The organism is Allobosea sp. AK1 (assembly GCF_006714945.1).
GTDB classification, from domain to species: Bacteria; Pseudomonadota; Alphaproteobacteria; order Rhizobiales; family Beijerinckiaceae; genus Allobosea; species Allobosea robiniae.
The window spans coordinates 3,111,837-3,573,209 of record NZ_VFMG01000001.1 but is presented as its reverse complement, the minus strand read 5'-3'; the positions used below and the strand labels follow the sequence as shown (position 1 = coordinate 3,573,209).

Annotated in this window: 410 protein-coding genes, 3 tRNA genes, 1 pseudogene and 3 riboswitches (2 of these 417 running past the window's edge); of the genes and pseudogenes, 225 read left to right on the top strand and 189 right to left on the bottom strand. The window is 65.5% G+C overall.

All coding sequences use genetic code 11. The features are described 5' to 3' along the window. The 3 genes from FHT98_RS17270 to FHT98_RS17260 all read left to right on the top strand — a co-directional run. A protein-coding gene (locus FHT98_RS17270) for an amino acid ABC transporter ATP-binding protein (RefSeq protein ID WP_091857929.1) crosses the window boundary here: on the top strand, positions 1-279 show its 3' portion. It extends 486 nt beyond the left edge of the window; the window shows 279 of its 765 coding nt (coding positions 487-765); its start codon lies beyond the left edge, outside the window; the stop codon is at positions 277-279. After that, a complete protein-coding gene (locus FHT98_RS17265; protein ID WP_061968449.1) occupies positions 272-1,597 on the top strand; it encodes an NAD(P)/FAD-dependent oxidoreductase in 1,326 nt (441 codons plus the stop codon). Before FHT98_RS17270 ends, FHT98_RS17265 begins: the two co-directional genes overlap by 8 nt. Before the next feature lie 149 nt (positions 1,598-1,746). Further along, positions 1,747-4,308, top strand: a complete 2,562-nt coding sequence (locus FHT98_RS17260) for a bifunctional acetate--CoA ligase family protein/GNAT family N-acetyltransferase (RefSeq protein WP_142114761.1) — start codon at positions 1,747-1,749, stop codon at positions 4,306-4,308. 33 nt (positions 4,309-4,341) lie between these two features. Here the strand turns inward: FHT98_RS17260 and FHT98_RS17255 are convergent, their stop codons facing one another. Then, positions 4,342-5,094: an IclR family transcriptional regulator gene (locus tag FHT98_RS17255; RefSeq protein ID WP_061968452.1), complete on the bottom strand. Its 753-nt coding sequence runs from the start codon at positions 5,092-5,094 to the stop codon at positions 4,342-4,344. 192 nt (positions 5,095-5,286) lie between these two features. Between FHT98_RS17255 and FHT98_RS17250 the strand changes: the two genes are divergently transcribed. From FHT98_RS17250 to FHT98_RS17220, 7 genes are read left to right on the top strand one after another with little or no spacing between them, the layout of a single operon-like run. After that, positions 5,287-6,228 carry an ABC transporter permease gene (locus FHT98_RS17250; RefSeq protein ID WP_142114760.1) on the top strand — a complete coding sequence of 314 codons (942 nt, stop codon included), beginning with the start codon at positions 5,287-5,289 and terminating at the stop codon, positions 6,226-6,228. Continuing rightward, a complete protein-coding gene (locus FHT98_RS17245) occupies positions 6,225-7,106 on the top strand; it encodes an ABC transporter permease (protein ID WP_142114759.1) in 882 nt (293 codons plus the stop codon). The genes FHT98_RS17250 and FHT98_RS17245 overlap by 4 nt, the downstream gene beginning before the upstream one ends. Next, on the top strand, positions 7,106-8,893 hold the full coding sequence (locus tag FHT98_RS17240; RefSeq protein WP_142114758.1) for an ABC transporter ATP-binding protein: 1,788 nt from the start codon (positions 7,106-7,108) through the stop codon (positions 8,891-8,893). The genes FHT98_RS17245 and FHT98_RS17240 overlap by 1 nt, the downstream gene beginning before the upstream one ends. 25 nt (positions 8,894-8,918) lie before the next feature. Beyond that, entirely contained in the window at positions 8,919-10,271 is a 1,353-nt protein-coding gene (locus FHT98_RS17235; protein ID WP_142114757.1) for an MmgE/PrpD family protein, read from the top strand. Between the two features lie 2 nt (positions 10,272-10,273). Next, positions 10,274-11,839 (top strand): ABC transporter substrate-binding protein, encoded by a 1,566-nt coding sequence (locus tag FHT98_RS17230; RefSeq protein WP_142114756.1) that lies wholly within the window; start codon positions 10,274-10,276, stop codon positions 11,837-11,839. Between the two features lie 52 nt (positions 11,840-11,891). Beyond that, on the top strand, positions 11,892-13,187 hold the full coding sequence (locus FHT98_RS17225; protein ID WP_142114755.1) for an NAD(P)/FAD-dependent oxidoreductase: 1,296 nt from the start codon (positions 11,892-11,894) through the stop codon (positions 13,185-13,187). Between the two features lie 26 nt (positions 13,188-13,213). Continuing rightward, a complete protein-coding gene (locus FHT98_RS17220) occupies positions 13,214-14,599 on the top strand; it encodes an RNB domain-containing ribonuclease (RefSeq protein WP_142114754.1) in 1,386 nt (461 codons plus the stop codon). 21 nt (positions 14,600-14,620) lie between these two features. Here FHT98_RS17220 and FHT98_RS17215 read toward each other — a convergent pair whose 3' ends face one another. After that, on the bottom strand, positions 14,621-15,244 hold the full coding sequence (locus FHT98_RS17215) for an alpha/beta hydrolase family protein (protein ID WP_142114753.1): 624 nt from the start codon (positions 15,242-15,244) through the stop codon (positions 14,621-14,623). Positions 15,245-15,445: 201 nt separating this feature from the next. Between FHT98_RS17215 and FHT98_RS17210 the strand changes: the two genes are divergently transcribed. From FHT98_RS17210 to FHT98_RS17195, 4 genes are read left to right on the top strand one after another with little or no spacing between them, the layout of a single operon-like run. Then, positions 15,446-15,916, top strand: coding sequence for a MarR family winged helix-turn-helix transcriptional regulator (locus FHT98_RS17210; RefSeq protein WP_142114752.1), 471 nt, complete (start codon positions 15,446-15,448; stop codon positions 15,914-15,916). Then, a complete protein-coding gene (locus FHT98_RS17205) occupies positions 15,909-17,150 on the top strand; it encodes an HlyD family secretion protein (protein WP_248309244.1) in 1,242 nt (413 codons plus the stop codon). The genes FHT98_RS17210 and FHT98_RS17205 overlap by 8 nt, the downstream gene beginning before the upstream one ends. A 15-nt stretch (positions 17,151-17,165) precedes the next feature. Next, the gene (locus FHT98_RS17200; RefSeq protein WP_091857960.1) at positions 17,166-18,716 is read left to right on the top strand and encodes a DHA2 family efflux MFS transporter permease subunit; all 1,551 of its coding nucleotides are present in this window, start codon (positions 17,166-17,168) and stop codon (positions 18,714-18,716) included. 9 nt (positions 18,717-18,725) lie between these two features. After that, positions 18,726-19,016: a hypothetical protein gene (locus FHT98_RS17195; protein ID WP_142114751.1), complete on the top strand. Its 291-nt coding sequence runs from the start codon at positions 18,726-18,728 to the stop codon at positions 19,014-19,016. On the opposite strand, the gene FHT98_RS17190 is transcribed toward FHT98_RS17195, so the two are convergent. Further along, complete coding sequence (locus FHT98_RS17190) at positions 18,986-20,722, bottom strand: glucan biosynthesis protein G (RefSeq protein ID WP_210244388.1); 1,737 nt, start codon at positions 20,720-20,722, stop codon at positions 18,986-18,988. The two genes, FHT98_RS17195 and FHT98_RS17190, sit on opposite strands and share 31 nt — an antisense overlap. Before the next feature lie 199 nt (positions 20,723-20,921). On the opposite strand from FHT98_RS17190, the gene bglX reads away from it, so the two are divergent. Both bglX and FHT98_RS17180 read left to right on the top strand, forming a co-directional pair. Beyond that, complete coding sequence (gene bglX, locus FHT98_RS17185; RefSeq protein WP_210244387.1) at positions 20,922-23,321, top strand: beta-glucosidase BglX; 2,400 nt, start codon at positions 20,922-20,924, stop codon at positions 23,319-23,321. 214 nt (positions 23,322-23,535) lie between these two features. Continuing rightward, a complete protein-coding gene (locus FHT98_RS17180; protein ID WP_091857970.1) occupies positions 23,536-24,948 on the top strand; it encodes a mannose-1-phosphate guanylyltransferase/mannose-6-phosphate isomerase in 1,413 nt (470 codons plus the stop codon). Between the two features lie 52 nt (positions 24,949-25,000). Here FHT98_RS17180 and FHT98_RS17175 read toward each other — a convergent pair whose 3' ends face one another. After that, positions 25,001-25,447 (bottom strand): VOC family protein, encoded by a 447-nt coding sequence (locus FHT98_RS17175; protein ID WP_091857972.1) that lies wholly within the window; start codon positions 25,445-25,447, stop codon positions 25,001-25,003. A 282-nt stretch (positions 25,448-25,729) separates the two neighbouring features. Here FHT98_RS17175 and FHT98_RS17170 point away from each other — a divergent pair, with 282 nt between their 5' ends. The 8 genes from FHT98_RS17170 (at position 25,730) to FHT98_RS17135 (ending at position 36,756) form a co-directional block, all read left to right on the top strand. Continuing rightward, the gene (locus tag FHT98_RS17170) at positions 25,730-27,325 is read left to right on the top strand and encodes an acyl-CoA carboxylase subunit beta (protein ID WP_142114750.1); all 1,596 of its coding nucleotides are present in this window, start codon (positions 25,730-25,732) and stop codon (positions 27,323-27,325) included. 5 nt (positions 27,326-27,330) lie between these two features. Continuing rightward, a complete protein-coding gene (locus tag FHT98_RS17165) occupies positions 27,331-29,325 on the top strand; it encodes an acetyl/propionyl/methylcrotonyl-CoA carboxylase subunit alpha (RefSeq protein WP_142114749.1) in 1,995 nt (664 codons plus the stop codon). 94 nt (positions 29,326-29,419) lie between these two features. Further along, positions 29,420-30,340, top strand: a complete 921-nt coding sequence (locus FHT98_RS17160) for a GntR family transcriptional regulator (RefSeq protein WP_248309243.1) — start codon at positions 29,420-29,422, stop codon at positions 30,338-30,340. Positions 30,341-30,444: 104 nt separating this feature from the next. After that, positions 30,445-31,770, top strand: coding sequence for an omega-aminotransferase AptA (aptA, locus tag FHT98_RS17155; RefSeq protein ID WP_465246914.1), 1,326 nt, complete (start codon positions 30,445-30,447; stop codon positions 31,768-31,770). A gap of 40 nt (positions 31,771-31,810) precedes the next feature. Beyond that, positions 31,811-32,650, top strand: a complete 840-nt coding sequence (locus tag FHT98_RS17150; RefSeq protein WP_142114747.1) for an alpha/beta hydrolase family protein — start codon at positions 31,811-31,813, stop codon at positions 32,648-32,650. A 70-nt stretch (positions 32,651-32,720) separates the two neighbouring features. Then, positions 32,721-34,274, top strand: coding sequence for an ABC transporter substrate-binding protein (locus tag FHT98_RS17145; RefSeq protein WP_142114746.1), 1,554 nt, complete (start codon positions 32,721-32,723; stop codon positions 34,272-34,274). A gap of 176 nt (positions 34,275-34,450) precedes the next feature. Further along, positions 34,451-35,662 (top strand): MFS transporter, encoded by a 1,212-nt coding sequence (locus FHT98_RS17140; protein WP_185745199.1) that lies wholly within the window; start codon positions 34,451-34,453, stop codon positions 35,660-35,662. 146 nt (positions 35,663-35,808) lie between these two features. After that, the gene (locus FHT98_RS17135) at positions 35,809-36,756 is read left to right on the top strand and encodes an N-carbamoyl-D-amino-acid hydrolase (protein WP_091857991.1); all 948 of its coding nucleotides are present in this window, start codon (positions 35,809-35,811) and stop codon (positions 36,754-36,756) included. Between the two features lie 18 nt (positions 36,757-36,774). Here the strand turns inward: FHT98_RS17135 and hydA are convergent, their stop codons facing one another. Then, on the bottom strand, positions 36,775-38,217 hold the full coding sequence (gene hydA / locus FHT98_RS17130) for a dihydropyrimidinase (protein ID WP_091857994.1): 1,443 nt from the start codon (positions 38,215-38,217) through the stop codon (positions 36,775-36,777). Positions 38,218-38,288: 71 nt separating this feature from the next. Here hydA and FHT98_RS17125 point away from each other — a divergent pair, with 71 nt between their 5' ends. Beyond that, the gene (locus tag FHT98_RS17125) at positions 38,289-39,140 is read left to right on the top strand and encodes an NHL repeat-containing protein (RefSeq protein ID WP_091857997.1); all 852 of its coding nucleotides are present in this window, start codon (positions 38,289-38,291) and stop codon (positions 39,138-39,140) included. Positions 39,141-39,160: 20 nt separating this feature from the next. On the opposite strand, the gene FHT98_RS17120 is transcribed toward FHT98_RS17125, so the two are convergent. The 5 genes from FHT98_RS17120 to FHT98_RS17100 form a co-directional block, all read right to left on the bottom strand. After that, positions 39,161-39,835 carry an amino acid ABC transporter permease gene (locus FHT98_RS17120; RefSeq protein WP_091858000.1) on the bottom strand — a complete coding sequence of 225 codons (675 nt, stop codon included), beginning with the start codon at positions 39,833-39,835 and terminating at the stop codon, positions 39,161-39,163. Then, a complete protein-coding gene (locus tag FHT98_RS17115) occupies positions 39,835-40,509 on the bottom strand; it encodes an amino acid ABC transporter permease (RefSeq protein WP_061968490.1) in 675 nt (224 codons plus the stop codon). The genes FHT98_RS17120 and FHT98_RS17115 overlap by 1 nt, the downstream gene beginning before the upstream one ends. 6 nt (positions 40,510-40,515) lie before the next feature. Further along, complete coding sequence (locus FHT98_RS17110; protein ID WP_091858003.1) at positions 40,516-41,265, bottom strand: amino acid ABC transporter ATP-binding protein; 750 nt, start codon at positions 41,263-41,265, stop codon at positions 40,516-40,518. 14 nt (positions 41,266-41,279) lie between these two features. Further along, a complete protein-coding gene (locus tag FHT98_RS17105; RefSeq protein WP_244492871.1) occupies positions 41,280-42,155 on the bottom strand; it encodes a substrate-binding periplasmic protein in 876 nt (291 codons plus the stop codon). Between the two features lie 144 nt (positions 42,156-42,299). Beyond that, on the bottom strand, positions 42,300-43,226 hold the full coding sequence (locus FHT98_RS17100) for a LysR family transcriptional regulator (protein WP_091858007.1): 927 nt from the start codon (positions 43,224-43,226) through the stop codon (positions 42,300-42,302). Positions 43,227-43,344: 118 nt separating this feature from the next. Between FHT98_RS17100 and FHT98_RS17095 the strand changes: the two genes are divergently transcribed. The 13 genes from FHT98_RS17095 (at position 43,345) to FHT98_RS17035 (ending at position 57,286) form a co-directional block, all read left to right on the top strand. Then, positions 43,345-44,442, top strand: a complete 1,098-nt coding sequence (locus tag FHT98_RS17095) for a DUF917 domain-containing protein (RefSeq protein ID WP_142114744.1) — start codon at positions 43,345-43,347, stop codon at positions 44,440-44,442. Positions 44,443-44,490: 48 nt separating this feature from the next. Further along, a complete protein-coding gene (locus FHT98_RS17090) occupies positions 44,491-45,840 on the top strand; it encodes a dihydroorotase (RefSeq protein ID WP_091858013.1) in 1,350 nt (449 codons plus the stop codon). A gap of 5 nt (positions 45,841-45,845) precedes the next feature. Then, positions 45,846-47,090, top strand: coding sequence for a Zn-dependent hydrolase (locus tag FHT98_RS17085; protein ID WP_142114743.1), 1,245 nt, complete (start codon positions 45,846-45,848; stop codon positions 47,088-47,090). A 4-nt stretch (positions 47,091-47,094) separates the two neighbouring features. Then, positions 47,095-47,757 (top strand): flavin reductase family protein, encoded by a 663-nt coding sequence (locus tag FHT98_RS17080; protein ID WP_142114742.1) that lies wholly within the window; start codon positions 47,095-47,097, stop codon positions 47,755-47,757. Further along, positions 47,754-48,437 carry an aspartate/glutamate racemase family protein gene (locus FHT98_RS17075; protein ID WP_142114741.1) on the top strand — a complete coding sequence of 228 codons (684 nt, stop codon included), beginning with the start codon at positions 47,754-47,756 and terminating at the stop codon, positions 48,435-48,437. The genes FHT98_RS17080 and FHT98_RS17075 overlap by 4 nt, the downstream gene beginning before the upstream one ends. 211 nt (positions 48,438-48,648) lie before the next feature. Further along, the gene (locus FHT98_RS17070) at positions 48,649-49,578 is read left to right on the top strand and encodes a dihydrodipicolinate synthase family protein (protein WP_142114740.1); all 930 of its coding nucleotides are present in this window, start codon (positions 48,649-48,651) and stop codon (positions 49,576-49,578) included. Then, positions 49,578-50,363, top strand: coding sequence for an SDR family oxidoreductase (locus FHT98_RS17065; protein ID WP_142114739.1), 786 nt, complete (start codon positions 49,578-49,580; stop codon positions 50,361-50,363). The genes FHT98_RS17070 and FHT98_RS17065 overlap by 1 nt, the downstream gene beginning before the upstream one ends. Before the next feature lie 234 nt (positions 50,364-50,597). Further along, entirely contained in the window at positions 50,598-53,012 is a 2,415-nt protein-coding gene (locus FHT98_RS17060; RefSeq protein WP_142114738.1) for a glycosyltransferase, read from the top strand. Positions 53,013-53,051: 39 nt separating this feature from the next. Then, complete coding sequence (locus FHT98_RS17055; protein WP_142114737.1) at positions 53,052-53,945, top strand: ABC transporter permease; 894 nt, start codon at positions 53,052-53,054, stop codon at positions 53,943-53,945. A gap of 49 nt (positions 53,946-53,994) precedes the next feature. After that, positions 53,995-55,104: a hypothetical protein gene (locus tag FHT98_RS17050; protein ID WP_142114736.1), complete on the top strand. Its 1,110-nt coding sequence runs from the start codon at positions 53,995-53,997 to the stop codon at positions 55,102-55,104. 73 nt (positions 55,105-55,177) lie between these two features. After that, entirely contained in the window at positions 55,178-55,738 is a 561-nt protein-coding gene (locus tag FHT98_RS26655; RefSeq protein ID WP_185745198.1) for a CatB-related O-acetyltransferase, read from the top strand. 112 nt (positions 55,739-55,850) lie between these two features. Then, positions 55,851-56,567 carry a class I SAM-dependent methyltransferase gene (locus tag FHT98_RS17040; RefSeq protein ID WP_142114734.1) on the top strand — a complete coding sequence of 239 codons (717 nt, stop codon included), beginning with the start codon at positions 55,851-55,853 and terminating at the stop codon, positions 56,565-56,567. Positions 56,568-56,692: 125 nt separating this feature from the next. Next, entirely contained in the window at positions 56,693-57,286 is a 594-nt protein-coding gene (locus FHT98_RS17035; RefSeq protein WP_142114733.1) for a class I SAM-dependent methyltransferase, read from the top strand. 180 nt (positions 57,287-57,466) lie between these two features. On the opposite strand, the gene FHT98_RS17030 is transcribed toward FHT98_RS17035, so the two are convergent. The 3 genes from FHT98_RS17030 to FHT98_RS17020 form a co-directional block, all read right to left on the bottom strand. Further along, positions 57,467-59,068, bottom strand: coding sequence for a DUF2793 domain-containing protein (locus FHT98_RS17030; protein ID WP_142114732.1), 1,602 nt, complete (start codon positions 59,066-59,068; stop codon positions 57,467-57,469). Between the two features lie 62 nt (positions 59,069-59,130). Next, positions 59,131-59,946 (bottom strand): glycosyltransferase family A protein, encoded by an 816-nt coding sequence (locus FHT98_RS17025; protein ID WP_142114731.1) that lies wholly within the window; start codon positions 59,944-59,946, stop codon positions 59,131-59,133. 47 nt (positions 59,947-59,993) lie between these two features. Next, positions 59,994-65,024, bottom strand: a complete 5,031-nt coding sequence (locus FHT98_RS17020) for a glycosyltransferase (protein WP_185745196.1) — start codon at positions 65,022-65,024, stop codon at positions 59,994-59,996. A gap of 255 nt (positions 65,025-65,279) precedes the next feature. On the opposite strand from FHT98_RS17020, the gene FHT98_RS17015 reads away from it, so the two are divergent. The 5 genes from FHT98_RS17015 (at position 65,280) to FHT98_RS16995 (ending at position 72,890) form a co-directional block, all read left to right on the top strand. Beyond that, positions 65,280-68,756: a glycosyltransferase gene (locus tag FHT98_RS17015; protein WP_185745195.1), complete on the top strand. Its 3,477-nt coding sequence runs from the start codon at positions 65,280-65,282 to the stop codon at positions 68,754-68,756. A 138-nt stretch (positions 68,757-68,894) separates the two neighbouring features. Then, positions 68,895-70,340, top strand: a complete 1,446-nt coding sequence (locus FHT98_RS17010) for a cytochrome P450 (protein ID WP_248309242.1) — start codon at positions 68,895-68,897, stop codon at positions 70,338-70,340. A gap of 2 nt (positions 70,341-70,342) precedes the next feature. Continuing rightward, positions 70,343-71,191 (top strand): lysophospholipid acyltransferase family protein, encoded by an 849-nt coding sequence (locus FHT98_RS17005; protein ID WP_142114728.1) that lies wholly within the window; start codon positions 70,343-70,345, stop codon positions 71,189-71,191. 36 nt (positions 71,192-71,227) lie between these two features. Then, the gene (locus FHT98_RS17000) at positions 71,228-72,043 is read left to right on the top strand and encodes an SDR family NAD(P)-dependent oxidoreductase (protein WP_185745194.1); all 816 of its coding nucleotides are present in this window, start codon (positions 71,228-71,230) and stop codon (positions 72,041-72,043) included. A gap of 58 nt (positions 72,044-72,101) precedes the next feature. Next, complete coding sequence (locus tag FHT98_RS16995) at positions 72,102-72,890, top strand: hypothetical protein (protein WP_142114726.1); 789 nt, start codon at positions 72,102-72,104, stop codon at positions 72,888-72,890. Positions 72,891-72,915: 25 nt separating this feature from the next. On the opposite strand, the gene FHT98_RS16990 is transcribed toward FHT98_RS16995, so the two are convergent. The 4 genes from FHT98_RS16990 to FHT98_RS16975 all read right to left on the bottom strand — a co-directional run bounded on the left by FHT98_RS16990 (position 72,916) and on the right by FHT98_RS16975 (position 84,554). Then, entirely contained in the window at positions 72,916-74,241 is a 1,326-nt protein-coding gene (locus FHT98_RS16990) for a glycosyltransferase family 4 protein (RefSeq protein WP_142114725.1), read from the bottom strand. A gap of 121 nt (positions 74,242-74,362) precedes the next feature. After that, a complete protein-coding gene (locus FHT98_RS16985; RefSeq protein WP_142114724.1) occupies positions 74,363-75,715 on the bottom strand; it encodes an aminotransferase class I/II-fold pyridoxal phosphate-dependent enzyme in 1,353 nt (450 codons plus the stop codon). Then, positions 75,712-83,148, bottom strand: coding sequence for a type I polyketide synthase (locus FHT98_RS16980; RefSeq protein ID WP_142114723.1), 7,437 nt, complete (start codon positions 83,146-83,148; stop codon positions 75,712-75,714). Before FHT98_RS16980 ends, FHT98_RS16985 begins: the two co-directional genes overlap by 4 nt. A 116-nt stretch (positions 83,149-83,264) precedes the next feature. Next, entirely contained in the window at positions 83,265-84,554 is a 1,290-nt protein-coding gene (locus tag FHT98_RS16975) for a glycosyltransferase family 4 protein (protein ID WP_142114722.1), read from the bottom strand. A gap of 181 nt (positions 84,555-84,735) precedes the next feature. Here FHT98_RS16975 and FHT98_RS16970 point away from each other — a divergent pair, with 181 nt between their 5' ends. Further along, positions 84,736-85,398, top strand: a complete 663-nt coding sequence (locus FHT98_RS16970; protein ID WP_142114721.1) for a CDP-alcohol phosphatidyltransferase family protein — start codon at positions 84,736-84,738, stop codon at positions 85,396-85,398. 38 nt (positions 85,399-85,436) lie between these two features. Here FHT98_RS16970 and FHT98_RS16965 read toward each other — a convergent pair whose 3' ends face one another. After that, a complete protein-coding gene (locus FHT98_RS16965; RefSeq protein ID WP_142114720.1) occupies positions 85,437-87,212 on the bottom strand; it encodes a WcbI family polysaccharide biosynthesis putative acetyltransferase in 1,776 nt (591 codons plus the stop codon). Positions 87,213-87,456: 244 nt separating this feature from the next. Here FHT98_RS16965 and FHT98_RS16960 point away from each other — a divergent pair, with 244 nt between their 5' ends. From FHT98_RS16960 to FHT98_RS16945, 4 genes are all read left to right on the top strand, one after another. Next, the gene (locus tag FHT98_RS16960) at positions 87,457-89,208 is read left to right on the top strand and encodes a fatty acyl-AMP ligase (protein ID WP_142114719.1); all 1,752 of its coding nucleotides are present in this window, start codon (positions 87,457-87,459) and stop codon (positions 89,206-89,208) included. A gap of 55 nt (positions 89,209-89,263) precedes the next feature. Next, positions 89,264-89,509: an acyl carrier protein gene (locus FHT98_RS16955; RefSeq protein WP_185745193.1), complete on the top strand. Its 246-nt coding sequence runs from the start codon at positions 89,264-89,266 to the stop codon at positions 89,507-89,509. Positions 89,510-89,663: 154 nt separating this feature from the next. Continuing rightward, a complete protein-coding gene (locus tag FHT98_RS16950) occupies positions 89,664-90,560 on the top strand; it encodes a metal-dependent hydrolase (protein ID WP_185745192.1) in 897 nt (298 codons plus the stop codon). Positions 90,561-90,703: 143 nt separating this feature from the next. Next, complete coding sequence (locus FHT98_RS16945) at positions 90,704-91,396, top strand: class I SAM-dependent methyltransferase (protein WP_142114716.1); 693 nt, start codon at positions 90,704-90,706, stop codon at positions 91,394-91,396. Between the two features lie 24 nt (positions 91,397-91,420). On the opposite strand, the gene FHT98_RS16940 is transcribed toward FHT98_RS16945, so the two are convergent. The 6 genes from FHT98_RS16940 to FHT98_RS16915 form a co-directional block, all read right to left on the bottom strand. After that, positions 91,421-92,197, bottom strand: a complete 777-nt coding sequence (locus FHT98_RS16940) for a sterol desaturase family protein (RefSeq protein WP_210244386.1) — start codon at positions 92,195-92,197, stop codon at positions 91,421-91,423. 92 nt (positions 92,198-92,289) lie between these two features. Beyond that, positions 92,290-93,171, bottom strand: coding sequence for an FkbM family methyltransferase (locus FHT98_RS16935; protein WP_142114715.1), 882 nt, complete (start codon positions 93,169-93,171; stop codon positions 92,290-92,292). A gap of 324 nt (positions 93,172-93,495) precedes the next feature. Beyond that, on the bottom strand, positions 93,496-95,400 hold the full coding sequence (cysC, locus tag FHT98_RS16930) for an adenylyl-sulfate kinase (protein ID WP_248309241.1): 1,905 nt from the start codon (positions 95,398-95,400) through the stop codon (positions 93,496-93,498). Beyond that, positions 95,397-96,290 (bottom strand): sulfate adenylyltransferase subunit CysD, encoded by an 894-nt coding sequence (cysD, locus tag FHT98_RS16925; protein WP_248309240.1) that lies wholly within the window; start codon positions 96,288-96,290, stop codon positions 95,397-95,399. Before cysD ends, cysC begins: the two co-directional genes overlap by 4 nt. An 83-nt stretch (positions 96,291-96,373) precedes the next feature. Then, positions 96,374-97,543: a polysaccharide biosynthesis/export family protein gene (locus FHT98_RS16920; protein ID WP_185745191.1), complete on the bottom strand. Its 1,170-nt coding sequence runs from the start codon at positions 97,541-97,543 to the stop codon at positions 96,374-96,376. Positions 97,544-97,812: 269 nt separating this feature from the next. Next, a complete protein-coding gene (locus FHT98_RS16915) occupies positions 97,813-99,066 on the bottom strand; it encodes a KpsE/RkpR family capsule polysaccharide export protein (protein WP_185745190.1) in 1,254 nt (417 codons plus the stop codon). 145 nt (positions 99,067-99,211) lie between these two features. Here FHT98_RS16915 and FHT98_RS16910 point away from each other — a divergent pair, with 145 nt between their 5' ends. From FHT98_RS16910 to FHT98_RS16890, 5 genes are all read left to right on the top strand, one after another. Beyond that, entirely contained in the window at positions 99,212-100,414 is a 1,203-nt protein-coding gene (locus FHT98_RS16910; protein WP_185745189.1) for a KpsE/RkpR family capsule polysaccharide export protein, read from the top strand. A gap of 4 nt (positions 100,415-100,418) precedes the next feature. Beyond that, positions 100,419-101,126 (top strand): ABC transporter ATP-binding protein, encoded by a 708-nt coding sequence (locus tag FHT98_RS16905; protein WP_142114711.1) that lies wholly within the window; start codon positions 100,419-100,421, stop codon positions 101,124-101,126. 42 nt (positions 101,127-101,168) lie between these two features. Continuing rightward, entirely contained in the window at positions 101,169-102,143 is a 975-nt protein-coding gene (locus FHT98_RS16900; protein WP_142114710.1) for a hypothetical protein, read from the top strand. 405 nt (positions 102,144-102,548) lie between these two features. Then, positions 102,549-102,848 (top strand): acyl carrier protein, encoded by a 300-nt coding sequence (locus FHT98_RS16895; protein WP_142114709.1) that lies wholly within the window; start codon positions 102,549-102,551, stop codon positions 102,846-102,848. Continuing rightward, positions 102,845-104,044: a beta-ketoacyl-[acyl-carrier-protein] synthase family protein gene (locus tag FHT98_RS16890; RefSeq protein ID WP_142114708.1), complete on the top strand. Its 1,200-nt coding sequence runs from the start codon at positions 102,845-102,847 to the stop codon at positions 104,042-104,044. The genes FHT98_RS16895 and FHT98_RS16890 overlap by 4 nt, the downstream gene beginning before the upstream one ends. 27 nt (positions 104,045-104,071) lie before the next feature. Here FHT98_RS16890 and FHT98_RS16885 read toward each other — a convergent pair whose 3' ends face one another. Beyond that, entirely contained in the window at positions 104,072-105,418 is a 1,347-nt protein-coding gene (locus FHT98_RS16885) for a UDP-glucose dehydrogenase family protein (protein WP_061968509.1), read from the bottom strand. A 309-nt stretch (positions 105,419-105,727) separates the two neighbouring features. Between FHT98_RS16885 and FHT98_RS16880 the strand changes: the two genes are divergently transcribed. The 13 genes from FHT98_RS16880 to FHT98_RS16820 all read left to right on the top strand — a co-directional run bounded on the left by FHT98_RS16880 (position 105,728) and on the right by FHT98_RS16820 (position 118,967). Continuing rightward, positions 105,728-107,146 carry a phosphohexomutase domain-containing protein gene (locus FHT98_RS16880; RefSeq protein ID WP_142114707.1) on the top strand — a complete coding sequence of 473 codons (1,419 nt, stop codon included), beginning with the start codon at positions 105,728-105,730 and terminating at the stop codon, positions 107,144-107,146. A gap of 89 nt (positions 107,147-107,235) precedes the next feature. Further along, complete coding sequence (gene pcaF, locus FHT98_RS16875) at positions 107,236-108,444, top strand: 3-oxoadipyl-CoA thiolase (protein ID WP_142114706.1); 1,209 nt, start codon at positions 107,236-107,238, stop codon at positions 108,442-108,444. Positions 108,445-108,680: 236 nt separating this feature from the next. Then, positions 108,681-109,736, top strand: a complete 1,056-nt coding sequence (gene rfbB / locus FHT98_RS16870; protein WP_142114705.1) for a dTDP-glucose 4,6-dehydratase — start codon at positions 108,681-108,683, stop codon at positions 109,734-109,736. Positions 109,737-109,748: 12 nt separating this feature from the next. After that, a complete protein-coding gene (gene rfbC, locus FHT98_RS16865; RefSeq protein WP_142114704.1) occupies positions 109,749-110,306 on the top strand; it encodes a dTDP-4-dehydrorhamnose 3,5-epimerase in 558 nt (185 codons plus the stop codon). Then, positions 110,306-111,211 carry a dTDP-4-dehydrorhamnose reductase gene (gene rfbD, locus FHT98_RS16860; RefSeq protein WP_142114703.1) on the top strand — a complete coding sequence of 302 codons (906 nt, stop codon included), beginning with the start codon at positions 110,306-110,308 and terminating at the stop codon, positions 111,209-111,211. The genes rfbC (FHT98_RS16865) and rfbD overlap by 1 nt, the downstream gene beginning before the upstream one ends. A 2-nt stretch (positions 111,212-111,213) precedes the next feature. Continuing rightward, positions 111,214-112,089, top strand: a complete 876-nt coding sequence (rfbA, locus tag FHT98_RS16855; RefSeq protein ID WP_142114702.1) for a glucose-1-phosphate thymidylyltransferase RfbA — start codon at positions 111,214-111,216, stop codon at positions 112,087-112,089. A gap of 93 nt (positions 112,090-112,182) precedes the next feature. Beyond that, positions 112,183-112,313: riboswitch (TPP riboswitch) on the top strand. A gap of 86 nt (positions 112,314-112,399) precedes the next feature. Next, entirely contained in the window at positions 112,400-113,476 is a 1,077-nt protein-coding gene (locus tag FHT98_RS16850; protein ID WP_142114701.1) for a LuxE/PaaK family acyltransferase, read from the top strand. Between the two features lie 5 nt (positions 113,477-113,481). After that, a complete protein-coding gene (locus FHT98_RS16845; protein ID WP_142114700.1) occupies positions 113,482-114,930 on the top strand; it encodes an acyl-CoA reductase in 1,449 nt (482 codons plus the stop codon). Beyond that, positions 114,920-115,711: an ABC transporter ATP-binding protein gene (locus FHT98_RS16840; RefSeq protein ID WP_142114699.1), complete on the top strand. Its 792-nt coding sequence runs from the start codon at positions 114,920-114,922 to the stop codon at positions 115,709-115,711. Before FHT98_RS16845 ends, FHT98_RS16840 begins: the two co-directional genes overlap by 11 nt. Next, positions 115,708-116,457, top strand: coding sequence for an ABC transporter permease (locus FHT98_RS16835; RefSeq protein WP_142114698.1), 750 nt, complete (start codon positions 115,708-115,710; stop codon positions 116,455-116,457). Before FHT98_RS16840 ends, FHT98_RS16835 begins: the two co-directional genes overlap by 4 nt. Positions 116,458-116,462: 5 nt before the next feature. Next, a complete protein-coding gene (locus FHT98_RS16830; RefSeq protein WP_142114697.1) occupies positions 116,463-117,455 on the top strand; it encodes an ABC transporter substrate-binding protein in 993 nt (330 codons plus the stop codon). Then, on the top strand, positions 117,452-118,219 hold the full coding sequence (locus FHT98_RS16825) for an SDR family oxidoreductase (protein ID WP_142114696.1): 768 nt from the start codon (positions 117,452-117,454) through the stop codon (positions 118,217-118,219). The genes FHT98_RS16830 and FHT98_RS16825 overlap by 4 nt, the downstream gene beginning before the upstream one ends. 76 nt (positions 118,220-118,295) lie before the next feature. Continuing rightward, positions 118,296-118,967: a beta/alpha barrel domain-containing protein gene (locus FHT98_RS16820; RefSeq protein ID WP_142114695.1), complete on the top strand. Its 672-nt coding sequence runs from the start codon at positions 118,296-118,298 to the stop codon at positions 118,965-118,967. A 46-nt stretch (positions 118,968-119,013) separates the two neighbouring features. On the opposite strand, the gene FHT98_RS16815 is transcribed toward FHT98_RS16820, so the two are convergent. The 6 genes from FHT98_RS16815 to katG form a co-directional block, all read right to left on the bottom strand. Continuing rightward, positions 119,014-119,403, bottom strand: coding sequence for a c-type cytochrome (locus FHT98_RS16815; protein WP_142114694.1), 390 nt, complete (start codon positions 119,401-119,403; stop codon positions 119,014-119,016). 11 nt (positions 119,404-119,414) lie between these two features. After that, the gene (locus FHT98_RS16810) at positions 119,415-119,738 is read right to left on the bottom strand and encodes a hypothetical protein (protein ID WP_142114693.1); all 324 of its coding nucleotides are present in this window, start codon (positions 119,736-119,738) and stop codon (positions 119,415-119,417) included. 26 nt (positions 119,739-119,764) lie between these two features. Then, the gene (locus tag FHT98_RS16805; protein WP_142114692.1) at positions 119,765-121,084 is read right to left on the bottom strand and encodes a sulfite oxidase; all 1,320 of its coding nucleotides are present in this window, start codon (positions 121,082-121,084) and stop codon (positions 119,765-119,767) included. An 81-nt stretch (positions 121,085-121,165) separates the two neighbouring features. Further along, on the bottom strand, positions 121,166-121,951 hold the full coding sequence (locus FHT98_RS16800) for an anti-sigma factor (protein ID WP_142114691.1): 786 nt from the start codon (positions 121,949-121,951) through the stop codon (positions 121,166-121,168). Then, complete coding sequence (locus FHT98_RS16795; protein WP_142114690.1) at positions 121,948-122,469, bottom strand: RNA polymerase sigma factor; 522 nt, start codon at positions 122,467-122,469, stop codon at positions 121,948-121,950. The genes FHT98_RS16800 and FHT98_RS16795 overlap by 4 nt, the downstream gene beginning before the upstream one ends. 144 nt (positions 122,470-122,613) lie before the next feature. Continuing rightward, a complete protein-coding gene (gene katG / locus FHT98_RS16790) occupies positions 122,614-124,788 on the bottom strand; it encodes a catalase/peroxidase HPI (RefSeq protein ID WP_142114689.1) in 2,175 nt (724 codons plus the stop codon). A 184-nt stretch (positions 124,789-124,972) separates the two neighbouring features. On the opposite strand from katG, the gene FHT98_RS16785 reads away from it, so the two are divergent. After that, positions 124,973-125,887 carry a hydrogen peroxide-inducible genes activator gene (locus FHT98_RS16785; protein WP_142114688.1) on the top strand — a complete coding sequence of 305 codons (915 nt, stop codon included), beginning with the start codon at positions 124,973-124,975 and terminating at the stop codon, positions 125,885-125,887. Between the two features lie 78 nt (positions 125,888-125,965). Here FHT98_RS16785 and FHT98_RS16780 read toward each other — a convergent pair whose 3' ends face one another. After that, positions 125,966-126,268 carry a hypothetical protein gene (locus FHT98_RS16780; protein WP_142114687.1) on the bottom strand — a complete coding sequence of 101 codons (303 nt, stop codon included), beginning with the start codon at positions 126,266-126,268 and terminating at the stop codon, positions 125,966-125,968. 340 nt (positions 126,269-126,608) lie between these two features. On the opposite strand from FHT98_RS16780, the gene FHT98_RS16775 reads away from it, so the two are divergent. Both FHT98_RS16775 and FHT98_RS16770 read left to right on the top strand, forming a co-directional pair. Further along, on the top strand, positions 126,609-128,189 hold the full coding sequence (locus FHT98_RS16775) for an ABC transporter substrate-binding protein (protein ID WP_142114686.1): 1,581 nt from the start codon (positions 126,609-126,611) through the stop codon (positions 128,187-128,189). Continuing rightward, positions 128,186-129,694 (top strand): M81 family metallopeptidase, encoded by a 1,509-nt coding sequence (locus tag FHT98_RS16770; protein ID WP_142114685.1) that lies wholly within the window; start codon positions 128,186-128,188, stop codon positions 129,692-129,694. Before FHT98_RS16775 ends, FHT98_RS16770 begins: the two co-directional genes overlap by 4 nt. A gap of 13 nt (positions 129,695-129,707) precedes the next feature. Here the strand turns inward: FHT98_RS16770 and FHT98_RS16765 are convergent. Then, positions 129,708-129,782: transfer RNA gene (locus FHT98_RS16765), tRNA-Gln, on the bottom strand. Positions 129,783-129,930: 148 nt separating this feature from the next. Here FHT98_RS16765 and FHT98_RS16760 point away from each other — a divergent pair. From FHT98_RS16760 to FHT98_RS16740, 5 genes are all read left to right on the top strand, one after another. Continuing rightward, a tRNA-Pro gene (locus FHT98_RS16760) sits at positions 129,931-130,007 on the top strand. Between the two features lie 78 nt (positions 130,008-130,085). Further along, positions 130,086-130,274: a hypothetical protein gene (locus FHT98_RS16755; protein WP_142114684.1), complete on the top strand. Its 189-nt coding sequence runs from the start codon at positions 130,086-130,088 to the stop codon at positions 130,272-130,274. A 1,325-nt stretch (positions 130,275-131,599) separates the two neighbouring features. Beyond that, complete coding sequence (locus tag FHT98_RS16750; protein WP_142114683.1) at positions 131,600-132,820, top strand: transglutaminase-like domain-containing protein; 1,221 nt, start codon at positions 131,600-131,602, stop codon at positions 132,818-132,820. 281 nt (positions 132,821-133,101) lie between these two features. Next, the gene (locus FHT98_RS16745) at positions 133,102-133,932 is read left to right on the top strand and encodes a class I SAM-dependent methyltransferase (protein ID WP_142114682.1); all 831 of its coding nucleotides are present in this window, start codon (positions 133,102-133,104) and stop codon (positions 133,930-133,932) included. Between the two features lie 4 nt (positions 133,933-133,936). Continuing rightward, the gene (locus tag FHT98_RS16740; protein ID WP_142114681.1) at positions 133,937-134,158 is read left to right on the top strand and encodes a hypothetical protein; all 222 of its coding nucleotides are present in this window, start codon (positions 133,937-133,939) and stop codon (positions 134,156-134,158) included. A gap of 151 nt (positions 134,159-134,309) precedes the next feature. Here FHT98_RS16740 and FHT98_RS16735 read toward each other — a convergent pair whose 3' ends face one another. Continuing rightward, a complete protein-coding gene (locus tag FHT98_RS16735; protein WP_142114680.1) occupies positions 134,310-134,549 on the bottom strand; it encodes a hypothetical protein in 240 nt (79 codons plus the stop codon). A 406-nt stretch (positions 134,550-134,955) separates the two neighbouring features. Here FHT98_RS16735 and FHT98_RS26650 point away from each other — a divergent pair, with 406 nt between their 5' ends. Together FHT98_RS26650 and FHT98_RS16730 are read left to right on the top strand one after the other, a co-directional pair. Then, the gene (locus FHT98_RS26650) at positions 134,956-135,090 is read left to right on the top strand and encodes a hypothetical protein (protein ID WP_280140814.1); all 135 of its coding nucleotides are present in this window, start codon (positions 134,956-134,958) and stop codon (positions 135,088-135,090) included. A gap of 14 nt (positions 135,091-135,104) precedes the next feature. After that, the gene (locus tag FHT98_RS16730) at positions 135,105-136,019 is read left to right on the top strand and encodes an MBL fold metallo-hydrolase (protein WP_142114679.1); all 915 of its coding nucleotides are present in this window, start codon (positions 135,105-135,107) and stop codon (positions 136,017-136,019) included. Between the two features lie 56 nt (positions 136,020-136,075). Here FHT98_RS16730 and FHT98_RS16725 read toward each other — a convergent pair whose 3' ends face one another. Beyond that, positions 136,076-136,852 (bottom strand): DUF1499 domain-containing protein, encoded by a 777-nt coding sequence (locus FHT98_RS16725; protein WP_142114678.1) that lies wholly within the window; start codon positions 136,850-136,852, stop codon positions 136,076-136,078. A 157-nt stretch (positions 136,853-137,009) separates the two neighbouring features. On the opposite strand from FHT98_RS16725, the gene FHT98_RS16720 reads away from it, so the two are divergent. Beyond that, positions 137,010-139,511: a methyl-accepting chemotaxis protein gene (locus FHT98_RS16720; RefSeq protein WP_185745188.1), complete on the top strand. Its 2,502-nt coding sequence runs from the start codon at positions 137,010-137,012 to the stop codon at positions 139,509-139,511. A 92-nt stretch (positions 139,512-139,603) separates the two neighbouring features. Here the strand turns inward: FHT98_RS16720 and FHT98_RS16715 are convergent, their stop codons facing one another. Then, positions 139,604-141,232, bottom strand: coding sequence for a long-chain-fatty-acid--CoA ligase (locus FHT98_RS16715; protein WP_142114676.1), 1,629 nt, complete (start codon positions 141,230-141,232; stop codon positions 139,604-139,606). Between the two features lie 134 nt (positions 141,233-141,366). Here FHT98_RS16715 and FHT98_RS16710 point away from each other — a divergent pair, with 134 nt between their 5' ends. The 4 genes from FHT98_RS16710 to FHT98_RS16695 all read left to right on the top strand — a co-directional run bounded on the left by FHT98_RS16710 (position 141,367) and on the right by FHT98_RS16695 (position 145,243). Further along, on the top strand, positions 141,367-141,831 hold the full coding sequence (locus FHT98_RS16710) for a MarR family winged helix-turn-helix transcriptional regulator (RefSeq protein WP_061968665.1): 465 nt from the start codon (positions 141,367-141,369) through the stop codon (positions 141,829-141,831). 6 nt (positions 141,832-141,837) lie between these two features. Further along, positions 141,838-143,301, top strand: coding sequence for an amidase (locus FHT98_RS16705; RefSeq protein ID WP_142114675.1), 1,464 nt, complete (start codon positions 141,838-141,840; stop codon positions 143,299-143,301). A 156-nt stretch (positions 143,302-143,457) separates the two neighbouring features. Beyond that, positions 143,458-144,834, top strand: coding sequence for an aspartate aminotransferase family protein (locus FHT98_RS16700; protein WP_061968668.1), 1,377 nt, complete (start codon positions 143,458-143,460; stop codon positions 144,832-144,834). 199 nt (positions 144,835-145,033) lie between these two features. Then, entirely contained in the window at positions 145,034-145,243 is a 210-nt protein-coding gene (locus tag FHT98_RS16695) for a hypothetical protein (protein WP_142114674.1), read from the top strand. Between the two features lie 136 nt (positions 145,244-145,379). Here FHT98_RS16695 and FHT98_RS16690 read toward each other — a convergent pair whose 3' ends face one another. Continuing rightward, positions 145,380-145,976 carry a L,D-transpeptidase gene (locus FHT98_RS16690; protein WP_061968670.1) on the bottom strand — a complete coding sequence of 199 codons (597 nt, stop codon included), beginning with the start codon at positions 145,974-145,976 and terminating at the stop codon, positions 145,380-145,382. Between the two features lie 222 nt (positions 145,977-146,198). Between FHT98_RS16690 and FHT98_RS16685 the strand changes: the two genes are divergently transcribed. Continuing rightward, entirely contained in the window at positions 146,199-147,128 is a 930-nt protein-coding gene (locus tag FHT98_RS16685; RefSeq protein ID WP_142114673.1) for a histone deacetylase family protein, read from the top strand. Between the two features lie 17 nt (positions 147,129-147,145). Here FHT98_RS16685 and ribB read toward each other — a convergent pair whose 3' ends face one another. Together ribB and aroC are read right to left on the bottom strand one after the other, a co-directional pair. Next, positions 147,146-148,426 carry a 3,4-dihydroxy-2-butanone-4-phosphate synthase gene (ribB, locus tag FHT98_RS16680; RefSeq protein ID WP_142114672.1) on the bottom strand — a complete coding sequence of 427 codons (1,281 nt, stop codon included), beginning with the start codon at positions 148,424-148,426 and terminating at the stop codon, positions 147,146-147,148. 104 nt (positions 148,427-148,530) lie between these two features. After that, the gene (gene aroC, locus FHT98_RS16675; protein ID WP_142114671.1) at positions 148,531-149,649 is read right to left on the bottom strand and encodes a chorismate synthase; all 1,119 of its coding nucleotides are present in this window, start codon (positions 149,647-149,649) and stop codon (positions 148,531-148,533) included. Between the two features lie 376 nt (positions 149,650-150,025). Here aroC and FHT98_RS16670 point away from each other — a divergent pair, with 376 nt between their 5' ends. Continuing rightward, positions 150,026-150,811, top strand: a complete 786-nt coding sequence (locus FHT98_RS16670) for a pseudouridine synthase (protein WP_142114670.1) — start codon at positions 150,026-150,028, stop codon at positions 150,809-150,811. Between the two features lie 13 nt (positions 150,812-150,824). On the opposite strand, the gene FHT98_RS16665 is transcribed toward FHT98_RS16670, so the two are convergent. Beyond that, a complete protein-coding gene (locus FHT98_RS16665; protein WP_465246913.1) occupies positions 150,825-154,844 on the bottom strand; it encodes a Pls/PosA family non-ribosomal peptide synthetase in 4,020 nt (1,339 codons plus the stop codon). Between the two features lie 239 nt (positions 154,845-155,083). Continuing rightward, entirely contained in the window at positions 155,084-155,680 is a 597-nt protein-coding gene (locus FHT98_RS16660) for a histidine phosphatase family protein (protein WP_061968679.1), read from the bottom strand. 150 nt (positions 155,681-155,830) lie between these two features. Here FHT98_RS16660 and folP point away from each other — a divergent pair, with 150 nt between their 5' ends. The 3 genes from folP to folK are packed head-to-tail and all read left to right on the top strand — an operon-like array spanning position 155,831 to position 157,549. Next, complete coding sequence (gene folP / locus FHT98_RS16655) at positions 155,831-156,673, top strand: dihydropteroate synthase (RefSeq protein ID WP_142114669.1); 843 nt, start codon at positions 155,831-155,833, stop codon at positions 156,671-156,673. After that, on the top strand, positions 156,670-157,044 hold the full coding sequence (gene folB, locus FHT98_RS16650) for a dihydroneopterin aldolase (RefSeq protein WP_061968682.1): 375 nt from the start codon (positions 156,670-156,672) through the stop codon (positions 157,042-157,044). Before folP ends, folB begins: the two co-directional genes overlap by 4 nt. Beyond that, positions 157,034-157,549: a 2-amino-4-hydroxy-6-hydroxymethyldihydropteridine diphosphokinase gene (folK, locus tag FHT98_RS16645; protein WP_142114668.1), complete on the top strand. Its 516-nt coding sequence runs from the start codon at positions 157,034-157,036 to the stop codon at positions 157,547-157,549. The genes folB and folK overlap by 11 nt, the downstream gene beginning before the upstream one ends. A gap of 60 nt (positions 157,550-157,609) precedes the next feature. On the opposite strand, the gene fabI is transcribed toward folK, so the two are convergent. The 3 genes from fabI to FHT98_RS16630 form a co-directional block, all read right to left on the bottom strand. Next, positions 157,610-158,449 (bottom strand): enoyl-ACP reductase FabI, encoded by an 840-nt coding sequence (gene fabI / locus FHT98_RS16640; RefSeq protein ID WP_061968686.1) that lies wholly within the window; start codon positions 158,447-158,449, stop codon positions 157,610-157,612. 155 nt (positions 158,450-158,604) lie between these two features. Then, the gene (locus FHT98_RS16635; protein ID WP_091858275.1) at positions 158,605-159,543 is read right to left on the bottom strand and encodes a DnaJ C-terminal domain-containing protein; all 939 of its coding nucleotides are present in this window, start codon (positions 159,541-159,543) and stop codon (positions 158,605-158,607) included. 152 nt (positions 159,544-159,695) lie between these two features. Then, positions 159,696-160,166 (bottom strand): RT0821/Lpp0805 family surface protein, encoded by a 471-nt coding sequence (locus FHT98_RS16630; RefSeq protein ID WP_142114667.1) that lies wholly within the window; start codon positions 160,164-160,166, stop codon positions 159,696-159,698. Positions 160,167-160,290: 124 nt separating this feature from the next. Here FHT98_RS16630 and pdxH point away from each other — a divergent pair, with 124 nt between their 5' ends. The 5 genes from pdxH to FHT98_RS16605 all read left to right on the top strand — a co-directional run bounded on the left by pdxH (position 160,291) and on the right by FHT98_RS16605 (position 163,144). Next, complete coding sequence (gene pdxH, locus FHT98_RS16625; protein ID WP_113587179.1) at positions 160,291-160,905, top strand: pyridoxamine 5'-phosphate oxidase; 615 nt, start codon at positions 160,291-160,293, stop codon at positions 160,903-160,905. Positions 160,906-160,972: 67 nt separating this feature from the next. Continuing rightward, positions 160,973-161,695 carry an SDR family NAD(P)-dependent oxidoreductase gene (locus FHT98_RS16620; RefSeq protein ID WP_142115796.1) on the top strand — a complete coding sequence of 241 codons (723 nt, stop codon included), beginning with the start codon at positions 160,973-160,975 and terminating at the stop codon, positions 161,693-161,695. Between the two features lie 73 nt (positions 161,696-161,768). Next, positions 161,769-162,251, top strand: coding sequence for an NUDIX hydrolase (locus tag FHT98_RS16615; protein WP_282568651.1), 483 nt, complete (start codon positions 161,769-161,771; stop codon positions 162,249-162,251). Next, complete coding sequence (locus FHT98_RS16610) at positions 162,248-162,691, top strand: TIGR02301 family protein (protein WP_091858284.1); 444 nt, start codon at positions 162,248-162,250, stop codon at positions 162,689-162,691. Before FHT98_RS16615 ends, FHT98_RS16610 begins: the two co-directional genes overlap by 4 nt. A gap of 183 nt (positions 162,692-162,874) precedes the next feature. Then, positions 162,875-163,144 carry a hypothetical protein gene (locus FHT98_RS16605; protein WP_348521636.1) on the top strand — a complete coding sequence of 90 codons (270 nt, stop codon included), beginning with the start codon at positions 162,875-162,877 and terminating at the stop codon, positions 163,142-163,144. A 9-nt stretch (positions 163,145-163,153) separates the two neighbouring features. On the opposite strand, the gene FHT98_RS16600 is transcribed toward FHT98_RS16605, so the two are convergent. Together FHT98_RS16600 and ggt are read right to left on the bottom strand one after the other, a co-directional pair. Beyond that, a complete protein-coding gene (locus FHT98_RS16600) occupies positions 163,154-164,167 on the bottom strand; it encodes a Gfo/Idh/MocA family oxidoreductase (RefSeq protein WP_142115794.1) in 1,014 nt (337 codons plus the stop codon). An 89-nt stretch (positions 164,168-164,256) separates the two neighbouring features. Further along, entirely contained in the window at positions 164,257-165,852 is a 1,596-nt protein-coding gene (ggt, locus tag FHT98_RS16595) for a gamma-glutamyltransferase (protein WP_142114666.1), read from the bottom strand. Between the two features lie 97 nt (positions 165,853-165,949). On the opposite strand from ggt, the gene ilvA reads away from it, so the two are divergent. Next, entirely contained in the window at positions 165,950-167,569 is a 1,620-nt protein-coding gene (gene ilvA, locus FHT98_RS16590; RefSeq protein ID WP_465246932.1) for a threonine ammonia-lyase, biosynthetic, read from the top strand. Between the two features lie 22 nt (positions 167,570-167,591). Then, positions 167,592-168,470, top strand: a complete 879-nt coding sequence (locus FHT98_RS16585) for a LysR substrate-binding domain-containing protein (protein WP_142114664.1) — start codon at positions 167,592-167,594, stop codon at positions 168,468-168,470. A 3-nt stretch (positions 168,471-168,473) separates the two neighbouring features. Here FHT98_RS16585 and FHT98_RS16580 read toward each other — a convergent pair whose 3' ends face one another. Continuing rightward, positions 168,474-169,532, bottom strand: a complete 1,059-nt coding sequence (locus FHT98_RS16580; protein ID WP_142114663.1) for an ornithine cyclodeaminase — start codon at positions 169,530-169,532, stop codon at positions 168,474-168,476. A 128-nt stretch (positions 169,533-169,660) separates the two neighbouring features. Here FHT98_RS16580 and FHT98_RS16575 point away from each other — a divergent pair, with 128 nt between their 5' ends. From FHT98_RS16575 to mgrA, 3 genes are all read left to right on the top strand, one after another. Continuing rightward, positions 169,661-170,098, top strand: a complete 438-nt coding sequence (locus FHT98_RS16575; RefSeq protein ID WP_091858294.1) for an Lrp/AsnC family transcriptional regulator — start codon at positions 169,661-169,663, stop codon at positions 170,096-170,098. Positions 170,099-170,347: 249 nt separating this feature from the next. Next, entirely contained in the window at positions 170,348-171,778 is a 1,431-nt protein-coding gene (locus FHT98_RS16570) for an aldehyde dehydrogenase family protein (RefSeq protein WP_142114662.1), read from the top strand. A gap of 95 nt (positions 171,779-171,873) precedes the next feature. Beyond that, positions 171,874-172,896, top strand: a complete 1,023-nt coding sequence (gene mgrA, locus FHT98_RS16565) for an L-glyceraldehyde 3-phosphate reductase (protein ID WP_142114661.1) — start codon at positions 171,874-171,876, stop codon at positions 172,894-172,896. A 134-nt stretch (positions 172,897-173,030) separates the two neighbouring features. Here mgrA and FHT98_RS16560 read toward each other — a convergent pair whose 3' ends face one another. Next, complete coding sequence (locus FHT98_RS16560; RefSeq protein WP_091858305.1) at positions 173,031-173,519, bottom strand: Lrp/AsnC family transcriptional regulator; 489 nt, start codon at positions 173,517-173,519, stop codon at positions 173,031-173,033. 169 nt (positions 173,520-173,688) lie between these two features. Here FHT98_RS16560 and FHT98_RS16555 point away from each other — a divergent pair, with 169 nt between their 5' ends. Beyond that, a complete protein-coding gene (locus FHT98_RS16555; RefSeq protein WP_142114660.1) occupies positions 173,689-175,047 on the top strand; it encodes an aminotransferase-like domain-containing protein in 1,359 nt (452 codons plus the stop codon). Positions 175,048-175,060: 13 nt separating this feature from the next. Here the strand turns inward: FHT98_RS16555 and FHT98_RS16550 are convergent, their stop codons facing one another. The 5 genes from FHT98_RS16550 to FHT98_RS16530 form a co-directional block, all read right to left on the bottom strand. Beyond that, complete coding sequence (locus FHT98_RS16550; RefSeq protein WP_061968707.1) at positions 175,061-175,468, bottom strand: DUF983 domain-containing protein; 408 nt, start codon at positions 175,466-175,468, stop codon at positions 175,061-175,063. A 124-nt stretch (positions 175,469-175,592) separates the two neighbouring features. After that, on the bottom strand, positions 175,593-176,990 hold the full coding sequence (gene lpdA, locus FHT98_RS16545) for a dihydrolipoyl dehydrogenase (protein WP_142114659.1): 1,398 nt from the start codon (positions 176,988-176,990) through the stop codon (positions 175,593-175,595). Positions 176,991-177,000: 10 nt separating this feature from the next. After that, complete coding sequence (locus FHT98_RS16540) at positions 177,001-178,299, bottom strand: dihydrolipoamide acetyltransferase family protein (RefSeq protein ID WP_142114658.1); 1,299 nt, start codon at positions 178,297-178,299, stop codon at positions 177,001-177,003. Continuing rightward, positions 178,299-179,315 carry an alpha-ketoacid dehydrogenase subunit beta gene (locus FHT98_RS16535; protein ID WP_142114657.1) on the bottom strand — a complete coding sequence of 339 codons (1,017 nt, stop codon included), beginning with the start codon at positions 179,313-179,315 and terminating at the stop codon, positions 178,299-178,301. The genes FHT98_RS16540 and FHT98_RS16535 overlap by 1 nt, the downstream gene beginning before the upstream one ends. Before the next feature lie 4 nt (positions 179,316-179,319). Then, positions 179,320-180,579 carry a 3-methyl-2-oxobutanoate dehydrogenase (2-methylpropanoyl-transferring) subunit alpha gene (locus FHT98_RS16530; protein ID WP_142114656.1) on the bottom strand — a complete coding sequence of 420 codons (1,260 nt, stop codon included), beginning with the start codon at positions 180,577-180,579 and terminating at the stop codon, positions 179,320-179,322. 228 nt (positions 180,580-180,807) lie between these two features. On the opposite strand from FHT98_RS16530, the gene FHT98_RS16525 reads away from it, so the two are divergent. Beyond that, a complete protein-coding gene (locus tag FHT98_RS16525) occupies positions 180,808-181,305 on the top strand; it encodes an Lrp/AsnC family transcriptional regulator (protein WP_061968714.1) in 498 nt (165 codons plus the stop codon). A 51-nt stretch (positions 181,306-181,356) separates the two neighbouring features. Here the strand turns inward: FHT98_RS16525 and FHT98_RS16520 are convergent, their stop codons facing one another. Beyond that, positions 181,357-182,388 (bottom strand): LLM class flavin-dependent oxidoreductase, encoded by a 1,032-nt coding sequence (locus FHT98_RS16520; RefSeq protein ID WP_142114655.1) that lies wholly within the window; start codon positions 182,386-182,388, stop codon positions 181,357-181,359. Between the two features lie 209 nt (positions 182,389-182,597). Between FHT98_RS16520 and FHT98_RS16515 the strand changes: the two genes are divergently transcribed. The 7 genes from FHT98_RS16515 to FHT98_RS16485 all read left to right on the top strand — a co-directional run bounded on the left by FHT98_RS16515 (position 182,598) and on the right by FHT98_RS16485 (position 191,540). Next, positions 182,598-183,512 carry a LysR family transcriptional regulator gene (locus FHT98_RS16515; protein ID WP_248309238.1) on the top strand — a complete coding sequence of 305 codons (915 nt, stop codon included), beginning with the start codon at positions 182,598-182,600 and terminating at the stop codon, positions 183,510-183,512. Positions 183,513-183,739: 227 nt separating this feature from the next. After that, on the top strand, positions 183,740-184,216 hold the full coding sequence (locus FHT98_RS16510; protein ID WP_142114654.1) for an NAD(P)H-dependent oxidoreductase subunit E: 477 nt from the start codon (positions 183,740-183,742) through the stop codon (positions 184,214-184,216). Further along, entirely contained in the window at positions 184,213-185,793 is a 1,581-nt protein-coding gene (locus tag FHT98_RS16505) for a formate dehydrogenase beta subunit (RefSeq protein WP_142114653.1), read from the top strand. The genes FHT98_RS16510 and FHT98_RS16505 overlap by 4 nt, the downstream gene beginning before the upstream one ends. 10 nt (positions 185,794-185,803) lie before the next feature. Beyond that, positions 185,804-188,686: a formate dehydrogenase subunit alpha gene (gene fdhF / locus FHT98_RS16500; protein WP_142114652.1), complete on the top strand. Its 2,883-nt coding sequence runs from the start codon at positions 185,804-185,806 to the stop codon at positions 188,684-188,686. Next, positions 188,673-189,515, top strand: a complete 843-nt coding sequence (fdhD, locus tag FHT98_RS16495; protein WP_142114651.1) for a formate dehydrogenase accessory sulfurtransferase FdhD — start codon at positions 188,673-188,675, stop codon at positions 189,513-189,515. The genes fdhF and fdhD overlap by 14 nt, the downstream gene beginning before the upstream one ends. Continuing rightward, on the top strand, positions 189,512-189,784 hold the full coding sequence (locus tag FHT98_RS16490; protein ID WP_091858328.1) for a formate dehydrogenase subunit delta: 273 nt from the start codon (positions 189,512-189,514) through the stop codon (positions 189,782-189,784). Before fdhD ends, FHT98_RS16490 begins: the two co-directional genes overlap by 4 nt. Before the next feature lie 97 nt (positions 189,785-189,881). Then, positions 189,882-191,540, top strand: a complete 1,659-nt coding sequence (locus FHT98_RS16485) for an OFA family MFS transporter (RefSeq protein ID WP_142114650.1) — start codon at positions 189,882-189,884, stop codon at positions 191,538-191,540. Between the two features lie 89 nt (positions 191,541-191,629). Here FHT98_RS16485 and FHT98_RS16480 read toward each other — a convergent pair whose 3' ends face one another. After that, complete coding sequence (locus FHT98_RS16480; RefSeq protein ID WP_113587161.1) at positions 191,630-191,926, bottom strand: antibiotic biosynthesis monooxygenase; 297 nt, start codon at positions 191,924-191,926, stop codon at positions 191,630-191,632. A 158-nt stretch (positions 191,927-192,084) separates the two neighbouring features. On the opposite strand from FHT98_RS16480, the gene FHT98_RS16475 reads away from it, so the two are divergent. Next, a complete protein-coding gene (locus tag FHT98_RS16475; RefSeq protein WP_113587160.1) occupies positions 192,085-192,516 on the top strand; it encodes an OsmC family protein in 432 nt (143 codons plus the stop codon). A gap of 4 nt (positions 192,517-192,520) precedes the next feature. Here the strand turns inward: FHT98_RS16475 and FHT98_RS16470 are convergent, their stop codons facing one another. From FHT98_RS16470 to FHT98_RS16440, 7 genes are all read right to left on the bottom strand, one after another. Next, positions 192,521-193,525, bottom strand: a complete 1,005-nt coding sequence (locus FHT98_RS16470) for an ABC transporter ATP-binding protein (RefSeq protein ID WP_142114649.1) — start codon at positions 193,523-193,525, stop codon at positions 192,521-192,523. Further along, positions 193,518-194,507, bottom strand: a complete 990-nt coding sequence (locus FHT98_RS16465; RefSeq protein WP_142114648.1) for an ABC transporter ATP-binding protein — start codon at positions 194,505-194,507, stop codon at positions 193,518-193,520. Before FHT98_RS16465 ends, FHT98_RS16470 begins: the two co-directional genes overlap by 8 nt. After that, complete coding sequence (locus FHT98_RS16460; protein ID WP_142115792.1) at positions 194,504-195,967, bottom strand: amidohydrolase family protein; 1,464 nt, start codon at positions 195,965-195,967, stop codon at positions 194,504-194,506. The genes FHT98_RS16465 and FHT98_RS16460 overlap by 4 nt, the downstream gene beginning before the upstream one ends. Positions 195,968-196,005: 38 nt before the next feature. Then, complete coding sequence (locus tag FHT98_RS16455; protein WP_113587157.1) at positions 196,006-197,202, bottom strand: amidohydrolase family protein; 1,197 nt, start codon at positions 197,200-197,202, stop codon at positions 196,006-196,008. 32 nt (positions 197,203-197,234) lie between these two features. Continuing rightward, positions 197,235-198,188 carry an ABC transporter permease gene (locus FHT98_RS16450; RefSeq protein ID WP_142114647.1) on the bottom strand — a complete coding sequence of 318 codons (954 nt, stop codon included), beginning with the start codon at positions 198,186-198,188 and terminating at the stop codon, positions 197,235-197,237. Continuing rightward, complete coding sequence (locus FHT98_RS16445; RefSeq protein WP_113587155.1) at positions 198,178-199,170, bottom strand: ABC transporter permease; 993 nt, start codon at positions 199,168-199,170, stop codon at positions 198,178-198,180. The genes FHT98_RS16450 and FHT98_RS16445 overlap by 11 nt, the downstream gene beginning before the upstream one ends. Before the next feature lie 170 nt (positions 199,171-199,340). Further along, positions 199,341-200,909: an ABC transporter substrate-binding protein gene (locus tag FHT98_RS16440; RefSeq protein WP_142114646.1), complete on the bottom strand. Its 1,569-nt coding sequence runs from the start codon at positions 200,907-200,909 to the stop codon at positions 199,341-199,343. Between the two features lie 243 nt (positions 200,910-201,152). Between FHT98_RS16440 and FHT98_RS16435 the strand changes: the two genes are divergently transcribed. From FHT98_RS16435 to FHT98_RS16415, 5 genes are all read left to right on the top strand, one after another. Next, positions 201,153-201,860, top strand: coding sequence for a GntR family transcriptional regulator (locus tag FHT98_RS16435; protein WP_061968739.1), 708 nt, complete (start codon positions 201,153-201,155; stop codon positions 201,858-201,860). Between the two features lie 269 nt (positions 201,861-202,129). Continuing rightward, positions 202,130-202,945, top strand: a complete 816-nt coding sequence (locus FHT98_RS16430; protein ID WP_091858355.1) for an alpha/beta fold hydrolase — start codon at positions 202,130-202,132, stop codon at positions 202,943-202,945. A gap of 133 nt (positions 202,946-203,078) precedes the next feature. Next, positions 203,079-203,465, top strand: coding sequence for a c-type cytochrome (locus FHT98_RS16425; RefSeq protein WP_170843433.1), 387 nt, complete (start codon positions 203,079-203,081; stop codon positions 203,463-203,465). Positions 203,466-203,547: 82 nt separating this feature from the next. After that, positions 203,548-204,744: a Na+/H+ antiporter NhaA gene (gene nhaA / locus FHT98_RS16420; protein WP_142114645.1), complete on the top strand. Its 1,197-nt coding sequence runs from the start codon at positions 203,548-203,550 to the stop codon at positions 204,742-204,744. A gap of 120 nt (positions 204,745-204,864) precedes the next feature. Then, on the top strand, positions 204,865-205,314 hold the full coding sequence (locus tag FHT98_RS16415) for an NUDIX hydrolase (RefSeq protein WP_113587151.1): 450 nt from the start codon (positions 204,865-204,867) through the stop codon (positions 205,312-205,314). Here FHT98_RS16415 and FHT98_RS16410 read toward each other — a convergent pair. Together FHT98_RS16410 and FHT98_RS16405 are read right to left on the bottom strand one after the other, a co-directional pair. Next, positions 205,311-205,784, bottom strand: coding sequence for a DUF6644 family protein (locus FHT98_RS16410; protein WP_142114644.1), 474 nt, complete (start codon positions 205,782-205,784; stop codon positions 205,311-205,313). The two genes, FHT98_RS16415 and FHT98_RS16410, sit on opposite strands and share 4 nt — an antisense overlap. Before the next feature lie 2 nt (positions 205,785-205,786). Continuing rightward, a complete protein-coding gene (locus FHT98_RS16405) occupies positions 205,787-206,173 on the bottom strand; it encodes a DUF6152 family protein (protein ID WP_091858370.1) in 387 nt (128 codons plus the stop codon). Between the two features lie 611 nt (positions 206,174-206,784). On the opposite strand from FHT98_RS16405, the gene FHT98_RS16400 reads away from it, so the two are divergent. Then, positions 206,785-207,282: a GNAT family N-acetyltransferase gene (locus FHT98_RS16400; RefSeq protein WP_142114643.1), complete on the top strand. Its 498-nt coding sequence runs from the start codon at positions 206,785-206,787 to the stop codon at positions 207,280-207,282. 27 nt (positions 207,283-207,309) lie between these two features. On the opposite strand, the pseudogene FHT98_RS16395 reads toward FHT98_RS16400, so the two are convergent. The 4 genes and pseudogenes from FHT98_RS16395 to uvrB form a co-directional block, all read right to left on the bottom strand. After that, positions 207,310-207,705: pseudogene (locus tag FHT98_RS16395) on the bottom strand (DUF2267 domain-containing protein); the annotation flags it as partial. Positions 207,706-207,825: 120 nt separating this feature from the next. Then, positions 207,826-208,548, bottom strand: a complete 723-nt coding sequence (locus tag FHT98_RS16390; protein WP_142114642.1) for a hypothetical protein — start codon at positions 208,546-208,548, stop codon at positions 207,826-207,828. Positions 208,549-208,557: 9 nt separating this feature from the next. Further along, positions 208,558-209,064: a Panacea domain-containing protein gene (locus FHT98_RS16385; RefSeq protein WP_142114641.1), complete on the bottom strand. Its 507-nt coding sequence runs from the start codon at positions 209,062-209,064 to the stop codon at positions 208,558-208,560. 89 nt (positions 209,065-209,153) lie between these two features. Continuing rightward, positions 209,154-211,853, bottom strand: a complete 2,700-nt coding sequence (gene uvrB, locus FHT98_RS16380; RefSeq protein WP_142114640.1) for an excinuclease ABC subunit UvrB — start codon at positions 211,851-211,853, stop codon at positions 209,154-209,156. Positions 211,854-211,995: 142 nt separating this feature from the next. On the opposite strand from uvrB, the gene FHT98_RS16375 reads away from it, so the two are divergent. Continuing rightward, positions 211,996-215,409, top strand: a complete 3,414-nt coding sequence (locus FHT98_RS16375) for a class I SAM-dependent DNA methyltransferase (protein ID WP_142114639.1) — start codon at positions 211,996-211,998, stop codon at positions 215,407-215,409. A gap of 52 nt (positions 215,410-215,461) precedes the next feature. Here the strand turns inward: FHT98_RS16375 and FHT98_RS16370 are convergent, their stop codons facing one another. Next, a complete protein-coding gene (locus FHT98_RS16370; RefSeq protein WP_142114638.1) occupies positions 215,462-216,682 on the bottom strand; it encodes a BaiN/RdsA family NAD(P)/FAD-dependent oxidoreductase in 1,221 nt (406 codons plus the stop codon). A 169-nt stretch (positions 216,683-216,851) separates the two neighbouring features. Between FHT98_RS16370 and FHT98_RS16365 the strand changes: the two genes are divergently transcribed. Next, on the top strand, positions 216,852-217,172 hold the full coding sequence (locus tag FHT98_RS16365; protein ID WP_142114637.1) for a YnfA family protein: 321 nt from the start codon (positions 216,852-216,854) through the stop codon (positions 217,170-217,172). A gap of 152 nt (positions 217,173-217,324) precedes the next feature. Here the strand turns inward: FHT98_RS16365 and FHT98_RS16360 are convergent, their stop codons facing one another. The 7 genes from FHT98_RS16360 to FHT98_RS16330 form a co-directional block, all read right to left on the bottom strand. Continuing rightward, positions 217,325-219,046: a Na/Pi cotransporter family protein gene (locus FHT98_RS16360; RefSeq protein WP_162766431.1), complete on the bottom strand. Its 1,722-nt coding sequence runs from the start codon at positions 219,044-219,046 to the stop codon at positions 217,325-217,327. A gap of 168 nt (positions 219,047-219,214) precedes the next feature. Beyond that, positions 219,215-220,282 (bottom strand): ABC transporter ATP-binding protein, encoded by a 1,068-nt coding sequence (locus tag FHT98_RS16355; protein WP_091858397.1) that lies wholly within the window; start codon positions 220,280-220,282, stop codon positions 219,215-219,217. Between the two features lie 15 nt (positions 220,283-220,297). Then, positions 220,298-222,505: an ABC transporter permease gene (locus FHT98_RS16350; protein ID WP_142114636.1), complete on the bottom strand. Its 2,208-nt coding sequence runs from the start codon at positions 222,503-222,505 to the stop codon at positions 220,298-220,300. A gap of 233 nt (positions 222,506-222,738) precedes the next feature. Continuing rightward, entirely contained in the window at positions 222,739-223,776 is a 1,038-nt protein-coding gene (locus FHT98_RS16345; protein WP_091858403.1) for an ABC transporter substrate-binding protein, read from the bottom strand. A gap of 90 nt (positions 223,777-223,866) precedes the next feature. Next, positions 223,867-224,649 carry an inositol monophosphatase family protein gene (locus FHT98_RS16340; protein ID WP_091858406.1) on the bottom strand — a complete coding sequence of 261 codons (783 nt, stop codon included), beginning with the start codon at positions 224,647-224,649 and terminating at the stop codon, positions 223,867-223,869. Continuing rightward, positions 224,649-225,659, bottom strand: a complete 1,011-nt coding sequence (gene iolG / locus FHT98_RS16335) for an inositol 2-dehydrogenase (protein WP_248309237.1) — start codon at positions 225,657-225,659, stop codon at positions 224,649-224,651. Before iolG ends, FHT98_RS16340 begins: the two co-directional genes overlap by 1 nt. Positions 225,660-225,721: 62 nt before the next feature. Next, positions 225,722-226,522: an SDR family oxidoreductase gene (locus FHT98_RS16330; RefSeq protein WP_248309236.1), complete on the bottom strand. Its 801-nt coding sequence runs from the start codon at positions 226,520-226,522 to the stop codon at positions 225,722-225,724. 444 nt (positions 226,523-226,966) lie between these two features. Here FHT98_RS16330 and FHT98_RS16325 point away from each other — a divergent pair, with 444 nt between their 5' ends. The 4 genes from FHT98_RS16325 (at position 226,967) to FHT98_RS16310 (ending at position 232,637) form a co-directional block, all read left to right on the top strand. Continuing rightward, positions 226,967-228,754 (top strand): peptide ABC transporter substrate-binding protein, encoded by a 1,788-nt coding sequence (locus FHT98_RS16325; protein WP_061968766.1) that lies wholly within the window; start codon positions 226,967-226,969, stop codon positions 228,752-228,754. A 147-nt stretch (positions 228,755-228,901) separates the two neighbouring features. Beyond that, complete coding sequence (locus FHT98_RS16320; RefSeq protein ID WP_061968767.1) at positions 228,902-229,861, top strand: ABC transporter permease; 960 nt, start codon at positions 228,902-228,904, stop codon at positions 229,859-229,861. Next, on the top strand, positions 229,827-230,768 hold the full coding sequence (locus FHT98_RS16315; RefSeq protein ID WP_061968769.1) for an ABC transporter permease: 942 nt from the start codon (positions 229,827-229,829) through the stop codon (positions 230,766-230,768). Before FHT98_RS16320 ends, FHT98_RS16315 begins: the two co-directional genes overlap by 35 nt. 18 nt (positions 230,769-230,786) lie before the next feature. Then, positions 230,787-232,637 carry an ABC transporter ATP-binding protein gene (locus FHT98_RS16310; RefSeq protein WP_091858411.1) on the top strand — a complete coding sequence of 617 codons (1,851 nt, stop codon included), beginning with the start codon at positions 230,787-230,789 and terminating at the stop codon, positions 232,635-232,637. A gap of 125 nt (positions 232,638-232,762) precedes the next feature. Here the strand turns inward: FHT98_RS16310 and FHT98_RS16305 are convergent, their stop codons facing one another. The 4 genes from FHT98_RS16305 to FHT98_RS26370 all read right to left on the bottom strand — a co-directional run bounded on the left by FHT98_RS16305 (position 232,763) and on the right by FHT98_RS26370 (position 237,689). Then, positions 232,763-233,197 (bottom strand): 6,7-dimethyl-8-ribityllumazine synthase, encoded by a 435-nt coding sequence (locus tag FHT98_RS16305; protein ID WP_142114634.1) that lies wholly within the window; start codon positions 233,195-233,197, stop codon positions 232,763-232,765. A 77-nt stretch (positions 233,198-233,274) separates the two neighbouring features. Continuing rightward, positions 233,275-233,419: riboswitch (FMN riboswitch) on the bottom strand. 45 nt (positions 233,420-233,464) lie between these two features. Continuing rightward, positions 233,465-235,504: an NAD(+) synthase gene (locus FHT98_RS16300; RefSeq protein WP_142114633.1), complete on the bottom strand. Its 2,040-nt coding sequence runs from the start codon at positions 235,502-235,504 to the stop codon at positions 233,465-233,467. A 109-nt stretch (positions 235,505-235,613) separates the two neighbouring features. After that, on the bottom strand, positions 235,614-236,624 hold the full coding sequence (locus FHT98_RS16295; protein ID WP_465246912.1) for an NAD-dependent epimerase/dehydratase family protein: 1,011 nt from the start codon (positions 236,622-236,624) through the stop codon (positions 235,614-235,616). 864 nt (positions 236,625-237,488) lie between these two features. Then, positions 237,489-237,689, bottom strand: a complete 201-nt coding sequence (locus FHT98_RS26370; RefSeq protein WP_139163564.1) for a hypothetical protein — start codon at positions 237,687-237,689, stop codon at positions 237,489-237,491. On the opposite strand from FHT98_RS26370, the gene FHT98_RS16285 reads away from it, so the two are divergent. From FHT98_RS16285 to FHT98_RS16260, 6 genes are all read left to right on the top strand, one after another. Beyond that, positions 237,688-239,058: a nucleotide sugar dehydrogenase gene (locus tag FHT98_RS16285; RefSeq protein ID WP_091858418.1), complete on the top strand. Its 1,371-nt coding sequence runs from the start codon at positions 237,688-237,690 to the stop codon at positions 239,056-239,058. The genes FHT98_RS26370 and FHT98_RS16285 overlap by 2 nt on opposite strands. A gap of 36 nt (positions 239,059-239,094) precedes the next feature. Continuing rightward, positions 239,095-240,033: a Gfo/Idh/MocA family oxidoreductase gene (locus FHT98_RS16280; protein WP_142114631.1), complete on the top strand. Its 939-nt coding sequence runs from the start codon at positions 239,095-239,097 to the stop codon at positions 240,031-240,033. Positions 240,034-240,036: 3 nt separating this feature from the next. Next, positions 240,037-240,639, top strand: coding sequence for an acyltransferase (locus tag FHT98_RS16275; RefSeq protein WP_280140818.1), 603 nt, complete (start codon positions 240,037-240,039; stop codon positions 240,637-240,639). Next, the gene (locus FHT98_RS16270) at positions 240,639-241,796 is read left to right on the top strand and encodes a DegT/DnrJ/EryC1/StrS family aminotransferase (RefSeq protein ID WP_142114630.1); all 1,158 of its coding nucleotides are present in this window, start codon (positions 240,639-240,641) and stop codon (positions 241,794-241,796) included. The genes FHT98_RS16275 and FHT98_RS16270 overlap by 1 nt, the downstream gene beginning before the upstream one ends. Continuing rightward, the gene (locus FHT98_RS16265; RefSeq protein WP_142114629.1) at positions 241,793-242,902 is read left to right on the top strand and encodes a glycosyltransferase; all 1,110 of its coding nucleotides are present in this window, start codon (positions 241,793-241,795) and stop codon (positions 242,900-242,902) included. The genes FHT98_RS16270 and FHT98_RS16265 overlap by 4 nt, the downstream gene beginning before the upstream one ends. Positions 242,903-243,127: 225 nt before the next feature. Further along, positions 243,128-244,288 (top strand): glycosyltransferase, encoded by a 1,161-nt coding sequence (locus FHT98_RS16260; protein ID WP_142114628.1) that lies wholly within the window; start codon positions 243,128-243,130, stop codon positions 244,286-244,288. A 22-nt stretch (positions 244,289-244,310) separates the two neighbouring features. On the opposite strand, the gene FHT98_RS16255 is transcribed toward FHT98_RS16260, so the two are convergent. Together FHT98_RS16255 and FHT98_RS16250 are read right to left on the bottom strand one after the other, a co-directional pair. Next, a complete protein-coding gene (locus FHT98_RS16255; protein WP_210244385.1) occupies positions 244,311-245,492 on the bottom strand; it encodes a glycosyltransferase in 1,182 nt (393 codons plus the stop codon). Positions 245,493-245,853: 361 nt separating this feature from the next. Beyond that, positions 245,854-248,067 carry a hypothetical protein gene (locus FHT98_RS16250; RefSeq protein ID WP_185745287.1) on the bottom strand — a complete coding sequence of 738 codons (2,214 nt, stop codon included), beginning with the start codon at positions 248,065-248,067 and terminating at the stop codon, positions 245,854-245,856. Between FHT98_RS16250 and wecB the strand changes: the two genes are divergently transcribed. Next, on the top strand, positions 247,963-249,006 hold the full coding sequence (wecB, locus tag FHT98_RS16245) for a non-hydrolyzing UDP-N-acetylglucosamine 2-epimerase (RefSeq protein ID WP_142114625.1): 1,044 nt from the start codon (positions 247,963-247,965) through the stop codon (positions 249,004-249,006). The genes FHT98_RS16250 and wecB overlap by 105 nt on opposite strands. A 152-nt stretch (positions 249,007-249,158) precedes the next feature. Here the strand turns inward: wecB and rfbF are convergent, their stop codons facing one another. Next, a complete protein-coding gene (rfbF, locus tag FHT98_RS16240; protein WP_091858438.1) occupies positions 249,159-249,926 on the bottom strand; it encodes a glucose-1-phosphate cytidylyltransferase in 768 nt (255 codons plus the stop codon). Positions 249,927-250,087: 161 nt separating this feature from the next. On the opposite strand from rfbF, the gene rfbG reads away from it, so the two are divergent. Continuing rightward, entirely contained in the window at positions 250,088-251,188 is a 1,101-nt protein-coding gene (gene rfbG / locus FHT98_RS16235; RefSeq protein ID WP_210244384.1) for a CDP-glucose 4,6-dehydratase, read from the top strand. Between the two features lie 63 nt (positions 251,189-251,251). Continuing rightward, positions 251,252-252,727 (top strand): glycosyltransferase family 2 protein, encoded by a 1,476-nt coding sequence (locus FHT98_RS16230; RefSeq protein WP_185745185.1) that lies wholly within the window; start codon positions 251,252-251,254, stop codon positions 252,725-252,727. Positions 252,728-252,733: 6 nt separating this feature from the next. Here the strand turns inward: FHT98_RS16230 and FHT98_RS16225 are convergent, their stop codons facing one another. From FHT98_RS16225 to rfbC (FHT98_RS16205), 5 genes are read right to left on the bottom strand one after another with little or no spacing between them, the layout of a single operon-like run. Beyond that, positions 252,734-253,516 (bottom strand): cephalosporin hydroxylase family protein, encoded by a 783-nt coding sequence (locus FHT98_RS16225; protein WP_091858448.1) that lies wholly within the window; start codon positions 253,514-253,516, stop codon positions 252,734-252,736. Beyond that, positions 253,513-254,256 carry a formyltransferase family protein gene (locus tag FHT98_RS16220; RefSeq protein WP_091858451.1) on the bottom strand — a complete coding sequence of 248 codons (744 nt, stop codon included), beginning with the start codon at positions 254,254-254,256 and terminating at the stop codon, positions 253,513-253,515. The genes FHT98_RS16225 and FHT98_RS16220 overlap by 4 nt, the downstream gene beginning before the upstream one ends. Before the next feature lie 7 nt (positions 254,257-254,263). After that, on the bottom strand, positions 254,264-255,382 hold the full coding sequence (locus FHT98_RS16215) for a DegT/DnrJ/EryC1/StrS family aminotransferase (protein ID WP_091858454.1): 1,119 nt from the start codon (positions 255,380-255,382) through the stop codon (positions 254,264-254,266). Then, positions 255,379-256,602, bottom strand: a complete 1,224-nt coding sequence (locus FHT98_RS16210) for a class I SAM-dependent methyltransferase (RefSeq protein ID WP_142114623.1) — start codon at positions 256,600-256,602, stop codon at positions 255,379-255,381. The genes FHT98_RS16215 and FHT98_RS16210 overlap by 4 nt, the downstream gene beginning before the upstream one ends. After that, positions 256,599-257,162 (bottom strand): dTDP-4-dehydrorhamnose 3,5-epimerase, encoded by a 564-nt coding sequence (gene rfbC / locus FHT98_RS16205; RefSeq protein WP_142114622.1) that lies wholly within the window; start codon positions 257,160-257,162, stop codon positions 256,599-256,601. Before rfbC (FHT98_RS16205) ends, FHT98_RS16210 begins: the two co-directional genes overlap by 4 nt. Here rfbC (FHT98_RS16205) and FHT98_RS26490 point away from each other — a divergent pair. The 3 genes from FHT98_RS26490 to FHT98_RS16190 are packed head-to-tail and all read left to right on the top strand — an operon-like array spanning position 257,053 to position 260,728. After that, complete coding sequence (locus FHT98_RS26490) at positions 257,053-258,342, top strand: ABC transporter permease (protein WP_142114621.1); 1,290 nt, start codon at positions 257,053-257,055, stop codon at positions 258,340-258,342. The two genes, rfbC (FHT98_RS16205) and FHT98_RS26490, sit on opposite strands and share 110 nt — an antisense overlap. Before the next feature lie 20 nt (positions 258,343-258,362). Beyond that, positions 258,363-259,532 carry an ABC transporter ATP-binding protein gene (locus FHT98_RS16195; protein ID WP_185745183.1) on the top strand — a complete coding sequence of 390 codons (1,170 nt, stop codon included), beginning with the start codon at positions 258,363-258,365 and terminating at the stop codon, positions 259,530-259,532. Further along, positions 259,529-260,728: an ABC transporter ATP-binding protein gene (locus tag FHT98_RS16190; protein WP_142114619.1), complete on the top strand. Its 1,200-nt coding sequence runs from the start codon at positions 259,529-259,531 to the stop codon at positions 260,726-260,728. The genes FHT98_RS16195 and FHT98_RS16190 overlap by 4 nt, the downstream gene beginning before the upstream one ends. Before the next feature lie 30 nt (positions 260,729-260,758). On the opposite strand, the gene FHT98_RS16185 is transcribed toward FHT98_RS16190, so the two are convergent. The 5 genes from FHT98_RS16185 to asnB (FHT98_RS16165) form a co-directional block, all read right to left on the bottom strand. Further along, the gene (locus FHT98_RS16185) at positions 260,759-261,823 is read right to left on the bottom strand and encodes an NAD-dependent epimerase/dehydratase family protein (RefSeq protein WP_142114618.1); all 1,065 of its coding nucleotides are present in this window, start codon (positions 261,821-261,823) and stop codon (positions 260,759-260,761) included. Positions 261,824-261,872: 49 nt separating this feature from the next. Beyond that, positions 261,873-262,817, bottom strand: coding sequence for an NAD-dependent epimerase/dehydratase family protein (locus tag FHT98_RS16180; RefSeq protein ID WP_210244383.1), 945 nt, complete (start codon positions 262,815-262,817; stop codon positions 261,873-261,875). Positions 262,818-262,822: 5 nt separating this feature from the next. After that, on the bottom strand, positions 262,823-263,782 hold the full coding sequence (locus FHT98_RS16175) for an NAD-dependent epimerase/dehydratase family protein (protein WP_091858473.1): 960 nt from the start codon (positions 263,780-263,782) through the stop codon (positions 262,823-262,825). A gap of 25 nt (positions 263,783-263,807) precedes the next feature. Beyond that, complete coding sequence (gene asnB / locus FHT98_RS16170; protein ID WP_113585213.1) at positions 263,808-265,745, bottom strand: asparagine synthase (glutamine-hydrolyzing); 1,938 nt, start codon at positions 265,743-265,745, stop codon at positions 263,808-263,810. A 136-nt stretch (positions 265,746-265,881) separates the two neighbouring features. Continuing rightward, positions 265,882-267,780, bottom strand: a complete 1,899-nt coding sequence (gene asnB / locus FHT98_RS16165) for an asparagine synthase (glutamine-hydrolyzing) (protein ID WP_142114617.1) — start codon at positions 267,778-267,780, stop codon at positions 265,882-265,884. Positions 267,781-268,019: 239 nt separating this feature from the next. Here asnB (FHT98_RS16165) and FHT98_RS16160 point away from each other — a divergent pair, with 239 nt between their 5' ends. Further along, a complete protein-coding gene (locus tag FHT98_RS16160) occupies positions 268,020-269,684 on the top strand; it encodes a GMC family oxidoreductase (RefSeq protein WP_142114616.1) in 1,665 nt (554 codons plus the stop codon). Positions 269,685-269,743: 59 nt separating this feature from the next. Further along, positions 269,744-270,271 (top strand): hypothetical protein, encoded by a 528-nt coding sequence (locus FHT98_RS16155; RefSeq protein ID WP_142114615.1) that lies wholly within the window; start codon positions 269,744-269,746, stop codon positions 270,269-270,271. Positions 270,272-270,328: 57 nt separating this feature from the next. Here FHT98_RS16155 and FHT98_RS16150 read toward each other — a convergent pair whose 3' ends face one another. The 3 genes from FHT98_RS16150 to cobD all read right to left on the bottom strand — a co-directional run bounded on the left by FHT98_RS16150 (position 270,329) and on the right by cobD (position 273,647). Then, a complete protein-coding gene (locus FHT98_RS16150; RefSeq protein ID WP_185745182.1) occupies positions 270,329-271,543 on the bottom strand; it encodes an MFS transporter in 1,215 nt (404 codons plus the stop codon). A gap of 19 nt (positions 271,544-271,562) precedes the next feature. Continuing rightward, on the bottom strand, positions 271,563-272,534 hold the full coding sequence (locus tag FHT98_RS16145) for a D-2-hydroxyacid dehydrogenase (RefSeq protein WP_142114613.1): 972 nt from the start codon (positions 272,532-272,534) through the stop codon (positions 271,563-271,565). Between the two features lie 99 nt (positions 272,535-272,633). Beyond that, positions 272,634-273,647: a threonine-phosphate decarboxylase CobD gene (cobD, locus tag FHT98_RS16140; protein WP_142114612.1), complete on the bottom strand. Its 1,014-nt coding sequence runs from the start codon at positions 273,645-273,647 to the stop codon at positions 272,634-272,636. Between cobD and cbiB the strand changes: the two genes are divergently transcribed. Further along, a complete protein-coding gene (gene cbiB, locus FHT98_RS16135; protein ID WP_142114611.1) occupies positions 273,646-274,623 on the top strand; it encodes an adenosylcobinamide-phosphate synthase CbiB in 978 nt (325 codons plus the stop codon). The genes cobD and cbiB overlap by 2 nt on opposite strands. A 3-nt stretch (positions 274,624-274,626) precedes the next feature. Here the strand turns inward: cbiB and FHT98_RS16130 are convergent, their stop codons facing one another. The 5 genes from FHT98_RS16130 to cobU form a co-directional block, all read right to left on the bottom strand. Further along, on the bottom strand, positions 274,627-276,282 hold the full coding sequence (locus tag FHT98_RS16130) for an acyl-CoA dehydrogenase family protein (RefSeq protein WP_142114610.1): 1,656 nt from the start codon (positions 276,280-276,282) through the stop codon (positions 274,627-274,629). Continuing rightward, positions 276,279-276,899: a TetR/AcrR family transcriptional regulator gene (locus FHT98_RS16125; protein WP_142114609.1), complete on the bottom strand. Its 621-nt coding sequence runs from the start codon at positions 276,897-276,899 to the stop codon at positions 276,279-276,281. Before FHT98_RS16125 ends, FHT98_RS16130 begins: the two co-directional genes overlap by 4 nt. 157 nt (positions 276,900-277,056) lie before the next feature. After that, positions 277,057-277,521 carry an MgtC/SapB family protein gene (locus FHT98_RS16120; protein ID WP_142114608.1) on the bottom strand — a complete coding sequence of 155 codons (465 nt, stop codon included), beginning with the start codon at positions 277,519-277,521 and terminating at the stop codon, positions 277,057-277,059. Between the two features lie 97 nt (positions 277,522-277,618). Continuing rightward, the gene (cobO, locus tag FHT98_RS16115; protein WP_142114607.1) at positions 277,619-278,227 is read right to left on the bottom strand and encodes a cob(I)yrinic acid a,c-diamide adenosyltransferase; all 609 of its coding nucleotides are present in this window, start codon (positions 278,225-278,227) and stop codon (positions 277,619-277,621) included. Positions 278,228-278,240: 13 nt separating this feature from the next. Beyond that, positions 278,241-278,759 carry a bifunctional adenosylcobinamide kinase/adenosylcobinamide-phosphate guanylyltransferase gene (gene cobU / locus FHT98_RS16110; protein ID WP_142115788.1) on the bottom strand — a complete coding sequence of 173 codons (519 nt, stop codon included), beginning with the start codon at positions 278,757-278,759 and terminating at the stop codon, positions 278,241-278,243. Positions 278,760-278,814: 55 nt separating this feature from the next. Further along, positions 278,815-278,999, top strand: a riboswitch (cobalamin riboswitch). A 37-nt stretch (positions 279,000-279,036) separates the two neighbouring features. Here cobU and FHT98_RS16105 point away from each other — a divergent pair. From FHT98_RS16105 to cobJ, 9 genes are read left to right on the top strand one after another with little or no spacing between them, the layout of a single operon-like run. After that, a complete protein-coding gene (locus FHT98_RS16105; RefSeq protein WP_061968845.1) occupies positions 279,037-279,213 on the top strand; it encodes a CbtB domain-containing protein in 177 nt (58 codons plus the stop codon). A 12-nt stretch (positions 279,214-279,225) separates the two neighbouring features. Beyond that, a complete protein-coding gene (locus FHT98_RS16100; RefSeq protein WP_142114606.1) occupies positions 279,226-279,966 on the top strand; it encodes a CbtA family protein in 741 nt (246 codons plus the stop codon). 9 nt (positions 279,967-279,975) lie between these two features. Further along, the gene (locus tag FHT98_RS16095; protein ID WP_061968848.1) at positions 279,976-280,365 is read left to right on the top strand and encodes a DUF1636 family protein; all 390 of its coding nucleotides are present in this window, start codon (positions 279,976-279,978) and stop codon (positions 280,363-280,365) included. Positions 280,366-280,369: 4 nt separating this feature from the next. Further along, on the top strand, positions 280,370-281,425 hold the full coding sequence (gene cobW, locus FHT98_RS16090) for a cobalamin biosynthesis protein CobW (protein WP_142114605.1): 1,056 nt from the start codon (positions 280,370-280,372) through the stop codon (positions 281,423-281,425). Positions 281,426-281,434: 9 nt separating this feature from the next. Further along, positions 281,435-284,878, top strand: coding sequence for a cobaltochelatase subunit CobN (gene cobN / locus FHT98_RS16085; RefSeq protein ID WP_142114604.1), 3,444 nt, complete (start codon positions 281,435-281,437; stop codon positions 284,876-284,878). Beyond that, positions 284,875-286,161 carry a precorrin-3B synthase gene (cobG, locus tag FHT98_RS16080; RefSeq protein WP_142114603.1) on the top strand — a complete coding sequence of 429 codons (1,287 nt, stop codon included), beginning with the start codon at positions 284,875-284,877 and terminating at the stop codon, positions 286,159-286,161. Before cobN ends, cobG begins: the two co-directional genes overlap by 4 nt. Then, positions 286,158-286,790: a precorrin-8X methylmutase gene (locus FHT98_RS16075; RefSeq protein ID WP_061968855.1), complete on the top strand. Its 633-nt coding sequence runs from the start codon at positions 286,158-286,160 to the stop codon at positions 286,788-286,790. The genes cobG and FHT98_RS16075 overlap by 4 nt, the downstream gene beginning before the upstream one ends. A 3-nt stretch (positions 286,791-286,793) precedes the next feature. Next, entirely contained in the window at positions 286,794-287,534 is a 741-nt protein-coding gene (locus FHT98_RS16070) for a precorrin-2 C(20)-methyltransferase (RefSeq protein WP_061968857.1), read from the top strand. After that, complete coding sequence (gene cobJ / locus FHT98_RS16065; protein WP_061968858.1) at positions 287,531-288,322, top strand: precorrin-3B C(17)-methyltransferase; 792 nt, start codon at positions 287,531-287,533, stop codon at positions 288,320-288,322. The genes FHT98_RS16070 and cobJ overlap by 4 nt, the downstream gene beginning before the upstream one ends. On the opposite strand, the gene FHT98_RS16060 is transcribed toward cobJ, so the two are convergent. Then, positions 288,265-289,029: a cobalt-precorrin-6A reductase gene (locus FHT98_RS16060; protein WP_061968860.1), complete on the bottom strand. Its 765-nt coding sequence runs from the start codon at positions 289,027-289,029 to the stop codon at positions 288,265-288,267. The genes cobJ and FHT98_RS16060 overlap by 58 nt on opposite strands. Here FHT98_RS16060 and cbiE point away from each other — a divergent pair. From cbiE to bluB, 5 genes are read left to right on the top strand one after another with little or no spacing between them, the layout of a single operon-like run. After that, entirely contained in the window at positions 289,028-290,278 is a 1,251-nt protein-coding gene (gene cbiE / locus FHT98_RS16055) for a precorrin-6y C5,15-methyltransferase (decarboxylating) subunit CbiE (protein ID WP_142114602.1), read from the top strand. The two genes, FHT98_RS16060 and cbiE, sit on opposite strands and share 2 nt — an antisense overlap. Continuing rightward, positions 290,275-290,667, top strand: coding sequence for a cobalamin biosynthesis protein (locus FHT98_RS26230; RefSeq protein ID WP_185745181.1), 393 nt, complete (start codon positions 290,275-290,277; stop codon positions 290,665-290,667). The genes cbiE and FHT98_RS26230 overlap by 4 nt, the downstream gene beginning before the upstream one ends. Then, positions 290,664-291,428 carry a precorrin-4 C(11)-methyltransferase gene (gene cobM / locus FHT98_RS16045; RefSeq protein WP_142114600.1) on the top strand — a complete coding sequence of 255 codons (765 nt, stop codon included), beginning with the start codon at positions 290,664-290,666 and terminating at the stop codon, positions 291,426-291,428. The genes FHT98_RS26230 and cobM overlap by 4 nt, the downstream gene beginning before the upstream one ends. Beyond that, on the top strand, positions 291,425-292,753 hold the full coding sequence (locus tag FHT98_RS16040) for a cobyrinate a,c-diamide synthase (RefSeq protein ID WP_142114599.1): 1,329 nt from the start codon (positions 291,425-291,427) through the stop codon (positions 292,751-292,753). Before cobM ends, FHT98_RS16040 begins: the two co-directional genes overlap by 4 nt. Further along, the gene (bluB, locus tag FHT98_RS16035; RefSeq protein WP_061968868.1) at positions 292,750-293,361 is read left to right on the top strand and encodes a 5,6-dimethylbenzimidazole synthase; all 612 of its coding nucleotides are present in this window, start codon (positions 292,750-292,752) and stop codon (positions 293,359-293,361) included. The genes FHT98_RS16040 and bluB overlap by 4 nt, the downstream gene beginning before the upstream one ends. 81 nt (positions 293,362-293,442) lie before the next feature. On the opposite strand, the gene FHT98_RS16030 is transcribed toward bluB, so the two are convergent. Then, a complete protein-coding gene (locus FHT98_RS16030) occupies positions 293,443-295,089 on the bottom strand; it encodes a caspase family protein (protein ID WP_185745180.1) in 1,647 nt (548 codons plus the stop codon). 397 nt (positions 295,090-295,486) lie between these two features. On the opposite strand from FHT98_RS16030, the gene FHT98_RS16025 reads away from it, so the two are divergent. From FHT98_RS16025 to FHT98_RS16005, 5 genes are all read left to right on the top strand, one after another. Further along, positions 295,487-296,257: an ABC transporter ATP-binding protein gene (locus tag FHT98_RS16025; protein ID WP_061968871.1), complete on the top strand. Its 771-nt coding sequence runs from the start codon at positions 295,487-295,489 to the stop codon at positions 296,255-296,257. Beyond that, entirely contained in the window at positions 296,244-296,984 is a 741-nt protein-coding gene (locus FHT98_RS16020; protein WP_061968873.1) for an ABC transporter ATP-binding protein, read from the top strand. Before FHT98_RS16025 ends, FHT98_RS16020 begins: the two co-directional genes overlap by 14 nt. A gap of 76 nt (positions 296,985-297,060) precedes the next feature. Then, a complete protein-coding gene (locus FHT98_RS16015) occupies positions 297,061-298,266 on the top strand; it encodes an ABC transporter substrate-binding protein (RefSeq protein WP_061968875.1) in 1,206 nt (401 codons plus the stop codon). A 172-nt stretch (positions 298,267-298,438) separates the two neighbouring features. Then, positions 298,439-299,326: a branched-chain amino acid ABC transporter permease gene (locus FHT98_RS16010; RefSeq protein ID WP_061968877.1), complete on the top strand. Its 888-nt coding sequence runs from the start codon at positions 298,439-298,441 to the stop codon at positions 299,324-299,326. 20 nt (positions 299,327-299,346) lie between these two features. Next, complete coding sequence (locus FHT98_RS16005; protein WP_061968879.1) at positions 299,347-300,333, top strand: branched-chain amino acid ABC transporter permease; 987 nt, start codon at positions 299,347-299,349, stop codon at positions 300,331-300,333. Between the two features lie 9 nt (positions 300,334-300,342). On the opposite strand, the gene FHT98_RS16000 is transcribed toward FHT98_RS16005, so the two are convergent. Beyond that, positions 300,343-300,873 (bottom strand): isochorismatase family protein, encoded by a 531-nt coding sequence (locus tag FHT98_RS16000; RefSeq protein WP_061968881.1) that lies wholly within the window; start codon positions 300,871-300,873, stop codon positions 300,343-300,345. 133 nt (positions 300,874-301,006) lie between these two features. Between FHT98_RS16000 and FHT98_RS15995 the strand changes: the two genes are divergently transcribed. After that, positions 301,007-301,453: a MarR family winged helix-turn-helix transcriptional regulator gene (locus FHT98_RS15995; protein ID WP_061968883.1), complete on the top strand. Its 447-nt coding sequence runs from the start codon at positions 301,007-301,009 to the stop codon at positions 301,451-301,453. Between the two features lie 117 nt (positions 301,454-301,570). Then, positions 301,571-303,064, top strand: coding sequence for an MDR family MFS transporter (locus tag FHT98_RS15990; protein WP_061968885.1), 1,494 nt, complete (start codon positions 301,571-301,573; stop codon positions 303,062-303,064). A gap of 64 nt (positions 303,065-303,128) precedes the next feature. On the opposite strand, the gene dapD is transcribed toward FHT98_RS15990, so the two are convergent. The 6 genes from dapD to FHT98_RS15960 form a co-directional block, all read right to left on the bottom strand. Next, positions 303,129-303,971: a 2,3,4,5-tetrahydropyridine-2,6-dicarboxylate N-succinyltransferase gene (gene dapD, locus FHT98_RS15985; RefSeq protein WP_061968887.1), complete on the bottom strand. Its 843-nt coding sequence runs from the start codon at positions 303,969-303,971 to the stop codon at positions 303,129-303,131. A gap of 61 nt (positions 303,972-304,032) precedes the next feature. After that, positions 304,033-304,791, bottom strand: a complete 759-nt coding sequence (gene cobF / locus FHT98_RS15980; RefSeq protein ID WP_061968889.1) for a precorrin-6A synthase (deacetylating) — start codon at positions 304,789-304,791, stop codon at positions 304,033-304,035. Between the two features lie 52 nt (positions 304,792-304,843). Further along, positions 304,844-305,095, bottom strand: coding sequence for a hypothetical protein (locus FHT98_RS15975; protein WP_142114597.1), 252 nt, complete (start codon positions 305,093-305,095; stop codon positions 304,844-304,846). Positions 305,096-305,150: 55 nt separating this feature from the next. Continuing rightward, positions 305,151-305,453 carry a hypothetical protein gene (locus tag FHT98_RS15970; protein ID WP_061968892.1) on the bottom strand — a complete coding sequence of 101 codons (303 nt, stop codon included), beginning with the start codon at positions 305,451-305,453 and terminating at the stop codon, positions 305,151-305,153. A gap of 158 nt (positions 305,454-305,611) precedes the next feature. Next, positions 305,612-306,391 (bottom strand): VOC family protein, encoded by a 780-nt coding sequence (locus FHT98_RS15965; protein WP_142114596.1) that lies wholly within the window; start codon positions 306,389-306,391, stop codon positions 305,612-305,614. A gap of 23 nt (positions 306,392-306,414) precedes the next feature. Then, on the bottom strand, positions 306,415-307,401 hold the full coding sequence (locus FHT98_RS15960) for a TRAP transporter substrate-binding protein (RefSeq protein WP_248309235.1): 987 nt from the start codon (positions 307,399-307,401) through the stop codon (positions 306,415-306,417). 118 nt (positions 307,402-307,519) lie between these two features. Between FHT98_RS15960 and FHT98_RS15955 the strand changes: the two genes are divergently transcribed. Next, positions 307,520-308,395, top strand: coding sequence for an aldose 1-epimerase family protein (locus FHT98_RS15955; RefSeq protein WP_061969169.1), 876 nt, complete (start codon positions 307,520-307,522; stop codon positions 308,393-308,395). A gap of 4 nt (positions 308,396-308,399) precedes the next feature. Here the strand turns inward: FHT98_RS15955 and FHT98_RS15950 are convergent, their stop codons facing one another. The 5 genes from FHT98_RS15950 to FHT98_RS15930 form a co-directional block, all read right to left on the bottom strand. Next, positions 308,400-309,989, bottom strand: a complete 1,590-nt coding sequence (locus tag FHT98_RS15950) for an ABC transporter substrate-binding protein (RefSeq protein ID WP_061968896.1) — start codon at positions 309,987-309,989, stop codon at positions 308,400-308,402. A gap of 70 nt (positions 309,990-310,059) precedes the next feature. Further along, positions 310,060-311,565, bottom strand: a complete 1,506-nt coding sequence (locus FHT98_RS15945; protein ID WP_061968899.1) for a serine hydrolase domain-containing protein — start codon at positions 311,563-311,565, stop codon at positions 310,060-310,062. An 11-nt stretch (positions 311,566-311,576) separates the two neighbouring features. After that, positions 311,577-312,737 carry an amidohydrolase gene (locus tag FHT98_RS15940; protein WP_061968900.1) on the bottom strand — a complete coding sequence of 387 codons (1,161 nt, stop codon included), beginning with the start codon at positions 312,735-312,737 and terminating at the stop codon, positions 311,577-311,579. A 123-nt stretch (positions 312,738-312,860) separates the two neighbouring features. Continuing rightward, on the bottom strand, positions 312,861-313,076 hold the full coding sequence (locus FHT98_RS15935) for a hypothetical protein (protein ID WP_061968902.1): 216 nt from the start codon (positions 313,074-313,076) through the stop codon (positions 312,861-312,863). Positions 313,077-313,169: 93 nt separating this feature from the next. Further along, positions 313,170-313,910 carry a M48 family metallopeptidase gene (locus FHT98_RS15930; RefSeq protein WP_061968904.1) on the bottom strand — a complete coding sequence of 247 codons (741 nt, stop codon included), beginning with the start codon at positions 313,908-313,910 and terminating at the stop codon, positions 313,170-313,172. A gap of 89 nt (positions 313,911-313,999) precedes the next feature. Between FHT98_RS15930 and FHT98_RS15925 the strand changes: the two genes are divergently transcribed. Next, positions 314,000-314,356 carry a hypothetical protein gene (locus FHT98_RS15925; protein WP_061968906.1) on the top strand — a complete coding sequence of 119 codons (357 nt, stop codon included), beginning with the start codon at positions 314,000-314,002 and terminating at the stop codon, positions 314,354-314,356. 22 nt (positions 314,357-314,378) lie between these two features. Here FHT98_RS15925 and FHT98_RS15920 read toward each other — a convergent pair whose 3' ends face one another. After that, positions 314,379-315,683, bottom strand: a complete 1,305-nt coding sequence (locus FHT98_RS15920) for a polyhydroxyalkanoate depolymerase (RefSeq protein WP_142114595.1) — start codon at positions 315,681-315,683, stop codon at positions 314,379-314,381. A 182-nt stretch (positions 315,684-315,865) separates the two neighbouring features. Between FHT98_RS15920 and FHT98_RS15915 the strand changes: the two genes are divergently transcribed. Together FHT98_RS15915 and FHT98_RS15910 are read left to right on the top strand one after the other, a co-directional pair. Then, positions 315,866-317,218 (top strand): ActS/PrrB/RegB family redox-sensitive histidine kinase, encoded by a 1,353-nt coding sequence (locus tag FHT98_RS15915; RefSeq protein WP_061968910.1) that lies wholly within the window; start codon positions 315,866-315,868, stop codon positions 317,216-317,218. Positions 317,219-317,301: 83 nt separating this feature from the next. After that, on the top strand, positions 317,302-317,868 hold the full coding sequence (locus FHT98_RS15910; protein WP_061968911.1) for an ActR/PrrA/RegA family redox response regulator transcription factor: 567 nt from the start codon (positions 317,302-317,304) through the stop codon (positions 317,866-317,868). 72 nt (positions 317,869-317,940) lie between these two features. Here the strand turns inward: FHT98_RS15910 and FHT98_RS15905 are convergent, their stop codons facing one another. After that, complete coding sequence (locus tag FHT98_RS15905) at positions 317,941-319,119, bottom strand: MFS transporter (protein ID WP_142114594.1); 1,179 nt, start codon at positions 319,117-319,119, stop codon at positions 317,941-317,943. A gap of 99 nt (positions 319,120-319,218) precedes the next feature. Between FHT98_RS15905 and FHT98_RS15900 the strand changes: the two genes are divergently transcribed. Then, positions 319,219-320,166, top strand: coding sequence for a LysR family transcriptional regulator (locus FHT98_RS15900; RefSeq protein WP_061968915.1), 948 nt, complete (start codon positions 319,219-319,221; stop codon positions 320,164-320,166). Positions 320,167-320,175: 9 nt separating this feature from the next. Here FHT98_RS15900 and FHT98_RS15895 read toward each other — a convergent pair whose 3' ends face one another. Then, on the bottom strand, positions 320,176-320,643 hold the full coding sequence (locus FHT98_RS15895) for an MmcB family DNA repair protein (RefSeq protein ID WP_061968917.1): 468 nt from the start codon (positions 320,641-320,643) through the stop codon (positions 320,176-320,178). 50 nt (positions 320,644-320,693) lie between these two features. Further along, the gene (locus tag FHT98_RS15890) at positions 320,694-321,764 is read right to left on the bottom strand and encodes a LacI family DNA-binding transcriptional regulator (RefSeq protein WP_061968918.1); all 1,071 of its coding nucleotides are present in this window, start codon (positions 321,762-321,764) and stop codon (positions 320,694-320,696) included. A gap of 118 nt (positions 321,765-321,882) precedes the next feature. Between FHT98_RS15890 and FHT98_RS15885 the strand changes: the two genes are divergently transcribed. From FHT98_RS15885 to FHT98_RS15865, 5 genes are all read left to right on the top strand, one after another. Beyond that, complete coding sequence (locus FHT98_RS15885) at positions 321,883-322,899, top strand: TRAP transporter substrate-binding protein (protein ID WP_061968920.1); 1,017 nt, start codon at positions 321,883-321,885, stop codon at positions 322,897-322,899. Between the two features lie 89 nt (positions 322,900-322,988). Further along, complete coding sequence (locus FHT98_RS15880) at positions 322,989-324,836, top strand: TRAP transporter large permease (RefSeq protein WP_244492902.1); 1,848 nt, start codon at positions 322,989-322,991, stop codon at positions 324,834-324,836. A gap of 19 nt (positions 324,837-324,855) precedes the next feature. Next, complete coding sequence (locus FHT98_RS15875) at positions 324,856-325,410, top strand: VOC family protein (RefSeq protein WP_061968930.1); 555 nt, start codon at positions 324,856-324,858, stop codon at positions 325,408-325,410. Positions 325,411-325,432: 22 nt separating this feature from the next. Then, positions 325,433-326,707, top strand: coding sequence for a ribulose-bisphosphate carboxylase large subunit family protein (locus tag FHT98_RS15870; protein WP_061968932.1), 1,275 nt, complete (start codon positions 325,433-325,435; stop codon positions 326,705-326,707). A 6-nt stretch (positions 326,708-326,713) separates the two neighbouring features. Next, entirely contained in the window at positions 326,714-327,991 is a 1,278-nt protein-coding gene (locus FHT98_RS15865) for a four-carbon acid sugar kinase family protein (protein ID WP_061968933.1), read from the top strand. Here the strand turns inward: FHT98_RS15865 and FHT98_RS15860 are convergent. The 6 genes from FHT98_RS15860 to FHT98_RS15835 all read right to left on the bottom strand — a co-directional run bounded on the left by FHT98_RS15860 (position 327,988) and on the right by FHT98_RS15835 (position 332,932). Next, entirely contained in the window at positions 327,988-328,932 is a 945-nt protein-coding gene (locus FHT98_RS15860; RefSeq protein ID WP_061968935.1) for a threonine ammonia-lyase, read from the bottom strand. The two genes, FHT98_RS15865 and FHT98_RS15860, sit on opposite strands and share 4 nt — an antisense overlap. Beyond that, on the bottom strand, positions 328,932-329,978 hold the full coding sequence (locus tag FHT98_RS15855; protein ID WP_061968937.1) for a succinylglutamate desuccinylase/aspartoacylase family protein: 1,047 nt from the start codon (positions 329,976-329,978) through the stop codon (positions 328,932-328,934). Before FHT98_RS15855 ends, FHT98_RS15860 begins: the two co-directional genes overlap by 1 nt. A 104-nt stretch (positions 329,979-330,082) precedes the next feature. Then, positions 330,083-330,865 (bottom strand): transporter substrate-binding domain-containing protein, encoded by a 783-nt coding sequence (locus FHT98_RS15850; protein WP_061968939.1) that lies wholly within the window; start codon positions 330,863-330,865, stop codon positions 330,083-330,085. A gap of 39 nt (positions 330,866-330,904) precedes the next feature. After that, positions 330,905-331,636 carry an amino acid ABC transporter ATP-binding protein gene (locus FHT98_RS15845; protein WP_061968940.1) on the bottom strand — a complete coding sequence of 244 codons (732 nt, stop codon included), beginning with the start codon at positions 331,634-331,636 and terminating at the stop codon, positions 330,905-330,907. Continuing rightward, positions 331,623-332,273: an amino acid ABC transporter permease gene (locus tag FHT98_RS15840; RefSeq protein ID WP_061968942.1), complete on the bottom strand. Its 651-nt coding sequence runs from the start codon at positions 332,271-332,273 to the stop codon at positions 331,623-331,625. The genes FHT98_RS15845 and FHT98_RS15840 overlap by 14 nt, the downstream gene beginning before the upstream one ends. Next, a complete protein-coding gene (locus FHT98_RS15835; RefSeq protein WP_061968944.1) occupies positions 332,270-332,932 on the bottom strand; it encodes an amino acid ABC transporter permease in 663 nt (220 codons plus the stop codon). The genes FHT98_RS15840 and FHT98_RS15835 overlap by 4 nt, the downstream gene beginning before the upstream one ends. Positions 332,933-333,074: 142 nt before the next feature. Between FHT98_RS15835 and FHT98_RS15830 the strand changes: the two genes are divergently transcribed. Beyond that, positions 333,075-333,857, top strand: a complete 783-nt coding sequence (locus FHT98_RS15830; protein ID WP_061968946.1) for an IclR family transcriptional regulator — start codon at positions 333,075-333,077, stop codon at positions 333,855-333,857. A 20-nt stretch (positions 333,858-333,877) separates the two neighbouring features. On the opposite strand, the gene FHT98_RS15825 is transcribed toward FHT98_RS15830, so the two are convergent. Further along, positions 333,878-334,780 carry a GntR family transcriptional regulator gene (locus FHT98_RS15825; protein ID WP_061968948.1) on the bottom strand — a complete coding sequence of 301 codons (903 nt, stop codon included), beginning with the start codon at positions 334,778-334,780 and terminating at the stop codon, positions 333,878-333,880. 93 nt (positions 334,781-334,873) lie between these two features. Here FHT98_RS15825 and FHT98_RS15820 point away from each other — a divergent pair, with 93 nt between their 5' ends. The 10 genes from FHT98_RS15820 to minE all read left to right on the top strand — a co-directional run bounded on the left by FHT98_RS15820 (position 334,874) and on the right by minE (position 346,230). After that, entirely contained in the window at positions 334,874-336,022 is a 1,149-nt protein-coding gene (locus FHT98_RS15820; RefSeq protein WP_061968950.1) for a C45 family autoproteolytic acyltransferase/hydolase, read from the top strand. Between the two features lie 49 nt (positions 336,023-336,071). Continuing rightward, positions 336,072-337,613 (top strand): ABC transporter substrate-binding protein, encoded by a 1,542-nt coding sequence (locus FHT98_RS15815; protein ID WP_142114593.1) that lies wholly within the window; start codon positions 336,072-336,074, stop codon positions 337,611-337,613. 182 nt (positions 337,614-337,795) lie between these two features. Next, a complete protein-coding gene (locus FHT98_RS15810; protein WP_061968953.1) occupies positions 337,796-339,265 on the top strand; it encodes a M81 family metallopeptidase in 1,470 nt (489 codons plus the stop codon). A gap of 103 nt (positions 339,266-339,368) precedes the next feature. Continuing rightward, positions 339,369-340,970 (top strand): ABC transporter substrate-binding protein, encoded by a 1,602-nt coding sequence (locus tag FHT98_RS15805; protein ID WP_061968955.1) that lies wholly within the window; start codon positions 339,369-339,371, stop codon positions 340,968-340,970. A gap of 177 nt (positions 340,971-341,147) precedes the next feature. Continuing rightward, positions 341,148-342,089: an ABC transporter permease gene (locus FHT98_RS15800; protein WP_061968957.1), complete on the top strand. Its 942-nt coding sequence runs from the start codon at positions 341,148-341,150 to the stop codon at positions 342,087-342,089. A gap of 13 nt (positions 342,090-342,102) precedes the next feature. After that, positions 342,103-342,984, top strand: a complete 882-nt coding sequence (locus FHT98_RS15795) for an ABC transporter permease (RefSeq protein ID WP_061968959.1) — start codon at positions 342,103-342,105, stop codon at positions 342,982-342,984. Between the two features lie 110 nt (positions 342,985-343,094). Further along, the gene (locus FHT98_RS15790; RefSeq protein WP_061968960.1) at positions 343,095-344,096 is read left to right on the top strand and encodes a D-cysteine desulfhydrase family protein; all 1,002 of its coding nucleotides are present in this window, start codon (positions 343,095-343,097) and stop codon (positions 344,094-344,096) included. A 286-nt stretch (positions 344,097-344,382) separates the two neighbouring features. Next, positions 344,383-345,117, top strand: a complete 735-nt coding sequence (gene minC / locus FHT98_RS15785; protein WP_061969170.1) for a septum site-determining protein MinC — start codon at positions 344,383-344,385, stop codon at positions 345,115-345,117. A 34-nt stretch (positions 345,118-345,151) separates the two neighbouring features. Next, a complete protein-coding gene (minD, locus tag FHT98_RS15780; RefSeq protein ID WP_061968962.1) occupies positions 345,152-345,967 on the top strand; it encodes a septum site-determining protein MinD in 816 nt (271 codons plus the stop codon). Continuing rightward, positions 345,964-346,230: a cell division topological specificity factor MinE gene (minE, locus tag FHT98_RS15775; protein WP_061968964.1), complete on the top strand. Its 267-nt coding sequence runs from the start codon at positions 345,964-345,966 to the stop codon at positions 346,228-346,230. The genes minD and minE overlap by 4 nt, the downstream gene beginning before the upstream one ends. A gap of 33 nt (positions 346,231-346,263) precedes the next feature. On the opposite strand, the gene FHT98_RS15770 is transcribed toward minE, so the two are convergent. From FHT98_RS15770 to FHT98_RS15760, 3 genes are read right to left on the bottom strand one after another with little or no spacing between them, the layout of a single operon-like run. Beyond that, positions 346,264-346,782, bottom strand: coding sequence for a hypothetical protein (locus FHT98_RS15770; RefSeq protein WP_061968965.1), 519 nt, complete (start codon positions 346,780-346,782; stop codon positions 346,264-346,266). A 55-nt stretch (positions 346,783-346,837) separates the two neighbouring features. Continuing rightward, positions 346,838-347,761, bottom strand: coding sequence for a LysR family transcriptional regulator (locus tag FHT98_RS15765; RefSeq protein WP_142114591.1), 924 nt, complete (start codon positions 347,759-347,761; stop codon positions 346,838-346,840). Beyond that, a complete protein-coding gene (locus tag FHT98_RS15760; RefSeq protein ID WP_061968969.1) occupies positions 347,758-348,633 on the bottom strand; it encodes a LysR family transcriptional regulator in 876 nt (291 codons plus the stop codon). Before FHT98_RS15760 ends, FHT98_RS15765 begins: the two co-directional genes overlap by 4 nt. Before the next feature lie 115 nt (positions 348,634-348,748). Here FHT98_RS15760 and FHT98_RS15755 point away from each other — a divergent pair, with 115 nt between their 5' ends. From FHT98_RS15755 to FHT98_RS15740, 4 genes are all read left to right on the top strand, one after another. Continuing rightward, positions 348,749-350,275, top strand: a complete 1,527-nt coding sequence (locus FHT98_RS15755; RefSeq protein ID WP_142114590.1) for an ABC transporter substrate-binding protein — start codon at positions 348,749-348,751, stop codon at positions 350,273-350,275. Positions 350,276-350,336: 61 nt separating this feature from the next. After that, positions 350,337-351,272, top strand: coding sequence for an ABC transporter permease (locus tag FHT98_RS15750; RefSeq protein ID WP_142114589.1), 936 nt, complete (start codon positions 350,337-350,339; stop codon positions 351,270-351,272). Between the two features lie 4 nt (positions 351,273-351,276). Then, on the top strand, positions 351,277-352,089 hold the full coding sequence (locus FHT98_RS15745) for an ABC transporter permease (RefSeq protein ID WP_091858879.1): 813 nt from the start codon (positions 351,277-351,279) through the stop codon (positions 352,087-352,089). 36 nt (positions 352,090-352,125) lie between these two features. Further along, entirely contained in the window at positions 352,126-353,049 is a 924-nt protein-coding gene (locus FHT98_RS15740) for a serine hydrolase (RefSeq protein ID WP_142114588.1), read from the top strand. A 46-nt stretch (positions 353,050-353,095) separates the two neighbouring features. Here the strand turns inward: FHT98_RS15740 and FHT98_RS15735 are convergent, their stop codons facing one another. The 7 genes from FHT98_RS15735 to FHT98_RS15705 are packed head-to-tail and all read right to left on the bottom strand — an operon-like array spanning position 353,096 to position 360,364. Beyond that, positions 353,096-354,808 carry a GMC family oxidoreductase gene (locus FHT98_RS15735; protein WP_210244382.1) on the bottom strand — a complete coding sequence of 571 codons (1,713 nt, stop codon included), beginning with the start codon at positions 354,806-354,808 and terminating at the stop codon, positions 353,096-353,098. Positions 354,809-354,839: 31 nt separating this feature from the next. After that, positions 354,840-355,271, bottom strand: a complete 432-nt coding sequence (locus FHT98_RS15730) for a GlcG/HbpS family heme-binding protein (protein ID WP_185745178.1) — start codon at positions 355,269-355,271, stop codon at positions 354,840-354,842. Positions 355,272-355,273: 2 nt separating this feature from the next. Continuing rightward, complete coding sequence (locus FHT98_RS15725) at positions 355,274-356,182, bottom strand: carbohydrate ABC transporter permease (protein WP_142114585.1); 909 nt, start codon at positions 356,180-356,182, stop codon at positions 355,274-355,276. Beyond that, positions 356,182-357,045 carry a carbohydrate ABC transporter permease gene (locus FHT98_RS15720; RefSeq protein ID WP_061968984.1) on the bottom strand — a complete coding sequence of 288 codons (864 nt, stop codon included), beginning with the start codon at positions 357,043-357,045 and terminating at the stop codon, positions 356,182-356,184. The genes FHT98_RS15725 and FHT98_RS15720 overlap by 1 nt, the downstream gene beginning before the upstream one ends. 52 nt (positions 357,046-357,097) lie before the next feature. Beyond that, positions 357,098-358,414: an ABC transporter substrate-binding protein gene (locus tag FHT98_RS15715; RefSeq protein ID WP_113585154.1), complete on the bottom strand. Its 1,317-nt coding sequence runs from the start codon at positions 358,412-358,414 to the stop codon at positions 357,098-357,100. A 26-nt stretch (positions 358,415-358,440) separates the two neighbouring features. Next, on the bottom strand, positions 358,441-359,187 hold the full coding sequence (locus FHT98_RS15710) for a GntR family transcriptional regulator (RefSeq protein ID WP_113585153.1): 747 nt from the start codon (positions 359,185-359,187) through the stop codon (positions 358,441-358,443). Next, complete coding sequence (locus tag FHT98_RS15705) at positions 359,168-360,364, bottom strand: mandelate racemase/muconate lactonizing enzyme family protein (protein ID WP_142114583.1); 1,197 nt, start codon at positions 360,362-360,364, stop codon at positions 359,168-359,170. The genes FHT98_RS15710 and FHT98_RS15705 overlap by 20 nt, the downstream gene beginning before the upstream one ends. Positions 360,365-360,689: 325 nt before the next feature. Here FHT98_RS15705 and FHT98_RS15700 point away from each other — a divergent pair, with 325 nt between their 5' ends. Further along, positions 360,690-362,297 (top strand): FMN-binding glutamate synthase family protein, encoded by a 1,608-nt coding sequence (locus tag FHT98_RS15700; RefSeq protein ID WP_091858668.1) that lies wholly within the window; start codon positions 360,690-360,692, stop codon positions 362,295-362,297. Positions 362,298-362,343: 46 nt separating this feature from the next. Here the strand turns inward: FHT98_RS15700 and FHT98_RS15695 are convergent, their stop codons facing one another. The 4 genes from FHT98_RS15695 to FHT98_RS15680 are packed head-to-tail and all read right to left on the bottom strand — an operon-like array spanning position 362,344 to position 366,041. Then, positions 362,344-363,027 (bottom strand): HD domain-containing protein, encoded by a 684-nt coding sequence (locus FHT98_RS15695; RefSeq protein WP_210244381.1) that lies wholly within the window; start codon positions 363,025-363,027, stop codon positions 362,344-362,346. 38 nt (positions 363,028-363,065) lie between these two features. Beyond that, positions 363,066-364,355: a TRAP transporter large permease gene (locus FHT98_RS15690; protein WP_061968991.1), complete on the bottom strand. Its 1,290-nt coding sequence runs from the start codon at positions 364,353-364,355 to the stop codon at positions 363,066-363,068. Positions 364,356-364,361: 6 nt separating this feature from the next. Next, a complete protein-coding gene (locus tag FHT98_RS15685; protein WP_142114582.1) occupies positions 364,362-364,952 on the bottom strand; it encodes a TRAP transporter small permease subunit in 591 nt (196 codons plus the stop codon). Positions 364,953-364,979: 27 nt separating this feature from the next. Beyond that, positions 364,980-366,041, bottom strand: coding sequence for a TRAP transporter substrate-binding protein (locus tag FHT98_RS15680; protein ID WP_162766210.1), 1,062 nt, complete (start codon positions 366,039-366,041; stop codon positions 364,980-364,982). A gap of 109 nt (positions 366,042-366,150) precedes the next feature. Here FHT98_RS15680 and FHT98_RS15675 point away from each other — a divergent pair, with 109 nt between their 5' ends. Further along, the gene (locus tag FHT98_RS15675; RefSeq protein WP_142114581.1) at positions 366,151-367,080 is read left to right on the top strand and encodes a LysR family transcriptional regulator; all 930 of its coding nucleotides are present in this window, start codon (positions 366,151-366,153) and stop codon (positions 367,078-367,080) included. A gap of 15 nt (positions 367,081-367,095) precedes the next feature. On the opposite strand, the gene FHT98_RS15670 is transcribed toward FHT98_RS15675, so the two are convergent. Next, the gene (locus tag FHT98_RS15670) at positions 367,096-368,004 is read right to left on the bottom strand and encodes a LysR family transcriptional regulator (protein ID WP_185745177.1); all 909 of its coding nucleotides are present in this window, start codon (positions 368,002-368,004) and stop codon (positions 367,096-367,098) included. A 117-nt stretch (positions 368,005-368,121) separates the two neighbouring features. Here FHT98_RS15670 and FHT98_RS15665 point away from each other — a divergent pair, with 117 nt between their 5' ends. The 4 genes from FHT98_RS15665 to FHT98_RS15650 are packed head-to-tail and all read left to right on the top strand — an operon-like array spanning position 368,122 to position 372,106. Continuing rightward, positions 368,122-369,273, top strand: coding sequence for a mandelate racemase/muconate lactonizing enzyme family protein (locus FHT98_RS15665; protein WP_142114579.1), 1,152 nt, complete (start codon positions 368,122-368,124; stop codon positions 369,271-369,273). Between the two features lie 46 nt (positions 369,274-369,319). Then, positions 369,320-370,306 carry a TRAP transporter substrate-binding protein gene (locus FHT98_RS15660; RefSeq protein ID WP_061969002.1) on the top strand — a complete coding sequence of 329 codons (987 nt, stop codon included), beginning with the start codon at positions 369,320-369,322 and terminating at the stop codon, positions 370,304-370,306. Further along, entirely contained in the window at positions 370,303-370,815 is a 513-nt protein-coding gene (locus FHT98_RS15655; protein WP_061969004.1) for a TRAP transporter small permease, read from the top strand. Before FHT98_RS15660 ends, FHT98_RS15655 begins: the two co-directional genes overlap by 4 nt. A 13-nt stretch (positions 370,816-370,828) precedes the next feature. Then, the gene (locus FHT98_RS15650; RefSeq protein ID WP_061969006.1) at positions 370,829-372,106 is read left to right on the top strand and encodes a TRAP transporter large permease; all 1,278 of its coding nucleotides are present in this window, start codon (positions 370,829-370,831) and stop codon (positions 372,104-372,106) included. Positions 372,107-372,325: 219 nt separating this feature from the next. Here FHT98_RS15650 and FHT98_RS15645 read toward each other — a convergent pair whose 3' ends face one another. Genes FHT98_RS15645 through FHT98_RS15635 form a run of 3 tightly spaced genes read right to left on the bottom strand, consistent with a single transcriptional unit; the run spans position 372,326 to position 375,231 of the window. Then, positions 372,326-373,387: an NAD(P)-binding domain-containing protein gene (locus FHT98_RS15645; RefSeq protein ID WP_061969007.1), complete on the bottom strand. Its 1,062-nt coding sequence runs from the start codon at positions 373,385-373,387 to the stop codon at positions 372,326-372,328. A gap of 41 nt (positions 373,388-373,428) precedes the next feature. Next, complete coding sequence (locus FHT98_RS15640) at positions 373,429-374,289, bottom strand: ABC transporter permease (RefSeq protein WP_061969009.1); 861 nt, start codon at positions 374,287-374,289, stop codon at positions 373,429-373,431. Positions 374,290-374,292: 3 nt separating this feature from the next. Beyond that, entirely contained in the window at positions 374,293-375,231 is a 939-nt protein-coding gene (locus tag FHT98_RS15635; protein ID WP_061969011.1) for an ABC transporter permease, read from the bottom strand. A gap of 104 nt (positions 375,232-375,335) precedes the next feature. On the opposite strand from FHT98_RS15635, the gene FHT98_RS15630 reads away from it, so the two are divergent. Continuing rightward, entirely contained in the window at positions 375,336-376,250 is a 915-nt protein-coding gene (locus tag FHT98_RS15630) for a LysR substrate-binding domain-containing protein (protein WP_061969013.1), read from the top strand. On the opposite strand, the gene FHT98_RS15625 is transcribed toward FHT98_RS15630, so the two are convergent. The 3 genes from FHT98_RS15625 to FHT98_RS15615 all read right to left on the bottom strand — a co-directional run bounded on the left by FHT98_RS15625 (position 376,240) and on the right by FHT98_RS15615 (position 379,651). Then, the gene (locus tag FHT98_RS15625) at positions 376,240-377,784 is read right to left on the bottom strand and encodes an ABC transporter substrate-binding protein (protein ID WP_061969014.1); all 1,545 of its coding nucleotides are present in this window, start codon (positions 377,782-377,784) and stop codon (positions 376,240-376,242) included. The genes FHT98_RS15630 and FHT98_RS15625 overlap by 11 nt on opposite strands. Positions 377,785-377,930: 146 nt before the next feature. Beyond that, positions 377,931-378,650, bottom strand: coding sequence for a GntR family transcriptional regulator (locus FHT98_RS15620; protein ID WP_061969016.1), 720 nt, complete (start codon positions 378,648-378,650; stop codon positions 377,931-377,933). Between the two features lie 62 nt (positions 378,651-378,712). Continuing rightward, the gene (locus tag FHT98_RS15615) at positions 378,713-379,651 is read right to left on the bottom strand and encodes a 2-hydroxyacid dehydrogenase (RefSeq protein WP_061969178.1); all 939 of its coding nucleotides are present in this window, start codon (positions 379,649-379,651) and stop codon (positions 378,713-378,715) included. Between the two features lie 104 nt (positions 379,652-379,755). Between FHT98_RS15615 and FHT98_RS15610 the strand changes: the two genes are divergently transcribed. The 4 genes from FHT98_RS15610 to FHT98_RS15595 all read left to right on the top strand — a co-directional run bounded on the left by FHT98_RS15610 (position 379,756) and on the right by FHT98_RS15595 (position 383,585). After that, the gene (locus FHT98_RS15610; RefSeq protein WP_082617507.1) at positions 379,756-380,724 is read left to right on the top strand and encodes a Bug family tripartite tricarboxylate transporter substrate binding protein; all 969 of its coding nucleotides are present in this window, start codon (positions 379,756-379,758) and stop codon (positions 380,722-380,724) included. A gap of 48 nt (positions 380,725-380,772) precedes the next feature. Then, positions 380,773-381,528, top strand: a complete 756-nt coding sequence (locus tag FHT98_RS15605; RefSeq protein WP_082617508.1) for an HpcH/HpaI aldolase family protein — start codon at positions 380,773-380,775, stop codon at positions 381,526-381,528. 79 nt (positions 381,529-381,607) lie between these two features. Then, positions 381,608-382,078 (top strand): tripartite tricarboxylate transporter TctB family protein, encoded by a 471-nt coding sequence (locus FHT98_RS15600; protein WP_082617509.1) that lies wholly within the window; start codon positions 381,608-381,610, stop codon positions 382,076-382,078. A 4-nt stretch (positions 382,079-382,082) separates the two neighbouring features. Next, positions 382,083-383,585, top strand: coding sequence for a tripartite tricarboxylate transporter permease (locus FHT98_RS15595; RefSeq protein ID WP_142114578.1), 1,503 nt, complete (start codon positions 382,083-382,085; stop codon positions 383,583-383,585). A 97-nt stretch (positions 383,586-383,682) separates the two neighbouring features. On the opposite strand, the gene FHT98_RS15590 is transcribed toward FHT98_RS15595, so the two are convergent. From FHT98_RS15590 to FHT98_RS15565, 6 genes are all read right to left on the bottom strand, one after another. Continuing rightward, positions 383,683-384,516 (bottom strand): metal ABC transporter permease, encoded by an 834-nt coding sequence (locus FHT98_RS15590; protein ID WP_061969024.1) that lies wholly within the window; start codon positions 384,514-384,516, stop codon positions 383,683-383,685. Continuing rightward, positions 384,516-385,373, bottom strand: coding sequence for a metal ABC transporter permease (locus FHT98_RS15585; protein WP_061969025.1), 858 nt, complete (start codon positions 385,371-385,373; stop codon positions 384,516-384,518). Before FHT98_RS15585 ends, FHT98_RS15590 begins: the two co-directional genes overlap by 1 nt. Continuing rightward, positions 385,370-386,275, bottom strand: a complete 906-nt coding sequence (locus tag FHT98_RS15580; RefSeq protein WP_061969027.1) for a manganese/iron ABC transporter ATP-binding protein — start codon at positions 386,273-386,275, stop codon at positions 385,370-385,372. The genes FHT98_RS15585 and FHT98_RS15580 overlap by 4 nt, the downstream gene beginning before the upstream one ends. Further along, positions 386,272-387,141, bottom strand: coding sequence for a metal ABC transporter substrate-binding protein (locus FHT98_RS15575; protein WP_244492906.1), 870 nt, complete (start codon positions 387,139-387,141; stop codon positions 386,272-386,274). The genes FHT98_RS15580 and FHT98_RS15575 overlap by 4 nt, the downstream gene beginning before the upstream one ends. 541 nt (positions 387,142-387,682) lie before the next feature. Further along, positions 387,683-389,119 carry an RtcB family protein gene (locus tag FHT98_RS15570; RefSeq protein WP_185745176.1) on the bottom strand — a complete coding sequence of 479 codons (1,437 nt, stop codon included), beginning with the start codon at positions 389,117-389,119 and terminating at the stop codon, positions 387,683-387,685. A gap of 693 nt (positions 389,120-389,812) precedes the next feature. Further along, positions 389,813-391,372, bottom strand: coding sequence for a TROVE domain-containing protein (locus tag FHT98_RS15565; protein WP_142114577.1), 1,560 nt, complete (start codon positions 391,370-391,372; stop codon positions 389,813-389,815). 218 nt (positions 391,373-391,590) lie between these two features. Between FHT98_RS15565 and rtcR the strand changes: the two genes are divergently transcribed. Beyond that, positions 391,591-393,210 carry an RNA repair transcriptional activator RtcR gene (gene rtcR / locus FHT98_RS15560; protein WP_142114576.1) on the top strand — a complete coding sequence of 540 codons (1,620 nt, stop codon included), beginning with the start codon at positions 391,591-391,593 and terminating at the stop codon, positions 393,208-393,210. Positions 393,211-393,549: 339 nt separating this feature from the next. On the opposite strand, the gene FHT98_RS15555 is transcribed toward rtcR, so the two are convergent. The 5 genes from FHT98_RS15555 to FHT98_RS15535 all read right to left on the bottom strand — a co-directional run bounded on the left by FHT98_RS15555 (position 393,550) and on the right by FHT98_RS15535 (position 399,383). Further along, on the bottom strand, positions 393,550-394,296 hold the full coding sequence (locus FHT98_RS15555) for an acetoacetate decarboxylase family protein (RefSeq protein WP_142114575.1): 747 nt from the start codon (positions 394,294-394,296) through the stop codon (positions 393,550-393,552). A 27-nt stretch (positions 394,297-394,323) separates the two neighbouring features. Then, positions 394,324-396,114 carry an ABC transporter permease subunit gene (locus FHT98_RS15550; RefSeq protein WP_142114574.1) on the bottom strand — a complete coding sequence of 597 codons (1,791 nt, stop codon included), beginning with the start codon at positions 396,112-396,114 and terminating at the stop codon, positions 394,324-394,326. Next, on the bottom strand, positions 396,111-397,127 hold the full coding sequence (locus FHT98_RS15545; RefSeq protein WP_248309333.1) for an ABC transporter ATP-binding protein: 1,017 nt from the start codon (positions 397,125-397,127) through the stop codon (positions 396,111-396,113). The genes FHT98_RS15550 and FHT98_RS15545 overlap by 4 nt, the downstream gene beginning before the upstream one ends. 124 nt (positions 397,128-397,251) lie before the next feature. Further along, the gene (locus tag FHT98_RS15540; RefSeq protein WP_142114573.1) at positions 397,252-398,325 is read right to left on the bottom strand and encodes an ABC transporter substrate-binding protein; all 1,074 of its coding nucleotides are present in this window, start codon (positions 398,323-398,325) and stop codon (positions 397,252-397,254) included. A gap of 236 nt (positions 398,326-398,561) precedes the next feature. Continuing rightward, on the bottom strand, positions 398,562-399,383 hold the full coding sequence (locus FHT98_RS15535; protein WP_142114572.1) for an IclR family transcriptional regulator: 822 nt from the start codon (positions 399,381-399,383) through the stop codon (positions 398,562-398,564). Between the two features lie 214 nt (positions 399,384-399,597). Between FHT98_RS15535 and FHT98_RS15530 the strand changes: the two genes are divergently transcribed. From FHT98_RS15530 to FHT98_RS15515, 4 genes are all read left to right on the top strand, one after another. Continuing rightward, positions 399,598-400,350 carry an SDR family NAD(P)-dependent oxidoreductase gene (locus tag FHT98_RS15530; RefSeq protein ID WP_142114571.1) on the top strand — a complete coding sequence of 251 codons (753 nt, stop codon included), beginning with the start codon at positions 399,598-399,600 and terminating at the stop codon, positions 400,348-400,350. 115 nt (positions 400,351-400,465) lie between these two features. Next, positions 400,466-402,154, top strand: a complete 1,689-nt coding sequence (locus FHT98_RS15525) for a thiamine pyrophosphate-dependent enzyme (RefSeq protein WP_142114570.1) — start codon at positions 400,466-400,468, stop codon at positions 402,152-402,154. Positions 402,155-402,720: 566 nt separating this feature from the next. Then, complete coding sequence (locus FHT98_RS15520) at positions 402,721-403,716, top strand: site-specific integrase (protein WP_142114569.1); 996 nt, start codon at positions 402,721-402,723, stop codon at positions 403,714-403,716. Between the two features lie 1,203 nt (positions 403,717-404,919). After that, positions 404,920-405,450: a hypothetical protein gene (locus tag FHT98_RS15515; RefSeq protein WP_142114568.1), complete on the top strand. Its 531-nt coding sequence runs from the start codon at positions 404,920-404,922 to the stop codon at positions 405,448-405,450. On the opposite strand, the gene FHT98_RS15510 is transcribed toward FHT98_RS15515, so the two are convergent. Continuing rightward, on the bottom strand, positions 405,445-405,921 hold the full coding sequence (locus FHT98_RS15510) for a hypothetical protein (protein ID WP_142114567.1): 477 nt from the start codon (positions 405,919-405,921) through the stop codon (positions 405,445-405,447). The genes FHT98_RS15515 and FHT98_RS15510 overlap by 6 nt on opposite strands. Before the next feature lie 151 nt (positions 405,922-406,072). On the opposite strand from FHT98_RS15510, the gene FHT98_RS15505 reads away from it, so the two are divergent. Continuing rightward, positions 406,073-406,396, top strand: a complete 324-nt coding sequence (locus FHT98_RS15505) for a hypothetical protein (protein ID WP_142114566.1) — start codon at positions 406,073-406,075, stop codon at positions 406,394-406,396. On the opposite strand, the gene FHT98_RS15500 is transcribed toward FHT98_RS15505, so the two are convergent. Continuing rightward, positions 406,362-407,009, bottom strand: coding sequence for a recombinase family protein (locus FHT98_RS15500; RefSeq protein ID WP_142114565.1), 648 nt, complete (start codon positions 407,007-407,009; stop codon positions 406,362-406,364). The genes FHT98_RS15505 and FHT98_RS15500 overlap by 35 nt on opposite strands. Positions 407,010-407,107: 98 nt before the next feature. Here FHT98_RS15500 and FHT98_RS15495 point away from each other — a divergent pair, with 98 nt between their 5' ends. After that, the gene (locus FHT98_RS15495) at positions 407,108-407,584 is read left to right on the top strand and encodes a hypothetical protein (protein ID WP_142114564.1); all 477 of its coding nucleotides are present in this window, start codon (positions 407,108-407,110) and stop codon (positions 407,582-407,584) included. 846 nt (positions 407,585-408,430) lie between these two features. Here the strand turns inward: FHT98_RS15495 and FHT98_RS15485 are convergent. Next, complete coding sequence (locus tag FHT98_RS15485) at positions 408,431-409,024, bottom strand: hypothetical protein (protein WP_142114563.1); 594 nt, start codon at positions 409,022-409,024, stop codon at positions 408,431-408,433. A 250-nt stretch (positions 409,025-409,274) separates the two neighbouring features. Here FHT98_RS15485 and FHT98_RS15480 point away from each other — a divergent pair, with 250 nt between their 5' ends. The 6 genes from FHT98_RS15480 (at position 409,275) to FHT98_RS15455 (ending at position 417,795) form a co-directional block, all read left to right on the top strand. Then, complete coding sequence (locus tag FHT98_RS15480; RefSeq protein WP_142114562.1) at positions 409,275-411,716, top strand: type I restriction-modification system subunit M; 2,442 nt, start codon at positions 409,275-409,277, stop codon at positions 411,714-411,716. After that, positions 411,709-412,920 (top strand): restriction endonuclease subunit S, encoded by a 1,212-nt coding sequence (locus tag FHT98_RS15475; RefSeq protein WP_185745175.1) that lies wholly within the window; start codon positions 411,709-411,711, stop codon positions 412,918-412,920. The genes FHT98_RS15480 and FHT98_RS15475 overlap by 8 nt, the downstream gene beginning before the upstream one ends. 40 nt (positions 412,921-412,960) lie before the next feature. Beyond that, positions 412,961-416,029 (top strand): type I restriction endonuclease subunit R, encoded by a 3,069-nt coding sequence (locus tag FHT98_RS15470; protein WP_142114560.1) that lies wholly within the window; start codon positions 412,961-412,963, stop codon positions 416,027-416,029. Next, positions 416,019-416,765, top strand: coding sequence for a M48 family metallopeptidase (locus FHT98_RS15465; RefSeq protein WP_142114559.1), 747 nt, complete (start codon positions 416,019-416,021; stop codon positions 416,763-416,765). The genes FHT98_RS15470 and FHT98_RS15465 overlap by 11 nt, the downstream gene beginning before the upstream one ends. Before the next feature lie 95 nt (positions 416,766-416,860). Next, positions 416,861-416,937, top strand: a tRNA-Arg gene (locus tag FHT98_RS15460). 300 nt (positions 416,938-417,237) lie between these two features. Continuing rightward, on the top strand, positions 417,238-417,795 hold the full coding sequence (locus FHT98_RS15455) for a hypothetical protein (protein ID WP_142114558.1): 558 nt from the start codon (positions 417,238-417,240) through the stop codon (positions 417,793-417,795). A gap of 99 nt (positions 417,796-417,894) precedes the next feature. Here FHT98_RS15455 and FHT98_RS15450 read toward each other — a convergent pair whose 3' ends face one another. The 10 genes from FHT98_RS15450 to FHT98_RS15405 all read right to left on the bottom strand — a co-directional run bounded on the left by FHT98_RS15450 (position 417,895) and on the right by FHT98_RS15405 (position 431,541). After that, the gene (locus tag FHT98_RS15450; protein WP_142114557.1) at positions 417,895-418,650 is read right to left on the bottom strand and encodes a restriction endonuclease; all 756 of its coding nucleotides are present in this window, start codon (positions 418,648-418,650) and stop codon (positions 417,895-417,897) included. A 26-nt stretch (positions 418,651-418,676) separates the two neighbouring features. Further along, positions 418,677-420,506: a response regulator receiver domain gene (locus tag FHT98_RS15445; protein ID WP_142114556.1), complete on the bottom strand. Its 1,830-nt coding sequence runs from the start codon at positions 420,504-420,506 to the stop codon at positions 418,677-418,679. Further along, positions 420,496-423,483 carry an ATP-binding protein gene (locus tag FHT98_RS15440; protein WP_142114555.1) on the bottom strand — a complete coding sequence of 996 codons (2,988 nt, stop codon included), beginning with the start codon at positions 423,481-423,483 and terminating at the stop codon, positions 420,496-420,498. Before FHT98_RS15440 ends, FHT98_RS15445 begins: the two co-directional genes overlap by 11 nt. Further along, complete coding sequence (locus FHT98_RS15435) at positions 423,480-424,583, bottom strand: DNA cytosine methyltransferase (RefSeq protein ID WP_142114554.1); 1,104 nt, start codon at positions 424,581-424,583, stop codon at positions 423,480-423,482. Before FHT98_RS15435 ends, FHT98_RS15440 begins: the two co-directional genes overlap by 4 nt. A 347-nt stretch (positions 424,584-424,930) precedes the next feature. After that, entirely contained in the window at positions 424,931-425,407 is a 477-nt protein-coding gene (locus FHT98_RS15430) for a very short patch repair endonuclease (RefSeq protein WP_142115780.1), read from the bottom strand. Positions 425,408-426,031: 624 nt separating this feature from the next. Then, positions 426,032-428,398, bottom strand: a complete 2,367-nt coding sequence (locus tag FHT98_RS15425; protein WP_142114553.1) for an AAA family ATPase — start codon at positions 428,396-428,398, stop codon at positions 426,032-426,034. Then, positions 428,395-428,853 carry a hypothetical protein gene (locus FHT98_RS15420; RefSeq protein WP_142114552.1) on the bottom strand — a complete coding sequence of 153 codons (459 nt, stop codon included), beginning with the start codon at positions 428,851-428,853 and terminating at the stop codon, positions 428,395-428,397. Before FHT98_RS15420 ends, FHT98_RS15425 begins: the two co-directional genes overlap by 4 nt. Before the next feature lie 158 nt (positions 428,854-429,011). Next, positions 429,012-429,266, bottom strand: a complete 255-nt coding sequence (locus FHT98_RS15415; RefSeq protein WP_142114551.1) for a helix-turn-helix domain-containing protein — start codon at positions 429,264-429,266, stop codon at positions 429,012-429,014. A 242-nt stretch (positions 429,267-429,508) separates the two neighbouring features. Beyond that, positions 429,509-430,792, bottom strand: coding sequence for a tyrosine-type recombinase/integrase (locus FHT98_RS15410; RefSeq protein WP_142115779.1), 1,284 nt, complete (start codon positions 430,790-430,792; stop codon positions 429,509-429,511). Positions 430,793-431,082: 290 nt separating this feature from the next. Then, entirely contained in the window at positions 431,083-431,541 is a 459-nt protein-coding gene (locus FHT98_RS15405) for a DUF669 domain-containing protein (protein WP_142114550.1), read from the bottom strand. A gap of 95 nt (positions 431,542-431,636) precedes the next feature. Here FHT98_RS15405 and FHT98_RS26750 point away from each other — a divergent pair, with 95 nt between their 5' ends. The 7 genes from FHT98_RS26750 (at position 431,637) to FHT98_RS15365 (ending at position 435,483) form a co-directional block, all read left to right on the top strand. Beyond that, complete coding sequence (locus FHT98_RS26750) at positions 431,637-432,080, top strand: helix-turn-helix domain-containing protein (RefSeq protein WP_082617541.1); 444 nt, start codon at positions 431,637-431,639, stop codon at positions 432,078-432,080. A gap of 472 nt (positions 432,081-432,552) precedes the next feature. Next, positions 432,553-432,858 (top strand): helix-turn-helix domain-containing protein, encoded by a 306-nt coding sequence (locus tag FHT98_RS15395; protein WP_061969035.1) that lies wholly within the window; start codon positions 432,553-432,555, stop codon positions 432,856-432,858. Beyond that, positions 432,845-433,228 carry a hypothetical protein gene (locus FHT98_RS15390; protein WP_142114549.1) on the top strand — a complete coding sequence of 128 codons (384 nt, stop codon included), beginning with the start codon at positions 432,845-432,847 and terminating at the stop codon, positions 433,226-433,228. Before FHT98_RS15395 ends, FHT98_RS15390 begins: the two co-directional genes overlap by 14 nt. Positions 433,229-433,237: 9 nt before the next feature. Continuing rightward, positions 433,238-433,699, top strand: coding sequence for a helix-turn-helix transcriptional regulator (locus tag FHT98_RS15385; RefSeq protein WP_091858709.1), 462 nt, complete (start codon positions 433,238-433,240; stop codon positions 433,697-433,699). Further along, the gene (locus FHT98_RS15380) at positions 433,696-434,007 is read left to right on the top strand and encodes a hypothetical protein (protein ID WP_091858712.1); all 312 of its coding nucleotides are present in this window, start codon (positions 433,696-433,698) and stop codon (positions 434,005-434,007) included. The genes FHT98_RS15385 and FHT98_RS15380 overlap by 4 nt, the downstream gene beginning before the upstream one ends. After that, positions 434,004-434,324, top strand: coding sequence for a hypothetical protein (locus tag FHT98_RS15375; RefSeq protein WP_091858715.1), 321 nt, complete (start codon positions 434,004-434,006; stop codon positions 434,322-434,324). The genes FHT98_RS15380 and FHT98_RS15375 overlap by 4 nt, the downstream gene beginning before the upstream one ends. 970 nt (positions 434,325-435,294) lie before the next feature. Continuing rightward, entirely contained in the window at positions 435,295-435,483 is a 189-nt protein-coding gene (locus tag FHT98_RS15365; protein ID WP_139163570.1) for a hypothetical protein, read from the top strand. 354 nt (positions 435,484-435,837) lie between these two features. Here FHT98_RS15365 and FHT98_RS26225 read toward each other — a convergent pair whose 3' ends face one another. Genes FHT98_RS26225 through FHT98_RS15345 form a run of 4 tightly spaced genes read right to left on the bottom strand, consistent with a single transcriptional unit; the run spans position 435,838 to position 439,420 of the window. Next, the gene (locus tag FHT98_RS26225; protein ID WP_082617510.1) at positions 435,838-436,854 is read right to left on the bottom strand and encodes a PAS domain-containing protein; all 1,017 of its coding nucleotides are present in this window, start codon (positions 436,852-436,854) and stop codon (positions 435,838-435,840) included. Positions 436,855-436,872: 18 nt separating this feature from the next. Next, a complete protein-coding gene (locus FHT98_RS15355) occupies positions 436,873-437,139 on the bottom strand; it encodes a hypothetical protein (protein ID WP_061969042.1) in 267 nt (88 codons plus the stop codon). After that, positions 437,136-439,205 carry an ATP-dependent helicase gene (locus FHT98_RS15350; RefSeq protein ID WP_142114548.1) on the bottom strand — a complete coding sequence of 690 codons (2,070 nt, stop codon included), beginning with the start codon at positions 439,203-439,205 and terminating at the stop codon, positions 437,136-437,138. The genes FHT98_RS15355 and FHT98_RS15350 overlap by 4 nt, the downstream gene beginning before the upstream one ends. Then, positions 439,202-439,420 carry a hypothetical protein gene (locus tag FHT98_RS15345; RefSeq protein ID WP_139163571.1) on the bottom strand — a complete coding sequence of 73 codons (219 nt, stop codon included), beginning with the start codon at positions 439,418-439,420 and terminating at the stop codon, positions 439,202-439,204. Before FHT98_RS15345 ends, FHT98_RS15350 begins: the two co-directional genes overlap by 4 nt. 59 nt (positions 439,421-439,479) lie before the next feature. On the opposite strand from FHT98_RS15345, the gene FHT98_RS15340 reads away from it, so the two are divergent. Both FHT98_RS15340 and FHT98_RS15335 read left to right on the top strand, forming a co-directional pair. Then, positions 439,480-439,734, top strand: a complete 255-nt coding sequence (locus tag FHT98_RS15340; protein WP_061969046.1) for a hypothetical protein — start codon at positions 439,480-439,482, stop codon at positions 439,732-439,734. 390 nt (positions 439,735-440,124) lie between these two features. Next, positions 440,125-440,376: a DUF7696 family protein gene (locus FHT98_RS15335; protein WP_425284588.1), complete on the top strand. Its 252-nt coding sequence runs from the start codon at positions 440,125-440,127 to the stop codon at positions 440,374-440,376. A 690-nt stretch (positions 440,377-441,066) separates the two neighbouring features. Here FHT98_RS15335 and FHT98_RS15330 read toward each other — a convergent pair. Both FHT98_RS15330 and FHT98_RS15325 read right to left on the bottom strand, forming a co-directional pair. Further along, positions 441,067-441,402: a DUF6894 family protein gene (locus FHT98_RS15330; protein WP_061969050.1), complete on the bottom strand. Its 336-nt coding sequence runs from the start codon at positions 441,400-441,402 to the stop codon at positions 441,067-441,069. Positions 441,403-441,535: 133 nt separating this feature from the next. Beyond that, entirely contained in the window at positions 441,536-441,757 is a 222-nt protein-coding gene (locus FHT98_RS15325; RefSeq protein ID WP_061969052.1) for a hypothetical protein, read from the bottom strand. A gap of 147 nt (positions 441,758-441,904) precedes the next feature. Here FHT98_RS15325 and FHT98_RS15320 point away from each other — a divergent pair, with 147 nt between their 5' ends. Further along, the gene (locus FHT98_RS15320; RefSeq protein WP_061969054.1) at positions 441,905-442,138 is read left to right on the top strand and encodes a hypothetical protein; all 234 of its coding nucleotides are present in this window, start codon (positions 441,905-441,907) and stop codon (positions 442,136-442,138) included. Positions 442,139-442,141: 3 nt separating this feature from the next. Here the strand turns inward: FHT98_RS15320 and FHT98_RS15315 are convergent, their stop codons facing one another. Further along, on the bottom strand, positions 442,142-442,390 hold the full coding sequence (locus FHT98_RS15315; protein ID WP_274532881.1) for a PilZ domain-containing protein: 249 nt from the start codon (positions 442,388-442,390) through the stop codon (positions 442,142-442,144). A 376-nt stretch (positions 442,391-442,766) separates the two neighbouring features. On the opposite strand from FHT98_RS15315, the gene FHT98_RS15310 reads away from it, so the two are divergent. The 4 genes from FHT98_RS15310 (at position 442,767) to FHT98_RS15295 (ending at position 444,273) form a co-directional block, all read left to right on the top strand. Further along, positions 442,767-442,976: a cold-shock protein gene (locus tag FHT98_RS15310; RefSeq protein ID WP_061969057.1), complete on the top strand. Its 210-nt coding sequence runs from the start codon at positions 442,767-442,769 to the stop codon at positions 442,974-442,976. Between the two features lie 117 nt (positions 442,977-443,093). Next, positions 443,094-443,327 carry a hypothetical protein gene (locus FHT98_RS15305; protein ID WP_142114547.1) on the top strand — a complete coding sequence of 78 codons (234 nt, stop codon included), beginning with the start codon at positions 443,094-443,096 and terminating at the stop codon, positions 443,325-443,327. A gap of 189 nt (positions 443,328-443,516) precedes the next feature. Further along, positions 443,517-443,768, top strand: coding sequence for a hypothetical protein (locus FHT98_RS15300; RefSeq protein ID WP_091858732.1), 252 nt, complete (start codon positions 443,517-443,519; stop codon positions 443,766-443,768). 238 nt (positions 443,769-444,006) lie between these two features. Next, positions 444,007-444,273, top strand: a complete 267-nt coding sequence (locus FHT98_RS15295; RefSeq protein ID WP_091858734.1) for a sunset domain-containing protein — start codon at positions 444,007-444,009, stop codon at positions 444,271-444,273. Positions 444,274-444,377: 104 nt separating this feature from the next. Here the strand turns inward: FHT98_RS15295 and FHT98_RS15290 are convergent, their stop codons facing one another. The 7 genes from FHT98_RS15290 to FHT98_RS15265 form a co-directional block, all read right to left on the bottom strand. Next, entirely contained in the window at positions 444,378-444,659 is a 282-nt protein-coding gene (locus FHT98_RS15290) for a hypothetical protein (protein WP_091858736.1), read from the bottom strand. Continuing rightward, positions 444,659-444,829, bottom strand: a complete 171-nt coding sequence (locus FHT98_RS26220) for a hypothetical protein (RefSeq protein ID WP_156407139.1) — start codon at positions 444,827-444,829, stop codon at positions 444,659-444,661. Before FHT98_RS26220 ends, FHT98_RS15290 begins: the two co-directional genes overlap by 1 nt. A gap of 554 nt (positions 444,830-445,383) precedes the next feature. After that, the gene (locus FHT98_RS15285; protein ID WP_091858739.1) at positions 445,384-447,024 is read right to left on the bottom strand and encodes an ABC transporter ATP-binding protein; all 1,641 of its coding nucleotides are present in this window, start codon (positions 447,022-447,024) and stop codon (positions 445,384-445,386) included. 28 nt (positions 447,025-447,052) lie between these two features. Then, positions 447,053-448,699, bottom strand: coding sequence for an argininosuccinate lyase (gene argH / locus FHT98_RS15280; protein WP_244492773.1), 1,647 nt, complete (start codon positions 448,697-448,699; stop codon positions 447,053-447,055). A gap of 34 nt (positions 448,700-448,733) precedes the next feature. Next, positions 448,734-450,311: an ABC transporter substrate-binding protein gene (locus FHT98_RS15275; RefSeq protein ID WP_061966621.1), complete on the bottom strand. Its 1,578-nt coding sequence runs from the start codon at positions 450,309-450,311 to the stop codon at positions 448,734-448,736. Positions 450,312-450,342: 31 nt separating this feature from the next. After that, the gene (locus tag FHT98_RS15270) at positions 450,343-451,176 is read right to left on the bottom strand and encodes an ABC transporter permease (RefSeq protein ID WP_210184312.1); all 834 of its coding nucleotides are present in this window, start codon (positions 451,174-451,176) and stop codon (positions 450,343-450,345) included. A gap of 22 nt (positions 451,177-451,198) precedes the next feature. Further along, positions 451,199-452,119 carry an ABC transporter permease gene (locus FHT98_RS15265; protein WP_061966619.1) on the bottom strand — a complete coding sequence of 307 codons (921 nt, stop codon included), beginning with the start codon at positions 452,117-452,119 and terminating at the stop codon, positions 451,199-451,201. Between the two features lie 220 nt (positions 452,120-452,339). On the opposite strand from FHT98_RS15265, the gene FHT98_RS15260 reads away from it, so the two are divergent. The 8 genes from FHT98_RS15260 to FHT98_RS26215 all read left to right on the top strand — a co-directional run bounded on the left by FHT98_RS15260 (position 452,340) and on the right by FHT98_RS26215 (position 457,566). Then, positions 452,340-453,248 carry a LysR substrate-binding domain-containing protein gene (locus FHT98_RS15260; protein ID WP_061966618.1) on the top strand — a complete coding sequence of 303 codons (909 nt, stop codon included), beginning with the start codon at positions 452,340-452,342 and terminating at the stop codon, positions 453,246-453,248. A 32-nt stretch (positions 453,249-453,280) separates the two neighbouring features. Next, on the top strand, positions 453,281-454,045 hold the full coding sequence (locus tag FHT98_RS15255) for a hypothetical protein (RefSeq protein ID WP_091858749.1): 765 nt from the start codon (positions 453,281-453,283) through the stop codon (positions 454,043-454,045). A gap of 974 nt (positions 454,046-455,019) precedes the next feature. After that, positions 455,020-455,274 carry a hypothetical protein gene (locus FHT98_RS15250; protein WP_061966615.1) on the top strand — a complete coding sequence of 85 codons (255 nt, stop codon included), beginning with the start codon at positions 455,020-455,022 and terminating at the stop codon, positions 455,272-455,274. Positions 455,275-455,656: 382 nt separating this feature from the next. Beyond that, the gene (locus tag FHT98_RS26645) at positions 455,657-455,782 is read left to right on the top strand and encodes a hypothetical protein (protein WP_282568649.1); all 126 of its coding nucleotides are present in this window, start codon (positions 455,657-455,659) and stop codon (positions 455,780-455,782) included. Positions 455,783-455,790: 8 nt separating this feature from the next. Further along, entirely contained in the window at positions 455,791-456,078 is a 288-nt protein-coding gene (locus tag FHT98_RS15245) for a hypothetical protein (protein ID WP_113586058.1), read from the top strand. Further along, complete coding sequence (locus tag FHT98_RS15240) at positions 456,075-456,344, top strand: DUF1488 family protein (RefSeq protein ID WP_061966613.1); 270 nt, start codon at positions 456,075-456,077, stop codon at positions 456,342-456,344. The genes FHT98_RS15245 and FHT98_RS15240 overlap by 4 nt, the downstream gene beginning before the upstream one ends. Positions 456,345-456,916: 572 nt before the next feature. Then, positions 456,917-457,177, top strand: a complete 261-nt coding sequence (locus tag FHT98_RS15230) for a hypothetical protein (protein WP_113586056.1) — start codon at positions 456,917-456,919, stop codon at positions 457,175-457,177. 233 nt (positions 457,178-457,410) lie between these two features. Then, positions 457,411-457,566: a hypothetical protein gene (locus tag FHT98_RS26215; protein WP_162766315.1), complete on the top strand. Its 156-nt coding sequence runs from the start codon at positions 457,411-457,413 to the stop codon at positions 457,564-457,566. Positions 457,567-457,666: 100 nt separating this feature from the next. Here the strand turns inward: FHT98_RS26215 and FHT98_RS15225 are convergent, their stop codons facing one another. The 4 genes in view from FHT98_RS15225 to FHT98_RS15210 are tightly spaced (at most 57 nt apart) and all read right to left on the bottom strand, a layout consistent with a single transcriptional unit that may run on beyond the window. Further along, complete coding sequence (locus FHT98_RS15225) at positions 457,667-457,879, bottom strand: hypothetical protein (protein ID WP_091858755.1); 213 nt, start codon at positions 457,877-457,879, stop codon at positions 457,667-457,669. A gap of 57 nt (positions 457,880-457,936) precedes the next feature. Then, positions 457,937-458,167 carry a hypothetical protein gene (locus FHT98_RS15220; protein ID WP_061966611.1) on the bottom strand — a complete coding sequence of 77 codons (231 nt, stop codon included), beginning with the start codon at positions 458,165-458,167 and terminating at the stop codon, positions 457,937-457,939. Then, complete coding sequence (locus tag FHT98_RS15215) at positions 458,164-459,540, bottom strand: glycoside hydrolase family 130 protein (RefSeq protein WP_091858757.1); 1,377 nt, start codon at positions 459,538-459,540, stop codon at positions 458,164-458,166. The genes FHT98_RS15220 and FHT98_RS15215 overlap by 4 nt, the downstream gene beginning before the upstream one ends. 39 nt (positions 459,541-459,579) lie before the next feature. After that, a protein-coding gene (locus tag FHT98_RS15210) for a glycosyltransferase family 4 protein (protein ID WP_091858760.1) crosses the window boundary here: on the bottom strand, positions 459,580-461,373 show its 3' portion. It continues 474 nt past the right edge of the window; the window shows 1,794 of its 2,268 coding nt (coding positions 475-2,268); its start codon lies beyond the right edge, outside the window; its stop codon occupies positions 459,580-459,582.

Sequence of the window (461,373 nt, the reverse complement as noted above, 5' to 3'; positions counted from 1 at the left end):
GCGATCCTCTTCGACGAGCCGACATCGGCACTCGATCCCGAGACGATCGGCAGCGTCCTCGACGTGATGAAGGACCTCGCCCGCGAGGGCACGACCATGGTCGTTGTCACCCACGAGATGGGCTTTGCCCGCGAGGTCGCCGATCGCGTCGTGTTCATGGCCGAGGGACGGATCGTCGAGGAGGCGCCGCCGGGTGCCTTCTTCGACGCACCCCGCCACGAACGCACCCGCGCCTTCCTGTCCAGCATCAGATCCTTCGGAGAGGCCGCCCATGCCTGAGCCTGCCGGCGTGCTGGCGCCGAACTTCACCACCGATCCCTATTGGTGGGATGCAGCCCCGCCCGAAACCGCGCGCGACCCTTTGCCGGCGGAGACCGATGTCCTGGTCGTCGGCTCCGGCTATTGCGGGCTCTCGGCGGCGGCTGAGCTTGCGCGCAATGGCGTCGACGTCACCGTCGTCGATGCGGAGGAGCTCGGCGCCGGTGCCTCGACGCGCTCGGGCGGCATGGTCTCGAGCGGTCAGAAGCTGGTGATCGGCGGCGCGATCAAGGGCGTCGATGCCGCCCGCATGGAGCGGCTCCTGGAGGATTCGCTGTCCTCCTACGAGCATCTCAAGTCGCTGATCCACGAGAAAGAGCTCGATGCCGATCTCGGCGTCTTCGGCCGCTATTTCGGCGCCCACGTCCCCCGTCACTACGACCGGCTGCGCCGCCATGGCGAATTGCTGGCAAGGCATACCGGCGTCACCGTCCACGAGATTCCGAAGTCACGGCAGCACGAGGTGACGAAGACGGATTTCTACCATGGCGGCATCGTCATCGACGACTATGGCGGCCTCCATCCGGCGAAGTACCATCGCGCCCTGCGCCGCCTCGCGCAGGCCAATGGCGCCAGGCTGCGCTCGCATGCGCCCGTTCTCGGAGTCGACCCCGTCGCCGATGGTTTTCACGCGGTACGGACCGGGCGCGGGATCGTTCGCGCCCGCCACGTCTTCTTCGGCACCAACGGCTACACCGACAAGGCGAGCGGCTTCCTGCACAAGCGCATCGTCGGCGTGCGCAGCTACCAGATTGCGACCGAGCCGCTGCCGCCGGAGCTGATGGCCGAGATCAATCCCGGCCGGCGCATGATCACCGATTCCAAGCGTGAGCTGATCTATACGCGCCCGTCGCCGGACGGCACGCGCATCCTGTTCGGCAGCCGGCCGGGCCTGTTCACCCTGCCGGAACGCGAGGCCGCGCCGCGCCTCCACGCCATGATGCTGAAGGTCTGGCCGCAGCTTGCGGGCTACAAGGTCACCCATTGCTGGAGCGGCAAGGTCGGCATGAGCGCCGACAAGATCGCGCATATGGGCAAGCTCGGCGGTATCGATTTCGCCGTCGGCTGCAATGGCAACGGTGTCGCGCTGATGACCTATCTCGGCCACCAGTCAGCCCTCAAGCTGCTCGGGAAGCAGAACCGCAAAAGCGCCTTCGACGACCCCGCCTTCCCGGAGATTCCGGTGCCGCTCTATGATGGCCGCCCATGGTTCCTGCCGATCGTCAGCGGGTGGTATCATCTCCAGGATGCGATCGATCGCCGTCTGGCACGGCTCTGACGGAGTGATTGCGAACAAGGATAGCAGCCCCGGCGGCAGGCCGTTCGCCATCGCCTGAAAGGCTCGCGGAACACGTTCGCAGAAGACGTCTGGCTTGACGGCCGGGAATCGCGTCTGCTGGTCTTCCCGAGAACGGAAACCGCCGACCGATGACGCTCGCCCTGCTCAGACGCGCGCTTGAACCCCGGACGGTCACGGCGATCGCCGGCTCTCCCGAAACGGATGTGCTGGTGGCACAGATCCGCGCGGAGCCGTATCGCGGCGAACTCACCGTGCTTGCCGATCCGAGCGCTCTGCCGGCGCTGCCGCCCTGCGATCTCCTCATAGCCCCCGTCGCGATTGCGGAGCAGGTGCTGGCTGCCGCAACGGGGCGCGGCTGTGCCGGGCTTCTCGTGCCCGATGGCGCAGCCGCCGATTGCGATCGCCTCCGAAGCGCGGCACGGGCCGCCGGCCTGCGCCTGATCGGGCCGTCGTCGCTCGGTCTCGCCGCGCCGCGTCTCGGCTTCAACGCGACCGCTGTCCCGGTGCATCTGGCTGCGGGTTCGCTTGCCCTCGTCGCGCAGTCCAATTCCGTGGCGGCCGGCATCATGGCCTGGGCTGCCAGGCGCGGTGTCGGGCTTTCCGGAGCCGTCGTCCTGGGCGAAGGCGCCGATGTCGATATCGCCGACTGCCTCGATCACTTCGGCGCCGACCCGTCGACGCGCACCATCCTGCTGGCGATCGACGACGTCACCGATGCCGCCCGCTTTCTCTCGTCGGCGCGCGCGGCCGCACGGCTCAAGCCGGTGCTGGTGCTGAAGCCGCCGCGCCGGGAGCCGGCATGGCCGGCCCTGACGCATTCGGCCCTGATCGTGACCAGCGACGCCGCGCATGAGGCCGCCTTCCACCGGGCCGGCCTGCTGCGGGTCAGCGATCTCGACGAGCTCTTCGCGGCGGCCGAGACGCTGGGACGCGCCCGCGCCGCCGATGCCGGCCGGCTGGCGATCGTCAGCAATGGCGACGGGCTGGCAGCGCTCGCCGCAGCGCGATTGCGGCAGGCCGGCGGCGTCGATCGCCTGGACCGGGAGCCGGAGATCGTCCGGACGGCACAGGACTACCGTGAAGCGGTGACACGCCTGCTGGCCGAGAGCGATATCGACGCCGTGCTGGCACTCAACGCCCCGCTCGCACCGGACGAACCAGCCGATTGCGCCCGCGCCGTGGCCGAGGCCCGCTCGACGTCGTCGGCGCAGAAACCGGTTCTGGCCGTATGGGTCGGGGGCGGCGAGGAGATGGCGGGGATATTCGCAGCTGCCGGCATTCCCTCATTCGCGACGGAGCAGGACGCGATCCTCGGTTTCCAGCATCTGACCCGCCATGCCCGCCTGCTCAAGGAACTGATGGCGACCCCGCTCGCGCTTGATGAAGGCGATCAGCCGGACATTGCCGCTGCCGCCGCGCTCGTCGATCAGGCGATCGGGCAAGGCCGCAGCTGGCTCGAACCGGATGAGGTCGCGCAGTTGCTCGCCCTGTTCCGGATTCCCACGCTCGGTCTCGTCATCGCGACAGATGCCGCAGGAGCCGCCGAGGCCGCCAAGGTGCAGTTCGCAGCCGGACGCACAGTCGCTCTCAAGATCGTCTCGCCGGATATCGCGCATAAATCGGATGTCGGCGGCGTCGAGCTCGACCTCGCCAATGAGGAGGCTGTGCGGGAGGCGGCCGACCGCATGATCGTGCGCTTGCGGGAGTTGCGGCCGGAAGCGCGGTTGGCCGGCTTCATGGTGCAGCCGATGGCGCATCGTGCCAAGGCACGCGAGTTGATCGCCGGCTTTGCCGTCGACCCCTGCTTCGGTCCGATCATCGTCTTCGGGCGCGGCGGCACGGCAGCCGAACTCATCGCCGATACGCATGTCGCATTGCCGCCGCTGGATCTCGCCTCCGCCGAGAACCTGATCGCCCGGACGCGGGTTTCCCGCATCCTGGCTGCCTATCGCGATGTTCCCGCCGCCGACCGGCGCGCCATCGCGGCTGTCCTGGTGGCGCTGGGAAACATCGCCTCCACCCTTCCGCAAATCCGCGCGATGGACCTCAACCCGATCCTCGCCGATGCCAAAGGCGTCATCACGGTCGACGCGCGCGTCGTGCTGGAGCCGGCCCCGGCACGGCGCCGCCACCCGGCGATCCGGCCCTATCCGGCAAGCTGGACCTTGCAGCTTGCGCTCGGCGAGCGGCGCTTCTTCATCCGCCCGATGAAGCCGGAGGACGAGCTTCCGATCGGCGCTATGCTGGCCCGGGTCACGCCGGAGGACCTGCGATTGCGTTTCTTCGCGCCGCTGAAATCATTCAGCCACGCCTTCCTCGCCCGCCTGACCCAGCTCGACTATGCGCGCGAGATGGCCTTCATCGCCATCGAGGAAGGCAGCGGGGACGCCGCCGGCGCCGTTCGCCTTCACGCCGATCCCGGCCATGTCGAGGCCGAATATGCGATCCTGCTGCGCTCCGACCTGAAGGGGATCGGGCTCGGCCGTGCGCTGATGGAGCTGATCATCGACTGGGCCAGGGCCGAGCAGCTGGAGCGCGTCCATAGCCAGGTGCTGGCCGAGAACGGACCGATGCTGGCGCTCTGCCGCGATCTGGGTTTCGAGGTCAGGCTTGATCCCGAGGATATTTCGATCAGGCGCGTGACGCTCGACCTCGGCACCATCGACGGCAAGGCACGGGCCAAACGCTGATCTGCCACCCGTTCCGGCGGCCAACATCACCACTCAAGGCAGGCATTCGCTGAGCGCGCCGATCTGGCTCTCGACCCAGTCGTCCGTCATCATTTCGAGCGGCGCGTTGAAGGAGACGGCCATGTTGACGTCATGGGGGGCCTGGCTGGCCCGCGGCAAGCCGATGCCGCCCTGCCCCGGAAAATAGTAGCCCATGTTGAGTGCGTAGCCGCGGCGCTGCGCATCGGCGACCTGCCCCAGGATGACATCGCCATCGACATGGCGCCCCGACGGGTGCTTCAGGTAGCGCTCGGCATTCGCCTCGATGATCTGCTGGATCGCGGCGTCCGGCAGCAGCGACATCAAGGCGAGGCTGCCTGCGCCGACGCCCATCGGCACACGGTAGCCCACACCCATCGAGAACTGGCGCCGCGTCGAGCGGCTGATCATCTCGGCGCAGACCGCATCGACCCCGGACTGCACGATCAGGTAGACGGTGAAGCCCGTCCGGCGCGCGAATTCGGTCATGCCGGGACGGATCTTCTGCACCTGCGGCTCGAGCCGCTCCTGTCGCCGCGCCAGCATCGGCACGGCCGAGCCGAGGCGGTAATGGCCGTATCGGCCCGTCGGCTCGGCGAAGCCCTTCTGCAAGAGGGCGACGAGGCTGCGATGCGCCGCCGACTTGGCGCAGCCCATGCGCTCGGCGATCTCCGCCAGGCTCAGACCTTCAGGCCCGACCTCGCCGAGCGCCAGGACGATGTCCAGCGCCCGCTCGGCATTCGACGAGGAACTCAGAGGCTTCGTCACGGCAATAATTCCGATTATCAGAACAAATATAGCCTTATCATACCGAATACAGGAATTTGTTGACAAGGGCCGGTTTGTCCGTTCCGCTAGGGACGCTGCCGGAGCGTCGAGACGTCTAGGAGCGCTCGCGAACCGGCCGCCAAAGGCAGCCGCCAGCTCCATCGCTGGTCGGACAATGCGGGGGCGAACCGGATGGTGTCATTCCTGGCGAGGCGTCTGGGCTTCGCCGTCGTCACGTTGTTCAGCGTCCTGACGCTGGTCTTCCTGATCGTGCGGATCCTGCCGGGTGATCCCGTCCTGGTGATCCTCGGCGACCAGGCGAGCCCGGCCAGCGTCATCGCGCTGCGCCAGCGGCTCGGCCTCGACCAGCCGCTCCTCGTCCAGTACGGGCGCTTCCTGCTCCAGGCGATCCAGGGCGATCTCGGCACCTCGATGATCTCGGGCCGGCCGGTGACGGAGGAGATTCTCGCGGTCCTGCCCTATACGCTGGAATTGACCATCGCGGCCCTGATCCTGGGCGCCGCGCTCGGCATCCCCGCCGGCGTCTGGGCCGCGGTCCGGCGCAACCGGCTTCCCGACTATGTGCTGCGCCTGCTCTCGTTGCTGGGTCTCTCCCTGCCGGCCTTCGTCGCGGCGATCATCCTGCTGATGGTCTTCGCCATCCAGTTCCGCTGGTTCCCGGTGATCAGCGCCGGCGGCGCCGAAACGCTGACCGAGCGGCTGCGGCAAATGGCGCTGCCGACGCTGGCACTCGCGCTGATCATGATGGCCTACATCACCCGCGTGACGCGCTCGGCGATGCTAGAGGTTCTCAGCCAGGATTTCGTCCGCACGGCGCGGGCCAAGGGCGCCTCCGCCTCGGCAGTGATCTGGTCGCACGCGCTCGGCAACTGCCTGATTCCGATCACCACCGTCATCGGCCTCTATCTCGGCATCCTGATCGGCAATTCGGTGCTGACCGAGATCGTGTTCTCGCGCCCCGGCCTCGGCAAGCTGATCCTGACCGCGCTCAGCCAGCGCGACTACACGCTGCTGCAGGGGATGATCGTCGTCTACACGCTGATGGTCGTCGTCGTGAACCTGCTGACCGACCTGACCTACGGCTTTCTCGATCCGAGGGTGCAGTACAAATGAGCGAGACTGCAGCGGAAACCGCTCGCCCTGCCGACCGCCAGAACGCCTTCCGCGGCGTGCTGGGCCGGCTCAACCTCTCAACCTGGGCCGGCATCGCCATCGTCGTGCTGCTGGTGCTGGCCGCGATCTTCGCGCCCTATCTCGCGACGCATCCGCCGGCCAAGCAGAGCATCATGGACCAGCTCGCCCCGCCCGGCGGCGGCTACCTGCTCGGCGCCGACCAGTTCGGCCGCGACATCTGGTCGAGGCTGCTCTTCGGCGCGCGCTACTCCCTCGCCATCGGGCTCTTCGCGATCCTGACCGCCCTGGTGATCGGATCGCTGATCGGGATGACCGCGGGCTATCGCGGCGGGCGCACCGACATCCTGCTCATGCAGGTGATGGACGTCATCCTCGCCTTCCCCTCGCTGATCCTGGGCCTGGCGCTCGTCGCCCTGATGGGCGCGACCATGACGAATATCGTCATCGCCATCGCCTTCACCGCCACGCCCGCCTTCGCCCGGATCGCGCGCGCCGCCGTGATCGCCCAGCGTGACCGCGAATATGTCCAGGCCTGCCGCGCCATGGGCTTCTCGGGCGGGCGCATCCTGTTCCGCCACATCCTGCCGGCGATCCTGCCGGAGGTGATGGTGATGACCTCGCTCTGGATGGCGACGGCGGTGCGCACCGAAGCCTCGCTCGCCTTCATCGGGCTCGGCCTTGCCCCGCCGACGCCGACCTGGGGCGGCATGGTGCGGGAGGGCTTCGAAAACATTCTGAGCTCGTTCCATCTCGCGCTCTTCCCGAGCCTCGCGATCCTGATCCTGGTGCTCGCCTTCAACCTGATCGGCGACGGCCTGCGCGACGCGATCGATCCCCGTCTGAAGGACGCCTCGTGATGGTCGGCAAGAATACGAGCGACAAGCCGGTCCTGTCGGTCAGCGGCCTGACCATCGCCTTCGGCTCCACCACCGTCGTGCATGATCTCGGCTTCGAGATCGCCGCCGGCGAGACGCTCGCCGTGGTCGGCGAATCCGGCTCGGGCAAGAGCGTGACTTCGCTCGCAATCATGGGCCTGCTGCCCGAGCGGATCGGGCGGGCGAGCGGCTCGGTCAAGCTCGGCGACCGCGATTTGCTGACGCTCGACGAATCCGAGATGCGCGGCGTACGCGGCGGCCAGATCAGCATGATCTTCCAGGAGCCGATGACCTCGCTGAACCCGGTCCAGCGCATCGGCGATCAGATCGGAGAGGCCATCCGCATCCATCGCGGCCTCAAGGGCACGGAACTGCGCGAGTCCGTGCTGGAGATGCTGCGCAAGGTCCGCATCCCCGATCCCGAGGAGCGCATCGACAACTACCCGCATACCTTCTCCGGTGGCATGCGCCAGCGCGTGATGATCGCGATGGCGCTGGCCTGCAACCCGGCATTGATCATCGCCGACGAGCCGACGACCGCGCTCGACGTCACCGTGCAGGCGCAGACGCTGGCGCTGCTCAAGGAACTCCAGCGCGAGACCGGCACGGCGATCCTGTTCATCACCCACGACATGGGCGTGGTCGCGGAGATCGCCGACCATGTCCTCGTCATGCGCCGCGGTCGTGCGATCGAGCAGGGCACGGTCCACGAGGTTTTCTCCAATCCGCGCGACGCCTATACCCGCAGCCTGATCGCGGCAGCGCCGAGCCTTGTCGGCAAGCTCACGGACGGCGCCATCGCAGCGCGCGGCGTCGAGGGCGTGCCCCTCTCCTTCCGCGGCGATGCGCCGGTGCTGGAGGTGCGCGACCTCTCGGTCCGCTTCCCCTCGCGTGGCGGCCTGTTCGGGCGTCTCAAGGGCGAGGTCCACGCGGTCGAGCAGGTCTCCTTCGCCATCGGCAAGGGGGAGACGCTCGGCCTCGTCGGCGAATCCGGCTCGGGCAAGTCGACCATCGGCAAGGCGATCATCGACCTCGCCCCGCGCCATTCCGGCGAGATCACCGTCGCCGGCCGCCGCATCGACTATGCCGATCCGAAGAGTCTCGCGAGCTTGCGCCGCGACGTGCAGATGATCTTCCAGGACCCGTTCGGATCGCTCGACACCCGCCAGAGCATCGGTTCGGCGATCATCGAGCCGATGCAGGTCCACGGCATCGCCTCCGGCAAGGAGGCACGCGCCAAGATGGAATGGCTATTGGAGCGGGTCGGGCTCGATCCGTCGCGCGCCACCAGCCTGCCGCACGAATTCTCGGGCGGGCAGCGCCAGCGCATCTGCATCGCCCGGGCGCTGGCGATGTCGCCGAAGCTGATCATCGCCGACGAGGCCGTCTCGGCGCTGGACGTCGCGATCAAGGCGCAGATCATCGACCTGATGATCGACCTGCAGAAGGAGTTCGGGGTCTCCTACCTCTTCATCAGCCACGACATGGCGGCGGTCGAGCGCATCTGCGACCGCGTCGCAGTTATGTATTTCGGCGAGATCGTCGAGATCGGCGCGCGCGACGACGTGATCGGCCGGCCCGGCCACGGCTATACGCAGCGGCTCCTCTCGGCGATCCCGATCACCCATCCCGACCAGCGCAGCGGCCGGCCGCCCCAGCGCGTCGACGCCACGCCGCCGCGCAGCCCGATGAAGCCCGTCGGCTACCGCCCGCCACCGCAGAGCTGGGAGATGATGGCTGAGGGCCATTTCATCCGCCGGGCGAGCTAGTCATTCAGGAGCCGGAACGCGAACCATGCACGCCATCGAGGAACTCGCCGCCTTCGTCGCCGACCACCCTGAAGGCTCCCTACCGGCAGAGACACGCGAAAGCGCCTCTCTCCTGGTCGCGGACCTCATCGGGGCCACCGCCGCAGGGCTCGATTCACGGCTCGCCATCGCCGCCCGAGCCGCCGCCGAACAGCTCTACGGCTCGGGCCCGGCTGGCATCTGGCTGACCGGCACCAAGCTCAGTGTCGCCGGCGCCGCCATGGCCAATGCGGCAGCGGCGAGCGCACTCGATATCGACGACGGCCATCGCGGCGCCGCCGGCCATGCCGGGGCCGGCGTCATCCCGGCCGCCTTCGCCGTCGGCCAGGCGCTCGACGCCTCCGACGCGCGCATCTTCGACGCGATCACGCTCGGCTACGACGTCGCGCTCCGGGTCGCGACATCGCGGCCGACACCGACGATCGAGACCTATAGCAGCGGCCGCTGGGTGAATTACGGCGTTGCCGCCGCGGCCGGGCGCCTGCTCGGGCTCGACGCTGCGGCGCTCGCCCATGCCATGGCGATCGCCGGGGCCGAGGGGCCGATCAGCTTCCCAATGGGTTCTTCCAAGTATCAAGGCAGCACGGTGAAGGAGGTCATTCCGCCCGCCGTCGTCGCCGGGCTGACCGGCGCCTACCGGGCGCGGGCCGGCGCCACCGGCCCGCGCGACCTGCTCGACCGCGACGACCGTTTTACCCGCAGCGTGCTGACCGGCGGGCTCGGCGAACGCTGGTGGCTGCAGGACTGCTACCTCAAGCCCTATGCCTGCTGCCGCTACATGCATGCCGCCGTCGATGCCATCCTGGCGCTGCGCGAGCTGGGCAAGCCGATCCTGTCGCTGCGCATCGAGACTTTTCCGCGCGGGCTTGGCCTCGCCAACGAGCGGGCACCGCAGACGCTCGAAGGGGGGCAGTACAGCTATTATTTCAGCTGCGCGCTGGCGGCGATCCACGGCGCCGCCGCCCTGCAGCCGGTCGACCCCGCGCATCTCCGCGATCCGCAGGTGCTCGAACTCGCCGGCCGGATCGAGCTCTCCGCGCATGATGATTTCGCGGCCGCCTTCCCGAAGAGCACGCCCTGCCGCGTCGTCATCGACCAGGGTGATGGTCCGCGCAGCCTGAGCGTGCCCTACCCGCTCGGCGACGTCGCCAACCCGATGAACCGGGCGCAGGTTACCGAGAAATTCCGGCGCATCGGCGCGGCGAGCGTCGCGCCCGATTGGCAGGACGCGATCCTGACCGCGCTCGACGGGCTGACAAGCGCCGGCTTCCGGCCACTTTTCGCCGCGCTCGGCACGCAGCCGGCGCGGCTGCGACTGGTTTCAACAGGGGAAGGCTAACAATGAAAAACACCACATTGACCAAAGCCGGACTACTCGCCGGCGTCCTCGGCTTCGGCCTGCTGGCATCCATGCCGGCCTTCGCCGCGAAGACCGAACTGACCTTGGGCGCCGCCGCCGTCGATGTCGGCACGCTCGACCCGCACTATGCCAGCAGCACCTCCGACCGCATCCTCTCGGCCTGGATCTTCGGCGGGCTCGTCCGCTTCGCCCCGGGCTCGACCGACCCGGCCACGATCGAGGCCGATCTCGCCGAGAGCTGGCAGGCAAGCGACGACCGCCTCGTCTGGACCTTCAAGCTGCGCCCCGGCGTGAAATGGCAGCATGGCTATGGCGATGTCACGGCCGACGACGTCGTGTTCAGCCTCGACAAGGCGCGCGATCCCAAGCGCTCGGCCTTCGCCAGCGATTATGCCGCCTTCCAGAAGGTCGAGGCGGTCGATCCGCAGACGGTCCGGATCACGCTGTCGAACCGCGTGCCGAGCCTGCTCGGGCTGCTCACCAATTATGCCGGCGGCTTCATCATCTCGAAAAAGGCGTTCGAGGAACGCGGCGAAGGCTTCCGGCGCGCGCCGGTCGGCTTCGGGCCGTTCGCGCTCGATGCGATCACGCCCGGCCAGGCCGTGACCTTCAAGGCCAACGACGCCTATTTCCGCGGCAAGCCCAAGCTCACCAAGATCACCTATCGCTTCCTCAACAACAACGCCGCGCGCGACCTCGCCTTCGTCGCCGGCGAGGTCGATGCGGCGACCGGCCTCGCCGACCAGCGCTGGCTGCAGCGCACGCTCGCCAATCCCGGCGTGGTCGTCGACAGCTTCGACCCGGCCGAATTGACGACGCTCAGCGTCAACGTGACGAAGCCGCCCTTCGACAACATCAAGGTTCGCCAGGCTCTCGCCTATGCGATCGATGCGCCCAAGATCGCCCAGTATCGCGGCCCCCGCTTCACCCGCGCCGGCAAATCCGCGATCCCCTCGAACAATCTCGGCTTCACCGAGGATGCCGGCGTCCTGCCGCATGATCCGGCCAAGGCCAAGGCGCTGCTGAAAGAGGCCGGATTCCCCAACGGCCTGACCGTGACCATGCTCGCCAGCCAGTTGCCGAGCCTGGAATCGACGGCGCAGATCATTCAGGGGCAGGTCGCCGAAGCTGGCATCACGCTTAATCTTCAGCCGGTCGAGCACGCCACCTGGCACCAGATGATCCGCAAGGACCTGAGCCCGCTCGTCATGTACGGCGCCGCGCGCTTCCCGATCGCGGACAACTACCTGACGCAGTTCTACCATTCGAAGAGCGCCATCGGCCAACCCGGGCAGGTCGTGAACTTCAGCCATTGCGACGTCGCCGACAAGCAGATCGAGGCGGCGCGCGGCGAGACCGACCCCAAGAAGCAGATCGCGCTCTGGCAGGAGGCGCAGAAGCTGATCATCGGCAATGTCTGCGTCATCCCGATCACCGAGACCGGGCAGGTCTGGGCTCGCCGGGACAAGCTCAACTGGGGCTTCGACCTCAAGGGCTCGATGTCGCTTGGCCCGCTCGTGACCGAACAGACCCATTTCGTCGACTGAACCGATCGGCCGCGCCCATTCGGGCGCGGCCCCCTCCATCTGCGGCCGAGCCATGTCCAAGCTGACCTATCCGAACTACACCAACCATTGCGGCTGGAACGCGATGCTTCCCGCGCGTACGCCGCAGGCCCCGCTGAGCGGGGACATCACCGTCGATTATGCCGTCGTCGGCGCCGGCTATACCGGCGTCGCGGCGGCCCGGCGCCTGCATGAGCTCGACCCGCAGGCCCGGATCGTCCTGCTGGAGGCGACGACGGTCGGCGAAGGGTCCTCGGCCCGCAATTCAGGCTTCACCGCCCCCGATGTCCTGCCCCGCACGGCGTCGATGGAGATGGCCGAAAAGGCCCGCAACCAGACCCGCCTCTTCACCGAAGCCTTCGACTGGCTGACCGGCATTCTCCGCGACAACGACATCTCCTGCGACATGCAGAAGGTCGGCTCGATCCGCACCGCCGCGACGGAAGCGGGAGAGGCTTCGCTGCGCAAGGTCGCGGACGTCGCCCGGGCCAACGACCTGCCGCACACGATCCTGAACCGGGCGGATATCCGCGAGCGGATCGGCGCGGATTACTATCGCTACGGCATCTACCTGCACGACACCTGGCTGCTGCAGCCGGCGGCGCTGATCCGCGGCCTCGCCGATGCGCTGCCGGGGGGTGTCACGCTCCATGAAAACAGCCCGGTTCGCGAGATGCGCCGGGAAGGCTCCGGCTGGCGGCTCATCACCGAAGGCGGCGCCGTCCGCTGCCGGACGGTGGTCCTGGCCAATAACGGCTTCATCCCGAGGCTCGGCTTCCTGAAGTCGCGAATGGCGACGATCTTCACCTATGCCGCCGTCACCGAGGCGGTGAAAGAGAGCGATATCGGACATCTCGGCCAGTCCCCGGCCTGGGGTGTGCTGCCCTCGCACCGGCTCGGCACCACCTTGCGTCGCATCGGCCGCGACCGGCTCATGGTCCGCTCGCTCTATGCCCATGATCAGGAAATCGCGCAGGCCACGGCGGTGCGGGAACTGCGCGATCGCTTCCACCGCCGCTGGCCCGGGCTGCGGCATGTCGATTTCGAGTTCGTCTGGGGCGGGACGACGGCCTTCACCATGAACGGCGCGCCCTGGTGGGGGAAGATCGAGGACGGGCTCTATGCCTCGGGCGGCTGCAATGGCAGCGGCATCGCCAAGGGCACGATGCTCGGCCGCAAGCTCGCCGATCTGATCCGTGGCGTCGGCACGCCCGGCGAGGTCGAGGCGGTCATGGGCGCGGCGAGCTGGATCGCACCCGAGCCGTTCCGGTCGATCGGCTTCCAGATCATCTCGGCGCTGGAAAGCCGCAAGGCGGGGCTAGAGGCCTGACGATTGTTCCGGTAACCCGGTAGTCGATGAAGACCCTGATCGACTCCACCCATGCGCTGATCGGCGGGCTGGCCGCGATCCGCCAGCAATTCAACGTTCCCGAGCAGTTTCCGCCTGCGGTCCTCGCGGCAGCCGACAGCGCTGCCCGGCGCCAGCCAACCGCCCATGCCGATCGCACGGACCGGCCTTTCGTCACGCTCGACCCGGCGACCTCGACGGATCTCGACCAGGCCTTCACGATCGAGCGCAGCGGCAACGACCTGCTGCTGCATTACGCCATCGCCGATGTCGCCTGGTTCGTCGGGGATGGCGATGCGATCGACCGGGAAGCCTGGCTGCGCGGTACGACGATCTACCTGCCGGACGGCCGGGCCGGGCTGTATCCGCCTGTTCTCGCCGAAGGTGCCGCGAGCCTGTTGCCCGCTGTCGCCCGGCCGGCCGTAATCTTCACGACCCGGATCGACGGGGATGGCAATGCTCGTCTGGACAGTGCCGAGCGCGCCATTATCCGCAGCAGCGCCAAGCTCGCCTATGATGCGGTCAAGGCTTCGGACCTACCTGCCGATTTCGATGAGCTGGCCCGCCGCATCGAGGCTGCTGAGAGCCGGCGCGGCGCAGCGCGCGTGGACCCGCCCGAGCAGGAGGTCGATGCTCTCGGAGACGGCCGCTACCAATTGCTCTTTCGCCCGCGCCTGCGCTCCGAGGAGCAGAACGCGACCCTGTCGCTGGCCAGCAACATGGCGATCGCAGACGCGCTCCTGGCAGCCCGGACCGGCCTGTTCCGGGTCATGCCCGAGCCGGACGAGCAGGCCGTGCAGCGCCTGCGCCAGAGCGCGCGGGCACTGGGGCTGTCCTGGCCTGAGATGGAAACGCTCGTCCAGTTCGAGAAGACGCTCGATCCCGCCGACAGCAGCCACGCGGCCTTCATGCTGGCGGTGCGCAGGGCCAGCGGCGGGGCGAGCTATGTGCCCTATCGCGACGGCATCGTGCCCTGGCATGCCCCGATGGCGGCGACCTATGCGCATGCGACGGCGCCGCTGCGACGCCTCGCGGACCGCTATGTCGTGCGCGCCGCGCTCGCGGTCGCCAACGGCCAGCCGGTACCGCCGGAGGTATCGGCCGCATTCGAGGAGTTGCCGGCGGTGATGGCGCGGGCCGATGCGCGCGACGGGCAGATCGACCGGAACGTGATCGATCTGGCCGAGGCCCTGATGCTTCAAGGCAGCGAGGGCACCACCTTCGATGCGGTGGTGACCGACGCGGACGAGCACGGCCTGCGCATCCAGCTCTGCGAGTTGCCGATCGTCGCACGGGTTCGCGGGCCGGGCGAGAAGCCCGGCGACAGGATCAAGATCAAGCTGACATCAGCCGATCCGCTGCAGCGCAGGATCATCTTCGAACGCGCGGGCTGACCCGGCATCATCCCGCGATGTTTAACGCCTGGCCCAGGTGGAAACCGCCCCGGCCATGGTCGCGAGGTGGTCGGCGGCTGAAAAGCCGGACACCCGCTTGCGAGGCTTCAGATCATGGTCGCCATCCTCCAGCCACAGGATGTCGATCTCAGGCGAAAGCCCGTAGGTCGGGACCTCCTCGCGGGTGCCGAACTCGTCCCGCGTTCCCTGCACGATCAGCGTCGGGGTCTTCAGCTCGGCGAGGTGCGCGGTTCGCAATTGCCCGGGCTTGCCGGGCGGATGGAAGGGATAGCCGAGGCACAGAAGGCCACGGATCCGGCCCTGCGCGAACAGCTCGTCGGCCACCATACTCGCGACGCGGCCTCCCATCGACTTGCCGCCGATGATCAGCGGCCCCGTCGCGCCGAGCGCATCGACGGCGGCGATGTATTGCGGATTGAGCTTCTCGGCGCGCGGCGGCGGGGTCCGTGCCGTACCGGCCCGCCGCGCCGCCATGTAGTCGAACTCGAAGCGGGCCACGCGAAAACCGGCCCCGGCCAGCGCTTCTGCAGCTGCCGTCATCGAGGCCGAGTCCATCGGCGCTCCCGCTCCATGCGCCAGCAGGATGGTGACATCGGCCTTCTCGGGACCGTCGAAAAGAAACATGGCGCTGTCCTGCTTCGGCGAGCCTTAGGGCCGGACTGCCGCACGCCAACCTAGTCCAACCGCCCTGCCGCGTCGAAAGCTTCCTGGCTACCGGCGGCAGGTTTGCCGGCGCCTCGTCAAGGCGTCGGGTGCGCATCGGACCTGCCAAAGCTCGCGTTGACCCCTCGGCAGCCGAATTTTATATAGATGCTTATGATCAGCATGCCTAAGACCCCGCCGCCGACCGTGGGCTTCCTGCTCCACGACGTCGCGCGCCTCCTGCGCAAGCGCTTCGAGCAGCATGCGCGCGATTCCGGGCTGACCCGTTCCCAGTGGCAGGTGCTGGCCTATCTCGACCAGAATGCCGGCATCCAGCAGGGCGCCCTGGCCGAACTGATGGATGTCGAGCCGATCACCGTCGGGCGCATCCTCGACAAGCTCGAAAGCTGCGGCCTGGCGGAACGCCGCCCGCACGCCACCGACCGCCGCATCTGGCAGCTCTACCTGACCGAGAAGGCCAGGCCGAAGCTGACGGAACTCCGCGCGCTCGGCGACGTCACACGGTCCGAGGCCTTCGGCGCGATTTCAGCCGCCGATCGCAAGCAGCTTCTCGCGACGCTGGGGCAGATGAAAGCGAATCTCACGGCCGCCTGCCAGATGCCGGTGGCCGAAAGGCAGGCCCACCATGGATGACGCAGCCAGAAACACCGAAGCGGCCGCCAGCGAGGAGGCCGAGCAAGGCTCCTCAGGCGGCGGGGCGGAAATCCGGCAATTCGAGCCGAAGACCCTGCCCCGCGCCGAAACGATCGCGAAGGACGTGCCGGAGACGAAGCCGGAGATGCCTGCGCAGGTCGCGCCCGGCCCGACGCCGCGGCACCGACGCAACCGCACGCGCCGGCTGCTCTTCGTGCTGCTGCCAATCGCATTCGTCGTCGGCGGCTACTACTACGTCACCGGCGGGCAGGTGATGTCGACCGACAACGCCTATGTGCAGGCGGATATCCTGGGCATCTCGACCGATGTCGCGGGCATCGTCGGCGAGATCGACGTGCGCGACAACCAGCCGGTGAAGGCCGGCGACGTGCTGTTCCGCCTCGACGATAGGCAGTTCCGCTTCGCGCTGGAGCGGGCCGACGCCCAGATCGGCGTGATCGGCAACGACCTCGCGGCGCTGAAGGCCAGCTACAAGGGCATGCAGAGCCAGATCGAGCAGGCCCATAGCGACATCGCCTTCTACGAGACCGCGTTCAAGCGCCAGCAGGACCTCGCCACCAAGTCGGTCGCATCGCAGGCGACCTTCGACCAGGCCAGGCATGATCTCGACAGCGCCCGGCTGAAACTGGCGCAGCTCGAAAGCCAGCTCGCCGGCATCGCCGCCAATCTCAACGGCAAGCCCGATGCACCGGCCGAGGATCACCCGCGCTATAAGGATGCCGTCGCGGCCCGCGCCGAGGCCCAGCGCCAGCTCGACCACACGACGGTGCGCGCGCCGATGGACGGCATCGTCACCAATGTGCCCTCCCTGCAGAAGGGCCAGTATCTGGAGGCGGCGACCAACGCTTTCAGCCTGGTCTCGACCGACCATGTCTGGGTCCAGGCCAATCCGAAGGAGACCGAGCTCACCTGGGTGAAGCCCGGCCAGGAGGCGGAGGTCTATGTCGACACCTATCCGGGCGCCGTCTGGAAGGGCACGGTGGACAGCATCAGCCCGGCCTCGGCCGCGAGCTTCTCGCTGCTGCCGGCGCAGAACACCAGCGGCAACTGGGTGAAGGTCGTGCAGCGCATCGCCATGCGCGTGAAGATCGAGACGCCGCCCGACCAGCCCCGGCTTCGTGCCGGCATGAGCGTGACGCTCGACATCGACACCGGCCATGCCCGCGGCCTGCCAGGCTTCGTCGGCGAGGCCGTCGGCAAGGTCAGCCAGTAGAAGAGGCCGCCTGCCATGGCCAGTGCCGCCACTCCGGCCGGAGCACCCGTCGCCAATCGCGGTGCCATCACCGCCTGCGTGATCCTTGCGGTCATCATGCAGGCGCTCGACACCACCATCGCCAATGTCGCGCTGCCCTATATCCAGGGCAGCGTCTCGGCGAGCGCGGACCAGATCAACTGGGTCCTGACCTCCTATATCGTCGCCGCGGCGATCATGACGCCGCCCTCCGGCTTCCTCGCTGCCCGCTTCGGCCGCAAGCGGGTGCTGTCCGTCGCGATCATCGGCTTCGTCGTGGCCTCGATCCTGTGCGGGGCAGCGCAATCGCTGACGCAGATCGTCGGCTTCCGGCTGATGCAGGGGTTTTTCGGAGCGTCGCTCGTGCCGCTCTCGCAGAGCATCCTGCTCGACATCTACACGCCGGAAGAGCGCGGCTCCGCCATGGCGCTGTTCGGCATCTCGGTCATGGTCGGGCCGGTGCTCGGGCCCGTGCTCGGCGGCTGGCTGACCGAGAACATCTCCTGGCGCTGGGTGTTCTACATCAACCTGCCGCTCGGCATCCTGGCGCTGGCCGGGGTCTCCGCCTTCGTCACGGAGACCAGGTCGAGCGCGCTGGCCAAGCTCGACTGGACCGGGTTCGGGGCGCTCAGCATCGCGATCGGCGCACTCCAGCTCTTCCTCGACCGCGGCGCCCAGCTCGACTGGTTCGACTCGCCGGAGATCATCGTCGAGGCGGCGATCTGCGTCGGGGCGCTCTACATCCTCGTCGTGCACACCTTCACGGCGGAGAATTCCTTCATCAAGCCGCGGCTCTTCCTCGACCGGAACTTCAATGTCGGCCTGATCTTCATCTTCATCGTCGGCATCTGCTACCTGGCCTCGCTCGCGCTGCTCACACCCTTCCTGCAGACGCTGCTGGGCTATCCCGTGGTGACCGCCGGCATCGTCATGGGCCCGCGTGGCCTGGGCACGATGGCCTGCATGTTCCTGGTCGGCCGGCTGATCGGCAAGGTCGACACGCGCATCCTGCTCGGCGCCGGTTTCCTGGTCAGCGCCTGGGCGATGTACGACATGGCCGGCTGGACACCGGATGTCTCGCAGCAACGGATCATGTTCACCGGCTTCGTCCAGGGCGGCGGCCTCGGCCTGCTCTTCGTGCCGCTGACGACGATCACCTTCGCGACGCTGCCGGCGGAATATCGCGGCGACGGCACCGGCCTCTACAACCTCTCGCGCAATATCGGCTCCAGCGTCGGCATCTCGCTGGTCAGCTATCTCCTGACCCGCAACGTGCAGGTCAACCATGCCGAGATCGCCAACTACGTGACGCCCTATAACCGCCTCTTCGAGATCCCCGCGATCAAGCATGCCTGGGATCCGGCGACGCTCGCCGGACGCGCCGCGCTGGACGAGGTCATCACCCGCCAGGCGACGATCATCGCCTATATCGACGATTTCAAGCTCCTGATGATCCTCTGCCTCGCGGCCCTGCCCTTCCTCGTTTTGCTGCGCACACCGCGCCAGGAGGCTGCGCCGGCGGACGATCACGCCATGGTCATGGAATAGCGGAGAACCGTGGCGACACGCGCCGAACGCGCGGAACAAGGCAGGCAAAGCCAGGGGCGCCGGCGACGGGCGCGGGCCTTGCGGCGCTGCCTCTCAACTTCAGCGATGTATCGCATCCTGCCCCTGACCGGACAAAGCGGCGGCCTCGCCACGATGCTGCTCTGCATCGGTCTGACCCTGGCGCTGTCCCGGCTCGTCTATCGCCTGGTCGAACGCCCGATGATCCGGTTCGGGCGCTCGCTATCGTCGATAGGCGATGCTCCCGCCGGCTATTCCATCGCCTTGAAGCGGTTCAGATAGGTTTCCTTGTTCGTCGCGGCCTGCGACGGCGGCAGCCTGAACTTCCAGGTCTCGGTCAGCGTACGGTCGCCCAGCTTCAGGACCGCATCGAGATCGGACGAAGCGGCCGGGTTCTTCAGCTTGACCCGATAGGTGAGACGCCAGCCCTGGGTCGCCGGGTTGGGCTGCAATTCGGTGCCGACGATCTCGACATTGTCGCTGGCGTTGACCGCAGCGGTAGGCCGAACGCCTTTCGGCAGCTTGCGCAGCGACGGCCCCTGGAAATCGATCAGGAAGGCGAGCGTGCCGTCGCCGGCACGGATCAGGTTGGATTGATAGACCTCGCCGGTCGCGCGCATCGTCTGCGCGACATGGGAGACGTCGCCCTTCATCAGCGCCGGCTCGTCCATCGTCCAGTGCATGCGATAATCGAAGCGCATCGGCTCGCCGAACGGGGGCCTGTTCTCGGGCACCCAGAGCGTGACGATATTGTCGTTGGTCTCGTCGGCGGTGGGAATCTCGACGAGGCGGACATTGCCCTTGCCCCAGTCATTGGTCGGCTCGATCCAGGCGCTGGGGCGCAGATCGTAGCGGTCCTTCAGGTCCTCGTAGCGCGAGAATTCGCGCCCGCGCTGGAGCAGGCCGAAGCCCTTCGGATTCTCGGCCGCGATGTCGCTGATCGCCACCATCGACGGGTTGACCAGCGGGCGCCAGATCCACTCGCCATTGCCGCCGCGGACGGCCAGCCCGTTGGAATCATGGATCGCTGGGCGGAAATTCGGGGTCTGCGACGGCTGCTGCGGGCCGTAGAGGAACATGCTGGTCAAAGGCGCGATGCCGAGCGTCGTGGGCGAAGCGCCCTGCCGCAGGAAAATGCGCGCCTTGACGCTGAGCACGGCGTCCGAGCCCGGCACCAGCGTGAACTCATAGGCGCCGGAAGCCCGCACCGAATCCATCAGGGCGTAGAAGGTCAGGTGCCGGTCCTTCGGCTTCGGGCGACGCAGCCAGAATTCGCGGAAGGCGGGGAACTCCTCGGCGATCGGCAAGCCGGTATCGATCGCAAGGCCACGGCCCGACAGGCCGTAGATCTGCTTCTTGCCGATCACGCGGAAATAGCTGGCGCCGAGCACGCTCATGATCTCGTCGAGCTTGCCGGGCTGGTTGATCGGATAAACCACGCGGAAACCCGCCCAGCCGAGCTTGCTCGTCGCCTCACGGTCGAAATGCAGATCGGCGAAATCGAAGCGCCCGGCATCGTAGGGGATTTCATGCGCGGCGCCGTCGACGATCTCGCTGATCTTCACCGGCGTGTTGAACTGCATGCCCTGATGGTAGAAGGCCAGCTTGAACGGCGTCTTGTATTCCATCCAGGCGAAGCGCTCGGGCTTGGGCTGCATCTTCTGGTAATCGGCGAACTGCATCTTGCTGAAGACGTCGGGCAGGTTGCTGACCGGCGCGACATAAGGCGCATCCGCCAGCGCCTTGGCCTTGGCGACCACGTCGTCCAGCCCGAATTTCGGGCGCTGCTGCGCGAAAGCCGCCGACCCGGCGAAGGTCGCCACGGCCAGCCAGCCGAGCACCATGCCAAGTCGCGCCGTGCCAAGTCGCGCGACGCCGGGCCTGCCCCGGCCTGTTCCACACCAGGCCAGTACCGGCATCAGCAGGCTTCGAGCCGAGGACGAAAGCCGGGCCGCGATGCGGGCCCCGCCAGCGGAACGGGTCGACAAGTTCAAGCTAGCTCCTTAAAGGTGACATCGACGGGACGGAGCGCGCCCGCCCTATCTTGGCAGTGGCGCACCCGAGCACAAATGCCCATCATCGCCACAAGGGTCAAGGAATGAGCGCCGTTCTCCCCGAACCGCTCCCGCGCTATTCTTCGCCGCCCTCCATCCAGCCGCCCTCTCTTCTCAAGTGAACGAACTCAGCATGGATCATTCGAACGGTGCGCCGGCTTCCCGCGAGCTGGAGACGGTGTCCTGCCAGGACGAGACAGGGAACGGCCTGTCCCGCCGACAGGCGCTCGGCGCCATGGCGACGGCCGCCTTTGCGGCCGGAATGGCCGTGTTTCCCGCCGCTGCAAGGCCCAAAATGGCCCGCACCGCCGATCCGGCCGCCACGAAGAAGGCCTTCGTCGACAAGCTGATCGCCCGGATGACGGTCGACGAGAAGGTCGGCCAATTGCGGCTGATCAGCATCGGCCCGGAAATGCCCCATGCCAAGCTGATGGACGAGGTCGCGGCCGGGCGGATCGCCGGTTCGTTCAACACCGTGGTCCGGCGCGACAATCGGCCGCTCCAGGAGGCCGCCGTCAACCGCAGCCGCCTGAAGATCCCGCTCTTCTTTGCCTATGACGTGGTGCATGGCCATCGCACCACCTTCCCGATCCCGCTCGGCCTCGCGGCAAGCTTCGACATGGCCGTGATCGAGCGCATGGCCCGCGTCTCGGCGGTCGAGGCCTGCAATGACGGCGTCGACATGACCTTCGCGCCGATGGTCGACATCAGCCGCGATCCGCGCTGGGGCCGCACCTCGGAGGGCTTCGGCGAGGATCCCTATCTCGTCAGCGAATGCGCCCGGGCCAGCGTGCGCGGTTTCCAGGGCACCTCGCCCGACCAGCCGGACACGATCATGGCCGCGGTGAAGCATTTCGCGCTCTACGGCGCGGTCGAGGGCGGGCGCGACTACAACACGGTCGACATGAGCCCGCTGCGCATGCACCAGGTTTATCTGCCGCCCTACAAGGCGGCGATCGACGCGGGTTCCGGTGGCGTCATGGTCGCGCTCAACTCGGTCAACGGCGTGCCGGCCACCTCCAATACCTGGCTGATGCAGGATCTGCTGCGCAAGCAATGGGGCTTCAAGGGCGTCACCGTCAGCGACCATGGCGCGATCACGGAGCTGACGCGCCATGGCGTCGCCCGCGACAACCGCGAGGCCGCCAAGCTCGCGATCAAGGCCGGCATCGACCTCAGCATGGCTGACCAGGTCTATCTCGCCGAGGTTCCCGGCCTGATCGCCTCGGGCGAGATCAAGATGGCCGAGCTCGACGCCTGCGTGCGCGAGGTGCTCGGCGCCAAATACGACATGGGCCTGTTCGCCAACCCGTTCCTGCGCATGGGCAAGGCGGAGGACGATCCCGTCGATGTGCGCTCGAACGACCGCCTGCATCGCGAGCCGGCCCGCGAAATCGCCAGCGAGACCATCGTGCTGCTGGAGAACCGCAACCAGACCCTGCCGCTGAAGAAGCAGGGCACGATCGCGCTCGTCGGGCCGCTGGCCGATTCCGGACTCGACATCCTCGGCAGCTGGTCGGCGCAGGGCGTCGCCGAGCAGGCCGTCACGGTCAAAGCCGGCATCGAGAAGGCGATCGAGGGCAAGGCCAAGCTCCTGACCGCGCGCGGCGCTAACGTGCTCGACGACCCGAAGATCGTCGAATACCTGAACTTCCTGAACTGGGACAAACCCGAGGTCATCCAGGACCCGCGCCCGATCGACGTGATGATCGAGGAGGCCGTCACTGTGGCCAACCAGGCCGATGTGGTGATCGCGGTCGTCGGCGAGGTCCGCGGCATGTCGCATGAATCATCGAGCCGCGTCACGATCGAGATGCCGGGCTCGCAGCGCAAGCTGCTCCAGGCGCTGAAGGCGACCGGCAAGCCGCTCGTCGTCCTGCTGATGAACGGCCGCCCGCTCGCGATCGGCTGGGAAAAGGACAATGCCGACGCGCTGCTGGAGACCTGGTACACCGGCACCGAGGGCGGCAACGCCATCGCCGACATCCTGTTCGGCGACCACAACCCCTCGGCCAAGCTGCCGATCAGCTTCCCGCGCTCGGCCGGGCAGATCCCGACCTATTACAACGCGCTGCGGATCGGGCGCCCCTATACGGAGGGCAAGCCCGGCAACTACACCTCGCAGTATTTCGAGGAGGAGCAGGGCGCGCTCTATCCGTTCGGCTTCGGACTGAGCTTCAGCACGTTCACCCTGACCGACCTCAAGCTCTCGGCCAGCCGCATCAAGCGCGGCGAGAAACTGACCGCCGAGGCGACGCTGACCAATACCGGCAGCTTCGAAGGCGCCAATGTCGTCCAGCTCTATATCGCCGATCCCTATGCCTCGATCGCCCGGCCGGTGAAGGAGCTGAAGGGGTTCCAGAAGGTCTCGCTCAAGCCCGGCGAAGCCAGAGTCGTGCGTTTCGAGATCGGCCCCGACCAGCTCAAATTCGTCAACGGCGACCTGAAGGAGGTCGTCGAGAACGGGCAGTTCAACGTCCAGCTCGGCCTCGATTCCCGCAATGTGCTGGAGCAGTCGTTCCTGCTGGGGTGAGCGGGCCAGGCAGGCGCTCAGGTCGCGATCGCAGCATGGGCACCATGCCGCGATCGGAGCGCTGCATGAGGGCGCTCCGTGTCGCGTAACGTCGTGGAAAGGCTACCTGCGGTATTGTGAGGCCACACTCCAAGAGTTCTCCTGACTCATGGAGTGATCGCTCGATATGCTCGATCGAACGCCCGCAATAGAGAGTCGTGCAGGTCTATCGCCCATGTCTTCGAAGATTATACCTGTCGTGATGTGTGGCGGCTCCGGGACCCGGCTGTGGCCGGTTTCGCGCGACACGATGCCGAAGCAGTTCATTTCGCTTTTCGGCCAGGATTCCACCTTCCAGCGGGTCATGAGGCTGGTTTCGAACGACAAGGTCTTCGCGCCTGCGATCGTCATCACCAATGTCGCGTATCGCTTCACGGTTCAGGAGCAGATTCAGGCCTGCGGGGCGACGGGGCAGATCGTGCTCGAACCGATGCGGCGTGATTCCGCGGCAGCCGTCGCAGCGGCGACCGAGCTTGCGCTTGCCCGCGACCCCGACGCCATCGTCGGCGTTTTCGCGGCCGACCATGTCGTCCAGGATGGCGATCTTTTCGTCGAAACCTGCCGCATCGCGGGGCTCGTCGCCGCACAGGGGCAGATCGTCACGATCGGCATCCCTCCGACCTCTCCAGCCACCGGCTACGGCTATATCCAGCCCGGGGACGAGCTCCAGGACGGAGCCCGCCGCATCGCCGCCTTCGTCGAGAAGCCCGATGCCAGGCGCGCAGCACAATACCTGCTGGACGGATATCTCTGGAACTCCGGCAATTTCATTTTCGACGCGGCCACCATGCGGGCTGAACTCGAGACGTTCGAGCCGGATGTCATGGCCCCGGTTTCCGAGGCCATTGCCCGGGCCGAGCCCGATCTCGATTTCCTGCTGCTGGATTCCACAGCCTTCGGCCAGGCCAAGACCATCTCGATCGACTATGCGGTGATGGAACGCACCCGGAAAGCGGCCGTCGTCGCCGGCAATTTCGGCTGGTCGGATGTCGGCGGCTGGTCGGCGGTCTGGGAGCTTTCCGAAAAGGACCCGGACGGTAACGTCATCGACGGGCGCGGCTATGTGCTGAACGGCGCGAACAACCTCATCCGGTCCGAAGATGCGGTGGTGGCGGTGATTGGCCTCGACGACATCGCGGTCATTTCGACACGCGACGCCGTTCTCGTCGCGCCCAAGGCGAAGGCCGACCAGGTCAAGGAGATGGTGGCGCTGATCACCGCCCATGGCGAGTCGGAAGCCGGTGCCCATCGCGAAATCCAGCGCCCCTGGGGGAAATATCTCTCGGTCGACACGGGCGCGCGCTATCAGGTGAAACGCATCACCGTGAAGCCGGGCGGCGTTCTTTCACTGCAGAAGCACTATCACCGCGCCGAGCATTGGGTGGTGGTGCGCGGCACCGCCGAAGTGACGCGCAACGACGAGACCATCATCGTGCATGAGACGGAATCGATCTATCTGCCGATCGGCTGCCTGCATCGCATGGCCAATCCCGGCAAGATACCGCTCGAGCTGATCGAGGTTCAGGTCGGCTCCTATCTCGGCGAAGACGACATCGTTCGTATCGAGGACATCTACAGGCGCGTCTGAGAGGCGCTGCGAAGCACCTCTCAGGATCGCGTCGGATTTCTGAAGCTGCGGCTCAGCCCTGCGCCGGCTTCCAGTCGGCAGCGGGGATGGTGTTGATCATCCAGGGGATGCCGAATTTATCGACGAGCGAGCCGAAGCCCGGCGACCAGAAGGTTTCGCTGAACGGCATGACGGCCCGCCCGCCCGCGCCGAGCTGGTCGAACCAGCGCTGCCCCTCTGCCTTGTCGCCGGTATGCAGGGTGACGTCGAAGCCGTTCTTGGGCTTGTCGACATTGGGGGCCCAGGCGGTATCCATATCGGCGCCCATCAGGGCCTGGTCACCGACCTCCAGCCAGCAATGCATCAGCCAGGTCTTGTACTTCTCGTCGGTGATCGGCATCCCCGGCGGCGCGTCGCCATAGGGTATGGCGGCGGTGATCTTTCCGCCGAGGACCTGGGCGTAGAAATCGAATGCCGCCCGGCACTCTCCTCGGAAGCTCAAGCTGGTCACGATCTTCATGGTCGTCTCCCTTCTGTTGGGGCCTCGGCGCTCCTCCGGCGGAGCCGAGGAGCGCGACAGCTCCCCGATTGGATTGATATCAAGATATTCACCCCAAGCATGTCAGCATACGAATTCCGGCCACGACCGAACGTTCCCTGAAAGCCGGAAGCGCACATCCCATCACCCACCGGGATGGCAGCACCATCGTTTCCTCTTGCTCAACTGCCTACCGGCAGGTAGGTAATGAATGCACCCTGCTGGCGAGCTGGCCGACAGGAGCGTCCGCGGAGGCTCAGACACATGCCGGTCATCGAAACCAGGGTCGGCACGGGAGCCGGGCAGCAGGAGAAGCGAGCAGCCTACGGAGCGCTGATCCAGACCTTGCGCGAACGCCACGCGCGTGTCCTCGGGGGTGGTGGCGAGAAGCTGCAGGCGCGCCATCGCGAGCGCGGCAAGATCCCGGTGCGCGAACGCATCGACCTGCTCGTCGACCCGCTCTCGCCCTTCCTCGAACTCTCCCCGCTCGCCGCCTGGGAACTCTATGGCAACGAAGTACCTGCCGCCGGCATCGTCACCGGCATCGGCGTGGTCGCCGGCACGCCCTGCATGATCATCGCCAATGATGCGACGGTGAAGGGCGGCTCCTTCTTCCATGAGACGGTCAAGAAGCACCTGCGGGCACAGGAGATCGCCTTCGAGAACCGCTTGCCCTGCCTCTATCTCGTCGATTGCGGCGGCGCCTTCCTGCCGGAGCAGGACCGCGTCTTCCCCGATCGCGACCATTTCGGCGGCGCCTTCCTGCAGCAATGCCGGATGTCGGCGGCCGGGCTGCCGCAGATCTCGGCGGTGTTCGGCGGCTGCACGGCGGGCGGCGCCTATATCCCGGCGCTGTCCGACGAGGTCGTGATGGTGCGCGGCACCGGCCGCATCCATCTCGGCGGCCCGCCGATCGTGAAGGCCGCAATCAACGAGATCGTCGATGGCGAGACCTTGGGCGGCGCCGAGATGCATACGCAGGTCTCGGGCGTCAGCGACTATCTCGCCGAGGACGAGTTCGAGGCGATCGCCAAGCTCCGCGACATCGTCGGTGCGCTCAACTGGCCCGCGCCGCGCACGCTCGCGCGCCCTGTCACGGCGCCGCTCTACGACCCCGCCGAGATCGACGCCATCGTCGGCACCGACCTGAAGCAGCCCTGCGACGTGCGCGAAATTATCGCCCGCATGGTCGACGGCAGCGTCTTCGACGCCTTCAAGCCGGACTATGGCGCGACGCTGGTCACCGGTTTCGCCCATATCCACGGCCAGCCTGTCGGCATCGTCGCCAATAACGGCGTGCTGTTCTCCGACAGTGCGCTCAAGGGCGCCCATTTCATCGAACTCTGCGACCAGCGCCGCATCCCGCTGCTGTTCCTGCAGAACATCACCGGCTTCATGGTCGGCACGGATGCCGAGCGCGGCGGCATCGCCAAGCATTCTGCCAAGCTGGTCTATGCCGTCTCGAATGCGCGGGTGCCGCGCTACACCGTGATCATCGGCGGCTCCTATGGCGCCGGCAATTACGGCATGTGCGGCCGGGGCTTCCAGCCGCGCTTCCTCTTCGCCTGGCCGAATGCGCGGATCGCGACGATGTCGCCGGATGTCGCCGCGACAGTGGTGACCGAGCTCCGGCGCTCCAGCCTGACGCGCGGCAATGCCGATGAAGCCGAGATCGAGAAACTCGACCGCGAGACGCGCCGCCAGTTCGAGGAGCAGAGCACGCCCTATTACGCAACGGCTCGGCTCTGGGATGACGGCATCATCGAGCCGGCCCAGACCCGCGACGTGATCGGATTGTGCCTCTCGCTCGCCGCGCGCGAGATCGACCTGCCCGGGCATCGCCCCGTCTACCGGATGTAATCCCGATGATCGGTTCCCTCCTCATCGCCAATCGCGGCGAAATCGCCGTGCGGATCATGCGGACCTGCCGGCGCATGGGCATCCGCACCGTCGCGGTCTTCTCCGATGCCGATCGCGACGCGCAGCATGTCGCCTATGCTGATGAAGCCGTGCGCATCGGCCCCGCCGCCGCGCGCGACAGCTATCTGCGGGCGGAAGCGATCATGGAGGCGGCCACCCGTAGTGGCGCCGAGGCGATCCATCCGGGTTATGGCTTCCTCTCCGAGAAGCCGGACCTGCCGCTGCTCTGCCGACAGGCGGGACGCATCTTCGTCGGCCCCTCAGCCGAATGCATCACTGCGATGGGGCCGAAGATCGGCTCGAAGCTGATCGCCGAGAAGGCCGGCGTGCCGAGCGTACCCGGCTATGCCGGCGACGACCAGTCGAACGCAGCGCTGGCGGAGGCTGCGGCGCGGATCGGCTATCCCGTCATGATCAAGGCCTCGGCCGGCGGCGGCGGCAAGGGCATGCGCCGCGTGTTCGAGGCGCAGGAACTGCTGCCGGCACTCGACATGGCGCGCGCCGAGGCGCAGGCCGCCTTCGGCGATCCGGCGCTCTTGATCGAGAAGCTGGTGATGCGCCCGCGCCATCTCGAAGTGCAAGTGGCCGGCGACAAGCACGGCAATGTCGTGCATCTGTTCGAGCGCGACTGCTCGGTCCAGCGCAACAACCAGAAGGTGCTGGAAGAAGCACCCGCTCCCCATCTCGATCCGGCAATCCGGGCGAAGCTCCTGGAGCGTGGCGTCGCCCTGGCCAGGGCCATCGGCTACGACAATCTCGGCACCGTCGAGTTCATCCTGGAGGACGGCTTCGACGAGCCCTGGTTCCTGGAGATGAACACGCGCCTGCAGGTCGAGCACCCCGTCACCGAGGCGATCACCGGTTACGATCTCGTCGAGTGGCAGATCCGGATCGCCGCCGATGAGCGGCTGCCGGCCTTGCAGCCCGACATCCGCGAGAGCGGCCACGCGATCGAGGCCCGCATCACGGCCGAACGCGCCGATCAGGGATTTAGGCCGGATACCGGCCAGATCGAGGGCTATGCCGAACCGGCCTCGATCCGCATCGACAGCGGTGTGAAGGCAGGGTCCGAGGTGACGCTGTTCTACGATTCGCTGCTGGCCAAGGCGATCGCGGCGGGGCCTGACCGCGCCACAGCCTGTGCGCGCCTAGCGGCGGGCCTGCGCGATTTCGCCATTCTCGGCCCCGCGACCACCCTGCCCTTCCTGATCGACGCGGTCGAGCATCCGATCTTCGCCGACGGCAAGGCCACGACGCGCTTCATCGAGGAGGCTTTTCCCGATGGCTGGACGGCGAAGCGACCGCGTCAACGGCTGGCACGAGCCCTCGCGGCCCTGCTCTGGCTGGAGAAACAGAAGGCAGCGCTTCCAAACGTCGATGCCTGGAATAGCCTCCCGGGCTTCCGCCTGCTGGCGCCGGCCGGCGGCGTGGCAACGAGCCGCCTGATCGCCGAGGAGGAAGACGAGGCGACGAAGCTGGAGGTTCGCTTGCTGCCGGATGGCCGGCGCCGCGTCAGCGACGCCAACGGCGGAATAGAGCTGGCCTTGCGCACAGGTCCCGAAAGCTTCGAACTCGCCTTCGAGGATCGCATCCTGCGCGGCAGCCATGCGACAGCCGGCGGGCGCATCCGGCTGACGCTCGACGGCGAGACCTTCGATATCCGGATCGGCAGCGAGGCGCGGCCCGCAGCAGCGGCTGGCGGCGGCGGAGCCGGTTCCGGAGCGGTGCTCGCCCCGATGCCGGGGGTTGTGGCCGAGATCCGCGTCGCGCCGGGCGACAAGGTCGAGGCCGGGCAGATCGTCGCCGTGCTCGAATCGATGAAGCTCTTCACCTCGCTCTCGGCCGGTGTCGACGGCGTGGTCGCCGATATCGCCTGCCAGCCTGGGGACACGGTCCAGGCCGGCAAGAGGCTCGTGCTGATCGAGCCGTCCTCCGCTTGAACCACCAGCGCAATTGTTCTCTCCTTGCGGGATGATCAGAAAGGTGTCTTTTTTCAGCGGTTAGAACCAGTACAGCAAAGAAGCGATGGCCGACATGAGCGACGCGCCCCGCCCTGGAAAGGCCGCGGCCAAGCCGAGCGGGCTGCATCTCTCGCTGGCAAGGCGCATTGCGGCGCTGGCCGCCGAGCGGCGCTGGCCCGCCGGCTTCCATCTGCGCGAGATGGAGATCGCCCGCACCTTCGAGGTGTCGCGAACGCCGGTCCGGGCAGCGCTTGGCGTGCTGGCCGCCCGGGGCCTGGTCGAGAACCGCACCAATCTAGGCTTTTTCCTGTCGCGCGATGGCGCCGAGCTCGAAACAGCGGAACGATCGCTGCCTGCGGCGCAGGAAGACGATGTGCTCCGCGCCATCCTGCGCGACCGCGAGGCCGGGCGGCTCCCGGAGCAATTGATCGAGACCGATCTGCAGGAGAGCTACGGCATCGGCCGCAGCGGTTTGCGCAAGGTCCTGCTGCAACTCGCCGAAGACGGGCTGATCAAGCGGCGCAGGGGCCATGGCTGGAGTTTCGTGCCGTCGCTCGCTTCGACCGAGGCCCGCGAGGAGAGTTATCGCTTCCGCCTGATCATCGAATGCATGGGGCTTCAGGAGCCCGGCTTCCGTGTCGACAGGCACCAGTTCGCACGCAGCAGGGCGGCGCATGAAGCCTTCATCGCCGACCTGTATCGCTCGCCCTCGGTCGAGCGCTTCTTTGAGATCAATGCCGGCTTCCACACCATGCTGGCAGCATGCTCCGGCAACCGCTTCCTGCTGCAGGCCATGGAGGCGCAGAACGCGCTGCGGCGGCTGACGGAATATGCCGATTACGGCGAGCTCGACGCCGCGGCACTGCTCAAGTCCTGCCGCGAGCATCTCGCCATCCTCGACGCGCTCGAGCAGGGCGACCTCAACTGGGCGGTGATCCTGATGCGCCAGCACCTGACCCGACCGGTAAACGGCGCGCCGCCGCCCGCAGGCTGATCACAGCAGCGACAGCACTTTTCTCATCGACTCGCACGCTCGCTTGACATTGTATTTTTTCTGCAAATAATTCATTTTATCATCATCCAGCTGCGAGACCGAACGTGCCCGCTACCGCCGCCCGCCCCAATGATCTCGATGCACATTGGATGCCCTTCACGGCGAACCGCCGCTTCAAGAGCGCGCCGCGGCTCTTCGTCGGGGCGGAGGGCAACTACTACCTCTCGTCGGACGGGCGCCGGATCCTCGACGGCATGGCTGGGTTGTGGTGCGTCAATGCCGGCCACGGCCATCCGCGCATCCGCGAGGCGATCAAGGCCCAGGCCGACGGGCTCGACTACGTCTCCTGCTTCCAGATGGGGCATCCGGACGCCTTCACACTGGCGAACCGCATGGTCGGCATGCTGCCTGACGGGCTCGACCATGTCCTGTTCTCCAATTCAGGCTCGGAAGCCGTCGATACTGCCCTGAAGGTCGCGCTGGCCTATCACCGCCAGCGCGGCGAAGGCGGCCGCTATCGCCTGATCGGACGGGCGCGCGGCTATCACGGCATGGGCTTCGGCGGGTTGTCGGTCGCCGGCATCAGCCGCCACCGCCGCGATTTCGGGCCGCTGCTGCCCGGCGCCGCCCATCTGCCGCATACGCTCGACCTCGCGCGCAACGCGTTCTCGCGCGGCGAGCCGGAGCATGGCGTCGAGCTTGCCGACGATCTCGAGCGGCTCGTCCAGATCCATGACGCCTCGACCATCGCCGCCGTGATCGTCGAGCCCGTCGCTGGATCGACCGGCGTGCTGCCGCCGCCGAAGGGTTATCTCAAGCGCCTGCGCGAAATCTGCGACAAGCACGGCATCCTGCTGATCTTCGACGAGGTGATTTCGGGCTTCGGGCGGCTCGGCGCCTCCTGCGCGGCGGAAGCCTTCGGCGTCACGCCCGACATGATCACCTGTGCCAAGGGCCTCACCAACGGTGCCGTGCCGATGGGCGCGACGGTCGTCGGCAAGCACATCTACGACGCCTTCATGACCGGGCCGGAATCCGCGATCGAGCTGTTCCACGGCTTCACCTATTCCGGCCATCCGCTGGCCTGCGCCGCCGGGCTCGCGACGTTGCAGGTCTACGAGGAGGAAGGGCTCTTCGAGCGCACCCGCAAGATCGCCGATCATTGGGAGCAGGCGGCGCATGCGCTGAAGGGCGCGCCGCATGTCATCGACATCCGCAATATCGGCCTCGTCGCCGCGATCGAATTCACGCCGCGACCCGGTGGCCCTGGCCAGCGCAGCGCCGAATGCGCCGAGGCCTGCTACCAGGACGGCGTGCTCGTCCGGGCGGGGGCCGATCTCATCGTCCTGTCGCCGCCGCTTACCATCGAGCCTGACGAGATCGACCGGATCTTCGCCAGCATCCGCAAGGCGCTCGACACGATCGCCTGAGCCATCAGACCAGCCAGTGGCTCATTGAAGAGAGGGCGGAATGCGCAAGGGACACGGCCAGACCATCTCCTACTACCTGATGGGCCGCACAGCGCTCTCCGCCTGCCGGGCCGACCAGCGCTTCTCCTATTGCTGCTACCTGCCCGAAAGCTACGAGGAGACCGGCACGCGGCGCTATCCGCTCGCCGTTCTCGTCCATGGCAGCCTGCGCGATGCGACGAACCTGCGCGACCAGTTCATCGATTTCGCCGAGGCCAATCAGTGCGTGCTGCTGGCGCCGCTCTTTCCCTGCGGGATCGAGGAACCCGGCGACACCCATAACTACAAGCGCATCCTCTATCGCGGCATCCGTTACGACGAGATCCTGCTCTCGATGATCGACGAGATCGCAGGTCTCTACCGGCTGGAGACCGACAAGCTGCTGATGCACGGCTTCTCGGGCGGCGGCCAGTTCGTGCACCGCTTCTTCTATCTCTATCCCGAGCGGCTCGCCGCCGTCTCGATCGGCGCGCCCGGCGTGGTGACGCTGCCGGACCCGGACAAGCCGTGGTGGCGCGGTACCGGCGACATGAAGGCGATCTTCGGGCGCGAGCCCGACCTCGCGGCAATGCAGGAGGTCGCCGTGCAGATGGTCGTCGGCGGCGACGATATCGAGACCTGGGACGTGACGGTTTCCCCGAAATCCTCGAACTGGATGGAGGGGATCAACGAGACCGGGGCGACGCGCGTCGAGCGCCTGCGCTCGCTCGAAGCCGCCTTCCTGACGCGCGGCATTGCCGTGCGCTTCGATGTCGTGCCCGGCGTCGAGCATATCGGCTACCTCGTTCACCCGCCGGTGAAGGCTTTCTTCGCCGACATGCTGCGCCGCCGGCGGGACTAGCGGCGGCGCGGATTAACGATTTCTGCGGTGACACCGGAAAGCCGGGCCCGCCCCTTGGGAGAAGCAGACCATGAAGCTTGGATGGCTCGCGGCCGTCGCCGCATTCGCTTGCCTCACGCCCGCCGCCGCGCAGGAACCGAAACCCGGTGGCGAATTGCGGATCGCGATCTCCGGCGACATCACCAGCAGCGAGCCCGGCGTGCGCCGCAGCGGCGATGCCGACACGGTCCTGCACCATGTCGTCGAGGCGCTGGTCGCCTATCGCGAGGATCTCAGCATCGCGCCGATGCTGGCGGAGAGCTACGCGATGTCGCCGGACGGGCGCAGCTACACCTTCAAGCTGCGCGACGGCATCACCTTCCATAACGGCGCGCCGATGACCTCCGCCGACGTCAAGTGGAGCTGGGATCGGATGCTCGACCCGGCGACGCGCTGGCAATGCCGCGGCTGGTATGACGGCACGCAGGACATGAAGATCGAAGCGATCGAGACACCCGATCCGAAGACCGTAGTGTTCCGGCTGGCGGCCCCCTCGGCGCTGTTCCTGCACTATGTCGCCAATATCCAGTGCATGACCGGCATCCTGCATCGCGACTCCGTCAATGCCGCCGGCGAATGGGTGAAGCCGATCGGCACCGGCCCCTTCGCCTTCACGGAATGGCGCAAGAACAGCTTCATCCTGCTCAAGAAATTTGCCGACTACAAATCCCGCAGCGAGCCGACGAGCGGCTATGCCGGCGCGCGCAAGGCCTATGTCGACCAGGTGCGCTGGATGGTGGTGCCCGACGATGCGACCCGGCGCGCCGGTTTGCAGGCCGGGCAGATCGACTGGATCATCACCGATGTCGCCGATATCGTCGAATTGCGTGCAGCCAAGGGCGTCAAGGTCGCGACGGCGCAGGGGCTGAGCTGGAACGTCCTGCTGATCCAGACCCGCGACCCGCTGCTCGCCGATCCCCGTATCCGCAAGGCGCTGGCCCATGCGATCGACCTGAAGACGCTGGTCGAGAACCGCACGGACGGGCTGGGCAAGCCCAATCCCTCGGCCATCCCGACGACCAGCGGGAGCCATACGGCGATCCATGACCAGGGCTACACATACGACCCCGACCTCGCCCGCAAGCTGCTGAAGGAAGCCGGCTATGACGGGCGCCCGATCAAGCTGCAGACCTCGCAGAAGCTGGTCCATCTCTACGACACCGCCATCATCCTGCAGGCGATGCTCAAGCAGGCCGGTTTCAACGTCGAGCTCGACATGCTGGAATGGGCGACGCAGCTCGACCGCTACAGCAAGGGCAATTTCCAGCTCCAGTCCTTCCGTTTCACCGCACGCTTCGACCCGTCGTTCAACTACAAGACCTTCGTCGGCTCGAAGGACGAGGATGCCGATGTCCAATGGGAGGACAAACGCGCGGTCGAACTGCTGCTGGCCTCGGCGACCGAGCTCGACCCGGCCAAACGACAGGCCATGTTCGACGAGATGCACCAGCGCATGATCGAGCAGGTGCCGATCATCAGCCTCTACAACACCCCGCTGGTCGAGGCCTCGACCGATCGCATCGCCGGCGTCGAACTCACCAGTTCCGGCAAGACGCGGGCCTGGGGCGTCTGGGTCACGAAGTAAGGACGGCAAGAAGGGCTGCGCGGGAGCGTGCATGCTCCTGGCGCAGCCCCGTCAGCCCATCAATCCATCTCGACCGCTCGCGGCCCTTGCCGGAAGAACGATCCGACGCCGCCGTTTTCACCCGCTCGCATCCTGAAGCGGGACGAGCGCGCGGCGACGGGATCGGGGGAACCGTCTTGAAGCTGCCTTTGTGGGGAAGCGCGCTCAGCGCCACTCTGCTCGTCCAGGTCGTGAGTTCGTTCGCCGGGGCCGCCATCCCGCTTCTCGGCCCGCTCCTGACCCTGCGCTGGGGCCTTGCGCCCGAAAGCATCGGCTATGTTTCGGCCGTGGTCTCGACGGGCATCTGCTGGTTCCTCGCCTGCGGCAATCCGATGCTCGACCATCACGGCCCGGTTCGGGCGCTGCAGATGGGCCTGGCCTTCGTCGCCGCCGGCCTTCTGCTGCTGTCGCAGCCCTTCGGGCTGATCGGCCTTGCCGGCGCGCTCCTGGTCGGGCTCGGCCTCGCGCCCAACACTCCGGCCGGAAGCCAGATCCTGATGCGCACGGCGCCAGTCGACCACCGGACCCTCGTCTTCTCGATCAAGCAGGCGGGCGTCCCCCTCGGCGGCGCCATCGCGGGCTTCGCCGTCGCGCCCATGGTCCTGGGTTTCGGCTTCACCGGGGCGATCTGGGCCGTGGTCGCCATCGTCCTGGTCAGCGCGCTGGCGGTCCAGCCCTTCCGCGGGAGTCTCGACGCGGAGAAAGGCACGCAGAACCGCGCCTGGGCCCGGATGTTCCTGTCGCCGTCGTCGCTGGCGCGATCGGCGCGGGTGCTGAGCTCCCACTCCTCGCTGCCGATGCTCACCGCGCTCGGCGTCTCCTTCTCGATCACGCAGGCCTGCATCACCGCCTTCACCGCGACCTATATGGTGACCCAGCACGGCAAGACGCTGGCTGAGGCCGGGCACCTCGTCGCGGCCCTGCTGGTGGCGAGCACGATCGCGCGCATCTTCTTCGGCTGGCTGGCGGACCGGATGGGCGGCGGCCTGCGACTGCTCTGCCTGCTGGCGCTCGCCGCCGGCTCGACCATCGCCCTGCTGATCGGCACGGCAAGCACGAGCCCCTGGCTGATCTATCCCTGCATGGCCCTGGTCGGTGCGACCTCGATGGGCTGGAACGGCGTCCACATGGCCGAGCTGGCGCGCGTCTCGCCGCCCGCGCTGATCGGCGACGTCACCTCCGGGGCGAGCCTGTTCGGCTTCGTCGGCTCGATCTGCGGGCCGCTGGTCTTTGCCGTGATCGCAAACCGGACCGGCAGCTTCAACTGGCCCTTCCTGCTGGTCGCCGGCCAGCTTGCCGTGTTCGGGGCCTTCGCTCTCTGGTATCTGCGCCGTTCGGCGCAGGTCTGATCGCTCCGCAAATCCGGATAACATCAGGTTATACCTGATCCCGAATAAAGCATGAGAACAATGGAGGCGGGGCCTCTAGACCTTATCCTGGGGTTCGGCCCGTCGCGTCCGGTCCCGAGGTCATACGCCAATCCAGGAATCCGTCGATGTCCCGCCTCATCACCGTTGCCGCCGCACAGTTGGGTCCGATCCAGCGAGCCGACAGCCGCAAGCAGGTCATCGACCGGATGATCGCGCTGCTCGAGAAGGCCAAGGCGCAAGGCGCGACCTTCGTCGTGTTTCCCGAGCTCGCGCTGACCACCTTCTTCCCGCGCTGGTACCATGAGGATCGCGCCGAGGCGGATCAATGGTTCGAGCGCAGCATGCCCGGCCCGGATACCCAGGCACTGTTCGACAAGGCGAAGGAGCTCGGCCTCGCCATGAGCTTCGGCTATGCCGAGCTGACGCCCGAAGGCCGGCATTTCAACAGCTCGATCCTGGTCGACCGCGGCGGCCGTATCGTCGCCAAATACCGCAAGATCCACCTGCCCGGCCATGTCGAGTTCGACGCCGAGCGGACGCATCAGCATCTCGAGAAGCGCTATTTCGAGCCGGGCGATCTCGGCTTCCCGGTCTGGGAATTCGAAGGCGGGCTGTTCGGTATGGCGATCTGCAACGACCGGCGCTGGCCCGAGACCTATCGCGTCATGGGGCTGCAGGGCGTCGAGATGGTCGTGCTCGGCTACAACACCCCGTCCGCCAATTCGCAATCGCCCAACGAGACGGCAGCCGACCGGCTGTTCCACCACCGCCTGTCGGTGCAGGCCGGCGCCTACCAGAACTCGACCTGGGTCGTGGCCGTCGGCAAGGCCGGAACCGAAGACGGGCACCATCTTTTCGGGGGAACGCTGATCGCGGCGCCGGACGGCAAGATCGTCGGGGAGATCGACCATGAGGAGGACGGCGTGCTCGTCCATCCCTGCGATCTCGACGATACCCGCTTCGGCAAGGCGACGATCTTTGATTTCATCCGCCATCGCCGTGTCGAGCATTACGGCCTGATCACCGAACGCACCGGCGTCGGCGCGCCGCTCGGAAAGCCCGAGGGCGCCTGAGCGCCCTCGTTGCCGGCTTTACCGGAACGGGTCGAACGGGGTCGGGAAGCGACCGGTCGGCGTGATCTCGGCGTAAGGCGCGCGCGCCAGCAACTGCCCTTGCCCCGGCTGCGCCAACACCCGCTCGCCATCGAAGACGAGGCAGCCGCGCTGATAGGTCGCCGCCGGATAGCCCTGCACCGCCATGCCCTCATAAGGCGTGTAGTCGCTGCCATGATGCTGCATGGCATTGGTCAGCGTGACGCGCCGGTTGGGATCGAACAGCACGATATCGGCATCGGCCCCGACCGCGAGCGCGCCCTTGCGTGGCGCCAACCCGAAACGCCGCGCCGGATTGGTCGCGACGAGATCGACGAAGCGGCGCAGGTCGATGCGCCCCTTGGCGACACCCTCCGAGTAGAGAATGGGCAGGCGTGCGGCGAGACCGGGCACGCCGTTCGGGATCTTGTTGAAAGGTGCGCCCTCGCCGTGCTGCTTCTTGCCGCGCGGGTCGTCGTAGCGCAGCGGCGAATGGTCGGACGAGACGATGTCGATGACGCCGTCGCGCAGGAACTGCCAGAGCGCCTCCTGGTCGGCGGTCGAGCGCAGCGCCGGCGAGATCATGAACTTGGCGCCCTCGAAGCCCGGGCGATCCATGTCGGCCTCGTCGAGCACGAGATATTGCGTGCAGGTCTCGGCCCAGGCCTTCTGCCCGCGCTTCTGCGCCCGCTCGACCTCTTCGCCGGACTGCCGGCCCGAGACGTGGAAGACCTGGATCGGCGTATCCAGCGCCTCGGCCAGGGCGAGAATGCGATGCGTCGCCTCGCGTTCGACCACCATGGGCTTCGCCCAGGCGAGATGGCGCGGCGCCGTCTGGCCCGCCGCCAGCAGCGCCTGCGTCAGCCAAGTGATCAGTTCGTGATGCTCGGCATGGACGCAGACGAGCGCGCCGGCGCGCCGCGCCGCGGCCAGCGTCTGCAGGATCTGCGCATCGCCGAGACGGTTGCTGTCATAGGTCATGAAGATCTTGACCGAGCGATGCCCGGCCTCGACCAGCGCCGGCAATTCGGTGTCCAGCACCTCCGGAGTGGGATCGTTGACCAGAAGATGGAAGGCATGGTCGATCCGGGCCTGCTTCGCCTTCTCGGCATAGGCGGCAACCGCGCCGGCGAGCGAGCCGCCGCGAACCTGAGGTGCATGGCAGACGACCGTGGTCGTGCCGCCCGCCGCGGCAGAGGCCGTGCCGCTATCGAAGCCGTCGGCGATGTCGGCGCCCGAGGAGAAGGGCTGGTTGAGATGGACATGACTGTCGACCCCGCCGGGCAGGACGAGCAGGCCCTTTGCATCGACCTCCTCCTTGCCACGCGGCAGCCCCGCGCCGATCGCGGCGATGACACCGCCGGCAATACCGATATCGAAAGCTCCGATGGAGGAGGCGGTGACGGCCGTGCCGCCGCGGATGACGAGATCGAAATCGCTCATGGTCTTTCTCTCCATGCGACGGGGGCCGTGAAACGGCAGCCCGCAGCGCGCGAAACAGCGACGAGGTCAGGATGAAAACGGAACTGCGCGTCGCGCTCGGCGACAGGCTCTATGGCATCGAGCGTCCCTGGGGCGCCCTGCCGGCGACGCCGGGGCGGATCACCGATCTCACAGTCGGCAAGGACGGGCTGGTGCATGTCCTGCTGCGCCGCGACAGCGCCGTCGATCCCGAGGGGCCCTGCGTGATCACGCTCGCGAGCGATGGCAGCTTCGTCAGGAGCTGGGGCGAAAAGCTCTGCGTCGATGCTCACAAGATCGCGGCGATGCCCAATGGCGGCCTTGCCATCGTCGACCGCGACGCCCACCGCATCTTCTTCTGCGATGATGAGGGACGCATACGGCAGCAGATCGGCGAGAGCCATCGGCCCGGCCAGCCCTTCAACCATCCGAGCGATATCGCCTTTGCGCCCGATGGCGGCTTCTATGTCACCGATGGCTATGGCAATGGCCGCATCCGTCGCTACGACTCCGGCGGCAGCCTGATCGCGAGCTGGGGCTCGGTCGGGACGGCGCCGGGCGCGTTCCTGACGCCGCACGGCATCTGCGTGCTCGGCGACGGTCGCGTCATCGTCGCCGATCGCGAGAACAGCCGCGTGCAGAGCTTCACGGCCGGGGGCGAACTTCTCGCGGTCTGGGATGCGTTCCTGCGCCCGCAGGATGTCGTCGCCGATGCGGATGATCGAATCTATGTCTGCGACTCGATCCCGACGCTGAGCCTGCTCTCGGCGGATGGCGCCCTGCTCGGCCGCTGCCGGCCGGTGCTCAACGGCGCCCATGGCCTGTGGCTTGGAACGGCCGGCGATATCTTCCTCGCGGAGACCAACCCCAACCGCATCACGCGGCTTTTCCCCGTCGCGAGCTGACGCGACGGGCCACCGCGCCCTCATGCGGCGGAGACGGCCGTGCGGTTCTGCAGGCGCGAGACCAGCCGCACGAAGGGCCAGAACATCAGGAAGTAGACGATCGCCACTGCGATCAATGGCGTCGGGTTGTAGAGCAGGCCCTGGGCAAGCTGGGCCGAACGCAGCAGTTCCTGAAGTGCGACGGCGGATGCGATCGAGGTCTGCTTCACCAGCTCGACCGTGTTGCTGATCAGGTCCGGCAGCACGTTGCGCGTGCCCTGCGGCACCACGACATGGATCATGCTCTTGTACCAGCTCAAGCCCGTGGAGCGGGCCGCTTCGCGCTGGCCCTTCGGCACGGATTCGATGCCGGCGCGGAAGATCTCGGCGAAATAGCTCGAGCCGTTCAGCGTCAGCGCCAGCACGGCGGCCGTGAACTCGTTGAGCTTCAGGCCGAGGAAGGGCAGGCCGAAGAAGATGAAGATCAGCAGCACCAGCGGCGGGATGGCGCGCATCACGTCGACATAGGCGATCAGCAGGAAGCGCAGCAGCCGGTTCGGCACGTCCTGCGCCATGGCGATGGCGATACCACTGACGACCGAAAGCGGCACGGCGACGGCGGCCAATGCCAGCGTCATCCAGAAGCCCTGCAGCAGCAGCGGCCAGACCTGCTTGAGAACGTCGATATTGAGGAACGTCGTGACGAGATCGTCCATCATGACCTCGGATGCGCATAGGCGCGTTCGAGCCAGCGCGTGAAGCGCACGAAGGGCAGGAACAGCACGAGGAAGAGCAAGGCGCCGACGGTCAGCGCGGTCGGGTTGGCGACGTTGGACTGGATGCTGGAGGTCACGTTGAGCAGTTCCGGCACGGCCACGACCGAGCCCAGCGTGGTGCCCTTGCTGATGCCGATGGCGCGGTTGGTCAGAGGCGGGATCGAGATGCGCACCACCTGTGGCAGGATGATGTAGGCAAGCGTCTTGCTGAAGCTGAGGCCGGTCGAGCGCCCAGCTTCCCATTGTCCCTTGTGCACGGCGTTGATGCCGGCCCAGAAAATCTCCTCGGCGAAGGCCGAGAGCACGATCGCCAGCGCCAGCACCGTCGCGGTGATGGGCTCCAGCACCAGCCCGAAATAGGGCAGCGCGAAATAGGCCAGCACGATCAGGACGAGCTGCGGGATCGAGCGGAAGAAATCGATGTAGAAGATGATCAGCCAGTTCAGCGGCCGGATGCCGTAGAGCCTGAGGATCGCCAATGCGAGGCCGAGCGGGATGCCGATCAGAACCGTCAGGATCGACATCTGGACGGTGATCAGGAAGCCGCGCAGGATGTCCGGCCAATAGGCCGACATCAGCGAAAAATCGAAGAAATAACGGACGATCTGGTCCATGCGCCGTCAGCCGTGCGAGCGCATCACGAAGTCGCGGATGCGCTGGTGCTGCGGATTGATCAGGATCTCCTGCGGCGTGCCCTCGGCCAGAATCGCGCCATGATCCATGAAGACGACGCGGTCGGCGACATCGCGCGCGAACTTCATCTCATGGGTCACGACGATCATGGTCATGCCCATTTCCTTGGTCCGGACCATGACGTTGAGGACTTCGCCGACGAGCTCGGGGTCGAGCGCCGAGGTCGGCTCGTCGAAGAGCATGACCTGCGGCTCCAATGCCATGGCGCGAGCGATGCCGACGCGCTGCTGCTGGCCGCCGGACAGCTCGGCCGGATAGGCGTCGGCCTTGTGGGCAAGGCCGACGACTTCGAGATGGTGGCGGGCCTTCGCCTCGGCCTCCTGCTTGCTCAAGCCGACGACCTTGCGCAGCGCGAGCGAGACGTTCCCCAGCGCCGTCTTGTGCGGGTAGAGATGGATACCCTGGAAGACCATGCCGATGCCGCGGCGCAGGCGGTCGAGATCGACCTTGGGGCCGGTGACCTCCTGCCCGCCGAGGCGGATCGTGCCCGCCGTCGGCTCCTCAAGCCGGTTGATGCAGCGCAGGCAGGTGCTCTTGCCCGAACCGGAGGAGCCGACGATCACGACGGCCTCGCCCTTGCCGACCTTGAGGTCGACACCGCGCAGAACCTCGACATTGCCGAAGCTCTTGCGCAAGCCCTCGATCGAAACGATCGTTTCGGAAGGCGTGGCCGTCATGGCGGGCGCTGAGGTCACTTGCAGGCGGCCTTGTGCGGGGTCGCGTCGTAACCCTCGAAATCCGGCGCGCCGATGCCCGGATAAACCTTGGCGCTGGAGGAATCGGCCGCCGGCTTCACGCCGAACCACTTCTCATGGATCGCGGCCAGCGTGCCGTCGCTCTTGATGCATTCCAGCGCGGCCTCGACCTTGGCGCGGAACGCCGCATCCTCCTTGCGGAAAGCGATGCCGAAATTGTTGCCGCTGTTGAGCACGAATGCGACCTCGGCCATCGGCGTCTGCGTCGAGACATAGCGCGAGACCGGGACGTCGGCGACATTGGCGAAGGCGCGCCCGATCATCACGGCCTGCACGGCGTCGGCGTTCTTGTTGTAGCGCTGGATGGTGTAGCCGTATTTGGCTTCGTTGTCGGTCAGCCACTTGTCGGAGATCGAGCCGTTATTGACGGTCAGCGCCTTGCCCTTCAGCTCCTCCAGATTGGCGATCTTGGCGCCCTTCTTGACGAGGAAGCCGAGACCCGTCGGCATATAGGGCTCGCTGAACAGCATCTGCGCGGCGCGGTCTTTCGTGATGTTGGTCGGCGCCGGGATCATCTCGTAGCGCTTGGAGAACAGGCCCGCGAAAATCGCCGAGAAATTGGAATCCGTGACCTCGACGCCGGGGCGCCCGAGCTGCTTCGCCAGTGCAGCCGACATGTCGTAGGTGAAGCCCGTCGCCTCGCCGGCCGGCGTCTTGAAGCAGAACGGCGCGAAGCCGAGATCGCAGGCCACCTTCAGCTTCTCGCCCTGCGGATGGTCGGCATCCTGCGCCAGGGCCGGCATGGCGAGCATGGCGCCGAGCACGGCGCCCGCTGCAAAGGCACGCGTCAGCTTGATCGAATTCAGCTTCATCTTTCCCGCTCCCGTTATGCGTTGTGGCTACGCCGCGATTGCTGCCCCCTGTCCCTGCAACAATCCGGCCATGTCCAAGGGGAGCCTAACAGGGCGAAATCATGCCCAGCCAATCATTTATTGTCGGGTGGCCATAACCTGATGTTAAGTTCCAACCTCGCCGTCCTCGCCGGAGGCAGCGGGAGGCGACGGTACCAGGCCGCGCAGAATATCGACGAAAGCACTCGCCGTGCGTGACAGCGGCTCGAAGCGCGGCGTCAGCAGATGGGCGCGGACGCGCGTCTTGGGTGCGAGCGGGCGCGATACCAGTTCCGGCCAGGTCCGCCCACGCAGCACGAACTCGTCGACGACCCCGACGCCCGCCCCCGCACGCACCATCGCGCAGGCAACCGGCGTGAAACGGACGACGGTGCTGATCCTGAGCGGCGCGGATTTCAATGTGAGGGCACGCCCGACGACATCGCCATAGGGCGTCTGCGGCCCGAACCCGATCAGCGGATAAGGCGCGAGATCGGCCGGGCGGACCACGCGCAATCGCGCCAGCGCATGGTCGCGCGGCATGATCACCATCAGCCGCCCTTCCGTCAGGATCTCCGTATTGAGCGTCGGCTCGTCGACCGGGATGATCGAGACGCCGAGATCGGCACGGCCGGCCACGACCTTGGCGACGACCTCCAGCAGGGTCAGCACCTCGAACTCGACGCGCAGGTCCGGGAAGCGCTCGCGCAGCCGCGCGATGGCATCCGGCACCAGCGCCTGGCCGACGCTCGGGCTCGCGACGATCCGCACCGACCCGGTACCGCGCTCGCGCAATTCATCGGCGAGCTCGTTGACCCTGACCACGCCCTGATGGACCTGATCGACCTCCTGGAACAGGCGGCGCGCCTCGGGCGTCGGCTGGACACGGCCGCGCACGCGCTCGAACAGGCGCAGCGCCAATCGGTCCTCGGTATAGGCCAGCAGGCGGCTGATCGCCGGCTGCGAGACCGAGAGCAGGCGGGCCGCGCCGCTGATCGAGCCGGTGATCATGATGGCCCGGAAGACTTCGATCTGCCGGAGATTGAGACGCATGGCGATAACATCCGTTTATGGTCGGCCGCATAATAAGCATGATTCATTTCGCGCCTAGCGCTCTAAGCTCGACCTCGTGCCGGCAACGACCGGCTCGGGAGAAGGACGAGGCCGGCCGATGAGACGCTTCCTGACCATGAAGGATGTCGAGGCTGCGGTTGCCGGCGGGTCCGTTTTCGCAGCGGGCGGCGGCGGCTGGGCCGATCACGGCCGCATGCTCGGCACAGCCGCGGTCAATACCGGCCGGCCCGAGCTCGTCACCATGGACGAGATTCCCGACGACGCGATCATCGCGACCGCCGCCGCCATCGGCGCGCCCGGCGGCACGACCGAGTGGGAGATGTGGGGCATCGACTACGTCAAGGCCGTGCAATTGCTGCAGGAGGCGCTGGGCAAGCCGATCTACGGCCTGATCATCGGCCAGAACGGCATGTCGAGCACGCTGAACGCCTGGCTCCCGAGCGCGATCCTCGGCGTCAAGGTGGTCGATGCGGTCGGCGATATCCGCGCCCATCCCACCGGCGACATGGGCTCGATCGGCCTCGCCAACAGCCCGGAAGCGACAATCCAGGTCGCGGTCGGCGGCAACCGCTCCAAGAACCAGTATATCGAGCTGGTGACGCGCGGCGCGACCGCCAAGATCTCGCCGATCCTGCGCACGGCGTCGGACATGTCGGGCGGCTTCATCGCCTCCTGCCGCAACCCGGTCCCGGCGGCCTATGTCCGCAAGAACGCCGCGCTCGGCGGCATCTCGATGGCGCTGGCACTGGGCGAGCGCATTCTCGCCGCCAAGCCGAAGGGCGGCAGCGCGGTCATCGACGCAATCTGCGATGAGACCGGCGGCTCGATCATCGCCCGCGGCACGGTCGCGAAGAAGGACGTGCGCTACACCAACGAGGCCTTCGATATCGGCACGATCCAGGTCGGGACCGGCGCCGCCGCCCGCGTCATCCATGTCATGAACGAATACATGGCCGTGACCGATCCCGACGGCGCCCGGCATGCCTGCTTCCCGGACGTGATCACCACGCTCGACGCCGACGGCCAACCGGTCAGCTCCGGCCATGTCCGCGAGGGCATGGAACTCTCGGTGCTGCGCGTGCCCAAGGACAAGATCCCGCTGAGCTCCAGCGTGACCGACCCCAGCGTCTATCCGATCGTCGAGAAGGCGCTCGGCATGAATTTCACCGACTACGCGCTCGGCCGCGCGGACTAGTCCGCACGGCTCTCCGTCCACCCCTCAGGATCAACCGGATACCCGACCATGAGCGATTTCGATCTCGTCCTCCGCGGCAATATCGTGCTGTCCGACCGGATCATCGAGGACGGCTATGTCGCCGTCAGCGGCGGCAAGATCGGCAAGGTCGGCTCGGGCACGCCGCCCTCGGCCCGCGAGACCCAGGATTTCCGCGGCCAGTGGATCATTCCCGGCGTCATCGATGGACAGGTCCATTCCGGCAGCCAGGCTAATCACGAGGGCATCGGCATGTGCTCGCGGGCGGCGGCGGCCGGCGGCGTCACCGTGATGGTCGACATGCCCTATGACGAGCCGGAGCCCGTCACCAGCGCAAAACTCTTCAACGAGAAGGTCGCGGTGGTCGAGCGCGACGCCCATGTCGATGTCGCCCTCTACGCCACGATCACCATCGAGAACGGGCTCCATGCCATTCCCGGGCTGGTCGAGGCCGGCGCCTGCGCCTTCAAGTTCTCGACCTTCGAGGCCAATCCGACGCGCTTTCCCCGCATCGGCGACGACACGCTCTACGAGGCCTTCAAGCTGATCGAGCCGACCGGGCTGCTCTGCGGCGTCCATAACCAGGACCAGGAGATGACAAGGCGCAATATCGCCCGGCTGATCGAGGCTGGCGATACCGGCCCGGACGCCTTCCTGCGCGCCCATCCCCCGCTCGTCGAGAACCTCGCCACCGCCCGGATCTACGAGATCGGCGCCGAGACCGGGGCGCGTGCGCACGCCGTCCACGTCTCGACCTCGCGCGGCTTCGAGATCTGCAACATGTACAAGCAGGCCGGGTACAAGGCGACGGTCGAGAGCTGCGTGCAGTATTTCATGCTCAATGCCGAGGAGCACGGCCCGCGCTTCGGTGCCAAGATCAAACATTACCCGCCGATCCGCCCGAAGGCCGAGAGCGACCTGCTCTGGAGCCATCTCGCCGCCGGCCATTGCGACTTCATCTCGTCGGATCACGTCTCCTGGGGGCTGGAGAAGAAGGGCGACCCGATGATCTTCAAGAACACCTCGGGCGGGCCCGGCATCGAAACCCTGCTGCCGGCGCTCTGGACCGGCTGCGAGGAGCACGGCCTGTCGCCGACCATCGTGGTGAAGCAGCTCTGCGAGGGGCCGGCCAAGGCCTTCCTGCTCGCCGACAAGGGCCGGCTCGAAGCCGGCGCCGATGCCGACATCACCGTGCTGGAGCCCGGCCGCTTCATCCACGACCCCAGCAAGAGCCTCGCAGCCGTGAAATGGAGCTCGATGGAGGGCCGCGAATTCCGCGTCCGCGTCGCCGCGACCTATGTGCGCGGCCAGCTCGCCTGGGACGGCAAGGAGATCCGCAACAAGGCCGGCGACGGCCGCTTCCTGCGCCCGGCGGCGTGACCGTCATGTCGATCGATCAGGACCGGCTCTGGCGCCGCATCGAGGCTCTCTCCGGGATCACCGACCCGGAGCGTCCCTGGACGCGCCGCTCCTTCACCCCGCGCTTCCTGGAAGGGCGCGAATGGCTGACGGCGGAGTTCCGCGAAGCCGGGCTGGAGACGGAGCTCGACGCGGCCGGCAACCTGATCGGCCGGCTCGCCGGCGCCGACCCAAGCCTGAAGCCGATCCTGATCGGCTCGCATTCCGACACCGTTCCCTCCGGCGGGCGCTATGACGGCATTCTCGGCGTGCTCGCCGCGCTGGAAGTCGCACAGAGCTTCAGCGAGCGCGGGGACCGCCTGCGCCATACGCTGGAGGTCGTCGATTTCCTGGCGGAGGAGCCGAGCGAATTCGGCCTCTCCTGCATCGGCAGCCGCGCGCTCGCGGGAACGCTGAGCGAGGAGCATCTGGCAATGACCCGCCCCGACGGCATGACGCTCCGCGAGGGCATCGCTTTCGTCGGCGGTCGGCCGGCAGAGCTGGCCGCGGTCAAGCGGCCGGCAGACGGCATCGCGGCTTATGTCGAGGTTCATATCGAGCAGGGCCGCGTACTGGAGAACGAGCGCATTCCGATCGGCATCGTCACCGATATCGTCGGCATCCGCCGCGAGCGCATCATCGTCACCGGCCGGGCCGACCATGCCGGCGCGACGCCGATGCCGCTCAGGGCCGACGCGCTGGTCGGCGCCGCGAAGCTCATCGAAGCCGCCTACAAGCGCGCGCTTTCGACCGCGCGGGACAACCAGCCGCTGGTCGCCACTTTCGGGCGCATCGATGTCAGCCCCAACGCCTCGAACGCCGTGCCGGGCGAGGCGGTGATGACGCTCGAAGTCCGCTCCGGCAACGAGGTCGCGGTGAAGGCCTTCGGCGAAGCACTGGTGCGCGACCTGCGCCCGGCCCTCGAAGAACTGCGTCTCACCATCGCCGTCGAGCCGATCAGCCATGTCGCGCCGACGGCCTGCGCGCCGGAGGTTCGCTCGGCCATCGCCAACGCGTCAGCCTCGCTGGGCCTCGCCACGCGCGACCTGCCGAGCGGCGCCGGCCATGACGGCGTCCACATCGCCCATATCGGCCCGGTCGGCATGCTCTTCGTGCCCTGCCTCGAAGGACGCAGCCATGCGCCGGAGGAATCGATCACGCCCGACCAGGCCGGCGACGGCGCCCGCGTGCTGGCCGAGACGGTGCGCCTGCTTGATACGAGCCTGAGCTGAGCCGATGGACTGGGCTGCAAGCGACCTTGGGGAGCGCGATCTCTACAAGCTCCTCGTCAACACGGTGCTGCCCCGTCCGATCGCGCTCGTCACCACGGTCGACGCGGAGGGACGCGCCAATGCCGCGCCCTTCAGCTTCTTCAACGTGTTCAGCCATGCTCCGCCACTGGTCGTGCTCGGCATCGAGGGGCGCAGCGGCGCGGCCCCCCTGAAGGACACAATGCGCAATATCCGCGAAACCGGCGGCTTCGTCGTCAATCTGGTCGACCGGGCGATGGTCGCGGCGATGCAGGTCTGCGCCATCGATTTCCCCTCGGAGGTCGACGAGATCGCAGCGGCCGGGCTCGATATCGCGGCGAGCGCCAAGGTCGCGGCGCCACGGCTCACAGCCTCACCGGTCCAGCTCGAATGCCGCGAGACGGTCTCGCTCTCGCTCGGCACGCGGCATCGCAATCTCGTCGTCGGCGAGATCGTCCATCTTCATATCCGTGACGGCATCGTCGACGAGCGCCTGCATGTCGATATCGACAAGCTCGATCTCGTCGGCCGCCTGCATGGCGCCGACTGGTATCTCGGCCTGGGCGACCGTTTCCAGGAGCCGCGCCGGACGCTGGACGACTGGCGCGAGCGGGTCCGCCCCACCATTCCCGAAGGAGAGGCCTCGTGAGCGGCACGATCTACGTCATCAACCCGAACTCGACCGAGCGCGTCACGCGGGGGATCGACGAAGCCGTCGCGCCGCTGCGTATGGCTGGCGGGCCCGCGATCGAATGCCTGACGCTGGCCGACGGCCCGCCCGGCATCCAGTCGCAGCGTGATGTCGACGGTCTGATCCCGGCCCTGCTCAAGCGCGCCGCTGGCCTTGAGAACGAGGCCGCCGCCTTCGTCGTCGCCTGCTTCTCCGATCCCGGCATGCATTCACTGCGCGAGCAGAGCACGAAGCCGGTGCTCGGCATCGCCGAATGCGGCGTGCTGACGGCGCTGACGCTCGGCCAGCGCTTCGGCATCGTCGCGATGCTGCAGAATTCGATCCCGCGCCATCTGCGCTATCTCGGCGCCATGGGCATGATGGACCGGTTCGCCGGCGACCTGCCGGTGAACCTCACCATCCAGGAAATGGCCGACGAACGGATTACGCTGGAGCGGATGATCGGCGTCGGCCGGACCTTGCGCGACACGCACCATGCCGATGTGCTGGTGATGGGCTGCGCCGGCATGGCGCGCTTTCGCGAGCCGCTGGAGCGCGAGCTCGGCATCCCCGCCGTCGAGCCGACGCAGGCTGCCGTGACCATGGCGATCGGGCGCGTCCGGCTGGGCTGGGGCGGGCGCCCTCTGGCCGGGAGCTGAAATCGCTTATCGCGGATAAGACTGAATAGCATTTGCAATAGATACCTTCGCAACCACGCATTCGACTGTATCGCCAGTCAGCGCGCCAACGGCGCCCCGCACAGCAAGGCCGGAAGGCGATCAGGCCTGTCGGGCGCAGTGCTCGCCCGACGGGAAAGAACCTCTTCATCCGGGCAGATGATTGCCCTTCCACCAACAACTGAGGACCACCATGGCTCTGCTCGATGAAACCGCTGATGGCGTCTACGTCATTGCGGTCACGCCCTTCACCGAAACCGGCGCACTCGATCTCGACAGCACCGATCGCATGGTCGATTTCTACCTGGAGAAGGGCGCGACCGGCCTCACCGTGCTCGGCATGATGGGCGAGGCCCCGAAGCTGACGGCGGAGGAATCCCGCATCTTCGTGCGTCGCGTGCTGAAGCGGGTCGACGGCCGCGTGCCGGTCGTCGCCGGCGTCTCGGCAGCGGGCTTCGCCGCGATGGCCGAGCTCAGCGAGAGCGTGATGGGCGATGGCGCGGCCGGCGTCATGGTCGCTCCGCCCTCCAATCTGCGCACCGACGACCAGATCGTTTCCTATTACGCGATGGTCGCGGAGACGCTGGGCGCGAAGACGCCCTTCGTCCTGCAGGATTTCCCGCTGGTCACGCAGGTGCAGATCACGGCGGCCGTGATCCTCAAGATCATCGCCGCGCATCCGTCCTGCGTCATGCTCAAGCATGAGGACTGGCCGGGTCTCGCCAAGATCTCGGCCCTGCGCGCGGCCAGTGACAAGGGCGGTCGGCGCATCTCGATCCTCGTCGGCAATGGCGGCATGTTCCTGCCGGAGGAACTGTCGCGCGGTGCCGACGGCGCCATGACCGGCTTCGCCTATCCCGAGATGATGGTCGATGTCTGGAAGGCGCATGCCGCCGGCCAGGTCGAGCGGGCACATGACCTGTTCGACGCCTATCTACCGCTGGCGCGCTACGAGCAGCAGCCCGGCCTCGGCCTCGCCATCCGCAAATATACGCTGGCGAAGCGCGGCGCGATCGCCGCGGCCACACTGCGCAAGCCAGGCGGGGCATTGTCGAAGGTGGATATCGCCGATATCGAACGGCTCGTCGCGCGGCAGGAGCGCCGCCTCAAGGAGATCGGCTGATGGATCTGGGACTTGCCGGAAAGCGCGCCCTTGTACTGGGCGCCAGCCGCGGGCTCGGCGCGGTGATCGCGCAGACGCTCGCTGCGGAGGGCGCGACGGTGATCGCCGCCGCGCGCAGCAGCGATGCGACCGAGAGCTGGATCGCCGACCTGCCGGCCGACCAGCGCGGCCGTGCCAGCGCCGCGAAGCTCGACCTCACCGATCTCGCTTCGATCGATGCTCTCGCCGACAAGCTGATCGCGGAAGGCGGCGTCGATATCCTGATCGGCAATTCCGGCGGCCCGCCACCGGGCGAGGCGCGCGATGCCAAGCGCGACGACTGGCTGAAGCACTTTGAAGGGATGGCCGCCAACCTGTTCCATCTGGCGCAGCGCCTGCTGCCGGGGATGACGGAGCGCGGCTTCGGCCGCATCGTCACCATCGCCTCCTCCGGCGTCGAGCAGCCGATTCCGCGGCTTGCCCTCTCCAACGGCATCCGCGCCGCCGTGATCGGCTGGTCGAAGACGCTGGCCTCGGAGGTCGCGGGCAGCGGGGTCACGGTCAATGTCGTGCTGCCCGGCCGCATCCACACCGAGCGCGTCGACCAGCTCGACGATGCTGCGGCAGCTCGCAGCGGCGGCACCCGCGATGCCGTGGCCAAAGCCTCTATCGCGACGATCCCCGCGGGCCGCTACGGCAAGCCGCAGGAATTCGCCGATGTCGTCACCTTCCTCGCCAGCGAACGCGCGAGCTATGTGACGGGCGCGAAAATCCGCATCGACGGCGGCTTGATCCGCGGAATCTGACACATTGGCGAGGGTTGCGGGTCGATTTGCCGTTTCCTGCACCCTCAACCGCTGGGGGATAGCCTATCGGGCCAGGCGAACGGTAGGCTCTTGCCCGCCGAGTCATAACATGTGAGCACGAACGCATGGCAGATTGCCCGCGATCGTTGCACAGGCCGCGCCGGTTTCGATCGGTCGGCCCGCGATTGAATTGACGAGCGGCGGCAGGAGCGGGCGGGAGACGACAGAGAAGCGATGAGTATTCTCCTGCGACTTCATACATCGCTGCAAAATCGTCGGTTCGCCCAGGCCCTCCGGAAACGCGACCGACAGGCGCTGGCAGCGCTCGTCGTCGAGGGAGGCTTACGGCCAACACCGGAGCAGGCCCTTTCAGCCGCGCGCCTTCTGATCGACGGCGAGCGGGTGGAAGCGGCGGCTACCCTGCTTCAGAACGCATTGCGGGCTGAGCCGGGTCAGACAATGCTGATATCCGCCCTGCAGGAGGCCCGCCGGCGGATCGTCAGCATCGCTCCTTCGGCTACGGCCAAAAATCTGGCACACCGCGCCGATGCCGAGCGGGATGCCGGCAATACGGCCGCTGCCGCAGCGCTCTATCAGGAAGCGCTCGCACTCGCCCCCCACGCGGCGCATTGGCGCGTTCAGCGTGCGAACATGCTGAAGGATTCGGGCGAACTCGCAGCTGCCGAACTGGATTACCGCCAGGCGCAGCTGGAGCGGCCGGAAGATGCCGATATTCCGCTTCAGCTCGGTCGTGCCCTGAAAATGGCAGGCAGGATAGAGGAAGCTCGCGAGAGCTTTCGCGAGGCACTGCGGCGAGATCCGGTCAACCGAGCAGCTCACGATGAACTCGCCTGGCAGGGCGAGCCGCAAGACCATATCCACCGGACACTCGCCGCGCTCGAACGCGGGGAGCCCTCCGCCCTCTTTTCCCTCGCGGACGCTCTTGCCGGGCTGAGGGACAACTTCTCCCGGATCGAGAGATTACTGCCGTCCGTCTCGGCCGGCTCCGCGTTCCCATCCGAGCTCCATGATCTTTTCCGGCGTCACTACCCATCGCCGGCCGCACCGCCCCCCCGAAAGCACTTCCGCCTGGCCATCCTGTTCGATGCCGACGTCGGGACGGACCACAGCTTCCATACCCGGCTCGATGCGCTGATCGCACTGGCAAGCCGGCACGTTATGCTGATTGCAACCGGAACCGACGCGCGCCGAAGCGACGACATCATGCGCCGGGCAGCGCCCGAGGCAGGCAGGCACCTGCTCTGCAGGGCCGGGCTGACGCTTCCGGCGCTGGCCTCACTCCTCGTCGAGCATGACTGCCACGGCCTCCTGATCCTGGACGGTGAAGCCGTCCCCGATGCGGCCGCGCCGGGCTGGTTCGCCCTCGCGCTCGAGCGTGCCGAGACCGCGTATGCCGACGGCGAAAGCGGGCGCCTTTCCGCGCATGGGCAAATCGAACGTCACGAACCGATCCTGCGTTCGCGCCACGATTCGTATGGGGGCACCGCCGAACCGGGCAGCGCCTTCGCTCTGAGGCGCGAGACGCTGGAGAAGATTGCCACCGCGCAAGCCGGCCTGTTGCCGACCGTCGCGGCCCTCGGAGCAGCGGCAGCGAATCGTACAGCGCCGCTGCACATCCCGCTTTTTCTGGCTTGCGATCTTGGCGGCGTGCCGGCCTCGCCCCCCACGCCCGCGCCGATCCGGAGCGGCACACCCGTCAATATCGGCTGCGTGATCCCGACCCGCGACCATGCCGAGGATGCGGAGCGCTTCGTCCGCTCTCTGCGGGCAACAGCCCGCCACCCCGAAGCGCTGTCGATCGTCGTCGTCGACAACGGCGCTCTCGGAGAGGGATTAGCCGCGCTCGCGCGACTGGCGGGCGACGGCGTCAAAATCCTGCGGGATCACGAGGCCTTCAACTGGTCGCGGCTGAACAACCGCGCCGTGGCCGAACTCGGGGAGGCGCAGATCCTGCTCTTCGCCAATGATGACATGGAGATGCTGACGCAACATTGGGACGATGAGCTCCGCGCGGTTCTGGCCCTCGATGGCGTCGGCGCAGCGGGGGCGAAGCTCCTGTACCCGGACCGGACCATGCAGCATGCCGGGATTCTCTGCTCATGGGCAGGTCGCCCTGAGCATGAGGGCCGTGGCGAACCAGAGAGCGCAGCCGGCCCTGCGGGCCGCTGGCAGCGCCGGCGCAAGGCCCAGGCCGTTACCGGCGCCTTCCTGGCGACCGGCCGGGCCGAATACGAGGCGCTTGGCGGTTTCGACCCGGATTTTCCTCTCGCGTTCAACGACATCGATTTCTGCCTGCGACTGCGCGAGCTGGGCCACGACACCCTCTACACACCGCACATCACCTTGATCCACCACGAATCCAAGACGCGCGGCAGGTATGCCGCCGATATCTCGCAGGCGGCCCGTGCCGCTGCGGAGGACAGGCGCTTCAATGCACGCTGGCCCGCCCAGCTCAAGCTCGACCCGACCGTCAATCCCAACTGGTCCGAGGCCTTCGCGCCGTTCCGCGCCTATCGCCCCACGACGGATGCTGCTGTCCTGCATTACCTCGATGAACAGCTCGCGCCGGCGGGCAAGGCCGTGGCGAGCAGCCCCTCAGCACAACTCCACCCTGCAGAGGCGGAATAACGGCCGGCTTCACCGCAAAGCGCCCGGCACGCCGGGAGAATGGCCGGTAGCCCTGGCAACGCCCCGGATCAGCTTGGCCGATCCGAAGGAAGCGTGATACCCCAAGGCACGACAGCGATCGAACAGCCGAAGGCGAGCCCCGATTTGTCCAGCCAACCCACCCTGCGCGATACGCTAGCGGTCAAACAACGGGTCTACCAGGCCTTGATCGTGCGCTATCTGGTCGGGCGATACGGTCGAGGGAATATCGGCTTCCTCTGGGTCATCGCCGAACCGATGCTGTTCTGCAGCGGCGTCATGATCGTCTGGTCCGTTACGAAGGGCAGCCTCACGCACGGCACCAACGTCGTCGCCCTCGCCTACACCGGATATCTGCCCTTGCTCCTGTGGCGGCATCTGTCGTCGATGCAGCACCTTCTGAGAGGGGCCAAGCATCTCGTCATTTTCCGGGACATCCATCTCCTGGATGCCATCTTCACGCGATTTATACTCGATTTCATTTCGATTTCGGCCAGTGCCCTGATCGTCTACTTGTTCCTGCAAGCGATCGGCTCCTTGCCCGAAGCCTATGACTGGGCCGACATGCTCCATGGCTGGTTCCTCATGGGCGCGCTCGGTTTCGGCGCCGGCCTCATGATCGCGGCGCTCAGCGAACTCTCCGAGATCGTCGAGAAGCTCGTCGGGCCGTTCCAGTATTTTCTTCTGCCGTTCGGCGGAGCCTTTTTCATGGTGGGCTGGCTCCCGGATGCCGCCAAGGACATCATCTGGTACGTGCCTCTCGTTCACAGTTATGAATTGATCCGAGGCGGATATTTCGGCCCCGAGATCCCGACCTACGCAACGCCCGCCTATGCCTGGGCATGGGCGCTGGTGATGACAGGCCTCGGCTTCCTGACCTTCCGCCTGGTCGAAGACCATGTCGGCCAGAATTAGCAGAATGCACCTCCCCTTCAGGCGTTCTCCGATCCGGGCGGCGGCGTTCATGTGTCGGACGCGGATCATCGCAGCTATCAGCCACGCCGGAGCCATTGCGGGGCTTATTGTCGCCGCACTCGCCTCATTGCCGGCCGGAGCCCAGCCCGCTCCTTTCTGTCCGCTCGCCGAACGCCGCGAGGTCTGCGTGCGTCCGGCCTGCATCGTCGATCCGGCGGTGCCGAAGCCGAACTGGCACGATGCGGCCCAGTGCATGCGCAACCTTCGCGATGTCTGGGCGGCGAGCGCGAAGGATCCAACGGCGCGGCAAGCCAGCGCCGACTTCGCCCGCCGCTATGTCGAGTTCGCTATCATGCAGCCCTCTCAGGCTGCGCCACGCGACGGCGCAGCGGCACTGCTGGTCGAACGTAACCAGCGCGGCGAGGCCTTCAATGCCATGGGGCAGGGCGGGGTCGCCTATTTTCTCCTGCAATTCGCCCGGTTGGCGCAGGTGGGCGATACATCCGCCGCGGCTAACTGGTACCGCGAGCTGGCGGTCAGGGCGATCGAGGCCCTGCTGAACCCGGTCGAGTCAGGCGGTTTCGTACGCCGCACGCCCTGCGGAGACAAGGAGTGCGCCTGGTTCCACTCGGTGACGCGGCGCGACTGGAGCGGCAGCGAAGGCGGCACGCTGAACCAGGATCTGCACGCGATCCGCGACCTGCTCCTGATCGCCAATGGCCGCTTCGCCTTGCCGCCGGAACTCGAACAGCGCCTCGACGCGACTGTCGAGGCGGCGTTGCGACAATTGCTCGCCGGCACCGACCCGTCGACACCGACGCTCGACGGCTATTTCCCACCGGGTTCGCGCCAGAGCCTTGCCTTCTACGGGGCCAGGCTCGGCAGGCAGAGCGCGCCAGCCTATTATTATCTCGGCCGCGGCACGCTCGACTGCCACTATCATGTGCACGCGACGGAGTTGCTCTTCCAGATCATGACGGAAGCGGGCAAGCGCCCGCGCCTCGTTGCGCTGGCGCAGCAAGGCCTCGCTTGCGGCTCCCCGCTTTGGCGCTACGACGCCGCGATCAGGGCCGTGCGGGCAACTCCGGCACGCGCCACCTGCGACAGCCGCGACATCGCCCGATACCGGCCGCCATCGCCACTCCCCTGCGGCGGCTGACACACCGCGTCGTTCAATCCCACGGAGACCTGCGATGGCGGGACAGGCACAAGTTCTGACGGAGCCAAAAGCCGTGCTCCATCGCTGCCTCGTCTTCGCACCGGTCAAGGTAGGCTATCGCAGCTACGCGAACGACAGCGTCATCCGTGAGCACACGGCGATCGGCCGCTATTGCTCGATCGGCCGCCGTTGCACCATCGGCGCGGCCCGTCACCCGATAGACTGGCTCACGACTCATCCGGTCGTGCTGCAACCGGACATTGCCGGCGCCGGGCTTCCCACTCCGCGAGGCGCGGAGGAGGCGACCGTGATCGGTAATGACGTCTGGATCGGGGACAACGTCGTGATCATGCCTGGGGTGACGATCGGCGACGGCGCCATCATCGGGGCCGGTGCGGTGGTGACCCGCCCCGTTTCGCCCTACACGATCGTGACCGGCGTTCCGGCACGCCGGCTACGCTCCCGGTTTCCTGATGCCGTCGTCGCCCGCCTGATGGCGCTGCGCTGGTGGGACTATGGCGACGAACTGATCAGGGACCTGCCCTACCCGGATGTCGCAGCTTGCCTCGACCTGATGGTTCAACGGCTGGAGAGCGGACGCTTCGACGTGTTTTCTCCCGGCTTTTCACCGTGACCGGGCATCAGCACGCTTTCGGAGTCAAAACCGAATTGACGCAGTATCGTCAGGGCGTCTATCACCTCGACAGACGTGAAAGACACCTTCCTCACAGTCGAAATGGAACGATATGGACGAGTATTGGCGTGTCGTCGGCCCGACAATTCCGGAAGATCACACTGATCAGTATACAAGCTGGCGTCTAGCTAAAGAAACCTGGCGGAAAGGCGTGGATCTCAAGGTTCTCGACCTCGGATGCGGGGACGGCCGCGGCGTCGACTTCTTCCGCTCCATCGACCCGCAGGTGGATTATACCGGCGTCGATATAGATCATTCTCCGGAGGTCGACTCCCGCCGCCGCCATGATGCCCGTTTCGATACATTCGATGGCGTGAACCTACCCTACCCTGACGCCAGCTTTGATATGGTGTTCTCGCATCAGGTTTTCGAGCACGTGGCCAATCCGCTGTCGCTTCTCAGAAGCATCGCACGGGTGCTGCGGCCCAACGGCCATTTCGTCGGCTCTGCCTCGCAACTCGAGCCCTATCATTCGTTCAGCTACTGGAACTACACGCTTTACGGATGGTCCAAGCTGCTGGAGGCCGCCGGCATGGGAGTACTGGAATACCGGCCCGGCATCGACGGCTTGACCTTGATGCATCGTTCGCTCGATGGGCGCAAGGAGCGCTACGCGAAGTATTTCGCCTCGGAATCACCGTTCAACAAGCGGATTGAGCGCCAAATGAGACGACAGAAAGCCTCGGTCAAGCAGATCGTACACCGCAAGGTTGCCTACAGCGGACACCTGATCTTCAAGGCGGCGAAACGGGATGGAGAGCCAGCATGACGATCGCCGATATCGGCCCGCGCCTGAGAGACGAGACTCCAGCACCCCGGTGCCCGGTGTGCTGATCAACCGCGTTCGGTGATTATCGCAAGCGCAAGAACGTGCGCTGCGCGGGATGCGGCTCGATGGAGCGCACGCGCTTCATGTATATCGCGTTGCGCGACCTTACTCCCCCACCGAACGATCTACCGGTGGTCCATTTCGCTCCCGAGATGGCCATCCTCGAATTTTTGAGTGCGAAATACCCCAAGACATACCGGGCGGCCGATTTCGCGCCCGCAGAATATGCCTGGGTGAAGCAGCCGATGCAGCAGGTTGATCTCTCTCGCCCACTCGATTTCTTCGCACCCAATTCCGTGCAGGGTTTCGTTCACGCCCACGTTTTCGAACATGTCCCGGGTGACCTTCACCGCATCGTCAAGCAGATGAATATGGCGCTTGCGCCGGGAGGCTTCCATACTTTCTGTATTCCGTTCTTCTCCGATTGGTATCGGGAGGACATGAATCTCGCCATGCCGCATGACGAGCGTGACCGGCTTTTCGGCCAGTACGACCACGTACGCTCCTTCGGTACACGCGATACGGAAGAACGTTTGCTGTCGCTCTTCGAGGATTTCGAGCGCATCGACATGACCAAGGCCTATTCGCCGGCGCAGCTAGCCGCCGCCGCGACATCGCTGACGTCTCACACCGTGTTCCACTTCGTGAAGAAGAAATAGGCTCTATGGTGGATACCGCTCGGACGGAGTCGCCTTACCATCAAGGCTTCGCGACCTGGCGTCATCCCGAATGCTCATTGAGGTAGCCGGCCGGCAAGATGTTTCAGTCAGCTCGTATACTTGTTGGTGCCGTGCCCACTGGTTGCCTAAGCGAGCTTAGGAGTGATCCAGCCGGGACGCCTACCCGCGTGATGCTGCCTCGATACGGTCGACGCGCGCCGAAAGCTCCCTGATCGCCTGCACCATCGGGGCGATCAACTGATCGTAGCGCAGCGACTGGCGGCTGTCGGGATCGGCGGGATCGTCCTGCAACCAGATTCCGCAGTCGACGCCGGCCGCCTCCAGCGCCGCCCGCACCTCCTGCGCCATCAACCCGGCATGATAGCGGCTGCCCTCGCGGGTGGTCGCGACGGCCCGGATCTGCGCCGGCTCTCCGGCCTCCCCTGCCCCCAGCGCGGGCGCCGGCTCGGCCCGCTCCTCCACGAGCCTGCCGCCTTCGCGCCAACGGAACAGTTTCGGCCGCAAGGTCAGCACGAAGTCGAGGCCGAGCGGACAATCGCACACATCCGTCTTGAGCCGCTCGTCGGAGGCCTGGATGACGCCGCCCGCCGCATAAACGCTGGCCCAGCGATAGCTCGCGCTGCCGAGGCTATGAGCATTGTCGACGGCCGGCGACACCGCCCCGGCAACCGTGAGCCGCGCATGCGGCGCCGTTACGCCAAGGCCGAGATCGCCCGCCCCCGTCAGTCGCAAACGCTCGGTCAGGATCCCGCCCGCCGGCGTCGTGGAGAAACTCAGCCGGCCCGGTACCACGCCGCTGCTCACCGTTCCGTCGACAGCGGCGTTGATCGAGGCGGCGCGGAGGAACGCCGTCCCATCGCTGCCCTCGAAATGCATGCCGCCGAGCGCGTCGTTTGCGGCGGTGGCCGCGTGCGTCCCGATGGCGCCGCCACGGCTCTTGGCGAAGACGATGCCGTTCGGCCCGCCGGAGCTGCCGACCCAACGGCTGAACAGAATGCCGGACCCCGCCGAGGTATTGTTCATCTGGAAGGTCGGCCGCACCGAGAAGGCCGCGGCGATGTTGCTGATGTCGCCGGTCAGCGAGGTGATGAGATGGCCTTCCGACGTGAAGTGAAGACGCGTGCGATCCGCCGTGCGCAAATCGAGCTCGAGCGGCGTCGCCATCAGGCTCGACGTCCAGGCCGCACCATCCTCCGACAGCTTGAGCTCGAACGCCGCCGAGCCGGTGAGGCCGATTTCGGCTCGGCCGGAAAAGCCGGTCTGGAAGAGCACGCTTGCCGTGTTCTCGACGGCGATCCGGCTCACCGCGACGCGGCAATCGCCGCTTTCCTCCGCCGCGGCATGAAACAGCGCGGCAGACGAGCGCACTGCCAGGCGCGCGGGAAGCGCGGCTTGCGTGTTGATGCCGAGGCTGTCGGCCAGCTGCGATTTGACCGGCCGCCATGCACCCTCGGACCAGACCTTCAGCGCACCGTCCTGCTCCAGGAAGGCGACCCAGCCGGGGCGAGGCGGGACAAAGCGCCAGCCGCCGCCTTCCTCCTTCTCGGCGATGTCACCAACTGCCCCACCCCCGGCTGCGGCGAGCAGAAGCACGCGATCGCCCGCCTCAGCCTCGGCGGGCAATGCGCTCACCATGGCCTTGGCTGACAGGTGGACGATGTCGTCAAGCGCCATCAGCGCGTCGTTATGCGTGACATGCTTCTGCGCTTGGCCAGCGGCGAGGAATGGCAGGCCGAGACGCGGTGTCGAGAATGCAGACATGACGGACTCCCTGAGTGGAATCCTGTATATATGAAATAATTCCTATGTCAAGGATATTATTTCTAAATCTCTCGGCGCCGGATCTCGCCAAGCAGAGTGTCGCCGTAGCGTGTCCTGAAATCGGCTTCGATCGCGGCAATGGCGCGGTCATTGCCGCCCTGCTCGTTGAAGTTCTTGTAGAGCGAATGGTCTTTGGTCGTTTCGGGCAATGAATTGACCCGGTAGTCGGCATGAATCATGAAAACCGGCACATCGAGGATCGCGCTGTGCCATTTGAACCAGAGATCGTCGACTGTGCGCGCCAGCGCGACGCCGCGCTGCATGTCGAGCACGTCCGGATGGAAGAAGATGGTGTTGTAGAGCACGCCGTCCTTGCCGGTCGGCAGGTTCAGCACGCTCCTGGAGGCGCCCGGCGGGCGGCGCATCCAGGAGCGGTAGTTGATCCATCCGCTGTCGTCATAGGCCATCTGGTGGCCGCGATAGCAGACGATGCAGTTCTGCAACCGATAATGGAAATACAGGTCCGAAACCCAGCTCGGAGGATAGAGCGTGTCGTCGTCGGCGGTGACCACCAGCGAGGATTGCCCGAGCCGCTCCTCGAGCAGCGGCACGAGCTTGCGGTAGGAGCCGATATTGCGCACGAAATGGACCTCGATCCGCGGCGCATGCTCCTCGATCACCCGCATGCACGCATCCGGCAGCGCGTCGATGCCCTCGTCGAGAAGAAAGGCGTCGCGCGACACATAGAGGCGGATCGTCAGGCTGGGGTAGCTCTGCTGCGCCAGCGATTCGAGCGTGAGGTGAAGCGTCGGCAAACGCGCCCGAATGGTCGTCAGGCTGATCGTGATCGGTTCGGCGGTCGACGATGGGCTGGGCATGACAGTCTCGGCAACGGTGTGGCGGTTGTCTGGCGAAGCTCGCGGGATCACAGGCTCGCGCTGGTCGGCCTGAGCGGGAACGGAACTGTGAGCGGCAGCGCTTCGGCCGTCTCGGCGCCCAGCGCCAATAGTTCCGCCCGCTTCATGAAGGTGTCCCGCAGCAATGCGAGATAGTGGCCGCGGGTGGACGCAGCCGTGTTCGACAGGGATTGCGGTGTCGCCAGGCAATACATCAGCGGGCAGGGATCGTGGTGGATCGCATGGACACCGGCCCAGTTGCGGACCCGCTCGCGGAACTCGACGTCACCGCGCGAGCGAACCGACGCGAACAGGCCGAACTGGTCGAAGAGCGAGCGGTGGAAGACCGAGGTCATCGGACCATCCCCGAATATCTCGAGCGTATGCTCGAGCTGCGGGCGCCCCTGATAGTCCAGCCTGACATGGGCGGTGGTGCTCAGCCTGACATGGGGGTTGTCCGTCATCGTCGCGATCTGGGTTTCGATCTTCTGCGGATGGGCAAAATCATCGCAGTCGTTGATGGCAATGAACGGCGCCTCCGAATGGCGGATCGCCCAGTTCCGGCATTCATAGGGGCCGACATTGCGCGCCATGCGGTGAAAGCGGAAGCGCCGGTCGATGAGGGCGGCCTGCTGGATCAGCTCCGGCTCGATCTCGTTCGAGCCGTCGTCGATCACCATCACATCGAGGTCGGAATAGCTCTGCGACGCCAGCGACAGCATCACCTGCCGCATCAGATCGAGATCCGGATTGAACACCGAGCAGATCACCGTGACCTTGCCGGCATGGACCGCCGCAGGCCGCGCCGCCCTTTCGGCCGTCGCGATTCCGCTGAAGACGGTTGCCAGTCCACCCGTTCCGAAAGCGACCGGCTCGACGCCGCGCTCCCGGCACAGCCGCGCGATCGTCCGGTTGAAGTCGGAGAAATCATCGAGCCGGGTCTGGGCCGCCAGGTAAAGCGGTGCTTCGATCGGTGTTTCCGCCGGCAATCGCGACACGAACTGCTGCATCGTCTCACGGTCGCCCAGCAGCACGGCGGCCAGCAGGTGGTCGCGTTCGTCGAACCGCGATGGGTCGATGAGATCCGCGCAGCGCAAGCCCATCGTCTGCAATTCGACAGAATAGGTGCGCGTCAGCGCGGCGAATTCCTTCACAGTCCGGCCAGATGCGAAGAAGCGGGTCACCGCCTGCCGGACCGCCTCCGGATCGGCAGAGCGCAGGCTGCTTGTGAGCACGGCCGAAGGGTCCGCGAAACCCAGGAAATCGGCCAATGCAAGCCCGCTGCTGCGCAGCCTCAGATCGGGCTGGAGATCGTTGGCGACGATGGCGGTTGCAACGATCCGCGCAAAATCCGGGTCTGATAGCAGCGCCGGACGACTGTCGTCGATCTGGACCAGCGCCGTCCAGATCGTGCTCGGCGAGCAATAGCGGGCGATCAGATCGAAGACCCGGAAGACCGGCCGCGCGCTCTTGGACGCCAAGCCACCCTGCAACATGAGGGCGAACATGCTGGTTAGGGCCTCGGGCTCCAGCGTCGCAGCGAGTGCCTCGCCGACGGCGGTCAGAGCACCCGGGCAGTTGCGTGCCAGATGGGGTGCCTGTGGGCAGAAGGCAGCCGCGAATTCCGGTTCGAGGCTAAGCCGGCGAGACAGGCTCGCCAGAGCCGCGAGCTGCGCGTCCTCGACGGCCCCCGAAAGCAGGGTGGGCGCCGCCAGGGCAGATTTCATCCCCCGGTGCGCCAATTGCGGAAGGCCGAGCTGGATCAGGCGCTCGGCGACCTCAAGCGCCGTGGGGAGCGTGGCCGCCGGAAGCGCAGCGGCAGCTTCCGCGGCAGCGATGTGGTTGAGCCTGGCCAGTTGATGCCGCTCGGCCTGGACGATCCGGTCGAGATTTGCATGGCTGATCCCGCCTTCCATCCAGGCCAGCAATTCGGCTTGACTGCGCTGGAAGGCTGCGCCCTCGGCAACCGGCAGCGCCTGCTCCGGAATGACGAGAGGAAGATCGTCCGACACGATTTTGGCCAGGTCGTCCGCCCGCCAAACGGCAAGATCGATCCGCGCGATCGTGGCATGGTCGCCAGCGGGGATACGTTGCAAGACCCCCTTGCGCAGATCCCAGGTCATCGCGGCGAAGGCGGTACTGCGACGGCCGGCCCGTTCATAGGCCCGCAATGCATCGTCACGATAGGAGGCGCCATAAGGGAGGTCTGGACTGATCACCAGCACCGGCTCGTCGGGCGCCGTCTCGCTTGCTATGGCGGCCAGCCGCGCGCGGGCGCTCTCCACCCACGTCTCCGGCGCCTCCTCGCGCAGATCGATCACACTGATCGTCCCGGTCTGCGGCGCCTCTGCCGCCTCCGTTTCGACGACCGGGAATTCCGCCATCGCCAGTGCCGGCTGAGCGGCTCGTCGTCCGCCCTCCAGGCGCCCTCCGATCAGCAGGCGCCGCGCGTCGAAGCGGGACCGATGCCCCTGCAAGCTGACGATCTGCTGCGCGCCCGACAGATAGGCCAGGACGGGCCAGCTGACAGCGCCCGCCAACCGCACCACGCCGACCTCGCCACGCAGAAGCAGCGTATCGTCGTCGGCATGCGCATCGGCATCCGTGACCACCTTCGCCGAAGCCGTCGCCTCCAGCGCCTCCACGAGATCGTTTGGTGGGACCTGCAAAAGCTGTCGCAGGCAAAGCCAGCGCGCGCGGCGGTCGGGATCACCCTCGGCGGCGGCCTCTTCCGCGAGCGCGGCGCGCGCCTCCTCGGAAAAGACGGCAATCCATTCAGCCGGAAGCAAAGCGAGGCGCGCCGCTCTGTCCACGCCTTCAACTCCGGCCAGGGCGCGCCGAACCTCGCTTACGCCCAGCACGTCCTCGAAGGATGCATACAGAACAGCGGGATCGTCCGTCGCATCACGCAGGAGGCAGTCCAGCACCAGGCGCCTTGCGACCAGTTGCGGATGCCGGTCGGTCTGGGCAATGGCCAGCAGAAAGGCGCGCTCGATCCCCTCGGATGCGAGCGCGTGGTCGATCACCCCTGCGGCTTCGGGAACGCCCGGCGGATCGACCGGCAGGGCATCCTCGCGCCGCGGCCCGAAGGGCTGCCCGTCCTCGAATGTCAGGGTGAGCGCGGCGCGCTCGCCCGGTTGCAGGAGCCGAGCGAGCGGCACCGCAAAGCCGCAAGGCAGCGGCTCGGCCAAGCCCGCTTCCCGCGCGTGGGCCGGCGCATCGGCCGTCACCCGGATGGAGCGCCCATTATCCGCTGCGATGACGATCTCGAGCGGCTCGGCAATCGCCGTCAGGTTTGCGGCCCAGCCGCGGATCAGCCCGCCGGAGATATTCCAGGCGCCACAGACATTGATCCGTCCATCGCCGCTGAATGCGCCACCGCCGGCACGAAGCGCCATCTGGACATCCGGATCACGCAAGGCTCTGGGCGCGATTGCGCGTGCCTTCCGGTTGCCGGCCTCCGCATCGCCGTCCAAGCGCACCGGCATACCGAACAGGCCGAGCGCGACGATCGTGTCGCCCTTGGCCAGCACACCGGAGGATGTTGCGGCACTGTCCGGGGAGCCATCCTCCGCCCTATCGAAAGCGGCCCGCAGACCCGTCGCACCTGCCACATGAATCGCTCGACGCAGCGCCTCGCCTCGCTGCGTCGTCGCCTCGACAATGGCCGTGCCGTTGACTGGAATTGGCAGAGCGATATCGAAGACGCCCGGCGAGACCTGTTCCACCTGCGCCCCGGCGGCAAGCAATGACGGCAGGGGGAGTTTCTGGAGCGCGAGACTGGTTGGGGCTTCCAGAGCGAGTTCGCCATCGAGATCGAGCGATCCGATGCCGTTCAGGTCGAGACTGAACCGCGCACGGCCGAAACCGGCGGAGAGATCCGCCTCCTCGAAGACCGCGAATGTCGAGGTCAGCGGAAAATCCCGCGCGGTGAGCACGATGCTCAGATCAGGGCGAGGCGCTCCGTAGATCGCGCCGATCAAACAACCCGCATCGAGCTCAAGTCGCTCCCACCGCAATCCCGGAGCCGCATCGGCAGCGAAGGCCTTGCGGAAGCGCGCCAACTCGACGATCCCGGCATCGGTATGCGCCTCCACGACCGCAATGCGCGTTCGACCGTCGACGAAAAGCTGAGGTGGTGTGAAGTGGAAGGCAACCGCATCGGTGCCGGCAAGGCTCCTGGGCTGGAGATGGGCGGCCCCCGCCAGCGCGCCGTCGAGCCTCAGCGAGATTCGCGACAGGCGCTCGAACGGTACGGCGAACCAGCCCCGGACGCCTCCGGCGAGACCCGCGTCGACGAAGACCTCGTTCGGATCCGGCGCGTCGCTTCCAATGGAAACATCGCTGCTCGGCACGGGAAGCGATGTGCCATCCTCGAAAAACACGTCGACCGGCGTACCGATCGCGATATCGCCGGGCAGCTCGATCTGGAAACCATCGAAATGGCCTGACCCTGCCGAAAAATGGCAGGCGAGCCCCTCGATCTGTCGCCCCCCGCTCGAGACGATGACTTTGGCCGGGCCTTCCCCGACGATACTGCGCGCCTGCCCGACGATGATGCGGCCGTTACGGACGCCGTCGACGCTTCCGGCGAATTGCTGCGGTGCAAGGCGTTCCTTGCGCCCGCCCGAGCCCTCCAGGGCGCTCGGCTGCCCTGCCACTTGGCGGTCAGGCTGGGTACGCGGCTCCTCGCTCTCCTGGCCGCGCTTGGCGGCAGCCTTCAGGACGAGAATTTGCAGTTCCTCATCCGTCTCGGCGAGGATGCGAGGATCCTTAGACAAGCCCCTCACGGCCTCGAACGCCTCGCGCGCGCCGGGATCGTCGAGCCGTTTGAGCAGATGCGCCAGATGAACCCAGGGGTCTGCATCCTCCGGCGCGAGCTCGGCCGCGCGCCGATAGGCGGTCACGGCCTCCGCGAGCTGTCCGTTCTCCTTGAGCGCATGGGCGTATTGCACCCACAGGCCCGCCTCGCCGGACACGATCGCCAGAACCTGGGCGTAGGTCTCCGCGGCCTCACCCCAGGCGCGCGCGTCACGAAAGCCGTCCGCCTTTGCGGTCAAATCGACGATGAGCTGATCGCCCTTGCCGCCCGCGGAATATCTCTCGCCAGCCGCAAAAAGCTTCCTTGGTGAAGGTCTAAACTTGCGAGCAAAGCGCATCAAATCCATATCTTCGACCTTCTCCGCGTCGAACCACAACGCATCGCCGGCGCAGGCGAGTATTGTGCAATGCCGAATTTGCTGCGGGGAGCTTTACCCAATCAAAGCGCTATATGCGAGAGCAAAAACCGGTATTGATTACGTATGCGAATCTCCATGTTGCGTTTCGTCAGATGGCTCTCCTCTGCCCGGGGCGCCGGCGCTCACGCACATTCTGCCGACCCTGCGCTTCTAGCCGAAGCCGATGCGCTTCGCGATGACGCCCGCTGGGCAGAGGCTGCCGAATCCTATGCACGATTCCTGCAGATCGATGGCGCAAATCCGGCGATCCATGTCCAGCACGCCCATGCGCTGAAGGAGGCCGGCCGGCATCGGGACGCCCTTGCAGCCTATGCCCGCGCCATCGCGCGCGCTCCAGACGATCCCGACGCAATCCTTCACCAGGCCCATCTGCTGAAACGGATCGGCGACCCGGCCGCGCTCCAGGCCTTCCGCCGGCTCGCCGAGCTCGATGCCTCTGCCGTCTCGGCAGAAGAGCTGTCGCGGCTCGAGGCGCTGTTCGGCGATCGGGCGCCTCGCGGCACGATCGAGGCGCCATCGTCGCCCCCTGCCGCAATCGCGCCTCCACGCCCGGCAGCCCGCGTCGCCGTGCCTCTTCCCCCCGGTTTGCATCCGCGACGCCGGGCCGTTCGCTTCGTCGCCGACATCGCCACCGACGCACCGGTGCCGAAATTGCGGATCGTGCTCGATGGCTGCGTGTTGTGGAGCGGAGAAGTCGAAACACGGCCGGGGTCGCGTTCTCGCCAGATCGACGGCGTCTTTTCTTTCCCCGAACCTGATCGCCCGACGGATTGCCGCGACGTGCGGATCGAAGCCCTCACGGGCGGCATCACGCCGGCACGGGCCTCGCTGTCATTGCCTTATGCTGCGCGCTTCGAAGGCGAGTTCACGCTAGGGCCACTGGGACATAACGGGGACCGCGCCGGAATCGCCCGTTTCGTCGACGATCAGCAGCTGACGATCACACCAGCTCTGCGAGCGACGGACTCGAACGGCGTGCTCGTCCCGATTGCCCTTACAGGCTGGAAGCGCGAGGGAGCGGGATTCGAGATCGCCTTTACAACCACTCATGCCGGTGCGTTGCAGCTTTACCCGATGTGGAGCACGCATGCGCTCGTAGGGAGCGACGCCAGCGAGGCGCATCCGGACGCAGCCGCGCCGATCGAGGGTGAGGACGAGGTGGCCGGGCGCATTCTCGGCTTCGATGACGGCCATGTCGAAGGCTGGGCGCTGCGTCCCGGCCAGCTTGATCGCACGGTGATCGTCGATATTTTCGCCGACGCAGTACTGGTCGGTTGCGGCTGCGCCGACCAGCCGCGGGCCGACCTGGCCGAGACGATCGGCGGCACGGGCGCCCACGGCTTCCGCATCGCCCTGCCCCGCGGCCTGCCGGAGAATGCCTCGCTGAGCGCCCATGCGCGCGGCAGCGCAACGGCGTTCGCAACCGGCCGCCTTCCCGCCCAGTCCGCAGGCATCCTGCTCGCCCCGGCAACAGAAGCTGTTTCGGCTGTCTTGGCCGAGACGGTGTCGACATCGGCGCCGCGATCGATAGCGGCGCTGCTGCTATGCGGTGACGATGCTGCCTGGTGCGCCGAGACAGGCCGCGCGATGGCCGGACTGGGGCTGCCGGTCCATCGGATCAGCGAGGGCGATGCGAGGTTCCCCGAGCGCTTCGATGCCGCGCTCGCGCAGATCGAGCAGGACCTCGTGCTCGTGCTCGGCGAGGCCACCATATGGGACAACGCGGCTCTCGCCCCGATGGAGCGGGCCCTTGCCGCCTCCCGGGCCGTTCTCGCGGTCCCGGTCCTGCAGCCGCCGCGCCCCCTGGAGGTTCCGGGCGCGCCGGACCGCTGGGGCTGGTCGCTCGACCTGTCGCATACGGGCAGGGTCCTGCAACCGTCGCCGCCCTCGCCCTGGCTCGCGCAGGCCGCGGAGGCCGGCGACTTCATGGCGGTGGCCAGCGCCGACTGGCCCCTGGCGAGCCTGATCGATCGACGGCGCTGGCAGGCCTGGGGAGGCCTCGCACGATCCTGCCAGCCGGAAACGGATTCGCCACAGACCCCGATGGAACTGATCGCCGCCCTTGCGGAAGCTGAGACGCTCCTGGCAGCACACGCTACCCTCCGGCTGCGTGGCCCGCAGCCGACGACGCCCATCCCGCTGCCGGAAGCGCCCGCACGCCGGCTGGTTCACCGCCTGAGGACATATCCGCTCTCCGCCGGAGCCGCCTCCGCAAGACCGCCGGTCATCGCGCTGCTGGTCACGACGACGCAGACCGACGCCCTCGAGGGCGATGCGATCGTCGGGCGTGAATTCGGGTCGGCATTGTCGCGAATTCTGCCCCATGCGGAGTTCCGGCTGATCCCCCGGGGCCCCGATGGCGGCGCGGACTTGGCCGGTATCGATGCCGTCATCTGCCTGCGCGACGATTGCGACCCGCGGCGCTTCCGCAACCTCTCGCCATCCTGCCGCGTGGTGTTCTGGATCCGCAACTGCTTCGACGCCTTCCTGGACAGCGGGAACTGGCGGCGCGCCGACGAGGTCTGGATGTCCTCCGAGCGCGAATGCGCGCGCTTTCGCGAGCATACCGGACTGCCGGCCCGGCTCCTCAGGATCGCGACCAACCTGCACCTGTTCGGGGCCGCTCAGCCCAACGCCGCGCTCGCCTGCGACATCTGCTTCACCGGCTCCTACTGGGGCGTTCATCGCGAGATCGCAATCAGCCTCGTGCCTGAAATACTCGATGCCACCGTACGCATTTTCGGCGCCGGCTGGGAGGCGGTGCCGGAGCTTGCTGCGGCCGCGCAAGGCCCGGCACCCTATGAGCGGATGCCCGCGATCTACGCGAGCGCCAAACTGGTGATCGACGACGCCAACCATGTCACGGTCAATAGCGGCTCGGTGAACAGCCGGGTCTACGACGCGATCGCCGCCGGCGCCCTGCCGATCACCAATGGCATCGCAGGCGCATATGAGGCCTTCGGCGACCTGTTGCCGACTTATCAGGATGCCCATGGCCTGACCGGGCAGATTCGCCGATGGCTGGCGGATGAGCCCGGTCGCCAGGCGCGCGTGGCCGCGCTTCGCCGCCTGGTCATGGAGAAGCATGGCTTCGAGCACCGCGCCCGGGATGCGATGCGTTTTCTGTCGGAGCCGGCGGATGTGCCGTTCATCGCGGTGACGGGAGACGGGCCGTGTGCCCGGGCGGCGGATCAGGCCCCGCCCGTCGCGCTCGGCCCGCTCATGGCCGCGCTCGCCCGCGCCGGCTGGCGCGCCGACTGGATCCCGCCATCGGATTGGAACGGGCCGCTCGCGGCGGCCGCCGATATACGCCTGCATGTCGGCGCCGCGCCGCCCCCCGCCGGACGGCCCGGCCAAAGCTCCGTCGCCTGGATTCTGTCCGATGCCGACATGTTGTCGCCCCGCATCGTCGGGCACGAGAACGCCCTCTTCGTTCCCGCCGAGCCAAGGCGCGCCATGCCCGACCTGCCGGAAGCAGTCCTGACCCTGGATTGGCCGGACCAGGAAGCAGGGTTCGAGGCGATCACGGCCCGTTTAGCCAGCCTGCTCTGATGGAACGCACCATCCCCGGAAGCGTTGAACCCGCCGCGAGGTCGCTGTAACGATGCCCGCTCGGACAGGTCTTCTGAAATCTCGGATATCGCGCAGCGTAATGGCTTCCCGTCGTGGTCAGTTTCGGTCGATTGCACCATGATGTCGGCAGTATCCCTGCTTTATCGCAGCCCGCAGACGATCGAAGAGCGTGGCCGCGACGCGTTCATCCCAGCCCATCCCGAGCCCTTGCAGCATGATCCCAATCTGCTTCAGATCATCATCGGAGCTCGCCGCAATCTGATCGCGGGCTGGACCGAGGGCCACTATCGCTCCGGCATCGACAGCTTCCGGATCCTGGGCCGGCAGATCGTGTTCGTGAACAGCCCCGAACACATCCGCTACGTCGTCGTCACCCGGCACGACAATTTCGAGCGGAAGAGCCCGCAGATGCGGCGCGCGCTCGAAACGCTGCTGGGAGACGGCCTCTTCATCAGCGAGGGCGAAACCTGGAAAAAGCGCCGGCCGCTGGTCGCGGACATCGTCCATAAGCGCCGCCTGCCCGAATTCGGCCAAACGATGGAAGATGCCGCGCTCGCCGTCGCGGCCGAATGGGCCGGCCTGCCCGCCGGGGCGGAAATCGAGCTCACCGAGGAAATGGGGCGCCTCACCGCGACGATCATTTCGCGCGCCGTGTTCGGCAACAACATCGCACGCGACGCCGCCCAACAGGTCATCGACGGCTTCAGCGCCTATCAGCACCATGCCGATTCCTTCAATCTCGGCTATTTCCTCGGCGCGGACGAAGGCTGGCCGGCCTTTGGCAGCAAGCGCCGGCGCCGGGCGGTCGCGATGGTGCACGGCGTCGTCGAGAACGTCATCAACGCCCATCTCGCCGGCGAGGGCGATGCCGGCTCGATGGTCGACCTGCTGATCCGGCGCAACCAGAAGAGCGGGGGAGAGCCGCTGGACGTCGCGGCGCTCCGCAACGAGGCGGCGACGATCTTCATGGCCGGGCACGAAACCACGGCGACGACGCTGAGCTGGGCCTGGTACCTGCTGGCCAACGCTCCCTGGGTCAGGCAGAGCATCCATGACGAGATCGCCGCGGCCTGCGGCGACAGGCCGCCGACGCTCGCCGACCTGCCGCAGTTGCGCTGGTGCCGGGCCGTGATCCAGGAAACGCTGCGGCTCTATCCGCCGGTTCCGTTGCTGCCGCGGCAGGCACGCGAGGCCGACCGCATCGGCCATATCGACGTCGAGAAGTCGGCCCTCGTGATGATCGCGCCCTGGCTTTTGCATCGGTCCCCCGATCTCTGGGACAAGCCGAACCATTTCCTGCCGGAGCGCTTTCTGTCCGGCGCACGGATCGACCCCTTCGCCTATATCCCGTTCGCGGTCGGCCCACGCATTTGCCCCGGCATGAATTTCGGCCTGGATGAAGCGACGCTGTGCCTGGCCATTCTCGCCCAGCGCTTCGAAGTTCTGCCGCGCGAGGGTTACAAGGTCGAGCCGGTCTGCCGCTTGACCCTGCGCCCCAAGGGTGGTCTGCCGGCCCGCGTGGTTGCGCGTGCGCCGCAGCAAGCGATCCGACGGGACGATTAGCCATGCAGGCCCTGGAGAGAGTGCTGCATCGCGCCCTACGGCGCCTGCCGATCCCCCTCGTTTCCGATATCGGCGCCCGGCTGGCCTGGCTCAAGATCCGGCTCATCGATCCCAAGGTCGCCCGGAAGGCCCGCGACAATATCCGGCGCCATTTCCCGGACATGCCCGCGGCCGAAGTCGAAAGGCTCGTCTGGCGCTTCGTCGACAATGTTGGGCGTCTCATGGCCGAATTCTCCATCGTCCACCGTTTTGCGGAGTCGGGGCGACTGGAATTCGTCGGCGCCGAAGCGGCCCGTGCCCAGGTCGGCAAGGTGCCGACGATCGCGCTCTGCCTGCATCTCGGCAACTGGGAGGTGCTGGCTTCGGCCATGCAGATGATCGGCGTCCCGGTCGCCTCGATCTCGGAGGTGCCGGAGAATGCCGCCCATCGTGATATCGCCGATGCGACGCGCAGCGGCTTCGACGTCAAGGTCCTGCCGCCCGACCGGAACGGGGCGCTCCGGGCCTTGTCCATCCTGAAGGGCAACGGCGTGCTGGCCCTGTTCCCCGACGAGAAGCGCGGCGGCACGATGATGGCGCCCCTGTTCGGGCGGCCGCCGCACGCCAAAGGCAATCTCGCGCTGGCGGCGAAGCTCGCCCGGCGCACCGGGGCGCAGCTCGTGGTGGTCTATTGCGAACGGCTGGAGGGCGTGCGCTTCCGGCTGCATTTCGAGGGGCCGTTCCACATGGATGCCGGTCCGAGCGATCCGCTCGCGGATGTCGCCTTCCTCAACAGCCGGATCGAGCCTGCGATCCTGCGCCATCTCGACCAGTGGTACTATCTGGACGACTCGCTCGGCCCGATCGCGTAGACCGGACGCACCGCAATCCCCCACGGAGAACGCCCCGTGCCAGCGCCCTCCCCGCCGAAAGTGGCCGTCATCTCCGGCGGCTCCAGCGGTATCGGCCTGGCCTGCGCGCGCGTGCTTCTGGGGCGCGGCTACCACGTCGCCCTGCTGGCCCGCGACCCGGGCCGACTGCACGATGCCGCGGCTGCGCTCGGGGCCCCAGCGCGCGTCGATCTCCTGCCTGCCGATGTCGCCGATGCGGCAGCCTGTCAGGCAGCCATCGCCGAAATCGCGTCCCGGCACGGACGGATCGACTGGCTGATCACCTCGGCCGGCATCGTCGAGCCCGGCCTGTTTCGCGATCTCGACCTCGTTGCCCACCGGGCGCAGATGGAGACGAATTATTTCGGGACACTCCACCTGATCCAGGCGGCCGTTCCGGTCATGCGCGGCCATGGCGGCCGGATCACGCTGGTCTCTTCCGGCGCGGCCTTCATCGGAATCGCCGGCTATAGCGGCTATGCGCCCGGCAAGTTCGCCGTGCGGGCCCTTGCGGAGATCCTGCGCCTCGAGCTCGCGGAGGACGGCATCGTCGTCAGTTTCGTCGCACCGCCCGATACTGAGACGCCGCAGCTGGAAGGCGAGAGACCGAAGCGCCCTGCCGTGACCCGTCTGATCTCTGAACAGGGAGGCACGATGAGCGCAGGTCAGGTCGCCGAACGGATGATCACCCAGGCCGAGACGGGAGCGTTCTTCCTGTCGCCCTCGCGGACGATGGCCTGGCTGGCGCGGTTTCACAGCCTGTACAGACCGGTCCTCGCATGGCAGCAACGGCGCATCCTCAAGCGAAGCCGAGGGACCGACCAAAAACCATGAGCGTATCGACAGCACGCCACCGCCGGGCGATCGGAACACGCGCTCCGCGAGCGCTCGCATGATTTATATCAGCTATGGCATCACGAAATCGGCGAGCACCTTCCTCTACCAGATGACCGAAGAGGTCTTCAGGGCAGCCGGGCGGCCGGTCGTGCGGCTCGGCAAGCCGTTCCGGAAGGCGGATTCCGTCGAGAACTATTTCAACTTCATCGATCATGAGCTGCTGAGCCAGATCCAGGCCCAGATCGGCGACAGGGACATCATCCTCAAGACGCATGGCCCGCCGCGCGGAAACGTGGCGCAGATGGTGGCCGCGGGCGAAGTCCTCGCAAGCGCCTCCATCCGGGACCCGCGCGAAATCGCCTTGTCGATGGTCGATCACGGCACCCGCTCGCGACGCTGGCGCAACAATGCGTTCTCGGAATTCGTCGATGTGGCGGATACGCTGAACTCGATCGATATCCAGCTCGGCTGCTTCCAGGACTGGGCTGATACCGGCGCGCTCAAGGTCTTCACCTACAACGCCATCTGCTACGACAGCCCGGCCGTGATCCGGGCCATCGCCGAGCAGATCGGCGCGACCATCGATGCTGTGGCCGTTCTCGGCAAGTTCCGCGACAAGGGCGTCATCGGCCAATTCAGCAAGGGCAAGGCGCTGCGTTATTCCGAGATGAGCGCCACCGACCAGGCCGTGTTTCGCGAGCGTTATGCCGCGCTTTATGCCGCCTACGCCTTCGACACCGATGAGGCCCGCCGCGTCGCCGCGGAACAGGCGTCGCTCACGCTGCGCGCCTCAGGAGAGGTCGCGCAGTTCATCACCATGCTGCGGCGGCGCTTCGGCTTCTGAAGGGCGCTGGCCGAACCGGATCGCCTCAGCCGAGAACGCGATCATAGACCGCCTTCACCCGCTCGGCATGTCGTGCCGGGGAGAAGAACTCGGCCCGCTTCCGCCCGCGTTTGACGAGCTCCGCGCGCAGGTCGGCATCGGCATCCAGGGTCCGGATCGCATCGCGGATCTCCTCGATATGGTAGGGGTTGACCAGCATCGCCGCGTCGCCGGCCACCTCGGGCAGGGAGCTGGTGTTGGAGGTGATCACCGGGGTCCCCAACATCATGGCTTCCAGGATCGGTAGCCCGAAGCCTTCATAGAGCGAGGGGAAGAGGACACCCCGCGCGCCGCGGATCAGGGACAGGAGCGAGCCCAGTGGGACATAGGGCAAGCGCTGGACGCGCCGTTCCGGCCGGATATGCGAACCGTCGAACCGCCAGCTCAGCAGGCGCTCGTCCTTGAGCATCTCGACATCCTGCTCGTAGAGCCAGCCGAGGCCGCCGACCAGGATGAGCGGCCGGGTCGACCCCGATGCGGCATAGGCCTCGACCAATCGCGAGATGTTCTTCTTGGGCTCAATGGCGCCCAGGAACAGGAAATACTCCTTGAACGCCAACCCGTAGCGATTGTCGACGTCGCGCGCCGCCTCCTCGTCCGAAACGGACAGGGCCGCCTCGCTCATCGAGACCGATTGCCAGGTATTGGTGATGCGATCGTCCGGTATCTTGAAGAATTCCTGGACGTCCTTGCGCGTGAACTCCGAGACCGTGACGATGTGATCGGCCTTCTCCGCGAGATGCTTGATCATGGAGTAGAAGTATTTCTTCCTGTCCAAAGTCGCGTAGGGCAGACGCAGCGGCACGATATCGTGGATCGTGTAGATATTCGCCGCGCCCTTGACGAAGGCCGGCGTCGGGCGCGTCACATGGAACAGGTCATGCCGCCCCTCGGAGCGCACCGGCATGCGATGCCCGAAGCGGTTGAAATGCATGGAGGCGCGCTCCCAGAGCCGCACCGCGCCATAGGTCGGATGGCTTCGCTCCGTAGAGGCGCCGGAACCTCGGTCGACAACGATGCGCGGGGCCGGGAGGCGCTGGGCCTTGACGCCGCCGGGGACACCGGTCGTCCAGTCGATCGCGCGGGCGACCTGCTTCAGCGGATCGATGGCCTTCGGATCGACGGCATCGTTGAGGACGACTTCCGACAGAAGCGGGTCCCGGCGGTTGATGCGCTGTTCGGTACCGATCAGCAGTTCCACATCGTAACCCAGGCCGGTCGCCGTGCTCGCGAGGTTGCGGGCATAGGTCGCGATGCCGGTCCCCTGCTTGAGCAGGGTCGCGTGGGCTTCGAGGAGGATATTCTTCGGCACCGGCTCAGGCCCCTTCTTTGACGGTCTCGTTTCAGGCGGTCGCCTGCAGAATGATGCGGCCAGGCACGCTTCATCAAGCTCCGATCCGGACAGACCGATCGAGCGCCGATCGATTTCCGGCTCAGCCTTGCAGGATCTGTTTCAGCGACGCATCGCCGAGATTGCGGATTTCCCGGACAAGACTGTCGACGGCATCGTCGATCTGGCTGTCGGTATGGCTCGCATTGATGAAGAAGCGCAGGCGCGCCGCCTTCTCGGGCACGCCCGGCGGAACGATCGGAAAGGCGTTGATGCCCTGATCGAGCAGGCTCTGCGCCAACATGACGGTCGGCACGGTCTCGCCGATGACGACCGGCACGACGCCGAAACCCCAGCTTTCGCCGGTATCGAGCCCGGCATTCTGCGCCCGCGTGCGGAAACGCTGCGATTGCCACTGGAGCCGCGCGACGCGCTCCGGCTCGCGCACCATCAGATCGAGCGCGACAGTGGCCGCTACCGCATTCGATGCGGGCATGCCGACGCTGTAGACGAAGCCGGGCGCCTGATGCTTCAGCAGATCGACCACGGCGGCGCAGCCGGCGACATAGCCGCCGCAACTGACGAGTGACTTCGACAGCGTCCCGAGCCAGAGGTCGACGCTATCCGGCGCGACGCCCTGATGCTCGAAAATGCCGCGCCCAGCGGCGCCGAGCACGCCCAGGCCATGAGCGTCGTCGATCATCAGCCAGGCGGAGAAATCCTGCTTGATCGCGACGAGGCGCGCCAGATCGGGGCCGTCGCCATCCATCGAGAACAGGCCTTCGCTGACGATCAGCACGCGCTCGAAGCGATGCCGGTCCGCCGCCAGCATGGCTTCGAGCGCATCGAGATCATTATGCGGGAAGAACCGCCGCGTCGCGCCGGACAACTGGGCGCCGACCACGACGCAGTTATGGATCAGGGCGTCATGGAGGATCAGATCCTTCGGCCCGAGCAGCGTCGCGATCGAGGAGACCGCGCCTGCATGGCCGGAGACGAAGGCGATACAGTCCTCCGCCTCGTAATTGCGGGCCAGCGCCTGTTCGAGATCGCGATGGACGCGGCGCTCGCCGGCCGTGATGCGGCTGGCCGAGACCGAGGTCCCGAACGCCGCCACGGCCTCGCCTACGGCATCGGCGATCTCGCGGTGGCCGTTCAGGCCGAGATAGTCGTAGGAGGCGAAATTGACGACAGATTTGCCAGCGATCACCGAGGTCGCGCCGGCCTGGGCATCGTGCAGGCGGTAATAGGGATTCTGCAGTTTGGCGAAATCGGCAAAGCCCCTCTGGAACTTCATCTGCTGGTAGAGCGGATGATCCTCGAAGGCCATGCTGACGCGCGGTCGCGGCCGGGCGGTCCGCGCAGCCGAAGCCGACGCGGTGAGCGGCGCCTGCTTCATCTGCATCAGCAGATCGGCGAGGGCGCCGTCGGACAGGGGCTTGTTCTCGTCGCTCATTCTGCGGCGCCGCGGCTGGGCCGGCGAACCATCTCCTCGATCTCACTCGCCTGTTCCGGGGAGATGTCCATCTTCGAATGGGCAGTGGCAAGCCGGATGATGGTCGCCTGCATGTTCTCCGAAGAGGCGGGCTCGGCCGCTTCCTCTCCCTCGGTTTGATCGAGCTGGTCGACGATCGTGCCGGCCAGGTCGAGCAGGCTGCGATCGCCGGTGCCGACCACGGCGATCTGGACGCCGATGGCGGCCTCCAGCGCCATGTGAAGCTCCAGCGCCATCAGCGAGTCGAGGCCGAGATCGGCGAGCGGACGCGAGAGATCGACCTTGCCCTCCGCCATGCGCAGGATTTCGGCAACCTCGCGGCGCAGCACACCGGTGACGATCCCGACGGCCTCCTCGCGACTCTTGCCGCGCAAGGTGGAGCCGAGATCCTCGGCATGCATCGTCCGTGCCTCGCCTCCGGGCTGGGCCAGCTCGAGGAAGGCCGCACTCTTGAGCAGGCCGAGCTTATCCGCTCCGGAGCCGGACGAGAGACCGGCATAGAACTGCACGGGATCGGCAGCGCTGCCGAGGCTGAGCAGCCGGCCGAGATGCGCCAGCCCCTCGAAGGCGCGCATCGGGACCACGCCCGTCGCCCGGCGCAGCCGCTGTCCGAGCTGCTTGTCGCGCGCGATCAGGCCGACATCGGAGATCGCGCCCCAGCCAATGGCGAGGCCGGGCTTGCCCCGGCTCCGGCGGCCGCGCATGAAACCTTCGAGGAAACCATTGGCGGCGACATAGGCCCCCTGTCCCGGGCTGCCGATCAGCGTCGTCGCCGAGGAATAGGCGACGAAGACGTCGAGCGCGTGTTCTTCGGTAGCATCAGCCAGGTTGATGATGCCGTCCACCTTGGTCCGCAGCACGGCCCGCAGGCGCTCCGGCGACAGATTGGCGATCAGCCCGTCATCGAGATGTACCGCCGCATGGACGACCCCCCTGAGCGGGCCATGCTTCCCGGCCAGGCGGCCGATCGTTTCCGCGACGGCGGCCTTGTCGCAGACATCGAGTGCCTCGACAACGACTTCGACGCCGCGCGCGCGCATCTCGGCGAGCTGGGGAGCGAGATCGTCATCGACGGCGCCGCGGCGGGACAGAAGAGCGATCTGCGAAGCACCCTTCCGCGCCAGCCATTGCGCCGTCGCGAAGCCGAAGCCGGTCGTGCCGCCGACGACAACATAGAGACCGGGGCGGGCGGCATAGTTCAGCGAGGCCAGGTCGGTCCGCGCGGCACGGGGCGGGCGGATCACGATCTTGCCGACATGTTCGGAGGCCTGCATGGTCCGGAAAGCGGCCCCGACCTCATAGGCCTCGAAGCTGCGATAGGTCAGCGGCCGCAAGCCCTGCTTGCCGAAAGCCTCGGACAGCTTCGCCATCATCTCGCGCACCAGAGCAGGGTCGGCAGCCAGCAATTCGTCGAGATCGACACCGCTATAGGCGATGTTGCGCAGGAACGGCCGCAGGGCGAGCTGCGTATTGTCGAGGAAGTCGCGCTTGCCGAGCTCGAGGAAGCGCCCGAAGGGCTTGAGCAGGCGGAAGCTCGCCAGCATCGCCGGCCCCGCCAGCGAGTTGAGCACGACATCGACATTGCCGATCTGCCTGCGAATCTCGTCAGCGAAGCGCTCCCGCCGCGAATCGAAGACGGCATCGGCTCCGGCAGCCATGGCGATGGCGCGCCGCGCATCGTTGCTTGCCGTGCCCAGGACCTCAGCACCGTGCAGCTTGGCGATCTGGATCGCCGCAAGGCCGACGCCTCCGGCCGCACCATGCACCAGCACCTTCTCGCCGGCGCGGACATGGCCGCGCTCGACCAGAGCATACCAGGCCGTGGAGAAGGCGACGGGGATCGTCGCAGCAGCCTCGAGGTCGAGACCTTCGGGGACCGGGAAAAAATGCCAATCGGGGCAGATGATGTGGGAGGCGAAGGCGCCGGCGGCGAAGCCCATCACGGGATCGCCCGGCTGCAGGCGCGTCACGCCGGGCCCGACCCGGCTCACCCGTCCGGCGCATTCGAAGCCGAGCGCCGCGCGCGTCAATCCAGCGCCGAGCAGGTCGTCGTCAAGGAGACCAAGGCCGACCATGAGGTCGCGATAGTTCAGACCGGCGGCAACGACCTCGACCTCGATCTCACCCTCGCCCGGCTCATGGCGTGCTTGCCGCAGCCATTCGAAGCCGTCGAGGCCGACGCCGTCGGCGAAGTGCAGGACGGCACGCTCGTCGGAGCCGAGTGGCCCATCGCGCTCCATGCCGCGCCGGACACGGCTAACCTCGATCCCGGAAGCGGTGATCCGCAATTCCCGCTCGGCGTTTTCTGCCTCGAGAATGTCGGCGAGCCCTGCCGCCGGCGAAGACGAGGCGATATCGACGAAGCGCAAGTCGATCTCGGGGAACTCGTTGATCGCCACCCGCATAAAGGCGTGGATACCGGCCTCCTCTCCCGCACGGATGTCGTCGCCGGCCGAGGCAGCCTCGGCCAACACCAGCATCCGGCAAGGGCGCTGGGTGGCGGCCAGCAGCTTCAGGACGACGATGAGCGTGTCGATGCGCCCGGACAACCGGTCGAGCGATGTCGGATTCGCGGCTTCAGGCGCCACGACGACCGTCGCGCGCGCGCCTTCCGGCAAAGCTTCGAGCCAGGCGGCAAGCTGCCCGCCCCCGTCGTCCTTGAAGAGCGGAGCCGCCATCAGGCCGTAGCGGCCGCGCGGATCGGCGGCCCCCTGCCCGGTCACGACGGCGACCACGTTCGGAGCATGATGCGGCGCTTCGGCCGCAGCGCCCCGCGCGCTGATCAAGGCCAGCGCCCCATCCTGACTCTGCCCCGACTCCACTGCGGTGGCGCCGGCCTCCTCGAGCTGGCGGCACATGCCCGCCAGCCCACCATGAGGCAAACTGCCATGCCCCTGCCAGATGGCAGGCGTTGCCGCGCCGAGCAGGAATGAAAGGTGAAGGTCGTCGCCGGGCTGGGCGAGCAGGATCGGCGCATCACCGGCCAGCAGCCCCAGTGCACCGCGGATCGCCAGCGCATTCGTCTCATGGAACGGAGACAACGGCATGTCGAAGCCGATCAGCGCATCGAAACGACTCGGGGTGGATTTCTCGATACCGTCAATCACGAGCATGTCGAAGACACTGCCCATTCCCGGCCCATGCCTCTGCTCATCGGCCCTCTCGACATTCGCCACCGCGAAGGTCACCTGGATGCGCCCGGCCTGGACGGCCTCCGCCAGCGCCTCGGTCAACCCGCCATTCCAGCCGCCGGCGACGAGCACGCGCAAGGGCCGTGAGGCCGCCGCGGTCCAGTCGTCAAGTACCTGCTTCGCCACGTCGCGCATCGACGCGCAGATGCCGCGCAGATCCCACTGGTCATAAGCGAAACCGGCGGAGCGGGCGTCGATCTCGCCCCGCCGCAGAAAGGGGCCGGCTTGGACCAGCGCCTGTGCGGCCAGGCGCAATTCACGGTTTGCCGCCGGGAAACGCTGCTGGAGCGTGCCGAGCAGGGCCTGAGGCGACGGCATGGCGAATGTCGCGGAGAGCCGCGTGCCATTCTCCGTGCTGTCCAGACCGCCGGCCCTCGCGAGAATGTCCCTGGCCATGCCGAACAGCGGCTCGGCAACGGCTGCGACCTTGCCCTCGATGACGACACTTTCGAAACTATCGCCACGCGCCGATGAGAGCAGATCGCGGCTGAGGCTCCGCGCCAAGGAAATGGCGAAGGCCTTCAGCAGCAGCGACAGCTGCTGCGCCTCCTCGGACGGGCCGCCAGCTTCTTCGAAAGCGGGCGCCGGCAAGGTGACCGGAGCGATTGCGAGACGGTCCTCGCGGAAGGTCCGCTCGATCATGAACGGCTTGACGAGATGCACGGAGCGCAGGACCGCGGCCTCGATCGAGGCGACGCGTCCGCCATCCTCGTCCATCAACGCGACGGAAAGCGTCTTGAAGCGGTCGGTCTCGGTCTCGAGCTTCGTCACCGAATGGGCGACACCCACGCCCGGCTTCCAGACGCGGATATGCCGGAAGCGGATCGGAAGATGCGCCTTGCGCTCGCCGTCACGCTGGGGGCGGGCCAGGAAGAGCCCGTGGAAGCTGGCATCCAGCGAGACCGGGTGCAGCACATGCCGGTCGTCGTAAGCGCCGGTTCCGCCCTCGGGAACCCGCAGACGGCTCTCGCCGACGGTCTCGTCCCGGAGCGTCGAGATCACCGCCCGGAAGTGCGGGCCGTAATCGAGCCCGGCCCGCTCGGCCGCGGCATAGATTTCCGCCGCCTCGCTCAGAATAGGCTCATCGACGGTGGGAAGCGGGAGCAACGGCAACGCCGCCGCATTCTGCAAGGGAGCGAGCGCGCCCCGCGCGTGCAGGATCCAGTCGCCGGTCGCGAAGCGGCGCCGACTCCAGATCTCAACGGTGCCGGTATGCTCGAAATAGCGGGTCGAAACCTCGCGGGTCTCGTCATCGCCGAAGGTCATCGCCTTGGTAATGTCGAATTCCGCGATCTCGAGCGGCACCTCTCCAAACAGTTCGCGGCCGGCGGCCAGCGCAAACTCGATCAGCGCTGCGGCCGGCATCACCACGCCACCATCGACGCGGTGATCGTCGAGATAGGGCAGCAGCACGGGATCGAGCAGATTGCGCCATTCCGCCGAGCCGTCCGAAACGCGCGGCCCGAGCAGCGGATGCAGCGGCTGGCTCGCGATCAGGCGGCCATGGACGCTGATCGCCTCGACCGTTTCGTCGAAGCGATATTCCTCCGGCTGGAAAGGGTACGGCGGCAGAGATTCGACCATCGTCGGGGCAGACCCGAACACCGCCTCCCGGTCATGGGCGACACCGTTGACCACCAGGCGTACGACGACGCCGCGGATCGGGTCGCGGTCGGCAAGATCATTGGCCGCCAATGTCGGCAACACCGGATTCTGCGCCTCTCCTGCTCGCAGGATGTCCGAGATCGGCCCGACCAAGAGCGAGCGCGGCGCGATTTCGACAAAGGCCGCATCCGGCTGAGCAGCCAGTACGGCCGCAACCGCATCGGCGAAGCGGACGGGCCGGCGGATATTATGCCACCAGTAATCCGCATCGAGTTCACCGGGGACCAGCAGTTGCCCCGTCACCGTCGAATAGAACGGCACGCGCGGGGCCTGGACAGCTATCGTGCCGAGATCGGCGACAAGCGCCTCCTGAATCTCGTCGAGCGCCCGCGAATGGAAGGGATAGTCGACATGCACCGGGACGCCGGCGATGCGGCTCTTGCGCGCTAGGCGCGCCAGCGCCTCAAGCTGGCCGGCAGGGCCGGAGACGGTCGTCGAGGTCGCGCTGTTATAGGCTGCGATATCGACATCCTGCATGCCGGCTTCGGCGAGCAATTCCTCCACTTTCAGTGCGGGGCAGGCGAGGACCAGCATGCGCCCCTTGCCACGCACCGTTTCCTGATGATGACTGCGCTTGTGCATGATCCGCAGCGCATCGCGCCGGGAGATCAGGCCGGAACATTCCACCGCCGCGATTTCCCCGACGCTATGGCCGAGGCTGCCGACGGGACGAATGCCGTATTCGGTCAGAGCGACGGCGAGCGCGGACTGAACCGCGAAAATCAGAGGCTGTGCGATCGAGGTCTGTTCGAGCTCATCGTCCGAAACCCCATCGCGCAAGCGATCGGCGATCGACCAGCCGGCAATCTCCGCATAGATGCGGTCGATATCGTCGATCTCCCGCCGGAAGGTGGCATTGGCGCGATAGGCTGCGCGCCCCATCCCCACGAATTGCGCGCCATTGCCGCTGAATACGAAGACCGCAGGCCGCTCGGCGCCATGGACCACGGCGGCAGAACTGTCCTTGCGGGAAGCTGAACCTTGCGCGAAGGCCCGCAGGCTTGCCGCCAGATCCGCTGCGGCGGGCGGTTTCTCCTGGATGGGAACGGCGAGCCGATGCGGCAGCAGCTCGCATTGATAGGCGAGCGCACTTGCAACGCGCGCCACAGACAGATCGCCCGAAACCGCCTCTGCAACCTGCAGCGCGCGCGCTTTCAGCGCATCGGCCGTGCTTGCCGAGACCAGCAGCACCTCGGCCGGACGGGAAGCCGCGCCATTCGCTCTGCCCTGCTCTTCGCCGCGCGCCGAGCGCAAGATCGCATGGCCATTGGTGCCGCCGAAGCCGTAATTGCAGACACCGGCGAAGAGATCGCGCCCATCGGACGGCAAGGCGAGAGGCTGGACGAGAGGCTGCAGATTGAGATCGTCGAAAGGAATCGCCGTGTTGGGCGCTTCGGAAAACAGCGATCGGGGAACGAGACGCTGTTCCAGTGACAAACTCGCCTTCAGCAAGCTCGCGAGCCCGGAGGCCGCCTCCAGGTGACCGAGATTAGACTTGATCGACCCGATCGGCAGTGGCGCCGCGCGATGCCGGCCAAGCGCCTCGCCGATGGCAGCCGCCTCGATGGGATCGCCGATCTTCGTTCCGGTCCCGTGCGCTTCCACAAAGGCCAGGGCCTCGGGATCGAACCCGGCATTCCGATAGATCGTCTCGATCAGATGCTGCTGGGTTTCCTGCGACGGCAGCGAGATGCCGTTGGTCCGGCCATCTGCATTCGTGCCGGCGGCGACGACGACGCTGCGAACCCGGCGGCCGGCTGCGATCGCCTCGGTCTCCCGCTGCAGCACCAGCACGACCGCCCCCTCGGAGCGCACATAACCGTCGGCGGCCTCGGAGAACGGCCGGCACAGCCCCGTCGCAGACAGCATGCGCGCCTGCGAAAAACCGATGAAAGGCACGGGCGAGAGCAGCATGTTCACGCCACCGACGATGGCAAAATCGACTTCGCCGGCACGAAGCGCCGCCACGGCCTGCGCGAGCGCGATGAAGGAAGAGGAACAGGCCGCATCGACCGTGAAGCTCGGCCCCTTCAGGTCGAACACGTAGGATAGCCGGTTCGCCAGAATCGACAGGGCGTTGCCGGTCATGAAGTGGCTGCCGATGACGGCCGGATCGAAGGCGCCGGCACTCTGGTAGTCGGCGAGCGAGGCGCCGACATAGACGCCGACATTCCCGCCGGCCAGCGTCGAGGGCGGCAGGCCGGCATCCTCGAAAGCGCGCCAGGCAGCCGTCAGCAGCAGGCGCTGCTGCGGATCCATCTGCTGGGCTTCGCGCGGGGAGATGTTGAACGGCGTCGGATCGAATCCGAACGCATCGTCGAGATAGCCGCCGGCGAAACTATAGGAGAATCCGGGAGCGGGATCGCCCGGCCGCAGGAAGCGCTCGACATTCCAGCGCCCGCGAGGCCGCTCGGAAACAACGTTGCGACCTTCCAGCAGCAGCTTCCACAGCGCTTCGAGGCTATTCGCACCGGGTAGAATGCAGCCAGCGCCGATAATGGCTGCCTCTGCGTCAATTGATTGCTTGTGAAACGGCATAGACTTCGACAATCCCAGTGATCTCACGCAATCATGGCCGATATGTTACGGCAAACTAGTCTCGCTCCCATCCTTGCTCGCTGATACGGGGCATTGCGGAAAAAAACAATCCAAACTCAGTCTAAAGCTGCTTCACCGTCTTCGATCCTTCGAATGAACGACGATAGCGCGGCGAAGTACTCGGTCCAGGTCAGGCTGGCATAGTCCGCAGAAGGCGCCAAACGACGCGGCCCGGCCGGCAGGAACGAGGCAATCGCCGCCTCCCAGCCGAGACCGTCGATGGGATCGACAAAAACCGTCTCGGGATGGCCGACTTCACGATGCGCCGGAATGTCGGAGGCGACGACCGGCGTACCAAGCGCCGCCGCCTCCACGACCGGCAAGCCGAACCCCTCGATGAAGGACGGCATCAGCAAGGCACGCGCGCCGCTGATCACCCGCTTCATTGCCGGCGTGGAAAGGCCGTGGAGCGCATGGATATAGGTGCTCACATCGCCGGAACGCCGCAGGCGATCGAGAATCAGATCGCCCTGCCAGCCCTTGGCGCCGGCGATCACGAGATGCGGCGTGGCCGCGCCAAGTCGGCGGTGCAGCCGCTTCCAGACCTCCAGCAGCAGGAGATGGTTCTTCCTGAGTTCGATCGCGCCGCAGACGACGAAATAGGGAATCGCGGCGAGCGTCGGATCGGGGTCGGGTGGCTCTCGGAAGATCGAGGGAACGGGAAGAGGCAGCGCCAGCGTCGGCAGCGCTCTCGCACCGCGGCGCTCGAGTTCAAGTTCGATCGCCAGCTGGGCCGTGCGGGTCGTGACGATCAACCCGGCGGCATAACGCGCCGTCTGATCGACCATCGCCGCGTGAGCCTTGACCGCACCGGGCGAGACATATTCCGGCATCTCCAGCGGGATGACGTCATGCAGCATGAAGAGCGGGCGCACGTCGGGGCGCTTGTTCAGCCAGCGCAGCAAGTACGGGACCGCCAGGCCGATCTGGCCGACATTGACGTAGACCGTCCCGGGTTTGAGGGTTTTCACGACGTCTTTACCGAATCCGATGCCCGTTGCCTTGAGCAGCGAGGTCATGCGGGTGGACACGGCAAGACCGCCGTTCCGCGGAAGATGCCAGGACGACTTACCTGCCTGCATCGTCGGCGCGAGTGACATCCAGGCGCCGTCGGCCGCCGGCTGCCTGTTCTCGGCCCAAAGCTCCTCGAGCCGCGTCAGTCCGCGTAGAGCTCTCTCCCGAGGGAACGCGCGCGTGCCCCAAGCCGTAGGCAGGATCGCCCAGCAGTCATCGTTCGAATGCTCGAAAAAATGGCGTGCATAGGCGAGATCGACCCGATCGATCCCGCGAGGCGTCAGGGACAGTGGCCCCAAGAATAGCCGTGTTGCATCATAGGCGATCGGCACAACAAGACCCTGGCACAGTCAGCTGAAATCGGTTGCCGATCGTCACAATCTTTACACAGCACAACGAGCCGGAATGCCCAACAGTCGCATGGCATACGTTTCTCGCAACCGCAACACTTGAAACGCATTGCTAGCTCGGCAATAGCTAGCCAACCTCTTCCGCACCGAGCAGTCGACTTCATTGATACGCATCAACAACAGCCTCGTCGGCGCCATCGAGCGTAGGGCCTTGGCCTGGCTCGTCCGGCGGATGCCGCGGAGCGTCACCCCCGACAAGCTGACCGCCTTCGGCATCTTCGGCGCGGCACTCACGCTGGCGGGCTATGTCCTGACGGCCTGGTCGCCAGGCTTCCTGTGGCTGGCCTCGCTCGGCCTCGTCTTCCACTGGCTGGGCGACTCGCTCGACGGCAGCCTCGCACGCTTCAGAAAGATCGAGCGGCCCAAATACGGCTATTTCCTCGACCAGACCATCGATGTCGTCGGCAACCTGCTGATCTGCGCGGGCATGGGTCTGTCCGCCTATGTGCGCATGGACGTCGCCCTGCTGGCGCTCGCCGGCTATCATGCCTTGTCGATCTATTCGTTGGTCAAGGCCTGCGTCTCCGGCGAGCTCCACATCTCGCTGGTCGGCTGGGGTCCCACTGAGATGCGCCTGCTCATCATCCTGATGAACACGACGATCTTCTTCTTCGGCGCACCACCCTTCACAGTCGTCGGCCTGACCATGACCTGGTGCGACGTCACCATCCTGCTCATGGCAGCCGGTCTGTTCACGACCTTTGTCTGCCTGCTCGCGAGCTATGCGGCCCAGCTTGCCCACGAGGAAGCCGCCAGCCGCAAATAGGGCCGAAAACGGCCGGGAGAGGCCGTTTCCGTCACCCCTTATCCGTAATAGGCGATGTATTTCCGGAAATAATCTTCCCAGGTCAGCCATTCGCCGCGCACGAGATATTTGCGCCTGGCATCCGCCCAGCCGATCCCCAGGGCGGCCGCCACCTTCGGATGGATCGGCACCTGCAGCCGGCGCAGCGAATTGAGCGATCCCGGCAGCCAGAAATTCAGCGACAGCCCCAGTTCCTTCGTGACCTGCCTGACCAGCATCTTCATGATCCGGCCATTGGGATGGGCCGTCGTGTAAAAAGCCTGCTTCGTCCTGAAATTATCGAGGATATAGGCGCCGATTCCCGCGGGGAATTTCCGATCCATCTCCTCGAGCCTTGTCTGCTCGAACTGATGCAGGCGCTTGAAATCGATCAGCCGCTCGATCGCCAGCGATTCATAGGTCCGGAAGCGGAGTTCGGGGTCGGGAATCTGGCGCCGCAGCCGCCCGAGCAGCCCGTCGAAATAGGTGAACTCGAAATTGGGGAGGTCGCGGTTGCGGGCGAGCCTGTCGTCCGGCCCGTTGAAGGCGTCGAAAGGCCAGGGCGAGGCGAAGCGCACGCAAGGGTAGCGCAGCGTCGGCAGGTCGCTCGGCACATCGGCGCGCAATGGATATTGCTCCCATTCCCGGATGTCCTGGATCAGGAGGAGGTCGCATTCCTGCAGGTCGCGCCGGCCCTGCTCGTGCAGGTTCACCGGCAATTCCATGTAGTGGTGCTTGACCGAGAAATGCCGGGTGAAACCGGAATGATAGCGCAGCGCCTCGGCCAGGAGATTGCCCTGGCAATTGCCGAAGATGACGATCTGCTTCTTTCGGCTCCCGGAGGAAGCGGTCACCCCGGACGGCGCCGGCGACGCCACGGCCGGGGCATCGGCCGAGACGCGACGCAGATCGAGTGAGCGCAACAACAGGCTCGCATTGCGGAAATGGCGCATGCGGATATCGATCGTGCGCGGCACGCCGGCATCGAGCCCGATATCCTGAGGCACGGTGAATTCGAACGAAACACGGCCTGTTTCCAGCTCGCTCGCCAGGAAGCGGCCCTTTCCGAGCCGAATGCCGTCCCGGGTTTCGACCTCGACCGCCAGAGCAGCCTCCGACGGACGCCGGGCTCGCTTCAGTTCGCAACCGATCTCGGCGCGATAGAGCCCGGCCGGGAGCCGCAGGATCGCCGAACTGCGCCACAGTTTCAGGGGCGTGATGGAAAGCGGCGACAGACGAACCGCGCCGGGCAACGGCAAGGTCCGCAGCCGGCCGAGCAGGCGCCAGGGTTCGAGCTCGGCCGGAACGTTGTCGAGCACCGTCGCTGCCGGTTCTCTATGCAACGTCACCGCGACCATGGTCAGCAGGGCGTTGCCGAAATGCGTGAAGCGGAACTCGAAGGGAACATCGGCACCGCCTTCGATACCCAGCTCACGCGGCACCTCGAAGGCCAGGCTCTGCTCGCCACCCCGCAGCTCCGCCGCGCTGTAGTCGCGCCAGGCGCGCAGGATGCGGTTCTGCGCGACGATTTCGAGTCCCATGACCGGGTGGTCACCCTGAAGGGGCATGCGCACCCGGCAATGGAAGGACAGGCGATAGCGCCCCTCCGGCAAACGCAGGAAGGGGCCGTAGAGAAAGGCCTGGGCCGGGACCAGCAGGACGACGGAGACCGAACCGTCCGCCCAGCGTCTTGCCGGCTCGCGCACCTCCATGACAGGCAGCAGCGAGCGGGAAGCGCCGTCATCCGGTTTCGGCATCGGTTCCAGCGGCGTCTCCGCTTGAGCTAGCGTATCCATCCTCGGTTCCAGCGAGTCGCTTTCGGCTTTCATGCGTCCATGACGAAGCTGATCGGCGCATGCTCTAGCATCACTCGCGCGAACATGCAGCCGGCACCTTCGCACCGATGCAGGTTGATCTCGCCGGAAGTGCACTCCATAGAAGGCAACACGCTTTCTCGACCTCATCCCGGCACGGAAGAGCAAGCGACAGTTGCAATATACTCCCGGCCACTGGCGATGCTTGTTCCGTAGATCGATTGCGATGAGCCATTTTTCGTCACTGGCCGAGGTTCTGCAGCACCAGGCCATGTCTCGGCCGGATGTCGCCGCCGTGACGGTCTATTCCGATCGCCCCGGCGAACGGCCGAGCCTGACCTTCGCCGCGCTTCACGCACAGGCCGCGCATCTCGCGCGCCAGCTCGCGGCCGAAACCGCACCGGGCGATCGCGCGCTGCTGATCTTCCCCTCCAGCGTCGAATTCGTCGTCGCCTATTTCGCCTGCCTGATGGCGGGCGTGGTCGCGGTGCCGATGATGCAGCCGCGCCGCAACGCAAATCACGACGCCAGCGCGGCGATCATCGCCGATTGCACGCCGCGCCTGGCACTGAGCCCGGCTTCCGATCCCGATCCGCGCGGCCTGCTGCGCGAGCGCCTGGCCGCGCATGGCATCCGCCACCTCCCGGTCGCGCTGGCGCCGGAGCCTGCGCCCCTCGACGCCTTCCGACCCAATGCCGACGGCCTCGCTTTCCTGCAATACACCTCCGGCTCGACCTCATCGCCCAAGGGCGTGATGGTGAGCCACCGCAACCTGATCGACAATCTCGCGATGATGCGGGAGCGGCTGGGGAACCACGCGGATTCGGCGCATGTGAGCTGGATTCCGCTCTACCATGATCTCGGCCTGATCATGAACCTGCTGCAGCCGATCTATCTTGGCGCGCCCTGCGTCCTGCTGACGCCGTCAGGGTTCATGCATCGCCCGCTGAACTGGCTTCGCGCCATCCACGAGCATCGCGCCGAGGTTGGCGCCGCCCCGAACTTCGCCTTCGATCTCTGCGTCGACCGCTTCCGACCGGAACAGATGGAAGGCATCGATCTCAGCAGCTGGAAGATCGCCCTCAACGGCGCCGAACCGGTGCGGGCCGCAACGCTGGAACGTTTCGCCGAGACCTTCGCCCCCTACGGCTTCGCACCCGAAGCGATGCGCCCCGCCTATGGGCTGGCCGAGGCAACGCTGCTCGTGACCGCCGCCAAGCGGGGCTCTCTGCCCCGCACGCTCGACGTCAGCGCGAAGGCGCTCAAGGCCGCCCGCATCGCGCCGCCCGAGGACGCCGCCGATCGGCATGTCAGCGCCAGTTGCGGCTCACCCATGACCGGGCTGACGATCGCCATCGCCGATCCGCAGACGCGGCGCCCGCTGCCGCAAGGGGCGATCGGCGAGATCTGGATACAGGCCTCCAGCGTCGCCGGCGGCTACTGGCAACGCCCCGAGGAGAGCGAACAGACCTTTCGGGCCAGGCTGGAGACAGATGCCCCTGGCTCCGGCGGCTCCTGGCTGCGAACCGGCGACCTCGGGCATCTCGACGAAGCCGGTGAGCTCCATGTCGTCGGCCGCATCAAGGACGTGATGATCATCCGCGGCGTCAATCACTACCCGCAGGATATCGAAGCGACGGTCGCAGCCAGCCATCCCTCGCTGCGACGCGACCACGGCGCAGCCTTCACGATCATCGACGAGCATGACATCGAGCGCATCATCGTCGTCCAGGAAGTCGAGCGCACGCAGCGCCGTGACATCGCCGAGGCCGAGGTCGTCGCGGCCGTGCAGGCGGCGGTGGTCAACAATCACGATGTCGCCCTGCATAAGGTCATGCTGATCCGGACGGGCTCCCTGCCGAAGACGACCAGCGGAAAGGTCCAGCGCAGCCTGACCAGACTCCGGTGGCTGGAGGGAACGCTCGAGCCCTGGAATCTGTCGGGAGATGCCGAGGAGCGCAGCGCGGCCTCCGCTTGACGGAAGTCCGCCAGCGCGGCAAGCGAAAGCCCCGCGCCCAACCCGACGGATCATCATGCCGCCCGCTTCCGAGATCGAACGCTTCTGCCGATCCAGTCTGGCCGCGATGCTCGACATCGACGAGGTCGGGATCGTGCCGGCAACGACGTTCGCCGGCCTCGGCCTCGACTCGGCTGCCGCCGTCCATTTCGTCCTGGAAGTCGAGCAGGAATACCGCGTTGAGCTCTATCCCGGCGTCACGCAGGACTACCCGACCGTCGCCCAGTTCGTGGACTATCTCGGCACCTTGAAACCACTCTAAGCTACGGGCGTTTCAATCGAATTTTTGCAGGACAATCCTGCATCAACTGCCCTTTTCTGCGCGATCCGACCTCGACGGCACCGATGATCGGCGGTAGGTAGGCCCGGCCGACAGACCGATGCGGCAGGACGCTCCACCGGATGGACCAGCGCTGATGGCACATGCTTCGAACACGGCAGGCAGCCAGCACATGGGCAATGCCGAGGACATCATCCCGCGCGATATCCGCTTCGGCATCCTGGAGAACGCCCAGCGCCACTGGCTGGAAGACGACATCATCAAGACCGTGCTGATCGACGGGCTGTCGATCTTCCTGCCCGAAGGTGAGCGCTTCTTCATCCGCTCGCTGAAGCATTACGGCCCCAAGCTGCAGGACAAGGAGCTCGCGGCCGAGATCAGCGGTTATTCCGTGCAGGAGGCCTATCACACCCGCGAGCACGAGGAATACAACCGCGCGATGATGTCGCTCGGCTACGATGTCGAGAGGATGGAGAAGCCGATCCGGCAGGGCTTCGAGATCGTCAAGAACCCGCTGCACCGGCTCTCTATCACCTGCGCGATCGAGCATATGACGGCGACCCTGTCGACGCTGACGCTGCGCCATCCGGAATTGATGGACAAGGCCGCGCCGGCCTATCGGCGGCTGTGGATGTGGCATGCGCTCGAAGAGCTGGAGCACAAGGCTGTCGCGCTCGACGTGCTCAAGGCGGCAACGCCGGAGATGTCGAGCTGGCGGCGCTATCTGGTCCGCGTCCTCGGCATGAACGCGACGCTGTTTCCCTTCCTCGTGCTCTTCCTGCGAAACGTGCCGATCTATGCGAAAGCCGACGGGGTCAAGACGGGCCTGCGCTTCTGGCTGCGCTTCTTCTGGGTGACCATGATCTATCCAGGCTATTGGCGGCGCTGCCTGCCCAACACCCTGCGCTACTACCTGCCTGGCTTCGATCCCCGCAACAGCGACGATCAGGAGCTGATGCGCAAGGGACGGGACTGGCTGGCCGCCAACCTGCCGCCGCAGCCGGACACGGCTGCCGCCAAGCCCAGCGCTTGAGGCGCAGCACGGTGGCAAGCCAAGCCTTCTCACGCCTGCTGGAAGCGATCGACAGAGGCGCTTTTCCGCGAACGCGGAAATGGCTCTGGCGCAGCCTCTACAGTATCCTATCGCGACGCTGGCGCGACGACGATTGGCGCTTCATGAACTATGGCTTCCTGCCGCCGGGGGAAGCCTTTCCGCTCGATGGTTGCGACGAGGTCGACCGTCCCTTCATCGGGCTCTATGCGCAGGCGGTGACCGGCTTGCCGGTGAAAGGCGCGCGGGTGCTCGAGATCGGTTCGGGCCGCGGCGGCGGAGCGCGCTATGTCGCCCGCTATCACGGCTCCGCGGCTGTCACCGGGCTGGATTATTCGCCGGCAACGGTGCGGCTGGCGCGCCGCCTCAACCAGGACACGGCAAGCCTGACCTTCGAGATCGGGGATGCGGAGAAGCTGCCGCTCGCCGATGGCTCGGTCGATATCGTCGTCAATATCGAATCCTCGCATTGCTATGGCGATGTGCCGGCCTTTGCACGCGAGGTCGCGCGCGTGCTCGCTCCCGGCGGCTGGTTCACCTTCGCCGACATGCGCGGCAAGAGCGCGCTTCCCCTGCTGCGCCAGCAGCTGGCGGTGCCCGGCCTCGCGCTGCACACCGAGACCGATCTGTCGCAAGGCGTCATCGCCGCGCTTGACGCGGCCGAGCAGCGCAAGCGGGCGCGCATCTCCAGGATCCGCTTCATGCGCGGCTTCATCAGCGAATTCGCCGGCGCGAAAGGGTCGGTGCTTTATCGCGAGCTGAGCGAGGGGGGTGTCGTCTATCTCGCCCAGCGCTATCAGAAGAACGGCGGCGCCTGAACGCAGGCCTTCAGCCGTGATGCTTCACGGACGCTCCGGAGCACGCGACTCGGGCGCATCCGTCTCATTCCCGCTCGGCTCGAAGCTTTTCAGCGTGTTGTCGTAGCGCGGATGCAACGTACCCATCCAGCGATCCCAGAGCGAGAAGGTATGGCCGTAATTGAACCTGAACGTGCCGTGATGCTGGTCGTGGAACACCGTGCTGGCGAGTGGCCAGGGCGAACGGCCGGCCGGTGAGGCGAAATGTTCGAAGCCGGCATGGCCGAGCATCCCGCTGATCTGATCGTAGAGCTTCTGCAGCACGAGCATCTGCCACGGGACCGGCAGGACGAAGACGATGATCGCGTAATATGCCTGGTTGAGAAGCGCCTCGACGAAGCTCTCGTGATGGTTGCTCCAGACCGTCGGTGCCACGCTCTTATGGTGAAGCGCGTGGAAGCGATAGAAGACGCGGCTGTGAAGCAGGCGGTGCACCCAGTAGAACCAGGCATCGTAGAGCACGACCGAGATCATCAGCATCAACGGCCCGGACCACCAGGAGAGTTCCAGCGGGACCAGAGACCAGCCCTGCTGCTGCGCGAACAGCCCGAAGGCGAAGCAGACCGAGAGCGTGAGGATCGAGATCGGCGCCTGCCGCAATTCCTTCCATTTACGCCGGTTGACCCGGTCCTTCTGGATGCGGCGCTCGGGATGGCGGGCATTCATGATCTCGAAGAACAGCCCAGTCAGCAGCATGACCGCAACGACTGCCCCGACCACGAGGCCGAGAAGGCGAAGAAAATCGAGCAGCAGCGCCACCATCAAACCCTATTCCGATCACCAGCCGCAGGCACCATTACGTCCACACTTGACGAACCTGCCCGCGTTGCAGCGCCGCCGGTCGAGGACCGCGCCTATGCAACACCATCCAGGTAAAGCAGGCGATCCTCGCGATTGGTCGGATCGAGCAGCTCCTGGTCCGAAACCGGAGCAACCTGCGCATAATAGTCGAGGCTCCTCAGCACGGGGTAGGAAGCCCGCAGCCGGACGAGCAGCGCCTGGGGATCACGACACCGCCCGGGGTTGAACTCAAGCACGATCCGCGGCCGCCAACGCTCGATGACCTGGCTCAATCCGATGATGATGTCCTCTTCCGCCCCCTCGGCGTCGATCTTGAGGAAATCGACGCGGGGAAAGGCGCGGAGGAGCGAGTCGAGGCTATGGATAGGGACCGCGACCGCTTCCGCATCGTCGTTCGGCAAGGCCTTGCTGACCAGCGTCGCATTCTTCGGCTCTCCCGCCGGGACCATGAGACGCCCCTCGCCCTCCCCCGAACCCGCCGCGGCCGCCACAATGGTGCTGCGGCTGGCAAAGCCGTTGAGCTCGAGGGTCCGCTTCAGCGTGTCGGCAACGGGGGGGTTGGGCTCGACAGCCAGCAAGCGGCCATCGGGGCCGACGAGATCGGCCAGCAGCAACGCATAATAACCGAAGTTGGCACCGATATCGGCGACATGCATGCCGGGCGCGACGAGGCGGGCAATGAATTGCGTCAGCCACATCTCCCAATAGCCGTCGAGCATGACATGCGCACCGAAGCCTCGGTCCCGCGTGTCGAGGAACATCTTGTAGCGCCCCAGAACGCGGGCGAGGACCGCATGCTCGCCAAGATAGACGGTCTGGCTGGCCGCCCGGCAAATACACTCGGCGCGGTAGCGATCCGGCCCGCGCAACTCGTCCAGCGACAGGAGGCTTCCGGGTTGGATCGGCAATGGTGCCGGGATGTGCTTGTTCTTCATAAACCTGCCTACTCCGGCCAGACATCCCGGCACATGAAGGGCTTCGACGGGTGGCCCCATCAGATCATTTTCTTCATGTGGGCGGACCCCGCTTCGCTCGACGGCGCCCCGGAATCCACCAGGGACCATCGGATGATCCGACGCCGACGTCTGGTGCTAATCCAAGGTGCCAAAGGACGCAAACCTTCCGGAGTGAGACGAAGAGCGATACGGCAGCCGCGCAAAGGCGCAAGCTCTGCCGATAAGGTCAAATTGCTTCCATGGCTCGTAACAGCCTCTGGAGCCGGATGCGAAAAACCGGTTCCGACTTTTTCGAGTCAGGCTCTAGGTGGCGATACCCTGCTCCATCAGGAGGCGCACGATACGATCGGCCAGCTCGTCCGCTCCATATCGGCCGGTATCGAGGTGAAGGTCCGGCGCGCTCGGCTGCTCGTAGGCTGAATCGAGGCCTGTGAAGTTCCGAATCTCGCCACGCCGGGCCTTGGCGTAGAGGCCCTTGGGATCGCGCTGCTCGCAGATGTCGAGCGGCGCATCGACGAATATCTCGAAGAACGGCGTGCCGGCCAGGCGCTCGCGCACCATGGCGCGATCGGCTGCGAAGGGCGAGATGAAGCTGCACAGCACGATCAGCCCCGCATCCACCATCAAACGCGCGACTTCGGCGACCCGGCGCAAGTTCTCGACACGGTCGCCCTCGGTGAAGCCGAGATCGCGGTTGAGCCCGAGGCGGACATTGTCGCCGTCGAGCAGGATTGTCAGCTTGCGCTTCGCATGCAGCCTGCGTTCCAGACCGTCCGCAATGGTCGATTTCCCCGCCCCGGACAGGCCGGTGAACCAGAGCACCGCGCCCTTCTGCCCGAGCAGATCCTCGCGCGCCTTGCGATCGATCGTCAGAGCCTGCGCAAAGAGGTTGCTGCCGCGGTCGAGGGCATTGCGCACCATACCGGCCGCGACGGTCTCGCCCGTCGCCCGGTTGATCAGCAGGAACCCGCCGGTGGCCGGGCATTGGGCATAGCTGTCGAAGGCGATCATCCCGGGCGTCGCCAGGTGGCAGATCGCGATCTCGTCGCGCGTGATCTCGGTGGCCGCGATGCGGGCTCCGCTGATAATGTCGAGCTTGCCCCGGATCGCGGTCACCGTCACCGGACTCGTCAGGGTTCCGAGGCGCAACTCGTAATCCCGCCCGGCGAACAGGGATTGCTCGGCGAACCAGACCACATGGGCCGAAAAATGACTCGAGCAAGCGGGGGCGCCCGGTCCGGACCAGAGCAGGTCGCCACGGCCGAGATCGATCTCCGGAGACAGGGTCACGGCCACGGCCGTTCCCGCTTCGGCGCGCTCGACAGGGCCTTCGCTGCCGATCAGGCGCTGGATGACAGCCTCGGCGCCACCCACGGCAACCTTGACGCGGTCGCCCAGGGAGAGCCCCCCCGCCGCGATCGTGCCGGTGTAGAGGCGCTCGCCCTCCGGCGTACGGCTCATGCCCTGGATCGGCAGGCGCAAGCTCGCTTCGCCGTCGCTCCGGGGGACCTCGAGCTGTTCGAGATACTGCAGGAGCGTGACGCCCTGGTACCAGGGCATCGCGGCACTGATGCTCACGACATTGTCGCCGCGGCGGGCGGATATCGGAATCGCGACCATATCGAGCTGCAGATGCTTCGCTGCCGGAGCGAACGCCTCGACGATCTGGCCCAGGCGCTCTTGCGAGAAGCCGACGCCGTCCATCTTGTTGACGGCCAGGACGACGTGCCGGATGCCGAGAATGCTGCAGATCGCGGCATGCCTGAAGGTCTGCGGCCGGAGGCCGCGAACGGCATCGACCAAGATGATCCCAACCTCGCATTGCGAGGCTCCGGTGGCCATGTTGGCGGTATATTGCTCGTGGCCGGGCGTGTCGGCGATGATGAAATCGCGCCTCGCGGTCGACATGTAGCGATAGGCGACATCGATCGTGATGTTACGCTCGCGCTCGGCTTCCAGCCCATCCGTGAGCAGGGCGAAGTCGATCTCGCCATCGGCGGTACCGTAGCGGCGGGAATCCGCCGCAAGAGCCACGCGCTGGTCGTCGGGAACGGCACCCGATTCATAAAGCAGGCGCCCGATCAGGGTCGACTTGCCATCATCGACCGCTCCGCAGGCCAGAATGCGCAGCGCCGGCGGGCGGGCGGTGGGCAAACCGTGTTCGGTCTCACCGAAGACGGCGTGGTAGGCTGCGGAAACGGGGTTCAAAAATAGCCCTCCCGCTTCTTGGCTTCCATCGAGGCGGAGCCCGCGCCGTCGATCAGCCGGCCCTGCCGCTCGGAAGTCGTGGCCGCATCCAGCGCCGCGACCACCTCGGCGACAGTCGCGGCCGGCGATTCGACGGCTCCACAGAGCGGATAGCAGCCGAGGGAGCGGAAGCGGACGGAACGCATCTCGGGGATCTCGCCCGGCTCCAGCGGCAGGCGCTGGTCATCCACCACGATCAACGAGCCGCCTCGCCGCACCACGGGGCGTGGGCGCGCCAGATAAAGAGGTACGATCGGAAGGCCTTCGGCGAGCGTGTAACGCCAGATGTCGCGCTCGCTCCAGTTCGACAGCGGGAAGACCCGCATGGTCTCGCCGGGCCGCAGATGCGGATTCGCCAGCCGCCAGAATTCCGGGCGCTGGCTGCGTGGCTCCCAGCCATGCTGCGGGCTGCGCAATGAGAACATGCGCTCCTTCGCGCGGCTCTTCTCCTCGTCACGTCGCGCTCCGCCGATCGCCGCGTCGAAACCGCCCTGCTCCATGGCCTGCTTGAGCGCATCGGTCTTCATGATGCGCGTATAGGTGTTCGCGTCGACGGAGAACGGCGTGACGTCGTGCGCGATCCCGTCCCGATTGATGTGCACCCTCAGGTCGAAACCCAAGGCCGCGGCGAACCGATCGCGAAACGCGATCATCTCGCGGAACTTCCATGTCGTATCGATGTGGAGCAGCGGAAACGGTGGCTTCGCGGGCCAGAACGCCTTGGCAGCAAGATGGGCGAGGACCGTCGAATCCTTGCCGATCGAATAGAGCATGACCGGGTTCCGAAACAGGGCGGCCGTCTCCCGCAGCAGGAAGACCGCCTCCTCCTCGAGCCTCTGGAGCTGGTTCACGTTCCGCTTCTTCGTCCAAACACCGCGCTGTCTTCGACGAGCGTCGTGCAATGGCGACGCTCGTATGTTTCGCCTCGTCTCGCCTATGAGAACCTGGCGGCGACGCTGGTGCCCTGCACGATGGGCGAAGTCAGGCTCTGGAAGATGGAGAAGGCCTTCTGCACATCGGTCAGAGGTGCGTTCGAGACGTAGAGGATATCGCCCCGCTGCATCCGCAACCCCTGCGCCACGAAGAGCCCGTTGGGATCCCGCAGATTCACGCGATAGACGACCGGAATCAGGCGGCGCCCCTGGCCGAGAAGCGGACTATCCGGCTTGATCCGCCGCAGCGTCTCCGCGGTTTCGAACCGGTACAGGAACACGCCCTGCGGGTCCGCCCGGAAGTCGAGCAGACCGCCTGCCTTCGCGATTGCCTGCGCCAGGTTCATGGCGTCGGCGTTGAAAGGAATCTCGGTATTCTGACCGGTTGCACCGGCCGCGATGAAAGTCTGCGGGTTGCGCACCAGCGTCAACGTATCGCCGCCGCGCAGGTAGATGTTCTCCCGCGGGTTGTTGACGATCGTGATCATCGGCACCGCGAGTGTGCGCGAGCCGCGCGTCAACCGGACTTCCGTCTCGTTGACGGGCGCGCGGATACCACCGGCGGCAGCGATCACCTCGAGGACACGGTCGCCCTTGTTAGACAGAGGAATGCGGCCGCCCGATGCCACCTCGCCAGTGACGGCGACCGAGCTGCTGATCGCCCGGCTCAGCGTCACCAGAACCTGCGGCTGGATCGCCTTGCCGGCAAGCCGTTCCTGGATCGCGGCCTCAACCTGAGCGCTGGTCTTGCCAGCCACGCTGACGCGCCCGGCATAGGGCACGGAAATCGTGCCGTCACGGGCGACGGCCTGTTCGGGAATCGTCGCCGTACGCGATCCCGGCGTGAAGCGATCTGTCGTCAGCGGCGCGGAGAAGAGGCCGCCGGCGCCGGCTTCCCAAATCGTCACCGCGAGAAAGTCGCCGATTCCAATCCGGGTCTCGGTCGCTCCGCTCCGGTCGCCAAAGCTTCCGCTAAAACTTTGATCCGAGCGGCCATTGATCGCGACCAGCGAAGTCGGCGCCAGATCGACCAGCTCGAAGCCGGGATTTACGTCCTCGCCCTGCCGGGAGACGATATCGGCGGTGGACGGACCACTGGCGGGCAAATTAGAACAGCCCGCCAGCACCATGGCGGACAAAATCGCGACTATCCCAACCCGCACCGATCCCATCTCCTACACTCCCCGCCGACTACCATTGATCGCCCGATTTGAAAACCAAGCTGGGGCGACGGGGGGCCATTCGCCGAGGAGTGTGGTCTCATCGCATCGCCGACCGGTTACGACGGCCGCGGCTTCGGTAAACATGATTACTAAAATGCCAAGGAACCGGCTGAGAGCCGGCCGCCCGCATCGGACGCAGTGTCCATACCGACGAATGCCGGATACCTGCAGAAAGCCAGACGTCGCGCCCAGCCGCCCCCGTGCGGCAAACCCGCAGCCTATTTCATCTTGATCGCGTGCTCGCGAACACCGGCGAAGAGCAGCCAGCCCACGAAGAACAGGAGCAAGCTCCCGGCGAAGGTCAACAACACGCCTCGCAATCGATGCGGCCGCTCGGCGAAGTCTGCGACATGGGGTTCCACCACGCGCTCGAGATAGAGCTGCTGGCGACGCGCCTCGTTTCGGGCGACTTCGAGGCTGCTCATGGCGGAAGCGAGCGCCTTGACCGCAAATTCACGCTGAAGGTTGAGCCTTTCATAGCCGGCGACCTTCTCCGCCAAGCCGTCCGAAGCATTCGACACGCGCCGGCGCTCCAGCGTGATCTGCCCTTCGAGAGCTCCTATCCGGCGTTGCAGGCCGGAAATCTGAGGAGAATTCGGGGACGAAGCCTCGATTTCCCGGAGTTGCGCCGTCACGGCGGCGAGTTCGCTCGACAGGCGGCCGATGAGCTCGGCAATGAAGAGCGAATTTTGCGACGGGTCGAACATCAACTCGCGATTTCGGAATTCCGTAATCGCGATCTGAGTCTCGACCAGTCGTTCCTCGCCCCGCTTGACCTCCGTTTCCGCGAAGCGGATGGCATCGGCGCGAATCCGTTCGTTCATCCGATTGACCACCGCTTCGCCCAAGCCGAGCAACGTCCGGTTGATCTCGACAGAATCTTCAGGGCGGAACGCCTCCACGCTCAGGGTCGTCAGACCGGTCGTCGCGCCGTGGACGACGGTCACGCGCGACTTGTAGTATTGGAACAGTTCTTCCTCGCTGGGCCCGCGAATCAGATTGGGATATCGCGCGACAAAATCCGCGCCCGGGCGGTTGAACATCTCTCGCAACGGCAAGCGCTGCGAGAGCGCAGTCACCGCATCACGCGACAGAAGATATTCCTGCACGGAATAGCTGTCGTCCTGTGACCGGGTGATGCCAACGATCTGCAAGAGCCCACCGAGCCCGCCGGACAACGGCGCCTTGGCCGAGCGAACCACGAATGTGGATTCGGAAACGAACCGATCCGTGGCGATCAGGCCGAAATAAAGCGCCGAGACCAGCGTCGGCAACGCGACAAGCAGCAGAAACGCGGCGTGGCTCCAGCTGAGACGGATGGTGCGGCGGGGCCGCGACGCGGCATCCGGCACCGTCCCCACGTCGTCGGCCGTTCCGGGCAGCGGCAGGCGAAAGTGTTTGGCCGCGAGAGGCCGCGCCACATGGACGACCGGGCGCAACCGGCGAGAGATCTTCTCGAAGCGCTGCCTCATGCCGGTACCATATCATCCTGGCCGGTTCTCGAAGATGAACTCATCGCAGATATATACCCATGGCAGCGGCAACTCCCGGTTCGCCATTCCTATCGAGTGGCCAGCCTGCTATCTAGCATCCAAGTGTCGAGATCAGAAGACGACGATGTCCCAAGGTATAATAGAGGAAAATGTCACTGATTATGTTGAACTCGTTCCCCTGCGAGTCAACGAAACCGGTGTCGACTTGCCTTTGCGGAAGCCTCTACCGGGCTGGCTGGTCGCGCTGCGCCGGCATGCGCTGATCCTCGTCACATTTGCTCTGCCATGCCTTCTGGCCGTTCTCTATTTCGGATTGATCGTAGCGGACCGCTACACCTCCGAGGCGCAGTTCGTGGTTCGAAGCCCCAGCCGGTCGGGCCTCGGTCAGTTGGCGGGTATGATGCCGGCGACGGGAACGGAGCGCGCGCCCGACGAGGCCAGTGCCGTCCATCAGTTCGTACAGTCTCGCGACGCCGTCGAACTGCTCGTGCAGAAGGCGGATCTGCGCGCCATCCTGTCAAGACCGGAAGGTGATCCGTTCTGGCGCTTCCCGGGATGGCTCTCCAGGGACCTGCGGGAAAAGCTCTTCGACCGCTATCTGGACTTCGTTTCGATCAAACCGGACAGCAGCACCGGCATCAGCACCTTGATGGTGCAGAGTTTCAGGCCCGACGATTCCGTGAAGATGGCTCAGGTCCTCCTCGAAGGGGCGGAGGCGCTGATCAACCGGCTAAACGAGCGCGCCCGAGCCGACACGATAAGCGCCGCCGAACGCGAAGTGGAAACAGCCAAGGCCCGCGCGTTCGACAGGCGGGAGGAACTTACAGCCTTCCGGATGAAAGCCGGAACGGTCGATCCGGCGAAATCCTCCCAGAACCTCCTGGAGACGATCGGAAAGCTGTCTTTCGAGGTCGCGCAGCTCAACGCCCAGCTCGCCGAAGCGCAACGGAATTCGCCTCAGGGGCCGCAGATCGCGAATCTTCGCAACCGCATCCAGGCGATCGAACAACAGATCATCGAGGAGAAGCGGCAGATCGGCGGCTCGGCTCAGGCCTTGGCCCCGATCATCGCGGATTACGAGCGCCTGGTTCTCGAGCGCGAATTCGCGGACCGGGCGCTCGCCTCTGCTCTCGTCTCCCTCGAAAACGCCCGCATCGAATCGCAACGCCAGCAACTCTATCTCGAACGCGTCGTGGAACCGCACGCCGCCGACTACCCGAGCCAGCCGAAACGCCTGCTCTGGATCGGCATCATTTTCCTGCTCAGCTTTTCGGTCTATTCGATTGGACGCTCGCTGGGCAATTACCTCCGCCAGCGCGAGGATTGAGGCGATGCCGCCCACCGCCGCTTCGTCTCGGCCCGATGCCGCCCCGCAGGCACGCATCGAGCGCGCAGTGCGCGCCGACAACATCGTCAAGGAATTTCATACCGAACACGGACCCCGGCGCGTGCTGGACGGAATATCGTTCAGCGTCGGCGTCGGCGAGCGGATGGCGATCCTGGGCCGCAACGGCGCCGGCAAGTCGACGCTGATCAAGATCCTCGCGGGTGTCGAGCGGCCGACGCATGGCACGATCCATCGCGGCTTGAACATGTCGTGGCCGCTGGCCATCGGGGGCGGTTTCGAAGGGCAGATGACCGGCTACGACGCCTGCCGCTTCATCTCCGCGCTTTACGGCGCTCCCCTCAAGGACACCATCGAATACGTTGCCGATTTCACGGAACTCGGCAGCCAGCTCTTCACCCAGGTCCGCTTCTATTCGGACGGGATGAGGGCGCGCCTGGCTTTCGCTCTCTCGCTGGCGATCGACTTCGAATGCTATCTCATCGACGAGGTCATCCTGGTCGGCGATCGACGCTTCCAGCAACGCTGCCACGATGAGCTCCTCGTCAAGCGAAAGAGCCGGGCCATGCTGATGGCGATCCATTCCATGGAATTCGCCAAGGAATTCTGCAGCTCCGCATTGGTTCTGAAGCAGGGGCGCGGCCGCGTCTTCTACGATCTCGACCTTGCCTGTTCGATTTATGCGACCTTGTGAACCGACAAGCAGCGCGCTCCGTCTCCCGGTGAGTTCCCCGATATGACCGTCATCGTTCTCGGCGTCCCGAGCGCATTCTCCGCCTGGGGCTTCGACGTCATGCGCAGGCTCGCGAAGGCAACCCGGCCCGCAGCAGAGTTGCGCTGGATCGATCGCGGCGATGTGTTCGAAGACGACCCGGACGCCAACGAAATCATCTGTTCGCAATTCCCCTCACGCTCGCTGCGCGAAGCGGCGCGGAGGCCGCAAACGCGCCTCATCGTCTTCACCGCCGACAGCCTGGAAGCCGTCAGCTTTCAGCGGCAACGGCAGCCGAAACTGCTCGACGCCGTGCGGACGGTCGGCGCCAGCGTCGCCATGATCGGTGACTGCCAACCGCAGAAGCGGGCGCTCTTCCTCAACGCTGCCGCGCTCCCTTCGGCCGAGCTGGCGACGCAGCTCATCGCCAGCCACATCGATTGGCCTCTGCCTGCCAATTTTGCCGGTGTTCTAGCATCCGCGGGTCCGATACCGACCAGCTCCGCGCCGGCCTCCTCTTTGACGGAAGCAGAGGAAGGCATCGTCACGCTCGTCCTGGAGAATGGCATCGCGCATCTGCGTGACGCCAGCGTTCCCCTGAAGTCGATCTGGCCGCACCGCGTCTTCTTCGCGGGGGATCGGCCGAACGAAGAGGCTCCGCTCGTGACCGACGCCACCGGCGGATCACGCATCCTGTATTACGGTCCCTATTTTCACCTCGCCGAAGGAAGGTGGCGAGCCAAACTGACCCTCGGCTTCACCAAGGAGGCCGTCGGGTTGCCGCTCAAGATGACGGCATACGGGCCGGATGTTCTGGGCGAGGCACGGCTGCGGCCGCGCAAGGAAGGGATTTTTGCGGCCCATTTCACCTTCTCCGTCACGAAACCGGAACACCCCGTGGAATTCCATGTCCGCACCGAGGAAGGCGCGATCGAAGGGCGGATCGCGCTCGCCCAGGCGGAACTCAGCTATCTCGGCTCTGAGCCGGCCCAGCCATAAGCGCCTGCGTGCCGGTCCACCCGCTTGCCGGCGACACTCTGAAACTTCGGCCCGCTGCCGGTTTCCGTGGGCACCGAGATCAGGTGTTTCATGAAACTGGCGGTGGCTTATGCAGCGAAGACAGTTTGGGTGTGAGTTCAAGATCGAGGTAGTCCGCCTTATCAGGGATCGGAGAGCAAATGTGGCGCAGGCATCTCGGGACTTGGCTGAACGACCTCGAAATCAGCCGCCGTCAGCCACTTTGGCCCGCGCTGCGTCGCTGCCTGCACTCCTGGCATCGTGTTGTATGGAGCAGAGACGACGATATTGTCGTCAAGCGGCCGGCATCGCTATGAGTGGTTTACGGTCTCAGCAAAGCTAAGCAAGGGTGTGGCAGCTCATGTCCGATGAGGAGACCGTTCAGTCATGACAGGCGAGACACCCAGGCTCACGCTCGATTTTTTGATCGGGATGCTGAAGCAGGTTATCGAGCAAAATTCATCGCGCGATTCCGGAAAAATCACGAGCGCGACTTGGGGACCGGAGACCTTGCTGGAGGACACCGGCTTCAACTCTTATGATTTCGTCGAGATGATATTCAAACTTGAAGATCATTTCGACATCGAGATCGACTACAATGCCAATAACAACGTCAACGACGTGAAGACGATCGGCGAGCTCTACCACGAAATCCTAAAGCTGTTGGCAAACAAGCAGGCGGCATGACGCGTATCGTCGTTTCAGGCCTCGGCATCGCTTCGCCAATCGGCAACGACACGGGCAGCTTCTGGCAGTCTCTGCTGACCGGAAGCGGGAATTTCAAGGAAGCCTCGGCCTTGCCGGGCAAGGGCATTCGCGTCGCGGAAGTCCAAGGCCAAAGCTTCATGGAGGGGCTGGGCCTTTCTCCATCGGCTTGTGACCGCAACGCGCTGTTCGCCGTCGCAGCGGCGCGCCAGGCCCTGACAACCGCCGGCCTGGACGCAGGCTTGCCGCGCCCCGAGCGCGTCGGCGTCATCCTCGGGAATTCCGCCGGCGGGCAATGCAGCACCGATGAACAATATGCCCGGCTCTATACCCAGAACAAGCGACCGCACCCGATGACTGTGGCCAAGGTGATGGTGAGTTCTTCCGCCAGCTGGGTATCGATGACATCGGGCGCAACCGGGCCCTGCTTTGTGACGTCAAGCGCCTGCGCGTCGTCCAGCCACGCTATCGGCACGGCCATGCAGTTCCTGCGCGCCGGCCTTGTCGATATTGTCATTGCCGGTGGTACGGAAGCCCCGCTCTCGGCCGGAACCCTGCTCGCCTGGGACGCCATGAAGATCATGTCGCGTACCGCCTGCCGGCCGTTTGCCCTCGGCCGCGACGGCCTCATGCTCGGTGAAGGTGCCGGCATCATCGTATTGGAGACGGAAGCCCATGCGCGCGACCGCGGGCTCATTCCCAAGATCGAGGTCGCTGGCTTCGGCTTCAGCGCCGATGCAGGCGACATTGTCGCGCCCAATCTCGACGGCATGACGCGCGCCATGTCCCTCGCGCTGGCCGATGCAGGGCTACAGGCTGGCGACGTTGCCTATATCAATGCCCACGGCACCGGGACCCGCGCGAATGACCGTGCCGAGACGCAGGCGCTGAAGCGCCTGTTCGGCGACCGGCCCGTGCCCCCGACATCATCGATCAAGGGCGTGACCGGCCACGCGCTAGGCGCCGCCGGAGCCTTCGAGGCGATTGCGACGATCATGGCGATCGAGAACGGCATCGCCCCGCCGACCGCCAATTTTGACGCAGCGGACCCGGAATGCGACATCGACTGCATCCCTCATCAGGGCCGTGCGATGCCGATCCCGGTCGCCATGTCGAATTCCTTCGCATTCGGCGGGCTCAATACCGCGCTCGTCTTCAAGGACATGCGATCGAATTGATGGCTTTCGGCAAGCTTGCCGCCGGACTCAAGCCGCGCTTTCGGCTTCCCTGCCCTCCGGCGCGGCGATGCCGCGGCCGACATCGACATAGGTGAAGCCCTTCTCACGCACCTGCTCGGCGCGATAGACGTTGCGGAGGTCGACGAGAACCGGCGCCGCCATCGCTGCCTTGACTCGGTCGAGGTCGAGTGCGCGGAAGATGTTCCATTCGGTCACGATGACCGCCGCGTCGGCGCCCGCCACGCATTCATAGGCGTCGCGGCAATAGGTGACGCCCGCCGGCAGCACAGCCTTCGCCTGCTCCATGCCCTCCGGGTCGTAGGCGCGGATCGTGGCGCCGCCGTCCATCAGGGCGGTGACCACCGCGATCGAGGGTGCATCGCGCATGTCGTCGGTATTCGGCTTGAAGGTGAGACCGAGCACCGCGATCGTCTTGCCCCGCACCGAACCGCCGCAGGCCGCGACCACCTTGCGCCCCATCGCGCGCTTGCGCTGCTCGTTCACCGCCGCCACCGTCTCGACGATGCGCGAAGGCGTGCCGTGATCCTGCGCCGTCTTGATCAGCGCCAGCGTGTCCTTCGGGAAGCAGGAGCCACCATAGCCCGGCCCGGCATGCAGGAACTTGCCGCCGATACGGTTGTCGAGCCCCATGCCGCGGGCAACGTCCTGGACATTGGCGCCGACCTGCTCGCAGAGATCGGCGATCTCGTTGATGAAGGTGATCTTCGTCGCCAGGAAGGCGTTGGCCGCGTATTTCGTCAGTTCCGCCGTGCGCCGGCCGGTGTTCAGGATCGGCGCGTTGTTGAGATAGAGCGGCCGGTAGATATCGGCCATCACGGCGCGAGCGCGCTCGTCATCCGTGCCGACGACGATACGGTCCGGCCGCTTGAAATCCTCGATCGCCGCGCCCTCGCGCAGGAATTCCGGGTTGGAGACGACGGCGAAATCGGCATCGGGCCGGAGCTCGCGGATGATGCGCTCGACCTCGTCGCCAGTGCCGACCGGCACCGTCGACTTGGTCACGATCACCGTGTAGCCGCTGATCGCCCCGGCGATCTCGCGGGTCGCGGCGTAGACATAGGACAGGTCGGCGAAGCCGTCGCCGCGGCGCGAGGGCGTGCCGACCGCGATGAAGACCGCATCCGCACCCGCGACCGGGCCGGCGAGATCCGTCGTGAAGGACAGCCGCCCCGCCGCCGCGTTGCTGCGCACCAGATCCGACAGGCCGGGCTCGAAGATCGGGATCTCGCCGCGCTTCAGCGCCGAAACCTTGCTCTCCAGCTTGTCAACGCAGACGACCTCATGGCCGAAATCGGCAAAGCAGGCGCCGGAGACGAGCCCGACATAGCCCGAGCCCACCATCACGATCTTCATCGTTTGCTCCTTGTATCAAGCGCTCCCGGCAGCCCGGGAGGCGCCGTTGTCGCTTTGGCATAGTGCAATCGTTGCAAAACCAAAACCGGGTTCTCGCCGGCCAATTCAGGGAAACCGCGGGATGGCGGCCCTTTCGGCCGGTCATACCGCCACTGCGCAGATGCCCCTGTATCGGCAGGCAGCCCATCCTGCACCACGATAAGGCACCGGAATTTGACATGTTCCCGCTTCGGAGCGCATCGAAGCGGGCGCGCCTCCGCGGACCCGGCAAGGCATGCGCCCGAACCTGATATCGACGGACCACCCGGCATGACCAGCCTGAAATTCGGCACCTCCGGCCTGCGCGGCCTCGTCACGGAGCTGGTCGGCCTGCCGACCTATGCCCATGTCCGCGCCTTCTGCGCCATGCTGCAGGAGGACAGGGCGGCCGGAGCGCGCGGGGAAGTCCTGATCGGCCGCGACCTGCGATCGTCGAGCCCGCTCATCGCGGCGCAATGCGCGCAAGCCATCGCCGATGCCGGGCTTGAGCCGGTGGATTGCGGCGCCGTGCCGACGCCTGCCCTGGCACAGGCGGCGATGGCCGCCGGAAGCCCGGCCGTGATGGTGACCGGCAGTCATATTCCCGATGACCGGAACGGCCTGAAATTCTACCGCGCCCAGGGCGAAATCGACAAGGCGGACGAAGCGCGCATCCTCGCCCATCATGAAGCGCTGGCACTGACGGCTGCTCCGGACGTCTCGGCCGAACCGCAGCGGCGCGACGTCGTCTCCGGCTATCGCGCCCGCTATGTCGATTTCTTCGGGCGCGCCCTGGAAGGCCTCACCGTCGGCGTCTACCAGCATTCCTCCGTCGGCCGCGACGTCATCTGCGACGTGTTGTCGGCGCTTGGAGCCACGCCGATCGTGCTGGGGCGCAGCGACAGCTTCATCCCCGTCGATACCGAGGCGCTCCGTCCGGAGGATGAAGAACTGGCCCGGCGCTGGGCCGGCGAGCGCAGGCTCGACGCGATCGTCTCGACCGATGGCGACGCCGACCGTCCGCTGGTCGCCGACGAAACCGGCCGCTTCCTGCGCGGCGACCTCGTCGGCGCGCTCACCGCGCGCTTCCTCGGCGCGGATGCGATCGTGACGCCGGTCACGTCGAACTCGGCGCTGGACCGTCCCGGATCGTTCGCGAGGGTCGTGCGCACCCGCGTCGGCTCGCCCTATGTGATCGCGGGCATGGCGCAGGCTCAGGCAGAAGGTGCCAGGACCGTCATCGGTTTCGAGGCGAATGGCGGCGTCCTGCTCGGTTCGGAGGTCGTGCGGGACGGCCGGCGGCTTGCCGCCCTGCCGACGCGCGACGCCATGCTGCCGATCGTGGCGACGCTCGCGCTGGCGCGCACCGCGCAAAAGCCGTTGAGCGCCATTGCGGCGGAAGCCCGCTTCGCCATCGCCCTGTCGAACCGCCTTCAGGAGGTCCCGCAGGACAGGACCACCGCCCTGATCGCCCGGCTCGACGCCGAGGATTCCGGTTTCCGCGACACGGCTTTCGCGGCCCATGGCGGGGTCGCGGCGCGCGATCGCCGGGACGGGCTGCGCCTGACGCTCGGCAATGGCGCGACGGTGCATTTCCGGGCCTCGGGCAACGCTCCGGAACTGCGCGTCTATGTCGAGGCCCCGGCGCCGGCAGCGGCCGAAGCCCTGCTCGCCGAGAATCTCGCTTTCGCAGCGGCGCAAACGCGCTGAGTGACGACTTGCAGCCCATCCGCCAGACCGGCAAAGCCATTCGAAGCCGCGCCTGACCAAACCGCCTTCGAGACAGCAGGATCCGTGACATGACCGAAGCCTTCATCTGCGCCTATGTCCGCACGCCGATCGGCCGGTTCGGCGGCTCGCTCTCCTCCGTCCGTGCGGACGATCTCGGCGCGGTGCCGCTGAAGGCCCTGGTCGAGCGTCATCCGCAAGTCGATTTCGGCGCCGTGGACGATGTGATCTTCGGCTGCGCCAACCAGGCGGGCGAAGACAACCGCAATGTCGCGCGCATGTCTCTGCTGCTCGCCGGCCTGCCCAAGGAGGTGCCGGGCACGACGATCAACCGGCTCTGCGGCTCCGGGATGGACGCGGTCATCGCAGCCGCGCGCGCGATCAAGGCGGGCGAGGCCGAGCTGATGATCGCCGGCGGCGTCGAGAGCATGTCGCGCGCGCCCTTCGTCATGCCCAAGGCCGACAGCGCCTTCTCGCGCCATGCCGAGATCCACGACACCACCATCGGCTGGCGCTTCGTCAACCCGCTGATGAAGGCGCAGTACGGCATCGATTCCATGCCGGAGACCGGCGAGAACGTCGCCGCCGACTGCCATATCAGCCGCGCCGACCAGGACGCCTTCGCGCTGCGCTCGCAACTGAAGGCCGTCGCGGCGCAGCAGAACGGCCGTCTCGACAAGGAGATCGTCCCGGTGCTGATCCCGCAGCGCAAGGGCGATCCGATCCGCGTCGAGATCGACGAGCACCCACGCGGCGACACCACGCTGGAGAAGCTCGCCAAGCTCGGCACGCCCTTCCGCAAGGAGGGCGGCACCGTCACGGCCGGCAATGCGTCCGGCGTCAATGACGGCGCGGCGGCGCTGATCATCGCCTCAGAGAAGGCCGCGGCACGATACGGGCTGACGCCGATCGCACGCGTGCTCGGCGGAGCGACCGGCGGCATCGCGCCGCGCGTCATGGGCCTCGGCCCGATCCCGGCGACGCGCAAGCTCTGCGAGCGGCTTGGCCTGAAGCCCACCGATTTCGACATCGTCGAGCTGAACGAGGCCTTCGCCTCGCAGGGCATCGCGGTGCTGCGCGAACTCGGCATCGCCGAGGACGGGGCGCATGTGAACCCGAATGGCGGCGCGATCGCGCTCGGCCATCCGCTCGGCATGTCCGGTGCCCGCATCACCGGCACGGCCGCGCTCGAACTGTCCCTGACCGGCAAGAAGCGCGCGCTCGCCACCATGTGCATCGGCGTCGGCCAGGGTATCGCAGTGGCGCTGGAACGGGCGTAAGCGCCGTCGCGGCTATTTTCTCCCGCACTACAGGCTCCGCCCCCTAACCATAAGGGGCCTTTGTTTCGCCGCGGTTCGGGCGTTTCGCTGTCGCGCAAAGGCAGTTCATGATAGGGCCGCAAGGTGAAAGGGGGGTATGAGTTGAGACCGACGGCCAGAACCGCCGATCCGGGCGCGTGCGCCTCGTCCGCTCATTCTCCGCACCTTCGCGATCACGGCCGCCAGGATTACCTTTTATGCCTTTGAGATTTCTCGTGACCGGCGGCGCCGGCTTCATCGGCTCGGCGGTGGTGCGCAAGCTGATCGGCGAGACGGAGCATGAGGTCTGCGTCGTCGACAAGCTGACCTATGCCGGCAACCTCGCCTCGCTGGAGCCGGTCTCCGGCAGCAACCGCTACCGCTTCGAGCAGGCCGATATCGGCGACGGGGAGCGGATGAAGACGATCTTCGCCGATTTCCAGCCCGATATCGTCATGCATCTCGCCGCCGAGAGCCATGTCGACCGCTCGATCGACGGACCGGCCGCCTTCATCGAGACCAATATCGTCGGCTCGTTCACGCTGCTGCAGGAGACGCTGCGCCATTTCCGGGAGCTGCCGGAAGATCGCAAGGGGCGCTTCCGCTTCCACCATATCTCGACCGACGAGGTCTTCGGCTCGCTGGGTGCTGACGGCTTCTTCCGCGAGGACACCGCCTATCAGCCGAACTCGCCCTATTCGGCCTCCAAGGCCGCTTCCGACCATCTTGTCCGGGCCTGGCACCACACCTATGGCCTTCCGGTGGTGATGACCAATTGCTCGAACAATTACGGGCCCTATCATTTCCCCGAGAAGCTGATCCCGCTGATGATCATCAACGCGCTCGAGGGCAAGAAGCTGCCGGTTTACGGTAACGGGCTCAATGTGCGCGACTGGCTCTATGTCGACGACCATGCCGATGCGCTAATCACCGTCGCGACCACCGGTAAGCTGGGCGAGAGCTACAATATCGGCGGCCATAACGAGAAGACCAATATCGAGGTGGTGAAGACCATCTGCGCCCTCCTCGACGAACTCCGACCCGACTCGAAGGGTCCGCGCGAACGTCTGATCAGCTATGTCACCGACCGACCGGGCCATGATGCACGCTATGCGATCGACGCCGGCAAGATCGGCCGCGAGCTTGACTGGACACCGAAGGAGACCTTTGAGACGGGCCTGCGCCGCACGGTCGAATGGTATCTCGCCAATCCGACATGGTGGGGCGACATCCGTTCCGGCACCTATCGCGGCGAACGCCTCGGCGCGGCCTGAGCGGGGGAAAACATGCTGAACGTCGAAGACACGGCGATCCCCGCCGTCAAGATCATCACGCCGAAGAAGTTCGGCGACCATCGCGGTTTCTTCTCGGAAACCTGGAGCCGCAACGCCTTTGCCGAGGCCGGGCTCGATCTCGATTTCGTTCAGGACAATCAGTCTCTGTCGGCCCCGGTCGGAACGCTGCGCGGCCTGCATTTCCAGTCGGCGCCTTTCGCGCAAGACAAGCTGGTGCGGGTCACGCGCGGGCGCATCCTCGATGTCGCCGTCGATATCCGGGCCTCATCGCCCAGCTTCGGCAAGCATGTCGCGGTTGAGCTCTCCGTCGAGAACTGGAGGCAGCTCCTCGTCCCCATCGGCTTCGCCCATGGCTTCGTCACGCTCGAGCCGGATACCGAGGTACTCTACAAGGTCACCGCTCCTTACGCGCCCGCGAACGATCACGGCCTTGCCTTCGACGACCCGGCGCTCGGCATCGACTGGCGCCTGCCGCTCTCGGGCCTCACCCTCTCCGACAAGGACCGCAAGCATCCGCGCCTCGCCGAGATGCTGCGGTATTTCGACTGATGACACTTCGCATCGCCGTCACCGGTTGGACCGGCCAGGTCGTCTGCGCCATGCTGGAGCGCGTGCCCGTCGGCGTCGAGGTCATCGCGCTGCGCCGACCGGACCTTGATCTGGCCGTCCCGAAGACAGTCGCGCCGGCCCTGCGTTCGGCGAGGCCCGACGTGATCGTCAACACGGCCGCCTATACCGCCGTGGATCAGGCCGAGAGCGAGCCCGAACTCGCCATGCGCGTCAACGGCGAGGCTGCCGGCGAAGCGGCGCGTGCTGCAGCGGCGTTGGGCATCCCCATGATCCAGCTCTCGACCGACTATGTCTTCGACGGTGCGCTCGACCGGCCCTATCGCGAAGACGATGCGACCGGCCCGATCTCGGCCTATGGCGCGAGCAAGCTCGCGGGCGAGCGGGCGGTCGCGGCGGCGACCGGCAACCACGCCATCCTGCGCACGGCCTGGATCTACAGCCCCTTCGGCAAGAACTTCGTCAAGACGATGCTGCGCCTCGCCGAAACGCGCGACGAGGTCGGCGTCGTCGCCGACCAGGCGGGATGCCCGACCAGCGCGCTCGACATCGCCGATGCGATCTTCACCGTGGCGCGCAACCTGACTGCGCGGGCGGATGATGCGGACCTGCGCGGCGTGTTCCACATGAGCGCGGCGGGCGAGGCCGTCTGGGCCGATGTCGCCGAGGCGATCTTCGCCGAGCGCGAACGGCATGGCGGCGCACCGGTCAGGGTCGGGCGCATCGCCACGGCCGATTATCCGACGCCGGCGCGCCGGCCCGCCAATTCCCGGCTCGATTGCAGCAAGCTCGCGCTCGCCCATGAGGTGCGGCTGCCGGAATGGCAAAGCTCGCTCCGGCCTTGCGTCGCACGACTTCTCGAAGATCAGGCCAAGGACCAGAGGTAACGATGAAAGGCATCATCCTGGCCGGCGGTTCCGGCACCCGGCTGCACCCGATGACGCTGGCGATGTCGAAGCAGCTCCTGCCCGTCTACGACAAGCCGATGATCTACTACCCGCTCTCGACGCTGATGCTCGCCGGCATCCGCGACGTCCTGATCATCTCGACGCCGCACGACCTGCCGCATTTCAAGCGCCTGCTCGGCGACGGCTCGGACTGGGGCATGAGCCTGACCTATGCCGAGCAGCCGCATCCCGGCGGGCTGGCGCAGGCCTACCTGATCGGCGCCGATTTCGTCGCCGGCGAGCCCTCCGCCCTCGTTCTCGGCGACAACCTGTTCTATGGCCATTCCCTGCCCGCGATGATGGCGCGGGCCAAGGCGCGCGAGCAGGGCGCCACGGTCTTCGCCTACCATGTCCGCGATCCCGAGCGTTACGGCGTCGTCGCCTTCGACCAGACCGGCAAGGCGGTTTCGATCGAGGAAAAGCCTGAGGTTCCCAAGTCGAGCTGGGCCGTCACCGGCCTTTACTTCTACGATGCCGAGGTGGTCGAGATCGCCCGGTCGCTGAAGCCCTCGGCGCGCGGCGAGCTCGAAATCACCGACGTCAACCGGATCTATCTGGAGCGCGGCCAGCTCTCGGTGGAATCGATGGGCCGCGGCTTCGCCTGGCTCGATACCGGCACGCCCGACAGCCTGCTGGAAGCCGGCGAGTTCGTCCGGACCCTCGAAAGCCGCCAGGGCCTGCGCATCGCCTGCCCCGAAGAGATCGCGGCACGACAGGGCTGGATCTCGACGGCACAGCTGACACGGCTCGGCGAGAAGCTCGCCAAGGGCGATTACGGCCAGTATCTCATGCGGATGGCCCGGGATATCGCCGGCTGAGCGGGAGATGCCGGGCTCTCTCGGCAAGCCCCTTACGGATACCCGCCCCGCTCCGTTATCGCTTGACAGCAAGGCCCGCCGCTCGTCATCTGCTCCCGTTCCCAGGGGGGCCTCGCTAGGAGGCTGAGATTCCGCCGGCTGGGCTTTCGAGCCTTAAGCAACGCGGTGACCCTCCGAACCTGATCCGGATCATACCGGCGTAGGGATGCGGGACATGCGGCCTTGAGGCCCTGATTCCAGCTTGCGCTCGTGATCCTCCAGCGATCGACGCCCCGGCTTCGCCGTGCGCGTCCGAACGGAGTGGCTTCAAGTGACGCAAGCCGAGATCATCGCGGCGCTCCTGGCATTCATCGCGCTTCCCGATGCGTCGGAAGCCGAGTTCGAGGCGATGGCGCTCAAGGTCTTCGCCTATCAGTTCCGCAACAACGAGCCCTATAAGCGCTTCTGCCTGCAGCGCGGCCGCACGCCTCTTTCCGTGAAGCGCTGGCGCGACATCCCGGCCGTGCCGATCACCGCCTTCAAGGACCTGACGCTGAGCTGCAGCCCGCCGGAAGCCGCCGAACGCGTCTTCATGACCAGCGGCACCACGCAAGGCATCCGCGGTCGCAGCTACCATCCGACGCTCGACGTCTGGAAGCGCTCGATGCTGGTCAATTTCCGCGCGCGCTTCATGCAGGGCCGCGAGCGCATCCGCATGGGCATCCTCTTCCCCGACGAGGCGGAGCTGCCGAATTCCTCGCTCGCCACCTATCTCTCGCTCGCCAAGCGCGAATGCGGCACGGCGGATTCCGAGACCTTCATCGATGCCGCCGGGCTCGATCTCGACGGTCTTCTGTCGGCACTGGAGCAGGCTGAGACAAGCGGTGAGCCCTATGCCCTGCTCGGCGCGAGCTATTCCTTCGTGCCCGTGCTGGACGCGCTCGCGGCGAGCGGCCGACGCTTCGCCCTGCCGGAGGGCAGCCGCATCCTCGATACCGGCGGCTTCAAGGGCCAGTCGCGCGAACTCGGGCCCGACGAATTCTATGACGGGCTCAGCGCCGCTTTCGGCGTGCCGCGCGCGTCCTGCATCAACATGTACGGGATGACCGAGCTCAGCTCGCAGCTCTATGACGACGGCAACGCCGTCTGCCCCTCCGTGAAATCCGGCCCGCATTGGATCCGCAGCCGCGTCGTCGATCCCCTCACCAGGGCGGACCTGCCGGACGGCCAGCGCGGCGTGATCGTCCATAACGACCTCGCCCATTTCAATTGCGTCGCGGCAATCCTGACCGAGGATGCCGGCGAGATCGTGCCCGGCGGATTCAAGCTGCTCGGCCGCGTCGATGGCGAGGCCTCGAAGGGCTGCTCGGTCGCCGTCGCCGAATTCCTCGCGGCAGCACGAGGCTGACCCAGGTGATCGAGCATGCGGGCCATCTGCCGGGCCTGAACCGCGAGGCGCTGCGCTGGCGCGAGGTCAGCCAAAGCGCCTGGGGCGAGAGCGCGACCATCGCGCTGCCCGAGCTGGACGAAGCGCAGGCGGCAACGCTCTGCGCGCATGTCCGCGACAGCGCCCGCGCCCGGCTGAAGCGGATGGAGACGGCCCGCATCGTCGCCGCGATCGACGCCGCCATCGCGCGCCTGCTCGACCGCCAACACCCGCTGCGCCGCAAGGCCGAGCATCTCCTACCGATCGTCACCGGCTATGACCGCGAGACCGTCCGGCTCGGCCTGACCGGCTATCTCAAGACCTTCCGCAAGCCCCAGCTCCTGCGCTTCCTGGCCGAGGATTTCGCCAATCCCGTCATGCTCGACGGCTTCCAGCCGACGCCCAAGGGCGGTTATCTGCGCGCCCACGGCCCTGAACTGCTGCTGCACGTCTGGGCCGGCAACGTGCCGGCGCTCTCGCTCTGGAGCCTGATCTGCGGCTTGCTGGTCAAGGCCGGCAGCATCGGCAAGCTCGCCTCGGCCGAGCCGCTGACGGCGGGCTGGTTCGCGAGCCTGCTCGCAGAGATCGACCCCGAAATCGGCGAATGCCTCGCCATCACCTGGTGGAAGGGCGGCGAGGCGGCGGCCGAGCCGATCTTCCTGCGCGAGGCCGATACCGTCATGGCCTATGGCGGCAACGAAACCTTGACGGCGCTGCGCGCGAAGCTGCCGATCACCACGCGCTTCCTGCCGCATGGCCACAAGATCGGCTTCGGTGTTGTGGCGTGCGAAGCGCTCGACAGCCGCAAGGCGCCTGCGCTGGCCAGGCTCGCGGCGCATGATGTGGCCCGCTACGAACAGCAGGGCTGCTACTCGCCGCAGATGCTCTTCGTCGAGCGGGGCGGGCGGGTCAGCCCGGCCGAGTTCGCGCGCCATGTCGCGCAGGAACTGGCGACCCTCTCCTCCCGCCATCCGCGCCGTGCCTTGTCGCAGGGCGAAGCGGCGTCGATCGCGGCATGGCGCGGCGCGCAGGAGGCGCGCGCGATGGATGGCACCGCCGAACTTCTCGGCGAGCTGTCCGATAGTTGGAGCGTCGCCCATGTCGAGACGCCGGAAGCCCTGAGCCCGACCGGCCTGAACCGCACGCTCAAGCTGGTCGCGATCGACAGCCTCGACAATGTCCCTGCCCTCGTCGCCCCCTGTCGCAGCTTCCTGCAGACCGCCGGCATCGCAGCCTCGCCCGAGCGGCTGTTCCGGCTTTCCGAACAGCTTGGCGCAATCGGTGTCAGCCGCATCGCCCCACTCGGCCGCATGACCGCGCCGGAGGCGGGCTGGCACCATGACGGGCGCTTCAGCCTGCTCGACCTCGTCACCTTCACCGAGATCGAGCAATCGGCGGAAGCCGCGGCAGAGGGGTTTGCGCCCTATGTCGACTGACCCCACCAAAACCGGTTTCGTCACGATCGAACGTACCAGTTATCGCTACGACGCGACCGGCCCAGCCGTTGTCGATGCGATCGACTGGACGATCCCGCGCGGCGAGATCCATTGCCTGCTCGGCCGCAGCGGCTGCGGCAAGACCACCTTGCTCAAGCTTGCAGCCGGCCTGCTGATGCCGAGCGAAGGCGCGATCCGCATCGGCGGCGAGGCACTGGCCGGGCCGAGCCCACACGCCGGCTTCGTCTTCCAGGCGCCGACCCTGCTCGACTGGCTGAGCGCGCTGGACAACGTGCTGCTGCCGATCTCGCTGAAGCGCCGCCCCACCATCGCCGACAAGGATGCCGCGCTCGACCTGCTGGAGCGTGTCGGCCTCGCGGATTTCGCCACGCGCCGCCCGGCCGAACTGTCCGGCGGCCAGCAGAGCCGCGTCGCGGTCGCCCGCGCTCTGGTCGGCAATCCCGATCTGCTGCTGCTCGACGAGCCCTTCGCTGCGCTCGATGCCCTGACGCGCGAGGAATTGCAGGACGACCTGCTGCGCCTCTGCGCGCTCAACGGCACGACCGCACTCTTCGTCACGCATGATATCGGCGAGGCCGTCTATCTCGCCGACAAAGTCGCGGTGATGGCGGCCGGCCGCGTGACGCATGTGCGCCGGATCGAGCTCGTCCGCCCGCGCCATCGCGACATGCGCTATGCGCCCGGCTTCATCGCCGCCTGCCGCGGCTTGCGCGACGCCATGGACGGCGCGGCGGCCGTCAATCGGAGGCCGGCGGCATGATCGCGCGCCTGCCCTCTCTCCTGCTGCTCGTCGCCCTGCTCGCCGGCTGGGAGGCCTGGTGCCGGCTCGGTGGCTTGTCGCCGCTCGTCCTGCCTGCGCCGTCCAGCGTGCTCGCGACGCTGTGGAGCGAGATCGCGACCGGCAGGCTCTGGCCGCATCTGGCGATGACCGCCGCCGAGATGGCGCTCGGTCTCGGCATCGGCGCCGTCGTCGGACTTGGTGTCGGCATCCTGCTGGCGGAATTCCCGGCGCTCAGCCGCCTGCTGCGCCCCTATGTGCTGGCAAGCCAGCTCGTGCCCAAGCTCGCACTCGGGCCGCTCTTCATCATCTGGTTCGGCTTCGGCATGACGCCGACCGTCGTCATCACCGCACTGATCTGCTTCTTCCCGCTGATGGAGAACACGCTGACGGGGATCAGCGAGGTCGATGCTTCCAGGCGCGAGCTCTTCCGCATGCTCGGCGCCGGCCGCCTCCAGACGCTGCTGCGGCTCAAGCTGCCGTCGGCATTGCCCGTGATCATGGCGGGCCTGCGCGTCGCGGTCGTGCTGGCCTTGGTCGGCGCGGTCGTCGGCGAGTTCATCGGCGGGCGCATCGGGCTCGGCGCCTCGATCATCGCCGCACAGAGCGTAATGGATTCGAGCCTGATCTTCGCGCTCTTCATCGTCATCACCGCCCTTGGAATGCTGCTCTACGAGGCCGTGCGCCTGATCGAGCGTCGCGTCCTGCACCGCTTCTCGAAAGGCTGATCCCCATGTCTGCGCTGCGCGCCTTCCTCATGCTTGCCCTCTCCTGCCTCGTCGCGGCGCCCGCGACGGCTCAATCGCTCGACAAGGTCACCGTCGCCGGCTGGAGCCAGCCGATCAGCGAGATCACCAACCTGCTGGCCGAGCCGGACAAGGGCTTCTTCAAGGCGAAGGGCATCGCGCTCGACTATGTCCCCGGCAATGGCGGCGGCGCGGCCTTGCAGAACATGCTCGCGGGCCAGGCCGACATCGCCTTCACCGATCCGGCTGCGCTCTATCTCGCGCTCGACAAAGGCGAGAAGCTCGTCGCGATCTACAACATCTATCCGCAGAACGTCTTCAACGTCGTCGCGCTGAAGAGCAGCGGCATCCGCTCCGCCGCCGATCTCAAGGGCAAGCGCATCGGCGTCTATAGCCTCGCCAGCGGCACCTACCAGAACCTGCTCGTGCTGCTGCATCAGGTCGGCCTCGGCGAGAAGGACGTCACCATCCAGCCGACCGGCCTGCTCAATTTCGCGCCGCTGATGCAAGGCCAGGTCGACGCCACCGCCGCGACCGATACCGGCCTACTCGTCGCCCGCGCCAAGGGTCTGGCCGAGGCCAACGTCATCGAGGTCCGCGATCAGCTCAACCTGCCGAGCGACATCTTCGTCGTGAAGGAAAGCTATTACGAGCAGAACAAGCCGCTGCTGAAGCGCTTCCTGGCCGCCTATCGCGATTCCGCCGCCTGGATGATCGCCGAGCCCGAAGAGGCCGCGCGCATCGCCGTCACCCGTGCCATCAACGGCCGCGACGAGGCCGTGAACCTCGAGATCATCAAGCTGCGCAATGCGTCGAGCGTCTCTTCGACGACGGCGCGCGAAGGGCTCGGCCGCTTCGACCTCGATGCCTTGCAGAAGGGCGCCGACACCTTCCGCAGCCTTGGGCTCACCGCCCGCCAGATCGACATGACGGCCATCGTGAAGAGCGACCTGATCCCCGCGAAGGATGGCGCGCCATGAAATTCCGCGACCGGGCCATCCTCGTCACCGGCGCGAGCCGCGGCATCGGGGCTGCGATCGCGAAGGCCTTCGCCACCGAGGGCGGGATCGTCATCGTCAACTACCGGACGAACGAGGCGGCGGCCGAGGCTGTCGTCGCGGAATGCCGCGCGCTCGGCGGCGAGGCGCTGGCGATCGCGGCAGACGTCACGTCCACTGATCCGGTCGCGGCCATGGCGACGCGCATCGCGGAGGAGGTCGGGCGGCTCGACGTCGTCGTCAACAACGCCTTCGCGCCCTATCGCTTCGACCCGGACAACCGCACCCGCTTCTGGCAGACGCCCTGGGAGGCCTACGAACAGCAATTCGAGGGCGCGGTGAAGGCAGCCTATACGGTGAGCCGCGCGATGCTGCCGCTGCTCCAGCGCCGCAGCGGCGGGGCCATCATCAATCTCGCCAGCGATCTGGTGACGCGGCCGAGCATTCCCTATCACGACTACACCACCGCCAAGGCGGCACTGGTCGGCTTCAGCCGCAATCTCGCGGCCGAGCTCGGCCCGCTCGGTATCCGTGTCAACTGCGTCGCGCCGGGGCTGGTCTATCCGACGCAGGCGAGCGCGACGACGCCGGAAGAGGTGCGGGAGATGCTGATCGCGCAGACGCCCTTGCGCCGCATCGCGACGCCGGAGGATGTCGCTGGCCCGGTGCTTTTCCTTGCCAGCGACTGGAGCCGCTTCGTCACCGGGCAGGTGCTCCATGTCGATGGCGGGCTGGTGATGGCCTGAGCAGAGGGCGAGGAGCAGGCCTCCTCTCCGCTCGAAACCTGTGGCATGCCTGAAGGCTCAGCTCCGTGAGGAAGCCATGACCCGGCTCGACTTCATCTTCATGCTCACGCGCCATGACCGGACGGTGCCGGACGCCATCGACCATGTCGCGACCGCGCTGGCGGCCGGCATCCGCCATATCGGCTTCAAGGATATCGGTCTGCCCTTCGCCGAACTCCGGACCGTCCACCGCCTGATCAAGGCCGGCGGCGCAACGAGCTATCTCGAAGTCGTCTCGCTCGATCGCGTCAGCGAAATCGCCTCGGTGAGAGCAGCCATCGATCTCGGTGTCGACAACCTGCTCGGTGGGACCCATGCCGAAGACGTGCTGCCGCTGCTGCGCGGCACCGGCATCCGCTACTACCCTTTCGCCGGGCGTGTTTCAGGGCACCCGAGCATTCTGGAAGGCTCCGTCGCCGAGATCGCCGGCAGCGCCCGTGCCATCGCCAATCGGGACGGCGTCGATGGGCTCGATCTGCTGGCCTACCGCTCGAATACGGATGCGGAAGCGCTGATCGCGGCGGTCTGCGCTGCGACGGACAAGCCCGTCCTCGTCGCCGGCTCGATCGAGCGTCCCGAGCAGATCGCAGCGATCCATCGCTGCCGAGCCGCCGGCTTCACCATCGGCACGGCCGCGCTGGAAGGCCGTTTTCCTGCCTCCGGTCGGGCTTTGCGGGCACAGTTCGACGCCATTGCCGACTGTCTCTGAGCAAGAGCAGCCGGACCATTTCACGAGGTCCGGCACCGGAACGTCGTCACTCAGCCTTCTTGCCGGCAGCGTCGAACTGCTTGAGATAGGCCAGCAGGTCGGCGACGCGCTTCTCGTCCTTGAGACCGGCATAGATCATCTTCGTGCCAGCGACCTTGGCGCGCGGGTTCTGGATGTATTCGGCGAAAGTCGCCTCGTCCCAGACCAGGCCCGAGGCCTTCATCGCCGCGCTGTAGTTGTAGCCTTCATGCGCGCCGGCCTTCTGGCCGATGACGCCGTTGAGCGCGGGGCCGACCAGGTTCTTGGCGGTTTCGCCGACCTGATGGCAGGCGCGGCACTGGGCAAAGACCTTCTCGCCGGCAGCGGCGTCCTGGGCACGGGCGGGCTGGACGGCGGCCGCCAGCAGGGCGGCGCCGGCGAGGACTGCGAATTTCATCACGAGATATCCTATGGCTTCGGAGCGAAGGGATTGACCCAGCCACCGTTCTGGGCCGGCGCCTTCGGCGGGAAGGCCTGGGCGAGATAATCGAGCAGGGTCTTGCGCATCTCCGGATCGGGTTCCGGCATGCCATGCTTTTCCGCCATCCAGTGGAGCGTCTCGTCCCAGCGGGCGCGATCCATGCCCTGCCGGCCGACGACCGTCATCGAATGGCAGGCGATGCAGTAGCCGAAGGTCTCTTCGCGGCCGGGGAAATCGGGCAGCGTCTCAGCGGTCTCCTCCTGCGCGAAGCTCAAGGAGGGGGCGAGGAGGATGGCCGCGAGAGCGGCCATCCGGAGCGATTGCGCGAATACCATCGTCAGCCCACCAGGACCGCGATGCGGTGGAGCGGGTTGGAGCCGTAGCCCTGCGGGTTCCAGTTGGTCGCGACATGCGGCTGGGCGACGCCGCGGGAATCGGTCGCGCGGGCCCAGAGCTCGAAATAGCCGTCGCTCGGCAGCTTGATCTTCCCGGTCCAGCGCACCCAGTCATAGCGGTTCTTCGGCTTGGCGAGCGTCATGGCGTGCCAGCGCTGGCCTGCGTCGAAGGAGACCTCGACCTTCGCGATGGTGTGGTCGCCGGCCCAGGCTGCACCGCGCAAGGCGACCTCGCGCGTCGCCGCCGGCAGGCGCGCGCCGTTGGCGGGCGCGCTGATGATCGAGCGCACCGGCATCGAGGTCAGGTCGGCGAAGTTGGTCTTGCCGTCGACATTCGAGCCGGGGACGATCGGGACGGTGGGCACGCGGTAGGAGGTGCCGCCCATGCCCTGCCCGTCATGCGGCGTCGCCCGGACCAGGATGCGGTTGAGCCATTTCGACGAGAGCGAAGCCGGCCAGCCCGGCACGACCAGGCGCAGCGGGCCGCCATGGATATGCGGCAGCGGCTCGCCGTTCATCGCCCAGACGATGAGAGAGTGCGGCTCCAGCGCCTTCTCGATCGGCATGCCGCGCGAGACCGCGTCCTTGGTGGTGTCGCCGGAGAGATGCGGATCGGCGCCGTAATGGCCGGTGAACTTGGCGGAGGCCTTGAGGCCGGCCGCCTTCAGTACGTCGGCGAGGCGCACGCCGGTCCATTCGGCGCAGCCCGCGCCGCCATTGGTCCACTGGTTGCCGCGCGCCGCCGGCGTGTAGAAGGAGCGGCCGTTTCCGCCGCATTCCAGCACCATGCGGAAGGTATGCGCCTTGAAGCGGGATTTCAGCTCCTTGACCGTCAGCGTCAGCGGCTTGTCGACCTCACCCTCGATCTTGAGCTGCCAGCCGTCGACATCCTTGATCGGCTCCGGGATCTGGCCGTTGTTGCGGACGAAGAATTTCGCGATCGGCGTGGTGTCGTCATCGAGCAGGTTTGCGGGCGTCTCGGCAACGAGGGGGCGATCGCCGAGCAGGGTCAGGCCCTTGTCCTTGCCGGGATAGTCGAAGGGCTGCGGCCCCTTGGGCGGCGCGGCGGCGGGGGCAGCGCCCTGCGCGGCAGCAGGCGAGATCATGGACAGGCGGGGCACGCCGCCGGCAGCCAGACCCAGAGCGGCGATGCTGCCGCCGAGCAGAAGACGTCGCGATGTACGGGGGGTATCAAGGGCGCCGGCAGCAGGCACGGCATCGGTAGCGGCTGCGCCATCGCGCAGGTCTGCTTCGTTGAGCATGGCGTTTCTCCCGAGGACATATTCCTCACTGGAGACGACGCATCAGCTCTTCGATTTATTCCAAGCCGAGAGAATCTTTTTTCAGCCGAGGCAGGCCGGCCCCACACTGCGGGCCTCGGCCAGCGCCGCGACCTGCTCGCGCGGGACGCCGGGCTCGTCGCGCGTGATCCTTGCGACCAGCGCGGCGATGCCGTCGAGGCGGGCGGGGTCGATGCCGCGCCCGAGCAAGGCATAGCTCGCGCGCTCCCCCCGCCATGCACGAACCAAGAGGCCATCGCGATCCTGCACGGCCGGCTGCTGTGGCAGCGCCGCCTCGACCGGCGCAATCCAGAGACCAACGCGGCAGCCGTTCGGGCCGACATAGCCGGCGAGCATGCCGCCCCCGCCGCGCCCGGCAGGGTCGAGCGAGAGATGCACGAGACGCAGCGAGGCGAGCGACAGGTCCGGCAGAGCCCCGGCTTCGACACCAGCGAGCTCGACGCCGAGACGCGGCGCCGTGCCCGCCGGAGACTGCGCCAGCCAGAGCTGATGGGCGGCGATCGCGGCGGAGAGGGACGAGGCGCCCGACTGCCGCTGGCCGATGCCGAGCGAAGCCGCACCGATCAACAGAGCAAGGCAGGCCGCGGCAGCCCAAGGCGCCCAGCGCATCGCCCGCGAACGGGCTCGCGGCAGCGCGAAAGGCGGTGGCGCGGGCATCGGCGATGCGGCTTTCACCGCCGCCCGCAGCCGCGTCAGCGTCGCGACCTGCGCGGCTGCCTCGCGATCGTCCGCGAGGGCTGCCGCGACCTTGGCGGCTTGATCGGGCTCCAGCTCGCCGTCGACATAGGCGTTGAGCATGGTCCAGGAGAGGCGTTCGCTATCGGTCACGTGTCGTTGGCTCGTTTGCGCTGCCGCGCGGCGAAGGGGCGGACAGTGCCGCCCTCGATCGCATTCAGAAGCAAAAGCCGCGCCCGGCTGAGGCGGCTCATCACGGTTCCCACGGGCACGCCCAGGATATCCGCCGCCTCGCCATAGCGGAAGCCGGCGAGATCGACCAGTTCGATGACCTCGCGATGAGGCTGGTCGAGACGTTCGAGCGCCTGCCGGACGGTGATGACCGCGATCATCCGGTCGTCGCGGCGCCATTGCTCGTCTTCCAGCGCCTCCTCGGCTGCCGCGGCATTGACCGCGCTGCGGCGACGCTCGTCGATCCAGATATTGCGCAGGATCGCGAAGAGCCAGGCGCGGATACGTTCCCCGTCTTCCGGCGGTGAAGCGGCGAGTGCCTTGGTCGCGCAGGATTGCAGGAGATCGGCCGCGCCGTCGCGATTGCCGCTGAGGCGCAGCGCATAGGAGAACAGGCGCTCCCAGTTCTGGCGCAGCGCGTGCTCGATGATGATACGCAAGGACGAAGCCCTCCGCAGCGGATTCGCCTGTCTAACCCGGCCGTGAGGCGGCTCCAAGCCTCCCCATGGGAGCGATGCCAACAGAAAGCCCCGCCGGCTGGGCCGGCGGGGCTGATGTCCGTGCAATGCTCGCGCTCGATCGTCTCAGGCCAGATCGGCGCGGTCGGCGTTCATCACCTTGGCCCAGGCCGCGACGAAATCGTCGACGAATTTCCGGGCGTTGTCGTCCTGAGCATAGACCTCGGCATAGGCGCGCAGCACCGAGTTCGAGCCGAAGACGAGGTCGACGCGGCTGGCGGTCCACTTCACCGCGCCGGTCTTGCGGTCGCGGATCTCGTAGAGCCCGTTCGCCGTCGGCACCCAGGCGTAGGCCATGTCGGTGAGGTTGACGAAGAAGTCGCTGGTCAGCGCACCGACCCGATCGGTGAACACGCCATGCTTCGTACCGCCATGGTTGGTGCCGAGCACCCGCATGCCGCCGAGCAGCACCGTCATCTCAGCCGCCGTCAGGCCCAGCAGCTGGGCGCGGTCGAGCAGCATCTCCTCGCCGGTGACGACATAGGCTTCCTTCTGCCAGTTGCGGAAACCGTCGGCGAGCGGCTCCAGCGGGGCGAAGGACGCCGCATCGGTCTGCGCGTCGGTGGCATCGCCACGACCCGGCGCGAAGGGCACGGTCACGTCGAAGCCGGCAGCCTTCGCCGCCTTCTCGACCCCGACATTGCCGGCGAGCACGATGATGTCGGCGACGCTCGCGCCGGCAGCGGCCGCAATCGGCTCCAGGACAGCCAGAACCTTGGCGAGACGCGCCGGCTCGTTGCCGGCCCAGTCCTTCTGCGGGGCGAGGCGGATGCGGGCGCCATTGCTGCCGCCGCGCTTGTCCGACCCGCGGAAGGTGCGGGCGCTGTCCCAGGCGGTCGAGACCAGATCGGCGGTCGAGAGGCCGCTTTCAGCGATCTTCGCCTTGACGGCGGCGACATCGTAGCCGACGCGGCCGGCGGGGACCGGGTCCTGCCAGACCAGCTCCTCGGACGGAACGTCCGGGCCGAAATAGCGCGAGGCCGGGCCGAGATCGCGATGGGTCAGCTTGAACCAGGCGCGGGCGAAGGCATCCGAGAACGCCTCGAAATCGTTGAGGAAGCGCTCCGAGATCGCCCGGTAGGCGGGGTCGACCTTCAGGGCCATGTCGGCATCGGTCATCATCGGGTTGTGGCGGATCGCGGCGTCCTCGACGTCGACCGGCTTGTCCGCATCGGCGATCGAGACCGGCTCGTACTGCCAGGCGCCGGCCGGCGACTTGCGCAGCTCCCAGTCATGGCCGAGCAGCATCTCGAAGAAGCCGTTGTCCCAGCGCGTCGGATGGGTGGTCCAGGCGCCCTCGATGCCGCTGACGACCTGGTCGCGACCGATGCCGCGCCCCTTGCGGTTCATCCAGCCGAGGCCCTGATCCTCGAGCGAACCGCTTTCCGGCGCCGGGCTGAGATTGGCGGCATCGCCATTGCCATGGCTCTTGCCGATGGTGTGGCCGCCGGCGGTCAGCGCCACCGTCTCCTCGTCGTTCATCGCCATGCGCGCGAAGGTCTCGCGCATCATCGCGGCGGTCTTGAGCGGGTCGGGCTTGCCGTTCACGCCTTCCGGATTGACGTAGATCAGGCCCATCTGGACGGCGGCGAGCGGGTTCGCCAGCGTCTTGGCATTGGCGAGATCGCCATAGCGGTTGTCGCTCGGCGCCAGCCACTCCTTCTCCTCGCCCCAGTAGATGTCCTTCTCGGGGTGCCAGATGTCCTCGCGGCCGAAGGCGAAGCCGAAGGTCTTCAGGCCGGCGACCTCATAGGCGATCGTGCCGGCGAGCGCGATCAGATCGGCCCAGCTGACGCGGTTGCCGTATTTCTTCTTGATCGGCCAGAGCAGGCGGCGCGGCTTGTCGGTGTTGGCATTGTCCGGCCAGGAGTTCAGCGGGGCGAAACGCTGGTTGCCGGTGCCGGCGCCGCCGCGGCCGTCGGAGATGCGATAGGTGCCGGCGGCATGCCAGGTCATGCGCGCCATGGTGCCGACATAGCTGCCCCAGTCTGCCGGCCACCAGTCCTGGCTGTCGGTCATCAGCGCGCGCAGGTCGTTCTTCAGCGCCGCGACGTCGAGCTTCTTCAGCTCCTCGCGGTAGTTGAAGTCCTTGCCCAGCGGGTTGGTCTTGCTGTCCTGCTGGTGGAGGATGTCGAGGTTCAGCGCGTTCGGCCACCAGCTGGTGACGGAGCCGCCGGTCTGGGTCATCCCGCCATGCATGACCGGGCACTTGCCGGCCGTCTTCACGTCACCACCGTCCATGACATCCCCCTTCGGAGCTTGCTGAATTGGATCTTTCCGGAAGGCGATCGCCGCCTCACGCCGGAACACGGCTACGTCCCGCATCCGCCCTCGCAGATGCCGCGCCGTTCCATTCGAATGGTTCTAGGGAAAAGCGATCATAATGAGAACTTGAATTTTCAAATCACTACGATAATTTTTTCAAATGATATCGATCAAGCATCTGCGCTATTTCGCCGCCCTGGCGCAGCACCGCCATTTCGGCCGCGCGGCGGATGCCTGCACCATCAGCCAGCCGGCGCTGTCGCTGCAAGTCAAGGATCTGGAGGCGCTGCTCGGCGCGCAGCTGGTCGAGCGCGATCGCCGGCAGATCCGGCTGACCGGCCTCGGCGAGGCCTTTGCCGGGCGGGCGCAGCAGATCCTGCGCTCGGTCGACGAACTGGCCGATCTGGCGCGGGCTTCGAGCCCGTCGCTCGGCGGGCGATTGCGCATCGGCATGATCCCGACGGTCGCGCCCTATCTGCTGCCGGCGGTGATCCGGCGCCTGACGGAGCGATTTCCCGCCGTCGATCTGCGTCCGCGCGAGGCGGTGACCGGCAAGCTGACCGAGGACCTCATCACCGGCGGCCTCGATGTCGCGGTGATGGCCCTGCCCGTCTCCGAGCCGTCGCTCCAGGATCATCCGCTGTTCGAGGAGGAGTTCGTCCTGGTGCGCGCGCTGGCCGACCGCGGCAAGCCGCCGCCGGGCGTCGAGAGCCTGCGCGCGATGCGCCTGCTCCTGCTGGAGGAGGGCCATTGCTTCCGCGATCAGGCGCTGGCCTTCTGCAAGATGACGCCCGGCCTGTCGCAGGACCCGATGGAAGGCAGCTCGCTGGCGACACTGGTGCGCATGGTCGGCGCCGGCATGGGCGTGACGCTGATCCCGGAGATGGCGGTAGCCGCAGAAACATCCGCCGTGGAGGTCAGCATCGCCCGGCTGGCGGAGCCGCGGCCGGCGCGCAGCATCGGCCTGGTCTGGCGCAAGACGAATCCCCTGGCCGAGCATTTCATGCAGGTCGGCGAGATCGTCCGTCAGGAACACGACATCCTGCGGCAAGGATGCGTGGTGTCCCCGATCTGACGAACAGCTCCGATCGAGGTCGAAAAAAAGCGGCCCGTCACCGGGCCGCCGATCCGTTGCGAGTACTCTGCGTCCCGATTACCAGCCGCGGTGACGACGATAATGGGGGCGCGGGCCGTAGCCGGGACGCGGGCCGTAGCCATAGCCCCGGCTATAGCCATGACGGGGGCCATAGCCGTAGCCGCCGCGACCATAGCGCTGTTGCCGCTGGGTTTCGCGCATGATCATGTGCCGCCGCTCGGCAGCGGCCGACCAGGTGTATTCTGCGTCCTGCTTGTCCAATCGCTGCGCCATCGACGCGGGCAGCTGTTCCGAAGCCATCGCCGGGGCGGCCAGCGAAACGCCAAGGCCCAGGGCAGCAAGTACGAGGAATTTGCGCATATGTTTTCTCCTTGATCCGATCGCATTAAACGCGCCAACGCCTCAACGGTTCATGAACCGCGTTGTTGGCTTACGTTCATCACGCACCGATTGCCGCCCTATTATCAGGCTCCGGCTTTCCGCAACGCCATTCGAAGGCCGAGTTTTGCAAGGGTGCGACACGGTTTCAATGCCTGGGAATGGAAGGGCGGCGATGCGCTCAACGTGCATGGCGCGGCCGATACACAGGTCCGCAAAGCGCTTGCGCCCGCCAATTCGGCCATTCTAGGATCGGTGCATTGGGATTGCAGCGACGTAACCTTAAGCGTCCTTTCCATCTCCTCGGCAGAGGGCTCACGGCATGAAGCGTCGGACATTTCTGGGTGTCGCTGCGGGTGCTGCGGTCTCCGCGATTGCAAAGCCGGCTCTCGCGCAGCCGACGAAACTGCTGAAATTCATTCCGGAATCGGATGTCGCGATCGTCGACCCGGTCTGGACGACGGCGACCGTGACGCGCAATCACGGCTACCTCGTCTTCGATACGCTTTACGGCCAGAACGCCGCCTACGGTTTCGAGCCGCAGATGGTGGCCGGTCATACGGTCGAGGACGACGGCAAGCTCTGGCGGCTGACGCTGCGCGAGGGCTTGCGCTTCCATGATGGCGAACCGGTCCGCGCACAGGACGTCGTGCCGAGCATTCGCCGTTTCTCGGCACGCGACGCCTTCGGCCGCGCCCTGATGGATGCGACCGACGAGCTCTCGGCCGAATCCGATCGCGTCGTGAAGTTCCGGCTCAAGCGGCCTTTCCCGCTGCTGCCGGCAGCGCTCGGCAAGACGGGGACCTCGATGCCCTGCATCATGCCCGAGCGCTTCGCCGTCACCGACCCCAACAAGCAGGTCACCGAGATGGTCGGCAGCGGGCCGTTCCGCTTCAGGGCCGATGAGCGCGTCCCGGGTGCGCTGACCGTCTATGAGCGGTTTGCGGATTATGTTCCGCGCGCCGATGGCTCCGCCACCTTCACCGCGGGCCCGAAGCACGCGCATTTCGAGCGTATCGAATGGCACATCATCCCCGATCCGCAAACGGCCGCGAATGCGCTGAGCAACGGCGAGATCGACTGGTGGCAGAACCCGACGCCCGATCTTCAGGCTGCGCTGAAAGGCAAACCGGGCCTCAAGCTGGAGGGGCTTGACCCGGCTGGCGGCATCGGCTGCCTGCGCTTCAACGCACTGCACCCGCCCTTCGACAATCCGGCGATCCGGCGGGCGCTGCTCGGCGCCATCGACCAGAGCGAGTGCATGACGGCGGTTGCCGGGGACGAGCGCTCGCTCTGGAAGGATCATGTCGGCGTCTTCAGCCCGGACACGCCGATGGCGACGACGGCCGGGACCGAGAGGCTGGTCGGCAAGCGCGATTTCGCCGCCGTCAAACGCGCCCTGGCGGAGGCCGGCTACAAGGGCGAGCGCGTCGTGCTGCTCGATCCGACCGACTACCCCTCGACCCATGCGCTCGCGGCCGTGGCGGCCGATGCCCTGCAGAAATCCGGCATGAACGTCGAGCTGGTCTCGACCGACTGGGGCACGGTCGTCCAGCGCCGCGCCAGCCGGCAGCCGGTCGACAAGGGCGGCTGGAGCATCTTCCTCACCTACCTGAACGGCACGAATAATTTCGATCCCGCCAGCCAGCTCGGCATCCGCGGCAATGGCGACAAGGCCTGGTTCGGCTGGCCTACATCGCCGCGCCTCGAAGAGCTCAGGCTCGACTGGTTCGCCGCCAAGGATGTCGCGGCCCAGAAGGCGATCTGTGCCGAGATCCAGAAGCAGTTCTTCATCGACGTGCCCTATATCCCGCTCGGCGCCTACTACGAAAAGACGGCCTATCGCGGGATCACCGGCATGCGTATCGGTTTCGCCCAGTTCTACGACGTCAGGCCGCTGTGACACATTCCAAGCTTCGGATCGCCGTTCTTCAGTTCGCTCATGAGACGGTGACGTTCCTTCCAAACGACACGACGCGGGAGGATTTCATCTATCCGGGATCTCCGGCCTCCGGCGAGGACCTGCTTGCCACCGATCCCAAAGGCTACATGGGCGGCTTCGTGCAGGTTGCCCGCGAGTTTGAGGATGTCGAGCTGATCGGCATCACCTCGCCGCTCTGGCCGCGGACCGGAACGGGCTCGGGCTGGGTGACCGAGGATGCCTACGAGCATTTCATGGGCATCATGATTGCGGAGCTGAAGGCGCAGCCGCAATTCGACGGCGTCTATCTCGCGCTCCATGGCGCTCTCGCCGTGCGCGGGGTGCCGAAGCCGGAGGCCGACATCGCCCGGCGCGTCCGCGAGGTGGTCGGCGACAAGGCCTTCATCACCGCGACCTTCGACCCGCACGGCAACGAGGACGAAGCCTTCCTCGAACAGGCCGACATGGCCTTCTGCGTCAAATACTTCCCGCATTACGACATGCATCTGCAGGGCGAGCGCGCGGCACGCATGCTGGTCCGGTCGATCCGCGGCAGCTTCAAGCCGGTGCATCGGACCCTGCGCATCCCGATCATCGCGCCGACGGTGGTGATGTGGACCGGCGCCTCGCCCTGGTCCGATCTCATCCAGCGTGCGCTGATCTGGGAGGCGCGCGAGCCCGATGTCTTCGTCAACGTGCTCTTCGGCTTTCCCTGGTCCGACGTCCCCGATGCCGGCATGTCGCTGCAGGTGCTGACAAACAACGACCCCGACCTCGCCGAGCGCGTCATGCGCGACATGGCGGGATGGATCTGGCGCCGGCGCCAGGCGCTGCTGGATACCGTCAAGATCTACAAGGCGAAGGAGGCTGTCGCTCTGGCCCGCGAGGCTGTCGCCGGCGGCAAGGGCCCCGTCGTGCTCGCCGACTACAGCGATCGCTCAGGCTACGCCACCTGGCTCCTTCAGGAGATCGTGGCGCAAAAGCTGGAGCGCACCCTGATCGCCACGATCGCCTCACCCGAGGTGGTTCGCTCCGTGATCGCGTCCGGCGCGAAGCCGGGCGACGCCTTCGATGCGGAGATCGGCGGCCTCTTCGACGAATCGGCCGGTGCGCCCGTCCGCATCTCCGGCACGCTGCGATCCGTGGGCCCGGCAACGACTGCGCGCGGCCATGGCAAGGACTGGATCTGCGTCGAATTCGGCAAGGGCAATGTACTGGTGCTCAGCCCCTATCTCGTCCAGATCGTCGAGCCTGCGGAACTCTGGCAGCTCGGGCTCGAACCCCGGGATTTCGATGTGATCGCGATCAAGTCGCGCGTCCATTTCCGCCGGGGCTTCGACGATAGCGGCTTTGCGCCCACCATCCTCCTGGTCGAGCCGCCCGAGCCCTTCATGGGCACGGTGCATCTCGACGCACTCGCCTACAAGCATCTCACGCTGGCGGACTACTATCCCTATGGCAACCCGAGCTTTGCAGCGGGAGGCTGACGCGTCGGGCCGCTGGCTGGGGCGGGAGGATTCGAACCTCCGAATGGCGGTACCAAAAACCGCTGCCTTACCACTTGGCGACGCCCCAATATGCGGCGCCTTCTAGAACGCGGCGGCGCAGCGCGCAACCGGCAAGCGACCTCGCCCCGCGCCTTGCCGGAAGAATTCCTCCACAACCTGCAAAGAGCCTGTTGCACAGGAGCCGCGCGCTGGCTATAAGCCGGCCACCAGCGGATCGGAGTGTGGCTCAGCCTGGTAGAGCACCTCGTTCGGGACGAGGGGGTCGCAGGTTCAAATCCTGCCACTCCGACCAAAATTTCCCGAGATATTTCAAGAAGTTGAGACGATGGCCCTTCGGGGCCTTTTTCTTTGCCCGACAGAAATCCCAGTCATGCCAATCCGACCTGATCCCCTCGCCTACCCTCCACGAGGCATGTCGCGGGAGGAAGCAGCCCGCGACATCGGCGTCGGCACATCCAAGTTCGACCAGCTCGTGGCAGATGGCGGAAAGCCGAAGCGGATCGACGGGCGGGTGATCTGGAACCGCTTCGCTCTCGATGCCGCCTTCGGCTGCAATTGACGGAGTTCATCAACAGGCCGCATTGGCCGCGTTGAGACGAAAAAGCCCGGCCCCGCGCGAGCCGGGCAGTGATCTGTAGCCACCCTGCGTGAAGCGAGAGCTCGGGCAAGATGCGGCGCCGCCCTAATCCAACGTCGGCGCGCGCTGGGCTAGGTCCAGGAATACGCACAGTCCGGTAAGCCAGAAGATCGCGAGAATCATCATACCCACCGGCGCATCGAATGACGTTAGGAAAGCATTAATCAGGCCATGACGCTAGGACCCCTTTGAGGATCTGGCGGCTCAAAATTTGACCCGAGATGCCAAACAGCATGTCGGATGCCCCGAATTGAAGCGCCTAAGAACCAAACTGAGACCGAAGCTGGGCGCGCGAGCTGCCAGCAAGACCCTGCGAGTCTCGCTCATTCTGTTTGCGCTCGCGATGCAGGCGGTATGGGTCGCCATGCTCTGCATGGCAGCGTTCAAACTCTACACGTGGGTCACCTGAAACAAAAAGGCCCGGCACCTAGACGAATATTGGCCTAAGGGAATTAAGAAGCAAAATCCTTGAAGGCAACAATGCGGGGAGGCGAATAAATGCGAGGCGCTTTAGCTCTTGCACTCTTGTTCTTCAACTGCACCGCTCATGCGGGCGAACCTTGACGCCTAGCGGCAGACGCCGTCTACCGCAGTAAAGCGCCAATTCCGATGTCGACAGTAGACCGCCGCCTCGCATGTGGCGGCCTGGTGGAAGGCGCCCATTGCAGGTCCAACTACCTTGGAAACGGGTGCTGGATATTCGTCTGCCTGAACGGCCAAATCGTACAGGATGGCGCAAAGCACTGCAGCTTCTTTATGGAACCTCTCTGCGCAAACTGGAGGCAATGCCCCTAGCGCAGTCGATGGAACGAAAAAACCCCGCCAGCGGGAGCTAACGGGGCCGAGTGAAGGTCCGAGGTGTCACACCACCGTAACGCTGCATAAGCGCGATCGGTTCCGCAAAGACCGCCGTCTCCGCGTCGGCGTCGCCGCCTCCAGTAACCATCTCTCTGACGATTAGCTTTGCGCTTCCGATAGTGATTACGCTGTGAGGCGTGGCCTGGGCGACGAAGACACAGACTTCGACGCCGCGATCGAGACGGTGCCGCAATGGCTGCTGAGCGCGATCAATCTCGCCGGAGCACTCATAATCGCGCTCATATAGATGTAAAAGCCGCCCGCCGTTCAGGGCGGGTCAGGGGCGGTGAGGCTTGGCAGCCCTATTTGGATGACGGGTGTTGCCGCGGCGCTATTTGCTGAAATTTAGAACTAGACTATTTCCTCCCAGATCAACGACTGGGGCGATTATGATCACGCGCATTTGGGCGGCTGTGGCCGTAGTTCCGGTCGTTATTTCCGTGGCGTTTGGTGCTGCCTACCGCCTCACGCATAAGCCTGCAGAACAGCCCCCGCCGCAGGTTCAGAGCCAACCGGAACCACCCGAACTACCTTTGCCCGAGCTTGTCGCAAAGCTGATCGAGGGCGGTGACCCGACGTGCCCCGGCGTAGGCAGTCTCAAGTATGAAGCCTGCCTGCTATATCAAAGCGCACTCGGTGTCTGGCGGAACGTCGGCTTTACGAGGTCGTGCAAACCTACAGCCGCCGAAGTCGGCACGCCTCGACAGATCAGGCCCGAGGACGCGATCAATGCGCCAAAATCCTCGTGCTTTCGCTCTGTCTACGCCGTTTTGGTCGCGAACACGACACCAATCCTGTCGAGCACGGCTCTGCACGTATTCTACCTACGCGGGGCTCCCGGCTTTAAGCAGCCAGGAAGCGATGCGGAAATCTGCATACAGGTTAGACATGGCATATGCGGGAACCAGGCGGCTGTCGGACTAGCCTTCCTCGAACTGGCAACTATAGAAGCGAGGACAGTAAAATATTTTTATGAATATAAAGGCGTAAGGCTGAGCCACATCAACGTTGAAGCGATGATCGACGGAAAATGGCGTCTGATCGATACGACATACGGCGCTTATTGGAGCGAGGACACTACCGGCAAGGCACCCTTCGCCCTAGCGGCAACTGACGACATAATAAATGACGAGAAAATTCGCAAAAACGTGTCATTTAATACGGCGCTGATGCCGTATAGTCTTTATGAAACGTTTTTGAACGTTGATCGCTTCAATTATCTTAGCAACAAACCCGACATCGTCAGGGGCGAAGCTGGGACGGTCGGCATCGATCTGACCGGCAATAGCGGGGCGGAGAACTTCAACAACATCCCAAATTATGTTGGAGACAACGTTGCGGGTCGCCCATTCACCGGCCTGGAGTACGATCTCGACCCGGAAGAAAAGACAAAGCCGATCGACCTGACCATCGAGGTGTCCGGCGCTTCTATCACCGGCGATAAGCCTGCGTGGGTATGCGTCGATGCCCAGTGCCGAAGGTTCAACAAAGACGTGAAACTGGTCTCCTTCCGAACTCGCGCGCCCGACAGGCTCTATATCAAGACAGAAAACGACGTCGCCTTCGTTGTAATGAAGTCGATCACTTGGAAGGTCGAACAAGGTTCCTGACAGCGCCGCTTTCGGGGCGTTGACGGAGGCTTTGGCCGACCCGTTTTGACAGCTCACGAGCCTCACGTCCGCGACCGGCCGTCGAGCGCACCGCCAGTTCCTGAACGCCGCGAATTCAAATCGCTTTGTTCGCGGCGCCAAGCGTCGGCCCGCAGTTCGCCAACCGGCTCGACCGAAGCAGCAATTTATCATCGAGCGAAAGGCGCTTTGGCCCTTGGGGGCATAGACTTGATTTTTGGAAGAAGGCGAGCGCAGATGCGTCAGCCCCACAGAGAGATTAAATGTCGAACTCTCAGGCAGATGTCGATCAGGCCAATTCGTCGTTCTGGGACGATCTATGTGGATCGCATTTGGCGAACGTGTTGGGCGTGACGGACAGCACACCCAGTTCTCTGAAGAAATTCGATGACTGGTATATGGATTACTATCCATATCTTCTCGACCATATCCCCTTCGGATCGATGGCAGGAAAGGATGTTCTCGAAGTCGGGCTCGGCTACGGCACCGTTTCACAAAAGATCATGTTGTCAGGAGCGCAATACTCGGGACTGGACATTGCTGCCGGCCCTGTCGCGATGTGCAATGACCGCGCGAACCAGATTGGTCGAGAGCCTGGGGCAAGGCAGGGAAGCATTCTCCATGCCCCCTTCCGTGACGCTACTTTCGATTACGTGGTCGCGATTGGCTGCCTGCATCACACCGGCGACCTCCAAGGCGCAATCAACGAGTGCCTCCGCGTTCTGCGCCCAGGCGGGAAGCTGATCTTCATGGTTTACTACGCCTACTCCCTGCGCCGATTTCAGCAGGCGCGATCCGAAACACTGCGGTATCTGAAGGCCGAGACGTTTGGTTATCGCGGCCCGGTGTTCGGCATGCGCGCAGCGGAACGCGCGTCCTACGATAAAAATTCCGCCGGGGACGCCGCCCCTCACACCGATTTCATCAGCCGCCGCTCCCTAGCCCATCTCTGCTGCGGCTTTACGAAGTTCTCTTCCCGCGTCGAGAACTGGGACGATGCGAGCCCGTTTAAAACGAGTAAGAGAGCCGATATGATCGGCAGTGTATGGCCCCGCTTTCTGGGCCTTGATCTATATGCAACCGCCACAAAGTAGAACAATGCCGACCAAAGAAGAAAATCTTGCGGTTTGGGCAGATCGCGTAGCCGCCGATCTTCTGGATCACTTCGCCGTCGCTTTCGTCAATTCGGAGAGCAATGCGGGCATCGACCCAAAAGCAGCGCTCCAGTCAAAGATCAAATATCGGCTTGTTGCCACCGTTCAAGGACGGATAGACTTGGATCGCGCTGCCGCAGCAGGTGCGACCGAAGAACCAAACTAGGTCGCGCTCACCCCGTTGGTCGATACACGCCCGAATTGGCCCAGTTGCCCTGAACCGTCCCAGACGTGCAGCCATACACCGCCGTCCAAATGCACGAGTTTGCATTGTTTACGGCGGCCCCTGAGACTGCGCCGATCGCTGAAATCCGCATCTACATATCAGCGCGATTTGCCAGAGTTAGCCCGCTCGACGTGACGATGTCGAAAGGCACATACTGCGATGGGACGGTGCCTGTGCCATTGGCCACCGTCAGCGTTTCGCCGAGCGTCGCGGTGCCGGAGATGGCCGGCAGCACGGTATTTGCCGGCACGGCCGAAACACCGGAGAACTTCTCCTTGAAGCCCTCGAAATTGGCGTAGCTGCGCTTCTGCGCGGCCTTGGTGATGGGCATATCATTCGCCCTTCTTCTTCGCGTCGCCCTTGTTGCCGGGTGCCGTCTCGGCCTCGTTCTTCGGAGCCGCCGGCTCCTTCTTCTGCCGCGGGATGAAGCGCGATCGGCCCATTCCGTCAGGCGTGCCTCGGAAATCTCCGGCGCGTCGAATTCATCGCCGGAACCGTCACCCATCTGTCAAACGGCACGACTATTGCGTCGGCTCCGAAACGGAGACGACCATGCTGCGCGACTGCCCGCCCGACGCCAAGGCCACCCTTGCCCTGATCGCCCTCTCGGCGATCTGCATCCTGGGCTGGCTTGCCGATCTCAGCCTTTGAGTGCGCGCTTTCCGACCGAATTGCCCCTGTCGTCCAACACCCACAGCCACTAGACTGCCGCCTCATCGAATCGAACGGTCGGGTCCATGAAGCGCATCACCCTCCTTGCCGGCATCCTCGGATTGGCCGTGTTTCTGTCCGGCTGCGACAAGTGCGGCAATTTCGGCCCGCTGTTCGGATCGTCCGACACCAAGAGCTGCGGCGGCAAGTCGACGAGCTAGGGCCAGCGGGACAGATGGCCGACGAGATCGAGTTCGACAGAAGCGCGCCGACGGCGGCCGGCACGGTCGCCACCCTGTCGCCGCTGGTCCGCCGGATCATCGCCGGCAATGGCGGACCGATGACCTTCACCGGCACCTGCTCCTATATCGTCGGCCGCGGCACGGTCGCTATCATCGATCCCGGCCCTGACGATGCGGACCATATCGAGCGCCTCCTGGCGGCGGTCCAAGGCGAGACGGTCAGTCATATCGTCGTCACCCATACCCATCGCGATCACTCGCCCGCGGTGCCCGCGCTGAAGGCGGCAACCGGCGCGACGGTGGTCGGCTGCGGGCCGCATCGGCCGTCGCGGGAGCTCGGACCGGGCGAAGGCCGCGTGCTCGATGCCGCCGCCGATACCGATTTCCTGCCGGACTGGGCGATGGCCGACGGCGACGCCGTCTCCGGGCCCGGCTGGAGCCTCGCCGCCATCGAGACGCCCGGCCACACCGCCAACCATCTCGCCTTCACGCTCGCCGAAGAGGAGACGCTGTTCTCCGGCGACCATGTCATGGCCTGGTCGACCACGGTGGTCGCCCCGCCCGACGGCTCGATGGCCGCCTATATGGCCTCGATCGAAAAACTGCGCGGGCTGGAGCACGCCCGCTACTGGCCGGGCCATGGCGGCCCGGTCACCGAGCCGCAGCGGTTTCTGCGCGGACTGGTCCAACACCGCCGCCAGCGCGAGGCCGCGATCCTGAACCGGCTCGGCGCTGGCGACGACACCATCGCCGCGATGGTACCGGTGATCTATCAGGGCCTGGCCCCAGCCCTGCACGGCGCCGCGGCGCTTTCCGTGCTGGCCCAGATCGAGGATCTCGTGCTGCGCGGCGCCGTCCAATCCAGCGACGCGATTCCAGCCCTCGCCAGCCGCTACAAGCTCGCCTGAAGCGGCTGGCGAGGGCCGGCTTTTTCCGGAAACCGCGTTCCACTTTTCCGGCCGCTCTAGCGGCTCTCCATCAGCAATTCGATCTCGTCGGTGAAGGCCGCGACACGCGCCGCATTCGCGCCGAGATCATGGCGACCGAGGCGCGAGGCCGAGCGGATGTCGATCCGGCTGCCGTCGACACGCGGCCTGATGCGGATGGCGATGTCCTCGGAGAAATGCAGGATGCGGCCGCGGGCCACCGCCTCGACCCGCCCTGCGCCGCTGCGCCCGCCCGGCCGCGCGGTCTCCAGCACCTGCCAGCCCAGCCCCAATGCCGCTCGCCTGGCGAGATCGAAGGCGGCCTCCGCCGGCAGTTCGAGCAGGATCGGCACTGCCTTGGGATAGGCCTGACGCTGCAAGCGCCGCTGCAGCGCCGGCACGTCGGGCGGGACCCGGCCGGAACGCGCCGTCAACGCGGCCTGCGAACGGCTGAAGGCGGGGGGATCGTCGATATCGGTCGAGACATCGGCAAGAGCCGGCCTGGTCACAAGCCTGAGCACGATAAAGCCTGCCGGTGCGAGCAGGAGGAGCGAGAGCAGCAGCGCGCCGGCGGCCATGCCGGCGCCGCGATGGTCGGAATGCCAGATGCGGATGAAGGCGAGGATGGCAAGACCGAGCGCCGCAAGCACGAGAACATAGGCGCCGGCGACCGGGGCGAGCCCCTCGATGCTCGGCTCCCGCAAACGGACCAGCAGCAGCGACAAAAGCAGCACCGCGAACGCAAACCAGGCCAGTCGCCTGCTCCAGACAGCGGCGCGCGAAACCGGTTCCTCGAAGACGAGACGGCGGTGCATGGCCCTTTCGTGCCCGTGGCGAACCCGGAACGCAAGCCGGGAGCGCGTGAAGCGCAATCTTAATCAAATCGGCAATAAGTGGGCAGGAAGAGGTTTCGCTGCTGCCTCTCGGCCTCCGCCACCGCCTTACCGCCGCATGTCTCGCTCGAGTCCCGCCGTGAAATTCTTCCCCTCTTCGATCCAGAACTATCTCGTCGCCACCATGGCCTGCCTGTGCGTGCCGGGCATCGGTGCGCTGGCCTACATGGCGCAACAATCCATCGTCGACGTGCGCAGCAACATGCGGCTGGCCGAGCTGGTCGATGCCGACAAGGCCCTGCTGCTCACCGGCAACGCGATCCGCACCGCGCGCGGACAGGCCCAGACCAGCATTCAGGTCGCCGACGATCCCGCCCCGGTGCTGAAGCAGATCGAGGAGAGCAATCGCAACCGCATCGCCGAGGCGATCGCGCAGCTCGACGAAACCGACCTGCCGAGCCGCAAGGAGCTGATCGCCGGCATCCAGCAGCAGCAGAAGCTCACCGACGCCAGGATGGCCGACCTCTATGCCGAGGCGGCCAAGCCGAAGGCGCAGCGCAGCCTCGCCGCCACCATGCCCTGGTATAACGGCGTCGGCTCGATCGAAGGCGCGATCGTCAAGGCTTCCGACGAGACCTCCAATGCCGCCCGCCTCGCCGACCCGATCCTGGCAGACCTGCAGAGCTTCAAATCGGCCGGCTGGGATGTCCGCTCGAACTACGGCACGCAATGCTCGGTGCTGCGTCCGGCCTTCGGCTCGGGCAAGGCGCTCGAGACGGCGCAGATCCGCAAGCTCGGCGAATTGCGCGGCATCTCCAACGCGGCCGGCGAGACGCTGAAGCAGCTCGCCTCGCGGCCTGGCGTCGGGAGCGAGCTCGTCCGGAAGATCGGCATCATGTCGGCCGAGGTCGAAGCCTCGAACCGCAGGATGGACGACCTGATCGGCAAGCTCGGGCAAGGTTCAGGCCCCGTCATCGCGGCGGAAGAATGGACGAAGCAGTGCAACGCGCCGTTCACCGCGATCGTCTCTGCCGTTACCCAGTCGCTCGACGACATGGTCGCGCGGACGGAGAAGGAGCTCAACGCTGCCTGGACGAGGCTCGCCATCGTCGGTTCGTTGCTGGCCGTGCTGCTCGCGATCTGCGTCCTGAGCTGGCGCGGCGTGCAGCGCCGCGTCGCGCGGCCGCTGGTCTCGCTGAAATCCGCGCTGGACGAGATGCAGACGGGCAATTTCGCCCAGGCCATCCCGGCCGCCCCCTCGCCGGACGAGATCGGTTCGCTGAGCGGCGCCCTCGAAATCTACCGCGAGAACGCGCTTGCCCTCGAGCAGAACCGGCGCGACCGCGAACTCGCGATGCTCGCCGATGCCGAGCAGGCTGCCCATGTCCAAAAGCTGCTCGGCGAAGTCGCCAACATCGTCGCCGATGCCCGTGACGGCAATTTCTCCGGCAAGGCGCAGGTCGGGGGCATGGAAGGCCCGCTCAAGGAGCTCGTCGAGGGCATCAACGAGATCAACGCGGTTGTCGACGGGGCGACGACGGAGTTCGCCGGTGCGCTGTCTGCGATCGCGGGCGGGGACCTGACCAACCGGGTCGAGACGGCCTATCGCGGCCGCTTCGCCGACCTGAAGGGCGCGATCAACGAGACGGTGGATCGCCTCTCGGACACGGTGGCGACGATCCAGACGACCTCGGCCGATGTCGGCCTCGCCGCACGCGAGATCAACATGGGCGCGGACGATCTGTCGAAGCGCACTGAGGAACAGGCCTCCTCGCTGGAGGAGACCGCCGCCACGACCGAGGAGCTCGCGGCCTCGGTCAAGGCTTCCGCCCAGGCCTCGAAGGATGCCGCCCGGATCGCCGACGAGGCGATGCAGGCGGCCGAGAATGGCGGCACTATTGCCGGCCAGGCGGTCGACGCCATGGCCAGGATCGAGAGCGCCTCGCAGAAGATCTCCGACATCATCCGGGTGATCGACGACATCGCCTTCCAGACCAATCTGCTGGCGCTCAACGCCGCGGTCGAGGCGGCCCGCGCCGGCGATGCCGGCAAGGGCTTCGCCGTCGTCGCCTCGGAGGTGCGCACCCTGGCGCAGCGTTCGAGCGAGGCGGCCAAGGACATCTCCGGCCTGATCTCCTCGTCCAATGTCGAGGTCGGCGAAGGCGTCAAGCTGGTGCGTCAGGCCGGCGACCAGCTTGCCCGCATCCTGGCGGCCTCGCAGAAGGTCGCGGCGACGATCGCCGACATCTCGGCGGCGTCCGGCGAGCAGGCCAACGGCATCGACGAGATGAGTCAGGCGGTCGCCCATCTCGACGAGATGACCCAGCAGAACGCGGCTTTGTCCGAACAGAGCGCGGCCTCCGCCAACGCTCTCTCCGGCCGGATCGAGCAGCTCAACGGACTGGTCGCGACCTTCCGCACCGGGCGCGAGCCCGCCGGCCAGGCGGCTTATGCGCAACCGGCCACCCCGGCCCGCGCGAAGGCGCCGATGCGGGCCGCCAGGCCGGCCCCCGCCGCCTCCGGCGAGCCGGAGCGGCTGCGCCAGCTCGCCGAGGCCGCCTTCGTCCAGTCCCGTGCCCCCGCCCCGCGCAAGGTCGCCAATGGCGGCCGGGCCAACGATTCCGGATGGGAGGAGTTCTGAGGCCACCAAGCCTCCGAACATCCTCGAACACGACACGCGCGGCGCCCGAAAGGGCGCCGTTGGCGTTTCAGGAATGCGGCGCTGGCCGCACATCACCCCGGCAGCCGGTAGTCCCTGAACATCTCGCGCAGCGCCGTCTTCTGGATCTTGCCGGTCGCCGTGTGGGGGATCGCCTCGACCAGCACGACATCGTCCGGCAGCCACCATTTCGCGATCTTCCCGGTCATGAAGGCGAGCATTTCGTCCTTGCCTGGCGTGCGGCCGGGTTTCGGGACGATCACCAGCAGCGGCCGCTCGTCCCATTTCGGATGGGCGACGCCGATCACCGCCGCTTCCACCACATCGGGATGAGCGATGGCGAGGTTTTCGAGGTCGATCGAGGAGATCCATTCGCCGCCGGACTTGATTACGTCCTTCGAGCGGTCGGTGATCTGCATGTAGCCGGCAGGGTCGATCGTGCCGACATCGCCGGTGTCGAAGAAGCCCTCTTCGTCGAGGGTCGGTTCGTCCTCGCGCCGATAATAGGCTTTCGCCACGGCGGGCCCGCGCATCTTGAGCCGGCCGAACGTCTTGCCGTCCCAGGGGAGATCCCGCCCCGCATCGTCGGTCAGGCGGAATTCCACCGTGAAGCCGGGATGACCCTGCTTGACCTTGAGATCGTAGAGCGCATCGCCCTCCAGATGCTCGTAGACGGGTTTCACCGAGCAGAAGGAGCCGAGCGGGCTCATCTCGGTCATGCCCCAGGCATGGGCGACGGTAACGCCGTATTTCCGCTCGAAGGTCTCGGTCATCGCGCGCGGGCAGGCCGAGCCGCCGATGACGACGCGCTTCAGCGTCGAGAGCTTGCCCTCCGTCGCCTCCAGGTGCTGCAGCAGGCCGAGCCAGACGGTCGGCACCGCCGCCGTCATGGTCACGCCCTCGCCCTCCAGCAGGGCATGGAGCGAAGGGCCGTCGAGCTTCGCGCCGGGCATCACCAGCTTGGCGCCGGTCATCGGCGCGGAATAGGCCAGAGACCAGCTGTTGGCGTGGAACAGCGGCACGACAGGCATCACCGAATCACGCGACGACAGGTTGAGATAATCCGGCGTCGCCCAGGTCATCGCATGCAGCACGTTCGAGCGATGCGAATAGAGCACGCCCTTCGGCCCGCCGGTCGTGCCCGAGGTGTAGCACAACCCCGACGCCGTGTTCTCGTCGAAGCGGCCCCAGGCGAAATCGTCATCGACCTCGGCCAGCCAATCCTCATAGGCGACAGCGCCCCTCAGGCTGGTCTGCGGCATATGCGCGGCATCGGTCAGCACGACATAGCGCTCGATCGTCGGCAGCTTGTCCTGGATCGCCTCGACCATCGGCACGAAGGTCAGGTCGAGGAAGAGCAGGCGGTCTTCGGCGTGGTTGACGATCCAGGCGATCTGCTCCGGGAACAGCCGCGGATTGACCGTGTGCGTGATCGCGCCGATGCCGCTGATGCCGTACCAGAGCTCGAGATGGCGGTCGCTGTTCCAGGCCAGCGTCGCGACGCGGTCGCCCAGCGTGATGCCCTGTCGCTGCAGGCGCTTCGCCACGCTCAACGCGCGGCTGCGGATCTCGGCATAGCTGCGCCGTCTCAAGGAGCCATCCTCGACGGCGCGGCTGACCACCTCGCGGGTGCCGTGCTGGACGGCGGCGTGGTCGATGATGCGGTGGAGCAGAAGGGGCCAGTCCTGCATCAGGCCGAGCATGCGCTTATCCTCCCAAATCCGTTTGCCCGGAGGATAGCGGTGCGCTCCCGCGAAAGGGAAGTCATCCCATCGGAGGCTCGCCTGCGCCCGCCAGATGGTTTAGGCCTGATCCTTCAAGAGCGGGGGGAAACGCCATGACCGCACCGAAGATCGTGCAGCAGGCCGCGACGGAACCGGACCGGGTCTGGTTCCGCTTCATGCGGCTGCATCAGCGCATGCTCATGCAGATGACGGCCCGTATCCGCGCGCTCGGCCTCTCGATCCCGCAATTCGACCTTCTCTCGACCCTGACCGAGCAGGAGGGCATCAGCCAGAGCGAACTGGCCGAGCGGCTCTACGTCACCAAGGGCAATGTCTCCGGGCTGGTCGACAGGCTGGTGCAGGCCGGGCTGGTCGAGCGGCGCGCCATCGCCGGCGACCGGCGCTCCTATGCCATGCACCTGACGCCGGAAGGCCGCCGGCTCGCCGAAGCCGGCATCGCCGCCCAGCGCGATTTTGTCGCGAACACGCTCGGCAAGCTGGAAACGGACGATCTCGTCGAGCTCGACCGACTGGTGCTGCTCTGGCGTGATTTCGCCCGCGCCGTCGATGCCGAGTGAGCGGCCATGGCTGATGGCATCGACCTGACCGCATCCGCCACGCGCTTGCGTGAGGCCCTGCTCGCCCGCCGCTTCAGCGCCACCGATCTTCTCGAAGCGACATTCGCCCGCATCGATGCGCTGAACCCGCGCCTCAACGCGATCGTGACGCAGGATCGCGTGGCCGCTCGCGCGATGGCGAAAGCCTCGGATGAGCGCATCGCCAGCGGTACGGCTCGCCCACTCGAAGGGCTACCGATCACGATCAAGGATGCATTCGACGTCACCGGCCTGCCCTCCTCGGGCGGGTTGCCGGCCTATCGCGAGCGCGTGCCGACCGAGGATGCCGCCGCGGTCGCAAGGCTGCGGGCCGCCGGCGCGGTCATCATCGGCAAGACGAACGTCCCGGTCTTTTCCGGCGATTTCCAGAGCTACAACCCGGCCCATGGCGTCACCAACAATCCCTGGGACGAGACGCGCTCGCCCGGCGGATCGTCAGGCGGGGCGGCGGTCGCGGTCGCGACCGGGATGAGCGCCTTCGAGCTCGGCTCCGATCTCGGCAGCTCGATCCGCTGGCCGGCCCATGCCTGCGGCGTCTTCGGGCTGAAGACGAGCTGGGGGCTGGTCTCGACCTGGGGCGCGATCCCGCCACCGCCGGAGCGCCGCACCCTGCGCAATGTCGATCTGATGGTCGCCGGCCCGATCACCCGCGCCACCGAGGATCTCGACCTGATCCTGCCGGTGATTGCCGGACCGCGCGATACGGCCCTGCCCGCGCCCGCACTGCCTGAGCCGCGCCGGACCGGCGCGAAGGGCCTGCGCGTCGCGCTCTGGGCCGACGATCCCTTCGCGCCGGTGGACCGGGAGGTCGCGGATGCCGTGCGCGAGGCGGCGCGCCGCCTGGCCGAGGCCGGCGCCATCGTCGACGAGACGGCGCGGCCCTCGATCCGCTTCGCGGACGCGTTCGAGATCTATGCGCTGCTGAACCATGCCGTCGTCGCCTATGGCCTGCCGCCGAAGGTGCGCGCCCGCATCCAGGCGCAGGCCGCACGCTTCAGCCCGAACGACCTGTCGCACCAGGCTCTGCAGGCACGCGGCGCCCGGATGACGCCCGGCCTCTACCAGCAGGTCAGCCAGCGCCGCCTCGCCCAGAAGCGGCAATGGGCCAGCTTCTTTTCGCGCTACGACGTGGTGCTCTGCCCGCCGGCCCCCGTCGCCGCGATCCCGCATGATCACGGCCCCGACATCCATGCCCGCCGCCTGACCGTAAACGGCGAGCCGCGGCCCTATCTCGACTTCCTGCTCTGGGCCGCGCCTGCCACCGGGGCGGACCTGCCGGCCCTGTCGGCCCCGGTCATGCGGTCGCGCGAGGGCCTGCCGCTCGGCGTCCAGATCATCGCGCCCTTCGGCGAGGATCGCACCGCCATTGCCGTCGGGGCGATGTTGGAAGAACTGGGCGGCCGCTTCGCGTCACCGCCGCTCGCAAACTGAACCGCTCGGAGGGCGGTTGCACCCGCCTGAGGCGAGGCCTTTCCGTTTCCCCCGCCCCGCGGCAGAGTCTACTGTCCCCTGCGTCAAATTCGCTCAACATTTGCAACCATATCAGCGTATGTTGGCAAGAATATTAAACAGAACCGGGAGCCCATCATGCTGTCGAATGTCGCCGTCAGGGATATCGAGACCCTCGTCCATCCCTATACCAACCTCGCCACGCATCGGCAGACGGGCCCGCTGATCCTGGAGAGCGGCAAGGGCATCTATGTCTACGACTCCACCGGCAAGGAATATATCGAGGGCATGGCGGGGCTCTGGTGCACCTCGCTCGGCTATTCCAACCAGGAACTGGTCGAGACCGCCTACGAGCAGATGAAGAAGCTGCCCTTCACCCATATCTTCGGTGGACGCAGCCATGACCCGGCGATCGAGCTCGCCGAAAAGCTCAAGGAGATCGCCCCGGTTCCGATCTCCAAGGTGTTCTACGGCGCCTCCGGCTCCGATGCCAACGACACCCAGGTCAAGATCGTCTGGTATCTGAACAACGCGCTCGGCCGGCCGCAGAAGAAGAAGATCATCTCGCGGCTGAAGGGCTATCACGGCGTCACCGTCGCCTCGGCCTCGCTGACCGGCCTGCCGAACAACCATATCGATTTCGACCTGCCGCTGCCCGGCATCCTGCACACTTCCTGCCCGCATCACTACCGCTTCGCCGAGCCCGGCGAGAGCGAGCAGGACTTCTCGTCGCGCCTCGCCGCCGAGCTGGAAGAGATGATCCTGCGCGAGGGGCCGGACACGGTCGCCGCCTTCATCGCCGAGCCGGTGATGGGCGCCGGCGGCGCGATCATCCCGCCGGAGGGCTATTTCGAGAAGATCAACGCCGTGCTCGCCAAGTACGACGTGCTGTTCATCTCGGACGAGGTCATCACCGGCTTCGGCCGCACCGGCAAGATGTTCGGCACCGAAACCTACGGCATGAACGCCGACTCGATCTCGCTCGCCAAGCAGATCACCTCGGCCTATTTCCCGCTCAGCGCCGTGATGATGAACGACAAGATCTATGACGTGCTCGTCGATCAGAGCCGCAAGATCGGTACCTTCGGCCACGGCAACACCTATGCCGGCCATCCGGTCGGCTGTGCCGTCGCGGTCAAGACGCTGGAGATCTACCAGCGCGACAGAATCGTCGAGCATGTCGAGAAGGTCTCGCCGACCTTCCTGCGCCGCCTGAACAAGCTGAACGAGCATCCGCTCGTCGGCGAAGCCAAGGGCGTCGGCCTGATCGGCGGCGCCGAGCTGGTCAAGGACAAGCAGACCAAGGCCTCGTTCGAAGGCAAGAAGGGCGTCGGCGCCAAGGCCGTCGCCTATGCGCTGGAAGAGGGCTTCATCACCCGCGCCATGGGTGATCGCCTCGCCTTCTGCCCGCCGCTCGTGATCAACGAGGCCGAGATCGAGGAAATGTTCAATCGCTGCGAGCGCGCCCTCGACAAGACCCTGAACTGGGCCAAGGCGGAAGGCCTGCTGGCCTGACAGCCGTTCAACGCTGAAACGACGGAAGGCCGGGCGGTGACGCCCGGCCTTTTTTCATGTTCAGCAATGTGGCGGCTCAGCCCGAAAACGCCACGAACAGATCACAGAGGCGCCCCGGCGCGGTCCCGATCCGCCGTCAGACAGGCAAGACCGGCCGGCGCGAGCCGCCGGCATGAGGTCATCAGCTGAGTCAGGAGCCATGTTTCAACGCGACACGCACGCCCCGACACCGGCCCGCAAGGGTTTCCATGACGCCACGGCGCGGGCGACCTATGCCTCCCGCTTCCGCCCGATCGCAATTCGGGCGGTCGCCGCGGGAACCCGACACGCCGCGCCTGCGTTGAAACAACACGGCGAAGCACGCAAGGCCGATTTGCCCGGCGTTCTCCGCCACGGTTTCTACGACTGAAACCTCCCCTTCGAGACCCATGACTTGGCCGGTGCGGAGCTTGCTCCCACCGGCCTTTTTCTTGGGCGGGAGGTGCCCCAACGAAAACGGGCGGCCCGAAGACCGCCCGCTGAAATCTCCGACATGTCCGATGCGATCAGACGACGATGACCTTCGCGCCGACCGGCACGCGGTTGAAGAGGTCGATCGCGTCGATATTGCGCATCCGGATGCAGCCGGACGAGGCCGAGCGGCCGATCGTCTCCGGCTCGTTGGTGCCGTGGATGCGGTAGAGCGTGTCGTGGCCGTTCTGGTAGAGATAGAGCGCGCGGGCGCCGAGCGGGTTTTCCGGCCCGCCATTCATGCCGCCGGCAACCGGCTTCAGATGCGGCCAGCGCTTGACCATCTCGGCCGGCGGCGTCCAGCGCGGCCATTCCGCCTTGCGCTGCACCACAGCCTCACCGGTCCAGCCAAAAGCCTCGTCACCGGTGGCGACGCCGTAGCGGATCGCCTTCTTGTTGGGGAGGACGAGGTAGAGGAACTTCTCCTTCGTATCGACATAGACCGTACCGGGCGCCTGCCCGGTCGGATCGGCGATTTCGTAAGGGAGATAGGGCAGGTAGGTGTCGAACTTGGGGACGAGCGCGATATATTCGGCATCGCGGGCTGACAGCTCCGGCGCGCTGACGCTCTTGTACTGGCAGGCGCCGAGCAGGGCCGACAGCGCCAGTGCTACGAAAACGGTCTTCTTCATAGTCCCCACCGAGCCGACCCGAAGGCAGCCTTTATGATGAATCGAACGTTAACGCTTCGTATCGGCCCAGAGCTTATCCAAAAGCGGCCGTCCGGCGAAGCACTAGGCCTCAAACGGCGATGGCGCAATCCGGTTCCCTTTCGGACGTTCGGAAGGCGGCTTGGCGTGGCAAACCAGCCACGCATGACCCTTTGGCCGGCTCCAGCGCGCGGATAACGGCCCTTGACGACCCTGCTCTTCACCCACCCGACGAGCCGTGCGCATGCAATGCCGGCGGGCCACCCCGAATGCGCCGACAGGATCAAGGCGGTCGAACAGGCGTTGGAAGCCGAGCGCTTCGCGGCACTGATTCGGCTGGAAGCGCCGCTCGGCACGCTCGACCAGGTGGCGCTGTGCCACCCCGCATCCTACGCGCAGGCGCTGATCGCCTCCGCGCCTGCGGCCGGGTTCGTGCAGGTCGATGCGGACACGCTGATGTCGCCCGGTACGATCGAGGCGGCGTTGCGCGGTGTCGGCGGCGCGGTCGCCGCCGTCGACGAGGTGATGGCCGGCAAGGCGCGCAACGCCTTCGTCGCGATGCGCCCGCCCGGCCACCATGCCGAGCGCGAACACGCGATGGGCTTCTGCTTCTTCAATCACGCGGCTATCGCGGCGCGCCATGCGCAAAGGTCGCATGGGGCAGAGCGCGTCGCCATCGTCGACTGGGACGTGCATCACGGCAACGGCACGCAGGACATCTTTTGGGACGATGCCAGCGTGCTCTACGCCTCCGTGCACGAGATGCCACTCTATCCCGGCACCGGCGCGGCCTCGGAGCGCGGTGCGCAAGGCACGATCGTCAACGCCCCCTTGCGGGCCGGGGACGGCTCCGACGAATTCCGCGAGGCCTTCGAGACCGCGATCCTGCCGCGGATCGATGCGTTCCGCCCCGATCTCGTGGTGATCTCGGCCGGGTTCGACGCGCATTGGCGCGACCCGCTCGCCGACCTCAACCTGCGCGAGGCCGATTTCGCCTGGGCGACCTCGAGGCTGATGGAGGCTGCCGACCGCCATGCCGGAGGCCGTATCGTCTCGGTACTGGAGGGCGGCTACGATCTCGACGCGCTGGCGAAATCGACGGCCGCCCATGTCTCGGCGCTGATGGAGGGCTGAACGCCGGGAAGCGCCGCCTATTCCAGCGGCGACGTCTCGGCGATCTCGATGCCGAAGCCGGAGAGGCCGACGAAGGAACGCGGCGAGGAGGCCAGATTCACGATCGAGCGGACACCGAGATCGCGCAGGATCTGCGCACCGAGACCGACCTCGCGCCATTGCTGAATCCGCAGTTCGTCCGAACCTTCTTCGTCGACGCTCTTGATCGGCACGCCGGCGCTGCCGTCGCGCAGGTAGATCAGCACGCCCTTGCCTTCCTGCTGGAAGCGCCGCAGCGCGCACTGGATCGAGCCGGCGCCACCGAGCACGTCGGCCACCACGTCGGCGCGGTGCAGCCTGGCCGGCACCTTCTCGCCGTCGCCGAGCTTGCCCATGACGAAGGCGAAATGCTGGGTGTTGTCGAAGGGCGTGACATAGACATGGCCGGTCACGTCGCCGAACTCGGTCTTGACCGGGAAGGAATGCACGCGCTCGACCAGCTTCTCGCGCAGCTGGCGATAGGCGATCAGGTCCGCGACGGTGATCTGCTTCAGCCCGTGCTTCTCGGCGAAGGCGGTGATCTGTGCGCCCTTCATCACCGTGCCGTCGTCATTGGCGAGCTCGCAGATGACGCCGACCTGCGGCAGCTCGGCGAGCTTGCACAGGTCGACCGCGGCCTCGGTATGGCCGGAGCGCATCAGCACGCCGCCGTCCTTGGCGATCAGCGGGAAGACATGGCCGGGGCGGACGAAATCGGCTGCGCCCATATTGCCGTTGGCGAGCGCGCGCACCGTGTTGGTGCGCTGCTCGGCCGAGATGCCGGTGGTCAGCCCGTGCTTGACGTCGACGGTGATGGTGAAGGCGGTGCCGAGCGGCGCATCGTTCGAGGACACCATCGGATCGAGGCGCAGGCGCCGGGCCTCTCCCGCCGTCAGAGGGGCGCAGACGATGCCGCAGGTGTTGCGGATGATGAAGGCCATCTTCTCCGGCGTGCAGAGCGAGGCGGCGACGATAAGATCGCCTTCGTTCTCGCGATCGTCGTCATCGGTAACGATGACGATCTCGCCACGGGCAAAGGCTTCGATGGTCTCGGCGACATTATTGGACATGGCAGCCTCGCGCGGCCCGGACAGGCCGAGGAAATCATTGGGTGTGACGGCGCCGCCGGTGGCGGCGGTGATGCGCTCGGCGCTTTCGCGGGAGATCCAGGCGGCCGGATCATTGCAGAGCGCGGTCACGCTGGCCGGCGACAGGCCAACCTGCCTGGCGAAGGCGCTGCGTGCGATCTTGTTCTGCCGGAGCCAGACGTCGAGCTTCATGCCGTGAAACTAATACGGCGGCGCTTCACCTGCAATGAACGATCGATGCATTTTCAGTATTGCTGAAATGCAAGATGCAACGCAGCGGCAAAAGCCGCTCCGCTTCACTCCTGGAACGGCCAGCGCGGCTCGACGACGCCGACCTGCGCGCGATGGCGCAGATACTGGTCGGCCAGCACGCAGGCGACCATCGCCTCGCCGACCGGCACGGCACGGATGCCGACGCAGGGGTCGTGACGGCCCTTGGTGAACATCTCGGCCTCGCCGCCGGTGCGCGTCACGGTCGCGCGCGTCGCCAGGATCGACGAGGTCGGCTTCACCGCGAAACGCGCGACAATCGGCTGGCCGGTCGAGATGCCGCCCAAAATGCCGCCGGCATGGTTGGAGAGGAAGAGCGGGCGCCCGTCATTGCCGGCGCGCATCTCGTCGGCGTTGGCCTCGCCGGAAAGCTCGGCCGCGCCAAAGCCCTCGCCGATCTCGACGCCCTTGACCGCATTGATGCTCATCAGCGCCGCGGCGATCTCGGAATCGAGCTTGCTGTAGATCGGCGCGCCCAGCCCCGCCGGCACGCCCTCGGCGACGATCTCCAGCACGGCACCGATCGAGGAACCGGATTTCCTGACACCGTCGAGATAGCTCTCGAAGAAGGCCGCAGCCTTGGCGTCGGGACAGAAGAACGGGTTGCGGCCGATCTCGTCCCAATCCCAGTTGGCGCGGTCGATCTTGTGCGGGCCCATCTGCACGAGGGCGCCGCGCACGATCATGCCCGGCACGACCTTGCGGGCGATGGCGCCGGCGGCGACCCGCATCGCCGTCTCGCGCGCCGAGGAGCGCCCGCCGCCGCGATAGTCGCGGATGCCGTATTTGACGTCATAGGTGTAGTCGGCGTGGCCCGGCCGGTACTTGTCCTTGATCTCGGAATAATCCTTCGAGCGCTGGTCGACATTGTCGATCATCAGCCCGATCGAAGTGCCGGTCGTGACCTGCACGCCGTCGCTCTCGCGGGCGAAGACGCCGGAGACGATGCGGACCTGGTCCGGCTCCTGGCGCTGCGTGGTGAAGCGCGACTGGCCCGGCCGGCGGCGATCGAGATCGCCCTGGATGTCGGCTTCCGTCAACGGAAGCAGCGGCGGGCAGCCGTCGACGACGCAGCCGATGGCAGGGCCATGGCTCTCGCCGAAGGTGGTGACGCGGAAGAGATGGCCGAAGCTGTTATGCGACATGGGAGCCCGATACGTTTCCTACCGGCTCTTAAGCCGGATCGGCGCGCGGCGAAACCCCGCAAGGGGCGCGATGGTCATTGACAAGGCCTGCCCTGGCCGCTTCAACGCAGCCATGAGCCGGACGTCCTGCCCCTCGCGCTCCTGGCGCCCCGGGAGCCCCATCATCGCGGGAGCCTAGCCCCGAGCCGCCCGGCAGGGCCGCTTCGGGGTCGATCCGGCTTTAGACCAGCCTGCTTGCGGGCGGCGAGCCACATGTTTTCCGACATAGACGGGCTTCCGCGACGAAGCCGCCCCGCTGCCCCAGCATTGGCCCGCCGCGACCACTCGAGCGCGGCCGGTCCTGTTCGCGGCACTGCGATCAACGGCCAGACTCATCATGAGATTTCTCCGCAGGCGCCCAGCGCCGGCATCGACGGCCAGCGTCAGCCTTGCCCGTGCATTGTCCAAGCTCGGCTATTGCTCGCGGACACAGGCCGAGAAGCTGGTGCGCGAGGGGCGCGTCACGGTCGACGGCCGCAGCGTGCGGCAGGTCGAATTGCGCATCGATCCGCAGCGGGCGCGACTGACGGTCGACGGCCAGCCGGTGACGGCGGTGCGGCGGATCTATCTGATGCTCAACAAGCCGCGCGGCATGGTGACGACCGCAAGCGACCCGGAAGGGCGCCAGACCGTCTATGCCTGCCTGGAGGGCAAAGACCTGCCGCATCTCGCCCCGGTCGGGCGCCTGGACATGGCGAGCGAGGGTCTGCTGCTGATGACCAACGACACGCGCTGGGCGCAGCGCATCCTCGATCCCGCCTCCGGGGTCGACAAGACCTACCATGTCCAGATCGACCGCGTGCCGGACGACGCCTTCATGGCCAGGCTGAGAGAGGGAGCGGTCGATGGAGACGAGGTGCTGTCGATCCGTTCGGCCGCCCTGCTGCGCTGCGGGGAGCGCAATGCCTGGGTCGAGATGGTGATCGACGAGGGCCGCAACCGGCAGATCAGGCGGATCGTCGAAGCGGCCGGCGCCGAGGTGCTGCGCCTCGTCCGGGTCAGGATCGGCGAACTCGAGCTCGGCGATCTCGCCAAGGGCGCCGTCCGCGAATTGGCCCCTGAGGAAACCACACTGCCGCTTGCCGGCTATCCCGTCGGCAAGCTTCGCACCAACGTGGCTTGAGCAGCCGGCTCCGTCAGTGCGCCGGCCCCTTCGCCGGCGCTGCCGGGGCGCCCTCCCAGCGCGTATGCGCCGGCAGGTTCTCGCCCTTCATGATGACGGTGAGCAGCCCGATCTGGGCGTAATCGCCGACATGGGTGTCGTAGAGCACGGTCGCGCCGGCGCCGACGCAGACGCCCTTGCCGAGCCGCACGCGCCCGACCTTCATCACCCGATCCTCGTAGAGATGGGTCTGCAGCGCCGAATGGGCGTTCACCGTGCAGAAATCGCCGACCTTGATGCAGTCGAACTCGGTGATATCGGTCGAGTCGAGCCAGACGCCCTTGCCGTATTTGGCGCCGAACAGCATCAGGAACCAGGGCAGGAAGGGCGTGCCGCGCAGGTAGTCGAACAACACCTTGCCGCCGAGGCCCCAGTACATCACCGCGACCGCCTCGGTGCGCATGGCCCACCACGACCACATCGGCTTCATCACGGGCTTGTAGACGCCCATCATCAGCCATTTCACGGCGGCGCAGATCAGCGCCTGAACGATGGCGATCGCCATGGCGACGCCCATGAAGGAGAGCACGAGGCCGAGCCAATCGCCCTCGTTGATCTTCTGCTGCAAGACCATGTCGACCGCGATCGTGCCGAAGGTGATGAACAGCATCGCCGGGAAGGAGGTATGCAGCGCCTCGAAGACGCCGCGCCCGAACTGCTTGGCGAAGGAGGGTTTGTAGGTCCAGTCGGCGCCGAGATCGACCTTCTGCCGCGTCGGCAGGCGGATCGGCGGAGAGCCGAACCAGGTGTCGCCGGGCTGCATGCGATCATTGGCGGGCGGCTTGGACTTGATGCCGATCAGCACGCGATCGGGAATGACGGCGCCCGGCGGCACCACCGCGTCATTGCCGACGAAGACCTGATCGCCCGTGCGCGTCGCGTCGAGGCGCATATAGCCGCGGCGCATATCCTCGTCGCCGAAGACGACCTCGTCGGCGATGAAGTTGCCAGCGCCGATGCCGGTCAGGTCATAGCGGCCGGAGAGGTTGGTCGAGATCTCCGCGCCCTTGCCGATGCTGGCGCCCATCAGACGGTACCAGGCGCGCATATAGATGGTGGCGAAGAGCGAGGAGAGCGTCTCCAGCGTCACCTCGGTCGCCAGCGCCACCGTCCATTTGCGGGCGTAGAAGCCGGAATGGATCGACCAGGAGCCCGAGGTCACGCGCGGCAGGATCGCCCAGCGCAAGGCAGCCATCAGCAGCACGGTGAAGGCGATCAGGCCAATCGCGGTCGGCCAGGTCAGGATCGGCAGGAACCAGAGATAGCTGATATCGGTCCAGCCGGCGATGAAGTAGTCGATCTTGTCGAACAGCCAGAAGGCCGGGAAGATCGGCAGCAGGCTGACCGGCGGCAGCACCACCAGCATCAGGATGTAGAAGGCCGTCATCAGCGCGCGCCGGCCGGCCGAGGCCTCGGCCTGCGGCGGCAGCGCCGCGAGATCGACCGTGCCGATCTTGCGGCCGGGCGTACCGTCCCAGATCTCGGCTTCGCCGACATGGGCTCCGGGCCGAATGGCTGTCAGGTCGCCGATTTCAGCGTGGTTGCCGATTACCGAATCGTGGCCGAGCACCACGGAGGCGCCGGCCGAGACGTCCTTGCCGATGGTGATGCGGCCGATCACCAGCTTGTCGCCGATCGCCTCGCCATTGGCGAAGGTGGTCTTGGAGCCGAAGGTCGTGAAATCACCGATCTCGATCAGGTCGATGGCGCCGGCCTCGTAATCGGAGATGATGACGTCGCGCCCGACCTTGGCGCCGAGCAGACGCCAGTAGAAGCGCATCACCGGCGTGCCTTGCAGCCACTTGATGTGGACCAGCCCGGCGACGCGGGCGGCGAACCACCAGCGGAAATAATAGACGCCCCAGAGCGGATAGACGCCCGGCTTCGTCCGGCCGAGCACGAGCCATTTCAGGGCGATGGCAATCAGGCCTGTCACGACGATGATCGCGACATAGACGCCGAGCAGCGCGAAAATCTGGCCGAGCAGCGGCAGGTCCTCGCCCGAGAGGATCATGTAGGTGACGAAGACGCCGAGCCATTGCGCGGTCGCCAGGCCGATGATGACCGGCAGCGCCACCGCCTGCGCAAGCCCACAGAGGAAGCGCCGCAGGAAAGGCGGCGGCGTGAAGGACAGGTCCTCGGCCACGGCGATGCCGCGCTCGTCGAGAAGCGCCGCCATCGCCCTGAGCGTACGCGCGCCATAAACGTCCTGCAACGTGATGCCGGCATAGGCCGGGGTCTCGCGCACGATCGAGATGAAGCGGGCGGCGAGCAGCGAATGGCCGCCGAGATCGATGAAGAAATCGGCTTCCAGCGGCAGGCTCGCCGTGCCGAGCACGCGCTTGGCCGCCTCCAGCAGCGCGGCTTCCGTCGCATTGCGCGGCGGCTCCTGCTCGCCCTCGGCGCTCGGCGCCGTCAATGGCGCCGCCTTGAGCATCTTGCGGTCGACCTTGCCGGAAACCATGCGCGGCAGCGAACCGGCCGCCTCGAAATGCGCCGGCACCATATAGGGCGGCAGCTTCTCGCGCAGGGCCGCGCGCAGCGCCGGGCCGTCGACCGCGACACCGGGCTCCGGCACGACGAAGGCGACGAGCCGCTCGATGCCGTCATCCGTGCGCAGCACGACCGCGGCCTGCCCGACGCCGGGTTCGTCGGCGAGCTTCGATTCGATCTCGCCGAGCTCGACGCGGAAGCCACGGATCTTGATCTGGTCGTCGATGCGGCCGTGGAAGACGATATTGCCGTTCTCGTCGAGGCTGACCGCATCGCCGGAGCGGTAGAGGATCGGATCGCCTTCGCCTGCGACCCCTGCAAAGGGGTTGGCGATGAACTTTTCGGCCGTCAACTCCGGCCGGCCATGGTAGCCCTTGGCCACGCCGGGGCCGCCGATCAGCAATTCGCCCTGCTCGCCCGGCTGGACGAGGCGCAGGTCCTCGCCGACGACGTAAGCCGTGTAGTTCGGGATCGGCTTGCCGATGGTCACGGTCTCGCCGGGAACGACTTCGGCCGCCGTCGCGACGACGGTCGCTTCGGTCGGGCCATAGGTGTTGAGGATGCGCCGGCCGGGCTTCGACCATTTCTGCACGATCGCGGGCGGCAGCGCCTCACCGCCGAGCAGGATCAGCTTCAGCGAGGGCACATCGGCCGGCAGGATGCCGAGCAGCGTCGGCACAGTGTCGATGATGGTGACGCCGGCCTCGTTGAGGATCGCCGGCAGCTTCTCGGCATCGCCCATCATCTCTGGCGAGGCGACGAACAGGGTCGCGCCGACGAGATAGGGCGTCCAGATCTCCTCCATCGACAGGTCGAAGGCGACCGACGCCCCCTGGAAAGCGACATCGTCCGGCCCGAAGCCGTAGAGCGCGTTTCCGGAACGCAGGAAATGGCAGATGTTGTGGTGGCTGATGACGATCGCCTTGGGCGTGCCCGTCGAGCCCGAGGTGTAGATCAGATAGGCCGGATGATCGGCGGTCAGGCCGGCCGGTCGCGCCGGCGGCTCGATTCCGTCAGCACCGGCGGCAAGGCCTTCAGGGGTCCAGACGGCGCGCTCCGTCGCCTCGGCCCGACCGGCCCAGCCGGTGCAGGTAACGATGCCCTTGGCCTGGGCATCGTCGAGGCAGGTCGCGATGCGCTCGACCGGCGCCTCCGCGTCGAAGGGAATCCAGGCCGCGCCGGCGCGCGTGATCGCGATCTGCGCGACGAGAAGGTCGATGCCGCGCGGCATCCACAGGCCGACCATGTCGCCCGGGCCGATGCCCGCGAGCTGGAGGCCGCGGGCCTGCCGGCCAGCGGCAGCCCAGACCTCGGCATAGCTCAGGCGCCGCTCGAGATCCGTGAGGGCGGGATGGTCAGGGCGCAGCGCCGCGGTCGCCGCGAAAATCTCGGCCAGCACCTCGTCCCGAATCAGATCGGGCCGCTTCTCGCCTGCCAGCATGGCGAGTGTGTTGGCAGCAGCCGCGTCAGACGCCGCCGACAGCTTCGTCATATCGTTCATCGCGCCCCGCTGCGCTGAAAGGCCCGTCGCTGATGCCGCGGCAGGCCCTGCCCTCGGCCCTCTGGCGCCCTATCACGCACCTCGTGAAGAAAACCGGAATCGTCGCCTGTGCATCGCGACATCCGCGTGAGCCCCCCGACCGGGCAGGCCGCCGCATCACGCTTGTCTCGCTAGCATATTCTCCCTGCAAAATCACGGGTGAACGGGCCATGAATGCCACGGCCCGGCTGCGTGCTAACTCAGAGCCAGTCGGCCTTGTTCCCGCTGACGACGAGCAGCTTGCCCTGCCAGATCTCGACCATCGAGGCCTCGCGCGGCGCCACCGCCCCGACCAGGGCGAGCACCGCCCGCGCCACGCCGCCATGGCTGACGATCACCGTCTCGCGCTGCAATCCTTCGAGAACCGGCCGCACGCGCTCGGCCAGCATGCGGTAGCTCTCGCCACCCGGCGGCACGAAGCCCCATTTGTCGCGCTCGCGCAGATGCGCCTGCTCGCGCTCGGCCTTGCGGACGTCGCGCCAGGTGAAACCTTCCCATTCGCCGAAGGTCAATTCGCGCAGGCGGTCGTCGATGCGGTATTCGCCGGCCGGCAGGGCGAGTTCGCGGCGGAGGATGTCCATGGTCTCGCGCGCCCGCTGCATCGGCGAGCCGATATAGGCGAGATCGGCGTAAGCCGGCTCCAGCGCCTTCAACCGACCGGCGGCCTCGGCGGCCTGGCGGCGACCGAGATCGTTCAGCGGGATGTCCTGACCGCCCTGCAGCCGGCCCTCCCGATTCCAGTCGGTTTCGCCATGGCGGACGAGGATGAGACGGTGAGGCAGCGAGAGCGGGACCATGCGGGGCTTCTGCACGCTGCCGCGGACAGGGTCAAAGCCCTTGCGCCGCCCGCAGCCATGCTTTCAGCCGATGGCGACAATTGGCCGCTTTCTGTGGCCGAATTTACACGGCCTGTGTATAGCGCCCTTGCCAATCACCAGCGGAACCGCATGTCCCCTGCCATCACCTTGCCCGACGGCCGCAGCCTCGCGCTTTCCGCGACGCCGCTCGTCATGGGTATCGTCAACATCACGCCCGATTCCTTCTCGGATGGCGGATTGCTGAAGAATGCCGAGGCGGCGATCGCCCATGGCGCGCGCCTCGCCGCGGAGGGCGCGGCCATTGTCGATATCGGCGGCGAGTCGACGAGACCCGGTCATGCCACCGTCGATGCCGCGACCGAGATGGCGCGCGTGCTGCCGGTCATCGCCGGGCTGAAGGCGCGGATCGACACGCCGATCTCGATCGACAGCTACAAGGCCGAAGTGGCGGAAGCGGCGCTCGCGGCCGGCGCCTCGATCGTCAACGATGTCTGGGGCGCCCAGCGCGATCCGCGCATCGCCGAGGTCGCGGCGCGGGCCGGCGCGCCAATCATCCTGATGCATAACCGCGACACGATCGACGCCTCACTCGACATCTTCGAGGAGGTGCTGCGCTTCCTCGAGCGCTCGGTCGCGATCGCGACGCAAGCCGGTGTGCCGCCCGGCCAGATCGTCGTCGATCCCGGCATCGGCTTCGGCAAGACCGCACGTCAGAATCTCGACCTGATCCGCCATCTCGACCGGCTCGGCGTGCTCGGCTGCCCGATCCTGCTCGGCGCGTCCCGGAAATCGACGCTCGGGCGCATCACAGGCCGTGAGGTTCCGGCCGAGCGGCTCGCCGCCAGCATCGCCGCGCATCTCTATGGCGCGAGCCGCGGCGCCGCCATCATCCGCGCCCATGACGTTGCCCCGCATATCGACGCGCTCAAGACCTGGGCCGCCATCGAAGACAGCATGAAAGCAGACCTGTGAGCGAAACCGGCCGCATCCTGATCGAGAAACTCGACATCTACGCCTATCACGGCTTCTTCTCGGAGGAGGAGCGGCTCGGCCAGCGCTTCGTCATCGACCTCGTGCTCGATGTCGACCTGCGCGCCGCCGCCGCCAGCGATCGCCTCACTGACACCGTCGATTACGGCCGCGCCGTCGCGATCGTCGCCGAAGCCTTCACGGCCCGCCGCTACCACCTGCTGGAAGGCGCGGCGCGCGCCGTGGCACTGGCGCTGTTCGATGCCTTCCCGACGATCGAGGCCGTCGAGGTCACCCTGCGCAAGCCGGCGCCGCCGATCCCGGCGACGCTCGGCTCGGTCGGCATCCAGCTGAGGTTCCAGCGTGAAGGTTGAGGCCGCACTCGCCTTCGGCGGCAATATCGGCGACCCCGTCGCGGCCTTCGCCGCGGCGCTGAAGGGGCTGCGCGCGCATCCGGACATCACGCTCGGCCAGCTGTCCTCGATCTATCGCACGCCGCCCTGGGGCAAGACCGACCAGCCGGAATTCCTCAATATGGCGGCGCTGGTCGAGACCTCCTTGCCGCCGCAGGACCTGCTCGCCTTCTGCCTGGAGCTGGAGCGCGCCGGCGGCCGGGAACGCCGCGAGCGCTGGGGGCCGCGCACGCTCGATATCGACATCCTGACCTATGGCGACGCGATCATCGACCAGGCGCGGTTGCAGATCCCGCATCCGCGCATCCCCGAGCGCGCCTTCGTGCTGACGCCGCTAGCCGAGATTCTGCCGCAGCGCCTGATCGGCGGGCGCAGCGTCACCGAGCTGCTGGCGGCCGCCACAGACGAAACGATCCGCCGCGACGAGGCCGCAACGGATCGGTTGAAGGCCCTGCTGGCGGGCTAACTCATCGCATCGACATCGGCTCGAGCAGGCGGATGCCGCCTGCCGATCCGAGAAGCGGGATCACTCGCCCTTGTCGAGGGAGATGTCCGGCGCGGTCGGCACCTTCATGCCGACGACATGATAGCCGGCATCGACATGCATGATCTCGCCGGTGATGCCGCGCGACATGTCGGAGACGAGGAAGACCGCGGTCTCGCCGACCTCCTCGATGGTGACCGTGCGGCGCAGCGGCGAGTTGTACTCGTTCCAGCGCAGGATGTAGCGGAAATCGCCGATGCCGGAGGCCGCCAGCGTCTTGATCGGGCCGGCCGAGATCGCGTTGACGCGGATCTTCGAGGGGCCGAGATCGGCGGCGAGATACTGCACGCTCGATTCCAGCGCCGCCTTGGCGATGCCCATGACGTTGTAATGCGGCATCCATTTCTCGGCGCCGTAATAGGTCAGCGTCAGCAGCGAGCCGCCATCCGGCATCAGCTTCTCGGCGCGCTGGGTGATCGCCGTGAAGGAATAGCAGGAGATCAGCAGCGACTTGGAGAAGTTCGCCTCGGTGGTCTCGACATAGCGGCCGGTCAATTCGTCCTTGTCGGAGAAGGCGATGCAGTGGACGACGAAGTCGAGCTTGCCCCAGAGCCTTTCGACCTCGGCGAAGACGGCGTCGATCGTGGCGCCGTCGGTGACATCGCAATGGCCGACGACATGGCCGCCGAGTTCCTTGGCGAGCGGCTCGACCCGCTTCTTCAGCGCGTCGCCCTGATAGGTGAAGGCGAGTTCAGCGCCCGCATCGGCTGCCGCCTTGGCGATGCCCCAGGCGATGGACCGGTTGTTCGCGACGCCCATCACGAGCCCGCGCTTGCCCTTCAGGAGATTGGCGGTCGGCGAAACGGCGTTGGAATCAGGCATGGGAAACCCGCAGATGAACGATGAGCAGGTCTCTTAGAACAGTCGCAGGGAAACGGGAACCGCTTTGATGCCCGCCTCCACGGCTGAATCATGCATAAGGCCGCGATCCGTGGCCCGCGCGGCTCGTTTTCGGCTGCAACGGCGCCCGAACCGGCTCAGTTCGCTTCGTCCCGCCCCTTCATCAGCGCCGTCAGCTCCGCGTCACTCGCCGGCATCTCGATATCGATGGCGACGAAGAGATCGCCGACCGCGCCCTTCTCGCCCTTCAGGCCCTTGCCGCGCAGGCGGAACTGCCGGGCCGTGCCGGTCAGCGGCGGAATGTTCATCTCGACCGCGCCGGTCAGCGTCGGCACATGCAGCGGCCCGCCGAGCACCGCCTTGGCCAGCGGCACCGCGACGCGGGTGCGCAGGTCGTTGCCATCGACCGCGAAGCGGGAATCCGGCTTGACCTTGATGGTCATCATCACGTCGCCGGCCTCGCCGGAGTACGGATCGATCTGGCCGAGCCCGCGCAGGCGCATCACCTTGCCGTCGCTCACCCCCACGGGGATGGTGATCTCGACCTCGCGCCCGCCCGGCAGCTTGACCCGGCGCGTGCCGCCGGTCGCGGCCTGCGCCAGCGTGACCTCCAGCGTGAAACTCTGCTCCGGCGGCTTCTGCGGCTCGGGCTTGCCGCGGGCGCGCCGGCCGGCCTCGCCGAACAGCGAGGAGAAGATGTCGGAGGCGTCGAAGCCGGCATCGCCCGCGCCGCCGCCCGGGCCGCCGCGACCGCCGAAGGGATGGCCGCCACCGCCCTGGCCGAAATTGAACTCGAAGCCGCCGCTGCGCCCGCCCCGGCCGGCGCCCATGCCCTCGAAGCCCTGGAAGCGCGGCTTGCCCTCGGCATCGATCTCGCCGCGGTCGAACTGCTTGCGCTTGGTCTCGTCGCCGACGATCTCATAGGCGGCGTTGAGCTCGGAGAACTTGTCCTGCGCCTTCGGGTCGTCCCGGTTGCGGTCCGGGTGCAGCTCCTTGGCGCGCTTGCGGAAGGCCTTCTTCAGCTCCGCATCGCTCGCGCCGCGGGCAACGCCCAGAACCTGATAGGGATCGCGCATCCAAAACCTCTTTCAGACAAAGTCGAACGGCCGGCGCTAGAACCGCCAGCCGTCCGCCTCGCCCAATGTGGGGGCGGTGTGGCGTGTGCGCAACACCTGGCGGGGGCCGTTCTGCACCCGGCCTCGCGGCAAGGCAAGCCAGGTGAAAAGCTTCAGCCCAGGCCCTTCCAGGGCTCCATGTCCTTGACCGCCCACTCGCCGCCCGAAGGGCGGCAGGCCGTGCCCTGCAACTTGACCGGCCGGCTTTGCGTCTCGACGCTGGCGATGAAGGCGCGGCAGATTTCGTCGGAGCGCAGGAAAGGGCCGCCGACCGGGATGAAGGAGCCCTTGATGCCACTTTGGGGATTGTCCCAGGAAACGGGAGCGCCGTTGCCCTGGGGATCGAGCGCCACGCTCATCGCCCCGTCGGCGCGGCGCATGTCTTCCGGCCCGAGCTCGGAGGACAGGCCCGCAAGCGCACTGGCGCGGTCGCCGCCACGCGCCGGCAGGACCGAGGAGGTCGTCATCGCCGAGGTCGCGGCGACCTCGTCCTCGCTCTTGCTCGAAAGGCCGAGGATGGGGAAGGAGACCGAACAGCCAGCGCCGAACAGCCCCAGCAGCACCGCGGCAGCCAGCGGGCGCATGGGGGCTGCGCAACGGTTGAGGCTTTGGAACGCCCCCGCCCCTGCCCTATATAAACCAGCCGCCCGAATCCGGATCACTTCTGCGCTCGCCCGACGCCCATTTCCACTGACCGAGGATTAGAACGTGCAACCGTTAACGAGCGGTGACTTCACCGAGGAAAACGAGCCTTTCGCCTTGTTCCAGAAGTGGTTGGACGAGGCCACGAAATCCGAGCCAAACGACCCGACCGGCATGGCGCTCTCGACCGTCGATGCCGAGGGCATGCCCAACAGCCGCATGGTGCTGCTCAAGGGCCACGGGCCGGACGGTTTCGTGTTCTACACCAACACCGAAAGCCAGAAGGGCCAGGAACTGCTCGGCCAGCCCAAGGCCGCCGCCCTGTTCCACTGGAAGAGCCTGCGCCGGCAGATCCGCATCCGCGGCACGGTGACGCTCGTCAGCGATGCCGAATCGGATGCCTATTACCAGTCCCGCCCGCGCGACAGCCGCATCGGCGCCTGGGCCTCGCAGCAATCGCGCCCGCTGGAGAGCCGCTTCGCGCTGGAGAAGGCTGTCGCGAGCTATACGCTGAAATTCGGCATCGGCGAGATTCCGCGCCCGCCCTACTGGCGCGGGTTCCGGATCACCCCGACTTATATCGAGTTCTGGCGCGACGGCGCCTTCCGCCTGCATGACCGCATCATCTTCCGCCGCGACGCGCCCGACACGTCCTGGACGAAGACGCGCTTCTACCCCTGAGGACACCTGCCCCATGGCGATGCCCAAGTTCGATTTCCCGAAGACCGAAGCCGGCAAGCGCCCGGTCATGCTTTTGACCGGGGCGAGCCGCGGCATCGGCCATGCCACGGTGATGCAGTTCGCCATGGCGGGCTGGCGCATCCTGTCCTGCTCGCGCCAGGCCTTCTCCGACAAATGCCCCTGGCCGTCGGGCGCCGACGACCATGTCCAGATCGATCTCGGCGACCCCGAGGACACGATGCGCGGCATCGCCGAGATCAAGAAGCGGCTGGCCGCCGAGGGCGGCAAGCTCAACGCGCTGGTCAATAATGCCGGCATCTCGCCGAAGGGCTCGAAGGGCGAGCGGCTGGGCGCCGCCACGACCTCCTTCAACGACTGGCACAAGGTCTTCCAGGTCAATTTCTTCGCGCCGATCATGCTGGCGCGCGGCCTGCTCGACGAGCTCACCGTGGCGAAGGGCGCGATCGTCAACGTCACCTCGATCGCCGGCTCGCGCGTGCACCCCTTCGCGGGCGCCGCCTATGCCACCTCCAAGGCGGCTCTCGCCAGCCTCACCCGCGAGATGGCGGCCGATTTCGGGCCGTTCGGTATCCGCGTGAACTCGATCTCGCCCGGCGAGATCGATACCGCCATCCTCTCGCCGGGGACCGAGAAGATCGTCGCGACCCTGCCGATGAAGCGCCTGGGCAAGACCGACGAGGTCGCCAAGGCGATCTATTTCCTCTGCACCGACCAGTCGAGCTACGTCACCGGCTCGGAGCTTCACATCAATGGCGGGCAGCACGTTTGATGCGTGAGCATTTTCAAGCGAAGTGGATACCGGTTCGCGTGAAGAAAATGCGACCCAACAAAAACCCCGCGCCATGATGGGAGATGGCGGCCAGGTCATCCGCTTCCCGACGCCCGGCCGGGCCGCGGCGCGGCCGGTTCTGGCAGCCTCCGTCGCGGTTTTCCGCAACGGAAAGGTGCTCTTGGCGACACGGACGAAACCTCCAGCCGACCGTCTCTGGTCGCTGCCGGGCGGCAAGGTCGAGGCCGGCGAGACGCTTGAAGAAGCGGCCCTGCGCGAGCTGGAGGAAGAGGTCGGCGTCGCCGCCCGCATCCTTGGCTTCAACCGCCATGTCGAGATCTTCGGCCGCGATGCAAAGGGCGCCGTGACGCATCATTTCGTCGTCGCCTCCTTCATCGGCGAGTGGCTCTCTGGCGAGCCGCGGACGGGGCCTGAGGCCGGCGCGGTGATGTGGGCCGATCCGCTCAAGCTCGGCGGGCTGGCGACGACGCGCGAGCTCGGCGACGTGCTGCGCCGCGCCCACCAGCTCTTCATCGCGGGTATCCCCGCGCCATGAGAATCGGACTTCGCCATTCGGCGCTTCTGGTTGCGCTCCTGCTGCTGCCGATGGCGGCCGCGGCGCAGCAGCGGTCACAGCCGGCCGCGAAGCCGCCCGCAGCCAAGCCTGCCGAGCAGCCTGCCCCGGAACCGACCGCTCCGCCTTATGAGCCGCAGCTCCTGCAGCTCTCCGAGATCATGGGTTCCCTGGCTTATCTCCGGACGCTCTGCGGCGGGCGGGAGGCGCAGGACTGGCGCGCGCGGATGAGCGCGCTGATCGAGGCCGAGGGCCGGACGCCGCAGCGCCGCGACCGGTTAACCTCAGCCTTCAATCGCGGCTTCAAGGCCTATTCCCTGACCCATCGCTCCTGTACCGAGGCAAGCCAGGAGGCTTCTTCCCGACTTGCAGCCGAAGGCGAGGTGCTGTCGCGCGCGCTCGCCGGGCGCTATGGCGGATAGGCAACAGCTGTTGCCGGAATGCGCACTTCCACCGGATTCTTCCGGTCGCGTTAACCTTTCTTAAAGGCCATGGTAGCGTGCCGCTCTGGCACGGCTTATGTCTTGGGCATCGCCCAACCGTCGCGATCCGGGGCAGAACCGCCGCGATTCGCGCCAGACAGAAGGCTGAAGAGTCCCGTTTCGATGCCGATCCAGCCAGACGACACGATGCTCGACCCGAATCTCGCTGAGGACCATGGCGACGTCCGCCGCGTTGCCTATGGCTATGTCGAGGACGCGTTCAACGAGGCGCAGCAGGACGGGCTCGATCCCGACGCCATGGCCCATGCCGCGCTGTTCGCGGCGCTTCGCACGCTGGTCGAGACCTATGGCGAGGACGCGACCGCCACCTTCGCCGAGACGCTGGCCGACAAGGTCCGCTGCGGCGCCTTTACCTGCGGCACGCGCCACTGAACAAGCCGGTCAGGCCGCCCCCGCCGGCCCGGCCCTTACCGCCTCGATGATCCGCAGCACGGCCGCGCTTTCGCCGAGCGGCATCTGCGCGCAGGCGCTCTTCCCCGCACGCACTGCCGCCATCACGGCTTGCGCCTGGAACTGAAGGCCATTGCCGGGAAAGGCGAAGCTTTCGCTGAGCCGCCCTGACTGAGGCAAGCGGTCGAGCAGACGCGCCAGGCTACCAGGTCCGCGATCGTAAGCCGCGACTGCCTTGTCGGCATCGGCATACCACGACAGCCGCTGCACCTTCAGGAATGGCGCCTTGAGGATGAGCCCGCCGGCCTCGCCCTCGATCAGGAGCCGGTTCGCTCCGTTCCGGTCGAAACCGCAGGAGAGTTCCGCGACCGCCGTTGGATAGTCCAGCCGGAAGCTGCTGCGCCGGTCGACGCCGGTGCCGGCGGCGAACCAGTTTCCCCTCACGGCCTCCGGCTCGCCGAGCAGATGCAGGGTCAGCGACACCGGATAGACGCCGAGATCGAAGGCAGCTCCACCCCCGAGAGCCGGATCGTAGAAGCGGCTGCCCGGTCCCTCGGGATGGAGATAGGAGAGATCGGCCCGGATGCGCCGGATTGCACCGATACGGCCTGCGGATATCTGCTCTCGCGCCCGGTGCACCGCCGGCAGGAAACGGCTCCACAGGGCTTCCATCGCGAAGACGCCGCGCTTGCCCGCCGCCTGCGAGATCGCCTCGACATCGGCGCTGGCGAGCGCGATCGGCTTCTCGATCAGCACCGGCTTGCCGGCCGCGATGGCCTTCAGCGCCTGCGCGGCGTGGAGATGGTTCGGTGTCGCGATATAGACCGCCTCGATCGCGGGATCGGCGAGAAAAGCGGCTTCGTCGTCATAAGCCTTCGCCCCGTCGAAGCGCGCGACAAAGCTCTGCGCCTTCTCAAGGGAGCGCGAATGAGCAGCAACGATGCGCGCCTGCGGCAGCAGGTCGAGATCGGCGGCGAAGAGCCCGGCGATGGCACCGGTGCCCATGATCCCCCAGCCGAATGGCTTGTCCTGCGCCAAGCGCCCCTCCGTTGCTGTCGACGAGCGATAGCGGAGGGGCGTTAAGGGCAGGTTCCTCAGACGGCGAGCGCGAAGCCGTCCTTGCGATGGTCGGAGGCGCCGAACATCACGCCGCGCTTGTGATCGACCCAGATCGCCTGGCAGCCGCCGAGCGGCTCCTCGGACCAGACCACGTCATGGCCGCGCGCCTTGAGATCGGCGGCGACGCTCGCGGGAATGGTTGTCTCCAGCGAGAGCTTGCCGTCATAGGCGAAGCTGCGCGGGGCATCCGAGGCCTGCTGCGGGTCGAAACCGCGGTCGAGGATGCCGGAGAGGAAATGGGCATGGCCGGTCGACTGGTACTGGCCGCCCATCACACCGAACGGCATGATCGGCTTGCCGTCCTTGGCCAGCATGCCCGGAATGATCGTGTGGAACGGGCGCTTGCGCGGGGCGATGGCGTTGGGATGGCCCTCGATCAGGCGGAAGCCCGAGCCGCGGTTCTGCAGCATCACGCCGGCCTTCGACGCATAGATGCCGCTGCCGAAGGCGGAGAACAGCGAGTTGATGAAGGAGACCATGTTGCCGTCACCGTCGACGACGCAGAGATAGATCGTGTCCTTGTGCAGGGGCATGTCGAAGGCTTCGGGCTTCGCCGCCTTCTCCAGGCTGATCTCCTTGCGGATGCGGCCGACGAACGGGTCCGACAGGAAGGCATCCGTGTCGAAGGGGCTGACAGCCGGGTCGGCGACCAGCGCGTCGCGCTGGCGATAGGCGGCCTTGCTGGCTTCGGCGAGGAGATGAATGCGGTCGGCCTCGCTGAGCTTCTCGTCCTTCATGTCGAAGCCTTCAAGGATGCGCGCGATGAGGAGCGCGGCGATGCCCTGGCCGTTCGGCGGGCATTCCCAGAGGCGGTGGCCGCGATAATCGGCGCCGATCGGATCGACATAATCCGGCTTCGAGGCGGCGAAGTCATCAAGCCCGATCAGGCTGCCGGCGGCACGGAGTACGCCGACCATATCCTCGGCGAGTTCGCCCTCGTAGAAGGCCGAGCGGCCCTCGCGGGCGATGCGGCGCAGCATATTGCCGAGCGCCGGATGGACCATCTTGTCGCCGACCGTCGGGGGATTGCCGCCCGGCAGGTAGACGGCGTTGCCGAGGCCGTGCTTCTCGATGCGGCCACGGGCCTTGGCCCAGTCGAGCGCGACGCGCGGCGTCACCACGAAGCCCTCCTCGGCGGCGCGGATCGCGGCTGAGAAGATTTCCTCCAGGCTCTTGCTGCCATGGTCGGCGACGAGGCGGCACCAGGCGTCGATGGCGCCGGGCACCGTGACGGCGTGGGGCGAATCCGCCGCGATCGAGGTCATGCCCTGACCGAGAAACCAGCCGAGCTCAGCCTTGGCGGCCGAACGGCCCGAGCCGTTGATCGCAACCATCTTGCCATTGGCCGGCGCGTAGATCGCGAAGCAGTCGCCGCCGATGCCGGTCATATGCGGGTCGACCACTGCCTGGACGGCCACCGCCGCGATAGCGGCATCGATGGCGTTGCCGCCGGCGCGCAGGATATCGACAGCGGCCAGCGTCGAGGCCGGATGCGAGGTTGCGGCCATGCCGCGGTCACCGACCGCAACCGGGCGGCCCGGCACCATGAAATCGCGATTGCCCCAGCTCATGCTCGTCTCCACCTCTGCGGCGCCGTCGCTGCGCGGCGCCTTGTTTCCCTCAACGCTTTCGCGCGCCGGCCGGGGGCTTGGCAATCCCGCCTCGCGCATGGCCGACGCCACCTGCCCCTCGCCGCACGCAACTGTGGCGATTGACATCCCGGCGCGGAGGGCTATCGCGACCGGGAAGGACGGGCCGGCCATGCAAGACTACATCCGCAAGATCATCGGGGCGCGCGTCTATGACGTTGCGATCGAAAGCCCGCTCGACCCGCTGCCGCGATTGTCCGCCCGCATCGGCGGCAGCGCCCTGCTGAAGCGCGAGGACCTGCAGCCCGTCTTCTCGTTCAAGCTGCGTGGCGCCTACAACAAGATTGCCGGGCTCTCGGCGGTCGAGGCCGAGCGCGGCGTGATCTGCGCCTCGGCCGGCAACCATGCGCAGGGCGTGGCGCTGGCGGCGAAGAAGCTCGGCATCAAGGCGACCATCGTGATGCCGCGCACCACGCCGGACATCAAGGTTCAGGCGGTGCGCAGCCTCGGCGGGCGCGTCGTGCTGCATGGCGAGAATTTCGACGAAGCCTATGGCCATGCCCGCAAGCTCGAAGCCGAGAAGGGGCTGACCTTCGTCCACCCCTATGACGATCCGGACGTCATCGCCGGCCAGGGCACGGTCGGCATGGAGATCCTGCGCCAGCATTCCGAGCCGATCGAGGCGATCTTCGTGCCGATCGGCGGCGGCGGGCTCGCGGCCGGCGTCGCAGTCTACGCCAAGTTCCTGCGGCCCGAGATCAAGGTGATCGGCGTCGAACCGGAGGATGCCGCTTCGATGGCCGGTGCTATCGCTGCCGGGGAACGCATCGTACTCGATCAGGTCGGGCTCTTCGCCGATGGCGTCGCGGTGCGGCAGGCGGGCGAGGAGACGTTCAGGCTCTGCCGCGAATTGCTCGACGAGGTCGTCACCGTCTCGACCGACGAGATCTGCGCGGCGGTAAAGGACATCTTCGAGGATACCCGCGCCATTGCCGAACCGTCCGGCGCCGTCAGCCTCGCCGGCCTCAAGGCCTATGCGGCGCGCGAGGCCAAGCGCAGCGGCGCGCTGATCGCGATCAACAGCGGCGCGAACATGAATTTCGACCGCCTGCGCCATATCGCCGAGCGGGCCGAGATCGGCGAGCACCGCGAAGCCCTGCTGGCGGTGACCATCCCCGAGAAGCCCGGCGCCTATCGCGCCTTCATCGAATTGCTCGGCCGGCGCGCCATCACCGAGTTCAACTACCGCTATTCCGATCCGAAGGCCGCGCGCATCTTCGTCGGCGTGCAGCTCTCCGAGGGCGATGCCGAGAAGCGCCAGATCATCGCGATGCTGACCGAGCATGGATATCCCGTGCTCGACATGAGCGACAACGAGCTGGCCAAGCTGCATATCCGCTACATGGTCGGCGGCAAGGCGCCGGGGCTCGGCGACGAATTGATCTTCCGCTTCCAGTTCCCGGAACGGCCGGGCGCGCTGCTGAAGTTCCTGAACAGCCTCTCGGCCGATTGGAACATCTCGCTCTTCCATTACCGCAACCACGGCGCCGATTACGGCCGCATCCTCGCCGGCATCCAGATCCCGCCGGCCCAGCGCAGCCAGCTCGCGAAGCGGCTCGATGCGCTCGGCTATCCCTATTGGAGCGAGAGCGACAACCCGGCCTATCTGTCGTTCCTGGCGGAGATGCCGGCGCCGTGAATAATCGGCTTAAGGTGGAAGCATGACGCTCGAACAGCTGCGCATCTTCGTCGCCGTCGCCGAGCGCGAGCACCTGACGCAAGGCGCGCGGGCCCTCAACCTCACGCAATCGGCGGTGAGTTCCGCGATCACGACGCTGGAGGCGCGCTATGCGACGAAGCTGTTCGATCGGATCGGCCGGCGCATCGCCCTGACCGAGGCCGGCAAGCTCTTCCTGATCGAGGCCCGCGCCGTGCTGGCGCGAGCGACAGCTGCCGAAGCCGTACTCTCCGACCTCTCGGGGCTGGCGCGCGGCTCGCTTGCGCTGGTGGCGAGCCAGACCGTCGCGAATTACTGGCTGCCGCCGGTGATCCAGCGCTTTCGCCGGGAGCATCCCGGCATCGCCGTCTCGCTCGCGATCGGCAATACCGAAACCGTGAGCGCCACCATCCGTGACGGCGTAGCCGATCTCGGCTTCATCGAAGGCGAGATCGACGACCCGGCCCTCTCCATGACTGAGGTCGACGAAGACGAACTCGTTATCGTGGTGCCGGCTGGCCACCCCTGGGCGAAGAGCGCCCCATCAGCCGAGGAACTCTCGCGAGGCGGCTGGGTCCTTCGCGAAGCGGGCTCGGGAACACGGGCGATGTTCGAGGCGGCGCTGCCGGGACTCGGCCTCGCGGCAGACGGCCTCAGCGTGGCGCTGGAACTGCCGTCCAACGAGGCGATCTGCGCCGCGGTTGCGGCCGGCGCGGGCGCGACCGCGATCTCGCGGCTTGTCGCCGCCAACGCCATCGCCGCCGGACGCCTCGTCACCGTGGCGCTGCCGCTGCCGAAGCGCCGCTTCCTCGCCTTGCGCCACAAGGAACGCTACCTCGCCAAGGCAGCGGCGGCGTTCCTCGCGCTTAGTCAGGCTGGCTGAACCTCAGGCCGCCGCAGCCGAGCCCGGTGCGGCGCGCATCAGCATGCCGAAGAGATCGCGGGAATCGTCGGGATCGGCGATCAGGTCGAGATCGACATAGGTGCCGGCCTCGCGGATGCGCTCGTAGACATAACGCAGTGCCGAAAAGTCCTCGATCGCGAAGCCGACCGAGTCGAACATCGTGATCTGTCGTGCATCCGTTCGGCCCTGAGCCGCTCCCGTGATGACCTTCCAGAGCTCCTCGACCGGGTGATCGGCGTCGAGCTGCTGGATATCGCCCTCGATGCGGGTCTGCGGCGGGTACTCGACGAAGATCGAGGAGCGCAGCAGGACGTCGCGGTGGATCTCGGTCTTGCCGGGGCAGTCGCCGCCGACCGCGTTGATATGGATGCCGGCGCCGACCATGTTGTCGGTCAGGATCGTCGCGTACTGCTTGTCGGCGGTGACGGTGGTGACGATCTCGGCGCCCTCGACCGCTTCCATCGCCGTGGCGCAGCGCGTGATCCTGAAGCCGTGCCGCGCGAGATTGCGGGCGCATTTCTCGGTCGCCGCCGGATCAACGTCGTAGAGCCGCAGGTTCTCGATGCCGAGAATCGCGCGGAAGGCGAAAGCCTGGAACTCGGACTGCGCGCCGTTGCCGATGATGGCCATGGTCGAAGCGTTCTTCGGCGCGAGATGCTTCGCCGCCACCGCCGACATCGCCGCCGTGCGCAGGGCCGTGAGAATGGTCATCTCCGAGAGCAGCACGGGGTAGCCGGTCGCCACGTCCGACAGCAGACCGAAGGCAGTGACCGTCTGCAGGCCGGCCTTCATGTTCTTGGGGTGGCCGTTGACGTATTTGAAGCCGTAGAGCTTGCCGTCGCTGGTCGGCATCAATTCGATTACGCCTTCGAGGCTGTGCGAGGCGATCCGCGGCGTCTTGTCGAAGATCTCCCAGCGCCGGAAATCATCCTCGATATAGCCGGCGATGTCGGACAGCATCCGCTCGATACCGATCGCATGGACCAGCTTCATCATGTGGTCGACGCTGACGAAAGGCACGACGTTGAGCTGCTGAATCATGGGTCCCCGCGCTGTTCTCGTTGAAGGAGCGATTGTCCCTGTTTTCGGCGGCAGGCGATAGAAGCCAAAACGACCAGATCGGCGCCAAGATTGATCGATATGACAAAGTCATCTATCCATTTCGAGCAATGGACGATCTCGACCGCAAGCTCATCACCCTGCTGCGCCATGACGGACGGCGCAGCATCTCGGACCTCGCCGCCGATCTCGGCCTGACGCGGGCGACCGTCCGCGCGCGGCTGGAGAAGCTGGAGCAATCCGGCGAGATCATCGGCTTCACCGTGATCCTGCGCTCGGACGCCATCGACTTACCCGTACGCGGCATCACGATGATCGAGATCGCCGGGCAGGCGGCGGATTCGGTGATCGATGCGCTCTCCGGCTTCACCGAGGTCTCCAGCATCCACACCACCAACGGCAACTGGGACCTCGTGGTCGAGCTCGGCACCTCCGACCTGATCGCCTTCGACCAGGTGCTCCGGCATATCCGCATGATCCCCGGCGTGACCAACAGCGAGACCAGCCTGCTGCTGGCGACGCCGCGCAGCGTCAAGGCGCGGCTCTAGTCTCGACAAGAAGCGCCACTGCATGGCCGCCATCCGCAAACGCGGCGCGGCGCCCCGTGACAGGCGCGCATCCGCCCCCTAACGTTATGCCTCGTCAGATACAGCGTTGGTGGCGGCCGGCGATGCATGATCGCGCAGGGCCGCCCGTTCGCGTCGGACAACCACAGTTCCCGCTCGGGGCATGGATGATCGGCCGTTTCCCGGCAGGCTGTCCGCGTCTTGGGCCAAGACCAAGGCAGGAGACCAGACATGGCGCATGAGCTCGAATTCTATATCGACGGCCAGTGGGTGAAGCCGTCCGGCAATCGCACGCTCGGCGTGATCGACCCGTCGAACGAAGAGGTCTTCGCCACGATCGCGCTCGGCGAGCAGGCCGATGTCGACAAGGCCGTCGCCGCCGCCCGTGCCGCCTTCCCCGCCTTCGCCAAGACCTCGAAGGCCGAGCGCCTCGCCCTGATGCGCCGTCTCGCCGAGGCCTACAAGAAGCGCTACGACGACATCGCCAATATCCTGTCGCGCGAGATGGGCGCGCCGAAGGAGCTGGCGCATCGCGCGCAGGCCGCGATGGGCACCGCCCATCTCGCTAAGATGATCGAGACCCTCGAAAACTTCGAGTTCGAGGAGCTGCGCGGCACCACGCTGATCGCCAAGGAGCCGATCGGCGTCGTCGGCATGATCACGCCGTGGAACTGGCCGCTGAACCAGATCATGTGCAAGGTCGCGCCTGCGCTCGCCGCCGGCTGCACCATGGTGCTGAAGCCCTCCGAGATCGCCCCGCTCAACGCCATCATCTTCGCGGAAGCGATGGAAGAGGCCGGCGTGCCGAAGGGCGTGTTCAACCTCGTCAATGGCGACGGTCCGACGGTGGGCGAAGCCATCTCGCGCCATCCGGGCGTCGACATGGTCTCCTTCACCGGCTCGACCCGCGCCGGCATCCTCGTCGCCAAGGCGGCGGCGGATACGGTCAAGCGCGTGCACCAGGAGCTCGGCGGCAAGTCGGCCAACATCATCCTTGATGATGCCGACCTGAAGAAGTCGGTGAAGCTCGGCGTCGAGAGCGTGATGCGCAATTCCGGCCAGTCCTGCAATGCGCCGACCCGGATGTTCGTACCGGAGAAGCTGCATGAGGAAGCCCTCGCCATCGCCAAGCAGGTGGCCGAGCCGCTCAAGGTCGGTGCTCCCTCGGCGGATGGCGTCTTCCTCGGCCCCGTCGTCAGCGAGGTCCAGTACGACAAGATCCAGCGCCTGATCGAGGCCGGCATCAAGGAAGGCGCGACGCTGGTCACCGGCGGCGCTGGCCGTCCGGAAGGGCTCAACCGCGGCTACTATGTCCGTCCGACCGTGTTCGGCGGCGTGACCGACGAGATGGCGATCGCCCGCGAGGAAATCTTCGGCCCCGTGCTGTCGATCCTGCCCTACAAGAGCGACGACGAGGTGGTCTCGCGCGCCAACGACACGCCCTACGGCCTGGCTGCCTATGTCCAGTCCGGCTCGCAGGAGCGCGCCCGCAAGATCGCGGGCCAGATGCGCGCGGGCAATGTCTATATCAACTACCCGGCCTGGGACGCGGGCGCGCCCTTCGGCGGCTACAAGCAGTCCGGCAACGGCCGCGAATATGCCGATTTCGGCCTCGAGGAGTTCCTGGAGATCAAGGGCACGGTCGGCTACGCCGCGGCCTGATCGTATCGCGACCTGACGACAACGAGGCCCGGTGGACCAAAAGCCGCCGGGCCTTCATTTTATTCTCCGTTTCAATCGATTGAGAGGGCCGAGCCATGGTCAATCCGAACCGCTACGACGCGATGCGCTACAACCGCTGCGGCCGCAGCGGGCTGCAATTGCCGGCGCTCTCGCTCGGCCTCTGGCAGAATTTCGGCGAAACCGGCAGCCACGCCAATATGCGCGAGATCTGCCGCACGGCCTTCGACCTCGGCATCACCCATTTCGACCTCGCCAATAATTACGGGCCCCCGCCCGGATCGGCCGAGACCGCCTTCGGCGAGATTCTGGGCCAGGATTTCGCGGGTTATCGCGACGAGCTCGTGATCTCGACCAAGGCCGGCTACCGGATGTGGCCGGGCCCCTATGGCGAATGGGGCAGCCGCAAATACCTGATCTCCAGCCTCGACCAGAGCCTGAAGCGGATGAAGCTCGACTATGTCGACATCTTCTATTCGCACCGCTTCGACCCGAACACGCCGCTGGAGGAGACGATGGGCGCGCTCGACGCCATCGTCCGACAGGGCAAGGCGCTCTATGTCGGCCTGTCCTCCTATAATGCGAAGCGCACGCAGGAGGCGGTCGCGATCCTGCGCCGGCTCGGCACGCCCTGCCTGATCCACCAGCCGAGCTATTCGATGCTCAATCGCTGGATCGAGCAGGACGGCCTGCTCGATACGCTCGATGCCGAAGGCATCGGCTCGATCGTGTTCTCGCCGCTGGCGCAGGGCATGCTGACCGACAAGTACCTCAAGGGTGTGCCGGCCGGCAGCCGCGCCGACAAGAAGGCGCCCTCCTTCCGCGACGGCTTCCTGAGCGAGGCCAATCTCAGGAGCATTGCGGCGCTGAACGAGATCGCAGCCGCGCGCGGCCAGAGCCTCGCCCAGATGGCGATCGCCTGGGTGCTGCGCGGCGGGCGCGTCACCTCCGCCCTGATCGGCGCGAGCCGGCTGGAGCAGGTGACGGATTGCGTCGCGGCGCTGAAGAACCCTGAATTCTCGGCGGAGGAGCTGGCGGCGATCGACAAGCATGCCGTCGATGGCGGGATCAATATCTGGGCGGCTTCGGCGGAGCGCTGAACATTCCCTCCGCCGTCATGCTCGGGCTTGACCCGAGCATCTCGGAAACCAGCGCCCTCTTGTCACGAGTTTCTCGGGTCGCCGCTGCGCGGCGCTCGAGAATGACGGCGTGTTAGCAGCGTGCGCCGCGTCGCTCAATCCTCCTCCGGCACCGCCGCGATCGGGAGTGCGCTGGAGCGCTTCACCTGGCCGAGCGCGAAGCTCGATTCGATCGAGGCGACGCCGTCGAGGCGGGTGAGCTTGTCCTTGAGGAAGCGCTCATAGGCCGGCAGGTCGCGCACGACGATGCGCATGAGATAGTCGCGCTGGCCGGTCATCAGGTAGCAGTCGACCACCTCGGGCCAGCGCGCCACGGCCTGCGAGAAACGGTCGAGTTCGTCCTCGCGCTGGCGCTCCAGCTTGATCGAGACGAAGACGCTGATCGGCAGGCCGACCTTGGTCTGATCGATGATCGCGGCATAGCCGGTGATCACCCCGGCCTCCTCCAGAATGCGGATGCGGCGCGCGCAGGGCGAGGCCGACAGACCCACGCGCTCGGCCAGATCCTGCACCGAGAGGCGCGAATTGATCTGCAATTCCGCGATGATCTTGCGGTCGAGCGCATCGAGGCGCAGGCGTGCCATGCCCTGTCTCCGGTCCCGGCTGAGATCGCTCTATGACAGGAGAGGCCAAGCACGACCACCGGCATCTCCGCGGAAACGAACAGCGGCGACGGCATGGCACTGGCGTGGGGAGCCCGCCCGCGCTATGCGATACCTACAATCCACCGAATGTATGGAAGCCAGTTCAGCGATGGTCGACAATGACGGGCTTTCCTGGACCGCCCAGCTCGATCCGGCGGCCGGGCCGCGCTATCTCCAGATCGTCGCTCAGCTCGAAGGGGCCGTCGCGACCGGGCTATTGCGGCCCGGCGACCGGTTGCCGCCACAGCGCCGGCTCGCCGAGCACCTCGCCGTCGATCTCACGACCGTAACCCGCGCCTTCGGCGAGGCCCGCGAGCGCGGCTTGATCGACGCGGTGACGGGGCGCGGCTCCTTCATCTCGGCGCGACAGGAACAGGAAGGTCCGCCGCTCGACCTCAGCATGACGATCCCCCCGGCGCCGAAGGGGCTGCGGCTGGGCGAGTTGATGCAGCGCGGCATCGCCGAGATTCTGGCGCGCAGCGATGCCGACCAGTTGATGAACTATCATGGCGGAGCCGGCTCTCTCGCGGAGCGCGCAGCCGGCGCGGCATGGCTCGCGCCTCTGATGGGCACGGTTTCCCCGCAGCGCATCGCCGTCGTTCCCGGCGCCCAGGCCGGGCTGAACGCCCTGCTCTCGTTCTTGGCCCGGCCCGGCGAGACGATCCTGATGGAGCCGCTGGCCTATCCCGGCCTGATCGGCGCGGCGCGGCAACGCAGGCTCGCGATGGCTCCGGTCGCAAGCGATGAAAACGGCCCGCTCCCGGATGCGCTCGACGAGGCCGCCGGCCGCTACTACGCGAGGTTGTTCGCGCTGACGCCGACGCTGCAGAATCCGATCTGCATCACGATCCCGGAAAGGCGCCGCATCGACCTCATCGCCGCCGCCCGCAAGCGTGATCTCACCCTGATCGAGGACGACCCCTACAGCCTGCTCGCGGGCGATGCGCCCGTACCGCTGGCAGCGCTGGCGCCCGAGCGAACATGGCATGTCGCGACCCTGTCGAAGGTGCTGACGCCCGGCCTGCGCACAGCCTTCGTCGTCATGCCGGAGGACGCGGACAGCGCGCCGTTCCTCGCCGCATTGCGGGCGACAGCGCTGATGCCCGCCCCCCTGATGACGGCGCTCGCGGCGCATTGGATCAGGATCGGCGCAGCGAAAGACCTGCTGGATGGCGTGCGGCGCGAGGCGGCTGAACGGCAAACGCTGGCGCGGGGGATCCTGCCCGAGACGATGCAGGCTCATCCGCATGCGCTGCATGTCTGGCAGCCCCTGCCCGCCCATTGGGCGCGCGACCGGTTGATCGAGCGCGCCCGCGAGGCCGGACTCGGCGTCATGGCGGCCGATGCCTTCAGTACGGGTGGCGTGGCACCGGATGCGATCCGGATTGCGCTGGGTGCGGTTCCGGAACGGGCGCGGCTGGCGGAAGCGCTCGGCCTGCTCGCCGCATTGATCCGCGACGGAGGCTGAGCGCCCGGCTGGCTCAGTTGGAGGCGACCGGCTTGTCCTGCGGCACCGCGCGGGCGAGCCGGCCCTCCTCCGCCTTGTGGAAATATTGCGAGGCGATCAGCCAGCCCTTGAGCGGCTGCAAGGGCGGGATGCAGGTCGCCAGGATCAGCGGCAATGTCGTGACCAGGTGCACCCAGGTCGGCGGGTTGTAGCTCAATTCCAGCCAGAGCGGGAACGCCACGGCCGGGATGCAGAGGAACATCATCACGAAGAAGGCCGGGCCGTCAGCGGGGTCGGCAAAGGAATAATCCAGGCCGCAATTCTCGCATTTCGGCTTCAGCTTCAGGAAGCCTTCGAACATCTTGCCCTGCCCGCAGCGCGGGCAGCGGCCGCGCAGGCCGGTCTGGAGCGGAGAGAGTGGCGGCCAGTGCTCGCCGGACATGGAATGTCTCCTCGGGACGGCGCCGTTCATTTGGCGTCGTCCTTCAGATCGCTCTCGATACAGACAATGTCAAGATTGTATGCATCTTAGCTGGCTGCCTGCGCGGATCGGTCGCGGGGAGCGCTCAGATATGCAGCGCGTGGCCCAGCGCCTTCATCGCGGCCTCCGGGAAGGCCTCGCCCAGCGTCGGATGGGCGTGGATCGTGCCGGCGATGTCCTGCAGGGTCGCACCCATCTCGATCGCGAGACCGAAGGCCGCCGACAATTCCGAGACGCCCTGTCCGACCGCCTGGATGCCAAGAACGAGTTCGCTGCCCGCCTGCGCGACGACGCGCACGAAGCCGGCCTCGGCATGGCGGGTCATCGCCCGGCCATTGGCGGCGAAGGGGAACTGGCCGATCTTGAGCTCATGGCCGGCGCGCTTGGCCTCGTCCGGCGAGAGGCCGACCGAGACGATCTCGGGATCGGTGAAGCAGATCGCCGCTATGCCGCGCTTGTCCCAGGCCCGCGGCAGGCCGGCGACGATCTCCGCCACCATCTCGCCCTGCGCCATGGCGCGATGCGCCAGCATCGGCTCGCCGGTGACGTCGCCGATGGCGTAGATGCCGCGCATCGCCGTCTCGCAGCGCTCGCCGATGCGGATGAAGCGCCCGTCCATGTCGAGCACGAGATTTTCGAGCCCGAGACCGTCCGTGACCGGTTTGCGGCCGACGGTGACCAGGATCTTGTCGGCCGGCAGGCTGCGCTCCTTGCCGTCCGAGGTCTCGATGCGCAGGCCGTCGCCCTTCGGTGTCGGGCCGAGCGCCTTGGCGCCGGTGAGCACCTCGACGCCGAGCGCGGTCAGGCGCTTGGAGATCGGGCCGGTCAGTTCGGCATCGTAGAGCGGCAGGATCTTGTCCTGTGCCTCGACGACCGTGACCTTGGCTCCGAGCTTGGCGAAGGCGGTGCCCAGCTCCAGCCCGATATAGCCGCCGCCGACCACGACGAGGCGCTTTGGTACTTCGGTCAGCGCCAGCGCGCCGGTCGAGGAAATGACGTTGCCGCCGAACGGCAGGAAGGGCAGTTCGACCGGGGCGGAGCCGGTCGCGATGACGATGGCCTCGGCCTGGATCGTCTTCGGACCGGTCTCGGTCTCGACGACCACGGTCTTGCCGTCGCGGAAGCGGGCCTTGCCATGGACGATCTTGACCTTGGCCTTGCGCAGCAGGCCGGCGACGCCGTTGTTGAGGCGCTGGACGATGCCGTCCTTCCAGGCCACGGCCTGTTTCAGGTCGAGCTTCGGCTCGGCCGCGGTCAGGCCGAAGGGCGTCTTGCCGGCGGCGGCCTCGGCCGCCTTCTCGAACTCCTCGGCAACATGGATCATCGCCTTCGACGGGATGCAGCCGACATTGAGGCAGGAACCGCCGAGCTTGGTGCTCTCGACGATGACGGTATCGATGCCGAGCTGGCCGGCACGGATGGCGCAGACATAGCCGCCGGGGCCGGCGCCGATGACGAGGAGCTTGCAGGTGATTTCGGTCATGGCACGCTCCTCAGATGTCCACGAAGAGCGTGGCCGGGTTCTCCAGCAGCTCCTTCAGCCGCTGCACGAAGACGGCAGCGTCCCAGCCATCGATGACGCGGTGGTCGAAGCTGGAGGAGAGGTTCATCATCTTGCGCGGCACGAAGGTGGTGCCGTCCCAGACCGGGCGCACGACCATCTTGTTGACGCCAACGATGGCGACTTCCGGGTAGTTGATCACCGGCGTCGTCGCGATGCCGCCGAGCGCGCCGAGCGAGGTGATGGTGATGGTCGAGCCGGTCAGCTCGTCGCGCGTCGCCGTGCCGTCGCGGCCGCGCTCGGCGAGACGAGCAAGCTCGATGCCGCAGCCCCAGAGATCGCGCGCCTCGGCATGTTTCACCACCGGCACGATCAGTCCGGTTGGCGTCTGCGTGGCGATGCCGATATTGATCGCGGCATGCTGGCGCACGATACCGGCATCGTCGTCATAGAGCGCGTTCAGCGCCGGCTGCTCGGCGAGGGCCTTGACCATGGCCCGCATCAGGAAGGGCAGCAGCGTCAGCTTCGGCCGCTCCGGCGTCGGCTTCTTGTTCAGCGTAGCGCGCAAATCCTCCAGCGGCGAGACGTTGATCTCCTCGACGATGGTGATGTGCGGGATGCGCGACTTCGACAGCGCCATCTTCTCGGCGATGCGGCGGCGCAGGCCGACAACCTTGACCTCGGTGACGGCGCTCTGCTCGACGAGCCCACCGCCCCGCGCCGGCTCAGGGCCGCGCAGCAGGAAGGCGTCGATATCCTGATGGGTGATGCGGCCGGCAGGGCCCGTGCCCTGGACTTGGCGCAGGTCGACCCCAGCCTCGCGCGCCTTCAGGCGCACGGCCGGCGAAGCGAGCGGCTTCTCGCCCGGCGCGCGGCGCTGGGCGGGGGCAGCGCCGGCGCGCACGGGCTTGGGGGCTGGCTGAGGCGGTGCGGCCGGCTTGGCGGGGGCCGCCGTCGCGGCAGGCTTTTCGGCCTTGGCCGGCGCGGCGACAGGAGCCGGCTTTTCAGCAGGCGCTTCCTCAGCGGGCTCCTCAGCCGCCCCGCCCTCGCCCGCGACCTTCAGCTTCACGATGGCCGAGCCGATCGCGACGGTATCGCCGACCTCGGCGCCGACCCAGGTGACCTCCCCCTCGACCGGCGAGGGAATCTCCACCGTCGCCTTGTCGGTCATGACGGCGGCGAGCAGATCGTCCTCGCGGACGATGTCACCGACCTTAACGTGCCACTCGACGAGCTCGGCTTCCGCAATGCCTTCGCCGACATCCGGCAGCTTGATGATGCGCTCGGCCATCAGCGTGCCTCCATGATGTCACGCAGCGCCTGTCCGAGGCGGGCGGGCCCGGGGAAATAGTCCCATTCCTGCGCATGCGGATAGGGCGTGTCCCAACCGGTGACGCGCATCACCGGCGCCTCCAGATGGTAGAAGCAGTGCTCCTGCACCAGCGCCGCAAGCTCGCCGCCGAAGCCGGAGGTCAGCGTCGCCTCGTGCAGCACGATGCAGCGGCCGGTCTTCTGGACCGAAGCCAGGATCGCCTCCAGATCGAGCGGAACCAATGTGCGCAGGTCGATGACCTCGGCGTCGATGCCGGTATCCTCGGCGGCGGCGAGCGCGACATGGACCATGGTGCCATAGGCGAGGATGGTGACGGCGGAGCCCTCGCGCCGCGTCACCGCCTTGCCGAGCGGCACGGTGTAATGGCCCTCCGGCACCTCGGCGAGCTCATGCTTCGACCAGGGTGTGACGGGCCTGTCGTGATGGCCGTCGAAGGGGCCGTTATAGAGCCGCTTCGGCTCCAGGAAGATCACCGGGTCCGGGTCCTCGATCGCCGCGATCAGCAGGCCCTTGGCGTCATAGGGGTTGGACGGGACGATCGTCTTCAGGCCGGAGACATGGGTGAAGAGCGCTTCCGGGCTCTGGCTATGGGTCTGGCCGCCGAAGATGCCGCCGCCGGTCGGCATGCGGATCACCAGCGGGCAGGTGAAGTCGCCGGCCGAGCGGTAGCGCAGGCGCGCGGCCTCCGAGACGATCTGATCATAGGCCGGGTACATGTAGTCGGCGAACTGGATCTCGATGCAGGGTTTCAGGCCGTAGGAGGCCATGCCGATCGCGGTGCCGACGATGCCGGCCTCGCTGATCGGCGCATCGAAGCAGCGCGACATCCCGTATTTCTGCTGCAGCCCATGGGTACAGCGGAAGACGCCGCCGAAGAAGCCGACATCCTCGCCAAAGACCACGACATCGTCGTCGCGCCCCATTGAGACGTCCATGGCGGAGCGGATCGCCTCGATCATCGTCATGCGTGCCATCGCGTCAGACTCCGATCTGCTGGCGCTGGCGGCGCAGATGCGGCGGCAGCTCGGCATAGACGTCCTCGAAGATGTCGCGGGCCGAGGGCTTGCCGCCGGAATGCAGCGTGCCGAAGCTCTCGGCCTCCTTCTGCGCGGCGATGACGGTGGCGAGGATCTCGGCCTCCGCCTGCTTGTGGCGCTCATCCGACCAGGCGCCGACCGCGATCAGATGCTGTTTCAAGCGGATCAGCGGATCGCCCAGCGGCCAGTCATCGGATTCGTGCTTGGGGCGGTAGGCGGAGGGGTCGTCCGAGGTGGAATGGGCGCCGGCGCGGTAGGTGACGTATTCGACCAGCGTCGGCCCGAGATTGCGGCGGGCACGCTCGACCGCCCATTGCGCGACCGCATAGACCGCGAGGTAGTCGTTGCCGTCGACGCGGAGCGCCGGGATGCCGAAGCCGAGCCCCCTTGCGGCAAACGTGCCGGAGCCGCCGCGGGCGATGCCCTGGAAGGTCGAGATCGCCCACTGGTTGTTGACGACGTTGAGCACGACCGGCGCCTTGTAGGTCGAGGCGAAGACCAGTGCAGCGTGGAAATCCGATTCCGCCGTCGAGCCGTCGCCGATCCAGGCGGCGGCGATGCGGGTGTCGTTCTTGATCGCCGAGGCCATCGCCCAGCCGACAGCCTGGACATATTGCGTGGCGAGATTGCCGGAGATCGAGAAGAAGCCGTGCTCCTTGGAAGAGTACATCACCGGCAATTGCCGGCCCTTCATCGGGTCGCGCTCGTTCGAGTAGATCTGGCACATCATGTCGACGAGCGGATAGTCGTGCGCGATCAGGAGCCCGGCCTGGCGATAGGTCGGGAAATTCATGTCGCCGGGCTGGAGCGCGATGCGGAAGGCGCAGCTCACCGCCTCCTCGCCGGTGTGCTGCATGTAGAACGAGGTCTTGCCCTGGCGCTGGGCCATCTGCATGCGCCCGTCGAAGGTGCGCAGCGTCATCATGTGGCGCAGGCCGCGGATCAGGTCCTCATGCGAGAGATCGGGCACCCAGGGGCCGACCGCCTCGCCCTCGCGGTTGAGCACGCGGATGATGGAATAGGCGAGATCGCGGATGTCCTTGGGATCGACATCGACCGGCGGGCGCGCGACCGAGCCCGCCTTCGGGATCACCACATGGGAGAAGTCAGGCTTTTCGCCCGGACGACTCGCCGGCTTGGGGACATGGAACTGCAGTGGCTGGGTTGCTGCCGGCGCCTGGCCTGACTTGTCGCTGCTCATGAGCGCCTCCATCCCTGACGCCGCCAGCATTCCGCCTTCGCGCGCATCCCGCAAGCGCCTGTGGCGCTCTTCAGAGATGCGGCAGGACGCACAGCCGGCCGGCGATCGTTCCCCTTGCAACCAACGCTAACGGGGACGGTTCGGAGGTTCATTCCGAATTTGCCGGAAAGGGCGAAATCAGGCAGAAGAAATTCCTGCCTTATGCCAGATATCCGGAATGATCTCCCGATGAACAAAAAGAGCCAGAATGGTCCTGCTCTCGATCTGATCGATCGCAAGATTCTCGCTGCGTTGCGGGATGACGGGCGATTGACGACGCAGGCACTGGCCGAAAAGGTCGGGCTCTCGCCCTCGCCCTGCTGGACGCGGGTGAAGCGCTTGGAGGAGTCCGGCGCGATCGAGAAATATGTCGCCCTGCTCGACCACAAGGCGCTCGGCTACAACAACATCGTCTTCGTCGAGATCACACTCGACAAGCATGACGACAAGGTGCTCGACCAATGCGGCGAGGCGCTGAGCCGCGCGCCAGAGGTGGTCGAGGCTCATCTGGTGACGGGCGAGTACGACTATCTCGCCAAGGTCGTGGTCAGCGGCACCGACCATTACGAGCGCTTCCTGCGCGGAACGATCTACCGCATTCCCGGCGTTCGGCAGACGCGGACGACGTTCGGGCTCAGGGCACTGAAGCGGACGCTGTCGGTCGATCCGCTGAAGGTCGTGGGATGAGCGGCCGTCACACTCGGGCTTGCCCCGAGAATGACGGCCTTCGGGAATGCTTCAGGCCAGCATCTCCCGCACCACCGGCACGACCTTCTCGCCGTAGAGCCGGATGCACTCCATCGCCTTCTCGTGCTCCAGCGGGCCGGCGCTGTATTTGAGCTGGAAGCGGGCGATGCCCAGCCCCTTCGCCGTCGCGGCGATCTTGCGGGCCACCGTCTCGGGCGAGCCGAGATAGAGCGAGCCACGCGCGACCTCCTGCTCGAACTCGTCGCGGCCCATGGGCGGCCAGCCGCGCTCTGCGCCGATGCGGTCGCGCATCTGCTTGTAGGCCGGGAAGAACTCCTCCTTCGCCTGCTCGTCAGTCGCCGCGACATAGCCCGGCGAATGCACGCCGACGGGCTTCGCCGGCTTACCGATCTGGCCGTAGGCGCGGTGATAGAGGTCGACGAACGGCTTGAAGCGCAAGGGATCGCCGCCGATGATGGCGAGCATCAAAGGCAGGTCGTAGCGCACGGCGCGCACCACCGATTCCGGGCTGCCGCCGACGCCGATCCAGGTCTTGAGCGGGCCGTTCTCGACCGGCGGATAGACCAGCTGGTCCTTGAGCGGCGGGCGGATTGAGCCCTGCCAGGTCAGCGGCTCCTGCGGCAGCAGGCCGGCGAAGAGATCGAGCTTCTCCTCGAACAGCTTCTCATAATCACGCAGGTCCAGCCCGAAAAGCGGAAAGGACTCGGTGAAGGAGCCGCGACCCAGGATGACCTCGGCGCGGCCGTTCGAGAGCGCATCGACCGTCGCGAAACGCTGGAAGACGCGGATCGGATCGTCCGAGCTCAGCACAGTGACGGCCGAGCCGAGCTTGATCCGGCTGGTGCGTGTGGCCATGCCGGCCAGCACCGTTTCCGGCGAAGAGACCGCGAAATCGGCGCGGTGATGCTCGCCGACGCCGATGAAGTCGATACCGATCTCGTCGGCCAGGACGGCTTCGTCGACCAGATTGCGGATCACCTGCGCATGCGGCAGCGGCTTGCCGTCCGCCCCGTTGGTGACGTCGCCGAACGTGTCGAGCCCGTATTCCAGTTCCTGTGCCATGATCATCCCGAGGCTGCGGCGCAGCCCTTTGCCTGCCGGCCATCCCGGCTTCCGGGAGTTAGGGTCGGGATTGCCGCAGCGCAATTCTCCAGGCGTTGCCCCGGCAGCAACAGGCTGTTTGCACGAATGCAACCGCCTCGCTTGCAACGGCAGCAAACTCTGCCGATGCTCGGATGCGCGGCGACCTCCGCCGCCTCCGAGCCGACGCCATGATCATTCGCCAGCTGGTCTATCTCGATGCGCTCGCCCGCGAGAAGCATTTCCGCCGCGCGGCCGAGGCCTGCCATGTCTCGCAGCCGACGCTCTCGGCCGCGATCGTGCAGCTCGAGGAGGAGCTCGGCGTGATGATCGTCGAGCGTGGGCGGCGCTTCCAGGGCTTCACCAAGGAGGGTGAAGTCGTGCTCGCCCATGCCCGCCGCATCCTGGCCGAGGCCGAGGTGATGAAGGATTCGATCGCCGAACTGCGCGAGGGCGTCTCCGGCCGGATCCGGCTCGGCGCGATCCCGACCGCCTTGCCGATGATCGCCCATATCACCGCGCCCTTCTCGGAGCGCTACCCGGCGGTGTCGCTCACCGTGCTCTCGCTGACCTCGCAGGAGATCCAGCAGGGCATTGACGATTTCGAGCTCGATGTCGGGCTGACCTATCTCGACAACGAGCCGCTCGACCGGGTGATCTCGAAGCCGATCTACCAGGAATCCTATGTCCTGCTGACGCGCGAGGATGGACCCTTTGGCGCGCGCGATACCATCACCTGGGCCGAAGCGGCCGAGCAGAAGCTCTGCCTGCTCACCGGCGACATGCAGAACCGGCGCATCATCGACGGCATCTTCCGCTCGGTCGGCACCGCGCCGCGGCCGATGATCGAGACCAACTCGATCTTCAACCTCTGTTCGCATGCCGGCATCCAGGGCGTCGCCAGCATCGTCTCGCTGCAATTGCTGGAATTCTTCGGCGTGCCACTCGGCACGAGGGCGCTGTCGCTGGTCGAGCCGGAGGCACAGCGCACGATCGGGCTGATTGTGGCGGACCGCCAGCCGGTGGCGCCGCTTGCCCGCAACCTGCTGATGATGACGAAGCCCGTGACCGATGCCGGTCTGCCGCGGCGGCCCATCGTACGATAGACTTCGCCTATCGTCGTAGAAGCACCGCAGCATTGTGCAGCGCAAAACCGGCGCTCGGTGCAACTTTCGAGGCGCCGCAAGCCATCCCTTGAGGAAAGGCAGCTTCATATCGCACCGATTGATAGCCATAAACTATCATACGGTTGAAAGAAACGATTTGAAATCATTCCAGTTTCAACCACCCTCCCCTTAACGAGCGCCCGGCGAACCGGGCCTATGGAGGAAAGATGGCGGGTTATCCGGCCTGGGATCAGGACAGCGCACGCATGATCGTCGCGGGGCTGGCGCATCTGGAAGGCGCCACGCTGCCGATGCTGCATGCCCTTCAGGACGAGTTCGGCTATGTCGACCCGCAGGCCGTGCCGCTGATCGCCGAGGCCTTGAACCTGTCGCGCGCCGAGGTCCATGGCGCGATCTCGTTCTATCACGATTTCAAGACCGCCCCGCAGCCGGCCCGCATCGTCAAGCTCTGCCGGGCCGAGGCCTGCCAGGCTTTGGGCTGCGAGAGCGTCGTCGATGACCTCGCACGCACGCACGGCATCGCGGTCGACGATCACCATTCCGGCGACGCCATCGTCGAAACGGTGTATTGTCTCGGCAATTGCGCGCTCGGGCCTTCCGCCCTGGTCGATGGCGAATTGATCGGGCGCGTCGATGCCGCCCGCATCGCCGGGCTCTGCCAGCACGGAAGGGCGCATTCATGAGCGCCGCCCCGGTTCGCATCTTCGTCCCCATCGACGCCGCCGCCCTGTCGGTCGGTGCGGAGGCCGTTGCGCAGGCGATCGCCAGCGAAGCGACGAAGCGCGGGCTCTCCGTCGAGATCGTTCGCAACGGCTCGCGCGGGATGCTCTGGCTGGAGCCGCTGGTCGAGGTCGAGACAGCCGAGGGGCGGATCGCCTATGGGCCGGTCGCGGCCAAGGACGTGCCCTCGCTCTTCGATGCCGACTTCGCCTCGGGCGGCGCCCATCCCTTGCGCCTCGGCAAGACCGAGGAGCTCGACTGGATGAAACGCCAACAGCGCCTCACCTTCGAGCGCGTCGGCGTCATCGATCCGCTCTCGATCGCCGATTATCGCGCTCATGGCGGGTTCAGGGGGCTGGAGAAGGCGCTCAGCCTGACCGGCGGCGAGATCGTCGACGCCGTGAAGGCTTCGGGCCTGCGCGGCCGCGGCGGCGCAGGCTTCCCAACGGGGATCAAGTGGAAGACCGTCCACGACGCCAGGGCGGAGCAGAAATACATCGTCTGCAACGCCGACGAGGGCGATAGCGGCACCTTCGCCGACCGCATGCTGTTCGAAGGCGACCCCTATCTGGTGATCGAGGGCATGACGATCGCCGCGATCGCCGTCGGCGCGACGCGCGGCTACATCTACCTGCGCTCGGAATATCCGCATGCCCATCGCACCCTCCAGCGCGCGATCATGAAGGCGGAAGCCGCCGGGCTGATCGGCGCCTCGGTGCTGGGCTCGCAGCATGTCTTCCATCTCGAAGTCCGGCTCGGGGCCGGCGCCTATATCTGCGGCGAAGAGACCTCGCTGCTCGAAAGCCTCGAAGGGAAGCGCGCCGTCGTCCGTGCCAAGCCGCCGCTGCCAGCGTTGCAGGGCCTGTTCGGCAAGCCCACCGTCGTCAACAACGTGCTCTCCTTCGCGGCCGTGCCCTGGATCATGGACTATGGCGCGCAGGCCTATGCGGATTACGGCATGGGCCGCTCGCGCGGCACGCTGCCGATCCAGCTCGGCGGCAACGTCAGGCGCGGCGGGCTGATCGAGCTCGCCTTCGGCATTTCGCTGCGCGAGATCATCGAGGACATGGGCGGCGGCACGCTCTCGGGCCGGCCGATCCGGGCCGTGCAGGTCGGCGGGCCGCTCGGCGCCTATCTCACGGCCGAACAGCTCGACGTGCAGATGGACTACGAGGCGCTGGCCGCGATGAAGGCCATGCTCGGCCATGGCGGCATCGTCGTTTTCGACGACAGCGTCGACATGGCCCGGCAGGCGCGCTTCGCGATGGAGTTCTGCGCCAAGGAATCCTGCGGCAAGTGCACGCCCTGCCGCATCGGCGCGACGCGCGGCGTCGAGGTGATGGACCGTATCATCGCCGGCACCGAGGTGCCGAAGAACATCGCCGTGCTGCGGGATCTCTCGAAGCTGATGATCGACGCTTCGCTCTGCGCCATGGGCGGATTGACCCCCATGCCGGTGCTGAGCGCGCTCGACAATTTCCCCGAGGATTTCGACCGTACTCCCAGCCCACGGCAAGAAATTGCTCTGGCGGCCGAGTGAGGAGGCTGAGATGAGCCTGATCAAGGAAATCGACTACGGCACGCCGATCCGGCTTTCCGAGAAGACGGTGACGCTGAGCATCGACGGGCAGAGCGTCACGGTGCCGGCCGGTACCTCGGTGATGGCGGCGGCGATGAGCCTGGGCACCAAGATTCCCAAGCTCTGCGCCACCGACTCGCTCGAACCCTTCGGCTCCTGCCGGCTCTGCCTCGTCGAGATCGAGGGGCGGCGCGGCACGCCAGCCTCCTGCACCACGCCGGCCGAAGAGGGCATGGTCGTGCGCACGCAGTCGGAGAATCTCTCGTCCTTACGCAAGGGCGTGATGGAGCTCTACATCTCCGACCATCCGCTGGACTGCCTGACCTGCTCGGCCAATGGCGACTGCGAATTGCAGGACATGGCCGGCGCCGTGGGCTTGCGCGAGGTGCGCTATGGCTACGAGGGCGAGAACCACGTCTTCGCAGAGGGCAAGGACGGCGCGGTCAACGAGAACTGGCTGGCGCAGGATACGTCCAACCCCTATTTCACCTACGACCCCTCGAAATGCATCGTCTGCAATCGCTGCGTGCGGGCCTGCGAGGAGGTGCAGGGCACCTTCGCATTGACGATCACCGGGCGCGGCTTCGAGTCGCGCGTCGCGGCGGGGCCGACCGATTTCCTGGGATCCGAATGCGTCTCTTGCGGCGCCTGCGTGCAGGCCTGCCCGACCGCGACGCTGATGGAGAATAAGGTCATCGAGCACGGCCAGCCCGAGCATTCGGTGATCACGACCTGCGCCTATTGCGGCGTCGGCTGCTCGTTCAAGGCCGAGATGCAGGGCGACCGCGTCATCCGCATGGTGCCCTACAAGGACGGCAAGGCGAACGAGGGGCATAGCTGCGTCAAGGGCCGCTTCGCCTGGGGCTATGCGACCCATACCGACCGCATGACCAAGCCGATGATCCGGGCGAAGATCACGGACCCGTGGCGCGAAGTCTCCTGGGAAGAGGCGATCAACTACGCGGCCTCCGAGTTCAAGCGCATCCAAGCGAAGTACGGCCGTGAATCGGTCGGCGCCATCACCTCGTCGCGCTGCACCAACGAGGAGGTCTTCCTCGTCCAGAAGCTGGTGCGCGCCGCCTTCCGCAACAACAATGTCGATACCTGCGCCCGCGTCTGCCATTCGCCGACCGGATATGGCCTCAGGACGACGCTCGGCACCTCGGCCGGCACGCAGGACTTCAAGTCCGTCGCCAAATCCGACGTCATCCTCGTCATCGGCGCCAATCCGACCGACGGTCACCCGGTCTTCGCCTCGCGCATGAAGAAGCGCATCCGCGAGGGCGCCCGCCTGATCGTCGCCGACCCCCGCCGGATCGACATGGTGCAGTCGCCGCATATCAAGGCGGACTACCACCTGCCGCTCAAGCCCGGCACCAATGTCGCGCTGCTCAATGCGCTGAGCCATGTCGTCGTCACCGAAGGGCTGATCGACGAGGCCTATGTACGCGAGCGCTGTGATCTCGGCGATTTCGAGCACTGGGCCCGTTTCGTCGCCCGCGAGGAGAATTCGCCGGAGATGAGCGAGCAATATACCGGCGTGCCGGCGGCGGATGTGCGTGCTGCGGCTCGGCTTTACGCCACCGGCGGCAATGGCGCGATCTATTACGGGCTCGGCGTCACCGAGCACAGCCAGGGCTCGACCACGGTGATGGCGATGGCCAACCTCGCCATGGCGACCGGCAATATCGGGCGCGACGGCGTCGGCATCAATCCGCTGCGCGGCCAGAACAATGTCCAGGGCTCCTGCGACATGGGCTCCTTCCCGCACGAGTTCTCGGGCTATCGCCACGTCTCCGACGATTCGACCCGGCAGGTCTTCGAGATGCTCTGGGGCGTGCCGCTCGACCCCGAGCAGGGCCTGCGCATCAACAACATGCTCGACGAGGCCGTCGAGGGCACGTTCAAGGGCCTCTATGTCCAGGGCGAGGACATCGCCCAGTCCGACCCCAACACCAAGCATGTCACGGCGGGCCTGGCCTCGATGGAATGCGTCGTCATCCAGGACATCTTCCTGAACGAGACGGCGAAATACGCCCATGTCTTCCTGCCGGGCGCCTCCTTCCTGGAGAAGGACGGCACCTTCACCAATGCCGAGCGGCGCATCAACCGCGTCCGGCAGGTGATGGCGCCGCTGTCCGGCAAGGACGAGTGGCAGGTCACGATCGAGCTGGCGCGGGCACTCGGCTACGAGATGGCTTATGGCCATCCGGGCGAGATCATGGACGAGATCGCGCGGCTGACGCCGAGCTTCGCCGGCGTCTCCTACGACAAGCTCGACAAGCTCGGCTCGGTGCAGTGGCCCTGCAACGACAAGGCGCCGACCGGCACGCCGCTGATGCATGTCGACCGCTTCGTGCGCGGCAAGGGCAAGTTCATGATCACGGAATACGTCCCGACCGACGAGCGGACCGGGCCGCGCTTCCCGCTGCTGCTCACTACCGGCCGCATCCTCTCGCAATACAATGTCGGCGCGCAGACGCGGCGCACCGAGAACGGCGCCTGGCATGATGAGGACGTGCTGGAGATCCACCCCTTCGATGCCGAGAGCCGCGGCATCCGCGATGGCGATCTCGTCGCGCTCGCCAGCCGCTCGGGCGATATCGCGCTCAGGGCCATGATCTCCGAGCGCATGCAGCCGGGCGTAGTTTACACCACCTTCCACCATGCCAAGACCGGTGCCAACGTCATCACCACCGATTATTCGGACTGGGCGACCAACTGCCCGGAATACAAGGTCACCGCTGTCGACGTCCGGCGCACCAACGCCTATTCCGCCTGGCAGGAAAAGAATTTCGAGGAGGACGTGACCTTGCGCCGGATCGCGGAACGCCTGCCCGATGCCGCGGAATAACCCGCCCGCCCAGCCGCCGGCCTCGGCCGCCGTCACGGCCGAGCCGCTGCGCTTCGGCGCGGCGCGGGAGGGCGCACGCGAGATCGAGGTCGCGGTCGAGACGCCGATCAACATCGTCTTCGGCAACATGCCCTATGCGGTGATGATGGCGAGCCCGTCCGACCTCGAGGATTTCGTCACCGGCTTCAGCCTGACCGAGGGTATCGTTCGAGACGCCTCCGAGATCCGCGGCATCAGCGTCGAACCGAAGGACGAAGGCGTCATCGTCACCGTCGAGCTTGCGCCCGGCCGCTTCCGCGAGCATCTGGCGCGGCGGCGCAACCTCTCGGGCCGGACCTCCTGCGGGCTCTGCGGTGTCGAGACCATCGAGGAGATCCCGATGGCCGATGCGGCGACGCGAGCGTCCCGCGCCGTATCCGCCGCGGCAATCGAGACAGCACTTGCTGAACTCGATAAGCACCAGCCGCTGAGCCAGCTCACCCGCGCCGTCCATGCCGCCGCCTGGTGCGATGCGAACGGCGCGATCCTGGCGGTGCGCGAGGATGTCGGCCGCCACAACGCGCTCGACAAGCTGATCGGCGCACGGCTCCGCGCAGGGGCGGATGCCAGCGAGGGCTTCCTGCTCGTCACCAGCCGCGCCTCCTTCGAAATGGTCGAGAAGGCCGCCATCTTCGGCGCGGGAACGCTGGTCGCGATCTCGGCGCCGACCTCGCTCGCCATCGAGCGTGCCCGGCATCTCGGCCTGACTCTTGCCGCGGTCGCGCGCCGCGACGGCTGCATCGTCTTCACCGGTGCGCTCGCGCCCGAATCCGAGACCATTGCCCGATGACGGAGGCCGGCCTGACCACAGAACCCACCGCGGCCGACCACCACGCGGAGAACGTCGCGAAGCTCCTGCGCATGGCCGGGCAGATCGCCGATTTCTTCAAGGCCTATCCGGAAGCGGAGGCCATCGCCTCCATCGCCGACCACATCAACCAGTTCTGGACCGGGCGCATGCGCGGGGATTTCCTCGCCGCCTTCGCGGACCGGCCGGAGGACCTCCCGCCCCTGCTGCGGCAAGCCCTGCCGCGGATCAGACCGGGGCGCGGAGGATAGCGCGTAAGCCGCCGCCCTGGCGGCGCATCGAGAGAGTGCAACGAGCCGGGAACCTACCTGGCCCGAACAGCGAAGCCATGGGGAAAGGAACCGGGGAATGAGTGTCGCACAGGATATCGGACAGGCGGGAGGCGGCATCGGCCTGCTCGACCGCGAAAGGACCATCGCCAAACCGGGCTTCAACCGCTGGCTCGTGCCCCCGGCTGCGCTCTGCATCCACCTGTGCATCGGCATGGCCTATGGCTTCTCGGTGTTCTGGCTGCCGCTCAGCCAGGCGATCGGCATCACCAAGCCCGTCGCCTGCGCGGCGGATGTCGGCCTGATCGGCTCGCTGTTCACCACGGCCTGCGACTGGAAGGTCGCCGATCTCGGCTGGATGTACACGCTGTTCTTCGTGCTGCTCGGCTCCTCGGCCGCGATCTGGGGCGGCTGGCTCGAGCGCGTCGGCCCGCGCAAGGCGGCCTTCGTCTCGACGCTGTGCTGGTGCGGCGGCCTCATGATCTCGGCGCTCGGCGTCTACTGGCACCAGCTCTGGATGCTATGGCTCGGCTCCGGCGTCATCGGCGGCATCGGGCTCGGCCTCGGCTATATCTCACCGGTCTCAACCCTGGTGAAATGGTTCCCGGACCGGCGCGGCATGGCGACCGGCATGGCGATCATGGGCTTCGGCGGCGGCGCGATGATCGGCTCGCCGCTGGCGGACATGCTGATGAACTATTTCAAGACGCCCGCCTCGGTCGGCGTCTGGCAGACCTTCGTCGCAATGGCCGCGATCTATTTCGTCTTCATGATGGCAGGCACCTTCGGCTACCGCATCCCGCCGGCCAACTGGCGCCCCGAGGGCTGGACCCCGCCGGCGACGCAGAACGCCATGATCACCTCCGGTCACGTGCATCTCCAGAACGCGCATAAGACACCGCAGTTCTGGCTGATCTGGTCGGTGCTGACCCTGAACGTCTCGGCCGGCATCGGCGTGCTCGGCATGGCCTCGCCGATGCTGCAGGAGATCTTCGCGGGCTCGCTGATCGGGAAGCCGGAGATCGGCTTTTCCGCGCTCGACGCCGGGCAGAAGACGCAGATCGCCACGATCGCGGCGGCCTTCGTCGGCCTGCTCTCGCTGTTCAACATCGCCGGGCGCTTCTTCTGGGCCTCGCTCTCTGACAAGCTCGGCCGCAAGCTGACCTATGCCACCTTCTTCGGGCTCGGCATCCTGCTCTATGCGCTCTCGCCCTGGGCGGCGCATGCCGGGTCGCTCGCGCTCTTCGTCGCCTTCTTCTGCATCATCCTGTCGATGTATGGCGGCGGCTTCGCGACGGTACCGGCCTATCTCGCCGACATGTTCGGCACGCAGTTCGTCGGCGCCATCCATGGCCGCCTGCTGACGGCGTGGTCGACCGCCGGCATCATCGGTCCGGTCGTGGTGAACTATATCCGCGAGGCGCAGATCAATGCCGGCGTCCCGCGCGCGCAGGTCTATGACCGCACCATGTACATCCTCGCCGGCATGCTGGTGCTCGGCTTCCTCTGCAACCTGCTGGTCCGCCCCGTCGCGGCCAAATGGTTCATGAAGGATGCCGAGGTCGCGGCCTTGCAGAAGCGGTCGGCCAGTGTCGACGGGGCAGCTCACTACGGCTCCTACGGCATCGGCAAGGGCGGGTTCGACGGCACGGCCATGCTCGCCTGGGCTGTGGTCGGCCTGCCGATCGCCTGGGGCGTCTGGATCACCTTGTCGAAGTCGCTGGCGCTGTTCCGCTAAACGACGACATCCCTGCCCTACCCGAAGGCCCGCATCGAGCGATCGGGGCGGGCCTTCGTCTGTTGCGATACAGCGTTCAAACGGGCGCGCTATTTCAGCGACAAGGCAACCGTGCCGGCGATCGGATCGGTGACGCCGAGCCCGCCGCCGAGATCGTCGAGCGTATGGCGGAAGCTGTTGAGCGTGGCGATCATCTGCGGACGCGCCGCCGCCATCGCGTCCATGCTCTCCCATTCTGCGATGATGCAATAGCGCCCCTCCCCGGCGGCGATGATGTTGGCGTGCCGCAGACCGGACCAGTCGGCGGCGACATTGCGATGCGCGTCGAGAAAGGCGGTCTCCATCCCCGGCTTGACCTTGAAACGAACGGCATTGAATGCGGTCATGGCGGCCTCCAGCGTTCGGAGAGATGACCTTACGGTAAGCGAGGTGCTTCTCCTCGTCACGATCACGTGCCGGTGAACCCAACGAGCACCGGGCCGTTGTCAGAGAGTAGCTTTCCAGGCGCAGGATAACTCACCCAACCAGAACGGGAGACAGCATCATGGCGATCAACAAGACCGGCTCGGCCCATTGGGAAGGCGGCATCAAGGACGGCAAGGGCACGATCTCGACCGAGACCAAGGCGCTCGACGCCTATCCCTATGGCTTCGCCAGCCGCTTCGAAGGCAAGCCCGGCAGCAATCCCGAGGAACTGATCGGCGCGGCGCATGCCGCCTGCTTCACCATGGCGCTCTCGCTGATCCTCGGCGAGGCCAATCTCAAGGCCGATGCGCTCGACACCACGGCGCGGGTAACGCTCGACAAGCTTGAGGACGGCTACGCGATCACCGCGATCCACCTGACGCTGAAAGGCAAGGTGCCCGGCGCCGACCAGGCGACCTTCGAGTCGCTGGCCGGCAAGGCCAAGGCCGGCTGCCCGGTCTCGAAACTGTTCAAGGCGCCAATCACGTTGGAAGCGACGTTGGTCAGCTAACGCTTCAGGCGAGGTGGCAGGAGACGCTGACCCCGCCCAGTTGCCGCAGCTCCGGCCGCTCGACGCGGCAGCGATCGGCGGCCTGGGCGCAGCGCGGATTGAAGGTGCAACCGGCCGGCGGATTGATCGGGCTCGGCACCTCGCCGGACATCGGCCGGCGCTCCCGGTTCGGCCGTTCGACATCGGGGATCGTGTCGAGCAGCAGGCGCGTATAGGGGTGCTGCGGGCGGGTGAAGACCTGCTCGGCCGGGCCTGCCTCGACGAAGCGGCCGAGATACATGATCGCCAGCTCGTCCGACATGTGCCGGACGACCGAGAGATTGTGGCTGATGAAGAGATAGGTCAGCCCGAATTCCTTCTGGAGCCGCACCATCAGGTTGAGGATCTGCGCCTGCACGGAGACGTCGAGCGCCGAGGTCGGCTCGTCGCAAACGAGGAAATCGGCCTCTGTCGCGAGCGCGCGGGCAATCGAGATGCGCTGGCGCTGGCCACCCGAGAAGGCATGCGGATAACGGCTCGCATCGGTGCGCGAGAGGCCAACCACTTCCAGCAGGTCGCCGACGCGCTGCTGGACCGCCGCCTCGTCGGACCTGAGCCTCAGTTCGCGGATCGGCTCGGCGATGATGTCGCCGACGCGCCAGCGCGGATTGAGCGAGGCATAGGGGTCCTGGAAGATCATCTGCACGCGCGGCGGGCCGATGGTGCCGTCGGCACGGCGAATGTCACGGAAGCTGAGCCTGCCCTCGGTCGGCCGCTGCAGGCCGACGACCATGCGGGCGAGCGTCGATTTCCCGCAGCCGGATTCGCCGACGATGCTGAAGGTGGTGCCACGCCTGACCGTGAAGGAGACGTTCTCGACCGCACGCAGGATGCGCCGCGGCTCGTGCGAGAACAGTCGGGACAAAGCCGGCGCCGACACATCGAAGCGGCAGCAGGCGGCAGCGACGTCGAGAATGATGTCGTCACCCGCTGCCTTGGCGGGGGCGAGCGTCGAAACCTGCTCAAGCATGGGCCGCCTCCTTCAGGGGGAAATGGCAGGCGGCGGCATGACCCGAGAGAGGCAGGCCGGGCTTGTGCTCGCGGCAGAAATCCTCCGCCCGGCCGCAACGCGGATTGAAGGCGCATCCCGGCGGAATGGCATTGAGGCGCGGCATGGCGCCGTCGATCTGGTTGAGATGCTCGTGGCGGACATGGACGCTCGGGATCGAGGCCATCAGCCCGGCGGTGTAGGGATGGCTCGGCCGGCGCGTCACCTCCTCGACCGGGCCGATCTCGACGATGCGGCCGGCATACATCACCGCAACGCGATCGGCCGTCTCGGCGATGACGCCCATGTCGTGGGTGACCAGCATGATCGCCGTGCCGTGCTCGCGGCAGAGCCGCTTCAGCAAGGTCGTGATCTGCGCCTGGATCGAGACGTCGAGCGCCGTCGTCGGCTCATCGGCGATGATCAGCGAGGGCTCGGCGCAGAGTGCGAGCGCGATGACGACGCGCTGGCGCATGCCGCCCGAGAACTGGTGCGGGAAATGGTCGATCCGCGTTTCGGCTGCGGGGATGCCGACCTCCTTGAGCAGGTCGAGTGCGCGCTTGCGCGCTTCCGTGCGACTGACCGGCAGGTGGGTCAGGATGGTCTCGACGAGCTGGTCGCCGACCTTGAGCAAGGGATGCAGCGAGGTCAGCGGGTCCTGGAAGATCGCACCGATACGTCGGCCGCGCAGCTTGCGCATCGCCTCCGCCGGGAGGTTGTCGATGCGCTGGCCCGAGAGATGGATCTCGCCGCCGGCGACGCGGCCCGGCGGATCGAGCAGGCCGATCACCGCCGTGCCGGTCAGGGACTTGCCCGCCCCGGATTCGCCGACCACGCCCAAGATCTCGCCGGGCGCGATGTCGAAAGAGACGCCATCGAGCGCCGTCAACGCGCCATGCCGGCCGTCGAAGACGATGCGCAGGTCGCGCACGGAGAGAAGAGGCGCTGCGGCGGATGCGGTCATGCAGAGGCCTCGCTGCGTTCGATCGCGTAGCTCGACGAGAAGATCTCGCTCATCGGCGGGTGGCCGAGCGTGCGCTCGGGATAGCGCGCCATCACGCCCTCGAACTGCTTCTGGGCGCGGGCGTTGTCGGCGGCCTCGTCCTGGCCGGGGATCGCCCGGTTTTCCATGACGAAGCGGCCATCGATCACCACGGTCGCGAAGTCGCGGCCATGTCCTGTCAGCATCATCGTCTGGATGGGATCGATGACCTGCCCGCTATGCGGCCGGTCGAATTCGAAGACGGTGATGTCGGCGCGGGAACCCGGCTGGAGGCGGCCGAGATCGGGGCGCTGCAGCGCGTTGGCGCCGCCGATGGTCGCCGCGTCGTAATAGTCCTCGGAGCGCACCGCGCCGACATTCCCGGCCATGGTACGGGCGAGGATCATGCCGGTCTGCATGTTCATCACCATGTCCGGCGGGCTCGTATCCGTGCCCATAGCGATGTTGAGGCCCATCGCGCGATAGCTGCCGAGATGGTTGATCGTGTTGCCGTGCCGGCCCGAGACCAGCGGGCAATGCACGATGCTGGCGCCGGAATCGCGGATGATCTCGAGATCGCGGCCGGGGCGATCGATCAGGCGGCTGCCGGAGACGACGGTGCCATGCGGCAGCAGGCAGCGCTCGTTGAGGAAGCCGAGGCTCTCCAGCCATTCCGGCGGACTCATGCCGTGCTGGGCGAGGACGAGATCGTATTCGATCTTCGACTGGCAGCAGTGGAGCCGGACGGGGATATCGAGCTCGCGCGAGGCTGCCGCCGTGCGGCGCAGAAGCTCGGCGGTCGAGGTCTCGATGCGGTCCGGCGCTAACATCGCGCGGATCAGGCCGCCGGCCTCGCCCTCATGACGCTTGGCAAAGTCGATCGCCGCGTCGAGCTCGGCGAGGCCGCGCTCCTCCTCGTAATAGGTGACGACGCGCCCGTCGCTTTCGACGACCTGGTTGCCGGTGCGATAGGCCGGGCCGAGATAGGCGCGCATGCCGAGATCGGCGGCGGCAACCGCAGCGTCCTCGAACTCCTGCACCGTCTCGCCCCAGGCACGGTAGAACAGCGAGGCGATCGGCAGCGCCGTGGTGATGCCGTTGCGGATCAGCTGGGAGAAGGCGTAGCGCTTCTGGAAGGCCAGTTCCTCGCGGGTGTACATCTCGTAGGGACCGGCCTCGAGATAGCTGCGCGGCCAGACGCGGCCCTTCTTCCAGGCCGGTTGGTTGTCATAGCCGAGGATGGTGGTGTCGAGGTCGGAAAGCGCGTCGCAATCGACGAAGCCCGGCCCGATCAGGGCATGGCCGTAATCGATCCGTCTGCTGACCTCGCCGGGGAAGCCATGGCCGACGAAGACGATTTCGCCGTTCTCGAACACGAGCTCGCCGTTCTCGTAGAGGCGATGGCGGCCGTCCTTGTGGCCGACCACCCAGCGCGCGGTCATCAGGATGCGGCCCACGGGCCGCTTCTTGGCCTCAAGGTTCACGGGGCAGTCCTCACCGAAACGCCGTCACGGGCGACGATCCTGCCGCGCTTGATCACGCGGCGCCTGGGCGAACGGGTCACGACGATATCCGTCAGGCTCTCGCCGGGCATGATCACCAGATCGGCGGCCTTGCCCTCAGTGAGGCCGTAATCGGCGATCTCCATCACCTGGGCACCGCCGGTCGTGCAAACGTGGAGGCCGAGTTCGACCTCGTCGTCGCGGCGGAAATTGTTGCGCAGGCCGATGAACATGGCGCGCTCGACCATGTCGGCATTGCCATAGGGGCCCCAGGTGTCGCGGATGCCGTCCGAACCCGAGCAGACGCGGATGCCGGCATCGAGCAGCTTCTTCACCGCCGGCGCCGTGTTGCGGGCCGGCGCCGTCGTCATGATCGCGATGTCGAGCGCGGCGAGCTGCGGGATGACGGGATCAACCAGTTGCGGATCGGTGCCGAGGCAGAAGGCGTGGCTGACCGTCACCTTGCCCTTCATGCCGAGCGCGCGGGTGCGCTCGATGATCAGGTCGAGCGAGAACAGGCCCATCTCGCCGGGCTCGTGCAGATGGATGTCGAGCGGCCGGCCATAGGTCTGGCAGAGCCCGAAGATCGCATCGAGATGGCCCTTCGGATCGCGGTCGATGGCGCAGGGGTCGAGGCCGCCGACGATCTCGCAGCCGGCCTTCATCGCCTCGTGCATCAATTCCAGCGTGCCCGGCCGGCGCAGCAGCCCGGATTGCGGAAAGGCGACGAGCTCGATGTCCATGATGTCCGCGTAATCCTCGCGGGTCTTCAGGATGCCCTCGACGCCCCAGAGCCCGTGATCGGTGTCGACATCGACATGGCTGCGGGTATGGGTCGAGCCCATCGTCGAGGACTGGACGGTCTGGCGTGCCGACTGGCGGGCGGGGTCCATGTCGAGGCGGCGCTTGTTCAAGCGCTCGTTGTCGATCTTGTCGAGCAGCTTCGGGCCGACTTCGTTGACGTACCAGGGCTGGCCCCAGAGGCTCTTGTCGAGATGGGCATGGGCCTCGACCAGGCCGGGAATGGCGATCTCGCCGCGGCCATCCTCGACCGTCACACCGGCGGGCGCGGCAATGTCCTTCGCCATCCGGCCAATGCGGCCGTTCTCGATCAGGATGTCGAGGGCAGGCCCCGCGTTCGGGCGGACGTTGCGGATCAGGAGAGAGGCAGTCATCGCGGGCGTATCCTCGTGGTTTCTTGTGATGGTCAGCGCAGTTTCGGGTTCAGCGCGTCGCGGAGCCAGTCGCCAAGCAGGTTGACCGAGAGCACGATCAGCCCGAGCTGCAGCGAGGGGAAGACGACGAGCCACCAGGAGCCGGAGAACAGGTACTGGTTGCCGATGCGGATCAGTGTACCCAGGGACGGCTGGGTGATCGGCATGCCGACGCCGAGGAAGGACAGCGTCGCCTCCGAGAGGATGGCGAGGCCGAGGCTCAGCGTCGCCGAAACCAGCACCGGCGTCATCGTGTTCGGCAGGATGTGGCGGCCCATGATCCGCGTCGCCGGCACGCGGATGATGCGGGCGGCGAGCACATATTCCTTGCGGCGCTCGACCATGGTCAGCGCGCGCACGGTGCGGGCATATTGCACCCAGCTCGTCAGCGCGATCGAGAGCACCAGCACCACGGCGGAGAAGGGCTCGCGCAAAGCCGGCGGCAGCATCTCGCGGAAGATCGCCGAGACCAGGATCGCCATCAGCAGGGTCGGGATCGAGAGCACGGTGTCGCCGAGCCGCATCAGCAGGTTGTCGATGCGCCCGCCATGGAAGCCGGCGATCAGCCCGATCGAGACCCCGATCAGCATCGAGACCATCACCGCCGCGAAGCCGATGATCAGCGAGATGCGCGAACCATAGAGAATGGCCGAGAGCACGTCGCGGCCCTGCGGATCTGTGCCGAGCAGGAAGGGCCATTCGCCGCCATCCTGCCAGATCGGCGGAATCTCGGCCTTGTCGATGAAGATCTGCGCGAGGTCGTAAGGGTCCTGCGGCGCGATCAGCGGGGCGAAGAACGCGCTCAGGACAAGCAGCGCCAGCATCAGCGCCGAGAGCCAGGCCACGGGCGTATGGCAGAAGCTCCAGCCGATGTCGCTGTCGAGAAAGCGACGCAGGCGGCCGGGTTGCCTGGCAGTGTCAGCGGGCCGAGTCTTCTCAGCGAGCATTGGCGCCTCCCGTCAGCGCGTCCTCGCGCAGGCGCGGATCGACCCAGGCATAGGTCAGGTCGACCAGCGTGTTGAGCGTGACGAAGATGAAGGAGACGACGATCAGATAGGCCGCCATCACCGGGATATCGACGAAGGTCACGGCCTGGACGAAGAGCATGCCCATGCCCGGCCACTGGAACACCGTCTCGGTGACCAGCGCGAAGGCGATCAGGTTGCCGATCTGCAGGCCGGTGACGGTGATGACCGGCATCAGGCAGTTGCGCAAAGCATGGCCGAAATGGACGGCGCGTGCCGGCAGGCCGCGCGCCCGGGCGAAGCGGATGAAGTCGGTGCGCATCGTCTCCAGCATCTCGGCGCGGACGAGCCGCATCACCAACGTGATCTGGAAAAGCGAGAGCGTGATGCCGGGCAGGATCAGCGCCTTGCGGCCCGACGCGGTGAGCAGGCCCGTGCTCCACCACCCGATCTGCACGACCTCGCCGCGCCCGAAGGCCGGCAGCCATTGCAGCGTCACCGAGAAGATCAGGATGAAGAGGATGCCGAGCGCGAAGCTCGGCAGCGAGACCCCGAGCACAGAGACGAATTGCAGGGTCTTGGCGAGGAGGCTGTCTCGCCGGATCGCGGTGTAGACGCCGAGGGGAATGCCGACGGCCAGCGACAGGAAGGTCGCGACCAGCACCAGTTCGAAGGTCGCCGGGAAGCGCTCCGAGATCAGCGTGAAGACGTCCTGCTGGTTGCGGTAGGAAATGCCGAAATCGCCGCGCACGGCATTGCCGACGAAGGTCGCGTATTGCAGCACGAAGCCCCTGTCGAGGCCGAGGCGGACGCGCAGCTCGTCACGTTGCTGCTGGCTCGCCTGTTCGTTCAGCATCAGCTCCACGGGGTCGCCGACGAAGCGGAAGATCAGGAAGGCGAGAAAGGCAACCGCCAGCATGACGCCGGCAGCGTTGAGCAGTCGCTTGAGGAGAAAGGCCGGCATGGTCTTGCGACTCCCTGCGCTAGGCGGATGCTTTTGTCATTCCGGGGCGCGCCGGAGGCGCGAACCCGGAACCCACGACCAGGTGAGCGGCGCCTCAAGTGGTTTTGCGCGGACAGCCCAGTCGTGGGTTCCGGGTTCTTCGCTACGCGAAGCCCCGGAATGACAACCCGTCACTTCATCATGGTCAGCCAGAGCCGCGGCTTGTTGTCCGAGGCCTGCACGGTCGAGACGATCGTCGAGCGCATCGCCCAGGCCATCGGCTGCTGGTGCAGCGGGATGAAGAGCTGCTCCTGCTTGGCGATCTTGAGCGCCTCCTTCATCATCTCGATGCGCTTGGGCGTGTCGAGCTCGACGCCAGCCTTGTCGATCAGCGCGTCGATGCGCGGATCGCCCCAGTTGCCCCAGTTGAAGACACCGCTGGTGCCGTTCTTGGAATGCAGCACCTGCACCAGCAGGGAATAGGCGTCGATCATCGGCTCGTTGGCCCAGCCGAAGGAGATGACGTCGAAATCGCCCTTGACGCGCTTCGGCGTCTGCTGGCTGCGCGGGGCCATGCTGAGGTTAGGCTTCAGGCCGGCGCGCGACCACATCGCCGCGATCGCCTGGCAGAACTCCTCCTCGTTGACGAGAGAGTCGCTCTGGCAGTTGATCTGGAAGGAGAAGCCGTTGGGGTAGCCTGCATCGGCCAGCAGCTTCTTGGCGCCGTTCAGATCGAAGGGCAGGCGCTCGTCCTGCGAGGGATCGTAGCCGGGGATCGCCGGGGCGACGAGCGCGCCGGTATTGCGCGACAGGCCGCGCATGGCGCGCTTCTGCACCGCGTCGATGTCGATGGCCCGGTAGAGCGCCTCGCGGACCCGGATGTCCTTGAAGGGGTTCTTGTCCTTGACGTCGCTCTCAGTGAGCTTGTTGCCAAGGTTCAAGGCGAAGAAGACCGAGCGCAGCTCGTTGGTCTGCAGCACCTTGACGTCCGGCGAGGCGGAGAGGCGCGGCAGGTCCTGCAGCGGCGCGACGTTGGTATAGTCGATCTCGCCGGAGAGCAGCGCGGCCACGCGGGTCGAGGACGAGGTGATCGGCGAGAACTCGATCACGTCGATATTGTGCTTCGGCTTGTCCCACCAGCCGGCATTCCTGACGAAGACCGTCTTGGAATCGGCGCGGCGGCTCTCGACCTTGAACGGGCCGGTGCCGTTGGCATTGTCGGTGGCGTAGCCCTTCACGCCCTTGCCGGAATCGGTCGGCAGCAGCGAGTTGTTCGCCTCCATCCATTCCTTGTCGAAGATGAAGATGTTGGTCAGGTCGTTCAGCAGCAGCGGGTAGGGGCCGTTGACCTCGATCTCGACGGTCAAGTCATCGATCTTCTTCGAGCTCTTGTAGGCCGGCAGATTGCCCTTGAGCGGCGAAGTCTCGTGGGTGACGCGGGCCAGCGAGGCGATGACGTCATCGGCGGTGAAGGGGTTGCCGTTATGGAACTTGACGCCCGGGCGCAGCTTGAAGCGCCAGACGGTCGGCGACACCGTTTCCCATGACTCGGCCAAAGCCGGCTCGATCTTGAGGTCGCCGGTATAGCGAACCAACCCCTCATAGACGTGATTGAGCACCGCGAGTGTGAAGGTCTCGCCGTAGGAATAGGGGTCGAGCGAGGCGATCTCGCGTGACGCGCCCCATTTCAGCGTCTTGGCTTCCGCCGCGCCGGTGAACGCGAAGGCGGCGACGGCCGCCAGCAACCAGGCCTTCTTCATCGACTTCTCCCCTTTTGCATCGGCGTGCCGCGGGCCCGCCGAACCTCGATCGCTTGTTGCCGTTCCGTTATGCACCTGGCGCTTTGCGCGCCAATTTCGTGTGCGATTATCAGGCATACTTGCATACGATATGAGAAGCGTATTGTATGCGATTATTGAGCACAAGCGGAAACTGGCGCGGAGCCCGCGATCGTGACATTGACGCCCCCGGACAAGACCATTCCAGCACGAGGGACAGCCACGATGGGCGAGAAGCGAACCCCGGTTCTGCGCGCCGAATCCGTCTACCGGGCGCTGCGCCGGGCGATCATCGAGCAGGCGCTGAAGCCCGGCATGAAGCTGCCCGAGGATTCGATCGGCGAGCAGCTCGGCGTCAGCCGCACCCTGGTGCGGGAGGCCTTCGGGCGCCTCGCCGTCGAGGGCTTGGTCGAGCTCAAGCCCAATCGCGGCGCCTCGGTCGCCTATCCGACACTGGAAGAAGCACGCGACGTCTTCGAGGTCCGGCGCGGCCTCGAGCGGCTCGTCGCCGAAAGCCTGGCCGGGCGCATCACCCCCTCCCAGGTCGCGGAGCTGGAAGCCCATGTCCGCCAGGAGGAGAAGGCGCATGAGCAGGACGGCCCGGAATCGATCCGCCTCTCCGGCGAGTTCCACATCAAGCTCGCGAAGATGACCGGCAACGCGCTGCTGCTGCGCTATGTCCAGGAGGCCTCGTCGCGCTGCTCGCTGATCCTGGCGATCTACGGGCGCCCGCACTCGACCGAATGCGCCGTCTCCGAGCATCGCCAGCTGATCGACGCGCTGCGCGCCGGCGACGCTGCCCGCGCAGCCGACCTGATGGACCACCATCTGCGGGCCGTCGTCACCCGTGCCCTGCTGACGCCACGCATCGAGCGCGACATCCGCGACGTGCTCGCGCCCTACGCTCTCAGCGAAGGGCTGAACCCCTCCTGACCCTGAGGCACCGCGCACAAAGATATGCGCCACACGCAGGCCAATTAGTCTTTGGTCTATTTGATCTGCGTCAAGAACATTGCTCCCCCTGCACTCAAGCCATGGCGGGGGCGGGCCCGATGCGCCATCCTGCCACGAAGTGATCCCATCGGCCAAATCAAGACCGAGCGATCAGGGCGGGCGACCTACTATTCCAGGGAGGATGGGGCCATGGACGACATCAAGCGCCGGCAGCGCAGCATTCGGCATCTCCATCCGCGAGGTGATGCATGACGGCCACCACGGACATCATCGATTTCAAGATCGAGACGCCGGACGGCGCGACGCTCCACGCGTTCAAGGAAGGCCACGGCCAGCCGCTGCTGCTCGTCAGCGGCCTGAGCGGCAGTGCCGCCTTCTGGAGCGAGATCGCCGCGACCCTCTCGCGCTCCTTCCAGGTCATCCGGTTCGACCAGCGCGGCATCGGCGCCAGCAGCCGTGGCGAAGTGCCCTGTTCCATCGACCTGCTGGCGCAGGACAGCCTCGCCGTGCTCGACGCAGCGGGTGTCTCGCGCGCCGTGGTGCTCGGCCATTCCACCGGCGGCTGCATCGCGCAGGCCATCGCCAAGCAGGCCCCCGGCCGCCTCGACGGCCTGATCCTGAGCGCGAGCTGGCTCAAGCCCGGCCGCTATCTCAACGCGGTCTTCGGTACCCGACGGGCGATCCTGGGCTGCGATCCCCATGCCTATGCCGCCACCTCGGTGCTGAACGGCTACCAGCCGCGCTGGATCGAAGCCAACTGGCATATCTATGACGCCGCGATCGAAGCCGCGCCGGTGAGCGAGCACGCCCGGACGATCGCCCGCGAGCGCCTCGACGCGCTGCTCGCCTTCGACGGCACCGCCGATATCGACCAGCTGCTGATGCCCGTGCTCGTCCTCGGCACGCGCGACGACATGGTCGTGCCCGTCTATCATCAGGAGGAGCTCGCCGCCGCCCTGCCCGGCTGCCGCCGGGCGATCATGGAAACCGGCGGACATCTTTTCCCGATCTCCCGGCCGGACGCCTTCACCGCGACCGTGGCGGAATGGATCGGCGAACTCTGAGAATCGCTCGGGAATTCCCCGAGCTCTCATTTTCCGGCTGAAAGGACAGCGCGCCGCGCGTCGAAATGGCTCATGCCATCGGCACGCGGCTCGGCGCTAAGCTGAGAATGCCTCCAAGTCGAAAGACGTGATCATGCGAGCCATTCTCTCCAGCCTTGTTCTCCTTCTCCCCTTCCTCTCCCAACCGGCCGCGGCACAGGATGCCTCGGCCGGCGAACGCTCCTTCGCAAAATGCCGCGCCTGCCACCAGATCGGCGAAGGCGCGCGCAATCTCGTCGGCCCCGAGCTCAACGGGCTGATCGGCCGGCATTCCGGCGCCGTCGAGGGCTACAGCTACTCGGCCGCCAACAAGAATTCCGGCCTGACCTGGGACGAGGCGACCTTCGCCGAGTACATCAAGGATCCCAGGACCAAGATCCCCGGCACCAAGATGATCTTCGCCGGCATCAAGAGCGAGAAGGAGATCAAGGACCTGACCGCCTTCCTCAAGCAGTTCGACAAGGACGGCAAGAAGTCCTGAAGCCGCCTGCGGCATCGGCAAACTTGGTCTTCGGCGGCTGCCTGTCGTATCTCTCCGCGTCTGATCGACCAAGGAGAGCTTGATGGCCGCCCCAGCGACCCGGACGAAACCCCTTTCCGCCTTGCGGGACTTCCTGCACGGCGAGGCAGCGGGCGGCATCGTCCTGATGGTCGTCGCGGCCCTTGCCCTCGTCGTCGCCAATTCGCCGGCGGCGCCGCTCTATTTCGGCGTGCTGAAGAGCTATGTGCTGGGCCTGTCGATCCTGCACTGGATCAACGACGCGCTGATGGCGGTGTTCTTCCTGCTCGTCGGGCTCGAGATCAAGCGCGAGATGCTGGACGGGCAACTCTCGAGCTGGAGCCGCCGCGTCCTGCCCGGCTTCGCCGCGCTCGGCGGCATGGTCGCGCCGGCGCTGATCTATGTCGCCTTCAATCTCGGCGCGCCCGAAAGCCTGCGCGGCTGGGCCATCCCGACAGCCACCGACATCGCCTTCGCGCTCGGCGTGCTCTCGCTGCTGGGCTCGCGCGTGCCGGCCTCGCTCAAGGTCTTCCTGACGGCGCTCGCCATCCTCGACGATCTCGGCGCGGTGATTATCATCGCGGTCTTCTACACGGCCGGTCTTTCGGGCCTTCACCTCGGGCTCGCCGCCGCGACGCTCGCGGCGCTCATCGCGCTGAACCGGCTCGGCGTGATGCGGCTGGCGCCCTATCTCTTGCTCGGCCTGGCGCTCTGGTACTTCACTCTGAAATCCGGCGTGCATGCGACGCTCGCCGGAGTCGCGCTGGCGCTGACGATCCCGCTGACGCCCTCGCCGGCCAAGCCCGACAGTACCGTCTCGCCGCTGCATCGGCTGGAGCACGGGCTGCACCCTTGGGTCGCCTTCCTGGTCATCCCGGTCTTCGGCTTCGCCAATGCCGGCGTCTCCTTCGCCGGGCTCGGGCTTTCCACGCTCGCCGCCCCCGTTCCGTTCGGCATCATGCTCGGGCTGTTCCTCGGCAAGCAGATCGGCGTCTTCGGCTTCAGCTGGCTGGCGATCCGCACGGGATTCGCCGATCTGCCGGCCCGCGCCTCCTGGGCGCAGTTCTACGGCATCGCCCTGCTCTGCGGCATCGGCTTCACCATGAGCCTGTTCATCGGGCTGCTCGCCTTCCCGGATTCGGAAGCCCTGCAGAGCCAGACGAAGATCGGCGTCATCGCCGGCTCGCTGCTCTCCGGCATCTGCGGCTGGCTCTTGCTGCGGCTGGCACGGCCGGAGGACATGCGCGAATCGAAGGGCTGATGCGATTCGACGGAACGCCTCTTCCATTTTTCCGGATCGATGCAATATTTATTCGTTCCGGCGAACATCTGTGATTCGAAGCCGGACGAATGTGCAGCCGGGAAAGGGCTCTCGACGTCGATGAAGAAGGCCAAGCGGAAACCGGGGGAGAAGCGGTCGCAGATCGCCGCCATGCCGATCCGTCATGCCGCCGACGGCTCGACCGAAATCCTGCTCGTGACCTCGCGCACCACGCGCCGCTGGATCGTGCCCAAGGGCTGGCCGATGAAGGGCCTCAAGGACCGCGACGCCGCTGCGCGCGAGGCCTATGAGGAGGCCGGCGTGATCGGCCGCGTCAGTGAGAAGCCGGCCGGGCGCTATACCTACTGGAAGCGGATGAACGACCATTTCGCGCTCTGCGAGGTGAAGCTCTATCTGCTCGAGGTCGAGCAGCAGCTCGACAGCTGGGCCGAGCAGCACCAGCGCGACCTGCACTGGTTCACGCTGGCCGACGCCGCCGATATCGTCGACGAGCCCGAGCTCAGCACCGCCATCCGCAAGCTCGACACCCAGCTCGCCGTCGCGGCCTAGACAAAGCCGATCCAGCGCCCCGCCAGCAGCACCGTAAGCCAGAGCGTGAAGGAGGCGAAGGCGCTCGCACGCACACGTCCTGACACCCGCTCGGTCGCCAAGGCTTCCGCCAGCGCCCTGCCCCGATGCTGGAGCGCGATATTACCGAGCGCCAGCGCGAGCAAGGCGAGCTTCGCGAGGAAGGCCGGGTTCCCCGCATATTCCGACGGCTTCACCGTGAAGAGCCAGGCGCCGGTCAGGAGCGCCAGCGCGAGGCCGAAGGCGGCGGCGCGGGTCAGGAAGGGCGCGAGCACGGCGAGCGGAGCGGCGCGCAGCAGGCCGATCAGCCGGAGATCGAGCGGCAGGATCGCGCCGACGAGCAGGCCGATGCCGAGGATATGGGCGGCGTTGACGACGAGATAGGCCGTGCCGGAGCGCTGCAGCCACAGCGCGCCCGGCCAGTGCCCCAGCGCCTCGATAAAAGCGGCCACGCTCAGTTGGTCCGGATGCGCTCCGGGTACATGTCGTAATCCTTGCCGGCGAGGGTGATGCGCACGGCTTTCATGTGCAGCTTGGTCTTGTCGAGATGGCGGTTGCCGAGCGCGGTGATGGCATCGCCCGGCTTGGCCGTGTCGCCGCGGAAGCCGGAGCGCTCGGTCTGGTTGGGATTGCCGAGATCGACCTGCCAGAGCTTGCCCTCGGACTCGACCATCAGCATCGGATGCGGCGGGGCCATCGAGATCTTGCTGATCTTGCCCTTGAGCGTCATCTGCTCGCCCTCGGCCCAGGCCCAGCCGTGATGCGCCAGCGCCGGCAGCGCCACAGTGGCGGCGAGGCCGGCGAGAAGGACGGGAAGGCGGCGGCGGTTCAGCATCGTCATGCAACGTCTCCCTGTTCGGGCGCGCGAGCCGCGCGCCTCTCGACAACCAGCCTGCCACGGCCGGGTTGCAGCCGGGCCATCACATCTGCGTTGGCGGCGTCGGGAAACGCGCAAGCGCCTGCGGCCGCCCGCGTCGCCGCGTGCGGGGAGAATGAGGGGCAGCGGAGCGCCGCGAGGCGCGGGGTATCGGCCGCTTCCATTGAGCCAGGATGCGGCGCGGATGGATTGAGCCACCATCCGCACGCCCCGTGACGCTCCGCTTGCCGGCGATTTAAAAGCCACGGGCCGCGCTTATACGGTCGGAATTCCATGAGTCGGCCGTTTCACGGATCAGTTCGGCTCATCGCCTCGTCACCCGTTCCGCGTCCGGCCCCGGATATCCCGAGCCTTGCAGCGAGCTCCTCGCACAGGGATCGTAATGTCCCCAGGGCGGTGCCCCGCAGCCTCCCGAGTCCGGGGTGCAAACCCGGCCGCAGGCGCCGCCCCCCGCCCCGCCATGCAGCATGCCTCCGGATGGCTGCCCCTCGGGGTGAGGTGAACAGAGGATAGGCATGGGTCGCACGGGCGGGGATTAGTTTTCATCGGCGGCACAGGCATGGCATAAGCCCCGCATGGATATTCGCACTGAACAGCCCGCCGATTCCGACGCCATCCGCGCCCTGACCACGGAGGCCTTCGCGACGGCGCCGCATAGCAGCGGCACCGAAGCGGCGATCGTCGACGGCTTGCGCGCGGCCGGGGCGTTGACGCTCTCGCTCGTCGCCGTCGAGGACGATGAGATCGTCGGCCATGTCGCCTTCTCGCCGGTAACGATCGACGGGGCGGAGCGCGATTGGTTCGGGCTCGGGCCGGTCTCGGTGCGGCCGGGCCGGCAGCGCGGCGGCATCGGCTCGGGCCTGATCCGCGAGGGCCTGCGGCGCCTGCGCGAGATGGGCGCCGGCGGCTGCGTCCTGCTCGGCGACCCCGCCTATTACGGCCGCTTCGGCTTCGCTGCCGATCCGGCGCTGGTGCTGGAAGGCGTGCCGCCGGAATACTTCATGCGCCTCGGTTTCAGCGCGGAGCTGCCGGCCGGCACGGTGCGCTATCACGCGGCTTTCGACGGGGTCTGAGGCCCAGACCGCCCAGAACTCCCGCGCGCCCGGCGGCAGCTTGGCCAGCGCGCGCTCGAAGGCTTGCGGCTCGACATGCCGACGCAGCGCCCGCGCAACATCGGCGATGCCGCTTTCGGGCAGGATGCTGTGGTCGCCGCGAAACGCCATCGCCTCCCGCGCCAGCGCCGCGCGGTCGGCGAAGGGTTTTGGCGGCCGGCCGAGGTCCCAGTCCTGCAGGACCATCGCAGCGAGCAATGGCGGCAGCGCGTCGGCGAAGGCCAGCCCCTCGGCTGGCGTCAGGCGCGCCCGGAAGGTGACGAGCACGGCCAGCACCGACTGCCAGGTCTGATGCGTGGTGGCATGGCCGAGCTCATCACGCGCATCGAGCAGGAAGCGTTCGAGGTCGCGCGATGCGTGGACGAATGTGGAGGGCACGGTCATGTGGAGAGTACAGGTAACGAGAAGACAGAGCGCCGAGCGAGAGCGCGCAACTTCGAAAGAAAGCGCTGCGGGGCCATTGCTGATCGAGTTCTGACAGGCGCTGCCCCCTCAAATGCGCTACTAAAACAAATCTGGTTGCAAGGGGTCAGGGCGCGGCGCATCAGGACGCTCAGACGGCGCCGTCTCTTTTGCCTTTGTGGCCAGCATTGCCAATGCTTGAAAATACCCCTCAGCAAAGCACTCCAACATCTGTCGCTTTCGCTCCTCGCTAAGCCGAGGAACATCTCTTGCGTCAATCACTCTGAGCATGCGGGGGCTCTTAGCGTCCGACGAGCTGAAATCTAAAATCTCGAACCTCGCGCTTTCCAGATCGGGATCTTGCAGCAAAATCTCCTCGACTAGCGTTACAAAGAGCGAAAGCCTCTCGTCTGAAAGGGGATTTCTTCGCCAAAAACTGAACCATGGAAAGTACAGCTGACCACCAATGCCGTAGATCATCGGCGGCTCGAACGGCACCATGAGCCCTCGCCCCACCGGATAGTACCGCCTATCGACGCCTTGAAAAAATTCCGGAGAAACCCCGTCGAAATGCTCTCTGATTAAAGGCATTACGCCCAGAAGATTTTCTCGCACCGCAACCCGCTTAATGGCAGCGATACCTGCGACGACATCCTCGTAAGGCACATGCAGCATCAAGTAATCGCGAAGCGCGCCGAAGAGAGGATTGTAATTGAAAGTCGGCGGGTTTTCGGCGAGCCTAACCAGCGCCTTTGCAATTGTAATTGGCTCATCCCGCCAGTTTCGGGCCAAATGCTGAACCGACGGAACGCGGAGACTAGCCATAAATTGCACCTATTGAGCAGAAAATGGACGTCTTATTCTGGAGTAGAACTCTCTGATCTGACCATCGTCGATCTTCATGCCAGGATTGACACTCCCGCCATGGTTCCAAGCCTCATACCACGGGCCACCTTCGACGTGACTCAACTGAACCAGCGCACCTGCGCTCAACCGCGTGTAAAACCCAACGATACTAGCAAGAAACGCCTCGGTCTCTGAGTCGAATTGGTATCTTACAACTTGCCGCGTTCCATTTCTAGGATCCAACTGAAAAGCTCGTCCGGAAATCGGGCTACGATCAAATGCCTTAAACTCGCGGTAGAGGTATGGAAGAACCGGGCCATACTCCCACGCCTCGAAACTATGCTTGATCAGCGGTCGCCCGAGATCGAGCAGAGACCAAACATGACAAAAGTAGACAACCTTCTGGAGTCCGAGATTCGTTAGCGCGCGATTTTGCTTGTCGCAAAAATCGAGAACGTAATTCGCCACCGCTCGCCCATCGAAACCCGACGACATACAATGTTCCACGTCTGTTCTTAAACCTTGCTCTGCCCGCCGTACAGTGACGCCATGGAGCCGTCCACAAGTAACGTACGTCCCCGCAGCTATCTCCGCCGCCTTCTCTCCCCCGCCCCCTTCGGCCGCGATTCCGGCACCGGGCCCATTTCGTCCAGTGTCGGCTTCCGCACCCGTGAGGTGCCGGTCAGCAGCGGGTTCGGCTTCTCGCCGGCTTTCGGCCTGCCCTCGCCGCCGCCAAAATTGTGCGGGCCCATGTCCGCATCGGTCGGCTTGCGGGCACGGGTGGGCGGCAGGTTGGCGCTGGAGCCGTAAGAGCGCTCGCCCTTGTACTTGCCGGCGGAGGCCTCGACATCGCCCTGGCGGGCGAGCGGGTCGTCCGCGATCGCCAGCTCCGTCGCCTGAAGGCGCTTGATCTCGTCGCGCAGGCGGGCCGCCGTCTCGAATTCGAGATCGGCCGCGGCCTCGCGCATGCGCTTCTCGAGATCGGCGATCGCGGCCTTGAGGTTGTGGCCCGAGGCCGGCGCCACCAGCCCCTTGTCGACCGTGACATGGTCGCGCTCATAGACCGAGCCGAGGATGTCGCCGATGGCGCGCTTGATCGTCTGCGGCGTGATGCCGTTCGCCTCGTTATAGGCGACCTGCTTCTCGCGGCGGCGATTGGTCTCCGCCATCGCCCGCTCCATCGAGCCGGTGATGTGGTCGGCATAGAGGATGACCTTGCCGTCGACATTGCGGGCGGCGCGGCCGATGGTCTGGATCAGCGAGGTCTCGGAGCGCAGGAAGCCCTCCTTGTCGGCGTCCAAGATGGCAACGAAGCCGCATTCGGGGATGTCGAGGCCCTCGCGCAGCAGGTTGATGCCGACCAGCACGTCGAAGGCGCCGAGGCGCAGGTCGCGCAGGATTTCGATGCGCTCGATCGTGTCGATGTCCGAGTGCATGTAGCGCACGCGCACGCCGTTCTCGTGCAGGTATTCGGTCAGGTCCTCGGCCATGCGCTTGGTCAGCACGGTGACGAGGGTGCGATAGCCCTTCTCGGTGACCTCCTTGACCTCGTCGAGGAGGTCCGCGACCTGATGCTTGGCGGGGCGGATCTCGACCGGCGGGTCGATCAGCCCGGTCGGGCGGATGACCTGCTCGGTGAAGACGCCGCCGGTCTGCTCCATCTCCCAGCCGCCGGGCGTGGCCGAGACATGCACCGACTGGGGCCGCATCGCGTCCCATTCCTCGAAGCGCAGCGGCCGGTTGTCCATGCAGGACGGCAGCCGGAAGCCGTATTCGGCCAGCGTCGCCTTGCGGCGGAAGTCGCCCCGGTACATGCCGCCGATCTGCGGCACGCTGACATGGCTCTCGTCGGTGAAGACGAGGGCGTTGTCGGGCAGGTATTCGAAGAGCGTCGGCGGCGGCTCGCCCGGCTTGCGGCCGGTGAGATAGCGCGAGTAGTTCTCGATGCCGTTGCAGGAGCCGGTGGCCTCGATCATCTCGATGTCGAAGGTGCAGCGCTGGTCGAGCCTTTGCGCCTCCAGGAAACGGCCCATGCGGTTGAGCTCGTCGAGGCGGGCCTTCAGCTCCTCCTTGATCGACTTCACGGCCTGGGTCAGCGTCGGGCGCGGCGTGGTGTAGTGCGAATTGCCGTAGACCTTGATGAATTCGAGCTCGCCGGTCTTCTGGCCGGTCAGCGGATCGAACTCGGCGATCGACTCGACCTCGTCGCCGAACAGGCCGATGCGCCAGGCCCGATCCTCATAGTGCGCCGGATAGAGCTCGATCACGTCGCCACGGACGCGGAAGGTGCCGCGGGTGAAGTCATGCTGCGTGCGCTTGTACTGGAGCGCGACGAGATCGGCGATGAGCTGGCGCTGCTCGATGCGCTCGCCGAGCTTTATCGAGAAGGTCATCGCCGTATAGGTCTCGACCGAGCCGATACCGTAGATGCAGGAGACCGAGGCGACGATGATCACGTCGTCGCGTTCGAGCAGGGAGCGCGTCGCCGAATGGCGCATGCGGTCGATCTGCTCGTTGATCGAGGATTCCTTCTCGATATAGGTGTCCGAGCGCGGGACGTAGGCCTCCGGCTGGTAATAGTCGTAGTAGGAGACGAAGTACTCGACCGCGTTGTCCGGAAAGAAGCTCTTGAACTCGCCATAGAGCTGCGCGGCCAGCGTCTTGTTCGGCGCGAGGATCAGGGCCGGGCGCTGCGTCTCCTCGATCACCTTGGCCATGGTGAAGGTCTTGCCCGAGCCGGTGACGCCGAGCAGCACCTGGTCGCGCTCCTGCCGGCGGATGCCGTCGACGAGATCGGCGATCGCGGTCGGCTGGTCGCCCGATGGGGAGAAGTCGCTCTTCATCGTGAAGGCGATGCCGCCCTCCGATTTCTCGGGGCGCTCGGGCCGATGCGGGGTCCAGGGCTTGCCGGGCTGGATGAAGGGGCTGCCGGTTTCGAGCAGATGCTGCAGCGAGCTCGCGGTCGCGGCCGCCGCGCCCTCGGCGCCGATGAAGGCGGAATCCGCCTTCTTCGTCAGCTTGCGCTTGGGCCTCTCCTCGCCGCCCGGCCGTTCCGTGGCATAGCTCGGCTTCGCCTCGTAGCCCGCCTGCGGCCGGTCGCCGAACCCCGACGCGCCGCCGGGCACAGCATTGCCGCGGTTGATCGCCGGGTTGAGCAGATCGGCGAGATAGCCTTCGAGCGGCTTCAGCTCGGGCTTGGTCGCCTTGGAATTCGGTGTGCGGGCCGAAGAGGGCTTCTTCGCCGCCTTCGGCTTGGTCGCGGTGGTGTCGGAGCTTTTCGGCATGGCCGCAATATGGGGCGGAATGCGTGATGATGCGAGGGGGTGCGGCGCATCGCAGGGCTGATTGGTGACAGGAGTTGACAGGAACGCTTAATGCAATCTTAGATTGTATTAAGCGATAAATAACAACCTATGGAGATGGACCATGTCGGGGGGCGGGTCCGAGGCCGAGGCGGTCGAAGCCTTCATCGCCCGCTGGCGCCTCTCGGAAGGTGCGGAGCGGGCGGCCTATGCGCAATTCCTCAGCGAGTTCTGCGGGCTGATCGGGGTCGAGCCGCCGCAGCCGCCGACCAGCGATTCCGATGCCGTGACCTATCGCTTCGAGTATCCCGTGCGCTTTCCGGATGGGCAGGGCGGACATACGACCGGCCGGATCGACCTCTATCGGAAAGGCGCTTTCGTCCTCGAAGCCAAGCAGAGCCGCCTGAAGGGACAGGCCAAGGAGGTGTTGCCGGCGCAAGGCGCCCTGCCCTTCGCGGAACCGGCCGGGCCGCGCGGGAGGCGCGGGGCCGATCGCGCCTGGGACGTGCTGATGCTCAATGCCAGACGCCAGGCGGAGGACTATGCCAAGGCGCTGCCGGTGAGCCATGGCTGGCCGCCCTTCCTGATCGTCTGCGATGTCGGACATTGCTTCGAGTTCTATGCCGACTTCACCGGGCAGGGTAAGAACTACGTCCAGTTTCCCGACCGGCAGAGCTACCGCGTCTATCTCGACGATCTGCGCGATGCCGGGCTGCGCCAGCGCCTCGCGGCGATCTGGACCGAGCCTTCCTCGCTCGATCCTGCCCGCCATGCGGCCCGCGTCACACGCGCCATCGCCGAGCGGCTGGCCGCCGTCTCCCGGGTGCTGGAGCGCGCGCATGATCCGGAGGAGGTCGCGCTCTTCCTGATGCGCTGCCTGTTCACGATGTTCGCCGAGGATGTCGGGCTGATCCGCAAGGACGCCTTCAAGGCCCTGCTACGCGAATGCCGCGACGCGCCGGATTCCTTCCTGCCGCTGGTCTCGGAGCTATGGCAGGCGATGGACAAGGGGGAATACTCGACCTCCGTGCGCGAGCGGATGAAGCGCTTCAACGGCAAGCTCTACGAGGATGCCCAGGTCTTCCCGCTCGGGCGCGAGGAGATCGGCGAATTGCTGGCCGCGGCCGAGCATGACTGGAAGGAGGTCGAGCCCGCGATCTTCGGAACGCTGCTCGAACAGGCGCTCGATCCGCAGGAGCGCGCCCGGCTCGGCGCGCATTACACGCCGCGTGCCTATGTCGAGCGGCTGGTCGTCGAAACCGTGATCGGCCCGCTGCGCGAGGACTGGCGGGCCGTGCTCGGCGCAGCACAGCAGGCGCGCGACGGCGGCGAAGCCCGGAAGGCGCTGGCGCTGGTCGAGGATTTCCACGAGACGCTCTGCACCACGCGGATTCTCGATCCGGCCTGCGGGACGGGGAATTTTCTGCACGTTTCACAGGAGCTTATGAAGAAACTGGAAGGCGAAGTGCTCGATGCCGCGGGCGAGCTCGGCCGCAACGAGGAGCTCTCCGGCTTCGCCGCCCATCAGGTCGGGCCGCATCAATTCCTGGGCATGGAGACCAATCGCCGGGCGGTGGCCATCGCCGATCTCGTCCTGTGGATCGGCCATCTGCAATGGCATTTCCGCACGCGCCCTCATGCGCCGCGCGAGCCGATCCTCGAAAAGCTCGACCATATCTACAAGCGGGACGCGGTGCTGAGCTGGGACGGCTGGCCGATCCCGCAATGGCGCGATGGGCGGGAGGCCCTGCCCAACCCGCGCCGGCCGGAATGGCCGGAAGCCGCCTTCATCGTCGGCAATCCGCCCTTCATCGGTGGCAAGGACCTACGGGCAAGGCTCGGGGACAGCTACGCCGAGGCGCTCTGGGCAGCGCATCCGCAGATGAACGAAAGCGCCGATCTCGTGATGTACTGGTGGGACCACGCCGCCGAATTGCTGACCCGACCCGGCACCTGCCTGCGCCGCTTCGGCTTCGTCACCACCAACTCGATCACCCAGCTTTTCCAGCGCCGCACGGTCGAGCGGCATCTCGGCGGCAAGCGGCCGCTGTCGATCATCATGGCGATTCCCGACCATCCCTGGACGAAGGCCGGGCGGGACACCGCCGCCGTCCGGATCGCGATGACGGTCGCGCAAGCGGGTTATCATGACGGCAAGCTCTGTACGGTCCTGTCCGAAGACGAACTCGACACCGACCAGCCCCAGATCGAACTGCGGGAGAGCGAGGGACGGATCAATTCCGACCTCACGATCGGTGCCGACACTGCTCAGGCCTCGGGGCTTCAGGCCAATAGCGGACTCAGCTCGCGCGGCATGATGCTGTTCGGGAAGGGCTTCCTCGTGTCGCAGGAGGAAGCACAGATGCTGGGTCTCGGCCGCAGAGCCGAGCTGGAGAAGCATATCCGAACCTACCGCAATGGCCGGGATCTGATGGCTCGCCCGCGTGGCGCCATGGCCATCGATCTGTACGGACTCCAGCCCGATGAGGTTCGGGAGCATTATCCCGAGGTCTATCAACACCTGCTTCGCACGGTGAAAGCGGAGCGGGATCGCAACAGGGATGCCGATATCAAGGCAAGGTGGTGGCTCTTCGGCCGAACGCGCGACGAGATCCGTCCAGCCCTCGCTCCTCTCCAGCGCTATATCGCCACGGTCGAAACCGCCAAGCACCGCATCTTTCAGTTCCTTGATGCCTCGATCCTGCCGGACAACAAGATCCTGGCGGTCGCCCTCTCCGATGCGCACACGCTCGGCGTCCTGTCATCCCGCATCCACAAGACCTGGTACCTGGCCAGCGCCGGCAAGCGCGGCGTCTACGAACGCGATGCGGTCTATGTGAAATCCCGCTGCTTCGACCCATTCCCCTTCCCCGATGCGACCGAGCATCAACGCGAAGCGATCCGCCGCCCGGCGGAAGCGCTCGATGCCCTGCGCAAACAGGTTCTGACGGAACATCCCGAACTAACGCTGACCAAGCTATACAATGTTCGCGAGGCGCTCCATGCCGGCTACGCGCTGACGGCTGCGGAGGCGGATATCCGCGATCGCGGCCTCGTCATGATCCTCGACGAACACCACAAGGCGATCGATACCGCCGTGGCCGCAGCCTATGGCTGGCCGGCCGAGCTCGGCGAGGAAGAGGTGCTGGCCCGGCTCGTCGCCCTCAATCGGCAACGCGCGCAGGAGGAGGCTCAAGGGTTGGTGCGCTGGCTCCGGCCGGACTATCAGCGTCCGCGCTTCGGCGCCCCGGCCAAAGTCGGCGAGCAGATCGACACGCTGCTGCCGGAACCGCTATCGGCCGCCGCCGGCAAGCCCGTCTTTCCGGCCGAGGCCGTGGAGCGGGTCGCCGCCGTACTCGCGGCACTGGCGGGGAACGCGGCGCCCATCGATGCGAGGGCGATCGCAGCGCGCTTCCGCCAGGGCCTCAAGGTGGAGCACGCCATCCGCGGCATCCTGATCTCGCTGGCGCGGGTCGGCGAAATCTCGACAGTGGATGGCGGACACAGCTTCGCACGCCGGCTGACCGGCACGGGATGAGCGGAGGTTTCAAAGGCGCCCTGCCCGCTTCAATCGACGCGCCGCTATTGGCTCAACCCTGACCCGCCAGCCAGGCTTCGATGCCCGCCGCAGCCGCGACGCCCGTCGCGAAGCTCGCCTGGAGCAGATAGCCGCCGGTCGGCGCCTCCCAGTCCAGCATCTCGCCGGCCGCGAAGACACCCGGCAGGCGTTTCAGCATGAAGCCGCCATCGCACTCGTCACTGATGATGCCGCCGGCCGTCGAAATGGCACGCGCGATCGGCATGGGAGCGCCAAGGCGCAGCGGCGCTGCCTTGATCAGTGCCGCCAGCGCATCCGGCTCGGTCGGAAGGGTTGCGCCGGCCGCGTCCCGCAGCAGGGCGATGGCGACCGGTGCGAGGCCCGCAGCCTTGCGCAGGTGATTGCTGAGCGTCTCGCCCTTGCGCCGCTTCGCGAGGCGAGTGGCGAGCTCCAAGGCCGAGAGATCGGGGCGCAGGTCGATATCGATCGTGGCGGCGCCATCGCGCCGGATCGTCTCGCGAATGGTTGCCGACAGCGCATAGATCGCGCCGCCCTCGATGCCATCGGCGTCGATCATCGCCTCGCCCGCGGCTTGCTCGCCGGCGCAGCGGATGACGATCCGCTTCAGCGGCTGGCCGACGAAGCGCTCCTTCATCTGCGGCGACCAGGCGACCGTGAAGCCGCCATTGGCGGGGCGCAGCGGCGAGACCGCGACATCGCGCGCCGCCAGCAGCGGCACCCAGCCACCGTCGGAACCGAGCCGCGGCCAGCTCGCGCCGCCGAGCGCCAATAGCGTCGCATCGGGGCGGATCGCCTCGGCTTCACCGTTCGCGAGGCGGAACATCAGGGCTCCATCGGCATCCCAGCCGGTCCAGAGCCGACCAGAGGCAAGCCGAACGCCTAATCCGTCAAGCCGGCCAAGCCAGGCGCGCAGCAGCGGCGAAGCCTTCATCATCAGCGGAAATACACGGCCGCTGGAACCGATAAAGGTCTCCGCACCGAGCTCGTCGGCCCAGTCGCGCAATGCCTGTGGCGGGAAGGCGCGCAGGGCCGGTTCCAGCCAGTCGCCCGCCTCGCGGTAGCGCCCGAGAAAGGCGTCCAGCGGCTCGGAATGGGTGAGGTTCAGGCCTCCGCGCCCGGCGAGCAGGAACTTGCGGGCGGGCGAGGCCATGCGCTCGTAGACCGTGACGCGATGGCCGGCGCTCGCCAGCCGCTCGGCAGCCATGAGGCCGGCCGGGCCGGCGCCGATGATGGCGATGTTCTTTGCTGACATGACCCCGACTTGCTTGCGTGGCGCACCATTCGTCATTGCGAGCGAAGCGAAGCAACCCAGGACACATAGAGCCCTGCCGCTCCTGGATTGCTTCGCTTCGCTCGCAATGACGGCTTAGACTGAGGCTTCCCGCGAGGGAACCTCGTTTACGTCCCTACCGGATGATGCCATGCCCACCATCGCCGCCTATATCGGCGCTGCCCTCTTCGAGATCGCCGGTTGCTTCGCCTTCTGGGGCTGGCTCAGGCTTGGCAAGCCGATCTGGTGGCTGGTGCCGGGGCTGGTCTCGCTCGGGCTCTTCGCCTGGCTCCTCACGCTGGTCGAGAGCGCCGCCGCAGGACGCGCCTTCGCCGCCTATGGCGGGGTCTATATCGCCGCCTCGCTCGGCTGGCTCTGGGCGGTGGAAGGCATCAGGCCGGATCGCTGGGACCTGACCGGCGGCATCATCTGCCTCGCTGGCGCCGCGATTATCCTGGCGGCGCCACGCTGACGCGGGCTGGCTCGGCACGCAAAGCCGTCATCGTTCCACCGCCGTCATGCTCGCCCTTGTGGCGAGCATCCACGTCTTGGACACGACGTTCAACCAGCGCAGACGTGGATGGTCGGGACAAGCCCGACCATGACGGGAAACCCGCGAAGCCCTCAACCGCCAGAATGCGCGGCGGGAATGAGCACGGTCGGCATCTCGCGCTGCTCGGCCGCCGCCTTCGTCTCGCGCAGACGGCTCTCGCGCAACTCGTTGGCGCTCTCCAGGATCGGATAGGCGATCGAGACGATATGGCCGTGGATGCGCTTGAGATCGCGGATGATGTCGAGATGGATCGCGCTGGTCTCGATCGATTCCGACCGCCCCGAGCGGAGGCGCTGGAAATGGCTGTCGGTGGCGCGCCGCTCGGCATCGCGCATCGCCGCCTTGTCGGCGAAGAGCTGGCGGGCGAGATCGAGATCGCGCGTCGCGAAGACGTTGAGCGCCAGTGCCAGTGCGGAGGCGACGCGATGATGGAAATCGCGGATCTCCGCCAGGCCCTCCGGCGAGAACGAGTAGCGCTTGCGGATCTTCTTCTCGGCGAGCTCGCGCAGGTTCTTGTCGATGACGTCGCCGATATGCTCGAGATTGGTGATCAGCGTGATGATCTCGAACAGGCGCCGGCTTTCCTCCTCGGAGAGCTCGTTGCGCGAGACCTTGACCAGATAGAGTTTGATCGACTCGTGAATGGTGTCGACGCCGTCATCGGCCTGGGCGATGGCGCGCGAGAGCTTGAGCTCGTCCTTCTCCAGCAGCGTCATGGTATCGCGCAGCATGGCCTCGACGCGATCGCCGAGGCGCAGCGCCTCGCGCATGGCGCCGGCAAGCGCCTCGGTCGGGCTGTCGAGCGCGTTGGGATCGAGATAGCGCGGCGTCACCGCTTCGGCCTTGTCCTGCTTGCCGGGCATGAAACGCTCAACCAGGCCTGAAATCGGCCCGACGAAGGGCAGGAAGACCAGCGCGCCGACAACGTTGAGCACGACATGGAACTCGATGGCGAGCCGGGCCTCGGACGAGGAGAAGCCGATGAGCCAGGTCGAAAGCGGGCCGACGAAGGGCAGCACCGCGAGAGCCAGGATCAGGCGCGTCAGCAGGTTGCCGACGGCGGCACGGCGCTGGGCGGCGGGCGCGCCGAGCTGGTCGAGCACCGGGATCACGGCATTGCCGAGATTGGCGCCGATGACCAGGGTGAGCGCCGTCGCCGGCGGGAACAGGCCCGACGCCGCGAAGGTGGCGACGAGCAGGATGATGGCGATGCTGGAATGGACGAGCCAGGTCGCGGCGATGGCGGCGAGGATGCCGAGCAGCGGCTCGGAACCCATGGCGGCCAGCACCACGCGGAAGGTCGGCGACTGCGCCAGCGGGGCTGCGGCCGTGTTGAGCTCGATCAGCGAGAGCAGGATCAGGCCGATGCCGACCAGCACGCGGCCGATATTGCGCGGACGCTCCATCGCCTCGCTGGAGAGATACATGGCGACGCCGATGGCGACGCAGAGCCCCCAGAGCCAGCCCAGGTCCATCGAGATGACGAAGGCCGCGAGCGCCGTGCCGAGATTGGCGCCGAGCAGCACCGCGAGCGCCATGGCCGGCACGATCAGGGCCTGGCCGGCGAAGGAGGAGACCAGCAGCGTCGTCGCCGTCGAGCTCTGCAGCACCATGGTCACGGCGACGCCGCTGCCGAAAGCGGCGAAGCGATTGCGCGTGAAACTCTGCAGCGCCTGCCTGAGCTGCGAGCCGAAGGCGCGCATCGCGCCGGTTCGCACCAGCCTGACCGCCCAGATCAGCAGCGCGACGCCGCCGGCAAGGTGGATCAGGATGTTGGTAGCGCTCTCGCCCATGGCCATTTTCGTGCGGTCTTTCCCCGATTCAGGCGTTGATCTTCGGCTAAATCTATCAATTTTTGATTAGCCAACTCAACAGAAATACACACTGAAAGTGCTGATATTTGGGCGGCACTTTCAGCCCTGGTGGCTCCGCGAAGGGAGATGCCCGGTTTTCGCCAGCGCTCAGGCCGGCGGGATCAGCGTTACGCCGGATTTGGCGAAGGAAACCGAGACCGCGGTACCGGGCGCCAGCATCTCGCGCCCGCCATATTGCACGACGAAGAGCTCACCGACCTCGGTCTCGACCATGATGTCGAGATGGTTGCCGAGATAGGCGCATTTGCGGATCGTGCCCGGCAGCGAACCGCCCAGCCCCGGCTCGCCCAGCAGCAAAGCCTCCGGCCGGATCGCGACCTTGGCGGATCCCGGCCCGATGCCGCGCGCCGGCAGGGTGACCGTGGCGGAGCCGATCGCGACATCGGCGCGGTCGTCAGTCACCGCCTTCACCGTGACGTCGATCAGATTCGCATCGCCGATGAAGTCGGCGACGAAGGCGTTGGAGGGTTGCTCGTAGAGGTCGCGCGGCGCGCCTTCCTGCGCGATCCGGGCATTCGACATCACGATGATGCGGTCGGAGACGGCGAGCGCCTCCTCCTGATCATGGGTGACATAGGCCACGGTCAGGTTGAGGTCCTGCTGCAATTCGCGGATTTCCTCGCGGACGCGGCGGCGCAGCTTGGCATCGAGATTGGAGAGCGGCTCGTCGAAGAGCAGCACCTGCGGCTCCAGCACGAGGGCACGCGCCACCGCGACGCGCTGCTGCTGGCCGCCCGAGAGCTCCGACGGGTAACGGTTCTCGAACCCCTTGAGGCCGACCAGCGCCAGCTTCTCCAGCGCCATCTGCTTCGACTGCTCCTTGCCGAGGCCCTTCACGGTCGGGCCGTAGGCGGCGTTGTCGAGCACGCTCATATGGGGGAAGAGCGCATAGGACTGGAACACCATCGAGACGTCGCGATCGGCAGCCGAGAGCTTGGTGACGTCCTTGCCGCCGATCAGGATCTGGCCGTCGCTCGCGATCTCGAGGCCTGCGATCATGCGCAGGGTCGTGGTCTTGCCGCAGCCGGAGGGGCCGAGCAGGGTCACGAGCTTGCCGGCCTCGATGGTGAAGTTGATGTTGTCGACCGCCGTCACCGCGCCATAGCGCATCGAGACGTTGCGGAATTCGACGGAAGCGGGTCCGGCCTTGGCCATCTTGAGTCTTTATCCTTATCCGATCGCGGGAGCGGGCGCCGGGGCGGCAATCGTGGCGGTGCGGCCACGCCGGCCGAGCTTGCGCTCGCCGACGAGGAACTGGATGAGGACGATGCCGAGCGCCATGAAGACGATCAGCACCGAGGAATAGGCGATGGCGAGGCCGAACTCGCCGGCCTCGACGCGCCCGACGATATAGGCGGTGGAGAGGTTGTATTCGGCCGAGACCAGGAAGATCACGGCGCTGACCGCCGTCATCGAGCGCACGAACGAGTAGACCAGCGCCGAGACCAGAGCGGGCTTGAGCAGGGGCAGCACCACACGCCAGAGCGTGGTGAAGCTGCGGGCGCGCAACGTGGTCGAGGCCTCGTCCAGGCTCTTGTCGATCTGCGAGAGGCCGGCAATGCCGGAGCGCACGCCGACCGGCATGTTGCGGAAGACGAAGGCGATGACGAGGATCAGGCCGGTACCGGTGATTTCCACCGGCGGCACGTTGAAGGCCAGGATATAGGCGACGCCGAGCACCGTGCCGGGAATGGCGAAGGAGAGCATCGTCGCGAATTCGAGCCCGGCCCGGCCGCGGAAACGCTGGCGCGTCAGCAGATAGGCGGTGAGCAGGCCGATCACCGCCGTCAGCGGTGCCGAGATCGCCGCCACCTTCACCGTGGTGAAGAAGGACGACCAGGCCGAGCCCTGGAAATAGATGCCGTCGCTGAAATCGATGGCGAAGCCGGTGATGTAGTGCTGCAGGGTCGGGGTGTAGTCGCGGCCCATGTTGCGGACGAAGCCGCCGACCAGGATGACGATATAGATCACCACGGTCAGAGCGACCCAGGGCACGATCACGGCCGCAGAGAGCCAGGTGATGCGACGCGGCAGCGGCGTCGGCAGCCCGGCATCGCCCTTGCCGGTGACCGTCGTGTAGGATTTATCGCCGAGCCAGCGCTGCTGCACCCAGAAGGCGCCGAGCGTGAAGGCGAGCAGCACGATGGCGAGCACCGCCGCCTGCCCCTGATTGTAGGAAGCGCCGACCACCGCGAAGAAGATCTTGGTCGAAAGCACCTCGAAATTGCCGCCGAGCACCAGCGGATTGCCGAAATCGGCCATGCTCTCGACGAAGCCGAGCAGGAAGGCATTGGCGATGCCGGGCCTGAGCAGCGGCCAGGTCACGGTGCGGAAGGTCTGCCAGCGCTTGGCACCGAGCGTCTGCGAGGCCTCCTCCAGGCTGGGCGAGATGCCCTGCACCACGCCGATCAGGACGAGGAAGGCGATCGGCGCGAAGGCCAGCACCTGCGCCAGCAAGATGCCGGGCAGGCCGTAAAGCCAGCGCGAGCGCGGGATGTCGAACCATTCGTAGAGAACGGTCGAGACCGCGCCGGCGCGGCCGAAGAGCAGGATCAGCGCGAGGCCGATGACGAAGGGCGGCGTGATGATCGGCAGCACGGTCAGCGCCCGCATCACGCGCTTGCCGGGCATGCCGGTGCGCAGGATCAGCAAGGCGCAGGCGAGGCCGAGAAGCGTGGTGATGACGCCGCAGAGCACGGCCAGGACCAGCGTGTTCCAGGCGACGCCGCAATTGACGTTGGCACTGAGGCAGCCCAGCCCCCAGATCGAGGAATCGAGGAAGCGCTCGAAGAAGGCCGCGGGCGCGAAGGCGCCGTTCTGGTCGACCAGCGCGCTCTTCAGGATGATCGCGACCGGGAAGAAGATGAAGATGCCGATCAGCAGGACGACGAGGCCGATCGTCGAGGTCGTGAAGAGGTCGCCGCGGCAGACGCCGCGATAGGCCAGCCCGTGGCAGAGCAGGAAGAGCAGCGACAGAAGCATCAGGAAGGCACCGCCGCCGATGCCGCGTTGCGAGGCACCTGCTCCGCCGAGCAAGGCTGCAAGCCAGGAAATGCCCTGGTCCTTCAGCACGATCGAGAAGGCCTGGGCGAAGAACAGGACCATGCCGAGAAGGCCGGCCCAGACCAGCACGGTCGCCGTACGCTGACGGTCGGCGCTGCCCCAGAACATCGTCGCAGCCGCGAGCGCAATGCCGACCGGCAGGAGCCAGGGCGCCTGGCCGGAAAGGGAAAGCGCCAGCGCGCTGCCCGCCTTGCCGAACGGATATTCGGCGAGCCAGGCCCAGTTCGTCAGGCTCATGCCCTCGACGAGATACCAGGGCATCAGCGCATAGCCGAGCCAGCCGATCAGCAGCACGAGTCTCGTCGCTGGCGCCATGGTTGCCCTGCCCTCACATTCCTTGTCGGTCCGAACCGGTTGCCCCGGCTTTCACGGCCCAGCCTTTACCCTGCACCCGAACCACCAGCGTCATCCCGGACGCAGCGAAGCGGAGATCCGGGATCCATGCCGGAGCGTATCCGGCGGAGGTTCAGGCATGGATCCCGGGTCAAGCCCGGGATGACGGCGTGTTTCCGAGGTTCCCCGGGGAAACACGCCGGAGAGACGCAGCCTTACTTCGGCAGCGCCTTGACTTCCTTGTCCCACTTGGCGAGCAGGCGATTGCGCTCGGCCGAGGAGCCGTATTTCACGAAGTCGTAGTTGATCAGCTTCATCTGATCCATCTTCGGCGACTGCGCGGGCACCGGCGAGGCCTTGTTCGACGGCACCTGATAGGACTTCGCCGGAGCTGCCAGAGCCTGCGCGGCCGGGGTCAGCGCCCAGTCATAGAACTTCTTGGCATTGTCGAGATTGCGCGCGCCCTTGACGATCGACATCGAGCCGATCTCGTAGCCCGTGCCCTCGCAGGGCGCGACCGGCTTAATCGGGTCGCCCTGCACGGCGAAGACCACCGCGTCGTGGATGAAGACGATGCCGACGGCGGTCTCGCCGAGGCTCGCGGCCTTGGCCGGCGCCGCGCCCGACTTGGTGTACTGGCTGATGTTCTTGTGGAGGGCCTTGAGGTACTCGAAGCCCTTGTCCTCGCCCATCAGCTGCACGACGGTCGCGAGCAGGTTGTAGGCGGTGCCCGAGGAATTGGGATCGGCGACCTGGACGTCGTCCTTCAGCTTGGCGTTGAGCAGGTCGGCCCAGCATTTCGGCTCGGGGATGCCCTTGGCCTTGATCTGCTCGGTGTTGAAGCCGAAGCCGAGCGCGCCGGCATAGATGCCGACCGAACGATGCTTGGCGGCCTTCCACTGGTCGAGCGCCCAGGGATGCAATTCCTTGTTCTTCGGCGATTCATACTCCTGGGTCAGCCCCTCCTCCGCCGCCTGGAGATGCGGATCGCCGGTGCCGCCCCACCAGATATCACCGCGCGGATTGGAGGATTCCGCCTTGAGCTGGGCATAGATCTCGCCGGCCGACTTGCGGGTCATCGCGACCTTGATGCCGGTCTCCTTCTCGAAGGCGTTCGACATGGCGCGGCACCACTCCTCCTGGACGCCGCAATACATGACGAGCGACCCCTGAGCGCGGGCCGGGGTGGCGGCGAAGGCCGCCGTTGCGAGCGCGGCGAAAAGCCCCGCCTTGAGCCAGGATTTCGACTGCATATGAACCTCCCTGATCGGATCTTTTGTTTTTTGCCGCTTGCGACGAAGCTGTGATGACTTCGCCGAAAGATCAATTGAATATCGTGCTGGCTAAACGATTCCGGTGATCTCCTTCAGCACCGGCGCGAGTTCCGGGGTGCAGCACAGGATCGGATTGCCCTTGGCGATCCCCTCGCCGGCGAAGAAATCATTGATCCGGGCGCCCGCTTCGCTTGCGATGACGATGCCGGCAGCGACGTCCCAGGCGTTGATATGGAGCTCGGCATAGGCGTCGCTCGAGCCATTGGCGACATGGCAAAGGCCGAGCGTGCCCGAGCCGCCGCGCTTCATCGCAGCACCTGCTGTATAGCCGCGCTCGATCACCTTGAGATAGCTCGCGGCCGGCACGCGGGTCGACCAGCCCAGCTCGACCGAGGCTCGGGCGATATCCACCGCGCCGGAGACCTTGATCGGATCGCCGTTCAGGGTCGCACCCGCACCGCGGCGGGCGGCATAGACCTCACCCAGGGCAGGCGCCGCCACGATGCCGATCTCCGGCTTGCGGTTCGCCAGGAAACCGATGGAGATGCACCAGTTGCGGTCGCCATGGGCGAAATTCGCGGTGCCGTCGATCGGATCGAGAATCCAGACGGCGTCCGAGGCCTCGCCGCCGCCCTCCTCGCCGATGACCGTATCCTGCGGGAAGAGTTCCGAGAGGCGGCGGCGCAGGAAATCCTCGACCTTGCCGTCGGCGACGGTCAGCCAGTCCTGCGCACCCTTCATGGTAATGCCGAGGGATTCACGCTTGTTGAAATAGCCCAGCGCCAGATGGCTCGCCTCGCTGGCGAGACCGAGAGCCGCGTAATAGCGCAGATCGCGTTCGGCCGGGCTCATCACTTGTCCCCCAGATCGACGCGAACCGGCTTGCCGGTCTGCGTGGATTCGGTCGCGGCATCGGCCAGAATTTGCGCCTTCAGGCCGTCGAGGCCGGTCGGCGACGCCGCCGCCTTGCCGTTACAGGCGGCAATGAAGGCGTCGAGCTCGGCGCGATAGGCCGCGGCATAGCGCTCCAGGAAGAAGTTCTGCACGGGATCGGCGCGGAAGCCCTGCCCCGTCGCGATCTCGACCGTCGTCTCGTGGATGTTGCCGGCGCGCAGCATGCCCTTGGAGCCGTGGACCTCGATGCGCTGGTCATAGCCATAGGTGGCGCGGCGCGAGTTCGAGATCTGGGCGATCCGGCCCGAAGCCGTCTTCATGACGACGGCAGCGGTGTCGACATCGCCGGCCTCGCCGATCGCCTTGTCGACGAGGGCGGAGCCGAGCGCGAAGACCTCGACCGGCTCCTCGGCCAGCAGGAAGCGCGCCATGTCGAAATCATGGATCATCATATCGCGGAAGAGGCCGCCCGAGCGCTTGACGTAATCGACCGGCGGCGGCGAGGGATCGCGCGAGATCACGGTGACGATCTCGATCGCGCCGGCCTCGCCTGCGCGCAAGCGCTTCTCCAGCGCAGCGAAATTCGGGTCGAAGCGGCGGTTGAAACCGATCATGAGCGGCTTGCCGGACTTCTCCACCGTCGCGAGGCAGCGGCGGATGCGTGCGGCATCAAGATCAACCGGCTTCTCGCAGAACACGGCCTTGCCGGCGGAAACCGCCTGCTCGATCAGGTCGGCATGAGTGTCGGTCGGCGTGCAGATCAGCACGGCGTCGATCGCGGCATCCGCAAGGATCGCCTCGGTGCTCGTGGCCTTGGCACCTGTCGCGGCGGCGAGCGAGGCCGCGGCCTCCGGCATCGCGTCGGTGACCGCGACGAGTTCGGCATCGCCGCGCGCGGCGACGTTCAGCCCATGGATGCGCCCGATACGGCCGGCGCCCAGCAATCCGATCTTCATGGTCTTCGTCATTCCCGTCGTCGCGTCTCTTAAAGGCAGTCATGCGGCCGGTGCGCCGCAGCGAAATCCGGCGGCTAGTCGTGCGCGCCCAGAATGGTCTGGTCGAAATCGATATTCGAGCCGGTCATCAGACCGGATTCCGCCGAGGCGAGATAGGCGACCGCCTTGGCGACCTCGCGCGGATCGATCAGGCGGCCGAAGGGCTGGGAGGCATTCGCCTCCTCCAGCCAGCCGCCCCTGGCGTCATGGCGCAGCTTCATGATCGCGTCCTCGCCCGGCGTCGCCATCCAGCCGATATTGAGGCCGTTGACCCGAATGCGGTGCTTCAAGAGCCCATAGGCCGCATTCTTCGTCAGCGCGGCCAAGGCCGCCTTCGAGACGCTGTAGGCGGAGAGGAAAGGCTGGCCGCCATGGGCCGACATCGACTGGATATTGACGATGGCGCCCGGGATATCCTGCCGGCGCATCAGGTCGGCGGCATCCTGAATGAGGAAGAAGGGCGCACGCAGGTTCACCGCCATGATGCGCTCGTAGAGCGCGGGCGAGGTGTCGAAGATCGTGCCGCGATCGGTGTCGCCAGCGGCGTTCACGAGAATGTCGAGATGGCCGAAGGCCTGCTCCGCCGCCGGCACGACCTGCCTGATAGCATCGAGATCGGCGAGGTCGACCTGATGGAAACGGGCCTCGCAGCCCGCCGCCCGCAGGCTTTCCGCCACGGCCTCGCCGCGCGCCACATTGCGCCCGGTCAGCAACAGCCCCCGCGCACCGCGTTCCGCGAATTCGCGGGCGATCGCCTCGCCCAGGCCCTGGCTGCCGCCAGTGACGACAGCGACCTTGCCGTGGAGATCACGGCTGAACGAACCAGCTTGCGACAACGACCCGCCTCCCGAAGCGAAACGGCAGGAATTTTTTAAACATCCCGCTAGTTGGAATAAACATTCCATTCTTGGCATAAGCGAGTCAAGACGACGCGAGGCCCCGCCTTGTCAAAAACACGCGCAGCGCCGCTGCACAGGATAACGACATCGACGGGAACGAGGCCGGCCGGCTTCACGAAGCGCGGAAGACGGCTCCTTCTCAACGGAAAGAAAACTGTCGTCTTCAGAGGGCGATCGGCATAATATTGTGTTCTGTGAATAAAATTCGACATATTCATGCAATGATCGCCGTCGGGAAACTCTTACCCTCGCGGCAAACGCGCATCTGCCCTGCGCCGCACAGTTGACGCTTTCGTTGGCACATGCCTTGCTGCGCCGATCAACGAGAACACGGTGCGAAGGCGCCGGGGATGAATTTTGTTTGAAGGTGGAGGCTATTCGATGAAAGAGCAGGAAATCCGCGGCCTGGTCGCGGATGTGAAGGAAGGCACGCTGTCGCGCCGGTCCTTCATGCAGAAAATGGCGGCCGTCGGCATTGCCGCGCCGCTCGCAACCCAGATCCTGATCTGGAACGACGTCGCGATGGCGAATGCCACGCTGCAATACAAGCCGACCAAGGCCGGCGGCGGTGGCCCGCTGAAGATGCTGCTGTGGCAGGCCCCGACCCTGCTCAACCCGCATTTCGCCTCGGGCACCAAGGACCAGATCGCGTCGCGCATCTTCTACGAGCCGCTCGCCGGCTGGGACAAGGAAGGCAACCTCTTCCCGCAGCTCGCCGCCGAGATTCCGAGCAAGGCCAATGGCGGTCTGTCCGCCGACGGCAAGACCGTGACCTGGAAGCTGAAGCAGGGCGTGAAATGGCATGACGGCAAGCCGCTGACCGCCGACGACGCCGTCTTCACCTGGGAATACGCCGCCGACCCGGCGACCGCCGCCTACACCACCGGCTCCTACAAGGACATCACGGTCGAGAAGGTCGACACCCACACCTTCAAGGTGATCTTCAAGGAAGCGACCCCGTTCTGGGCCGATCCCTTCGTCGGCGTCGCCGGCATGATCATCCCGAAGCATCTCTTCGGCGAGTACAAGGGCGCCAAGTCGCGCGAGGCCCCGGCCAACCTGAAGCCCGTCGGCACCGGCCCCTACAAGTTCGCCGAGTTCAAGCCGGGCGACATCCTGACCGGCGAGCGCAACGCCGACTATCACGTCAAGAACCAGCCGCATTTCGACACGATCGAGGTCAAGGGCGGCGGTGACGCAGTCTCGGCGGCCCGTGCCGTCCTCCAGACCGGCGAATACGACTATGCCTGGAACCTGCAGGTCGAGGACGAGGTCCTCAAGCGCATGGAGACCGGCGGGCGCGGCAAGATCAGCGCCGTCCCCTCGGGCGATATCGAGTTCATCATCCTGAACACGACCGATCCGTGGACCGAGGTCGACGGCGAGCGCTCGAGCGTCAAGACCAAGCACCCGACCCTGACCGACCCGGCCGTGCGCCAGGCGATCAACCTGCTGATCGACCGCGATTCGATCCAGAAGTTCATCTATGGCCGCGGCGGCACCGCCACGGCGAGCTTCGTCAACGAGCCCAAGCAGTTCAAGTCGACCAAGCTCAAATACGAGTTCAACATCGAGAAGGCCAACAAGATCCTTGACGACGCCGGCTGGAAGAAGGGTTCCGACGGCATCCGCGAAAAGGACGGCAAGAAGCTCAAATACGTCTACCAGACCTCGATCAACGCCCCGCGCCAGAAGACCCAGGCCATCATCAAGCAGGCCTGCCAGCGCGCCGGCATCGATCTGGAGCTGAAGTCGGTCACGGCCTCGGTGTTCTTCTCGTCGGACGTCGCCAATCCCGACACCTACACCAAGCTCTATACCGACATGGAGATGTATACGACGACGCAGCCGCAGCCCGATCCCGAGCGCTTCCTCAACCAGTTCACCTCCTGGGAGATCGCGACCAAGGAGAACAAGTGGCTGGGCCGCAACGTCTCGCGCTACTCGGACCCGGCTGCCGACGAGGCCTACAAGGCCGCCCAGAAGGAACTCGACCCGGCCAAGCGGGCGGCCTACCTGATCAAGGTCAACGAGATCTTCTGCGAGGCCAACGTCATCCTGCCGATCCTGTCGCGCACCCGCATCGCGGCGTCGCTCAACAACCTGTCGCACGATCATAGCGGCTGGGACGTCGACAGCTGGAACATCGCGGCCTGGTATCGTAGCTAAGTCCCCGATTCCCCCTCACGGCAGCTTCGGCCGTCGTGAGGGGCGACAGGCGCGCCGGCCCGCTCCTGCGGCTCCACCAGCCACAGGGGCGGGCCGGCCGTCATCAACACCAGTCCGCGGACGTGCCGCGCGCACAGAGACTATTTCATGGCGACATATCTTATCAGGCGGCTCTTGATCGCCATTCCAAGTTTGCTTGGCATCAGCGTGATTCTGTTCACCATCCTGGCGCTGGCGCCAGGCGATCCGTTTTCGGAAATGGCGACGAATCCAAACGTTCCGCCTGAGGTGCGCGAGGCGCTGCGCGCCAGCTTCGGCCTCAACGACCCGATCATGGTGCGCTACCTGCGCTGGCTCTCGAACATGGCCCAGGGCGACTGGGGCTTCTCCTTCGCCAGCCGCATCAATGTCGACGATCTGATCCTGCAGCGTTTGCCGACCACTCTGTTCGTCGTCGGGTCGTCCCAGATCCTGGCGCTGTGCGTCGCGCTGCCTGTCGGCATCTACGCGGCGACGCGGCCCTATTCGGTTTTCGACCAGATCGCCAATACGCTGGCCTTCGTCGGCTTCTCCCTGCCGACCTTCTTCACCGGCCTGCTCTTCATCCTGATCTTCTCGGTCACGCTCGACTGGTTCCCCTTCGTCTATCGCTCCGACATCGCCGCAACCGGCTGGCGCTGGTACTGGGAGATGTTCCGCCAGGCGATCATGCCGATCACCGTGCTCGGCCTGTTCCAGGCGGCTTCCTATACGCGCTATGTCCGCTCGGCCGTGCTCGACGTCATCCGGCTCGACTACGTCACCACGGCGCGCGCCAAGGGCCTGAGCGAGCGCCGGGTCACGATCCGGCACATCACGCGCAACGCGCTGATCCCGGTCGTGACGCTGGTCGCGCTGCAGATGCCCGCCGTGTTCGGCGGCGCGCTGGTCACCGAGCAGATCTTTCGCGTGCCCGGCATCGGATCGCTGCTGATCGACGCTATCCTGGCCAACGACACACCGGTCATCATGGCGGTGACCTTCGTGTTCTCCTGCCTGGTCGTTCTTTTCAACCTCATCGCGGATATTCTTTATGGCTGGCTCGACCCTCGCATCTCCTTCAGCTGATCCGGCTGCGGGCGCTGCCGTGAGCCAGGTCTCGGTCTCGCCCGGGCGCGAGACCTGGCGCCGCTTTCGCCGCCACCGCCTGGCCATGGCGAGCACCTTCGTGCTCGGCCTTCTCGTGCTGGGCGTCATCGTCGGCCCCTGGCTGTGGCCGGTGGCGATCAACGACATCGACTTCTCGGCGCAGCTCCAGGGCCCGTCCTGGGCGCACCCGCTCGGGACCGACGATCTCGGCCAGGATATCCTGGCGCGGATGATGTATGGCGGACGCATCTCGCTCGCCGTCGGCCTCGCGGCGATGATCGTGGCGACGATCGTCGGCGTGCTGATCGGCGCGCTGGCGGGTATGTCGCGCAAATACGCCGACCCGATCCTGATGTGGGTGACCGACCTGTTCCTGTCGCTGCCGCAGCTGCCGCTGCTGCTGCTGATCATCTATCTGTTCCGCGAGCAGCTCAAAGCCGTGTTCGGCGTCGAAGGCGGCGTCTTCGTGCTGATCGTCGTCGTCATCGGCGGCCTGCGCTGGATGCCGGTGGCGCGCCTGGTGCGCGCGCAGTTCCTGTCGCTGCGCGAAAAGGAATTCGTGGAGGCCGCCCGCGCCCAGGGCGCGACCAAGATGCGCCAGATGTTCCGGCATATCCTGCCGAACGCGGTCGGCCCGGTCATCGTCGCCTCGACGATCGAGGTGTCCTCGGCCATCATCGCCGAATCGACGCTGTCCTTCCTCGGTCTCGGCTTCCCGCCGGACATCCCGACCTGGGGCCGGCTTCTGTTCGACGCCAAGGACCAGCTCGACACCGCGCCGCACTGGGCCCTGTTCCCAGGCGCCGCGATCTTCCTTACCGTGCTCTCGATCAACTTCATCGGCGACGGCCTGCGCGATGCGCTCGACCCGCGCCGCGTCATCTAATCCAGCGAAGGGCTAGACATGACCTCACCGATCCTGACCGTCTCGAACCTCACGACCTCCTTCCGGGTCGAAGGCCAATGGAAGTCGGTCGTCCGCAACCTCTCCTTCGACATCAAGCCGAAGGAGACGCTGGCCGTCGTCGGCGAATCCGGCTCCGGCAAGAGCGTGACCGCGCTGTCGATCATGCGCCTGACCCCGCCGCAGTCGAGCAGGATCGAAGGCTCGGTCAAGCTCAACGGCAAGGAACTGCTGACGCTGCCGGATGCGGAGATGCGCCATATCCGCGGCAACGAGATCGCGATGATCTTCCAGGAGCCGATGACCTCGCTCAACCCGGTGCTGACCATCGGCTTCCAGATCGCGGAAGCGCTGATCCTGCATCGCGGCCTGTCGCGTTCGGAGGCTGAGGCCGAGACGGTCCGCCTGCTGGAGAAGGTCCGCATTCCCGCGGCGAAGTCGCGCTTCCACGAGTATCCGCACCGCTTCTCGGGCGGCATGCGCCAGCGCGTGATGATCGCGATGGCGCTCGCCTGCAAGCCCAAGCTCCTGATCGCCGACGAGCCGACCACCGCGCTCGACGTGACCATCCAGGCGCAGACCCTGGAGCTGATCAAGACGCTGCAGGACGAGGAGGGCATGTCCGTCCTCTTCATCACCCACGACATGGGCGTCGTCGCCGAGATCGCCGACCGCACGGTCGTGATGTACAACGGCGACGAGGTCGAAACCGGCGCGACCGAGGACATCTTCGCCAGCCCGAAGAAGCCCTATACCAAGGCGCTGATCTCGGCCGTGCCGAAGCTCGGCTCGATGATCGGTAAGGGCCGCCCGATGCGCTTCCCGGTCGTCGACCGCAATACCGGCGAGTCGGACGTGCCGACCGAGACGCCCGATACCGTCAAGGCGGCCGAACGCCCCGTGCTCGAGGTCGCCGGGCTGACGACCCGCTTCGAGATCCGCGGCGGGCTGCTCTCCTCGGTCAAGGGGCGCGTGCACGCGGTCGAGAACGTCTCCTTCAGCCTCAAGGCCGGCGAGACGCTGGCGCTGGTCGGCGAATCCGGCTGTGGCAAGTCGACCACCGGCCGTTCCGTGATGCGGCTGATCGAGCCGCTCGAAGGCTCGGTCCTGCTCGACGGCGTCGACGTCCTCAAGCTCAACCAGCATGACCTGCGCGAGCAGCGCAAGCGCATGCAGATGATCTTCCAGGACCCCTTCGCCTCGCTGAACCCGCGCATGAACGTGGGCACCGCGATCGCCGAGCCACTGCTGATCAACAACCTCGCCAGCCGCTCGGAAGCGCGCGACAAGGTCGCCGACCTGCTCAAGCGCGTCGGCCTGCTGCCGGACATGGCCAACCGCTTCCCGCACGAGTTCTCGGGCGGCCAGCGCCAGCGCATCTGCATCGCGCGCGCACTCGCCGTCGAGCCGCGCCTGATCGTGGCGGACGAGGCGGTCTCGGCGCTCGACGTCTCGGTCAAGGCCCAGGTGGTCAACCTGATGCTCGACCTGCAGGCGCGCATGGGGCTGGGCTATCTCTTCATCTCGCACGACATGGCGGTGGTGGAGCGCGTCAGCCATCGCGTCGCGGTGATGTATCTCGGCGAGATCGTCGAGATCGGCCCGCGCGAGGCGATCTTCCAGAACCCGCAGCACCCCTATACCAAGCGGCTGCTGGCGGCGGTGCCGATCGCCGATCCGGCCCGGCGCCTGCAGAAGCGCCCGGTCTCGAACGACGAGATCAAGAGCCCGGTCCGCGCGCCCGACTATGTCCCGCCGGTGCGCCAGTATCGCGAGGTCTCGCCCGGCCATGCCGTGATGATCTGGGGCGAGGAGTGGGAGAAGAAGGATCCGGCCGCGATCGCGGCCTGAGCCTTCCGAAGCTCGAAATAATCGGCCCGCGGCGCAAGCCGCGGGCTTTTTCGTCGGGCCGGCATGATCAGGCCAGCAACAGACTGCCCTCGACGAGGCGGGACCAGGCAGGCATCCGATCGAGATCAGGCGGCAAGGCGGGCGCGCGTCCGCCCGATCATCAGCGCCGCCTCCGCGGCTTCCCGCCCCTTCGTGACGAAATGCGCCCGATAGATCTCACCGTGATGCGCGCCCTCGCGGTAATGATGCGGGGTCAGCGAGACCGACAGCACCGGCACGCCTGTGTCCAGGCCCGCACGCATCAGGCCGTCGACCACGGCCTGCGCCACGAATTCGTGACGGTAGATGCCCCCGTCGGCGACCAGCGCCGCCGCAGCAACCGCGGCGTAGCGGCCGTTGGCAGCGAGATCGCGGGCCAGCAGCGGCATCTCGAACGCGCCGGGCACGTCGAACACATCGACCTGGTCGGCGGGAATAACCTCGCAAAAGCCCTTGAGCGCCTGATCGACGATATCGGCATGCCAGGCGGCTTTGACGAAGGCATAGCGGGCGAGTGTCATGGTGATCTCCTTTCGCGACAGACACGTCACCCAAGGCGATCACGGGCCAGCGCCGCGCAGGGATGCACGGACGGCAGACACGTTCTCTTTCATCCGGACTGTGACCGTCGGCTCAGGCCTCGCACCTGATCTGCTGACCCCTCCGCAAGGAGGGCGCTCGCGGGCTCGCGGCCGAGGCCGCATACCGCCGGTGGGGATTTCCGCCCCGCCCTGAGAACGCGGTCACGGTAATACGTTCGCGGAGAAGGCGACAAGAGCCCCCGGCGTTCAATCCGGAATCCGCTCCCAGTCCTTCAGCCAGGGCGCAGCCGAGGCATCGCTGGGCGCACGCCAGTCGCCGCGCGGCGAGAGCGACCCGCCGGAGGACACCTTCGGCCCGTTCGGCACGGCCGAGCGCTTGAACTGGCTGGTCTCGAAGAAGCGGCGGATGAAGACGCCGAGCCAGCGCTTGATCACCGGCAGGTCATAGGCGACGCGCTTGGCCGCCTCCATGTTCGGCGGCCAGTCCCCGGCCTCGGCATCGCGCCAGGCCTGTTCCGAGAGGAAAGCGATCTTGCTCGGACGGAAGCCGTAGCGCGTCGTGTAGAACAGGTTGAAATCCTGCAAGGCATAGGGCCCGACGAAGTCCTCGGTCTTCTGCGCGGGCTTGTCGCCGTCGCCAGGCACCAGCTCCGGCGAGATCTCGGTCGCGAGGATGTCGAGCATGACATCCGATGCCTCCGATCCAAAGCGGCCGGATTGCGCGACCCAACGGATCAGGTGCTGGATCAGCGTCTTCGGCACCGAGCCGTTGACGTTGTAATGCGACATGTGATCGCCGACGCCATAGGTGCACCAGCCGAGCGCCAGCTCCGAGAGATCGCCAGTGCCCATCACCAGGCCATTGTGCCGGTTGGCGAGGCGGAAGAGTACGGAGGTGCGCCCGCCGGCCTGCACGTTTTCAAACGTGATATCGTAGACCGGCTCGCCCTTGGCGAAGGGATGGCCGATATCGACCAGCATCTGCCGGCAGGCCGGCGTCATATCGATTTCCTCGGCGCTGACGCCGAGCGCCCGCATCAGGCGCCAGGCATTGTCCTTGGTGTCCTTGCTGGTGGCGAAGGCCGGCAGCGTATAGGCGAGGATGTTCTCGCGGGGCAGCCCGAGCGCGTCGAAGGTATGGGCCGCGACGAGCAACGCCTGGGTGGAATCGAGGCCCCCGGAAATGCCGATCACCACCTTGTCGAGCCGCGTGCTCTCCAACCGCTTGCGCAGGCCGTGCGACTGGATGTTGTAGGCCTCGAAGCAGAGCTCGTTCAGCCGGGCATCGTCGCTCGGCACGAAGGGAAAGCGCTCGACCTCGCGGGCGAGCCCGAGATCGCTGTCGCGATCCGGCTCCAGCGCGAAATCGACGCGGCGGAAACCGAGCCGGTCGCGGTGCAGGTCGGCACTGTCGCCGAAGGTGTTCTGGCGAATGCGGTCCATCGCCAGCCGCTCAAGATCGATGTCGGCGAGGATGAGCTGGGGCTCGGCGGCGAAGCGCTCCGCCTCGGCCAGAAGCGCGCCGTTCTCGTAGATCATCGCCTGCCCGTCCCAGGCGAGATCGGTGGTCGATTCACCGGTGCCGGCGGCGGAATAGGCATAGGCGGCGATGCAGCGGCCGGAATGGGCCTTGCAGAGCGCATGGCGCCAGTCCGACTTGCCGATGGTGACGTTCGAGGCGGAGAGATTGAGCAGCAGCGTCGCGCCGGCGAGCGCCGCGTAGGACGAGGGCGGGATCGGCGTCCAGACATCCTCGCAGATTTCCATATGGACGGTGAGATCGGGGATATCGGTGGCCGTCAGGAGGATATCGGTGCCGAAGGGCACTTCCTGACCGCAGAGATCGACATAGAGCGCGCTCGCCCGCTCGCCCGAGGCGAACTGGCGGCGCTCGTAGAATTCGCGGTAGTTCGGCAGATAGGTCTTCGGCACCGCAGCGAGGATGCGGCCGCGATGGATCGCCACGGCGCAGTTGAACAGCCGCCCTTCGACACGCAAGGGCGCGCCGACCACCGCGACGCAGCGCAGACTGCGGCTTTCCGCAACCAGCCGCGCCAGCGCTTCCTTGACCGCATCGAGCAGCGCGTTCTGCTGCAGCAGGTCATCGATCGCATAGGCGCTGATGCCGAGCTCCGGGAACAGGCAGAGCGAGGCACCGCCCTCCTCCGCACGCCGCAACATGGCGATGGTTTCGGCCACGTTGAAAGCCGGATCGGCCACCTTGAGCCGTGGCGCGGCGCAGGCGATGCGGACGAGACCGTGGGCGTGGATATTGCGGAAACTCATCGAGACTCCGTTCAGCCGGATGCCGCCGTTGCGGCGCATCGCTTATCGCGCAGACGCAGGCCCCCGGGCAAGGCTTGCCTGGGCTGCCGGGACGGCATGCGGTTGCGGTTCAGACGCGATAGAACGCGCGGTACCAGGCGACGAAGCGCGCAATCCCGGTCTCGATCGGCGTATCGGGCCGGAAATCGACCGCAGCCGCCAGATCCGCGACGTCGGCATAGGTCGCCGGCACGTCGCCCGGCTGCGCCGGCAGATGGCGCCGGACCGCCTTGCGCCCGCAGGCGGCCTCGACGACGTCGATGAAATGCGAAAGCGCCACCGGGGTGTGATTGCCGATATTGTAGATGCGCCAGGGCGCCGCGGATGTCGCGGGATCGGGATGCTCGCGGTCGAAGGCCGGATCCGCTGCCGCAGGGCGCGCCGCGAGACGTATGATCGCCTCGCAGATGTCGTCGACATAGGTGAAATCGCGACTCATCTGCGCTTGCGCATAAACGTCGATCGGATCGCCTGCGAGGATCGCCTTGGTGAACTTGAAATAAGCCATGTCCGGCCTGCCCCAGGGCCCATAGACCGTGAAGAACCGCAGGCCCGTCATCGGTATCCCGTAGAGATGGGCGTAGGAATGCGCCATCAGCTCGTTGGCCCGCTTGGTCGCGGCGTAAAGGGAAATCGGGTGATCGGCGCCGTCATGCTCGCTGAACGGCACCTTCGCGTTGGCCCCGTAGACGGAGCTCGAGGAGGCATAGACGAGATGCCCCACGGCATGCCGACGACTGGCTTCGAGAACCGATAGGAAGCCGTCGAGATTGGCGCTGGCATAGGCGCGCGGGTTCTCAAGCGAATAGCGAACCCCCGCCTGCGCCGCCAGATGGATGATCGCGTCCGGACGGAACGCGCCGATCGCGGCATCGAAGGCATCATGATCCGCGACATCGATCTGCTCGAACGCGAAGCCGTTGCGGCCGGTGAGCCGGGCGAGGCGCGCCTGCTTCAGCGCCGGATCATAATAGGGCACGAGCGCATCGACACCCATGACCTCGATGCCGCGCTGCAGCAGCGCCTCCGCGACGTGGAGGCCGATAAAGCCCGCGGCTCCCGTCACGACGACACGGTTCAACGATAGGCTGTGGTTCAATGGGGCACCAGACAGAGATATTGCGACTGTTGTCATCGCAACTCATCGGGGACAGCAGCAAGAGGCTGGAAGATAATAACCTGCCCGGCCCGGCCTGACAAAGCCCGGGGGCGCCCTGCACCCGGCACGGATTTCTGCCGCGGCAGTCATCGAACGCATAGAGCCGTTTGAAATTCCTTTTGGCCCTGATCCGCCCGTGGGGCAGCAGGGAACCGTTCAGAATCGTGCGCGTAGCTTAGATGCCAAAGGAGTCCTGCCATGCGATCTTTCCTGCGAAACATCGCCCTTGCCGCGTTTGCGCTCTGGGCTTCACATGCGAATGCCCTGCCGATGACGCCGATACAGGGGGCTTCCGGCGTCACGCAGATCCAGCTGCAGTGCACGACCGCGAGCTGCATCGACCCGCGAACCGGCGTCTATACGCAGTCGACCTGTGATCGCTATGGCTGCCGGCCGAGCAGCGGGCCGGTGGGACGTCTGGGCTCTGGCGGCGGATATCGTAACGGACCTCCCCTTGAGCCTCCTCCCTCCTATTACGGACGGCAATATGGCCGGGGCGATTACGGCGGCGGCGGTGGCGGTTTCGACTGCAACCCGAGCCGCTGCATCGACGGCAATGGCCGGGTATGGGAAAGCACCTGCAACCGCCGTGGCTGCCGGCCCCTCCGGCCCGCCCGCGGATCGCGGTGGTAGCCGCAGACATGCCCGCCATTGCTGTCAGGACATCGACGGCTCGGCCCGAATCGACAAGCTCAAGGGCTGAACTCGGGATATCGACCTGAAGCAGCGGCCCGAAAGGCGGCATGCGGTTTTCGGGAAAAGCCGGTGCAAGATCAGAGACCTGGATCATCGGACCGAATACGATATGCGGCCCGATGATCCGACGGCCGAATATTCCTGGAAGCACGTCCATTTTTCGGCGACGTCGCGTTGCTTCGCCTTGTTAGCTGCCTTCGCAGGTTGACATCTTTCCAATGCAGCGGCAAAGCCAGCCGCAAATCCCGCTTGCCGCGCCCAGAGCGCCTTCCCACGCAGAAAGCCGGTCATGTCTTCATCACCGACAGCGCCGCTCGTTTCAGACAGGCCCCAGCCCCTGACCGAGCAGCTCGCGCGCATCGCCGCGAAGAACTATCGGATCGGCATCATCGGCCTCGGCTATGTCGGCATTCCGCTGGCGCTGACCGCCTGCAACGCCGGTTTCCCGGTGGTCGGCTTCGACATCGACGCGAAGCGCGTCGCGCAGATCAACCGCGGCGAGAGCTTCATCAAGCATATCCCGACCTCGGCGATCGCCGCCGCGATCAAGGAAGAGCGCTTCCGCGCCACGACCGACTTCGACGAGCTGCGCGATGTCGACGCCATCATCATCGCCGTGCCGACGCCACTGACCAAGCATCGCGAGCCGGACCTGAGCTATGTTGAGGCGACGGCCCGGGCGATCGCCCCGCGCCTGCGCAAGGGCCATCTCGTCGTGCTGGAATCGACGACCTGGCCCGGCACCACCGACGAGATCATGCGCCCGATCTTCGAGAAGACCGGCCTGAAGAGCGGCGTCGACTTCTACCTCGCCTTCTCGCCCGAGCGCGAGGACCCCGGCAATCCCGATTTCGGCACCTCGACCATCCCGAAGGTCGTCGGCGGCGATGGTGCGGAGGCGCTGGAACTGGCCAATGCGGTCTATGGCGCGCTCGTGGTTAAGACCGTGCCGGTCTCCTCCTCGGCCACGGCCGAAGCCGTCAAGCTGACCGAGAACATCTTCCGCGCCGTCAACATCGCGCTCGTGAACGAGCTCAAGGTGATCTACGGCAAGATGGGCATCGATGTCTGGGAGGTGATCGACGCCGCCAAGACCAAGCCCTTCGGCTTCATGCCGTTCTATCCGGGCCCCGGCCTGGGCGGGCACTGCATCCCGATCGATCCGTTCTACCTGACCTGGAAGGCGCGGGAATTCGACGTCACCACCCGCTTCATCGAGCTCGCCGGGCAGATCAACACCGCCATGCCGCATTGGGTGGTCGACCGCGTCGCCGAGGCGCTCGACCGCCAGCAGGGCCGTGGTCTCAGCAAGGCGAAGATCCTCGTCATGGGCATCGCCTACAAGAAGAACATCGACGACATGCGCGAGAGCCCCTCGCTGCGCCTGATCGAGCTTCTGGAAGAGCGCGGCGCCGTCGCCGACTATCACGACCCCCACGTGCCGGTGATCCCGCCGACCCGCGAGCATGCCAACCTGACCGGCCGCGCCTCGGCCGCACTGTCGCCCGAGACGCTCAAGGGCTATGACGCGGTGCTGATCGCCACGGACCATGACGCGGTCGACTACAAGGCGCTCGTCGCTGCCGCCCGCCTCGTGGTCGATACGCGCAATGCCTGCGCCAAGGCCGGATTGACCGGCGACAATATCGTCAAGGCCTGAGCCAGGACGCCCCGGGAAAAGTCAGAGATCAACGCCATGACGTCATTCGCACTGATCGGTGCCGCCGGCTACATCGCGCCGCGCCATATGAAGGCCATCAAGGCCGTCGGCGGCGACCTCAAGGTCGCCTTCGACCCCAATGATTCCGTCGGGATCATCGACAGCCATTTCCCGCAGGCGCATTTCTTCACCGAGTTCGAGCGCTTCGACCGGCATGTCGACAAGCTGCACCGCCGTGGCGAGCACATCGATTTCGTCAGCATCTGCTCGCCGAACTACCTGCACGACGCCCATATCCGCTTCGGCCTGCGCGCCGGCAGCGACGTGATCTGCGAGAAGCCCCTCGTCCTCAACCCCTGGAACATCGACGGGCTGATCGAGATCGAGCGCGACTCCGGCCGCAAGGTCAACACCATCCTGCAGCTGCGCCTGCACCCGGCGATCATCGCGCTGCGCGACCGCGTCGCCGCCTCCAACCAGCGCCATTCGGTCGACCTGACCTACATCACTTCACGTGGGCGCTGGTACCACGCCTCCTGGAAGGGCGACGACTCGAAGTCGGGCGGTGTCGCGACCAATATCGGCGTGCATTTCTTCGACATGCTGGCCTTCGTCTTCGGCCCGTTGCAGTCGCAGACCGCAAACCTGCGCGAAGGCGAGCGTGCCGGCGGCCTGCTCTCCTATGAGAAGGCCGATGTGCGCTGGTTCCTCTCGGTCGACTCCGATGATCTTCCCGATGGCGTGAAGGGCCAGAAGACGACCTTCCGTTCGATCACCGTCGACGGCGAAGAGGTCGAATTCTCGGACGGCTTCACCGACCTGCACACCCGCAGCTACGAAGAGATTCTCGCGGGCAAGGGTTACGGGCTCGAGGATGTGCGCTTTTCGATCGAGGTCGTCTCGCAGTTTCGCCAGCTCCCGGTGGTGACCGGCGGCGAGAAACACCCCTTCGCCGCGAAATACATCAAGGGCTGAGCCATGGCCGGCGCGTCGCAGATGCGGGAAGACCCGCGCTTCCCCGGCGCGCTCATCCATGAAAGCGCCTATGTCGACGAAGGCGCGACGCTGGGCAGCGGCACCCGGATCTGGCATTTCGTGCATGTCCTCGGCCAGACCACGATCGGCAAGGATTGCGTGCTCGGCCAGAACGTGATGGCCGGGCCGCGGGTCACGATCGGCGACGGCTGCAAGATCCAGAACAATGTCGCGCTCTATGACGGCGTCGAGCTGGAAGCGGACGTGTTCTGCGGCCCCTCCTGCGTCTTCACCAATGTCAACAACCCGCGCGCCTTCATGAACCGCAAGGCCGAGTTCCGCCGCACGCTGGTGAAGCGCGGCGCGAGCATCGGGGCGAACGCGACGATCGTCTGCGGACATACGCTCGGCGCGTATTGCTTCATCGCTGCCGGCGCAGTGGTGACGAAGGACGTGCCGGACTATGCTCTGATGGCCGGGGTGCCGGCGCGCCGGATCGGCTGGATGAGCAAGGCGGGCGAGAAACTCGGCCCGGACCTGACCTGCCCGCTGACCGGAGTTCGCTACCGGGAAGCCGGCCCGGAGCATCTGGAGGAGATGGCCTGATGAGCGAACGTCCCACGATCGAGTTCATCGATCTCAAGGCCCAGCGCCAGCACATCGGCAAGGCCATGGACGAGGCGATCCTCAAGGTCGTCCATGACGGCAACTACATTCTCGGCCAGCAGGTCCAGCAGTTCGAGACCGAGCTTGCCGCCTTCTGCGGGGCCAAGCACGCGATCGGCGTCGCCAACGGCACGGATGCGCTGATCCTGGTGCTCGAAGCGCTCGGCATCGGCCCCGGCGACGCGGTGATCTGCCCGAGCTTCACCTTCGCCGCGACCGCCGAGGTCGTAGCCTGGATGGGCGCGACGCCGGTCTTCGCCGAGATCGACGAAGCCACCTACAATATCGACCCGAAGAGCCTCAGTGCCGCGCTTGAAACCGCGAAGCAGCACAAGCTCAATCCGCGCGCCCTGATCAGCGTCGATCTTTTCGGCCAGGCTTGCGACTACGAGCCGATCGAGGCCTTCTGCAAGCAGAACGGCCTCGTGCTGATCTCGGATTCGGCTCAAGGGTACGGCGCGCGCTACAAGGGCCGCGTGGCTGGCGCGATCGGCGATTTCGCCACGACGAGCTTCTTCCCGGCCAAGCCGCTCGGCTGCTATGGCGACGGCGGCGCGATCCTGACCGACAATGACGAGCATGCCGCGCTGCTGATGTCGCTGCGCTTCCACGGCAAGGGTTCGTACAAATACGACAACATCCGCGTCGGCGTGAACTCGCGGCTCGACACCATCCAGGCGGCCGTGCTGATCGAGAAGCTCAAGGTCTATGCCGAGGAGCTCGAGAAGCGGCAGGCCGTGGCCGCACGCTACACCGCTGCGCTCAAGGACGTCGTGGTGACGCCTCATGTCATGGCTGATTGCGTCTCGACCTGGGCCCAGTACACGATCCGCGTCGCCGCCGACCGCCGCGACGCCTTCCAGGCGGCGCTGAAGGCCAAGGGCGTGCCGACCACGGTCTACTACCCGAAGCCGCTGCACCAGCAGACCGCCTACAAGCACTATCCCGTCGCCGGAAACGGCCTGCCGATCTCGGAGCGCGCCGCGCAGGAGGTCGTCGCGCTGCCGATGCACCCCTATCTCGACGAGGCGACGCAGGATTACATCATCGCGCAGGTTCTCGAGGCCTTGGCTGCACCGGCGGCTGCGGTGGCATGAGCCGGCCCCTGCGGCTGGCTTATCTCTCGCTCGAGACGCCGCGGCCGGGTCAGGCTTCGCAAACCCATATCGACGAGATCATAGCCGGGCTTGAGGGCTGCGGCTGGCAGGTGGAGCTGTTTGCGACGAGCAGCGGCGGCGCGAGCACGCGCTCTTCGTTTCTGAGCCGCCTCTTCGGTTATGGGCGCACGCAGGCCGCGCTCGGCAAACGCCTGCCGGAATTCGACGCCGTCTTCATCCGCTCGCACTTCATGGCGCTGCCGCAGACGCTCTGGGCAGGCTGGCGCAATATTCCCGTGGTTCACGAGATCAACGGCACGGCCGCGGATATCGGCGTGACCTATCCCTCACTGAAGCCTTTATCCCCGCTCTTCTCCTGGCTTTACCGCGCGCAATATCGACGCGCTGCGCATCTGCTTGCCGTAACGCCCGGGCTCGTCGATTGGGCCAGGAGCTTTGCCGGCCACAGCCGTGTCAGCCTGGTTTCCAACGGCGCCAATACCGATCTGTTCAAGCCGGAGGGCGCCCCCAGCCCGGTCGAAGGCCGCTACGTGGTCTTTGTCGGCGGCCTCGTCGCCTGGCACGGGATCGACACCATGCTCGCCGCCCTGAAAGAACCGGACTGGCCGGCCGATCTGCGGCTGGTCATCGTCGGCGACGGCATCGAGCGCGACAAGGTCGAACAGGCGCTCTCCGACCGGCGGCTGCTTTGGCTGGGCCGGCAGCCTTACGACGCCGTTCCGGCCATCCTGCGCGGAGCCCTGGCATCGCTTTGCGTCATCGAGAACCAGGATGGCCGCTCCGCTTCGGGCGTGGCTCCCCTGAAACTGTTCGAGGCCATGGCTTGCGGCGTTCCCGTCATTGCCAGCGACCTGCCTTTCCAGGCCGACCTCGTCAAAAGCGCCGATGCCGGGCTGATCGTGCCGCCTGCGGCTGCCCCCGCGATCTCATCAGCTGTAAAAACCCTTGCCGAGGCGCCGGAACGAGCCCGAACGTTAGGGCAGAACGGCGTGAATTACGTCACGCGCGAAGCCAGCTGGAATCAACGTGCGCAGGAGATCGATCGCATCCTGCGCTCGGTCACCTCGCAGACCCGTTCGAAGTAAATCACGGACGCGACATCGACTGCCTGATCGATTTGGATTTTCCGGATATCGTCAGACTTGCACGGATACCTTGCAGATCAGGATTTGCATTGCGCTCCGGAACTGATAGCGCCAACCGACATTGCCAAAGAACGGCGAAACAGTGGACCGAGAGAACGGCCGCCCCACCATGACTGTCCTCGCTCCCACGTCGGCACCCGCTCCTGACCAGGAGCGCGCAGCGCCATGACACGGATCGCGCTTGTCTGCGTTTCGCCCCTGCAGCACGATTCGCGCGTGCTGCGCCATGCGGCGCTGCTCGTCGGCGCCGGCTACGACGTCCGTATCTTCGCGCAAGCTCCCCTGCCCGCCACTCCCCCTGCCCCTGTCAGTGTCATCCCCGGCCCAGGCAGCGATACACGGGTGCGTCTCGGCATGGTGCTTCGGCAGGCGCCGGCCACGCTCCTGCCGGCGAGCGCGGATCTCCTCTACTGGCTTTCTCCGAGCAGGCTGACGACGCGCAGCGACCTGCTCCGCTTCAAGCCCGACCTCGTCATCGCCAACGACTGGCGCGCATTGCCAATCGCCTACGCGGCCAAGCAGGCGTGCCGCGCCCGCATCATCTATGACAGCCACGAATTCGCCTCGGAGGAGTTCACGGATAGCTGGCGCTGGCGGGTTCTCGCCCGGCAGCATGTCGTCCGAATCGAAGACCGCTATATCCGCGAGGCCGATGCGGTCGCCACGGTCAGTGACGGCATCGCCGATGCGCTCGCGCAGCGCTACGGCCTGGCGCGGCCGACCGTCGTCTCGAATACGCCGGCGTGGCAGGCGACGGCATTCCGCCCCACGACCCGCCCTGTCACGGTGCTTTATCATGGCGCCGTCGTGCCGCGTCGCGGCCTTGAGACGCTGATCGAAAGCGTCGCCTCCTGGCCAAAGGAATTCCGCCTGGTGATCCGGGGACCGGCCCAGGGGGGCTTCGACCAGCATCTGCATAATCTCGCCGGTCCGCTCGGGGAGCGTATCGCCATCGAGCCGCCGGTCCCCCCCGATCAGCTCATCTCGACCGCCGCGCAGGCCGATATCGGCATCTTCCTTCTGTCGAACAGCACGACGCATGCGCGTTTCGCCATGCCCAACAAGATCTTCGAGTACATGCAGGCGGGGCTGATGGTGATCAGCAGCGACTTGCCGGAGATTCGCAGAATGATCGAGGCCGCAGCCTGCGGCATGCTGCTCTCGAACGATTCCCCAGAGGGCATCGCAGCCTGCCTTGCCAGCCTTGACACCGCTCGGATCGACACCTGCAAGCGCGCGGCCCTTGCACGGGCCCAGGACATCAATTTCGAGGCGGAAGGCGGCAAGCTGCTCGCACTGGTCGCCCGCCTTGCGCCGAAGCCCTAGCTCTTCGAGTTTGCGGGATGGTTCATTGCGCGGCGAACCGCCGAGCCTCAGCAGCGCCAGCCACCGCCTGCCCGATCGCCGCAAAGAGTCGATCCGCTTCTGCTTCCCAATTCAACACCTTCGCGGCCTCGAGCGCATGCCGCTTGTAAACGTCGATCGAGGCACGATCGAAACCGTTGACCGCCGCGGCGATCGCTTGCGATGTCACTTCGGGGATCGAGCGGCCAAGGTCGTGCTGACGCAGTAACGCCGTCATCTCCGGCAGATCCGAGACGCAGAGCGCCAAGCCCGCCATCGTGTACTCGAAGAACTTGTTCGGCAGGACATGGACATTCTGCTCCGAATGGCCCGGAAGGGCGAACAGGCCGACATCGAAGTGAGCCGCCTCCTTGACCAGATCAATCATCGGCACCGGCGGCGCCAACACGATGCGATCCCCGAGACCGGCGGCCCTTATCCGAGCGGCCAACGCTTCGAGATATTCGGCCGGGCCGGGCCCACGGATGGTCAGCCGGAACTCCGGGCGCCAGAGCGCGACGCTGTCGATGCAGGCCTCAAGCCCGCGCCCGATATTGACGACGCCGTGATAGAGCACCCGGATCGCCTCGCCGCAGGGCCTGTACGGATGAGTTTCATAGTGCGGCATGTTGCGGATCAGGAGCGGCTTCTCCGGCAACCGATAGAGCTCATGAAGCCGATCGGCGATCCCCTGGGATACGCAGCTCGTCACGGCAGAGCCTGCAATACCCTCCCGCTCGATCGCCGCGATCACGGGGCGCTGGGTCAGGCGCCAGAGCAGGCGGTGGGCATATTCGTCGACGGCGAGCTCATGCGTGTCATAGGCGTAGGGAACACCCTGCTCCGACGCGAGACGCCGCACGATCGGCAGCGCCGTCCAATCGTTGGCGAGCCAGATATCGGCCTGCTGCCGGCTGGCAAGCTCGTAGAGCCTCGCGAAGCGATCATTGAGGGTCCAGTAGGTGGCGTCGGCATGCCTGGCATCGACATAGACCCGTGCAACGTCCTTGGCGCGCACCGCTCTCCTCAGGACGGGAAAGATCGTGCGACGCAGAGCCCGTCCGGCCAGCGCCCGCACTGCCGGACGCCAACGGGTCGGAAGCAGACGCAGCACCTGATCGAATGCATCCGGTGCGCGCAGCGGCGCGGCAGCTTCGACATGATCGCCGAGCACCCCTGCAATCATTCCTTCCGGAGCCGCAGACGCGTCTCCGCCCCCGGCAGGCCCTGCCCGGCCGACAGCGGCATCGATCGCCAGGCACTGCCATGGCGGTTGCTGTGACCGGGCGCCAGGCAAGCCGACCGCCACGACATCCCAACCACGCGAATGGAAAAGATCGCCCTGGCGACGGACGCGCGGATCGTCCGGAATAGCCGAAAAGCAAATCAGCCCGATGCGCGGTCGTCGCGCCGCCGAGAATGGCATGATCGAGGCACCCTCCAAGAACATCAAGCCGCAGCCGGGACAGACCGAAGCCATCTGGGCGCAGCGGACCATCCGCGCATCACAGCAGACCTCGGAGAGAAGCTCGATGCGGCAATACCTGTTACGTCAAGCCCGACAGCTTCAGCCGGCGTGCGAGCCGACGTGCAAGCGGCACGATGCCAGGCGATATATCGAGGAGACGACGTATCGCCGGAGAACGGGTTGCCGCACGCAATGCACGGCGCCTGGCCGCCCAGAATCTCAGCTTGAGCAGCAACAGCCGCACGGAAAACCGCTGCTTCGGGGACAACCCCGGCAGCACGGTGGTGCCCAGTTCGGCGATCCTCTTGTAAAAGGCGCGCTCCAGGTTCAGCCGATCCGCATCATAGACTTCGTTCAGCCGCCTGATCCACTCGATGAGATGAAAATAGCCGTCTTTTTCCTGCTGCAGCATATGCCGCAATGCTTCCGCGCTCGCGTCTTCCTGGCCTGTCGGCAGCACCGCTTCGAATGCCGCGCGTGCCGTCTCGCGTTGCTGTGAGGCCAGCACCGTCTCGGCGTCATAATCGGCCAGCAGGCGTGTGGTTTCGCAGTCCGCCTGCGTGAAGAACGGCGGGATCGTCATCTGGGCAGCCTGGGCCACACGCTCGAACACCCCGGCGCAACTGCCGAGCGAGCGGTCGAGCTCGGAGGCGAAGATCGAGCGAAGATGGTCGAACTCTCCCATCAGCCGGTCGAGCTCGCGTCTGTAGACTGCCGCCTCCGTGGCATCGACCCGCAGCCGGAAACCTTTGCTGCCCAATGGAACAGGCGTTGCCGGCTCCTCGATCACGCCCGACCGATAAACCGGCGCCGTCGGCGGCATCGACACCGCCGCCTGTCCGCAGCGGCCACGCGACTTCCGTGCCAGCCGTTCGCCGATCGCATCGGCGACACCTGCGTAAAATGCCTGATAGGTAAAGAGGCCGGATCCGACCAGGTGGTCGAACGCGCGCTGCGTCATCGCTTCCAGCGCCGGCAGATCGTTCAGGCGCTCAAGCACCGCATCGATGTTGGAGAAATCCTTCTCCAACGAGATGTAGTGCTGATCCGGAACGATGGCGTCCGAGTAGCGTCCCTTGAAGAGAACCATCGGCGTGCGCATCATCGCACATTCGAAAACCCGTGGAGAAATCTGCCCCATCTCGATCTCGCCGTCGCGATCGACCACGATCGGCAAGAAATCGGCGTAGCTCGGCGACACGCCGCCATTGGCGGCGGCCATCTCCTTGAAACGAGCTTCGATGCTGCCGTCGAAATCGAACACGTTGGAACCCGATTCCGAGCCGAGCATCGCCCGGCAATCGCCGATGAAATCGAACCACGCCGTGCCGTAGATGCGGCTGGCCTCGTCCATCGCGATATCGGTCGCGATGCCGCGAGCATCGCACAGTTCCTTCATGCGCCGCCCGATCTCGAACTTGTCGAAGCCGAGGCGCCCGTAACGGCCACCGATGTCCCGCCCACGATAGCCGATGAAGATCGGCCGCGCCGCCAACGGCTTGGGAGAAGGCAGTTCGGCCATCAGGGTTTCGGGGACATAGCCCGTAAAAACCGTGATGAACGTCACGCCAGGAAATTCGGACCGAGGATATACATAGTCGAGGCTGTCCTGCGGGACGCATGTCAGGACAATGTCAAAGCCCAGATCCTTGATTGCCGCCTTGAGGGTATCAGTGCGGTCATATTCATCCTGGACAGCCAGGACCTTGACGCCGCGAAAAGCCGCCAACCTTTCGCGATAGCTGTCCGAGACATAGCCATCAAAGCAAAGCCGGGCGCAGTAGCTATGGAAAACCACATCATAGCTATCGAAATCGAAATCGACCGGCGCATGATGCGTGACGTGAACGAAATCGGTATCGAAGCCGCAGAACCTCTTGAACGCGACCAGATAGTCGAACGTCGTCTGAACATGCGTGCTCGACATCGAGTAAGCGACCAGCGCGCGTTTCACGCTCGACAAATGCAGATCCTCTTTTTTCGCGTTGGCGTGAGATAGGTGGAACCGAGATCGGTGGTCAAGCACCGAACACCATTCCCTGGAACGGTGCTGCATTATGGCATCGCCGGATCCCGCCGGGGGAGGATCTGCCGGCCGCGCCACCGCGGAATTGCGTTGCGTGCGGCCATCTTCTATTCGCAACACAGCATTTGGGCGCACTGGTGGCTGCCCAGCATCGGAACGATCATGCCTCAGATTTTCACCGTCCTCGGCGCCAGGCCACAGTTCATCAAAGCCGCCCCTGTCAGCCGCGCGATTGCGGAAGCAGGCATGACGGAAGTCATCGCTCATACCGGCCAGCACTTCGACGCCTTGATGTCAGACGTGTTCTTCGAAGAGCTGGCGATCCCGAAGCCGGCCTACAATCTCGAGATCAACAGCCTCGGACACGGCGCCATGACGGGCCGGATGCTCGAGAAGCTGGAGGCGGCGATGCTGGCCGAAAAACCCGCCATGGTTCTGGTCTATGGCGACACCAACTCGACCGTAGCCGGGGCGCTCGCCGCATCGAAGCTGCATATCCCGGTCGCTCATGTCGAGGCGGGCCTGCGCTCGTTCAACCGGCGGATGCCGGAGGAGATCAACCGGGTCATCACCGACCATGTCAGCGCATTGCTGTTTTGTCCGACGCAAACCGCCGTGCGGAACCTGAAGAACGAGGGGATCGTCAACGGAGTCCACGCCACCGGCGACGTCATGTTCGACACGACGATCGCCGCCGTAGCGCGCGCGAAAGGGCGCTCAACGATCCTCGACGATTTGAAACTGACCCCGAAGCAGTATTCCGTCGCCACCATCCACCGGGCCGAGAATACGGATGATCCGGCGCGCTTCGCCCGCGTCGTCGCCTGGCTCGAGGACGCGGCGCGCTCCACACCCATCGTCATGCCGGTCCATCCGCGCACCCGCAAGCTGCTCAGCCAGAGCGGTGTCGTGCCAGCCGGCCTGACCCTGATCGACCCGATCGGATATCTCGACATGGCCTCGCTGATCAATCAGTCCGCCGCCGTGTTCACCGATTCCGGCGGCCTGCAGAAGGAAGCCTATTTCCACGGCGTCCCGTGCGTCACATTGCGGGACGAAACCGAATGGGTCGAAACGGTGGAGGCCGGCTGGAATCGCCTCTGGACGGCGCCCGATTATGCGCCACGCCGGGATATCCCGGATTACGGAGACGGCAAGGCGTCCGAATTGATCGCAAGCCTGATCCGGGCTGCGCTCGAAGCGTAGGCCGCCCCTCGAAAGCGGAGCGCGATCGAACGCCGCTCAGGAAACAAAAGACCTGCAGCGTCGGGCCGAAGACGGCGGTCCATCCGATGCTGCTCGATGGTCATGCCGAGCCGGTCAGGGCCGCAGTTGCGACCTGCTATGGCGGCCGAGTGTCAGGCCCAGACTTTCCATGGCGCTTCGCCGGAACTCCAAAGCCCCTCGAGGAAATTCTTGTCGCGCAACGTGTCCATCGCCGCCCAGAACCCATAATGGCGATAGACCGCCAGACGACCGCGTGCAGCCAGGGCTTCCAGCGGGCCGCGCTCCCATACCGTCTCGTCCCCGGAGATGAGATCGAACACGCTGGGCTCGCAAACGAAGAAGCCGCCGCTGATCCAGCGCCCGTCGCCGCGCGGCTTTTCGATGAAGGCCTTGACGCGGTCGCCTTCGAGATCCAGCTGGCCGAAACGGCCGGCGGGCTGGATCGCGGTCACGGTGCAATCGGTGCCCTGCTCCCGATGGAAGGCGACAAGCTTCCCGAGATCGACATCACTCACGCCGTCGCCATATGTCAGGCAGAAAGTGCCGTCGAGATGCTCACGCACACGCGCGATGCGGCCGCCTGTCTGCGTCGCCTCGCCGGTATCGATCAAGGTGGCGCGCCATGGCTCGGCATTGCGCTGATGCACCTCCATGGTGTTGGCCTTCATGTCGAAGGTGACGTCGGACATGTGCAGGAAGTAGTTCGCGAAATACTCCTTGATGACATAGCCCTTGTAGCCACAGCAGATCACGAATTCCGTGATCCCGTGCGCGCCATACAGCTTCATGATGTGCCAGATGATCGGCTTTCCGCCGATCTCGATCATGGGCTTGGGCCGCAGATAGGATTCTTCGCTGATGCGCGTGCCAAACCCGCCGGCCAGTATCACAGCTTTCATGGCTGTTCGCGCACTCCACGCTCCTCCGAGGCAAGTCGCTCTACCTTTTCCAGCACAAGGCCGCAAGGCGAGGGCTTTCGCATCGAAGGCGACATCTGGTATCACGCCGGGCATGAGCGGCAGGCGAGACCATAGGATGCGCCTGGCCCGCGGGAAACCACATGATCCGTCCTGAATTCTGGCGCGACAAGCGCGTCTTTCTTACCGGACATACCGGCTTCAAAGGCACATGGACGAGCTTGCTGCTCGCCAGGTTGGGAGCGCATGTGACGGGCTACAGCCTGTCTCCGGAAACCTCGCCGAGCCTGTTCGAACTGTCAGGCGGAGCAAACATCGTCGCGGCCCATATCGTCGCCGATATCCGCGACCAGGCCACACTGACCAGCGCCATGCGGCAGGCGAAGCCGGAGGTCGTCATCCATATGGCGGCGCAGTCGCTGGTTCGCCGCTCCTACCGCAATCCTACGGAGACCTTCGACGTCAACGTGATGGGGACCGCTCACGTCCTCGAAGCGATCCGTGCGACGCCCGAGGCACGAGCCGGTATCATCGTCACCACCGACAAGGTCTATGACCTTTCCGGCGACACAAGCCCGCGCAAGGAGACTGACCCTCTCGGGGGACATGATCCCTACAGCGCCAGCAAGGCAGCCGCCGAAATCCTGACCCAATCCTGGCGCCAGAGCTTCTTCGTCGGACAAGCGGATGCAAGTCCCGCCAATATCGCCACCGTCCGATCCGGCAACGTCATCGGCGGCGGCGACTGGTCGCAGGATCGGATCGTCACAGATCTTGTTGCGTCCTTGTCGGCGGGGCGCGAGGTTGAGTTGCGCTATCCGGACAGCGTCAGGCCCTGGCTCTACGTGCTGGATACATTGACCGGCTACCTCATGCTGGCCGAGCGGCTCCATGGCGGCACCCGCGCATTCGCCGAAGCCTGGAATTTCGGGCCGCTCGCCGGCGAGGAGATGCGCGTGCGTGACGTCGTCTCGCTGTTTGCCCAGGAATGGGGCGGCCGCGGTGGCTGGCGACAGGCGGCGGGCTCCCAACCCGCCGAGGCTCCTCTGCTGCGCCTCGATCCGGGCAAGGCCGTGGACCAGCTCGGCTGGCGGCCATCCCTCGGCCAGGCGGAAGCCATTCGCGAGACCGCAGCCTGGTATCGCGCCTTCCTGACGCAGCAGGCCGACGCCACCAACTTGTGCCGCGCGGGCGTCGAACGGCATTTGTCACGCATCGAACAGGCTAGCCCTGCGGCATTTTGAAAGTACATCGCTTTGTCGAGACATGAGCAACAGCCCTCTTCGGCCGTTCGGCCGCGGTTTTCCGTGCTGATTCCGACCCGGGATCGGCCAGCTTATGTCAGGAATGCCCTGGAAAGCGTCCTGAACCAGAGCTTCGGCGATTTCGAGGTCGTCGTCTGCGACAATTACAAGAACGCCTCCTGCAAGGCGGAGGTCGAGGCCTTCGCCGACGGGCGCATCCGCTACGTCACACCGCCCTCGCCCCTGGCCATGCACGAGAACTGGGAATTCGCCATCGATCAGGCCCGCGGCGATTTCGTGCTGGTCCTGATCGACAAGACGCTCCTGCGGCTGAACGCACTGGAGCGCCTGCAGGCTGCTACGCAGAGCCACCCGGCAGAGGTCTATTCCTGGACCTCGGACGCCTATTACCTGACGCACGAGCAGGAAGGCGATGTCGGACGGGGCTATCTGGTCCCCGTGCGCGGGGCAGGCGAGCCGTTCTATGTCGACTGCAAGCAGGAAATGGCCGCGCGTGTCTCGTTCCGCCAGCGGCTGGGCACCGAAGGACCGGCCTATGCCTATGGCAAGATCTGTTTCGGGGCCTATTCGCAAGCGCTGATCGCGCGCATCAAGCAGCGCTTCGGCAGGGTCTGCCCGCTGATATCGCCCGACTACACCTCAAAGACCGTGGCGCTGCTGTCGACTGACAGGCTGGTAGACCTCAACAACTCCTGCACTGTAAGCCTGAACACGAACATCTCCAACGGCATGCTGTTCTCGCAAAACACGACCCGTGCTCGACGTTTCCTGGCAGAAGGCGGCTTCTCGGCCGCAGATTTCGCCGATCTACCCATTCCCCATGTATTCTGCTCGGTACACAACATCTGCGCCTATGACTGGCGGATGATCGACCAGGCCATTCCCGGCCATGATTACAAATCCGAAAGCCTGGATCTCGCCGCCCTGTACGTCCAGACGCAGATGGACCTCGCGGCTATCCGAGATTGGGCTTCGGAAGAGGAAAGGCAGCTGATCACCGGCCATATGCAGGCATTCCTGCAAAATGCCCCGATGGAGTTGCGTGAGCGGATTTTCGCTTTCCGCACGCAGCTCGCGGACGAAGCGAACGGCAGGCGCGAAGAAGCCGTCGCAGATCGCGAAGCGGCGGCCAAGGCCTATGAAGACTGGATCAGGAATCGCGAAGACAATGTCGCCTCCCGCGAGAATGCCATGCTTGTTCGCGAGGAAGCCGTCAGCTCGCGTGAAGCCGCTCTTCAGCACACCGCGACATGGTTCGCGCCGGCCGTGTGGCTCTACCGGCAACTGAGGCATATCCGGGACGCGGCCAGGGGACTTCCGCAAAGCGCCGCGCACGACCAGGCCACGCTTGCGGCGTCAACAACGCCGGCTGCCGGGACCGGAGAGCCTGAAGTAGCTCCAGGTCCGGTGATCAATGGATATCCTGCTTTCGGATCGACCCTCGCCGCCCTGCGTTATGCCGAGAGCGAATTCTATCGCTACCCCATTCCGCAACCGGCGCCCGCTGGCGGCTTCTGACAGCCGTCAGCCGATCCGCTTGAGGAAGCCATCCGGCGCAACCGTGATCAGCAGCTTGTTCTCGACCGCCTTATCGATGGCGAACCGGTTGTTGCTTGCGAGGAATTCGCGCACGGCAGTCTTGGCGTTGTTCCCCCGGCTCCATGGCCTGTCGGCGAACATATCCTCAGGCAGGTCCTCGATGACCGTGTCGAAAACAACGCAATAGCTGCCGACGCTGACCATCGGCGCGTAGGCTTCCAGCTCCGCGAGGACATGCTCGTGGGTGTGATTGCTGTCGAGGCTGACGAGAACGGTTCGCGCATCGCCGACCAGCGCCCGCACCTGCTCGACGATGCCGGAATCCACGGATGAGCCCTGCAACATCGTGATGCGCTGCGCCAACGGGTGCGCTTCGATCGCCTCCCGGTTGTGCTGGCGGATATCGATGTCCACGCCGATGACTTTGCGCTTCGGCGCCGCTGGATCCAGCTTTTCGCCAGCCTGCGCGGCCTCAAACAGATCGAGCATCGCGAGCAGCGAGGCGGAAAGGATGAGCGACCCTCCATGCGCAATACCGGTTTCCACGATGACGTCGGGCTTCACCGTCCAGATCAGCTCCTGGAAGGCGACGATATCCTGTGGGTACTGGATGATCGGGCGACCAAGCCAGGAGAAATGATATGAGTACTTCGCGGCGTTCGCAGCCGTGAACCAATCACGCGTTAAAGCCTTGAGCCGGGCATCTTCACCCTGCGCGGCGACTTCACGCTCACATTCTTCAAGAAAGCGCTGATGCGGGTCGGTCATCTTACTTCCTTTATCGAGACCATGATCTCATAGGTCCGGCCGCCATCCGCGAAACGGCAGCCTGGCTTGCCTGGGAATGTCCGAGCGCGCAGGCGATTGAGCAGGTCTCGGGGTGTTGTGGGGGTGTCCAGCGCGATCCAGGAGGCCGGATCGAGCTCGCTGGCACGGTGAAATGACCCCTTCGTCAGGTCCTGCGGCACCGGGGTTATCTGGCCAGCCCGGAGGCGAGGGTAGGTATCCTTCACCAAGCGGCTCATCGCCACGCCGGCGCGCAGATACAGTGTCTCGCCCGTATCTTCCCAATCATAGGCGAGCTCCGACTGAGCAATGACCGGGCCGGCATCAACCCCTTCTTCGACCTTATGGAGCGTGACGCCGAAAGGAGCCTGCTCGACGATAGCCCAAAAATTGTAATGCTTGCCGCGGTTATGCGGCAGCAGGCTGGGATGGGTATTGACGAAGCCCAGTCTCGGCAGAGCGATCAAGGGCGCCTTGATGATATGCGGCCACCACAACAGCAGACCGAGATCGAAGGAAAGCCCGCGCTGCTCCACGAGAGCAGCGAGCTGAGCGCTGCCTTCAAACGGAACACTGGGCAGGTTTGCGGCGCGCGCAGCAGCGCTGATGGTATTCTCGCCGGTCGTTACGATCAGCCCGATATCGGCGCGATGATGCGCGATCAGCCAATCAGTGCACTCCGCTCCAACGGCACCATCCGCCAGGATCAACACGCGCGTCATGGCACGGTCATCGTGCCGCCGGGCGCGCAAGCCGGCGCAGCACGGCGCTGACACGCCCAAGATCCTCCTCGGTCATGTCGTGATAGCTTGGCAAGTTGATGGCCCGCTCGGGAATATCGTAAGCGAGTTTGTTCGCCGCCACCGGCGAAAACATGGGGAGCGAGGAAAGCGGGTGAAAGAACACCCGGGCGTCGATATCCGCCTCCTTGAAAGCCGCCTGCATCGCCTCACGGGTAACACCGCTTTCGCGATCGAACACGACGGTCGGCATCCAGGCGCCGTTCTGCGTGCCGGGCGGCTCCGGGTTCATGGATAGGGACTGCAAATCGGCAAGCGCGGCCTTGTAACTCGCCAGAATCGCACGCTTGCGGGCGATGAGTTCGTCGATCCGCTCGATCTGAGCCAATCCGATGGCAGCCTGAATGTTCGATATCTTGTATTTGAAGCCGACCATATCGGGCCAGAATTGCTTTGGCTGGCCACGCGCACGGCCGTGGTTCGACAAGGTCAGCACCTGCTCGTATAGCGCGCTGTCATTCGTAACGAAGGCACCACCCTCGCCAGTCGTCATCGTCTTGGTGCCATGGAAGGAAAACGCGCCGAACGCCCCGATGCTTCCGGCGGACTGCCCGTGATAGACCGAGCCAAGCGCCTCTGCCGCATCCTCGATCAGGTGGAGACGATGTTTGTCCGCTAGTTCCTGCAGCGGCTTCATATCACACAGGTTGCCGTAGATGTGCACGGCGAGAATCGCCTTGGTGCGCGGGGTGATGGCGGCAGCGACCTTTTCCGGTGACAGGCACCAGCTTTCCCGGTCGATGTCGACGAACACCGGCGTCGCGCCGAGATGCACGATCGGAGCCGCGCTGGCGACCCAGTTCGTATCAGCGAGGATAACCTCATCCCCCGGCCCGATGCCGAGCGCCGCCATGCCCATATGCAGCGCACCGGTGCAGCTCGATGTGGCAATGGCATGCTTGACGCCGAGATGCGCGGCAAAGGCGGCTTCGAACCGGTAGATGTAATCATAGCAATGCTCGCCCCAGCCGTTCCGGGCGGCGTCGGTGGCATAGTCCACCTCGCGCGACGTAATCGAAGGCTTCGTATAGGCGATGCGCGCGCTCATATGACACTCAGTCCCGGCACGGCCGTGACGAACCTTGTCCCGTGCGCAGCCAAGGGGGCGAGCTGCGCGCGAACCTCGTCGGCGATGTTCCAAGGCAGGATGAGCACATAATCCGGCCGGCGATCGGCCAGCGCCTGCGGCGGCAAAACGGGAATGTGGCTACCTGGCATGAAGCGCCCCTGCTTGGCGGGCGCAGCATCACATATGAAAGGCAGAAGATCGCGCTTCACGCCCGCGAAATTCAGGAGGGTATTGCCCTTGGCGGCGGCTCCATAGCCTGCGACGGACATTCCTTCACGCCTGGCCGCGAGCAGGAACGCCAGCAAGTCGTCCTTCACCTGCTCGGCGCGCCGCTGGAAACCGTCATATGGCCCGGTCTCACGCAGGCCGCGCTTCTCTTCTTCGGCCAGCACCGCTGCCACCGCCGGCCGTTCCGCATGGCCGGCTCGAGCACGGCAGCCGTAGATTCTGAGGCTGCCGCCATGGGTCGGCAACTCCTCGACATCGAACACACGCAACCCCGCGCTTTCGAAGATGCGCTTCGCCACCGACAACGAGAGATAGGAAAAGTGCTCATGATAGGTCGTGTCGAACTGGCAGTGTTCGATCAACCGCATCAGGTGCGGAAACTCCAGGGTGATTACGCCCTCCGGCTTCACCAGAGCAGCAAGTCCGCGGGTAAAATCGTTGATGTCCGGTACGTGCGCGTAAACATTGTTGCCGATGACGAGATCGGCGCCGCGCCCTTCGGCCGCGAGGCGTTTTCCCATGGCTTCGCCGAAGAACTCGCGCAGGACGGGGATACCGAGTTCCTCGGCCGCGTTGGCCGTGCCGGCTGTAGGCTCGATGCCGAGGCAGGGAATCCCGCTCTCGACGAAATTGCGCAGGAGGTAACCGTCATTGCTGGCGACCTCGACGACGAAGCTCGCCGGCGTCAGAGCGAGGCGCTCCGTGATCATCGCACAATAGCGCGCCGCATGATCGAGCCAACTCCTCGAGGTCGACGAGAAATAGGCGTAGTCAGCCTTGAACATCTCGTCGGCAGCGGCATGGTCCTGGGTCTGCACCAGACGGCAGTCGTCACAGACGAAGAGGCGCAACGGATAGGTCATTTCCGCGCGGTCGAGATCGCCTTCGCTCAGATAGGCATTCGACAGAGGCGCATGCCCCAGGTCGAGAAAGACGCGCGACAAAGGTGTCTGGCAGTGACGACAGTTCATGGGCGTAAAGGCTTCAAAGCCGACAGGTTGGGAAGCGAGGCATCACGCGCCGAAAGCCCGGTCACACCCAGCGGCCAGGAAATGCCCAGCGCGGGATCGAGGGCGTTGAGGCCAGCCTGTCGGAGCGGGTCGAACATCGTATCATGCAGATATAGAAGCTCGGTATCGGGTTCAAGCGCTTGAAACCCGTGGGCAAAGCCTGCGGGAACGTAGACCATGCTCCTGTTGGCGGCCGTCAATTCCAGCCCGATCCACCGCCCGAAATGAGTCGAGTCTGCCCGAATATCCACGATGACGTCGAAGATCGCACCGCGGATGCAGCGGACGATCTTGGCTTCGATCGAGGGCGCGCTCTGATAATGCAGGCCACGCAGGGTGCCCGCCTGCCTGTTGTAGGAGATGTTGGCCTGGACCCAGTGCGTCGGCAGCCCCTGCGCGGCGAATTCCTCCATGCAGAATGCCCGGGCGAAGAAGCCGCGGTCATCCTCCAGCCTCTCCAGCTCGATTCGGCATGCATCGGCCAGGCCGGCTGCCGAAAAACCAAGCGGAGAGAAGATCATCGCACGCTCACATCACCATTGCGGGATACCGCCGCGCCAGCACATCAAACATCCGAGGCTGGCAACCGCCGCGATAGCACCCCATCCGATATCCAACAACCTCGCCAGGAACAGCCGCGACGGTTGCCGCGCCGAGCGCACCGCGATAAGAGCACGCAGCCGAGGTCCATCGGCAATCGCAACCGAGTGTCGCGGTGAACAATCCGGCTTCACCGTCACGTTGCGCAGACAGGCTTCCTCACATGAGCAGCTCGTCTCGCAGCCGCCGACGCTGCCCGTACCGCCAGGGGACGCGTATCAAAGATGGTGCTCAAGGCTCCTGATATCCAGGCGTGTGCCCCGCGGGCAAGGCGTTGATGACATGAAACATGCTCTGAGCAAGGTGCGGCACGCACTGACGACCTATAGCGCGGTCGATCTGCGGAATTTCCTGAACTTCGTCGCGTTGAGCATGAAAGACAGGTATCTCGGCTCCCGGCTTGGTCTGGCCTGGGCGATCGTCAGCCCGCTGCTGATGCTCTCAATCTTCACCTTCGTGTTCGGCTTCGTGTTCAAGTCGAAATTGCCGGGATCCGACACAAGCCTCAGCTACGTCATCTGGCTGATCGCCGGATACGGACCCTGGCTTTTCACCGCCGAGGGGTTGAGCTCGTCCACGGGCGCCTTCGTGAAGCACTCGGCCCTGATCCGCAATATCAGCTTCCGCCAGGAACTCCTGGTGTTCGCGGAAGCGCTGACCGGCATCGTTCCGTTGCTCGTCGCCGTGTCGTTCCTGGCTGTCCTGCTGGTGGCCGACGGCCGCACGCCGAGCCTGTCATGGAGCATCATCCCGCTCATCCTGCTGGCACAATACATCCTCGTCTGCGGTCTCGGCCTCATTCTCGGCTCGATCAACGTGTTCGCTCGCGACGTCATGTTCGCGCTGCCGAACATCCTGCTGGTCGTCCTGTTCGCTTCACCGATCTTCTATCCGATCACGGCCTTTCCGCAGTCCGTGCAGCGCATCACGGCCTACAACCCGATCTATGTGATCCTGGAATCCTATCGGGCACCGATCCTCAACGCCGAGTTCCCTTCGCTATGGACCATCGGCTATTCGTTCGCGTGCGCGATCGGCGTCTTCCTCATCGGCATGATGTTCTTCCTGCGGCTCCGCCCCTATTTCGATTCGCGGCTGTGAAGCCGCGCGGGAACGACAGCATGTCCAACAGCGCCTCCGGACAACGGCCCGCCATCGAGGCGCAGCGCGTCTCGAAAGATTTCTTCCTGCTGGAGAACGCGAGCGTCTGGGATCTGCTGTCGGGCCGCCATGAGCTGCCGGCGCATCGTGCCCTTCACGACGTCACGCTTTCGGTGCCTCACGGTGAGATCGTGGGCGTTCTGGGCAATAACGGCGCCGGCAAGAGCACGCTGCTGCGCACGCTCGGCGGAATCTACGCGCCCTCGGCCGGCCTGGTGACATTGCACGGCGACGTCTCGGCGATCTTCGAGCTCGGCGTGGCGAGCAACGAATTCCTGTCCGGGCGGGAATACGCCCTGCGGACCTTCGAACAGATGTCCGGACCGGCAGACGACCGGCAGGTCTATCTGGCCGAGGTGGAGGAGTTCGCCGAACTTGGCGAGCACTTCGACAAGCCCGTGAAAACCTATTCCGCCGGCATGAAGGCCCGATTGTTCTTCGCCGTCGCCACGAGCTTTCGGAAAAGCATCTTCCTCATCGACGAAGTCCTGTCGGTTGGCGATTCCTATTTCCGGGCCCGATGCTGGCAGCGTATGCGGGATTTCAAGCGCCGCGGCGTTTCGGGCATCCTTGCGACCCATGATTGGTCGAGCGTGCTCAAATTGTGCGAACGGTGTTACGTTCTCGATCACGGCAAGGTCGCGCTGAGTGGCGACAGTTACCCGGTCGTACGGCAATATCTCGGCCTGAAACAGGATTTCGAGCGCGCCGACGTCTGGCTGACGGACGCGTTGCCGACCAGCTATCGCGGCCGGCCGTTCGAGGAGCTGCAGCTCAGCTTTCCCCTGCACGCCGATGACAAGACCATCGTCAGCATCCTCGTCAGCCTCGAACTGACCGATCGCACCGTCGGCTGGGAGAACGTCATGCTGCTCGACCCCCAGGAGGCGGTCCTCGAAAAGGGGAACAATACGGTGAGCGTGCGGATTCCTCATCTGCCGTTGGTCCCGGGCAGCTACATGCTCCATATCGGCGTGCTCCGCCGCACTCCCGGGACGGGAGAGGTGGTCACACTGGACGCACGCACCTGGTACCATGGCAATTCCCTCTCCCTCGTCATCGAAGGGGACGAGACGCCCGGGGTTGCGAGCCTGAATCTGGTGGGGCGTATCAGAAGGCGCTCGCCATGAAGCCTCATATCCGCATCCAGGGCCTCAGCAAGGCGTATCCGGAATCGATCACCGAGGCCGACGAGGTGATCCGCCACTATCTCGCCGACGACACGGCCCGGCAGGCCGCCGGCGTGTCCTTCGCGCTACGGGACATCTCGTTCGAAGTTGCGGACGGAGAGCGGATCGGCCTGATCGGCGCCAACGGCGCAGGCAAGACGACGCTGATGCGAATCCTGACCGGGCTCGCCATGCCTTCGACCGGCCGGGTCGAGGTCGAGGGCAAGCTGCAAGCCATCCTGACCATCGGTGCAAGCCTGCGCGAGGACATGACCGGCCGCGAGAACCTGTTGCTCGCGGCCCGGCTCGCCGGCCATCCGGAGGAGCGGCTGCCGGCGGTCACCGAAGACATGATCGACTTCGCCGGTCTCGATCACTTCATCGACTGGCCAGTGCGAACCTACTCCTCCGGCATGAAGGCGCGGCTCAGCTTCGCCGGCGCCATTTTCATCGACCCCGAAATCCTGCTCATCGACGAGGCCCTCTCGGTCGGGGACCGGACCTTTGCCGACAAGGCGACGGCGGCCGTCCGCAAACTCTGCGAAGCCGGGCGGATCGTGATGATCGTCTCGCATTCGGTCGAGACCATCACGGCCATGTGCGACCGCTGCATCTGGCTGGACAATGGCCGGCTGGTCATGGACGGCCCGGCCAAGGAGGTCGGGGAAGCCTATGAGCAGGCCATGCGCCTCAAATTCGAACGCGCCATGATCAGCTCTTCGCAAAGCCGCAATGCGACGCTCGACCCACGCATCGTCGCCATGAGCGACCTGGCCATCGACATGAAGCAGGCACCGGCGACCGACGCCATGCCGATGCCGAGCCCGATGCTGACGCTTTCCTGCGATCTCACACTGGCCGCATCAGTCGCATCGCTCGATGTCGAGTTGCGGGTGGAGCGGCTCGACGGCCTCCTGATCGCGCGCAACCGAACGACCCTGCCCGGCCCCCACGAGCCCGGGGAGATCACGATCGAAATCGATGCACCGGAATTCTTCCTCGCATCGGGTTTCTATATGATCGGGCTGGGCATCTCCGCGGACGGGGCGCTCCTCGCGCAGCTCGGCGGGCAGATCCAGATTCAGTCGGAAATCGTCTACAAGCACGGAACACCGACCTTGGCCTGGCCGATGTTCCTTTCCACGTCACCAGGTTAAGGCGAGCCTGGTTTCAGGAGCACCGCGGCTTCACACCGCGTACTTGCGCACGTCGGGCACGAAATGCGCATGGCTCATCATGCAGCGCATGATCGTCGGCTTGTTCGCTTTCGTCCATTCGACCGTGCGACGGACGCCCTCCTCATGCGGCACCTCAGCGACGAAGCCGAGCTTTTCGCGGGCCTTGTCGGTCGAGGCGAAGCGCTGGCCCGAGCGGTCCCAGTCGCGCGCCGGCGTCAGGGCGATCGGGGTCGCATTGCCGGTCGCGGCATTGATCCGCTCGGCGAGCTCGCGGATCGATATCTCGGCGCCCGAACCAAGGTTGTAGATCTCGCCGGGCTCGCCCTTCAGGCCGCAGGCCATCAGGCCGCGCGCCATGTCCTCGACGAAGATGAAGTCGCGGGTGGCAATGCCGCCGTTCTCGACGGGCAGGGCCTCGCCGTGCAGCGACTTCCAGATGAAGGTCGGCGTCACGTTGCGCCAGACCGTCGCCGGCGTGCCGCGCCAGCGGCCGGCACCCAGGATCTCGCCGGGGCCGTAGACGTTCTGGAACCGTGCCTTGACGAAAGGCAGGCCGTGCCGGGTGAAATAATAGTTCCCGTACATCTCGCCGATCAGCTTCGAGATCGAGTACGGGCTGTCGTGGAAGAGCGAGACCTGAGCGTCCTCGGTGGTCGCGGTCGCGCCATCGAAGGTCTTGGCGGCAACCGCGCAGCCGGCCGCCGAATAGACCACCTTCTTCAGCGACTTGATGTCCTTCAGCCGCTCGAACAGCTTCAGCGTGGTCAGCGTATTGTTCTCGTGATCCATCAGCGGATCGTGGATCGAGGACTGGTTCCCGTGGAAGCAGGCGAGGTGATAGGCGTAGTCGAGATCGTCGTCGAGCTCGGCCAGGATGCGATCGCTGGTGATCGGGCCGGAAACCAGCTTCACCGCCGGATCGTCGGGAACATTGACCGGATCGGCCGAGAGGAAATTGTCGACGATCGTCAGCTTGCGCGGCTTTTCGCGCAGGATCTGCCTGACGAGGTTGGAGCCGACGAAGCCGGCGCCGCCGACCACCAGCACGTTCTTGCCAGCAAAGCTTTCGGTCATGGGATTATCCGTGCGGAAGAGGGGAAAGCGCGAGGCTGCCGATCGCCGATCAGGCCTTGGCCGGCGGTGCCTTGAGATGGCTGTAGATCGCGGTCACGCCATGGACGTCGTACCAGGCCAGCATGCGCCGGATGGTCTGCTCGAAGGAGTAGCGCGGCCGCCAGCCGAAGGTTTCGATCGTCTTCGAGGGATCGAGCACGACCGCGGGCACGTCGTCCGCCCCGGGCTCCACCTCCGGCACCGGCTCACCGAGCGTGATTCCGAGATGGTCGACGACGATGTCGAAGATCTCCTTGATCGTGTGGCCGGTCCCGGTCGAGACGTTGAACACGCCGCTCGGCGCGCCCTCGGCCATGACCGCGTCCATCACCGAGAAGAAATCGTCCATGTCGATGAAGTCGCGCACGGTCCTGGAGCAGAAGCAGCCCTTGCCGGCCTTCAGCCGGGTGTAGAAGGTCGGGATCGGGCCGATCGCCAGGCGCGGGCCGGTCACATTGGCGAGCCTGAGCGAGACGAAAGGCAGGCCGGAGACGGCGAGGTAGTTCTCGCCAGCCTGTTTCGAGATGCCGTAGCTGGTGAATGGACGGGCCGGCGCATCGGCCGGGATCGGCAGTGCCTCGGGCCGGCCATAGCCGAGCGCCGTGTGGAAGTTCACGAAGCGCTTGACGCCCACTGCCTTCGCCGCCTCGACGACATGGATCGTGCCCTCGACATTGGTGCGCGTATCCTCAAGCCAGTCGTCCGGGTCCTTGTAGGCCGCGGCCGAATGGATGACGTGGCTCGGCCTGAATTCGGCGAACAGGTTGTCGACCAGGGCGCGGTCCTGGACCTTGCCCTCGACGACGGTCAGCCCCGGGTGCGCCTCCGGCAGCGAGCCGCGCTGGCCCGTGGCGAAATTGTCGAGCACCAGCACCTGGTGCCCGGCCTCGAGATAGCGTTCGGTCAGGTTCGAGCCGAGGCAGCCGGCGCCGCCGGTGAGCAGGATGCGCATCATCAGCCTCAGCCCTTGGCCGGGGTCTTGATGTCGGCGCGGGCTTCCTTCAGGTGGGTGTAGCCGCCGACCACGCCTTCCTTCTCCCAGCGCTCGACCGAGAGCCGCGCGATCTCGTCGAGCGGCGTGAACTCGATATCGCCGAAATCGGCGAAGGTGCGGGAGGGGTCGAGCAGGATCGAGGCCGCGTCGTCCGGGCCGAGCGGCTTCATCTCGGGCTCCGGATAGTCGTTGAGCTTCATCGCCTTGACCACGGCGTCATAGAGCTCCTTGATCGCGACATCCTTGCCGGACGAGAAGTGATAGGTGCCGTTGCCCTTGCCGTTGGCGGCCTGGACGACGACCTTGGCGAGATCGCCGGCATAGCAGAAGTCGCGGCGGGCCGGCGTGACGAAGCACTTCTTCCCTTCGGCCAGGCGGCCGTAGAAGATCGGCAGCGGGCCGGAGACGTTCCGCGGGCCGATGACGTTGGCGAGGCGGAAGGTCACCCAGTCGATGCCGGAGAACTGCACATAGTGCTCGCCGGCCGTCTTCGAGATCGCATAGCTCGAATTCACCGGATCGATCGGATGGTCGAGCGTGATCGGCTGCTGCAGCGGCTTGGTGCCGTAGCACAAAGCGGTCTGGAAATAGATCAGGCGCCCGACCTTGTGCAGCTTGCAGGCCTTGGCGATGTTGGCGCCGCCGACCGCGTTGACCAGCGCGTCGGTCTCCCAGTCCTCCGGGTCCTTGTAGGAGGCGGCGGTGTGCACGACGACGTCGGGCTTGAAGTCGGAAAAGAGCTGGTCGACCAGCTTCCAGTCGGTGATCGAGCCTTCGACCTGGGTCAGGCTGTCCTGGTCGAGCAGGTTGTCGCGCCGGCCGGTCGAGAAATTCTCGAGCGACATCACGGTATCGCCCCGCGCCAGGAACATGTCCGCTGCCGTCGAGCCGACCTGGCCGGAGCCGCCCGTAATGAAGACCTTCATCGTCTGTTTCCTGTGAATGCTGGAGTTACTGGGCCGCGACCTGGGCAGGCTCGACCTCGTCGAGCATGCGCCGGTACGACGCGGCACGGTCGTGGAATACCTGTTGCCAGAGCTCGAGGCTGAGCAGCCCCCAGGTCTTGCGCGAGAAGCGTTCGGCCTTGTCGAAATTGGCCAGGATCGCGTCGGAATTGAAGAACTCGCGATGGCGGTTCTTCTGCGTTGCGAAGATATCGGCGACCATGTCCTTGAGCTCGCCCGAGAACCATTCCTTCAGCGGCACCGGGAAGCCCATCTTGTCGCGCCGCTGCGCCAGCTCCGAAGGCAGATCGCCGGAGAAGGTCGACTTGATGAAATGCTTCATCTGGCCGCCCTTGAACTTGATGTCGGCGGGAATCGTCGCGGCGAACTCGACGACGGAATGGTCGAGCAGCGGCACGCGTGATTCCAGCCCGTGCGCCATCGACATCCGATCCTCGACCTGCAGCAGGGCGGGCAGCAGGCATTTGAAATCGAAATGCGTCATCGAGTCGAAATAGGCTTCCTTCTTCACGTTCCGCTCGGAATTGAAGATGGCCTGGAACCGCGCGAAGACGCCGGCACGATCGAGCGCCGACCAGTCGACCTCGTTCTCCATGTCGACGGAGCGATCGATGAGGCGGAAATAGCGCTCGTCCAGCGGACCGAACAGCCCCTTGGAGAAAAGCTGGCGGATCAGCGGCTTGTATTCCTGCAGCACCGTCAGGTGTGGAATGATCGATTCCGGGGTCACGACGAAATTGCCGTTGCGCTGCGTGCCGTCGATCGACGCCTTGAGGGCCTGCTCGAGATAGGCGATCAGATAGCGCGCATAGCCGCCGAAGATCTCGTCGCCGCCCTGGCCGCCGAGAACCACCTTGACGTGGCGGGCCGCCAGCTCCGAGACCATGTATTGCGGAAACGAGCCGGGTCCGCCGACCGGCGTGTCGAGATGGTAGAGCACCTTCTCGATATTGTTGCGGAAGTCGCTCGCCGTGATGTCGATCTGGTGCAGGTCGATGCCGCCGTCCCGGCAGGCCGCCTCGGCATAGGCGCTTTCGTCGTAGCCCTCGAACTCGGTGAACTTGCCGTGGAAGCCGATGCGGCCCGAGGCCTCCTCGCGCCCGGCGAGGATGCCGATCAGGCTGGAATCGATGCCGCCCGAGATATAGGCGCCGACGGGCACGTCCGAACGCAGGTGGACCTTGATCGAATCGGCTAGGCGGGTCCGCATCTCCTCGCCGAACCAGCGCGGCGTATGGTCCCAGTCGATGTCGTAATGGACATCCCAGTAGCGGAAGACCTTGACCTCACCGTTCTCCACCGTCAGCGCGTGCCCGGGCAGCAGCGTATGGATGTTCTTGAACAGCGTGTTCTCGCCGATCGTGTACTGGAAGGTCATGTACTCGGCCAGCGCGTCCGGGTCGGTCGCGATCTCCGGCAGGACCGGCAGCAGGGCCTTCATCTCCGAGGCGAAATAGAGCACGCCGTCGACGACGGCATAGTAGAACGGCTTGATGCCGAAGCGGTCGCGCGCGGCGAAGAAGCGCTCTCCGTCCCACAGGCCGAAGGCGAACATCCCGCGCAGATGACTGAGGCAGTCGATGCCCCATTTGGCATAGGCAGCCAGCACGGTCTCGGTGTCGGAGGACGAGCGGAAATCCCAGCCGCCCTTCAGCTCGGCCATCAGCTCGACGTAGTTGTAGATCTCACCGTTGAAGGTGATGACGGCGCCATTGTCTCCAACCATCGGCTGATGGCCCGCGGCCGACAGGTCGATAATGGCGAGGCGCCGGTGCGCGAGACCGCAGACATCGCGCGGCGCAACCCAGACGCCCTGCCCGTCCGGGCCGCGATGCGCGATCAGCTGGTTCATCGCCGCGAGCGCGCTTGCGACCTTCGCGATCGGCTGGCGTGTCAGGGAGACCGCGCCTGCAATTCCACACATGGCAAACTTTCCAACGTCCAGCCTCCGGCAAACGCCCGAGACCATTTGAACGGACCGCCCGGATCCTTGAAGCAGGAGCGGTGTTTAACAGCCCGGCATGACCTTGTCATGCGGGGCGGAAACCGGGGCTCGATGCCTAGAGCGTCACGCCGACACGCTCGCCCCACATCCCGAGATTGACGATCCGCCACAGCGTGAAATCAAGGGGGCGCCTGCCGTCGAGCATCTCCTTGGCCAGGGAACGCACTCCATCGGCATTCATCAGCCCCGGATAGCGCGCCAGCGTCTTCTCGATACCGTCCTCCACCTGCCCCCGCAGCGGCCCGCGGAACCAGATCTGCTCCGGCGTCGCGAAGCCGAGCTTGTCGCGCCGTTCGCGCACGCTTTCCGGCAGGACATGGGCCATGCCACGCCGCAGGACGCGCTTAGTGTCGCCGCCGACGATCTTGTGGTCATTCCCGAGCGCGAGGTCGAACTCGACGAGCGGATGGTCGAGGAAGGGCACGCGCGCCTCGATGGAATGGGCCATCGAGTTGCGGTCCTCCCAATGCAGCAGCATGGCGAGATTGGAGCCATAGGTCATCGTCATGCACAGCGTGCGAAGGTCAGCCACCGGTGGAAGGCCGAGTTCGTCGCTGGCCAGTTCGAGGGCCGTGCGGGGATTTCCCTTTTCACGCAGGATGTCCGTCCCCAGCCAGTCATGCTGGGTGAGGGCGCGGTGCTGGCGCCGCAACAAGCCACCGAGACCGCGGGGCAGCAACGGCACGAGATGATGCTTGATCTGATCAGCGATCGAGGTGCCGTGATAGCGGTTGCGTTCGAGGATCGTGGTCAGCAGCTGACCGAAGCGTCGGCGCCGGGTCAGATCGGCCATGTAGTAGGAAAAGCCGCCATGGTAGCCGGCGAGCTGCTCGTCGGCCCCCTGTCCGTCGAGCATCACCTTGACGCCGACCCGCCTCGCCTCCTCGAAGACGCACCATTGTGCGAAGATCGAGGTCGAGCCGAAGGGCTCGTCCTGGTGCCAGGTGATGTCCGAGGCGCGCTGGAAGACGTCCTCCGCCTTCGGGAAAATATAATGCGGTTCGGTGTGCGCGTGCGCGACGACCGCATCCATGAACGGCTTCTCGTCGACGCTTTTCTCGGCGTAGCAGGCGGAGACGGTGTTGACCTTCGCTCCGCCGCTTCCAGAGCCCATCATCTGCGCCATCAAGCCGACGATGGAGGATGAATCGAGGCCTCCCGAGAGGCACGAACCAACAGGAACATCCGAGCGCAGATGCAGGCGGACCGATTCGGTCAGAAGCTCGCGGAAGCGGCCCGCGGCCTCGTCCTCGGTCAAGGAGATATCGCCGGCAGTGGCCGGATACCAGCGACGTGGCAGCGCCTGCAGGGCAACGTCGCGGCTTGCATCGATCATGACGCATTCGCCGCCGCGCAGCTGGAAGACGCCCTCGAACATGGTTTCAGAGGTGTGGTCGGAAATGCCCGAGGCAAGGAAGTCGTGCACGCGCGCGACGTTCATGCGGCCCGACACTCCGGGAAGACCGAGCAACTGCTTGATCTCAGAGCCGAAAGCCACGCCGCGCGGATTCGTCACGATATAGAGCGGCTTGATGCCGTAGCGGTCCCGGGCGGCAAAGAGCTTCTTGTCGCGATCGTCCCAGATCAGGAAGGCGAACATGCCGCGCAGCCGCGGCAACATATCTTCGCCCCAGAGCATATAGGCGCGAAGCAGCACCTCGGAATCCGATTCCGAGACGAAGACCTCACCCTTGGCCCGCATCTCCTCGCGCAGCTCGATATAGTTGTAAATCTCGCCGTTGAAGACGAGCTGATATCGGCCCGAGGCATCACCCATCGGCTGCAGGCCGGCATCCGAAACATCGATGATGGCGAGCCTGCGGTGGCCGAGCGCCACCGGGCCTTTCGGACTGGCATAGACCTCCCAGCCGCGACCATCGGGACCGCGATGCGCGACAATATCGATCCGTTGCGGGTCGGGCTCGAAGCCGATCGACCCAAAAATGCCGCACATCCCGTAGCCTCATCAAAGCGGATCGGCCCCGCCAAACGTACGGCCGGAGCGCCCCGCGTGGCTTATAGTGATCAGAATTCCATCGGTCGAGAGCGCGACAATGTACGCTCGGACGACCGCCGCGCCTAAAAAGGCACGAGCCGGTTTGGAACTTCGTCGCATTGCGGCCAATCGATCCCGCGCCTATGCCACAGTACCAGTTCGGACGGATCGCTATCCGCCATTTGACGGGAACCGCCATGCCCGACCCCGCCTCCTCCGACCGCCGCCTGATCGGCAGCTTCGACTATGTCGTGATCGGGGCGGGTTCTGCCGGCTGCGTCGTCGCCAACCGGCTGGCGGCCGATCCGGAGACCAAGACCCTGGTGCTCGAAGCCGGCGGCCTGGACGACTGGATCTGGTTCCACATCCCGGTCGGCTATCTCTTCGCGATCGGCAATCCCCGCGCCGACTGGCTGTTCCAGACCGAGCCGCAGGCCGGTCTCGGCGGGCGGGCGCTGGCCTATCCGCGCGGCAAGGTGGTCGGCGGCTCCTCCGCGATCAACGCCATGGTCTATATGCGTGGCCAGGCCGCCGATTACGACGGCTGGCGCCAGCGCGGCCTTTCCGGCTGGGGCTGGGACGACGTGCTGCCCTATTTCCTTGCGCATGAGGACCATATCGCGCCGCCGCCCGGCGGGCTGCACAAGGCCGGCGGGGAATGGCGCGTCGAGCATCCGCGCGTGCGCTGGGCGATCCTCGATGCGATCCGCGATGCGGCGGAAGCCGCCGGCATCGCCAAGATCCCGGATTTCAACACCGGCGACAATGAAGGCTCCTCCTACTTCCAGGTGAACCAGCGGCGCGGACGGCGGCTCAGCGCCTATCGCGCCTTCCTGAAGCCGCTGCTCGAGCAGAAGGAGCGCCATAACCTCCGACTCGAGACCCGCGTCCATGTCGAGCGCATCGTCTTCGAGGATGGCAGGGCCAAGGCGGTCGAATTCACCCATGGGCTGGGCACGCCGAGCGAGGAAAAACTCCGGGTCGAGGTCAATGGCGAGGTCGTGCTCTCAGCCGGCGCCGTCGCCTCCCCGCTCCTGCTCGAACGCTCCGGCATCGGCGGCGGCGCGCGATTGCAGAACCTCGGCATCGAGACGCTGGTCGATGCACCCAGCGTCGGCGAGAACCTGCAGGACCATCTCCAGATCCGGCCGGTCTACAAGGTCCAGGGCGTCAAGACGCTGAACAGCGACTATGCCAGGCTCTGGCGCCGGCCGCTGATGGCACTGGAATGGGCGGCTTTGCGCACTGGCCCGCTCACCATGGCCCCGTCGCAGGTCGGCGCCTTCGCGAAATCTTCGCAGCAATACGCGACGGCGAACCTGCAATATCATTTCCAGCCGCTCTCGCTCGACAGCTGGGGTTCGGGACTCCACCCGTTCGACGCCTTCACGGCCAGCGTCTGCAATCTCAGGCCGACCAGCCGCGGCAGCGTGCATCTGCGCTCGGCCGATCCACGCGATGCTCCGGTGATCTCGCCGAACTATTTCGACACCGAGGAGGATCGACAGGTCGCGGTCGACGCGATGAAGCTGACGCGCCGCATCGTGGCGCAGACGCCGCTCGCCCGCTTCCGGCCCGAGGAATACATGCCGGGCGAAGCGGTCCAGTCGGACGACGCCTTGCTCGACGCCGCCGCCAAGCTGGGGACAACGATCTTCCATCCGGTCGGCACGGCGCGGATGGGCAGCAACGATGATCCGGGCGCAGTTCTCGACGAGCGGCTGCGCGTGCGCGGTGTTTCGGGCCTGCGCGTCATCGACGCCTCGGTGATGCCGGCGATCACATCCGGTAACACCGCCAATCCGACGATGATGATCGCCGAGAAGGGCGTAGCGATGCTCAAGGAAGACGCACGCCGGTAGGGGTTGTCGCGCCGGGCGGCATGGAATTGCCGCAAATCCCGGCCTATGAATCGGTTGCGATGACCGAAGATCTTCCGCCCCCATCAGCACCGGAGCGTGGCCCGCTTACACGTGGCTTGCTCGCGGTCCTGCGCGCCGTCATCACCGTCTTCGTCGTCCTCGACGAGCTCCTGCGGCCGCTCTACCGGCCGCTGCTGCGCCGGCTCGCGGAATTGCGCGTCATGCGCCGGCTCGAGGAGAGCGTCGCCGCCCTGCCGCCGCCGCTCGTCCTGCTGGCGCTGGCGGTCCCCTTCGCTATTGCCGAGCCGCTGAAGCTCTTCGGCCTCGTGCTGTTTGCGCGCGGGCAGTTCTGGCCCGGGCTGGTGGTCACCGCCTTCGCGCATCTGATGAGCTTCGTCTTCGTCGAGCGCATCTATCACGCCGGCCGCGAGAAACTGCTGCGCTATCGCTGGTTCGCCTGGATCATGGGACAGGTGGTGCGCGTGCGCGACAGCGTGCTTGCCCGGGTCAGGGCTACGGCTGCCTATGGCCTGGCGATGCGGACACGCGATGCCGTGCGCCACTGGTGGCGCACGATGCTGGCCTAAGTCTTTTTTGCCGCATTTTCTTCACGCGAACCGGTGTCCACTTCGCTCGAAAATGCTCTAGCGGCTGCGCGCCAGCAGGAAAAGCGCGCCGGCGGCAAGCGCCGAGAAGGCGATCAGCAGCAGTGTCGAGAGCATGACGCCGCCGCGCTCCAGCGAGACGGCGAAGACGAGCGGCGCCGCCGCCTTGATGACGAGGCCCGGCGCCGAGAGCTTGCCCATGGTTGCGCCAAAGCCAACCGGGCCGAAGAGCTGGAGCGGGACGGTGCCGCGCACGATCGAGCTCAGCCCCATGCTGATGCCGAAGGCGATGGCGAAGAGCCCGGCGACGACCGGAAGCGAACCGCCGACAAGGAGCAGAGCGAGACCGAGCGGCATCAGACAGCCTGAGACCCAGGCCGTCGTGACTGGCGAGACGGCGCGGCCGAACAGCATCTCGACAAGGCGACCTGCGACCTGCGACGGCCCGAGCATCGCGCCGATGCCGACCGCGACGGCCGCGCTGAGCCCGAAGCCCTGGAGCAGCGCGAGCATATGCACCGCCATAGCCGAGACGACGAAGCCCTGGAGCGAGAAGGCCAGCGCCAGCAGCAGGAAGGCGCGGCGGCGCGCATCGCCATGGAGATAAGCCAGCTCCGGCTCCTGCGGGGCCGGCGTAGCCGCATCCATGGCCTGCGCGACGACCGGCCGCTTCACCCGCCCGGGCAGGAAAAACAGGTGCAGGGGCAGGCAAACCAGGAACTGCGAGAGGCCGTAGAGCCGGTAGACGCCGCGCCAGTCGAACATCCCGAGCAGGCTCGAGGTCAGCGGCCAGAACAGGGTCGAGGCGAAGCCGCCGATCAGGGTGAGCTGGCTGATGGCGCGGCGCGCCTGGCTGCCGCGCGCCTGCGTCAGCGCAGCGAAGGCAGCGTCGTAGAACACAGCGGTGGTCACCGCCTGCAGGGCAACCATCGCAAGCGTATAGCTGACGATGCCGCGCGCCTCGGCCAAGGCGAAGAGCGAGAGGCCAGCCAGCGCGGAGCCGATCGTCATCACCAGCCGCGTACCGTAGCGGTCGATCAGGCCGCCAGTGACGGGGGCGACGGCGCCGCCCAGCAAAAGGCCGATCGCGAAGCCGCCGAAGGTCCATTCCGGCGCCCAGCCGAAATCGGCGGTCATGCGCGGCGCCAGCACGGTGAAGGCATAGAACAGCGTACCGTAGCCGAAGACCTGCGTCACGCCGAGCGCGGGGATCAGCGAAGGGCCGCCCGGCCGGAGGAATCTGGGCGAAGCCATCGCCGCCACCTGCTGTCGCTCAGACGATCTGGTTGCGCAGGTTCGCTTCGCCGCGTTCGAGGCGACCCAGATTGTCCAGGAGGATATCCACCACATTGCCTTCATAGGCGCGGGTCTCGCCGGCGCTGTGCGGGGTGACGATGACCTGCGGCATGCGCCAGAACGGCGAGACCGGCGGCAGCGGCTCCTCATGGAAACAGTCGAGCCCGGCCCCCGCGATGCCGCTGTTGCCGAGCGCATCGAGCAAGGCCATCTCGTCGACGACGCGGCCGCGCGCGACATTGATCAGGAAAGCGCTCGGCTTCATCGCGCCGAGGATGCGGGCATCGATCAGCCCCTCCGTCTCTGGCGTCAGCGGGCAGGTCAGCGCGACGAAATCGGCCTGTGCCACCGCTTCCGCGAGCTTGCTCGGATGGATGACGGCCTCGACATGCGGTTGCGCCTCTGCGCTTCGGCGCACGCCGATGACGCGCATGTCGAAGGCGGCCGCCAATTTCGCCAGCCGCAGGCCGATGCGGCCGAGCCCGACGACGACCAGCGTCTTGCCGCCGAGCTCGTCCTCGCGCAGCGCCCTGTCGCCGATCATCGGGCGCCAGAACTGCTTCGCCTGGTTGTCCCGGGCAAAATGGATCTGGCGGGTCAGCGCCAGGATCAGCGACATCGCATGCTCGGCGACGGCCCGCTCATTGCTGCCCTGGGCGCTGGCGAGGCGAATGCCGGCGGCGCCGATCGCGGGTTTGTCGAACTGGTCGGTGCCGGCGCTGATCGACTGGATGAAACGCAGCTTCGGCAATCGCGGCAGCAGGTCGTTGCGCCAGAGCCCGGAGACGACGAGCACATCGGCTTCCGGGGCCCGCTCGCGCAGGTCGTCGAGGCTGTTGACCTCGAAGCTTTTCGCGGCGCGGCCGCGCGTCAGGAACTCGTCCCGAAGCTGATAGGCGGCATGGGCGAAGCCGATCGTCAGTTCGCCTTCCGGCGGCAGGAATGCCATGCGTTGTCTCTCCCCGATTCCTTTTCGATGGACGTTAGCGGGCGCGCCCGCTCCTGTCCCCGCACTGGCCGCATGCAAGCTTCACGCTGATGGCGATGCTCAGGGGACAGCGACGCTGAGCGCCGCGTGCAGGCGCGACCAGGAAAGCTCGTCGCCCGGCAGGCCGAAACGCAGGCGATCCGGCGCATTCTGGAAGCGGCGAACATAGATGCCGTGGCGGCCGAGGCGGGCGAAGAGCGCCGCCGCTTTCGGCGTTTCGAGGAGGCGGAACAGGGTGGTTCCTCCGATGACGCGCCCATGCGGCGCCAGCAGGGCATCGAGACGCGCGGCATCCTGCGCCCGTTCCCGGCCGGTCCCGGCGAGCCAATCGGCATCGGACAGCGCCTGTGCGCCGACATGGAGCGCCGGGCCGGCAACCGACCAGGGACCGAGCGCCGCCTTGAGCCGCGCCATCGGCTCGGGCGCGCCGATGGCGAAACCGAGTCGCAGCCCGGCAAGGCCATAGGTCTTGCCGAAGGAGCGCAGCACGATCGTGCCATCAGGCAAACCCGGCACGATGCTGGCTTCGGGCGTGAAATCGGCGAAGGCCTCATCGATGACGAGGAGGCCGGCGCGGGCGGCGCAATGCGCGGCAAGGCTCGTGATCTCGGCCAGCGACAGCACGCGCCCATCGGGATTGTTCGGGTTGACCACGACAATGGTCGCGGCCGCCTCGGCAGGCGTAGCGGTTTCGCTGACGGCATAGCCCGCCTTGCGCCAGGCATGGCCGTGCTCGGCATAGGTGGGGCCCAGAATCGTGACGGGGCCGGCCGGCGCGAGGCGCGGCAGCAATTCGATCAGGATCTGCGTGCCGGGCGCCGCCACGATGTCTGCGTGAGCCGGAACGCGATAGGCCTCGCGGGCAGCCGCAATCAACGCCGCCTCGTCATCGGCGCCCGGCAGGCGCGTCCAGAGGCTTAACGGCAGCGCCGGAAGCGGATAGGGGATCGGATTGATCCCGGTGGAGAGATCGACCCAAGGCTCAGGCGCTTCCGGAAAGAGCGCGCGGGCCGTGGCGAGATCGCCGCCATGCCAGATATCATCCTCAGCCACGACCCCGTCCGCGTCCTGCATGAACCTCTCCGCCAGCCTGCCGCTGCTCGTGCTCGCGCTGACCGTCGAGGCGGCCTTCGGCTATCCCGAGCGCTTCTATGCCGCAATCGGCCATCCCGTCACCTGGATCGGGAAGCTGATCGGCTGGCTGGACCGATTGCTCAATCGGGAAACCGCTTCCTTCGCCCTGCGCAAGGCGATGGGGGTGCTGGCACTCCTGCTGCTGCTCGCCGTTGTCATCGCGCTGTCGGCGCTGGTCCAGCGCCTGTGCCTCTCCTTCGGGCCGCTCGGCCTGATCCCGCTCGCACTGATCGCCTCGACGCTGATCGCCCAGCGCAGCCTCTACGAGCATGTCGCCCGCGTCGCCGAGGGGTTGGAGCGGGAGGGGCTGGAAGGCGGGCGTCGTGCCGTCTCGATGATCGTCGGGCGCAATCCGCAGACGCTGGACGAGGCCGGCGTGTCGCGTGCGGCGATCGAAAGCCTCGCCGAAAATTTCTCGGACGGCATCACCGCGCCAGCCTTTTGGCTGGGTGTTGGCGGTTTGCCGGGCATCGCCACCTACAAGGCAATCAACACGGCCGATTCGATGATTGGCCACCGCGCGCCGCGCCATCTCGCCTTCGGCTGGGCGGCGGCGCGGCTCGACGATCTCGTCAACCTGCCGGCATCGCGACTGACGGCGCTGCTGCTGGTGGTCTCGGCAGCGCTCGATCCGGCGGCGGATGCGGGCGGCGCCTGGCGCGCGGTGCGGCGCGATGCCGGCAAGCACGGCTCGCCCAATGCCGGCTGGCCTGAAGCCGCGATGGCGGGCGCACTGGGCCTGCGCCTCGCCGGGCCGCGCACCTATGGCGAGACCCGCGTCGAGGACCACTGGATGGGCGATGGCCGGGCCGAGGCCAACGCGGCCGATATCCGCCGGGCACTCACGCTCTACAAGCGCTCCTGCGGCCTGCTCTGGGCGCTGGCGGCGCTGTTCGCGGCCTTGACGCTGCTCTGAAGCTCAGTTCGGCACCGGCACGGCCCGCCGCGCGATCGCCTGCAGATCGGCGCCCTGCGGGAGCGAGCCGAAATGACCGGACCAGCCGCCGGCCAATCGCGATGCGACATAGGCGTCGGCAACCGCATGCGGCGCGTGACGGATCAGCAGCGAGGCCGAGAGCCCGAGCGCCATGCGCTCGACGAAGCGCCGGGCCAGATGCTCGTGGCGGAGCACATCGACGAGGTCGGTTTCCAGTTCGGCGATAAACGCGTCGTAGCGGGGATCGCTGCCGCGGGCGGCGCGCAACTCGTCGAGCAGGGCCGGCACGCAATCCGGATAGCGGCGGATCGAGCGGAGAACGTCGAGGCAGACGACATTGCCCGTGCCCTCCCAGATGCCGTTGAGCGGCGCCTCGCGATAGAGCCGCGCCATCAGGTGGTCCTCGATGAAGCCGTTGCCGCCATGGCATTCGAGCGCCTCGACCACGACCGGCGTGGCGCGCTTGCAGTTCCAGTATTTGGCGATCGGCGCGCCGATGCGGCCGATGAGCTTCTCCGCCTCACTGTCGCCCTCGCGGTCGAGCGCATGGACGAAGCGGAAGGCGAGCCAGGCAGAAGCCTCCGCTTCGAGCGCGAGGTCGGCGATGACATTCGCCATGATCGGCTGGTCGATCAGCGCCTTCTGGAAGGCGCGGCGGTGCGCCGTGTGATGCGCGGCCTGCGCCACCGCATGACGCATCAAACCGGCCGAGCCGACGGCGAAATCGAGCCGCGTATAGTGATTCATCTCCAGCCCGGCGCGGATGCCATGGCCGGGCTCGCCGATGAGATGGGCGATCACGCCGCGGAATTCGACCTCGGAGGAAGCGTTCGACTTGTTGCCGCACTTGTCCTTGAGCCGCTGGATCTGCAGGCGATTGCGCGACCCGTCCGGCAGCCAGCCCGGCACAACGAAGCAGGAGACGCCCTCTTCCGTGCGCGCCAGCGTCAGGAAGACGTCGGAATGCGGGACGGAGAAGAACCATTTATGGCCGGTGAGAGAATAGGTGCCGTCGGCATTGCGGGTCGCGACCGTCTGGGTCTGGCGCAGGTCCGAGCCGCCCTGCTTCTCGGTCATCGCCATGCCGACCGTGCCGCCGCGCTTCTGCGCAGCCGGCAAGGGGCGACCGTCGTAATCGGAGGAGGTGATCAAACGACCGAACTCGGCCCAGCGCGCCGGGTCGCGCTGCAGAACGGGGATCGCCGAATAGGTCATGCCGAGCGGACAACAGATGCCGTTCTCGCCCTGGTTCCAGAGATAGGAGACCGCCGCCCGCGCCGCCTGTGCGCCGGCTCGTGGCTTGGTCCAGCACAGCGAATGGAACTCGTCGCGCATCGCGAGCTCCATCAATTCGTGCCAGGCCGGATGGAACTCGATCTGGTCGACGCGCCGACCCCAGCGGTCATGCGTGCGCAATTCCGGCAGGCTGCGATTGGCCTGCCGCGCCAGATCCTGCACCGCTTGCGAGCCGACATGACCGCCGACCACGCTCGCCTGTCCGCGGAACCAGCCGGCGCCGAAAGCGTCGAGAATGCTGCCGAGCGCAGGGTCCGCGGCGAAAGCGTCGTAATCTGCCAGCGCCGGCGCCTGGTTCAGGACTTCGTGCGTGTCGTAGCCGTAGGCATCGAGCGTGGTCATGCGGCCTGTCCTTCTCGGGAAATCAGCGCGGCAAGGGAGAGATCGGCGAGCGCCGCCGCGATCTCGCGTCCGCGCTCGGGCGTGATCGGACGGTCCGGCGAAAGCGGACCGATCAGCGCCTCCATGAAGCCGCCGACGATCATCGCCGCAGCGGCATCGGGATCGACGGGGCGGAAGGCGCCCTGCCCTTCGCCCTCGACGACGAGCGCACGAAAAATGCCGGCGATCTCGCGGCGATAGTCCAGCCGCGTCGCATCGACGGCCGGATCGGCGGGCTCGGCGATCATCGACCAGGCGAGGCGGCGGTTGGCGAAAGCGCGGCGGGCGAAGGCTTCCACCGCAGCAGTCAGTCGCTCGGCCACGGGGGCGTCGCTCGCGGCGATCTCACGCAGCACGGCAAGCTCGCGCGAGGATACGGCCGCAACGATCTCGGCCATCAACTCGGCCTTGGAGGCGAAATAGGAATAGACGCTGCCGGTCGAGACGCCGCTGGCGGAGGCCACCGCGGCGATCGAGGTTTCCTGGAAGCCGACCTCCGAAACGATTCCGCGCGCAGCGGCGAGGATCGCCTCGCGCTTACCAGCCTTGCGCGGTTGCTTCGATTGGGTGCCAACCATCCGCGGCCTCAAAATTGAATTTGAATTCGGATTCAATTTGAAACTATGGCTTGCCGTCGTCAAGGGGCGGCCATTGGGAGATCAACGCAGCGCAGAGCAACCCGACGTCCGGGTTGCTCTGCGGACCTCGATACCGGAATCGAGCCGGCCCAAGCGGTCAGGAGGGCGGCGCGCTGCGGTGTTCGCCCGCCCCGCCACGACCGGCCAAGCGCTCGACCGAATGATCGATGGCGAGCAGGACGAGCGCGAGCAGCGTTGCCGACGCCACGATGGCATGATCGCCGAGCCCGGCGGCGCAACCGAGCGCGGCGGTGACCCATATCGCTGCGGCCGTAGTCAGGCCCGTCGGCGTCGAATGGCCCCGGCGCAGGACGATGACGCCCGCACCCAGGAAACCGATTCCGGTGAGCAGCCCTTGGACGACGCGGCTGGCGGCATCCGCCTCATGCGGTTCGCTGAAGATCGTCACGGCAGCGGCCGTGCCCAATCCGACCAGACCGAAGGTGCGGATTCCTGCCGCCCGCTGCTTGTTGGTCCGCTCCCAGCCGACGACGATGCCGGCAGCCATCCCTGCCAGCAGCCTGAGCAGGAGATCCAGCTCTCCCCACAGAAAACCACTCATGGCCCACCCCCGAAAACGATGATCGAGGGCAAGAACGCATGAGAACCGCTCGCGTTCGTTCCGTTGCGGAGAGCCGGCAGCCAGTGAGATATCGCTTTTAGAACTCGATGCCTTCCTGCGCCTTCACGCCGGCAGCAAAATGATGCTTCACAAGCGTCATCTCGGTGACGAGATCGGCTACCTCGATCAGCTCCGGCTTGGCGTTGCGGCCGGTGACGACGATGTGCAGGTCCGGCCGGCGCGCCGCCAGCGTCGTCACGACCTCGGCCAGCGGCAGATAGTCGTAGCGCAGGGCGATGTTCAGCTCGTCCAGCACCAGCAGCCTGATCCCGGGATCGGCCATCAACCCCTTCGCCTTGGCGAAGGCGCGTTCGGCGGCGGCGATGTCACGAGCCTTGTCCTGCGTCTCCCAGGTGAAGCCCTCGCCCATGCTGTGCCAGCTCACCTGATCGCCGAAGGCTTCGAGCGCCTTGCGCTCGCCGGTCGACCAGGCGCCCTTGATGAACTGCACCACGCCGATCCGCCAGCCATGGCCGAGCGCCCGCAGGATCAGTCCGAAAGCCGCCGTCGACTTGCCCTTGCCGGGGCCGGTATTGACGATCAGCAGCCCCTTCTCGAGCGTCTTGGAGGCGACCTCGGCGTCCTGTACCGCCTTGCGCTTCTCCATCTTCGCCTTGTGGCGGGCGGCGTCTTCGGTGTTGGTCATTATCTAATCCGCATCATTTCACGCGCATCGGCAATCCGGCCACCATGAAGACCACGCTGGCCGCACGCGCCGCAAGCGCCTGATGCAGGCGCCCGGCCTCGTCGCGAAAGCGGCGGGCGAGCGCGTTCTCCGGCACGATGCCGAGCCCGACCTCGTTGCCGACCAGGACGAGCGGGGCGGAAACGTGCTCGCAAGCGGCGATCAGAACTTCGCGCGCAGCGGCCGTGTCGCGCTCCGCAAGGATGAGGTTGGTCAGCCAGAGTGTCAGGCAATCGACCAGAACCGGCCGGCCCGCCGGCTGGGCGGCGATCGCCTCGGCTAGGTCGAGCGGCGCATCGACCGTCTGCCAGCCGGCCGAGCGGCGGGCGCGATGCTCGGCGATGCGCGCGCGCATCTCGTCGTCATAAGCCTGGGCGGTGGCGATATAGCTCCAGGGCGCTGGACAAGCCTCGATCAGCGCCTCGGCATGGCGGCTCTTGCCGGAGCGGGCACCGCCGAGGACGAGGGTGAGGTGGGAAATTTCGTTCGGCATCGTGGAAGCAGGGTTCAAAAGACCATCCTGCATTGCACAGCGGCACGGCGAAGGCTAATGATCGTCGCTGACGGTGCCTCCGCGAGGAGGTGAAAAGGGAACGCGGTGCGAGACCGCGGCTGCCCCCGCAACTGTAAGCGGATGTCCTTCGCCATCGGCCACTGGAGCGCTCGCTCCGGGAAGGCGGCAAGGGACGCGAAGTCCGTGAGCCAGGAGACCTGCCGTCAACCCGCAGAGATCCAACCGGCTGCCGGCGGGGCGGCCACGGAGAACGCATATGAACACCGTTTCGGTTTCCACCCCCACACTCAGCGTTTCGGAACGCGTCAAGGCGGTCGCAGCCGCGCTCGTGATCGGCGTCGCGCTGATCTACACGACCGGCTTCGCGGCCTCGACCAATGTCCACAACGCCGCGCACGACACCCGTCACGGCCTCGCCTTTCCCTGCCACTGAGGGAAAGCATCCATGATCACGCGTGTTCTCACGGTCAGCATTCTGGCCGGGCTTCTGGCTGGCTTGATCGTCGCCGCCTTGCAGCATGTCACCACCACCCCGCTGATCCTCAAGGCCGAGACCTATGAGGCGGCGCTGGCGCTGAAAGCGCCGACGCTCGCCGCGTTCGACGGCGAGGCGAAACTCATCCTCGCGCATGGCCCGGCCGGCGACGCCCCCGGCCACGACCATGCCGAATGGAAGCCGCAAGACGGCTTCCAGCGCACCCTCTTCACCGGCGCGGTGACGATCGCGACCGCGATCGGCTTCGCGGCGCTGTTGCTCGCGGGCATGATCGCGGCGGGCGACAGGATCGACCAGCGCAGCGCCCTCGTCTGGGGGGCCTGTGGCTTCCTGGCGTTGGGGCTCGCGCCGGCGATGGGGCTCGCGCCGGAGTTGCCGGGGGCAGCCTCGGCCGCGCTGGAGCAACGCCAGCTCTGGTGGCTCTGGACCGCCATCGCCACCGGGGTCGGGCTGTTCCTGTTCCTGCGCTTCGATCAGCCCTGGCTGAAGCTCGTGGCGATCGTCCTGATCCTGCTCCCGCATGTCGTCGGTGCGCCGCATCCGGCCGCGCCGGAGAGCAAGGTTCCGGCCGAGGTCGCCGCCCATTTCGCGGCGCTCTCGCTCGGCATCCAGGCCGCGCTCTGGCTCGTCACCGCCTTCATGGTCGGCGTGCTCTGGCCACGGGCGACCCGCCGGGCCGCCGAAGCCTGAAAGCAAGCCATGTCCGAGGGCGACCTCACCATTCATGTCTGCACGGCCTGCCGCCGTGCCCGCGCCGATCTCCCGGAGGGTTACGACCAGCCGGGTCTGGCACTGGCCGAGCGCCTCGCCGCACAGCTCAAAGCCAAGGGCAGCACGATCCCCGTGCTGCCCGTCGAGTGCCTCTGCGTCTGCAAGCGGCCCTGCACCATCGCGCTCAGCGCCGACGGCAAATGGACCTATCTGATCGGCGATCTCGACACCGACACCCATCTCGACGAGATCGTCGGCGCGGCGGAGGCCTATGCCGCCAGCGCCAACGGCATCGTTCCCTGGAAAGAGCGGCCGCAGTCCTTCCGCAAGGGCGTGGTCGCACGCGTGCCGCCTCTGCCGGCGCGCCAGCAAGGATGACATCATGAACGCTCCGCAGACCGCCAATCTCGGCAAGACGCCTTGCACCATCATCACCGGCTTCCTCGGCGCCGGTAAGACGACGCTGGTGCGCCATCTCCTCGAGAATGCGCAGGGCAAGAAGCTCGCCGTGCTCGTCAACGAATTCGGCGATCTCGGCTTCGACGGCGAATTCCTCAAGGGCTGCGGCATCGCCGGCTGCAGCGACGAGGACGTGGTCGAATTGCCGAACGGCTGCATCTGCTGCACCGTCGCCGACGATTTCGTGCCGGCGCTTGAGAAGCTGCTGAACCGGCCCAACCCGCCCGAGCATATCCTGATCGAGACCTCGGGCCTCGCTTTGCCGAAGCCGCTGGTGCAGGCCTTCAACTGGCCGGCGATCCGCTCGCGCGTCACGGTCGACGGCGTCATCGCCGTGGTCGATGGCCCGGCCGTGGCCGAGGGCCAGTTCGCCGATGATCCGGAGGCACTCGCGGCGCAGAAGGCTGCCGACGCCTCGGTCGAGCACGACAACCCGCTGGAGGAGGTGTTCGAGGACCAGATCCTCTGCGCCGACCTCATCCTGCTCAACAAGAGCGACCTCGTCGACGAGGCCCGCCGGGCGCGGGTCAAGGCCGAGATCGCCGAACACCTGCCCAAGGCGATCAAGATCGTCGAGACCGCCCATGGCAAGGTCGAGCCGACGCTGATCGTCGGCCTCGGCGCGGCTGCCGAGAGCGATCTCGCCGCCCGCCCCTCGCATCACGGCGAGGGCGAGCACGACCACGACCATGACGATTTCGACTCAGTCGCCCTGCCGCTGCCGGCCGGGCTCACCCCGGAAGACCTCACAGCGCGCGTTGCCAAGGCCGCCGAGGCCGAGGGCGTGCTGCGGCTCAAGGGCTTCACAGCCGTACCGGGCAAGCCGATGCGCCTCGTCGTGCAGGGCGTCGGCCGCCGCGTCGGTCATCATTTCGACCGGGCCTGGGGTGCGAGCGAGCCGCGCGACGGCCGCCTCACCGTTATCGGGCTCAAGGGCTTCGATCTCAAGGCCGTGGAAGCGGCTCTCGCGGGGGCGTAACATCGGCCGATGCACCTCCTCCCGACCAGCGAGATCAGGCTCGACGACGGCGCGGACGCCGTCGATCTCGCCCTGCCACCGGGAGATGTGCTCGTTCTGTCCTTCACCGACAGCGACCTCTCGGCGCTGGCGGTGGCGGCAGGTGACAGCAACCTGTCGGTGCGGCTCGCGCCGCTCCGACGCCTGAAGCATCCCCTCTCGGTCGATTTCCTGATCGAGAAGACGGTTGCGCAATGCCGCTTCGTGCTGCTGCGCTGCCTCGGCGGGCTCGATTACTGGCGCTACGGCATCGAGCAGCTCGGCGCGGCTTGCCGCGAGCGCGGCATTCCGCTTGCGATCCTGCCCGGCGACGAGCGCGACGACCCGCGCCTCGGCGAGCATGCGACGGTGCCGGCGGATTTCGCAGCCGAACTGCTGGCCTATTTCCAGGCTGGCGGCGGCGCCGCGAACATGCGGCGGCTGCTCGGGCTGATCGAGCGATACCTGGCCGCGTCGCACGACGCGCAGGACCTCGCTCCGCTCACGCTGCCCTCCTTCTTCGCGCTCAGCCGCAACGGCACGCCCCTGCCCTGGCGCGAAGCGCTCGCCGCCCTTTCCGCCGACAAGCCGCTCGTCCCGGTCCTGCAATATCGCTCCGGCGTCGCGGCCGGCGATACCGCCATGGGCGAGGCGGTCGCCGCCGCCCTCGCCGCCCGCGATCTCGCCCCCCTCCCGCTCGCGCTGACCAGCCTGAAAGACCCGTCGGCCACGGCCGAACTCGCGGCGCTGATCGCAATACGCAAGCCGGCTCTGATCGTCACCACCACCGCCTTTTCCGCGCGTGGAGGTGCCGATTTCGTGCTCGACGGCGCCGATTGCCCGATCCTGCAAGCCGTGCCGGTCGGCAGCCCGCGCGAAGCCTGGGACGCCTCGCCGCGCGGGCTTTCCGCCGCCGATCTCGCCATGCAGGTGGCACTCCCCGAATTCGACGGACGCATCGGCGCCGTGCCGGTCGCCTTCAAGGCCGAGGAGACCGACCCGGCGACCGGCCTGTCCATCCGCCGGCTCGTACCGGATGCCGACGGCATCGCGGCACTGGCCGATCTGGCTAATGGCTGGATCGCGCTGGCTCGGAAACCCGCCGCCGAACGCCGGCTCGCGCTGGTGATGTCGGATTATCCCGCACGCGGCGGCCGGGCCGGCTTCGCCGTCGGTCTCGACACGCCCGCAAGCGTGATCGCGATCAGGGGCTTGCTGGCGGACGCGGGGTATGAGGTTGGCTCGTCCACCAACACCCCCTCGCCGGTCATCCCGGGCGACCAAGGGGAGACCCGGGATCCATGCCTGAGCCTTTCCGAGCGGCGTTCCGGCGTGGATCCCGGATCGGCGCCGCTGACGCGGCTTGTCCGGGATGACGATGAGGGACTGACAGAGGGGGCCTTGCTGATGGCCTCGCTCACCGCGGGCCCTGCAAGCCTGAGCCTCCCGCTTGCGACCTATCGCGACTGGCTCGCGACCATCCCCGCCCTAGCGCGCGACGCCCTCGCCGCCAGCCACGACGAGCCCGAGACCGACCCGGCTTGCCGCAATGGCGCCTTCCATTTCCGCGCCGCGCGCTATGGCCACCTCACCGTCGCCTTGCAGCCGCCACGCGACGCCACGCCCGACCGCAAGGCGCGCTATCACGACCCCGACGCCCCGCCTGGCCACGGCTATCTCGCCTTCTATCTCGCGCTCCGCCAATCCGAAGCCATCGATGCCCTGATCCATCTGGGCACGCACGGAACCATGGAATGGCTGCCGGGCAAGGCGGTCGCGCTTTCCGCCACATGCTGGCCACGGCTCGCGGTCGGCGGGCTCCCGGTGATCTACCCTTATGTCGTCGATGACCCCGGCGAGGCCGCGCCGGCCAAGCGCCGGCTCTCGGCCATCACGCTCGGCCATCTGCCGCCGCCTTTGGCTGAAACGGAAACCGCGGGCGAGACAGGCCTGCTACGTGACCTCGTCGAGGAATTCTCGCAGGCGCAGGTGCTCGATCCACGCCGCGCGGATATCGTCGCAGCCGAAATCCGCTCCCGCGCCGAAGCGGCCGGGCTCGCGGCCTCCTGCGGTGTTGCTGATGATACCGAGATGAACGAGGCGCTGACGCGGCTCGACGCGCATCTCTGCGACATCGCCGAACTGCCCTTCCGCAACGGTCTGCACATTTTCGGGCAATCCGAGAGCGACCCGGGTTCAGCCCGCAACGAACGTGAAAATCTGCTGCGCGCCCTCGACGGCCGCTTCGTCGTACCCGGCCCCGCAGGTTCGCCGCATCGAGGCCGGCCGGACGTGCTGCCCACCGGGCGCAATCTCTCGACGCTCGACCCCAGGGCGATCCCGACGCGTGCTGCCACCCGGCTCGGCCTGCTCGCGGCACAGGCGGTGGTCTCGCGCCATCTGCAGGATCATGGCGATTACCCGCGCCGGATCGTCATGGACCTCTGGGCCTCGCCGACGCTCCGCTCGGGCGGCGAGGATATCGCCCACGCGCTCGCCCTGATGGGCGTCGAGCCGCTCTGGGACAACGCGTCGACCCGCGTCACTGGCTTCAGCATCATCCCGCAGCCGAAGCTCGCCTATCCGCGCCTCGACGTGACCGTGCGCATCTCCGGCACCTTCCGCGATACGTTTCCGGGGCAAATCGCCTTGCTCGACCAGGCCGCACGCGCCGTGGCTGCGCTGGACGAGCCGGATGACTGGAACGAGCCGGCCGCCGCCCGCCGTCGCGGCGAGCACGGCGCCCGCATCTTCGGCGCCGCGCCCGGCCGCTATGGCGCGGCGATGGCCGATCGCGTGCTGGACGGCGACTGGACCGAACGCGCGGAATTGGGTGCCGCTTATCTCGCAGCTTCCGACCATACCTATGGCGGGCCGGAAGGGGTCGGCACGGCCGATCCCAGCTTTGCCGCGCGCATCAAAACCTCCGACGCCTTCATCCATGTCAGCGACACCGCCGGGCGCGACATCCTCGAAGCCAGCAGCGCCGCGGACGTCATCGGCGGACTTGCGGCGGCGGCAAAGGCGCTCGGCGCCGATCCCGCGCTCTACAGCCTCGACAGCTCGAACCCGGAAGCGCCGAAGGCACGCACGCTGGCGCAGGACATCGCCCGCATCGTCCATGGCCGCCTGACGCATCCGCGCTGGATCGCCGGCCAGCTCGCCCATGGCTGGCGCGGCGCTGCGGAGCTCGCCGAGGCGGTCGATACGCTCTTCGTCTTCGCGGCGAGCACGGATGCGGTCACCGACGGGCTGTTCGATGCGGTGTTCCAGGCCTATTGCGCCGATCCGCAGGTCTGGGCAGCACTGGAAGCGGCCAATGCGCCGGCTGCGGCCTCGATCCGTTCGCGATTGGCGGAAGCGGCGCGGCGCGGGCTCTGGAGCAGCCGGCGGAATTCTGTCGGTGCCTTTCTGGCGCGGGAGGCGGCAGAATGAATGCCCTTCCCAAGGAAGCCCTGCGGCGCGGCTGGTGCCCGAGCACGCTCAGGCCGATGGAGACCGGCGACGGCTGGCTGGTGCGGCTGCATCCTCCCGGCGCAAAGCTGACGCCCGCGCAATTGCGGCGTATCGCGGCGCTGGCGGGTGAGCATGGCAACGGGCTGATCGAGATTTCGGCTCGCGCCAACCTGCAGATCCGCGGCGTGACGGCCGAGAGCCATCCAAGGCTGGTCGAGCGGTTGCTGGCAGAGCAGCTCGTCGACGAGCACGAAGGCGACGGCCCCCACCGCGTGACGCTGGTCTCGCCGCTGGCGGGACGGGACCCGGACGGCCTGATCGACGCCGCCGCTCTGGCTGCACAGATCGAGCAGCGCGCTCGTACCGTACCCGGCCTGCCGGCCAAGCTTGGCATCGTCGTAGACGATGGCGGCGCACAGGCCCTCAGTGGCTTCTCCGGCGATATCCGGCTGGTTGGAGTGGGCACCGCGAGCGCAGCCTTGTGCCTCGCCGATCGTCTCTGGCTTGGCCCTATCCCGGTCACCGAAGCCGCACCAACCGTGGCGGCGATCCTGCGCGACTTCGCGGCGCGGCGAGCCGCAGCCCCGGATCACATCCGCCGCCTGCGGGACCTGTCACCCGAAGTTCTGGCGAGCCTGACCACGCTGCCTGAAGCCACCGCCCCCGCATCGCGCCCGCCGCCACGGCGCGCGGGATTGTTCGCGCTCGAAGGAGATCGGTTCGCAGCGCTTATCGGCCTGCCCTTCGGCCGTTGCGATGCCGCCGTACTGGACCGGCTCGGTGCCGGGGCCGGCTTGGTTTCCGATATCCGGCTTTCACCCTGGCGCGGGCTCGCCTTCCGCGATCTCGATCGCACCGAAGCCGAGAGCCTGCTGGCGCGGGCCGACGGTCTCGAACTCATCACGCAGGACGACGACCCCCGTCTCTCGGTGCAGGCCTGTGCCGGCAGCCCCGCCTGCTCGCGTGCCGAAGCGCCGGCCATGGCGGATGCAGCAACGCTCGCCGAAGCTGCGGCCGACCTGCTGGCGGTAGGCGCGACGCTCCACGTCTCCGGCTGCATCAAGGCTTGCGCCCATCCGGCGGCTGCCGACCTCACCCTGGTCGGGCGAGACGGGCACTACGACGTCGTGCTGAGCGGGACGACGCGGGACAAGCCGGTCGCGACGCTTGACCTTTCGGCGCTGCTCACGCGATTGCAGCCCGGACAAGACATTCACGCGCGGCTGGCCAAGGCCCTGCGCACGACGGGATCGCAGGGTTGAACAAGGCATACGACTACATTCAGGACGGCGCGGCGATCTATCAGCGCTCCTTCGCCATCATCCGCGCCGAGGCCGATCTCGCCCGCTTCAGCGGCGCGGCCGAGCGCGTCGTCGTCCGCATGATCCATGCCTGTGGCATGACCGACCTACCCAGGGATGTCGAAATGTCCGCCGGGTTCGCGGAGGCCGCGCAAGCCGCGCTCAGGAGCGGCGCGCCCATCCTCTGCGACGCAAAAATGGTCGCCAATGGCGTGACTCGCACCCGCCTGCCAGCGAACAACGAGGTTCTCTGCACACTGGATGATCCGCAGGTTCCGGCGCTGGCGGCGCAGTTGGGCACGACCCGCTCGGCCGCTGCAATGGAGCTCTGGAAGCCCCGGCTCGCCGGCGCAGTCGTGGTGATCGGTAATGCCCCGACCTCGCTGTTCCGCCTGTTGGAAATGCTCGACGCCGGAGCACCCAAGCCGGCCGCCGTGATCGGCATCCCCGTCGGCTTCGTCGGGGCGGCGGAATCCAAGGCGGCACTGGCCAAGGACGGGCGCGTGCCCTTCGTCGTGGTGCATGAACGACGCGGCGGCTCGGCCATGGCGGCAGCCGCCGTCAATGCGCTGGCGCAGGACAAGGAATAGGCGATGAGCGGGACGAACAGGACCCTGCTCTACGGCGTCGGGCTCGGGCCGGGCGCGCCGGACCTGATGACGGTCAGGGCACACGAGATCATCACCACCGCCGACCGTCTCGTGCATTTCTGCAAGCGCGGCCGACGTGGCAACGCCCGCAGCACGGCGGATGCAATCATAGCGCCCGATCCGGCCCGCGAGATCGAACTCGCCTTCCCCGTAACGATCGAAGCCAGCGTCGGCGAGCCGGATTACGACGGGCCGATCGCCGCTTTCTACGAAGAGGCGGCCGAACGGCTCGCGGCGGAGATGCAGGCCGGCCGGACGCTCGCCGTACTCTGCGACGGCGACCCGTTCTTCTACGGCTCCTTCATGCATCTGTGGCGGCGACTTTCGCAGCGCTTTCCGACCGAGGTGGTGCCCGGCGTCACCGGCATGACCGGCGCCTGGGGCGAGGCCGGCGCGCCGATCACCTGGGGCGACGACGTCATGACCGTGCTGCCCGGCACACTACCGGAAGCCGAGCTGACGCGGCGCCTCGCCGATACCGACGCCGCCGTGATCATGAAGCTCGGCCGCAACCTGCCGAAGGTGCGCCGCGCGCTTGTCGCCGCCGGGCTGGAAGGCCGCGCGATCTATGTCGAGCGCGCGACGATGGCGCGGCAGGTCGTGGCGCGGCTCGCCGACAAGGCCGACGACGAGGCGCCCTATTTCGCGATGGTGCTGGTGCCCGGAGAAGGGCGGCGCCTGTGACGGGCTCGCTCACCATCGTCGGGCTCGGGCCGGGCACACCGGACTGGATCACGCCGGCTGCGCAGGCGGCGCTCGATGCCGCGACCGATATCGTCGGCTACGGACCCTATGTCGACCGAGTGCCCCAGCGGGCTGGATTGACCAAGCACGCCTCCGACAACCGCGTCGAGGTTGAGCGCGCCTCGCATGCGCTGCAACTGGCGGCAGAAGGTCGGATCGTCGCGGTGGTCTCGGGCGGCGATCCCGGGGTTTTCGCGATGGCGGCGGCGGTGTTCGAAGCACTGGAGGCCGGACCGGCGGAATGGCGTGCGCTGCCGATCACAGTCGAGCCCGGCATCACCGCGATGCTAGCGGCGGCAGCGCGAGCCGGCGCGCCCCTCGGCGGGGATTTCTGCGCGATCTCGCTTTCCGACAATCTCAAGCCCTGGGAGGTGGTGACGGCACGCCTCGAAGCGGTGCTCGCCGCCGATCTGGTGATCTGCCTCTACAACCCGATTTCGAAGGCGCGGCCCTGGCAGCTCGGCAAGGCTTTGGAACTGGCAGCGCAACAGCGCGACGCGGCGACACCCGTGCTGTTCGCCCGGGCAGTCGGGCGACCGGACGAAAACCTGCGCATCCTGACGCTGGCGGAAGCGGTTGCAGCCGCGAGCACGGCCGACATGGCGACGCTGGTGATGATCGGCGCGTCGAGCACGCGGCTGATCGCCCGCGAGGGCGCCGCGCCTTACGTCTACACGCCGCGTTCGGTGGCGAAGAGCCCTTGCGCCACCAGCCAGGGCAGGACCTGATCGATATGGTCGACGGCCTCGACATCGGGCTTGGGCGGGCGCTCCACCATCACTACCGGCAGGGAGAGCCGGCGCGCTGCCACGAGCTTGCCGACCGTCGCCGGCCCGCCCGAATTCTTGCTGACCAGGATCTCGACGCCCTCGCGGCGCATCAGATCCTCCTCGTCATCGGCGTCGAAGGGGCCGCGCTGCTGGATGACGTCGACATGCGGGACCGGCAAGCGGTCGCCGATCGGCTCGATCGCCCGCACAAGATAGCGATGCTGCGGAGCATCCGCGAAGGCGGGAAGCTCGAGCCGACCAACCGTGAGGAAGACGCGTCGCGGTTCGTCTCCCAACGCCTGCGCCGCGGCCTCGATGTCGGGCACGGATTTCCAGCGGTCCCCGGCGCGCGGCTTCCAGGATTCGCGCCGGATGGCGAGCAGCGGCACGCCTTCCGCCTTGCAGGCATGCTCGGCATGGAAAGGCATGATCGCGGCGAAGGGATGGGTCGCGTCAACGACGGCGACGATACCCTCGTCGACGAGATAGCGCCTCAGGCCCTCGACGCCGCCGAAACCGCCGGTGCGAACCGGCAGATTGGTCGGGCGGGGGTCGACGGTGTGGCCCGCCAGCGAGATAATGGCACGGATATCGGGAGCCTGATCAGCCAGGTGCTGGTCAAGCGCAGCAGCTTCGCTCGTTCCGCCAAGGATGAGGACGGTCATGTCGCCAGTTTTGCGTGAATCGGAGGCTCTGTCGAGCCATGAGACGCCCGCGCCCTGGCTCGCGCTGATCGGTCTCGGCGAGGACGGGGCCGTCGGCCTTTGCCGCGAGGCGCTTGCCGCGCTGAACGAGGCCGAGATCGTCTTCGGCGGCGAGCGGCATATCGCGCTGGTCGGCTCCGTTCCGGGCGAGTTGCGCCCCTGGCCGCAGCCTTTCCGCAACGCCCTGCCGCAAATTTTGAAAGAGCGCGGCCGCAAGGTCTGCGTTCTCGCGACCAGCGATCCGTTCCACTATGGCATCGGCAACAGCATCAGCCGGGCGATTCCGCCTGAGGAGATGCGGATCATCCCGCAGCTCTCCTCCTTCTCGATGGCCTGCACGCGGATGCGCTGGCCGCAGGAGGAATGCGCGCTGGTCTCGCTGCATGGCCGCACGCTCTACCGGATCGTGCCGCATCTGCAGCCGGAGGCGCGCATCCTCGCCCTGTCCTGGGACGAGACGACGCCGCGCGCCGTCGCCGAACTCCTGACCGCGCGCGGCATGGGCGCGAGCCGCATCACGGTGATGGAATCGCTCGGCGGGCCGCAGGAGCGGATCCGTGAGTGCCGCGCCGACGCCTTCGCGCTCGACGATATCGTGCCGCTCAACCTGATCGCGGTCGAGGTTATGGCCACCCACGATTCCCGCATCCTGCCGCTGGCGCCGGGCCTCGACGAGGAGTGGTTCGCTCATGACGGGCAGATCACCAAGTCGGAAATCCGCGCGATCACGATCTCGGCACTCGCCCCGCGCGGCGGCGAGTTGCTCTGGGATGTCGGGGCAGGCTCGGGCTCGGTCGCGGTCGAATGGTGCCAGCGCCATCTGCGCAACCGGGCGATCGCCTTCGAGGCGAAGCCGGAACGGGCCGAACGGATCAGGCGAAACAAGCTGGAGCTGGGCGGGCTTTCCGTCGAGGTCACCGGCGAGGCGCCGGCCGGCTTCGTCGGGCGCGAGGCGCCGGACGCCGTGTTCATCGGCGGCGGCCTGACCGAGGAAGGCCTGTTCGACGCCGCCTGGGCGGCGCTGAAGCCGGGCGGACGGCTCGTCGCCAACGTCGTGACGATCGAAGGCGAGGCCAAGCTTGCGGCCCTCCATGCCGAGCATGGTGGCTCGCTCAGGCGCATCTCGATCGACCGGCTCGCGCCTGTCGGCGGCAAGCATGGCTGGCGCCCGGCCATGCCAGTGACGCAGTGGCGGGTCGAGAAGCCTTGAGCGCCGGCCGCCTCATTGCCGGCATCGGCATCCGGCCCGGCACGCAGGCCGCGGATATCCTCGCCTGTCTCGACCAGGCTCTGGCGATCGCAGGGCTATCCGGCACGCAGACCCCGCGCTTCGCCACGCTCGCGAGCCGCGTCGCGGAGGCCGGCATGGTCGCCGCCGCCCATGAGCGCGCGGCCGAGCTCGTCGCCATTCCCGACGAGGCGCTGAAGGGATTCGAGGCCGCCTGTGCGACGCGCTCGACCCGGATCGCCTCGCTCTACGGCGTCGGCTCGGTGGCCGAGGCTGCGGCGCTGGCCGCGGCGGGACCCGGCGGCGAACTGGTGCAGCCGCGCATCGCAACCGCGCGCGTCACCTGCGCTCTCGCCAGAAGCCCCGCATGACCATCCATTTCATCGGCGCCGGCCCCGGCGCGCCCGATCTCATCACGCTGCGCGGACGCGACCTGATCGCGGCCTCGTCTGTCTGCCTCTACGCGGGCTCGCTGATCCCGAAGGCGATGCTCAACTGGTGCCCGGCGGGCGCGCGCATCGTCGACACCGCCCCGCTCGCACTCGATGCGATCATCGCCGAGATGGAAGCCGCGCATCGCGCCGGGCAGGACGTGGCGCGGCTGCATTCCGGCGACCTCTCGATCTGGAGCGCCTGCGGAGAGCAGATGCGCCGGCTCGACCGATCAGGCATTCCCTATACGGTGACGCCGGGCGTCCCGGCCTTCGCCGCCGCCGCTGCTGTGCTGAAGCGCGAGCTCACCTTGCCGGGCGTCGCGCAATCGCTGGTGCTGACGCGCACCTCCGGCCGCGCCTCGGCCATGCCGGAGAAGGAAAAGCTCGCGACCTTCGCTGCGTCGGGCGCGACGCTCGCGATCCATCTCTCGATCCATGTCGTTGAACAGGTCGTGGCGGAATTGACGCCGTTCTACGGTGCCGATTGCCCTGTGGCGGTCGTGTTCCGCGCGACATGGCCGGATGAGACCGTGCTGCAAGGCAGGCTCGCCGATATCGCCGAAAAGGTTCGCGCCAGCGCGCTCGAACGCACTGCGCTGATCCTGGTCGGGCCTGCTCTGGCAGCCGATGATTTCGGCGAGAGCGCGCTCTATTCGATCGACTACGACCGCCGCTTCCGGCCACGGGGCGGACAATGAGCGCGCGCGGCCTGCTCATCGCCGCGCCGCGCTCCGGCTCCGGCAAGACCACGATCACGCTCGGGTTGCAGCGCGCGCTGGCGCGGCGGGGCCTTACCGTACGCGGACTGAAATGCGGGCCGGATTACATCGACCCGGCCTTCCATGCCGCCGCGACCGGCGCGCCGAGTGCCAATCTCGACAGCTACGCGATGACCGACGGCCTGCTCGGGCGGATCGCGGGCGAAGCGGCTCATGCCGCCGATATCGTCATTGCCGAGGGCTCGATGGGGCTCTTCGACGCCGTGCCGGGCCCTGAGGGCCATACCGGCGCTAGCGCCGATATCGCCGCGCTGACGGGCTGGCCGGTCGTGCTCGTCATCGACGTCTCCGGTGCGGCGCAATCGGTCGCGGCGGTCGCGCTCGGCTGCAAGCTCTACGATCCGCGCATCCGTGTCGCCGGCGTCATCCTCAACAAGGTCGCGAGCGCCCGGCATGAACGCCTGGTGCGACAGGGCATGGAGCGCATCGGCCTGCCCGTGCTGGGCGCCTTGCCACGAGAGGCGAGCCTGATCCTGCCGGAGCGCCATCTCGGGCTGGTCCAGGCCGGCGAGACTGCCGACCTGCACGCAAGGCTCGATGCGCTGGCGGAGGCTGTCTCGAACGCGGTCGATCTCGATGCGGTCATGGCAGCTTCTGGTGTCACCATGCTTCCGGCAACGCGCGACGGCGGGGCCCCGCCCCTGCCCGTGCCCGGACGGCGGATCGCGATTGCCCGCGATGCCGCCTTTTCCTTCGTCTATCCGCATGTCGAAGCGGGCTGGCGCGCAGCGGGCGCGGAACTCGTGCCGTTCTCGCCGCTCAGGGACGAGGCGCCGCCAGAGGATTGCGACGCCTGCTGGTTGCCGGGAGGCTATCCCGAACTGCATGCCGGCACGATCGCGGCGGCGAACCGTTTCCTCTCTGGTTTGCGCGGTTTCGCGGAGACCCGGCCCGTGCATGGCGAGTGCGGCGGCTACATGGTTCTCGGCCGCAGCCTGACCGATGCCGACGGTGTCGCGCATCAGATGGCCGGCCTGCTTTCGGTCGAGACCTCCTTCGCGAAGCGAAAGATGAACCTCGGCTATCGCCGGGCGGTCCTGGAAGCAGACGGCCCGCTCGGACCGGCGGGCGCGGCGCTGACCGGCCATGAATTCCATTATGCGAGCATCGCCGCGCAAGGCGAGGATCTGCCTTTTGCGGTGGTGACCGACCCGCATGGTTCGGCGCCGGCCCCGGCCGGAAGCCGGCGCGGGCTGGTGACCGGCTCGTTCTTCCACGCCATCGCCACGGCTGAATCGGCGTGAGCCAGGCACCGGTCTTCGATGCGGCCTTTGCCCGGCAGTTCGAGGACCTGCTGCGCTGGCGGCGCGATGTCCGGCGGTTCACGCGCGATCCGGTTCCGCTCGAACTGATCGACATGCTGCTTGCCCAGACACGGCTTTCTCCTTCCGTCGGACATGCACAACCCTGGCGCTGGCTTTCCGTCGCGGAGCCAGCACAACGCGCGGCCGTGCAGGAGAGCTTCAGCCGCTGCAATGCGGATGCGCTTGCCTCCTATGAGGGCGAACGCGCAGCGCTCTATGCTCGCCTGAAGCTGGAGGGATTGCGGGAAGCACCCGTCCAGTTCGCCGTGTTCTGCGATCACGGCACCGAGCGCGGCCATGGCCTCGGCCGGACCACCATGCCGGAGATGCTCGATTATTCGGTGGTCGCGGCGATCACGCAATTCTGGCTGTCGGCGCGTATCCACGGGCTCGGCGTCGGCTGGGTCTCGATCCTCGACCCCGGCGAGATCGGCAAAGCGCTCGATACCGCGCCGGAGTGGAAGCTCGTCGCCTATCTCTGCGTCGGCTGGCCGGAAGAGGAATGCGACGAGCCCGAACTGGTCAGGTCCGGCTGGGAACGCAGCTGAGCGTCGTCACATGACGCCCCAAAACGAAAAGGCCGGCCCGAGGGGCCGGCCTTCCGGATGCTGGGAACGGGAGCCGGTGGTTCAGCGGCGGAAGCCGCCGCCGATCACCCCGCCAAGCGCGCCACCGAGGATGGAGCCGAAGGCCGCCGCCCCGGCACTGTCGCCCGTATCGCCGTCACGCGTCCGGACACGGCCCTGATAACCGGTGCTGGTCGTCCCGCGGCGCGGAGTGGTCGAGCCCTGATAGGTTTCGCCACGCTCGCGGGCGATATCACGCCGGTACATCTCGTCGCCGTCATAGGTGACGCTGCGCGTCGACTTGCCGTTCGGCTGGCCCTCGCTCGCCGTCTTGCGCTTCTTCTCGGCCGCAGCCTTCTCCTCGGCAAGAACCGCCTGATAGGCCGTCTCGCTCTGGGCGCGGAGCGCACTCACCTGCATCGCGGTCAGGAAGCCGGTCTCCGGAATGCTGCGCGACTTCTGCCAGGCCTGGATCGCCTTGCGGTGCGCCGGGCCGAAATTGGCCGCCGCCTTGCCCGGCTGGAAGCCGCTGACGCGCAGGCGGGTTTGCACCTCGCGCCGATCCTTGGCCCCGAGCTTCATCGCGGTTTCGGTCTGCGCCGTGCCGATCTCCTGCTTCAGCGCCTCCTCGGTGACGCCGGGCGGCGTCGCCAGGAAACCGGCCGCCGGCTTAGCCGTCTCCAGGCTGGCGAGGCGGTTGCGGGCGAAGGTCGCGAACTGCCCCGACGGGAAGGCGTCGAGATAGGCGCGATAGTCGGCAGCGGAATTGCCGCGCTCGGCGACTTCCCAGGTCTTGATGTCGATCTGGGCGCGATCGAGCGACGGAGCGGCCGGCATCGCCGGCATGGGCACGGCGGCGTCGATGGTCTTGGTCGCGGCCACGCCCGGATCGACCGCGGCGAGCTTCAGCGTCGGGTTCATCTTGAACTCGCCGATGATCGAGGAATTGGTCCAGGGCTTCTGCTTCTTGTTGGTGGTTTCCCAGACATCGGCCCGCACGCGGTCCATCACCGTGGTGATCGACACCTCGGGCGTCTCGATGTGCTTGAGCAGCGCGCTGGTGAAGGGGCTGTTGCCATCCCGCTCGCCGTCCATCGCCGTGGCGCGCGGATCGGTCGCGAAGGCGATCAGGATGCCCGAAGCCGACTGCGTTTCGATCGCGGTCAGGCCGCGGGTGACGGCGCGCGACTTCGCGGCGAGCTGGGCCGCGAAGGGATTGTCGCGGCAGGCGTCGAGGATGACGATGTTGACGCGCTCGTCGCGCTGCATCTGGCGCAGGATGAGCTGGACATTGACCGCGCGGAAATCGAGATCGGCTTCCGAACGCAGCGAGGCGTCGACCGGGATGAGATAGTTGTCGTCGCCGACGGCGATGCCGTGACCGGCATAATAGACGAGGCCGGCCTTGGCGCCGTCGAGCTTCTGCGCGAATTCGCGCACGATGCCCGTCATCGCGTCCATCTTGAGATCGTAGCCTTCGACCACGTCGAAGCCGAGACGCTTCAGCGCAGCCGAGATGCCCTTGGCATCGCGCTGCGGATTGGCGAGCGGCGGCACCGCCGTATAGGCGCTGTTGCCGATGACGAGCGCGACCCGCCGCTCGGGCACGGCCGCGGAAGCAGGCGAGGCCAGCGCCACCGCTGAGAGCACCAGCGCAAAGGCGACAGCCATTCGGGCACGGAACCCCGGAACCAGAGACGCGAAGCTCACGACAACCTCCCCAATTCGGCAATCGGCTGCCCGCCCGCAACGGTCGGCGCAGCGCACGAATAAAAAACGCAGTAATATGGACGAAAGCCAGCCGCCGTTTTTACCGCAACACGCTCCGATGGTAAACCGGAACCTCTCTTCGTCGCGCGAACCGCGCTGCGGGTTCAAATCTGTTTCGCAGCGTGCGCCCGACCGCCAGCATCGCGCCGCCCCGAAGACCGCGACATCCTCCGATTGCATGAGACGCGTGGCATAAGACGAAGGGATGAGAGCGCATCTGCCCAGACCGCTTTGACGTCAGCGAGCGTTGACTTATGCCCGGAGCGCGGTGCAGCATGACATGCAAGGGGAACCGCATAAACAAGAAAGATAAAGCTGATGAGGGCTGACAACCGGCATGGCTGAAGACACTATTCTTTCGACTTCAGGTCTTACCAAAGAATTTGCCGGCTTTACAGCTGTGAACAGCGTCGACCTCAGCGTGCGCCGGGGGTCTATCCACGCTCTGATCGGCCCGAATGGCGCCGGCAAGACGACTTGCTTCAACCTGCTGACGAAGTTCCTCGCGCCGACACGGGGCTCGATCGTCTATAACGGCCGCGACATCTCGCGCGAGAAGCCGGCGGAGATCGCCCGGCTCGGCCTCGTCCGCTCGTTCCAGATCTCGGCGGTGTTCCCGCAGCTTTCGGTGCTGACCAATGTCCGCATCGCCCTCCAGCGGCGCAAGCGCGGCGACTCATTCGATTTCTGGCGCTCGGAGCGGGTGCTGAGCGAACTCGACGCCGAGGCGAGGAGCCTGATCGAGGCTGTCGGCCTCACGCCCTTCCTCGGCCTCACGGCGGGCGAGCTCTCCTATGGCCGCAAGCGCGCGCTGGAGATCGCGACGACGCTGGCGCTCGAGCCGGAGATGCTGCTGCTCGACGAGCCGATGGCCGGGATGGGCCGCGAGGATGTCGAGCGCATCGCGGCGCTGATCCGCAAGATCTCGAAGAATCGCACCATCCTGATGGTCGAGCACAACCTCTCGGTCGTCGCCTCGCTCTCGGACCGGATCACCGTGCTGGCGCGCGGACAGGTGCTGGCGGAGGGCGACTACGCCACCGTCTCGAAGGATCCGCGCGTGATCGAGGCCTATATCGGCTCGGGAGGCGGCCATGGCCACCACTGAGGCACTGAAGACGCCCGCGACCGGCACCGCCCCGCTGCTGAGGGTGAGCGGGCTCGAGGCCTGGTATGGCGAGAGCCATGTCCTGCACGGCATCGATTTCGACGTGGCGCCCGGCGAGGTGGTGACCCTGCTCGGCCGCAACGGCGCCGGCAAGACCACGACGCTGAAGTCGATCATGGGCGTGATCGGCAAGCGCAAGGGCTCGGTCGTGCTGGAGGGCACCGAGACGATCGCGCTACCCTCGCGCGCGATCGCAAGGCTCGGCATCGGCTTCGTGCCGGAGGAACGCGGCATCTATTCCTCGCTCTCGGTCGAGGAGAACCTGATGCTGCCGCCGCAGGTCCGGCCGGGCGGGCTCTCGCTCGAGGCGATCTTCACGCTGTTTCCCAACATCAAGGAACGACTGAAGAGCCAGGGCACCAAGCTCTCCGGCGGCGAGCAGCAGATGCTGGCGATCGGGCGCATCCTGCGAACCGGCGCGCATCTGCTCCTGTTGGACGAGCCGACCGAGGGCCTCGCCCCCGTCATCATCGAGCAGATCGGCCGCACCATCGCGAAACTGAAGCAGGACGGCTTCACCATCATCCTGGTCGAGCAGAATTTCCGCTTCGCCCAGACCGTCGCGGACCGGCACTACATCGTCGAGCAGGGCAAGGTCATCGACATGATCCCTAATGCCGAACTCGACGCCAATATCGACAAGCTGCACAGATATCTCGGGGTCTGACGGCCCGGGCGACAGGCCCGGACCGGAGGTCAAAAAAATCGGCGAAACGCCGGCAACCAAACGAGGGAGAACGACAATGAAGCTGAAGATGTTTCTGGCCGCGAGCGCGCTCGCGGCGGTGATGGCGAGCCCCGCCCTCGCCCAGCAGATCTCGGTCAAGGCCGGCGTGCTGAACGACCGTTCCGGCCTCTATGCCGACCTTTCCGGCGAAGGCTCGGTCATCGCCGCGCGCATGGCGGTGGAGGACTTCAAGGCTGCCGACAAGGGCATCAAGGTCGAGATCGTCTCGGCCGACCACCAGAACAAGCCGGATGTCGGCTCGACCATCGCCCGGCAGTGGTACGACCAGGACGGTGTCGACCTGATCCTCGACGTGCCGACCTCCTCGGTCGCGCTGGCGGTGAGCCAGATCACCAAGGAGAAGAACAAGGTCCACATCAACTCCGGCGCGGCCACCTCCGACCTCACCGGAAAGGCCTGCAACGCCAACACCATCCACTGGACCTACGACACCTACGCGCTGGCCCAGGGCACCGGCGGCGCCATGGTCAAGGCCGGCGGCGACACCTGGTTCTTCCTTACCGCCGATTACGCCTTCGGCCATGCGCTGGAACGCGACACCGCCGCCGTCGTCACCAAGGCGGGCGGCAAGGTGCTCGGCGCGGTGCGCACCCCGTTCCCCGGCACCGACTTCTCCTCCTTCCTGCTGCAGGCGCAGGCTTCGAAGGCCAAGGTCATCGGCCTGGCGAATGCCGGCGGCGACACGATCAACTCGATCAAGCAGGCGGGCGAGTTCGGCATCGTCGCGGGCGGGCAGAAGCTCGCGGGCCTGCTCGTGTTCCTGACCGACGTGCATTCCCTCGGGCTCCAGGCGGCGCAGGGCCTCGTCCTGACCGAATCGTTCTATTGGGACACGAACGACGGCACGCGCGCCTGGTCCGATCGCTTCTCCAAGCTGAATGGCGGCAAGCGTCCCACCATGGTCCAGGCCGGCGTCTATTCCGGCATGCTGCACTATCTCAAGGCGGTCGAGGCGGCGAAGAGCAAGGATGCCGCCGCCGTCGTCGCCAAGATGAAGGAACTGCCGACCGACGACCCGCTGTTCGGCAAGGGCTCGGTGCGGGCCGATGGCCGCAAGATGCATGACATGTATCTCTTCGAGGTGAAGAAGCCCTCCGAGTCGAAGGGCCCGTGGGACTACTACAAGCAGGTCGCGGTGCTGCCGGCCGACCAGGCGTTCCGGCCGCTCTCGGAAAGCGAGTGCCCGCTCGTCAAGAAGTGAGCGGCTGAACGCCACTCAGAAGCCCTCCGCCGTCATCCCGGGCGACCGCAGGTCGACCCGGGATCCATCGGAGAGCTCCGGAACTCTACGATGGATCCCGGCTCTGCGCTTCGCTTGGCCGGGATGACGAAGAGGTTCGAGAGCCCGCCCCACACATTGATCTGAGTTCCGCATGTTCGAGCTTCTAGGCGTTCCGCCGCAGGCGCTGTTCGGTCAGGTCCTTCTCGGGCTGATCAACGGCTCATTCTACGCCATCCTCAGCCTCGGGCTGGCGGTGATCTTCGGGCTGCTCAACATCATCAACTTCACGCATGGCGCGCAGTACATGATGGGCGCCTTCGTCGCCTGGATGTGCCTGAACTATCTCGGCCTCAACTACTGGGTGGCGCTGCTACTGGCGCCGATCATCGTCGGCGCGACCGGCATCGCGGTCGAGCGGCTGCTGCTCAAGCGCATCGCCCATCTCGACCATCTCTACGGCCTGCTCCTGACCTTCGGCCTGGCGCTGATCATCCAGGGTCTGTTCCGCAACCAGTACGGCTCGTCCGGCCTGCCCTACGCCATCCCGCCGCAGCTCGCCGGCGGCAAGAATCTCGGCTTCATGTTCCTGCCGAACTACCGCGCCTGGGTGATCGTCGCCTCGCTCGTGGTCTGCCTTTCGACCTGGTTCCTGATCGAGAAGACCAGGCTCGGCGCGTACCTGCGCGCCGCGACCGAGAACCCGACCCTGACCCAGGCCTTCGGCATCAACGTGCCGCTCTTGGTGACGCTGACCTATGGCTTCGGCGTCGCGCTCGCCGCCTTCGCCGGCGTGCTCGCCGCGCCGATCTACTCGGTCAATCCCAATATGGGCGGCGACCTGATCATCGTCGTCTTCGCGGTCGTCGTGATCGGCGGCATGGGTTCGATCATGGGCGCCATCGTTACCGGCTTCTCGCTCGGCCTGGTCGAGGGCCTGACCAAGGTGTTCTACCCGGAAGGGGCCGCGACCGTGATCTTCGTCATCATGGTGCTGGTGCTCCTGGTGAAGCCCGCCGGCCTGTTCGGCCGCCCGGCCTGACGCAAGCAAGGACTCAAGACATGACCGACCTTGCCTCGACCGACGCCCCCGCCGCCATCGTCACCGAGACCGATGACGGCGCGGCGCGCCTGCACCGCAACCTGTTCATCGCCATCGCCGTCGCGCTCGTCGTCGCGCCCTTCGTCGCCTATCCCGTCTTCGTGATGAAGGTTTTGTGCTTCGCGCTGTTCGCGCTCGCCTTCAACCTTCTGCTTGGCTATGGCGGGCTGCTCTCCTTCGGCCACGCCGCCTATTTCGGCATGGCGAGCTATGTCAGCGCCTACACCGCCAAGAACTGGGGCCTGACGCCCGAGCTCGCGATCCTGCTCGGCACCGCGGTCGGCGCGGCTCTCGGCCTCGTCTTCGGCGCGCTCGCGATCCGGCGCCAGGGCATCTACTTCGCCATGATCACGCTGGCGCTGGCCCAGATGGTGTTCTTCTTCTCGCTGCAGACACCGGGCTTCACCGGCGGCGAGGACGGCATCCAGGCCGTGCCGCGCGGCAAGCTCCTCGGCCTGATCGACCTCGCCGACGACCGTGTGCTCTACTGGCTCGTCGCGGCGATCTTCATGGGCGGGCTCCTGCTGATCTACCGGGTCATCCACTCGCCCTTCGGCCAGGTCTGCAAGGCGATCCGCGACAACGAGCCCCGCGCCATCTCGCTCGGCTACCGCGCCAGCCAGTACAAGCTGATGGTCTTCGTGCTCTCGGCGACGCTCGCAGGCCTCGCCGGCGCGACCAAGGCGATCGTCTTCCAGCTGGCGTCGCTCACCGACGTCTACTGGACGATGTCCGGCGAGGTCGTGCTGATGACGCTGGTCGGCGGGCTCGGCACCGTCTTCGGGCCGATCGTCGGCGCCATCGTCATCGTCGCCATGCAGAACTACCTCGCCACGCTCGGTGCCTGGGTCACCGTCGTCCAGGGCGTGATCTTCGTGCTCTGCGTCCTGCTCTTCCGCGAGGGCATCGTCGGGGTGATCTCGAAGGCGATCAGGAAGCCGCTCTGAGAGGTCTCTTCAGCGGATCAGCTTGGAGACCGGCCGGAACTGCGGATGCTCTGCGCTTCGCAGCCATTCGAACAACACCATCTCGGTGGTGACGATCTCGGCGCCGTGGCTCGCCATGCGGGCAATCGCGATCTCCCGCGATTGCGGCACCCGCGAGCCGATCGCATCGGCCACCACGACGACGCGGCGGCGATGCTCGAGCAGGGTCAATACCGTCTGGCCGACGCAGACATGCGCCTCGCAGCCGCAGACCACCAGTTCGCGGTCCCCGGCCACGGCCTCGAGGAAGGCCGGCTCGCCGCAAGCATCGAAGCTCATCTTGGTCACGGCCGGACCGACCTCCGCCAGAGCCGGAACCGTCGCGCCGAGGCCGCGCGGATACTGCTCGGTCAGGACCGCCGGAACGCCCAGCAACCGTGCCGCCTCGGCGAGGCGGCCGGCATTCAACAGCACTTTTTCACCGTCATGGATCGCCGGCATCAGCTTCGCCTGGAAGTCGATGACCACCAGCGTGGCATTCTTCGCGGTGAGCAGCGGCATGGCCCGGCCTTTCCTCTTCGTGCCGTCGGGGAGGCTTCATAGCGCGGCAAGGTGCCGCCTTCGTCAACAAACGTGAAATCGCTACGACCGAGCTTCGCTTGACTTGCCTAACGGCAGTCAACATGCAGATGAAATGGACGGCAAACCGATCGTTTCCTTCGCGACGACGCTGCATGTGCGTGATCATTGCCTGTGCCTGCATGTGCAGCGCGCAGCAAGGACGCTGGCGCGCCGTTTCGACGAGGCATTGCGGCCGGTCGGGCTGACGAACGGCCAGTTCTCCCTGCTGATGGCCCTGAACCGGCCGGTGCCGGCCTCGTTCGGCCCGGTCGCGGAGCTTCTGGCGATGGACCGCACAACCCTCACCGCCGCGCTGAAACCGCTGGAACGGCGCGGGCTCGTCAGCATCGCGGTCGACCCCGCGGATCGCCGCGGCCGATTGCTGACCCTGACACCTGACGGCATGACGCTCCTCGCCGCGGCCGTGCCGATCTGGCGGCAGATGCACGAGGCCATCGAGGCCGCCATGCCCGATACCGCGCCGGAGAGCCTGCGCAATACCTTGCGCAGCCTGGGCTGAACCACGGCAGCTTGCCCCGCCTCCGCCGCAGGGCGGCCCCGCCAACGTGTCTCTGGCGCATGGCGCCCACCGCGATTACCCTCCCGCCATTCCCTAGACGCAAGCAAGATCACAGCCATGGACAAGCGGCTCGACACTCCCGCCCCGGCCGCAGCCCTGACGCCTGCGGATATCCGTTCGATCCTGATCGGGGTCATGCTGGCGATGTTCCTGGCCGCGCTCGACCAGACCATCGTCGCGACGGCCCTCCCGACGATCGGCCGCGACCTCAACGACGTGACGCATCTGTCCTGGATCGTCACGATCTACCTGCTCGCCTCGACCGCGGTCACGCCGCTCTACGGCAAGCTCGCGGATATCCACGGGCGGCGGGTGACGCTGCTCGCCGGCATCGTCGTCTTCGTGATCGGCTCGATCGCCTGCGCGCTGGCGCCCTCGCTCTGGCTGCTGGTCATCGCGCGCTTCGTGCAGGGGCTCGGCGGCGGCGGCCTGATCGCGCTGGCCCAGACGATCGTCGGCGACATGGTGCCTCCCAAGGAGCGCGGACGCTATCAGGTCTATTTCGCCAGCGTCTTCATGTCGTCCTCGCTGCTCGGCCCCGTCCTCGGCGGTTTCCTCGCGGAAAAGCTGCACTGGTCGGTGATCTTCTGGATCAACCTGCCACTCGGGCTCGGCGCCTACTGGATGTCGAACGCGGCGCTGAAACGGCTGCCGCGCCACGAGCGCCCCCACAAGCTCGACGTGCTCGGCGCCATGCTGATGACGCTGGCGACGGTCTCGCTGCTGCTCGCCCTGTCCTGGGGCGGCACCGCCTATCCCTGGGGTTCGCTCCCGATCGCAGCCCTCGTCAGCGCCTCCTTCGTGCTCTGGGCCTTGTTCGCCTGGCGCCTGCGCCGGGCCGCGGAGCCGCTGATCCCGCTCGACATCTTCGGCAATGGCGTCGTCAGGCGTGGCACGGTGGCAGCCGGCTTCGGCATGGGCACCTTCATCGGCCTCACCATCTACCTGCCGCTGTATTTCGAGACGGTGATGGGGATGAGCGCCACCCATTCCGGCCTCGGCCTGCTGCCGCTGACCTGCGGCACCGTCATCGGCGCGACCAGCTCCGGCCGGGCGATGTCGCATCTCACCCATTACAAGCGCGCGCCGCTGGCCGGGCTTTTCGTCGCGATGACAGGTACGGCGGTTCTCGCAGCCTTCTCCGGCCAGATCCCGATCCTGCCCTTCAGCATCATCCTGGCCGTGGTCAGCATCGGCTTCGGCACGCTGCTTCCGGTCGCGACCGTGTCGATCCAGAATGCCGTGCAGGCGCATCAGCTCGGCACAGTGACGGCGGTGGCCAATTTCTTCCGCCAGATCGGCGGGGCGCTGATCGTCGCGGTGTTCGGCGCGATCGTGCTCGGCGGCGTCGGCGGGGTCGGCGCGCAGCTCTCTCCCGAGGCGCTGAAGCTCGGCACTGTCGACCGCGACACCATGGTCGTGCTGTTCCGCTATGTCTTCGGCGCGGCGAGCCTAGGCTTCGCCTTCGCCTGGCTGTCGCTGGCCCGGATGCAGGAACTGCCGCTGCGCGGCCGCGCGGTCGAGGCCGCCAAGGCGATCGGCGGCGAATAGAAGAAGCGCTCGCGCACCGTCAGGCCCGGAGGAAGCCCGGGCATGACAGCCAGCGACCGAGGCCTCAGTCGCGGAGAAGCTCGTTGATGCCGGTCTTGGAGCGCGTCTGCGCGTCGACCGTCTTGACGATCACGGCGCAGGACAGTGACGGGCCCGGCGTACCGTCCGGAAACGGCTTGCCCGGCAGCGAGCCCGGCACCACCACCGAATAGGGCGGCACCTTGCCGACATGGACCTGGCCGGTGGCGCGGTCGACGATCTTGGTCGAGGCCGAGATGAAGACGCCCATCGAGAGCACCGAGCCCTCGCCGACGATCACGCCCTCGACCACCTCGGAGCGGGCGCCGATGAAGCAGTTATCCTCGATGATGGTCGGGTTGGCCTGCAGCGGCTCGAGCACGCCGCCGATGCCGACGCCGCCCGAGAGATGCACGTTCTTGCCGATCTGGGCGCAGGAGCCGACCGTCGCCCAGGTGTCGACCATGGTGCCGGAATCGACATAGGCGCCGATATTGACGAAGGACGGCATCAGCACGACGCCCGACGCGATGAAGGAGCCCTTGCGCGCGGCGGCCGGCGGCACGACGCGGAAGCCGGCGGCACGGAAGCGGTTCTCGCCCCAGCCCTCGAACTTCGACGGCACCTTGTCCCAGAACACGCCCTCGCCCGGGCCATTGGCCATGATGACGTTGTCGGTCAGGCGGAAGGAGAGCAGCACCGCCTTCTTCAGCCACTGATGGACGATCCAATCAGCGCCCTGCTTCTCGGCGACGCGGGCCTGGCCGGCATCCAGCATCTCGATCGCCTGCTCGACCGCCTCGCGAACGGCGCCTTTGGTCTGGACGCCGATCTCGGCCCGGTTTTCCCAGGCGGCGTCGATGGTCTGGTTGAGATCGGCGAGGGACATCAGGTGGCTCCGGCGCTTCCAGAAAGATCGGCGCGAGCGATGGCGGATGCAGGCGCCTGCGTCAAGCCGAACGACGGCGCAGCAGGTAGGTATCCATGATCCAGCCGTGCCGCGCGCGGGCCTGCGCCCTGACCTCCGTGATCTCGGCCGAGAGCTCTGTGAGCGGACCGGCGCGCAGGATCTCGTCGGGCGTGCCGAGATAGGCGCCCCACCAGATGTCGAGCCCTTCGGGATCGATCTTGCCGAAGGTCTGCTCGCCGTCGAGCATGACGACGACGCTGTCCTGATCGGCCGGGAAGCCTTCCGAGAGCCGGCGGCCGGTGGTGATCAGGATCGGCGCGCCGATCGTGTTGAGCGGAACGCGGTGGCGCGCCGCCAGAACCTGGACGCTGCTGATGCCGGGATAGACCTGCCAGTCGAGGCTCAGGCCCGAAGCGGCGACGCGCTCCATGATGCGCAGGGTGGAATCGTAGAGAGCGGGGTCGCCCCAGACCAGAAGTGCGCCGGTCTGCCCGTCCTGCAGCTTGGCTTCGAACAGGGCGCGGTAGCGTGCGGCGATGCGCTCATGCCAATCGTCGACAACGCCTTGATAGTCGTTGCCCGCTTCGGCGCGGCGCGGGATTTCGACAGGAACCGTGCGGTAGTCCGACTTACGGATGAAACGGGCGCAGATCGCCTCGCGCAGGGCGCGCAAGGCGGCCTTCTCCTCGCCCTTGTCTGGAATGAACAGGATATCGGCGCGGTTCAGCGCCTCGATCGCCTCGATCGTCATGTGGTCGGGATTGCCGGCCCCGATGCCGATGATGAGGATGTTGCGCATGCCGCTCCGCCGTTCGCGGCGGCTTAGCATGCCCTGTGAGCGGAATGCGAGATCAGGCCCGACCGAGCACGACCATGCGGGCGAGATCGGGCTGCACGGCAGGCATGGCGTTCAGCGCCAGCGCCGCCTGAAGCGCCTCCAGATCCGCCTGGAGGCGCGGATGCCAGCCGCAAGGGCATGGCTGGTCACCGCAATGAGCATCCGCCACCTCTCTGTAGACAGAACCGACCGCTGTCGCCGCGAGCTCGAGCAGGGTGAGCGGCGGCAGACGAGTATCGCGCAGTGCCGCGCAAAAAGCCGTCATGAGCGCCTCCCGGATCTCGGCCCGGGCGGTCTCTAGCGATTCGGCCCTGCCCTGATCAGGCTGCACGTTCGATGCCCTTGATGGCGGCATGGCGGCGGCGCTGTGGCCCTTGCAGGGGCTTGGGCCCCTGCGGGAGCTTGGGCCCCTGCTCAGGCAAGGCGACCGCGAGCAGGTCGACAAGCCGCTGCATGCGCGGCGGCAGCGCCGCGTCGGCGTCGAGATCGCCCGGCCCCTTGGCGAGCGCGAGCGCCCGGCGCAGCTCCGGCCGGCTCGCACCGGTGCGGACGATCTCGCGGATGATGATCTCGTCGATGCGGCCGATCGCGGCCGCGACATCGACCTCGGTGACTCCACCCATTCCGGTCCCTCCGTCGGTTGATTCACTGATCGCGAGGGAGAGATAGGCGCGCCGATGATTCGATGCAAGGCCTTGTTATTACTACATAAATAGAACTATTTTAAGGTAACGAGCCACTCTCGCCCGCGAGCGTGACCGCATCGTGACACCGTCAGCGGCTAGAGGTCGCGGATGATTTCCAGGCGGGCGCCATGGGCAAGGCCGTCGTCGAGACGGGCATCGTCGGGACCGTAGAAGGAGACGGCATAGGCGCCCTGCCCGCGGCGGACGAGGTGCTCACCGAGGCTGGCAGCGGCCGGGCCGCATGGCTCTGTCAGGGACAGCGTCTGCCGGGCGATGCGGAACTGCGCGAGCCCGAATCCCAGTCCGGGGACGCCGCCCAGCGCAACCGGCTCCTGCCCGAGCAGGGCGCGATAGCGCGCGACCGAGGTCGCAAGGTCCTGCACCGCCACGGTGACGCCGGCGACCCCGGTGATGCCATTGGCATGGCGGCGGGCCGCGCCTTCGGGGACGCGCAGGCTGCGGGCCGTGACATCGGTGCAGAGGAAGGGGATATCGGGCTCGGGCGGGCGAGCCGAGCGCCAGGCGATGCGCGTGCCGTCGGGCTGGAGCCGGCCGCCGTCAAGCGGGCCGTCCATGACGATGCCGGCGGCACGGGCGCGGGCGAGATCGGCATCGAGATCATCCGGCAGCACGGCATAATCGACGAGGCCGGGGCCGGCACGGTCCAGCACCTGCCACCAGCGATACTCCGGCAGCGGGTGCGGGAAGGCGATGATCTCGAGATAGGCGCCGTCCTCGAACACGACCAGCGCGTTGCGCGAGCCGCGCGGATGCTCGCCGCCGGGCAGCACCGTGAAGCCGAGCGCCGTATAGTCGCCGATCGCCGCGTCGAGATCGGTAACAGCGATGACGATATGGTCGATCGAAAGCGGCATGGTTCTCGTTCCCAATGCTGGTGTCAGGGGCTCTGCGCGATGGCTTCGATAGCAGACATACCACCGAGCTGCGGCGCGAAGTTCTCCCAGACCTTGCGCGCGCCGTCCTGCCAGCCCTGGCGACCCTCGGCCGGCACGACCTTGCCGCCTTCGGCCCTGGCCCGCGCCATCGAGGCTTCCTCGTCGGCCCGCATCAATTCGTCGAAATAGTCAATGCCTTCGGTCACCGCGGCAGTCAGCGCCTCGCGATCCTGCGGCGCCAGGCCCTTCCAGAACGGCGCGGCGAACATCACGACGCCGCTCGCCCAGATATGGCCGGTCTCGATCAGCACCGGCACGACCTCGTGCAGGCGGAAGCCGACATAGGCCGATTTGGTCAGGTCCATGCAATCGACCACGCCGGTCTTCAGCGCGTTATAGGTCTCCGGGATCGGGATCGGCGTGGGAAAGGCGCCGAAACCCGACCAGAGCGCGGTATGCAGCGGGCTCTGGATGACGCGGATGCGCTTGCCCTTGACCGAAGCAGGCGTGGTCAGCGGCTCCTTCGCCAGGAGATGGCGGGCGCCGTAATTGATGAAGCCCGGCACGACAAAGCCCTGCGCCTCGTAGAGTGTCTTGAGCTGGGCTCCGAGCGGCCCGGCCAGCACGCGCGCGAGATGGGCACGGTCGCGGAACAGGAAAGGCAGGTCCAGGATCTGCCCGGCGGCTACCCAACCGGAGAGCGAGGACACGGTCGAGAGCGCCGCCTGGATCGAGCCGAGGCGGAGGCCCTCCGCGACCTCCTTCTCGCCGCCCAGCGCAGCATTCGGCACGATCCGCAGGTCGAAGCGCCCCGGCGCCGTGCGCGCCAATATCTCCGCGATGCGCCGCCAGATCCTGGTTTCCGGCTTGTCCTCGCCGAGCAGCGACGCCACGGTCATGGGCCGGCCGGCGGCGAAAGCCCGGCCGCCCCTGAGGATGGCGGGCGCAGCGAGCGAACCGGCGGCGAATTGACGGCGGGTGATCGGCAAGGCGTGCCTCCTTCGGCGCTTGCAGCGGGATCGCGCGAAACGCGCCCCGCCGCAAGCCCCAGTGGATTTTGCCGATGCCGATCGGCTATCGGGAAGTGAGCCGCCGACGGAGACGATGATGACCGAGACCCATGAAATTGCCTCCGATCGTTTGCGCGCGACGGTGCGGGCCCAAGGCGGCGAACTGATCGCGCTTGCCGACGCGAACGGGCCGGCGCTCTGGAACGGCGGGCCGGACTGGCCGCGCCATGCGCCGGTGCTGTTCCCGATCGTCGGGCGGCTGACCGATGATACGCTCATCCATGAAGGGCGCTCCTACCGCCTGACCCAGCACGGCTTCGCGCGCGACAGCCTGTTCTCCTGGGTCGAGCGCAGCACCGACAGGGCCGTGCTGGAGCTGCGGGAGAGCCCGGAGACGCTGGCGATCTACCCGTTCCGGTTCGTCTTGCAGATGATCTACGCGGTCGCTGATGATACGCTGACCGTCACCTCGCGGGTGAGCAACCCAGCCGATGTGCCGCTGATCTGCGGCGTCGGCGCGCATCCGGCCTTTCTCTGGCCGCTGACCGAGGACATCGCGAAGGAAGCGCATCGCCTGACCTTCCCGCAGGCGGAGCCGGGCCAGGGCCTCGGCGTCGAGGCCGGCCTGCTCGGCCCTGCGATCCCCCTTCCCTTCTCCGGCACTGACCTGCCGCTCGACGAAAACCTCTTCGTCAACGATGCGATCGTGATCCCCGATACGGTGAACCGCTCGGTGCGCTTCGCGGCATTGGACGGGTCAGGGCGCGAGAGCCGCGCCCTGACCGTGAGCTGGGAGGGCTATAAGGATCTCGGCATCTGGTCGAAGCCAACAGGCGCGCCGTTCCTCTGCATCGAGCCCTGGTTCAGCATGGCGAGCCCGATCGGCTGGCAGGGCGAAATCGCGGAGAAGCCCGGCATCCTCAGGCTGGCGCCGGGCGAAAGCCGCGATTTCGTCTGGCGCGCGACGCTTTAGCGCGTCACTTCTTCTCGATGTTCCAGAACAGCATGACCGGCGCCGCCAGCACGCCGGAGACATTGGTGCGCCTTGCATAGGGCTGGTCGTACTGACCGAGCACGCGATAGGGCTGCATCTCGGCCAGGCGCTTGTGCAGAGCCTCCAACGCAAGCTTGCGGCCGGCTTCGTCGGGCGCATCGATGAAGGCTCCGCGCAGCTTCTCGGCCTCGGCATCGCAGGGCCAGCCTGACCAGGCGCGCTCGCAGGCCATGTTGGTGCCGATATTGGTCAGCGGCGACTGCATGGTCGCGCCTGACGCCGTCGTGACGAAGAGGTTCCAGCCGCCCTGCTCGGACGTGCCCTTGTTCTGCTGGCGTGTGGTGACGGTGCCCCAATCGGCGACTTGCAGATCGATATTGAAGCCGACCTTCCTGAGCGAGGAGGCCGCGACCTCCGCCATGCGGCCGATCGGAGCGATGTCGTTGCTGGTCGAAAGCACGAGCTTCTCGCCCTTGTAGCCGCTCTCCTTCAGCAGCGCCCGCGCCTTGTCGAGATCGGGCTTGGCATAGCCTTCCGTGCCCGCTTCCGTGCCGTTGGGGCCGCCGCAGATGAAATAGGAGGCGCAGCGCTTCCACCATTCCTCGTCGCCGAAGCCGGCCGAGAGGAAATCGGCCTGGTCCGTGGCATAGGCGAGCGCCAGCCGCGCCTTGGGATTGTCGAAGGGCGGGTGGAGATGGTTCGGCCGCAGCATCGCCTGGTTGGAGAGGTTGGCATAGCGGTCGACCTTGACCTGACTGCTGGTCGCGATGACCGGGATCAGGTCCTGGCTCGGCTGTTCCCAGATATCGATCTCGCCGGTCTGGAGTGCGGCAGCGGCTGTCGCCGCATCCGGCATGATCTGCCATTCGACGCGGTCGACCTTGACGACGCGTCCGCCGGCGAGGCCATCGGCCGGCTCGGAGCGCGGCACGTAATCGGGATTGCGGTCATAGACGACCTTCGAGCCGCTGCGCCATTCCTCGCGGTTGAACTTGAACGGGCCGGAGCCGATCGTCTCGGTAACCGGTTTCATCGGGTCGGACTTGGCGTCGGACTCGCGCATGATCACCGGGATCTGGCCGACCGCCGAGCCGAGCGCGAAGGGCACCAGCGCCAGCGGGCGCTTCAGCTTGAGGCGGAAGGTGGCATCGTCCACCGCCTCCATGCCATCAGTATACTCGGCAAGCTTGCCGCCGATGGTATCGCGCTTCATCCAGCGGGCGAGCGAGGCGATGACGTCCTTGGTCGTGACTGGCTGGCCGTCGTGGAATTTCAGGCCGGGGCGGAGCTTGAAGGTCCAGGTCAGCTTGTCCGGCGAGGTCTCGAAGCTCTCGACCATCTGAGGCTTCGGCTGAAGGTTCGAGTCCCAGGCGAAAAGCGTCTCGTAGATCATCAACCCATGCATGCGGGTGATGACGATCGAGGCCGCAACCGGATCGAGCGTCTTGAGATCCGCATGTGGCGCGACACGCAGAACGCGGTTCGAGGCCGGCTGCGACTGTGCCGCCGCCGGAAGCGGCAGGAGCGCGGCCGCCGACAGCAGCAGCGCAGCAGTGAAACGGGACAGTTGCATCAGCGTTCTCCTCCTTCGTCATCGGCCCAACGGCCCCGCCCCTCAGCGGAGCCGCCTCAGCCGGCGCGTTTCAGACTCGTTTCATCTGCAAGATCCTTGCCCGATGGCTGGCGACCCGCAAGTCACCCTCCGCATCGAGCCAGAGACACGGCCGCGACCGCCAGGGTCCGTGCAGAAGATCGGCGAGCGCACGGCCGTTCGGCAGCGGCGTCAGAGGCGACACCGTCCCGCCGGAAGGCCACGGCATCAGGGCCGTGCCATCCGCCCTGATCTCGATTTCGGTGCCGAAATTCGGATCGTGCCAGCGCCCGACCAATCGCGCATCGAGCGGCGTGTCGGCCGGCACGCGCCGGAGCGAACGCTGCACGCCGCCGATCAGGCCGGTGAGGCGATCCTCCCCGTCCTGTTTCAGGCGGATGTCGAGATAGGCCGGCAGGCTGCGCAGGCCGCCGTTGCCATCGGTGATCAGACGCTCGAAACCACCCATGTAGCTGATCGAATCGGCGGCAAGCTCGGCCCAGAACGGCCCCTCGTCGCTGGCGAACAGGCCGACTGGCGCTTTCGCGATCGTCGGCAGCTCCTGTTCGAGCAGCGCCGCCAGCACCGTCAGGGCAGGCCAGAGCGCCTCCTCCTCGCGATTCGACAACACGACGACGCCGACACCGTGGGCCGGCGACATCCAGAAATGGTTGCGATAGCCGGCGAGCGAGCCGCCATGGCCGACGATCGCGGTCTCGCCGAGCCGGCTGGCGACAAGGCCGAGCCGGTAGACGCTCTCGCTGCCATCAGCGAAATGGCGCGGCGCAGTCAGGCGTTCCAGCATGCCGGCGAGCGGGCCGCGCCCCGCGAGCAGGGCCGAGGCCCAGCCGGCGAGATCGGCGGCGGACCCCACGAGTCCACCCGATGCGGAAAAATGCGGGCCGTTATGGCCGCGCCGCCAGTCTACCCCGTCGTTCCAACAGCCGGTGGCGAGGCCGGGCACGATTTCCGACCCGTCATAAGGCAGGCGGAAGGCGAGGCCGAGTTCGCCGGAGAGTTCCGCGACGGTGTCCTTGTAGGGCTTGCCCGTGACCTGTTCGAGGATGCGCTGGCCAAGCCGCCAGCCAGTGTTGGAATAGGCCATCTCGGTACCGGGCTCGGCACTCAGCGAAGGCAAGCGGCAGGCGAGCGCGAAGACCTCCTCCGCATTCAACGTCGCGGTGAAGGGTACGCCTTGCTGCCAGAAGCACTCCATCATGTCCGGCAGGGCGCCGGTCATGTCGAGGGCCCGACTGAATTCGACCTCGGCGAGCGGCGCCGGCAGTTCGCTCAGCCAGCGGCCGAGCGGCGCATCGAGCGGGATGCCGGCGCGCAGCAATGCGACTGCCAGGACATGCTTGCTGATCGAGGCGAAGCGGTTGGGCGTCTGCGGCGTGAAGGGCACGCCGTATTCGATGCTGGCGAGACCGCCGGCAAAGGCTTCGCGCACCCCGTCGCGATCGAACAGCACGACAGCGCCGCCCGGCCCCGCCATGCGCTGCCAGTTCGCGACGATCTCCTGCGCGCGGGTCGCAGCGCGGGTCCAATTCACTGACATATTTCGCTCCCTCAGCCCTGCGGCCGGGTTTCGCCGAGCAGATTGCGCAAGGCCCGCATGAAGACGCGCGCGCCGGGACCGATCGCATCATCCGGGAAATCGAAATCCGGATTGTGCAGATGCGCGGTCTCGCCGGAGCCGAGCAGGAACATCGCCGATTTGGAGCGGCGCCCGAACAGGCCGAAATCCTCCGAGCCGCGCGAGGGCGGCGTCGGGCCGTGCGGCACCTTCTCCTCGTCCATCGCCCGGCGCAGCATCGCGACGGCCTCCGGCTCGTTCTCGCAATGGTGGAAGACGTCGTGATAGCTGATCTCGACGGTGAGCCGGCCGGCCTCGGCCGCCTCGCGCGCCAGCTTTTCGGCCGCTTCGCAGAGCGCGCCCATCTGCGCGTCGTTGACGGTGCGCAAGGTCGCCCAGATCTCGCCATGGCCCGGCGCGATGCCGAAGGCCTGCTCCCCGATCTCGACATGGGTCACGGTGACCAGCCGGAAATTGGCATCGAGCGGCCCGCCGGGTCCGAGCGCGGTCAGCGCCGGGATCAGCGTCGCGATCGCCGGGGCCGGCGAGCGGCCATGTTCCGGTGTCGAGGCATGCGAAGTCTCGCCGGTCAGGATGATCTTGATGCCGCGCGAGGCGCAGTTGGCGGCGCCTTCCGAGATGCGGGCATGGCCCACGGGCACACCAGGACGATTATGCAGGGAGAAGGCATAGTCCGGCACGATCTCCTCGAATTTCGGATCGGCCATGACGGCGGCGGCACCCGCGCCGGTCTCTTCCGCCGGCTGGAACAGCAGGATCGCGCGGCCCTTCTTCGGCGGGTTGCGCTGCAGGCCACGCGCCAGGCCAGCGAGGATGGTCATATGGCCATCATGCCCGCAAAGATGGCCTTTGCCGGGAATTTCGGAGCGATGGTCGCTGTCGGACAATTCCTCGATCGGCAGTGCGTCGAGTTCGGCACGGATCAGAACGGTCGGGCCGGGCTCAGTTCCCTCGTAGATCGCCGCGACACCATGCCCGCCAAGCTCGGTGACGATACGATCGGGGCCGGTCGGCTTCAGGAAATCGACGATGGTCGCGGCGGTCTCGCGCTCCTCGCCCGAGATTTCAGGGCGGCGATGCAGCCGATGCCGGAGATCGACGAGATCGACCATATCGCTGTTGGTCAAGAACACGGATGAAGCCTCCCAGGCGCAGTGCCGGCCGGCGGATCACCGGCTCTTGCCCGGAAAGGTTCGACAGTTCAGCCGCTTCGGCAACCCGCGTCATCGCCGGGGGCGGCATGCGCGAGCGCGAGATCAGTTACCGAGTTCGGCCTCGATCTCGGCGTCGAAGGCCTGCGCCAGCATCGCCCGGCAGGCTTCGGCCTGCTGGCGCGCCGAATCCAGCGCGATATGAGGGAGAATCTCGGCGAGATCGCGCAAGGCGAAATCGACGGCCGACATCAGGCCGAGCACCGGCTCGGCGGCGGCGGCCGGTTGTTGCGGAAGGCGGAACGCAATGACCTGACCCATAGGCATACTCACGCTGAAAGCGAATCGGCCTTCAGTGTGCCGGGGCAGGTTTCAGAAAGTGGTTAACGGCGGAATTGCGGCGGCACAGCCGGCTTAACCATAGCCATGCAGGCTCGCGCCATGGCGCTTCAGCCAGGCCTCCGCCGCCTCGGTACCGGGGCAGAGCTTGTGGGTCAGCGCCCAGAAGCGATGCGAGTGGTTCATCTCCTTGAGATGCGCGACCTCATGGGCCGCGAGATAGTCGAGCACCGGGGCCGGTGCCAGGATCAATCGCCAGGAGAAGCTAAGATGGCCTTGCGAAGAGCAGGAGCCCCAGCGGCTCGTGGTGTCGCGGATGGTGATCTTGCGGGCGGGGATGCCGAGCGTCGCGGTGTGGCGGCGCACCGCCTTCTCGAGATCCTCGAGCGCGTGTTTTCTCAGGAAATCCTTGACCCGGCGCGCGACATGGGCGGCGTCGCCCGCCACGGCGATGACAGGTGCGCCGTCAGCATCCCGGGCCGCCTGCGTCAACCCGCGCGCCTTCGACCAGTGGACGATGCGATGCGGCACGCCGCGGAAGGGAATGCTCTGGCCGGGCTCGAACGGCACGGGGCGCGGGCGCTTTGCCATGCGCGCGGCGATCCAGCCGCCATGGTTCTCGGCAAAGGTCCGGCCCGCCGCGAAATCGGCCCGCTCGGGCAAAGTCAGGGTGATCTCGCCGGTCGCCTGCGAGACGCGCAACGTCATCCGCCGCGCGGCGGCGCGGCGCTTGACCAGAACGGCATAGCGCGTGCCGGCATGCACGACCTCGATCCGGTCGGGGTCCGGCTGGCGCCTGAACAGGGAGATGCGCATTATCTGCGATTGTGCGGGATTCGGAGCGGTTACGGAAGAGCGGCAGCAGCGGCTTGCACCGGGGAAGGCCACGCGCGAAGCTTCCCGACATGGCAACCCATGCGCCCCCGCCGATCGCACCCGTCGAGATCATTCATTCCGTCGACGTGATTCCCGCCGATGACCAGGGCAATCACGGGGAGAGCTACAACTATCTCGACTATCTCTTCGTAGGAGACGGCCTGACGGCGCGGGCAAGGAGCTATCTCGACACGATCGAGACGGTGGTCCTGCACGGCCCGGCGCGCGCGCCGAACGGGGTCGAGCGCGTTGTCGGCACGGCCTTCGAAGAGGGCGTGCTCGCTTATCTGAAGCTGCGCTATCGCCGGATCGAGCGGCTCAACCCCGCCATCCGGACGGGGCGTCCCTATGATATCGTCTGGCAGGAGGGCGACGGGGCCGCCTGAGCAGCCCTACGCCGTGCAGGTTTCAGCCGACGACCTTGAGCGCCTTGCGCTGTTCCTTGGCGCTGTCGTCGCGACGATCCTTGGCCGCTTCCATGTCGAGGCTGACCATGAAATCGGAGATGCGCGGCTGGATCTCGGCGCGGAAGCGCGAGCCGTTGAAGACGCCGTAATGGCCGACCTTCGGCTGGAGATAATGGACGCGCTTGTCGGCGGGAATGTTGACGCAGAGGTCGTGCGCCGCCTTGGTCTGGCCGACGCCCGAAATGTCGTCATTCTCGCCCTCGACCGTCATCAGCGCGACGCGGCGGATGGCGGCGAGGTCGACCGGCTTGTCACGGTGCATCATCTCGCCCTTCGGCAGGGCATGCTGGACGAAGACGGTGTCGACGGTCTGGAGATAGAACTCGGCGGTCAGGTCCATCACCGCGAGATACTCGTCGTAGAAGTCGCGATGCTTCTCGGCGGAATCGCCGTCGCCGCTGACGAGATGCTTGAACATGTCGTAATGGGCGGTGACGTGGCGGTCGATATTCATCGCCATGAAGCCCGAGAGCTGCATGAAGCCGGGATAGACCTGCCGGAACGCGCCGAGGCTCGGGAAGGGCACGACGGTGATGCAGTTGCGGCGGAACCAGTCCGTGCCGCGCTCCATCGCGAGCTGGTTGACGGCGGTCGGCGAGCGGCGGGTGTCGATCGGGCCGCCCATCAGCGTCATCGAACGGGGCGCGCAGGGGTCCGATTCGGCCTCCATGCGGGCGACCGCGGCAATGACCGGCACGGACGGCTGGCAGATCGCCATGACATGGGTGTCCGGTCCCAACATCTGAAGCATGCCGATGACGTAATCGATGTAATCGTCGAGGTCGAAGCGCCCCTCGGAAAGCGGCACGAGGCGGGCATCGACCCAATCGGTGATGTAGACCTCGTGGCCCGGCAGGAAGGCCTCGACCGTGCCACGCAGCAGCGTGGCGTAATGGCCCGACATCGGCGCGACCAACAACACTTTCGGCTGCGGCTTGCGGCGGCTGCTTGGGATCTTGCGGTCGAAATAGACCAGCTTGCAGAAGGGGCGCTCCCAGACGACCCGCTCCTCGACGGCGACCTTGACGCCGTTCATCGTGGTCTCGTCGAGGCCGAAGGCCGGCTTGCCGTAGCGGCGCGTCATACGCTCGAACAATTCGCAGGATGCGGCGACCGTCCGGCCGAAGGGCGTGTAGGTGAGCGGATTGGCCGGGTTCTTGAAGGCCAGATGCATCGCATCCGAAACCCCGCGCACCGGGCTCACCATCATGTGAACCGCTTCGTAGGCATGGTAGGCAAACGACATGGCGGCCCCGTACATACGATGAATGTCCTTCCGGCGGCGCAACATGCAATGATGCGACGCAGCATCGCACCTTACGTTGATTTTGTTCTCATTCAACCCGGCTAAAGGCTAAGATTTTCCTGCGATGTGGATGAAGCCGGGAAAAAGCCCACGGCAGGCGCCGCGCAGGAGACCAGCAGACCTTGAGCTTCCCGGACTTCTCTGCCCCGGCCCTGGCGCGCTCCAGCCGCCATCTGCGCCTCGATACGCTGGTCAGGCTGCGCTGGCTCGCCATCGCCGGGCAGAGCCTCGCCGTCACCGGCGTGCATTTCGGCCTCGGCTTTCCCTTGCCCTTCGGCTGGTGCTTCAGCGTCATCGCGGTTTCGGCCTGGCTCAATATCGCGCTGCGCATCCGCTTTCCGCTGAGCCATCGCCTCAACGACAGGGCCGCGACCGCCCTGCTCGGCTTCGACATCGCCCAGCTCGCGGCGCTGCTCTTCATGACCGGCGGCCTGCAGAACCCGTTCGCGATCCTGTTCCTGGCGCCGGTGATGATCTCGGCGACGGCCCTGCCGCCGCAACGCACGCTCGTCCTGGGCCTGCTGGCGATGGGGCTCGCGACCTTGCTCAGCCGCTATCACCTGCCATTGCCCTGGGCCGGGAACGACCGGCCGGTGCTGCCGGCCTTTTACCAACTCGGCAACTGGGCTGCGCTCGTGCTCGGCCTCGGCTTCACCGGCATCTATGCCTGGCGCGTCGCCAAGGAGGCGCGCGACCTCTCCGACGCACTCGCCGCGACCGAACTCGTGCTGGCACGCGAGCAGCACCTGTCACAGCTCGACGGGCTTGCCGCCGCCGCGGCGCATGAGCTTGGCACGCCGCTCGGCACGATCGCGCTCGTCGCCCGCGAATTGACGCGCCTCGCCCCTCCCGAGGGCGAGATGGCCGAAGACATCGCCTTGCTGCGCGAACAGGTCGAGCGCTGCCGCGGCATCCTGGGCAAGCTCTCCAGCCTGCAGGACGAGGATGCCGGCCCGCTCGGCCAGCTCACCCTGCGCCTGCTCATCGAGGAGACCGCCGGGCCGCAGCGGCCCTTCGGCGTGCCCTTTGAGATCACCATGACCGGCGACAAGCCTGAGCCGGTCTGCCGGCGTAATCCCGGCATGATCTACGGCCTCGGCAATATCGTCGACAACGCCGTCGATTTCGCGCGTTCGACCGTGGCGATCACAGCGGAATGGAACCAGAGCCAGGTGGTGCTGGTGATCGCCGATGACGGCCCCGGTTTCCCACCGGATGTGCTGATGCGGGCCGGCGACCCTTATCTCTCGCGCGGAGCGGGTGAAGGCCGGGCCGGCGGGGGCCTCGGGCTCGGCCTCTTCATCGCCAAGACGCTGCTGGAGCGAGGTGGTGCCACGCTGGAATTCTCGAACCGGCCGGCTCCTGCGAGCGGTGCTTCGATCCGAATTACCTGGTCCCGCGACGATTTCGAGGCCGACTTGCCCAGCGATGGGGGTACCCAGGCGGGCGCATCGGCCTTAAATGAAGCTGACTGAGCCGGCCTCCTGGGGGAGAGCCGGAAAACCGAAACCCTAATGCGCGCCGCCGCAGCGCGCCGAGAAGCGGCAAGGAGAAGACGATGCAGGATGCAGCGAGCGAAACCGACAGGGCCGGGCCGGCCGACGACATGTCCCTTCTGCTGGTCGACGACGACAGGCCGTTCCTGACCCGCCTCGCCCGCGCCATGGAAGGCCGCGGCTATGCGGTCCGCATCGCCGACAGCGTCGCGGCGGGCATGGCTGCCGTGGAAGAAGCGGCACCGGCCTTCGCGGTGATCGACCTGCGCCTCGGCGACGGCAACGGCCTCGACGTGATCGCCCGCCTGAAGGAGCGCCGGCCCGATGCGCGCGGCGTGGTGCTGACCGGCTACGGCAACATCGCGACCGCCGTCAGCGCCGTGAAACTCGGCGCCTTCGACTTCCTCGCCAAGCCAGCCGATGCCGACGAGATCCATGCAGCGCTCGCGGCCCAGCGCGATGCCCGCCCGCAACCGCCGGAAAACCCGATGTCGGCTGACCGGGTGCGCTGGGAGCATATCCAGCGCGTCTACGAACTCTGCAGCCGCAATGTCTCGGAGACGGCACGCCGCCTCGGCATGCACCGGCGCACCCTGCAGCGCATCCTGGCCAAGCGCGCTCCGCGCTGATCCCGCAAAAACGTAAAAGCCCGCCGGACAAACCGTCCGGCGGGCTTTTGCTTGATCGTTCGCTTGTGGGGCTCAGGTCGCGCAGGCGGGCACGATGCGGGTCGCGCGGCGCTCGAGCGACACCGCGAACACAGCGAGACCCAGCGCCAGCAGCGGCACGACGGCGGCGACCGGCGCGATCGCGCCATAGCCCAGTCCCTGCGTGATCACCGCGCCGCCGAGCCAGGCGCCGAAGGCGTTGCCGAGGTTGAACGCGGCGATGTTGAGGCTGGAGGCCAGCCCCTGCCCGGCGCCGCCGGCCTGCTGCAACACCCACATCTGGAGCGGTGCGACGGTCGCGAAGGCGGCGGCGCCGAGCGCGAAGGCCGCGATGACGGCACCAATCTGGCTGTGGAACGCGAAGCCCGAGGCGAACATCGCGATGGTCAAGAGCGCGATCGAACCGATCAGCGCCGGGGCAAGCCTGCGATCGGCCCAGCGCCCGCCGAGCAGGTTGCCGACGACGAGCCCGCCGCCGAAGACCAGCAGGATCGGCGACACGGCGGCCTCGCTGAAACCGGCAAGCTGGACGAGGATCGGCTGGATGAAGGTGAAGACCGCGAAGATGCCGCCGAAGCCGAGCACGGTCATGACGAGGCCGAGCTGAACCTGCGGCCGCGCCAGCACCTTGAACTCCTCGGCGAGCGAGCCGGGCACGACGCGCTCCCGATCCGCCGGGACGAAGACCGCGAGGACAGCCAGAGCGACGAGGCCGATTGCGGTCACCGCCCAGAAGGTCGAGCGCCAGCCGAAAGCGAGGCCGAGCCAGGAGCCAAAGGGGACGCCGAGCAGGGTCGCCAGCGTCAGGCCAGTGAACATGAGCGCGATGGCCGAGGCCTTGCGCTCCGGGGCGACGAGGCTGGTCGCGACGAGCGAGCCCACGCCGAAGAAAGTGCCGTGCGCCAGCGCGGTCACGATCCGCGCCGCCATCAGCCAGCCGAAGCTCGGGCTCAGCGCCGCGGCGAGATTGCCGAGGGTGAAGATCGCCATGAGCACGAGCAGCGTCGTCTTGCGCGGCAAGGAGCGGGTCGCGATCGTCAACACAGGCGCGCCGACGAAGACGCCGAGCGCATAGCCGGTCATCAGCAGGCCGGCGAGCGGGACGCTGATGCCGAGATCGGCGGAGACCTGCAGGAGCAGGCCCATGATGACGAATTCGGTGACGCCGATGCCGAAGGCACCGACGGTGAGAGCATAAAGGGCAATAGGCATGGAATGCCTCCGGGGAGCTTGTTCGGGCCCGGAGATAGCGCGGCGAGGGCTTGTGAATTAGACTGCATGAAAGATCAGCAATTGTGAGTTGAATTCACGATGCCACGCAGCGAGGTCAACCGCTCCGGCGAGATGGAGGTCTTCGCCCGCGTCGTCGAGCTCGGCGGCTTCTCGCCGGCGGCACGCGCGCTTCGGATGACGCCTTCGGCAGTGAGCAAGCTCGTCGCCCGGCTGGAGGCGCGGCTTGGCGTCAGGCTGATCGTCCGCTCGACCCGCAAGTTCATGCTAACCGAAGAGGGCACGACCTTCCATGAGCGGACCTTGCGCGTGCTCGCCGATCTCGACGAGGCCGAGCGGGCGGTCGCGGCCTGCCAGATTCCACGCGGGCGCCTGCGGGTGAATGCCAATGTCGCCTTCGGCTGGCATTATCTGCTGCCGGTCGCGCCGCGCTTCATGGCGGTGCATCCCGGCATCCAGCTGGACATCTCGATCACCGACGCGGTGATCGATCTCGTCGACGAACGCGCCGATGTCGCGATCCGGGTCGGCCCGCTCAAATCCTCCCAGCTCGTCGCGCGCAAGCTCGGCGAGAGCGTCTCGGCGATCGTCGCCTCGCCGGATTATCTGTCGGCGCATGAAGCGCCGGATCATCCCGACAAGCTTGCCGGCTGCGACCTCATCACCTTCAATTTCGCCCGGCATCGCGATACCTGGCCTTTCGTCATCGATGGCCAGCGCCTCTTCCTGCCGGCCCATGGCCGCGTCACGGTCGGCGACGGCGAAAGCGCGCGGCGCCTGGCACTGGCGGGACAGGGCCTGACCCGGCTCTCGCTCTTCCATATCGCCGATGACATCGCAGCCGGCCGACTCGTCCCCGTGCTGGAGGCTTTTAATCCGGGCGATGTCGAGGACATCCATGCCGTCTATGTCGGCCATGGTGGCAAGTTGCCGGCGCGGGTACGTGCCTTCATCGATTTCCTGGTCGCGGAGATCGACCTGCGTCGGTTCGCTACGATGCCGAAAGCAGCAATCGCCGCAGCCCGCTAGATGATTTTATCAGGCTGAGCCTTCGGGGTCCTCGATCAAGGCCAGCCGGCTCGAAGCCAGTCGCGCCAGCGCGATGGTCAGCATCTTGCGCCGCGCTGCGCTCAAGGGATGGCGCGGCGGCTCGCGCAGCAATTCGCCGCCATAGGCATCGGCGACGATCAGGCCGACATCGTCAGGCAGGATCTCGCGCGGGAATTCCGGCGCGACGGCGAAGAGGAAGCCGTCGCAATAGTCGCGGTAATCCGGCCATTTGCCGTCGACGCGGTAGTCGGCGATGCCCGACTTGACCTCGACGACCCAGAGCTCGCCCGAGGGCGACAGCGCGACGATATCGCCGCGCCGGCCATTGGCGAAGGTCATCTCCTTGACGATGGCATAGCCGCGCTCGCGCAAGTGGCGGCCGGCGCCGCGGCAGACCATGCGCGTGATATCGGGTCGCGCCGGTGGCGGGTTCAGGACGGAATCCGGAAGGGACATGCGCACATGTTCCCTCTTTGTTTCCGGAAATGCAAGCTTCGGCCAGCAGCCTAAGGCAGGTTCTCACGCAGGATGATCTCGATGCTGGGCGGCGCCGTTCCCTCCGAGGCCGGGCGGCCAGCGCGCAGATTGGCGAAGATCGCGATGCAGCTCATCAGCGCGGCATGGGGATGCTGGGTGATGACCGCATCCATCGTGCCGTCGAGCAGGAGTGCGCGCGTCTCGGGGGTCAGGCCATGGCCGACGAAGACGACATCCTGCTGCCGGCCCGCCTCCTTCAGAGCGCGCGCGATCCCCTCAGGTCCACCGCCGATATTGTAGATGCCGGCGAGATCCGGGTGCTGGGCCAACAGCGCCTTGGCCTGACGATAATTGCGGCCGTCGTCGTCGAGCCCCTCGCGCAGGCCGACGACCTCGATCTGTGGAAACAGCTCCTCGAAGAGATGCAGGAAGCCCATCTCGCGCTCCTCATGGGCGCGATAGCTCAGGCTGCCGGCGATGACCGCAACCTTGGCCGGCCGCCGGCCGATGAAGCGAGCCGCGAGATAGCCGGCCGTGCGCCCGGCCGAGCGATTGTCGAGCCCGACATAGGCGGCGCGGCGGGCATTCGCGATGTCGGAAATCAAGGTCACGGCCGGCACGCCGCGCTCGGCCAGGCTGTTGACCGCCTCGCGCACCGCCGGATGTTCCAGCGCCATGAAGGCGATGCCGTCGACATCGCGCCCGACCTGGCGGAGCTGCTGGGCCAGCAATTCCGGCTTGAAGCTCTCGATGAACTCGACGCGGGCGCGCATGTTGAAGGAAGCGAGCTGCTCCTGTGCCTCGGCGATATGGCGCCCGAGCATGGCGAGGAAACGGTTGCTGCCGGCCGGCAGCAGGAAGGCCAGCCGCATTGGCGTGAAGGCCTGCGCCGGGAGGGCCGGATCGAGCACATAGCCCAGTTCGCTCGCGGCCTTCAGCACGCGCTGGACGGTGGCCGCGCGCACGCCGGGGCGCTGGTTCAGCACCCGGTCGACGGTTGCGGTCGAGGCGCCGGACAGCGCCGCGACATCGGCGATGCGGGCCATCCGGCGGCGCTGCAGGCTTTCGCCACTACCGTTTTTCTCTGCCGTGCCCGTCATAGAATCACATCAAAAACCATCAGTATTTGAGTTTGACCACCATCATTCCAGCTTCCTAATCTGAGGGCAAGAAGACCGCAATCAATCAAATCGCATCAGCGATACCGGGAGGACCATCATGACGAACTTCACGCGCCGCACGGTGCTGCGTACGCTCGCCGCCGCCCCCGCAGCCTCGCTCATCGCCATGCCGCACATCGCGCGGGCGGCCGAGATCGAGCTGAAATACGGCAACAACCTGCCGCTCAGCCATCCGCTCAACATCCGCGCCCAGGAAGCGGCCGAGCGTGTCGCCAAGGAGACGAACGGCCGGGTCGAGATCAAGATCTTCCCGAACAATCAGCTCGGCGGCGATACCGACATGCTGAGCCAGGTCCGCAACGGCGGCATCACCTTCTTCACGCCGTCGGCGCTCGTCATCGCGACCCTGGTGCCGGTCGCGGCGATCAATGCGGTCGGCTTCGCCTTCGCCGATTACGACCAGGTCTGGAAGGCGATGGACGGCAAGCTCGGCGCCCATGTCCGCGAGGCCATCTCGAAAGTGAACCTCTATGCCTTCGAGAAGATGTGGGACAACGGCTTCCGCCAGATGACCACCTCGGGCAAGGCGATCGAGACCGCCAAGGAGATGTCCGGCCTCAAGATCCGCGTGCCGGTGAGCCCGCTCTCGATCTCGATGTTCAAGGCGCTCGATGCCGCGCCGGCGAGCCTGCAGTTCTCGGAGGTCTACACGGCGCTCCAGACCAAGGTGGTCGACGCGCAGGAGAACCCGCTGCCGATCATCCAGGTCGCCAAGCTCTTCGAGGTGCAGAAGAGCTGCGCGATCTCGAACCATATCTGGGACGGTTTCTGGTTCATCGCCAACGGGCGTGCCTGGCGCGGCCTGCCGGCCGATATCCAGAAGATCGTCGCCGGCGCCATCAACGATGCCGGCGTCGCCCAGCGCGGCGACATCAAGAAGCTCAACGAGACCGTGCAGGCGGATCTGCAGTCGAAGGGCCTTGCCTTCAACAAGACGGACCCGGATTCCTTCCGCGCCAAGCTGCGCGAGGCCGGCTTCTACAAGGAGTGGCAGGAGCGCTTCGGCAAGGACGCCTGGAGCCTGCTCGAAGACGCCGTCGGCAAGCTGGCCTGAGGGGTGCGGGCGGGCCTATAAGGCCCCCAAAGCACAAGACAGGAAACGCCCCGATGGATGCCCATAGCGCGACCCTTCCCGCTGCCGCCATGCCCGCAAACGGGCTCGGCCGCTTCGCCGGCCATCTCGACCGCGGCCTCGGCGGCCTGGTCGAGACGGTGGCGGCCGTGCTCGTGGTCGTCGAGATCATCATTCTCGGCGCCGGCGTCATGGCGCGCTATGTCTTCCATGCCCCGCTGGTCTGGTCGGACGAGCTCGCCTCGATCCTGTTCCTCTGGCTCTCGATGCTCGGCGCGGTCGTCGCGCTCCGGCGCGGCGAGCATATGCGGATGACCGGGCTGGTCTCCCGCGTCTCGCCGCAGACGCGGGCGCTGCTGGAGGCGGTCGCGATCACCGCCTCGATCGCCTTCCTGCTGCTGATCATGCCGCATGCGGTCGAATATGCCGAGGAAGAGAACTTCATCGTCACGCCCGCGCTGGAGATCAGCAATGCCTGGCGCGCGGCGGCGATCCCGATCGGCGTCGGTTTGATGCTGATCGCGGCCGGCTGCCGGCTGCTGCGCTTCGCCTCGCTGAAGCCCGCGCTGATCGCGATCGGAATCACCGCTCTGTTCGTGCTGCTGTTCTGGCTCGCCGGCCCCACGCTGAAGCCGCTCGGCAAGCTCAACCTGATCGTCTTCTTCGTCGGCGTCGTCGCGCTCAACGTCTTCTCGGGCGTGCCGATCGCCTTCTCCTTCGCGCTCGCTACCTTCGGCTATCTCGCCTGCACCACCTCGACGCCGATGCTGGTCATGGTCGGCCGACTCGACGAGGGCATGAGCCATCTCATCCTGCTCGCCGTGCCGCTCTTCATCTTCCTGGGCGCGCTGATCGAGATGACCGGGATGGCGCGCGCCATGATCCAGTTCCTGGCGAGCCTGCTCGGCCATGTCCGCGGCGGCCTGTCCTATGTGCTGGTCGGCGCGATGTACCTGGTCTCCGGCATTTCCGGCTCGAAGATCGCCGACATGGCCGCGATCGCGCCGGTGCTGTTCCCGGAGATGCAGAAGCGTGGTGCCAAGCCCGGCGACCTCGTCGCCCTGCTCTCGGCGACCGGCGCGCAGACCGAGACGATCCCGCCCTCGATCGTGCTGATCACCATCGGCTCGGTGACCGGCGTCTCGATCGCGGCTTTGTTCACCGGCGGCATGCTGCCGGCCGTGGTGCTGGGCGCGGCGCTCTGCTTCGTGGTCTGGTGGCGCTGCCGGGGCGAAGACCTCAGCAACGTCAAGCGCTATCCCAAGCGCGAAATCGCCAAGCTCGCTTTGATCGCAGCGCCCGCCATCGCCCTGCCCTTCGTCATCCGCGCCGCGGTGGTGGAAGGTGTCGCGACCGCGACCGAGGTCTCCACCATCGGCATCGCTTACGCGATCCTCGCCGGCATCCTGCTCTACCGCCAGTTCGACTGGCGCCGCCTGCCCAAGATGCTGATCGAGACCGCATCGCTGACCGGTGCGATCATCTTCATCATCGGCTGCGCCACCGCCATGGCCTGGGGGCTGACGCAATCCGGCTTCTCGCGCGACCTCGCCCAGGCGATGGCAGCGGTTCCGGGCGGGAGCTGGGGCTTCCTCGGCATCTCAATCGTCGCCTTCACCATCCTCGGCAGCGTGCTCGAGGGCATCCCGGCGATCGTGCTGTTCGGGCCGCTGGTGTTCCCGATCGCCAAGCAGGTCGGGATACACGAGGTCCACTATTCGATGGTCGTGATCTTCGCGATGGGCATCGGGCTCTTCGCCCCGCCCTTCGGCGTCGGCTATTACGGCGCCTGCGCGATCAGCAAGATCAATCCCGACGAAGGCCTGAAATACATCTGGGGCTACATCCTCGCCCTGATCCTCGGCCTGCTCGTCGTCGCTGCCGTGCCGTGGATCTCCATCGGCTTCCTCCGATCCTGATAATCAGAAAGCAACGCCCATGAGCCGCTTCTTTGGCCAGATCCGTCAGGCTGGCTACGTCGTCCCGGATATCGAGGCGGCGATGGACTACTGGAGCCGCGTGCTGGGCGTCGGACCGTTCTTCTACAATCCGAAGGTCCCGATCAGGAACTACCGCTACAAGGGCGAGACCTACGAGCCGCACAACTCGGTGGCGCTGGCCAATTCCGGCCCGCTCCAGATCGAGCTGATCCAGTGCCGCAACACTGTCCCGTCCATGTACAAGGACTTCACCGATGCGGGGCTGACCGGCCTGCAGCATGTCGCCTACTGGACCTCGGACTACGATGCCGACCTGGAGCGGCTCGTCGCCGAGGGCTTCAAGCCGGTGATGTCGGGCGAGGTCGGCGAGCGCGGCCGCTTCGTCTATTTCGACACGCATTACCATCCGGGCACGGTGATCGAACTCTCGGAGGTCGCCGGCCCCAAGGGCGAGATGTTCCGCCTGATCCGCGAGGCGTCCGAGACCTGGGACGGCAAGGATCCGGTCAGGCCCTTCCCGGACCTGAGCAAGCTCGCTGCTGCGGCAGCCTGATATCCCTTCGCATACCGACCCCATGACCAGCGAACGCTTCGAAGCGACCTATCTCATCGAAACCCCGCTCGACCCGGCCAAGGTCGCGGAGGTGATGGCGGGTGAGCAATCCTGCGGCACCTTCGCCCGCGTCGCCGGCGAGACCGACGAGTTGCGCGAGCGGGCGCGGGCCGTCGTCACGCGGATCGAGGAGCTGGAGCCCGCCACGGAGCCCAGCCTGCCTAATGCGTGGCTTGCGCGGAAGGGCGTCGGCGGGCCATGGCGGCGCGCGCGCATCACGATCTCCTTCCCGGTCGACAATGTCGGAGCCAATCTCGCGACGCTCGCCGCCGTGGTTGCGGGCAATCTCTACGATCTCGGCGAGGTCACCGGCCTCAGGCTCGAAAGCATCGCCCTGCCCTGGTCCTATCGCCAGCGCTTCCCGATGCCGACGCAAGGCATCGCCGGCACGCGGCGCCTGACCAGGGCGGCGAAAGGACCGCTCGTCGGCTCGATCATCAAGCCGAATGTGGGCCTCAGCTCCGCGCAGACGGCCGAGCTCGTCGCGAGCCTCTGCGAAGCCGGGCTCGACTTCATCAAGGATGACGAGATCTCAGCCGATCCGGTGCATGCGCCGCTGGCCGAGCGCATCCCGGCGGCGATGGCGGCGGTTCGCCGGCATCAGGACAAGACCGGCAAGCACGTCATGGTCGCCTTCAACATCACCGACGAGACCGATGCGATGCGCCGCCATGCCGATCTCGTCACGCACGAGGGCGGTTCCTGCGTGATGGCGAGCCTGAACTGGTGCGGTTTCTCCGCGATCGAGAGCTTGCGCCGCTCGACTGATCTCGCCCTGCACGGCCATCGCAACGGCTATGGCGCCTTCTCGCGCCATCCGCTCCTCGGCATCGGCTTCCAGGCCTATCAGGTGCTGTGGCGGCTGGCCGGTGTCGACCACATGCATGTCCATGGCCTGCAGGGGAAATTCGCGCAGGAAGACGAGGAGGTCGTGACCTCCGCCAGGGATTGCGTCACGCCGCTGACCGATGGCGCCGACGACCGGGTGATGCCCGCCTTCTCCTCCGGGCAGTGGGCCGGCACGGCGCAGGCGACCTGGGATGCGATCGGCCATGACGACCTGCTGTTCATGGCCGGCGGCGGCATTCTGGCCCATCCCGGTGGGCCGAAGGCGGGCGTCGCCAGCATCCGGCAGGCCTGGGCAGCCGTAGCCGAAGGCACCCCGATCACGGAGGCGGCGCGGACGCATCCCGAATTGCAGCAGGCGCTCGATACCTTCGGCGGCAAGGCGGGCTAGTGCGCCGTGACGACGAAGCGCATCCCTCTCTACGGCTGGTACGGCGACGATTTTACCGGCTCGACCGATACACTGGCGACGCTGGCCGAGCGAGGCTTTCGCGCTTTGCTCTTCCTGCGCCAACCGAGTGAAGCCCAGTTGGCGGCAGCCGGCCCGCTCGATGCGATCGGCATCGCCGGGGCGAGCCGAGCCATGGCGCCGGAAGCTATTGCGCAGGAACTGACGGAAATCGGGCGCTTCTTTGCCGAGCAGGGCGTCGAGCTGATGCATTATAAGTGCTGCTCGACCTTCGACAGCGCACCTCGTATCGGCAGCATCGGCGCGGCGGTCGCGGCGCTGAAGCCGTTCTTCCCGAACCCGCTCGTGCCGATCCTCGGCGGCCAGCCCAATCTCGGGCGCTTCTGCCTGTTCGGAAACCTGTTCGCGGCCGGCGGCGACGGCGCGATCCATCGTATCGACCGCCACCCGACGATGAGTCGCCATCCAGTGACGCCGATGGCGGAAGCCGATCTGCGCCGGCACCTTGCCGCGCAGGGGCTCGAAGGTATCGGACTCGTCGATTATCGCGCCTATGCCGATGGCTCGTCAGCACCGGCGACGCCGCCAGACGGAAGCCCGGCGGTCCTGTTCGATGTGGCAACCGAGGCCGACCTCATGGCGATCGGCGAATTGCTCGCGACGTCGCTGGTGAATGGGCCGATGCTCGCGGTGGGGGCAAGTTCGGTCGCCCGCGCCTTCGCGGCCGGGCATGGCAAGGCGGTCATTTCCGCATCAACTTCAGATGCGAAATATTGCGGGGCAGGACCGGTCCTCGCCCTCGTCGGCAGCCTGTCGCCGGTCACACGCGCGCAGGTCGAGGCAGCCAAGGGCTATACGATCCTCTCCGTCGATGCCGAACGGTTGTTGGCGGATAAAAGCTATGGGGCGGAGCTGCGCTCCGCAGCTCTGTCCAAGCTGGCTCAGGGCGACGTCATGCTGGTGACCGAACGGCCTGAGGGCGCCCCAACTGCGGCCAGCGCGGTTGCCGAAGCGACCGGGGCATTGCTCGCCGCAATCATCGCCGAGGCTCGCCTCGGCCGGCTCATCGTCGCGGGTGGCGATACCTCGACCATGGCGATCCGGTCGCTGCCGCTCTGGGGGCTGTCCTATCGTGGGCCTTGCGTGCCCGGTGCGCCGCTCTGCCGCGCCCATTCCGACGATCCGCGTCTCGACGGGCTCGAGATCGTGCTGAAGGGCGGGCAGATGGGTCCGCCCGGCTTCTTCAATAACGAGGCACGCGCCTAACCCGGCAGGCAGCCATCCGTGCCGGCGCCGCAGACCAGCGCACAGACCTTCTCGCCACCGGACAATGCAACCCGGCCCGACTGGAGCGCCGCCAGCGCCGCGGCGCCCGACAAGTCGGCGGCGATGCCGAATTCGAACCAGAGCGATTTCGCTGCCGTCTCCATCTCGGCGTCGGTGATCAGAACGATCTCGTCGACATTCCGGGCCGCCGCCTCATAGATCGCCTGATCGGTCTGGCGGCAGGACATGGTGGCGACGCGCGTCTCCAGCTTGTCGAGCGCGACGAGGCGCCCGGCGGCGAGGCAGGCGTGGAGCGTCGGCGAGCCCACCGGCTCGATGCCGATGATCCGGGTCTGCGGGCGCAAGGCCTTCACCGCCGTCGAGAGGCCGGTGATCAATCCACCGCCGCCGATGGCGACGAGGATCACGTCGACATCGGGCATGTCGTCGAGGATATCGAGGCCGAGCGTGCCCTGCCCGGCCACGACGACCGGATCACTGAAGGGATGGGCATAGGTCGCGCCGGTTTCGCGGGAGCGAGCCAGCGCGGCGGCATTGGCATCGTCCCAGATCGCGCCGACGATATGGACGTCGGCGCCCCAGTCGCGCAGCTTGGCGATCTTGTCCGGAGCGGCATTGGACGGCAGGAAGATCGTCGCGTTCACGCCGAGCACATGGGCCGAGCGGGCAATGGCGAGGCCGTGATTGCCGCCCGACGCCGTGACGACGCCGCGCGCCAGTTCGTCCTTCGACAGAGTCAGGAGCCGGTTCATCGCCCCGCGCGCCTTGAAGGAACCGGCGGCCTGCAACAGTTCGAGCTTCAGCGTGACATCGCCGCCGAAATCGCCGCCGCGCGTCCTGGCATAGGACAGCGTCGGGGTTTTGCGGATGTAGGGCGCGATGCGCTCACGGGCGGCGCGGATATCGTCGAGCGCGATCATCACAGGGTTCCGCGATAGGGCGCCGCGACGATCAGGCAGCAATTGCCCGGCTTCACGCGGCCCGGCTGCCGGCGGCCGTAGAGGATGCCGTCAGCGGCGTAATGCAGCGTCTCGGGTTGGCGCGTCGGGTCCCAGGTGCAGTGGATACGTCCGGCCGGCTCGCCGGCGCTGACCTTGGTGCCATTGGCATGGAAGGGCTCGAAGATGCCGTCCGCCGTCGCATAGACGTAAGCGGAGATGCCGGGCAGCTCGAGGATCTGCCCCTCGCTGCGCCTGGGCTCGGGTTTTTCGCGAACGACGACGCCGAGATGGTCGAGCACATTGGCGACGCCGCGCCGGCAGACCGCAAGCGCCTCCAGCGAGACGGTGCCGGCGCCGGCCATCTCGGTGCCGACCGTGACCAGCCCGGCGCGGCAGGCGGCAGCGGTCGCCGTGCGCGGCTCGCCGAGATTGCTGATCACCACGGTCATCGGCGCGTCGAAGGCCTGCACGGCCGCGACATTGCGCTTGTGCAGGGCGGGGTCGTCGGTCGGCTCGACGATGGCGCTCGGAATGATGTCGAGCGAGGAGCCGCCCGAGTGCAGGTCGAGGAAGGCGTCACCGATCGGCAGGATATGGTCGGTGACGAAGGCCGAGATCTGCTGGGTGATGGTGCCGCGCGGATCGCCCGGAAAGGTGCGGTTGAAGTTCAGCCCGTCGACCGGCGAGGTGCGCTGGCCGGCCATGACGGCGTGGACATTGTTCGCCGGCATCAGGATGAGGCGACCCTGGACGCGGCCGGGATCGAGATCGCGGATCAGGTCGCAGATCGTGATCGGCCCCTCGTATTCGTCGCCATGGTTGCCGCCTTCCATGATCACGGTCGGGCCGGTGCCGTTCTTGATCACCGCGATCGGCACGCGGGTCGCGCCCCAGGCGTCGTCATGCGGCGAATGCGGGATCATCAGGAAGCCGGTCTGCTTGCCCTCGCGATCGAGATCGACGGTGAGGAAGGCGCTGGATGGGCGTGGGGTCGGCTTGGGGCGCGCGGCGCTGGCTGTGCTCATGGGATCACGCAGGGTGCAGGACAGGGATCGGCGCCGGAGGCGGGCCGTCGGGAAGCATGGAAAAGCCGGGCGCGGCGGCGCGCCCGGCGGGAACCGCTACGACGTCACAGCGTCGGCAGCGGATCCATCGGCATGTCCAGGTATTTGCGGTGCAGCCGATCGAGCTCGCCATTCATGGAATTGAAGAAGATGAAGCCGTCGAGCCAGCGCACGAGATTATGCTGGTCCATCTGCACGCCCATATGGGCCGGGCTGCGGCGGATGACGAACTTGCGCTCGAACTCCTTGTTGGGGTTCTGCTTGGCGAGCGCCTGCGCCACGATCGAGTTGGTGGCGAGGAGATCGGCCTGGCCGGTGATGTAGGCGGCGGCGGCCGTCGCGTCGTCCTCGGTGCGCATCAGGCTGGCCTTCGGCGCCGCGGCCGAGATGGCGAGCTCCTGCGTCGTGCCCTTGGCGGCGGCGACGCGGGCCGAGCCGATCGTCTCCGGGCTCGACACCGTCGAGCTTTTCGCGCCGTAGACCGCGAGGAAGGTGTTGGCATAGGGCGCCGTGAACTGGATCTGCTTGGCGCGCTCGGGCGTCAGGCCCATCACCGAAATGACGATGTCGACCTTGTCTGTCATCAGGAAGGGGATGCGGTTGGCGCCGGTGATCTGCTGCATCTCCAGCTTCACGCCGAGGCCCTTGGCGACCATCTCGGCCATCTCGATGTCGAAACCGATGGCCTTGCGGTTGGCATCCTGCGAGCCGAAGGGCGGCGCATCGAGCGGCACGCCGATGCGGACGACGCCCTTGGACAGGATGTCCTGGAGCTTGTCGGCCTTGGCCTCGGCGGCGCCGAAGGCGGCGATGGCCAGGGCGGCTAAACCTGCGAACAGTGAACGCATCGTCTTCTCTCCCCTCGTTGATGTTGTTGGCGTTCCGCCTCAGTGCAGCACTGCGCTGAGGAAGGTCTGGAGTTCCGGCGTCTTCGGCTCGGCCAGCACGGCGGCCGCCGGCCCCTGCTCGTGGATGCGCCCTTCATGCATGAAGACGACGCGCGAGCCGAAGCGGCGGGCAAAGCCCATCTCATGGGTCACGAGGATCATGGTCATGCCCTCGTTCGCGACGGATTCGAGCACCTTGAGGACCTCGCCGGTGAGTTCGGGATCGAGTGCCGAGGTGACCTCGTCGAACAGCATCAGCTTCGGCCGCATGGCGAGCGAACGGGCGATCGCGACGCGCTGCTGCTGGCCGCCCGAGAGCTGCGAGGGATAGGCGTCGAGCTTGTCCTCCAGCCCGACGCGGGCGAGCACCTCGCGCGCGACCTCGCGGGCAGCCTGCGGCGCCTGCTTCTTCACGACGCGCGGGGCGAGCGTGATGTTGTCGCAGACCGAGAGATGCGGAAACAGGTTGAAGCTCTGGAAGACGATGCCGACCTCCTGCCGCAATTTGCGCAGGTTGGTCGCGGGATCGTTGACCTGCGTGCCGTCGACGCGGATCACGCCGGCCTGGATCGGCTCCAGCCCGTTGATGCAACGGAGCATCGTGCTCTTGCCCGAGCCGGAGCGGCCGATCACGGCGATGATCTCGCCCTTGGCGACGTCGAGCGTGACGTCCTTCAGCACCTGGACCGAGCCGTAGCTCTTGTTGATCCCATGGATTTCAACGAGCGACATCGAGCTTCCGCTCGATCGAGCGGCTCCATTGCGAGAGGGGGAAGCACATCGCGAAATAGATCGCGGCGACGGTGATGTAGACGGCGAAGGGCTTGTAGGTGCCGGCGGCCGTGAGCTGACCCTCGCGCGTCAGTTCGACAAAGCCGATCACCGCGGCGAGCGAGGTGTTCTTGATGAGCTGGACGAGGAAGCCAACGGTCGGCGGGATCGCGACCCGGATCGACTGCGGCACGATGACGTAACGCAGTTGCTCCCCAAGCGAGAGGCCGAGCGAGGCGCCGGCCTCCCACTGGGTCTTCGCGATGGAAACCAGCGCGCCGCGCCAGATCTCGCCCAAAAAGGCGCTGCCATAGACCGAGAAGGCTGTCGCCGCCGCGAGCCACGGATTGACGGAGATGCCGGTGAGCGGCAGGCCGAAGAAGATCACGAACAGCCAGACCAGCAGCGGCGTGCCCTGGACGATGTGGATATAGGCGGCGGCGAGCCAGCGCAGCGGCGCGAAGGGCAGGATGCGGGCGATGGCGATGACGATGCCGATCAGCGACGCCCCGATGAAGGCGGTCGCGGTCAGCGCCAGCGTCCAGCGCGCTGCCGCGATCAGGTACATCACATCGATGAGGCCGAATTCGCGGATCATCGTCTGACGAACGCCCAGTAATAGAGGCCCGCGAACAGGCCGCGGAAGGCGAAGGCGAGCCCGAGATAGAGCACGCCGATGACGGTGTAGACCTCGAAATCGCGGAAGGTGCGCGACTGTACGATCGAGGCTGCGTGGAACAGGTCCTCGACCGAGATCTGCGAGACGACGCTGGTCGCCAGCATCAGCAATACGAACTGGCTGGCCAGCGCCGGGAACATCGCCTTCAGCGCGGGGAACATCACGACATAGCGGAAGACCTGCAGGCCGGAGAGCCCGAGCGAATGGCCGGCCTCGACCTGCGCCTTTGGCACGGCCTCCAGCCCGGCGCGGACGATCTCGGTGGTGTAGGCGCCGAGATTGATGACCAGCGCGATGATCGCGGCGGTGAGCCCGTCGAGCCTGACGCCGAAACTCGGCAGGCCGAAGAAGATCAGGAAGAGCTGCACCAGCAGCGGGGTGTTGCGGATGACCTCGACATAGGTGCCGACGATGCGACGCAGCCAGACGGGGCCATAGACGCGGGCGGCAGCGCAGGCGATGCCGATGACGAGGCCGCCGACCATCGCCAGCGCGGAGAGCAGCAGCGTGATCCAGACGCCGTCGAGGATCGATTCCCAGGCGGCGAAGACATCGCGGAACTGCAGGCCGTATTTCATGGCCGGCCGCCTCGCGGCAGCGGCGCGACGCCCCCAGAACCTGCGATATGATGCGACGATCGTACCATCCGCCTCCCCTTTGACGGCGAGGCTAGGTTCGTTTCTTATTTGATGTCAAGCTTCATATATGAAACAGAGAGACATGAGCGACCTGCCGGATACCGAGAACGGAGACAAAAGCAGCTACGCGGCGCCGGCGCTGGAAAAGGGGCTCGACATCCTCGAACTCCTTGCCGAGGTCGGCGAGCCGCTCTCGACGCGCGAGATCGCCGAGCGACTCGCCCGCTCGAAGAGCGAGATCTTCCGCATGGTCTTCGTGCTGCAGCAGCGCGGCTATCTCGCCCGCGAGGCGGGGACCGACCGGCTCGAGCTGTCGCGGCGGCTGTTCGACCTCGGCATCCGCACACCGGCCGGGCGCCAGCTCACCTCGATCGTGCTGCCGGTGATGGAGCGCTTCAGCGAGGCGAGCGGGCAGGTCGCGCATCTCGTCGTGCTGAGCCGGGCCCAGACCGTGGTGCTGGCGACGACCTCGGGACATCTCGATGCCAGCGTCATCGTCAGGCCAGGCTATGGCCGCCCGGCGCTCGATGCGAATTCCGGGCTGCTGATCCTCGCCTTCCAGAGCAAAAGCCGCCGCGACGCGTTGATGCGGGAAGCATCGGAGGCCGACAAGCGGCGCCTCGAAGCTGCCGAGACCGAGCGCATATTCGCGGATATCCGCGCCCTCGGGCACCGCGTCGCCGCCAGCCGTGACATCATGGCGGTGACCGACATCGCCTGCCCGGTCATCGGCCCCGGCGGCCATGCCGAGGCGGCGATCCTGGTGCCCTGCCTGCAGCGCCACGGCATCGCGACCGACGAGGAGGCGATCCTGAAAGCGCTCAAGGCGAGTTGTGCCGAGGCCGGCTCGCAGCTGTCGCTTTAGCGGAGGCGCCGGCTGAAGCGTCAGGGGTGCCCTGAACCTTCCGACGATGGCCCTTCCCAATCCTGGGCCGCTCCGGCGAGATGCCCGACGAGAAGCTCTACAGCGCCCGGCCGGTCACCCTTGTCGAGCGCGGCGAGAATGGCGAGGTGGTCCCGGCAGGATTGCAGGATCTGTTCCGGCTCCAGTTCCCAGAAATCGGCGAATTGATGCATGCGCCGCAGCGCGTTCTGGCGCCTCACAGCCTGCAGGAAGAAGCGATTGCGCGACCATGAGGCGAGCGTTTCGTGGAAGGTCGAGTTGACCTCGAACCAGAGCTGCGGCGTGACCTCCCCGACCGGGCGGCGCATCAGCGCCTCATGCGCCGTGCGGAGCCGGGCGAGCTCGGCAGCATCGACGCGGTAGCCGGGCTGGCTCAGCGCCGCCGTCTCGATGGCGATACGGAAGGCGTAGGATTCGAGAATAGCCTCCGGCGTGTCCAGGCTTTCGGTGAAGCGCCAGCCATGACCGCGCTGACGCTGGACCAGTCCTTCCGACGAAAGCCGCATCAGGGCCTTGCGCAGATCGCCCTTGGCCGCGCCGAAATGCGCCAGCATCGCGTTCTCGGTGACCTCGGTCGGGAGCTCGCCGCGTGCCCGCCCGGTCAGGATCCTCTGGTAGAGTTCGCCGCCACCGGCCGGGGCCGGCATATGCGCGGCGATCGCCACGTCGTCGACCGGCCGCAGCAGGCTGAAGCCCTGGCTCTGCTCGCGCGCCAGCAGCCCCATCTCGACCAGCTTCAGGAGCGCGCTCCGCACCGGCGTACGCGAGACGCCGAACCGCGCCGCCAGAGGCTTCACGCCGACAGGCGCGCCCGCCGGCCAGCCCTCGTCACGGGCCAGCCGCAGGATATCGCCGATGATCTCGCCGTGCAGGCTGCTGGCCATTCCCTGGTTTCGCCTCTTCCGGAGCGATTTGACAATCCGCGAAATGATGCGCCACTGTGCATCTTGGTCAATCAAAAAACACGATAGTGTCTCATGATCGAACCGTTTCCCTTCGTCTCCGTGTCAGGCTCGCCCTATGAGCGCGGCCGCAGCTATGGCGCCGCGGTGCCGGATCGCATCGCCGGCAGCGCCCGGTTCTATGCCGGCCAACTGGACGGGCTCGGCTCCAGCACGACGCTGCGCCGCAAGCTGATCGACGAGGCAAGGCAGGGAATCGCAGCTTTCGACGAGGCCTATCTGGAGGAGATGCGCGGCATCGCCGACGGCTCCGGCGTGCCGTTCGATGCGATCATCATGATCAACGCCCGCACCGAGATCGTCGCCAAGGCAAGGCTTCTCGCCAACCGTGCCGACGAGGAGGAAGAGGAAGACGAGGCCGATAATGACGGCTGCACCGGCGCGATAATCCTGCCCGAGCGCAGCGCCACCGGCGGCATCATCCAGGGCCAGAACTGGGACTGGCAGCCGGAATGCGCGAAGACCGCGATCGTGCTCAGGGTGCAGCGAAAGAACGGGCCGGACCTGCTGACCTTCGTCGAGGCTGGCGGGCTGGGCCGGCACGGCATGAACGAGGCCGGCATCTGCGTCACCGGCAATTACCTGCGCAGTGACCGCGACTATTGCCAGGAAGGCGTGCCGCTGGCGCTGGTCCGCCGCAAGGCGCTGGAGCAGGAGCATCTGGCGCTGGCGATCAAGGTGGTCGCGACCACGCCGAAGGCCTGCTCGACCAATATGATGCTCAGCCAGGACAAGGGTTTCGGCATCGATCTGGAATGCGCGCCGGACGAGGCCTTCCCGATCCTGCCCGAGGACGGGCTGATCGTGCATGCCAATCACTGGGCCAGCCCGACGGCGCTGGCGAAGCTGCGCGAGACCGGCATCGCCAGCGCGCCCGACAGCCCCTATCGCGACTGGCGCGTCCGCAAGCTCCTGAACGAACCGCGCCGGCCGCTCGGCCGCGAGGACCTGAAGGCCGCGCTGTTCGACGATTTCCTCTCGCCCTTCTCGGTCTGCCGCCCGCCACGCCCCGGCCAGCGCGGCGATATCACCGCCAGCGTGGCGATGATCCTGCTCGAACCGGGCAAGGGCGTGATGGAGGTGGCGCCGCTGCCGGCGCTTAACCGGCATTTCACCTGCTACGGCCTGACCGGCGAGCCCTTCGCGACCGAAAAGGCCGCCTGACCGAAATCGATCGCGCCGCTCGTCGCGGCATCTTGAGGGAGCCGATGCCATGAGACGCCCACTCGCCCTTGCCATCCTGCTCGCGGCCTGCGCGAGCCCGGCCGCAGCGCAATCGATCACCGTCGCGGTCGCCGCCGACATCCGCAGCAACAATCCCGGCGTGAACCGCGACGACAGCACCGACGATTTCGCGCTGCAGCTCGTCGAGGGGCTCGTCGGCTACAACGAGGGCGGCAATGCCACGCCGCTGCTGGCACAGAAGGTCGATCTCTCGGCCGACGGCAAGACCTATACCTTCACGCTGCGCGAGGGCGTGAAATTCCACAATGGCGCGACGCTGACCTCGGCCGACGTGCTGTGGAGCTGGAACCGTTACATGGACCCGAAGACCCAGTGGCGCTGCACCTCGGAATTCGACGGGCGCAGTGGTCTCAAGGTCGAATCCGTCTCGGCGCCCGATGCCAGGACCTTCGTCATGACCATCGACAAGCCGAACGCGCTGTTCCTCGACACGATGGCCCGAACCGACTGCGCGATGACCGCGATCCTACACAAGGATTCGGTCAAGGCCGACGGAAGCTGGGACAAGCCGATCGGCACAGGCCCCTACAAGTTCGGCGAGTGGAAGCGCGGCGAGTATTTCACCATGACCGCCTTCGACGGCTACCAGTCGCCGGGGCAAGGCAAGATCGACGGCTATGTCGGCTCGAAGCGCCCGCTGCTCAAGGAGGTCAAGTTCCTCGTCGTCAAGGATGCGGCGACCGTGAAGGCCGGCCTCATCTCCGGCGCGCTGCAGATGAGCGAGACGCTGCCGAGCGATGTCGAGGAACTCAAGAAGGTGCCGAGCCTCAAGGTCGCGGTCGCGCCCAACGCGGTCCGCCACATCTTCCTGATCCAGACCAAAGACGCCGTGATGGGCAACAAGAAGTTGCGCCAGGCGATCGCGGCGGCGCTGGACTATCCCGAGCTGGTCGCAGCCGCCTCCAACAACCTGGGCACGCCGAACAACTCGCCGATTTACTCGACCTCCGGCTATTTCGGCGAGGTCGAGAAGCAGGGCCATAAATACGACCCGGCCCGGGCCAAGCAGTTGCTGCAGGAGGCCGGCTACAAGGGCGAGAAGATCACCATCCTCGCCAACAAGCGTCCGACGGTCCCGAGCTTCCCGGCGGCGGTGGTCTGGCAGCAGATGCTGCAGGCGGTCGGGATCAATGCCGAGATCGAGGTCCTGGACTGGGCGACACAGCTCGACCGGTTCAACAAGGGCAACTACCAGATGCAGTCCTTCTCGTTCTCGGCCCGCTTCGACCCGGCCATCGCCTTCGAGCAGTTCTCCGGCCCGAAGGACAAGCAACCGCGCAAGGTCTGGGACAATCCGGACGTGCAGGCGCTGATCGACAAGTCGATGCTGATCTCGGACAAGGCCGAGCGGCAGAAGATCTTCGACGAGCTGCACCGCCGCGTCATCGACGAGGTGCCGCTGATCTTCCTCTATAACGGCCTCGATGCGGTGGCGATGAGCAAGGCCATCTCCGGCTTCCAGCCCTGGCAGTCCAAGCTGCGGATGTGGGAAGTGACGCTGGCGCAGTGAGCCGTTGCCCCTCAACCGGCCCGGCGTCAAAGCCGCAATGATCGAATGCGAATGCACCTCATTAGCAATAATGAGGTGCATTGCATCAATGCTGCATCTGCAATCCCTCTGCTCGCGCTGCAGCTTGACATGGCCTTCACGGCCAACCGAACATGACGGTCACATTGTCGGAAAGGTAGCTTATGCGTCTGTTTGCTGCGTCGCTCGCAACCGAGACCAATACGTTCTCTCCGATCCCGACATCCCGGGCCAATTTCGAGGCTTCCGCCTATTTCCCGGCGGGCCAGCATCCCGACCGGGCGACCCACACCACCGCCCCGCTCTATGTCGCGCGGCAGCGGGCCAAGCGCGACGGCTTCGAGCTGATTGAAGGGTCCTGCTTCTGGGCCGAGCCGTCGGGCACCTGCGCCAAGGCCGATTACGAGGAGATGCGGGATGAGATCCTCGTCCAGCTCAAGGCGGCGCTGCCGGTCGACGGCGTGCTGCTCGGCCTGCACGGCGCCATGGTCGCGCATGGCTACGATGACTGCGAGGGCGATATCATCGAGCATGTCCGCGCCATTGTCGGGCCGTCCGTGCCGATCGGCGTCGAGCTCGATCCGCATTGCCACCTCACCGAGAAGCGCGTGCGCCTCGCCGATGCGGTCATCCTCTACAAGGAATATCCGCATATCGACTTCGTCGAGCGGGCCGAGGAACTGGTCGAGATCATCCTCGGCACGATCCGCGGGCAGATCAAGCCGGTGATGTCGCTCTATGATTGCCGGATGATCGAGCTGGTGCCGACGACGCGCGAGCCCGGCCGCTCCTTCGTCGACCGGATGAGCGCGCTGGAAGGCAAGGACGGCATTCTCTCGGTCTCGCTGGCGCATGGCTTCCAGCAGGGCGACGTGCCGGAGATCGGCACCCGCGTGCTCGTCATCACCGACAACGACAAGGCGAAGGGCGATGCGCTGGCAGCAAAGCTCGGCGAGGAGTTCCGTTCGCTCAAGGGGCAGTTCGCCCCGCCGGTGACCCCGCTCGACGAAGCGCTCGACCGCGCACTCGGCGGCGCAGCGAACGGCCCACGCGTCATCGCGGATTCCACCGACAATGCCGGCGGCGGCGCGGCCTCCGACAACACCAACATCATCCACCGGCTGCGCGAGCGCGGCATCTCTGACGCCGCAGTCGGCCCGGTCTGGGATCCGGTCGCGGTCGCGTTCTGCCTGACGGCCGGCGTCGGCGCGACCATTCCGCTGCGCTTCGGCGGCAAAGCGGCCGCGACCTCCGGCACGCCGGTCGATGGCGAGGTGACGGTACTGGGCGCCATCCGCGGGGGCACGCAGAGCTTCGGCACCGCCAAGGTGCCGATCGGCGATGCGGTCGGCATCCGCATCGACGGCATCGACGTCGCGCTGCTCTCGCACCGCACGCAGGCGCTGGGGCTGGAGATCTTCACCAGCGTCGGCATCGACCCGACGCAGAAGCGGATCGTCTCGGTCAAGTCGACCAACCATTTCCATGCGGCCTACGGTCCGATCGCCAGCGAGGTGATCTACACTGATGGCGGTGGCCCTTCGCATCTCGACGTGCGCAAATATCCCTATCGCAAGATCAACCGGCCGCTCTGGCCGCATGATCCGCTCCCGCCGGGCCGGCTCGTCGTCTGACGCCTCGCGACCCGAAAGGAACAGGAGAGACGAAGCATGACCCGATGAGGGCCAGACGAGGCGAATGCCCGCGGTCCTCTAATGCAACGAGGAGGAGAACGACATGACCACGACACGCCGACGTTTCGTTCAAGGCGGATTGGCAACCGGCGCGCTCGTCGCCGCACCGGCCACGATCCGCGCCCAGACCACGCCTTCAGCAGCCCGCACCATCCGCGCCGTCCTGCACGGCGATCTTCGCGTCTTCGATCCGATCTGGACGACGGCGAACATGACCTCCTATCACGCAGGCATGGTCTACGACACGCTGTTCGGCGTGAACGACAAGTTCGAGCCGCAGCCGCAGATGGTCTCGAAATGGTCGCTCTCGGACGACCGAAAGACCTATACGTTCGAGCTTCGCGACGGCTTGCGCTTCACCGACGGCACGCCTGTCACCGCCAAGGACTGCGTCGCCTCGATCCGGCGCTGGGGCGCGCGCGATGGTGGCGGCCAGCACATGATGGCGCGCCTCGCCGATACGCCGGTGAAGGACGACAAGACCTTCCAGATCGTGATGAAGGAGCCTTACGGGCTCGTGGTGGAATGGCTCGCCAAGGCCGCGACCAATGTCTGCTACATCATGCGCGAGAAGGAGGCCGGAACCGATCCGAACCAGCAGATCAGCACGATCCTCGGCTCCGGGCCGTTCCTGTTCAACGAGGGCGCGGTCGTCCAGGGCCAGCGCTACGTCTACGACAAGAACCCGAACTACGTGCCGCGCTCGGAGCCTGCGGTCTTCACCTCGGGCGGCAAGGTCGTGAATGTCGACCGCGTGGTGTTCGAGAACATCGCCGACGAGGCGACCGCGATCGCCGCGATCCGGGCCGGCGAGATCGACATGATCGAATACCCCAATGTCGACCTGCTCGACTCGCTCGCCGGCGAGAAGGACATCAAGCTTGAGGTGCTGAACAAGCAGGGCCAGCTCGGCTGGTGCCGCGTCAACTGGCTCCATCCGCCATTCAACAACGTCAAGGCCCGCCAGGCCATGCTGCATCTCATCCACCCGACCGAGGTGATGAAGGCGACCTTCGGCGACGAGAAATATTTCCGCGGCTGCTCCTCGCTGTTCGGCATGGGCACGCCGATGGAGAACGACGCCAATATCGACTGGTTCAAGACCGCGCCGGACATCGAGAAGGCGAAGCAGCTCGTCAAGGAATCCGGCTATGACGGCCGCCCGGTCGTGGTGCTGCAGGCAACCAACATCGCCTATATGAACAACGCCGCCAACCTGGTCGCGCAATGGATGCGCCAGGCCGGCTTCAACGTCTCGCTGCAGGCCTCCGACTGGGGCGCCGTCGTCACCCGCCGCGCCGTCAAGGCCGCGCCGGACCAGGGCGGCTGGAACGTGTTCTTCACCTCCGGCTCGGTCAACGCCTTCGGCAATCCCGTCTCGCTCAGCGGCCACGCCGCCAATGGCGAGAAGGGCTGGTTCGGCTGGCCGAGCAATGAGAAGCACGAGCAGCTGCGCGACAAATGGGCCAGCGCCCAATCGGATGCCGAGCGCAAGCAGATCGCTCGCGACATCCAGCAGAACGCCTGGGATTTCGTGCCGCATGCGTATTTCGGCCAATGGTTCCAGCCGGCGGCCCTGCGCAACCTCACGGGCCTGATCGGGATGCCTGAACTGATCCCGTTCTGGAACGTCAAGAAGGGCTGATTTCAGCCCGGCCGCGAACCCACCCACGGAGTCCGCCCCTCGGCGGGCTCCGCTTGCCCAGCCGTCTTCAGCTGATCGTGCCGGCAGCGCGAGGGCGAGCACGCGATACCGTGCCCGAGCGGGGCCTGCCGACCGTCCCGCACCAGACAAGCAAGCCGACGGAGGACGACCGACGCAATGCTGAGTTATCTCGTACAACGCCTGGCATCGACCCTTCTTGTGATGACGCTGGTCGGCATCTTCGTCTTCCTGCTGCTGCATCTCTCGGCGGGCGACCCCGCCGCCATCATCGCCGGCGACTACGCCACGCCGCAGCAGATCGCCACGATCCGCCAGCGGCTCGGTCTCGACGATCCGCTGCTCGTCCAGTTCGGACGCTGGGCGCTGCGCGTCGTGCAGGGCGATCTCGGCGTCTCGATCTTCACGAGCACCCCGGTCTCAGCCCTGATCCTGCAGCGCCTGGAGCCGACCTTGTCGGTCGCGGTGCTGACCATGATCTTCGCGGTCTCGATCGCGGTCACGCTCGGCGTGCTCGCCGCCTGGAAGGCAGGCCGGCCGGTCGACCGCCTGCTGATGGGCTTTTCCGTGCTCGGCTTCTCGATGCCGACCTTCGTGGTCGGCTACTGCCTGATCTATGTCTTCGCGATCGAATTGCGCTGGTTGCCGGTGCAGGGCTATCGGCCGATCATGGACGGCATCGGCCCGTGGTTCCTGCACCTCGTGCTGCCGACGATCACGCTCGGCCTCGCCTATGTCGCGCTGATCGCGCGGATGACCCGCGCTTCGGTGCAGGAGGTGCTGGAAGAGGACTATATCCGCACCGCCAATGCCAAGGGTGTTCCGGCGCGAACCATGCTGATGAAGCACGCGCTGAAGAACGCCGGCGTGCCGATCATCACTGTGATCGGCATTGGCGTCGCCCTGCTGATCGGTGGCGTCGTGATCACCGAAACCGTGTTCAACATCCCCGGCATCGGCCGCCTCGTCGTCGACGCGATCTCGAAGCGCGACTATCCGATCATCCAGGGCGTGATCCTCGTCTTTTCAGGCGTCTATGTGCTGATCAACCTCGCGGTCGACCTCTCCTATTCCCTCATCGATCCCCGCATCCGGCATTGAGGAGGCGAGACCGATGACCGCAATCGATACCTCGACCGTCCCTGCGCCCGCCCCGGGCAACCGTCTGGCTCGCTTCGGCCGGTTCGCGCGCCGCAACCCGACGATGCTGATCGGCGCCGCCATCCTGATCTTCTTCGTCGGCATCGCGATCATCGCGCCCCTGATCGCGGGCGATCCGATGCTGAAGCTGCCGACGCGGCGCCTGCAACCGCCCTCCCCCGAATTGCGCTTCGGAACCGACCAGCTTGGCCAGGATGTCTTCGCACGCACCGTCTACGGCGCCCGTGTCTCGCTGATCGTGGGCCTGAGCGTCGCGACGATCTCGATCCTGATCGGCCTGACGATCGGGCTCTTCGCCGGTTATTATCGCCGGTTCGACGCGATCGTCATGCGCCTGATGGACGGCTTGATGGCGATTCCCGCGATCCTGCTCGCCATCGCCATGGTCTCCCTGAACCAGGGCAGCATCGGCATCGTCATCGCGGCGATCTCGATTCCGGAGCTGCCGCGCGTCGTCCGGCTCGTCCGCTCGATCGTGCTCAGCGTCAAGGAACTGCCCTTCGTCGAGGCGGCGCGAGCCTGCGGCGCGAAGACACCGCGCATCCTGTTCCGGCACATCATGCCGAGCACGATCGCGCCATTGATCGTGCAGGCGACCTATATCTGCGCCTCGGCGATCCTGGTGGAGGCCTCGCTCTCCTTCCTCGGCGCAGGCGTGCCGCCGGAGGTGCCGAGCTGGGGCAACATGATCGCCTCGAGCCGGCTCTATCTCGCCCGCGCGCCCTGGACGATCTTCTGCCCGGCGATCGCGCTCGCGCTCGTCGTGCTGGCGGTGAACCTGCTCGGCGACGGCCTGCGGGACCGGCTCGATCCGCGCCTGTCGCGGCGGCTGTAGCCTCAAGCCGGGATTGCACGCCGGGCATGCGTTCGCACGCCCGGCGAATCTCCAGCGCCGCGCTATGCTGTTCCCGCTAACGACGGCAACGAAGCTGGGAGCCTGCCGGAATGACCCGACCCGAGACGATCCGACTGGCGCTGCTGCCGACGCCCTTCGAGCAACTCCCGCGCCTGTCGCAGGCCCTCGCCCGCGAGGACAAGGGCCCCTCGATCTGGATGAAGCGCGACGACTGCACCGGCTTCGCCGGCGGCGGCAACAAGGTGCGCAAACTCGAATACCTCGTCGCGGAGGCCTTGAATCAGGGCGCCGACACGCTGGTCACCATGGGCGCGATCCAATCCAACCATGCCCGCCAGACCGCCGCAGCAGCCGCCCGCAACGGTCTGGCCTGCGTGCTGCTGCTGACCGATTCGGTGGCGAATCGCAGCGAATCCTACCGGACCAACGGCAACTGGCTGCTCGACCAGATTTTTGGAGCCGAGATCCGCCTGCTTCCGGCCGGCGGGGATGCGACCGCCATCGCGAACGAGGCGATGGCCGGGCTGACGGCGCAGGGGAAACGCCCCTATTTCATCCCGGTCGGCGGCTCCAATGCGCTGGGCAGCCTCGCCTATCGCGACGCCCTTCTGGAGCTGGCCGGGCAAGCCAAGGCCGTGGATTGCGGCATCGACCATATCGTCGTGCCGACGGGCAGCGGCGGCACCCATGCCGGCATTCTCGCCGGCGTCGAGGATGCCGGGCTTGCCTGCCGCGTGCAGGGCGTCAGCGTCTCGCGCTCGTCCGAGCAGGCAGGTGCCATCGTCTCCGGGTTGGTGAATGACATCTATGCGCTGGAAGGCCGGCAGCGGGGCCAGCAGGTCGCGCTTGAGATCGATGATTCGCAGGTCGGCCCCGGCTATGGCCAGCCGACGCCAGCGATGATCGAAGCGGTCGAGCTAGTCGCGCGGACGGAGGGCATCCTGCTCGACCCCGTCTATACCGGCAAGGCGATGGCCGGACTGATCGCGCTGGTCAGGGGCGGTACCATCGGCCCCGACGAGACCGTCGTCTTCTGGCATACGGGCGGCGCGCCAGGACTCTACGCCTATCCGGAAGTGTTTCAGGGGTAGAATCGACCGACGGAATCACTCCGTCGCATCGCTCCCGTCATGGTCGGGCTTGTCCCGACCATCCACGCCTTCCCTCATCAAAAATGCAGCATTCAAGACGTGGATGCTCGCCACAAGGGCGAGCATGACGGCACCCAATTTTGCGCCGTTTTGGCCGGCTCCGTGCCCCGCCAATGACGTGTGGACAGCGTCCCTCGGAGCGTGTCGAGAGAGCCTCTTCGGAGGCGCAGTTTACCCTCTGTTAACCATTTCCTCGATACACCGAAGCAACCGAAAATTTACCAAGATAACCGACGTGTTAACTCAACCCCGGCCCATCCGCCTCAAGGGGCGGTCCTATCTTGCGCTGACGCTGACCCCGGAGCTGCCCTTCGAGGACTGGCTGGCGCGGCTCGACGACCTCGCCTCGCGCTCCGCCGGCTTCTTCCTGCGGCGCCCCGTCGTGCTCGACATCACCGGGCTCGAGATCGACCGGGCGCAGCTGCGGACCTTCGTCAGCCAGCTCGGCTCACGCCAGGTACGGATCATGGGCATCGAGGGCGCCTCGCCTGCCCTGCTCGGCTCCGATCTGCCGCCGGCCATGGCCGACGGGCGCCCGACCTCCGATTTCGAGCCTCCGGCCGCCGCGGCCGAGGCGGCCAAGGCTGAGCTGGCGGTCGCCGAGCCGGTCATGCCGGATCTGCCCAAGGCCGTGCCCTCGATCATCGTGACGCAGCCGGTGCGCTCGGGCCAGTCGCTGGTCTTCCTCGAAGGCGACGTCACCGTCATCGGCTCGGTCGCCTCTGGCGCCGAAATCGTCGCCGGCGGCTCGATCCATGTCTACGGCACCCTGCGCGGGCGGGCGATGGCCGGCACGATGGGCAATGCGGCGGCGCGCATCTTCTGCCGCAAGCTCGAGGCCGAGCTGATCGCGATCGACGGCTACTACAAGACGGCCGAGGACATGGGCCCTGAATTCCGCGGCAAGCCCGTGCAGATCTGGCTCGACGGCGAAGCGTTCAAGGTCGAAGCGCTCGCCTGAGGCGAAGGCATCAACAATCATCAAGGAGCGGTCAATGGGCAAGGTCATCGTCGTCACATCGGGCAAGGGCGGCGTCGGCAAGACGACATCGTCGGCCGCGCTCGGCGCCGCGCTCGCCCAGGGCGGGGACAAGGTCGTGGTCGTCGATTTCGATGTCGGCCTGCGCAATCTCGACCTGGTCATGGGTGCCGAGCGGCGCGTGGTCTACGACCTCGTCAACGTCATCCAGGGCGAGGCCAAGCTCACCCAGGCGCTGATCCGCGACAAGCGGGTCGAGACGCTCTACCTGCTGCCGGCCTCGCAGACCCGCGACAAGGAGAACCTCACGGCCAAGGGCGTCGAGGCGGTGATCGGTGCGCTCAAGGTGAATTTCGACTGGGTCATCTGCGACAGCCCGGCCGGCATCGAGAGCGGCGCGACGCTGGCGATGCGTCATGCCGATATCGCGATCGTCGTGACCAATCCGGAAGTGTCCTCGGTGCGCGATTCAGACCGGATCATCGGCCTGCTCGATTCCAAGACGGTCAAGGCCGAGAATGGCGAGCACATGGAGAAGCACCTGCTGCTGACCCGCTACGACCCGGCCCGGGCCGAGCGTGGCGACATGCTGAAGGTCGACGACGTCCTCGAAATCCTGTCGATCCCGCTGCTCGGCATCATCCCCGAGAGCATGGACGTGCTGCGCGCCTCCAATATCGGCTCGCCCGTCACGTTGGCGGACCAGGGCAGCGCGCCTGCCGTGGCCTATTTCGACGCCGTGCGCCGGCTCAAGGGCGAGGCTCTCCCCGTCTCGGTCCCCGGCGAGAAGCGCGGCTTCTTCGGCAAGTTCTTCGGAAGGAAGGCGGCATGAAACTGCTTCGTCTCTTCTCCCGCGCCCGCTCGGCTCCTGCCGCCCGGGAAAGGCTGCAGGTCCTGCTGGCCCATGAGCGCGCCAGCAATGCCGGCAATTCCGATCTGCTCGGCAAGCTGCGCGACGAAATCCTGCGCGCGATCTCCAAGCACATGCAGATCGACGACGACAAGGTCAGCGTCCGGATGGAGCGCGGCGCCCAGGTCTCGACGCTCGCCGTCGATATTGAGGTCCCCTTCGACGCCGGCAAGAAGGCGGCCTGACGGCCGGACATTACCTCGGGCGTGCGACGGCTCTCAGCCGTTTGCGCGCCCGATGATCGCGTCGACCTCGTCGCGATCGATGCGGCGTCGATCGGACAATCGCCGAGCGATCGCTGCCTGGGCCGCCAGCATCGCCGGGCGATAGAGAATGGCCGTCGCCGCGTTGGCGCAGCGGGCCCGCAGCACAGCCTCATCCGGCGGTTGCAGCAGCGCGATATAGGGCGTCATCTGCTGGAGATCGTCCTCATGGGAGGCGATCTCACCCGGATACCATTTCAAGCCTTCCTCGTTCCAGTAGATCATCTCGCCGCAATACCCGGCGGAAAGGATCGTAATCTCGATCTCCGCGCGCCGGAGATCGATCGGATTGCCGCTCTGGAATCCTCGGCTGTAGGGCTCGAAACAGGTCTCGCCGGAGGAGCCATAAGGCGGCCGCAGCCAGGCATGCGTGATGTAGCGCCGGTGATGCCAGCCGACGATAATATGGCCGGCTTCGTGAAAGGCGCAGGCCGCGCGCCGGATATCGGCTGGGATGTCGCTGAGAATCGGCATTCCGACTGACTGTCACCGGCAGAAGCCTTTGCGCAACCGCAACGTAAGCCGACCGTCAGGGTTCGCTGCTTGGCGCGCCGGTCCCCGGGAGCAGCCCGCTGCCGTGCCCCTCGACGAGGATCTCGACGAAACGCGCCGCCAGACGGGCCAGGGGCCGGCTCCGCACCGTCATCAGGCATATGGTGATCGGCAGTTCCGGCGTCACATCCAACCTGACCAGCCCCTCGAAGCGCTGGGCCTGCGTCAGCAGGCTGTCGATCAGGATGACATCGCCCTGGCGTGCCAGCAGATGCGCGGCGGAAATGCTGTAGGGCACGGTCATGAAGGGTGCATAGTCGAGACCCGCCTTTTCATGAGCGCGCGCGATCAGCCAGCCCAGCGGCGATTTCTCACGATCGAAGCAGATCAGCCGGTGCTCCCGAAGCTCGGGCAAGCTGACCCGGCCGCGACGCGCCAGCGGATCGTCCGCGCGAACGAGGGCGATGATCGAGGCCTGGGCGAAAGGCGTCAGGGCGATGTCGTCGGTGACGCGGGGCGAGAACATCACGCCGAGATCGGCCGCGCCCTTCGACAGCTCCGTCGGTGCATCGCCCATGATCAGCTCGATGCGGGCGTGGGGATATTCCGTCACCAGTCGCCTGATCGCCTGCGCGATGAGCCCCTGGCCGATGCTGGGCGTCGAAGCGATCCGCAGCGGCAAAGCGCGCCCGGACCGCAGATCGCCGACGGCTTCGCGCAAGATGTGCCATTCGTCCTCGACATGGCCCAACGCCGACATCAGGCCGCGGGCCTGAGGGCGCAGGACGAGCCGACCGTCGCTGCGATCGAAGACCGGGATGCCGAGGGTCGCCTCGCTGCGGGCGATGATCTTGCTGACGGCCGATTGCGTCAGATGGAGCTGGCGCGCGGCCTCGACGGTGGTGCCGCAACGATCGACGGCGCGCAGCACCGTCGCGTGCGATGGCGTCAAGGCCTTCATGCGCCATCTCCCACGAGATGTTCGAGCAGGACGTGCGCCGCAGGGTCCAGCGGTGCGCCGTCGCGGTGATGCGCAAAGGCCGTGACGAGAGGGCTCTCGTCGAGCGGACGCACCGCCAGCCCCTGCGTCAGGCCGCTGCTGATGACGAAGCCGTCGACGACGGCGATGCCGACGCCCTCGCGCGCCAGATGGCAGGCACTGTCGGTATGGCGCACGGTGATCGCGATCCGGTCGGACAGGCCAATTCGCCCCAGCGCGTCCTGAAAGCTGTCGGCCAGACTGATGCCGTCGGGCCCGTAGCTGATCAGGCGCTGGCCTTCGAGATTGTCGCGCGCCAGCCTGTCGTGGCCGGCGAGCGGGTGAGCCTCGTCGAGCACGCAGACCAGCGGGCTGCAGCGCAGCACGATGTCGCGCAATCCTTCGGTCGCCATCGGGCCGTAGGAAATCGCGAGATCGACCTCATTGGCGCTGAGGTGGTCGCGGACATGGTCGAACATCACTTCGACGGCGGCTCGATCGGCCAGATCACGGCGTGCGCCGGCGATGGCCGGCGGCAGGATGCTGTGCGCCAATCCCGGCACCGTCGCGATCCGCAGGCGGTCGGCCATGCCGACGCGGATCATGTCGGCTTCGTGGTGCGCCCGGCGCAAGGCCCCGAAGGCCGGGCGCGCGAGCCGATGCAGCTCCAGCGCCTCGGGCGTCGGCGTCAGCCGGCCCTGGACGATCGCGACGAGGCTGAGATCGAGCTCCCTTTCGGCAAGACGCAATGCCTTGATCACGGCGGACTGGCTGACACCGAGGGCCTGGGCCGCTTCACCGGTGCCGCCAAGCCGGACGAAGGCATCGATCACCTGCAGCGCGCCGAGCCTCATCCAGGCTATTCCGTTTGGTTGATAAACTTGCCGAATGTTTCATTTGCGAGACTAGGCGCGCCCGTGGGAGGTTGCAAGCTGCCGCCGGCAGAGCGGCCAAGATCAGGGGATCTCCATGACCACGTTTCGCTCCATGGCATCGGCTGCCGCGCTCGCGCTTTCCATCCTCGGCCCGGCTCTGACCATCGCGCCCTCCAGCGCCTTCGCGCAGGGCGTTCTCAAGCTGGCGCAGACGCAGGACCTCGTCTCGCTCGACCCGATCGCGACCAGCGACAACCCGTCGATCTATGCGCAGCTCCTGATCTACGACACCTTGCTGCGCCCGAGCACGGATGCCAGCAAGCTGGAGCCCGGTCTCGCCGAAAGCTGGACGGTCAGCGATGACGGCCTGACCTATAGCTTCAAGCTCAGGCAGGCGAAGTTCTCGGACGGCACCCCCGTCACCGCCGCCGACGTCGCCTTCTCGCTCAAGCGCGCCGGCAGCGACGCGTCGAGCTGGAAGCGCTTCTTCTCCGGCATCGACGCCATCGAGACGCCGGACGAGCGCACGGTCGTGCTCAAGCTGAAGACCGTGTTCACCCCGCTGCTCAACAACCTCGCCCTGTTCTCCTCGGCGATCCTGCCGCAGAAGGCGTTCGAGGCCGCTCCCGACAAGTTCTTCGAGAAGCCGATCGGCTCCGGCCCCTTCACCGTCGCGGCCTGGAACAAGGGCCAGGCGCTCTCGCTCAAGAAGAACGCGCATTACTGGCAGGCCGGCAAGCCGAGCCTGGACGGCGCCGAGATCATGGTCCTGCCCGAGGGCAACAGCCGCGTGCTGAAGCTGCAGGCCGGCGAGATCGACGCCGCCCTCGAGATCCCGCTCAACCAGATGCAGAGCCTCGGCCGCGCCGGCACGATCAAGACCGCCGTCGCCAACGTGCTGCGCACCGATTTCGTGCTGCTGAACACCAAGAAGAAGCCCTTCGACGATGTCCGCGTCCGCCAGGCGCTGAACTACGCCATCGATAAGGAAGGGCTGGTCAAGGCGCTGCTCTACGGCGCCGGCAAGGTCGCGAACTCGCCGATGCCGCTGATGGCCTATGCCGATCCCGACCTGAAGCCCTATGCGCATGACGTCGCCAAGGCCAAGGCGCTGCTCAAGGAAGCCGGCTATGCCGACGGCTTCAAGACCTCGCTGCTGGTGCATTCCGGCCGGCCGCTGCATCGCCAGCTCGGCCAGGCGCTGCAGAGCGCGCTCGCGCAGATCGGCGTCACCGCCGAGATCCGCCTCGTCGAAGGCGGCACGCATTGGTCGACCACCAAGGCCGGCGACTACGAGATGGCCGTCTCCTACGCCTCCAGCGACACGATCGACCCCGACCAGATGGCCGGCTTCCTGATCGTCAATCCGGAGCGCGCCAACGCCTACCACACCGAGTGGAAGAACGAGCGCGTTAACGAGCTCTACGCGAAGGAGCGCGCCACCAGGGACGGGCCGGAGCGCGGTGCGATGTTCAGGGAGATGGTCAAGCTCTCGCATGACGGGGCGCCGTCGATCTTCCTCTTCTATCCCGGCACGCCTTACGCCTATCGCAGCAATGTCAGCGGGTTCGAGGTATTGCCGACCGGCAATTTCCGCCTCGAAGACGTCAAGATGAAGTGAGGACGGGGCATAAAGTGAGGACGGGGCGGCCTCCGGCCGCCCTGCCCCCAGGCCCGCTGCCATGCTGACCTATATCCTCAAGCGGCTCGTCCAGCTCATCCCGGTGCTGTTCGGCATCACGCTGGCCTGCTTCTTCCTGCTCAGGGCGTTGCCGGGCGATCCGGCGACGCTGCTGCTCGGCGCCCGCGGCGGGGCGGATGAGATCGCTGCGATGAAGCAGCGGCTCGGGCTCGACCTGCCGCTGTGGCGGCAATATCTGCTCTTCCTCCACGACATCCTCTCCGGCAGCCTCGGCCGCTCGGTCGTCTACGGCCAGCCGGTGATCTCGCTGGTGCTGGAGCGCCTGCCGGCGACGCTCTGGCTCGTCGCCTACTCGACCGTGATCGCGGTCGTGCTGACGATCCCCTTGGCGCTGTGGTCGGCCGTGAAGCGCGACCGGGCGCCGGACGTGCTGGTCAAGCTCGTCTTCACCGTGCTGCTCGCGATCCCCTCCTTCTGGCTCGGGCTCGTGCTGGTCGTCATCCTCGCCATCTGGGTGCCGCTGTTCCCGACCTCGGGCTATGGCACCGGCTTGTTCTCGCGCCTGCATCACCTGACGCTGCCGGCCTTCGTGATCGCGCTGGCGACGGCTTCCCTGACGATCCGCAGCCTGCGCAGCGGTATCCTCAACGTGCTCGGCTCGGACTATGTCACCACCGCTCGCGCCAAGGGCAACGCAACCGGGCGCACCATGCGCGTTCATGTGCTGCCGAACGCGCTGATCAGCTCGATCTCGGTGCTCGGCGCCCATACCAGCTGGGTGATCGGCGGGACGGTGGTGATCGAGACCGTCTTCGCGCTGCCCGGCCTCGGCTCGCTCTTCGTCGAGTCGATCTTCGCCCGCGACTACCCGATGATCCAGGGGCTGACGATCGTCTTCGCCGTGCTCGTCGTCCTGATCAATCTCGCGACGGACATCGCCTATGCGCTGGCCGACCCGCGCATCAGGCTGGATTGAAGCGATGAGCAAGCGCCGCCTCGATCCGACGCTCCTCGTCGGCCTCGTCATGCTCCTGCTGCTCGCCCTGCTCGTCGGGCTGGGCCAAGTCTGGACGCCGCACGATCCCTTCCTGGTCGATTACGGCAACACGCTGCAGCCGCCCTCGACCAAGCACTGGCTCGGCACCGACGATCTCGGCCGCGACGTTGCCTCGCGGGTGATGGCTGGCGGGCTGGTCGATCTGCGGGTCGCGCTCATCTGCGTCATGGCCCCGGCGCTGCTGGGCATCGCGATCGGCGCGCTCGCGGGCTTTGTCGGCGGGCGGGTCGACACCGTGATCATGCGCATCACCGACATCTTCTGGGCCTTCCCCTTCCATGTGCTGGTGATCGCCATCGTCGGCGTGCTCGGGCCGGGCGAGGCCAATCTCTATCTCGCCTTCCTGCTGGTGAACTGGATCTCGTTCGCCCGCATCACACGCGGTGAGGTGCTGGTGCTGCGCGAGCTCGAATATGTGCAGGCGGCGCGCAGCTTCGGCTCGACCGATACCCGCATCATCGCCGCGCATATCCTGCCCAACGCCGTGACGCCGTCGATCGTCTACGCCATGGCCGATGTCGTGCTGACGATCCTGGCCGTGACCTCGCTCTCCTTCCTCGGCCTCGGCATCCAGCCGCCGACCCCTGAATGGGGGCTGATGATCGCCGACGGACGCCAGTTCATGTTCGACGCCTGGTGGATCGCGACCGCTCCCGGCCTCGCCATCATCTACACCGGCGTGACCTTCGCCCTGATCGGCGAGGGACTCGACACGGCCTTGCGCCCCAAGGGCTGACCCATCCTACCGACCGACCTGCCTTGCGAGACGACCATGAGCTTCTTCACCGAGAGTTCCGCCCTCAAGCGGATCGGCGCCCTGATCGAGGCCCATGCCGCCCCGGTCTACGCGGCGCGCAACGTCCCCTTCGCGCAGTTCGCCTATGTCCTGACCCGGCCCGCGCCGGAACCCGGCGGGAAGCCCGAGGGCGCCGCTCTCCGGCCGGACTGGCGCGCCTATCCCTGCTCGCTGGTGAAGGTGTTCCATCTCTTCGCCGCGCAGTTGCGGCTGGAGGACGGGCGGCTCTCTCCCCATGGCGAGCTCGACCGCGCCATGCGCGACATGATCCTGTGGTCGTCGAACTCCGCGACGAACTACATCATCGACCTGCTGACGGGCACGACCGGCGATACACTGCTGAATGACGCCGAGATGGATGCCTGGTGCGAGCGCCGCGAGGAGATCAACCGGATCTTCGCCGGGCTGGGCTGGCCGGAACTCGCCGGCATCAATCTCAACCAGAAGCTGATGGACGACCTGCGCTACGGCCGGGAGAAGGTCGCGCTCGACCGCTCGGCCGCCGGGCACAACTGCCTGACGCCGATCGCGATGGCGCGATTGATGCACGAGATCTTCAACGACTCCGCCCTGCTGCCGCCGGCGCGCCTTGCCGTCATCCGCGACCATCTCGCGCGCGATGCCGATCATCCCGAGCGCGGCCGCGGCATCTACCAGCTCCTCGGCTATCTCGGCGATGCGCTGCCGCGCGGCACACAGATCTGGTCCAAGGCCGGCCGCACGCGCTGGCTTGGCGACGACCGCGCCTCGTTCCGCCGGCATGACACGCTGCGCGCGATCCTGCCTGCCGGGCAGGAATTCCGGCTCACCGTCTTCACCCAGGGCGAGGCCATCGCCGAGGACGAGAGCTTCCTGCCGGCGATCGGGGCACTGGTCGCAACCGAATTGTCGCGAGCCTGACGCCGCATCAGAATGCGTGGTGCGTTCTCCGGCGTGTTCTCGTGGCCTAGCTCGACCGCGCCCTTATCAGATCCGCCATCCGCTCCGCGATCATGATCACCGGGAGGTTGAGGTTCGCGCGCGGCGCGGTCGGCATGATCGATGCGTCGACGACACTGAGGCCGCCCACGCCATGGACGCGTCCGGTCGCCCCATCGACGACCGCATCGGGATCATCGGCCGCGCCCATCCGGCAGGTGCCGCAGCAATGCCATTGGCCGAAGGCATGGGCCTTCACGTAGGCCTCGAGGATATCCGGCTCGTTGAGCAGCGATTGCAGGCTGATGCCGCTGGAGACGGCGCGCTGGAAGAACAGCTTCCGCAGCGGCGGCAGGGCATCGATGGCGAGCGCGATCGGCGCTGTGATCAGGTAGTTGCGCAGCGTCTGCCGGCCCAGCGACTTGGCGAAGCCGCTATAGCTCGAAGCACCCGGCATTTCGACGATGTCCGCCAGCGGGCGGGTGGCGAAGAGCCTGGCCATCAGGTGCACGGCTGCGCCCATGCGCTGGAGGTCGCGATAGTCGGAGAGATAGTTGAAGTCGGCAGTCGCTTCCCGGCGCGGATCCGATGAGACCAGCCGCACCGCGCCGCGCGAATGCGCCTTGTTGATCCAGGAGATGATCGTGCCGATCCGGGGGCCCAGCGGATGCCAGGCCGACTTCGCCGCAACCATCAGGAACATGTCCGACGGCCCGCATTCCTCGACGCCGGAGCTGTAGCGCATGCCGACATGGATGTGCCGGCGCGTCGAATTGCCCAGCCGCGCTGCCGGCTTGATATAGCCCGAGAGCGAGATGCCGGGATGTTCCTGCAGATTGGCGCCGACGCCGCGCAGATCCGCATGGACCTCGACGCCGAGCGAGCGCAGATGTGCCGCCGGGCCGATGCCGGAGCGCATCAGGAGAGCCGGCGAATGCATGGCGCCCGACGAGACCACGACCTCCCGCGCCGCAAGACGCTCCTGCCCGCGCCCCCGGGCGATGTCGACGCCGACGACCTGCCTGCCCTCCATCGCCAGCGAGAGGACCTGGGTATCGGCCATGATCGTCAGATTGGGCCGGCGCCGGGTCGCCGCATCGAGATAGGCCATCGCGGTCGAGACGCGATGCTGGCCGTTATTGGACAGCGTGATCGCGAAATGGCCGTCGCCGAAGGCGCCGTTCTGGTCCTTGATGTCGGGATAGCCCTGCGCTTCCATGGCAGCCTCGGCCGCGATGGAAAAGGCCGGCCAGCGCTCGCGCGGGATACGGTGCACAGGGATAGGCCCGCTCTTGCCGTGAAGCGGCCCCGCATAGTCGAGATCCGTTTCGGCCTTGATGAAATAGGGCAGCACGGCGTTCCAGTCCCAGCCCGAGGCGCCGGCCTCTCCCCATTCGTCATAGTCGTCCGGGGTGCCGCGATTGGCGATCTGGCCGTTGATGCTGGAGCCGCCGCCGATCAGCATCGGCTGCTCGTAGCGCTTGGGCGGCGGCCGGTTCGCGGCATTGTGCAGATGCGGCTGCGTCTGGACCATCAGGTCCGGCCAATGGTTCTGCGGGTCGAACGCCGCCTTGCCGGGATAGGTGTCCAGGATCGCAGAGCCTTCCTCACCGGGCTTGAGGTCGCGCCCGGCCTCGATCAGCAGGACCTTTCGCGTGGGATCGGCTGACAGGCGATTGGCCAGGACGCAGCCGGCCGAACCGCCGCCCACGATGATGACATCCCACATGATTTGGCTCACGATGCTTGCGTAGACAGAAGACATGCGCGGATCAGGCGGAGAGCCCGAGCGCCTCGAAGGCAGCGGCTCCGGCTTCGGCCACCTGCTGGTCCTGGACCGTCGACCCGGAGCTCACGCCGATCGCGCCGACCACCTGTGTCCGGACGCGCAGCGGTATACCGCCCGCCAGCGTGGTGAAGCGCCCGCCATGCAGGTTCTGGAGGCCGAAGCCGGGCTCGCCCGGCAGGGTGCGGGCGGCGATCGCCCTGGTCTCGACCTGCGCGCCCGACGCGCTGAAGGCCTTCGCCAGCGCGATCTCGATCGAGGTAAACTTGGCGCCGTCCATGCGCCGGAACGCGACGAGGTGGCCGGCGGCATCCACGATCGCAATGTTCTGCGGCACGCCCATCCGCGCCGCTTCTCCCGCCGCGGCGGCCATGACGATATCGGCTTCGTCGCAGCCGATGTTCAGAACGCTGTGCATGTCTAGCCCTTGACCGAGCCCTTGGTCAGGCCGGACACGATCAGGCGGCTGAGCAGGGCGAATGCGATGAGGATGGGTAGAATGGCCAGCGTCGCGGACGCCGTCAGCGGCCCCCATTCGCGCCCGAAATAGCCGATGAAATTGTAGATCGCGGGCTGAATCGGCCGCAGCGCCGGGGTGTCGACCATCACCGAGCCTGCGACGAACTCGTTCCAGCAGGCAACGAAGGTCAGCACACCGGCCGCCCCCAGTGCCGGGCGCGTCAGGGGCAGCATCACGCGCGTCAGAATCTGGAAATGCGTGGCGCCGTCGATGATCGCGGCCTCGTCGAGCTCGCGCGGGATGCTCTCGAGCGAGCCCTTGACGATCCAGATCGCCATCGGGAGTTGATAGGCGGTGTAGATCAGCGGCAGCGTGAACCAGGAATTGGTCAGGCCGAGGCGCGTGAAATAGAGATAGTTCGGAATCAGCAGCGCGGCTGCGCCCAGCGACAGCGGAATGCTCGCAACCACGAGCATGAACAGCGCCCGGCGCAACGGGAAGTCGAAACGGTCGAAGGCATAGGCGGCCGGCAGGGCCAGCGCCAGCACGCTCGCCACGGTCAGCACGCTGTAGAACACGCTGACCCGCATGTTGCCGAGAAAGCCGCTGTCGACGACGCGCTGGTAGTTTTCGGCCGTCGGGATGAAGTCGAGCAGGACCGGAGGCGTCCTGAACAGATCCGGTTGCGACTTCAGCGAGGTCAGCACGCCCCAGAACAGGGGCAGCAGGTTGAGGCCGGCCAGCACCGCGAACAGGCCGGCGATCACCAGGCCCAGCGTGCCGGGCAGGACGATGCGGGACCGGCCCGGCACGGCTGCCTGCTGCACGGCGACCGGCCTGGGATGGGTGGCGGAAGACGCGGTGCTCATCACGCCTTCCACTTCGCGAGGCGGACATAGGCGAGGACGAGAATAATGTTGCCGGCAAACATCGCCAACGCGAGCGCAGTGGCTGAGCCGAGGTCGAAATTGACGAAGGCGCGCTCGAACACCTCGATCGGCAGGATGCGCGTCGCGTCGCCCGGCCCGCCGCCGGTCAGGACGAGCGGCGTCTCGACGGTGTTGAGATTGGACAGGGTCAACACGATCGTCACCAGCAGCAGCGGCGTCTTCAGCAAGGGCAGGACGATCAGCCAGAAGATCTGCCAGCGGTTGGCGCCGTCGATCTTGGCGGCTTCCTCATAGTCCTCGGGAATGCCCTTGAGCCCCGCGAGCAGGATGATGACGGCATAGCCGAGCCGCTTCCAGACGGAGACGCCGATCAGCAGGGCCATGGCGCTGCCGGGACTGTTGAGGAGCTGCATGTCGGCGATGCCCGCCATCCGGACCAGCGACCCCGCGAGCCCGATATCGCTGACGAACACCCAGCGAAACAGCAGGGTGGCGACCACCGTCGAGATGATCCAGGGCAGGATGACGATCATCTGGACGACGAAGCCGAGCCGCTGGCCGAGCCGGTTGATCCAGACCGCCAGAGCGAGCGCAATGACCAGCGTCAGCGCGACGGCAGCGCAGGTGAACACCGCGCTGCGCTCGAGCGTGGCCGCAAGGACGGGGTCGTCGAGCAGTCGCGCGTAGTTCTCCAACCCGGCGAAGTCCGTCGGCGCGCCGTACTGGATGCGAAACAGGCTGAACCAGAAGCCGTAGAGGACCGGCGAGAACAGCACCAGCATCAGCAGCGCCATCGCAGGCAGCACGTAGTTGACGCCGGTGAGGCGCGAATACATCGTCATCAAGAGCGATCCCCGGTCGAAGGCGGAGCCTTTTGGGCTCCGCCGGGTGACGTCAGCGATTGTTCTGGCGATTGAAGCGGGTTTCCGCCTCTTCGAGGGCCGCCTTGACGGGAACGCCTTCCACGATGATGCGCTGCGTCGCCTTGTTCAGCGCCTGACGGTAGCCGCCGACATTGAACTCGATCGGGGTCAGCCAGCCATATTTGCTCGCGCCCTCGGCCGCGACGCGGATATAGCCGTTGCCAGGCTGGTCGACGAAGGAGGCTACAGCCTTGGCCGTCGATGCCATCAGGGGCGATTGCCCGCCGACAGTGACCCAGATCTTCTCGGCTTCCGCCCCGAGCATGTAGTCGACGAACTTGCCGGCCTCCGCCTTCTGCGTGCCCTTGGACCAGACGCCGACGGCCCAGCCGGCCATGACGGCGGGAGAATGAGCGGTCTTGCCATTCCCGGGCCAGAGCATCAGGCCGACATTCTCCTTGCCGAGCTTGGCCTGGAGCGTCGAGACGCGCACGCTTGGGCCTTGGATCATCGCGACGCGGTCGGAGGAGAACTGCTCGAACAGATCATCGACCGTCCAGGTCGCCGATTGAGCCGGCGAGACGTTGTATTTCTTGATCAGATCGGTCGCGAAGGTCATGGCCGCGACGCCTGCTGGACTCGCGAAATTGGCCTTGCCGTCGGCCTTGAACAGCTGCTCCCCCTCGCCAAGGAGATAGGGAATCATCATGTGCGGGTCGGCCTGCTGCTCGCTGAAGCCCTGGGCGAAGCCATAGCGCGTCACCTGGCCGGCGGCATTCTTCACCGTCAGCTTCTCCGCGGCGATGCGGAGATCGTCCCAGGTCTTGATCGAGGCCGGGTCGATGCCGGCGGCCTTCAGCAGGTCCGCCCGGTAGACGATCGAGATGTAGTTCGGCGAGGCGAACATCGCGTATTGCTTGTCGCCCTTCTTGGTCAGGTCCCAATAGGCGCTGGCATGGTCCTTGACCTGCTCGGCCGGCCATTTCCCGATGAACAGCTCGTTGAGGTCCGCCAGCGAACCCGAGCCGATCGCGTCGCCGAGGAAATCGGTGACGACCCAGCTGATGTCGGGCGCATTGCCGGCGCGATGGGCGGCCAGGAACTTCGGCGTCATCTGATCCCAGACCTGCGTCTCGACGACGATCTTGGTGCCGGGGTTCGCAGCCTCGTAGTTCTTGATGATCTGCGCCAGAGCGACCTCGCGCGGCGATGTCCCGGTCGCGCTCAGGAACGTCCACATGCGGATCGTCTTCGTCTGCGCCGAGGCCGGGGCCTGCGGAATCAATGCGCTCGCCAGCACGCAGCCGAAAGCCGCGAGCGTGTTCAAAAGCTGACGTCTCTTCATCATGGGTTCCTCCCCGAAAATATGGCCGATTAGGTTCGGCTCTGTGCGAGTTCTTCGATCAGATTGCGGGCCTTGAGATCGGCCAGCGCATCCTTGAGCGAGCGGCCGAGATGGGCGCGCACCGCCTTGGCGTAGTCATTCGGGTTGCGGTCGCGCAGCGCCGCGAGGATCGCCCGGTGCTCGACGGCCTCCGAGGCGTGCCGCCCGCGCCAGGATTCGATGCCGCGCTGGATCCAGGCGTTGAGCACCTGCATCTGGATGCCGCGATAGGTCGAGAGCAGCAGCACATTGCCGCTCAGCTCCACGATCTGATGGTGGAAGCTCGCGTTCTGCTCGTGCCGATCCTTGTGCGAAATCGCTTGCGGATCGACTTCGAGACGCCGCTGGACCTCCTCGATCCGGTCGATCGCCGTGCCGTCGAGCGTGCCGTCCTTGAGCCGCTCGATCATCAGCTCGCCAGCCATCAGCTCGATCGCCAGCCGCACCTGCCAGAGGTCCAGGACCTGCTTGGCGTCGGGATCGCGGATGTGATAGCCGCGCCGCTGGATGACCTCGATGAAGCCTTCCGCCGCGAGCCGCATCAGGGCCTCGCGCACGGGCGTCAGACTGACGTTGAAATGTTCGGCGAGCTTCTCGGGATAGAGTCGCGCACCCCGCTCGAAATAGCCGAACACGATCATGTCGAGCAGCGTGCGCCGCAAGGTCTCGGCGAGCGTCTCGCCGGGCTTGCCGACGAGGTCGCCGAGGTCGCCGGGGCTACGCACCAAGATGGACATGGGCCCGCTCCTCTGTCTCCCCCAGGCCATTCACGGCATAGCGGGACAAGCGCCCGAGATCCGGCTCGCCGCCGTGACCGGGGGCATCCTGGGCAACGAGCTGGCCGCCTTCGGTGATGAGCGGGCGCACCGCCATGTTGTCACGCAGCGGATTCAGCAGGCGGTTCGCCTCATAGGCATGGACGGCGGGCGCGGCCCGGCAGGTATGCACGGCTGCCGAAACGGCGACGCAGGTGCCGACGCCATGGGGCGCCATGCGGATGCCGGAGCGCGCGCAGAGCGCGCCGATCGCCATCAGCCCGGACACACCGCCGGCGCGCGAGATGTTGGGCTGCAGGAAATCGACCGCATCGGCGGCGACGAGCCTTGCATGAGCGTCCAGCGTGAAATCATTCTCACCGGCCGCGATCGGCACGGGCGAGGCCTTGCGAACCTGCGCCAGCGCCTGCGGATCATCGGGCGGCACGGGTTCCTCGAACCAGCCGATGTCATAAGGGGCCAGCGCCTTCGCGACCGTGATCGCCGTCGCGACGTCATAGGCACAATTGGCATCGAGATAGAGCGCCGCGCCCGGCCCGATCTCGCCCCGCACGGCGGCGATGTGCTCGATGTCGGTCGCAAGACCGCGGCCGACCTTGAGCTTGATGGCGGTATAGCCCTGATCGAGATAGGCACGCGCCGCGCGCGCCGATTTGTCGGGGTGGTCCTGGAATCCGACCGGGCTGACATAGGTCGCGACCGGTCCCGGAGAACCACCGAGCAACGTCGCCAGAGGCAGTCCGGCGGCCCGCGCCTTCAGATCCCACAAGGCGATGTCGACGCCGCTCAGGGCCTCGATGGCCGGGCCGCGCGTGCTGCCCATCGCCGTGAAATAGCGCTCCAGATCGCCAAGCATCTCCCTGGGATCGGCGATCGTCGCCCCGATCAGCGCTGGAGCGATGACACCGTTGATGATCGCAGTGGCAGCACCGGCATGGGGCAGACCGAAAGCCTCGCCATAGCCGATCGCCCCGTCATCGCTTTCCACGACGACGAGCGTCGCGACCTGGCCGGTGCGCGGAATCCGTCGAAAATGGGCGGCTGGGGCCAGCAATTCCGCCGGCACCTTGTCGATCCCGCCGAACACATCCGCGAACCGCGCTTCGAGCTGAATGGCTCTGAGTCGAGAAATCTTCAACACCGGCTCCTCCAATATTATAAATTATAATTTATTTTTTTGGAGAGGAGTCAAGCGGCATGTGCGGCCTGGCGGTTTATCCGAAAAGGCCGCCGATCTGACGATTTGCGATGCTCATCGCGGGCATCGCCCCCGAACAGCAGTGGGCCGAGGGAGCCGATCCCTCCGAAGCTGTTTTGGGGGGTGCAAGTTTGCCCTCCTGCGATGGGGATCGGCATGGGTTGTGGCCCCCAAGCCCTTCAGGTCCCGCCGTTCGGTTCAGCAAACTCGTCATGGCGATCCGCCGAGGCTACAACGGTCCGCTGCTGTTCGGACGGGTTCGGATATGACATTGCGATTGAGTCGGTTCACGACGCTCACATTATGCCTTCTGGTTGCGCTCTCGACGCTTCCGCTGGCCTTCCGGTATCACTGGCTATGGGTCCCGGGGATGCTCGCGGCCCTTCTGGCGCTCGTCGGGTTATGGGACCTTGTCCAGACCGGCCACGCGATCCGCCGCAACTATCCGGTGATCGGCCATATCCGCTGGTTCGCGGAACTGGTCCGTCCCGAGTTGCGCCAATATCTTTTCGAGGCTGACGAGGAAGCCGCCCCGTTCTCCCGATCGCAACGCTCGCTGGTCTATCGCCGGGCCAAGGGCATCGCCGGCGACCACCCCTTCGGAACCATGCTCGACGTCTATCGAGAGGGTTACGAATTCATCGGGCACTCGACGCGCCCAGCGCCGGTGGCGGACCCCGACAGCTTCCGCATCACCATCGGCAACGACCAATGCCGACAGCCCTATTCGGCCTCGGTCTTCAACATCTCTGCCATGAGCTTCGGCTCGCTCTCCGCCAACGCGATCCGCGCGCTGAACACCGGGGCGCGTCTGGGGAATTTCAGCCACGACACCGGCGAAGGCAGCATCAGCCCCTATCACCGCGCCGGGGGCGGCGACATCGTCTGGGAGGTTGCCAGCGGCTATTTCGGCTGCCGCGACGAGCAGGGGAATTTCGATCCCGACCGCTTCGCCCGCCAGGCGGCCGACCCCCAGGTGAAGATGATCGAGATCAAGCTGAGCCAGGGAGCCAAGCCCGGCCATGGCGGCATTCTGCCGGCGCCGAAGGTTTCCCCCGAGATTGCCGAGACACGAGGCGTTCCGGTTGGGCTCGACTGCATCTCGCCGTCGAACCACAGCGCATTCTCGACACCGCTCGAAATGATGGGCTTCATAGCGCAGTTGCGCGCGCTTTCAGGCGGAAAGCCAGTCGGCTTCAAGCTTTGCCTCGGCCATCCATGGGAGTTCATGGGCATCGTCAAGGCGATGCTGGCAAGCGGCGTCGTGCCGGACTTCATCGTCGTCGACGGCGCCGAAGGTGGCACCGGCGCCGCACCGGTGGAGTTCAGCGACCATATCGGCCTGCCGATGCGCGAAGGCCTGCTGTTCGTTCATAACGTCCTCGTCGGCGCGGGGCTGCGCGACAGGGTGAAGATTGGCGTCGCAGGACGCATCGTCAGCGCCTTCGACATCGCCAGCGCGCTGGCGATCGGCGCGGACTGGACGAATGCGGCGCGCGGTTTCATGTTTGCCTTGGGCTGCGTCCAGGCGCTGTCCTGCAATACCAATCGCTGCCCGACAGGCGTCGCGACCCAGGATGCGGTTCGTCAGCGGGCGCTTGTCGTTCCCGACAAGGCACAGCGCGTCCACCTGTTCCACGCCAACACCCTCAAGGCTCTGGCGGACATGCTGGCCGCAGCCGGTCTTACCCACCCGTCCGATCTGGGCCCCCATCACCTCGTCCGCCGCGTCAGCGCGACCGAAATTCGCCTGTTCTCCGATCTCCATGTCTTTCTGGAACCCGGCGAGCTCACCTCCGGAGAGTGCGAGCACGCCTTCTATCGCCGCAACTGGGACGCCGCCCGCGCCGACAGCTTCGACAGGCTCGCGTGAATTCGCGGAAACCCCGCCTTGCCGAAGCGGCGGGGTCCTTGTGCGATCAAGCCTTGGCAGACCTTGGCTGCCCGCTGACGCCTCCGGTCATGCCGTCGAGCCAGGTGTCCGTGGCCGCGAACTGGCGCCCGGCCTCCACGGTCTTCCAGAATGTCACATCGGCCCAATGAACGATCGTATTCTCGAGGCTGCGCTCGAGGAGCTCCCCCTCGGCAGAGTGCGCCGCGGCGATATGCGCGACGGCCTCGGGCAGGTCCATGGCGAAGCAGATGAACACCCCGTAACCGGGATGGCGCACCGACGGAAAGCCGACGGCATATGAGTCGGCCTTCCAGCGCTTGACGTTGTCGGGCTGGAATTCCCAGACCTTGCCGATGTCGTGGCAGAGCGCGCCCGCGATCAGGATATCGCGATCGTAGCGGAAATTGGGGAACAGGCCCGCCATCTCCTCGGCCGTCTTGACCGCAAGGCGGCAAACCGAGCGCATATGATCACATTGCGTGCCGGTCAGGAGCGGGTTCGAGTCGTAATTGCCCGATGGCTTCATGTCGCCGATCTGCGTGAAACCATGGGCTTCGAGCGCTGCGACCCAGGCATCGATGACTTTGTCGCGCAGGTCGCGATCCTTGATCCATTCGATCTCCGGCATCTCGGCGACGCGGGCGGCACGTTTGGCGTCGGTGATCTCGATCGACTTGCCACGCATTGTCACGGTTCGCGGGTAGTTCACAGCATGCTCCGAATTGAAGATCAGGCGTTGGACGGGGGTCACTGCGCGCCGATCAGGCGTGGCAGCCACATGACGATGTCGGGGGCGACGATGATCAGGACGATCATCAGGAGCAGGCTTCCGATGAAGGGCAGAACGCCGAGAATGACGTCGCTGATGACGCCGCGCCCTCGCACCCCCTGCACGACGTAGAGATTGACCCCGACCGGCGGCGTGATCATCGCGGTCTCGCAGAGCAGGACGACCATGATGCCGAACCAGACCGGGTCGAAGCCGGCTTGCACCACGACGGGGACGATGATCGGGATCGTCACGATCATCATCGGCAGCGGCTCCATGAAACAGCCGAGAACGAGATAGAAGATGATGATCGCGACCAGCGTGCCCATCGGCCCCAGCCCGAGGCCGGTGATGAAGCCGTTCAGCGCTGCAACGAGGCCGATCGCCGACAGCACGAAGTTCAAAAAGAACGCCGATGCCACGATCAGCATGATCATGGCGGATGTCCGCATCGTGCCGTCCAGGGCTTCGAGGATCATCCTGACGGACAGCTTGCGGTTGATCGCCGCCAGCGCGATCGCCACGACGACGCCCAGTGCAGCCGATTCCGTCGGGGTCGCGAAGCCCGCATAGATGCTGCCGATCACGATCACGAAGATGAACCCGGGAGGAACAAGCCCGCTCAGGCTCTCGAGGCGCTCCTTCCAGGAGGTCTCGATCGCGCGGCCGCGCCATTCCGGCCGGACGAGACAGCAGATCAGGATCGTCGCCATGAAGATCAGCCCGAGCACGATCCCGGGCACGAAGCCGGCGAGATAGAGCTGCGGCACGGAGGTCTGCGTCAGCCAGCCATAGATGATCAGGTTGATCGATGGCGGTATCAGGATGCCGAGCGTGCCGCCGGCGGCAATGGTGCCGAGGAAGAGCCTCTCGCCATAGCCGTAGGTCTTGATCACCGGCGTCGCGACGGTTCCGATGGTCGCGGCCGTTGCCACGCTCGAGCCCGAAGTCGCCGCAAACACCATCGAGGCACCGATATTGGCGTGCATCAGCCCGCCCGGGAGCCAGGCGAGCCAATGGCTCATCGAGCGATAGAGTCGATCCGCCATGCCCGAGCGCAGCAGGATCTCCCCGAGCAGCACGAAGAGCGGCACGCTGACGAGGATGGCATTGGTCGAGGCCGACCAGATGACCTCGCCCATGGCGAGATAGATCGGCATCGGCGAGAACGCCGCCCCCAGCGACAACGCCAGAAGCAGAAGCGCCGCGCCGACGGGGATGCTGAGGCCGAGCAGGAGGATGAGGAGGCCGAGCGAGGTCTGGACCATGGCCGCTTATCTCTGGATCACGGGTTGGGCGTCGACGGCGTCGAGCGCCTCTTCGATTTCATCGGCGACATCGGGTGTCGTGACCATTGCGGCAGCGGCTGCGCGGTCACCTCGCATGAGGGCGAGCGCGACGAGAGCGAGCTGCTCCACGCAGACGAAGGCGAACCAGACCAGCCCGACGAACCAGAGCCCTTGCGGGATGACCAGCAATGTCCCCAGCGAGGTGTTCTCGCGTGCACCGAGGGTCCACGAGGTATCGACCGTGTCCCAGGCGAACCAGGCCATGATGAGTGCGACGGCGCCGAGCGCACCGAACGCGAGGACATCCAGGGCGAACCTGCTGAGCGGCGGCGTCCAGTTCCTGATGACGTCGATCCGGACATGGGCGCGGTTCAACAAGGCGTAACTGAAGGCCCAGCTCGCGGAGATGGCGAGCGCATAGCTCGACAGCTCCGTGCCAACGCTGAACGGGATATGGATCACCTTGCGCGCCAGGATCTCCATGGTGATCACCACGGAGGATCCGACGAGCATCAGGCCGCCGATGCGGGCCATCCAGAGCGAGATGGCCGCGACGATCGCGTGAAATGCGTTCATGGCAATCTGCCCCGAAAAGCCCGCGGGTTACTGCGCCTTGGCCTCGATGCCCGCGACCTTGCCGACCGTCGCGTTCCACTCGGTGACGCATTCGGTGCCGCAGCGCTTGGCCCAATCGGGCAGGATCCGCTCGCGCAGGATCTTCTGCGCGGCCGCCTTGTCCGGCTCGGAGACGGTGACGAACTTCATCTTGGGACTGGCTTCGATGCCGTCCTTGCAGGGGCCGAGACCGGTGTTGCAGTTCACGCCGTCCTGGATGTCGTTGCCGGCCTGCACCCACATGCGATCCTCCAATTCGGCGAACTGCTGTTCGAGAAAGGTGCGGGTCTTCGGGTCGAGCTTCGCCCAGCTGCTCAAATTGGCGCCGAAAAACGTCATCGACCAGCCCATGGGCAGCGCATAGAGATGGTCACTCACCTCCCACCAGCGTGCGGTATTGCCGGCTGACGTGCCTGTCACCGCGCATTGCGCGACGCCGCGCTGCATCGCCGGGATGACTTCGGCGAAGGGAACGTTCACCGAAGAGCCGCCGGCGCCCTCGACCATCTGCGACATTGCCCGGTTGAAGGTCCGCACCGCCTTGCCGCGCAGCGAATCCAGCCCCGTGATCTCGCCCTTGCAGTAGAACATCTGAGCCGCCACCGGGCTCATGCTGAGCAGCTTGGTGTGGTATTTCGTCTCGAGCGCCTTGGCGAGCGCGGGGCGGAAGGCGTCGGCAGCCTTGCGCTGCGTGACGATGTCGACGGTCACGCCGGGCAGATCGAGGCCGTCGAAGCGGGAATCCTCGCCCGCCATGTAGGACATCGTCGCCTCAGAGATATCGAAGACGCCCTGCCGCAACAGGCGCAGTACCTCGGGGCCGCGCAGGCCGAGCTCCTCGAGCGATCCGAACGTCGTGGTGATCGCGCCGTTCGTCTTTGCCGCGAGCATCTCGGTGAAGAACGGCTTGTAGACCTTCTGGAACAGGTTCTGCGTCTGGTTTCCACCGGAGACCTTGAGATTGATCTTCGGGAAATCCTGAGCCTGGGCGCCGAGCGCCGACATTCCAAAGGCTGCCAGAAACGCCAATACACGAACCGGTCGCTGCATCACTCTCTCCCTGGAAAGGTCGATTATTCGACTTCTGGCAGGCAGCGTAAGCCGCATTGCAATCGCAAATCCAATTGGATTACCTCGTGCGACAACATTGGAATTTTCAATGCGCCCGACGATCGCGGAATTAGAGGCCTTTGTCTGGACGGCACGTCTCGGCTCCGTGCAGGCGGCCGCGAAGCATCTTTTCCTCGCGCAGCCAACCGTGTCGCTTCGGCTGAAATCCCTGCAGGACGAGCTGGGCGTCAAGGTTTTCGATCGCGCCGGCTCGACGCTGCGCCTGAGTCCGGACGGCGAGTTGCTTTTCGGGCACGCCATCTCGATCATCGAGGAACTCGGCCGCATGCGCGAGCGTGCAGGATCGACCGGGGCGCTTCACGGCACGGTGAAGGTCGGCATGCCGGAAACCTTCGCGGTCGCCTGCCTGACACTGATCCTCAAGGACCTTGGAGCGCTCTATCCGCGGCTGCGGCTGGAGCTCTCGGTGGCCACGAGCTCCCAGCTCGAGGACGAACTCCGCGAGCACAGGCTCGACGTCGCCTTTCTGGTCCACCCCAGCGACGGCGTTGCGATCAGGCTGGTCGAGCTCGGGCGCCAGGAGGCGGCATGGGTCGCCGCCAAGAGCCTCGGCCTCGGCCCGATCGTGCGGCCCGCCGATCTGCAGGACTGTCAGATCCTGACCAACCCCCCGCCATCCGCCATGCATCGCCAGATCACCGAGTGGTTCAGCGCGGCAGACGTCAAACCGCGCCGGCTGGACTTTTGCACGGGCCAGATGGTCATCGCCCATCTGGTTCAGGAGGGCGTGGCCGCCGCCTTCCTGCCGGTAAAGCTGATGGAGCCCGCTCTTGCCGACGGGCAAATCGTGAAGCTGCGGGCCGTGCCGGACTTCGCGCATGCCGCGCTTTGCGCCGGCCATCGCATCGGAGGAGCGACCGCCGAGATCGAGGCGGTGATCGCGGCGGCGCGACGGGTTCTGGGGACGATGCCGTTCCTGCTGCCGCCAGCGCGGAGGGGACATGAGAGCGAGGGCTGATATCGGCCCAGCCCGTCAGCACGGGCCGTCCACCTTGAGATAGTCGATCGCGTCGAGGGCCTTCTGGATCGATTTCAGCATGGCGCTGACCGGAGCAGTCAGGCCCCCTTCCGGATAGCTTGCATAGACCCTGCCGTGATTGAGGTCCGGAATCGGGCGCAGCACCGTGACGAGACCGGCCTTGACGTCGGCCTCCATCATCCGGACGGGCAATACGCCGAGGGCCACGCCCGACGAGACGAGATGGCCGATCACGGCGACGCTGTTGCAAAGATCGTGGCGCAGCGGTTCGAGGCCGGCGGTCGCGAACCAGTCCTTGATCTGTCGGAACATGGCCGATCTCGGCTGATTGCTGACGATCGGCAAGGGACAGAGGTCAGCGGGGCGGACTTCCGGACCGAGCCCCCATTTCACCGAGGCGACCCAGGCCGTGTCCTGCACGCCAAGCGGAACCAGCCTCATGCCGGGACGCCCGATCGGGTTGACCAGAACTGCGAGGTCCAGCCTGCGGTCATTGAGTTCGCGTTCCAGCTCGTAGCTGATCGAGACGACGTATTCCGCCTTCAGCAATGGATAATCCGCCCGCACCGTTTCCAGCAGGGTCGGCAGGCAGGTCATCGCGAAGCCTTCGGCAAAGCCGACGCGGATACTGCCGGTCACGACCGCAGGGTCGGTCTGCAGCATGATCCGGTCGGCTTCCTCCAACAGGGCGGCAGCGCGCGGGAGCAGGGCGAGGCCGTCCGCTGTCGGCGCAAGTCCCCGGCCCTTGCGCTGGAACAGCCGGACATCGAGCGCCTGCTCGAGATCGCGCAGGCGCAGCGAGATGGTGGGCTGCGACATGTGGAGATGGCCCGCAGCCTTGCTCAGCGAGCCGAGGCGAACGGTCCAGAAGAAGGCCTCGAGTTGCGCAATGGTGAATCTCATGCCTGGCGCATTCTCATATTGAGATTCCTGATTGATACCCCTGCAGATAAACCAATTGGATTGGCGATGGCAAAGCTGATTAACGGTTGAGTCCCTGCCGCAACCTGCCTGCCGTTCATGCTGTCCGCGCCTCCCAAGATACGTCGCATCGACGGATTCGAGCTCACTGCGAAGCTGAGCGAGACCGTCGGCAATTCGCGGCAGATGTTCGATCGCCGCGGCGCCCTGCTCCTGCGGGTCACCAGCGATACGGGCGCGGTCGGCTGGGGCGAGACCTGGGCCTATCCCGGCGCGGCTGCCGCGCTTGTCCGCGAGCATTTCGCCCCTGCCCTGCTCGGCCGCGACGCGACGACGCCGCGCGCCGGTTGGCAGGCGATGGCTGCCGGGCTCGGCTATGACCGACGTGGCATCTCGACGATGGCGCTCGGCGGGCTCGACGTCGCCTTGTGGGACCTCGCCGGGCAGATCGCCGGGCTGCCGGTCCATGCCCTGCTCGGCGGCAAGCTGCGGGACCGGATCCCGGCCTATGTCAGCGGCCCCTTCATGAAGCCGGGCCGCGATCCCTATCGCGACTTCGAGGCCGATATCGCCGGCTATCTCGACGCCGGCTTCCGGGCGATCAAGCTCAGGATGGGCAGCGATCCGGCCCGTGACGGCGCAACCGCCCACAAGGTCCGCGCCCAGATCGGCGACGCCATGCCGCTGATGGTCGATCTCAACGAGGGCTTCACCGTCGAGGGCGCGCTCGCGATCGCCCGGCGGCTCGCGGAGGTCGATCCGGTCTGGCTCGAGGAGCCGATCGCGCATGACGACCTGCCGGGTTATCGCCGCTTCGCCGCCAAGGCGCCGATGCCTCTGGCGGGCGGCGAGGCGCTCTTCGGCCTGCGCGCCTTCCGGGATTATCTCACCGCCGGCGTGTTCGACTTCATCCAGCCCGATCTCGGGCTGTGCGGCGGGCTCTCCGAGGGGATGCGGATCTCGGCGCTGTGCGAGGCGTTCGACGTCGCCCTGGTGCCCCATGTCTGGGGCTCCGTCGTGAATTTCCAGGCCTCGCTGCATTTTGCGGCCTGCCTGCCCGAGCGGCGCGGCCGCCTGCGCTGGCCGCTGTTCGAATATGACCCTTCCGAAAACCCGCTGCGCACCGCCTTCGCCAGCCATCCGCTCGACGCCGACGGGGCGGTTGCGGTTCCGGACGCCCCGGGCCTGGGTCTTGACCTGACGCCCGAGCGGCTCGCGCCGTTCATCACGAACCATTGGACGATTGAATAATCGGCTCGTCGGATTCAACCGAGAGCGAACCCAGAGGGAGACGACCATGCGACTGAGATCCATCCTGCGTTCCGCGCTCGTCGGCGCGGCCTGCCTTGCCGGGCTGACATCCGCGTCGGCTCAGCAGCCGAAGGTGCTCAATCTAGCCTTCGTCGGCCGGGTCACGGCGCCCGAAGGCGTCGCCATGACGGCCTTTGCCGAAGAGATCAAAGCCAAGACCAACGGCCGCATCGAAATTCGCCTGCATCCCGGCGGCGCGCTCGGCGGCGACCGCGAGGTGCTGGAAGGACTTCAGCTCGGCACCGTCGATCTCACCGTGCCCTCGACCTCGGTGATCGCGAATTTCGTGCCCGAGGTCCAGGTTTTCGACATCCCCTTCCTGTTCCGAGATTTCGACCATGCCCAGGCGGTTCTCGACGGCCCGATCGGCCAGGAGATCCTGGCCAAGTTCAAGGCCAAAGGCCTTCAGGGCCTGGCTTTCGGAGGCATCGGCTTCCGTCAGCTCACCAATAGCCGCCGGCCGGTCAACGGCCCCGACGACGTCAAGGGGCTGAAGATCCGCACCCAGGAGAACCAGATCCATCTCCAGATCTGGCGCGCGTTGGGGGCGCTGCCGACGCCGATGGCACTGCCGGAAGTCTTCACGGCCCTGCAGCAGGGCGTGGTCGACGGCCAGGAAAACCCGATCGGCGCGATCCTCAACAACAAGTTCGGGCAGGTGCAGAAATACCTGACGATCACCAACCACGCCTTCACGCCGGTCGGCTTCGTCATGGCGCCCCGTGCCTTCGAGGCGCTGTCGCCGGAGGATCAGAAGCTCTTCGTCGAGGCCGGTCGGCGCGCCATGGCGATCTGCAAGGACGAGGTCGGCAAGGTCGAGAAGACCGGCATCGACGAGTTGCGCAAGCTCGGCCTCGAGGTGGTCGAGAAGGTCGATACCGCCAAGTTCCAGGACCTGCTCAAGCCTGCCTTCGCCGAGCTGGGCAAGCGCTTCGGCGAGGCGACGATCGCGCGCATCAAGGACCAGAAGTGAGCGCGCGGCAGTCCAGGGCGGTCGCGCTGCTGTTGGGCGCGGAGCGCATCGTCACCGGCGCCGGCCTCGCGGCCGGCTGCCTGGCGATGGCGCTGGCGGCCTGCGTCGGGCTCTTCCAGGTCCTGACCCGCTTCATCCTCCAGGAACCCGCAACCTGGTCCGAGCCGCTGATCCGCGCCTTGCTGATCTGGATGGCCTATCTCGGCCTGGCATCGGCGGTGCGGGCCGGATCGCTCGTTTCGGTGGATCTGCTTTACCGCCTCGTCAAAGGGCGAAATCGCCGGCTTCTCGAAGCCGCGATCGCGATCGCGACCTTCGCACTGCTGGCGATCCTGTTCTGGTTCGGCGCCGATCTGGTCTGGCGGGTCCGCTTCCAGAACCTGGCCGGGCTCGAGATTCCGATCAGCTACGCCTATGCCGCGATCCCGACCGGAGCGCTGGTCTCGATGCTCGCCGTGATCGCGCATTTCTTCGATCCACGCCGCGAAGAGCTCGAAACCGCGGTCTGAAAGACGATTTGCCATGACTGCAACGATGCTCGTCACGATGTGCGTGCTGTTCCTGCTCTCGGTGCCGGTGGCTGTGGCCGTCGGCCTCGCGGCGGTCGCGGGACTCGGCCTCTACACCCCGCTGCCGCTGGTGCTGGTGGCGCAACAGGCGTTCGCCTCGCTCGACAAGTTTCCGCTGGCGGCGGTGCCGTTCTTCATCCTCGCCGGCAATCTCATGGGCGAGGGCGGCATTTCGCGGCGGTTGGTCGATTTCGCCAAGAGCCTGGTCGGCGGCGTGCAGGGCGGCCTCGCCTGCACCTGCATCCTGACCTGCATGATCTTCGCCGCGGTGTCCGGATCGAGCGTAGCCACGACCTTCGCCATCGGTGCGATCCTGATCCCGGCGATGGTCAAGCACGGCTATCCGATCTCCTTTGCGGCTTCGCTCCAGGCCAGTGCGGCCGAGCTCGGGGTCATCATCCCGCCTTCGATTCCGATGATCCTCTACGGCGTTGCAGCCGAGGTCTCGATCGGCGAACTCTTCGTGGCCGGCTTCGGCCCCGGCATCCTGATCGCCTGCGCGCTGATGCTCTCGGTCTGGCTCTGGTGCCGCATCCGCGGCTATGGCCGCAACGATCACGAAGGGCGCATGCAGGTGCTGGCGGCAACGCGGGCTGCCGGCCTTGCCCTGATGATGCCGGTGATCATCCTTGGCGGCATCTATGGCGGCGTCTTCACCCCGACCGAAGCCTCGATCGTCGCGGTGTTCTATGCGCTGATCGTGAGCTGCTTCATCTATCGCGAGCTCGATTTCGCGACGGTGATCGCGATCCTGCGCAAATCGGTGGTCTCTTCATCGGTGATCATGCTGATCATCGCGATGGCGGGCCTGTTCAGCTTCCTGCTGACGCGCGCCGGCGTGCCTGCCCAGATCGGCGCCTATATCATCGCGACCTTCGACAGCGGCTGGTCCTTCCTGCTCGCGGTCAATCTCTTCCTGTTCGTGATCGGCATGTTCATCGAGACTTCGGCGGCGATCATCGTGCTGGCACCGATCCTGGCGCCGGTCGCGCTGCGCTTCGGCATCGACCCTGTGCATTTCGGGATGGTCATGGTGGTCAATCTGGCGCTTGGGATGATCACGCCGCCCTTCGGCGTCAATCTGTTCGCGGCCTGCGCGGTTGCCCGGATCTCGCTGGACAGGATGACGAAATCACTCCTGCCCTTCATCGGCGTCGTCTTCGCCTGCCTGATGCTGATCACCTACATGCCCTGGATCTCGCTCGCCTTGCGGGATTTTGTCTACCGCTGATCTTTTTGCCGCGCGCGAGCGGCTATCGCGCGCACGGGACGCGTCCGATCTTGGGAGCGACAGCGGCGAGATCGGTTCCGAGATCCGATCGCAGCTGGAAGCGACACGACCGCATCACGACCGTTCGTTGCGCTTTGAATGCAAAAGGCTTGGGTAGAAAGTGCGGTCGAGACAAGACCGGCAATGTTCCTGTCTCGACCACCTTTTTAGGCTTCGCTCTCAGCTCCAGAATGCATCCTGCCACAGGCTCAGCTTCTCGCCGACGCCGTTCTTGAGCGCGTTCTCATAGACGCGGTAGCCGCACATCACGTCGTAAATCGCCATGCCGCGGGCGAAGTAGACGATCACATCGTCGTCGTCGCGGCGCCCGCCGGTCTCGCCGGCGATGACCTTCCCGAGATCGATGATCTCTTCCTCCTTCGCCAGGCCGCGATCGACCATGACGCTCGGGGTCATCGTCTTGCGCTCCATGCTGATCGCCGAGTTCATGACATAGCCGTCGGCGCGAGCGAGCGTCTCGAAGGTCGCGTCCCAGATCGAGAGGTCGACCAGCAGGCTGCCCTTCTTCATCCAGTCCGGCGTGATGTAGGCGTCGTCGATCGTCTGGACGTTGGTCGCGGGAATGACGACATCGGCGTCGGCGACCGCATCGCGCGCCGAATCGGCCACGCGGACATCGATGTTCAGCTTGCGCGAGAACTCGGCGGCGAAGGCCTTGGCGCGCTCGGTGTTGAGGTCGTAGACATGGGCGACCTCGAGCTCCGGCATCACCTCGGCTGTGCACTGAATCGCGGCTTGGTTGATCGGGCCGACGCCGATCAGGCCGACGCTGCGCGCGCCCGGCCGGCGCAGATGCTTGACGCCGATGGCGCCGAGCGCGCCTGTGCGCATGCAGCTGATCACCATCGCGTCCATCAGCGCGAGGGGATAGCCGGTCTCCGGGTCGAGGATCGTGACCAGGCCCGAGGCACGCGGCCCTTTGCCATTGATCGGGTTGTCCGGGTTGCTCGGGATGTTCTTCAGCGCGACCTTCATCACGCCGTCGTCGTCGAGATAGCCGGCGTGGATATTCGCGCGCTTCTTGCTGGGATAGCCGACGAAGTTCTTCAGTTTCTCGGCCGGAACACCCCAGAACAGCGTCGCGGTCGGCGCCTCGATCGCCTTGCCCCGATAGGCCAGCAGCGTGGTCCGCTCGGTGTCGGCGACCGTGGCGGCGACATCGCCGGCGCCGCAGCGCACCGCGTCCTCCTGGCTGAGATAGATGAAATTGGCTTCACTCATGACAAGGCTCCGGGGTGGTCGTTCATGCGCTGCTTGCAGGGTCAGTCGCGCTGCCGCAGTTTCGGGTCGGTGGCGTCGCGCAGGCCGTCGCCGAGAAGATTGAGCGCCAGCACGGTCAGGAAGACGAAGACGCTCGGGAACACCGCCAGCCACCAGGCCTCGAGGATGTTCTCGAAGCCCTCGCGAATCATGCCGCCCCAGGTCGCCGTCGGCGGCTTGACGCCCAGCCCGATGAAGCTCAGCGAGGCTTCGGTGCGGATCGCCGTCGCCATCCACAGCGAGCCCATCACCAGGATGTCGGCGATCAGGTTGGGCAGAATGTGGATGCGCATGATGCGCTGGTGGGTGCAGCCCATCGAGCGCGCCGCCTGGACGAATTCCTGCTCCTTCAGCACCAGCGTCGGCGCCCGCGCCAGCCGCACGAAGGGCGCGATCTCGGTGATCGCGATCGCGATGATCAGGTTTTCGAGGCTCGCTCCCAGCACGGCGGCGACCAGCATGCCGAGCAGCAGACTCGGGAAGGACAGCATCAGGTCGACCAACGCCATCACGAAGGCATCGAAGCGCCCGCCGATATAACCCGAGATCACGCCGAGCGCCGTGCCCAGCGTCATCGCGATCAGGATCGAGACCAGCCCGACGAAGAGTGAGACCCGCGCGCCATAGATGATCCGCGACAGCACGTCCCGGCCATAGGAATCGGTGCCGAGCCAGAACTCGCTCGAGGGCGGCATCAGCCGGTTGACGATGTCCTGCGCCAGAGGGTCGTAGGGCGCGATCAGCGGCGCGAACACCGCCATCAGCACGATCGCCGTCAGCAGGGCGAGGCCGAACCAGGCAAAGACACCGCCGCGGGAGATGAACCGCGCCGTGTCGCGCAGGGTGGAGAAGGTTGCGCTCATGGCTCAGGCGTTCCTGATCCGCGGATCGACCGCGGCATAGGCCAGGTCGGTCAACACGTTCGCGAGCACCACGAAGGAGGCGAAGATGATCATCAACCCCTGCAGCAAGGTGTAGTCGCGGGTGTTCAGCGCGCTGAGGATCAACCGCCCCAGCCCGGGGCGGTTGAAGACGATCTCGGTCAGCACCGCATTGCCGATCAGCGTGCCGAAATAGAGCCCGACCACCGTGATGATCGGCAGGAGCGAGTTCCTCAGGACATGGCGCAGCGCCAGCGTCGTCGGCCCGATGCCCTTGGCGCGGGCGGTGCGGACATAGTCCTCGCCCAAGGTCGCCAGCATCGAGGAGCGCGTCACCCGCGCCACATAGGCGCTCATGATGATGCCGAGATTGAGCGCCGGCAGGGCGACGCCGAGGAAGCGATCCCAGGGGCCAGCGTTCTGGCTCGTCCCGATCACGGGGAACCAGCGCAGTTGGATGGCGAAGGCCAGGAGCAGCAAGATGCCGGAGACGAAGGCCGGCAGGGACAAGCCTACCAGTGAGAACAGCCGACCGACATAGTCCGGCCAGGCATTGCGGTGGACGGCGGCATAGATGCCGAAGGGCAGGCCGAGCGCAAGGCCGACGAAGATCGAGGCGGCGGCGAGCTCCAGCGTGTTCGGCAGGACGCGCAACGCCTCTTCCAGCACCGGCCGCTTCGTCACAAGCGAGGTGCCGAGATCGCCTTGCAGCAACCCGCCGAGGAAACCGAGATATTGCTGGGGCAGCGGCCGGTCCAGCCCGAGCTCGAGGCGCAGCGCGTCGAGGGCCGCGGTGCTGGCCTGGTCGCCGAGGATCACGGCAGCTGCATCGCCCGGCACGACGCGGATGATCACGAAGATCGCCGTGAACATGGCGAGCAGCGTCGGTAGTCCGAGCAATATTCGTTTGAATGCGTATTGCATGACGTTTTTAGCAGTCGCGGTTGCGCGACCTCCTTCTGGTGAATATCGACAGGCAATGCTAAAACGTCCAACAACGTTTTTGGCTCGGTGTATTCCAGAGAGTTATGCCCAGAAGCATCAATCTACGGCAGGTCGAGGCCTTTCGCGCGGTGATCGAGAACGGCACCGTCAGCGCCGCCGCGCTCGCGCTCAACGTCACCCAGCCGGCCGTCAGCAAGCTCGTCTCCAATCTCGAATACGACACCGGCTTGCGGCTGTTCGACCGCGTCAAGGGCAAGCTCGCGCCGACGATCCAGGGCATGCGGCTCTATGAGGAGGTGGATCGCGTCTTCTCCGGGCTGCACCAGCTCGAGCGCGCGGTCGAGACCGTGCGCCGCGAGGAGAAGGGGCGGCTCGTCGTGGGCGTGCTGCCGGCCCTCTCTGGCCATTTCATCCAGCAGGTGACGATGCGCTTCCTCGAGAGCGAACCGCATGTCTTCGTCTCGCTGATCGTGCGCGGCTCGCCGGGCCTCACCGACTGGCTCGCCACCCGACAGGTCGATGTCGGCATCCTGAACGCCAGGGTCGAGCATGCCTATCTCGAGACCGAACCCTTCCTGTCGCATCCGCTGGTCTGCATCATGCCGCCGAGCCATCCGCTGGCGCGGAAATCCGTGGTCCGGCCGGAGGACCTTCATGACGAGCCCTTCGTGGGCTTCGACGAGGGCGTCGAGATCCGCCGCGTCGTCGACGAGGTCATGGCGAATTACGGCTCGCAGCCACGTCTGGTGCTGGAGGTGACGACGGCGCCGACGCTCTGCGAGTTCGTCGCCCACGGCCTCGGCCTCTCGCTGGTCCATCCGCTGATGGCGGGGCCGGTGCAGGGCCGTGTCGCGATCCGGCGCTTCGAGCCGGCGATCGACAACCATTTCCTGCTGGTCAAAGCACAGAAGGCCCGCAATGCGGGCCTTCTCGATCTCTTCATCGGGCATGCCCGCCGCTGCGGCGGAGAGCTGATGCGGGAGGCGCTCAGCGCGTGACGGTGGTCTTCTCGGTGATCTGCGGGGCGATGTTGATCGCGCCCTTCAGCTCATAGCCGTAATCGACCTTCTTGCTGCGCGCCCAGACCTGCTGCAGCTCGAACAGCGGCACGGCGCAGACATCGGCGTTGATCTTCTCCTGCGCGGTCTTCCAGGCCGCCATCTGCCGGGCAGCGTCGGTCTCCTTGCGGGCCTGCTCGATCTCGGCGTCGGCCACGGCGCAATGCGAGAAATTGGTGATCGCGGTCGGCTTACCGACCGTCGCAGCCGAGTGGTAGAATTCGGTCAGATAGGTGTCGGCGACCGGGAAGCGTGCTGCGCCGTAGAACACCAGCGCGCTGGCGTTCTGGCGGATCTGTTGCTGGTAGGTCGGATGATCGACCACCTTCATGTCCAGCTTGATACCGGCCTTGCCGAGCTGGTTCTGAATGACTTCCATGATCGGCAGCTGCGAGGAGATGTTCGAGACCACAACCGCCAGCGTGATGCCGTCGGGATGGCCGGCCTCCTTGAGCAGCGCCTTGGCGCGATTGACGTCAGCCTTCACTGTCCAGGAGCAGTCCTCGCCGCGATAACCCGGCGGCACGACCGAGCAGCCCTTCTTGGCGACGTCAGGGCCGACGAAGCGAACGATCTGATCGACGTCGATGGCCGCTGCGATCGCCTGCCGAACCCGAATGTCGTCGAGCGGCTTGATGCTGCGGTTGATATGCAGCGTGCGGAACTCGCCAAGCCCGAAGATGTCGACCACGGCATCAGGGCGTGCCTTGACCTGCGTCACCCAACGCTGCTCGCGCCGGCCATAGATCATGTCAATCTGGCCCGACTGGAAGGCAAGGTCGCGGCTGCTGTCGGAAAGCACAAAGCGCCAGAACACTTCATCGATCTTCGGCACGCCTCGGAAGCTGTCCTTGTTGGCGGTCAGGCGGACATATTGCTGTGGCACGTGCTCGGCGATCGCGAAGGGGCCTGTGCCGACCGGCTTCGCCGAGAAGCCCGCGCCCATCTGCTCGGCCGCCTTCTTGCTGACGATGCGCCCACCATTGAAGTTCGAGAGCAGCCCGAGCAGGCTAGCATTCGGATATTTCAGCTCGACGCGAACGGTCATGTCGTCGACCTTCACCACATCCGCGATCGACGAGAAATTGCCGGCGAAGGACGAGGTCTTCGGATCGGAGGCGCGCTTCAGCGAGAACACAACGTCATCGGCGGAAACTTCGCCGAAGCCGCCCTGGAACTTGACGCCCTTGCGCAGATGGAAGGTCCAGGACTTGCCGTCGGCAGCAGTCTCCCAGCGCTCGGCGAGGTCGGGCTCGAGCTTGGCCGGGTCAGCGCTGCCCGGCGGAAACCGCACCAAACCATCGAAGACGTTGCTGAGCAGCATCGAGTCGAAGCCGTTGGCGCGATGCGGATCGATATTGGTGATGTCGGAGGTGCCGACAGCGACCTGCAGCGTTTCCGCCCGAGCCGGAGATGCGGCGAGAGCCGGCGCAGCCAGCAGGCCCGCCAGAACGGCCATCGTTGTCTTGTTCATCGCGGTGCTCCCCATGCTTTGACGCATGAGGCCGATCGCGCCGCATGCCGTCAAATGACGTTTGGCGAGCCGCTTATAAGCAATGGTTATGCTGATGCTTGCTGAGGCAGGCAGCGTCGCGGTGCCGTGGCAGGCGCTTGCCACCGTTACCAGTCGCCGTTCTTCAGGAATCTGAGCAATTGATTCCTGGCTCCTTCACAATGTGTCTGCGCGATGTCGCGAGCCCGTTTGACGTCATGATTGGCGATGGCTTTCAACAACAGCCGGTGCTCCGCAATGATCGTCTCGATGCGCGCCCCGCCATAGGCATATTTCACGCGAATGGCCTCGATGAGTAGCCGCCCGCGATCAAGCACCCGCAGCGCTTCCGAATTGCCCGGCAGCCGATTGATGAAATTGTGGAGGCGGAAATTGGCATGCAGCATCGTGGCTGCCTCGCGCGTCGTCGCCTTCTCCTCGAAATTGTCCACCAAGGCAGTGAGCTCGGCCACGCCCGCGTCATCAATGAGCGCAGCGGTTTGCCCGGTCAGCATCACTTCGATCCCGGCTCGCACATCCAGCACATTGCGGATGTATTCGGCATTGATGCTGCGGATTTCGGCGCCACGGTTGGGGTGCAGCTCGACGATGCCCTCGGCTTCGAGCTCCTGCAGGGCGGTGCGGACCGGCATATGGCTGACCCCGCAAAGCGTGGCGATCTCGTTGATCTTGAGGCGCTGCCCCGGAACCAGTTCGCCGTGCAGGATGCGGCGGCGCAAATCCGCCGCAACCTGCATGGAGGTCGTGGCGCCGACCTTGAGCGCAGGCGCCAGGTGCTCCGGAGCCTCGCTTGCATGATCCGGATAGTATGTCTTGCCGTAAACCACGGAGTTCCGATCCTGGCTTGGTGCGCTTGATTGCAGGCGGCGATCGTTCGTCGAGCCCTGCTTCACGGTAGGGGTGAGAGGAGAGGCTCGCCCTCAAAGAAGGCGGTGAGGTTGTCGAGCAGCATCTGCCCCATCGCAATTCGCGTATAGTTGGATCCCGATCCCAGATGCGGCTGCAGAACGACGGTGTCCAGTGCGGCCAGCGCTTCGGGAACGTTCGGCTCATGCGCAAAGACATCGAGGCCGGCGCCTGCCAGGCGCCCATTCTGCAGCGCCTCGACAAGGTAAGGCTCATCGACGACGGAGCCTCGCGCCACGTTGATCAGATAGCTATCCGGGCCGAGCGCATCGATGACCTCGCTCCCGACGAGGCCCACGGTGCCGGGCCCGCCCTGAACGGAGATCACGAGGATACGAGCGAAGCGCGCGAGATCGCGGATGTCCGCGAAATAGCGGTAGCCGGTATCCGGCTGTTCGCGCCTGCCAGTATAGGCGATCTTCATTCTGAAGGCTTCGGCCCGTCGTGCGATCGCCTTGCCTATGCCACCAAGGCCGACGATGCCAAGAGGCTCACCCCAGACCTTGTCGGTCAAGGCCGGTTTTTCGGTTGCCCAGGCCCCGCGGCGGACGAAACGGTCGTTGAAGAGGACGCGCCTGACGGTGGTCAGCGTCAGGGCCCAGGCCATGTCGGCAACACATTCCGAGACGACGCCCGGCGTGTTGGTGACCGCGACACCCATGGCCCGTGCGGCCGACACATCGATGCCGTCATAGCCTGCGCCCGAGGATGCGATCAGCCTGAGCTTCGGTAGGCGCGACATCAATTGGCCGCTTAACTGATAATCCCCGCGCGTCGCAATCGCAGTCAGACGCGGCGCGACTGCCGCGATCAACGCATCGCGATCGGGCGCGAGGTCATAGCGGCGCACGACATATGTTCGCGACAGCGCATCGCTCGTCTCCGGCAGCAGCGGGCCGATCTGCAGGACCTCCGGCTTCATCTTCGTCCCCTTGCAATCCGCGTTGCCTTGATATTTGATCAAATATCAATTACGCAGCGATCGAACCCGGCGTCAATGCCGGGAGCAATGAGAGGGAGGACGATATGCCATTCATTCGCATGGCTCTGGCGGCCGGGCTCGTGGCTACGGGCCTGTCGACAGCGGCGCTGGCCCAAACCTATCCGAGCGAGCCGATCAAGCTCGTCGTTCCGTTCCCGCCCGGCGGCACCTCGGATTTCGTCGGTCGTGTCGTCAGCGAAACGCTCGGCAAACAGCTCGGCCAGCCCGTCATCGTCGAGAACCGGCCGGGTGCGGCGGGCACCATCGGAACCGTAGGCGTCAGCCAGGCGGCTCCCGACGGCTACACGATCCTGCTGACCTCGTCGGACATCACGATCACCCCGATCATTCAGGCGAATGCCCCCTTCGATCCGATCAAGGATTTCGCTCCGATCGGCCTCGTGCTGCGCTATTCGCATTATCTGGTTGCCAACGCGGCTTTCCCGGCGAAAACCGTAGGCGATCTCATCACCCTGGCGAAGGCGAAACCGGGAACGATCAATTTTGCCTCGGGCGGCATCGGGGGCAGCAATCACATGGCGGCCGAACGCTTCCAGAGCGTTGCCGGCATCAAGCTGACGCATGTGCCCTATAAGGGTAACGGGCCCGCCATTACCGATCTGGTCGCCAACCGGGTCCAGCTGTTGTGGACATCGTTGCCGCCGGTGCAGGCTTTCATCAGCAGCGGCAAGCTGAAGATCATCGGCATCACCAGCAAGGAACGCTCTCCTGCAACCCCGGATGTCCCGACCTTCTCCGAGAGCGGGCTGCCCGGTTACGAGCTGAACAACTGGTTCGGGGTTCTCGCACCGCCAAAGACGCCGCCCGCGATCGTCGAGCGCCTCAACGCCGCCCTCAAAGAGACGATGGCCTCGCCCGAGGTCCTGAAAAAGCTCGAGGCTCTCGGAATGGATCCGGTCGTCAACCAGCCGGCCGAGTTCAGCGCGATGCTCAAGGATGAAATGGAAAGCTGGCGCCTGATCGCCAAGCAGGCCGGCCTCGCCGCGAAATAGCCTGCAACAGTCTGACGCTCGATCATCACGCGCCCTTGGAGCACGACCATGCGAACCAATACCGCCAAGCAGCGGGCACTCGCGGATCAAACCGCTATCGGCATCATGTGCAACCTCGCCAGTCCTATCGGGGCCGAAACATTGGGGCAGTGCGGCTACGACTTCGTGGTGATCGATCTCCAGCACGGGGAGAACAATCTGGCGACCGTCCAGGTGCTGATGCAGACGCTCAGCGCCAGCGCGTCGACGCCGATCGTCCGGGTGCCTGCCAATGACCCCATCCATATCCAGCGCGTGCTCGATCTCGGCGCCTATGGCGTGATCGTTCCTTTCGTCAACAATGCCGGCGAGGCCCGGAGCATTGTCGAGAACACGGCTTACCCGCCGCTGGGCTCGCGCAGTTTCGGGCCGATCCGCGGCACGATCTATGGCGGACCGGATTATTTCGCGAAGGCCGGTGACGAGCTTCTCGTCCTGCCGATGATCGAGTCGGCCGACGGCCTGGCCAATGCTGCGGCGATCCTGGCGGTGGACGGCATCCATGGTTGCTTCGTCGGCCCGGCAGATCTCAACATATCGCTCGGCCATTCACCCGATGCGCCCCTCGCCGCAGCCACCGAGGAGGGCATCGCCGCGATCCTCGCGCAGGCAGCGGCGCTCGGCAAAGTCGCCGGCATTCACGCCTTCAGCATCGAGGACGCCAAACGTCGGGCCGAGCAGGGGTTTCGGTTCATTACGGTGATGGCCGACACCCGCCTCATCAGAATGGGCGCGCAACAGACATTCGCCGCATTGCGGAGCTGACAGGCTCCGCTCAGGCGCCGAACCATGCGCACGATATCCGCTGCGGCGCAGCGCTTCTCGATGGGAGGCAGGATCGAGAATGAGATTACAGATCAGAAACCGGCGGGATTTCTACTCGGGGCTGATGTTCGCTGCGTTCGGCGTTGCATTCGCGGCCACCGCCGCCCGATACGAGATCGGCTTGCCGGCACAGATGGGCCCCGGCTGGTTCCCCCTGGCGCTTGGGGCCCTTCTCACCGGGCTCGGCATCCTGATCGCGTTCGCGGCCTGCCGCGTCAGCGCGACACGCACGGAGATCGCGGCGATCGCCTGGCGCGAAATGAGCCTGATCCTGCTCGCAGTGGCCCTGTTCGCGCTGCTGCTTCCGACCGCAGGTGCGGTCATTGCGGTGGTTGCCCTGGTCGCGGTCTGCGCCTGGGCCGGGCGCTCCGGAAAGCTGATCGAGACCGGCCTCGTCGCTCTCACCCTTGCGGCGATTTGCGACTTCGTCTTCATCCGTGGCCTGGGCCTGCCGATCGCGGCCTGGCCATCATTGCCTTTCAGCGGCTGAAGCGATGAATTTCGCGTCGAACATCATTCTCGGCCTGACCACGGCGATCCAGCCGCAGAATCTGCTGTTCTGTTTCGTAGGCGTGGTTCTCGGCACGGCGATAGGCGTCCTTCCAGGCCTCGGGCCGCTCGCAACCATCGCGATGCTGCTTCCGCTGACCTTCAAGGTGGCGAGCCCCGACGCTGCGCTCATCATGCTGGCAGGCCTCTACTACGGGGCCCAGTATGGCGGCTCGACCACGGCGATCCTCGTCAACCTGCCGGGCGAGCCATCCTCGATCGTTACCGCCCTCGATGGCTATCAGATGGCGCGCAAAGGCCGCGCGGGCACGGCCCTCGGCATAGCCGCGCTGAGTTCCTTCTTCGCAGGCACCGTCGCGACCGCCGTCATAGCCGTTGCGGCCGCCCCTTTGGCCGAGCTCGCCTTCGCTTTCGGGCCGGCGGAGTATTTCTCGCTGATGGTTCTGGGGCTGATCGCTGCGGTGGTTCTGGCTCAGGGGTCGATCCTCAAAGCACTGGCGATGGTCGTGCTGGGCCTGTTGATCGGCATGATCGGGACCGATGTGAATTCGGGTGCGACCCGCTTTTCCTTCGGCATCCCACAGCTTTACGACGGGCTGGATATCGCGGTCATCGCGATCGCGGTGTTCGGCTTCGCCGAATTGATTTCACTGATCAGCGAAGCCGGAACCCAGAGCACGACCGATGCGCCGATCGGCCGGATCCTGCCGGACCGCAGGGAGTTGCGGCAGGCTGCGCCAGCGGCGATGCGCGGCACGATATTCGGATCCTTGCTCGGCGTTCTTCCCGGGGGCGGCGCGACGCTGTCGTCCTTCGTGTCTTATGCGGTCGAGAAGAAGCTGTCGAAGACACCGGAGCAATTCGGCCGGGGAGCCGTCGCGGGTGTCGCGGCGCCGGAAGCTGCCAACAATGCTGGTGCACAGACATCCTTCATTCCCATGCTGACGCTCGGCCTGCCGTCAAATCCGATCATGGCGCTGATGATCGCCGCATTGATGATCCATGGCATTCAGCCTGGCCCGCAGGTCATGACAAGCAACCCGACGCTGTTCTGGGGGCTGATCGCGTCGATGTGGATCGGCAATCTGATGCTCGTCGTGCTCAATCTTCCGCTCATCGGGCTGTGGGTCCGGATGCTCGCCATCCCGACGCGCATCTTGTCGCCCGCGATTCTGATGTTCTGTGCCATCGGCGCCTATTCGATGGACAACAGCACGTTCAATATCTGGATCTCGATTCCGCTTGCGGCGCTAGGCTATCTCTGGCGCAAGCTCGACTGCGAAGCAGCACCGCTCCTGCTGGGCATCGTGCTGGGCCCATTGCTGGAGGAATACCTGCGGCGGGCCATGGTTCTCTCGCGTGGCAGCTGGACGATCTTCGTCGAGGAGCCGATATCCTGCACCTTGTTGGCTATTGCTCTCGTGATGCTCGTCGTCGTTGCGCTGCCGGCGGTTCAAAGCCAGCGCGAGAAGGCTTTCGCCGAATAGGATCCCATGTCTCGTTTTGGGCCGCGATTGGCAGGGCAGCCTAGGCGCGGCCTTCCAGCGCAGCACGGCCCTCGCGCTCCTTTTGCAGGCTATGCACCTATACCGGTGCCTCGGTGGCTCTCCTGCTCGTATGGAAAAGCGCGAGAACGAAGACGAGCGACAACAGCAGCACGATCGTCGGTGCCGGCGCGCTGTCGAGGAAAAACGAGAGATAGACACCCAACACGGAACCGGTCACCGCGATGATGACCGATATCAGCAGCATCGTGCTGAAGCGGCGGGTCAGCAGGAACGCGATGGCACCGGGCGCGATCAGCATGGCAATGGCGAGGATGATGCCCACCGCCTGCAGCGCGCCGACGATCGCCAGCGAGATCAGCCCGAGCAGGCCGTAATGCAACAGCTTCACCCGTAGCCCGATCGCCTGGGCCTGGGCCGGGTCGAAGGCGTGCAGCAGGAAATCCTTCCATTTGACGGCGATCACCGCCGCGGTGAACGTGGCGATCGCCGCAGCCCCGGCAATGTCCGCCCCGGAGACGCCGAGCATGTCCCCGAAGAGGATGTGGTCGAGATGCACGTCGGACTGGATCTTGACGTAGAGCACGAGGCCGAGCCCGAACATGCCCGAGAAGACCACGCCCATCACCGTGTCCTGCTTGATCCGGCTGTTCTCCTTGAGGAAGCCGGTCGCGGTGGCGCAAATCATACCGGCGACGAAGGCGCCGATCGCATAGGGAAAGCCGAGGATATAGGCGAGGACCACGCCCGGAAACACGGCATGGCTGATCGCGTCGCCCATCAACGACCAGCCCTTCAGCACGAGGAAGCAGGACAGGAGCGCCATCGGCACCGCGACGATCGCGGATATCACCAGCGCGTTGACCATGAAGTCGAACCGGAAGGGCGACAACAGCATATCGATGAGAGCCATCACCCGGCCTCCAGCTCGCAGGCGGCGCGGCGGCGGGCCGCCAGCAGGCCATGCTTGGGCGCAAGGAAGAAGGCGACAAGAAAGATCGTGGTCTGCAGCACGACGATGACGCCGCCGGTCGCGCCGTCGAGAAAATAGCTGATATAGGCGCCGGTGAAGCTCGTCAGCGCGCCGATCGCCACTGCGATCACCAGGAGCCGCGGGAAGCGGTCTGTCAGCAGATAGGCGGTGGCGCCGGGCGTGACCACCATGCAGATGACGAGGAAGGCGCCCACCGTCTGCAGGGCCGCCACCGTCGAGGCCGAGAGCAGGGTGAAGAACATCAGCTTCAGCGCCGTCGGATTGAGGCCGATCGAGCGTGCATGGCTCTCGTCGAAGAAGGTCACCATCAGGTCCTTCCATTTGACAAGCAGGATGGCGAGCGAGACGAAGCCGATGGCCGCGAGCTGGATCGTGTCGGCCGGCGTGATGGCGAGCACGTTGCCGAGCACGATGGTCTGGATGTTCACCGAGGTCGGCGACAGCGAGACCATGAACAGGCCGAGCCCGAAGAAACTGGAGAAGATCAGGCCGATGATGGCATCTTCCTTCAGCCTTGTCCGCTGGTTCAGGAAAAGCATCGCGCCGGCCGCGAGCCCGCCGGAGAAGAAGGCGCCGACCGAAAAGGGCAGCCCCAGCATGTAGGCGCCGGCAACGCCCGGCACGATCGCATGCGAGAGCGCATCGCCGATCAGCGACCAGCCCTTCAGCATCAGATAGCAGGACAGGAAGGCGCAGACGCCACCGACGAGGGCCGAGACCCACATCGCATTGCGCATGTAGCCATAGGCGAAGGGTTCGAGCAGAACGGCGATCATTGCCGCTCACCCTGCGGCGTTTCGGCCTCCCGGCTGGATGCCTTGCCCTCACGCAGGATCAGCGGCCGCTCGTCATCGGTGAAGACGCCGACCGGCGCCTGCCCGCTGCGGCCGGGCTCGTTCAGCACAAAATGACGCAGGACGCCGCCGAAGGCGCGCTGCAGGTTTTCCTGCGTGAAGGTCTCCGCCGTCGGGCCATGGGCCAGCACCGTCCCCTTGATCAGGATGGTGCGGTCGCAGAATTCCGGAACGGAGCCGAGGTTATGCGTCGAGACGAGCATGACCCGGCCCTCGGCCCTGAGCTCCCGCAGCAGGGCGATGATCTGGTCCTCGGTCTTGACGTCGACCCCGGTGAAGGGCTCGTCGAGCAGGATGACCCGGCTGTCCTGGGCCAGGGCACGTGCCAGGAAGACGCGCTTCTTCTGTCCGCCCGAGAGCTCCCCGATCTGACGCTTGCGAAAGGCGCTCATGTCGACGCGCTCAAGCGCGGCGGCGACAGCCTCGTGATCGGCCGCCTTGGCGATGCGCATCATGCCCATATGGCCGTAACGGCCCATCATCACGACGTCCTCGACCAGGACCGGGAAGGTCCAGTCGACCTCCTCTGCCTGCGGCACATAGGCGATGAGGTTGCGGCGCAGCGCCTCGCGCACCGCCATGCCGAGGATGCGGATGTCGCCCTTCGCAAGGTGCACGAAACCCATGATCGCCTTGAACAGCGTCGACTTGCCGGAGCCGTTGACGCCGACCAGTGCCGCGATCGTGCCGGTGGGGATGCGGAAGCTCGCATCCCGAAGCGCCGTATGGCCGTTGCGATAGGTGACTGTCGCATCGGTCACCGCAATCCCTGAGCCCTCCTCGGCAGCGGGCGGAAGCGAGCGACCGGCGACGGGAGCGTTCACCGCGTCAGCCCCTTCGCGATCGTGTCCGCGGTAACCTTGAGCAGGTCGATATAGGTCGGAACCGGGCCGTCCGCCTCGCTCAGAGAATCCACGTAGAGCACGCCACCATAGCTTGCGCCGGTCTCACGCGCGACCTGCTGGGCCGGCTTCTCGGAGATCGTGCTCTCGGAGAAGACCACAGTGATCTTGTTCTTCCGCACGGCGTCGATGACCTTCCGGACCTGCTGCGGCGTGCCCTGCTGGTCGGCATTGATGGGCCAGAGATAGAGTTCCTTCAATCCGAAATCGCGCGCCAGATAGGAGAACGCCCCTTCGCTGGAGACGAGCCAGCGCTTCTCTGCGGGAACGGCGGCAAGCTCGGCCTTGATCGGGTCGACGGCGGCCTTGATCCGGACCTTGTAGGCCTCGGCATTGGCCTTGTAGGCCTCGGCATTCTTCGGATCGTGCCTGGCGAAGGCGTCGCGGATATTGTCGACATAGATCAGCGCCGCCGCCGGCGACATCCAGGCATGCGGGTTCGGCTTGCCCTTGTAGGGGCCTTCGCTGATCCCCATCGGCTCGACGCCCTGCGAGACGACCACGCTGGGAACGTTCCTGAGGTTGCGGAAGAACTTCTCGAACCACAGTTCGAGATTGAGGCCGTTCCAGAGGATAAGCTGCGCGCCCTGTGCACGCTGGATGTCGCCTGGCGTCGGCTGGTAGTTATGGATCTCGGCGCCAGGCTTGGTGATCGACTCGACCACGGCCACGTCGCCGGCGACGTTGCGCGCGATATCGGCGATCACCGTGAAGGTCGTGACGGCCTTGAACTTCTCCTGCGCCGCGGCGGGCACGACACTGCATGCGACGAAAAACGCGGCGCCCATCAAACCGATGAGAGCTGATCTGCGCGAGCCAACGGCCATCGAGGCATCCTTATTGATAATGAATTGCAACAAATCCCTTCTAACTTGAAGCCCGTGCATTTTGCAAGTGCGAGTTATTAGCAATTACAGGATCGGCGGTCATGCCCGCGCGAGAGACCCCGCTGAACCACACATCAGAGCGCTGTCGCGGGCAGCTGACGTGTCCATCGAGGCCCCAGCCGCACTCGCGGCGCGCCCGGCACGATGCGAACGTGTGACCTTTGCCTTCGGAGAACTGCGCGCCATCCAAAATCCCGCATTGCCGAAGCGACGGGGATCGGCTATCCAGCCTGCACGGTTAGCGCCCGTAGCTCAGCTGGATAGAGCGTTGCCCTCCGAAGCTGGGAATCGCCGCCTAACGGCGCCAATTTCTCCTTTGAAAATCAATGAGTAACGTAGCGCCAGACCTGGTTTGAGCGCGTGCTGGCAGCCGTAGGCACGACAGGGCCACAGCCGCATGCGAACAAGGCAGCGGCGGTGTTGGCACCGCCGCTGCGCCATCTCAGCCACCGGCCTCGCTGAGTGTGTCAACTCGGCCGGCGCCCTGCTCCTGACGCCGCTGCTTCTTCTTGCGCCAGGGTGCGTCTTTCTCCCAATCGCCGGCCATGATGCAGCCATGGGGCAGCACCTCGTCGACGACTTCCGCCAGACCGTAATGCTCGATCTGCCGACGCACAGAGGCTGCGCTCTTGTAGGCGCTCGGCAGCTCGGAGATGTCGGTCACGCCCGAGAAGAAGCGTGCGTCGATCGCCTTCGTCTCCTCGGCGAAGATCTCCGCGTCGGTGCGGCCTGCCTGCATCCGCCTGTGCTGGGTGCGGGAGAAGTTCCGCCCCGCGCCATGTGGCGAGAAGCCGAGACCATTCGCCGCGTTGTTGCCGCGCACGATCAGCACCGGCTCCGCCATGTTGAGCGGTATCAGGGTGAGATCGGTCGCGTCCTCGGCCCAGTTGTCGAAAGCCGGCGTCGCCCCCTTGCCATGGTAGAACAGCCCGTCGGAGCGCCGGAATACGAAGTTGTGTTCGTTCCAGAACCGATCGGCGACGTGCGCTGACAGCCGCTCCGCCGCCATGTCGTGGATGACGAGGTGGTTCTGCTTCGTCCATTCGCGGATGGCCTGCAGCGCCGCCCAGTAGTCGTCGCCCTCGCGGGTGTCGGCCGGGATCCAGGCATTCTGCGGCGCGGTCTCCGGCGAGAGCAGCCGGCGGAAGTTTTCGGCCACCCGCATGCCCTTGCTGTAGAGCCGGGCGCCGGGACCGCGCGAGCCATGATGGGTCACTAGCGCCGTCTCGCCGCTCGACTTCAACGTGCCAACATAGGCGAAGTGGTTGCCGTCGCCCTGCGTGCCGAAATGCTCGATCGCGGCGCTGGTGATGTCGCTCAGCAGCGGGTTCGCCGAAAAGCGCTGCATCACCTCCGCCGGCGGCCGGATCTGCTGACCGCGCGGACGCCCGCCCGGGCCGAAATGTGTGACGGCCTGGACGGTATCCAGCAGCGTCGCGGGCGCAACGCCGGGAAACACCGAGATCGCCATCGAGCAGCAGATGTCGGCCGAATGCATGCCGGGGTGGATGCCTTCGGAGACAGCGACGCCGCCGACCGGAATCGTGCCGATCGGTCCGGCCGGGCAGGCATCGGGCATCACCGCGCCGGCTCGGATCACCGGGGTGCGCATCAGCTCGGTCATGCTGAGCACGACGGATTCGATGTTCGCCGCCTCTTCCGGGGTCTCGGCCTCGATGTTGAGGTGGAACGGCACGGTTCCGGCCTCGTAGAGCGGCGTCGCCGGCGGAGGCGCGAAGCTGCGCGCGACCGCGATCGCCTCCTCGAAGGAGCCGCCCTTTTCCAGCAGCGCGTTTCCGGCTGCGAGCGCGCGGCCGAACCACTTGCCCTGCTTGACGCCGGCATCGATCAAATCCTGCCCGCTCAGAACTTCAGTCATCTCGTCTCTCTTTCCGCATGCGTCCGGTCTGCCACCGCATCCGCTGCAAAGTTCATCTCGTTTTTCAATCGGATCGGCTGACAAGGGTAACGAGATCGTTTCCGCCACCTCGCCGGAGCGAGGGAAGGATTGGAACCTTCACGCCTTTCGGCGCCTACCGGAGCAGGCCGCGTCTGCCTGGAGTCCCGTTTGCATTCAGCCGTTCCCAAAGCGGTCATGGCGACGAGGGTTCGCGAGATACTTTCGTCCGACGAATCGGATGTGGATTCGAACCACTACGACCGCTGTAATCCCGCAGGCATTCGCCATGTCGTTCGGTCCCGGCGACGAGGGGCGGCAAGACCCCTTTACTGAGCTACCGAACCTTCCGGTGAAGGTCGGGGACGATTTGAACGTCCGACCCGCCGCGGCCCTTGCCGCGGCTGCTCTACCTGTAGTCCTGCCTGCATTCGCCAAGTGTTGTCTGGTCTTGGTCTCCATTTCTTCGAGGTCATGACGACAAGTGGTGATGAAACATCGCCCGTCTTGCGGCGGACACCTGCTCTTCCGCTGAGCTACGGGCCCTCAGATGGTGGACCCGGCGGGGATCGAACCCGCGACCTGGAGGGTTACAGCCTGTAGTTCCATCGGCATTCGTCATGCCGGTTCGAAATCTCTCCCCGAAACCCCGGCGGCCGGATTGCCGCCGGGGGCCTAAACCGTGATGGCCTCGATCTGCTCCACCCAATGGTCGGCCCCGGTCTCGGCCCTGGCCATCGTGGCGATCACCTCGAAGACCTGGTCGGAGAAGCCGCCGACATTCAGGATGTCGGCCTGGCCCTTCGCCTGCGTCGTGGTGGTGGGCTGGATGTCGATGCAGACGAGCTTCGCCTGCGGGTTCGACAGCTTCACCTTGTTCCACGCCTGCATCGTCGCGGTGCCCTGATGCGCATGCGCGGTGGCATCCACCCAGGACTGGTTGTCCGAGACGAAGACGACGAGATCGACCTTCGCCTGCTCCTGCGCCAGCCGCTCCAGCGGAGCGGAGCAGTTGGTCCCGCCGCCGCCGATCGCAGCGAGCCTGGCCGCATTGGTCATCACCGCATCGCGCGGATTGAGGTCGATCTCGACCACAGCCTGTTCGAAGGGCAGCACCCTCGCCGTCCGGTTCGCCCGCAGGAACGCCGCCGCCACCAGGGCCGCGACATCGATGCAGCGCACCTTGCTCGTTGCGCTCTGACGGTGACCCGTCACGGGCGAGCTCATCGAGCCCGACACGTCCGGGCAGACCACGATGCGTCCGTCGATCGCAGGCACGTTGGCGAGCGCGACGTCCATCGCGTCCTGCAACGCCTCCTTCACGACCTTGGGCACCGCTGCGTCAGCCGTGGTGAAGGCCACCATCAGCTGATACGGGAACACCCTGGCGCGCCGGATCTCGTCCGGATTGCGCAGCCGCCGCGCCAGTCGCTCGGCGAAGCCCTCGACCTCGAACACGCCGTTGCGCGCGAAGCTGTTGAGGTTCTGCCGCAGCATCTGCCAGCCGGCCGTCTCGGCGATCGCGACCCAATGCTCCCTGGTGAGGGGCAGCGCGGTCAGCATCTGGAACGGCACGGCCGGCACCGGCAGCGACGGGTCGCGCTTGAACGCTTCGAAGGCCTTGACCAGCTCGGGCAGCGCCAGCACATCATGCGGCTTGCCGATCAGGTAGCCATAGAGCGCCGCCCGCGCCGCCGATGTTGGCTTCGGGTGCACCATCTTGATCACATCGGCCAAAGACGGCTCGTTGCCGACCGCGGCACGCATGATCTCGACATCGCTCGCCTGTTCGAGCCAGGCCTGGACGAAGCGCTTGGGCCGCGTCCCGAGCGACTTGCGACCGGTCGCGCCGGAGCGCATGACCTGCACGAAATTGCGCAGCATCCTGCCGTTCCGGACGATGCGCGGAAACGCGCGGCCGAACTCGTCGCCATGCAGGCAGGACAGCACCGCGAGCAGCAGCGCCGGCATGTCCTTCATGTAGCCCCTCTCGAACGCGAACACCGCGGTCTTCGCCAGGAACTCCGGCTCGACCTGCCAGGCCAGTTCCAGAACTTCGGTCAGCTGCTCCCGCGCCCCGGCATAGAAGGTCGCGTTGAACGTTCCCGTCGCCGCCAGCTGCGCCAGGGCCTGCCGAGGCGACAGGCTGTAGGCCTGTGCCCCTTCATGGTTCCTGGTGTCAGTGCGCGGGAGCAGCTTTCCTGCCATCGTCGCAAACACGGATTTGTTTGCCATCATCTTCGTCCTTCGTTTTCACGAGCCGGTCATTTCAGGCTTCGTGCCAACTCCGGAACAGGGGTGACGAATTGGCGACAAATGGCGAATCAAACTATTGAAAATACTGATGATAAAATTTTTCTGACTGCACATTTCCCACAGTCAGCAAGGCTGTTGGCACCAAGATAATTTATCCCATAAGATCGAACTATAGAACATGAGATAAACCTGAAATCATGCGCCGCCGTGTCGCCATCAGCATTCTCGGAACAACCCTCGACGCCGGCCGCGGTGAGCGCTGGAAACGCTGGCGCCCCACCATCGGGCTCTGCCAGCAGCAGGGCCTCTTCATCGACCGCCTCGAGCTGATCCACGGCGCCAACTCCAGCGGCCTGGCACGCGAGATCATCGCCGATATCGAGAAAGTGTCGCCGGCGACCGAGGTCAGGCTGCATGTTATCGAGATGGCCGACCCCTGGGATTTCAGCGAGGTCTATACAAGCCTCCGGGACTTCGCTCGCGCCTATGCGTTCGATCCCGATCGCGAGGACTACCTGGTCAACATCACCACCGGCACGCATGTCGCCCAGATCTGCTGGTTTCTCCTGGCCGAGGCCCACTACATCCCCGGTCGGCTAATCCAGCTCTCGCCGCCGCGTGGCCGTCCGGAGACCAGCGACTTTGCCGGCAATCATTCGATCATTGATCTCGATCTCTCGCGCTATGACGCCATCGCGACGCGGTTCGCGGCCGAGCATGAGGAAGCGACCTCCTTCCTGAAATCCGGCATCGCCACGCGCAGCGCCGCCTTCAACGCGATGATCGACCAGATCGAAAAGGTCGCGATCCGCTCACGTGCGCCGGTCTTGCTCACCGGCCCGACCGGTGCCGGCAAGTCGCAGCTCGCCAGGCGCATCTATGAGCTGAAGAAGGCCCAGCACCAGGTCCCCGGCGACTTCGTCGAGGTCAACTGCGCGACGCTGCGCGGCGATCAGGCGATGTCGACCCTATTCGGCCATGTGAAGGGCGCCTTCACCGGTGCCCAAAGCGACCGGCCGGGGCTGATGAAGGCTGCCGACAAGGGTGTTCTGTTTCTCGACGAGATCGGCGAGCTCGGGCTCGACGAGCAGGCGATGTGCCTACGCGCGATCGAGGAGAAGCGCTTCCTGCCGATGGGCTCCGACCGCGACCGGATCTCGGATTTCCAGCTCATCGCCGGCACCAACCGCGATCTTTCGCTTTGCGTCCGAGACGGCACCTTTCGCGAGGACCTGTTCGCGCGGCTCAATCTCTGGACCTTCCGCTTGCCGGCGCTGCGCGACCGCAAGGAGGACATCGAGCCCAATCTCGACTTTGAGCTGCGCCGCTTTACCGAACGCGAGCGGCAGAACGTGACCTTCAACAAGGAGGCGCGCGAGCTCTACCTCAAGTTCGCTGTCGCGCCTGATGCCGCATGGCACGCCAATTTCCGCGACCTCTCGGCGTCCGTTACGAGAATGGCGACACTGGCGCCGCAAGGGCGCATCAATGAGGCGACGGTGCGCGATGAGATCGCCCGGCTCTCGGAGCATTGGCGCGCCGGTCAGACGAACGCCCCCGATCTTGAGGGGCGGCTGGCGGATATCCTAGGGAGCGAGCGGGTGGAAGAGATCGACCTGTTCGACCGAGCTCAGCTGGCGGCGGTCATCGCCGTCTGTCACGAGAGTCGCACGCTCAGCGCGGCGGGGCGCAAACTGTTCTCGGTCTCGCGCACTACCAAGACGAGCGGCAACGATGCCGACAGGCTGCGCAAATATCTCGGTCGTTTTGGACTGAAGTTCGAAGATGTGTCCGAGGTGTCAACCGATCGCCACTGAACAAGGCGTGTCGATATGGAGCATTGCCTGTCAAAGGCAGCTAGCCGAGGGAGCAGGTCCCTCCGAAGCTGGGTTTCGTCGCCCGCGACTTTAAGTTTATCCCTCGAAAATCAATGAGTTGCCTAGCGCTTTACTTAGTAGGAGCGCATGATGGTAGCCGAAGGCATGACAGAGTCACAGCCTGCATACATGGCAGCTCAGCCCGCGAAGGCAGGTGTCGCCGCCTTGCCGTGGCAGAACAGCCCGTCCAAGCTTCGGAACACGAGGTTGCGCTCGTTCAGAGGCGGCCGGATGCGCCCCGACAGCCTCTCGGCCACCATGTCGTGATGGTGCGGCTTGTCAGCCCTTGAGCTTGTCGTGAAAGACCCGTCCGTATCCGAGCTTGAACTCGGCTACGACATGCTCGGCGCCAATCACGCGGGACACGCCAAGCTCCATCAGCGGGTCCATCTCGCTGCGTCCGCCGAGCAGAACCGCTCCCGAGCCGCGGCGCTGGCTGAATACCTTTGCGCCTGTCAGCTCGTTGAGAATGATCTGGTCGACATCGAAACCCTCGCCGTCGGCACGCGGGATGCGTTTGACCTGCAGGCGCGGATGGAGAAGCGGTTTCTCGAAGGTAACTTCGTCCGGGCGGTAGCTCAATTTGATCAGAGAATGCCCTAGCCGTGAAACGCTGGCGGTGATGCTGCCATCGGCGGCTTCCTCATAGGTCACGGCACCAAGCTTCTTCGGATAACCCCAGACCTCGCGGCCACCGGCCATGGAATCGTCGGTGGTGACGAATTCATAGAGGACGTGGCCGCCAGTTACGCCGCCATAGGCGGCCTGCACGACAACGCCGCCCTCCAGGTAAGCGCGCGGCCCCATGGCGCGATTGTCCATGTCATGGACCTCTGGGCAGTCCATGACAAAGACTTCGATCTGATTCGAAACGTATTCGAAATCGGCGGGCAGGGCCTTGCGAATACCCTCTGGGGAGGCCTCGCAGAAGACCGATAGCTTGCGGTAGCCGACGTAGTGGCGCGGCAGGGCCTTAAACAACGGCGTGCGGTCAGGAACCGTAAATGGGCGGTCGAAATTGGACATAGCAGCACCTTTCAGTCGGGAAAATCGTTATCCGCGCAGTTCGATGGCGGTTGAGCCCGCCCGGCGCTGATAGAGAGCCACCACCAGCAGGATCAGGGTCAGTCCCAGCAGGATGACCGTCGAGACGGCGGCCAGCCCTGGGGAGACCTGGTTGATCGCGTCCTCCCACATCTGCTTGGGCAGGGTCGCGGTCAGCCCGCCCGTTACGAACAGCGATACGGTGAGCTCGTCGAACGAGCTGATGAAGGAGAAGATGAAGGCCGAGACCATGCCTGTCCCGATCAGCGGCAGCGTCACGGTTCGGAAGACGCGCAAGGGGCGCGCTCCGAGGACGGCAGCCGCCTGGTCGAGCCTCTGGTCGTAATTGCGCAATACCGAGGAGACGGTGATCACAACGAGCGGAATGGCCAGAACCGCATGGGCGATAATGAGCCCGAACGCCGACCCGAGCAGGCCGATCTGCGCATAAAGCGAGAACAGGGCGATCGCCAGCACCATATGCGGCAGGATCATCGGCACGATGATGAAACTCATCAGCGCGGGCTTGCCCGGCAACCGGCCTCTGACCAGCGCGAACGCTGCCGGGGTGCCGACGGCCGTGGCGATAATCGCCGCGCCGAGCCCGACAAGCAGGGAGCGCACGATGGCCGATACCCAGATCGGATGCAGCAGATAGGTCTGATACCAGCGTAGCGTGAAGAATTCCGGCGGCCAGCGCATGAACGAGGATGTCGTGAACGAGACCGGGATCAGGAACAGCACGGGCACCAAGAGGAATGCCACGATCAGGCCGACGATGATCGCCAGTGGAACACGCAGTCCGCCGGGTCTCGGCCTGAACCCGACCCCCGCCATGGCAGCCTCGATGATCCGACCGGCCCCGGAAAGAACCTGCCCGATGCCGCCGACCACCCGGATCGCGAGGTGGGAGACCGAGCGACGCAGCGAGCCCCGGCTGCGGCCCGATTCCATCCCCGTCACCGCGGTCATGCCGAACAGGCTCTGGTAGATCGCCACGATTGCGAGCGAGACCGTCAGCATCAGCACGCAGGCCGCGCCGGCAAAGCCCCAATCGAGCGACGTGCTTAGCTGGTCGATGATGATCTGCGTGATCACGGTCTCGCGCCGGCTGCCCAGCAGCGCGGGATTCACGAAGAAGCCCAGGCAGATGATGAAGACCATCAGCGCTGCCGCGGCAACGCCGGGCATAGACAGGGGCAGATAGACGCGCAGGAAGGATTGCGCCCCCCGGGCACCGAGCGTCGACGCGGCCCGGCCGTAATGCATGCCGATGTTCTGCATGGTCGAGAGCATGGTCAGGATCGCCAGAGGCAGCATCGCATGGGTCATCGCCGTGATGACAGCGAAGAAACTATAGGAGAGCTCGAGCGGCCGTTCGATCAGCCCGAGGCTGATCAGCGTGCTGTTGATCGTGCCGTTGCGGCCGAGCAGGATGATCCAGGCGAAGGTTCGCACGAGATAGCTCGTCCAGAAGGGCAGCACGACGAGCAGGATCAGGCTGGAGCCCGCGCGTGTCGTCGCCATGAGATAGGCAACCGGATAACCGGCAAGGATGCACAACAGCGTCGTCATGCCGGCGAGCTTCAACGTCGTGCCGATGGTGGTGACGTAGGTCGCGCTGCCGAACAGGCGGATATAGTTCTGCACGCCAATACTGCCGTCGCTGGCGACAAAGCTTGATGCAAGGAAATAGACGACCGGCCCCGCATAGACGAGGAGAAGCAGGATCAGGGCTGGCGCCAGTGGGGTGGCCTCTCCCAGGATGCGGCAGCTACGGCTGCCCACCGGCCCGCTCATGCCGGATCTCCCACACGGATGACATCCTGGCTGGCGCAACACAGCGTGATATCCTGCCCGATGACGAGCTGTGTGACGGCGCGGCCGGTCGGGATCTTCGCGATGAGCGCGGTCCCGTCAACGCAGGCGACATCGAGGCGTGTCATCGGCCCCAGCATGGTGACATCCGTGAGTCTGCCGCTCAGCCGATTGTCCGCCGCCTCGCCTTCGCCGAGCGAAAAGCATTCGGGTCGGATGAGAAGTGAGAGTGCTCCGAGGGGCGCTGGGGCGGGACCGTCGTAACGGATCGTCGCGCCGGCGGCTCTGGCGGCCCCGGGCTCGGTGCCCGGCTGCGCGGTGAGGATGTTTGCCTCGCCGAGGAAATTGGCGGCGAACAGGTCGCGCGGGGCGAAATAGAGGTCAGCAGGGCGGCCCAGCTGCACGATACCGCCATTATTCATCAGGCAGATGCGGTCCGACATGGACAGCGCCTCTTCCTGATCATGGGTAACATAGATGATGGTTACGCCGAGTTGGCGGTGTAGCCGCCTGATCTCGATCTGCATCTGCTCGCGCAGGCGCTTGTCGAGCGCGCCCAGCGGCTCGTCCATCAGAATGATCGAAGGCTGGTAGACGACCGAACGCGCGATCGCGATGCGCTGCTGCTGTCCGCCCGAGAGTTCCTTCGGGAAGCGCTGCGCCAGGTGATCGAGCTGGACCAGTGCGAGCGCATCGCGCGTGCGCTTCGTGACTTCGGCCTCGGACAGCCCGCGCACCCGCAGCGAAAAGGCGACGTTCTCGAATATGTCGAGATGGGGAAACAGCGCATAGTTCTGGAAGACCATGCCGATGTCGCGGTCGTAGACCGGCGTGTAGGTGGTGTCGCGACCGTCGATAACGATCCTGCCGCTATCGGGCAGCGCGAGCCCCGCGATCGTCATCAGCAGCGTCGTCTTGCCGGAACCCGAGGGTCCGAGCAAGGTCAAGAACTCGCCCGCGCGAACCTCGAGATCGGTCGGCGCCAAGGCAACCACGCTCCCATAGCGCTTCTCGACGCCGGATACGGAAAGTTTGATGGCGGCGGCGCGGGCGCCGCTCGCCTCGGCCTTTACAGGCGTGATCGTCATCTCGGCAGACCTGCCTCTCGCCGGCTCGTCATCACTTGACCACCCATTCGTTGAAGCGGGCTGCGACTTTTTCGAGATTGGCGGCCCAATAAGCACCGTTCTCCATCACCATGTTTTCGACGCGTCCGGGTGCGGTCGGCATCAACTCCACGCGCGCCTTGTCGATGAACTCGAAGGCCTTCGGATTGGGCGGGCTGTAGGGAACCCACTTCGAGTATTCTGCCTGCCGGTCCGGTCTGGCGCAAAACGCCAGGAATTCGTGACACAGCTTGGCCTTCGGGTTGCCCTTGGGGATGGCGTAACCGTCCGGCGCCCAGATGCCCTGGTTCCAGACAATCTTGTAGGGAGCCCCGTCGTCGATCGCTGCCTGGACGCGCCCGTTATAGGTGGACACGATGTCAACCTCCTGGGAGGCGGCGGCCTGCGAGGACTGAGCCCCATTGCTCCACCACAGATTCACCCCCGGCTTGATCTCGTCGAGCTTCTTGAAGGCGCGGTCGAGATCGAGCGGATACACGCTCTTGATGTCGATGCCGTCAGCCATGGCGGCGGATTCGAGGGTATCGATCGGATATTTGCGCAAGGCGCGGCGGCCGGGGAAGTTTTTGAGGTCGAAGACATCGGCCCAGGATTGCGGGCCTTTCTCGCCATACGTCTTGGTGTTGTAGGCAAAGATGGTGGCATAGATCTGCATGCAGACGCCCCATTTCGACTTTGCATCCGGCAGGATGTCGACGATGCCCGGAGCCGATGTGTCGATCTCGTCGAGATAGCCAGCCTTACCCAGGATTTCCTGGGCCTGTAACGAGAGCAGGGCCACGTCCCAGAGATAGGATTTGCTGTCGACGATGGTTCGTATCTGGCTCAGTGGCTCGAGCTGTGAGGTCACGCCCACGACCTCGACACCCTTCTCTTGCGAGAACGGTTTGTAGAACGCCTTGATCGCTGCGTCGTTCACGACGCCGCCAGGATCACGCACCACCAGCCGCTCCGCCGCAAAGGCGCGGCCGATAAAGGGGGTAGCGAGCGGAACGATGCTGCCGGCGACCAAACCCTTGAGCACCTTGCGGCGTCCAAGTTCGAAGCTTCCCTTGTCGTAATCCATGGAAATCCTCCTCGCGCTGCACAATGGCCAGTTAGGAACCGTGCCCGTATCACGGCCAATAAATTGCAAATAATGCAACTTATTTCATTATAAGAAAATTCCAACACGCGGTGACTGGCTTGTCAACCGCGCTTGTCTCACTTGTTACTGGTCGATGGAGGTGAAGCTTAACCCAAGGTCTGGCCCGTCGCGGCCGGTGTGCGTAGCCCGGCCGCAATCCGCCTGCAGTAAAGCCCTCAAGGCGCGGCGGAAATCGCCATATAGGTCTCGACTGCAGCCAGGATCGATGCCTGATCGGCGCTCGAATTGCGCGAACTCCAGAACGGATCGCCAATCATGGAACCGATCTCGCAGCCGACCTCAGTCAGTATCTGCACTCCGGACGCGATGTCGTCGGGGCTTGCCGAATGCAGCGAGACACTGAGAGCCATCGGCGTCGCCTCCTTCGGAGAAGCGAAGGCGACGCCGATCGAAACGGTGTCGACGAAAAGCTCGTCAATGATGATGCTCCAGCCATGCTCCCGGATGAATGCCATGTCCGCGAGAACCGCTTCGATGTCAGTCTTGGACTTCTCCGTCCAAGCATCGAGCTTCTTTCCAGTGAGCAGCCTGCGCAGCTCGGTGTCGGACATGCGGGCCAGCAGCGCCTTCCCGGCGGCACTGGCGTTGGCGGGCAGCAGATTACCCGGATTGACGTAGAAACCCTGGTCGCGCGGGCCCGGAAACCGGCTGATCAGCATGTTGTTGGTTTCGGTCAGCACGGAAACCCAGCACGTCCGTCCGGTCTGATCGACGACCTTGCGCGCGCCATCATTGATGCGGTCAGAAAGCCGATTATGTGCGTGGTAGAGCAGGCCGAGCCGATAAGCCAATGGCCCGGGCCGGTAGGATCGATCCGGCTCACGCTGGATGATGCCCGATGTCGCAAGCGCCGCCAGAAGCCGCGAGGAGGCGCTCGCCGTCAGGCCAAACCGGTTGGCGGCGCCGCTGACGGTAATCGTCTGGGTATCGCCGTCGAACATCGTCAAAAGCTGCGCTGCTGTCCTGACCGTCTTCACCGAACTCTCCTCAGTCCAAACCTGTCGTCACGCGTCGCGCGGGCGCGTTCCCTAGCACAAAGGCGGCTTACCTAGGCTCGATAGGCGCCCGAATCTTCTGCCTTTAAATTGCAAATAATGCAACTAATTTATCTATTGGCGAAATCTCCGAAGTCTGTAATCGTAATGGCGCCCGGCGCGACGCGCTCCGGCCTGTCCATCCAGGGAGCCAGGCATGTCTGAGAATCGCAGGAAGGTCGCTTTGATCACAGGAGCCGGCCGCGGCATCGGCAAAGCGACGGCATTGGTCCTCGCGAGCAAGGGGTTCGACATCGCGGTCCACGACATCGATGGGACGACCGCCGCAGAAACGGCTTCGCTGATCCGCCAGAGCGGCGTCGATGCTGAGAGCTTCGCCGCCGATGTCTCCAATCGCGACGCAATGGGGGCCGTGGTGTCGGCCGTCGAAGCCCGGTTCGGTGCCATCGACGCGCTCGTCAACAATGCGGGTATCGCCTCGGATCGCTGCCCGCTCGAACAGGTGACCGAGGCGATGTTTCAGCGCTCGATCGGCGTGCATGTCGCAGGGACGCTCTGGACCACGCAAGCGGCGATCATCGGCATGAAGCAGCGCAATGCCGGCAGCATCGTCAATCTGTCGTCAATCCAGGCCCTCGTCGGCTGGAGCGAAGGCGCGACCTACAACGCCGCCAAAGGCGCACTGATCGCACTCTCCAAAGGCTGGGCCAAGGAATTCGCGCCCTGGAACATCCGGGTCAATGTCGTCGCGCCGGGCCACACCGAAACCGAGATGACGGTGCGCAACGACTCCGCGGAGCTTCGCGCGGCCAAGGCGAAGACGATACCGCTTGGCCGTTATGCCAGGCCGGAAGAAATGGGAGAGGCCATCGCCTTTCTCGCCAGCGATGCCGCGTCCTTCGTCACCGGGCAGGTTCTGAGCCCCAATGGAGGCTTCGTCATCACCTGAAAAGCGCCCTCGCGCGCTGCGTTGAGACCACCGACTTGCCTCAGACGAACCGCTGTGATGCGGGGCGGCAAGGGCAATTACCCCTCGTTGCCAAATCAATTTTGCAAGGAAAGACATGACTACGAAGAACATGAAGACGGGCGCGGAGGCGGTCAGCGACGCTCTGGTCAAGCTTGGCGTGACGCATATCTTCGGCATGGATACGCCGGAGCCGCTCTACGTCGATCTCGACCCGAGCATCCAGCCGATCACGATCCATGACGAGCGCGCCGGCGCGGTCATGGCCGATGCCTTCGCGCGGGTCTCCGGGCGTGTCGGCGTCTGTGGTGCGATCCGCGGACCGGGCGCGACAAATCTGGTTTCAGGCCTGGCCGAAGCCTACAGCACCTCAACTCCGGTGCTCGCACTGGTCAACGATGTCGCGACCCCTAATCTCGACCGCAACCCGATCCAGGGCATCGACCATATTCGCCTGTTCGAGCAGATGACGAAGTGGGGCCGCCGCGTGGATGCGCCGGAGCGGACCGCCGAATACGTAGTTCACGCCATGCGTGTCGCCACGACCGGTCGCCCCGGCCCCGTCGTGCTCTCCTTCCCGGACTCCGCTCTCGTCAACGGCCCGGTCAATCCAGTCGAGATTCTCGAGCGGAGCACGTATCCGCGCGTGCGCATGGCTGCCGATCCCGCGAGCATCGCCGCAGCGGCGCGGCAGATCGAGGCGGCCGAAAGGCCGATCGTCATCGCCGGTGGCGGTCTGCATCTGTCGCAGGGTTATGCGGAGTTGCAGACGCTCGCGGAAAAGCGGCAAATCCCGGTCGCGACGACGCCGCTCGGCAAGGGCGCCATAGCGGAAATCCACCCGTTGGCGGCAGGCGTCGTCGGGGCCTACACGGCCGGACATGGAGCACGCGGCTGGATCGCGAACCAGGCGGTAATGGAAGCGGACCTGGTGGTCCTGATCGGCACGAAGACCGACTCCATCGCGACCAATGACTGGACTATCCCGTCGCGGGACCAGAAGATCATCCATATCGATATCGATCCGATCGAGCTCGGCCGGACCTATGCGGCACTGGAGATCGCCGCCGATGCGAAACTGGCGATCAACCAGCTCTGCGAGGCCTTGGCCCCGTGCGCGGAGGTTTCCGCCTGGACTGCCGAACTGCAAGCAAAAATCGCCGCGTGGCAGGCCGATTTCGATGCCTTCGATATCGGCGAGACCGAAATCGATCCGCGCCAGATTTATCGGACGCTGAACAGCCTGCTCGGCGCGGACGACATCGTCGCCACGGATGCCAGTTATTCGTCGGCCTGGGGCATGGATTTGCTCCGCTACAAGACGGCGGGCCGAAAATTCCTGGCGCCACGCGGTTTCGCCGGCCTCGGCTGGGGCGTGCCGGCAGCTATCGGAGCCAAGTTCGCCAAGCCGGATTCAGCTGTCTATTGCGTCACCGGTGATGGCGGCTTCGGCTATGTGGCGATGGAGATGGAGACGGCAGCGCGCTATAATGTGCCGATTTGCGTCATCGTGCTTAACAACGGCATTCTCGGCTTCCAGCAGCATTATGAGAAGCACCGCTTCGGCAAGACGATGGAGACGACGTTCACGCCGGTGAACTACGCCGATCTGGCACGCACGCTCAACTGCGACGGTATCCGGGTGTCGACGCCAGCGGAACTGGAAGCTGCCCTCCAAAAATCCCGGAACCTGAGCCGCCCGTTACTGATCGATGTCGTCGTGCCGCCGGCGGAGAAGCCCCCGATCGCAACCTTCGCCTCCTCCCCGGCCGAAGCGCGCCATTGAGGCGCATGCCAGCGATCCGGATCCAGCTGGTTTGCGGCCGACCGATCTCTGCAGCTTTCGGCGCCCTAATCTGTAGGGCGCCGAATTCGTTGCGGCGAAACTGATGGAGGAGCGTTCTAGGCGGCTATGCCGGTAGCAATCCAGTCGAATATACTGGATATCTTAGCGTTCAACTGCGCGGCGTTGACGTTCAGCCGCCGAGGCAAACATAGGGCTGTGATCGACAAGGCTCGACACTATTTTACAATCCCGCTGGCTCACCACTGTGCGACCCGTTGCTGCAAGCCTTAACAGCGCCCACGCTTTTCCATCAGCCGATGGTTCAAGGGTGTGTTTTATGGTGATCGAGAGAGCATTGCCTACCGAAGGTGGATCCAGGCGGAGAGCGGGATCTTCGGAACTCCTTGACCGAGCAGGGTTCCATTGGCCGAGAGAACCTGCCTGAGCGGCGATCGGCACAACAGGGCCACATACAGCTCGGAATATCCCATCGCCGCGTCCGGAAACCTCCTTGGCGGGGCTGCCTGGGCGTCCTGTAGTCATTGGACGAACAGGACTGATCCGCAATGGCGACGATCCGGAAACTCCGGGGCAGATGGCAGGCACAGGTGCGACGGCGCGGCATGGCGCCTCGTGCCAAGAGCTTCGACCAGAAGGCCGACGCTGAGAAGTGGGCGCGGTCTCTTGAGAGCGAGCTCGACCGGTGCGGAATGCTGCCGGACACGCGCGTAGCTGAATCTACGACGCTCAGGTCGATCCTAGAGCGCTACATGACTGAGATCTCACCCAGGAAGCGCAGCGCCCATACCGAGATCTCGCGGATCAAGGCGCTGCTGCGTCGCCCGCTCTGTCACCGGACGTTGACGCTGCTCTCGACCTCGGATCTCGCGACCTACCGCGATGAAAGGCTTCGGTCGGTCTCGCCATCGACCGTGATCCGCGAGCTCAACACGATTAGCCATGCGATTGATACCGCGATGCGTGACTGGGACATCTATCTGCACCGGAACCCTTGCAAGCTCGTGCGCCGTCCGAGCCCACCTCGAGGACGCAATCGCCGCCTGCGCGATGATGAGGAGCAGCGGCTGCTTGATGCCGCAGACAGCGGTAGAAATCTCTACATGCGCGACCTGATCGTGCTCGCGGTCGAAACCGGCATGCGGCGCGGTGAGCTGCTATCACTCGACTGGCAGCACGTAGCCTTGGAGACGCAGATCGCGCACCTACCGATGACCAAAAACGGCGAGTCCCGTGACGTTCCTCTGTCCTCGCGAGCGCGCGGCGTGCTCCAGCGACTCTGGCAGGGCCAAGGAAGACCGTCAGCAGGTCGAGCGCTGCCAACCAGCGAAAGTGCGGTCGTCCAAGCCTGGGGCCATTTGTGTGGCCGTGCGGGCATCTCCGGCCTGCACTTCCACGACCTGCGCCACGAGGCCGTCTCGCGACTGTTCGAGAAAGGGCTGAATGTCGTAGAAGTCTCTACGATCTCCGGCCACAAGGAGCTGCGGATGCTCAGTCGCTACGCGCATCTTCGGGCGACGGATCTCGTGAGTCGACTGGGGTAGTGCTCATGAGAGCCCGGCGATGCCTAGCCAGGGTCTAGGTCCAGTGCGCCCGTGACAACCATTTGACAGGTCTTGTCTTCGAGCGGGCGCCGCCTGAAGTCCAGCTTACGGGCATCCTGAATTCCCGGAGCAGCGCCTGCCCGCTGGCAGAAAGGGCGCTGTCTAGGTTGCCTAACGTTTACATCCAGGTTGCATCCGTCAACTTCAGCCCCGAAAAACGCCGAAAATAGGTATTTCCGACGCCCAGAACGTTGTCATGGCGCAACCTGAAACGGTATTGAGATACCGCATAACGCCTTGAACGTTGTCCGGACGTTTACATCGAGTTGACAGATCCGGGCCAGAATCAGCTTTTTTCCGAAACCCGTAGGTTCGTGACCGGTCGAGCGATCGAAAGCGAGCAGCTTCACGAGCTCATGCAGGGCAAACGCAGAGATCGCGCTCACCGTAGCGCCCGGATTGCGAACTCTGCTCACCGAGCTCCTTGTCGGCGCACAGCAAGAACCCTGATCAGGTCGAGTGCGGAAATATATCCGAGCTGTCAGTTGAACAGCAGCCCCGACAGCCGTCGCTCGGCGCAGTCGCGTCGCCTTACACTCTCGGACCGCCGGTTCGAGCCAGCACCGCGATTAAGTTTCAGCTCACACTGACTGATCGATGCGAGCCGAGGGCATCGGAGATGATAGGTCTGGAAGCGCCGGCATCGTTCTTTGGGGCGAGCACCGATGCCGCCCGTCCTCCTCTTACGACGATAACGCGCCAGCGCGGACGCACCGGAACGAAGTCGAAGTCCTAGAGAAATTCAAGTGAACTGATGGGAGTGCCTTCCGTGTCGGAGACGACTTTCCTGTCCAATCCTCCCATGTCCGCCCGGTGTTGTTGAACGAGAGGATTCACGCCCAGCCGGGAGCCCTTCCCGCTCTCCGGGTCGGAGAAGTCTCAACGTCGCGCCGGAGGCGCGGCAAGGCCGAAGGCCGCGCAGGTGAGGGCGCGAAGCGCCCGAGGTGCCGGAGCATCCCAATAAGCGTGACCGAAACAGCGTTCCGTCTATTATAATAGTATGTGAAGAAGATAGTTTGTTTAAGAAGCCGAGACGCTATTCCGGTCACGCTTAAATTCTTGCTCCCTTCTCCGGGTTTTTTCTGCGGGCAAGATCTCCGGCCGCTATAAACGGAGTAGGATGTCAGAGAACCGGAGAAATTGATGGCCAAGCGCCAGTCCTTGAAACACCTCTCGCCTGAAGAGAAGGCCGATCGTAAGCGCCAGCAGGCGACAGTCCGGAAACAGCGTGAGCGTGCCAGGAAGGAGAAGCCGCCTATCGGGATGTCGCCGGAGCTGGAAGAGTTCCTTGACGAGTTGCTAAAGCTGGGCCTCCGGCACGCCGTCTGGGGCCTTGCTCAGTGGGAGCGCGAGAACAAGCAGAAGTTTCCCGAACTCGATCGACCTGCTCCGGATGCGTCGCTGGATCAGCATCAGAAGTTCGAGAGCCGTCGCAAAATGCTTGGCCTTGCGCGCTTCTATGTTGGGACGGCCATCAAGAGGGACAAAACGAACCAGCGGCACGCCCGTTTCCTGGTGAAAGAAGCCGAGCAGGCTGACGGTCGTGGCATCAGCGTGGACCAGCTCCGCAACGAGAAGCGCCTAAAGCGGGAGGCGTCTGCTGAGCAACGCAGGCGCCAAGAGGCTCTCCAGACGCTCCAGCGGGTTCGAGTGGCTGGAGCCGCGAGCTTATAAACTGGCGTTGGAGATGAACCACTTGTCGAGCGCGTCGATCAGCTGACGCTTAACTCGGGTGTCCCTGGCTAACGCGCGATAAAGTGACGTATCCGACCGATCGAAGCCAAGCTCCTCCATCAGATCGGCAGACGTCAGGCTTTTCGCTTTGACGATCACCTGAATGCGCGCCTTCGCCCAAGGCTGTAACAGGCCGCTGCTAGCTATTGGAAGAGCCGGTGGGGAGACGGTTGGCGTCGCGGCCGCGATTTTCAACCAGCGTAGAAATTCTACTTTCTCAGATGAAGACGCAGCCTGCCACGCGTTCTTGAGCTCCTGCAGCCGAGATCGACGCTTCTTCAGCCCCGCCGCCTCGAACGCCTGCAGCGCGGACGAGAACGTGCCTGCCTGATAATCCGCGTAGATCTTAGGGTGATCGCGCTTCAGCCGTTCGAGATAGTAGGTGTTGTCGCGCTTCTGAGGCTTCGGCATCGCGGCTGTTTTCCAGGTGCGTTCGCGTGGCTATCGCTACAGAACAACGCCGTCCAGCTTCCGCTTGCCAGCCGCGCTCACGATCGAACGCAGTCCAGTTGGCCCCTCGTTATAAGTGAAGCATCAGCACTGTCGCTGACCAGAAGCGAGTATGATCGAAATGCCTATCGTCTTCCCCGAATTCGAGTATCCCTCCCGCAATCAGAAGCTCGACATGGAAATCGCCTCCATGATCAAAGACGCGCACGAAGCTAAAGACACCATCGATCTGCTTGATCTCGCGATGGTTATCCGGCGCCATGTGACCGAAGACATCAGCGACCTCGACGAGCTTTTCTCGATCTCGCCGATCTACCCTCGACCGAAGAGCATGACTCCTCGTGAATGGCTGGCGAAGTTTAAGGCCGAGGGTGGCGTGCTACCGAAGCCCCGGATCAGGATCACTGCGGCGATGCAGCGGGCCAAGCAGATATAGGCAGAGCTAGTATGTCTGCTCCTTTCAGAGTGACGTCGTCGGGCGGCTCTGAAGGGGCGCTTTGCTTCACGACGCGCAGCAGCGTTCGAGGATGGACGCCATACCGACCGGCGATCTCAGCGAGATCCGCTCCAGGCTTCTTGACCTCAAGGCGGGCTTCGTGTCGCTGCTCCGCGTTCAGCGCCGGCTGACGGCCAACATGCTTCCCGCGTGCCTGGGCAGCAGCCATCCCGGCGCGAGTTCGCTCGCTGATCAGAGAGCGCTCGAACTCGGCCATGGCAGCCAGCAGGTGGAACAGCAGCCGTCCTCCAGGCGACGACGTGTCGATGGCCTCGCTCAGCGAGTGGAATTCGACCTGACGCGCTCCAAGCTCGCTGATGAGCCGGACAAGTTCCACGAGCGAGCGTCCCAGGCGATCGAGGCGCCAGACGACCAGCATGTCGGACGGCTCCAAGGCGGTGAGCAGATCAGCGAGACCCGGTCTGTCGAATGATGCACCGGAAACGCCATGGTCGGTGAACACCTCGCTGCAGCCAGCCGCCTGCAAGGCGGCGAGCTGGAGATCAAGGTTTTGCTCGTAGGTCGAGACTCGCGCGTATCCGATCCGTCTCATCGCTCGCCGTCACAGAGAATTCCGGTTCAAAATCAACGTGATAATACCCGCGCCCGCCTTGACAGAAAGGAACCCTTTCGTGCGGTCGGGGATTTCTGTTGACCGACTACGCCGAGCCCTGGTCTTCCAATGGCTTAGCCGCACTCGGATCGCGAGCATCGCGCTATGACGGAGGGGTTCCCTTTCGTGCGGATGTTTCGATGGCAGCCGGCATGATCAGAACATCGCTTGCAACGCTCTGCATTGTTACCGTTACCGCGACTGCCGGCCTGGCCTATGCAGCACCGAAGCGCACACGCGCATCGTCAGCGGAACAAGCCATCCTTGTCGCCGCGCTGAAGACGGAGCTGAAAGATCCTTACTCGGCCGTCCTGTCGAACGTCAGGACCTACAAGTCAGGCGTTCACATTTTCACCTGCGGCATGGTCAACGCGAAGAACAGCTTCGGCGGCTACACCGGCGCGGTGCCATTCCATGTCGCGTCGATGTCGCTGCCGGGGCAGACTTTTGCGACACCACCCCTGGTTCTGATCGGCGAGGTCGCACTTAGCCGCTACTCGACCGACTGCCTCTAGCCTTCCGGCGTCGCTTCTGGAACTCCTCGGCTTGTTTCTTGTCTACATGGCGCGGACATTTAATACGTCATGTTGGATCGCCAGTGAGCGCCTGTGCGCTTCCTATGCAGCATTCGGTTTAGCCCGAGCAGCGTCGACGGCGGTCAAATCCCAGTGCTGAACATCAGTGCGGCTAGCTCCGTAGATTCAGCTACGGATCTCAGCCGTCATGCCCCAGCTATGAATCGGCCAGTGCCCGCCAGCCCCGTCTTCTGCGGTGAAGTAGAACTCCTTGAACCGTCCGGTCTCGAGAACTCGCACTAAGTCCGAAAACTGCGAGCGCGTGACTTCAAGAGAGAGGCAGAGTGAAGGGCTTGGCTCCGACCTGAACATAAGACCGGCATCCGGAAACTCGGTTTTCATTGGTGTGGGCGCCCAGCACGTCACAATTCCTGGCCAACGAAATTTCTTGTCCGGAGGCAGGAGGAGCGCCGCGCCAAGCAAGTAAGAGAACTCCACCGCCCGCCGAGGCGGTCCTGGCTGAACCGTTTGACCGAAGTGCAGGCTTGGCGTCCCGACCAGCTCGCCGTGCCAGCTACCCGCGATGAAATCGGGCAGGCGAAAACCTCCTGGTTTCTTCCGCTTTTGTGGCATCGTTCACCTCGTGCGTCAGATGATCCGAGACAACAGGCTTAAGCGCGCCAGGCGCTCACCGGCTGGCACGGCACCGCTGAGCTAGTCAGCCTCGTCGCTAACGACGGATCGAGCCAGTAAGCGCCTGGGAGATTCCTTCGCGGCATCCGCATTAAGGCCACTGCGAGGTGCCGCAGTCAGCGAGGCGTGGTGGCCAATTGCATTCATAGCGTATCAGCGCGGAAAGTCGGTCGACCTCCATGGCTCACCGATGACGTGTCCACCGCTCTGCGCGGCACGGAGGATCGCTTCAAGTGCGCGACCGGGGCTGCACCTGAAGCACTCTCGTGAGTCCTGTGGGCGGCCATCCTTCATGTAGCTCGTCACCACCATGTATTCGCTCAACAGCACCTGCGTCTCGATCTCGAGCCTCCCGCCTTCTTCAACGGGCAAGCGGAAGATCAGCTGCCAATCCTTGGTGCCGCCGACACCGTCGAAATTGATCTTCGAGATCCGAACATCGCAGTTGGTCGAATTGCCAACCTTCACCAAGCCAGAGCTACGCGAGATTGCGATGTAGACCTCGCTCTGAGCTCGGTGCCGCTTTTGATAGCCGAGCTTCGCGGGATCACATTGGACGCAGTGTCCAGATCTCGTCCTCAGGCGGTGGCCGGCTTTGGCGCATGCAGAGCCAAGCACGACTGACTTGCCTTGGTCTTTTGCGACGAGTCGGATCTGTTCCTTGCTCATCCGGCGCCCATCGAGGACATGTTGATCGGTCAGGCCTTGCCGCGTTAGGAAAAATAGTTCGTCACGAGTCAGATCCATCCGCTCCCCCGTTTCCCAACATCTTGGCGGAGTTCATGGGGGCTGCCAAATCCGGAAACGCGGGAACCACCTGTCGAACCGGGGATTGATCCATCACGGCTTTGAATTATCGCTGATCGCCACAGTGATCCGTCTTCAGCCCGCCAAACTCGTCGATCGGTTCCCAAATTTCTTGAATGCAGAGTGGCTTTTTGATTCATGAGCCCCTGGAGGGGAATGTCGGTTAGATAGCCCCAAGCGCGAGGGCTATATGGCTATTAAAAAAAGCGACATTTACCGATCCCTCTGGGACAGCTGCGACCAGCTGCGTGGAGGGATGGATGCCTCGCTCTACAAGGACTACATCCTCACGCTGCTCTTCGTGAAATACGTGTCCGACCGGTCCGGGCAGCCGGACGCGCTGATTGATGTCCCCGAAGGCTGCTCTTTCGAAGATATCCGGAAATTGCGCGGCACCAAGGATATCGGCGAAGGCATCGATACCGCCATCGCCGGTATTGCCGAAGCGAACGATCTGAAGAACGTCATCGACCGCGCATTTTTCAACGACACCGAAAAATTCGGGCGTGGTCCGAAGATGGTGACGACCCTCACGTCGCTCATCAACATCTTCAGCCGCGAAGAGCTGAACTTCAGCCGTAACCGGGCGGGTGGTGATGATATTCTGGGCGACGCCTACGAATATCTGATGCGGAACTTTGCGACCGAATCCGGCAAGAGCAAGGGCCAGTTCTACACCCCGGCCGAGGTCTCGCGTGTCGTGGCGGCTGTAGCAGGCATCAACCGGGCGAACAGCCCGAAACAAACCGTTTACGATCCGACCTGTGGATCTGGCTCCCTGCTTTTGAAGGCAGCAGATGCAGCGGATGTTGAGCTGACGATCTACGGCCAGGAATTCGACATCACCACCCGCGGCCTCGCCAAGATGAACATGATCATGCATGGGCGAGAGGATGCGGAAATCGCTCAGGGCGATGTTATCGCCGAACCGCAATTCAAACCCTCAGCGACCGAGATCCAGACCTTCGATTTCGTGGTCGCCAACCCTCCGTTTTCGAGCAAGGCCTGGGGATCGGGTCTGACCAGCGATACCCGGTTCGGTCGCTTCGACCTTGGCATGCCGCCTGAAAAGAACGGTGACTTTGCCTTCCTGCTCCATATCCTTTCTTCGATGAAAGCCACCGGTTCGGGCGCGGTCATCCTTCCACATGGCGTCCTTTTCCGCGGCAACAAAGAAGCCGAGCTGCGCGAAAAGATTCTCAAGCGCGGCTACATCAAGGCGGTCATCGGCCTGCCAGCAAACCTGTTTTACGGAACTGGCATTGCCGCCTCGATTATCGTGCTCGACAAATCCGGGGCTTGTGCTGATCGCCCGGTCTTTATGATCGATGCGTCACGCGGTTATCTGAAGGACGGCAACAAGAACCGCCTACGCGAGCGCGATATCCACAAGATCACGGATGCCTACACCCGCCAGTTGGAAATCTCCGGCTATTCGCGCCTCGTCCCCTATGCCGAGATCACGCGCAACGATTTCAACCTGAACATCCCCCGCTATATAGACAGCTCGGACCCCGAGGATCTGCAGGACATCGAGGCCCACCTGAAAGGCGGCGTGCCGGACCGCGACATCGACCTGCTGGCCGAGTTTTGGCAGGTCTTGCCGGGCGTGCGCAGCGCGCTGTTCGGGCCGAACCCGCGCCCGGGCTATTCCGATCCGCTGGTTGAGCCGGACGAGGTCCGGCCCACCATCCGCAATCATCCCGAGTTCGGCGCGTTCCGCGACCGCGTTCACGCCATACTTGACGGCTGGGCTGAGGCGAATGCCCCGCTGCTGAATGGGATCCAGCCGGGCGACAAACCCAAGGCGATCATCCACAGCATTGCCGAGGATATCCTGGAACGCTTTGTCGATGCGCCGCTCATAGATCAATATGAGGCCTACCAGCGCCTCATGTCCTATTGGGCTGCGGTGATGCAGGATGATGTGTTCATCATCGCCGACGCCGGATGGAACGCCGCTAAGGAACTGCGTGAAGCACGAAAAGAGACTGACAAGGACGGCAAAGTGAAATGGCTGGAAGAGGCCGACCTGACCGTGAGCAGGGTGCGCCTGATAGCCGATGTCATTCCGCCCGCGCTGATCGTCGCCCGCTTCTTCCCAGAGATGCAAAAGGCGCTGGATGATACTCAGGCCAGGGCCGAAGAGCTGGGCCTGAAGATCGAGGAAATGGTTGAGGAGCACGGCGCCGAGGGCGGCCTGCTGGCCGATGCCCTGACGGAGGCGGGCAAGCTGACCGCTGCGTCACTCAAGGCGCGGGTCAAATCCCGCGAGGCCGATCCGGAAGAAGCAAAGCTTCTAAAGCAGGTCGCCAAGCTGATGACCGAGGAAACGGCGGCTAAAAGCGCCGTGAAAGAGGCCGAGGACGCGCTAACCGAGGCCACGCTAAAGAAATACCCCGATCTGACCGAGGAAGAGATCCGTTCGCTGGTCGTAGATGACAAATGGCTAAGCGACGTCGCGGAACTGATCGAGGCCGAGGTCGAGGCTCGGACGGAGCTACTTACCGCTCGGGTGCGTGTGTTGACGGAGCGGTATGGGTATACGCTGCCAGAGCTGGCTGGCGCCTTCGAGGATATTTCCTCAAAGATTACTGCCCATCTTGCAGCGATGGGTTTCGCCAATGAATGATCACGTTTCGTATCCCGATGAGTGGCAAGCAACGAAGCTCGCAGACATTGCGGTAATCGCGACCGGCGGCACCCCTCCCACTCAAAACGAAAAGTTGTATGGACGAGAGCACCCATTCATTTCACCCGGAGACATTGGATTCTCAAAATTCATCTCGAAATCCGAGAAAATGCTTTCGGATCTCGGTTGGCGAGGATGCAAGAAATTTCCGACAGGAACGATCCTATTTGTTTGCATTGGCTCGACCATTGGCAAGATTGGCGTTGCCGCGCGACCAGTTAGTGCAAATCAACAAATCAACGGCGTGGTCCCACTTGAGAAAGTTGTGCCTGATTTTCTCTATTACAGGCTTAGTCTCGCCTCCCGAGAGGTAAAGGCTCAAGCCAGTGAGCAGGCCGTCCCGATCATTAACAAGACGGCCTTTGGCGAGTTGGACCTATGCCTCCCACCGTTGCGCGAACAGAAAGCCATCGCCGAGGCGCTGTCGGATGCGGATGCGCTGAGAGAGGGGCTGGAGCGTCTGATCGCCAAGAAGCGGCTCATCAAGCAGGGTGCGATGCAGGACCTCCTGACCGCCAAGCGCCGCCTTCCGGGGTTCTGGGGTGAGTGGGAACCCCGAAAGCTCGGAAACATTTCAGCTTTCATCACAAAGGGTGCGACTCCAACCACTTACGGGTTCAGTTGGCAAAACCATGGGGTCCTGTTTCTAAGAAGTGAATGTGTGTCCGCAAAAGGATTGGACCTTTCTCAGTCCATGTTCATTTCGGAAGAGGCGCACCGCGCAACAAAGCGCAGTGAAGTATCTTCCGGCGACATCCTGATCACCATTACCGGAAATGTTGGGCGCGTCGTTCGTCTTCCTGAGAACTTTGGCGTCGCCAATATTAACCAGCACATTGCACGTATCCGAATTTCTGCGGCCAATTCCGACAGGGATTTCGTGTTCCACCAACTTTCACGGCCTGAGTATTTGAGGCGTTTCAATTCCATCGTGACCGGGCAAGCATATCCCCAGATCAGCCTCGAGCAAGTTCGTGAGGCAACTGTGAATTTCCCGGTGTTGGAGGAACAGGTCGCGATCGCATCAATCTTGAATGACATGGATGCCGAAATCCAAGCCCTCGAAGCCCGTCTCGAAAAGGCGCGTCAGGTGAAGGAGGGCATGATGCAGAACCTTTTGACCGGGCGGATCAGGCTCGTCTGACAATATTTGCACTGGTGAATTTTAGGACGGGGGCAGGGGCATGAGCACGATCGGCGAGGCGGAACGCAAAGCGCAAGACAGGATCATTGCCCTGCTCAGCGCGCACGAGACCGTCGCGCCCGGTGGCCTCGGATGGCGTTACCTCGGGGATTGGAAGAAGCGCGAGGGAAACACCAATGTGGAGGAAGAATATCTTCGCCCGTGGCTCCTCTCGCGGGGCTACTCCCCCGAGGTCGTGGCTCAAGCCATCACCTTTTTGAAACGCGAGGCGCAGATGGAGGGCACGAAACTTTTCGACGCCAACCGCAGCTTCTACGACATGCTCCGCTATGGTGTGGCCGTTGCCCCTGGCCCGGGCCAAGCGCCCATCACCGTCCGGTTCGTCGACTGGGCGAACCCATTAGCCAATGACTTTGGCGTTGCGGAAGAGGTAGCGGTCAAGGGTAAGGACGCTAAGACCTATAACAAGCGCCCCGATCTGGTGCTTTACGTCAATGGCATCGCACTTGGCGTGGTCGAACTGAAGAAGTCCACGGTAGGGGTGGGCGAAGGCATCCGACAGACGCTGGACAATCAGCGCCCCGAATTCATCCGGCACTTCTTCACGACGGTGCAGATCACCTTTGCGGGGAATGACAGCGAGGGGCTGCGCTATGCCCCGATCCAGACGCCGCAGCCTTATTGGCTCACTTGGAAGGAAGAGAGCGAGATCTCGGCCCGGCTTGACCGTGACGTGACGCAGATGATGACGCCCGCGCGGTTTCTGGAATTTGTCCATGATTTCACGCTGTTCGATGGCGGTATCAAAAAGCTCGCTCGTCCAAACCAGTATTTCGCCGTGAAAGCCGCGCAAGAGCGGGTGCGAGCGCAAGAAGGCGGGATCATCTGGCAGACGCAGGGCTCGGGCAAAAGCCTGATCATGGTGATGCTGGCGCGCTGGATCCGGGAGAATTTCCCCGATGGGCGTGTGTTGATCGTTACGGACCGCAAAGAGCTGGACCGCCAGATCGAGGACGTGTTCGGAAACACCGGCGACAAGGTGCGCCGTGCCCGTAACGGGAACGATCTGATGGCCGCGCTGGCCGATCCCAAGGACCGCATCATCTGCTCGCTGGTTCACAAGTTCGGCAAGCGCGCGGAGGGCGAGATGGAGGGGCTGATCGCCGACATCCAGAGCGCCAACATCGGCGCCCCCGTCGGTGACTTCTTTGTCTTCATCGACGAGGCCCATCGGACCCAGTCCGGAAAATTGGCCAAAGCCATGCGGAAAATCCTTCCCGAGGCGATGTTCGTCGGGTTTACCGGCACGCCGCTGCTGCGTTCGGACAAGGGCACGTCGCTGGAAACTTTTGGTCCCTACATCGGCACGCCTTACCGCTTTGACGAGGCCGTCGAAGACGGGGTCGTGCTGGATCTGCGTTATGAGGCGCGCGATATCGATCAGCGGATTAGCGCACCGGGCAAGATAGATGCTTGGTTCGAGGCAAGAACAAAGGGGCTGACGCCGATCGCCAAGGCCACACTGAAACAACGCTGGGGCACCTTGCAGCGGATCCTGTCAAGCAAAGACCGCCTTGAACAGATTGCCAGCGACATCGTCATGGACATGGAGATGAAGCCACGCCTCAAGGCAGGCATGGGTAACGCGATGCTGGTCGCGGGCTCCATCCCCGAAGCGTGCAAATTCTTCGAGATTTTCAGGAAATCCGGCTCGGTCCTAGCCAGCAAATGCGCCATCGTGACCTCATATAAACGAGCGGCCCCGGAACTGACCGGAGAAGAATCCGGTATGGGCGAGACCGAGAAGCAGTATGTCCATAGGGTCTATACCGACCTTCTGGGCGACGCTTCAGAGGAGGACTACGAGGAAGAAGCGCTGCGGCTGTTCAAGAACGAACCTGGCCGCATGAAGCTTCTGATCGTTGTCAGTCGCCTGCTCACGGGATTCGACGCGCCAACGGCCACCTATTTGTTTATCGACAAGCAGATGCGCGACCACGGCTTGTTCCAGGCTATTTGCCGGGTCAATCGGCTGGATGGCGACGACAAGGATTTCGGCTACATCGTCGACTACAAGGATCTGTTTCGGAACATCGAAAGGGCGGTTGACGACTACACGTTGGAAGCGTTCGATTCCTTCGATAAGGAGGATGTCGAGGGCCTCATAACAAATCGCGCGGAACAGGCGGATGATGATCTGCGCACCGCCCGGGACGTTTGGCTTGGTCTTCTCGATGCGGTCGAGCAGCCGAAGGGCGATGACGAGATCTTCGCCTATTTCTCCAGCCCCCAAGGCTTGGAGAATGACCCGGATGCCGAGGAGAAAGGCCGCCGGCGTCAGGCCCTATACAAGCTGGTCGGTCACTACGCGCGGGCCTATGCCAACGTTGCCTCCGAACCGGAGGCCTCGGGCTTCAACGAACTGGAGCTTGGCGAAATTCGCAAGGAAGTGGAACAGGCAATCGGCATTCGTGATGCTGTCAGGCTCCACAGTGGCGACGCCGTCGATCTAAAGCTCTACGAGCCAGCAATGCGCCATCTCATCGATACCTACATCCGCGCGGATGACTCGAAGGTCATTTCCCATCTGGACGACATCAGCCTGATCGATCTTGTTCAGAGCAAAGGTGCGGACGCGGTGAACGACCTCCCCACTGCATCAAAAGGCAAGCGCAGCAACGTTGCTGAGGCCATTGAAAACAACGTTCGCAAGCTCATCATCGAAGAGACGCCAGTCAATCCAAAATTCTACGAGATGATGTCTCAGCTGCTAAGCGATTTGGTCACGCAGCGCCGTAATGACGCGATCGAATACGCTGAATATCTCGAGAGAATTTCTGAGCTGGTGAGGCGTGCAAAAGCAGGCCATGGAACCAGCTATCCGGAGACTATCAAATCTGCGGGTCAAAAAGCTCTTTTCGACAACCTAGGCGGAAACGAAGAGCTGACGTTGCGGGTAGATCAGACCGTTCGCAATGTCGCGCCCGATGGATGGCGGGGCCACGGGATGAAAGAAAAGAAGGTCAGGCTCTGCTTGAAACGGGAGCTCTCGGACGATGCGAGGGTTGAGAGCATCATGCAGATTTTGAGGAACCACAGTGAATATTGAACACCACACCATCGGCCGCTTGGATGTTGAGGTCCACTGGAAGGGAATCAAAAACCTGCATGTAGGCGTCTATCCACCCGATGGCCGCGTGCGTGTCGCTGCTCCTATGGCCGTTAGCTTGGGTGCAATTAAGCTCGCCGTCTTGACCCGGATGGCTTGGGTCCGGCGGCAACAGGCGAAGTTCGCGGCTCAGGAACGTCAGTCTGTGAGGCACTATCAATCCGGCGAAACCCATTTCCTCTGGGGGCGTCCATTGCGGCTGGATGTCGTCGAATGGGATAAGGCCATCTATAGGATTTCGGTGCAGCGCAGCGAGAGGCTCTGTTTTCAAGTCCCATGCGAGAGCAGCAGCGGGCAGCGTGCGGCGTGGATGGGGAATTGGCGTCGCAGCCAGCTGCGCAAGGTCGCGGCTCCGAAGGTTGCGAAATGGTCAGAGATTCTTGGCGTCACCCCACGGAAATGGGGCATCCGAGAAATGCGCACCAAGTGGGGCAGCTGCAACTCGCGGAAATCGATAGTCTGGCTCAACAGCGAGCTTTCCAAGAAGCCTGTGAGATCGGTTGATTATGTGATTTTGCACGAGCTCGCGCACCTGATCTCGGAACGACACGACGATCGCTTTCTGGCCGTCCTGGATGAGCATATGCCGAGATGGAAATCGATCCGGGCGGAATTGAACGCGTTGCCACTGGCGGCATGGGAGAGCCTCGCCACAAACGCGGCGCGCCCAACTTGATAGGAATGAGCAATCCTACGCTCGGAGAACCACGCGCCATCCAAAATCCCTCGTTGCCGAAGCGGTGGGGATCGGCTATCCAGCCTGCACGGTTAGCGCCCGTAGCTCAGCTGGATAGAGCGTTGCCCTCCGAAGGCAAAGGTCACACGTTCGAATCGTGTCGGGCGCGCCACTTAAGATGTTGATTGTATAGGCCTTTTAACGAAACTGTTCACAAGGCTGAGCTCTTTCCCACAAATTCTTCCCACACTGAGCGCATGCGGGGTCGTATCCGACCGCATGCCTAGACTCGCGCCCGCCCCCCTGCGGACGGTCGATTGCCAGCCGGCGCGCAGGCGCAGACGCTCACACCAAACGGGTCATTTTTCCAGATTTCGGACAGCGGTGCGCTGGCGCCTCTGCCGTAGTAGAAGATGCCATGGCGAGACTGACCTATCAGCCCCATGGCGGAGCGCTTCAGGGAAGCCCCTTCGTGAACGTCGCGCCGAAGCTACGTTGCGTCGCGACAGCCCGCGCTACAGGCCAGCGCTGCAAGGCCATCCGGGTGCGCGGCCATAGCTGCTGCCGAATGCATGGCGGGGGCGCGGCCGCCGTCAAGCGCTATCGCGAGGAACTGCATGCCATTTGCACGCATAAGCGCCGGGGCAAGGTGAGAGCCGGGCGGCTCGAATGGCTTGTTCAACGCCTGGCCAAGACGGATCGTAACCGGCCAAGGGCCTACAACGCCGGCCATGAGCGGGCCTATGCGGCAGAGGCCGAACGGCTTATGGGGGAAGTATCACAGAAGGGCGCGACGGCGCTGGCCCGCGCGGTCCATGCGACGGCGGTAGTGGCGCGCCCCTATTGTCCGGTCGATTGCCTCTTAGCATCAGCACGGCTGGCGCTGGGATGGATTGAAACGCGCAGCGATATCGAGCGTGTCATGCTGGTGCAGGAATTTGTTGCCGCGCTAGGAGCCAATGCCGTGGAGCGCGAGCGGGCTAGGGCGATGCTGGCACCAGTCTTGGGCTGGCGGGGCTGCAATTTCTAGGCGCTATAGGTCAGCTTGGCGCCAACTGCTGACTTTGGAAAGCTGCCGGGAAGCCTGGCTGTGTCATGAAAACTGGCTGCAGAACGATCTTATGCCAAGCTAGCACGGTCTCCGATCCACGGTCAGATACTGGTCGATGCCCCAAACGCCGTGCAGCTCGGCCGACCTGTTCCCTTCGTTGTCCGTCTCTATCGAGGCGATCCAAAACCAAGGTGGCCGGCAACTACATTGGTGACCGATATCGTTATCGTCATCCTCTGGCAGCGACAGGATTTCCTCGCAAGTCGTGCATTGGACGTGGAAGCGGCCGCATCGATCGCATTTGCCGACGTGGTGGACGAACGACAGCCTCCGCGGCCCACCTGATATCCTCGCGTCGAGTGGCAATCCCGTCATGTAGATTTCGGGATAGCCAGTCCAGAATATTCGGCCATGGTGGCAGCGCGAGTTCATGCACTTAGGCCACGTCGCGGGATCGAAGTCCCCGAGATGATCGAGCGGTACGAGCGCGATCGTGACGGCGTCCTGAGCCCTACGCTCCGCCGTCGGCGTGTGGCCGGTCGGGCAAACCAAGTAACCGTGGGTCGCTCCGACGTCCTCCATTAATCCTAGGAACGCCTCGACGTCGGTAACATCGATCTTCCGCGTCCGCCGCTTCGCGTCCACGATGATGCGGCGCGTATTGTCGGTCTCGTGGCGGGCATCGATCAGCACGTCGATCTGACGCTTCACGCCGCTTTTCACCCCGAGAACCTTGGCGTTCGGGGTGACGCAGAGGTCGGTCCGGAGCGTATCCGACATCAGCCGAGCGACCATACGCTCGTAGACTTCCCAGTTAGGCCTCGCCTGCGGCATCTAGAGATCCCCCCGAACGCACCCCGCTATGCATTCGCCTCCACGGGCTTGTCGGCGACCTTGTCGGCGACCGGAGCCTCTTTCTTCGGCTTGGGTGTTGCGTCCTTCGGCTTTGGTATCGACTGGAAGTCCAGTCCGATGCGGGTCATCGAAACCCCAAGTCGCTGCACGAGATTGAGTGCGTACTCGTATCGAAGTTGGCTAATCACCTTTGCCGACTGAGGTATGGCAACGAGAGCGGCATCCTTTGCACCCATCGTGACGAGGTTGAATTCGAACGTGTCCTCTTTGAACACTCCGTTGCCCTCGGCGAACAACAGGGTCCACTGAGGGGCAGAGGAATCGTCGTTGGGGTCATTGAAGGAGAAGGCTTCGAGCTTCGCATCCATCTCAACGAAAAGCACACGCGTGCTGTTCGCCGTCTGCACCGCCGACTTCAGGCTGAGTGGTTGGAGACGAATGGCCGCAAAGGGCATACAGCCTGGATAGCTGGACTTTCGGAACGATGAGAGCTGCGAAGGCACCATATCGCACGCTGACGAGGCGCAGACCCAGTGGACACCACCACTCAAGAATATGTGGCCGGTCGTCAGATGCCAGCCTTCCATCTTCTTCGTGCTGACCACCGAATTGTGCTGCCCCGTAGCCTCGATGCGTTCTTCCTCTCTGGAGAGATCAACATTGAAGTGCGTTTTGCAGACCGCGTTCGTATCGCCTTGCTTTTTCTCGAATGCGATCAGTCGCTTGGCAAATTCAACGACATCCTCGGTGATCGGTCCCATGAAGCTTTCGGTCAAGCGTCCAATCGTCTGCTCTATCTGGCGTCGGGTATCGACCTTATCGGCGCTGAGCATGCGCTGATACCATCCCGCCAGCGCGTGCTTATTGCCGAGAACGCCCGCCTGCTCGGCGGTGCCTCGCTCGTCAATCTCGTATCGCAGTCGCGCTAGACATAGCCGCGACGGATCAGGCCGCCAGTTGGCAAGTGCTTCGGTCAATTCGTTGATCGGCGGATCATGCTCGACCTTGCTCGCGAACGCGATGAAGACCGATCTGCTTCGGACCCATTTCACGTCGCCGTCCGACCAGTCGATCTCGGGAAGGTTCGCCTCGGGCGGGTATTTCATCAGCCTCTTGGCGGCTGCGCTTACCGCGTACTTGAAGATGAGCCTAAGGTCCTCGCGCTGCCACCCGATCGAAGCGCAGAGTTGCTGGAACGACTTGAAGGGCTCGTTCCCCTTCACGGCACTTCGGCACGCCTTCTCCAGTTTCAGCCGCCGGACCTCCAGATACTGGGCGGTCGAGAAACTCTCGAAGAACCGCGCCGCGAATTCCGGATCTGCGTCGGTTTGCTGCGCGATGAGCTCTTCCGCCTTGTCGGTCTCATCCTCCGTGAGAGCGATATCGTCGGGCGCCAGCATGCCGAGTAACACTTGCTCGAAGACGTATCTCAGATCCTCGCTCGTGTGGACGACCACTAGGTTGAAATGCGGATTGGTCATGAGCTTGCGGATGATCTTGACGGCGATCGTGCCGTCACGTTCCTTGGCCTTGTCCAACTGGAAGTCGAGGACGAGAAGATCCGATTGGTGCAGGTGCGTCGCGCTGTCGATCTCGTCGGTAACGTCGACGTTCTTCCCGTCATGGATGTCGACGAGAAGGTTACGATCCTTACCCCGTAGGCTCGCGATGACCTTTCGGACCCGATCCTTGTGCTTGCGCCAGTCCTTCCCCGGCACTTCTTCCTCGGAAAGCATGTCCTCGAAAGTTGGATAGTCGTCGTCGATGATCAGCACCGACCTGATCGGCTTGATGAACGCCTCGTTGATGAACGACTCGTAGCTCTCATTCGCCATTCTGCAGCGCCCCTTTGAACGTAATGGCGAAGTTGGCCCCCGACAGCGGCATTCCCTCCGGCGAAGCGACATACCGGATACGATGGCCGCCAGCGGCGAGGTTCGCCTTGCAGAGGTAGAGGCCGACGCCTCGCCCTCCGACCGACTTGCGAGTGAAGAAGAGCGTGAACAGACTCTCCTGATCCTCTGGCGGCACGCCCGGACCGTTGTCGGAAACGACGACGTCACCCCCAACTATGTCGAGTATGATCCGCCGATCCTCCGCAGGACGGCTCCCGAGCCAGTAGATCGAGTTATTCACGAGGTTGATGAACACCGGCATGAGCCGAGACGGCTGGTCGAAGGTCCGCATCTCGGAGAAGGCGGTGGTGGCCTCCAGGTTTACGCCGCCGCGAGCCAATTGGAGCTTGAAGAACTTCGCGAGGTACTCGTGTATCTCAGCTCCTGCGATCCACCGCTGCAGCCTCATGCCCGCCAAGCGGAGGGGCGTCAGGAAACGGAGCTGGTCGGTCAGCCCCTCGTAGCCGAAGGCGATATCCCGAACCGCCCGGGTCTCGGCGACCTCCGGTGGAAGGGCGCGGATGCCCCCGCCGATCATCTCCTCGTAATCCTGCATCTCGTGGCCGGCGATCTCGACGGCGATCCCGAGTTGCGCGAGCGAGTTCAGACGGTCGAGTTCGGTCCGGAGCTCGCGGTTCTCGTCCGACCCAAACGACGCGAGATGCTCCAGATCGATGCTCTCACTCAGATTCTCTAGCGCGGCGACGTAAGGCTCGAAAACCTGGGAATTCTCGTCGACGTGCCTTTCCTTCAACTCGTCGAGTTCGCGCCGAGCGGTCGGATAGTCGATCTCCCCTCGATCAAAGCGAGCGATTACCGGGGTACTCGCGGCTGCGTACTCCTTATTGCGCTCCGAGTAGAGCTTGGAAAGTCGGTCGAATTCGGATTTCTGCAGAGCGTCAATCTTCCGCTTCCAGCCTTGGATGCGTCCTCTGATCTGCGCGCCGTGGCGCTCCGCCTGTTGCAGCAGCAGCGCGCGCGGATCTTTTGGATTGAGCCGTTCGACCTCTCGTTCGAGCGATGTCGCCACATCGGTCAATGCCGCCTGAACGGCTTGCATGTCGTCGCGATAGGCGATGTATCGCTCCGCCAAGTTGCCCGAGAGGTCTCGCGGTTTCGCGGGAAGCTTCAAGTCGGCGGCGCGGTCGCGAAAGCTTTCCAGCGCCTTCTGGGCTTCGAGGACGTCGTCCTCGTCGGAAATCGCCATTCGCACGACGAAATTGTCGAGTTCCCTCCGAAGGGCAGGTACTGCTACGCCCTGCTCTTTAAGCATCGTTCGGAACTTGCGCCCGTGCCGGACTTGGAGCTTCTTTCGCTCTTCGGCCGCCTTCTTCCCCTTATTGCCCGCTCTAATTTCCGGCAGGTTTTCTTGCCTAATGGACGAGTCCGACCCGAAATAGCGGCGGGCGGTGGCCTGGAGAATATGGGATACGACCTGCTTGAGAGACTTGGCCGCGCGATTGTCGAGCAGCCCCTCTCGCCCTGCCTTGTCCTTCAGGTTTGGGTTTCCGTCGCGAGTGATCGCAATGCGCCCGAACATCTGACGGTGGTTCCAGAACTCGCGGCCGGCATGCTTGCTGCGGCGGTACTCGATCTCGAAGAAGTCGTTATCGGTTCGACCATACGGTAGGACCCGTAGACCGTCCCTGAAGATCATGAAGCCGGAATAGCGTTCCGCCAGTTCCTCGTATCGCGTGAACTCGGCCGGGGGGAGAGTGGTGTTCAAACGCGCAAATTCCATCGCCGCGATGTAGACGTGAAAAACACCCAGTTCCGAATCCGGCCGGCGAGAGAGGCGCACATCCAGCGGCGGCTCAATCGTGACGATGCCGTCCTGCCAAACACCGAATGCCTTGATCCTCCCTCTGAACACGCCGTTCGCATCGACAGCCCCATCGATGATGTGCTCCATGCCGTCGAGCATCCGACGATCGAATTGCTTGTCTAACCCGACTACCTGGCTAGGTTTGTCACCGATCCAGGACCTGACTTGGTACGTGAAATCGGGGCGCTTCGCGATTGTCGAGGCGTTGGCCGGGTCGACGAACGGATCGACAAAGCTCGACAGCGTCTCGAAGAACTTATCCCGCGCCGCTTTCGCGGTTGCGTCGCCATCAGGCTTATGAATCTGGACGATCAGGTCGTAATTGATATCGCCGACCAGCATCGCGGTGCCATGAACCGAGGCGCCTTCGGCCACGGTCCACGTCGACAGATGGCGACTGGAAAACGCCGGGGTTTTCAGGGCGTCGAGGATGGCCAAGGACGGACGCTGTCCGGGCGTCTCACCTCGTTCGCGGGCCTGCGCCTCATGCAGCTCATCCATCGCCGACCAGGCAGCTTTCACGCGCTGCCCGCGCGCGGCGTCCTTGCCTTCCCCGGTGACGTTCGAACGCAACGCCTCAATCATGCCCGGCAGGATCGGCCAGAGCTCGCTCAGATCCCCGAGTTCGAGATGAGGTACCGCGATGTCCGAGAAATTCAGGAAAGGGTTTTCGAACAGCCGCCAATCGAGAATAGCCGCGAGGAACGGAGAGCTGCGGCGTTTCGTAACCAGCAGCAGCAAGGGGCCGAGATTCGCGCAGGACAACCTACCGATGCCTTTCTGGCCCAGCTTAGGTCGAACTGGAAGGCCGTCCCGATCCTCGACCGGAACGGGCGTCCCAGATATCTTGGACTCGGTGCCAATAACCAGCCACTTCTCGATGAACTCGGTCTTGCTCATGCCGTGGCCGTCATCGAGCAGCGCGGCAACCGGAGAGGCGCCGTCATAGATCTCCAGCGAGACCGAGCGCGCGTAGGCGTCGAACGAGTTCTTCCATAGCTCGGAGATCGCGGTGGGCGTGTCCGCGATTTGCTCGCGGCCAAGATGATCGACGGTCCGTGCCCGCGCCTGGAAGCTTGCAGTTTCGATCATGCCGATATCAAGGCTTCTTGGTCGCGCGCGGGGTGCCGATCAGCCCCCTTTTCGAGCAACTTGGTCAAGTGCCGGATCAACGTCTCGCCGAGCTTTACCGGCACCGCGTTGCCGATCTGCGCACCCGCCGCCATGAGACCGCCTTTGAAGACGTAATCGTCAGGAAAGGTTTGGATACGCGCTGCCTGTCGCGCGGTGATGCCATGCGAGAGTGTGGGATGCACAAACCGACCCTTCGAGGGGTTAATACATGCCGTCGTCATCGTCGGCGCGGGATGGGCCGGATCGATGCGACCGTACACGTCGCTATGCCCGTCATGCTCGCGATGGCAGTCCAGCAGCCTTCCCGAGTCGGCTCTGCTTCCGCCATTCTTAGGCGTCCTTTCGAAGGCGGCCACCAGATCGGCACTGTGGTTCATGTGGACGTCGTTTTGATCGTTTTCCAGCGCCGGGCCGAATACATCCTTGCAGGCGACCCAAAGCGGCAGGGTTGTGTCGGCGTCCGCGTCGTCGGGAGAGCGATGCGTTCGCGCCGGCGGCCAAGCAAAGCCAGTCCGGTCGATTTCGGCATCGAGCCCCAGAATGAAGACGCGCTTTCTGCGCTGCGGGATGCCGAAGTCGCGCGCGTCGATGATGATCGGGTCGTAGAGGTAGTATCCGGCCTCACGAGCATGCGCGCGGATAGCTGTGACGTGTTCGGCGTGGCGCGGCCAGAGCATGCCGGGAACGTTCTCCATTAGGAACGCCCTCGGTCGCAGGCGATGAACGAAAGAGAAGTAGACGTTCACCAACCCGTTGCGCTCGTCGCCGACGCCGGAATTGTTCAACCTGTGCGTGGAGAAGCCTTGGCACGGCGGTCCCCCGAGCAGGAGGTCGCAACGCTCGCCATCCGGCAGCGCCTTTAACATCACGTCGGCCGGGGAAAGCGTGGTGATGTCGTCTTCTAGGAGGATCGTCCCGCTGTCGTCCCGACAAAGGTTGTCTCGGTAGGTTGACGCGGCATGGCGATCACGTTCGACCGCCAGTCGGACTTTGAGGCCCGCCCGGCGCGCCGCCAGCGAAAAACCGCCCGCTCCCGCAAACAAATCGATGCAGTTCAAGTCACGACACTCACGTCATTTGCCCAAATCAGGGCATTCGGCTGCTGATGTCGCGCATTGTCAGTTTTGATTCGGCAAGAAACAGTTGACTTGCCCACCGCCTGATTGAGGCGTTGGGCGACCTCTGACTTGGCTCTGCGGTGGTGTTTGCCCAACCACGGACGCGGCATGTACTGCCAAGCATCGCCTGTCTGCTCGCGATCGCATTTGAAGCCCCCCGGCCGCATGTCACGCCCACCGCGACAAACTTTGTCAGACTGCGCATCCATTCGTCTACGCGGGTAGGCCATTCCGTTCACAGCCCCGTTGTAGGTTGCAACGAACGCATTACGCAACTGGACGAAGGTTCAGGGTGGCGACTCACGTCCATGCGCGCATTCGCGGAAGTCCATCTCGCTCGCCCTGACGGGGAGCCGACGGAGCGCTTTTGCGAGCGACAGCCGGAGTACCTCTGGATCTCGGGTTCTGCATTGCCAAACGACAGTGACCCGGAACCCGCGCTTGCGAAGATCCCGGATTACGCGGGCGTCGCGCCGTCGATTGGACGCAAACTTGGCGGCCCAGAAGACAAAGTTCGCCTTCGGAATGGCAGCGCGGCGGCAGTTCGTATGGTGGTGCCAAAAGCATCCATTCACAAATACAGCCCACTTACCGCTCTTGTTCGCAAAATCCGGCGAGCCTGGCAACGAGCGCACGTTCCGGCGATATGACAACCCCATAGAGCGCAAACATAACGCAACATCCTGTTCGGCGGACGTACCCGACGTGCGGACGCGCCCCATCCATTCGCTGCGCCTCGGGTCAGTTGGCTTTTCCGCCTTCATCTCTGCGAGTATGGCTAAGGCTCTATTGGGCGCAAAGGGCATTTCGCGGGTTTTCGGGCACGAACCAGCGCGCAAGCGGACATTCCGACGTCAGAAACAGGCTATCTCCCCCTTATGCGCAAGACTGGATCAATATAGCTCACGGCGTCTCAGGCGCCGCGCCGCACAAGGCAACCGGCCCCCTTTTTTGTTTCGTTCTGCTTCTGCATGCGGCCCAGGCGACCTAAGCGTTGTGGATTCGGGTGGCTGTCGCCTGGCAGGCGGTCGCTGAGCCTCGTAGGCGCGGCTCGGTGCATCCCCCATCCCCTTGAGAGGGGAAGCCGCTGGTGCCCTTTCATCCTGAAGGGTGCGGCGTTCAATCCACGCTCCGGCAACGGCTTTGGAGGCCCGCGCGCGTCCTCCAAAACAACGTGGTGATGGCGGTGACTCGGTGATGTGCTCGACCTCGCAGCACATCACCACCACCGTTGTCACCACCATCCCCTTTAGGGGATGGTGTTTCGGTGACGGTGATGGGGTGATGGCTAAACCTACGTGCGGAGCGTGCTGCGCGCTATCGCGGTGATAGCGGTGACGCCCTCAAAAATGGGGGGTGCGGAGTGCATCGATACGGGCATTCCTTACTTATGCCACCTCCGGCCGCACGAGGCGGTATTCATCATGCCTGTGTGACCCATTCTTCCGGCCGCGCTCGTCCCAGCGCTGAACGATCACGGTCTCAGACACGATCCACTCGCGATCCGACAGCTCCGTGAGCAGCAACCGGGCTTCTCTCTCGGAAATGTTCAGGCTTCCGGCAATGGCCGTTGAAGCCCGAACCCAGCCATCTCCGTCCGGCTTACCTGCTTCTCGCAGTTTCATGCCGGTGGCCTGCACTGCCTGCAGCGCGGTATATGCCGCCTGCGCATCGCGCTGGCTGGCGAACGGCGAAACCAATGTGCCGGGGCATAGGACGGGATAGTCGCGCGTCCTTTGGGTGCCGGGGGCATCCCGCGGATCACGCACTGCCACGGGCACCGGCAGACGGGCCAGATAGATGGACGAAGGCTGCGGCGCGTCATTCCGCTTCTCGCAACTCAGCTTCAGGATGGTTTCCTCGGTATAGCGCCGCTGATCCTCCGCCGAAGCCAGTGTAAGCGCGGTGATGCAGCGGGCTGCCCCGCGCAAGGCGCTGCTGCCGCGCGCATCCGCTGCCGATGGCTGCCGGCCGGGAGGGGCCTTGCGTGTGTGGTGCACCACCTCCACTGCGCAATGGCCTGCCTTTGCAAGCGTGCTCATGAAGTCCATAGCCGCCTGCATATCTGTTGCGGAGTTCTCCTCAAGCCCGCTCAGCACCGCAGCCAGCGTGTCGAAGACGACTAGCGCCAGCGGATGACCGCGCCGCAATTCGGCCAGCCTTTCGACCAGCAGCGTTGCTGCCTGCGTCGTAGCAGGCCCCGCGCGATTATCCGCTTTCGCCAGCAGCTTGACCGGCTCTGGGTAGACGATGACAGGATGCTTCCGGTCAGAAGGCATCAGCCCGAAGTGGGCCTCCGCGGCATCGAGCATCGCCAGCGCGGTGTCAGGGCTTGTCTCGTTCAGCACCAGCACGACCGCGCCGGCCCAGTCCATAATCTGCGAGCCGATTAATTCCGGCCTCTCGTGGGCAATCGCCAATGCTGTTGCGATGACGCGCGTGGTCTTGCCGACACCTGGGTCGGATACGAGCATGCCGGTGACGCCGCGCACGTGCCAGTCCGTAATCTCGGGTGGCACCTGCGGAAGCCCTGTCGGCATGGCAAGGTCTACGAGCCTGCGTTGCCGGGCCTTAGCTGAGATCTGGCCCGGTTCGGTACGGGCATCACCGAGCGCCCGCATCGCTTCGGCGAACCGGGCCTTCCAGTTCAGATGGTCGTCGTCCTCCGCAACAGTCTCATGGCCGAAGGCGCCCGGTATCAGCCGATCATCTACCGTCAGCCCGATAGCACGCAGACCGTCATCCCCGCCCAGCCCGGCGCGCGCCCAATTGAGAAGGTCAGGATAGCTCTGCACCAAGGTGTCGCGCTTCGCCCAAAGCTGCTCAAACACCTTCCTGTCCTTGACCGGGTCGTGGCGCGGATACTTCGCGTAGAACCCCATTGCAACGTCGCAGGCCTCGTCTTCTGGCCAGTCGCGCACGGTCCCAATAATGGTGGCCATATAGCCGAACGCCTTGTTGTAGTCGGTCTCATCGTTCGGCAGATGTTGCAAGATCAGGCGCACCGCCTCGGGCCTCCCGGCGTGCTTCTGCCCGGCTGGCGCTACGATTCTCGCGCCGTTCGCAGCGGGGCGCGGAGGCGCGTCGGCACGCTTTTCCGCTTCCTTGAGCGGACCACACAGGGCCATCAGCGCGTCGTACTGGGCCACGGTAAGCAATGGGAGGTGGGCGCAGGCGGGCATGCTCAGCATGGTCTCGCATGCCCCGGTCGCGGTATCGATGCGATACCAGGTCCGCCATTCGCCGTTGGGGTGCTGGCCGAGCACTGCCAGTTGCGAGCGGGCGAAGCCGAACTGGCATCGGCCGCGATCGGGCGGCTTGGCCGAGGACTCCTTTGGGGTGCGCAAAGGCAGCGCAAAGCGGGGGAGCTTGCCCGCCCGGCGGATGTATATGCTCGTGAAGCCTTGCTCCCGGCACCAGCGCACGATCTCGCCCAGCAGCGCGTCGCTGGCCCTCTGATCGTCCTCGTCTGCATCGACGTAGCCAAGCGCAAATGAGCCATCGTTGGCATTGCGCGCGACCAGCCCGACGCTATCGCGCTTGCGGTCGTGCGCAACCGCCTGTTCTGGAGAAAGGACCGTGTCAGGCCAACCTCTGAGAGCCGGCGCCTTGCCGGAGCCATTGAGATAAGCGCCGGGGTTCACGGGATCGGGCTTCGGCTTCTGAACCGGCGTGATGAAGTCGCCGTAGCCCAGCGCCACGGCATGCGCCATGTAACTGCCGGGCTTGGCCGGCGGGATCGCGGGCTTTGTCACGGCTGGTCTCCCCTGTTAAGGGGCAGAGAAACCAGGCGCGGGAGCTCTCCGCCGATGCCCCGTGCGAGCAGGATCTGCTGCACGCCATGACCGGCATGCTCCGCCAGACAAATGACAATTCCGGTCCGCTCATCGGGGCGAGCGTCGGCGATGCGCCAGCCGTGGATGACACAGTGGGCTGCTAGCAGGGCGAGAGCAAATTCTTCGGCTTCGCTCGTAGCTCCCCTCAGTGCGCGCCGTAGTTCGTGCTCGAATGCGAGCACCATCTGCGGAATGCCGATACGGTCTGCACGCTTCACATGGGTGCGCAGAGCGCGTGCCGAGCGCTTGCAGAGCACGATTGGGCTGGCACCCGAGATGCAGCCCAAAACCGCAATTTCTCTGGGCGCAAGGCGCGCCAGCTCAATCATGCGGACGGCCTGCGCTCCGGCTTGGCGCGTGAGTTTCATGGACATGGAGCTTTCTCCCTGTTGCGGGGGAAAGCCGCTGGCCGCCATGGATCATGGACAGGGCGTGACAGGCATGGGTGCCCGGTCTAAAGTCCCGGGTAATTCATACGCCTATGCCTATCGCGCCGCTGGTTCCGTGCCCCGGAGCCGGCGGCGTTGCCTGTTCAGACGAGATCGAAGCTGGCTTCGGCGGGAATGCCGCGACGCCGCTCTGACGATGGCACGTAGGCCGGAGCCTCCTCCAGCAACTGAACGATGCTGGCCACCGCAACGAGCGTTCGGCCGCCCGCAATGACGCCGTTGAGTTCGCGGCGACGCATCATGTCATAGATGCTGCCGCGCGAGCGGCGCAGGATTTCGGCGGCTTCGCGTACGTTGACGAATTCCGCTTCACGCCAAGAGCGTTGGGTATGAGCCATAACACGGTCTCTTCTAGGCAGCGCGGGGGAGACCCCGACTGCTTGCAGAAACCCGAAAATCCCGCTGCGGCTCTCGGCGTCCGCGCTGCCATCGGCGAACCGATGCTATGGCGTCTGGGGCCTCGGCTTGGCCTCCCATGGCGCTTTCAGATACCGCGCCAGCATCGCGGCTCTTGCTGTCCACCATGCCAGCGCATCAAAACATGCCGAGCACGGCGAGGCAATCGCCCGCGTCGACGAATTTAACCGACAGCATGTAAAGACGATACCGCTGGCGGAGTCAGGGGCGTGATCGCCCGGCGCGTCAGCTCCTCCGCGGCATCGACGATGTACGCAGCATAGTGGCGCTCGATCATTTCGGCCGAGGTATCGTGCTGAGCGGCCACAAGGCGCAGTGGCAGGCCCGCCGTGAGCCCGCGCACGATTGAGCTATGGCGCAGGGCATATGGCTCGACATAGGCGACGCCAGCCGATGTTAGCGCCCTGTTCCAGCCTTTCAGCATTTCGGAGGCCAGCCCCCACGCCGCGCGATGCGTGCGCTCCCATAGGCCCGGCCCTTTCTGCTTGTGCGCCCAGCGCAGCAGCAGCGGCTCATGGCCTCTGCGTCCGGCAATCAGCGGGCGCAGGCGCTCGATCACATCCACGCCGACGGGAACCGCGATGCGTGCGCGGGCCTTCGTCCCGGTCCCCTTCCGGCTCGGCGGGACCATCAGGCGCTGCGCTGCGGGCTGTACGTCCGCCACCGTCATCGCCGCCACCTGCGAGAAGCGCATGCCGGTGGATGCGAGCACGAGCACCAGCGTGCCAAGGTCATCGTCCGTACCGAGCGCAGCCGCCACGATGGCCCGGATATCGGCATCGGGCAGGATCGCGACGCGGGCGCGGGACGCACCGGGCTTGGCTTTCAGCCCGTGCTCGATCTCCCGCTTGAAGGTCGGCGGAAGGGTGCGCCAGTGCAGGTCCCCAGCCCTGTGCAGGGCCGCGCGCAGGTCATTGAACATGCGATTGACGGTGCCGGGCGCGAGCTTGGGGTCAAGCCTGTCACGCCACTCCATGAGCGCCCTCGTGGTCACCGCTCCTAGCGCCATGCCGGCCAGCTTGTCGGACAGGACATGCTTGGCAAGACGGGATTGCGCATTGGCCCCGGCCCGTGCGTTCCGTGCGACGCGCGCGGCGACATAATCCTTCACCGCATCTATCACCGTGGCCTTGGGGCCTCGTGCGCCGGCTGCTGCTGCCGCCCGGATGCGCTCGGCCCACGCGATGGCGGCTTGCGCCGCTGCCGTAAAGCTCATGGCCTGCGCAGGTGCACCCTCGTCATCGGCGGGACCCAGTACGGCTTCCTGCCGCAGCTCCGGGCCGATGACCTTGGCAATCCAGACCCCGCCGCGCGGGGCCTTGCGATAGCCGAGTTTCAGCCCGCCACGCGCCTGCCCTATCGCCGCCCAGACCGGAGCCTTGGCGAGCGGCAGGCGGCGCCGCCGGGCCGGCGTATCGATCTTCGGGGTCTCTGCTTTGGCGCCCATCAAGAACTTCCCACAAATCTTCCCACAGTGACGCCATCGACACCTACATCATGGGTGACAGGAAAACCCTTATAAATCAATGATAGATCTGACGCCCGCGACGCCATTAAACCAGATCTTCTGCCCTCCGAAGGCAAAGGTCACACGTTCGAATCGTGTCGGGCGCGCCATTAAAATCAAATAGTTAGCATTGGCTACACCCGCCAGATCATTCGGGGAGTCGCCACCGAGTCGCCACGGTGGACGGAAACGTTAGGCATCGTGCGGTGACACGTGGCGCACCGCCTACCTCATGCAGCCTTGCGCCAGTCGGTGCATTCGACCTTGGTCCGCGGCTGCGGCGCAGGTGCCTCGTCATCAAACAGGTACTGCTTGATGACGTTTTCCAGCTCGCCGGTGTCGTTGCGGGCCTTGATGCCGATCTTCACGCCGAACTTGATAAAGTGGAGCTGCTCAGAATCGTCGGGCGCGAGCACGCCAATCGCCCGACGCAGGCCCGCAAAGTCGCGCTGGCCGATCTCCTGCGCCTGCGGGTTATCGTTTTCGAGGTTGTAGTTGATGTAGAACGGGCGCTGATCGTAATCGCCGCCGACAATCTGAGCTTTGCAGGCCAGCAGCATGCCGGTTCCCTTGGACGTCGCCTTATACTCGCTCTCGACAATCTCCAGCGTGTATTCCCCGGCAGGGAGGGGCGTAAAGCCCGCTGACGGCTCGGCGTCGGGATTGTAGTTGGATGCGATGTTGGCCATAGCGCTGCTCCTGTTTCGTGGTTTCCGTTAATGATAAACGTAAAACACGGAAAACATGACACGTCAACGGAATTCGTTTGTGGTACACGAATTCCATGAAACAGATTTCGATTGCCCAATGCCGCGCCGCACGCGGCCTCATGGATTGGTCTCAGGCGGAGCTAGCGTCTCACTCAAACCTGAGCGAGAGCACCATTCGCGATTTCGAGAAGAATCGGCGCATTCCCGGCCCAAACAATCTCGCTGCCATTCGCGCTGCCTTTGAAGCCGCCGGCGTCGAGTTCATCGACGATGAGCGTGGCGAGGGCGTGGTGAAGTTGCGCTTACCGGCCCGCCAAACGGCCACTGAGGCGGAGATGCAGGCCAGCGCCGACGATGTCAGATCACAAGCCGCGAGTGCCGTAGACGAGGCCTTGAGCGGCTCGGATGCGACCGCGCAGCAAAAGGCGGAGCGTCGGGGAGAGCTGACGGACGAGCCCGCCGTGGTTTGGCGCGCGCGGGGTAAGGGCCAGCCGAGAGCGCCGAGGGCCAAGGAGTGAGCGACGTGCGCGGCGAAGGCGTCGAGAAGCTGAGAAAATAATGTTTAACGTCAAAAGTCAGTATAGCGATTTATAATTAGGATTCGCTGCCGCGTCGGCTGACAACCATTACTCACCGCGCTCGTTCTCATACGAAAGAATGACAGACGATTCCTATGGACTCTCTGTCTGATTCGCGTAACGACTCTGCCTCCACTTGAGGCGAGCGCATGTCACCAAACGAAGCACTCAGACCTGTCTTCGTAACGCGGAAGACGGCCGCCAAGCTGATGGAAATCAGTGCAGATACGTTTGACCTGTGGCTCCAACAGGGCTTCGTGCCGCGGGCGCACATCAACCGCGGCCAGATCATGCGATGGCACTGGCCCAGCGTTGAGCAGAAATTGGCGCCGCCCCTGGAAATGGAAAAGCCGGCCTGGGTGATGCCAGAGGGACCTTACGTGCGGCCACCCCGCGGGAGAAGGCCGAAGCCATGACCGGCCCGCTTGGCACGATCTACAGCCTGCAGGAAGCCGCAGACCATCTGCGTATTTCCAAGCAAGCTCTAGCCCGGGCTGCGAGGCGATACGGCATCGGCTCGATGTTCGGTCGCCATCATCGGTTCACAGATGACGACCTTAAGGCCATCCTCGAGGCCATGAAGATCCGCGGAGAAGAGGCCAATCCGGTCGCGGTCCGGGCGGCGTACCAGAGCCTCAAAAAGATGGCGCAGGCAAAACGAGACGAGAAGGTTCGGCAGCGGGCCGCAGCTAGGGGAGGAAACAATGGAAAGCGCTGAGTTGGTGAAAGTCTCGCCGATGCAGGTCCGAGTCGCGACGGTTCAGGTTGATGGAGAAGTCGCCGGCGCTGATGCCTTTAACATGGACCACTTCGGCGGCATCCTGCCGAACGTCGGCGACCAGTTCCTTCTGATCCGCAGCCCTGATGACTACGACACAGTAACGGTGCAAAGGCGCTATTTTACGACCGAGGCTGCGACCCGCAGCATCTACTGGACGCTCGTCGTCAAAGTCGCCGAGGCTTGCTCGCAATTCACGCAGGTTGCCACCAATGCTCTAGCCGTGACCGATTACCTTGAGGCGGCCAAGCAGGGGGGGCCCATGCCGGAGGTGGTAGCGAAGCGGCGGAAGACGAACCGAGTTGGCTGAAAGCCAGCCATGAGCGAGCCCGACGATCGCCCCCGTCTGATGACGAAGCAGCAGGCCGCGGCCTACTGTGGTGTCAGCGCCCCTACCTTCACTAAGTGGGTTTTGGCTGGCGATATGCCGGGGCCGTTCAAGTCGACGCGCATGTACGACCGGCGGGCGATTGACCTTGTCCTCGACCAAGCGGCCGGCATCTCACAAGGGGCGCCACCCAAGGAGGACGCGCTCGACAAATGGCGGCGCGAGAAAGCGGAGCGGGAAGCAAGGTCTGAAAGCGCTTTTGATAGGTGGGAACGCGAAGAAGCAGTGAAGGCTGCCGCGAGCATGACGCCGTACCAAGCTGCGCTCACGGCTTCGGGGGAAACAAGCCACGAGAAATGGTATCGCGAGAGCCAGGCCCGGAAAGCTAGGAAGGCCGAGAGGGCGCGCGCGAAGGAAGTGTCTGACGCTGCGAAGGCTAAGCTAACGAAGTGACCTATCAGATCGGCCCCAACACGCCGCTACGGCTCGCCAAGGCCGCCGCCCTAGCGTTCCCGGATGGAGGTATGACCGAGAAAGGACTGAGGCGCGAGCACGCCCGCGGCAACCTCACGATCGAGCGCGTAGCAGGCAAGGATTACACAACGCTCGCATACATTGAGGAAATGCGCCGTCGGTGCCGGCTCGTCTCAGATATCACCGCGGCCCGCTCACGTTCTCCCGAGAATCTGGACAGATTTCTCGCAAACCTAAAGGCCCACGCAATTAGCGCGAAGGCTCGGCGACAGCTGCAGAAACCATGACCGACGCGCCCATCCAACCCGTCTTCGTTGATCGAAAGACAGCGGCGGCCAAGCTCATGATCAGCATGGAGACTTTCGACTTATGGGTGCGGCAAGGCTTTGTGCCCCGCGCCCACGTGCAACATGGTCAAATCTATCGCTGGCACTGGCCGACCCTAGAAAAGAAGCTGGCGGGCGAGGAAATACCCAAGCTCGACGAACCGGTGCGAAGAATCATGCCTGAAGGCCCGTACGTTAGGGTGAGGCGCAAGAAGGGCCAGTGCGCGATTGAGGCGTCTAAGGAGCGACGCCGTATCGAGCGAGACGACACCCCTTGACCGCTCCCGCTATGGCAGGTGACGCTGCGGGGGTGGGGGAATAGAAAATGGCTAGATGCACAGCGCCAAGATTTGGTCATCGTACAGCGAGCGGGAGAGCAGCATGTCCGGCATGCGGCGGCTCTGGTGGATATAGAAGTTATGGCTCCTATTCGCCGCCATCATACTCGTATTCATCAAGCAGCAGCGGAGGGGGACGGAGCAGCGGCGGCGGCTCTGGACGAACTGTCAAACCGCGATGGTCAAAGGCGGGATCAACGATTTTCTATACGCCCGCCCAAGTTCAAACGCTCACGCCGATCCGCGAGAACGTAGAGAAGCAGGCTACTCTAGATCTACGCGACATTTTCCTATGCCATGCATGGGATGACCGCCAAGGGCATCGGCTCTCGACGCCGAGCCAGCGCTTCCAGTGCGAGCTGGCCTCGGATCGGTGTTAGGGCCGCCCATAACCTCTGAGAAAGACGCCCCTGCCGTGATGCCGGGGGTGGAGGTGATCCTCTGACCGAATGACGCCTTGGCCCCGACATTGCTCTCTAATCCAGCACTACGCCTATGTCGGCCCAAATTGAAACACTAGTATCGCGTGGGGCCACTATGCCGTTGGATCTAGATCGCGGGCGTGCCGTCTCGAACTATGACGAGTGCGGCGTTCACCTATTGAGTGCGTTCTTTTGTCTGACTGAGCGCACTGCTGATGATGCCCATCTGAGGGAAGAGATCGAACGCGTGTTGGTCGAATTGTTCAAGGCACAGATCGCCGCCAGCCAGTCGAACATCATCCAGTTCTGCCGTCAGCCACCGCTTGCTGGGTAAGCAATGAACCGGCCTAGCGGCTTCGCCGTCGTCATGGTGTTGGCCGCTCTGGTGGCGTTCGGTGCGTATGGGTGGATGACGGGGACTTCGCGATAAGCCGAGGGAACAGTCAGTTCGGCAGACCGTTCATCGAAGGGGGCAAATGGAGGCTCTCATGCGCGACGGTCAAGGCAACAAGCTATCCCCGGAAGAGCAGCAAAAGGTGCGCTCGATCCAAGGTGCTCCCGACAAGAACTCGGTCAGCGGCATTTCCATAGATCCCAATGCGGGCAAGGATACCGGTGAGGCCGACAAGCCTTTGGTACCGCCCAGCGAGAAGCCGGCTGCGGGCCCAGGCGAATAGGCTCAGAGCAGCGAAACCTGCGTCAGCGCCGAGCATGAACGGCAAGGCCTTGGGATTGCTGAAACGTATCGCGGGAGAGGGCGCTTCATCGCCTCCCAACGATGCGCGCCCTCTCCCCTCGCATCGAGTTCCATGTCACGCTGGCCCATTCCGAAGCGAGAGGTCAGGCATTATGGGATTGCGGCCCTCCAGCGGATTACGGACGGATTAAAGGGGCGTCAGGCGCGCGATGAAAGCTCCCTACCCGTCGTTCTTCGCCCGCTGGTAGCTGCTGATCCCGATGGCGGCGGGAGCCGTCATTTGGTGGGCGGTTTTCTTCGGTTAGGCGCGGAGGCTTTGGGCGGCTGTGTTCGGCTAGACACCGATCTTGTCTGCAGACATTTCGATCTGGACAACCAGCCCCGCGGGATTCCAGTCAAACCGCATAAGAGCGCCGAGTTGCGCTTTGGCCGCACGATCCACGAGCAGGCTACCGAAGCCTTGCCTATGGGGTGACCCGACGACGGCTGGTCCACCGCGCTCCTCCCACACCAAGACGACGTGCTCGCCGGAACCCTTAACTTCTATCCGCACGTTCCCCGTCGGGATTGAAAGTGCGCCGTGCTTGACGGCATTCGTCGCAAGCTCGTGAATGATAAGGGCAATGGATGTCGAACTGGAGCGTCCGATGCGAACCTTATCGCCGCCAACACTGATCCGAATGCTACCTTCGGCATTGTAGGGCGCAATCAGGCGGCCAATCAGATCGGGCAGATTGTCCGAAGACTCATCGCCGTTCTTATCCAGGACGATGCCGTGGGCCCTGTGCAGCGCGGTCAACCGGCCGATGATTTCATCTGCAAATTTTGCAGCTGCAGGCTCCGCGCGAGCGCCCATCGAAATGAGGCTGCTGACCACGCTAAAAATGTTGCCAATGCGGTGCTGCAGTTCGCGGGCGATCAACTCGCGCTGCTCTTCTGCCGTACGGCGTGCGGTAATGTCGATGTGGGCTCCAATGAGCTTGATCGGTTTCCCGAGATCATCACGTTGAATTTCAGCCTTGGCCAAGATCCATCGGGTCTCTCCGTCGGACGGTCGGATTATCCGATATTCGACCTCATAGTCGGTGTCGAAGCTATCAACGCTTTGTTGGAAATGGCTTACGACTCGATCGCGATCCTCGGGATGGATCCGCGCAACCCACGCCTCGTGACTTTCGTTCGCAGCATCTGCCGGCAATCCATGAACCGCCAGGTATTCCGGGGATCGCTGGTTGCGAAATGCGCCTTCTCTGAGATCGACTTCAAGGCCCCCGATTTGTCCGATGCGCTGCACGCGCGCGAGCTCGTCTTCGCGCGAGCGTAACTGCTTCAGTGCCTCGTTCAGCGGCAACGGAGATTCCCCAAGTTTTCAGAGCAAAGATACTTGCTTCGGTAGCTCTGGTTCCGAGTCGTCGCCATCTTTTTTGACACACCGAGCCACGATATCGAGCGCGCCATCAGCAAGCGGCCGTTGCAGCGCCCTCGCCTCTTCCCACGGCGCCGTCATCCAGGTCTCGCATTCCTCCGGCGTCGTTAGGATGACGGGCAAGCCCGCTCGAACGGCCTTTCGGAACACCGGGAGCATGAGCGGCATCCCGAAGGCGATTGGATGAGCCTGCATAACGGAAAGGTTCATCGCCACATCCCGCGCATCTTCGCCCTAACGTCGACCTTTGGACCTCCAGAGGGCGCTCGCGTGTCTTCGGAAGCACAGATCGGCCAGGCCGACCGCTCGAACTGTCCGAGAAGCGCGTTCGGGATGAAGCGGGTGCGATTGGCATACACATGCCGGTCGCCGGTCGCGGACTGCCCATGCGTAAAGAAGCGCTGCGGCACGACGAGATGCAGGTCGTCCTTGGCCCGTGTCATCGCGACATACAGCAGGCGCCGCTCCTCCTCGATCTCGTCCCTGGCGCCGGCGCCAAGGTCGATCGGAATGCAGCCGTCGACCGTGTTCATGACGAAGACTGACTTCCATTCCTGCCCCTTGGCTGAATGGATCGTCGACAAGATCAGATAGTCCTCATCGAGATGCGGCACGCCGGCTTGGTCACTGGTTGTGTCGGGCGGATCCAGCGTCAGTTCGGTCAGGAAGCGCTCTCGCGATGGGTAGCCGCTGGCGATCTGCTCCAGTTGCACGAGATCGGCTTGCCTCGTGCTGGCATCCTCGTGGATGCGCTCCAGGTGAGGTTCATACCATCGGCGGGCACGCTCGATCTCGGCTGGCCAACCGGCAGAGCCGGCGCGCAACTCCCCGATCGCGGTTACGAACGCGCCCCAGTCTTCGCCGGATCGAGGTGGAGCCGGGGCGCTATCGAGGGATTCGATCGGCGCCGACGCCTGCGCCATATGCTCAAGGACGCGCTGCGCCGATGTCGGCCCAACACCGGGCAGGAGCTGCAGCACCCGAAAGCCAGCCACTTTGTCACGCGGGTTCTCGACGAAGCGCAGGAGCGCCAGCAGATCCTTGATATGAGCGCTGTCGAGGAACTTCAGACCGCCGAATTTGACGAACGGGATATTCCGGCGCGTGAGCTCGATTTCGAGCGGGCCGCTGTGATGGGAGGCTCGAAACAGCACCGCCTGCTGTTTCAGCGTCGAGCCGCCCTCGCGGTTCTCCAGTACCTTCTCCGCGATGAAACGCGCCTGATCAGCCTCATCTCGAACATGAACGAGCTGCGGCTGTGATCCGGCTGCACGATCGGTCCAGAGGTTCTTGGTGAAGCGCTCCGCTGCCAGATCGATCACCGCATTCGCTGCCGAGAGGATCGCGCTGGTCGAGCGGTAGTTCTGGTCGAGCGTGATGATTTCGGCCGGCGGCACGAAAGCGGACGGAAAGTCGAGGATGTTGCGGACGGTCGCCGCGCGGAACGAATAGATCGACTGAGCATCGTCGCCCACGACCGTCAGACCGCGGCCATCGGGTTTGAGCGCGAGCAGGATTGAGGATTGGAGACGGTTGGTATCCTGGTACTCGTCGACCATGACATGATCGAAGCGCGCGCCGGTATCAGCCGCGATGTCGGGATCAGTCATCGCCTGCGCCCAGTAGAGCAGTAAATCATCATAATCGAGGACGTTCTGTTGCTGCTTCGCGTCGACATAGGCGGCGAACAGGTCCTTCAGCTCGGCCGCCCAGGCAACACACCACGGGTAGGACTGCCCAAGAACCTCCTCGATCGGCCGCTCGGCATTCACGCAGCGCGAATAAATCGCCAGACAGGTGCCTTTCGTCGGAAACCGTGTCTCCGTCTTGGAGAAGCCGAGTTCGTGGCGGACCAGGTTCATCTGGTCGGCGGAGTCTTCCCGATCATGGATCGTGAACGCGGGATCAAGACCAAGCTGATCGGCACAATCGCGCAGGAGCCGCGCTCCGATACCATGAAATGTGCCGGCCCAACTGAGGGCGTCGGTCAGGACGCCAGCGCCCTCCCCGAGGACTTTGCGGGTGATCCGCTCAACGCGCTTCGCCATTTCGCCGGCTGCCCGGCGAGAGAAAGTCATTAGCAGGATCCGCCGCGGATCGGCGCCGCTGACCATGAGATGAGCGACACGATGCGCTAACGTGTTGGTTTTGCCGGAGCCTGCCCCGGCAATCACAAGCAGGGGGGATGCCGTCACGGCGCCGACACCATGGGTCACCGCGCGCCGCTGTGCCGAATTGAGAGCGTCGAGATAGCCGATTGGGGAGACGGCATTCATGCCTTCGGCTCCCGTACCGGCCGCGCTCCCTGCGAGAACACCCCTCGAAGGAACCCGCGGGAGACCGAGCGATCAGCATCTGCCAACAGGACATTGAAATCGTGCAAAACGGCACGTAGCGCGGCGCGCTCGCTTCCATGCTCAGCTACGAGATCATTGATCTCCCATTCGATTTCGTTCGCCTCGTCGGAATCTTCTATTGGTTCGGCTGACATGGCTTGCGTCCTCGGGCACGAGAACATTATGAGAACAAACCAACCCGAGGAGTCAAGCCATGGCCAGCGTCGACACGTTCTTCCTCCAGCCCTTCAAGACGCACCGGAAGCGTCTGGTGCCTGGCCTGCGGGTGCTCGCGAAGACGAAGCATCATGCTCTGAATGAAGGCGAGCGCCTCGGCCGAACCGCCGAAGGCGTGGCGGTTATCCACGTGACCGCAGATGACGAAACTGGCGAAGTCAGCGCGCTCGACGTCCTGGCGCGCCATGGCGCGATCCCCGAGGAGTTCGAGGAGCAGATCAGGGCGTTGTGAAGCATGAGAGCAAGGGGTCAACCGAGCGACACGCAGATCAACCGCGACTTTCCGCATCAGGTAGCGGTCCCACTCTTTGAAGGGCGCGGCCTCGGCTACTTCAATTCGTCGGGACCTCTGTCGAGCCTCTGCCCGCGTCGCTTTAAAGTTGGCGATGGGGCGCGAAGCTATGAGGCCTACTGCTTCGGCGATCGGGATCAGGCGGAGCAATTTCGCGAGGCAATCAAGGGCGAGGATTTCGATCCCCGCGATCGCGTCGGCGCGATATGGCACCGCGGCCGAGGTAAGCGGCGAGATGCCAGTCGCGCTCGAAAAGGATATTGGTAGCGAGCCCGCCTCAGAGATTCGCAGAGGCCTTTCCCACCCGACAATCCGCCGCACGTCTTCTCGATCCTCTCCAGCCGGGAGGTCTCGACCTGGTCGGAAGAGTGGAGGCACGAATGCGAGATGCGGCTCCTTGACGGCCTGCCGCTCCGCGAACGGAACGACGCGCTGGACGGCGTGAAGGATGGGCTGAAGGGTATGAAGGCGTTCCGGGCGATGCCTGTGTGGCTCAACTCCGGACGGAAATTGAAGATCGCGCTCGGCACTGCGTCGCCGCGCCGGGCCCTTGACCACTTCCGCCGGCAGGCCCAGCCCTAAAAACCCGACCCGCACACATCGAATGCTACTCCGCAACGCAACGCGAATCGGCGGCCGATGAAATCGCTCCGTGATTACGATCGAGCACCGGGCGAAATAAGCGAGGGTAAGAAATACCCGAGGTATGCGAATGCCGAAAGCACCGCGATCAGGATAAGCCACGCCCCGAGGCGACTTGGTATCGAGCGCGAGGTACTCGCCTGCACCAACAATCGCAGCACCCCGCGAATAGGCAAAAAACGCGAAGGAGCTAAAGAAGAAGCGTGGGCGCCGTCATCGCTCGCCACACGCCCGGCGCCGTCGGCAGATCGCTCGGTGTCCTGCTCATGCTGGTCCACTCGCGTCCACCATACCTTTTCGGTCGACCATCTCTTTGCGGTGGCCAGGAGCAAAACGGGATCGAGAGGGAATCGTTCCAAGGCTATATGGAGATCGATTGCTCGCTAGGATCGGACTTGGTTCTGAACAAAACCCCGCCGGGATCACCGACGGGGTTTGTGGGCCTCCGGCCCTTGCTCAGCCGAGAAGGCGAGCGCTACTGAATTTCCTAGCCTACCGGCCGATCGGTCGCTGCCGGTACATCCGCGGCTCGCGTCCAGATCGGCGGTAGAGAGTGGCGCGGCTTCACTGGCATGGGAGCCGCGCGGCAGCATAACAATGAAATCGCGGATAGGTTCCGGCGGCACAAACCTAGTTCGGCGTTTTATTGCGATCGGGATCGAGAGCCTTTGCCACCGCATCAACCGCGGCGTCAGCTTCAGCATCCAATTGGGCAGCCCTAGCGCGCCCTTCGTCAGCGGTTTCGCCGCGGAATTTGAGCGAGGCGTGATAAATTTTCTTGCCGGCAATGTCTTCAACATCGGCCGTCAGATCGACGGAGTTGCCGTTAGGTAAGACCTCATGCACCATATCGGCCAGCGCCTCCTGTGCCGCGTCCGTTGCGGCCTTGTCGTCGGCGAAATCTAGAGGATTGTCTCCCCGGTCGACCTTTTTCCCGTCATCGGTCGTGAAACGATATTTCGGCATGTCGCACTCCGTAGCCGTAAGGCCGAATGGCCTCCTGGCTGCCGAACGGGCGCGTCAGAGCTTGGTTCCGCGCCACGCGTCGAACCTCCTCCGATCTACCAGTAGCCAACAGCGCTCGTACGAGTCGTTCCGGTTAGGCTGCGACGTCGCGATCTAGGTGAAACATGACATTCTTCGCGAGATCTTCTTCATCGAGCGCCAGAGGTGCGAACCCAGCCACCATATAAGCAATGCGCTCGCGCTCTTTGTCTCGGTCGTGCTCTGGCACTGAGTCCTTGATAACGTTCCATACTGCTTCCAACGCGGCATATGCCCGAGCGAGATCCGCAGGATCGTTGAGAGACGAAAATGGCATTGCTCCTTCCTCCAAAGCCGTTTCGCAGAAGATGATTTAGGAGCAGCTATTCATCCTTCAAGAGATGAAAATTGGTTGCAAATAACCGGGAACGCCGTGGCCCGCCGACAGTTGAACCACCATCAATCTTTGGGGTGAGATTTCGCCATGGTTGCGTTGCAGGATCCCGTCGCCCCCCAGCCACCGCGCAATCGCCGCGAGCTCTATCGCGAGAAATGCCAGGACGAGGATGGCAATCGCTTCACCGTCATCGTCTGGCAGAACAAGCCCGGCCTATCGACCGTCTCCTACTCCCTCGCAGACGGCACACCGGTCCATTACGAGGACGAGTGCTACTTCGCGACGCCGACGAGGAAGATGCTGACCCGGTGCGAGGATTAACCGCTAATCCTCGAAAGCGATGCCTATCGAGGTTTCATCCCGCCATTTCACCAGAGCAGAGCGCTCCCGACGTAAGATATTGGCGACGACGCGCACGCGTCCCTCGATCTCGACACCCGCTGGTACACGGAGCATTGCCCCACCTGCTGATAGATCGCGGATGATGCAGCTGTAGACCGCGCCTTCATCCGTGACGAGCCTCGCCATCTCAACCATCCGATTGCGTTTTGATGTTCGGGGGAATTCAGCCATGCGGCGGCTATAGGACATCGATGCCAGAGGTGAAATGACCTAGCCTGGCCCCAGGCGGGGGGCAGAAGGCGGCCGAGATTGCTGAGGCACGCCTTCGCCAGTGAGATACCGCGCATGAAATCGGGATGATTTCTCAAAATAAAATGAAATCCTCGCTAGTGAAAACCACAATCTGTGCGCACAAAAATCGTCTGAAGCGCGCTTTGGTTGACATTTCAATTTATGAAATGTAAGCTACTTTATCGAGATTGCTTGGACGGTCGTTGTTATTTTCGCGCTTTGTCGCGGCTCTGATAAACTCCCCCTTTCGAAATCGTTCTGAACTCGCCGTACGTCTTGTCGGCGAGCGACAGGTGTAGCCAAAGGAGGGTTTCTCATGACCACCGGCACAGTTAAATGGTTCAATTCCACCAAGGGTTTCGGCTTCATCCAGCCCGATGACGGCAGCCAGGATGTGTTCGTACACATCTCCGCTGTCGAACGCGCTGGGATGCGGGACCTGCAGGAAGGCCAAAAGCTGGGATACGAAGTCGCTCGCGACAACAAATCTGGCAAGATGGCTGCAGAACAGCTCCAGACTGCGTGATCTGGCAATCGTCGCCGTTGACCACGGATGTACTGGCACCAGCGACTTTAGCCACTCGAAAGGCCGGGCACTTGCTCGGCCTTTTTGTTTTCAATTTAACTGCGAATGGAAATGGTAGTGTTCGAACTTTCAAAACAGCGCTTAACCGCCGACAATCAGTTCTTGAAGATTCAGACGCGGGCTCTCTCTCGCGCGAGGATTATGTCCGAAACGGAAAAGCTGACCCAGCAGCGCGAAGACAACATGCTCAAACTGCGCGGGCTCCGTCTGGCGAACGAGACCAGTGTTAAGCAGGCGGGGCTCGCAGCGCAGATCAAGACGAAATCGCGGAGGCGTCCGGGCTTCAAATAGCCCTAGATCTGCTGGGCGGCCGATGTATTCACCGGTCAGGAGGGTCCGAAGCGATAAAGGCGGCAACCACTCAAAAGACATAGACAAGCCATGTGGAAGGAGCAGGATCGGCGCTGCAGTTGTCTCCATCCGCTTTTTGGAAATGACCGCTGGCGGCGCGCATTGACGCCGCCTAGGCGGAGACCTGTCATGCATACCGGAAAAGGCTCTTTGGTCCTGCGCAATGGGCGCAGGCTCCCTCTCACCTTCCAGTTTGGCAGAAACTACGACGAGACCCGCGCAGGCCATCTTCTCTGCGATACATCCGCACTCGACCCGGCATTGCTGCAGGATCGGCTGCATGTCGTTTGCGATGACGGAACTGCTATCGTCGTTGCGGTGATGCACTCCAGTGATCGACATCTGGCGGTCACAGGGCGGGTTCTGGCGGCCGCGGCCTGATAAAGCTCTGCCATCATAAGTAGATGCGCGGAAGGCAGCGTAGCCATTGGATCGGCCCAGCGACGGCGAAGTGCCCATCACCGCGTCAGCGATCGAGCCAAGCCAAAATCAAACACTGCCCGGACCAAGGAAGCTCAAATGCAGCGTACCCCGAAAACTGGATAATTACGCGGTGGCTGCATCATACGCGCAAACGCATGCGTCCGGATCGATGCTGTGGGAACCGGGGTGCTATCCGATGAAGATGCTTCCGATGGCCGGGATCGCGGCGGCAATGGGATTCGCCGGCCTGAGCGGCTTGACTAGGTCAGACGCTGTCTGGGCCAGGCTGTCCCCGTCCTGCCAGGTCAAGGGAAACATCAGCATCAATACGGGGGAAAGCATTTACCACGTCCCCGGCCAGCGCCGTTATCTGGAGACGAATATCAGTCCGCAACATGGCGAGCGCTGGTTCTGCACGGCGGCGGAAGCGGAAAGCGCCGGTTGGCGACCCGCGAGAAACTGAGGCGGTTGCGCTGAAGTCAAAGGCGCCAAAGCTTACTCGCCCACTAGGCGATGGCTGCCACGGCCATCATGCTCACGGCAACAATCAGCGCGTCATCCATCGGTTCACTCCTGCGGCTCGGCGATGTAGAAGCCGAATGCTGAAGCGCAGGTCAGAACGACGCCGATCTCTAGCAAGCCCATTGTAGCCTCCAACCTGACGATGGAAGAGCAACCGCCCGGAACTGGCCATTGTTCCGCCGCGGGTCGGGCGAACATCGCATTCAGCAAAGAGGAAGAGATCGGCTGGCGAACGCCTCGATCGGAAGCCGCCGGTACATCCGCCACGAGCTCCGATCGAAGGCGGAAGAAGCGAACCGGCACCGAATCCCCGCCGCTCATCGGCATCAAATGCACCTTGACGGGCGGTAGCCCAATGCCCGTGCTTGCTTGCGGCGCTCTTTGCGTGCCAGCGAGTTCAGGTGCTCCCACTGGCGGAGCGATGCCCATAATTTCAAGTCATAGGTTGGGGGCTGCACCAACTGGCTTTCGTTCGTGGCCGGATTGATCTCGCTCAAGCCGCCCTCGTTATCGTCGGTGCATCATTCGATGCCGGACCCTAGGCCCTCGTGGTGCGACGAGCCCTGTCAAAAGACAGAAGCGTGGGAAAACGAAAAAAGCCCCGCCAGCCGGAGCTGCCGGGGTCAGGTAATCGTGGTGTGAGGGTGAGCCCGCCACGCGCGGAGCGTCACGCCGGTTCCCTGTCCGCTGGATTTCGGAGAAAGTGGGAGCGTCGGAGGCCGCAGCGCTATGCGGGCCTCGAGGGCGAACAGCGGTTACCGCCTTGGATCTCGAGGGCAATCGCATTGCTCTCCGGCAGCAAGGAAGCGCACGGCAGCTGAGGAAATAGCGAGCCGCAGAACGGTGCGGCCGGCAAAGATGATCTTGCCGGCTGCGCCGAAGAGCTAAACGCATTTGGTTGGTAGCGAGGCTCTCTCCGACCGCGAGGTCGTTTAGCGCCAAGTGCAGACATTAAGACATCACCGGAAAGCAGACATTGGATGATCAATTCCAGTCTCGCTGTAAACCCTTATCCAGATGAGCTGCTGTACTCGGGCAGTAGCCCAACCCTTCAATCTGCTACAACCTGAAGCGCTGCCTTCAAGAGCGATTGGGTATAGGGATGCTTCGGATTGTCGAAGATATCCTTAGTCCGTCCGCGCTCAACAACCTTTCCTGACTTCATCACGATCAGCTCATCGCAAAGAGCTCTTACGACTTTCAGATCGTGGCTGATGAACATGTAGGCGAGATCATGCTTCCTTTGCAGATCCCGCAGTAGATCGATGATCTGGGCCTGTATCGAAAGATCGAGCGCCGAGGTTGGTTCATCGAGAACCACGAATTTCGGATTGAGGATCATGGCGCGCGCGATCGCGATCCGCTGGCGCTGCCCTCCGGAAAACTCGTGCGGGTAACGGGTGCGAACCGCAGGGTCCAGGCCGACTTCCTCCAGAATCGCTGCGATCATCAAGTCCCGTTCGCCACGCGACGAGCCGATACCGTGTATAAGCAACCCTTCGCCGACGATCTCCGCGACTGATTTCCGCGGACTGAGCGAGCCATAGGGGTCCTGAAACACGACCTGCATGTCACGTCTCAGATTGCGCATGCGCTCGGGGCCGACTTGGTCCAGCGCCACGCCCTGATACCGCACGGATCCTTCGCTTGGGATCAACTGAAGCATCGCGGTTCCTAACGTGGATTTCCCCGACCCGCTTTCGCCCACCACGCCCAGCGACTGCCCTTGGCGGATCGTGAGATCGATCCCGTCAACCGCTTTGACATGGGCCTTGGTACGACGCAGGAGGCCGCCCTTGATGCCGAACCAAACCTTCATATCGTTCGCTTCGACAAGAATGGGCGCCGATGTTGGAGGCGGCACAGGATCGCCTTTCGGATCCGAGTTGAGCAGGTGCTTCGTGTAGGAATGGCGCGGGTTGCCGAATATTTCGGCAGCATCACCCGTCTCGACGATCTCCCCCTTGTTCATCACAGCAACACGGTCGGCCATCTTCCGAACGACACCGAGGTCGTGAGTAATGAGCAGCATCGCCATCCCGAAGCGCCTCTGAAGCTCTTTAAGTAGCTTCAAGATCTGGGCCTGGACGGTGACATCAAGGGCTGTCGTCGGCTCGTCGGCGATCAGGAGCTCTGGCTCGTTGGCGAGCGCCATTGCGATCATCACACGCTGGCGCTGGCCGCCGGAAAGCTCATGTGGATAGGCGCTCAGGCGCTTGTCGGGCATTGGGAGCCCGACGAGAGTCAGCAGCTCGATAATGCGGGAGCGCGCCTTGTTGCCGCGGATGCCTTTATGTAGCGCCAGCACCTCGCCGAGCTGCCGCTCAACTGTGTGCAAGGGATTGAGCGAGGTCATCGGCTCCTGGAATACCATCGCGACCTTGTTGCCGCGGATCGCCTCCAGCTCCCGCTCGCGTGCTTGCAGGAGTTCGCGTCCCTCCAGACGGATACTGCCGCTCAACCGATGCGCGACCGCATGCGGCAGAAGCCGGAGGATCGAGAGCGCCGTCATGGACTTGCCCGAGCCGGACTCTCCGACGAGCGCCAATGTTTCTCCCTTGTTCAAGCTGAACGAGACGCCACGCACGGCCGGCACAGCCCCCTCCGACGTCAGGAATTCGAGCCGAAGGTCTCGAACCTCCAGGAGGCCTTCATGACCGCTCGGGCAGGTCGGTGAGTTCGAAACTGACATGGCGGGTCCAGTCGATCTTTCCGTTGTGTCACGCAGACAGGACGTTCTTGACGGCGCTCTCCAGCCGCTCAGCGGCCGACGCGAGGTGACCGCGTTTGCGCACGAGCCAGGCCTCGTCACGCGCGAGCCCGTCTTTGGCAACGGCGAGCATGCGGATGACTTCGGAGGGCGCTACACTGCCGGTCGTTACGCGCGTCTCCACGAAAATCTCGGGGTCCAGAGCGCTTCGAAGCACGTCTTCCGGCATCGCTATTCCGCCTCCGATCGTCTCTCGGGCCGCCCGGTTGAGCAGTCCAGCCGTGACGGCAGCAGGGCGAATATTCTCGCTCAAGCAGATCCGAACCAGACGCGCGACAACGTGATGAACCTGCCGGAAAGACAGGCCGGTCTCGCGGACAATCACATCGGCCAGATTGCTCGCCGTGCACCAACTGCCTTCGAGCCCTTCGCGCATGCGCCTCTCATGCACGATAAGGGTCGAGATCAGCCCGGTGAACAGGTCTAGCATGCCCTCCGTTGTGGCCAGCGCCTCGTCGATCAGCGGCAGGTCCCGCATGGCCTGGTCGCCCGTTCCCGCCGCGCGAAAGGTCGCCAGCGCCGAGGCAAGCCAGGTAACGGATCCTCCGGCCGCCTTCTTGACGGTCTCGAGCCCGGCCGGGTTTTTCTTCTGCGGAAAGATGCTGCTGGTGCCGCAATAGGCGTCATCCGACTCGACGAAGCCGAACTCCGTGCTCGACCAGACATGGAGATCCGTCGCGAGATCGTTGATCGTCGCCATCACGAAGGACAGGGCCGAGATCGCATCGGCCGCGTAGAAGGCCTCGCGCCCAAGCTTCGAATTCTCAAGCACGCCACCGAAGCCGAGGAGCTCGGTCGTCCGGTTGCGATCGAGCGGCCATGACGTCCCTGCAAGGCCGACAGCCCCGAGCGGATTCAGGTTGACGCGATCGAAGGCCTGGATCAGCCGTTCGAAATCCTCGCAGAGCCTCGTCGCAATGCTGAGAAGATAATGACCGAAGACCCAGGGCTGGGCCTGCTGCATATGTGTGTAGCCGGGCATGATGGTGCGGGCATGCTTCTCGGCCTTGTCGATCAGCGCGGCCCGAAACTGGTTCAACCGCTCGACCACATCGAGAAGCCGGTTGCGTTCATAGAGGCGGCGCACGGTCGTGCCCTGGTCGATGCGGCTGCGGCCGGTATGCATCTGCCCGCCGATATCCTCGCCCATCCGCGAGAACAGGAAGGCTTCGACCTGCAACAGAAAGCTTCCATTCAGCGGATCCATGGGGATGGTTGCCGGATCCATGCCGCGCATTTCCAAGAGCCCATTGAGAATGGCGCTCGCGACGTCACGCGGCAGGATTCCCTGCTCCGCGAGCATGACGGTATGGGCGAGATCAACCTGATTGAATTCACGCGCATGACGCATCTCGCGGGCAAGCCCGGGAATGTCGTGGTATTTGATCAGAGCCTCTGCCGGCGGGCTGCTCAGGCGGGCTTCAGAGAGCAGGAATTGATGCTCGGTGACCGGCTTGTTCATGGTAATATCCAGTTCGTCACGAGGTTTGTCGTGCGCGGCGAGGCCATCCGGCTTCGCGCCTTGGCAAGGTCGTCTGGACGGCGGTTGATCCCGCCGCCGCAATGGCGTTTCCCATCGGCTAGGTTCAACGGACATTCGTTCGTCAGCGGCCGGAAGGCGGCAGCCGCCCCTATTTTGTGACCTGGTCGAGCTTGATGATCTCGTCGCCATAGACTTCGAGGCCCTTCAGCCCCTTGGCGATGCCGATCAACTGAACCTGATCGAACAGGACCAGCGAGTTCGGCGCTTCGTTCCAGACGATCTTCTGGACATCGGCATAGGCCTGCATCCGGCTGGTGTAGTTCATATCGACGGAGGCCTTGGCCAGCAGCTCATCGATCCTAGGCTGCTTGTACCCGGTGAGATTCGAATCGTCGGTGCTGGAGAATTTGCGCCGCAGCCGCCAGTCCGCATTGGTCACGCCGGTGCCGAGCAGCCACATATTGGCGTCGTTGCTGCCCCTGCCGGTGCCCTTGCCGGTCTCGGGACGATAAAGCGTCTTCTGATAGGTCGCCCATTCCCAGACCTTGAATTCGGTCTTCAGTCCGATGGCGTTCAGATAGCCCTGGACCGTCTCGGCGACGGCCTTGTCCTTGGCGTAGCGGCCGGCCGGGGTCCAGATGACGATCGGCTCGTTATATCCGCCGGGAAACACCTCCGCGATCATCTTGCTGGCTTTGTCCGGATCGTAGGCGTAAGGCGGCTGGCCGGGCGCGCGACCCTGCACGCCGCGTGGGAAGATGCCGTCCGGCACGCGCCCGTAGCCGTTCAGGATTTTCTCGATGATGGCCTTGCGATCGATTGCGTGGTTGATCGCGAGGCGCACGCGAGGGTCAGCGAATGGCGGCTTGGTAGTGTTGAGCTCGAAGAATATCTGGAACGAGCTCGGTTCGGTCACGATCGCGGTCGCAGCGTTCCTCCTGACTTTTTCGGTCGCCTCGGGCGGAATGTTGAGAGCGATATCGGCATTGCCAGTGGTCAGCTCGATCACGCGCGCTTCCGCCTCGGGCACCGGCCGGAACGTCATCTTGTCAGGCTTTCCGGGCGTGCCAGCATAATCGGGATTACGCTTGATCACCAATTGCTGCGCGGGCACCCATTCGGACAGCATGTAGGGGCCCGTGCCGACGGGATTGCGGGCATAGGCTCGGCCGCTCTTCTTCACGGCTGTCGGGCTGTTGATCCCGGCATATTCTTCCGCGAGGACCTCGAGCAGCATCGGCGATGGCTCTTTGGTGACGATCTCGACCGTCTCGGGATTCTTTGCGTTCACCTCGCTGATGCTGGTGAACAAGGAGCGGTTCGGAGAACCCAACGCCGGATCGAGAATACGCTCCAGGCTGAACTTCACCGCCTCGGCATCGAACGGCGTGCCATCGTGAAACTTGACGCCGCGACGCAGCTTGAACGTCCAGCGCAGCCCGTCCTCCGACTTGGTCCAGCTCTCGGCCAGGTCCGGGACGATTTCGTCGAGCTTCGTGTCCTTCCAGCGTACGAGCGTATTGAAGATGTTGTTGAAGACGATCTGCGATGGCGTGCTGCGTGACACCGCGGGATCGAGCGTGTCGACATCCGTTCCCTGCACGATACGCAGATTGAATTCGGCCCGCGCGGACGTCGGTGCGGACAGGTACATGATGCTGCTCAGCAGCGCGAGGCCGAGACCGAGACCTTCGCGACGCGTGATTTTCAGGAATGACGGCTGCATGGTTTCCCTCTCTTTTTTGAGTTTTTGTCGGCTAGATCGCTTTGCGCGAGCGCGGATCGGCATAGTCCCGCAAGGCATCGCCCACGAGGTTGAAGGCGAGGATGACTGCGAACAGCGTGATGCCGGGTGCCAGGATCACATGGGGGTGGCTGGTGATGTGCGCGCGCGACGCCGCGATCATCGCGCCCCATTCGGGGATCGGCGGCTGGGGTCCGAGCCCGAGGAAGCTCAGTCCGGACCCGATGAGGATCGCCTCGGCGAGCGACAGCGTGCCCTGGATGATGATCAGGGATGTCGTGTTCGGCAGGATATGCGAGAACAGGATGCTGGAATCCCGGGCGCCGAGCGCTTTCGCGGCGACCGTGAACTGGCGTCGTTTCAGCGCGAGGATCGGTCCGCGAAACAGGCGCACATTGGCGGGGATCGTCGAGATCCCGATCGCGAGCGTCAGGCTGAGCACGCCGGATCCGAGGACGGTCACTACGATTATGGCGAGCAATGTCCGAGGGAATGCGATCATGAAGTCCATGAAACGCATCACCGCATCGGTGAACCAATTCTCGTAATAGCCGCACAGGCTGCCGATCAGGACGCCGAGTATCATTGCGATGGCCACGCTGACGAGCGCGACGATCAGCGTGATGCGGGCACCCCAGACGACCCGCGCCAGCAGATCCCTGCCCAATTCGTCCGTGCCCAACGGATGAGCCAAAGAGGGCGATAGAAGCGAAGTATCGAGCGTCACCCGCGTGGCCGTCTCCCAGTCGAACAGGAAAGGAGCGAGAAGCGCGGCCATCAGGAAAATGGCCATAACGAAGGTGGCGAGGAGCGTGACGTAGTTTTTCTTGCGAACAAGATATCCCAAGAAACCCATTGTCTTGGCGCGCCTACGAATAGGTGATGCGAGGATCGATGATGCCATAGATCACATCTACGAAAAGGTTGATGGCGACGACGGAGAGAGCAAAGACAAGGATCGTTCCTTGAATGACGTATATGTCCCTGATCATGATGGCTTCGACCATGTAACGGCCCATGCCTGGCCAAGCGAAGACGGTTTCAACGATCGCGGCGCCTCCGAGCAGGCGGCCGAAATCCAGCCCCAGCATCGTGACAATCGGGATCGACGCGTTACGCATCGCGTGGCGATAGGTCACCTTCGTCCAGGACAGGCCCTTGGCCCGCGCAGTGCGAATGAAATCCTCGGACAGGATGTCGAGCATGTTGGAGCGCGTTAGCCGCGCGAAAGCCGCGACATAGGGCAGTCCGAGGGTCAGGGCCGGCAGCACAAGGTGGCGCCAGGTTCCTCGCCCCGTCGGCGGTACCCATCCCAGCATGGAGGCGAAAACCAGCATCAAGACCAGGCCGAGGAAGAACCCCGGTATCGAGATGCCGAGCACCGCGAGGCTGGTCACGAAACGGTCGGCGGCGCCGCGCGGATTCAACGCCGAATAGATGCCGAGCGGAACGCCCAGGACGAGCGCGACCAGCATCCCCGCGACGGTCAGTTCGAGCGTCGCCGGGAATGTTCTGGCAATACCTTCCGTTACCGGTGCAAGTGTCTGGAAAGAATCACCGAGATCTCCTTGGGCGATTTTCTTCAGGTAGATCCCGTATTGCACCGGCAATGGCTGATCGAGCCCGTAATTGGCCCTGATCTGAGCAACGTCTTGCTCTGTCGCATCTGGTCCAGCCGCCATCCGGGCAGGGTCGCCAGGGATCAGGTGGAGAATAATGAACACGGCGACCGACACGCCCAGAAGCATGAGCGGCAACGTCAGTAACCGTCGAATTATATATGTCCCCATGGGCTAATGCCTCTGTAATGGTACCCGGCAACGCGCGGCGCTGATGGCCTCTGGACGAAAGCGTCCATGCCAATCTCTGCTCGCGAGCCGGCGAACCCTCAGATTCAGCAGCACCGCCTTGCAAAATTCAACTGCATGCGCCCTACTGGCTCTATAAGGAAATGTGATGCTCAATCGCCTGGTGTTGCGATAACCGGGTGAGCAGAACCCGGAAGTCTGAATGCAGCTCAACCCGCGCCAGATCGAGGCATTCCGCACGGTGATGCTGACCGGCAGCATGACCGCCGCCGCCGAAAGACTGAAAGTCACGCAGCCCGCAGTCAGCCGCCTGATCCGAGACCTGGAGGCTGAGCTGGATCTAAGGCTGTTCCGCAGGGAAGGTAATCGGCTGGTGCCGAACCACGAGGCCACCATCCTGTTCGCCGATGTGGATAGATTTTACGTTGGGTTGGACAGGGTCGCCAAAACAGCCAACGAGCTGAGGCATGCAAATGTCGGAGCCTTGAGGATTGCGTCGATCGGCGCGCTCTCGCTGAGCTGCATCACGCATGCGATCAGCATTCTTCATACCGCTCACCCCGCCGTCGACATTTCGCTAGAAAGTCTCAACACGCCTCAAACTCTCGACCTGGTAGCAGGGCGTCACTTCGATATCGGGTTTGCGCAGGCTGTAGCAGAGTTTCCCGGCGTTCGACTGACGCAGATGCCATCGGTCGAGACGGTATGCGTCATGCCTTCAACATACCCGATTGCGAGCAGGGATTTTATTGAACCACGTGATCTGGAAGGGCTTCCCTTCATCTCGCTCGGCCGAAACAACCCTCAACGCCTAAAGATCGATCAGCTTTTCGACGACCTGAACGTTCGGCGTCAAATGCTCCTTGAGACATCTCTTGCAGCGAGCGCAATCGGCTTGGTTGAATCGGGACTTGGTGTCTCAATCGTCGATCCCTTCACTGCGACTTATTTGAGCGGCCGAAACGTTGTGACGCGGCCGTTCAAATCGAATTTTTGCTTTGATATTGTTGCCGTACAGCCGATTCATCATCAGCAATCAAAGCTTTGCAAGGAATTCATCCAGATCATGATCGATTTATTTAAGAAGCAAGCGTCCTCACGCGAAAAATAAAGATCATGACGATAGACGGGAGCATGTAATCTATGACGGGGGACAAGGATCCGCGGATTATCGCGATTGAGCCCGGCGATCGCCTGGTTGTGCTGGCTCGGATCCTAGATGCGTCGTCGGAGCACGCGAAGCGCGCGCTCGAACGGGAAGCGAGCGAGCGGCGCCAGCTTGGCGGCACTTGCCTCGGCCAAGGTCTCTACCGCCACGACTCGATTTTCAGAGGGCAATCCGATGCCGCCGTCTGGAGCCATGCCGAGTTCACCTATTTCCGGGAAATCATCTCAGGCGATGTGATCGATCGGCTCGTCCGGTCGCCTCCGGTCCCAAGCGTAGTGCTTTTGCGCGCCGAAATCCTGCTCACGACGCCCGCGTCTTTCGTTCTTCCCACGAACTGGTCGGGCTCGTCGCATCGTCCTGGCCACAAACCCTCGATTGAGTACCTCGATGTGCACCCATCCCGACTGGCGGATTACCGGGAGATCATGCGTCGCTACATCGGACCTGCAGCGGCGAAGCTCGTCGCCTTGAACAAGCTGGAGACGTTCAGATCGATGGAGGCGGCCGCCGTCTTGTTCCAGGATCCCTCGCTTGGCTCGGCCTGGAACCAGATCCACCTCAGCGAGGTGGTCGCGGAAGGATTTCGCGGCTTTGGCGAGGAACTCGATGCCGCATTGCGGCAGACCGTGCCGGATGGCAGCTTCGCCAACGTTTTCGCCAGGCTGAATGACATCCGGACTATTCCTCGCTGGACCCTGAACCTTCCGGTGTTCGAGGATGATGCCGCCGTGGGCAACTAGGCCGGGAGCCACTCCCCATAGCTCAGCCGCAGAGCGCCAACAGCTGACATTGCGCGATTGCCGGGAAGCGGACCTACCTAGAATGTCAGAGCGGCAGGCGATCCCAAACTGCAAATTTCACGAAACGAACTGACGCCGGTACGCGTTCGTCGCTGGGCTCAGGTTGGGTTTGCGACAATGGCACGGATATCCAGTTGGTCGTCGTACATTTAGCGACCGCTATCTCGCTGTGACCGAGCGCATCTCGCCGCTCGCCGCGTAAGAACATTTTTGAAAAGACTGACGGCCAAGGAACCATTGGCTGCCGCCACCGTTAATCTCGGCTCGGCGGAGACCATATGGCACACAAGTTTACCATCAGCCGAGTCGGTTCAGACTCGGCCGTTCGAGACGCAGCCGGAGCCGTTTATGGGCTTAGCCCCACCATGGCCGACGTATGCGAGACGGCGGATCGCATGGCCAAGCGAACGAGCACCACGGTCACGCTAACCGACGAAGCTCGGATATACCGGAACTCCATTGGAATGGCTCACCGCTATCGGTAGCCGTGCGGTCGCTTCGCCCCACGACCAGCCCTCCAGCTGAGTTATCGATTTCCGGTCAGCGACGTATGAATGGGGTGCGAGCCGACTACTCCGTTCGGGCGGCTAGCATTCTCGGTTCCCGCGTCGCACGCGGACATCGGCCAAACCAGAGAAATCGACAGTCTAGGCATACACGGTCGCATTGCCGTCGCACGAGCGCGAGGATTTTCAGGACCTCCGGGAGCTGGCAAACGATCACAACGAGATGTCGTCACTCCGATATTTGGCAGGCTGCCGCACCGCCGGCCAGAACGTTGCAGGCGACAAAATGGAGGCGCGTCCCCAAGCTCCTAACCGAAGGAAGATTGCTCGACCTCACTCTTCATGGCCGGTAGGGTGACATGGCTTGGTCTCGCGCATGAGAACAGGGCACATCGGGAGAACCAAGCCATGGCCAACGCCGACACGTTCTTCCTCCAGCCGTTCAAGACACATCGAAAGCGCTTGGTGCCCAGCCAATGCGTTCCAGCCAAGAGCCGGCATCACGCGCTCAATGAAGGTGAGCGCCTGAGCAAAACGGCCGAGGGTTTGGCTGTCATCCACGTCGTTGCGGACGACGAGACCGGTGAGGTGAGCGAGCTTTCTGTGCTGGCACGTCACGGCACGATTCCTGAGGAATTCGAAGAGCAGATTAGGGCGCTTTGAGACTAAACGCGGCGGCGTTGGCCGGTGTTGAGGCCCTTCTTCATCGGCGACCTGTCACGGCTGCGGGGTGCTTCTACGGAAGCGACACCAGCCCGGCCCGGACAACTGGGAGCGCAAAAACGCAACTCTGCAACGCAACGAGTCCTCAGCGGACCGCAAAATCAGTCGTTCCGATGGGGTGTAACAGCATCGGTTCCAGCGTTGTTGGCTCAGGACAGCTAGGAGCGGGATGCGGCCATAATCGCAAGAGTGGAAATAATCGCTCCTAGGCTTGCAAGAGAACCCTACGCACACCATTTTAATTCAATCTTGAAACGCATCGGGATTATACTTCATAGCATTTGCGCGAAGCGCCCCGATCTGGGCAAAACGGAGCCCAGCCATGACAAATATTTCCGGGCACTGGTTCATTTATCGCGTTTGGGCCGCAGACCGCTATCTGGTTTGGTTCGCGCCTGGTGGCCTCATCGCCGCGTTCGCACTGGCCTTTGCACTCGTGCTGAAATGATGTCTCCCATGCAACCGCACCGGGAAAAGGCTCGGCTTGCAGCCGCTGGCTATGCTCCTGCGCCGGAGGCTTCGGCCCTGATCTATGGAATGATCGGCATGGCGCTCTTCAGTGTCGGCATGTGGGGAGCGGGCAGGTTTTATGACGTGCCTCTGATCCCCCATTTGTCGTTGATTGTCGTTGGCTCGCTGATCGCATTTCCCGTTGGCATCTGGCTGCGAAAGAAGCGGAAGCGGCGCCATGTTGATGCCTATCAGGCCGAGCTGGTGTGTCTTGGCGCAGGGTGCAGGTCATGAGCCTCGACTTTCCCAACTCGATCCGGCGTTACGAACCCGGCCGCGGCTGCGTGAGCTTCTGGGGTTCTGAAGCATCGCTGGAAGTCATGTTCCAGATCGAGCTCGATGTTCTGCGGACCTTAAGTCCCGCTGTCATCGACGGAAGCGAGGGTTCGTTCCTGGTCGCATTCGACCTCAATCGCTCAGCCATATTGCAGGCCGCTCGCTCCGCCTATCTGAAGAAGCGCGGGGGCTATCATCGGCTCTCGGCCGACGCCTTCCGCTAGCATGGGCCGGAGCTTTCGGCCGCACCTAAAGGACTGGCGAGGACAGCGGGTTGGCTCGGCCTGTCTCACGTGGCGACTTAGCGTTTGTCCAGTCATCGTCAATCGCAGGAGCGCGACATCATGAGCGAACGGCGAGAGCTATATCGCAGCCCCACCGGCGACTGCTGGTTTCTGGGGCGGGAGCCGACGAGCGGTGCAGCATTCGTGATCTATCAACCGAACGGTCCAGGAGGGGGCCAGCTGTCGCATGTCGAGTTGGGAGCCTTCCTCGTCTCCGGAAAGTCGGACCGTCCCGAGCAACAGGCCTTGCTCCGCCTCATCGGGACGCTTGTCGATGTGCCTCCCTACGCGAATCGGGCGTGACGTCGTGATACCGGCTCCGGCCGCCATTCGGGTTCGGCTGCTGTACCGTCGCCTTTACCGAGATCAGCATCTGCGGCTTTTCCTCGTACCCGAAACGTGACTTGCGATGTCCGGCGAAAGGGCGCTCAATTCGGCTACAGTTGTCTCCATAACGCTTCTGGAAATGACCGTCGCGGCGCCTGTCACGTCGCCAAGCGGAGACACAAGCCATGCTCAACGGAACCGGGTTGGTCACTTTACGCAGTGGCCGGAGGCTGCACGCCAAATATCAGTTTGGCACGCATCAGGAGCATCATTGGGTCGGATATCTGATCTGCGACACGGAAACTGCCGATCCGAGCGAGTTCTCCTACAAGATCCTTCTTCAATGCGAAGGCGGGATAGCGATCGAGCTTGCCGTTACCAACTGGACGGATCGCTACATGGCAGTCGTGGGGCGCCCGTTGCCGGAGTTCAATCAAGTCGCTTGAAAGAAACGCGCGGCGCGCTTCCAGTTAATTTGGCCTCGCCGGGACCTCAAACGGCCACAATGATCGACCAATAATAAATGATCGATGGAGTCGCTTAGCTGGCATCGCGAAATCGCGGTTTGCCCGACTTCTTTTCTCTTTCGACATCGCTCGCCGCTTTGCGGCATCCGCTGCCGGCATAATGCCGGCCGTTTGACACGTCGCGTGGCCGAGCCGCGCGCCATGGGATTCATATGAACAAGATCATCGACAAAAACAAAAAAGAACACCGTATCGGCAATGCAGCGTTGACACCTTTGTCTCCGCGTCCTGCACCGATCTGCAAACCTGTTTCAGGTGGTCTCTCGCGCGCTGAATTGCGTGAAATCGTCGCTGAGATCCTGGGTTGAGGGGGAAGAACCATGAATCTGAATCGTCGCGAGCGAGGCCAAGCCGCTTAACAGGGCTGACGATCAACGATCGTGATGCCGCGTAGAAGGCCCAGCAGCTTCACGGTAGATTCTTCGACGGGATTGTCGCGCTATCTGAGTGCTGATCAGCCTCCTTGCGCAGCCGCTGTTCCTTCAGCCGGGCTGTCTTCGCGTCGCGCTCCTGGTTGGAGCTTTCAGTCTCCGACAGAAGGCGATTCCGCGACAGCGATTGGGTCTGCGTCTTCAGGAACGCAGCCTCCGCGTGGGTCCGGGATTTCGAGTGCTCGGTCATTTTGCTTCCTCCTGTTGGGCGGCTACAGCCGCCGCTCCGCCCGGTCGTAGCTCCGGATCATCCTTGAGAGCCGGATACCGGCGATTTAGCCTTTGCTTTTGAAACGATGATCTGGTCGTGACCGATCGCCCGTTCGCGGCCATCGATGCCCCGAACCCGATAATGACGCTCACCGCTCTCCCGCGCCGGCATCAGGCGAATGATCTCATAGTCGCCCTCTCCAGAGCGATCGGCGAAGCCGAACGACAGGCGCACGGTGTCGCCGACCTTGATGGGACGTTCGGTCATGGCTTTTCGCTTTCGAGAGTGGGTTGTCCGGCGGGAAGCCGCTTGTCTTTGCCGGGCGCATTTGTGAACGCGCCGTCCGGCTGCATCGCCTCCAGTAGTGCTGCGACCTTCACCGTGGCGAAATGGCAGAAAGTGTCCGAGACCGCATAGGGCAGGACGATCATGTCGCCGTGCCGCAGCGCACCACAGGTATAGACGACGTTCGGCACGTAGCCTTCCCGTTCCGAAGGCTCGGGCTGGACGAAAGGCTGGCGCAGGCGCCCCAGCACTTTCGAAGGATCGGCCTTGTCGAGCAGGACCGCACCGATCGTATATTTCCGCACCGCCCCGACGCCGTGGATCAGGAGCAGCCAGCCTTCGTCGAGCTCGATCGGCGAGCCGCAGGTGCCGATCTGCACGAACTCCCACGGGTATTGCGGCTTCAGGATCGCGACCCCACCGTTCCAGGTCAGGAGGTCATCCGAATAGATCAGATGAAGGTTCTCATTGTCCTGCCGGGAGATCATCGCATAGCGGCCGCCGAGCTTGCGCGGAAACAGCGCCATGCCTTTGTTCACGGCGGCGGAGCCTCGCAGCGGCGACAGCCGGAACGACAGGAAGTCGCGGGTCTCGATCAGCTCCGAGCGGATCGACCTGCCGTCATAGGCTGTGTAGGTGGCCCGATAGAACGTGCCTTCATCCTCCTCGAACGCAACGAAGCGTGCGTCCTCGATGCCGTTCGACTGGGATGCGGTCACGGGAAAGATCACCCGCTCGCTGATGTCGCTATCAGCCGCGAAGACGACCTCGACATCCTCGCCATCGAGCCGCGCCATTCGGTTGTGCAGGGTGGCGATCGTTGCGAGGCGCGAGGTGGGGTCGACGCTAACCTCGCCACCGGCCGCGATCGACCCGGAGCGGAACGTCAGGGACGAGATGTGCCCCTCTCCAACCGCACGAACGCTGAGGATGAAGCGAAGCCCGCCAGCTGGAGCATCGGACTGGTCGGGATGCGCGATGATGCTCGGGTTGAAGAGTGCCGCCGCCTCGAACGAATACTCGTGCAGGAAATAGGCCCCGACCAGCTGGCGTTGGACCTTGGTGAAGGCGCCGTGAGCAGCGAACGCGTCCTCCATCTCATCGGCACGCGCCTCGAACCGCTCCAGCAGGTTGCGATGCCGGCCGTTGAAATTCTCCAGCACCTCGGCAAGCAGGTTCGCCGCCACCTCCGGAGCGAGCGACAGAACCCGGTTGACAATATGGTTCGCCTTGGCCTTCTCGGCAGGATTGAAATCCCGTGGCTCGCCCGCAGGGCCGAACCGACGCACGACGACCCGGGAGGGGTCGGGATGCAGGTACAGGGTCTGCCTGTTCAGGAAACTGGGCTGGGACAAGACGTCCGCCGATCTGTTTTGAGCAAGGTCGTCGAAAGCTCAGGCGTGCAAGGCCCGAAGCGGCGCCAGTCTCGGGCGATCCCCGCTGACGCGGGCAAGCTGACGAATCTCGGCGAGGCTGAGCAGGTACGATACGACGGATTCACCGCCGCGGTTCTCATTTGGCCGATCGCGATGGAGGCCGTCACGGCAGGCACCGGTGTCCAGGTCGACGAGGGGCGTGGAGAGGTCATTGTCGCCCAGGAACCAGGCGAAAGCGCGCGCGGCTTCGTTGCGCCATTGCGGATCGCCGTCGGCGCGCCAGGCCGCGAGGCAGGCTGAAATAGCTGCCGTCGCTTCCAGTGGCTGCTGATCAAAGGCCTTCGGTGGGCTACGCTTGTCGCCGAAACTCTCCGAGCCGACAGGCCTGAACAGGCCTGCCCGCGTTGTCTGGAGATGCGTTAGCCAACGCAGCGAGCGCAGGCCAGCCTCGACATAGGCCGGCATCTTCATCGTCAGTCCCGTCGCGATCAGGGCTTGGGGCAGGCGCGCGTTGTCGTAGGAGAGCCCATCCTCGAACCAGATCCAGTCCGGCGTCTCGACCGTCGCGATCAGGCCGAGCAGGCGGTCGGCGAGACGCGTACGGAGCGAGATGGCGGCCGTCGTGGTGCAATGAGCATCAAGACCCAGCAAGGCAAAAGCCCAGGCACGCGGGGAACTGAAACGCTCGATGGCGGGCAAGGCCTCGGCGAACAGAGCGGTAGCCCATTGCCGCCGCGAAACGCTCGCATCGTCGCGCGCGCAGACACCGAGCGCCCACAGCGTACGCCCATGGCTGTCCTCCGACCCGGCTTCCTCGAGCCAACGTCGATCGAAGCTCATGAAGTTGCGGAAGCGCCGTCGATCGGGATTCCAGGCGTGTTGGATGAAGGAGGCAAAGCGTGTCGTTAGCGCGTCCGCCAGGCGCTCCTCGCCAGTGCCGTTCAGGGCACTGGCGAGGAGCAGAGCGCGGGCATTGTCATCGACGCAATAGCCATGCGAGCGGTCCGGCACGGAATGAACCGCGTGCTGGAACAGCCCGGTATCGTCGCACATGGACAGGAGGTGGCCGGTCTGCGTCTCCGGCGGCGGTGCCGTTGCCGGCAGGGCTTTCGGCCGGCTGGACCCCGTAACAGCGCTCAGCACACGGCCTCGGCGGGCCGTCTCGAAAGCGGCGAGATAGCGTTTCGCGGTTCGCTCCCAGGTCATCGAACGGCTGCTCGCATAGGCGCGCAGCCTCATGGCCTGGCGCCGGGGCGCATCTGTCAGCAAGCCTGCGATCTCGTTACCGATCGCGACGACATCGCCGAAGGGCACGAGGACGCCGCGCCCGTCGCCCAGCAATTCCTTGGCATGCCAATAGGGCGTCGAAACCACGGCCTTGCCCAGCCCGAAACTGTAAGACAGCGTGCCTGACGTCATCTGCGCTTCGTTGAGATAAGGCGTGACATAGACGTCGCACATAGAGATGAAGCCGAGCAGCGTCGCCTGATCGACGAACCGGTCGAGGAAGACGACGTGATCCTCGACTCCGAGCTCGCACACACGCGTCGTCAGGCTTTCGCGATAGGCCTCGCCATGCTCGCGGACGAGATGGGGATGCGTCGCGCCCAGAACCACATACATTGCATCGGGGCGGCGCCTCAGGATCGAGGGCATCGCGTCGATCATCACCTCGATGCCCTTGTTGGGCGACAGCAGGCCGAACGTCAGGATGACGGAGTGGCCGCCGAAGCCCAACCTTTCCTTGGCTTCATCGGGCTCGACAAAGGCAAATTCGGGAATGCCGTGCGCGATCACCTCGATCTTGTCCGC

Coding starts and splice junctions, on each gene's coding strand:
- FHT98_RS16515 (WP_248309238.1), top strand. CDS start 182,598: ATGATCATTCGCCAGCTGGTCTATCTCGATGCGCTCGCCCGCGAGAAG.
- FHT98_RS15520 (WP_142114569.1), top strand. CDS start 402,721: ATGGCGACGATCCGGAAACTCCGGGGCAGATGGCAGGCACAGGTGCGA.
- FHT98_RS17100 (WP_091858007.1), bottom strand. CDS start 43,226: ATGCGTCTCAATCTCCGGCAGATCGAAGTCTTCCGGGCCATCATGATC.
- FHT98_RS17265 (WP_061968449.1), top strand. CDS start 272: ATGCCTGAGCCTGCCGGCGTGCTGGCGCCGAACTTCACCACCGATCCC.
- FHT98_RS15745 (WP_091858879.1), top strand. CDS start 351,277: ATGAGCAAGCGCCGCCTCGATCCGACGCTCCTCGTCGGCCTCGTCATG.
- FHT98_RS16470 (WP_142114649.1), bottom strand. CDS start 193,525: ATGCTTGAGCAGGTTTCGACGCTCGCCCCCGCCAAGGCAGCGGGTGAC.
- FHT98_RS15345 (WP_139163571.1), bottom strand. CDS start 439,420: ATGTCAGCCGAACCAATAGAAGATTCCGACGAGGCGAACGAAATCGAA.
- FHT98_RS26370 (WP_139163564.1), bottom strand. CDS start 237,689: ATGACCGGCTTTCTGCGTGGGAAGGCGCTCTGGGCGCGGCAAGCGGGA.
- FHT98_RS15565 (WP_142114577.1), bottom strand. CDS start 391,372: ATGGCAAACAAATCCGTGTTTGCGACGATGGCAGGAAAGCTGCTCCCG.
- FHT98_RS15800 (WP_061968957.1), top strand. CDS start 341,148: ATGCTGAGTTATCTCGTACAACGCCTGGCATCGACCCTTCTTGTGATG.
- FHT98_RS16365 (WP_142114637.1), top strand. CDS start 216,852: ATGCCCACCATCGCCGCCTATATCGGCGCTGCCCTCTTCGAGATCGCC.
- FHT98_RS17205 (WP_248309244.1), top strand. CDS start 15,909: ATGGATGACGCAGCCAGAAACACCGAAGCGGCCGCCAGCGAGGAGGCC.
- FHT98_RS15555 (WP_142114575.1), bottom strand. CDS start 394,296: ATGTCCAATTTCGACCGCCCATTTACGGTTCCTGACCGCACGCCGTTG.
- FHT98_RS15725 (WP_142114585.1), bottom strand. CDS start 356,182: ATGAGCACCGCGTCTTCCGCCACCCATCCCAGGCCGGTCGCCGTGCAG.
- FHT98_RS17110 (WP_091858003.1), bottom strand. CDS start 41,265: ATGACGGCCACGCCTTCCGAAACGATCGTTTCGATCGAGGGCTTGCGC.
- FHT98_RS15440 (WP_142114555.1), bottom strand. CDS start 423,483: ATGATCGAAACTGCAAGCTTCCAGGCGCGGGCACGGACCGTCGATCAT.
- FHT98_RS15665 (WP_142114579.1), top strand. CDS start 368,122: ATGCTGTCCGCGCCTCCCAAGATACGTCGCATCGACGGATTCGAGCTC.
- FHT98_RS17095 (WP_142114744.1), top strand. CDS start 43,345: ATGAGACGCTTCCTGACCATGAAGGATGTCGAGGCTGCGGTTGCCGGC.
- FHT98_RS15265 (WP_061966619.1), bottom strand. CDS start 452,119: ATGGGGACATATATAATTCGACGGTTACTGACGTTGCCGCTCATGCTT.
- FHT98_RS16905 (WP_142114711.1), top strand. CDS start 100,419: ATGCCGCCCACCGCCGCTTCGTCTCGGCCCGATGCCGCCCCGCAGGCA.
- FHT98_RS17260 (WP_142114761.1), top strand. CDS start 1,747: ATGACGCTCGCCCTGCTCAGACGCGCGCTTGAACCCCGGACGGTCACG.
- FHT98_RS17065 (WP_142114739.1), top strand. CDS start 49,578: ATGGATCTGGGACTTGCCGGAAAGCGCGCCCTTGTACTGGGCGCCAGC.
- FHT98_RS15430 (WP_142115780.1), bottom strand. CDS start 425,407: ATGAAGGCGGAAAAGCCAACTGACCCGAGGCGCAGCGAATGGATGGGG.
- FHT98_RS16190 (WP_142114619.1), top strand. CDS start 259,529: ATGAAGCCTCATATCCGCATCCAGGGCCTCAGCAAGGCGTATCCGGAA.
- FHT98_RS16945 (WP_142114716.1), top strand. CDS start 90,704: ATGAACTATGGCTTCCTGCCGCCGGGGGAAGCCTTTCCGCTCGATGGT.
- FHT98_RS16155 (WP_142114615.1), top strand. CDS start 269,744: ATGACCGAAGATCTTCCGCCCCCATCAGCACCGGAGCGTGGCCCGCTT.
- FHT98_RS15970 (WP_061968892.1), bottom strand. CDS start 305,453: ATGGGTGGAGTCACCGAGGTCGATGTCGCGGCCGCGATCGGCCGCATC.
- FHT98_RS15250 (WP_061966615.1), top strand. CDS start 455,020: ATGGCCAACGCCGACACGTTCTTCCTCCAGCCGTTCAAGACACATCGA.
- FHT98_RS16125 (WP_142114609.1), bottom strand. CDS start 276,899: ATGGTTGGCACCCAATCGAAGCAACCGCGCAAGGCTGGTAAGCGCGAG.
- FHT98_RS17200 (WP_091857960.1), top strand. CDS start 17,166: ATGGCCAGTGCCGCCACTCCGGCCGGAGCACCCGTCGCCAATCGCGGT.
- FHT98_RS15965 (WP_142114596.1), bottom strand. CDS start 306,391: ATGCCGCTTTCGATCGACCATATCGTCATCGCTGTTACCGATCTCGAC.
- FHT98_RS15475 (WP_185745175.1), top strand. CDS start 411,709: ATGAATGATCACGTTTCGTATCCCGATGAGTGGCAAGCAACGAAGCTC.
- FHT98_RS15880 (WP_244492902.1), top strand. CDS start 322,989: ATGCCCGCAAACGGGCTCGGCCGCTTCGCCGGCCATCTCGACCGCGGC.
- FHT98_RS16480 (WP_113587161.1), bottom strand. CDS start 191,926: ATGACCGCATTCAATGCCGTTCGTTTCAAGGTCAAGCCGGGGATGGAG.
- FHT98_RS15715 (WP_113585154.1), bottom strand. CDS start 358,414: ATGATGAAGAGACGTCAGCTTTTGAACACGCTCGCGGCTTTCGGCTGC.
- FHT98_RS15920 (WP_142114595.1), bottom strand. CDS start 315,683: ATGTCGTTTGCCTACCATGCCTACGAAGCGGTTCACATGATGGTGAGC.
- FHT98_RS16730 (WP_142114679.1), top strand. CDS start 135,105: ATGGCCGACGAGATCGAGTTCGACAGAAGCGCGCCGACGGCGGCCGGC.
- FHT98_RS16150 (WP_185745182.1), bottom strand. CDS start 271,543: ATGGCTTCGCCCAGATTCCTCCGGCCGGGCGGCCCTTCGCTGATCCCC.
- FHT98_RS15770 (WP_061968965.1), bottom strand. CDS start 346,782: ATGCCGATTCTCAGCGACATCCCAGCCGATATCCGGCGCGCGGCCTGC.
- FHT98_RS16120 (WP_142114608.1), bottom strand. CDS start 277,521: ATGAGTGGTTTTCTGTGGGGAGAGCTGGATCTCCTGCTCAGGCTGCTG.
- FHT98_RS16275 (WP_280140818.1), top strand. CDS start 240,037: ATGGCCGGCGCGTCGCAGATGCGGGAAGACCCGCGCTTCCCCGGCGCG.
- FHT98_RS15445 (WP_142114556.1), bottom strand. CDS start 420,506: ATGGCGAATGAGAGCTACGAGTCGTTCATCAACGAGGCGTTCATCAAG.
- cobM (WP_142114600.1), top strand. CDS start 290,664: ATGACCATCCATTTCATCGGCGCCGGCCCCGGCGCGCCCGATCTCATC.
- FHT98_RS15815 (WP_142114593.1), top strand. CDS start 336,072: ATGAGACGCCCACTCGCCCTTGCCATCCTGCTCGCGGCCTGCGCGAGC.
- FHT98_RS15320 (WP_061969054.1), top strand. CDS start 441,905: ATGGTTGCGTTGCAGGATCCCGTCGCCCCCCAGCCACCGCGCAATCGC.
- FHT98_RS16555 (WP_142114660.1), top strand. CDS start 173,689: ATGGTCGACAATGACGGGCTTTCCTGGACCGCCCAGCTCGATCCGGCG.
- FHT98_RS15240 (WP_061966613.1), top strand. CDS start 456,075: ATGAGCCTCGACTTTCCCAACTCGATCCGGCGTTACGAACCCGGCCGC.
- FHT98_RS16940 (WP_210244386.1), bottom strand. CDS start 92,197: ATGGTGGCGCTGCTGCTCGATTTTCTTCGCCTTCTCGGCCTCGTGGTC.
- FHT98_RS17180 (WP_091857970.1), top strand. CDS start 23,536: ATGTCTTCGAAGATTATACCTGTCGTGATGTGTGGCGGCTCCGGGACC.
- FHT98_RS15615 (WP_061969178.1), bottom strand. CDS start 379,651: ATGAAGCCGGAGGTCCTGCAGATCGGCCCGCTGCTGCCGGAGACGAGC.
- FHT98_RS15930 (WP_061968904.1), bottom strand. CDS start 313,910: ATGCGCATCTCCCTGTTCAGGCGCCAGCCGGACCCCGACCGGATCGAG.
- FHT98_RS17035 (WP_142114733.1), top strand. CDS start 56,693: ATGGAGCGCACGCGCTTCATGTATATCGCGTTGCGCGACCTTACTCCC.
- FHT98_RS15255 (WP_091858749.1), top strand. CDS start 453,281: ATGACGGGGGACAAGGATCCGCGGATTATCGCGATTGAGCCCGGCGAT.
- FHT98_RS15230 (WP_113586056.1), top strand. CDS start 456,917: ATGCTCAACGGAACCGGGTTGGTCACTTTACGCAGTGGCCGGAGGCTG.
- FHT98_RS17085 (WP_142114743.1), top strand. CDS start 45,846: ATGTCGATCGATCAGGACCGGCTCTGGCGCCGCATCGAGGCTCTCTCC.
- FHT98_RS15365 (WP_139163570.1), top strand. CDS start 435,295: ATGCGCGACGGTCAAGGCAACAAGCTATCCCCGGAAGAGCAGCAAAAG.
- FHT98_RS17005 (WP_142114728.1), top strand. CDS start 70,343: ATGCAGGCCCTGGAGAGAGTGCTGCATCGCGCCCTACGGCGCCTGCCG.
- FHT98_RS16550 (WP_061968707.1), bottom strand. CDS start 175,468: ATGTCCGGCGAGCACTGGCCGCCACTCTCTCCGCTCCAGACCGGCCTG.
- FHT98_RS16910 (WP_185745189.1), top strand. CDS start 99,212: ATGTCCCAAGGTATAATAGAGGAAAATGTCACTGATTATGTTGAACTC.
- FHT98_RS15505 (WP_142114566.1), top strand. CDS start 406,073: ATGATCGAAATGCCTATCGTCTTCCCCGAATTCGAGTATCCCTCCCGC.
- FHT98_RS16105 (WP_061968845.1), top strand. CDS start 279,037: ATGAACACCGTTTCGGTTTCCACCCCCACACTCAGCGTTTCGGAACGC.
- FHT98_RS16725 (WP_142114678.1), bottom strand. CDS start 136,852: ATGCACCGCCGTCTCGTCTTCGAGGAACCGGTTTCGCGCGCCGCTGTC.
- FHT98_RS16540 (WP_142114658.1), bottom strand. CDS start 178,299: ATGGCCGAGCGCATCATCAAGCTGCCGGATGTCGGCGAAGGCATTGCG.
- FHT98_RS26215 (WP_162766315.1), top strand. CDS start 457,411: ATGAACAAGATCATCGACAAAAACAAAAAAGAACACCGTATCGGCAAT.
- FHT98_RS17115 (WP_061968490.1), bottom strand. CDS start 40,509: ATGGACCAGATCGTCCGTTATTTCTTCGATTTTTCGCTGATGTCGGCC.
- FHT98_RS15300 (WP_091858732.1), top strand. CDS start 443,517: ATGCATACCGGAAAAGGCTCTTTGGTCCTGCGCAATGGGCGCAGGCTC.
- FHT98_RS16835 (WP_142114698.1), top strand. CDS start 115,708: ATGATCGCGCGCCTGCCCTCTCTCCTGCTGCTCGTCGCCCTGCTCGCC.
- FHT98_RS15675 (WP_142114581.1), top strand. CDS start 366,151: ATGCGCCCGACGATCGCGGAATTAGAGGCCTTTGTCTGGACGGCACGT.
- FHT98_RS17120 (WP_091858000.1), bottom strand. CDS start 39,835: ATGGACGATCTCGTCACGACGTTCCTCAATATCGACGTTCTCAAGCAG.
- FHT98_RS16350 (WP_142114636.1), bottom strand. CDS start 222,505: ATGGCGCCAGCGACGAGACTCGTGCTGCTGATCGGCTGGCTCGGCTAT.
- FHT98_RS16890 (WP_142114708.1), top strand. CDS start 102,845: ATGACGCGTATCGTCGTTTCAGGCCTCGGCATCGCTTCGCCAATCGGC.
- FHT98_RS16020 (WP_061968873.1), top strand. CDS start 296,244: ATGGCCACCACTGAGGCACTGAAGACGCCCGCGACCGGCACCGCCCCG.
- FHT98_RS16775 (WP_142114686.1), top strand. CDS start 126,609: ATGAAGCGTCGGACATTTCTGGGTGTCGCTGCGGGTGCTGCGGTCTCC.
- FHT98_RS15790 (WP_061968960.1), top strand. CDS start 343,095: ATGACCCGACCCGAGACGATCCGACTGGCGCTGCTGCCGACGCCCTTC.
- FHT98_RS16525 (WP_061968714.1), top strand. CDS start 180,808: ATGAACAAAAAGAGCCAGAATGGTCCTGCTCTCGATCTGATCGATCGC.
- FHT98_RS15500 (WP_142114565.1), bottom strand. CDS start 407,009: ATGAGACGGATCGGATACGCGCGAGTCTCGACCTACGAGCAAAACCTT.
- FHT98_RS16745 (WP_142114682.1), top strand. CDS start 133,102: ATGTCGAACTCTCAGGCAGATGTCGATCAGGCCAATTCGTCGTTCTGG.
- FHT98_RS16965 (WP_142114720.1), bottom strand. CDS start 87,212: ATGGATACGCTAGCTCAAGCGGAGACGCCGCTGGAACCGATGCCGAAA.
- FHT98_RS17080 (WP_142114742.1), top strand. CDS start 47,095: ATGGACTGGGCTGCAAGCGACCTTGGGGAGCGCGATCTCTACAAGCTC.
- FHT98_RS15810 (WP_061968953.1), top strand. CDS start 337,796: ATGCGTCTGTTTGCTGCGTCGCTCGCAACCGAGACCAATACGTTCTCT.
- FHT98_RS16215 (WP_091858454.1), bottom strand. CDS start 255,382: ATGAGCGCGCGCATCGCCTATACGAAGCCTTCGATTACGTCGCGCGAG.
- FHT98_RS15470 (WP_142114560.1), top strand. CDS start 412,961: ATGAGCACGATCGGCGAGGCGGAACGCAAAGCGCAAGACAGGATCATT.
- cobO (WP_142114607.1), bottom strand. CDS start 278,227: ATGACCAACACCGAAGACGCCGCCCGCCACAAGGCGAAGATGGAGAAG.
- FHT98_RS16060 (WP_061968860.1), bottom strand. CDS start 289,029: ATGACCGTCCTCATCCTTGGCGGAACGAGCGAAGCTGCTGCGCTTGAC.
- FHT98_RS15405 (WP_142114550.1), bottom strand. CDS start 431,541: ATGGCCAACATCGCATCCAACTACAATCCCGACGCCGAGCCGTCAGCG.
- FHT98_RS15855 (WP_061968937.1), bottom strand. CDS start 329,978: ATGAGCACAGCCAGCGCCGCGCGCCCCAAGCCGACCCCACGCCCATCC.
- FHT98_RS15910 (WP_061968911.1), top strand. CDS start 317,302: ATGCAGGATGCAGCGAGCGAAACCGACAGGGCCGGGCCGGCCGACGAC.
- FHT98_RS15630 (WP_061969013.1), top strand. CDS start 375,336: ATGCCCAGAAGCATCAATCTACGGCAGGTCGAGGCCTTTCGCGCGGTG.
- argH (WP_244492773.1), bottom strand. CDS start 448,699: ATGTCCGTTGAACCTAGCCGATGGGAAACGCCATTGCGGCGGCGGGAT.
- rtcR (WP_142114576.1), top strand. CDS start 391,591: ATGCGCCGCCGTGTCGCCATCAGCATTCTCGGAACAACCCTCGACGCC.
- FHT98_RS16025 (WP_061968871.1), top strand. CDS start 295,487: ATGGCTGAAGACACTATTCTTTCGACTTCAGGTCTTACCAAAGAATTT.
- FHT98_RS16130 (WP_142114610.1), bottom strand. CDS start 276,282: ATGACCACGCTCGATGCCTACGGCTACGACACGCACGAAGTCCTGAAC.
- FHT98_RS15710 (WP_113585153.1), bottom strand. CDS start 359,187: ATGTCCATCTTGGTGCGTAGCCCCGGCGACCTCGGCGACCTCGTCGGC.
- FHT98_RS15895 (WP_061968917.1), bottom strand. CDS start 320,643: ATGTCCCTTCCGGATTCCGTCCTGAACCCGCCACCGGCGCGACCCGAT.
- FHT98_RS15950 (WP_061968896.1), bottom strand. CDS start 309,989: ATGCAACTGTCCCGTTTCACTGCTGCGCTGCTGCTGTCGGCGGCCGCG.
- FHT98_RS16635 (WP_091858275.1), bottom strand. CDS start 159,543: ATGCGCGATCCCTATCAGGTTCTGGGCGTTGCCCGCGGCGCGAGCGAT.
- FHT98_RS15600 (WP_082617509.1), top strand. CDS start 381,608: ATGAGATTACAGATCAGAAACCGGCGGGATTTCTACTCGGGGCTGATG.
- FHT98_RS16490 (WP_091858328.1), top strand. CDS start 189,512: ATGACGGAGGCCGGCCTGACCACAGAACCCACCGCGGCCGACCACCAC.
- FHT98_RS15450 (WP_142114557.1), bottom strand. CDS start 418,650: ATGCCGCAGGCGAGGCCTAACTGGGAAGTCTACGAGCGTATGGTCGCT.
- FHT98_RS16455 (WP_113587157.1), bottom strand. CDS start 197,202: ATGACTGCCTCTCTCCTGATCCGCAACGTCCGCCCGAACGCGGGGCCT.
- FHT98_RS16345 (WP_091858403.1), bottom strand. CDS start 223,776: ATGCAGTCGAAATCCTGGCTCAAGGCGGGGCTTTTCGCCGCGCTCGCA.
- FHT98_RS16665 (WP_465246913.1), bottom strand. CDS start 154,844: ATGAACGATATGACGAAGCTGTCGGCGGCGTCTGACGCGGCTGCTGCC.
- rfbA (WP_142114702.1), top strand. CDS start 111,214: ATGAAAGGCATCATCCTGGCCGGCGGTTCCGGCACCCGGCTGCACCCG.
- FHT98_RS15575 (WP_244492906.1), bottom strand. CDS start 387,141: ATGGGCGCCGCGTTTTTCGTCGCATGCAGTGTCGTGCCCGCCGCGGCG.
- FHT98_RS15295 (WP_091858734.1), top strand. CDS start 444,007: ATGAAGATGCTTCCGATGGCCGGGATCGCGGCGGCAATGGGATTCGCC.
- FHT98_RS15990 (WP_061968885.1), top strand. CDS start 301,571: ATGGACAAGCGGCTCGACACTCCCGCCCCGGCCGCAGCCCTGACGCCT.
- FHT98_RS16360 (WP_162766431.1), bottom strand. CDS start 219,046: ATGGGCGAGAGCGCTACCAACATCCTGATCCACCTTGCCGGCGGCGTC.
- FHT98_RS16220 (WP_091858451.1), bottom strand. CDS start 254,256: ATGACGCGCGTGTTGATCCTGGCGGATGGTGCCGTTGGAGCGGAGTGC.
- FHT98_RS16740 (WP_142114681.1), top strand. CDS start 133,937: ATGCCGACCAAAGAAGAAAATCTTGCGGTTTGGGCAGATCGCGTAGCC.
- fdhF (WP_142114652.1), top strand. CDS start 185,804: ATGAGCCTGATCAAGGAAATCGACTACGGCACGCCGATCCGGCTTTCC.
- FHT98_RS15750 (WP_142114589.1), top strand. CDS start 350,337: ATGCTGACCTATATCCTCAAGCGGCTCGTCCAGCTCATCCCGGTGCTG.
- FHT98_RS16385 (WP_142114641.1), bottom strand. CDS start 209,064: ATGTCGTCGGGTTTCGATGGGCGAGCGGTGGCGAATTACGTTCTCGAT.
- FHT98_RS16000 (WP_061968881.1), bottom strand. CDS start 300,873: ATGCCGCTGCTCACCGCGAAGAATGCCACGCTGGTGGTCATCGACTTC.
- FHT98_RS16915 (WP_185745190.1), bottom strand. CDS start 99,066: ATGAGGCAGCGCTTCGAGAAGATCTCTCGCCGGTTGCGCCCGGTCGTC.
- FHT98_RS15685 (WP_142114582.1), bottom strand. CDS start 364,952: ATGAACGCATTTCACGCGATCGTCGCGGCCATCTCGCTCTGGATGGCC.
- FHT98_RS15760 (WP_061968969.1), bottom strand. CDS start 348,633: ATGAGGCTCGGCGCGCTGCAGGTGATCGATGCCTTCGTCCGGCTTGGC.
- FHT98_RS15605 (WP_082617508.1), top strand. CDS start 380,773: ATGCGAACCAATACCGCCAAGCAGCGGGCACTCGCGGATCAAACCGCT.
- FHT98_RS15680 (WP_162766210.1), bottom strand. CDS start 366,041: ATGCAGCGACCGGTTCGTGTATTGGCGTTTCTGGCAGCCTTTGGAATG.
- FHT98_RS16265 (WP_142114629.1), top strand. CDS start 241,793: ATGAGCCGGCCCCTGCGGCTGGCTTATCTCTCGCTCGAGACGCCGCGG.
- FHT98_RS16145 (WP_142114613.1), bottom strand. CDS start 272,534: ATGGCATTCCTGCCGCCGGAAGGCGAACTGACGATCGGCTTCGCCCAT.
- FHT98_RS16175 (WP_091858473.1), bottom strand. CDS start 263,782: ATGAAGGTCTTCATTACGGGCGGCTCCGGCCAGGTCGGCTCGACGGCA.
- FHT98_RS15375 (WP_091858715.1), top strand. CDS start 434,004: ATGACCGACGCGCCCATCCAACCCGTCTTCGTTGATCGAAAGACAGCG.
- FHT98_RS15720 (WP_061968984.1), bottom strand. CDS start 357,045: ATGACGATGTATTCGCGCCTCACCGGCGTCAACTACGTGCTGCCTGCG.
- FHT98_RS16270 (WP_142114630.1), top strand. CDS start 240,639: ATGAGCGAACGTCCCACGATCGAGTTCATCGATCTCAAGGCCCAGCGC.
- FHT98_RS16505 (WP_142114653.1), top strand. CDS start 184,213: ATGAGCGCCGCCCCGGTTCGCATCTTCGTCCCCATCGACGCCGCCGCC.
- FHT98_RS16310 (WP_091858411.1), top strand. CDS start 230,787: ATGACCTCACCGATCCTGACCGTCTCGAACCTCACGACCTCCTTCCGG.
- iolG (WP_248309237.1), bottom strand. CDS start 225,659: ATGACGAAGACCATGAAGATCGGATTGCTGGGCGCCGGCCGTATCGGG.
- FHT98_RS16620 (WP_142115796.1), top strand. CDS start 160,973: ATGCTTTTGACCGGGGCGAGCCGCGGCATCGGCCATGCCACGGTGATG.
- FHT98_RS15625 (WP_061969014.1), bottom strand. CDS start 377,784: ATGAACAAGACAACGATGGCCGTTCTGGCGGGCCTGCTGGCTGCGCCG.
- FHT98_RS16340 (WP_091858406.1), bottom strand. CDS start 224,649: ATGAGCCCGGCCGAACGCGATCTGCGCTATTACGCGGCTCTCGGTCTC.
- FHT98_RS16560 (WP_091858305.1), bottom strand. CDS start 173,519: ATGGCACGCCTGCGCCTCGATGCGCTCGACCGCAAGATCATCGCGGAA.
- FHT98_RS17220 (WP_142114754.1), top strand. CDS start 13,214: ATGAAGACCCTGATCGACTCCACCCATGCGCTGATCGGCGGGCTGGCC.
- FHT98_RS15875 (WP_061968930.1), top strand. CDS start 324,856: ATGAGCCGCTTCTTTGGCCAGATCCGTCAGGCTGGCTACGTCGTCCCG.
- FHT98_RS15845 (WP_061968940.1), bottom strand. CDS start 331,636: ATGTCGCTCGTTGAAATCCATGGGATCAACAAGAGCTACGGCTCGGTC.
- rfbC (WP_142114622.1), bottom strand. CDS start 257,162: ATGATCTTCTCTCCGCTTGGTTTTTCGGCAGCCGGCCTGGCCGATGCA.
- ribB (WP_142114672.1), bottom strand. CDS start 148,426: ATGAAGCTCGACGTCTGGCTCCGGCAGAACAAGATCGCACGCAGCGCC.
- FHT98_RS16690 (WP_061968670.1), bottom strand. CDS start 145,976: ATGAAGAAGACCGTTTTCGTAGCACTGGCGCTGTCGGCCCTGCTCGGC.
- FHT98_RS15260 (WP_061966618.1), top strand. CDS start 452,340: ATGCAGCTCAACCCGCGCCAGATCGAGGCATTCCGCACGGTGATGCTG.
- aroC (WP_142114671.1), bottom strand. CDS start 149,649: ATGTCGCATAACAGCTTCGGCCATCTCTTCCGCGTCACCACCTTCGGC.
- FHT98_RS16715 (WP_142114676.1), bottom strand. CDS start 141,232: ATGCTCGGCCTGATGCAGGACTGGCCCCTTCTGCTCCACCGCATCATC.
- FHT98_RS16880 (WP_142114707.1), top strand. CDS start 105,728: ATGACCAGCCTGAAATTCGGCACCTCCGGCCTGCGCGGCCTCGTCACG.
- dapD (WP_061968887.1), bottom strand. CDS start 303,971: ATGTCCCTCGCCGATCTCAACCAGACCATCGACGCCGCCTGGGAAAAC.
- FHT98_RS16250 (WP_185745287.1), bottom strand. CDS start 248,067: ATGAGCGATGACTTCCGTCATGCCTGCTTCCGCAATCGCGCGGCTGAC.
- FHT98_RS16485 (WP_142114650.1), top strand. CDS start 189,882: ATGAGTGTCGCACAGGATATCGGACAGGCGGGAGGCGGCATCGGCCTG.
- FHT98_RS16300 (WP_142114633.1), bottom strand. CDS start 235,504: ATGAGTTTCCGCAATATCCACGCCCACGGTCTCGTCCGCATCGCCTGC.
- wecB (WP_142114625.1), top strand. CDS start 247,963: ATGCCTCAGATTTTCACCGTCCTCGGCGCCAGGCCACAGTTCATCAAA.
- FHT98_RS16570 (WP_142114662.1), top strand. CDS start 170,348: ATGGCGCATGAGCTCGAATTCTATATCGACGGCCAGTGGGTGAAGCCG.
- FHT98_RS15485 (WP_142114563.1), bottom strand. CDS start 409,024: ATGGATCTGACTCGTGACGAACTATTTTTCCTAACGCGGCAAGGCCTG.
- asnB (WP_113585213.1), bottom strand. CDS start 265,745: ATGTGTGGAATTGCAGGCGCGGTCTCCCTGACACGCCAGCCGATCGCG.
- FHT98_RS15480 (WP_142114562.1), top strand. CDS start 409,275: ATGGCTATTAAAAAAAGCGACATTTACCGATCCCTCTGGGACAGCTGC.
- FHT98_RS17250 (WP_142114760.1), top strand. CDS start 5,287: ATGGTGTCATTCCTGGCGAGGCGTCTGGGCTTCGCCGTCGTCACGTTG.
- minD (WP_061968962.1), top strand. CDS start 345,152: ATGGGCAAGGTCATCGTCGTCACATCGGGCAAGGGCGGCGTCGGCAAG.
- FHT98_RS15540 (WP_142114573.1), bottom strand. CDS start 398,325: ATGGATTACGACAAGGGAAGCTTCGAACTTGGACGCCGCAAGGTGCTC.
- FHT98_RS15645 (WP_061969007.1), bottom strand. CDS start 373,387: ATGAGTGAAGCCAATTTCATCTATCTCAGCCAGGAGGACGCGGTGCGC.
- FHT98_RS15890 (WP_061968918.1), bottom strand. CDS start 321,764: ATGACGGGCACGGCAGAGAAAAACGGTAGTGGCGAAAGCCTGCAGCGC.
- FHT98_RS17165 (WP_142114749.1), top strand. CDS start 27,331: ATGATCGGTTCCCTCCTCATCGCCAATCGCGGCGAAATCGCCGTGCGG.
- FHT98_RS17135 (WP_091857991.1), top strand. CDS start 35,809: ATGTCCCGCCTCATCACCGTTGCCGCCGCACAGTTGGGTCCGATCCAG.
- FHT98_RS16390 (WP_142114642.1), bottom strand. CDS start 208,548: ATGGCTAGTCTCCGCGTTCCGTCGGTTCAGCATTTGGCCCGAAACTGG.
- FHT98_RS17225 (WP_142114755.1), top strand. CDS start 11,892: ATGTCCAAGCTGACCTATCCGAACTACACCAACCATTGCGGCTGGAAC.
- FHT98_RS16425 (WP_170843433.1), top strand. CDS start 203,079: ATGCGAGCCATTCTCTCCAGCCTTGTTCTCCTTCTCCCCTTCCTCTCC.
- FHT98_RS16530 (WP_142114656.1), bottom strand. CDS start 180,579: ATGAGCAGCGACAAGTCAGGCCAGGCGCCGGCAGCAACCCAGCCACTG.
- FHT98_RS26750 (WP_082617541.1), top strand. CDS start 431,637: ATGAAACAGATTTCGATTGCCCAATGCCGCGCCGCACGCGGCCTCATG.
- FHT98_RS15330 (WP_061969050.1), bottom strand. CDS start 441,402: ATGCCGAAATATCGTTTCACGACCGATGACGGGAAAAAGGTCGACCGG.
- FHT98_RS16185 (WP_142114618.1), bottom strand. CDS start 261,823: ATGACCGAAAGCTTTGCTGGCAAGAACGTGCTGGTGGTCGGCGGCGCC.
- FHT98_RS16325 (WP_061968766.1), top strand. CDS start 226,967: ATGAAAGAGCAGGAAATCCGCGGCCTGGTCGCGGATGTGAAGGAAGGC.
- FHT98_RS17055 (WP_142114737.1), top strand. CDS start 53,052: ATGGCCGGTAGCCCTGGCAACGCCCCGGATCAGCTTGGCCGATCCGAA.
- FHT98_RS16475 (WP_113587160.1), top strand. CDS start 192,085: ATGGCGATCAACAAGACCGGCTCGGCCCATTGGGAAGGCGGCATCAAG.
- FHT98_RS16605 (WP_348521636.1), top strand. CDS start 162,875: ATGCCGATCCAGCCAGACGACACGATGCTCGACCCGAATCTCGCTGAG.
- FHT98_RS17105 (WP_244492871.1), bottom strand. CDS start 42,155: ATGAAGCTGAATTCGATCAAGCTGACGCGTGCCTTTGCAGCGGGCGCC.
- FHT98_RS16755 (WP_142114684.1), top strand. CDS start 130,086: ATGCCAATCCGACCTGATCCCCTCGCCTACCCTCCACGAGGCATGTCG.
- FHT98_RS15585 (WP_061969025.1), bottom strand. CDS start 385,373: ATGATCGCCGTTCTGCTCGAACCCTTCGCCTATGGCTACATGCGCAAT.
- FHT98_RS16985 (WP_142114724.1), bottom strand. CDS start 75,715: ATGAGCGACGAGAACAAGCCCCTGTCCGACGGCGCCCTCGCCGATCTG.
- FHT98_RS15510 (WP_142114567.1), bottom strand. CDS start 405,921: ATGCCGAAGCCTCAGAAGCGCGACAACACCTACTATCTCGAACGGCTG.
- FHT98_RS16225 (WP_091858448.1), bottom strand. CDS start 253,516: ATGACCGACCCGCATCAGCGCTTTCTTGAAGAATGTGAGCGTGAAGTC.
- FHT98_RS15325 (WP_061969052.1), bottom strand. CDS start 441,757: ATGCCATTTTCGTCTCTCAACGATCCTGCGGATCTCGCTCGGGCATAT.
- bglX (WP_210244387.1), top strand. CDS start 20,922: ATGGATCATTCGAACGGTGCGCCGGCTTCCCGCGAGCTGGAGACGGTG.
- FHT98_RS16805 (WP_142114692.1), bottom strand. CDS start 121,084: ATGCTCAACGAAGCAGACCTGCGCGATGGCGCAGCCGCTACCGATGCC.
- FHT98_RS16600 (WP_142115794.1), bottom strand. CDS start 164,167: ATGGGCACCGGTGCCATCGCCGGGCTCTTCGCCGCCGATCTCGACCTG.
- fabI (WP_061968686.1), bottom strand. CDS start 158,449: ATGCCTGATTCCAACGCCGTTTCGCCGACCGCCAATCTCCTGAAGGGC.
- FHT98_RS15355 (WP_061969042.1), bottom strand. CDS start 437,139: ATGAACCTTTCCGTTATGCAGGCTCATCCAATCGCCTTCGGGATGCCG.
- FHT98_RS16710 (WP_061968665.1), top strand. CDS start 141,367: ATGACCGCACCGAAGATCGTGCAGCAGGCCGCGACGGAACCGGACCGG.
- lpdA (WP_142114659.1), bottom strand. CDS start 176,990: ATGACCGAAATCACCTGCAAGCTCCTCGTCATCGGCGCCGGCCCCGGC.
- FHT98_RS15660 (WP_061969002.1), top strand. CDS start 369,320: ATGCGACTGAGATCCATCCTGCGTTCCGCGCTCGTCGGCGCGGCCTGC.
- FHT98_RS16010 (WP_061968877.1), top strand. CDS start 298,439: ATGTTCGAGCTTCTAGGCGTTCCGCCGCAGGCGCTGTTCGGTCAGGTC.
- FHT98_RS17240 (WP_142114758.1), top strand. CDS start 7,106: ATGGTCGGCAAGAATACGAGCGACAAGCCGGTCCTGTCGGTCAGCGGC.
- FHT98_RS16815 (WP_142114694.1), bottom strand. CDS start 119,403: ATGAAATTCGCAGTCCTCGCCGGCGCCGCCCTGCTGGCGGCCGCCGTC.
- FHT98_RS15315 (WP_274532881.1), bottom strand. CDS start 442,390: ATGGCTGAATTCCCCCGAACATCAAAACGCAATCGGATGGTTGAGATG.
- FHT98_RS16935 (WP_142114715.1), bottom strand. CDS start 93,171: ATGAAGAACAAGCACATCCCGGCACCATTGCCGATCCAACCCGGAAGC.
- FHT98_RS16400 (WP_142114643.1), top strand. CDS start 206,785: ATGGATATTCGCACTGAACAGCCCGCCGATTCCGACGCCATCCGCGCC.
- cobD (WP_142114612.1), bottom strand. CDS start 273,647: ATGCAGGACGCGGACGGGGTCGTGGCTGAGGATGATATCTGGCATGGC.
- FHT98_RS16535 (WP_142114657.1), bottom strand. CDS start 179,315: ATGGCACGCATGACGATGATCGAGGCGATCCGCTCCGCCATGGACGTC.
- FHT98_RS15870 (WP_061968932.1), top strand. CDS start 325,433: ATGACCAGCGAACGCTTCGAAGCGACCTATCTCATCGAAACCCCGCTC.
- FHT98_RS16015 (WP_061968875.1), top strand. CDS start 297,061: ATGAAGCTGAAGATGTTTCTGGCCGCGAGCGCGCTCGCGGCGGTGATG.
- FHT98_RS16995 (WP_142114726.1), top strand. CDS start 72,102: ATGATTTATATCAGCTATGGCATCACGAAATCGGCGAGCACCTTCCTC.
- ilvA (WP_465246932.1), top strand. CDS start 165,950: ATGGCCGACGCCACCTGCCCCTCGCCGCACGCAACTGTGGCGATTGAC.
- FHT98_RS15690 (WP_061968991.1), bottom strand. CDS start 364,355: ATGGTCCAGACCTCGCTCGGCCTCCTCATCCTCCTGCTCGGCCTCAGC.
- FHT98_RS15795 (WP_061968959.1), top strand. CDS start 342,103: ATGACCGCAATCGATACCTCGACCGTCCCTGCGCCCGCCCCGGGCAAC.
- cobN (WP_142114604.1), top strand. CDS start 281,435: ATGCACCTCCTCCCGACCAGCGAGATCAGGCTCGACGACGGCGCGGAC.
- FHT98_RS16180 (WP_210244383.1), bottom strand. CDS start 262,817: ATGATGCGCATCCTGCTCACCGGCGGCGCCGGCTGCCTCGGCTCGAAC.
- FHT98_RS16435 (WP_061968739.1), top strand. CDS start 201,153: ATGGGCGAGAAGCGAACCCCGGTTCTGCGCGCCGAATCCGTCTACCGG.
- FHT98_RS17170 (WP_142114750.1), top strand. CDS start 25,730: ATGCCGGTCATCGAAACCAGGGTCGGCACGGGAGCCGGGCAGCAGGAG.
- FHT98_RS15755 (WP_142114590.1), top strand. CDS start 348,749: ATGACCACGTTTCGCTCCATGGCATCGGCTGCCGCGCTCGCGCTTTCC.
- FHT98_RS15525 (WP_142114570.1), top strand. CDS start 400,466: ATGACTACGAAGAACATGAAGACGGGCGCGGAGGCGGTCAGCGACGCT.
- minE (WP_061968964.1), top strand. CDS start 345,964: ATGAAACTGCTTCGTCTCTTCTCCCGCGCCCGCTCGGCTCCTGCCGCC.
- rfbG (WP_210244384.1), top strand. CDS start 250,088: ATGATCCGTCCTGAATTCTGGCGCGACAAGCGCGTCTTTCTTACCGGA.
- FHT98_RS16615 (WP_282568651.1), top strand. CDS start 161,769: ATGATGGGAGATGGCGGCCAGGTCATCCGCTTCCCGACGCCCGGCCGG.
- FHT98_RS17160 (WP_248309243.1), top strand. CDS start 29,420: ATGAGCGACGCGCCCCGCCCTGGAAAGGCCGCGGCCAAGCCGAGCGGG.
- FHT98_RS16980 (WP_142114723.1), bottom strand. CDS start 83,148: ATGCCGTTTCACAAGCAATCAATTGACGCAGAGGCAGCCATTATCGGC.
- FHT98_RS16700 (WP_061968668.1), top strand. CDS start 143,458: ATGCTGTCGAATGTCGCCGTCAGGGATATCGAGACCCTCGTCCATCCC.
- FHT98_RS16580 (WP_142114663.1), bottom strand. CDS start 169,532: ATGATTCAGCAGCTCAACGTCGTGCCTTTCGTCAGCGTCGACCACATG.
- FHT98_RS26645 (WP_282568649.1), top strand. CDS start 455,657: ATGACAAATATTTCCGGGCACTGGTTCATTTATCGCGTTTGGGCCGCA.
- FHT98_RS16955 (WP_185745193.1), top strand. CDS start 89,264: ATGCCGCCCGCTTCCGAGATCGAACGCTTCTGCCGATCCAGTCTGGCC.
- FHT98_RS16320 (WP_061968767.1), top strand. CDS start 228,902: ATGGCGACATATCTTATCAGGCGGCTCTTGATCGCCATTCCAAGTTTG.
- FHT98_RS15635 (WP_061969011.1), bottom strand. CDS start 375,231: ATGCAATACGCATTCAAACGAATATTGCTCGGACTACCGACGCTGCTC.
- FHT98_RS16285 (WP_091858418.1), top strand. CDS start 237,688: ATGTCTTCATCACCGACAGCGCCGCTCGTTTCAGACAGGCCCCAGCCC.
- FHT98_RS17025 (WP_142114731.1), bottom strand. CDS start 59,946: ATGCCCAGCCCATCGTCGACCGCCGAACCGATCACGATCAGCCTGACG.
- FHT98_RS15805 (WP_061968955.1), top strand. CDS start 339,369: ATGACCACGACACGCCGACGTTTCGTTCAAGGCGGATTGGCAACCGGC.
- FHT98_RS16810 (WP_142114693.1), bottom strand. CDS start 119,738: ATGGCCGCTCTCGCGGCCATCCTCCTCGCCCCCTCCTTGAGCTTCGCG.
- FHT98_RS15850 (WP_061968939.1), bottom strand. CDS start 330,865: ATGCGTTCACTGTTCGCAGGTTTAGCCGCCCTGGCCATCGCCGCCTTC.
- FHT98_RS17150 (WP_142114747.1), top strand. CDS start 31,811: ATGCGCAAGGGACACGGCCAGACCATCTCCTACTACCTGATGGGCCGC.
- FHT98_RS16830 (WP_142114697.1), top strand. CDS start 116,463: ATGTCTGCGCTGCGCGCCTTCCTCATGCTTGCCCTCTCCTGCCTCGTC.
- FHT98_RS15975 (WP_142114597.1), bottom strand. CDS start 305,095: ATGACGGCTTTTTGCGCGGCACTGCGCGATACTCGTCTGCCGCCGCTC.
- FHT98_RS15905 (WP_142114594.1), bottom strand. CDS start 319,119: ATGCCTATTGCCCTTTATGCTCTCACCGTCGGTGCCTTCGGCATCGGC.
- FHT98_RS16445 (WP_113587155.1), bottom strand. CDS start 199,170: ATGCCGGCCTTTCTCCTCAAGCGACTGCTCAACGCTGCCGGCGTCATG.
- FHT98_RS16430 (WP_091858355.1), top strand. CDS start 202,130: ATGACGGCCACCACGGACATCATCGATTTCAAGATCGAGACGCCGGAC.
- FHT98_RS16895 (WP_142114709.1), top strand. CDS start 102,549: ATGACAGGCGAGACACCCAGGCTCACGCTCGATTTTTTGATCGGGATG.
- FHT98_RS16920 (WP_185745191.1), bottom strand. CDS start 97,543: ATGGGATCGGTGCGGGTTGGGATAGTCGCGATTTTGTCCGCCATGGTG.
- FHT98_RS16405 (WP_091858370.1), bottom strand. CDS start 206,173: ATGACGATGCTGAACCGCCGCCGCCTTCCCGTCCTTCTCGCCGGCCTC.
- FHT98_RS15395 (WP_061969035.1), top strand. CDS start 432,553: ATGACCGGCCCGCTTGGCACGATCTACAGCCTGCAGGAAGCCGCAGAC.
- FHT98_RS16255 (WP_210244385.1), bottom strand. CDS start 245,492: ATGATTGCAGGGGTGCTCGGCGATCATGTCGAAGCTGCCGCGCCGCTG.
- FHT98_RS15995 (WP_061968883.1), top strand. CDS start 301,007: ATGGACGGCAAACCGATCGTTTCCTTCGCGACGACGCTGCATGTGCGT.
- FHT98_RS15310 (WP_061969057.1), top strand. CDS start 442,767: ATGACCACCGGCACAGTTAAATGGTTCAATTCCACCAAGGGTTTCGGC.
- FHT98_RS16705 (WP_142114675.1), top strand. CDS start 141,838: ATGGCTGATGGCATCGACCTGACCGCATCCGCCACGCGCTTGCGTGAG.
- asnB (WP_142114617.1), bottom strand. CDS start 267,780: ATGTGCGGCATTTTTGGGTCGATCGGCTTCGAGCCCGACCCGCAACGG.
- FHT98_RS16900 (WP_142114710.1), top strand. CDS start 101,169: ATGACCGTCATCGTTCTCGGCGTCCCGAGCGCATTCTCCGCCTGGGGC.
- FHT98_RS15640 (WP_061969009.1), bottom strand. CDS start 374,289: ATGAGCGCAACCTTCTCCACCCTGCGCGACACGGCGCGGTTCATCTCC.
- FHT98_RS15860 (WP_061968935.1), bottom strand. CDS start 328,932: ATGATCGCGCTCGACGATATCCGCGCCGCCCGTGAGCGCATCGCGCCC.
- FHT98_RS15740 (WP_142114588.1), top strand. CDS start 352,126: ATGAGCTTCTTCACCGAGAGTTCCGCCCTCAAGCGGATCGGCGCCCTG.
- FHT98_RS17015 (WP_185745195.1), top strand. CDS start 65,280: ATGTTGCGTTTCGTCAGATGGCTCTCCTCTGCCCGGGGCGCCGGCGCT.
- FHT98_RS16375 (WP_142114639.1), top strand. CDS start 211,996: ATGTCGGGGGGCGGGTCCGAGGCCGAGGCGGTCGAAGCCTTCATCGCC.
- FHT98_RS15590 (WP_061969024.1), bottom strand. CDS start 384,516: ATGGCTCTCATCGATATGCTGTTGTCGCCCTTCCGGTTCGACTTCATG.
- FHT98_RS16585 (WP_142114664.1), top strand. CDS start 167,592: ATGACGCTCGAACAGCTGCGCATCTTCGTCGCCGTCGCCGAGCGCGAG.
- FHT98_RS15340 (WP_061969046.1), top strand. CDS start 439,480: ATGGCCAGCGTCGACACGTTCTTCCTCCAGCCCTTCAAGACGCACCGG.
- FHT98_RS16415 (WP_113587151.1), top strand. CDS start 204,865: ATGAAGAAGGCCAAGCGGAAACCGGGGGAGAAGCGGTCGCAGATCGCC.
- cobU (WP_142115788.1), bottom strand. CDS start 278,759: ATGCCGAACGAAATTTCCCACCTCACCCTCGTCCTCGGCGGTGCCCGC.
- FHT98_RS16820 (WP_142114695.1), top strand. CDS start 118,296: ATGACCCGGCTCGACTTCATCTTCATGCTCACGCGCCATGACCGGACG.
- FHT98_RS16160 (WP_142114616.1), top strand. CDS start 268,020: ATGCCCGACCCCGCCTCCTCCGACCGCCGCCTGATCGGCAGCTTCGAC.
- cbiE (WP_142114602.1), top strand. CDS start 289,028: ATGTCGCCAGTTTTGCGTGAATCGGAGGCTCTGTCGAGCCATGAGACG.
- FHT98_RS16100 (WP_142114606.1), top strand. CDS start 279,226: ATGATCACGCGTGTTCTCACGGTCAGCATTCTGGCCGGGCTTCTGGCT.
- FHT98_RS17210 (WP_142114752.1), top strand. CDS start 15,446: ATGCCTAAGACCCCGCCGCCGACCGTGGGCTTCCTGCTCCACGACGTC.
- FHT98_RS16520 (WP_142114655.1), bottom strand. CDS start 182,388: ATGGCACAGGAACTGGAATACGGGCTCGACACGTTCGGCGACGTCACC.
- FHT98_RS15570 (WP_185745176.1), bottom strand. CDS start 389,119: ATGACTGAAGTTCTGAGCGGGCAGGATTTGATCGATGCCGGCGTCAAG.
- FHT98_RS17215 (WP_142114753.1), bottom strand. CDS start 15,244: ATGTTTCTTTTCGACGGTCCCGAGAAGGCCGATGTCACCATCCTGCTG.
- FHT98_RS16305 (WP_142114634.1), bottom strand. CDS start 233,197: ATGACACTCGCCCGCTATGCCTTCGTCAAAGCCGCCTGGCATGCCGAT.
- pcaF (WP_142114706.1), top strand. CDS start 107,236: ATGACCGAAGCCTTCATCTGCGCCTATGTCCGCACGCCGATCGGCCGG.
- FHT98_RS15290 (WP_091858736.1), bottom strand. CDS start 444,659: ATGCCGATGAGCGGCGGGGATTCGGTGCCGGTTCGCTTCTTCCGCCTT.
- FHT98_RS26650 (WP_280140814.1), top strand. CDS start 134,956: ATGAAGCGCATCACCCTCCTTGCCGGCATCCTCGGATTGGCCGTGTTT.
- FHT98_RS16370 (WP_142114638.1), bottom strand. CDS start 216,682: ATGTCAGCAAAGAACATCGCCATCATCGGCGCCGGCCCGGCCGGCCTC.
- FHT98_RS17245 (WP_142114759.1), top strand. CDS start 6,225: ATGAGCGAGACTGCAGCGGAAACCGCTCGCCCTGCCGACCGCCAGAAC.
- FHT98_RS16315 (WP_061968769.1), top strand. CDS start 229,827: ATGGCTGGCTCGACCCTCGCATCTCCTTCAGCTGATCCGGCTGCGGGC.
- FHT98_RS15515 (WP_142114568.1), top strand. CDS start 404,920: ATGGCCAAGCGCCAGTCCTTGAAACACCTCTCGCCTGAAGAGAAGGCC.
- FHT98_RS16440 (WP_142114646.1), bottom strand. CDS start 200,909: ATGAAGAAGGCCTGGTTGCTGGCGGCCGTCGCCGCCTTCGCGTTCACC.
- rfbD (WP_142114703.1), top strand. CDS start 110,306: ATGACACTTCGCATCGCCGTCACCGGTTGGACCGGCCAGGTCGTCTGC.
- FHT98_RS16670 (WP_142114670.1), top strand. CDS start 150,026: ATGAGATTTCTCCGCAGGCGCCCAGCGCCGGCATCGACGGCCAGCGTC.
- FHT98_RS16510 (WP_142114654.1), top strand. CDS start 183,740: ATGGCGGGTTATCCGGCCTGGGATCAGGACAGCGCACGCATGATCGTC.
- FHT98_RS16210 (WP_142114623.1), bottom strand. CDS start 256,602: ATGAACTGTCGTCACTGCCAGACACCTTTGTCGCGCGTCTTTCTCGAC.
- FHT98_RS17070 (WP_142114740.1), top strand. CDS start 48,649: ATGGCTCTGCTCGATGAAACCGCTGATGGCGTCTACGTCATTGCGGTC.
- FHT98_RS16610 (WP_091858284.1), top strand. CDS start 162,248: ATGAGAATCGGACTTCGCCATTCGGCGCTTCTGGTTGCGCTCCTGCTG.
- FHT98_RS15420 (WP_142114552.1), bottom strand. CDS start 428,853: ATGTCCATGAAACTCACGCGCCAAGCCGGAGCGCAGGCCGTCCGCATG.
- FHT98_RS17090 (WP_091858013.1), top strand. CDS start 44,491: ATGAGCGATTTCGATCTCGTCCTCCGCGGCAATATCGTGCTGTCCGAC.
- FHT98_RS15935 (WP_061968902.1), bottom strand. CDS start 313,076: ATGGGTCAGGTCATTGCGTTCCGCCTTCCGCAACAACCGGCCGCCGCC.
- FHT98_RS15945 (WP_061968899.1), bottom strand. CDS start 311,565: ATGTCAGTGAATTGGACCCGCGCTGCGACCCGCGCGCAGGAGATCGTC.
- FHT98_RS15390 (WP_142114549.1), top strand. CDS start 432,845: ATGGAAAGCGCTGAGTTGGTGAAAGTCTCGCCGATGCAGGTCCGAGTC.
- FHT98_RS16750 (WP_142114683.1), top strand. CDS start 131,600: ATGATCACGCGCATTTGGGCGGCTGTGGCCGTAGTTCCGGTCGTTATT.
- FHT98_RS15650 (WP_061969006.1), top strand. CDS start 370,829: ATGACTGCAACGATGCTCGTCACGATGTGCGTGCTGTTCCTGCTCTCG.
- FHT98_RS16735 (WP_142114680.1), bottom strand. CDS start 134,549: ATGCCCATCACCAAGGCCGCGCAGAAGCGCAGCTACGCCAATTTCGAG.
- folP (WP_142114669.1), top strand. CDS start 155,831: ATGTCCCCTGCCATCACCTTGCCCGACGGCCGCAGCCTCGCGCTTTCC.
- FHT98_RS16575 (WP_091858294.1), top strand. CDS start 169,661: ATGGACGATCTCGACCGCAAGCTCATCACCCTGCTGCGCCATGACGGA.
- FHT98_RS17030 (WP_142114732.1), bottom strand. CDS start 59,068: ATGTCTGCATTCTCGACACCGCGTCTCGGCCTGCCATTCCTCGCCGCT.
- FHT98_RS15730 (WP_185745178.1), bottom strand. CDS start 355,271: ATGCACAGCGTTCTGAACATCGGCTGCGACGAAGCCGATATCGTCATG.
- FHT98_RS15765 (WP_142114591.1), bottom strand. CDS start 347,761: ATGAAGGCCTTGACGCCATCGCACGCGACGGTGCTGCGCGCCGTCGAT.
- nhaA (WP_142114645.1), top strand. CDS start 203,548: ATGGCCGCCCCAGCGACCCGGACGAAACCCCTTTCCGCCTTGCGGGAC.
- FHT98_RS16460 (WP_142115792.1), bottom strand. CDS start 195,967: ATGACCGCGCGCTGGGTGGTCGGCCACAAGGACGGCCGCCATCGCCTC.
- FHT98_RS15700 (WP_091858668.1), top strand. CDS start 360,690: ATGACATTGCGATTGAGTCGGTTCACGACGCTCACATTATGCCTTCTG.
- FHT98_RS17125 (WP_091857997.1), top strand. CDS start 38,289: ATGAAAACGGAACTGCGCGTCGCGCTCGGCGACAGGCTCTATGGCATC.
- mgrA (WP_142114661.1), top strand. CDS start 171,874: ATGGTCAATCCGAACCGCTACGACGCGATGCGCTACAACCGCTGCGGC.
- FHT98_RS16195 (WP_185745183.1), top strand. CDS start 258,363: ATGTCCAACAGCGCCTCCGGACAACGGCCCGCCATCGAGGCGCAGCGC.
- FHT98_RS17175 (WP_091857972.1), bottom strand. CDS start 25,447: ATGAAGATCGTGACCAGCTTGAGCTTCCGAGGAGAGTGCCGGGCGGCA.
- FHT98_RS16660 (WP_061968679.1), bottom strand. CDS start 155,680: ATGGTCCCGCTCTCGCTGCCTCACCGTCTCATCCTCGTCCGCCATGGC.
- FHT98_RS15610 (WP_082617507.1), top strand. CDS start 379,756: ATGCCATTCATTCGCATGGCTCTGGCGGCCGGGCTCGTGGCTACGGGC.
- FHT98_RS15840 (WP_061968942.1), bottom strand. CDS start 332,273: ATGATCCGCGAATTCGGCCTCATCGATGTGATGTACCTGATCGCGGCA.
- FHT98_RS16280 (WP_142114631.1), top strand. CDS start 239,095: ATGACGTCATTCGCACTGATCGGTGCCGCCGGCTACATCGCGCCGCGC.
- FHT98_RS15925 (WP_061968906.1), top strand. CDS start 314,000: ATGGCAACCCATGCGCCCCCGCCGATCGCACCCGTCGAGATCATTCAT.
- FHT98_RS15670 (WP_185745177.1), bottom strand. CDS start 368,004: ATGAGATTCACCATTGCGCAACTCGAGGCCTTCTTCTGGACCGTTCGC.
- FHT98_RS16840 (WP_142114699.1), top strand. CDS start 114,920: ATGTCGACTGACCCCACCAAAACCGGTTTCGTCACGATCGAACGTACC.
- cbiB (WP_142114611.1), top strand. CDS start 273,646: ATGAACCTCTCCGCCAGCCTGCCGCTGCTCGTGCTCGCGCTGACCGTC.
- FHT98_RS16630 (WP_142114667.1), bottom strand. CDS start 160,166: ATGCGCCCGCTGGCTGCCGCGGTGCTGCTGGGGCTGTTCGGCGCTGGC.
- FHT98_RS15885 (WP_061968920.1), top strand. CDS start 321,883: ATGACGAACTTCACGCGCCGCACGGTGCTGCGTACGCTCGCCGCCGCC.
- FHT98_RS16885 (WP_061968509.1), bottom strand. CDS start 105,418: ATGAAGATCGTGATGGTGGGCTCGGGCTATGTCGGGCTCGTCTCCGGC.
- ggt (WP_142114666.1), bottom strand. CDS start 165,852: ATGAGCTGGGGCAATCGCGATTTCATGGTGCCGGGCCGCCCGGTTGCG.
- FHT98_RS17050 (WP_142114736.1), top strand. CDS start 53,995: ATGTGTCGGACGCGGATCATCGCAGCTATCAGCCACGCCGGAGCCATT.
- cobW (WP_142114605.1), top strand. CDS start 280,370: ATGAACGCTCCGCAGACCGCCAATCTCGGCAAGACGCCTTGCACCATC.
- FHT98_RS16785 (WP_142114688.1), top strand. CDS start 124,973: ATGATATCGATCAAGCATCTGCGCTATTTCGCCGCCCTGGCGCAGCAC.
- FHT98_RS15220 (WP_061966611.1), bottom strand. CDS start 458,167: ATGACCGAACGTCCCATCAAGGTCGGCGACACCGTGCGCCTGTCGTTC.
- FHT98_RS16695 (WP_142114674.1), top strand. CDS start 145,034: ATGTTTCAACGCGACACGCACGCCCCGACACCGGCCCGCAAGGGTTTC.
- FHT98_RS15835 (WP_061968944.1), bottom strand. CDS start 332,932: ATGAAATACGGCCTGCAGTTCCGCGATGTCTTCGCCGCCTGGGAATCG.
- uvrB (WP_142114640.1), bottom strand. CDS start 211,853: ATGCCGAAAAGCTCCGACACCACCGCGACCAAGCCGAAGGCGGCGAAG.
- FHT98_RS15820 (WP_061968950.1), top strand. CDS start 334,874: ATGATCGAACCGTTTCCCTTCGTCTCCGTGTCAGGCTCGCCCTATGAG.
- FHT98_RS17235 (WP_142114757.1), top strand. CDS start 8,919: ATGCACGCCATCGAGGAACTCGCCGCCTTCGTCGCCGACCACCCTGAA.
- FHT98_RS16950 (WP_185745192.1), top strand. CDS start 89,664: ATGGCACATGCTTCGAACACGGCAGGCAGCCAGCACATGGGCAATGCC.
- FHT98_RS15955 (WP_061969169.1), top strand. CDS start 307,520: ATGACCGAGACCCATGAAATTGCCTCCGATCGTTTGCGCGCGACGGTG.
- FHT98_RS15350 (WP_142114548.1), bottom strand. CDS start 439,205: ATGAATGCCGTCTCCCCAATCGGCTATCTCGACGCTCTCAATTCGGCA.
- FHT98_RS16825 (WP_142114696.1), top strand. CDS start 117,452: ATGAAATTCCGCGACCGGGCCATCCTCGTCACCGGCGCGAGCCGCGGC.
- FHT98_RS16465 (WP_142114648.1), bottom strand. CDS start 194,507: ATGACCGCATCCGCCGCAGCGCCTCTTCTCTCCGTGCGCGACCTGCGC.
- hydA (WP_091857994.1), bottom strand. CDS start 38,217: ATGAGCGATTTCGATCTCGTCATCCGCGGCGGCACGGCCGTCACCGCC.
- fdhD (WP_142114651.1), top strand. CDS start 188,673: ATGCCGCGGAATAACCCGCCCGCCCAGCCGCCGGCCTCGGCCGCCGTC.
- FHT98_RS15385 (WP_091858709.1), top strand. CDS start 433,238: ATGAGCGAGCCCGACGATCGCCCCCGTCTGATGACGAAGCAGCAGGCC.
- katG (WP_142114689.1), bottom strand. CDS start 124,788: ATGGACGGTGGTGACGTGAAGACGGCCGGCAAGTGCCCGGTCATGCAT.
- FHT98_RS16005 (WP_061968879.1), top strand. CDS start 299,347: ATGACCGACCTTGCCTCGACCGACGCCCCCGCCGCCATCGTCACCGAG.
- FHT98_RS15225 (WP_091858755.1), bottom strand. CDS start 457,879: ATGACCGAGCACTCGAAATCCCGGACCCACGCGGAGGCTGCGTTCCTG.
- cobF (WP_061968889.1), bottom strand. CDS start 304,791: ATGCGCAACATCCTCATCATCGGCATCGGGGCCGGCAATCCCGACCAC.
- FHT98_RS17230 (WP_142114756.1), top strand. CDS start 10,274: ATGAAAAACACCACATTGACCAAAGCCGGACTACTCGCCGGCGTCCTC.
- FHT98_RS15595 (WP_142114578.1), top strand. CDS start 382,083: ATGAATTTCGCGTCGAACATCATTCTCGGCCTGACCACGGCGATCCAG.
- FHT98_RS15245 (WP_113586058.1), top strand. CDS start 455,791: ATGCAACCGCACCGGGAAAAGGCTCGGCTTGCAGCCGCTGGCTATGCT.
- FHT98_RS15410 (WP_142115779.1), bottom strand. CDS start 430,792: ATGGGCGCCAAAGCAGAGACCCCGAAGATCGATACGCCGGCCCGGCGG.
- FHT98_RS15530 (WP_142114571.1), top strand. CDS start 399,598: ATGTCTGAGAATCGCAGGAAGGTCGCTTTGATCACAGGAGCCGGCCGC.
- FHT98_RS16260 (WP_142114628.1), top strand. CDS start 243,128: ATGACACGGATCGCGCTTGTCTGCGTTTCGCCCCTGCAGCACGATTCG.
- FHT98_RS15550 (WP_142114574.1), bottom strand. CDS start 396,114: ATGAGCGGGCCGGTGGGCAGCCGTAGCTGCCGCATCCTGGGAGAGGCC.
- FHT98_RS17060 (WP_142114738.1), top strand. CDS start 50,598: ATGAGTATTCTCCTGCGACTTCATACATCGCTGCAAAATCGTCGGTTC.
- FHT98_RS15825 (WP_061968948.1), bottom strand. CDS start 334,780: ATGGCCAGCAGCCTGCACGGCGAGATCATCGGCGATATCCTGCGGCTG.
- FHT98_RS17145 (WP_142114746.1), top strand. CDS start 32,721: ATGAAGCTTGGATGGCTCGCGGCCGTCGCCGCATTCGCTTGCCTCACG.
- FHT98_RS15415 (WP_142114551.1), bottom strand. CDS start 429,266: ATGGCTCATACCCAACGCTCTTGGCGTGAAGCGGAATTCGTCAACGTA.
- FHT98_RS15285 (WP_091858739.1), bottom strand. CDS start 447,024: ATGTCAGTTTCGAACTCACCGACCTGCCCGAGCGGTCATGAAGGCCTC.
- FHT98_RS16070 (WP_061968857.1), top strand. CDS start 286,794: ATGAGCGGGACGAACAGGACCCTGCTCTACGGCGTCGGGCTCGGGCCG.
- FHT98_RS17010 (WP_248309242.1), top strand. CDS start 68,895: ATGATGTCGGCAGTATCCCTGCTTTATCGCAGCCCGCAGACGATCGAA.
- cobG (WP_142114603.1), top strand. CDS start 284,875: ATGAATGCCCTTCCCAAGGAAGCCCTGCGGCGCGGCTGGTGCCCGAGC.
- FHT98_RS17040 (WP_142114734.1), top strand. CDS start 55,851: ATGGACGAGTATTGGCGTGTCGTCGGCCCGACAATTCCGGAAGATCAC.
- rfbB (WP_142114705.1), top strand. CDS start 108,681: ATGCCTTTGAGATTTCTCGTGACCGGCGGCGCCGGCTTCATCGGCTCG.
- FHT98_RS16450 (WP_142114647.1), bottom strand. CDS start 198,188: ATGCTCGCTGAGAAGACTCGGCCCGCTGACACTGCCAGGCAACCCGGC.
- FHT98_RS16960 (WP_142114719.1), top strand. CDS start 87,457: ATGAGCCATTTTTCGTCACTGGCCGAGGTTCTGCAGCACCAGGCCATG.
- FHT98_RS15830 (WP_061968946.1), top strand. CDS start 333,075: ATGAGCGACCTGCCGGATACCGAGAACGGAGACAAAAGCAGCTACGCG.
- FHT98_RS16780 (WP_142114687.1), bottom strand. CDS start 126,268: ATGCGCAAATTCCTCGTACTTGCTGCCCTGGGCCTTGGCGTTTCGCTG.
- rfbF (WP_091858438.1), bottom strand. CDS start 249,926: ATGAAAGCTGTGATACTGGCCGGCGGGTTTGGCACGCGCATCAGCGAA.
- FHT98_RS26490 (WP_142114621.1), top strand. CDS start 257,053: ATGCAGAATGCCCGGGCGAAGAAGCCGCGGTCATCCTCCAGCCTCTCC.
- FHT98_RS16095 (WP_061968848.1), top strand. CDS start 279,976: ATGTCCGAGGGCGACCTCACCATTCATGTCTGCACGGCCTGCCGCCGT.
- FHT98_RS16040 (WP_142114599.1), top strand. CDS start 291,425: ATGAGCGCGCGCGGCCTGCTCATCGCCGCGCCGCGCTCCGGCTCCGGC.
- FHT98_RS15275 (WP_061966621.1), bottom strand. CDS start 450,311: ATGCAGCCGTCATTCCTGAAAATCACGCGTCGCGAAGGTCTCGGTCTC.
- FHT98_RS15900 (WP_061968915.1), top strand. CDS start 319,219: ATGCCACGCAGCGAGGTCAACCGCTCCGGCGAGATGGAGGTCTTCGCC.
- FHT98_RS16355 (WP_091858397.1), bottom strand. CDS start 220,282: ATGGCCAAGGCCGGACCCGCTTCCGTCGAATTCCGCAACGTCTCGATG.
- rfbC (WP_142114704.1), top strand. CDS start 109,749: ATGCTGAACGTCGAAGACACGGCGATCCCCGCCGTCAAGATCATCACG.